General features: G+C 39.1%; 473 protein-coding genes, 1 other RNA gene, 11 pseudogenes and 5 riboswitches (2 of these 490 cut by a window edge). Of the genes and pseudogenes, 367 read left to right on the plus strand and 118 right to left on the minus strand.

Annotated elements, in window-relative coordinates; genetic code table 11:
* The 6 genes from dinG to OU989_RS06990 form a co-directional block, all read left to right on the plus strand.
* Positions 1-81, plus strand: partial view of an ATP-dependent DNA helicase DinG gene (gene dinG / locus OU989_RS06965; protein ID WP_274796392.1) — the final stretch only. Its footprint begins 2,691 nt before the window's first position; the window shows 81 of its 2,772 coding nt (coding positions 2,692-2,772); the start codon falls outside the window, past its left edge; it ends in the stop codon at positions 79-81.
* Positions 82-234: 153 nt separating this feature from the next.
* A complete protein-coding gene (locus tag OU989_RS06970; protein WP_274796393.1) occupies positions 235-1,002 on the plus strand; it encodes an isocitrate lyase/PEP mutase family protein in 768 nt (255 codons plus the stop codon).
* Between the two features lie 25 nt (positions 1,003-1,027).
* Positions 1,028-1,585 (plus strand): bifunctional transcriptional activator/DNA repair enzyme AdaA, encoded by a 558-nt coding sequence (locus OU989_RS06975; RefSeq protein ID WP_274796394.1) that lies wholly within the window; start codon positions 1,028-1,030, stop codon positions 1,583-1,585.
* Between the two features lie 13 nt (positions 1,586-1,598).
* Positions 1,599-2,513, plus strand: a complete 915-nt coding sequence (locus OU989_RS06980) for a DNA-3-methyladenine glycosylase family protein (RefSeq protein WP_274796395.1) — start codon at positions 1,599-1,601, stop codon at positions 2,511-2,513.
* The gene (locus OU989_RS06985; protein ID WP_274796396.1) at positions 2,500-2,985 is read left to right on the plus strand and encodes a methylated-DNA--[protein]-cysteine S-methyltransferase; all 486 of its coding nucleotides are present in this window, start codon (positions 2,500-2,502) and stop codon (positions 2,983-2,985) included. Before OU989_RS06980 ends, OU989_RS06985 begins: the two co-directional genes overlap by 14 nt.
* A gap of 200 nt (positions 2,986-3,185) precedes the next feature.
* The gene (locus tag OU989_RS06990; protein WP_274796397.1) at positions 3,186-3,515 is read left to right on the plus strand and encodes a DUF378 domain-containing protein; all 330 of its coding nucleotides are present in this window, start codon (positions 3,186-3,188) and stop codon (positions 3,513-3,515) included.
* 150 nt (positions 3,516-3,665) lie between these two features.
* Here OU989_RS06990 and OU989_RS06995 read toward each other — a convergent pair whose 3' ends face one another.
* On the minus strand, positions 3,666-5,027 hold the full coding sequence (locus tag OU989_RS06995; protein ID WP_274796398.1) for an aspartate aminotransferase family protein: 1,362 nt from the start codon (positions 5,025-5,027) through the stop codon (positions 3,666-3,668).
* 170 nt (positions 5,028-5,197) lie between these two features.
* Positions 5,198-6,367, minus strand: a complete 1,170-nt coding sequence (locus OU989_RS07000) for a PucR family transcriptional regulator (protein WP_274796399.1) — start codon at positions 6,365-6,367, stop codon at positions 5,198-5,200.
* A 141-nt stretch (positions 6,368-6,508) separates the two neighbouring features.
* Here OU989_RS07000 and OU989_RS07005 point away from each other — a divergent pair, with 141 nt between their 5' ends.
* The 10 genes from OU989_RS07005 to OU989_RS07050 all read left to right on the plus strand — a co-directional run bounded on the left by OU989_RS07005 (position 6,509) and on the right by OU989_RS07050 (position 19,334).
* Positions 6,509-7,753 carry a Zn-dependent hydrolase gene (locus tag OU989_RS07005; protein ID WP_274796400.1) on the plus strand — a complete coding sequence of 415 codons (1,245 nt, stop codon included), beginning with the start codon at positions 6,509-6,511 and terminating at the stop codon, positions 7,751-7,753.
* 44 nt (positions 7,754-7,797) lie between these two features.
* Positions 7,798-9,201: a dihydropyrimidinase gene (hydA, locus tag OU989_RS07010; protein WP_274796402.1), complete on the plus strand. Its 1,404-nt coding sequence runs from the start codon at positions 7,798-7,800 to the stop codon at positions 9,199-9,201.
* A 98-nt stretch (positions 9,202-9,299) separates the two neighbouring features.
* A complete protein-coding gene (locus OU989_RS07015; RefSeq protein ID WP_274796404.1) occupies positions 9,300-10,667 on the plus strand; it encodes an NAD(P)-dependent oxidoreductase in 1,368 nt (455 codons plus the stop codon).
* An 81-nt stretch (positions 10,668-10,748) separates the two neighbouring features.
* Positions 10,749-12,011, plus strand: a complete 1,263-nt coding sequence (preA, locus tag OU989_RS07020; protein WP_274796405.1) for an NAD-dependent dihydropyrimidine dehydrogenase subunit PreA — start codon at positions 10,749-10,751, stop codon at positions 12,009-12,011.
* Between the two features lie 134 nt (positions 12,012-12,145).
* Complete coding sequence (locus OU989_RS07025) at positions 12,146-13,651, plus strand: NCS1 family transporter (protein WP_274796406.1); 1,506 nt, start codon at positions 12,146-12,148, stop codon at positions 13,649-13,651.
* A gap of 45 nt (positions 13,652-13,696) precedes the next feature.
* Complete coding sequence (locus tag OU989_RS07030) at positions 13,697-13,906, plus strand: hypothetical protein (RefSeq protein ID WP_274796408.1); 210 nt, start codon at positions 13,697-13,699, stop codon at positions 13,904-13,906.
* A gap of 311 nt (positions 13,907-14,217) precedes the next feature.
* Positions 14,218-15,585, plus strand: a complete 1,368-nt coding sequence (locus OU989_RS07035; RefSeq protein ID WP_274796409.1) for an amino acid permease — start codon at positions 14,218-14,220, stop codon at positions 15,583-15,585.
* Positions 15,586-15,728: 143 nt separating this feature from the next.
* On the plus strand, positions 15,729-17,126 hold the full coding sequence (locus OU989_RS07040; protein ID WP_274796410.1) for a spore germination protein: 1,398 nt from the start codon (positions 15,729-15,731) through the stop codon (positions 17,124-17,126).
* 22 nt (positions 17,127-17,148) lie between these two features.
* Positions 17,149-18,228 (plus strand): GerAB/ArcD/ProY family transporter, encoded by a 1,080-nt coding sequence (locus tag OU989_RS07045; protein WP_312505778.1) that lies wholly within the window; start codon positions 17,149-17,151, stop codon positions 18,226-18,228.
* A complete protein-coding gene (locus OU989_RS07050; protein ID WP_274796412.1) occupies positions 18,225-19,334 on the plus strand; it encodes a Ger(x)C family spore germination protein in 1,110 nt (369 codons plus the stop codon). Before OU989_RS07045 ends, OU989_RS07050 begins: the two co-directional genes overlap by 4 nt.
* A gap of 57 nt (positions 19,335-19,391) precedes the next feature.
* On the opposite strand, the gene pgeF is transcribed toward OU989_RS07050, so the two are convergent.
* Positions 19,392-20,153 (minus strand): peptidoglycan editing factor PgeF, encoded by a 762-nt coding sequence (gene pgeF, locus OU989_RS07055; protein WP_274796413.1) that lies wholly within the window; start codon positions 20,151-20,153, stop codon positions 19,392-19,394.
* Between the two features lie 168 nt (positions 20,154-20,321).
* Here pgeF and OU989_RS07060 point away from each other — a divergent pair, with 168 nt between their 5' ends.
* From OU989_RS07060 to OU989_RS07080, 5 genes and pseudogenes are all read left to right on the plus strand, one after another.
* Positions 20,322-20,948: a transmembrane-type terpene cyclase gene (locus OU989_RS07060; protein ID WP_274796414.1), complete on the plus strand. Its 627-nt coding sequence runs from the start codon at positions 20,322-20,324 to the stop codon at positions 20,946-20,948.
* A 209-nt stretch (positions 20,949-21,157) separates the two neighbouring features.
* Positions 21,158-21,766: a CAP domain-containing protein gene (locus OU989_RS07065; protein WP_274796415.1), complete on the plus strand. Its 609-nt coding sequence runs from the start codon at positions 21,158-21,160 to the stop codon at positions 21,764-21,766.
* 284 nt (positions 21,767-22,050) lie between these two features.
* Positions 22,051-23,010, plus strand: a pseudogene (locus OU989_RS07070) (beta-propeller fold lactonase family protein); the annotation flags it as partial.
* A 365-nt stretch (positions 23,011-23,375) separates the two neighbouring features.
* Complete coding sequence (locus OU989_RS07075; protein ID WP_274796416.1) at positions 23,376-24,371, plus strand: VanW family protein; 996 nt, start codon at positions 23,376-23,378, stop codon at positions 24,369-24,371.
* A gap of 87 nt (positions 24,372-24,458) precedes the next feature.
* Positions 24,459-25,283 carry a methyl-accepting chemotaxis protein gene (locus OU989_RS07080; protein WP_274796417.1) on the plus strand — a complete coding sequence of 275 codons (825 nt, stop codon included), beginning with the start codon at positions 24,459-24,461 and terminating at the stop codon, positions 25,281-25,283.
* Positions 25,284-25,334: 51 nt separating this feature from the next.
* Here OU989_RS07080 and OU989_RS07085 read toward each other — a convergent pair whose 3' ends face one another.
* Positions 25,335-25,952 carry an HAD-IA family hydrolase gene (locus tag OU989_RS07085; RefSeq protein WP_274796418.1) on the minus strand — a complete coding sequence of 206 codons (618 nt, stop codon included), beginning with the start codon at positions 25,950-25,952 and terminating at the stop codon, positions 25,335-25,337.
* Positions 25,953-26,300: 348 nt separating this feature from the next.
* Between OU989_RS07085 and OU989_RS07090 the strand changes: the two genes are divergently transcribed.
* The 9 genes and pseudogenes from OU989_RS07090 to OU989_RS07130 all read left to right on the plus strand — a co-directional run bounded on the left by OU989_RS07090 (position 26,301) and on the right by OU989_RS07130 (position 35,603).
* The gene (locus OU989_RS07090) at positions 26,301-26,468 is read left to right on the plus strand and encodes a hypothetical protein (protein WP_274797400.1); all 168 of its coding nucleotides are present in this window, start codon (positions 26,301-26,303) and stop codon (positions 26,466-26,468) included.
* 251 nt (positions 26,469-26,719) lie between these two features.
* A complete protein-coding gene (locus tag OU989_RS07095) occupies positions 26,720-28,348 on the plus strand; it encodes an ABC-F family ATP-binding cassette domain-containing protein (protein ID WP_274796419.1) in 1,629 nt (542 codons plus the stop codon).
* A gap of 112 nt (positions 28,349-28,460) precedes the next feature.
* Positions 28,461-28,586: riboswitch (FMN riboswitch) on the plus strand.
* Positions 28,587-28,775: 189 nt separating this feature from the next.
* Positions 28,776-28,901: riboswitch (FMN riboswitch) on the plus strand.
* Between the two features lie 221 nt (positions 28,902-29,122).
* Entirely contained in the window at positions 29,123-29,761 is a 639-nt protein-coding gene (gene ribE, locus OU989_RS07100; RefSeq protein WP_274796420.1) for a riboflavin synthase, read from the plus strand.
* A 16-nt stretch (positions 29,762-29,777) separates the two neighbouring features.
* Positions 29,778-30,377 (plus strand): annotated as a pseudogene (ribB, locus tag OU989_RS07105) (3,4-dihydroxy-2-butanone-4-phosphate synthase); the annotation flags it as partial.
* A 54-nt stretch (positions 30,378-30,431) separates the two neighbouring features.
* Positions 30,432-30,899 (plus strand): 6,7-dimethyl-8-ribityllumazine synthase, encoded by a 468-nt coding sequence (ribH, locus tag OU989_RS07110; RefSeq protein WP_274796421.1) that lies wholly within the window; start codon positions 30,432-30,434, stop codon positions 30,897-30,899.
* Positions 30,900-31,051: 152 nt separating this feature from the next.
* Entirely contained in the window at positions 31,052-32,497 is a 1,446-nt protein-coding gene (locus tag OU989_RS07115) for a spore germination protein (protein ID WP_274796422.1), read from the plus strand.
* A 289-nt stretch (positions 32,498-32,786) separates the two neighbouring features.
* Positions 32,787-34,094, plus strand: coding sequence for an ATP-binding protein (locus tag OU989_RS07120; protein WP_274796423.1), 1,308 nt, complete (start codon positions 32,787-32,789; stop codon positions 34,092-34,094).
* A gap of 101 nt (positions 34,095-34,195) precedes the next feature.
* Positions 34,196-34,744, plus strand: coding sequence for a histidine phosphatase family protein (locus OU989_RS07125; RefSeq protein WP_274796424.1), 549 nt, complete (start codon positions 34,196-34,198; stop codon positions 34,742-34,744).
* Positions 34,745-34,757: 13 nt separating this feature from the next.
* On the plus strand, positions 34,758-35,603 hold the full coding sequence (locus OU989_RS07130; protein WP_274796425.1) for a GNAT family N-acetyltransferase: 846 nt from the start codon (positions 34,758-34,760) through the stop codon (positions 35,601-35,603).
* A gap of 97 nt (positions 35,604-35,700) precedes the next feature.
* On the opposite strand, the gene OU989_RS07135 is transcribed toward OU989_RS07130, so the two are convergent.
* Both OU989_RS07135 and OU989_RS07140 read right to left on the minus strand, forming a co-directional pair.
* On the minus strand, positions 35,701-37,044 hold the full coding sequence (locus OU989_RS07135) for a TldD/PmbA family protein (protein ID WP_274796426.1): 1,344 nt from the start codon (positions 37,042-37,044) through the stop codon (positions 35,701-35,703).
* Positions 37,045-37,047: 3 nt separating this feature from the next.
* Positions 37,048-38,436, minus strand: a complete 1,389-nt coding sequence (locus tag OU989_RS07140; protein ID WP_274796427.1) for a TldD/PmbA family protein — start codon at positions 38,434-38,436, stop codon at positions 37,048-37,050.
* Between the two features lie 169 nt (positions 38,437-38,605).
* Here OU989_RS07140 and OU989_RS07145 point away from each other — a divergent pair, with 169 nt between their 5' ends.
* A complete protein-coding gene (locus OU989_RS07145; RefSeq protein ID WP_274796428.1) occupies positions 38,606-38,830 on the plus strand; it encodes a transcriptional regulator SplA domain-containing protein in 225 nt (74 codons plus the stop codon).
* A gap of 9 nt (positions 38,831-38,839) precedes the next feature.
* Positions 38,840-39,868 (plus strand): spore photoproduct lyase, encoded by a 1,029-nt coding sequence (gene splB / locus OU989_RS07150; protein ID WP_274796429.1) that lies wholly within the window; start codon positions 38,840-38,842, stop codon positions 39,866-39,868.
* Between the two features lie 28 nt (positions 39,869-39,896).
* On the opposite strand, the gene OU989_RS07155 is transcribed toward splB, so the two are convergent.
* Positions 39,897-40,343: an NUDIX hydrolase gene (locus OU989_RS07155; RefSeq protein ID WP_274796430.1), complete on the minus strand. Its 447-nt coding sequence runs from the start codon at positions 40,341-40,343 to the stop codon at positions 39,897-39,899.
* Positions 40,344-40,475: 132 nt separating this feature from the next.
* Here OU989_RS07155 and OU989_RS07160 point away from each other — a divergent pair, with 132 nt between their 5' ends.
* Positions 40,476-41,411 (plus strand): arginine deiminase family protein, encoded by a 936-nt coding sequence (locus tag OU989_RS07160; RefSeq protein ID WP_274796431.1) that lies wholly within the window; start codon positions 40,476-40,478, stop codon positions 41,409-41,411.
* A 16-nt stretch (positions 41,412-41,427) separates the two neighbouring features.
* The gene (locus OU989_RS07165) at positions 41,428-42,744 is read left to right on the plus strand and encodes an amino acid permease (protein ID WP_274796432.1); all 1,317 of its coding nucleotides are present in this window, start codon (positions 41,428-41,430) and stop codon (positions 42,742-42,744) included.
* Here OU989_RS07165 and OU989_RS07170 read toward each other — a convergent pair.
* A complete protein-coding gene (locus OU989_RS07170) occupies positions 42,688-43,494 on the minus strand; it encodes a YqcI/YcgG family protein (protein WP_274796433.1) in 807 nt (268 codons plus the stop codon). The genes OU989_RS07165 and OU989_RS07170 overlap by 57 nt on opposite strands.
* Before the next feature lie 489 nt (positions 43,495-43,983).
* On the opposite strand from OU989_RS07170, the gene OU989_RS07175 reads away from it, so the two are divergent.
* Positions 43,984-44,508: a hypothetical protein gene (locus tag OU989_RS07175; protein ID WP_274796434.1), complete on the plus strand. Its 525-nt coding sequence runs from the start codon at positions 43,984-43,986 to the stop codon at positions 44,506-44,508.
* Positions 44,509-44,552: 44 nt separating this feature from the next.
* Here OU989_RS07175 and OU989_RS07180 read toward each other — a convergent pair whose 3' ends face one another.
* Positions 44,553-44,990 carry a MarR family winged helix-turn-helix transcriptional regulator gene (locus tag OU989_RS07180; RefSeq protein ID WP_274796435.1) on the minus strand — a complete coding sequence of 146 codons (438 nt, stop codon included), beginning with the start codon at positions 44,988-44,990 and terminating at the stop codon, positions 44,553-44,555.
* A 119-nt stretch (positions 44,991-45,109) separates the two neighbouring features.
* Here OU989_RS07180 and OU989_RS07185 point away from each other — a divergent pair, with 119 nt between their 5' ends.
* Positions 45,110-45,697, plus strand: coding sequence for an NAD(P)H-dependent oxidoreductase (locus OU989_RS07185; RefSeq protein ID WP_274796436.1), 588 nt, complete (start codon positions 45,110-45,112; stop codon positions 45,695-45,697).
* A 23-nt stretch (positions 45,698-45,720) separates the two neighbouring features.
* On the opposite strand, the gene OU989_RS07190 is transcribed toward OU989_RS07185, so the two are convergent.
* The 4 genes from OU989_RS07190 to OU989_RS07205 all read right to left on the minus strand — a co-directional run bounded on the left by OU989_RS07190 (position 45,721) and on the right by OU989_RS07205 (position 51,150).
* Positions 45,721-46,794 (minus strand): sensor histidine kinase, encoded by a 1,074-nt coding sequence (locus tag OU989_RS07190; RefSeq protein ID WP_274796437.1) that lies wholly within the window; start codon positions 46,792-46,794, stop codon positions 45,721-45,723.
* Positions 46,791-47,468 carry a response regulator transcription factor gene (locus OU989_RS07195; protein WP_274796438.1) on the minus strand — a complete coding sequence of 226 codons (678 nt, stop codon included), beginning with the start codon at positions 47,466-47,468 and terminating at the stop codon, positions 46,791-46,793. The genes OU989_RS07190 and OU989_RS07195 overlap by 4 nt, the downstream gene beginning before the upstream one ends.
* 14 nt (positions 47,469-47,482) lie before the next feature.
* Positions 47,483-49,240, minus strand: coding sequence for an ABC transporter ATP-binding protein (locus OU989_RS07200; protein WP_274796439.1), 1,758 nt, complete (start codon positions 49,238-49,240; stop codon positions 47,483-47,485).
* A gap of 191 nt (positions 49,241-49,431) precedes the next feature.
* Positions 49,432-51,150, minus strand: coding sequence for a PucR family transcriptional regulator (locus OU989_RS07205; RefSeq protein ID WP_274796440.1), 1,719 nt, complete (start codon positions 51,148-51,150; stop codon positions 49,432-49,434).
* A gap of 214 nt (positions 51,151-51,364) precedes the next feature.
* Between OU989_RS07205 and OU989_RS07210 the strand changes: the two genes are divergently transcribed.
* From OU989_RS07210 to OU989_RS07245, 8 genes are all read left to right on the plus strand, one after another.
* Positions 51,365-51,973: an ankyrin repeat domain-containing protein gene (locus OU989_RS07210; protein ID WP_274796441.1), complete on the plus strand. Its 609-nt coding sequence runs from the start codon at positions 51,365-51,367 to the stop codon at positions 51,971-51,973.
* Positions 51,974-52,004: 31 nt separating this feature from the next.
* Entirely contained in the window at positions 52,005-52,883 is an 879-nt protein-coding gene (locus tag OU989_RS07215) for an oxamate carbamoyltransferase subunit AllH family protein (protein WP_274796442.1), read from the plus strand.
* Positions 52,884-52,885: 2 nt separating this feature from the next.
* Entirely contained in the window at positions 52,886-54,439 is a 1,554-nt protein-coding gene (gene fdrA, locus OU989_RS07220; RefSeq protein WP_274796443.1) for an acyl-CoA synthetase FdrA, read from the plus strand.
* Positions 54,432-55,859, plus strand: coding sequence for a YlbE family protein (locus tag OU989_RS07225; RefSeq protein ID WP_274796444.1), 1,428 nt, complete (start codon positions 54,432-54,434; stop codon positions 55,857-55,859). The genes fdrA and OU989_RS07225 overlap by 8 nt, the downstream gene beginning before the upstream one ends.
* A 32-nt stretch (positions 55,860-55,891) precedes the next feature.
* Positions 55,892-57,370: a cytosine permease gene (locus tag OU989_RS07230; protein ID WP_274796445.1), complete on the plus strand. Its 1,479-nt coding sequence runs from the start codon at positions 55,892-55,894 to the stop codon at positions 57,368-57,370.
* A gap of 2 nt (positions 57,371-57,372) precedes the next feature.
* Positions 57,373-58,323, plus strand: a complete 951-nt coding sequence (gene arcC, locus OU989_RS07235; protein WP_274796446.1) for a carbamate kinase — start codon at positions 57,373-57,375, stop codon at positions 58,321-58,323.
* 13 nt (positions 58,324-58,336) lie between these two features.
* Complete coding sequence (locus tag OU989_RS07240; RefSeq protein ID WP_274796447.1) at positions 58,337-58,798, plus strand: nucleoside deaminase; 462 nt, start codon at positions 58,337-58,339, stop codon at positions 58,796-58,798.
* A 302-nt stretch (positions 58,799-59,100) separates the two neighbouring features.
* Positions 59,101-60,336, plus strand: a complete 1,236-nt coding sequence (locus tag OU989_RS07245; RefSeq protein WP_274796448.1) for a Zn-dependent hydrolase — start codon at positions 59,101-59,103, stop codon at positions 60,334-60,336.
* Positions 60,337-60,413: 77 nt separating this feature from the next.
* Here OU989_RS07245 and OU989_RS07250 read toward each other — a convergent pair whose 3' ends face one another.
* On the minus strand, positions 60,414-61,616 hold the full coding sequence (locus OU989_RS07250; RefSeq protein ID WP_274796449.1) for an MFS transporter: 1,203 nt from the start codon (positions 61,614-61,616) through the stop codon (positions 60,414-60,416).
* A 132-nt stretch (positions 61,617-61,748) separates the two neighbouring features.
* Here OU989_RS07250 and OU989_RS07255 point away from each other — a divergent pair, with 132 nt between their 5' ends.
* From OU989_RS07255 to OU989_RS07270, 4 genes are all read left to right on the plus strand, one after another.
* The gene (locus tag OU989_RS07255; RefSeq protein WP_274796450.1) at positions 61,749-62,627 is read left to right on the plus strand and encodes a LysR family transcriptional regulator; all 879 of its coding nucleotides are present in this window, start codon (positions 61,749-61,751) and stop codon (positions 62,625-62,627) included.
* Between the two features lie 243 nt (positions 62,628-62,870).
* A complete protein-coding gene (locus OU989_RS07260) occupies positions 62,871-64,079 on the plus strand; it encodes an MFS transporter (RefSeq protein WP_274797291.1) in 1,209 nt (402 codons plus the stop codon).
* A gap of 372 nt (positions 64,080-64,451) precedes the next feature.
* Positions 64,452-65,414, plus strand: a complete 963-nt coding sequence (locus tag OU989_RS07265) for a S8 family peptidase (RefSeq protein ID WP_274796451.1) — start codon at positions 64,452-64,454, stop codon at positions 65,412-65,414.
* Entirely contained in the window at positions 65,414-66,223 is an 810-nt protein-coding gene (locus OU989_RS07270; RefSeq protein ID WP_274796452.1) for an endonuclease I family protein, read from the plus strand. Before OU989_RS07265 ends, OU989_RS07270 begins: the two co-directional genes overlap by 1 nt.
* A 620-nt stretch (positions 66,224-66,843) precedes the next feature.
* Here OU989_RS07270 and OU989_RS07275 read toward each other — a convergent pair.
* The 3 genes and pseudogenes from OU989_RS07275 to OU989_RS07285 form a co-directional block, all read right to left on the minus strand.
* Positions 66,844-67,179 (minus strand): histidine kinase, encoded by a 336-nt coding sequence (locus tag OU989_RS07275; protein WP_274796453.1) that lies wholly within the window; start codon positions 67,177-67,179, stop codon positions 66,844-66,846.
* A gap of 78 nt (positions 67,180-67,257) precedes the next feature.
* Positions 67,258-67,380, minus strand: a pseudogene (locus tag OU989_RS07280) (tyrosine-type recombinase/integrase); the annotation flags it as partial.
* Between the two features lie 241 nt (positions 67,381-67,621).
* A complete protein-coding gene (locus tag OU989_RS07285; protein ID WP_274797292.1) occupies positions 67,622-69,487 on the minus strand; it encodes a multicopper oxidase family protein in 1,866 nt (621 codons plus the stop codon).
* 319 nt (positions 69,488-69,806) lie between these two features.
* On the opposite strand from OU989_RS07285, the gene OU989_RS07290 reads away from it, so the two are divergent.
* The 7 genes from OU989_RS07290 to OU989_RS07320 all read left to right on the plus strand — a co-directional run bounded on the left by OU989_RS07290 (position 69,807) and on the right by OU989_RS07320 (position 76,451).
* The gene (locus tag OU989_RS07290; protein WP_274796454.1) at positions 69,807-71,231 is read left to right on the plus strand and encodes a tetratricopeptide repeat-containing diguanylate cyclase; all 1,425 of its coding nucleotides are present in this window, start codon (positions 69,807-69,809) and stop codon (positions 71,229-71,231) included.
* Positions 71,232-71,639: 408 nt separating this feature from the next.
* The gene (locus OU989_RS07295; RefSeq protein ID WP_016994292.1) at positions 71,640-72,122 is read left to right on the plus strand and encodes a cell wall elongation regulator TseB-like domain-containing protein; all 483 of its coding nucleotides are present in this window, start codon (positions 71,640-71,642) and stop codon (positions 72,120-72,122) included.
* A 16-nt stretch (positions 72,123-72,138) separates the two neighbouring features.
* Positions 72,139-73,332: a pyridoxal phosphate-dependent aminotransferase gene (locus OU989_RS07300; protein WP_274796455.1), complete on the plus strand. Its 1,194-nt coding sequence runs from the start codon at positions 72,139-72,141 to the stop codon at positions 73,330-73,332.
* A 28-nt stretch (positions 73,333-73,360) separates the two neighbouring features.
* Positions 73,361-74,656, plus strand: coding sequence for an asparagine--tRNA ligase (gene asnS, locus OU989_RS07305; RefSeq protein ID WP_274796456.1), 1,296 nt, complete (start codon positions 73,361-73,363; stop codon positions 74,654-74,656).
* 77 nt (positions 74,657-74,733) lie between these two features.
* The gene (locus OU989_RS07310) at positions 74,734-75,465 is read left to right on the plus strand and encodes a DnaD domain-containing protein (RefSeq protein ID WP_274796457.1); all 732 of its coding nucleotides are present in this window, start codon (positions 74,734-74,736) and stop codon (positions 75,463-75,465) included.
* A 12-nt stretch (positions 75,466-75,477) separates the two neighbouring features.
* A complete protein-coding gene (gene nth, locus OU989_RS07315; protein WP_274796458.1) occupies positions 75,478-76,140 on the plus strand; it encodes an endonuclease III in 663 nt (220 codons plus the stop codon).
* Positions 76,137-76,451 carry a YpoC family protein gene (locus OU989_RS07320; RefSeq protein WP_274796459.1) on the plus strand — a complete coding sequence of 105 codons (315 nt, stop codon included), beginning with the start codon at positions 76,137-76,139 and terminating at the stop codon, positions 76,449-76,451. Before nth ends, OU989_RS07320 begins: the two co-directional genes overlap by 4 nt.
* Positions 76,452-76,605: 154 nt before the next feature.
* On the opposite strand, the gene OU989_RS07325 is transcribed toward OU989_RS07320, so the two are convergent.
* Complete coding sequence (locus tag OU989_RS07325) at positions 76,606-79,272, minus strand: penicillin-binding protein 1A (RefSeq protein ID WP_274796461.1); 2,667 nt, start codon at positions 79,270-79,272, stop codon at positions 76,606-76,608.
* 2 nt (positions 79,273-79,274) lie between these two features.
* Positions 79,275-79,919 carry a Holliday junction resolvase RecU gene (gene recU / locus OU989_RS07330; RefSeq protein WP_274796462.1) on the minus strand — a complete coding sequence of 215 codons (645 nt, stop codon included), beginning with the start codon at positions 79,917-79,919 and terminating at the stop codon, positions 79,275-79,277.
* Between the two features lie 380 nt (positions 79,920-80,299).
* On the opposite strand from recU, the gene OU989_RS07335 reads away from it, so the two are divergent.
* From OU989_RS07335 to OU989_RS07490, 32 genes are all read left to right on the plus strand, one after another.
* On the plus strand, positions 80,300-80,494 hold the full coding sequence (locus OU989_RS07335; protein WP_274796463.1) for an endonuclease: 195 nt from the start codon (positions 80,300-80,302) through the stop codon (positions 80,492-80,494).
* Positions 80,495-80,707: 213 nt separating this feature from the next.
* On the plus strand, positions 80,708-81,085 hold the full coding sequence (locus tag OU989_RS07340; RefSeq protein ID WP_396631736.1) for a YppE family protein: 378 nt from the start codon (positions 80,708-80,710) through the stop codon (positions 81,083-81,085).
* Positions 81,060-83,330: a DEAD/DEAH box helicase gene (locus OU989_RS07345; protein ID WP_274796465.1), complete on the plus strand. Its 2,271-nt coding sequence runs from the start codon at positions 81,060-81,062 to the stop codon at positions 83,328-83,330. The genes OU989_RS07340 and OU989_RS07345 overlap by 26 nt, the downstream gene beginning before the upstream one ends.
* A gap of 440 nt (positions 83,331-83,770) precedes the next feature.
* Positions 83,771-85,018, plus strand: a complete 1,248-nt coding sequence (locus OU989_RS07350) for a ribonuclease H-like domain-containing protein (protein WP_274796466.1) — start codon at positions 83,771-83,773, stop codon at positions 85,016-85,018.
* A gap of 121 nt (positions 85,019-85,139) precedes the next feature.
* Complete coding sequence (gpsB, locus tag OU989_RS07355) at positions 85,140-85,436, plus strand: cell division regulator GpsB (RefSeq protein WP_274796467.1); 297 nt, start codon at positions 85,140-85,142, stop codon at positions 85,434-85,436.
* A gap of 60 nt (positions 85,437-85,496) precedes the next feature.
* Positions 85,497-85,876, plus strand: an RNA gene (rnpB, locus tag OU989_RS07360) — RNase P RNA component class B.
* A gap of 464 nt (positions 85,877-86,340) precedes the next feature.
* The gene (locus tag OU989_RS07365; protein WP_274796468.1) at positions 86,341-88,086 is read left to right on the plus strand and encodes a putative bifunctional diguanylate cyclase/phosphodiesterase; all 1,746 of its coding nucleotides are present in this window, start codon (positions 86,341-86,343) and stop codon (positions 88,084-88,086) included.
* Between the two features lie 3 nt (positions 88,087-88,089).
* Positions 88,090-89,226 carry a THUMP domain-containing class I SAM-dependent RNA methyltransferase gene (locus OU989_RS07370; protein ID WP_274796469.1) on the plus strand — a complete coding sequence of 379 codons (1,137 nt, stop codon included), beginning with the start codon at positions 88,090-88,092 and terminating at the stop codon, positions 89,224-89,226.
* Between the two features lie 85 nt (positions 89,227-89,311).
* The gene (locus tag OU989_RS07375; protein WP_274796470.1) at positions 89,312-91,219 is read left to right on the plus strand and encodes an ATP-dependent DNA helicase; all 1,908 of its coding nucleotides are present in this window, start codon (positions 89,312-89,314) and stop codon (positions 91,217-91,219) included.
* 255 nt (positions 91,220-91,474) lie between these two features.
* Positions 91,475-92,905: a sensor histidine kinase gene (locus OU989_RS07380; RefSeq protein WP_274796471.1), complete on the plus strand. Its 1,431-nt coding sequence runs from the start codon at positions 91,475-91,477 to the stop codon at positions 92,903-92,905.
* Entirely contained in the window at positions 92,898-93,476 is a 579-nt protein-coding gene (locus OU989_RS07385; RefSeq protein ID WP_274796473.1) for an ANTAR domain-containing response regulator, read from the plus strand. Before OU989_RS07380 ends, OU989_RS07385 begins: the two co-directional genes overlap by 8 nt.
* A gap of 81 nt (positions 93,477-93,557) precedes the next feature.
* The gene (eutH, locus tag OU989_RS07390; protein ID WP_274796474.1) at positions 93,558-94,802 is read left to right on the plus strand and encodes an ethanolamine utilization protein EutH; all 1,245 of its coding nucleotides are present in this window, start codon (positions 93,558-93,560) and stop codon (positions 94,800-94,802) included.
* A 27-nt stretch (positions 94,803-94,829) separates the two neighbouring features.
* Entirely contained in the window at positions 94,830-95,171 is a 342-nt protein-coding gene (locus OU989_RS07395; protein WP_274796475.1) for a BMC domain-containing protein, read from the plus strand.
* A 10-nt stretch (positions 95,172-95,181) separates the two neighbouring features.
* Positions 95,182-95,682 carry a EutP/PduV family microcompartment system protein gene (locus OU989_RS07400; protein ID WP_274796476.1) on the plus strand — a complete coding sequence of 167 codons (501 nt, stop codon included), beginning with the start codon at positions 95,182-95,184 and terminating at the stop codon, positions 95,680-95,682.
* 17 nt (positions 95,683-95,699) lie between these two features.
* Entirely contained in the window at positions 95,700-97,124 is a 1,425-nt protein-coding gene (locus OU989_RS07405; RefSeq protein WP_274796478.1) for an ethanolamine ammonia-lyase reactivating factor EutA, read from the plus strand.
* 5 nt (positions 97,125-97,129) lie between these two features.
* Positions 97,130-98,500: an ethanolamine ammonia-lyase subunit EutB gene (locus OU989_RS07410; RefSeq protein ID WP_274796479.1), complete on the plus strand. Its 1,371-nt coding sequence runs from the start codon at positions 97,130-97,132 to the stop codon at positions 98,498-98,500.
* A gap of 9 nt (positions 98,501-98,509) precedes the next feature.
* The gene (gene eutC, locus OU989_RS07415) at positions 98,510-99,517 is read left to right on the plus strand and encodes an ethanolamine ammonia-lyase subunit EutC (protein ID WP_274796480.1); all 1,008 of its coding nucleotides are present in this window, start codon (positions 98,510-98,512) and stop codon (positions 99,515-99,517) included.
* A gap of 11 nt (positions 99,518-99,528) precedes the next feature.
* Complete coding sequence (gene eutL / locus OU989_RS07420) at positions 99,529-100,179, plus strand: ethanolamine utilization microcompartment protein EutL (RefSeq protein WP_274796481.1); 651 nt, start codon at positions 99,529-99,531, stop codon at positions 100,177-100,179.
* A gap of 15 nt (positions 100,180-100,194) precedes the next feature.
* Positions 100,195-101,685 carry an aldehyde dehydrogenase family protein gene (locus tag OU989_RS07425; protein ID WP_274796482.1) on the plus strand — a complete coding sequence of 497 codons (1,491 nt, stop codon included), beginning with the start codon at positions 100,195-100,197 and terminating at the stop codon, positions 101,683-101,685.
* Positions 101,686-101,705: 20 nt separating this feature from the next.
* Positions 101,706-101,984 (plus strand): BMC domain-containing protein, encoded by a 279-nt coding sequence (locus OU989_RS07430; protein WP_004269321.1) that lies wholly within the window; start codon positions 101,706-101,708, stop codon positions 101,982-101,984.
* A gap of 178 nt (positions 101,985-102,162) precedes the next feature.
* Complete coding sequence (locus OU989_RS07435; RefSeq protein ID WP_274796484.1) at positions 102,163-102,753, plus strand: phosphate propanoyltransferase; 591 nt, start codon at positions 102,163-102,165, stop codon at positions 102,751-102,753.
* A 12-nt stretch (positions 102,754-102,765) separates the two neighbouring features.
* Positions 102,766-103,638, plus strand: a complete 873-nt coding sequence (locus OU989_RS07440; protein ID WP_274796485.1) for a phosphate propanoyltransferase — start codon at positions 102,766-102,768, stop codon at positions 103,636-103,638.
* Positions 103,639-103,674: 36 nt separating this feature from the next.
* Positions 103,675-103,959 (plus strand): EutN/CcmL family microcompartment protein, encoded by a 285-nt coding sequence (locus tag OU989_RS07445; protein ID WP_008176433.1) that lies wholly within the window; start codon positions 103,675-103,677, stop codon positions 103,957-103,959.
* Positions 103,952-104,320, plus strand: a complete 369-nt coding sequence (locus tag OU989_RS07450; RefSeq protein WP_274796486.1) for a BMC domain-containing protein — start codon at positions 103,952-103,954, stop codon at positions 104,318-104,320. Before OU989_RS07445 ends, OU989_RS07450 begins: the two co-directional genes overlap by 8 nt.
* Positions 104,320-105,267: a malate dehydrogenase gene (gene mdh / locus OU989_RS07455; protein WP_274796487.1), complete on the plus strand. Its 948-nt coding sequence runs from the start codon at positions 104,320-104,322 to the stop codon at positions 105,265-105,267. The genes OU989_RS07450 and mdh overlap by 1 nt, the downstream gene beginning before the upstream one ends.
* A gap of 270 nt (positions 105,268-105,537) precedes the next feature.
* Positions 105,538-106,620 carry a helix-turn-helix domain-containing protein gene (locus tag OU989_RS07460; protein WP_274796488.1) on the plus strand — a complete coding sequence of 361 codons (1,083 nt, stop codon included), beginning with the start codon at positions 105,538-105,540 and terminating at the stop codon, positions 106,618-106,620.
* A gap of 89 nt (positions 106,621-106,709) precedes the next feature.
* Complete coding sequence (locus OU989_RS07465) at positions 106,710-108,206, plus strand: carboxypeptidase M32 (RefSeq protein WP_274796489.1); 1,497 nt, start codon at positions 106,710-106,712, stop codon at positions 108,204-108,206.
* A gap of 380 nt (positions 108,207-108,586) precedes the next feature.
* Positions 108,587-109,618, plus strand: coding sequence for a S66 family peptidase (locus tag OU989_RS07470; protein ID WP_274796490.1), 1,032 nt, complete (start codon positions 108,587-108,589; stop codon positions 109,616-109,618).
* A 192-nt stretch (positions 109,619-109,810) separates the two neighbouring features.
* Positions 109,811-110,152, plus strand: a complete 342-nt coding sequence (locus tag OU989_RS07475; RefSeq protein WP_274796491.1) for a PadR family transcriptional regulator — start codon at positions 109,811-109,813, stop codon at positions 110,150-110,152.
* The gene (locus OU989_RS07480) at positions 110,145-110,627 is read left to right on the plus strand and encodes a hypothetical protein (protein WP_274796492.1); all 483 of its coding nucleotides are present in this window, start codon (positions 110,145-110,147) and stop codon (positions 110,625-110,627) included. Before OU989_RS07475 ends, OU989_RS07480 begins: the two co-directional genes overlap by 8 nt.
* Entirely contained in the window at positions 110,624-111,151 is a 528-nt protein-coding gene (locus OU989_RS07485) for a permease (RefSeq protein WP_274796493.1), read from the plus strand. The genes OU989_RS07480 and OU989_RS07485 overlap by 4 nt, the downstream gene beginning before the upstream one ends.
* 541 nt (positions 111,152-111,692) lie before the next feature.
* Positions 111,693-112,139 carry a GNAT family N-acetyltransferase gene (locus OU989_RS07490; RefSeq protein WP_274796494.1) on the plus strand — a complete coding sequence of 149 codons (447 nt, stop codon included), beginning with the start codon at positions 111,693-111,695 and terminating at the stop codon, positions 112,137-112,139.
* Positions 112,140-112,552: 413 nt separating this feature from the next.
* Here the strand turns inward: OU989_RS07490 and OU989_RS07495 are convergent, their stop codons facing one another.
* Complete coding sequence (locus OU989_RS07495) at positions 112,553-113,962, minus strand: VanZ family protein (protein WP_274796495.1); 1,410 nt, start codon at positions 113,960-113,962, stop codon at positions 112,553-112,555.
* 450 nt (positions 113,963-114,412) lie between these two features.
* Between OU989_RS07495 and OU989_RS07500 the strand changes: the two genes are divergently transcribed.
* From OU989_RS07500 to OU989_RS07510, 3 genes are all read left to right on the plus strand, one after another.
* Positions 114,413-114,559 (plus strand): tyrosine-type recombinase/integrase, encoded by a 147-nt coding sequence (locus OU989_RS07500; RefSeq protein WP_274796497.1) that lies wholly within the window; start codon positions 114,413-114,415, stop codon positions 114,557-114,559.
* Entirely contained in the window at positions 114,549-114,872 is a 324-nt protein-coding gene (locus OU989_RS07505; protein WP_274796499.1) for a tyrosine-type recombinase/integrase, read from the plus strand. The genes OU989_RS07500 and OU989_RS07505 overlap by 11 nt, the downstream gene beginning before the upstream one ends.
* Positions 114,873-115,036: 164 nt before the next feature.
* Positions 115,037-115,318: a hypothetical protein gene (locus OU989_RS07510; RefSeq protein ID WP_274796501.1), complete on the plus strand. Its 282-nt coding sequence runs from the start codon at positions 115,037-115,039 to the stop codon at positions 115,316-115,318.
* Between the two features lie 342 nt (positions 115,319-115,660).
* On the opposite strand, the gene OU989_RS07515 is transcribed toward OU989_RS07510, so the two are convergent.
* From OU989_RS07515 to OU989_RS07530, 4 genes are all read right to left on the minus strand, one after another.
* Positions 115,661-117,322, minus strand: coding sequence for a b(o/a)3-type cytochrome-c oxidase subunit 1 (locus OU989_RS07515; RefSeq protein ID WP_274796502.1), 1,662 nt, complete (start codon positions 117,320-117,322; stop codon positions 115,661-115,663).
* Positions 117,309-117,800, minus strand: a complete 492-nt coding sequence (locus OU989_RS07520; RefSeq protein WP_036118325.1) for a cupredoxin domain-containing protein — start codon at positions 117,798-117,800, stop codon at positions 117,309-117,311. Before OU989_RS07520 ends, OU989_RS07515 begins: the two co-directional genes overlap by 14 nt.
* 24 nt (positions 117,801-117,824) lie before the next feature.
* On the minus strand, positions 117,825-117,947 hold the full coding sequence (locus tag OU989_RS07525) for a hypothetical protein (RefSeq protein ID WP_009370491.1): 123 nt from the start codon (positions 117,945-117,947) through the stop codon (positions 117,825-117,827).
* A 326-nt stretch (positions 117,948-118,273) separates the two neighbouring features.
* Positions 118,274-118,732: a chemotaxis protein CheX gene (locus OU989_RS07530; RefSeq protein ID WP_274797293.1), complete on the minus strand. Its 459-nt coding sequence runs from the start codon at positions 118,730-118,732 to the stop codon at positions 118,274-118,276.
* A 425-nt stretch (positions 118,733-119,157) separates the two neighbouring features.
* Between OU989_RS07530 and OU989_RS07535 the strand changes: the two genes are divergently transcribed.
* From OU989_RS07535 to OU989_RS07550, 4 genes are read left to right on the plus strand one after another with little or no spacing between them, the layout of a single operon-like run.
* The gene (locus OU989_RS07535; RefSeq protein WP_274796504.1) at positions 119,158-119,772 is read left to right on the plus strand and encodes a pyroglutamyl-peptidase I; all 615 of its coding nucleotides are present in this window, start codon (positions 119,158-119,160) and stop codon (positions 119,770-119,772) included.
* The gene (gene pxpB, locus OU989_RS07540; protein ID WP_274796505.1) at positions 119,756-120,451 is read left to right on the plus strand and encodes a 5-oxoprolinase subunit PxpB; all 696 of its coding nucleotides are present in this window, start codon (positions 119,756-119,758) and stop codon (positions 120,449-120,451) included. Before OU989_RS07535 ends, pxpB begins: the two co-directional genes overlap by 17 nt.
* Before the next feature lie 3 nt (positions 120,452-120,454).
* Positions 120,455-121,315 carry a 5-oxoprolinase subunit C family protein gene (locus OU989_RS07545; protein ID WP_274796506.1) on the plus strand — a complete coding sequence of 287 codons (861 nt, stop codon included), beginning with the start codon at positions 120,455-120,457 and terminating at the stop codon, positions 121,313-121,315.
* Positions 121,312-122,055 (plus strand): 5-oxoprolinase subunit PxpA, encoded by a 744-nt coding sequence (locus tag OU989_RS07550; RefSeq protein WP_274796507.1) that lies wholly within the window; start codon positions 121,312-121,314, stop codon positions 122,053-122,055. Before OU989_RS07545 ends, OU989_RS07550 begins: the two co-directional genes overlap by 4 nt.
* Before the next feature lie 40 nt (positions 122,056-122,095).
* Here the strand turns inward: OU989_RS07550 and OU989_RS07555 are convergent, their stop codons facing one another.
* Positions 122,096-122,416, minus strand: a complete 321-nt coding sequence (locus OU989_RS07555) for a DUF4183 domain-containing protein (RefSeq protein ID WP_274796508.1) — start codon at positions 122,414-122,416, stop codon at positions 122,096-122,098.
* A gap of 24 nt (positions 122,417-122,440) precedes the next feature.
* A complete protein-coding gene (locus tag OU989_RS07560) occupies positions 122,441-122,866 on the minus strand; it encodes a DUF4183 domain-containing protein (protein WP_274796509.1) in 426 nt (141 codons plus the stop codon).
* Between the two features lie 251 nt (positions 122,867-123,117).
* Between OU989_RS07560 and OU989_RS07565 the strand changes: the two genes are divergently transcribed.
* The 11 genes from OU989_RS07565 (at position 123,118) to OU989_RS07615 (ending at position 134,851) form a co-directional block, all read left to right on the plus strand.
* A complete protein-coding gene (locus OU989_RS07565) occupies positions 123,118-126,729 on the plus strand; it encodes a dynamin family protein (protein WP_274796510.1) in 3,612 nt (1,203 codons plus the stop codon).
* Positions 126,730-126,739: 10 nt separating this feature from the next.
* On the plus strand, positions 126,740-127,549 hold the full coding sequence (locus OU989_RS07570) for a sulfurtransferase (RefSeq protein WP_274796511.1): 810 nt from the start codon (positions 126,740-126,742) through the stop codon (positions 127,547-127,549).
* Between the two features lie 136 nt (positions 127,550-127,685).
* Entirely contained in the window at positions 127,686-127,817 is a 132-nt protein-coding gene (locus OU989_RS07575) for a hypothetical protein (RefSeq protein WP_274796512.1), read from the plus strand.
* The gene (locus tag OU989_RS07580) at positions 127,810-128,049 is read left to right on the plus strand and encodes a hypothetical protein (protein ID WP_274796513.1); all 240 of its coding nucleotides are present in this window, start codon (positions 127,810-127,812) and stop codon (positions 128,047-128,049) included. The genes OU989_RS07575 and OU989_RS07580 overlap by 8 nt, the downstream gene beginning before the upstream one ends.
* Positions 128,050-128,117: 68 nt before the next feature.
* Positions 128,118-128,309, plus strand: a complete 192-nt coding sequence (locus OU989_RS07585) for a hypothetical protein (protein WP_274796515.1) — start codon at positions 128,118-128,120, stop codon at positions 128,307-128,309.
* Positions 128,310-128,425: 116 nt separating this feature from the next.
* Complete coding sequence (locus tag OU989_RS07590; RefSeq protein WP_274796516.1) at positions 128,426-128,680, plus strand: hypothetical protein; 255 nt, start codon at positions 128,426-128,428, stop codon at positions 128,678-128,680.
* Between the two features lie 276 nt (positions 128,681-128,956).
* Positions 128,957-129,844, plus strand: a complete 888-nt coding sequence (locus OU989_RS07595; protein ID WP_274796517.1) for a hypothetical protein — start codon at positions 128,957-128,959, stop codon at positions 129,842-129,844.
* A complete protein-coding gene (locus OU989_RS07600; RefSeq protein ID WP_274796518.1) occupies positions 129,828-130,388 on the plus strand; it encodes a hypothetical protein in 561 nt (186 codons plus the stop codon). The genes OU989_RS07595 and OU989_RS07600 overlap by 17 nt, the downstream gene beginning before the upstream one ends.
* Positions 130,389-130,433: 45 nt before the next feature.
* Positions 130,434-131,264, plus strand: coding sequence for an MBL fold metallo-hydrolase (locus OU989_RS07605; RefSeq protein WP_274796519.1), 831 nt, complete (start codon positions 130,434-130,436; stop codon positions 131,262-131,264).
* Positions 131,265-131,662: 398 nt separating this feature from the next.
* Positions 131,663-132,865 carry an NAD(P)-dependent malic enzyme gene (locus tag OU989_RS07610; RefSeq protein WP_274796520.1) on the plus strand — a complete coding sequence of 401 codons (1,203 nt, stop codon included), beginning with the start codon at positions 131,663-131,665 and terminating at the stop codon, positions 132,863-132,865.
* 237 nt (positions 132,866-133,102) lie between these two features.
* Positions 133,103-134,851: a methyl-accepting chemotaxis protein gene (locus OU989_RS07615; protein ID WP_274796521.1), complete on the plus strand. Its 1,749-nt coding sequence runs from the start codon at positions 133,103-133,105 to the stop codon at positions 134,849-134,851.
* 40 nt (positions 134,852-134,891) lie between these two features.
* Here the strand turns inward: OU989_RS07615 and OU989_RS07620 are convergent, their stop codons facing one another.
* The 3 genes from OU989_RS07620 to gdhA all read right to left on the minus strand — a co-directional run bounded on the left by OU989_RS07620 (position 134,892) and on the right by gdhA (position 137,965).
* On the minus strand, positions 134,892-135,545 hold the full coding sequence (locus OU989_RS07620) for a Yip1 family protein (RefSeq protein ID WP_274796522.1): 654 nt from the start codon (positions 135,543-135,545) through the stop codon (positions 134,892-134,894).
* Positions 135,546-135,688: 143 nt separating this feature from the next.
* Positions 135,689-136,375, minus strand: a complete 687-nt coding sequence (locus OU989_RS07625) for a phosphoribosylaminoimidazolesuccinocarboxamide synthase (RefSeq protein WP_274796523.1) — start codon at positions 136,373-136,375, stop codon at positions 135,689-135,691.
* 216 nt (positions 136,376-136,591) lie between these two features.
* On the minus strand, positions 136,592-137,965 hold the full coding sequence (gene gdhA / locus OU989_RS07630) for an NADP-specific glutamate dehydrogenase (protein ID WP_274796524.1): 1,374 nt from the start codon (positions 137,963-137,965) through the stop codon (positions 136,592-136,594).
* Between the two features lie 175 nt (positions 137,966-138,140).
* Here gdhA and OU989_RS07635 point away from each other — a divergent pair, with 175 nt between their 5' ends.
* Positions 138,141-138,614, plus strand: a complete 474-nt coding sequence (locus OU989_RS07635; protein ID WP_274796525.1) for a YaiI/YqxD family protein — start codon at positions 138,141-138,143, stop codon at positions 138,612-138,614.
* Positions 138,604-139,926 carry a D-serine ammonia-lyase gene (locus tag OU989_RS07640; protein ID WP_274796526.1) on the plus strand — a complete coding sequence of 441 codons (1,323 nt, stop codon included), beginning with the start codon at positions 138,604-138,606 and terminating at the stop codon, positions 139,924-139,926. Before OU989_RS07635 ends, OU989_RS07640 begins: the two co-directional genes overlap by 11 nt.
* A 292-nt stretch (positions 139,927-140,218) precedes the next feature.
* On the opposite strand, the gene OU989_RS07645 is transcribed toward OU989_RS07640, so the two are convergent.
* Positions 140,219-141,388 carry a pyridoxal-phosphate-dependent aminotransferase family protein gene (locus OU989_RS07645; protein WP_274796527.1) on the minus strand — a complete coding sequence of 390 codons (1,170 nt, stop codon included), beginning with the start codon at positions 141,386-141,388 and terminating at the stop codon, positions 140,219-140,221.
* A 140-nt stretch (positions 141,389-141,528) separates the two neighbouring features.
* Here OU989_RS07645 and OU989_RS07650 point away from each other — a divergent pair, with 140 nt between their 5' ends.
* On the plus strand, positions 141,529-142,590 hold the full coding sequence (locus tag OU989_RS07650) for a DUF1835 domain-containing protein (protein WP_274796529.1): 1,062 nt from the start codon (positions 141,529-141,531) through the stop codon (positions 142,588-142,590).
* 27 nt (positions 142,591-142,617) lie between these two features.
* Here OU989_RS07650 and OU989_RS07655 read toward each other — a convergent pair whose 3' ends face one another.
* Complete coding sequence (locus tag OU989_RS07655) at positions 142,618-143,109, minus strand: hypothetical protein (RefSeq protein ID WP_274796531.1); 492 nt, start codon at positions 143,107-143,109, stop codon at positions 142,618-142,620.
* Positions 143,110-143,450: 341 nt separating this feature from the next.
* Complete coding sequence (locus OU989_RS07660) at positions 143,451-144,077, minus strand: nitroreductase family protein (RefSeq protein WP_274796533.1); 627 nt, start codon at positions 144,075-144,077, stop codon at positions 143,451-143,453.
* A 245-nt stretch (positions 144,078-144,322) separates the two neighbouring features.
* On the opposite strand from OU989_RS07660, the gene OU989_RS07665 reads away from it, so the two are divergent.
* Positions 144,323-144,811 carry a metal-dependent hydrolase gene (locus OU989_RS07665; protein WP_274796535.1) on the plus strand — a complete coding sequence of 163 codons (489 nt, stop codon included), beginning with the start codon at positions 144,323-144,325 and terminating at the stop codon, positions 144,809-144,811.
* 42 nt (positions 144,812-144,853) lie between these two features.
* Here OU989_RS07665 and OU989_RS07670 read toward each other — a convergent pair whose 3' ends face one another.
* Positions 144,854-145,675, minus strand: a complete 822-nt coding sequence (locus OU989_RS07670) for a squalene/phytoene synthase family protein (RefSeq protein WP_274796536.1) — start codon at positions 145,673-145,675, stop codon at positions 144,854-144,856.
* Positions 145,676-145,900: 225 nt separating this feature from the next.
* Here OU989_RS07670 and OU989_RS07675 point away from each other — a divergent pair, with 225 nt between their 5' ends.
* The 5 genes from OU989_RS07675 (at position 145,901) to OU989_RS07695 (ending at position 148,777) form a co-directional block, all read left to right on the plus strand.
* Complete coding sequence (locus tag OU989_RS07675) at positions 145,901-146,635, plus strand: SDR family NAD(P)-dependent oxidoreductase (protein ID WP_274796537.1); 735 nt, start codon at positions 145,901-145,903, stop codon at positions 146,633-146,635.
* A 405-nt stretch (positions 146,636-147,040) separates the two neighbouring features.
* On the plus strand, positions 147,041-147,877 hold the full coding sequence (gene coaW, locus OU989_RS07680) for a type II pantothenate kinase (RefSeq protein WP_274796538.1): 837 nt from the start codon (positions 147,041-147,043) through the stop codon (positions 147,875-147,877).
* 126 nt (positions 147,878-148,003) lie between these two features.
* The gene (locus OU989_RS07685; protein WP_274796539.1) at positions 148,004-148,228 is read left to right on the plus strand and encodes a hypothetical protein; all 225 of its coding nucleotides are present in this window, start codon (positions 148,004-148,006) and stop codon (positions 148,226-148,228) included.
* Between the two features lie 14 nt (positions 148,229-148,242).
* Positions 148,243-148,374 (plus strand): hypothetical protein, encoded by a 132-nt coding sequence (locus tag OU989_RS07690; RefSeq protein WP_274796540.1) that lies wholly within the window; start codon positions 148,243-148,245, stop codon positions 148,372-148,374.
* A gap of 76 nt (positions 148,375-148,450) precedes the next feature.
* Entirely contained in the window at positions 148,451-148,777 is a 327-nt protein-coding gene (locus OU989_RS07695; protein ID WP_312507114.1) for a DUF3889 domain-containing protein, read from the plus strand.
* Positions 148,778-148,811: 34 nt separating this feature from the next.
* On the opposite strand, the gene OU989_RS07700 is transcribed toward OU989_RS07695, so the two are convergent.
* Positions 148,812-149,366, minus strand: coding sequence for a DJ-1/PfpI family protein (locus tag OU989_RS07700; RefSeq protein ID WP_274796542.1), 555 nt, complete (start codon positions 149,364-149,366; stop codon positions 148,812-148,814).
* 155 nt (positions 149,367-149,521) lie between these two features.
* Here OU989_RS07700 and OU989_RS07705 point away from each other — a divergent pair, with 155 nt between their 5' ends.
* Both OU989_RS07705 and OU989_RS07710 read left to right on the plus strand, forming a co-directional pair.
* A complete protein-coding gene (locus OU989_RS07705) occupies positions 149,522-149,920 on the plus strand; it encodes a MarR family winged helix-turn-helix transcriptional regulator (protein WP_274796544.1) in 399 nt (132 codons plus the stop codon).
* A 5-nt stretch (positions 149,921-149,925) separates the two neighbouring features.
* The gene (locus OU989_RS07710) at positions 149,926-151,116 is read left to right on the plus strand and encodes an MFS transporter (RefSeq protein ID WP_274796545.1); all 1,191 of its coding nucleotides are present in this window, start codon (positions 149,926-149,928) and stop codon (positions 151,114-151,116) included.
* A gap of 304 nt (positions 151,117-151,420) precedes the next feature.
* Here OU989_RS07710 and OU989_RS07715 read toward each other — a convergent pair whose 3' ends face one another.
* The 6 genes from OU989_RS07715 to OU989_RS07740 all read right to left on the minus strand — a co-directional run bounded on the left by OU989_RS07715 (position 151,421) and on the right by OU989_RS07740 (position 155,700).
* Complete coding sequence (locus OU989_RS07715; protein WP_274796546.1) at positions 151,421-152,038, minus strand: C40 family peptidase; 618 nt, start codon at positions 152,036-152,038, stop codon at positions 151,421-151,423.
* A gap of 306 nt (positions 152,039-152,344) precedes the next feature.
* Entirely contained in the window at positions 152,345-152,533 is a 189-nt protein-coding gene (locus OU989_RS23790) for a hypothetical protein (protein WP_274796548.1), read from the minus strand.
* 251 nt (positions 152,534-152,784) lie between these two features.
* Positions 152,785-153,531, minus strand: coding sequence for an amino acid ABC transporter ATP-binding protein (locus tag OU989_RS07725; RefSeq protein ID WP_274796550.1), 747 nt, complete (start codon positions 153,529-153,531; stop codon positions 152,785-152,787).
* Positions 153,532-153,542: 11 nt separating this feature from the next.
* The gene (locus tag OU989_RS07730; protein WP_274796551.1) at positions 153,543-154,199 is read right to left on the minus strand and encodes an amino acid ABC transporter permease; all 657 of its coding nucleotides are present in this window, start codon (positions 154,197-154,199) and stop codon (positions 153,543-153,545) included.
* Between the two features lie 67 nt (positions 154,200-154,266).
* On the minus strand, positions 154,267-155,064 hold the full coding sequence (locus tag OU989_RS07735; protein WP_274796552.1) for an amino acid ABC transporter substrate-binding protein: 798 nt from the start codon (positions 155,062-155,064) through the stop codon (positions 154,267-154,269).
* A gap of 243 nt (positions 155,065-155,307) precedes the next feature.
* The gene (locus tag OU989_RS07740; RefSeq protein ID WP_274796553.1) at positions 155,308-155,700 is read right to left on the minus strand and encodes a ribonuclease HI family protein; all 393 of its coding nucleotides are present in this window, start codon (positions 155,698-155,700) and stop codon (positions 155,308-155,310) included.
* 160 nt (positions 155,701-155,860) lie between these two features.
* On the opposite strand from OU989_RS07740, the gene OU989_RS07745 reads away from it, so the two are divergent.
* On the plus strand, positions 155,861-156,052 hold the full coding sequence (locus OU989_RS07745; protein ID WP_274796554.1) for a zinc-finger domain-containing protein: 192 nt from the start codon (positions 155,861-155,863) through the stop codon (positions 156,050-156,052).
* Positions 156,053-156,124: 72 nt separating this feature from the next.
* Here the strand turns inward: OU989_RS07745 and OU989_RS07750 are convergent, their stop codons facing one another.
* Both OU989_RS07750 and pepF read right to left on the minus strand, forming a co-directional pair.
* On the minus strand, positions 156,125-157,108 hold the full coding sequence (locus OU989_RS07750) for an SEC-C domain-containing protein (protein WP_274796555.1): 984 nt from the start codon (positions 157,106-157,108) through the stop codon (positions 156,125-156,127).
* Between the two features lie 226 nt (positions 157,109-157,334).
* Positions 157,335-159,152 carry an oligoendopeptidase F gene (gene pepF / locus OU989_RS07755; protein WP_274796556.1) on the minus strand — a complete coding sequence of 606 codons (1,818 nt, stop codon included), beginning with the start codon at positions 159,150-159,152 and terminating at the stop codon, positions 157,335-157,337.
* A 219-nt stretch (positions 159,153-159,371) separates the two neighbouring features.
* On the opposite strand from pepF, the gene OU989_RS07760 reads away from it, so the two are divergent.
* Positions 159,372-159,812 carry a Dps family protein gene (locus tag OU989_RS07760; RefSeq protein ID WP_274796558.1) on the plus strand — a complete coding sequence of 147 codons (441 nt, stop codon included), beginning with the start codon at positions 159,372-159,374 and terminating at the stop codon, positions 159,810-159,812.
* A gap of 191 nt (positions 159,813-160,003) precedes the next feature.
* Positions 160,004-160,441, plus strand: a complete 438-nt coding sequence (locus OU989_RS07765) for a general stress protein (RefSeq protein ID WP_274796559.1) — start codon at positions 160,004-160,006, stop codon at positions 160,439-160,441.
* 205 nt (positions 160,442-160,646) lie between these two features.
* Here OU989_RS07765 and OU989_RS07770 read toward each other — a convergent pair whose 3' ends face one another.
* Entirely contained in the window at positions 160,647-161,546 is a 900-nt protein-coding gene (locus tag OU989_RS07770; protein ID WP_274796560.1) for a DMT family transporter, read from the minus strand.
* 134 nt (positions 161,547-161,680) lie between these two features.
* On the opposite strand from OU989_RS07770, the gene OU989_RS07775 reads away from it, so the two are divergent.
* From OU989_RS07775 to OU989_RS07795, 5 genes are all read left to right on the plus strand, one after another.
* Positions 161,681-162,565 (plus strand): LysR family transcriptional regulator, encoded by an 885-nt coding sequence (locus OU989_RS07775; protein WP_274796561.1) that lies wholly within the window; start codon positions 161,681-161,683, stop codon positions 162,563-162,565.
* A 68-nt stretch (positions 162,566-162,633) separates the two neighbouring features.
* On the plus strand, positions 162,634-163,308 hold the full coding sequence (locus OU989_RS07780) for a phosphopantothenoylcysteine decarboxylase domain-containing protein (RefSeq protein ID WP_274796562.1): 675 nt from the start codon (positions 162,634-162,636) through the stop codon (positions 163,306-163,308).
* Between the two features lie 104 nt (positions 163,309-163,412).
* Complete coding sequence (locus tag OU989_RS07785; protein WP_274796563.1) at positions 163,413-164,006, plus strand: TetR/AcrR family transcriptional regulator; 594 nt, start codon at positions 163,413-163,415, stop codon at positions 164,004-164,006.
* On the plus strand, positions 163,999-165,093 hold the full coding sequence (locus OU989_RS07790; protein WP_274796564.1) for a DUF418 domain-containing protein: 1,095 nt from the start codon (positions 163,999-164,001) through the stop codon (positions 165,091-165,093). Before OU989_RS07785 ends, OU989_RS07790 begins: the two co-directional genes overlap by 8 nt.
* 170 nt (positions 165,094-165,263) lie before the next feature.
* Positions 165,264-165,360, plus strand: a riboswitch (SAM riboswitch).
* Positions 165,361-165,429: 69 nt separating this feature from the next.
* A complete protein-coding gene (locus OU989_RS07795; protein WP_004269393.1) occupies positions 165,430-165,585 on the plus strand; it encodes a YezD family protein in 156 nt (51 codons plus the stop codon).
* 92 nt (positions 165,586-165,677) lie between these two features.
* Here OU989_RS07795 and OU989_RS07800 read toward each other — a convergent pair whose 3' ends face one another.
* Positions 165,678-166,163: a flavin reductase family protein gene (locus OU989_RS07800; protein ID WP_274796565.1), complete on the minus strand. Its 486-nt coding sequence runs from the start codon at positions 166,161-166,163 to the stop codon at positions 165,678-165,680.
* A gap of 157 nt (positions 166,164-166,320) precedes the next feature.
* On the opposite strand from OU989_RS07800, the gene OU989_RS07805 reads away from it, so the two are divergent.
* Positions 166,321-167,106: a VOC family protein gene (locus OU989_RS07805; protein WP_274796566.1), complete on the plus strand. Its 786-nt coding sequence runs from the start codon at positions 166,321-166,323 to the stop codon at positions 167,104-167,106.
* A gap of 411 nt (positions 167,107-167,517) precedes the next feature.
* Here OU989_RS07805 and OU989_RS07810 read toward each other — a convergent pair whose 3' ends face one another.
* Entirely contained in the window at positions 167,518-167,718 is a 201-nt protein-coding gene (locus OU989_RS07810; protein WP_004269397.1) for a cold-shock protein, read from the minus strand.
* Positions 167,719-167,931: 213 nt separating this feature from the next.
* On the opposite strand from OU989_RS07810, the gene OU989_RS07815 reads away from it, so the two are divergent.
* The 20 genes from OU989_RS07815 (at position 167,932) to OU989_RS07910 (ending at position 194,237) form a co-directional block, all read left to right on the plus strand.
* Complete coding sequence (locus OU989_RS07815) at positions 167,932-169,611, plus strand: formate--tetrahydrofolate ligase (RefSeq protein ID WP_274796567.1); 1,680 nt, start codon at positions 167,932-167,934, stop codon at positions 169,609-169,611.
* Positions 169,612-170,102: 491 nt separating this feature from the next.
* Positions 170,103-172,139, plus strand: coding sequence for a hydantoinase/oxoprolinase family protein (locus OU989_RS07820; RefSeq protein WP_274796568.1), 2,037 nt, complete (start codon positions 170,103-170,105; stop codon positions 172,137-172,139).
* 3 nt (positions 172,140-172,142) lie between these two features.
* A complete protein-coding gene (locus OU989_RS07825; protein WP_274796569.1) occupies positions 172,143-173,822 on the plus strand; it encodes a hydantoinase B/oxoprolinase family protein in 1,680 nt (559 codons plus the stop codon).
* 12 nt (positions 173,823-173,834) lie between these two features.
* The gene (locus OU989_RS07830; protein WP_274796570.1) at positions 173,835-174,587 is read left to right on the plus strand and encodes an IclR family transcriptional regulator; all 753 of its coding nucleotides are present in this window, start codon (positions 173,835-173,837) and stop codon (positions 174,585-174,587) included.
* A 22-nt stretch (positions 174,588-174,609) separates the two neighbouring features.
* Positions 174,610-176,184 carry an OPT/YSL family transporter gene (locus tag OU989_RS07835; RefSeq protein ID WP_274796571.1) on the plus strand — a complete coding sequence of 525 codons (1,575 nt, stop codon included), beginning with the start codon at positions 174,610-174,612 and terminating at the stop codon, positions 176,182-176,184.
* Between the two features lie 16 nt (positions 176,185-176,200).
* Complete coding sequence (locus OU989_RS07840) at positions 176,201-177,244, plus strand: S-methyl thiohydantoin desulfurase domain-containing protein (RefSeq protein ID WP_274796572.1); 1,044 nt, start codon at positions 176,201-176,203, stop codon at positions 177,242-177,244.
* Positions 177,245-177,925: 681 nt separating this feature from the next.
* A complete protein-coding gene (locus OU989_RS07845) occupies positions 177,926-178,540 on the plus strand; it encodes an HD domain-containing protein (RefSeq protein WP_274797294.1) in 615 nt (204 codons plus the stop codon).
* A gap of 925 nt (positions 178,541-179,465) precedes the next feature.
* On the plus strand, positions 179,466-181,352 hold the full coding sequence (locus tag OU989_RS07850; RefSeq protein ID WP_274796573.1) for an ABC-F family ATP-binding cassette domain-containing protein: 1,887 nt from the start codon (positions 179,466-179,468) through the stop codon (positions 181,350-181,352).
* A 12-nt stretch (positions 181,353-181,364) separates the two neighbouring features.
* On the plus strand, positions 181,365-182,492 hold the full coding sequence (locus tag OU989_RS07855; RefSeq protein ID WP_274796574.1) for a conserved virulence factor C family protein: 1,128 nt from the start codon (positions 181,365-181,367) through the stop codon (positions 182,490-182,492).
* A 166-nt stretch (positions 182,493-182,658) separates the two neighbouring features.
* A complete protein-coding gene (locus tag OU989_RS07860) occupies positions 182,659-183,093 on the plus strand; it encodes a hypothetical protein (RefSeq protein WP_274796575.1) in 435 nt (144 codons plus the stop codon).
* A gap of 241 nt (positions 183,094-183,334) precedes the next feature.
* Positions 183,335-184,567 (plus strand): M20 family metallopeptidase, encoded by a 1,233-nt coding sequence (locus tag OU989_RS07865; protein WP_274796576.1) that lies wholly within the window; start codon positions 183,335-183,337, stop codon positions 184,565-184,567.
* Complete coding sequence (locus tag OU989_RS07870; protein ID WP_274796577.1) at positions 184,564-185,652, plus strand: tartrate dehydrogenase; 1,089 nt, start codon at positions 184,564-184,566, stop codon at positions 185,650-185,652. Before OU989_RS07865 ends, OU989_RS07870 begins: the two co-directional genes overlap by 4 nt.
* Position 185,653: 1 nt before the next feature.
* Complete coding sequence (locus OU989_RS07875; protein ID WP_274796578.1) at positions 185,654-186,400, plus strand: SDR family NAD(P)-dependent oxidoreductase; 747 nt, start codon at positions 185,654-185,656, stop codon at positions 186,398-186,400.
* Between the two features lie 10 nt (positions 186,401-186,410).
* A complete protein-coding gene (locus OU989_RS07880; RefSeq protein WP_274796579.1) occupies positions 186,411-187,859 on the plus strand; it encodes an aldehyde dehydrogenase family protein in 1,449 nt (482 codons plus the stop codon).
* Positions 187,860-187,874: 15 nt separating this feature from the next.
* Entirely contained in the window at positions 187,875-188,909 is a 1,035-nt protein-coding gene (locus tag OU989_RS07885; protein ID WP_274796580.1) for an ABC transporter ATP-binding protein, read from the plus strand.
* Positions 188,878-189,855 (plus strand): ABC transporter ATP-binding protein, encoded by a 978-nt coding sequence (locus OU989_RS07890; RefSeq protein ID WP_274796581.1) that lies wholly within the window; start codon positions 188,878-188,880, stop codon positions 189,853-189,855. The genes OU989_RS07885 and OU989_RS07890 overlap by 32 nt, the downstream gene beginning before the upstream one ends.
* Before the next feature lie 38 nt (positions 189,856-189,893).
* Positions 189,894-190,865 carry a P1 family peptidase gene (locus tag OU989_RS07895; protein WP_274796582.1) on the plus strand — a complete coding sequence of 324 codons (972 nt, stop codon included), beginning with the start codon at positions 189,894-189,896 and terminating at the stop codon, positions 190,863-190,865.
* 17 nt (positions 190,866-190,882) lie between these two features.
* Positions 190,883-192,439, plus strand: a complete 1,557-nt coding sequence (locus tag OU989_RS07900; RefSeq protein ID WP_274796583.1) for an ABC transporter substrate-binding protein — start codon at positions 190,883-190,885, stop codon at positions 192,437-192,439.
* A gap of 16 nt (positions 192,440-192,455) precedes the next feature.
* Positions 192,456-193,397 carry an ABC transporter permease gene (locus tag OU989_RS07905; protein ID WP_274796584.1) on the plus strand — a complete coding sequence of 314 codons (942 nt, stop codon included), beginning with the start codon at positions 192,456-192,458 and terminating at the stop codon, positions 193,395-193,397.
* 12 nt (positions 193,398-193,409) lie between these two features.
* Positions 193,410-194,237 carry an ABC transporter permease gene (locus tag OU989_RS07910; protein ID WP_274796585.1) on the plus strand — a complete coding sequence of 276 codons (828 nt, stop codon included), beginning with the start codon at positions 193,410-193,412 and terminating at the stop codon, positions 194,235-194,237.
* On the opposite strand, the gene OU989_RS07915 is transcribed toward OU989_RS07910, so the two are convergent.
* The gene (locus OU989_RS07915; RefSeq protein ID WP_274796586.1) at positions 194,226-195,863 is read right to left on the minus strand and encodes a PucR family transcriptional regulator; all 1,638 of its coding nucleotides are present in this window, start codon (positions 195,861-195,863) and stop codon (positions 194,226-194,228) included. The genes OU989_RS07910 and OU989_RS07915 overlap by 12 nt on opposite strands.
* Positions 195,864-196,003: 140 nt before the next feature.
* Between OU989_RS07915 and OU989_RS07920 the strand changes: the two genes are divergently transcribed.
* Positions 196,004-197,359: an aspartate aminotransferase family protein gene (locus OU989_RS07920; RefSeq protein ID WP_274796587.1), complete on the plus strand. Its 1,356-nt coding sequence runs from the start codon at positions 196,004-196,006 to the stop codon at positions 197,357-197,359.
* A 42-nt stretch (positions 197,360-197,401) separates the two neighbouring features.
* Here the strand turns inward: OU989_RS07920 and OU989_RS07925 are convergent, their stop codons facing one another.
* The gene (locus OU989_RS07925) at positions 197,402-197,854 is read right to left on the minus strand and encodes a MarR family winged helix-turn-helix transcriptional regulator (RefSeq protein WP_274796588.1); all 453 of its coding nucleotides are present in this window, start codon (positions 197,852-197,854) and stop codon (positions 197,402-197,404) included.
* A gap of 126 nt (positions 197,855-197,980) precedes the next feature.
* On the opposite strand from OU989_RS07925, the gene OU989_RS07930 reads away from it, so the two are divergent.
* The 3 genes and pseudogenes from OU989_RS07930 to OU989_RS23690 all read left to right on the plus strand — a co-directional run.
* Positions 197,981-198,412 (plus strand): GNAT family N-acetyltransferase, encoded by a 432-nt coding sequence (locus OU989_RS07930; RefSeq protein WP_274796589.1) that lies wholly within the window; start codon positions 197,981-197,983, stop codon positions 198,410-198,412.
* Positions 198,413-198,786: 374 nt separating this feature from the next.
* Positions 198,787-199,017 (plus strand): annotated as a pseudogene (locus tag OU989_RS07935) (IS5/IS1182 family transposase); the annotation flags it as partial.
* A pseudogene (locus tag OU989_RS23690) lies at positions 199,011-199,130 on the plus strand (hypothetical protein); the annotation flags it as partial. The pseudogenes OU989_RS07935 and OU989_RS23690, both read left to right, overlap by 7 nt.
* A 143-nt stretch (positions 199,131-199,273) precedes the next feature.
* Here OU989_RS23690 and OU989_RS07940 read toward each other — a convergent pair.
* The 6 genes from OU989_RS07940 to OU989_RS07965 form a co-directional block, all read right to left on the minus strand.
* The gene (locus OU989_RS07940) at positions 199,274-199,663 is read right to left on the minus strand and encodes an RDD family protein (RefSeq protein ID WP_274796590.1); all 390 of its coding nucleotides are present in this window, start codon (positions 199,661-199,663) and stop codon (positions 199,274-199,276) included.
* A gap of 63 nt (positions 199,664-199,726) precedes the next feature.
* Positions 199,727-200,689, minus strand: a complete 963-nt coding sequence (locus OU989_RS07945; RefSeq protein WP_274796591.1) for a carbohydrate kinase family protein — start codon at positions 200,687-200,689, stop codon at positions 199,727-199,729.
* The gene (locus OU989_RS07950; protein ID WP_274796592.1) at positions 200,689-201,573 is read right to left on the minus strand and encodes a DMT family transporter; all 885 of its coding nucleotides are present in this window, start codon (positions 201,571-201,573) and stop codon (positions 200,689-200,691) included. Before OU989_RS07950 ends, OU989_RS07945 begins: the two co-directional genes overlap by 1 nt.
* 54 nt (positions 201,574-201,627) lie before the next feature.
* Positions 201,628-202,878 (minus strand): glutamate-5-semialdehyde dehydrogenase, encoded by a 1,251-nt coding sequence (locus OU989_RS07955; protein WP_274796593.1) that lies wholly within the window; start codon positions 202,876-202,878, stop codon positions 201,628-201,630.
* A 13-nt stretch (positions 202,879-202,891) separates the two neighbouring features.
* Positions 202,892-203,986, minus strand: a complete 1,095-nt coding sequence (proB, locus tag OU989_RS07960) for a glutamate 5-kinase (RefSeq protein WP_274796594.1) — start codon at positions 203,984-203,986, stop codon at positions 202,892-202,894.
* A 420-nt stretch (positions 203,987-204,406) separates the two neighbouring features.
* Entirely contained in the window at positions 204,407-204,790 is a 384-nt protein-coding gene (locus OU989_RS07965) for a sodium:proton antiporter (protein ID WP_274796595.1), read from the minus strand.
* 212 nt (positions 204,791-205,002) lie between these two features.
* Between OU989_RS07965 and OU989_RS07970 the strand changes: the two genes are divergently transcribed.
* Together OU989_RS07970 and OU989_RS07975 are read left to right on the plus strand one after the other, a co-directional pair.
* A complete protein-coding gene (locus OU989_RS07970) occupies positions 205,003-205,626 on the plus strand; it encodes a LysE family translocator (RefSeq protein ID WP_274796596.1) in 624 nt (207 codons plus the stop codon).
* A gap of 12 nt (positions 205,627-205,638) precedes the next feature.
* A complete protein-coding gene (locus OU989_RS07975; protein WP_274796597.1) occupies positions 205,639-206,427 on the plus strand; it encodes a DUF1835 domain-containing protein in 789 nt (262 codons plus the stop codon).
* Positions 206,428-206,461: 34 nt separating this feature from the next.
* Here OU989_RS07975 and OU989_RS07980 read toward each other — a convergent pair whose 3' ends face one another.
* Positions 206,462-207,343 (minus strand): LysR family transcriptional regulator, encoded by an 882-nt coding sequence (locus tag OU989_RS07980; RefSeq protein WP_274796598.1) that lies wholly within the window; start codon positions 207,341-207,343, stop codon positions 206,462-206,464.
* A 285-nt stretch (positions 207,344-207,628) separates the two neighbouring features.
* Between OU989_RS07980 and OU989_RS07985 the strand changes: the two genes are divergently transcribed.
* Both OU989_RS07985 and brnQ read left to right on the plus strand, forming a co-directional pair.
* On the plus strand, positions 207,629-208,381 hold the full coding sequence (locus OU989_RS07985; RefSeq protein WP_274796599.1) for an alpha/beta hydrolase: 753 nt from the start codon (positions 207,629-207,631) through the stop codon (positions 208,379-208,381).
* Positions 208,382-208,567: 186 nt separating this feature from the next.
* Positions 208,568-209,908: a branched-chain amino acid transport system II carrier protein gene (brnQ, locus tag OU989_RS07990; RefSeq protein ID WP_274796600.1), complete on the plus strand. Its 1,341-nt coding sequence runs from the start codon at positions 208,568-208,570 to the stop codon at positions 209,906-209,908.
* Positions 209,909-209,961: 53 nt separating this feature from the next.
* Here brnQ and OU989_RS07995 read toward each other — a convergent pair whose 3' ends face one another.
* On the minus strand, positions 209,962-210,720 hold the full coding sequence (locus OU989_RS07995; RefSeq protein WP_274796601.1) for an SDR family oxidoreductase: 759 nt from the start codon (positions 210,718-210,720) through the stop codon (positions 209,962-209,964).
* 152 nt (positions 210,721-210,872) lie between these two features.
* On the opposite strand from OU989_RS07995, the gene OU989_RS08000 reads away from it, so the two are divergent.
* The 3 genes from OU989_RS08000 to OU989_RS08010 all read left to right on the plus strand — a co-directional run bounded on the left by OU989_RS08000 (position 210,873) and on the right by OU989_RS08010 (position 212,356).
* The gene (locus OU989_RS08000; protein ID WP_274796602.1) at positions 210,873-211,454 is read left to right on the plus strand and encodes a TetR/AcrR family transcriptional regulator; all 582 of its coding nucleotides are present in this window, start codon (positions 210,873-210,875) and stop codon (positions 211,452-211,454) included.
* 73 nt (positions 211,455-211,527) lie between these two features.
* Positions 211,528-211,659, plus strand: a complete 132-nt coding sequence (locus tag OU989_RS08005; RefSeq protein WP_274796603.1) for a hypothetical protein — start codon at positions 211,528-211,530, stop codon at positions 211,657-211,659.
* Positions 211,660-212,164: 505 nt separating this feature from the next.
* Complete coding sequence (locus tag OU989_RS08010) at positions 212,165-212,356, plus strand: hypothetical protein (protein WP_274796604.1); 192 nt, start codon at positions 212,165-212,167, stop codon at positions 212,354-212,356.
* A gap of 259 nt (positions 212,357-212,615) precedes the next feature.
* Here the strand turns inward: OU989_RS08010 and OU989_RS08015 are convergent, their stop codons facing one another.
* Both OU989_RS08015 and OU989_RS08020 read right to left on the minus strand, forming a co-directional pair.
* On the minus strand, positions 212,616-213,791 hold the full coding sequence (locus tag OU989_RS08015) for a YhgE/Pip domain-containing protein (RefSeq protein ID WP_274796605.1): 1,176 nt from the start codon (positions 213,789-213,791) through the stop codon (positions 212,616-212,618).
* 56 nt (positions 213,792-213,847) lie between these two features.
* Positions 213,848-214,435 (minus strand): TetR/AcrR family transcriptional regulator, encoded by a 588-nt coding sequence (locus OU989_RS08020; RefSeq protein ID WP_274797295.1) that lies wholly within the window; start codon positions 214,433-214,435, stop codon positions 213,848-213,850.
* A 177-nt stretch (positions 214,436-214,612) separates the two neighbouring features.
* Here OU989_RS08020 and OU989_RS08025 point away from each other — a divergent pair, with 177 nt between their 5' ends.
* From OU989_RS08025 to rarD, 8 genes are all read left to right on the plus strand, one after another.
* A complete protein-coding gene (locus tag OU989_RS08025; protein ID WP_274796606.1) occupies positions 214,613-214,927 on the plus strand; it encodes a PadR family transcriptional regulator in 315 nt (104 codons plus the stop codon).
* Between the two features lies 1 nt (position 214,928).
* Complete coding sequence (locus OU989_RS08030; RefSeq protein ID WP_274796607.1) at positions 214,929-215,465, plus strand: DUF2812 domain-containing protein; 537 nt, start codon at positions 214,929-214,931, stop codon at positions 215,463-215,465.
* A gap of 72 nt (positions 215,466-215,537) precedes the next feature.
* Complete coding sequence (locus OU989_RS08035) at positions 215,538-216,050, plus strand: DUF2812 domain-containing protein (RefSeq protein ID WP_274796608.1); 513 nt, start codon at positions 215,538-215,540, stop codon at positions 216,048-216,050.
* A gap of 14 nt (positions 216,051-216,064) precedes the next feature.
* Positions 216,065-216,970: an ABC transporter ATP-binding protein gene (locus OU989_RS08040; protein WP_274796609.1), complete on the plus strand. Its 906-nt coding sequence runs from the start codon at positions 216,065-216,067 to the stop codon at positions 216,968-216,970.
* The gene (locus OU989_RS08045) at positions 216,948-218,198 is read left to right on the plus strand and encodes an ABC transporter permease (protein WP_274796610.1); all 1,251 of its coding nucleotides are present in this window, start codon (positions 216,948-216,950) and stop codon (positions 218,196-218,198) included. The genes OU989_RS08040 and OU989_RS08045 overlap by 23 nt, the downstream gene beginning before the upstream one ends.
* Positions 218,199-218,421: 223 nt before the next feature.
* Positions 218,422-219,591: a toxic anion resistance protein gene (locus OU989_RS08050; protein ID WP_274796611.1), complete on the plus strand. Its 1,170-nt coding sequence runs from the start codon at positions 218,422-218,424 to the stop codon at positions 219,589-219,591.
* Positions 219,592-219,794: 203 nt separating this feature from the next.
* Positions 219,795-220,337: a hypothetical protein gene (locus tag OU989_RS08055; RefSeq protein ID WP_274796612.1), complete on the plus strand. Its 543-nt coding sequence runs from the start codon at positions 219,795-219,797 to the stop codon at positions 220,335-220,337.
* Between the two features lie 129 nt (positions 220,338-220,466).
* On the plus strand, positions 220,467-221,378 hold the full coding sequence (rarD, locus tag OU989_RS08060) for an EamA family transporter RarD (protein ID WP_274796613.1): 912 nt from the start codon (positions 220,467-220,469) through the stop codon (positions 221,376-221,378).
* 65 nt (positions 221,379-221,443) lie between these two features.
* On the opposite strand, the gene OU989_RS08065 is transcribed toward rarD, so the two are convergent.
* Positions 221,444-221,914, minus strand: a complete 471-nt coding sequence (locus OU989_RS08065; protein WP_274796614.1) for a hypothetical protein — start codon at positions 221,912-221,914, stop codon at positions 221,444-221,446.
* A gap of 469 nt (positions 221,915-222,383) precedes the next feature.
* On the opposite strand from OU989_RS08065, the gene OU989_RS08070 reads away from it, so the two are divergent.
* Both OU989_RS08070 and OU989_RS08075 read left to right on the plus strand, forming a co-directional pair.
* Positions 222,384-224,288, plus strand: coding sequence for an endonuclease MutS2 (locus tag OU989_RS08070; RefSeq protein WP_274796616.1), 1,905 nt, complete (start codon positions 222,384-222,386; stop codon positions 224,286-224,288).
* Between the two features lie 100 nt (positions 224,289-224,388).
* The gene (locus OU989_RS08075; RefSeq protein ID WP_274796618.1) at positions 224,389-225,129 is read left to right on the plus strand and encodes a hypothetical protein; all 741 of its coding nucleotides are present in this window, start codon (positions 224,389-224,391) and stop codon (positions 225,127-225,129) included.
* Between the two features lie 63 nt (positions 225,130-225,192).
* Here OU989_RS08075 and OU989_RS08080 read toward each other — a convergent pair whose 3' ends face one another.
* Entirely contained in the window at positions 225,193-226,446 is a 1,254-nt protein-coding gene (locus OU989_RS08080; RefSeq protein ID WP_274796619.1) for a helix-turn-helix domain-containing protein, read from the minus strand.
* A 123-nt stretch (positions 226,447-226,569) separates the two neighbouring features.
* Between OU989_RS08080 and OU989_RS08085 the strand changes: the two genes are divergently transcribed.
* The gene (locus OU989_RS08085; RefSeq protein WP_274796620.1) at positions 226,570-227,865 is read left to right on the plus strand and encodes an MFS transporter; all 1,296 of its coding nucleotides are present in this window, start codon (positions 226,570-226,572) and stop codon (positions 227,863-227,865) included.
* Between the two features lie 37 nt (positions 227,866-227,902).
* Here the strand turns inward: OU989_RS08085 and OU989_RS08090 are convergent, their stop codons facing one another.
* The 4 genes from OU989_RS08090 to OU989_RS08105 form a co-directional block, all read right to left on the minus strand.
* Positions 227,903-228,619, minus strand: coding sequence for a LutC/YkgG family protein (locus tag OU989_RS08090; protein WP_274796621.1), 717 nt, complete (start codon positions 228,617-228,619; stop codon positions 227,903-227,905).
* Positions 228,616-230,046 (minus strand): LutB/LldF family L-lactate oxidation iron-sulfur protein, encoded by a 1,431-nt coding sequence (locus OU989_RS08095; RefSeq protein ID WP_274796623.1) that lies wholly within the window; start codon positions 230,044-230,046, stop codon positions 228,616-228,618. Before OU989_RS08095 ends, OU989_RS08090 begins: the two co-directional genes overlap by 4 nt.
* A 16-nt stretch (positions 230,047-230,062) precedes the next feature.
* Entirely contained in the window at positions 230,063-230,779 is a 717-nt protein-coding gene (locus tag OU989_RS08100; RefSeq protein ID WP_274796626.1) for a (Fe-S)-binding protein, read from the minus strand.
* 140 nt (positions 230,780-230,919) lie between these two features.
* The gene (locus OU989_RS08105) at positions 230,920-231,651 is read right to left on the minus strand and encodes a FadR/GntR family transcriptional regulator (protein ID WP_274796628.1); all 732 of its coding nucleotides are present in this window, start codon (positions 231,649-231,651) and stop codon (positions 230,920-230,922) included.
* 509 nt (positions 231,652-232,160) lie between these two features.
* Between OU989_RS08105 and OU989_RS08110 the strand changes: the two genes are divergently transcribed.
* The 5 genes from OU989_RS08110 to OU989_RS08130 all read left to right on the plus strand — a co-directional run bounded on the left by OU989_RS08110 (position 232,161) and on the right by OU989_RS08130 (position 234,271).
* The gene (locus OU989_RS08110) at positions 232,161-232,871 is read left to right on the plus strand and encodes a cytochrome c biogenesis CcdA family protein (protein ID WP_274796629.1); all 711 of its coding nucleotides are present in this window, start codon (positions 232,161-232,163) and stop codon (positions 232,869-232,871) included.
* Between the two features lie 52 nt (positions 232,872-232,923).
* On the plus strand, positions 232,924-233,292 hold the full coding sequence (locus tag OU989_RS08115; protein ID WP_274796630.1) for a response regulator: 369 nt from the start codon (positions 232,924-232,926) through the stop codon (positions 233,290-233,292).
* A 24-nt stretch (positions 233,293-233,316) separates the two neighbouring features.
* On the plus strand, positions 233,317-233,811 hold the full coding sequence (locus tag OU989_RS08120; protein ID WP_274796631.1) for a CcdC family protein: 495 nt from the start codon (positions 233,317-233,319) through the stop codon (positions 233,809-233,811).
* A gap of 47 nt (positions 233,812-233,858) precedes the next feature.
* Positions 233,859-234,023, plus strand: a complete 165-nt coding sequence (locus OU989_RS08125; protein ID WP_274796632.1) for a hypothetical protein — start codon at positions 233,859-233,861, stop codon at positions 234,021-234,023.
* Positions 234,024-234,136: 113 nt separating this feature from the next.
* Positions 234,137-234,271 (plus strand): hypothetical protein, encoded by a 135-nt coding sequence (locus OU989_RS08130; RefSeq protein ID WP_274796633.1) that lies wholly within the window; start codon positions 234,137-234,139, stop codon positions 234,269-234,271.
* Positions 234,272-234,765: 494 nt separating this feature from the next.
* Here OU989_RS08130 and OU989_RS08135 read toward each other — a convergent pair whose 3' ends face one another.
* Positions 234,766-235,194, minus strand: coding sequence for a DUF2621 domain-containing protein (locus OU989_RS08135; RefSeq protein ID WP_274797296.1), 429 nt, complete (start codon positions 235,192-235,194; stop codon positions 234,766-234,768).
* Between the two features lie 123 nt (positions 235,195-235,317).
* Between OU989_RS08135 and OU989_RS08140 the strand changes: the two genes are divergently transcribed.
* From OU989_RS08140 to OU989_RS08170, 7 genes are all read left to right on the plus strand, one after another.
* Positions 235,318-235,533: a DUF1659 domain-containing protein gene (locus OU989_RS08140; RefSeq protein WP_274796634.1), complete on the plus strand. Its 216-nt coding sequence runs from the start codon at positions 235,318-235,320 to the stop codon at positions 235,531-235,533.
* A 14-nt stretch (positions 235,534-235,547) separates the two neighbouring features.
* Complete coding sequence (locus OU989_RS08145) at positions 235,548-235,772, plus strand: DUF2922 domain-containing protein (protein ID WP_274796635.1); 225 nt, start codon at positions 235,548-235,550, stop codon at positions 235,770-235,772.
* A gap of 71 nt (positions 235,773-235,843) precedes the next feature.
* Positions 235,844-235,966 (plus strand): YvrJ family protein, encoded by a 123-nt coding sequence (locus OU989_RS08150; RefSeq protein WP_004229459.1) that lies wholly within the window; start codon positions 235,844-235,846, stop codon positions 235,964-235,966.
* Positions 235,967-236,072: 106 nt separating this feature from the next.
* Complete coding sequence (locus OU989_RS08155; protein WP_274796636.1) at positions 236,073-236,681, plus strand: SCO family protein; 609 nt, start codon at positions 236,073-236,075, stop codon at positions 236,679-236,681.
* Positions 236,682-236,783: 102 nt separating this feature from the next.
* On the plus strand, positions 236,784-237,299 hold the full coding sequence (locus OU989_RS08160; RefSeq protein ID WP_274796638.1) for a sigma-70 family RNA polymerase sigma factor: 516 nt from the start codon (positions 236,784-236,786) through the stop codon (positions 237,297-237,299).
* 124 nt (positions 237,300-237,423) lie between these two features.
* Positions 237,424-238,182 carry a hypothetical protein gene (locus OU989_RS08165; protein WP_274796639.1) on the plus strand — a complete coding sequence of 253 codons (759 nt, stop codon included), beginning with the start codon at positions 237,424-237,426 and terminating at the stop codon, positions 238,180-238,182.
* 43 nt (positions 238,183-238,225) lie between these two features.
* The gene (locus tag OU989_RS08170; RefSeq protein ID WP_274796640.1) at positions 238,226-238,765 is read left to right on the plus strand and encodes a DUF1572 family protein; all 540 of its coding nucleotides are present in this window, start codon (positions 238,226-238,228) and stop codon (positions 238,763-238,765) included.
* A gap of 39 nt (positions 238,766-238,804) precedes the next feature.
* Here the strand turns inward: OU989_RS08170 and OU989_RS08175 are convergent, their stop codons facing one another.
* Entirely contained in the window at positions 238,805-239,362 is a 558-nt protein-coding gene (locus OU989_RS08175; RefSeq protein WP_274796641.1) for a delta-aminolevulinic acid dehydratase, read from the minus strand.
* Positions 239,363-239,677: 315 nt separating this feature from the next.
* Between OU989_RS08175 and OU989_RS23795 the strand changes: the two are divergent.
* A pseudogene (locus tag OU989_RS23795) lies at positions 239,678-241,638 on the plus strand (methyl-accepting chemotaxis protein).
* A 44-nt stretch (positions 241,639-241,682) separates the two neighbouring features.
* Here OU989_RS23795 and OU989_RS08195 read toward each other — a convergent pair.
* Positions 241,683-243,077, minus strand: coding sequence for an alanine/glycine:cation symporter family protein (locus OU989_RS08195; RefSeq protein ID WP_274796644.1), 1,395 nt, complete (start codon positions 243,075-243,077; stop codon positions 241,683-241,685).
* A gap of 249 nt (positions 243,078-243,326) precedes the next feature.
* On the opposite strand from OU989_RS08195, the gene OU989_RS08200 reads away from it, so the two are divergent.
* The 13 genes from OU989_RS08200 to OU989_RS08260 all read left to right on the plus strand — a co-directional run bounded on the left by OU989_RS08200 (position 243,327) and on the right by OU989_RS08260 (position 256,321).
* Positions 243,327-244,058 carry an aspartate/glutamate racemase family protein gene (locus tag OU989_RS08200; RefSeq protein ID WP_274796646.1) on the plus strand — a complete coding sequence of 244 codons (732 nt, stop codon included), beginning with the start codon at positions 243,327-243,329 and terminating at the stop codon, positions 244,056-244,058.
* Entirely contained in the window at positions 244,027-245,094 is a 1,068-nt protein-coding gene (locus OU989_RS08205; RefSeq protein ID WP_274796648.1) for a DmpA family aminopeptidase, read from the plus strand. The genes OU989_RS08200 and OU989_RS08205 overlap by 32 nt, the downstream gene beginning before the upstream one ends.
* Positions 245,095-245,379: 285 nt before the next feature.
* On the plus strand, positions 245,380-246,081 hold the full coding sequence (locus OU989_RS08210; protein WP_274796649.1) for a M15 family metallopeptidase: 702 nt from the start codon (positions 245,380-245,382) through the stop codon (positions 246,079-246,081).
* On the plus strand, positions 246,078-246,872 hold the full coding sequence (locus OU989_RS08215) for a M55 family metallopeptidase (RefSeq protein ID WP_274796650.1): 795 nt from the start codon (positions 246,078-246,080) through the stop codon (positions 246,870-246,872). The genes OU989_RS08210 and OU989_RS08215 overlap by 4 nt, the downstream gene beginning before the upstream one ends.
* A gap of 146 nt (positions 246,873-247,018) precedes the next feature.
* On the plus strand, positions 247,019-247,381 hold the full coding sequence (locus OU989_RS08220; RefSeq protein WP_274796651.1) for a hypothetical protein: 363 nt from the start codon (positions 247,019-247,021) through the stop codon (positions 247,379-247,381).
* 553 nt (positions 247,382-247,934) lie between these two features.
* Positions 247,935-249,764: a peptide ABC transporter substrate-binding protein gene (locus OU989_RS08225; RefSeq protein WP_274796652.1), complete on the plus strand. Its 1,830-nt coding sequence runs from the start codon at positions 247,935-247,937 to the stop codon at positions 249,762-249,764.
* 83 nt (positions 249,765-249,847) lie between these two features.
* Positions 249,848-250,792 (plus strand): ABC transporter permease, encoded by a 945-nt coding sequence (locus OU989_RS08230; RefSeq protein WP_274796653.1) that lies wholly within the window; start codon positions 249,848-249,850, stop codon positions 250,790-250,792.
* On the plus strand, positions 250,792-251,766 hold the full coding sequence (locus OU989_RS08235; RefSeq protein ID WP_274796654.1) for an ABC transporter permease: 975 nt from the start codon (positions 250,792-250,794) through the stop codon (positions 251,764-251,766). Before OU989_RS08230 ends, OU989_RS08235 begins: the two co-directional genes overlap by 1 nt.
* On the plus strand, positions 251,759-252,832 hold the full coding sequence (locus OU989_RS08240; protein WP_284702028.1) for an ABC transporter ATP-binding protein: 1,074 nt from the start codon (positions 251,759-251,761) through the stop codon (positions 252,830-252,832). The genes OU989_RS08235 and OU989_RS08240 overlap by 8 nt, the downstream gene beginning before the upstream one ends.
* Positions 252,825-253,772: an ATP-binding cassette domain-containing protein gene (locus OU989_RS08245; protein WP_274796656.1), complete on the plus strand. Its 948-nt coding sequence runs from the start codon at positions 252,825-252,827 to the stop codon at positions 253,770-253,772. The genes OU989_RS08240 and OU989_RS08245 overlap by 8 nt, the downstream gene beginning before the upstream one ends.
* Positions 253,769-254,701 carry a S66 peptidase family protein gene (locus OU989_RS08250; RefSeq protein ID WP_274796657.1) on the plus strand — a complete coding sequence of 311 codons (933 nt, stop codon included), beginning with the start codon at positions 253,769-253,771 and terminating at the stop codon, positions 254,699-254,701. The genes OU989_RS08245 and OU989_RS08250 overlap by 4 nt, the downstream gene beginning before the upstream one ends.
* Positions 254,702-254,708: 7 nt before the next feature.
* Positions 254,709-255,491 carry a serine hydrolase gene (locus OU989_RS08255; protein WP_274796658.1) on the plus strand — a complete coding sequence of 261 codons (783 nt, stop codon included), beginning with the start codon at positions 254,709-254,711 and terminating at the stop codon, positions 255,489-255,491.
* Complete coding sequence (locus OU989_RS08260) at positions 255,491-256,321, plus strand: C40 family peptidase (RefSeq protein ID WP_274796659.1); 831 nt, start codon at positions 255,491-255,493, stop codon at positions 256,319-256,321. Before OU989_RS08255 ends, OU989_RS08260 begins: the two co-directional genes overlap by 1 nt.
* 124 nt (positions 256,322-256,445) lie before the next feature.
* Here OU989_RS08260 and OU989_RS08265 read toward each other — a convergent pair whose 3' ends face one another.
* Both OU989_RS08265 and OU989_RS08270 read right to left on the minus strand, forming a co-directional pair.
* On the minus strand, positions 256,446-256,871 hold the full coding sequence (locus OU989_RS08265; protein WP_274796660.1) for a hypothetical protein: 426 nt from the start codon (positions 256,869-256,871) through the stop codon (positions 256,446-256,448).
* 104 nt (positions 256,872-256,975) lie between these two features.
* Positions 256,976-257,758, minus strand: coding sequence for a glucosaminidase domain-containing protein (locus OU989_RS08270; RefSeq protein WP_274796661.1), 783 nt, complete (start codon positions 257,756-257,758; stop codon positions 256,976-256,978).
* A gap of 236 nt (positions 257,759-257,994) precedes the next feature.
* Between OU989_RS08270 and OU989_RS08275 the strand changes: the two genes are divergently transcribed.
* From OU989_RS08275 to OU989_RS08310, 8 genes and pseudogenes are all read left to right on the plus strand, one after another.
* On the plus strand, positions 257,995-259,053 hold the full coding sequence (locus OU989_RS08275; RefSeq protein WP_274796663.1) for an AAA family ATPase: 1,059 nt from the start codon (positions 257,995-257,997) through the stop codon (positions 259,051-259,053).
* Positions 259,054-259,056: 3 nt separating this feature from the next.
* Positions 259,057-260,856: a DUF2201 family putative metallopeptidase gene (locus tag OU989_RS08280; protein ID WP_274796664.1), complete on the plus strand. Its 1,800-nt coding sequence runs from the start codon at positions 259,057-259,059 to the stop codon at positions 260,854-260,856.
* Between the two features lie 340 nt (positions 260,857-261,196).
* Positions 261,197-261,310: pseudogene (locus OU989_RS08285) on the plus strand (helix-turn-helix domain-containing protein); the annotation flags it as partial.
* 22 nt (positions 261,311-261,332) lie between these two features.
* Positions 261,333-261,656, plus strand: coding sequence for a DMT family transporter (locus tag OU989_RS08290; RefSeq protein WP_274796665.1), 324 nt, complete (start codon positions 261,333-261,335; stop codon positions 261,654-261,656).
* Positions 261,657-261,669: 13 nt separating this feature from the next.
* Positions 261,670-262,059 (plus strand): DMT family transporter, encoded by a 390-nt coding sequence (locus OU989_RS08295; RefSeq protein ID WP_274796666.1) that lies wholly within the window; start codon positions 261,670-261,672, stop codon positions 262,057-262,059.
* 1,242 nt (positions 262,060-263,301) lie between these two features.
* Positions 263,302-263,961: an HAD family hydrolase gene (locus tag OU989_RS08300; RefSeq protein WP_274796667.1), complete on the plus strand. Its 660-nt coding sequence runs from the start codon at positions 263,302-263,304 to the stop codon at positions 263,959-263,961.
* A gap of 150 nt (positions 263,962-264,111) precedes the next feature.
* On the plus strand, positions 264,112-264,543 hold the full coding sequence (locus OU989_RS08305) for a hypothetical protein (RefSeq protein WP_274796668.1): 432 nt from the start codon (positions 264,112-264,114) through the stop codon (positions 264,541-264,543).
* Positions 264,544-264,621: 78 nt separating this feature from the next.
* A complete protein-coding gene (locus tag OU989_RS08310; protein ID WP_274796669.1) occupies positions 264,622-266,814 on the plus strand; it encodes a YheC/YheD family protein in 2,193 nt (730 codons plus the stop codon).
* 69 nt (positions 266,815-266,883) lie between these two features.
* Here OU989_RS08310 and OU989_RS08315 read toward each other — a convergent pair whose 3' ends face one another.
* Positions 266,884-268,095, minus strand: coding sequence for an ATP-grasp domain-containing protein (locus OU989_RS08315; protein WP_274796670.1), 1,212 nt, complete (start codon positions 268,093-268,095; stop codon positions 266,884-266,886).
* 140 nt (positions 268,096-268,235) lie between these two features.
* Here OU989_RS08315 and OU989_RS08320 point away from each other — a divergent pair, with 140 nt between their 5' ends.
* On the plus strand, positions 268,236-269,630 hold the full coding sequence (locus OU989_RS08320; protein ID WP_274796671.1) for a Mur ligase family protein: 1,395 nt from the start codon (positions 268,236-268,238) through the stop codon (positions 269,628-269,630).
* A 146-nt stretch (positions 269,631-269,776) separates the two neighbouring features.
* Positions 269,777-271,165 (plus strand): UDP-N-acetylmuramoyl-tripeptide--D-alanyl-D-alanine ligase, encoded by a 1,389-nt coding sequence (locus OU989_RS08325; RefSeq protein WP_274796672.1) that lies wholly within the window; start codon positions 269,777-269,779, stop codon positions 271,163-271,165.
* Between the two features lie 244 nt (positions 271,166-271,409).
* On the opposite strand, the gene OU989_RS08330 is transcribed toward OU989_RS08325, so the two are convergent.
* Both OU989_RS08330 and OU989_RS08335 read right to left on the minus strand, forming a co-directional pair.
* Positions 271,410-272,351 carry a C40 family peptidase gene (locus OU989_RS08330; RefSeq protein WP_274796673.1) on the minus strand — a complete coding sequence of 314 codons (942 nt, stop codon included), beginning with the start codon at positions 272,349-272,351 and terminating at the stop codon, positions 271,410-271,412.
* 242 nt (positions 272,352-272,593) lie between these two features.
* On the minus strand, positions 272,594-272,959 hold the full coding sequence (locus OU989_RS08335) for a VOC family protein (RefSeq protein WP_274796674.1): 366 nt from the start codon (positions 272,957-272,959) through the stop codon (positions 272,594-272,596).
* A 743-nt stretch (positions 272,960-273,702) separates the two neighbouring features.
* Positions 273,703-273,894, plus strand: a riboswitch (cobalamin riboswitch).
* Between the two features lie 29 nt (positions 273,895-273,923).
* Here OU989_RS08335 and OU989_RS08340 point away from each other — a divergent pair.
* From OU989_RS08340 to OU989_RS08375, 8 genes are all read left to right on the plus strand, one after another.
* Entirely contained in the window at positions 273,924-274,049 is a 126-nt protein-coding gene (locus OU989_RS08340; protein WP_274796675.1) for a hypothetical protein, read from the plus strand.
* A gap of 59 nt (positions 274,050-274,108) precedes the next feature.
* Positions 274,109-274,285 (plus strand): hypothetical protein, encoded by a 177-nt coding sequence (locus tag OU989_RS08345; RefSeq protein ID WP_274796676.1) that lies wholly within the window; start codon positions 274,109-274,111, stop codon positions 274,283-274,285.
* Positions 274,286-274,386: 101 nt separating this feature from the next.
* Positions 274,387-275,019 carry a TetR/AcrR family transcriptional regulator gene (locus OU989_RS08350; RefSeq protein ID WP_274796677.1) on the plus strand — a complete coding sequence of 211 codons (633 nt, stop codon included), beginning with the start codon at positions 274,387-274,389 and terminating at the stop codon, positions 275,017-275,019.
* A gap of 18 nt (positions 275,020-275,037) precedes the next feature.
* Entirely contained in the window at positions 275,038-276,057 is a 1,020-nt protein-coding gene (locus OU989_RS08355; RefSeq protein ID WP_274796678.1) for a 2,3-butanediol dehydrogenase, read from the plus strand.
* Positions 276,058-276,244: 187 nt separating this feature from the next.
* On the plus strand, positions 276,245-277,606 hold the full coding sequence (locus OU989_RS08360) for a PepSY-associated TM helix domain-containing protein (RefSeq protein ID WP_274796679.1): 1,362 nt from the start codon (positions 276,245-276,247) through the stop codon (positions 277,604-277,606).
* Positions 277,607-277,777: 171 nt separating this feature from the next.
* Entirely contained in the window at positions 277,778-279,256 is a 1,479-nt protein-coding gene (locus OU989_RS08365) for a sensor histidine kinase (protein ID WP_274796680.1), read from the plus strand.
* The gene (locus OU989_RS08370) at positions 279,234-279,920 is read left to right on the plus strand and encodes a response regulator transcription factor (RefSeq protein WP_274796681.1); all 687 of its coding nucleotides are present in this window, start codon (positions 279,234-279,236) and stop codon (positions 279,918-279,920) included. Before OU989_RS08365 ends, OU989_RS08370 begins: the two co-directional genes overlap by 23 nt.
* A gap of 162 nt (positions 279,921-280,082) precedes the next feature.
* Positions 280,083-280,772 carry an ankyrin repeat domain-containing protein gene (locus OU989_RS08375; protein WP_396631769.1) on the plus strand — a complete coding sequence of 230 codons (690 nt, stop codon included), beginning with the start codon at positions 280,083-280,085 and terminating at the stop codon, positions 280,770-280,772.
* A 125-nt stretch (positions 280,773-280,897) separates the two neighbouring features.
* Here OU989_RS08375 and OU989_RS08380 read toward each other — a convergent pair whose 3' ends face one another.
* Positions 280,898-281,674 carry a CPBP family intramembrane glutamic endopeptidase gene (locus tag OU989_RS08380; protein WP_274796683.1) on the minus strand — a complete coding sequence of 259 codons (777 nt, stop codon included), beginning with the start codon at positions 281,672-281,674 and terminating at the stop codon, positions 280,898-280,900.
* 392 nt (positions 281,675-282,066) lie between these two features.
* Between OU989_RS08380 and OU989_RS08385 the strand changes: the two genes are divergently transcribed.
* On the plus strand, positions 282,067-283,152 hold the full coding sequence (locus OU989_RS08385) for an Ig-like domain-containing protein (protein ID WP_274796684.1): 1,086 nt from the start codon (positions 282,067-282,069) through the stop codon (positions 283,150-283,152).
* Positions 283,153-283,260: 108 nt separating this feature from the next.
* Here OU989_RS08385 and OU989_RS08390 read toward each other — a convergent pair whose 3' ends face one another.
* The 4 genes from OU989_RS08390 to OU989_RS08405 form a co-directional block, all read right to left on the minus strand.
* Positions 283,261-283,866 carry a response regulator transcription factor gene (locus OU989_RS08390; protein ID WP_274796685.1) on the minus strand — a complete coding sequence of 202 codons (606 nt, stop codon included), beginning with the start codon at positions 283,864-283,866 and terminating at the stop codon, positions 283,261-283,263.
* Positions 283,863-284,978 carry a sensor histidine kinase gene (locus OU989_RS08395; RefSeq protein ID WP_274796686.1) on the minus strand — a complete coding sequence of 372 codons (1,116 nt, stop codon included), beginning with the start codon at positions 284,976-284,978 and terminating at the stop codon, positions 283,863-283,865. Before OU989_RS08395 ends, OU989_RS08390 begins: the two co-directional genes overlap by 4 nt.
* A gap of 13 nt (positions 284,979-284,991) precedes the next feature.
* On the minus strand, positions 284,992-286,119 hold the full coding sequence (locus OU989_RS08400; RefSeq protein WP_274796687.1) for a DUF418 domain-containing protein: 1,128 nt from the start codon (positions 286,117-286,119) through the stop codon (positions 284,992-284,994).
* 153 nt (positions 286,120-286,272) lie between these two features.
* Complete coding sequence (locus OU989_RS08405; RefSeq protein ID WP_274796688.1) at positions 286,273-286,980, minus strand: class I SAM-dependent methyltransferase; 708 nt, start codon at positions 286,978-286,980, stop codon at positions 286,273-286,275.
* Positions 286,981-287,139: 159 nt separating this feature from the next.
* On the opposite strand from OU989_RS08405, the gene OU989_RS08410 reads away from it, so the two are divergent.
* The gene (locus OU989_RS08410; RefSeq protein WP_274796689.1) at positions 287,140-287,385 is read left to right on the plus strand and encodes a hypothetical protein; all 246 of its coding nucleotides are present in this window, start codon (positions 287,140-287,142) and stop codon (positions 287,383-287,385) included.
* Between the two features lie 51 nt (positions 287,386-287,436).
* On the opposite strand, the gene OU989_RS08415 is transcribed toward OU989_RS08410, so the two are convergent.
* Positions 287,437-288,486 (minus strand): NAD(P)/FAD-dependent oxidoreductase, encoded by a 1,050-nt coding sequence (locus OU989_RS08415; RefSeq protein WP_274796690.1) that lies wholly within the window; start codon positions 288,484-288,486, stop codon positions 287,437-287,439.
* A gap of 147 nt (positions 288,487-288,633) precedes the next feature.
* On the opposite strand from OU989_RS08415, the gene OU989_RS08420 reads away from it, so the two are divergent.
* From OU989_RS08420 to OU989_RS08475, 12 genes are all read left to right on the plus strand, one after another.
* Positions 288,634-289,422, plus strand: a complete 789-nt coding sequence (locus OU989_RS08420) for an ABC transporter ATP-binding protein (protein WP_274796691.1) — start codon at positions 288,634-288,636, stop codon at positions 289,420-289,422.
* A gap of 13 nt (positions 289,423-289,435) precedes the next feature.
* Positions 289,436-290,362, plus strand: a complete 927-nt coding sequence (locus OU989_RS08425) for an iron-hydroxamate ABC transporter substrate-binding protein (RefSeq protein ID WP_274796694.1) — start codon at positions 289,436-289,438, stop codon at positions 290,360-290,362.
* 24 nt (positions 290,363-290,386) lie between these two features.
* Positions 290,387-291,388, plus strand: coding sequence for a FecCD family ABC transporter permease (locus tag OU989_RS08430; protein WP_274796695.1), 1,002 nt, complete (start codon positions 290,387-290,389; stop codon positions 291,386-291,388).
* On the plus strand, positions 291,381-292,388 hold the full coding sequence (locus tag OU989_RS08435; protein ID WP_274796696.1) for a FecCD family ABC transporter permease: 1,008 nt from the start codon (positions 291,381-291,383) through the stop codon (positions 292,386-292,388). The genes OU989_RS08430 and OU989_RS08435 overlap by 8 nt, the downstream gene beginning before the upstream one ends.
* A 157-nt stretch (positions 292,389-292,545) precedes the next feature.
* Entirely contained in the window at positions 292,546-293,487 is a 942-nt protein-coding gene (locus OU989_RS08440) for an NERD domain-containing protein (protein ID WP_274796698.1), read from the plus strand.
* Positions 293,488-294,024: 537 nt separating this feature from the next.
* Positions 294,025-294,168: a hypothetical protein gene (locus OU989_RS08445; protein ID WP_274796699.1), complete on the plus strand. Its 144-nt coding sequence runs from the start codon at positions 294,025-294,027 to the stop codon at positions 294,166-294,168.
* Positions 294,169-295,031: 863 nt separating this feature from the next.
* Positions 295,032-295,253, plus strand: a complete 222-nt coding sequence (locus OU989_RS08450; protein WP_274796700.1) for a hypothetical protein — start codon at positions 295,032-295,034, stop codon at positions 295,251-295,253.
* Positions 295,254-295,289: 36 nt separating this feature from the next.
* On the plus strand, positions 295,290-295,709 hold the full coding sequence (locus OU989_RS08455) for a MarR family winged helix-turn-helix transcriptional regulator (protein ID WP_274796701.1): 420 nt from the start codon (positions 295,290-295,292) through the stop codon (positions 295,707-295,709).
* A gap of 11 nt (positions 295,710-295,720) precedes the next feature.
* Entirely contained in the window at positions 295,721-296,920 is a 1,200-nt protein-coding gene (locus OU989_RS08460; protein WP_274796702.1) for an MFS transporter, read from the plus strand.
* Positions 296,921-297,082: 162 nt separating this feature from the next.
* A complete protein-coding gene (gene efeO / locus OU989_RS08465) occupies positions 297,083-297,952 on the plus strand; it encodes an iron uptake system protein EfeO (RefSeq protein WP_274796703.1) in 870 nt (289 codons plus the stop codon).
* A 6-nt stretch (positions 297,953-297,958) separates the two neighbouring features.
* Positions 297,959-299,218 (plus strand): iron uptake transporter deferrochelatase/peroxidase subunit, encoded by a 1,260-nt coding sequence (efeB, locus tag OU989_RS08470; RefSeq protein ID WP_274796705.1) that lies wholly within the window; start codon positions 297,959-297,961, stop codon positions 299,216-299,218.
* Positions 299,193-300,908, plus strand: coding sequence for an FTR1 family protein (locus OU989_RS08475; protein WP_274796706.1), 1,716 nt, complete (start codon positions 299,193-299,195; stop codon positions 300,906-300,908). The genes efeB and OU989_RS08475 overlap by 26 nt, the downstream gene beginning before the upstream one ends.
* A 38-nt stretch (positions 300,909-300,946) precedes the next feature.
* Here the strand turns inward: OU989_RS08475 and OU989_RS08480 are convergent.
* Positions 300,947-301,800 (minus strand): annotated as a pseudogene (locus OU989_RS08480) (pentapeptide repeat-containing protein).
* Between the two features lie 151 nt (positions 301,801-301,951).
* Between OU989_RS08480 and OU989_RS08485 the strand changes: the two are divergent.
* The 4 genes from OU989_RS08485 (at position 301,952) to OU989_RS08500 (ending at position 307,588) form a co-directional block, all read left to right on the plus strand.
* Positions 301,952-303,544, plus strand: a complete 1,593-nt coding sequence (locus tag OU989_RS08485) for a PucR family transcriptional regulator (protein WP_274796707.1) — start codon at positions 301,952-301,954, stop codon at positions 303,542-303,544.
* A gap of 132 nt (positions 303,545-303,676) precedes the next feature.
* Positions 303,677-304,945, plus strand: a complete 1,269-nt coding sequence (locus OU989_RS08490; RefSeq protein ID WP_274796708.1) for a cytosine permease — start codon at positions 303,677-303,679, stop codon at positions 304,943-304,945.
* Positions 304,942-306,045, plus strand: coding sequence for an S-methyl thiohydantoin desulfurase family protein (locus OU989_RS08495; protein ID WP_274796710.1), 1,104 nt, complete (start codon positions 304,942-304,944; stop codon positions 306,043-306,045). The genes OU989_RS08490 and OU989_RS08495 overlap by 4 nt, the downstream gene beginning before the upstream one ends.
* On the plus strand, positions 306,038-307,588 hold the full coding sequence (locus OU989_RS08500) for a hydantoinase/oxoprolinase family protein (protein WP_274796711.1): 1,551 nt from the start codon (positions 306,038-306,040) through the stop codon (positions 307,586-307,588). The genes OU989_RS08495 and OU989_RS08500 overlap by 8 nt, the downstream gene beginning before the upstream one ends.
* A 105-nt stretch (positions 307,589-307,693) precedes the next feature.
* On the opposite strand, the gene OU989_RS08505 is transcribed toward OU989_RS08500, so the two are convergent.
* Both OU989_RS08505 and OU989_RS08510 read right to left on the minus strand, forming a co-directional pair.
* Positions 307,694-308,344: an HAD family hydrolase gene (locus OU989_RS08505; RefSeq protein ID WP_274797298.1), complete on the minus strand. Its 651-nt coding sequence runs from the start codon at positions 308,342-308,344 to the stop codon at positions 307,694-307,696.
* 42 nt (positions 308,345-308,386) lie between these two features.
* Positions 308,387-308,947, minus strand: a complete 561-nt coding sequence (locus OU989_RS08510; protein WP_274797299.1) for an AAA family ATPase — start codon at positions 308,945-308,947, stop codon at positions 308,387-308,389.
* 224 nt (positions 308,948-309,171) lie between these two features.
* Between OU989_RS08510 and OU989_RS08515 the strand changes: the two genes are divergently transcribed.
* From OU989_RS08515 to ptsP, 12 genes are all read left to right on the plus strand, one after another.
* Entirely contained in the window at positions 309,172-309,396 is a 225-nt protein-coding gene (locus OU989_RS08515) for a hypothetical protein (RefSeq protein WP_274796712.1), read from the plus strand.
* A gap of 383 nt (positions 309,397-309,779) precedes the next feature.
* On the plus strand, positions 309,780-310,565 hold the full coding sequence (locus OU989_RS08520; protein ID WP_274796713.1) for a hypothetical protein: 786 nt from the start codon (positions 309,780-309,782) through the stop codon (positions 310,563-310,565).
* Complete coding sequence (locus OU989_RS08525; RefSeq protein WP_274796714.1) at positions 310,562-310,918, plus strand: GntR family transcriptional regulator; 357 nt, start codon at positions 310,562-310,564, stop codon at positions 310,916-310,918. Before OU989_RS08520 ends, OU989_RS08525 begins: the two co-directional genes overlap by 4 nt.
* Before the next feature lie 10 nt (positions 310,919-310,928).
* On the plus strand, positions 310,929-311,630 hold the full coding sequence (locus OU989_RS08530) for an ATP-binding cassette domain-containing protein (RefSeq protein WP_274796715.1): 702 nt from the start codon (positions 310,929-310,931) through the stop codon (positions 311,628-311,630).
* Positions 311,631-311,700: 70 nt separating this feature from the next.
* Positions 311,701-312,621: an ABC transporter ATP-binding protein gene (locus OU989_RS08535; RefSeq protein WP_274796716.1), complete on the plus strand. Its 921-nt coding sequence runs from the start codon at positions 311,701-311,703 to the stop codon at positions 312,619-312,621.
* On the plus strand, positions 312,599-313,540 hold the full coding sequence (locus tag OU989_RS08540; protein WP_274796717.1) for an ABC transporter permease: 942 nt from the start codon (positions 312,599-312,601) through the stop codon (positions 313,538-313,540). The genes OU989_RS08535 and OU989_RS08540 overlap by 23 nt, the downstream gene beginning before the upstream one ends.
* A gap of 177 nt (positions 313,541-313,717) precedes the next feature.
* On the plus strand, positions 313,718-315,664 hold the full coding sequence (gene nagE / locus OU989_RS08545) for an N-acetylglucosamine-specific PTS transporter subunit IIBC (protein ID WP_274796718.1): 1,947 nt from the start codon (positions 313,718-313,720) through the stop codon (positions 315,662-315,664).
* A gap of 97 nt (positions 315,665-315,761) precedes the next feature.
* Entirely contained in the window at positions 315,762-316,928 is a 1,167-nt protein-coding gene (nagA, locus tag OU989_RS08550) for an N-acetylglucosamine-6-phosphate deacetylase (protein ID WP_404809722.1), read from the plus strand.
* A 59-nt stretch (positions 316,929-316,987) separates the two neighbouring features.
* Positions 316,988-317,698: an SIS domain-containing protein gene (locus tag OU989_RS08555; protein ID WP_274796720.1), complete on the plus strand. Its 711-nt coding sequence runs from the start codon at positions 316,988-316,990 to the stop codon at positions 317,696-317,698.
* Between the two features lie 20 nt (positions 317,699-317,718).
* Positions 317,719-318,423, plus strand: coding sequence for a glucosamine-6-phosphate deaminase (locus tag OU989_RS08560; protein WP_274796722.1), 705 nt, complete (start codon positions 317,719-317,721; stop codon positions 318,421-318,423).
* Positions 318,420-318,686: an HPr family phosphocarrier protein gene (locus OU989_RS08565; protein WP_274796723.1), complete on the plus strand. Its 267-nt coding sequence runs from the start codon at positions 318,420-318,422 to the stop codon at positions 318,684-318,686. The genes OU989_RS08560 and OU989_RS08565 overlap by 4 nt, the downstream gene beginning before the upstream one ends.
* Positions 318,683-320,395, plus strand: coding sequence for a phosphoenolpyruvate--protein phosphotransferase (ptsP, locus tag OU989_RS08570; protein ID WP_274796724.1), 1,713 nt, complete (start codon positions 318,683-318,685; stop codon positions 320,393-320,395). Before OU989_RS08565 ends, ptsP begins: the two co-directional genes overlap by 4 nt.
* 51 nt (positions 320,396-320,446) lie before the next feature.
* Here the strand turns inward: ptsP and OU989_RS08575 are convergent, their stop codons facing one another.
* Positions 320,447-321,124 (minus strand): HAD family hydrolase, encoded by a 678-nt coding sequence (locus OU989_RS08575; RefSeq protein WP_274796725.1) that lies wholly within the window; start codon positions 321,122-321,124, stop codon positions 320,447-320,449.
* Between the two features lie 63 nt (positions 321,125-321,187).
* Entirely contained in the window at positions 321,188-321,955 is a 768-nt protein-coding gene (locus tag OU989_RS08580; RefSeq protein ID WP_274796726.1) for a sporulation protein, read from the minus strand.
* Between the two features lie 229 nt (positions 321,956-322,184).
* Between OU989_RS08580 and OU989_RS08585 the strand changes: the two genes are divergently transcribed.
* Positions 322,185-322,919 carry an urease accessory protein UreH domain-containing protein gene (locus tag OU989_RS08585; protein ID WP_274796728.1) on the plus strand — a complete coding sequence of 245 codons (735 nt, stop codon included), beginning with the start codon at positions 322,185-322,187 and terminating at the stop codon, positions 322,917-322,919.
* A 70-nt stretch (positions 322,920-322,989) separates the two neighbouring features.
* Here the strand turns inward: OU989_RS08585 and OU989_RS08590 are convergent, their stop codons facing one another.
* Both OU989_RS08590 and OU989_RS08595 read right to left on the minus strand, forming a co-directional pair.
* On the minus strand, positions 322,990-323,517 hold the full coding sequence (locus OU989_RS08590) for a GNAT family N-acetyltransferase (protein ID WP_274796729.1): 528 nt from the start codon (positions 323,515-323,517) through the stop codon (positions 322,990-322,992).
* A 34-nt stretch (positions 323,518-323,551) separates the two neighbouring features.
* Positions 323,552-323,974, minus strand: a complete 423-nt coding sequence (locus OU989_RS08595; protein WP_274796730.1) for a hypothetical protein — start codon at positions 323,972-323,974, stop codon at positions 323,552-323,554.
* A 492-nt stretch (positions 323,975-324,466) separates the two neighbouring features.
* On the opposite strand from OU989_RS08595, the gene OU989_RS08600 reads away from it, so the two are divergent.
* Positions 324,467-325,384, plus strand: coding sequence for an alpha/beta hydrolase (locus tag OU989_RS08600; protein ID WP_274796731.1), 918 nt, complete (start codon positions 324,467-324,469; stop codon positions 325,382-325,384).
* A gap of 247 nt (positions 325,385-325,631) precedes the next feature.
* Here OU989_RS08600 and nhaC read toward each other — a convergent pair whose 3' ends face one another.
* The gene (gene nhaC, locus OU989_RS08605) at positions 325,632-327,011 is read right to left on the minus strand and encodes a Na+/H+ antiporter NhaC (protein WP_274796732.1); all 1,380 of its coding nucleotides are present in this window, start codon (positions 327,009-327,011) and stop codon (positions 325,632-325,634) included.
* Positions 327,012-327,542: 531 nt separating this feature from the next.
* On the opposite strand from nhaC, the gene OU989_RS08610 reads away from it, so the two are divergent.
* The 9 genes from OU989_RS08610 to OU989_RS08650 all read left to right on the plus strand — a co-directional run bounded on the left by OU989_RS08610 (position 327,543) and on the right by OU989_RS08650 (position 336,525).
* Positions 327,543-328,166: a DUF47 domain-containing protein gene (locus tag OU989_RS08610; RefSeq protein WP_274796733.1), complete on the plus strand. Its 624-nt coding sequence runs from the start codon at positions 327,543-327,545 to the stop codon at positions 328,164-328,166.
* Positions 328,167-328,181: 15 nt separating this feature from the next.
* Positions 328,182-329,198 carry an inorganic phosphate transporter gene (locus OU989_RS08615; protein WP_274796734.1) on the plus strand — a complete coding sequence of 339 codons (1,017 nt, stop codon included), beginning with the start codon at positions 328,182-328,184 and terminating at the stop codon, positions 329,196-329,198.
* Positions 329,199-329,383: 185 nt separating this feature from the next.
* A complete protein-coding gene (locus OU989_RS08620) occupies positions 329,384-329,533 on the plus strand; it encodes a hypothetical protein (RefSeq protein WP_274796735.1) in 150 nt (49 codons plus the stop codon).
* Between the two features lie 383 nt (positions 329,534-329,916).
* Entirely contained in the window at positions 329,917-330,615 is a 699-nt protein-coding gene (locus OU989_RS08625; protein ID WP_274797300.1) for a response regulator transcription factor, read from the plus strand.
* Complete coding sequence (locus OU989_RS08630; RefSeq protein ID WP_274796736.1) at positions 330,612-332,060, plus strand: HAMP domain-containing sensor histidine kinase; 1,449 nt, start codon at positions 330,612-330,614, stop codon at positions 332,058-332,060. The genes OU989_RS08625 and OU989_RS08630 overlap by 4 nt, the downstream gene beginning before the upstream one ends.
* Positions 332,057-333,130 (plus strand): LolA family protein, encoded by a 1,074-nt coding sequence (locus OU989_RS08635; RefSeq protein WP_274796737.1) that lies wholly within the window; start codon positions 332,057-332,059, stop codon positions 333,128-333,130. The genes OU989_RS08630 and OU989_RS08635 overlap by 4 nt, the downstream gene beginning before the upstream one ends.
* A 9-nt stretch (positions 333,131-333,139) precedes the next feature.
* Positions 333,140-333,361, plus strand: a complete 222-nt coding sequence (locus tag OU989_RS08640; RefSeq protein WP_274796738.1) for a hypothetical protein — start codon at positions 333,140-333,142, stop codon at positions 333,359-333,361.
* A gap of 413 nt (positions 333,362-333,774) precedes the next feature.
* The gene (locus OU989_RS08645) at positions 333,775-335,550 is read left to right on the plus strand and encodes a cation:proton antiporter (protein WP_274796739.1); all 1,776 of its coding nucleotides are present in this window, start codon (positions 333,775-333,777) and stop codon (positions 335,548-335,550) included.
* A 78-nt stretch (positions 335,551-335,628) separates the two neighbouring features.
* Positions 335,629-336,525, plus strand: coding sequence for an RCC1 domain-containing protein (locus OU989_RS08650; RefSeq protein WP_274796740.1), 897 nt, complete (start codon positions 335,629-335,631; stop codon positions 336,523-336,525).
* A 71-nt stretch (positions 336,526-336,596) separates the two neighbouring features.
* Here the strand turns inward: OU989_RS08650 and OU989_RS08655 are convergent, their stop codons facing one another.
* On the minus strand, positions 336,597-336,953 hold the full coding sequence (locus OU989_RS08655; RefSeq protein WP_274796741.1) for a DUF4260 domain-containing protein: 357 nt from the start codon (positions 336,951-336,953) through the stop codon (positions 336,597-336,599).
* The gene (locus tag OU989_RS08660; RefSeq protein ID WP_274796742.1) at positions 336,950-337,375 is read right to left on the minus strand and encodes a MerR family transcriptional regulator; all 426 of its coding nucleotides are present in this window, start codon (positions 337,373-337,375) and stop codon (positions 336,950-336,952) included. Before OU989_RS08660 ends, OU989_RS08655 begins: the two co-directional genes overlap by 4 nt.
* 124 nt (positions 337,376-337,499) lie before the next feature.
* On the opposite strand from OU989_RS08660, the gene OU989_RS08665 reads away from it, so the two are divergent.
* The 3 genes from OU989_RS08665 (at position 337,500) to OU989_RS08675 (ending at position 340,862) form a co-directional block, all read left to right on the plus strand.
* On the plus strand, positions 337,500-338,006 hold the full coding sequence (locus tag OU989_RS08665) for a sigma-70 family RNA polymerase sigma factor (RefSeq protein ID WP_274796743.1): 507 nt from the start codon (positions 337,500-337,502) through the stop codon (positions 338,004-338,006).
* Complete coding sequence (locus tag OU989_RS08670) at positions 337,999-339,192, plus strand: hypothetical protein (RefSeq protein ID WP_274796744.1); 1,194 nt, start codon at positions 337,999-338,001, stop codon at positions 339,190-339,192. Before OU989_RS08665 ends, OU989_RS08670 begins: the two co-directional genes overlap by 8 nt.
* A gap of 221 nt (positions 339,193-339,413) precedes the next feature.
* Entirely contained in the window at positions 339,414-340,862 is a 1,449-nt protein-coding gene (locus OU989_RS08675; protein WP_274796745.1) for a tetratricopeptide repeat-containing diguanylate cyclase, read from the plus strand.
* A gap of 51 nt (positions 340,863-340,913) precedes the next feature.
* On the opposite strand, the gene OU989_RS08680 is transcribed toward OU989_RS08675, so the two are convergent.
* Positions 340,914-341,462, minus strand: a complete 549-nt coding sequence (locus OU989_RS08680; RefSeq protein WP_274796746.1) for a GNAT family N-acetyltransferase — start codon at positions 341,460-341,462, stop codon at positions 340,914-340,916.
* A gap of 171 nt (positions 341,463-341,633) precedes the next feature.
* Here OU989_RS08680 and OU989_RS08685 point away from each other — a divergent pair, with 171 nt between their 5' ends.
* The 9 genes from OU989_RS08685 (at position 341,634) to OU989_RS08725 (ending at position 349,818) form a co-directional block, all read left to right on the plus strand.
* Positions 341,634-342,104, plus strand: a complete 471-nt coding sequence (locus OU989_RS08685; protein WP_274796747.1) for a DUF2975 domain-containing protein — start codon at positions 341,634-341,636, stop codon at positions 342,102-342,104.
* A 10-nt stretch (positions 342,105-342,114) separates the two neighbouring features.
* Entirely contained in the window at positions 342,115-342,336 is a 222-nt protein-coding gene (locus tag OU989_RS08690) for a helix-turn-helix domain-containing protein (protein WP_274796748.1), read from the plus strand.
* 117 nt (positions 342,337-342,453) lie between these two features.
* Positions 342,454-343,104 carry a TetR/AcrR family transcriptional regulator gene (locus tag OU989_RS08695; RefSeq protein ID WP_274796749.1) on the plus strand — a complete coding sequence of 217 codons (651 nt, stop codon included), beginning with the start codon at positions 342,454-342,456 and terminating at the stop codon, positions 343,102-343,104.
* Between the two features lie 59 nt (positions 343,105-343,163).
* Positions 343,164-345,476, plus strand: coding sequence for an ABC transporter permease (locus OU989_RS08700; RefSeq protein ID WP_274796750.1), 2,313 nt, complete (start codon positions 343,164-343,166; stop codon positions 345,474-345,476).
* Between the two features lie 6 nt (positions 345,477-345,482).
* The gene (locus OU989_RS08705) at positions 345,483-346,241 is read left to right on the plus strand and encodes an ABC transporter ATP-binding protein (protein ID WP_274796751.1); all 759 of its coding nucleotides are present in this window, start codon (positions 345,483-345,485) and stop codon (positions 346,239-346,241) included.
* A gap of 123 nt (positions 346,242-346,364) precedes the next feature.
* The gene (locus OU989_RS08710; RefSeq protein WP_274796752.1) at positions 346,365-346,883 is read left to right on the plus strand and encodes a sigma-70 family RNA polymerase sigma factor; all 519 of its coding nucleotides are present in this window, start codon (positions 346,365-346,367) and stop codon (positions 346,881-346,883) included.
* On the plus strand, positions 346,870-347,532 hold the full coding sequence (locus OU989_RS08715) for a TIGR04104 family putative zinc finger protein (protein WP_274796753.1): 663 nt from the start codon (positions 346,870-346,872) through the stop codon (positions 347,530-347,532). The genes OU989_RS08710 and OU989_RS08715 overlap by 14 nt, the downstream gene beginning before the upstream one ends.
* Before the next feature lie 141 nt (positions 347,533-347,673).
* Complete coding sequence (locus tag OU989_RS08720) at positions 347,674-348,225, plus strand: biotin transporter BioY (protein WP_274796754.1); 552 nt, start codon at positions 347,674-347,676, stop codon at positions 348,223-348,225.
* Between the two features lie 18 nt (positions 348,226-348,243).
* Positions 348,244-349,818 (plus strand): amidohydrolase, encoded by a 1,575-nt coding sequence (locus tag OU989_RS08725; protein ID WP_274796755.1) that lies wholly within the window; start codon positions 348,244-348,246, stop codon positions 349,816-349,818.
* Between the two features lie 25 nt (positions 349,819-349,843).
* Here OU989_RS08725 and OU989_RS08730 read toward each other — a convergent pair whose 3' ends face one another.
* Positions 349,844-350,053 carry a hypothetical protein gene (locus tag OU989_RS08730; RefSeq protein ID WP_274796756.1) on the minus strand — a complete coding sequence of 70 codons (210 nt, stop codon included), beginning with the start codon at positions 350,051-350,053 and terminating at the stop codon, positions 349,844-349,846.
* A gap of 267 nt (positions 350,054-350,320) precedes the next feature.
* On the opposite strand from OU989_RS08730, the gene OU989_RS08735 reads away from it, so the two are divergent.
* The 9 genes and pseudogenes from OU989_RS08735 to OU989_RS08775 all read left to right on the plus strand — a co-directional run bounded on the left by OU989_RS08735 (position 350,321) and on the right by OU989_RS08775 (position 359,080).
* Positions 350,321-352,090 (plus strand): glycerophosphodiester phosphodiesterase, encoded by a 1,770-nt coding sequence (locus OU989_RS08735; RefSeq protein ID WP_274796757.1) that lies wholly within the window; start codon positions 350,321-350,323, stop codon positions 352,088-352,090.
* A gap of 791 nt (positions 352,091-352,881) precedes the next feature.
* Positions 352,882-353,832: a stalk domain-containing protein gene (locus tag OU989_RS08740; RefSeq protein WP_274796758.1), complete on the plus strand. Its 951-nt coding sequence runs from the start codon at positions 352,882-352,884 to the stop codon at positions 353,830-353,832.
* Between the two features lie 177 nt (positions 353,833-354,009).
* The gene (locus OU989_RS08745) at positions 354,010-354,546 is read left to right on the plus strand and encodes a cysteine hydrolase family protein (protein ID WP_274796759.1); all 537 of its coding nucleotides are present in this window, start codon (positions 354,010-354,012) and stop codon (positions 354,544-354,546) included.
* A pseudogene (locus OU989_RS08750) lies at positions 354,536-355,080 on the plus strand (N-acetyltransferase family protein). The gene OU989_RS08745 and the pseudogene OU989_RS08750 overlap by 11 nt, the downstream one beginning before the upstream one ends.
* 17 nt (positions 355,081-355,097) lie before the next feature.
* Positions 355,098-355,979 (plus strand): DMT family transporter, encoded by an 882-nt coding sequence (locus tag OU989_RS08755; RefSeq protein WP_274796760.1) that lies wholly within the window; start codon positions 355,098-355,100, stop codon positions 355,977-355,979.
* A 1,140-nt stretch (positions 355,980-357,119) separates the two neighbouring features.
* A complete protein-coding gene (locus OU989_RS08760) occupies positions 357,120-357,737 on the plus strand; it encodes a hypothetical protein (RefSeq protein WP_274796761.1) in 618 nt (205 codons plus the stop codon).
* A gap of 529 nt (positions 357,738-358,266) precedes the next feature.
* A complete protein-coding gene (locus tag OU989_RS08765) occupies positions 358,267-358,659 on the plus strand; it encodes a DUF1259 domain-containing protein (RefSeq protein WP_274797301.1) in 393 nt (130 codons plus the stop codon).
* Between the two features lie 38 nt (positions 358,660-358,697).
* Positions 358,698-358,826 carry a hypothetical protein gene (locus tag OU989_RS08770; RefSeq protein ID WP_274796762.1) on the plus strand — a complete coding sequence of 43 codons (129 nt, stop codon included), beginning with the start codon at positions 358,698-358,700 and terminating at the stop codon, positions 358,824-358,826.
* Between the two features lie 26 nt (positions 358,827-358,852).
* Positions 358,853-359,080 (plus strand): hypothetical protein, encoded by a 228-nt coding sequence (locus tag OU989_RS08775; protein WP_274796763.1) that lies wholly within the window; start codon positions 358,853-358,855, stop codon positions 359,078-359,080.
* A gap of 271 nt (positions 359,081-359,351) precedes the next feature.
* Here the strand turns inward: OU989_RS08775 and fumC are convergent, their stop codons facing one another.
* On the minus strand, positions 359,352-360,743 hold the full coding sequence (gene fumC / locus OU989_RS08780; protein WP_274796764.1) for a class II fumarate hydratase: 1,392 nt from the start codon (positions 360,741-360,743) through the stop codon (positions 359,352-359,354).
* Between the two features lie 279 nt (positions 360,744-361,022).
* Positions 361,023-361,238: a hypothetical protein gene (locus OU989_RS08785; RefSeq protein WP_274796765.1), complete on the minus strand. Its 216-nt coding sequence runs from the start codon at positions 361,236-361,238 to the stop codon at positions 361,023-361,025.
* Positions 361,239-361,691: 453 nt separating this feature from the next.
* Here OU989_RS08785 and OU989_RS08790 point away from each other — a divergent pair, with 453 nt between their 5' ends.
* The 4 genes from OU989_RS08790 to OU989_RS08805 all read left to right on the plus strand — a co-directional run bounded on the left by OU989_RS08790 (position 361,692) and on the right by OU989_RS08805 (position 364,968).
* On the plus strand, positions 361,692-362,123 hold the full coding sequence (locus OU989_RS08790) for a hypothetical protein (protein ID WP_274796766.1): 432 nt from the start codon (positions 361,692-361,694) through the stop codon (positions 362,121-362,123).
* 21 nt (positions 362,124-362,144) lie between these two features.
* Positions 362,145-362,696 (plus strand): hypothetical protein, encoded by a 552-nt coding sequence (locus OU989_RS08795; RefSeq protein ID WP_274796767.1) that lies wholly within the window; start codon positions 362,145-362,147, stop codon positions 362,694-362,696.
* Between the two features lie 320 nt (positions 362,697-363,016).
* A complete protein-coding gene (locus OU989_RS08800) occupies positions 363,017-363,748 on the plus strand; it encodes an AAA family ATPase (protein WP_274796768.1) in 732 nt (243 codons plus the stop codon).
* On the plus strand, positions 363,745-364,968 hold the full coding sequence (locus tag OU989_RS08805) for a GNAT family N-acetyltransferase (protein WP_274796769.1): 1,224 nt from the start codon (positions 363,745-363,747) through the stop codon (positions 364,966-364,968). Before OU989_RS08800 ends, OU989_RS08805 begins: the two co-directional genes overlap by 4 nt.
* 39 nt (positions 364,969-365,007) lie before the next feature.
* Here OU989_RS08805 and pdxR read toward each other — a convergent pair whose 3' ends face one another.
* Positions 365,008-366,390: a MocR-like pyridoxine biosynthesis transcription factor PdxR gene (gene pdxR, locus OU989_RS08810; protein ID WP_274796770.1), complete on the minus strand. Its 1,383-nt coding sequence runs from the start codon at positions 366,388-366,390 to the stop codon at positions 365,008-365,010.
* A gap of 112 nt (positions 366,391-366,502) precedes the next feature.
* Here pdxR and OU989_RS08815 point away from each other — a divergent pair, with 112 nt between their 5' ends.
* From OU989_RS08815 to OU989_RS08825, 3 genes are all read left to right on the plus strand, one after another.
* Positions 366,503-366,943 carry a GNAT family N-acetyltransferase gene (locus tag OU989_RS08815; RefSeq protein WP_274796771.1) on the plus strand — a complete coding sequence of 147 codons (441 nt, stop codon included), beginning with the start codon at positions 366,503-366,505 and terminating at the stop codon, positions 366,941-366,943.
* A gap of 93 nt (positions 366,944-367,036) precedes the next feature.
* The gene (locus tag OU989_RS08820) at positions 367,037-367,333 is read left to right on the plus strand and encodes a hypothetical protein (RefSeq protein ID WP_274796772.1); all 297 of its coding nucleotides are present in this window, start codon (positions 367,037-367,039) and stop codon (positions 367,331-367,333) included.
* 205 nt (positions 367,334-367,538) lie between these two features.
* A complete protein-coding gene (locus OU989_RS08825; protein ID WP_274796773.1) occupies positions 367,539-367,748 on the plus strand; it encodes a hypothetical protein in 210 nt (69 codons plus the stop codon).
* Between the two features lie 132 nt (positions 367,749-367,880).
* On the opposite strand, the gene OU989_RS08830 is transcribed toward OU989_RS08825, so the two are convergent.
* Entirely contained in the window at positions 367,881-368,573 is a 693-nt protein-coding gene (locus OU989_RS08830) for a class I SAM-dependent methyltransferase (RefSeq protein WP_274796774.1), read from the minus strand.
* A gap of 183 nt (positions 368,574-368,756) precedes the next feature.
* Between OU989_RS08830 and OU989_RS08835 the strand changes: the two genes are divergently transcribed.
* The 6 genes from OU989_RS08835 (at position 368,757) to OU989_RS08860 (ending at position 372,181) form a co-directional block, all read left to right on the plus strand.
* Complete coding sequence (locus OU989_RS08835) at positions 368,757-369,362, plus strand: CPBP family intramembrane glutamic endopeptidase (protein ID WP_274796775.1); 606 nt, start codon at positions 368,757-368,759, stop codon at positions 369,360-369,362.
* A 71-nt stretch (positions 369,363-369,433) separates the two neighbouring features.
* Positions 369,434-369,619, plus strand: coding sequence for a helix-hairpin-helix domain-containing protein (locus OU989_RS08840; RefSeq protein WP_274796776.1), 186 nt, complete (start codon positions 369,434-369,436; stop codon positions 369,617-369,619).
* Entirely contained in the window at positions 369,612-369,779 is a 168-nt protein-coding gene (locus tag OU989_RS08845; RefSeq protein ID WP_274796777.1) for a hypothetical protein, read from the plus strand. Before OU989_RS08840 ends, OU989_RS08845 begins: the two co-directional genes overlap by 8 nt.
* A gap of 8 nt (positions 369,780-369,787) precedes the next feature.
* Positions 369,788-370,441: a hypothetical protein gene (locus OU989_RS08850; protein ID WP_274796778.1), complete on the plus strand. Its 654-nt coding sequence runs from the start codon at positions 369,788-369,790 to the stop codon at positions 370,439-370,441.
* 74 nt (positions 370,442-370,515) lie between these two features.
* The gene (locus tag OU989_RS08855) at positions 370,516-371,502 is read left to right on the plus strand and encodes a helix-turn-helix transcriptional regulator (RefSeq protein ID WP_274796779.1); all 987 of its coding nucleotides are present in this window, start codon (positions 370,516-370,518) and stop codon (positions 371,500-371,502) included.
* Positions 371,503-371,551: 49 nt separating this feature from the next.
* Complete coding sequence (locus OU989_RS08860) at positions 371,552-372,181, plus strand: type 1 glutamine amidotransferase family protein (RefSeq protein ID WP_274796780.1); 630 nt, start codon at positions 371,552-371,554, stop codon at positions 372,179-372,181.
* 44 nt (positions 372,182-372,225) lie between these two features.
* Here OU989_RS08860 and OU989_RS08865 read toward each other — a convergent pair whose 3' ends face one another.
* Entirely contained in the window at positions 372,226-372,717 is a 492-nt protein-coding gene (locus OU989_RS08865; RefSeq protein ID WP_274796781.1) for a DUF1648 domain-containing protein, read from the minus strand.
* A gap of 92 nt (positions 372,718-372,809) precedes the next feature.
* On the opposite strand from OU989_RS08865, the gene OU989_RS08870 reads away from it, so the two are divergent.
* The 4 genes from OU989_RS08870 (at position 372,810) to OU989_RS08885 (ending at position 375,034) form a co-directional block, all read left to right on the plus strand.
* Positions 372,810-373,550 (plus strand): sulfite exporter TauE/SafE family protein, encoded by a 741-nt coding sequence (locus tag OU989_RS08870; RefSeq protein ID WP_274796782.1) that lies wholly within the window; start codon positions 372,810-372,812, stop codon positions 373,548-373,550.
* Positions 373,551-373,562: 12 nt separating this feature from the next.
* Positions 373,563-374,498, plus strand: coding sequence for a PD-(D/E)XK nuclease family protein (locus OU989_RS08875; protein ID WP_274796783.1), 936 nt, complete (start codon positions 373,563-373,565; stop codon positions 374,496-374,498).
* A gap of 116 nt (positions 374,499-374,614) precedes the next feature.
* On the plus strand, positions 374,615-374,737 hold the full coding sequence (locus OU989_RS08880; RefSeq protein WP_274796784.1) for a hypothetical protein: 123 nt from the start codon (positions 374,615-374,617) through the stop codon (positions 374,735-374,737).
* A gap of 129 nt (positions 374,738-374,866) precedes the next feature.
* On the plus strand, positions 374,867-375,034 hold the full coding sequence (locus OU989_RS08885) for a hypothetical protein (protein ID WP_274796785.1): 168 nt from the start codon (positions 374,867-374,869) through the stop codon (positions 375,032-375,034).
* Positions 375,035-375,185: 151 nt separating this feature from the next.
* On the opposite strand, the gene OU989_RS08890 is transcribed toward OU989_RS08885, so the two are convergent.
* Both OU989_RS08890 and OU989_RS08895 read right to left on the minus strand, forming a co-directional pair.
* The gene (locus tag OU989_RS08890; RefSeq protein ID WP_274796786.1) at positions 375,186-375,368 is read right to left on the minus strand and encodes a hypothetical protein; all 183 of its coding nucleotides are present in this window, start codon (positions 375,366-375,368) and stop codon (positions 375,186-375,188) included.
* 321 nt (positions 375,369-375,689) lie between these two features.
* Complete coding sequence (locus OU989_RS08895) at positions 375,690-376,172, minus strand: Ltp family lipoprotein (RefSeq protein ID WP_396631742.1); 483 nt, start codon at positions 376,170-376,172, stop codon at positions 375,690-375,692.
* 529 nt (positions 376,173-376,701) lie between these two features.
* Between OU989_RS08895 and OU989_RS08900 the strand changes: the two genes are divergently transcribed.
* From OU989_RS08900 to OU989_RS08920, 5 genes are all read left to right on the plus strand, one after another.
* Positions 376,702-377,232 carry a hypothetical protein gene (locus tag OU989_RS08900; protein ID WP_274796787.1) on the plus strand — a complete coding sequence of 177 codons (531 nt, stop codon included), beginning with the start codon at positions 376,702-376,704 and terminating at the stop codon, positions 377,230-377,232.
* Positions 377,233-377,514: 282 nt separating this feature from the next.
* Entirely contained in the window at positions 377,515-377,667 is a 153-nt protein-coding gene (locus OU989_RS08905; RefSeq protein WP_274796788.1) for a hypothetical protein, read from the plus strand.
* Between the two features lie 72 nt (positions 377,668-377,739).
* Entirely contained in the window at positions 377,740-377,892 is a 153-nt protein-coding gene (locus OU989_RS08910) for a hypothetical protein (RefSeq protein ID WP_274797401.1), read from the plus strand.
* Between the two features lie 190 nt (positions 377,893-378,082).
* Positions 378,083-379,237: an MFS transporter gene (locus tag OU989_RS08915; RefSeq protein WP_274796789.1), complete on the plus strand. Its 1,155-nt coding sequence runs from the start codon at positions 378,083-378,085 to the stop codon at positions 379,235-379,237.
* Positions 379,238-379,380: 143 nt separating this feature from the next.
* Positions 379,381-380,040, plus strand: a complete 660-nt coding sequence (locus tag OU989_RS08920; RefSeq protein WP_274796790.1) for an MBL fold metallo-hydrolase — start codon at positions 379,381-379,383, stop codon at positions 380,038-380,040.
* 44 nt (positions 380,041-380,084) lie between these two features.
* On the opposite strand, the gene OU989_RS08925 is transcribed toward OU989_RS08920, so the two are convergent.
* The 3 genes from OU989_RS08925 to OU989_RS08935 form a co-directional block, all read right to left on the minus strand.
* Positions 380,085-381,251 (minus strand): Ger(x)C family spore germination protein, encoded by a 1,167-nt coding sequence (locus tag OU989_RS08925; protein ID WP_274796791.1) that lies wholly within the window; start codon positions 381,249-381,251, stop codon positions 380,085-380,087.
* Positions 381,252-381,394: 143 nt separating this feature from the next.
* Positions 381,395-381,640, minus strand: a complete 246-nt coding sequence (locus OU989_RS08930; RefSeq protein WP_274796792.1) for a YkuS family protein — start codon at positions 381,638-381,640, stop codon at positions 381,395-381,397.
* A 105-nt stretch (positions 381,641-381,745) separates the two neighbouring features.
* On the minus strand, positions 381,746-382,723 hold the full coding sequence (locus OU989_RS08935; RefSeq protein WP_274796793.1) for a dimethylarginine dimethylaminohydrolase family protein: 978 nt from the start codon (positions 382,721-382,723) through the stop codon (positions 381,746-381,748).
* Positions 382,724-382,840: 117 nt separating this feature from the next.
* On the opposite strand from OU989_RS08935, the gene OU989_RS08940 reads away from it, so the two are divergent.
* Complete coding sequence (locus OU989_RS08940; RefSeq protein ID WP_274796795.1) at positions 382,841-383,038, plus strand: transmembrane Fragile-X-F protein; 198 nt, start codon at positions 382,841-382,843, stop codon at positions 383,036-383,038.
* Between the two features lie 75 nt (positions 383,039-383,113).
* Here the strand turns inward: OU989_RS08940 and OU989_RS08945 are convergent, their stop codons facing one another.
* The gene (locus OU989_RS08945; protein WP_274796796.1) at positions 383,114-383,689 is read right to left on the minus strand and encodes an LOG family protein; all 576 of its coding nucleotides are present in this window, start codon (positions 383,687-383,689) and stop codon (positions 383,114-383,116) included.
* 241 nt (positions 383,690-383,930) lie between these two features.
* Here OU989_RS08945 and OU989_RS08950 point away from each other — a divergent pair, with 241 nt between their 5' ends.
* Positions 383,931-384,248: a MazG-like family protein gene (locus OU989_RS08950; protein WP_274796797.1), complete on the plus strand. Its 318-nt coding sequence runs from the start codon at positions 383,931-383,933 to the stop codon at positions 384,246-384,248.
* 10 nt (positions 384,249-384,258) lie between these two features.
* Positions 384,259-384,702, plus strand: coding sequence for a GNAT family N-acetyltransferase (locus OU989_RS08955; protein ID WP_274796798.1), 444 nt, complete (start codon positions 384,259-384,261; stop codon positions 384,700-384,702).
* 32 nt (positions 384,703-384,734) lie between these two features.
* On the opposite strand, the gene OU989_RS08960 is transcribed toward OU989_RS08955, so the two are convergent.
* Entirely contained in the window at positions 384,735-385,187 is a 453-nt protein-coding gene (locus OU989_RS08960; protein WP_274796799.1) for an NUDIX domain-containing protein, read from the minus strand.
* A gap of 96 nt (positions 385,188-385,283) precedes the next feature.
* Between OU989_RS08960 and OU989_RS08965 the strand changes: the two genes are divergently transcribed.
* Complete coding sequence (locus OU989_RS08965) at positions 385,284-385,781, plus strand: hypothetical protein (RefSeq protein ID WP_274797303.1); 498 nt, start codon at positions 385,284-385,286, stop codon at positions 385,779-385,781.
* Positions 385,782-385,878: 97 nt separating this feature from the next.
* On the opposite strand, the gene OU989_RS08970 is transcribed toward OU989_RS08965, so the two are convergent.
* A complete protein-coding gene (locus tag OU989_RS08970) occupies positions 385,879-387,051 on the minus strand; it encodes a multidrug effflux MFS transporter (RefSeq protein WP_274797304.1) in 1,173 nt (390 codons plus the stop codon).
* A 280-nt stretch (positions 387,052-387,331) separates the two neighbouring features.
* Here OU989_RS08970 and OU989_RS08975 point away from each other — a divergent pair, with 280 nt between their 5' ends.
* The 3 genes from OU989_RS08975 (at position 387,332) to OU989_RS08985 (ending at position 389,216) form a co-directional block, all read left to right on the plus strand.
* Positions 387,332-388,201, plus strand: coding sequence for a GNAT family N-acetyltransferase (locus OU989_RS08975; protein ID WP_274796800.1), 870 nt, complete (start codon positions 387,332-387,334; stop codon positions 388,199-388,201).
* A gap of 107 nt (positions 388,202-388,308) precedes the next feature.
* Positions 388,309-388,842: a GNAT family N-acetyltransferase gene (locus OU989_RS08980; RefSeq protein ID WP_274797305.1), complete on the plus strand. Its 534-nt coding sequence runs from the start codon at positions 388,309-388,311 to the stop codon at positions 388,840-388,842.
* A gap of 65 nt (positions 388,843-388,907) precedes the next feature.
* Positions 388,908-389,216 carry a hypothetical protein gene (locus tag OU989_RS08985; protein ID WP_274796801.1) on the plus strand — a complete coding sequence of 103 codons (309 nt, stop codon included), beginning with the start codon at positions 388,908-388,910 and terminating at the stop codon, positions 389,214-389,216.
* 614 nt (positions 389,217-389,830) lie between these two features.
* Here the strand turns inward: OU989_RS08985 and OU989_RS08990 are convergent.
* Positions 389,831-390,226 (minus strand): glucosamine 6-phosphate synthetase, encoded by a 396-nt coding sequence (locus tag OU989_RS08990; protein WP_274796802.1) that lies wholly within the window; start codon positions 390,224-390,226, stop codon positions 389,831-389,833.
* A 191-nt stretch (positions 390,227-390,417) separates the two neighbouring features.
* Between OU989_RS08990 and nagZ the strand changes: the two genes are divergently transcribed.
* The 7 genes and pseudogenes from nagZ (at position 390,418) to OU989_RS09025 (ending at position 401,213) form a co-directional block, all read left to right on the plus strand.
* The gene (gene nagZ / locus OU989_RS08995; RefSeq protein ID WP_274796803.1) at positions 390,418-392,091 is read left to right on the plus strand and encodes a beta-N-acetylhexosaminidase; all 1,674 of its coding nucleotides are present in this window, start codon (positions 390,418-390,420) and stop codon (positions 392,089-392,091) included.
* Between the two features lie 164 nt (positions 392,092-392,255).
* A complete protein-coding gene (locus tag OU989_RS09000; RefSeq protein ID WP_274796804.1) occupies positions 392,256-392,936 on the plus strand; it encodes a response regulator transcription factor in 681 nt (226 codons plus the stop codon).
* The gene (locus tag OU989_RS09005; protein WP_274796805.1) at positions 392,933-394,750 is read left to right on the plus strand and encodes a sensor histidine kinase; all 1,818 of its coding nucleotides are present in this window, start codon (positions 392,933-392,935) and stop codon (positions 394,748-394,750) included. The genes OU989_RS09000 and OU989_RS09005 overlap by 4 nt, the downstream gene beginning before the upstream one ends.
* 244 nt (positions 394,751-394,994) lie before the next feature.
* Positions 394,995-395,486, plus strand: a complete 492-nt coding sequence (locus tag OU989_RS09010) for a hypothetical protein (RefSeq protein ID WP_274796806.1) — start codon at positions 394,995-394,997, stop codon at positions 395,484-395,486.
* Between the two features lie 269 nt (positions 395,487-395,755).
* Positions 395,756-397,840 (plus strand): annotated as a pseudogene (locus tag OU989_RS09015) (serine hydrolase domain-containing protein).
* A gap of 281 nt (positions 397,841-398,121) precedes the next feature.
* Positions 398,122-400,251 carry a type IA DNA topoisomerase gene (topB, locus tag OU989_RS09020; RefSeq protein ID WP_274796807.1) on the plus strand — a complete coding sequence of 710 codons (2,130 nt, stop codon included), beginning with the start codon at positions 398,122-398,124 and terminating at the stop codon, positions 400,249-400,251.
* Positions 400,252-400,390: 139 nt separating this feature from the next.
* A pseudogene (locus tag OU989_RS09025) lies at positions 400,391-401,213 on the plus strand (nucleotidyltransferase).
* Between the two features lie 134 nt (positions 401,214-401,347).
* Here the strand turns inward: OU989_RS09025 and OU989_RS09030 are convergent.
* Positions 401,348-401,959 (minus strand): TetR/AcrR family transcriptional regulator, encoded by a 612-nt coding sequence (locus tag OU989_RS09030; RefSeq protein WP_274796808.1) that lies wholly within the window; start codon positions 401,957-401,959, stop codon positions 401,348-401,350.
* Between the two features lie 204 nt (positions 401,960-402,163).
* Here OU989_RS09030 and OU989_RS09035 point away from each other — a divergent pair, with 204 nt between their 5' ends.
* The 24 genes from OU989_RS09035 (at position 402,164) to OU989_RS09150 (ending at position 424,885) form a co-directional block, all read left to right on the plus strand.
* On the plus strand, positions 402,164-402,916 hold the full coding sequence (locus OU989_RS09035; RefSeq protein WP_274796809.1) for a glucose 1-dehydrogenase: 753 nt from the start codon (positions 402,164-402,166) through the stop codon (positions 402,914-402,916).
* Between the two features lie 1,114 nt (positions 402,917-404,030).
* Positions 404,031-405,389 (plus strand): aspartate kinase, encoded by a 1,359-nt coding sequence (locus OU989_RS09040; RefSeq protein ID WP_274796810.1) that lies wholly within the window; start codon positions 404,031-404,033, stop codon positions 405,387-405,389.
* Between the two features lie 105 nt (positions 405,390-405,494).
* Positions 405,495-405,680, plus strand: coding sequence for a hypothetical protein (locus OU989_RS09045; protein WP_016994978.1), 186 nt, complete (start codon positions 405,495-405,497; stop codon positions 405,678-405,680).
* Positions 405,681-405,884: 204 nt separating this feature from the next.
* Positions 405,885-406,568, plus strand: a complete 684-nt coding sequence (locus OU989_RS09050; protein ID WP_274796811.1) for an adenosylcobinamide amidohydrolase — start codon at positions 405,885-405,887, stop codon at positions 406,566-406,568.
* Entirely contained in the window at positions 406,565-407,521 is a 957-nt protein-coding gene (gene cbiB, locus OU989_RS09055) for an adenosylcobinamide-phosphate synthase CbiB (RefSeq protein ID WP_274796812.1), read from the plus strand. The genes OU989_RS09050 and cbiB overlap by 4 nt, the downstream gene beginning before the upstream one ends.
* Positions 407,508-408,602 (plus strand): pyridoxal phosphate-dependent aminotransferase, encoded by a 1,095-nt coding sequence (locus OU989_RS09060; protein WP_274796813.1) that lies wholly within the window; start codon positions 407,508-407,510, stop codon positions 408,600-408,602. The genes cbiB and OU989_RS09060 overlap by 14 nt, the downstream gene beginning before the upstream one ends.
* Entirely contained in the window at positions 408,599-409,207 is a 609-nt protein-coding gene (locus OU989_RS09065; protein ID WP_274796814.1) for a histidine phosphatase family protein, read from the plus strand. Before OU989_RS09060 ends, OU989_RS09065 begins: the two co-directional genes overlap by 4 nt.
* A gap of 11 nt (positions 409,208-409,218) precedes the next feature.
* Complete coding sequence (locus tag OU989_RS09070) at positions 409,219-409,794, plus strand: bifunctional adenosylcobinamide kinase/adenosylcobinamide-phosphate guanylyltransferase (protein ID WP_274796815.1); 576 nt, start codon at positions 409,219-409,221, stop codon at positions 409,792-409,794.
* 20 nt (positions 409,795-409,814) lie between these two features.
* The gene (gene cobS, locus OU989_RS09075; protein WP_274796816.1) at positions 409,815-410,591 is read left to right on the plus strand and encodes an adenosylcobinamide-GDP ribazoletransferase; all 777 of its coding nucleotides are present in this window, start codon (positions 409,815-409,817) and stop codon (positions 410,589-410,591) included.
* The gene (locus OU989_RS09080; RefSeq protein WP_274796817.1) at positions 410,564-411,160 is read left to right on the plus strand and encodes a histidine phosphatase family protein; all 597 of its coding nucleotides are present in this window, start codon (positions 410,564-410,566) and stop codon (positions 411,158-411,160) included. The genes cobS and OU989_RS09080 overlap by 28 nt, the downstream gene beginning before the upstream one ends.
* The gene (locus tag OU989_RS09085; protein ID WP_274796818.1) at positions 411,112-411,504 is read left to right on the plus strand and encodes a bifunctional adenosylcobinamide kinase/adenosylcobinamide-phosphate guanylyltransferase; all 393 of its coding nucleotides are present in this window, start codon (positions 411,112-411,114) and stop codon (positions 411,502-411,504) included. The genes OU989_RS09080 and OU989_RS09085 overlap by 49 nt, the downstream gene beginning before the upstream one ends.
* Before the next feature lie 31 nt (positions 411,505-411,535).
* Positions 411,536-412,030, plus strand: a complete 495-nt coding sequence (locus OU989_RS09090) for an ECF transporter S component (protein WP_274796819.1) — start codon at positions 411,536-411,538, stop codon at positions 412,028-412,030.
* Positions 412,027-412,713: a hypothetical protein gene (locus tag OU989_RS09095; protein WP_274796820.1), complete on the plus strand. Its 687-nt coding sequence runs from the start codon at positions 412,027-412,029 to the stop codon at positions 412,711-412,713. Before OU989_RS09090 ends, OU989_RS09095 begins: the two co-directional genes overlap by 4 nt.
* Positions 412,714-412,819: 106 nt before the next feature.
* Positions 412,820-413,009: riboswitch (cobalamin riboswitch) on the plus strand.
* A 163-nt stretch (positions 413,010-413,172) separates the two neighbouring features.
* Positions 413,173-415,386 (plus strand): ribonucleoside-diphosphate reductase subunit alpha, encoded by a 2,214-nt coding sequence (locus tag OU989_RS09100; protein ID WP_274796821.1) that lies wholly within the window; start codon positions 413,173-413,175, stop codon positions 415,384-415,386.
* Between the two features lie 12 nt (positions 415,387-415,398).
* Complete coding sequence (locus OU989_RS09105; protein ID WP_274796822.1) at positions 415,399-416,439, plus strand: ribonucleotide-diphosphate reductase subunit beta; 1,041 nt, start codon at positions 415,399-415,401, stop codon at positions 416,437-416,439.
* A 172-nt stretch (positions 416,440-416,611) separates the two neighbouring features.
* Positions 416,612-416,803 (plus strand): hypothetical protein, encoded by a 192-nt coding sequence (locus tag OU989_RS09110; protein ID WP_274796823.1) that lies wholly within the window; start codon positions 416,612-416,614, stop codon positions 416,801-416,803.
* A gap of 121 nt (positions 416,804-416,924) precedes the next feature.
* Complete coding sequence (locus OU989_RS09115) at positions 416,925-417,563, plus strand: ribosomal eL19 family protein (protein ID WP_274796824.1); 639 nt, start codon at positions 416,925-416,927, stop codon at positions 417,561-417,563.
* A 53-nt stretch (positions 417,564-417,616) separates the two neighbouring features.
* On the plus strand, positions 417,617-419,350 hold the full coding sequence (locus OU989_RS09120; protein WP_274797306.1) for an ABC transporter ATP-binding protein: 1,734 nt from the start codon (positions 417,617-417,619) through the stop codon (positions 419,348-419,350).
* Complete coding sequence (locus OU989_RS09125) at positions 419,347-421,158, plus strand: ABC transporter ATP-binding protein (RefSeq protein WP_274796825.1); 1,812 nt, start codon at positions 419,347-419,349, stop codon at positions 421,156-421,158. The genes OU989_RS09120 and OU989_RS09125 overlap by 4 nt, the downstream gene beginning before the upstream one ends.
* Positions 421,159-421,198: 40 nt before the next feature.
* On the plus strand, positions 421,199-421,621 hold the full coding sequence (locus OU989_RS09130; protein WP_274796826.1) for a DUF1801 domain-containing protein: 423 nt from the start codon (positions 421,199-421,201) through the stop codon (positions 421,619-421,621).
* A 113-nt stretch (positions 421,622-421,734) separates the two neighbouring features.
* Positions 421,735-422,112: a DUF3221 domain-containing protein gene (locus OU989_RS09135; RefSeq protein ID WP_274796827.1), complete on the plus strand. Its 378-nt coding sequence runs from the start codon at positions 421,735-421,737 to the stop codon at positions 422,110-422,112.
* Between the two features lie 130 nt (positions 422,113-422,242).
* Positions 422,243-423,226, plus strand: coding sequence for an alpha/beta hydrolase (locus tag OU989_RS09140; RefSeq protein WP_274796828.1), 984 nt, complete (start codon positions 422,243-422,245; stop codon positions 423,224-423,226).
* Position 423,227: 1 nt separating this feature from the next.
* The gene (locus tag OU989_RS09145; RefSeq protein WP_274796829.1) at positions 423,228-423,899 is read left to right on the plus strand and encodes a response regulator transcription factor; all 672 of its coding nucleotides are present in this window, start codon (positions 423,228-423,230) and stop codon (positions 423,897-423,899) included.
* Positions 423,896-424,885 (plus strand): sensor histidine kinase, encoded by a 990-nt coding sequence (locus tag OU989_RS09150; protein WP_274796830.1) that lies wholly within the window; start codon positions 423,896-423,898, stop codon positions 424,883-424,885. The genes OU989_RS09145 and OU989_RS09150 overlap by 4 nt, the downstream gene beginning before the upstream one ends.
* Before the next feature lie 34 nt (positions 424,886-424,919).
* Here the strand turns inward: OU989_RS09150 and OU989_RS09155 are convergent, their stop codons facing one another.
* Both OU989_RS09155 and OU989_RS09160 read right to left on the minus strand, forming a co-directional pair.
* Positions 424,920-425,789, minus strand: coding sequence for a DMT family transporter (locus OU989_RS09155; RefSeq protein WP_274796831.1), 870 nt, complete (start codon positions 425,787-425,789; stop codon positions 424,920-424,922).
* A 109-nt stretch (positions 425,790-425,898) separates the two neighbouring features.
* Complete coding sequence (locus OU989_RS09160; protein WP_274796833.1) at positions 425,899-426,756, minus strand: LysR family transcriptional regulator; 858 nt, start codon at positions 426,754-426,756, stop codon at positions 425,899-425,901.
* 143 nt (positions 426,757-426,899) lie between these two features.
* On the opposite strand from OU989_RS09160, the gene OU989_RS09165 reads away from it, so the two are divergent.
* The 8 genes from OU989_RS09165 (at position 426,900) to OU989_RS09200 (ending at position 433,534) form a co-directional block, all read left to right on the plus strand.
* Entirely contained in the window at positions 426,900-428,108 is a 1,209-nt protein-coding gene (locus tag OU989_RS09165) for an MFS transporter (RefSeq protein WP_274796834.1), read from the plus strand.
* 28 nt (positions 428,109-428,136) lie between these two features.
* Positions 428,137-428,517, plus strand: a complete 381-nt coding sequence (locus tag OU989_RS09170; protein ID WP_274796835.1) for an SRPBCC domain-containing protein — start codon at positions 428,137-428,139, stop codon at positions 428,515-428,517.
* Between the two features lie 109 nt (positions 428,518-428,626).
* Positions 428,627-429,346: a toast rack family protein gene (locus tag OU989_RS09175; protein WP_274796836.1), complete on the plus strand. Its 720-nt coding sequence runs from the start codon at positions 428,627-428,629 to the stop codon at positions 429,344-429,346.
* 114 nt (positions 429,347-429,460) lie between these two features.
* Positions 429,461-429,985 carry a tubby C-terminal domain-like protein gene (locus OU989_RS09180; RefSeq protein ID WP_274796837.1) on the plus strand — a complete coding sequence of 175 codons (525 nt, stop codon included), beginning with the start codon at positions 429,461-429,463 and terminating at the stop codon, positions 429,983-429,985.
* A 225-nt stretch (positions 429,986-430,210) separates the two neighbouring features.
* Entirely contained in the window at positions 430,211-430,963 is a 753-nt protein-coding gene (locus tag OU989_RS09185) for an alpha/beta hydrolase (protein ID WP_274796838.1), read from the plus strand.
* A gap of 170 nt (positions 430,964-431,133) precedes the next feature.
* Positions 431,134-432,075 (plus strand): VOC family protein, encoded by a 942-nt coding sequence (locus OU989_RS09190; RefSeq protein WP_274796839.1) that lies wholly within the window; start codon positions 431,134-431,136, stop codon positions 432,073-432,075.
* Between the two features lie 306 nt (positions 432,076-432,381).
* Positions 432,382-432,873 carry a GNAT family N-acetyltransferase gene (locus OU989_RS23700; protein ID WP_274796840.1) on the plus strand — a complete coding sequence of 164 codons (492 nt, stop codon included), beginning with the start codon at positions 432,382-432,384 and terminating at the stop codon, positions 432,871-432,873.
* Between the two features lie 136 nt (positions 432,874-433,009).
* Positions 433,010-433,534, plus strand: a complete 525-nt coding sequence (locus OU989_RS09200; RefSeq protein WP_274796841.1) for a hypothetical protein — start codon at positions 433,010-433,012, stop codon at positions 433,532-433,534.
* 76 nt (positions 433,535-433,610) lie between these two features.
* On the opposite strand, the gene OU989_RS09205 is transcribed toward OU989_RS09200, so the two are convergent.
* Genes OU989_RS09205 through OU989_RS09215 form a run of 3 tightly spaced genes read right to left on the minus strand, consistent with a single transcriptional unit; the run spans position 433,611 to position 437,477 of the window.
* Positions 433,611-436,082, minus strand: coding sequence for an ABC transporter permease (locus tag OU989_RS09205; protein WP_274796842.1), 2,472 nt, complete (start codon positions 436,080-436,082; stop codon positions 433,611-433,613).
* The gene (locus OU989_RS09210) at positions 436,082-436,810 is read right to left on the minus strand and encodes an ABC transporter ATP-binding protein (RefSeq protein WP_404809738.1); all 729 of its coding nucleotides are present in this window, start codon (positions 436,808-436,810) and stop codon (positions 436,082-436,084) included. Before OU989_RS09210 ends, OU989_RS09205 begins: the two co-directional genes overlap by 1 nt.
* Positions 436,811-436,862: 52 nt before the next feature.
* Positions 436,863-437,477 carry a sigma-70 family RNA polymerase sigma factor gene (locus OU989_RS09215; RefSeq protein WP_319023460.1) on the minus strand — a complete coding sequence of 205 codons (615 nt, stop codon included), beginning with the start codon at positions 437,475-437,477 and terminating at the stop codon, positions 436,863-436,865.
* Between the two features lie 116 nt (positions 437,478-437,593).
* On the opposite strand from OU989_RS09215, the gene OU989_RS09220 reads away from it, so the two are divergent.
* From OU989_RS09220 to OU989_RS09255, 8 genes are all read left to right on the plus strand, one after another.
* Entirely contained in the window at positions 437,594-438,487 is an 894-nt protein-coding gene (locus OU989_RS09220; protein WP_274796844.1) for a DoxX-like family protein, read from the plus strand.
* A gap of 5 nt (positions 438,488-438,492) precedes the next feature.
* Complete coding sequence (locus tag OU989_RS09225; RefSeq protein WP_274796845.1) at positions 438,493-439,104, plus strand: DUF4166 domain-containing protein; 612 nt, start codon at positions 438,493-438,495, stop codon at positions 439,102-439,104.
* Positions 439,073-440,692, plus strand: coding sequence for a YndJ family protein (locus OU989_RS09230; RefSeq protein ID WP_274796846.1), 1,620 nt, complete (start codon positions 439,073-439,075; stop codon positions 440,690-440,692). The genes OU989_RS09225 and OU989_RS09230 overlap by 32 nt, the downstream gene beginning before the upstream one ends.
* A 4-nt stretch (positions 440,693-440,696) precedes the next feature.
* Positions 440,697-441,134: a hypothetical protein gene (locus OU989_RS09235; protein ID WP_274796847.1), complete on the plus strand. Its 438-nt coding sequence runs from the start codon at positions 440,697-440,699 to the stop codon at positions 441,132-441,134.
* Positions 441,135-441,295: 161 nt separating this feature from the next.
* Complete coding sequence (locus tag OU989_RS09240) at positions 441,296-442,978, plus strand: methyl-accepting chemotaxis protein (protein ID WP_274796848.1); 1,683 nt, start codon at positions 441,296-441,298, stop codon at positions 442,976-442,978.
* 71 nt (positions 442,979-443,049) lie between these two features.
* The gene (locus tag OU989_RS09245; protein WP_274796849.1) at positions 443,050-444,003 is read left to right on the plus strand and encodes a hypothetical protein; all 954 of its coding nucleotides are present in this window, start codon (positions 443,050-443,052) and stop codon (positions 444,001-444,003) included.
* A gap of 210 nt (positions 444,004-444,213) precedes the next feature.
* The gene (locus OU989_RS09250) at positions 444,214-445,770 is read left to right on the plus strand and encodes a right-handed parallel beta-helix repeat-containing protein (protein WP_274796850.1); all 1,557 of its coding nucleotides are present in this window, start codon (positions 444,214-444,216) and stop codon (positions 445,768-445,770) included.
* A 456-nt stretch (positions 445,771-446,226) separates the two neighbouring features.
* A complete protein-coding gene (locus tag OU989_RS09255) occupies positions 446,227-446,418 on the plus strand; it encodes a hypothetical protein (RefSeq protein WP_274796851.1) in 192 nt (63 codons plus the stop codon).
* Between the two features lie 50 nt (positions 446,419-446,468).
* Here OU989_RS09255 and aac(6') read toward each other — a convergent pair whose 3' ends face one another.
* Complete coding sequence (gene aac(6') / locus OU989_RS09260) at positions 446,469-446,903, minus strand: aminoglycoside 6'-N-acetyltransferase (protein ID WP_274796852.1); 435 nt, start codon at positions 446,901-446,903, stop codon at positions 446,469-446,471.
* Between the two features lie 128 nt (positions 446,904-447,031).
* Here aac(6') and OU989_RS09265 point away from each other — a divergent pair, with 128 nt between their 5' ends.
* From OU989_RS09265 to OU989_RS09275, 3 genes are read left to right on the plus strand one after another with little or no spacing between them, the layout of a single operon-like run.
* Positions 447,032-447,628 (plus strand): class I SAM-dependent methyltransferase, encoded by a 597-nt coding sequence (locus OU989_RS09265; RefSeq protein WP_274796853.1) that lies wholly within the window; start codon positions 447,032-447,034, stop codon positions 447,626-447,628.
* A 28-nt stretch (positions 447,629-447,656) separates the two neighbouring features.
* Complete coding sequence (locus OU989_RS09270; protein WP_274796854.1) at positions 447,657-448,232, plus strand: DNA-3-methyladenine glycosylase I; 576 nt, start codon at positions 447,657-447,659, stop codon at positions 448,230-448,232.
* Positions 448,222-448,905 carry a YwqG family protein gene (locus OU989_RS09275; protein WP_274796855.1) on the plus strand — a complete coding sequence of 228 codons (684 nt, stop codon included), beginning with the start codon at positions 448,222-448,224 and terminating at the stop codon, positions 448,903-448,905. The genes OU989_RS09270 and OU989_RS09275 overlap by 11 nt, the downstream gene beginning before the upstream one ends.
* Before the next feature lie 3 nt (positions 448,906-448,908).
* Here OU989_RS09275 and OU989_RS09280 read toward each other — a convergent pair whose 3' ends face one another.
* Complete coding sequence (locus OU989_RS09280) at positions 448,909-449,181, minus strand: transposase (protein ID WP_274796856.1); 273 nt, start codon at positions 449,179-449,181, stop codon at positions 448,909-448,911.
* A 77-nt stretch (positions 449,182-449,258) separates the two neighbouring features.
* On the opposite strand from OU989_RS09280, the gene OU989_RS09285 reads away from it, so the two are divergent.
* Together OU989_RS09285 and OU989_RS09290 are read left to right on the plus strand one after the other, a co-directional pair.
* Positions 449,259-449,459, plus strand: a complete 201-nt coding sequence (locus tag OU989_RS09285) for a hypothetical protein (protein WP_274796857.1) — start codon at positions 449,259-449,261, stop codon at positions 449,457-449,459.
* Between the two features lie 154 nt (positions 449,460-449,613).
* The gene (locus OU989_RS09290) at positions 449,614-449,913 is read left to right on the plus strand and encodes a GPW/gp25 family protein (protein WP_274796858.1); all 300 of its coding nucleotides are present in this window, start codon (positions 449,614-449,616) and stop codon (positions 449,911-449,913) included.
* A gap of 108 nt (positions 449,914-450,021) precedes the next feature.
* On the opposite strand, the gene OU989_RS09295 is transcribed toward OU989_RS09290, so the two are convergent.
* Positions 450,022-450,486: a hypothetical protein gene (locus OU989_RS09295; protein ID WP_274796859.1), complete on the minus strand. Its 465-nt coding sequence runs from the start codon at positions 450,484-450,486 to the stop codon at positions 450,022-450,024.
* Between the two features lie 235 nt (positions 450,487-450,721).
* Between OU989_RS09295 and OU989_RS09300 the strand changes: the two genes are divergently transcribed.
* The 4 genes from OU989_RS09300 to OU989_RS09315 all read left to right on the plus strand — a co-directional run bounded on the left by OU989_RS09300 (position 450,722) and on the right by OU989_RS09315 (position 452,329).
* Positions 450,722-451,105: a hypothetical protein gene (locus tag OU989_RS09300; protein WP_274796860.1), complete on the plus strand. Its 384-nt coding sequence runs from the start codon at positions 450,722-450,724 to the stop codon at positions 451,103-451,105.
* 93 nt (positions 451,106-451,198) lie between these two features.
* The gene (locus OU989_RS09305; protein WP_274796861.1) at positions 451,199-451,819 is read left to right on the plus strand and encodes an NAD(P)-dependent oxidoreductase; all 621 of its coding nucleotides are present in this window, start codon (positions 451,199-451,201) and stop codon (positions 451,817-451,819) included.
* A 14-nt stretch (positions 451,820-451,833) separates the two neighbouring features.
* Entirely contained in the window at positions 451,834-452,010 is a 177-nt protein-coding gene (locus OU989_RS09310) for a hypothetical protein (RefSeq protein WP_274796862.1), read from the plus strand.
* A gap of 163 nt (positions 452,011-452,173) precedes the next feature.
* Positions 452,174-452,329 carry a hypothetical protein gene (locus OU989_RS09315; protein ID WP_274796863.1) on the plus strand — a complete coding sequence of 52 codons (156 nt, stop codon included), beginning with the start codon at positions 452,174-452,176 and terminating at the stop codon, positions 452,327-452,329.
* Between the two features lie 210 nt (positions 452,330-452,539).
* Here the strand turns inward: OU989_RS09315 and OU989_RS09320 are convergent, their stop codons facing one another.
* Positions 452,540-452,740, minus strand: a complete 201-nt coding sequence (locus OU989_RS09320; protein ID WP_274796864.1) for a hypothetical protein — start codon at positions 452,738-452,740, stop codon at positions 452,540-452,542.
* A gap of 152 nt (positions 452,741-452,892) precedes the next feature.
* Between OU989_RS09320 and OU989_RS09325 the strand changes: the two genes are divergently transcribed.
* The 4 genes from OU989_RS09325 to OU989_RS09340 all read left to right on the plus strand — a co-directional run bounded on the left by OU989_RS09325 (position 452,893) and on the right by OU989_RS09340 (position 456,092).
* On the plus strand, positions 452,893-453,237 hold the full coding sequence (locus OU989_RS09325; protein ID WP_274796865.1) for a hypothetical protein: 345 nt from the start codon (positions 452,893-452,895) through the stop codon (positions 453,235-453,237).
* The gene (locus tag OU989_RS09330; protein WP_274796866.1) at positions 453,221-453,859 is read left to right on the plus strand and encodes an O-methyltransferase; all 639 of its coding nucleotides are present in this window, start codon (positions 453,221-453,223) and stop codon (positions 453,857-453,859) included. The genes OU989_RS09325 and OU989_RS09330 overlap by 17 nt, the downstream gene beginning before the upstream one ends.
* Positions 453,860-453,922: 63 nt before the next feature.
* A complete protein-coding gene (locus tag OU989_RS09335) occupies positions 453,923-454,480 on the plus strand; it encodes a cysteine hydrolase family protein (RefSeq protein ID WP_274796867.1) in 558 nt (185 codons plus the stop codon).
* 727 nt (positions 454,481-455,207) lie between these two features.
* A complete protein-coding gene (locus OU989_RS09340; protein ID WP_274796868.1) occupies positions 455,208-456,092 on the plus strand; it encodes an AraC family transcriptional regulator in 885 nt (294 codons plus the stop codon).
* Positions 456,093-456,103: 11 nt separating this feature from the next.
* Here the strand turns inward: OU989_RS09340 and csaA are convergent, their stop codons facing one another.
* From csaA to OU989_RS09360, 4 genes are all read right to left on the minus strand, one after another.
* Positions 456,104-456,436: a chaperone CsaA gene (gene csaA, locus OU989_RS09345; protein ID WP_274796869.1), complete on the minus strand. Its 333-nt coding sequence runs from the start codon at positions 456,434-456,436 to the stop codon at positions 456,104-456,106.
* Between the two features lie 83 nt (positions 456,437-456,519).
* Complete coding sequence (locus OU989_RS09350; RefSeq protein WP_036128914.1) at positions 456,520-456,696, minus strand: hypothetical protein; 177 nt, start codon at positions 456,694-456,696, stop codon at positions 456,520-456,522.
* A gap of 77 nt (positions 456,697-456,773) precedes the next feature.
* Positions 456,774-457,130 (minus strand): DUF7668 domain-containing protein, encoded by a 357-nt coding sequence (locus OU989_RS09355; RefSeq protein WP_274796870.1) that lies wholly within the window; start codon positions 457,128-457,130, stop codon positions 456,774-456,776.
* Positions 457,130-457,615: an NUDIX hydrolase gene (locus tag OU989_RS09360; protein WP_274796871.1), complete on the minus strand. Its 486-nt coding sequence runs from the start codon at positions 457,613-457,615 to the stop codon at positions 457,130-457,132. The genes OU989_RS09355 and OU989_RS09360 overlap by 1 nt, the downstream gene beginning before the upstream one ends.
* Before the next feature lie 121 nt (positions 457,616-457,736).
* Between OU989_RS09360 and OU989_RS09365 the strand changes: the two genes are divergently transcribed.
* The 4 genes from OU989_RS09365 (at position 457,737) to OU989_RS09380 (ending at position 460,115) form a co-directional block, all read left to right on the plus strand.
* Positions 457,737-458,021, plus strand: a complete 285-nt coding sequence (locus OU989_RS09365; RefSeq protein WP_274796872.1) for a DUF5316 domain-containing protein — start codon at positions 457,737-457,739, stop codon at positions 458,019-458,021.
* A 945-nt stretch (positions 458,022-458,966) separates the two neighbouring features.
* Complete coding sequence (locus tag OU989_RS09370; protein WP_274796873.1) at positions 458,967-459,176, plus strand: hypothetical protein; 210 nt, start codon at positions 458,967-458,969, stop codon at positions 459,174-459,176.
* A gap of 103 nt (positions 459,177-459,279) precedes the next feature.
* On the plus strand, positions 459,280-459,588 hold the full coding sequence (locus OU989_RS09375; RefSeq protein WP_274796874.1) for a hypothetical protein: 309 nt from the start codon (positions 459,280-459,282) through the stop codon (positions 459,586-459,588).
* Between the two features lie 107 nt (positions 459,589-459,695).
* Positions 459,696-460,115: a hypothetical protein gene (locus OU989_RS09380; RefSeq protein ID WP_274796875.1), complete on the plus strand. Its 420-nt coding sequence runs from the start codon at positions 459,696-459,698 to the stop codon at positions 460,113-460,115.
* 37 nt (positions 460,116-460,152) lie between these two features.
* Here the strand turns inward: OU989_RS09380 and OU989_RS09385 are convergent, their stop codons facing one another.
* Positions 460,153-460,536, minus strand: a complete 384-nt coding sequence (locus OU989_RS09385; RefSeq protein ID WP_274796876.1) for a VOC family protein — start codon at positions 460,534-460,536, stop codon at positions 460,153-460,155.
* A 171-nt stretch (positions 460,537-460,707) separates the two neighbouring features.
* Between OU989_RS09385 and OU989_RS09390 the strand changes: the two genes are divergently transcribed.
* On the plus strand, positions 460,708-461,373 hold the 5' portion of the coding sequence (locus OU989_RS09390) for a DnaD domain protein (RefSeq protein ID WP_274796877.1). 159 nt of this gene lie beyond the right edge of the window; only the first 666 of its 825 coding nucleotides appear in the window; it begins with the start codon at positions 460,708-460,710; the stop codon falls past the right edge of the window.

Raw genomic sequence — 461,373 nt, forward strand, 5'->3', positions numbered from 1 at the left:
ATTAAGGCATTACCGCCTATCGATGTGAGGAAAGTTCAGCTACCTGAATTATTAAAAGAGTTGAACCGTTGGCAAAAATAACATGAAAAGGCGTCAGGACAAGGCTATTGTCTTAGGCGTCTTTTTTTTGTAAAACAATCCGCTTCGCTAGACCATAACAGCAAGATTGAGGACGAAGTGAAGAAATCATTCCTGATAAAATGAGGTCTATCAAATAGTATGGAGGCTTTCGATATGTCTAAAATTCAGGAATTCAATGATTTACATTCTTCACAAGAGCTCTTATTTTTAGGGAATGCTTGGGATTTATTATCGGCATTAATGTTAGAAAAGGCAGGTTTTCAAGCGATTGGCACAACAAGCTGGGGTATTGCTAATTCACTTGGCTATGCAGATGGTGAATTAATAGATTTTCAACGACATCTTAATATTATCCAAACCATTGCAGAGAATGTGAGCATACCTGTATCTGCTGATATTGAAGCAGGGTATGGATCTGATGAGCAGAGTATTATCGACAATGTATTAAGAACGGCCGATGTCGGTGTAGCTGGGATTAATATTGAGGATTCTCTCAAAAACCAAACAGGGTTAAAAAGTGTAACAGAACATTGTCGTCTACTAACAAACCTAAGGGCAGCGTTAGATTACCACGGTTTTAAAGATTTTTTTATCAACGCTAGAACGGATACGTATTTTCAGCTGGAGCAACCATTTGAAGAAACCATGGTGAGAGCGAAGGCTTATGTAGAGAGTGGGGCTAGTGGTATATTTATTCCTGGATTAACGGAAATCAACGACATAAAAGCCATGACAAGTAACATAGAAGCACCCATCAATCTGCTTTCATTACCCGGCTTAACCAATTGTCAGCAGCTAAAAGAATTAGGGGTAAGGCGTTTTAGTTTTGGTAATGCACTATCAGATAAAATCATTGCATATATAACGCTACATGCTGCACAATTATTAGAAGACCAAAATACTTCTTCTTTATATGTTTAATCAATGAAAATGAGGTGAGGTATACGTGGACCATCCAATCAATTTATCCTTTGAGGAGAAGTGGGAAAAGATTATAGCTTGTGATCAAACCTATGATGGGCTTTTTTATACAGCGGTTAAAACGACTAGGATTTATTGCCGTCCTTCCTGTAAATCCAGAAAACCGAAAAAGATGAATGTTGAATTTTATGAGGATTTACAAGAAGTAGAGGCTGCTGGCTATCGTGCATGTAAACGATGTCAGCCAGAGATTGAACATTCACCACATACACAATTGATTAAAAATGTAACAGCCTTTATTATCAACGAATATAAACAAAAGATGACATTACAAGATATGGCGGAGCATGTCGGCATCAGTCCATTTCATCTAGAACGGCTTTTTAAACAAGAAACAGCAGTGACACCCCGAACATATTTAGAAAAAATAAGAATTGATAAGGCTGCCCACTTATTAAAACATACAGATTTTACAAATTTAGAAATTTGCTATGAAGCAGGATTTCAAAGTCCCTCTAATTTTTATAAGGTGTTTCGACGATTGAAAAATTGCTCACCTACAGAATATCGAGGCCTTTCCTAAAAGGAGTCAGGATATGCACTGGATTAATGACGAAACTTATTTAGAAATCGTGCAGCCAAAAGAATTTAATTTTAAAGAGTGTTTGCTGTTTTTAAATAGATCCAATCAAGAAATTCTTCATTCAATAAAAGGGGATGTGCTTTACAAATTACTGAATATTGATGAACAGCTTATTTTATGTAAAATCAGTGAGCAAGACAATAACATAAAAGTGGAATTTCCAATGGATCAACCAATAGCCAATGTAAGAGAAAAAATCGTCCAGTATCTAATGGAATGGTTTGAAGTAAAGCAAGATTTGGCTTGTTTTTATAAGATGGCTAACCGAGATAAAATCCTACAGCCACTTGTTGAAAAATATAGTGGTCTACGATTAATCGGTATACCTGATTTATTTGAAGCGCTAGTTTGGGCTATTATTGGTCAACAAATCAATTTAACATTTGCCTATACACTAAAAAAACGATTTGTCGAGCAATTTGGAGAGTATGTAAGCTTCGAGGGGCAAAGCTACTGGCTATTTCCACCGCCAGAAAAGATCGCTGCCATTCAGGTGGAAGATTTAAGAAGTCTCCAATTTACCTTAAGAAAGTCGGAGTACATTATTGATATTGCAAAAAGTATGGCAAGTGGTCAATTGACAAAAGAGTTGTTGAAGCAAAAAGATAACTACGAGGACAAGAAAAAAAGTTTAATGGCTATTAGGGGCATTGGTGCATGGACCGCAGACTATGTGCTGATGAAATGTTTACAAGAGCCGTCTGCCTTTCCAATCGCAGATGTTGGTTTGCACAATGCGTTAAAAACTCAATTAGCGTTAGAACGAAAACCAACGATAGAGGAAATCAACCACTATGCGATACATTGGCAAGGTTGGCATGCTTATGCCACCTTTTATTTATGGAGGTCTCTATATGAAAAAGTATAAAGTAGATTACAAATCACCAATTGGAGTAATTGAAATAGAGGGTAGTGATAGCGCTATTTATGGAATTAATTTTGCGGAGCGGGATGAAATTATCCATATTCCTCAACAAGATACACCGAAAGTTCTGATGGAGTGTGCCAAACAGTTGCAAGAGTATTTTATAGGTGAACGTCATGACTTTTCATTTCCCTACGTAGTTGAAGGAACAGACTTTCAACAAGCGGTTTGGCAAGCTTTACCGACTGTAAGCTATGGTGAAACGGCTTCCTATAAGGATATTGCGGTAGCTATTAACAATGAAAAAGCTGTAAGAGCTGTTGGTAGTGCAAATGGCAAAAATAATATTAGTATCGTTGTTCCCTGTCATCGCATTATTGGCTCTAATGGAACGTTGACAGGGTATGGCGGCGGGATGTGGCGCAAAGAATGGCTTCTTCAGCATGAACAAACCTATAAAAATCCATCAGAGTAATATTTGTTTGAGTACCCTTCTTTGGTGGCAATATCACTGTGCAGCCATTTCTTAGGACTGTATAAAAAAGTGGTTATTGCAAAAAATAAGACCGTCAAAATGGCGGTTTTAATGACTAGTCTTTGTCATTTTATCGCTTCTTATGACACCTCTCTGCTAAGAAATTAGCTTGGAGTATAGACGATAAAGGAGGTGTACTCATGAGCGTACTTTATAGAATTGCCTTAATATTAGTCATTATAGGTGCAATCAACTGGGGACTCATTGGATTCTTTAGATTTGATTTAGTGGCTTATTTATTTGGTGGACAAACTGCGGTCTTATCTCGATGGATATATGCCCTTGTTGGGCTTGCGGGACTGATCACGATTCCAATTCTGATGAAGCGATTTGAAGATGAGGAGGATGTAGATACATTCTCTCGTATGGACAGAAATCCTAGCTATGGTATGGAGGCTGGGGAAGAAGCAGATTTTACTGAAGTAACAAAAAAAGAAGTAAAAACTGTAGAGAAAAAAGACAAAAAATAATGTATGTAAAAACGGGGTCCACCCGTTTTTGAGAAACATTCGTCTAGTTCCTTCAAGGGAGCTAGGCGAATGTTTACTTTTAGAATTATTTATTTAGAAAAGGTTCAGCCATGGCCATGTTCCGAACAGCAAGTCAGCGATTTATTCATGCTATTGTTTAATGGAATGTAATGCTTGTACAAAATTTTTAACGATGAAATCTTTCTCATCAGAGGAAATAATCAATGGGGGAGATAATGTCAGAACATTATTAAACCCAGCAACGGTTACGCCATTTTTCCCAATGATTAACCCCAGTTCCTTACACTGTGCAATCACTTTGTTTACAAGTGTGACATCGAGTGGTGTTTTGCTGTCTTTATCTTGTACAAGCTCTACGCCAATTAATAAGCCCTTACCGCGAATATCCCCAACATGTGGGTGCTCCTTTAATTGCTCCTGTAAGGCCGTAAGAAGCGTAGCACCAAGTGTAGCAGAGTGAGTAAATAAATTTTCCTGCTCCATTATTTCAATATTTTTCAATGCTACAGCACAAGCTGCTGGTGATCCACCGAACGTATTGACATGGCGGAAAAAGTCATATTCCTCACTACCTGCAAAAGCCTCGTAAATTTCACGTCGAACGGCAGTTGCTGATAGTGGCATATAAGCGCTTGTCAAACCCTTTGCCATTGTAACAATGTCAGGCTGAATGCCGTAATTTTGGAACCCGAAAGCTTTGCCTGTACGTCCAAAACCACAAATTACTTCATCGACAATGAGCAGTGCGCCATGCTTCTCACAAATAGCTTTGACTCCTTGTAGGTAGTTGTCGTGAGGCATAATCACACCACCACCTGTAATGATAGGCTCCATAATGACTGCAGCAATTGAATCTGACATTTCCCATGTCATTACATGATCGATCGCTTGCACAGATGGCAGTGCACAAGGATCTTTACTTTTAATATGGTCTTCATTTGCACGATACGAGTCAGGTGGTGTGACATGTAAAAAACCAGGTGCTAATGGCTCGTATTTATATTTACGTTGAGCTTGTCCTGTAGCGGCTAATGCACCCATCGAACTACCATGATATGCACGGTAACGAGAAATGATTTTTGTTCGATTGACGTGTCCTTTTTGTTGATGATATTGTCGAGCAATTTTAAAAGCAGCCTCATTTGCTTCAGAGCCGCTATTAGAGAAAAAGACGACATAGTCATCCCCTAATAGCTCACTTATCTTTTCACTTAGCTGGATGGCGGGAATATGGCCAACAGATAAAGGTGTATACGTATTTTCAAGTAACTGCTCATAGGCAACTTTCGCAATGTCTTCTCGGCCATAGCCAACATTTACGCACCATAAACCAGCCATAGCATCTAAATAACGTTTTCCTTCAATGTCGGTAATCCATGCTCCTTTAGAAGATTGGACAATCATCGTAGCATTCGGATTATATGGTTTCATTGAATGCCATACATATTGTTCATCCTTCACTTGCCAATTTGGACTTGTTACATTTGTCACAAAGCTTCACTCCTTCTTAACAGGTAGATGATTAGCATGCATACGTTTTAGTCGGATGTGGACAATAAAATGCACAGTAGTCCCCATTTATACTTTATATGTATGCAGCCAAAATTTTAGAAGGAGGATTTATAAATAGAAAATCCAGATAATTAAACAACCTGCTAATTCTATTGATGTGTTAAAACATCCTCTATTAAAAAGGCAATATATAAGTTTGTCTTTGTAAAGGAGTTGCTTAAGTCAATATCCAATAGCATTTCGATTTTTTTTATTTTATAAAGGACCGTATTGCGATGAATAAATTGTCGTTCACTAATCCGACTTGTACTGCCATTCTCTTCAACAAATACACGTAAAAAAGGGACATAATCAGTATTGTGCATTTCATCATAGCGATAGAGCTGGCCTAAAATATCCTGACTAAAGGACTTCATCAATCGTTGGTTTTGCACCGCCATCAGAATTTTATAGGCACCAATTTCTTTATAGCTATATAAGTAACGGTTGTTATGGAGCTGTGCTAAATGAAGGACCATTAAAGATTCATCATAGCTTTTGCGAACATTTTCGAGCTCTTTATGGTAGTTGCCTTTTCCAATAATAATATCCAAGTAACCATTTTTTAATGTGATTTTATCGTAGATTTCTTCAACGATTTTTGAGAAGGGTGTATTTGGTGTAATGATTTGTGCTTTATCAATTAAAAAAATGAGGTAATTTTTATGCTTTAATTTTAAGAAGCGTTGATAGCGATTTTGAAAAGCAAATTGTATCATCACTTCATAACGATCGATGGTGGCTTGCGTGCCAGTCGTTGTGCAAGTAATGATCGCTAATTCTCTTCCTTGAGGAAATCCTAGCTGTGCTAATTGATCTTTTATAGAGTTAGCGTTTGCTTTGTAATGAAAAAGTAGATTGAACAGAACCTTTTCTTCGATGGAAAGCTCTTGATGGTGGTTGGCAATAAACTGAAAGGTAGTTTTTAATAGATCAGCAATACGGTAACTCCATGGCATTTGAAAAATAGGGAAATCATGTTGGTTTGCAAAAGAGATGACGGCTTCAGGAATAGTAGGAATGAATGGCCCTATGTTGATAATAAAGCCCGCTACTTTTTTCGCGTACGCTTGTTTGACAAGCTGTTCTAGAGAATCTTCCTGTGCATCTAAATTAATGCCTGTTGTGACGACTAATTCATTGGGTCTACAAAACATAATTAGATCATTGCTTTCCACAACATTAATACCAGTAACTCTGCGATACGTACCACTATGTCCAGCGACTAATGTAAGCATTGGGAATTGAATTCCCTCAACAATTTTACGAATCGTCCCCATATTTTCCCCCCCTTAATTATGAACATAACTTACCATATATAATGTGCAGTTGCACATATTTTTTTAGTTTACTTTCCATATCTCACAAATTTTATCTATTTTAGAATGTTTAATAACTACTGTGAAAGAGAGGACTTGCATATGTATAAATGTAATAGTAGACGATTGCAAGAGTTAATTGAACAGTTCAGTCAATTTGGAGCCACTGACAATGGTGGCGTTACACGTTTATCTCTTTCGGATGAGGATGTTTTAGCTAGAAACTATTTTTGTGAATGTTGTAAAGCGTTAGGTATGGATATACAGGTGGATGATATGGGAAATATTTATGCCACTCTTCCTGGCAAAAAGGATATGCCACCTATCGTCATGGGTTCCCATATAGATTCAGTTGAAAAAGGTGGGAGATTTGATGGCGTGTTAGGTGTACTTACAGCTATCGAGGCCATTCGAACAATTAAGGAAAATGAAATTGAGATGGATATCCCACTTATGATTGTGAATTTTACCAATGAAGAGGGCGCACGTTTTGACCCGGCCATGATGAGTTCAGGGGTAATTACCTCAAAATTCGACAAAGAAAAAATGCTGCAATCTACAGATAAAAATGGTATTCGCTTTCACGAAGCATTACAGGCAAGTGGCTATGAGGGAGAGCAAGAAAATCGACTAAAAGAAGCACTTGCTTATATTGAATTGCACATTGAACAAGGACCCGTTTTAGAGGCAAAACAACGTGAAATCGGTGTTGTCGAAGGTGTGCTCGGCATGGTCTGCTATGAAATTACGATTACTGGACAATCAAATCATGCGGGTACAACACCGATGTCGATGCGTAAAGACCCGATGATTGTAGCATCGACGATTATTACAGAGCTCCATGAGCAATTAGGGAAAATTGACGAACAACTTGTTTTTACCTTTGGTCGCATGAATGTTTCGCCAAATATTCATACAGTCATCCCGAATAAGGTGACATTTACCATCGATTCACGCCATCAAGATCCAGAGGTGATGCAACAGGTTGAGGATATTCTTAATGCGCTTCCAGAGACAGCAGGAGGTTGCAGCATTCATCCTACTAAACTATGGGGGAGAGAGACAGTGTATTTTGATGCAGCCATTTGCGATGAAGTAGAAAGAGCATGTCAGAGCTTCGGCTATTCTGCACATCGTATGTTTAGTGGGGCTGGACATGATGCCCAGTATATGGCGAGTATGGTTCCGTCCGCCATGATTTTTGTCCCAAGTATTGAAGGCAAGAGTCATTGTGAGGAGGAGGAAACAACATATGAAGATTGTGCAAAAGGTGCAGATATTTTGCTCGAAACAGTTTTAACGCTGCAAACAAAGTTTAGTATAGGTGAAACATATACATTGCATTAAACATCAAGCATTCTCTAATTTTGTAATGAAGGGTGAGGGGCACAATGAAAAAAATCATTAAAGGTGGACGAGTAGCAACAGCTGCTGATGTATTTGAGGCAGATATTCTAATTGACAACGGTAAAATTGTTCAAATTGGCCAGAACTTAACGGATGCTGGCGCTGAAATCATTGATGCGACAGGTAAGTACGTATTGCCTGGTGGCATTGATCCTCATACGCATTTAGATATGCCATTCAATAATACAGTGACAGATGACGATTGGAAATCAGGTACGATAGCCGCAGCTTTTGGTGGGACAACTACTATTTTAGATTTTTGTTTAACAGCGGGAGAAGAAAAATTATCGACAGCAGTGGAGAAATGGCATGAAAAGGCGAAAGGAAAGTCTGCTATTGACTATGGTTTCCATCTGATGATTGGTGATTTAACACCTGAAACAGAAGCTGAATTACCCCAACTATTAGAGCAGGAGGGCATTACTTCTGTAAAAGTCTTTATGGCTTATGCAAAAGAATTCCAAGCGACAGATCGTACACTATTTAAAGCCTTTAAAATCGCCAAAGATCTTGGCGCAGTGGTCATGGTGCATTGTGAAAATGGCTCTGTCATTGATGAGCTTGTCGAGGAAGCAAGACGTGCGGGACATAAAGAACCGATTTATCATGCACTGACTCGACCAGCCGAATTAGAGGGTGAGGCGACAAAGCGTGCCATCGAATTAGCTCATATAGCAGGAGCGAAGCTATATGTGGTTCATGTAACATGTAAAGAAGCAGTAGATGAAATTATTGCAGCTCGTGAAAAAGGGTATGACGTCTATGGTGAAACATGTCCACCATATTTAACACTCGATCAATCAGCTTTAGCGCAGCCAGGCTTTGAGGGAGCAAAATATGTCTGGTCACCACCACTTCGTCCGAAATATCATCAAGAACATTTATGGAATGCATTAAAGGCCAAGCAGCTACAGACAATTGGCTCTGACCAATGCTCTTTTAGCTTTAAGGGTAAAAAACAGCTTGGCCTAAATGATTTCTCAAAAATTCCAAACGGTGGGCCATTCATTGAGGATCGCTTTAGTATTTTATATTCGGAAGGTGTTGCAAAAGGTAGAATTACAATCCATGAATTTGTTGATATGATTTCTACAAGTGCAGCCAAAATATTTGGGCTATTCCCGCAAAAAGGAACGATTGCTATCGGTTCAGATGCGGATATCGTAATTTTTGATCCAGAGGCAAAACGCCAAATTTCTGCTAAAACACATCACATGAATGTGGACTATAACCCTTATGAAGGCTGGGACGTTACAGGTGAGCCGGTTAGCGTACTGGTTCGTGGGGAATATGTCATTAAAAATAAAGAATTTGTAGGGGTACTTGGTAGTGGACAATATATTAAACGTCCATTAAAAACAGTGGCTGCGGAAGCACTAAATATTTAGCTTCCTTCAGTATAGGACCGATTGTTTTGATGGAGAGCAAAGCAATCGGTCTAGTAATTGATGTACGGAAAAAATGCTCACATGAGGGGGATGTGGAAATGGTTCCGATTCAAGAAAATGAAATGACCATACAGCTTAGACGTAATTTTATGGAATTAAAAAGCAAAATGACAAAGAATGAGGCTATTGAGGAAGCCAACCGTTGTCTGTATTGCTATGATGCACCATGTATTAAAGCTTGTCCAACAAGCATTCAAATCCCAAATTTCATAAAAAAAATTGCATCTGGTAATATGAAGGGTTCTGCTACGACTATATTAGAAGCAAATCCTATTGGTGCAAGCTGTGCAAGGGTTTGTCCTACGGAAGAATTATGTGAAGGGGCGTGTGTCTTAAATTCTTCTACAAAGCCAATTAAAATTGGTGAGTTACAGCGTTATGCAACAGATTGGGCAATGGAAACCAATACACAGCTATTTAAGCCAGGACAAAATAACGGACAAAAAGTAGCAATCATCGGGGCGGGTCCTGCTGGCTTATCAGCAGCACGAGAGCTTGGCCGTTTAGGCTACCAGGTAACAATCTATGAGGCAGAAGAGAAGGCTGGCGGACTAGGAAGCTATGGAATTGTGGCATTCCGTTTACCCAATGAAGTAGTGGATTGGGAAGTGGAGCAAATTGAACAGCTTGGCGTGAACATTCAAACGAATACAGCGGTCGGTGTGGATATTTCTGCTGATGAAATTTTGGCGCAATATGACAGTGTAATTTTAGCTGTCGGTATGGGGGCTGTACCGAATCTGGGCATTGAAGGGGAAGATTTAGAAGGTGTGCATGATGCCATTGAGTTTGTTCGAAAAACAAAAATGGGACCGCTTACAAATGACATCGTTGGAAAAAAAGTAGCTGTTATTGGTGCTGGAAATACAGCAATTGATGGAGCTACAAGTGCGGTGCGATTAGGGGCAGAAAATGTACAAATTCTTTATCGCAGAACACAAAAAGAAATGACTGCTTACAAATTTGAATATGAATTTGCGAAGCAGGATGGTGTGGAATTTAAATGGCTGACTGCGCCGAAGAAAATTATTGGCGATGAAGCTGGCAAGGTGACAGGTATTGAGTGTGTAAAAATGAAGCTTGGTGAGACAGGTCCTGATGGTCGACAAAGACCAGAAGAGGTCCAAGACTCTAATTTTATTATTGAAGTGGATGCTGTCATTAAAGCGATTGGGCAAACTCGTTTTGTTTCATTAATCGAAGCCTTTGGATTGGCTCATACAAACGGTGTTGTCGATATTGATGAGGCGACAATGCAAACGTCTAATGACAAAGTATTTGCCTGTGGAGATGTTGTCTTTGGCAATGGACAGGGTGAAGCGATGGTGGTGACCGCTGTGCAGCAAGGGAAAGATGCAGCATATAAGATTCATGAACGTTTAAGAAAACCAAGTGAGATTGCATAAAGTGAACCTTCAAACAGTGGGGGTTTTCTACATCCTTCACTGATTGTTAGTTTCACCAATCAGGATAAAGGGGGAACTTACATGGCAGACTTACGCATTAATTTAGCGGGCATCAAATCGCCGAATCCATTTTGGCTAGCATCCGCACCACCGACAAATTCGGGTTATCAAGTACAGCGTGCATTTGAAGCAGGCTGGGGTGGCGCTGTTTGGAAAACGTTAGGAGAACCGATTTTAAATGTGTCCTCCCGTTTTGCCGCTGTGAGTTTTAATGGTCAACGTGTGGCAGGCTTTAATAATATCGAATTAATTACGGATCGACCATTAGAAGTAAATTTACAAGAAATTTATGACACGAAAAAGAAATTTCCTAATCACGCAATTATTGCCTCCCTAATGGTGGAGCCGAAGCAGGAAAAGTGGCATGAAATTGTGAAGCGAGTAGAAGATGTGGGGGTTGATGGTCTTGAGCTTAACTTTGGTTGTCCACATGGGATGGCAGAACGAGGCATGGGTTCTGCCTCTGGTCAAGTCCCTGAATTGGTGGAAAAACAAACGTACTGGGTAAAGGAAGCGGCACGTACACCTGTGATTGTTAAGCTAACGCCAAACATTACGGATATTACAGTAACGGCGGAAGCAGCGACAAGAGGTGGAGCAGATGCAGTTAGTATGATTAATACAATTAATAGTTTAGCCGGTGTCGATTTAGATTCTTGGAACACTATACCGCATGTTGCAGGAAAAGGGGCGCACGGTGGCTATTGTGGTCCAGCTGTTAAACCGATTGCCCTCAATATGGTGGCCGAATGTGCGCGTAATCCATTAGTGAATGTACCGATTTCAGGTATTGGCGGCATCTCGAATTGGCAGGATGCAGCAGAATTTATTTTAATGGGTGCGACAGGCGTTCAGGTTTGTACAGCTGCAATGCACCATGGCTTTAGTATTGTAGAAGATATGATTGATGGTCTAAATAATTATTTGGACGATAAAGGCCTAGCTTCAGTTATGGATTTAGTTGGTCGCTCTGTACAAAGGTATTCAAACTGGGGTGATTTAGATTTAAATTATAAAATTGTCGCAGAAATTAATAACGATGTGTGTATTAATTGTAATAAGTGCCATATTGCCTGTGAGGATACATCTCATCAATGTATCGATCTGTATACAGAGGATGGCCGTCCAATGTTAAAAGTGCGAGAGGAAGATTGTGTCGGCTGTAATTTATGTTCCATTGTTTGTCCAGTCGAGGGTGCCATTTCAATGGTTGAACGTAAATCAACAATTCCACCAATGACTTGGAATGAACGCCAATCACTGCTTAGCAGTCTTTCCAAATAAAGAACCTTTTATCGTGAATGAAGATTAAAGATAAATAAAATCGAAATTCCACCTTCCTTCAGCCATTTTTAGTGAGGGAAGGCTTAACTTCAAGTAGGTTGTCACGGAAATTTAAGAAAAAGGAGAGAAATAGGATGGAACGTGAAGGGAATTATTTAAAATCCCCAGATTTACTTCCAGTGACACATCAACAAAGAAATATTGGAACATTTGGTTTTGCGGTAATTTGGGTAGGAATGGCGATTGTATTAGCGGCTTTTGCTATCGGTGGTTCAGCAATAATGAACTTATCATTGCCAATGGTCATATTTGCAACATTGGTAGGTTCCTGTTTAATCGGTGTCTTTATGACGTTAATTGGTGATATTGGGATAGAGCATGGGCTTTCTTTCCCTGTCTATATGCGCGCACCATTCGGTACATTTGGTACCCATATACCATCCCTTGTACGTGGTGTTACTGCTGCATGTTGGTTCGGTCTTAATACCTATTTCGGTGCGTTAGCAATAAACGGTATTTTAAACTTATTATTTGGTTTTGATAATTGGTTTATCTGTTTCCTTGTTTTTGCAGCACTTCAACTCTTTAATACATCACTAGGCATTAAATCCATTGAACGCTTTGCTGATTTAGCAGCACCTGTCATTATTTTAATTTCTTGCTGGATGTATTACACATTGGCAGATAATGCTACATCTCAAGGGAAAAATGTTTGGACATGGGTGGAAACTCCAACAACTGGCTTTGCCGCCTTTACCGCGTTTATGGTAGTGGTAATGGCAAATATGGGCTTCTGGGCAACACTGGCAGCTGACATGCCGTCCTTGTCTCGGTTTTTTAAAGCACCTAAAAATGAGCGTAACTGGTTCAAACGTAATAAAACACAGCTCGTTGGGTCATTGATCGTTATGCCGATTACCAACACATTCATTGTAACAATTGGCGCTGTTTGTTATATGGCTGTAGCTTCTGCTGATCCAATCAATGCTTTACAGCAAAGTGCAAGCGGCTTTATTTTAGGGATTTTATTGTTGATGATTGTGTTAGCGCAATGGTCAACTAATACATCAGCCAATGTTGTACCTGCGGCTACTATTTTCTCTAATATTGGTGGACCAAAAGTACCGTTTTGGGTAGGGGTTGTTATTGCAGGTATAATTGGAATTCTGGCACAGCCATGGAGTCTATTTGATGTCATGGTCAATGTCCTATTAATAATTGGTGGTATTTTAACGGCCATCGTCGGTATTTTATTTGCTGATTATTACCTACTCCGTAAGCGTCGTGTACACGTTAAAGACCTTTATGAATTAAACGGACAATTTAAATATTATAAGGGCTTTAATATGGCTGGATTAATTGCCTGGGTAATTGGGGGCGCTATTGCGAATATATTTGCAACCTATTCCTCGCTAGTAGGGTTTGTTGTTGGAGCGGCTGTATATTATGTATTGGCGAAGTATTGGTGGTTTAAAAAGTATCCTCAGGCAGAGCTAGATGATCCAAGCGATGATAAATATTTAGGCATTACGGTTGGGCATAATTTGGATGAAATATTTGGCCAACCAGCAGCTGCTCCAGAGGAAGATGAACTGGTGGAGCAAGCAGATCCTCTGTTAGAAATGAAGGGTGCCGAGTAAGAAAGACAACATCTTGACATTTTCAAAAGAAGGTGAGGTGATGGCATGTCTGAATTCCAACAAAGCACAGAGGAAATCCAAAAAGTGGATCATTATTTAGATAGTGGCTTCAAAATCAAATATGTCTACGAAAACTTAAGTGGGATGTTTGTCGAATTTGCTCGCCAAGATGAAGTAACATTACTGCAAATTTTAACAGCAGATGCACGGAAATACTTCTCTGCTAAATTACAAGAACAAACTTTATTACAATAACGAAGTAAACTCTATTCCTTTCATCGTGATCGGAATAGAGTTTTTTGAATTTTCGGATTATAGTAGGGCTATATATGACAGGAATCAGCGGATGGATTCCGGGTTCTTAGAAAATGGATAAATAATTAAACAAAGAGGTGTCTCTACTGATGAGTAAAGGCATCTTTTTATTTCTATGAGCATAGCTATTCTATAAAAATAGCCATATTTTTTGTTTTTCCTAAAAATACATTTGTCTTTTTTAGAAAAATTGATTATTATTTTAAAGTAAAAACATCGTAGAAAGAACAACAGAAAAGAGGCGTAACAGAGTGGCCAATAAAGAATTAAAACGAGGATTAGAAGCACGTCATATCCAAATGATTGCGCTTGGCGGGACAATTGGAGTTGGCCTATTTATGGGCTCAGCAAGTGCTATTCAATGGACGGGTCCTTCCGTACTCCTTGCCTATGGGATTGCAGGTATTTTTATATTTTTCATTATGAGGGCAATGGGTGAGATGCTTTATATGGAGCCGAGTACTGGCTCTTTTGCGACATTTGGTTACAAATATATTCATCCGTTGGCGGGTTATTTAACTGCGTGGAGTAACTGGTTTCAATGGGTAATTGTTGGGATGTCGGAAATTATAGCAGTGGGAACGTATATGCAATATTGGTACCCTGAGTTACCAGCTTGGATACCGGGTCTTATTGCTATGGTGATATTAGGGGTTGCGAACTTTATCTCTGTCAAATCATTTGGTGAGTTTGAGTTTTGGTTTGCTATGATTAAAATCGTCACGATTATTTTGATGATTATCGCAGGGGTTGGACTAATTTTCTTTGGCTTTGGCAATGATGGTATTGCGATTGGCTTATCCAACTTATGGAGTCATGGTGGCTTCTTTACTGGTGGCTGGACAGGTTTCTTCTTTGCATTATCCTTAGTAGTCGCTGCCTATCAAGGGGTAGAGCTAATTGGGATTACGGCGGGAGAAGCAAAAAATCCGCAGAAAACAATTACCAATGCGATTCAAAGTATTATTTGGCGTATTTTAATATTCTATATCGGAGCTATTTTTGTGATTGTTACAGTCTATCCATGGGATGAACTTGGCACAATCGGTAGCCCGTTTGTTGCAACATTTGCTAAGGTTGGTATTACAGCTGCTGCAGGTATTATTAATTTTGTTGTCATCACAGCGGCTATGTCAGGCTGTAACAGTGGGATTTATAGTGCTGGACGTATGTTATATACGCTTGCTATGAATGGACAAGCACCCAAATTTTTCGCCAAGCTTTCGAGTAATGGTGTACCTTTATTTGGTACAGCTGGTGTGTTAGTTGGACTAGTTATTGGCGTTATTCTTAGCTATATTGCACCTGAAAATTTATTTGTCTATGTGTATAGTGCGAGTGTTTTACCAGGGATGATTCCATGGTTTATTATTTTAATTAGTCAAATTCGATTTAGAAAGGTGAAGGGAGCCCAACTTGCAGAGCATCCTTTCAAAATGCCTTTCGCGCCATTAACAAACTATGTAACGATTATCTTTTTAATTATGGTACTAATTGGCATGTGGTTTAATGATGATACGCGTATATCATTAATTGTTGGCATCGTTTTTTTAGTACTTGTCACAGTCAGCTACTATGTATTTGGTATTGGCAAAAACCGATACGGTAAGATTCAATAGAATAGTTTAAGAGGATGCATCTCAAAAATGGGATGCATCCTTTTTTTGCTAGCACAATTTTTACATAATTCAACTGTAAAAAGCCAAACTACTAAAAAGTTTATACGATGGACATGTCTTGGGAAATCAAGGAGTTGATATGGATGCGTGGGATACCTGAACAAATCGTTGCACATTTAAAGCAGGAATTAAATGAAATAGATGATGTAAAACTGAAAATGATGGCAACGGAAGAAGGGGACGTCACGGTCATTTATTTCTCCTCTCTTATTGAAAAAATGACCTTACAAACCATGGTAATAATACCGTTGGCCAATAATTTAAAACAGATACATCAAATGTCTCAATATATAGATGCAAAGGACGTAAAGGATGTCATTAAACGATTGAATGCTGGTCAAACCTTGCTATTCTTTCATGAAACAAATGCACTTGTAAGTATGGATACATTTAGTGCACCAATCAGAGCTATAACCAATACTGAAACAGAATCAACCGTGATTGGGCCACAGGATGCATTCACAGAATCATTGGAAACCAATATTTCTTTAGTAAGAAGACGTATTCAAAGTTCTATGCTAAAAAATGAAAACCGGATTGTAGGTTCTGAGGCTAATATTAAAATATCGATCGTGTATATGGACAATATTGTGAATGACGAAAACTTGAAAAATTTAAGAAATCGAATTGATCAAGTGAATTATCCATTATTTACGGATATTTCAGTTTTAAAGCAATTAATAGAAGATAATCCGTTATCACCCTTTCCACAATATTATATGACCGTACGTCCAGATAGTGTTTGTCGGTACCTTCTAGATGGTAGAATTGTTGTGTTTATGGATAACAGTCAATTAGCGATTGTCTGCCCTACATCCTTTTTTGAGATGTTCGTTTCGATTGAGGATTATTACAACCGCTGGACAACGGCATCTTTATTAAGGATGCTGCGCTTTTTTGGTTTTTTCATAACGATCATGATTACACCAATGTATATTTCAGCTTTAACCTTCCATCCAGAAATTTTGCCTTATGAATTATTGTTAAGCCTTCAAGAGTCGAGGAGTAAGGTACCATTTCCACCTTTGATTGAAGTGTTATTTATCGAGCTAATTATTGAAGTCTTACGAGAAGCGGGCTCTCGAATGCCTGCAAAAGTCGGCCAAACAATTGGTATCGTAGGAGGTATTGTAATAGGTACGGCGGCTGTAGAAGCAGGATTACTCAGCAATATTCTAATCGTCCTGGTCGCAACATCTGCCTTATTATCGTTCCTACCACCAATCTTTTTAATGAGTAATACGAGCCGCTTTATACGATATATTTTTATTTTATCCGCAGGGCTCTTTGGTTTATTTGGCCAGATGCTCGCCTTTGCATGGTTAATCCATCATTTACTAAGTCTAAAATCTTTAGGAACAAATTATATGACACCAGGGATACCAAGAAAGCCGACAGATTTATTAGATAATGTCATCAGATTTCCATTGAAATATTTAACGAAAAAGACGGGAATTTCAAGAACTCAGACAAAAAAGTAGGAAGAGAAATTAGGTGAAGACGTTGAGCACAGCTAAATTAAAGGTTTTGAACCGCTATCATGTCATCTTTTTGGCTCAAAGCATTATGATTGGTACAGGTATACTTTCGTTGCCGCAAAAAATGAGTTCGATGGGGTATACTCAGTGGCTTGTGCCGATTATATTTGGAATAACTGCTACGTTAACTCTTTGGCCAATGGTTTGGCTTTGCTCTAAATATCCTACTGAGCATTTATTTCGTATCAACGAAATATTATTAGGAAAAATCATAGGAAAGGCCATTAACCTATTTTTTGTCTTGCAATTTATTGTCTTTAGTGCAGGTATCATTAGTAATTATATGCATCTCATTCAAAGTACAGCGCTGCCTGAACAAACGATCACATTGCCTGTTATTTGTTTATTACTTTTACTTATTTACATTGTAAGTGGGGGCATAAAATCAATAGCTAGATTTTGCATGATGACTTTTTTTATAACAATCCCCATGGTCTACTTTACACGGTGGGCAATTGAAAAAGGGGAGTTTAGCCATTTACTTCCGTTATTTAATTTTAATGCGAAACAATTTTTTGATGCGTTCAAAGATGGCTATTTATCAATCCTTGGTTATGAATTAATCATGATTTATTTTCCTTATATTATGGATCAGAAAAAGGCATTTCGCCATTCGCTAATCGGGATTTGGATTAGTATTTTTCTTTGTTTTTTCACAACAGTCGTAAGTGTCATCTATTATTCTGAATGGCAATTGAAAAATGTGGAGTTTTCTGTATTGAATTTATTTAAAGCTGGTGAATTTACGTTTGTTGAACGAATAGATATTATTGGGATCACGCTATGGGTATTTTTAATATTATCATCCGTAACTGCCTATGTATGGTGTGCCAAAATAGGAATTGACTCAGTATTTAAAAAGAAAAAAATTTATATACTCTATTTAATTGCAGCTATCATATTTGTGATTGTCAAGATGCCTTTTTCCCGCGAGGTTCAAGAAAAGCTATTTGCAGCAAGTAATTATATAGGCTATATGCTAATTATTTGGCCAGTCATATTAATGCTCGTATATGCAGTTAGAAAAAAGAAGGTGGAGCAATGAATAAAAAGCTTCTATGCATCATCCTTTCCTTGTTATTGTTACTAGTTGGTTGTGCAAGAAAGGAACAAAAGGTTCCACTAGAGGATATAGGTATGGTTGGTACAATGGCTTTTGATTATATAGATGATAAGCAAATGAAATTAACCGTAGCCATTCCGCAGTATTCGCCCGAAGCACAAAAAAACACACAAATTTTCTCTGTTGCTACTGACCTTGTTTCAAATGGAATAGTAGAAATTGAAAAGCTATCAGATAAAAAGATTGTCTTTAACCAATTACGTGTTGTCTTAGTCAATGAAGAGTTTGCACGAAAAGGGCAGGTGCGAAAGGTTATTCAGCATTTATACAGAAATGCAGAGGTAGGCAATAAGGTACTTATTGCTATTGCAAAGGACAATGCAGAAACTATTTTAAAGGGAGATTATCCTGATAAACCAAACATTAATTTTTATATTAATGATCTTTTAGAGCCAAGTATTAATACGGCGTTTAATCCCAATACAAATGTCCATGATTTCATTTACACCATTTCAAATCCAGTGATAGACACAATTCTTCCTTATATTGAAAAGCTTGATGATAAGTTAGAAATAAAGGGTGTTGCTATTTTTAAAGGGAGCCATATGCATGAACTGATAAAGCCAGAGGAAGCGCTCATTATTCAAGCTTTACAGGGACGAAAAAATCTGGCGCCGCTCCATTTAGATTTGCATGAGGGACATGGTGAAGAGAAGCTGATGATTGATTTAATTGAGAGTACGGTCAATATACAAAGCAATAAGGATATTGAGTCACCTAAGATAACCATTAACCTTAACATTAAAGGGACATTAAGCGAATATAAAGGCGCAAGAGAGTATGAGCTAAAAACCGCTGAGAGCATTAGTCATTTGGAGAAAGATGTTAATAAGCAGCTGAAAGAGGATATCACTAAATTTCTAGATAAATTAAAAACGATGGATGTGGATCCTAGTGGATTAAGTGAGAAATTTAGAATGTATTATCACGGAAAATGGACGACTAAAAAAACAAGGGAACTAATTAGAAAGCTAAATACAGAAGTACATGTTAAGACATCCATTATTAGTACAGGAACCTTAAAATAAAAGGACAATCAAATCTGCAATCCATTAGAGCGCAGATCTGTTCGTCCTTTTTTATGTTTATGATTTGCGCATAATAAAGCTTAAATGTCTGCCTGCTTTTTTGTCCTGACGGTAAGAGAAGCCATCAGGGCTAAGGAATGTGCAGGTTGCATCAATTTGTATGTGCTCTGCTGGAATACCTGCAAGCTCACATTGTTTTTTGACGGTTTGTTGATTATCAATATGATATTTATTGGTTTCAGCATTAAAATACATGAATTGTTCAGCATAGCCCAGGCTATGGAATTTTTCGTAGACATCTGCGTCAACCTCAAACTTTTGCTGACTTAGAGCCATGCCGATTTGAACATGAAAATCCTCAGGTCGGCATTGTTCTTCATGTACTAGATGTTGGAATAACTTTAGGGTTATTTCTTTGACTGTTCCTTGCCAGCCTGAATGGATAACACCAACTAGTCCATTCACTGCATTATAAAAAATAACGGGAACGCAATCTGCGGTAAAGCTACATACTAATAAATTGGGCTCTGTGGTATAAAGAGCATCCGTATTTTTAACTGCTGTATCCATTTGCTCAGCTCCACGTCCTTTATCGGCCAATGTAACCTTGTGGAAATTAGCACTATGGGTTTGCTCTGTACAAATAAATTGTTGTAAATCACAGTTCAACGTAGCAGCTAATTGTTGACGATTTTCAATCACATCTTGAACATTGTCGCATATGTGCAACGCCATATTATTTTGCTCCAATTCCAATGGGTCTTTTAAGGTAGTACCCGCAATAAATTGTTCATTATCTACATAAATTTTTGTTTTCATTCTAATCACCTCGTTTTACTATATAGGATTACTTATGGAAAGTATAGGTTGCAGTTATTTGTTATTTAGCTCTCTTTTACCCGACTATCAATCTTTTAGACATAATGAACCAATTTCCCTACATATAGTGGAAGGAATGATATTGATAGCTAGAGGAGAGGGCAAATTTTGAGTGAACTAAACATATTATTGATTTGCCAATTAGGTATGGGCCTTTTTTGGATTATTACATATATACTCGTTATTTATAAAGGATGGCGAGATAAACAATATGGCATGCCCATGGCGGCAATTTGTGCCAATATTTCATGGGAGTTTATCTTTGCTTTTATCTACCCGCAAAATGATCTCCAACGATTCATTACGCTCATTTGGTTCCTATTAGACATCTTTATTTTAATGCAATTTTTACGCTATGCTCCAAATGAATACCGTAGAATGCTTTCAAAAAAATTATTGTATTTCTCCTTTTTGCTGACTTTAGTTTTCAGCATGTTGACGATTTTAGGCTTAGTCCATGAGTTTCATGATTACGAAGGGAAGTACGCGGCCTTTTTTCAAAATCTCATGATGTCCGGTTTATTTATCGCTCTATTGTTGCAAAGGGGGAATTTGGCGGGCCAGTCGATGGCAATTGCTATCTGTAAAATGTTAGGTACATTGTTTGCCTCAGTTGGCTTTTATCTCTACTTCCGCACGCCACTGATTACCATTATTTCTGTGGCAACGCTCTTTTATGATTGGCTTTATATTCTCTTAATCTATCGTTGGCAGAAGCAAAAACCAAAATTATAACAGATGTACCTATTGGTAATGTATGCTAATTACAAATAGATTGCAACTTGATGACAAGTGAAAGGATAAAGAGGGCGTCAAAATGGGCTTTGTCTGTTAATGTTGGGGGCATGTCATACAATTGTAAAAATCCTTCCAAATATTTTGTGATGATTATCGCACTAAAACTATTTACGATAGTAGTAGAGCAAAGAGGAAGGATGATTAACATGTTGAACAAAATCAAAAAAGCAGCATTTTCTTCAGTAATAGCAGCTTCTTTATTAGTACCAGTAGGAGCAATGGCAGCTGAATCCTATACTGTAGCATCTGGAGATACTCTATGGAAAATAGCGTTGAAAACAGGAACTGGAGTACAAGAATTAATTGATGCCAATCCACAGCTTACGAATCCAAATCAAATTTCCCCTGGACAAAAAATCACTGTTTCTGTAAAGGAACAAGCAAGTGTTGAACAAGAGGTAGTTAAACTTGTCAATGCAGAGCGCGCAAAAGCAGGTCTACCAGCATTACATGAAGATTTAGAGCTATCAAAAGTAGCAAAAAACAAATCTCAAGATATGCATGATAAAAATTACTTTGACCACACTAGTCCAACATATGGCTCACCTTTTACTATGATGAAAAACTTCGGCATCACCTATAAATCGGCTGGCGAAAATATCGCGAAGGGCCAACGTTCAGCTCAAGAGGTTGTCACAGCTTGGATGAATAGTGAAGGACACCGAGCTAATATTCTCAACAAAAGCTACACACATATTGGGATAGGCTATGTACAGGATGGGAACTACTGGACACAAATGTTTATTCAAAAATAATTATACAGAACTGCCCGAATTCAGTTGTCACTGATGAGGACAGTTCTTTTTATGTAGATAAATAAAATCAAATCAATCCATTTAAAGTATATTAAACATCCCTTAATACTTTTCAGAAACAATATGTTTGGGTAAAACGCACAAGAAATTACAATTTTTTCGGCATATTGTATCCATATATGATAGAAAGGGCGTTTATTGTGGGAAAAGAACAAAAATTTTTTAGGTTTAAGTTTAAATCCAATCCTGCTTGTCATTGTCATTGTTGTGGTTTTTGTTGCCCTTGCCGTTGTAAGCCACCATTTTTACCAGAACCACCAATACCAGTCTGTGATTATTTAGTATATGTGACGGATGCTGGGCAGTTAGAAACCCCTGATAATAGGGTATCAGTGATTGATACAGCGACAAATACTATTGTTGCTTCCATTCCAGTAGGAACGGCTCCTTTAGAGGTAGCGATCACACCAAACGGAGCATTTGGTTATGTTCCAGCACTCTTCTCCGATAATGTCACAGTTTTTAATACTGCAACAAATACGGTAGTCACTACGATTCCTGTAGGAGATGAGCCGCTTGGTATAGCGATTTCACCAAATGGTGCCCTTGCTTATGTCTCAAATCATGGACCAGCAGCTAACTCTGTATCCGTCATTGATACAGCGACAAATACCGTAACAGCTACCATTCCAGTTGGGCTCCAACCTCAAGGTATCGCTTTTACGCCGAATAGTGCGTTTGCCTACGTGGCAAACGAAAATTCAGGTACTGTATCGGTTATTAACACAGCTACTAATACGGTGGTTGCTACAATCCCTGTTGGAATTCGCCCAAGATCCATTGTTTTTACTCCAAGTGGACAATTTGCTTACGTTACAAATGAAAATAGCAACAATGTATCTGTCATTAATGTTGCAACAAATACAGTAATCAATACAATTCCTGTGGGAACAGGGCCTGTAGGAACAGCCATTACGCCTGATGGCACACTTTTGTATATTGTCAATAAAGGTAGTAATACTGTTTCTGTCATCAGTACAGCAACAAATATGGTGATAGCTACAATTCCTGTAGGATCATCTCCTGATCAAGTAACCATTTTGCCAAATGGAATGTTGGCATATGTCACAAATCAAACGGACAACACAGTATCTGTTATAGATATTGCAACCAATATGGTAGTGGATACAATTCCAGGATTTAATGGTCCGACTGGTATAGATACTGGAACAATCTGCCTATAGTAAATGAGCTAATTTTTTGAAGTACTCAAAGATTGCAAACAAAATTAAAGTAGTAGCCTCCTAAAAATCAACACCACTAAAATTCAAGACGTCATATTGGGGTGTTAAAGAAAGTAATGGCCAAAAGATGTTCTGATAGAAAGTTACGAATGAATTGTATAGCCTGATTTTGGATAGCTCTCTCATTTTAAATTTTAGTATGGCTATCCTAGCACTACATAATTTTATTAAATGTTGATTTCAAAGGTCGTTATGATTTATGTTTCCCATTAACAGATAAATAAATTTCCATAAAAACCACACACTATTAGCAATATACGAATAAGATGTCTCTGTAGTATGAAGATAGAGGTAGGTGTACATTGTTGAGAAAGAAGTGGATGGCTGCATTTTGCGTATTAAGTATGATAGGACTAGTGGGATGTCAAAAAAATGCCGCAAATGAGCATAGGCTAGAGCAAGAAAATCAGCAATTAAAGCAACAAATCGAAGAATTACAAAAGCCTGTTAACTCCGAGCAAATAACGCAAAATGAGCCGGCTATTGTAGAGATAGTGGATCCTACGACAAACACGATTATTGAAACGATTTCACCAAAGGAAAGTGGCTATGAGACAAATCCGCAAGCCTATCAGCAGTTTATCGAGCAAGTCGCTAAGGAATTAGCGAGAGGAACGAAAACAACCAATGGCTATGATCAGCGGATGGTGCTTGATCGATTGGATGAAACAGGGAATATAATTAAGGGAAGACCACAAACGATTTTAAAAGAAAGTGAATTAGTGGAGAGAGTTTTAGAAGCCTCAGCGACTGGTGGTCAAGTGGAAGTGCCACTTTATACCACTCAAAGTGGCTATTCGCTTGAGGATATTCCTTATTTAGAGGAGGTTGTTGTCGCATCCTTTACAACCTATTTTAATAGCGCTGATGTGGGGAGAAATAAAAACATTGAGCTTTCTGCCAAGGCCATTGATAATGTGATCGTTGGCAGTGGAGACCAATTTTCGTTTAATACGGTTGTGGGACCACGAGATGAAGCTCATGGCTATCAGCCTGCACCAGAAATTATTAATAAAAAAGTTGTCATGGGCATCGGCGGGGGGATCTGTCAAACATCTTCAACCCTATTTAATGCAGTGGATCAAATTCCAGTTAAATATGTGGAGCGCCATCACCATTCCTTAGACGTAGGGTATGTACCAAAGGGGAGGGACGCAACGGTGTCCTATGGTAGTTTAGATTTTAGATTTCAAAACACTAATGATGTACCATTTTTAATAAAGACTAGCTATGGCAAAGATTTTCTAACAATCGAAATACGAACAGCAGAGAAATATGTAGAATTATTGACAAAGCAATAATATAGTGAAAAGACACTAATAGACATTGGTGTCTTTTTTTAGGTGCCATGATATAGTTAATTTGAAAAGCTCTGGGAGGGGAAAACCATGCATCCAAAAATACAGGCAGTAATTGATTCTATTGATTTATACCAAGCGACATATCCAGAAGATGCTTGTGTCATAGTGGCAGATACAGAAAGGGTTCTTGCCTACAAACCAGGTAAACATGTTGACCTGAAAGTAGGGATAGGTGAATCCGTCCATACATATAGAGGAACCGCAACGGAAATAGCATTAAGTTCAGGTCGATTTGTGAAGGAAGAACGAAGTGCAGAAGGATTTGGTATGGCCTATATCGCCTCTGCACAGCCTATTTTTGATGGTGGACAAGTTATAGGCGTATTAAGTGCCATTATTTCGAATGAAAAAATGGATAATATGCGTTTATTAGCTACAGAACTTTCAAGTACTGTGGAAGAAATGACTACTACAAATGAAGGGTTAGCCACTGCTAGTATGGATGTTTCAAAACGTTTGGAAGAGCTATCTAATTTCTCTGAATCGATGGCTGGCGACATTGAACAAATCAATGTCATTGTTAATTTAGTAAAAGATTTGGCAATGAAATCAAAAATTCTTGGCTTAAATGCTTCGATTGAAGCTGCACGTTCAGGTGAGCATGGGCGTGGCTTCGCGGTTGTCGCTTCAGAAATTCAAAAAATGTCCCAAAGCAGTACTGATAGTGCCGATAGTATTACAAGACAATTAGAAAGCATTAAGCAATCTATTGATCAAGTGAATGCTTCTGCTAATCAAATTGCTGCCTTTACCCAGCAATTTGCAGAAAGTATGCACGAATTAACGGATGCCTATAAAGGGGTTAATAATACAGCAGAAAAGCTCATGCATATTAGCGAGATTAAAGGATAGCATAGAAAAAAGGATAATAGCCAAGTAGATTGCTATTATCCTACTCTATAATTAAATAATTTCTAAAATTTCTTGAGGAGTTGCTACCCTGTATTCAGGCTCTTCATTTTTAACCACTTCCTTGGCATCATAGCCCCATTCCACCCAAGCAATGGGCACACCTGCTTTTTTACAAGCCACAATATCCCGTTGTTCATCCCCGATATATAGCACATCGGATGAGTGAACATTCGATTCCTTTAAAAACTTTTTCATCACTTTATCCTTGCCGAAAATTCGGTTTGAGCAAAGAACATCGGCTACACAATGAATACCGTTCATTTTTAGAAATTCTAAAATATTGTCCTTAGAATTTGAGGAAATAATGAGGATTTTATAGCCTCTTTTATCAATTTCCAGCAGTACTTCTTTCATTCCATCAAAAAGATGAACATCATTTAACGATTGGCGATACAATTTATAAAATTGCGGTAAAATCATCGGCAATTTATACATTGGAAAATCAAATAATTTACTCCGTTCAGAAATCGATAATTTTTTCAAGGCATCAATTTCCTTTAATTCGATGCCTTTAAATTTATATTTTTGAGCTAATGTATTCCATGCTGATGCAAACACGGCAGTTGAATCTGCCAATGTTCCATCAAAATCAAAGATAATATGCTTCATTGCAAACTTTCTCCTTTACCATCTAGTTGTATTGACGTTTTATGCTTAAAAATGTTACATGGAATGGGCTAACAACTGCCTCATGAAACAACAACCATTTTGAGCGTACGTAAACATCTTATGGTAAATATTATCAAAAAATACTGCGATTGCAACGGAAATGGTCGTACAAAAAAGCGCTCTCTCAAAAGAAATTGGGCTTTCAAACGATAGACGCCAACTCAAAAAAATAAGTGTTTGCCTATTGTTTATGCATTAAAATGAAAAAAGCCAGTATTTAAAAACAATTGTAATCTCTAAAAATTTGTGTTAGATTAATTGATACTATTATTCGAAAGGAGGTAAAAAGTGATGGAAGCTAAATTCGCAAAAGGTTTGATTGAGATAGAGGTGAAATCTTACAATTTCTGTGGGGACTTGCTGGCAAAGGGAGAGGTCTGCCCTTTTTTAAGCAAATTTCATATGGAAACAGGTTCCGGAAGCTTTTTACCTTCAAATTATCATAATTATTTTTAGTAGTATTACTGTAAAATAGAAAGCAGGGTAAGCGCCGGTTCTTGATCGGCGCTTTTTGTGTTTTATTGTGAAATATAGAATAAAGCCTCTTCATTACAGAGGTTTATTTTTTCAAAGGTGCCGTTTATTACGGTGCCTTTTTTTTATTGGGGGAGGAGAGAGAAGTGATGTGTAACCTTATACGTCCATTTATTTCTTAAGTGCTAACGCTTGGTGAAATGATGGCCAAAATAAATAAGGAGATTGAAAAAATGATACTTCAATTAAATGGAATTAGTAAAAGCTATTTAGGAGATCCTATTCTCTCAAACATTACCTTAAAACTGGAACGTGGGGATCGCATGGGCCTTATTGGGGTAAATGGAGCTGGAAAATCAACGTTACTGAAAATAATTGCAGGAGATCTTCCATACGATCAGGGGGAGATTTTCATGGGGAAAGGGGTTAAAGTAGGCTATTTAAAACAGGACAGTGGATTGCAGATGGAACAAACGATTTGGTCTGAAATGCTCGGGGTATTTACGGAGCTACTAAAGGTTGAACAGGAACTTCGAGAACTGGAGGCGCAAATGAGTGAGCCATCTTTAGTCCATAATCCGGATAAATTTGAGCAAATAATGACACGCTATGCTGGCAAGGCGGATTGGTTTACGCAACAAGGTGGCTATGATATTGAGCCAAAAATTAAAAGTATGTTAAATGGTATGGGTTTTGGCGACATCCCCAACGATACACTGATTAAGAAGCTCAGTGGTGGCCAAAAAACAAGGCTTGCTCTTGCCAAAATCCTGTTAGCACAACCAGATTTATTACTTTTGGATGAGCCGACAAATCACCTGGATTTCGAGACATTAAATTGGCTTGAAAATTATTTACGTGTCTATCAAGGGGCCATTTTAATTATTTCTCATGATCGTTATTTTTTAGATGCCCTTGTCCATGAAATTTATGAGATTGAGCGTACAAAAGGCACAAAATATAGCGGTAATTATTCTCAATATGTAGAAAGTAAAGCTAAGAATCGTCAGTTGCTAGAGAAAAAATATTCGATGCAACAACAACAAATAGCTAAAATGGAGGATTATATTCAAAGGAATATTGCCATGGCAACTTCTTCGAGAAGCGCTAAAAATAAACGGAAGCAACTTGAACGAGTTGAACGGATTGATCAACCACAAAAAGATTTAAAGCATGCACAAATGGCATTTGCTATGGATAAGAAATCGCATAAAGAAGTATTGAAGGTAAGAGACTTAGAGATATCGTTTAAGGTAGAAAATATCCAAAAAACGCTGTTGCGAAATATTTCCTTTGACTTATACAGAGGCGATAGGGTTGCTTTAATTGGGCCGAATGGTGTTGGAAAATCAACATTAATTAAAGCACTGCTTAAAGAGATTGAGCCAGATAGTGGGGTAGTGGCTTGGGGGCATGGTGTTACGATTGGCTATTACGATCAAGAACAGGCAACATTAGACCCCGATAATTCGGTACTACATGAGGTTTGGAGTGCATTTCCAACGATTGAAGAAGCAAGAGTACGAACGGTGCTAGGTAATTTTTTATTCACAGGAGAGGATGTTTTTAAAAAGGTTTCCTCTCTAAGCGGTGGGGAAAAGGCTCGTGTTGCCTTAGCGAAGCTGATTTTACAGAAAGCGAATGTCCTTATCTTGGATGAACCGACCAATCATCTCGACTTATTTAGTAAAGAAGTATTAGAGGAAGCACTTTTAAAATTTGAGGGGACATTATTGAGCATTTCACACGATCGCTATTTCTTAAATAAATTAGCAGGTAAAATGCTTGAACTTACTCCTTCGAATGTGACTGTTTTTCAAGGGAATTATGATGATTATGTTCTTCGAAATATAAGAAATTAACAGTACTACTCGCCACCTCTTAAGCAAGGGGTGGCCCTTTTTTTGAAAAATTTAAGATAGAAGGATGGATAATATAATAAAATAGTGTTATTGTTAGAACTAGCTAAATAAAAATATCCTTCAGGGTAGGGTGAAATTCCCGATCGGCGGTGATGAAGTCATTCAAAGTCCGTGAGCGCAAGCTGATTTGGTGCAAATCCAAAACCGACAGTTATAGTCTGGATGGGAGAAGGGTATAAATGCAAACTTTTTAAATTTAAAATAATTTAGAGGGTTTATTTGACTATGCATTTATTACAAACTTCCCATTCATTATGCGGGAAGTTTTTTTGTTTTCGTTTAATAACAAGTACGCAATACAACCACCTCAAGGATAGAGATGCATAGTAGATCTCACTGATTTAGCGAACAAACTAATTGAATAGAAGATGTTCTTCGGGGTAGGGTGAAATTCCCAATCGGCGGTGATGAAGTCATTCAAAGTCCGTGAGCGCAAGCTGATTTGGTGCAAATCCAAAACCGACAGTTATAGTCTGGATGGGAGAAGAACAAATGAGATAGTAGTCTATGGAAAAAAAGTTAATCCAAATAGGCTTATTTGTTGATGTCTTATACTCCCAAAACCCCTTTGTCAAAGGGGTTTTTTCTTTTTTTGTTAGCTAGGAAGGGAGACGGATACAACGTTTAAAATGACGGATAGAAAACTAAAATTAACGGAAACACTCCGAAAAGTGACGGATAAAAACTGTCAAAAAAAAGAAAGAAGGTGGAGAAATGTTTACGGGGCTTGTAGAGGATATTGGCACAATTAAAGCCGTGCAAAGCGATAAGTACAGTATGAAAATTACTGTTCAATCACCCAAAATAGTGGAGGATGTAAAGCTTGGCGATAGTATAGCAGTCAATGGTGTTTGTTTAACGGTGACACATTTTACGCAGCAGGAACTTACCATGGATGTTATGCCTGAGACAGTCAAAGCAACTAATTTACAGCAGCTAGCGATAGGAGATCCCGTTAATTTGGAGCGCGCTATGCCTGCAAATGGGCGATTTGGTGGTCATTTTGTAGCTGGACATGTGGATGGAATCGGGAAAATTTTACGAAAGCGTCCGGTTGCTAATGCAGTCTATATCGATATCGAGTTATCAGAGGAACTCACAAGCTTTTGTATTCCAAAGGGTTCCATCACAATTGATGGCACGAGTTTAACCATTTTTCATGTTGAATCGAACAGTGTCACTATTTCATTGATTCCGCATACGTATAAGGAAACTGTTTTAGGTATGAAGAAGGTTGGAGCAATCGTAAATATCGAAACAGATTTGGTTGGTAAGTATATTTTGCAGCAACTGAAAAAAGGACAAGTTACGTCAACCATTACAAGAGATTACTTAGCCCAACATGGTTTTTAATATAAAAAATGAGGAGATGACACTAGTGCTGCATGCAATTGAAGAAGCCCTAGAAGATTTAAAGCAAGGCAAAATAATTGTGGTAGTTGATGATGAAGATCGAGAAAATGAGGGGGACCTTCTAGCGCTTGCTGAATTCATCACACCGGAAACAATTAACTTTATGGCAACCTATGGTAGAGGTCTTATTTGTACGCCTATTTCACAGCAGCTAGCACAAAAGCTAGATCTACATCCAATGGTTCAGAACAATACAGATAACCATCAAACAGCATTTACGGTCAGTATCGACCATGAAGAAACAACGACAGGAATTAGTGCCTTTGAACGCGCGTTGACAATTCAAAAGATGATTGAAGATCAAGCAAGGCCAACTGATTTTCGTCGACCTGGCCATGTTTTTCCTCTAATTGCAAAGGATAACGGTGTCTTAGAGCGTAGAGGACATACTGAGGCAACTGTTGATTTAGCAAAGCTTTGCCAGAGTGTGCCTGCGGGTGTTATTTGCGAAATCATGGGTGATGATGGACAGATGCTACGTTTTGAAGAGCTGACAAAGTACGCAGCTCAACATGGCTTAAAAATGATATCGATAGAAGCATTGGTTGCCTATCGCAATCGGTTATTCACAACAGAAAATACAATATCTATTTAAAAAGGAGAAAGAACAATGGGTAAAAAATTTGAAGCACAATTAATTGGAACAGATTTAAAAATAGCGGTAGTAGTAGGACGTTTTAATGAGTTTATTACAAGCAAATTATTGGATGGAGCAATGGATGGTTTAACACGACATGGAGTAGATGAAGCATCTATTGACGTAGCGTGGGTTCCTGGAGCTTTTGAAGTTCCATTTATTGCTAAGCAATTAGCAGAAACAAAGAAATATGATGCCATTATTGGATTAGGAACTGTTATTCGTGGATCAACAACACATTATGACTATGTGTGCAATGAGTCGGCAAAAGGTATTGCCAATGTGTCCTTAACAACAAATGTCCCTGTTATTTTCGGTATTGTCACAACAGAAAATATTGAACAGGCAATTGAACGTGCTGGCACGAAGTCTGGTAATAAAGGCTATGATGCTGCAATGTCAGCAATTGAAATGGCAAATCTGAAAAAAATGATTGGATAAGAACATGTTCTAATAGCCATCACATCATTTGTTTTCTTGAATATTTTTAATATCCATGGGAAAAATATGCTTAAGTGTATTTATTGAAAGTTGTTTATCATAAATGTACTAATCTTGAGCTGGCTCAGTAGGAGATGAGAAGTATTTCATCAATGGAACAAATGATTAATTTGAAAATGCTGAAATCACTATTTCAACGCTCTGCTGATGTGATATTCCAACAGTATAAATTTCAGCAATATACGGTACATTTTATAACTTGTGATGCGATGGTAGACGAGCAAATACTTCAAACAGTGATTGTTCAACGGGTTCAAGACTTATTAAATAATAGCTCTGACGAAATGCTAGCAGAACAAATAGAACAGCATTTACAAATTCCTTATCTTCAAAAGGTACTAACGAAAGAGGATATACTGACAAGAGTTTATAAGGGCCACGTATTATTGTATTTTGAGGAAAATCAATTATTATATTCGAGCAATATTTCAAAACGACCTAACCGAGAGCCTGGAGAAACAACACTTGAATTAGTAGTTAAAGGACCTAGAGATGACTTTATTGAAGATATATTCATTAATATTGCTTTGTTAAGAAAACGATTACCAACCAATTCATTTAGTGTCGAGACATTAGAAATTGGTAAACGTTCTAAAACTACAGTAGCGATCCTTTTTATGGAAGATATTGTGAACCTCAATATGCTGGAGCAAATTCGATTACAATTACAAAAGATTGATACGGATATCGTTGTCAATGGTGATTTATTAATGGAAGCAATCGAGAAAACTGCCACGATTCTTCCAAGACATGACTATACCGGAAGACCAGATTTTGCAGTCCAGGCATTGATTAGGGGAAGAATACTTCTCATGATTGATGGTGTTTCGTATGCCATGATTACACCAACAAATATTATGTTGCTTTTTAAATCGGCAGAAGATAATGAATATCCTATTATTGTCAGTTCAATGGAACGAGTGCTACGAATTGTAGGCATAATGATTAGTATGTTATTACCCGGCTTTTGGCTTGCATTAACAACTTTCCATCAAGAACAGCTACCTTTTCTACTTCTTGCAACGGTTGTAGAGTCAAGAACGGGTTTACCATTTCCAACGATTTTAGAAATACTACTAATGCTATTTATGTTTGAACTGTTTCGTGAAGCGAACTTACGTCTACCCAGTGCTGTCAGTGGCTCCGTTAGTGTGGTAGGTGGCTTAATTATCGGCGATGCTGCGATAAAAGCTGGTGTTACAAGCCCTTCGATGATTGTGGTGATTGCCATTTCAAGTATTGCTGCTTTTACACTTGTTAATCAATCATTCGTGACAGCTATGAGTATTTTCCGATTAATCATCATTATTGCATCTGCATTTTTGGGTTTATTTGGGTTTTTTATTTCAGTCTTCTTCATTCTACTGTATACAGCAAATATGCAAGTACTAGGTGTACCATATATTAACTTTAGTGCAGATTTTGAAAAAGGCAATATTAGAAAATCTTTATTACGTGTTTCTCCAAAGGGCTATAGCAAGCGACCTTCCTTTTTAAAGCCACAAGATCGAACACGTACTTCAAGTAAAAATAAATAACTTTTCAAAGAAGATCAGGTATTGTTAGTACCTGGTCTTTTTCTTTGTTTTATTTTAGTGAAAAGAGACATAAAACGTTACTATTTACCTTTTTAGTTTACTTTCTTGTTAAGGATTATTAAACTATTTGTTAAGTGTATAATTTTAGTAATGGAAAAATAAAATTTGATTTTATGTTTTAATTTATGTAGGATATACAAGCAATGTTCGCAATACAAACGATACAATAGAGTTAATTATAATATAATAATATTCTAGAATATTTATAGATGAGGAAGTCCCGTTTTATATGAAAAATCGAAAAGTAAAACTAATATTAATTCTATCAACGTTTTTATTATGTTTGTTTACAAGTTTAAACATCTTTACATCCTATGTAAAAATTAAAAAGACCGTTGAGGAGTCGATTGCCAATCAAAGTTTAGAGGCTGCCCGTTCCATTGCTTCATCTATTGATACGGATGCTTATCAGCAATTTTTGAATAATCCACAGGAAAATGCGTATTATTGGAAAGTAAGAAGCTACTTAAACGATGCAAGAATAAAACTGGGTGCACTATTTGTTTACACCCTAAAGGTGGATAATCCAGAAGTATCGACAGCCATGATTACAGGGATGCCAAAAGAAATGAGAGAGGGCTTCGAAATTGGGGTAGTTTGTACCGTTCCCGCGAAGGAAGTTGAAAAAGCTTATAACGGTGAAACCTATGTTACAGAGGTCATACATGACTCTATACATGGTTCCTACTTATCAGTTGGCGCACCCATCAAAGATGACAATGGGAAAATTATTGGGTTTTTAGGTATTGATATTAGCGCAGATACTTTAAATGGTATTAAAGGTAAAGTCATTGAAGACAATCTATTTATTTTTATCTTTAATGGAGTCTTTATTTTAATTGTCATTGGTTCTTTTTTATTTTTACAGAGATGGTATCAAAAGGAAGTAGCGAAAGAAGTTGGTGCTACTGAAGACACATATCAAGCAGAAATCAAAGCATTGATTACGTCGGTGTCATCATTACGTCATGATTTTACGAATCATATTCAAGTATTACACGGTCTTCTTCAATTAGAAAAGACTGAGCAAGCCAAACAATATTTGTCTTCACTATCCAAAGAGGTTCAAGCAATTAAATCATTAAAGTTAAATATTGATCATCCAGGTTTATCCATATTATTGCAAACGAAAAAGTTAACGGCACAGAATCATAACATCGATATGGATTTTACTATCTCTCAAGATGACTTTAATAAGATTAAAACGACAGATTTAATCAAGATTCTATCGAACTTAATTGATAATGCCATAGATGCTGCAGTAGAGTTACCGGAGGGACAACGTAAAATAATGATTTGCTGTCGAGCAGATGAAGCACAATATGAATTTAAAATTACCAATACAGGTCCAAATATTGCTCATCCTGACCAAATATTTAAACAAGGTTTCTCAACGAAAAAACTTGAGAATGGTAGACTAAGAGGACAAGGATTATTTATAGTTAAAGAAATTGTTTCAAAATATAATGGTCATATTTCGATCGATTCATCAACACATTTAGAAACGACTGCCATTGTTAATATACCAATAAAATAACAGGAAAAAAGCTTTCTACAAAACAATTGTGGGGAGCTTTTTTTAATATGTAGGACATACATTACAAAGTATAAAGTGATATGATGGAGGAGATGAAGAAAATGGAAAAGAGCCTCCTGGCATTAATGAAAAAGGGCGGGCTTATTTTGTATGGAAGGCATGGGGCAGCAACGGTTGGTGTAGATCAACCCTATGGTACATTTCATAGTTGTCAAAATCAGAGAAACTTATCAGAACAAGGGCGTAGGGAAGCTGTTTATTTTGGTCAAATGCTACGTTATTGGCAAATCCCTATCCTTTCTCCTATTGCAACAAGTCCATTTTGTCGAACAATTGAAACCGCTCGGCTGGCATTTCCAAATTACGATGTACAAATTGTGCCCTTTTTGTATGACATCTATAAGTTAGGTGGCGATCTTCCTAGCAGTGAGCAAACTAGAATATTAATAGCCCTTTCATCTATGCTGGAAATAATTCCGCCACAGGGCATGAACAGTGTAATCATTGGCCATAGCTTTCCTAGAGATGTGGGACTTGGCATCCTCCCCGATATGGGAACGGTAGTAATACGGCCAAAAGGTCCAGGTCAAGGATATGATATTGTGAAGAAATTAACTTTAGAAGATTTAGCAAAAATAGATTCCATTTGAGAAGAGGGACAATATGAAGATCAAAACTGTTTCACAGTGCACGTTAGAGGAAGTATTGAAAGCATGGAATAAAGGCTTTGAAGGATATTTTGTTGAAATCAACATGACGGCAGAAATGTTTTTGCATCGATTAGTTGGGGAGGGGCTGTCTCCAACGCATTCTATTGTTATTTTTGACCAGGATGAACCAATTGCAATCGTTCTAAACGGTTTCCGTATCGTCAATGGCAAGAAAACTGCTTGGAATGGTGGCACAGGTATTTCACCAGACTATCGTGGTAAAGGAGTTTCCCATTTATTAATGGAAGAAGCCCTAGCTATCTACGAGCGAGAACAGGTGGAGATCGCTACGTTGGAAGCGATCAAAGAAAATAAGGTAGCCATTGCGGTATATGAGAAATATGGCTATGCTATTTCCAATCAGTTGCTATTTTTAAGTGGGGAATATGAAGGGGAATTTGAACATACAGCTCGCATTCATATAGAAACTATTCGCCCTGAGCAACTACCCCATTTCCCGTTCTATCAGGAAGATGTGCCGTGGCAATGTAGCTGGCAGAGTGTGAAACAGGGAGAAGCCAAGATTTTTTATAACGACGATAATAAAGCACTGGGCTATATGCTATACAAAACCGTTTGGAATGATAGTGGTGAAGTGGAGCGAATACTACTCTACCAATTAGAGATACTTGAAGATCGACATCAAAATTTACTACCCAACTTTCTCGAAAGCGTCACAACATGTCCAGTCCAAATGACGGCTGTTAACTTTTTAGCTAATAATCCCGCAACTAGCTTTTTATTAAAGAATGGCCTAAAGGTGACGACAGAGCAGGTACAGATGAAAAAGCAATTCTAAGCAAACTATTGTAATAAAGAACCCGGAATAAAAAATGGAGAACATGTCTTTTATTGAAATAGCGAGCCTCCGGAAGTATGGATGGCTCGCTCTTCTATTATTCTACTGTTACTGCTAGTTCTTTAACAATGAAAGAGGGCGAACCATGGCCACTTGGTAAGAAGTACAGATCTGAGCTAATGGCTTGTATATCTTTTAATAATGTGAAGAAATTACCTGCAATGGTCATTTGTTTGACTGGTGAGGCAATTTGACCATCTTGAATATGGAATCCTCTAGCTGCCACTGAAAAATCACCAGAAATACTATTTGTTCCTGAATGAAGTCCTGATAGATCCGTAATAAGCACACCTTCAGTTAAAGAGTGGATTAATGAGTCCTGTGTCTCTTGGCCGGGTGCAATATAAAAGTTTTGTGGGGCGACAGACAAAGTGTCCTTATAAGATTCTCTTTGTGCATGACCTGTTGACTCACAGCCGTCTTTTTTGGCTGTTTTTCGATTGTGCAAGAGTGTTTGTAATGTGCCATCGGTAATTATGGCTTGTTGTTTAGTGGCAACACCTTCACCATCAAAATTGCCTCCTGATAACGCTTCAGGATGATACGGTACAGTGATGAGTGACAATATGTCAGAAGCCACTTGCTGTCCTTCTTTGCCTTTTAGCAATGACTGATTTTTTTGTGCCTTCTCAGCGGAGAAAATCGGCATAAAGGTACTTAGTAATTCCGCTGCGGCATCATGACGGAGAATGATGGGATATTTGCTTGAAGGGATGGATTGCTCACCTAAATGGGCGAGAGCCTCCTCAGCAGCAGCCTTGGCAATAGCATCTACATCAAGGGAATGAAAATCTCTTGTCATTTTCAAATAACTACCAGCTTTTAATTCGTCACCTTGCTTGACAACTGTGGACAGGAAGAGGACTAAGCCGTTTTCCTTATGTGATAAAGATAAATTATTACTATTCGCTAAAGCACGTTCAGTTGAATAGTATTGAAGTATACAATAATCGAGCGTTATAATGCGGGGATCATACGCTCTGATTTTTTGCTCTATAGCCTTTAAACATTCAATCTTTTCTGGAATACTCACTGCTTCTAGTTCTTCATTATAAAAAGAATGTTGAGCATATTCCTCGCTACCCTCAAAAATAGAGAGATCTTCAGGCTCATCGAGTACATCCGCATTGGCTTTCACCTGATCAATTAAAAAAGCGATAGAATCATCATCTACTTTTTCTGTATATGCATAGCCCATCTTTCCATTATAGAGTCCTCGAAGACTGAGACCGCCATCGTCTGATGTTTCATAGCTATCCAATTCACCTTCATAAAGTGTGCACTGAAATGAAGTTTTCTGTTCATAATAGACTTCTGCTTCTGTTAATCCAGCTTCTACTGCTTGTTGTAAAAGATTTTTTTGGTATTGTGTAATGCTCATAGTTTATTCCCCCTTTGTTCCACCAACAGTTATTTCACTCACGCGAATCATCGGCTGACCAACATTGACAGGAAGGCTACCACTAAGTGATCCACACATGCCGGCTCCGTGTGCAAGATTATTGCCAACTCGATCAACTAGCTGCAATGTTTTAGCTCCATTGCCAATAAGGGTTGCCCCTCGCACAGGTCGTTCAATTTTGCCATCTTTGACGATATAAGCTTCCATTACCGCAAAATTATAATCACCAGTGGAAGGGGAAACTTGTCCACCACCCATATATTTTGCATAAATTCCGTATTCTGTAGAAGCGATAATATCGGCTGGCGTAGATGTGCCAGGTGCGATAAAGGTATTCGTCATGCGTGATGTTGGGTTAAATCGGTAGGATTGTCGGCGTGAAGAGCCTGTTGGCTGCGCATTCATGCGTCGAGCATTAAATTTATCAATTAGGTAGCCCTTTAAAATACCATTTTCAATTAAAACATTTCTCCTTGTTTTTTCTCCCTCATCATCAATATTAAGCGAACCCCATTCATTCGGAAGTGTGCCGTCATCAATATATGTAACAATTTCAGGAGCCACTCTTTCCCCAATACGATTCGCAAAGACAGAATTATTTTTAGCAACAGCTGTTGCTTCTAAGCCATGGCCACAAGCCTCATGGAAAATAACGCCACCGAATTCATTATCAATGATGACAGGGAATTTTCCGCTTGGACATTCATCTGCATGAAGCATCGTTACAGCAATACGTGCAGCTTCTCCTGCGTAATGATTAAGATCCAGTCTTTCAATAAATTCAAAGCCTGCATGGGCACCAGGACCATAGAAACCTGTTTGCACTTCAGTACCTTCTTCAGCAGTTGCTCGCATGCTCAGCCTACTATAAATACGTGTGTCCTCTACAAATTTACCTTCAGAATTAGCGATTAGTACGTTCTGCTGTTCGTCTAAATAACGGACAAATACTTGACTAATACGGGGGTCATAATTTCTAGCGATTGAATCTGCTTGTCGCATGATAGCGGTTTTCCTGCTGTGCTCCACAGTATTAGGCATACGCAGGATTTGATGAATAGGTGTCACCATCTCCTTATGAAGAGGGTGAATAGTACCTGACGCACCACCTTTGATAGCTAGTGCTGCTCGTTTGGCTGCTGCCAATAAGCCTTCCTCTGAAAAATCATTAGTGTAGGTATAGATACTTTGAAGGCCTGAAAAAATTCGAATGCCAATACCAAAATCACGTCCAGCAATACTTTGATCGATTTGTCCGCTTTGTAAAACGAATTCATTAGCATACTTATCTTCAATGAAGATTTCAGAAAAATCACCACCTGTAGCGAGAGCTGCTTCAAGCACATTTTCTATAATGGATTGTTTAATCATATAAATTCCTCCTTTTCTTGATTATACCAAATTTTTAAAAAGTTCTGTATTATTCTATATTTCTAGATTGGTGATATACAAATTTATGTATATTGCCAATAAAATTTTTTATGACATAATTTTTATGCAATTTCACCAAACTAATGGAAAGACAGAGGAAGGTGAAGAGATGCAACAACCATATAATGCTGGTGATATAGTTTATATTTTTTATCGCAATCCACATATTCAGGATGTAGCGAATATACAGGAAGCGGCGGTAGTCAATCATCCAGAGCAACCAGAGGAGCTAGCTCTATTTTTATTCGAAACCTATTATCCGATCACGAATGATATGTTAATTTTTTCAAGTGAGATGGCAGCTGAACAAGCCTATCATCAGTATTTTCACTAGGAGGTGGACATGATAAAGCCTTTTACACCTCAGCTTGTCTATTTTGAACCCGATGCACTTCAGTATCCATTAGGGCAGGAGCTCAAAGAGAAGTTTGAGAAAATGGGGATTGAAATTCGCTATACGACGTCGCACAATCAAGTAAGAAATCTGCCAGGAGACAATGATTTTCAAAAGTATCGCGTAGCTAAATCCACCTTAGTGGTTGGGATTAGAAAGACGTTAAAGTTTGATACATCGAAGCCTTCAGCAGAATATGCCATTCCATTTGCAACAGGCTGTATGGGCCATTGTCATTATTGTTATTTACAAACGACAATGGGCAACAAACCTTATATTCGTACGTATGTAAATGTCGATGAAATTCTAGAGCAAGCTGATCATTACATGGCCGAAAGAGCTCCTGAAATCACACGCTTCGAGGCATCTTGTACCTCTGATATTGTAGGGATTGATCATTTAACACATACATTGAAACGTGCTATTGAGCATTTTGGGCAAAGCGAGCTTGGCCAATTGCGGTTTGTTACGAAATTCCATCATGTAGACCACCTATTGGATGCCAATCATAATGGCAAGACAAGGTTTCGTTTTAGCGTTAATGCAGATTATGTCATCAAACATTTTGAGCCAGGTACATCCCCACTTGCGAAGCGCATAGAGGCGGCAGGTAAAGTGGCAAGAGCTGGATATCCACTTGGATTTATTGTGGCCCCTATTTATCTCCATGAAGGGTGGCAGGAAGGATATTACCATATGTTTGAACGATTAGATGCAGAGCTACCTAAGGATGTACGCGATGATATCACATTTGAGTTTATTCAGCATCGCTTTACAAAGCCAGCTAAACGAGTAATTGAAAAAAATTACCCGATGACGAAGCTAGAACTCGACGAAACTGTGAGAAGGTATAAATGGGGCAAATATGGAATTGGCAAATATATTTATCAAAAAGAAGAAGAGGAAGATATTAAAGAACATTTATATGGCTATATGCAAAAGTTCTTTCCACAAGCGAAACTAGAATATTTTACGTAACTATGAGAGAGAACAATATGTTTTCTCTCTATAGTAATAATTGTGCTTTATACGGTTCAATAAAACGACGATCTGTTAAATTTTGTGGTAAATGGCTCAGTGAGAAATAGTGCATCGTCTCTGATTCATTGTAATCAATCACTAAATCACCGTGAACATTTCTTGTATAATAGACAGCTGTAACAGAATATAATTCATCTCCATTTGACACTTTAAGATAGCAATCAGGTCCAGAAAAAACACCCAGTAACTGTAAGTCTGAGATGATCAGACCTGTTTCTTCTAACACTTCTCTTTTGGCGGTATCTTCTAAGCTCTCACCCAATTCCATTAAGCCACCTGGGAGCCCCCAGCCGCCATCATATCTTTTTTGTAGTAACACTTCGTTTGCACTATTTAACATGATGACAACAGATCCAGGTAAAATAATCGGTTGATGTCCTACGTATTGTCTTAAAAATTTATAGTATTCCATGATAACATCCTTTTCTTTAATTGATTTTCCCTCTGTATGAATTAACCATAAAATGAAAAAATCCTGCTTATGTTCATATTTGTATAATCCAAAAAGCAATGGTAACGCTAATGAAAAAGGGGAGAAAATAGAGTGGATTCATTCCAAGTAAATTGTTGGTCAGAGCATGAAGAGCTAAAGGTTGTCATGCTTTGTGCACCTTCAATTGCAGATGTCTCAGATTTAACGATAGCGGAGCAGGTAGGTTGGAGTGATACGGTTAATCATAGTAAGGCACTGGAAAGCTTCATGGCACTAAAGATGATATTAGAAAACGAGGGGGTTAAAGTTATAGATTACGCAAAAGAACTTCCTATTGATCAGCAGTTATTAAGTGAACAGTTTATTAACCGTTATTTTGTACGTGATCTTGCGTGTGTCATCGGCAATCGAATAGTACCTGGTAATGCAGGAAGCTCACTAAGGCAACCAGAATATCCTCTTGCTCATGCACTTTTAGAAAAATGGTTTCCCCAACAATTGATGCCAATGTTGCAACCACTACATTCATTCGAGTGTGGAGATGTGTTGATTTTAAATAAGGATGCTGTACTTATTAATCTCGGTATGCGAACGACAATAGAGGCTATCGAAGGTATAATGGAAACTATTTTACATGAGGGATTTTCTGAAATCGCAGTCATTGATTTACCAAAAAGCAATGATACGCTTCATTTAGATATGAATTGTAATGTTGTGAACAAGAATTTGGTCATCGCTAAAAGTTTTGTTCGTTATTTTCCAGTACAGGTGTTGAAAGCGCAAAGCAGACGTTTTGATATGGTGGAATCATTTTTAAAGCATCATGGTTTTGAAGTTTTCTGGCTAGACTCCTATAAGACAATCCCTGATATTAATTTTATTAACCTAAATCCTGAAACATTAGTGATTAGCAAACAGGCATCGAAACAGCAATTATTGGCACATCCACTACTAAAGAAAAAGAACTTGCTTGAGGTTGATGTCACAGAGCTTGAAAAAGGCGGTGGTGGAATTCGATGCATGACAATGCCATTGGTAAGAACGTAATGAAAGGCTGATAATAATGACATCAAAAACAAGTAAAGGTAGAATGTCTTGGTGGCAGCTTTCACTTCTCGGTATCGGCTGTACATTAGGAACAGGCTTTTTTCTTGGAACAAGTATGGCCATTCATAAAAGCGGACCAGCCGTGCTCATTCCTTTTTTATTAGCAGCCATTTGCACGTATATAGTTTATGATGCTCTTGTCAAAATGTCTGTGGAAAACCCTGATAAAGGCTCCTTTCGTACTTATGCCAAGCAAGCCTTTGGACGATGGGCAGGGTTCAGTAATGGCTGGGTATACTTGATGTCAGAGTTATTAATCATGGGAAGTCAGCTGATGGCGCTCGGGATTTTTACGAGGTTCTGGTTTCCAGCACTGCCACTCTGGATTTCTGCAGCGATTTATGCCGTACTAGGATTAGTCGTGATTCTAACAGGTATGAAGGGCTTTGAAAATTTCCAAAATATCTTCGGAGCTTTAAAAGCTGCTGCCATTATCATGTTTATTATCGTTGCCGTTATTATCATCTTGAAAGGCACGCAAGCAGCAACTCTGGATTCATTACAAGCTAATTATGAATCCTTTTTTTCACAAGGAATGAAAGGAATATGGCTTGGACTGCTCTATGCCTTTTATGCCTATGGAGGAATAGAGGTAATGGGGTTAATGGTTATCGATTTAAAAAATCCGCAAGAGGCGCCGAAAGCAGGAAGAATTATGCTTGTTGTCATAACAATCATCTTTATCCTAGCTATTGCACTTGCATTGGCACTTGTATCATGGAAAGACTTTGCGATAGATGAAAGCCCTTTTATCACAGCACTTCATGGTTATCATATACCTTTTGTAGCAGATATTTTTAATGGTGTATTAATCATAGCTGGTTTTTCAACAATGGTCGCTTCGCTTTACGCGGTTATCACCATTCTTATAACACTGGCAGAGGATCAAGATGCTCCAGATATTTTGGCGAAAAAAGGGAAAATGAAAGTGCCATTTCCCGCCTTTATTTTTTTAACGAGTGGTTTAGTCATCACGATTGTTATTGGCTTTCTGATGCCAGAAAAAATTTTTGAATATTTAATTACCGCAGCGGGTTTAATGCTAATCTACAACTGGCTCTTTATTTTAGTGACCTATAGGAAGCTCATGGCATTATCAAAGTGGGCCTATGTGAAAAATAATATAGGGATATTACTCATTATAGTGACGGTGTCTGGGACTTTAGGCGAAAAAACAAGCAGACTCGGTTTTTACGTGAGCCTGCTCTTTATTGTTCTAATTGGATTGGCGACCTGGTTCGTCGTGAAAAGGCAAAGGAATATTACGCAATGAACCATTTTCCTTTGACATCCGTAAAAAAGGGCATTTTGATGGACTTTGATTATCGTCACTTAAAAAATACTGCTTCCATTCATAGCTATCCTCTTGTCCATACCATTTTAAATCAGGATGTCCTGGAATTTGGTCATAGTCTGCAATGCGCTGGCGGATGAGCTTTTTCATTTTTTGTCCAAATGCAGTAGAGTCGTTTATATCATTAAATATCCAGCGAGGTTGAATGGCCATTAACAAAGTAGAAAAATGACGGCTCTTCCGCAATTTATGTGCTGGTGTAGCACAAGAAATAAAATAGGGTTCCCCGTTAAAGCAAAACTCCCATTCATTATGGACTGGATCTGTCGGTATTTCTTCAGGCCAAGCTACCTCATCTATGTTGGTTAAATGGTTTAAGACTGACCAAAATAACTGTTGATAATCCTCCACCTTAAAGCTTTCTAGCATATCAAGAGGGGCATGAAAAAACACTGTAAGGGTTGTATATTTTCCACAAGATCGCGAGACTTTCGCGTATTCCTTTAAGCACTGAGCTAGCAAGTTAATCGATTGCTCCTCCCGTGGATCGCCAACAAAACTATAACGTAAATGATTAGATAAAAAGCCCATTCTGGCTGGTACACACGGAAACGTATTTGCTTCATCAGCAATCGTGGCAGCAAAGTCATTATAGGCAGACTGTTGCCATAATGGAAGTGCTTCAAAATGATCCTCAATCCACTTCCTATCAAACACTACACCTTCCACTTGAGACTCCTCCTTCTACTCACTTTTATACTATTAAAGAAAAAGCAAATGGGTTACGAATCTGTCGCGAGTATACGAGGTATTCTTTCGAGAGACTGCTAGGGTATGAGCGGCTTTGACCAATAAGGATCACCTGGAGCAAGGGTATGAGCGGAATGGAGCCAAGAATGATCACCAGAGCAAGGGTATGAGCGGAGTGGAGCCAATAAGGATCACCTCGATCAAGAGTATGAGCGGGATGGAGCCAATTATGATCGCCTCGTGCCAGGATATGAGCGGAATGGAGCCAATTATGATCACCACGAGCCAGGGTATGAGCGGAATGGAGCCAATTATGATCACCTTGAGCCAGGATATGAGCGGAATGGAGCCAATAAGGATCACTTCGATCAAGGATATGAGCGGAATTGAGTCAAAGGTGATCACCTCGAGCTAGGGTATGAGCGGCTTTGACCAATAAGGATCACCTCGAACAAGGATATGAGCGGAATGGAGCCAATTATGATCACCTCGAACAAGGATATGAGCGGTATTGAGCCAAGAATGATCACCTCGAGCAAGAGTATGAGCGGAATGGAGCCAATTATGATCACCTTGAGCAAGGATATGAGCGGTTTTGAACCAATAAGGATCACCTCGAGCAAGAGTATGAGCGGAATGGAGCCAAGAATGATCACCACGAGCAAGGAGAAGAGCGGAATGGAGCCAATTATGATCGCCTCGTGCCAGGATATGAGCGGAATGGAGCCAATTATGATCACCTTGAGCCAGGATATGAGCGGAATGGAGCCAAGAATGATCACCACGAGCCAGGGTATGAGCGGAATTGAGTCAAAGGTGATCACCACGAGCAAGGATATGAGCGGTATTGAGCCAAGAATGATCACCTCGAGCAAGAGTATGAGCGGAATGGAGCTAAGAATGATCACCTCGAGCAAGAGTATGAGCGGTATGGAATCAAGAATAATCACCACAAGCAAAGGTATGAGCAATAATGCAACATCAACTACCTAAAAAGAACCAGCCTGCTATTGTAGGAAGCAGCTAGCGGCATGGTCTTAAACTTTCTGTTGAAAAACCTTTTGCTCTAGGATGGTTAGGGCATGTTGGATTTCCTTTAGATCCTGTGGAGAAGCATGTTGAATAAGCTGGGAAAAGCGTTCCTCTATACAGGCGAAGGCCTCTTCCATCATTTTTTCACCTTCATTGGACAAGCGAACATATTGCTTTCTTCGGTCTCCGGTGTCGTTAAATTTTTCAATTAGCTGTCGTTCTTTTAATTTTCGTAGTTCACGACTCGTATTTGGTAAGGACATGTGTTGGCAGTCACTAATTTCGGTTGGTGTGACAGGCTGGCTTACTTTAATATATTCAAGAATTTTATATTGTAGCGGTGTGATATTTGCATCCGTAACATTTTGTGTAAGATCGTGTGTCACTTGATGGATAGTGGCAGTAAACGATACAAATTGATGAAATAAAGAGCTTTTATTCATTGGGATCACCTCTACTGTCAAGATACCAAATAACTTATCTCAAAACAATTATCATTTGACAACTAAAAAGAGCTCGATTATTATTTTGTTATCAAATGATAAGTAATGAGGTGCACGAAATGAAAACATTAATTGTCTATACATACCCAAATCATAAAAGTTTAAATTATGCTTTTCTACAGGAAGTAATTAAGGGGTGTCGTGAGAATCCTGCCATCGAGGAGTTACAGATACTAGATTTATATGAAGAAGACTTCGATCCACGTTTAATGTTCCATGAGCACAAACGACGACGTGATATGTATCAGGATCCGAAGATGGAAAAATATCGCCAACAGCTTTCTTGGGCAGATCAACTAGTTTTTGTTTACCCGATTTGGTGGGGGAGGCCACCAGCTATGCTGTTAGGCTATATTGATCAATTATTTGCAGCGAACTTTGCTTATCGCGATACAAAGGGGTTATTTCCAGAAGGGCTCTTAAAAGGGAAGTCTGTTGTCTGTGTGTCTACAATGAAGGGGCCAACCAATTATCCATTTTTATGGTTGAATAACGCACATAAAATTTTGATGAAGCGTGCATTGTTTAAGTTTGTTGGGATGAAAAAAGTGAAGTTTTTTGAGTTTGGTAACATGGAAAGTAAAAAGGGGAAGCAACAGCAAAAATTGAATAAAGTATATCAATATTTTAGAAAAGTAGCTTACTAAAAAATAACTCGTGCAGAACGGTGTTAATCGTTTGCACGAGCTGAAATACTGACGATCGGTATTGTAATTAAAAATCTTGTACATTCGGCTAGCTTGCTTTCCACAGTAATCGTTCCATTGTGCATATCAATAATTTTTTTAACAATCGCTAACCCTAATCCACTGCCACCATTTGTGGCTGTTCGGGATTGGTCAGCCTTATAAAATCTTTCAAAGATATGCATTTGTTGTTCCTCCGTTAGGCCAATGCCAGTGTCTTGAACAATTACGGTGATTCTATCTGAGTCCAACCTCATGGACAATGAGATGGTACCTTTATTGGGGGTAAATTTGATGCTATTAGTCAGCAAATTCATCCATACTTGGTTCATTAAATCCTCATCAGCTGTGATGCAAATGTTGTCAAGATGGAGATCAAAGTCGAGCTCTTTTTCTAGCCAATTCGGTTCTAATGCGAGAACAACATTGCGCAATTGTTTATCTAATCGATATTGTTTAGGCTCAAAAGGATGATGCTGGGATTCTAATGATGTTAGTTTAAGTAAATTCTCACTAATTTTCGATAAACGATGACTTTCTAATTCGATAATGTCTAAATAATGTTGGCGTTTTTCCTCAGGCAGATTGATATTTTTTAGTGCCTTTGCAAAGCCATTAATAGACGTTAAAGGTGACTGTATCTCATGTGAAACGTTGGAAATGAACTCTTGACGCATTCTTTCGAGTTCGCCTAATTCAACGGCCATATGATTGATGCCATGAATTAATTGCCCAAATTGGTCTTCCTCATCTGCTTTCAAATCTAATTTGACATCAAAGTCACCTTTTGCCATGCGACTTAATGCATCTACAATCGTATCCCAATAGTTACGTTGTCGATTTAGCCCGATTAAAAAGATAATAGCGGCTGAACAGGCAAAGAGCACAAATACACCAATTACTGTTCCTAACTGTAGCCAAAATCCTTGGGGCTCTGCACCCAATCGACTATAAAGCCATGTGGTTGCATGATAGGCAAGCAAAGCAAATACAGTATTTGCAATGAGAAACAGGCAAAGGACCATGATCAACTTTAAAAAGAATCTTCGTTTTCTCATGTGGCTAGTTCCAAGCGGTAACCAAGGCCACGAATAGTGCGAATGACAAAGCCGCTAACTTCCTGTGGAAAACGCTCGAGTATTCTTTTAATATGGACATCGACTGTTCGTTCATCACCCTCATAATCAAAGCCCCAAATTTCTTCGATTAATTGTTCACGTGAAAAGGTTTTACCAACATAGCTTGCTAGTGTGAATAATAGCTCGAACTCCTTTAAACGAAGTAGAATAGTCTCCCCGTCCAATTCCACTTCATGCGTACTGCGATTCAATTTAACGTTACCAGCTTCAACAACCTGTGAGAGGGAAATGCGGTATCTTTTTAAAATGGACTTGACCCGCACGATGAGCTCGACTGGTTCAAATGGCTTCACTAGATAATCATCTGTTCCTAAATGAAAGCCCTTGACCTTTTGGGAGGTTTCTCCTTTAGCTGTTAGCATAAGGATAGGGAGATCCGTATCGAATGAACGTATTTCCTCACATAATGCCCAGCCATCCATGTTTGGCATCATAATATCCATCACAACCATATCCACTTTTTCAGCGGCTAATTTGGACAGTGCATCTACACCGTCCGTAGCCTCTATAACCTCAAGACCTTCATTTTGAAGAAATACTTTTACTAATTCTCGAATATGTGCATCATCATCCACCACTAATAGTTTTGTCATTTCAACAAACCCCTTTATTCATTCTCTTTAATACGTAATTGCTGCATGGCAAATTCACGATACATAGCATGTGTTTCAAAGAGCGTTTCGTGTGTACCACAGCCTGTAATATGTCCTTTTTCAATAAATAATATTTGATCGGCGTCTACCACGGTAGATAAACGGTGCGCAATTACTAATGTTGTGCGACCTTGCATTAAGTTGTCTAAAGCTTTTTGTACATAAATTTCTGACTTACTATCTAGACTTGATGTTGCTTCATCCAACATTAATATTTGGGGATTGCGTAGTAACGCCCTTGCAATCGAGATACGCTGACGTTGCCCTCCCGATAGCTTAATGCCTCGTTCTCCTACTTCTGTGTCAAACTTATCTGGCAGCTCATTAATAAATTGATCCGCATAGGCCATTTTAGCGACTCTTTCTAGCTCATCATCTGCGACGTCTCGCTCTATACCATAGCAAATATTTTCTCGAATCGTACCTGAGAGCAGAGCACTTTCCTGTGCCACATAGCCAATTTGACTGCGCCATGAATGGAGAGAGAAAGTTTCAATGGGGGTATCTCCTAGTGTGATGCTACCATTAGTTGGCTGATAATATCGCTCTAACAACGAGAAGGTTGTAGTTTTTCCGCCACCACTAGGCCCCACTATGGCTGTAACCTTGCCTGGTTCAATCGTGAAGTTAATATTGGATAAAATCGGTTCTTCAGCATAAGAGAAATCAACGTTTTTAACATAGATCGGTTGATTGATTTTTTCGACAGTTAAACCCTCATCAATATGTTCCTCTTCATGTTCCAGTAATGCACTAATTCGTTCTGTAGCCCCCATTGCTTTTTGTAGCTGAGTAAAGAACATTGTTAGTTGTGTCATTGGCATAATGATTTGGATTAAATATAAAATAAATGCCACCATATCTCCAGCAGTCAGTTCCCCAGAGGAAACGCGAACACCACCATAGCCAATGATCGCTACTAGCACTGACATGAGAACGAATGAAATGAGCGGTGAAATCAGTGCATGAATTTTCGCTTCTTTTAAGCCGAATGTAAAAAGATTTGTAATGCCTTTTTTGCCACGCTCATATTCCACGTGCTCAGCATTCGAAGCCTTTACTAAACGAGTTTCAGGCAAAACTTGACTTAACACCGCTGTAAACTTCGCTGTTTCATCTTGCATACCTTTAGAAATCACAAACATCCGTTTACCTAGTAGCATTAAAATCAGCATTGCGAGTGGGACTGCAATTAGCATCACTAACGTCATTTTCCAATCTAAGATTAAGAGAATGATGATGGAACCAATAATCGAAATAACCCCAGATAAACAGTTTGCTAAATGTTCTGTAATGAGCTCTTTTACAACGGCTGTGTCATTCGTAACACGGCTTAATGTTTCACCTGTATCATGTTGATCATAGTAGGGTATGGGTAAATGTAAAAGCTTTCGCCATAACTGGTCTCGCAATCTAGCGACAACATGCTGACCAACACGATTTAAATAGTAGATGGATAATCCGCTAGCAATAGCTTGTGCGATAAAGGCAATACCGAGTACAATAATTTGCCAATAATCAAGTGATTCTAATGAAAAACCATCCACCAATTGTTTTGTAAAGAGTGGGACGATAAAGCCTACACCCGTCGTAGCTAAACTCATTACTAAAGCGATGACCAGTAACCAAATTGGGGGTTCGGCTCGTTTGATTAATTGGATAAAGCGTCGCCAATCTTTTTGATTTGTCTTGTCTTTTGATGTCTCTTGCAAAGAAATAAGCCTCCTTCAATGTATAAAACAACGTATTTCGTTTCTATGGCTTTACTATAGCATGCGTTTATGAACTGAATATGAAATGAAGCGTATCATATATCATATAAAAGAGAGGGTCTGCTATACGTGATGTTTAGGTTGATTCAAGTTAAAAAGGCGATGCACATATCGGGCATCACCTTGTACAATTAATCTGCGAATTCATCATGGTATAAAGACTTTCCAAGCAAACGATAAATTCTAAGGGCTAATTGGATTTGCAGCAGTTCCTCATAGCTTTTTAAATCTGTTTTTAGAATCTCTTTAATCTTTTCGATACGATAAATTAATGTGTTACGATGAACAAACATTTCCTTAGCTGTTTCACTAATATTCATATGATTAATAAAATAGTTTTCTAATGTAACGAGGTAGCTTGTCCCATGTAAAAGATCATGCTCAAAGACAGCTCCTAAGCTTTCTAAGAAAAAGTCCTTTAATTGCACCTCATTCATATTTGAATCTAAAAAATGATAAATTGAGTGATCGGCAAAATGGGCTACAGCTCCACGTTCCTCAAACCGTTGCATTAGTCGAAGTGCTTCATGAGCTTCTGCAAAGCTTTTATGAACAAAGCGAATATGTTTATATTCTTTGCCAATACCTACCAAAAAGGAAGTTTGGCTATTATGCTGTATTAATAATTGCAGAATAGTATCTGCGTATTGTTTTGTTTCATTAATCGTCCTGTCTTGCTTCGTATCCTGTTGTCCTATTAGTACGATGATTTGATTGTTTCGATAAAGACATGTAATTTCTCCATTGATGGTACTAGAGTGTTCATAAATTAAAGTCACACATTTTTTTGCTATATTATCAGATTCGTATTTTCTTGAAATTAAATCAAGGTGTTCACTCAGGTTGTCATGACTGATCGAAATGACGATACAATAATATTTATAATTGATATTTAAGCCGTGTAGGTCACAGAGTGTTTGCAGCGTTTCACTGGATTTGATTTTACCCGTCAATAAATCATCAAAAAATTCCTGTTTAATTTTTAAACGCACACCCTCAATTTCCTTCTGTTTAATCCTTTCTAACGCAACAATCGTGGATGCTTGCTCCAAAACGATGAAATCAAACTCCGTCAAATCACGTACGGTTTGCCAAATTACAATATAGCCGTAAATGTAATTTGCAACTGCCACGGGTAGTATTCGACATTTCACAGCCACATCTTCTAAATGATACATCCTTGTAATTGATTTTTGCATTTCGTTTAAATCTTTTGGAATTGTATCAATGAAATCCTTCGAAAACGTAGGCCGATTCTTCTTGAGGTTGATGCCATAGGCAAGTGGCACAGGATTCGAATCGAGATCTGTATAATGCAGTAAATTCCAGTCACTATCCAAAAAGATAATCGGGTTATTAATCGTTTCGGCTAACATGCAAGAGATGGATTCAATGCCTCCACCTTCAAGTGCCACCTTAAACAACGTATTATGCATATCCAATGACTTCCTATTTAATAAATCATAGCCTCCTGAAGCCTTTTCATTGATGATCGAGATGACCTTGGACAAGGTGTAGTTATAAGGTAATTCTATTAAGGGCAAACCATATTGGTTGGCAATATCAATCATGTTTTGAGGCGTTTTTTGTAAATAGCGCCTCATTTTAATGACAAGGCCAGCACAATTTATTTTAGAAATTTCTTGGATAATTTTATTTTGTAATGCTTCATCGTCTTGAAATATATAACCAGTTGTTAATAATAATTCATTCGGTGTCAGCCAATCAAATGCATCGGGATTTTCAATAATGTTCACAAGTGCAATTTTATTATGAATCCCTTGTTCTCCGGCAACAATTTTAATTCCTTCGAGTGCCTTTGTTTCTAGAATATCTTTGATTGTTAGCAAATGATTTCACTCCTTTGCCATAATCTTATCACAAAACATTGTACACATTGCCTAAATCATCTACATTCTTTTTGGTTTTGCTAAACAATGATATATACGTTTTAAGAGAATAAAATAAAGCGTGTAAGACGGTAATGTGAAAAAAATAACATTGCTGCGGTTCATTTCCCTTTAGTTGAAATGAACAATAGGTCGGATTAATGGAGGTAAGAATGTGGAAGATACAAATGTGGTGTCGGAATTTTTAGCTGCGGCTGAAACAGGGGATATTAACGCTTTGAAAGGTTATTTACAACAAGGTGTAGATATTAACTCTCGCAATAAGCGTAAACGTACGGCAATTTTACTTGCTGCTATGAATGATCAATTAGAAACAGTAAAATTTCTAATTCAGGAAGGGGCAGATATCGACCTTCAAGATCAAATTTGCTTAAATCCATTCTTATATGGATGTATTAACGGAAAGTTAGAGCTTGTGAAAATAATGCTTGAAGCAAACACAGATTTAGAACGTTTAACCCGCTTTGGTGGTGTAGGTGTTCACCCTGCAAGTGAGAAGGGATTTGTAGATGTGGTACGTGAACTTGTTACGACTACAGATATTAATGTCAACCATACGAATATTTGTGGTTGGACACCATTAATTGAAGCAATTCTTTTAAATGATGGTGGAGAGAAGCAACAGGAAATTGTTCGTTTATTAGTTGAACATGGTGCAGATACACAATTAGTGGATCAATATGGGGTGACACCGTTAGCGATGGCGAGAGAAAAAGGATTCACTGAAATTGAAAAGATTTTACTAGGAGCAGGGGCAAAATAGTAGTATTTCTAGGGCATAAAGAGGTGTACATATGATACACGCAATATCTGGTGATGGCTATTTTCTTCAGCAAATAGGTGCATCGGGGTTTACGGGAATGGTTCATAGTGTTTTTACGCATGCATTGAATATTCAAAGCGAGGCTAATGGAGAAATTTTCACACTTGCTACGAAAGCAATGGATAATGCACCCAATACACTGATTATCGATCTCGATACTTTAGGCAACCTGCACATTCATCAACATGACAGAGTATCGGTTCAACATGACCAACTATTAATAGAAGATAAAGTACAAATAGCAATGCAGACCGCCACTCGTTGGCAATGTCAACTACCTATTTTCCCAACTGATCAAACCTGTTTAAAAACGAATGTAGTCACTGTAAAACAATTTATTAATTTACATGGCAAAAGTGGAGGAATGAAACGTAGTAATTCATCAATTAGTGAGTTTGAGGCTGAAACATCGAGATTGCTTCAGCAACGTACAAGTTTACTCCGAGAGGAATTAATGAATCAGCGTTTTGATCATTTTCAGAGTTATGCAATTGATTTAGTAGGCTTGGGACCTGGGCTAACACCATCAGGTGATGATTTTTTAGTAGGCTTATTTGCCATCATTCACTTAGAAAATAGTCCTTGTTATATTTACAAGCAACTGTGTGAAAGCGCCATCAACATGATGAAGCCTTTGACCAATGCTATTAGCTATACAACATTGAAAAAGGCAGCAAATGGACAAGTAAGGGAATCCATCTGTTCACTCATTTATTCCATTTTATATGGAACGGAAGCGGATTCAATTCAGGCTCTTAGAAAGGTGCTTGCAATTGGCTCCTCATCGGGGACAGATATCGCCTTAGGGCTTATAAGTGGCTTAGAAGCCAATATAAAATTAGGAGGATAAAGATGAGTATTAAAGTCGTAATTAAGCGAAACACATATTTTGATTCAGTATCATTGATGTCACTATCAACAAAAGCGAATCAAATTGAAGGCGTTGAGCAAGCAATTATTGGTATGGGGACTGAAATGAACAAAGGAGTCATTCGCAACGTTGGTTTGATGACGTCAGAAGTAGAGGAAGCAACAGCTGGTGACTTAATGATTATTGTAAAAACTGCTAATGCGGAGCAAACAGAAAGCGCTTACTTAGCAGTAGAAGAATTGTTAACAAATAAAAACTCAGCACAAGCAAAAAGCGATATTAAATATGCAACGATTGATTCTGCCGTACAAGGTATCCCAGATGCAAACTTTGCCGTTATTTCGGTAAATGGTGCATTTGCTGTTCGTGAAGCTCGCAAAGCTCTTGAAAATAATCTGCATGTTATGTTATTCAGCGATAATGTGAGCGTAGAGGACGAAGTAGAATTAAAAACTTTAGCACATGAAAAAGGTTTATTAATGATGGGGCCAGACTGTGGAACAGCAATCATTGGGAATACAGGTCTTTGCTTTGCAAATGCTGTAAGAAAAGGCAGCATCGGTATTGTTGCAGCTTCAGGTACTGGTAGCCAAGAGGTAAGTGTGCGTATTCATGATTTCGGTGGTGGGATTACCCAACTTATCGGGACAGGTGGACGCGATTTAAGTAAAGAAGTAGGCGGTATTATGATGCTTGACGGTATCAAAGCTCTTGATGCTGATGAAGCAACAAAAGTAATTGTTCTTGTATCGAAGCCACCTGAAGCAAGTGTTGAGAAAAAGGTACTTGCGCAAATTAAAGAGTGCAGTAAACCTGTTGTTGTTTACTTTATTGGTGGTAATGAAGAGGCAGTTGTGGCTGCTGGTGGACAATTTGCAAAAACGTCTAAAGAAGCAGCATTAAAAGCTGTATTACTAGCAGGTATTGATGAAGCAAGCATTAACAAGCGTGCACTTAATCTTCCGTTAATTGAAGAGGTTCGCGCTAAATTATCACCAGAACAAAAATACATTCGTGGTTTATTCTGTGGCGGTACGTTATGTGATGAATCTATGTATCTAGCTATGGAGAAATTCTACAATGTTTATAGTAATATCCAAAAAAATCCGGACTTCTTATTAAAGGATATCAGTGTAAGTCAAGAGCATACATTCATTGACTTCGGTGATGATGACTTTACAAATGGTAAGCCACATCCAATGATCGATCCATCTTCTCGTATTGAGCGTTTCCTACAAGAAGCGAAAGATCCATCTGTTGGCGTTATCGTGATGGACTTCGTATTAGGCTTCGGCTCTCATGAAGATCCAGTGGGCGTTATGCTTCCTGCCATCATGGAAGCTAAGCAATTAGCTGAAAAAGAAGGTAGGCATCTAGAGATCATTGGGTATGTCCTTGGAACTGACTTAGATACACCAAACATAGATGAGCAAGTGAAAAAATTAGTCGATGCAGGTGTGACACATGCAAGCAGTAGTACAAATGCAGGATTACTTGCAAGAGAAATGGTTTTGAAAGGAGAAAATCATGAGTAAGATTAATGAACTTTTCACAAGTAAAATTAACGTTATTAACGTAGGTATTGAACTTTTTAAAGATGATATTTTAGCACAAAATGCAAGCGCAACACACCTAGAGTGGTCACCACCGGGTGGAGGTAAGCCAGAAATCATTGCAGCTCTTAACAAAATTGATAAAGCAGAACTAGCAGAGAAAATCGAAGCTGCAAACCGTCTTGCTGTTGAAAAAATTGTGAACTCCCAACCAGTGCTAATTGGTTTTGACCAAGCCATTAATGTAGTACCAGGGATGACGAAGAAAACAATTTTACACGCAGGCCCTCCTATTACTTGGGAAAAAATGAACGGACCAATGAAAGGTGCCGTAATGGGTGCTCTAATATTTGAAGGATTAGCAAAAGATCTAGAGGAAGCTGCAGCGGTTGCTGCATCGGGTGAAATCACGTTCTCACCATGTCACGAACATAACGCAGTTGGATCAATGGCTGGTGTAACTTCAGCTTCTATGTTTATGCACATCGTAGAAAATAAAGCTTATGGCAATATAGCCTATACAAACTTAAGTGAGCAAATGGCAAAAATCTTACGTATGGGTGCGAACGATGACAGCGTTGTCGAGCGATTAATTTGGATGCGCGATGTGTTAGGTCCAATTTTACGTGATGCGATGAAGCTGAATAAAGAAGGTATTGATCTTCGTTTAATGCTTGCACAAGCGCTTCATATGGGTGACGAGTGTCATAACCGTAACAATGCAGGCACGGCTTTATTAATTCAAGCATTAACACCTTTTATTTTAGAAACAGATTACCCTGTAGAACAAAAACGTGAAGTATTTGACTTTGTAGCAAGTAGTGATTACTTCTCAGGTCCTACATGGATGGCTTGCTGTAAATGTGCATTAGATGCTGCACACGGTATTGAATACAGTACTGTTGTCACTACGATGGCACGTAACGGTGTAGAATTTGGTGTTCGTATTAGTGGTATGGCAGGTAATACATGGTTTACAGGTCCTGCACAACAAGTAATCGGACCGATGTTTGCTGGGTATAAACCAGAAGATTCAGGTCTTGATATTGGAGATAGTGCTATTACGGAAACATACGGCATCGGTGGCTTTGCAATGGCTACTGCACCAGCAATTGTTGCTTTAGTAGGTGGAACAGTAGATGAAGCAATTGGATATTCACGTCAAATGAAAGAAATTACAACAACAGAGAACCAAAATATTACCATTCCATTATTAAACTTCATGGGAATTCCTACGGGTATTGATATTCGTAAAGTAATTCAAACTGGTATTCTTCCAATCATCAATACAGCAATCGCACATAAAGAGGCTGGTATTGGCATGATTGGTGCTGGTATTACTCATCCTCCAATGGAAGCTTTCGAAAAATCATTAATCACAATTAGTGAGAAGTGGGCTTAAGCCCACTTCCTTATAAGTAGGAGGAGCTTAATATGGAACATACAAAAATTGAACAGTCCAATCAAGACTATAGAGCACTTGGCTATTCGGAAGATCTATTACCAAAAGGGCCTCAGGAAAGGGATTGGGGGATTTTTAACTACATCACAGTTTGGATGGGCGCAGTTCACAATATTATGTCTTATATGACGGTGGCTGGATTTTTCATCTTAGGATTATCTGTCAATCAAGTTTTCTTAGCCATCATGCTTTCGGCATTGATTGTTTCTGCAGGTTACGCATTAAATGGATATTCTGCTTCTAAATATGGTATACCATTCGCTATATTACTAAGAGATTCATTTGGAGTGAAAGGTTCTATTATACCAGCATTATGTCGAGGATTGGTTGCTGGGGTTGTATTCTTTGGGACGACAATAGTTGTAGGTGCTCAATCCCTTAATGTGTTATTTTCAAGATTCATTCCGAATTATATGTCTATCGGTGGAGACTTCAATATTTTTGGCTTAGATGTTCCAACAATGATCTCCTATGGCATTTTGTGGTTAGTTACAGTGTTGCTATTTTTAGGTGGCATGGATATGTTAACTGTCTTTGGTAAATATTCATCACCGATTGTTTATATCTTCATCATTGGAGCAGCTATTTGGGCAATTAATATTGCTGGTGGAATTGGACCAATTTTAGAATATAAACCTTCTGCAACAATGGAAAGTCCATTAGTCTTTATTGCATGTGTCAGTGCGTTGGTTTCGAACTGGGCTGGTCCCGTGGTTAATATTGCAGACTATACGCATAGAGCAAAATCACCAAAAGCGATGATTTACGGTTTATCTATTGGTATGATCGGTTCTTATCTATTATTTGCTATCACTTGTATTAGCTTAATTGCAGGAACAGAGATTGCTTTCGGACAACCAATTTTTAATATCGTCGATGCAATTGATAAAATTCAAAATCCATTCTCTGTAGTGGTGTTAATTTTAGCATTAAATGTAGGGGCAACAGCTTTTGTAGTTTTTGGTAACTTACTACCATCTGGATTACAAATGACAACATTATTCCCTAAAGTATTTACAGTGAAATCTGCAGGTGTTTTAACAGCTGTTATTGGAACAATCATTTTACCTTGGAAACTAGTATCGAGTACAGAAACTTTATTCTTCTTTTATAGTTTCATAGGTTCTATGTTTGGTCCAATAGTGGGTATTATGTTGTCTAGCTTCTTTATCGAGCGTAAAAGACATTTAAATTTATCAATGCTTTACGTAGAAGAGGGAAAAAACGGAGCCTATAAATCTGGCTATAATATCATCGCGTGTATCGTCCTTTTGATTAGCTTCCTGTTACCAATGTCTGGTGCCTTTCTTAAGGGTGTACCGTTCTTAGTGAAGCTAAATGACTTTGCATTCTTCAGCGGTCTAATCATGTCATTTATTTTATATACGGTGCTATATAAATTCAATCAGCAAAGTGTTCATAATAGTGTAGAAAATAAAGTAGGGGTGTAGTTGTGAGTAAATTAGTAATTGTAGCAATCGGCGGTAATTCGCTAGTTAAAGATAGCGGAAGTGAATCTATTCAAAGTCAGCAAGAGGCAGTTGCACAAACGGTCGAACATATCGCGGATATGATTCAAGAGGGCTATAAAGTAGTTGTCACACACGGTAATGGACCACAAGTTGGTTTCACATTACAAAGAAGTGAAATTGCTAACGAGGTAGCTGGTATGCCAGCAGTACCACTAGTAAACTGTGTGGCTGATACACAAGGTGGAATTGGCTATTTAATTCAACAAGCATTAATTAACGAACTATCTAAGCGTCAAATTGATAAAAAAGTAGTAAGTGTCATTACACAAGTTGAAATTAATGAAGATGATCCAAACTTTATCAACCCTACAAAGCCGGTGGGCTCGTTCTTTACAAAAGAGCAAGCGGATGCAATGTTAATTGAACATCCAGATTGGAAAATGGTAGAGGATTCTGGTCGGGGCTATCGTCGTGTTGTGCCTTCACCAAAACCAATTGATATTGTAGAAAAGGATGCTATTAAATCATTAATTGATAATGATTATGTCGTGATTGCTGTAGGTGGCGGTGGCATTCCAGTCATTAAAAAAGAAAATAATGTCTATGAAGGCGTTGATGCAGTCATTGATAAAGACTTTGCGACAAGCTTATTAGCAGCACAAGTAAATGCAGATTCCTTAATTATTACAACTGGTGTTCCTCGTGTGTTTATTAATTTTGGTAAGCCAGAACAACAAGCACTTGAAGAAATTACAGTAGAAGAAACAAAGCAACATGTTCTAGATAATCAGTTCCCACCAGGAAGTATGCTTCCAAAAATTGAAGCGAGCCTAAGCTTCATAGAAAATGGTGGTCACCGAGTGATTATTACAAACCCTGAAAGTCTAAAAGAGGCAATTAATAATCAAGCTGGTACTCATATTATTAACTAGGAGGATTCACGGTATGGATTATATTCAATTAGCAGTTGAAAAAACAAAAGAAGGTATCGATCAAAATATTGGCGGACCTTTTGGTGCAACAATTGTACGAGGTGACGAAATCATTGCCGTTGTAGGGAATACAATGAATCGTGATACAGACCTTTCTGCACATGCAGAAATTGTGGCTATTCGTGAAGCTTCTAAAAAGTTAGGAACAATGGACTTATCTGATTGTGTTATTTATGCTACTTGTGAGCCATGTCCAATGTGTGTTTCAGCAATTATTTGGGCAGGTATTAAGGAAGTACATTATTGCAATACAGCAGAAGATGCTCACAAAAATGGCTTCTCTGATATGCATATACGCGACTATTTTTCAGGTAAAGATACAAGCGTGCTAAACATGCACAAAATCGAGACTAGAGAAGACTGTGACAACCTGTTCGTGCATTTTAATGAAAAAATGGCAGAAGAAGTAAAATAATAACCGTTAGCTAGCTTTGAGCATTCAAGCCTAACAAAATTAGGACTGCTCAAAGCTTTCCGTAGACATACATTAGAGGAGGGGTCTCGTCAAGGAGAATCCCTTTTCTAATTTTAAACAAAAAGTTGTAAGATTCTTGGTACAATGAAATAAATAATCATGCTGTTAACTTGATTCAGCAATATTTTTTGTACGAAAAGCAAAGCATTGAGCAGCCATTGCGTTAAGGCGTAATTAGTAGGGCAACGAGCATTATTGGGTCAAATTTTCATCTTCGTAATTCATAAGAAGGAGCTATTTACATGGTCTATAAAGAACGATATCAACAATTACTAGATAATATGAATCAATATAATTCAGGAGAGAAAGGGATTACGAGAGTTGCTTATACGAATGAAGAACAGGCTTGTTTACACGCTTTTATTCGTTTATGTAAAGATGAAAATCTTCAAATTCATATTGACCATTGTGGAAATCTTATTGCTCGAAGAGAAGGTAGTGTACCAGGACTACAGCCTGTTGTTATAGGGTCCCATTTAGACACTGTTTATCAAGGTGGTAAATATGATGGTGTTGTTGGCGTAACGGCTGGACTTGAGATTATCAAGCGATTAAATGAGCGTTCTATTGTGACAAAGCATCCGATTGAAATTATCGCCTTTGCTTGTGAGGAATCCTCCCGATTCGGTGTTTCAACAGTTGGAAGTAAAGCGATGGCGGGTCTGATAGAGAAAGAAAAGTACCGTCATTTAGTAGATCGAGATGGTATTTCCATGGAACAGGCATTTGCACATTGTGGACTTGATTTTAGTAGTATTGATCAAGCAACAAGAGTAGAAGAAGGATTCCATGCATTTTTTGAATTACATATTGAACAAGGACCATTGCTAATTAACTATGAAAAGAAAATTGGTATTGTAACAGGGGTTGCCGCACCAGTTCGTTTATTGATGAAATTAAATGGGAAAGCGTCCCATTCAGGCACGACACCGATGAATATGAGAAAAGATGCCCTTTTAGGTGCATCAGAATTGGCATTAGAATTGGAAAAAGCAGCGATAGCAGAGCAAGAGTTTGGAACAGTGGCAACGGTAGGAGTATTAGACGTTGTAGCAGGTTCCATGAACGTTGTCCCAGGGGAAGTAGAGCTGACAGTAGATATTCGATCATCTTCTGTAGAATCAAGAGAGCGAGTGCTTCAACATTTGTATACAACTATTACAAACGTGCAAGAAAGGAGACAGCTTTCCATTGAATACAATGTCATTAGTTCAGAGGAGCCTGTCCTACTTTCTCCAACTCTAATGAAAGAGCTCGAAACTATTTGTGTCGAAAAGGAACTCTCCTATCATTATATGCAAAGTGGAGCAGGACACGATTCCATGAATATGACCAGACTCGGACCAGTTGGCCTTATTTTTATTCCATCTCTAGATGGATTAAGTCACCATCCAGATGAGCATACAGATTTGGAGGATATATTATTAGGGATAGATGTCCTAGAAGAAGCTGTTTTAAGATCGGCTTCTGTCATCTAAAGTTTGGCTTTGTTTAGCAATTTTTGGAGGATTAAAGTAGTTTTTAATCTAGTCAATAAAAAGACGACCTTTCCGTACTAGAAAGTCGTCTTTTTTATGTGAACAGAATGGTTAATCGGTTTCTTCTGATTGCCAATTTTGATTTGAATGAGCATCATCGCAATGACCATAATAATCATACCAATAATGGCAGTTGTAAAATTGCCTGTGAAATCACGTATGAGACCGACAAAGAAAGGTCCAAGTGCAGCAAATACAAAGCCAACCGATTGTGTCATAGCGGCTAAGAAGCTAGCCTCCTGAATATCTTTGGCTTCATCAATTGGTAATGTTAGACCTAATGAAAATAGCCCACCTGCACCAAGACCAATTAAAATACTGCTTAGCCAAGGATTATAACTAAACAATAGCATCAATAGACCAATTAATTCTAAAGCTGAACAGCCGAGGAGCCATACAGCTCTATGCTGAAAGCGGTTATTTAAAATAGGTACTAAAAACGTTGCCGGCATTTGCGCGACTGTTAATAGTGTCAGCATCATACCAGCATCTCGTTTATTGTAGCCCATATTTTCGGCAATTGGTGGTAACCAAGCCATTATGGTATAAAACATGAAGGCCATTATGCCAAAGAAGCCTGTTAAAAGCCAAGCCTTTTGATTGGTTAACATGTGCTTCCTATAAATGTCTCGATCCAAAGTATTTTGGTTGGGAGTAGCAATCTCCTTATGCTCGATTGGCTTCCACCAAAAACATATAGCGATGAGAGCGAGAATAGCCCAAGAGGCAGTAGCAACTTGCCAGGAATGAAACATATTATTTAATGGAAGCGAAAGCCCAGAGCCTAATGCAGCTCCTACCACTAATGCTAACGAGTAGATACCAACTATACGAGAAGGATTTGAAAATTGCTCTTTAATATAGCCAGATAATAAAGGGCTAACGATTGCAATACCGATGCCGGATAAAAAGGCAGTTAGAAGCATCACCCAGCTAGAATAAGCAAAAAATCTGGCAGCTGTTGCTAGTCCAATAAGAATTAGGGAGTAGGCAATGGTCCGCTCTATGCTCCAACGATTGGCAAGTTTAATAGCAAAAGGGGCAAATAAACCCATACACAGCACTGCCAAGGATGTTAGCAAACTAGCGGTAGCCGCACTCATGTCTAATGATTCGCGGATCGTTCCTAACAAAGGGGAGACAGAGGTGATGACCGGTCTTAAATTAAAAGAAGCTAAAATTATAGCGATAATCGGCACAATCGTACGTTTTATATTCATTCTCTTTCAACTCCGTTATATCAAATAAATAAATAGATTTCCCAATTGAAGTCTAAACTAATTTGAATGATTGAACAATACTATTATTACTATTACAATAATAGTTATAAACTATGATAGGATGTGGTCGTTGTGGAAATACGTCATCTTCATTATTTTATGGCGGTCTGTGAGGAGCTACATTTTACAAAAGCTGCTGAGAAACTTGGTATATCACAGCCAACATTAAGCCAGCAAATACGCATATTAGAAAATGAACTGGGTATGCCTTTGTTTGATCGGATAGGTAAAAAAATTGTTGTGACAGAGGCTGGTTCTCTTTTGTTTAGCTATGCTACAGAAATGCTTAATACATTACAAAATGTCAAAGATGCAATTAAAGATTTACAGGAGCTGCAAGGTGGGCAAATAAGTGTTGGAATTATGCCTTCAGATTTAGACTATCGGATTACACAGCTTGTTATTGATTTTCATGAAAAATTTCCAAAGGTAAAACTGAAGATACTAGCATCCATTGATATTATGCGGCAAGTTCTTGAAAATGAAGTGGACATTGGAATTGGAACGAATGTAGAGGCGGATGATCGTTTGGTCATGATTCCTTTATGTCGGGAGGAATATGTGTTAGTCGTTTCAAAAGAGCACGCATTGGCGAAGCAAACTGCAATCACAATTGCCGAATTAAAGGAGCTTCCGATGGTTATGTATCCAGAAGGTTTTCTTGGGAGAGAAGTGGTAGAAGATGCTGTAAAAACACATGGTTTTCAGCTGCATACTATTCTTGAAACAAGTTCTGTTACTTCCATTATGAATCTTGTTCGAGAAAATATTGGCGTGACAGTGCAACCTTATCCCTTGATACAACAAATGAATGATCCTAATCTATGTAGTATACGTATCTTGAATGGTGCCCCAAGTCGTAGCCTATCAATTATTTATCGAATAGATCGCTATGTCAGTCAAGCAACGACAGCTTTTATTGAACAACTCAAAGAATATTTTACGGGCTAAAGCACAAACGACTGTTAAAAAAATTATAGAAAAAAGTTCCTTTTTTTGAAGAGTTCACATATACTATTATAAACCGACAGTCAGTCTATATATGTAGGACAGGTGAAAGAAGTTTTTCATTTCTTCATCTTGTACCTACATTTTTTTACAGTCGTAAATGACCGACTGTCGGTCTAAAATGGTGAGAGGTGATTTTAATTGAACAGATCCGTTAAAGTAATAGGCTTTTCCCAAGATTTTTTAATGATGGTTGTTGGTCAGATTATTTCTATTTTAGGCTCAGCCCTCCTAAGATTTGCCCTATCACTTTTTGTCTTGGATTTAACGGGAAGGGCAGATCTTTTCGCTGTGCTCTTTGCTATTTCAAGCCTTCCTATTTTATTTACACCATTTGGTGGTGCTATAGCAGACCGTTTTAACCGACGCAATTTAATGGTTGTATATGATTTTATTAGTAGTTTTATTGTTCTAATTTTCTATTGTATGTTACTGACAGATAATTATTCTGTGTTAGGGATCGGCCTTGTCCTTGTGTTACTTTCCTTTATTAGTGCGATGTACGCACCTGCTGTCATGGCTAGTATTCCATTATTGGTTGAAGAACAGAAGCTTGAGCAAGCCAATGGAATCATTAACGGGGTTCAAGCATTAGCTGGTGTGACTGCACCAGTACTAGGGGGCATCTTATATGGGGTGCTTGGTCTGAAAATTCTTGTCATCATGAGTGGATTATTATTTTTCTTAACAGCTATTTTAGAAATGTTTATAACGATACCATTTGAGCAGCGTGATTATCATGGACAATTAGTACGTACATTGATCAGTGATATGAAAGGAGGGTTTAGCTATGTCATAAGGCAAAGATTTATTTTAAAATGCATATTACTAGCCGCTTTATTGAATTTATTTTTTACACCTCTATTCATTGTGGGTGTGCCAATAATCCTTCGTGTCACAATGGAAACTGGTCATACATTGTATGGAATTGGAATGGGCAGCATAGATTTGGCAACCATTTTAGGCGCATTAGCAATGGGCTATTTTGCCACAAAGCTTCGCATACACAGCCTATACATTTGGATGTTTGTGACAGCTTTATTCGTAATCCCTATGGCTATTGCTGTCTTGCCTCCGTCGCTACAAATGGGTCTTTATCCTTCATACATTCTATTTATAGGGTGTGCTGTTGTGATCGCGATGATCATGACGGTGATTTCCATCTACGTCATGACACTTGTCCAAAAGGGAACGCCAAATGAAAAAATGGGGAAGGTTATGGCCATTATGATGGCAGTATCACAATGTATGGCTCCTCTTGGGCAAATAGGATATGGCTTCCTATTTGAGGACTTTCGTAGCCATATTTATATACCAATCCTCATGATATGTGTGGTTGTCCTATTGTTAGCGTTCCTGACCAATAGATTATGGCGATTAGAGGCTAAACGATGAAAAAAACCACCATTAGTTTTATCAAGACCTAAATTGTAAAAGTCGTAAAATATAAATGGTGATACATATTAGTCATATATAATATGTATCACCATTTTCTTCTTGCTCAACAATCGCGCATGATTATGGAACATCATAAGCACCTGTTTTGTAATACTAACGCAGTTTAATTTAAGTACAAACATTCACAATCTTTAAGATGTTATCATGTGTGATTGACTAATAGATACCAATACTATTTTCACTGTAAAAATTTCCGATAGTTAGATAAAAATCCATCTATTGTAACTGTTTATATAAATTCAGAATTGTTAAACTATTATTAAATACCAAGGATACACTTGAAACTTAATTCTTTCAGGAGGGATACAAATGGAGCAAAAGTTACATTTAATTCCATATCAAGTGAATGAAGTGGTCGAAGTGGTCGAAATGGTGCCAAAAGGTATTGAACTTATTGCAGCACCAAAAATTTGGGAGCATTCTAAAGGGAAGGGAATTACTGTTGCGATATTGGACACAGGCTGCGACGTCACCCATCCTGATTTGGGTGGGCGTATTATCGGCGGACGGAATTTCACTCGTGATGATGATGGACAACCTGATGTATACACCGATTATAATGGCCATGGAACCCATGTGGCTGGCACAATTGCTGCAATCAGTAACGGCACAGGAGTAGTTGGTGTTGCACCTGAAGCTAGTTTATTGATTTTAAAAGTGCTTGATAAAAGTGGATCAGGGCAATACGACTGGATCATAAATGGTATTAACTATGCAGTTGAACAAAGGGTGGATATCATCTCCATGAGCCTCGGAGGTTCTGTCGATGTACCTGAGTTACACCAAGCTATTCAAAATGCAATCACTAATCAAATTCTAGTAGTTTGTGCTGCTGGTAATGAGGGAGATGGACAGAGTTCTTCAAATGAATTGGCCTATCCTGCCTGCTACAATGAAGTCATCAGCGTCGGATCCATTAACCTGCAACGCAGTTCTTCTGAATTTTCAAATTCGAATAATGAAATCGACATAGTAGCCCCTGGTGAAGAAATCCTTTCAACGTATTTAAACGGAACTTATGCAAAACTAAGCGGAACTTCGATGGCAACACCGCATATATCCGGTGCACTTGCACTCATAAAAGAGAGTGCCAACAGAAACTTTGAGCGAAATCTGACCGAGGCTGAGCTGTATGCACAATTAATAAAGAGAACGATTCCTTTAGGAAACTCGCCAAAACTCGAAGGCAACGGATTGCTGTACTTAACAACAGAGGAATACTTATCGGATGTGTTCAACCAAAAATTATCTGCACAGGCGTTGAAAATATAATGGAAAAACTAGATTTGTTATACAGTGAATGGGAAACGGCCAAGTCAGACTTTTTAAACTATAAGGAAAATCGACCCTATTATGATGAAAAGAAAGATAAGGAAGTCAGAAATCAATACTATCAGAGCATTTCATTCACGGATGCTAATCTTTTAGACAGCCTTCATACATTGCTTGAAAAAACACATACAGATCAGTTAAACTACAGCCCGCACCGTTATGTGTACCCTTGGGTTGATTTGCAGGAAAACGGTTCATTAAAAAGCCTTTATTCTGGAAATAGAATGGATCCACTTTCTGTCATAGATGAGGACGTTCGGCTCCATGAAATGCAGGCAAAAGGGTTAATCAGCATCTTTTCGGATGATTTATTAAACTGTGAACATGTAGTGCCTCAATCATGGTTCGATAAAAAAGAACCGATGAGAGGAGACTTGCATCATCTATTCGCCTGCGAAACGACCTGCAATAGCAGTCGCAGCAACTACCCTTACTACGATTTCCACGATTACGTCCCTGAAGGATTAATTTTAGGAATCAAAGATGGCTGCGGCAAAGCTGAAGGAAGTAAATTCGAACCAGAATACGGGAAAGGAATCGTTGCTAGAGCAACACTCTATTTCCTAATTCGGTATCCAAACACTATAAAAAAAGAACTAGAGAATGTCTCTTTATTGTTAAAATGGCATCAATCTTTCCCAGTATCTATCTATGAAAAGCATCGCAACTTAGCTATCCATGAACTTCAAGGCAATCGGAACCCATTTATTGATTTTCCAGAGATTGCAGAAAATTTCGTAACAAATTAAAAAACACTAATTCCCTTATAAAAGTACAAGGGAATTAGTGTTCGCTTTTTTTATATTAAACGCAACTAATGGTATAATTGCTACATGTTAAATCCACTCTTCGTTCACAAGCATATTTTTATAGGTAACTATAGCATTTGCCCTGACTTATAAATTGATAACAAGCCCCTAAACTATCGTTTGGGGACTTTTCTTTGTTTACCGTCTTTTTTATAAACATCTCAACTTTATTTCAAAGCCACAAATTCGTTGCTTTTAAATAAAGTTTGAGCAAAAATACCTCGAAAACCCTTATAAGAAGAATCCCTTTTGAAAAAAATTGATGAAAACGGATTCTTCCTCTGTGAAGTATTGTTTAATTTTTATAAAAAAGTTTGAGCATTTTCTGTGATCTAATCTTCAACAATACCAATTCCTTTTCCTCTCTTAAAATGCAGGTATCGATTTAGTAGCCTTCTAAAATTTTGACAAAGATGATTTATGAAATTGATTCAGTTAATTTTAAACATAATAAAAAAGCACTCTCTCAAGAATGCTTTATAAGTCGGGGTATATTGTTGTATTGTTAAACTTTATATCTATCTCAAAATATTGCTGATACCTGTTGAAATAAACTTTCTTTAATCAGCTTGATTTTTAGGATGATTTTTACGATGAAGCTCAGTAAGATCTTTTATATAATATAATGAATAGTCATCTCTAATATCCACTTCAAAAAAGTAATAATTTTTAGTTTCTATATCTTTAACTTCTATTTCAAACAACCCCATTCCTCTTAGGTAATTGATTTCTTCAGATTTTAAATTTTCTCTACCAATGCCATAGTTAATTTCAATATAGTTTTCCACATAGTTGTATACGATAGCGTTTCGAGATTTAGAATTAAAATAAATATAATTAACAAAAATAACTACTATACAAAATAATAGATTAAAGATAATTATTTTTTTTTTCATTTTCCTCTCCTTCCGCCATGATTAAGTATCAAGATTATATTTATTAATAATTACAATTTGTCAAACTATAAGTATTAGGGTTTTTCCTGTTTTGTCTAAATACTTTAAATATTTCATAGCTGCCATTACTGGAAATCCCTTTTGATTAAGCAATATGTACCTCTTATTGTTGTTCTCAAAGATAACCTCTTGGACCTTAATAGCACTTCACCTCCAAAGTTATTAAATATTACTTGGTCTAAAGCCTTCACTAACTGTAGGCTACATACATTGCCGCCAAAAAAGGTTCATTATATACATATTAAACTATATTTTCAATATCTAAATAACAAATCTAATATGGATAAAAAGAGAATATACGCTCTTATATTGAACATAATATCCTCTTATTAGTTTAGTCTATTTAATTACTTGGTGGTTTTCCTTGGAAGGAACCTGTTAATTAAAATCTTCTTGTTCTACGACGCTGTAGCCTATTGCTATTAGACTGAGTTGAAAATGATGGCATGAGCAATGGAAGTCGCTGCTGTGCATTATTTCCTACATGAACAGTAATAGATTCCTCTTCAATTATAGGATCTTCACTCTTTTCCTCATGTAAGCGAGCTTCTGTAGTATTTAATAATGGTGCGGGAGACTCGTTATGATGGGTAGTACTTGTCGTGGTGTTAGTAGCATTTGTCGTACTAGTTGTATTTGCTGTAGCAGTCTTTTCTTGATGTTGGGTAGCGTGTTCAACTGCTGCATGTGGTTGTTGGACTGCGTGGACATCCTTCATGACAAGAATAGGACGCATCATATCGTGGTCCTCATGCTCAAGGAAGTGACAATGCCACATATAATGACCGATATGATCTTTCCAGTGCATAATAATTTTAGTGACCTTACCAGCATCTGCTTTCACGGTATCCTTCCAACCTTGCTCATAGTCTCGTGGTTCTTCAGGAGGCCCTGTGAATTCTACGATGCCTTCATTTTGATAGCGTTCAAGGTCAAAAGGTCTTCGTTCCAAAATTTTAAATTGGATAAGGTGTAAGTGAATAGGATGTATGAAAGGTGTAGCATTAATAAAGTTCCATATTTCCACACTATCCAAAGATGGTTTTTCTGTTGCTGGATCATGGTACATACGATCATTTAATAATAACATTGGTCGGCCATATTCATCGGTTGTAGCTGTCAGTGGCAATTGTCTTTCAATATGTGCATGGTGTGGATGAAGATCCATGGAAACAGCAAGTCTTTCTGGAATTTCACTTGTATCCTCACATTTTAAAGGAAGTGTAACTCTAAATAGCATAATGACATTTGTGTGTTCATCACTGAAATCAGTATCAGCATTCATTAAGGTGATTTCCTGTCCCTCGCAGCTTGAAAAATCGATAATGATATCTGTACGCTCAGCGGGTAGAAGCTCAACATATTGAATGGTCTTGGGTGCGTTTAAAAATCCGCCGTCTGTACCAATTTGAACCATTGGCTGTTCATTTGAAAGTCCGATGACATAGCCCCTACGATTGGAGCCATTGAGAAAGCGAAATCTATATTTACGGGGCTCCACTTCTAAATAGGGCCATAGTTTTCCGTTGACAACGATTGTATTGCCAACAAAGCCAGGGGTGATGGAGGGATGGACAGGAACAGGGAATGGTGGTTCATCTGGATAAAACAAGGAGCCATCCTCATTAAATGATTTATCTTGAATTAAAATCGGATATTCATAGTCTCCGCAAGGTAAATTAGAACGTTCCTCAAGTGCATCTCTTAATAAATAAAAGCCTGCTAAGCCTGCATATACATTTAGACGTGTTAAAGCCATTGCATGGTCATGGTACCACATAGTAGTACCTGGCTGGTGATTAGTATATTCATGTATTTCTTTAGTAAATTTTGGTCCAGTATGGCGGTAGTCTCTTGTGTACCACGCCTCTGGATGACCATCACTTTCCCAATCCACATTGGCTCCATGTAGGTGAGTGACGGTTCTTACCTCTTGTGAATCGTTGGCAGCGTGGAGCGTAAAGTCTACTGGCAGAAAGTGTTGTAAGGGTAGCTGGTTTTTATATTTCACATAGATGGTTTTATCTTTTGTAGCTTCAATGGTCGGCCCCGGATAAAGCCCATTGTAACCCCAAATTAAAGATTTTGGAAAATGCTTATGGAAACGGTGCTCGCCTTCCATCATGACCAATTCATAATAATCATTTTTTTGTTGCCCTCGACAATATTTAGGTTTAGCTACGACAGGTTTTGGAAGTTCATCTACAAATTTTGGAATAGTTGCTGGATCAGAGGGGTTTATTTGCATACTCACAACATCACGTCCCTTTTCAATACTTTAAATTTGCTCATTATCTCATCATATGGGTGAAAACAATAGGTAACGAGGACAATAATGGAGAAAAATGTGTAAAAACATAAAAATTTTAGCTGCGGTGCATTTTCTTATTATTTAGGTGGAAGGTGAACCGATATAAGATTATATATTGTTATGCCTAGAGATTTTTGAAACGCAGGTAATAGTTGGTATGTTGCTGAAAAACATACCAAGCAAATAAATATGCCTTATAATTGAGAAAGTAGAAGTGAAATTGGATGATATAGGGGTTTGGAGAAGTGGTGAGACGGTGGAATTAACATTAGAAGAATTAAATAAAACGATCATGGAAATGCGCGCAAAGGGGTACTTAACAGAGGCATTAAAACTAGCAGATCAAGGTCTTTTAATAGCTTTAGAGAACAATAATTATACGTATGTATTGGATTTATACTTTCAAAAAATATTAGTTCATCATTCATTAGGCGATACCTTAAGCATGGTTAGCCTTATACATGATTACGAGGCCATTTGTCAAAAATATGGTTCTAGTAAAGATTTAATGCATTACCATTTAGTGATGTCATTAATCTATGACTTGGTTGACATTCGTGAAAAAACAGTGGAGATGACGAAAAAAGCCATTGTCTACGCACAGGAGTTACAGGACCCCATTATGCTTGTTCGTTGTCATAATAATTTATGCTATTTAGAGGTAGAGAAGGGCTGTACGACAGAGGCACTTCAAGCAGGGCTATTGGCGAGGGAGTATAATAGGTCGTTAACGGAATCAATGCCTGATTTAGCAAAATTGCACGATATACGGATTAATAATAATTTAGCAGATGTTTATATTTTAGAAGGGGATTTTAAAACGGGGAAGGCATTGCTTGACGATTCATTAACGTCTGACATTATTGATCACCATAAGCGTGAAAAAGTAGCGGCTTTGTTTGGCTATGGTTTTTTATATGAAAAGCAACAAAAGCTTGATGAAGCAGTATCCTATTACAAACAGGCTATAGAACTTGCCAAATCCTATGGAGATAAGCCGAATACAAAAAAAGTAATGCGATTATTATTAAACGTATTGTATCAATTGGATTGGCGAGATGAAATCTTTGAATTACAGCGTGAATACATTGATCTCACAGAGAAAATGAGTGTTGCTAATTTACTACAACAAGTAATGAATTTGGAATTTAAGCGGCAGAAGGAAAAGCTGGAGAAAAAAGCCCACTATGATCCTTTAACAGGCGTATTAAATCGTCATTTTTTAGATTTTGAGCTACAGGAGTGGTTAAATACAGCCAAACTTACGCAATGCTATGTGTGCATTACTGTGCTAGATATTGATTATTTTAAACTATTCAATGACATGCATGGTCATTTGTTTGGCGATATGATTTTACAGCTATTAGCAAATGGTTTAGAGGAGTTTTTACAGGACGAAGATGTGAAAATAATTCGTTACGGTGGAGATGAATTTATCATTTGTATGAGACATCAACAAAAGGATTATATTAAATCACTTGTCAAAAATACACATGCTTTTTTACTTACATTGAAGCTGGAGCAAGAACAAGAAAGCTACCCTGTAAAGGTAAGTATGGGTGCTTGTATCAACGATCAGAAAAATTATCATTACAAGGAGCTTTTTGAACAGGCAGATAGCTGTTTATACCAGGCGAAAGCTAATGGCCGTGCCAGCTGTGTTTTTTACGAGCTATCATAGGCATACTCATTCCTATTCATTGTTGAATAGGAATTTTTATGTTGTTGTAGTAGTTGCTTTTGCACCAAAAGTGAAACAGAAGAGAAAAAAGATGCTCTCTAATAAAGGAGATGTTCGGAACTTTGCAAATGGCACAAATTTTTAAAGAGGAGCTCTTTAAACAAGCCTGAAAAAATGTAGAATGAAATTTACTGCGCCAATCATTTGAAAACGTTGTTCTAGCAACGTACAATATATGAAATTAAGAAACACGACAGCACAAATTTGTTGTATAATGTTGTGGTATGCGGAAAGAAAGCAGGTTGACAAAATGGAAAGCAAAATGATTAGTTACGCAATTATAGACACACGCAAACATCGGCTATGTGTTATGCGAAATATGCTTGATGTGAAACATAGGGTGAATAGATGAAAAACTGGTTGATTTTCATTTCTGTTTTTATTGTTTCGTTGTCACTTGTCATTAGCATTTTAGTACTCTGGAAAGCCGAGGCTCCATTCCGTTCAATTGAAGAGCAGGCTGAACAGTTGGCACTTGATGCCAAAGCCCTCGCAATTGTATCGGAGTCCTACACATATAATGGCAAACATTCGTATGTTACTGTGTTCGGGGTAGACGAATACGGTGATAAAAAAGCTGTCTTTGTTCCGACGAATCTGGACGAGGATTCCATTCAGGAAGTGTTATTAGAAGATGGTATTACGGAAAAGCAAGCATTATCGGTTTTTAAAAATGAAGGAAATGTCCAAAAAGTCCTCCACATGAAATTAGGCTATGAGGAGCCTGGCGCTGTTTGGGAAATTACATATCTAAACGACCATGATCAGCTCAACTATGTCTATATTTTGTTTAAGGATGGCGACTGGTGGAAGCGCATTACGAATTTATAAGAGGAGTAGATCCCGGATGAAAAATTTATTAGCAACACGTGTAAAAACTTTAACACCATCTTCAACATTAGCTATTACTGCAAAAGCAAAAGCATTGAAAGAGCAAGGTATTGATGTTATTGGTCTTGGGGCTGGTGAACCAGACTTTAATACACCTCAAAACATTTTAAATGCAGCCATTGATTCAATGGAAAAAGGGTATACAAAATATACACCTGCTGGCGGACTACCAGTTCTGAAAAAAGCGATTATTGATAAGCTTCAACGCGACAATAACCTTGCCTATCAACCAAACGAAGTAATTGTTGGTGTAGGGGCAAAGCATATTTTATATACGCTATTCCAAGTGATTTTAAACGAGGGCGATGAGGTTATTATTCCAATACCTTATTGGGTGTCTTATCCAGAACAAGTGAAATTAGCTGGCGGTGTACCTGTATATGTTGAAGGTACACGTGAACAAAGCTATAAAATTACAGCGGATCAACTAAGAGCGGCTGTGACTGATAAAACGAAAGCAGTTATTATCAATTCACCTAGCAATCCATCAGGCATGATTTATTCTCGTGAAGAGCTAGCAGAACTTGCTGCTGTTGCAGAAGAAAAAGATATTTTAATCGTGTCAGATGAAATTTATGAGAAGCTTGTATACAATGGTATTGAGCATTTTTCAATTGCACAACTTTCTGATGCAGTGAAAGCACGTACAATCGTTGTAAACGGTGTGGCAAAATCTCACTCTATGACAGGCTGGCGTATTGGGTATGCTGCAGGTGATGCAGACATTATTAAAGCAATGACTGACCTTGCATCACACTCAACATCTAATGCGACAACAACTGCACAATATGCAACTGTGGAGGCGTATAATGGACCACAGGACGCAGTAGAAGAAATGCGACAAGCATTTGAATCTCGTCTTGAGAAAATTTATCCACAGTTAAGTGCAATTCCTGGCTTCCATGTATTAAAACCACAGGGTGCATTCTACTTATTACCAGACGTAGCAGAAGCTATGGCTCATACTGGCTATGATTCAGTAGATGCATTTGCTGCGGATATTTTAACAGAAGCAAACGTAGCAGTGATTCCAGGCTCTGGCTTCGGCGCGCCAACTACAATGCGATTATCTTATGCTACATCTTTAGACTTATTAGAAGAGGCAGTCCGCCGTATTGATTCATTTGTTAAATCAAAATGGCAAGACTAATCCTTCTAGTCGACTTTGGAGGATTTCTATGAAAAAAATTATGATTAAAGATATGCCTCAGCATATCGGTGAAACAGTCAAAATTGGCGCTTGGTTAGCTAACAAACGTTCAAGCGGAAAAATCGCTTTCTTACAACTACGTGATGGCTCTGGCTTCGTGCAGGGCGTTGTAGTGAAAGAAGAAGTAGGCGAAGAAATTTTTGCAACGGCAAAAGGGATAACGCAAGAAACTTCTATGTATGTTATTGGTGAGGTTAAAGCAGACGAACGTTCAAGCTTTGGCTGTGAACTTGCTGTAACAGGAATTGAAGTACTACATGCAGCAACAGATTTCCCAATTACACCAAAAGAACATGGCCCTGAATTTTTAATGGATAACCGTCATTTATGGCTACGTTCTCGTAAACAGCATGCCATAATGAAAATTCGTAACGAAATTATTCGTGCAACATACGAATTTTTCAACAACAATGGTTTTACAAAAATGGATCCACCAATTTTAACAGGATCTTCGCCTGAAGGTACTTCAGAGCTATTCCATACTAAATATTTTGATGAAGATGCGTATCTATCTCAATCTGGTCAACTTTACATGGAAGCGGCTGCAATGGCATTAGGGAAAGTATTCTCATTCGGTCCAACATTCCGTGCTGAAAAATCTAAAACACGTCGTCATTTAATCGAGTTCTGGATGATCGAGCCGGAGATGGCATTCGTGGAATTTGAAGAGAATTTAGAAGTACAAGAGCAATATGTAGCGCATATCGTACAGTCTGTTCTGGCAAACTGCAAATTAGATTTAGAGCGATTAGGCCGTGATACATCGAAGCTTGAAAACATCCAAGCGCCATTCCCTCGTATTTCTTATGATGATGCTATTAAGCTTCTACACGAACAAGGCTTTGACGATATTGAGTGGGGCGATGATTTTGGTGCGCCACACGAAACAGCAATTGCCAATTCGTTTGACAAACCAGTATTTATTACGTGTTACCCTGTAGGTATTAAACCATTCTATATGCAACCACACCCAGACCGTGATGATGTTGTATTATGTGCTGATTTAATTGCACCAGAGGGTTACGGTGAAATTATTGGTGGTTCTGAGCGTATCCATGACTATGATTTATTAAAATCTCGCCTAGAGGAACATAACCTATCATTAGATGCCTATGCATGGTATTTAGAACTTCGTAAACAAGGTTCTGTTCCGCATTCAGGCTTCGGACTTGGATTAGAGCGAACTGTAGCATGGATTTCTGGCACAGAGCATATTCGTGAAACAATTCCATTCCCACGTTTACTGAACCGCTTATATCCATAAGCTAATCAATTTAAAAGTCGCGTAGTGAACTATCTACGCGGCTTTTCTACTTACTTAAAGAAGGAGTCTGGAGAAACATGAACGTAAATAATCATCGACTCCGTACATGGACTGAGCAGAGAATGATTCCAATTCCTCAGCTTTTTTTTCAGTTTTATAAGGAGTTAAATATGGAGGATGAGGAGGCGCTCCTTGTCATGCACTTACTAGCCTTTCATATGGAAGGGAATGATTTCCCAACACCTAATGATCTAAAGAATCGTCTCACGATACCTGATAATGATATTACGAAGCATTTACAACGATTAATGCAAAAAGGCTTCCTCGAAATTACGAGAGATGTGGATACGAGTGGTCGATTATATGAAAAATATTCTGTATATCCACTTTGGGAGCGAATTGTGCAGATAATCGATATGAAAGAGCAGCAAACGTCTGCAGCGACACTTCGTCAGGAAGAAGGAGAGATTTTTCGTCTATTTGAAGAGGAAATGGGACGCCTTTTATCTCCTTTAGAGCTTGAAAAAATAGGATGTTGGCTTGATGAGGACAAGCATAGTCCAGCACTCATTAAAGAGGCCCTAAAGGAGGCTGTTTTTGCTGGGAAGCTGAGTATTCGTTATATTGATCGCATTTTATTAGAGTGGAAAAAGAAAAATATAACGACACCTCAAGCTGCTCAAAAGCAAAGTGAGCAGTTCCGTGAGAAGCAGACATTTAACAGAGCACCAGCTCGAACAGTACAACAAGAATCAACACAATCGACCAATAAAGTACCATTTTACAATTGGTTAGAAGAAAGAGAATAGGGGGCATCCGGTTTGTTAACGAAAAAACAGTGGGAGCATTGTCTAGATGAAATGGATCGAATGTTTCCCGATGCACATTGTGAGCTTGTACATGACAATGCCTTTGAGCTGACTATTGCGACATTATTATCTGCCCAATGTACAGATGTACTAGTCAATAAGGTGACAAAAACATTATTTCAAAAATATAAAACGCCAGAAGATTACTTAGCTGTATCGTTAGAGGAATTGCAGCAGGATATTCGCTCTATTGGTCTCTATCGCAATAAGGCGAAGAATATTCAGGCTTTATGCCAACGTTTGTTGGATGAGTATGGTGGTGAAATACCTGCAACACGAGAAGCACTGGTAACATTGCCTGGTGTAGGACGAAAAACCGCCAATGTGGTGCTTTCAGTGGCCTTTGATATTCCAGCACTTGCAGTGGATACCCATGTCGAGCGTGTGTCCAAACGTCTTGGCCTATGTCGATGGAAAGATTCAGTACTAGAAGTAGAAGAAACGATTATGAAAAAAACGCCAATGGATAAATGGTCCAAAACACATCACCAGTTAATTTTCTTTGGGCGTTACCATTGTAAGGCTCAAAATCCAGGATGCCATACCTGTCCTTTACTCAGTGATTGTCGGGAAGGGCAAAAACGTTTGAAGAAGGGCTTGGTGAAGGAAGCATGAATAGTGAGGCCATCGCAAAAGATAAAGTAGATGCATGGTTTACCAAGTGGACAACTCTGCAATCGACGATCCATACAGCTCATGATACAAGAAGCGGCATGGCTAAGCAGTTAATGGAGGAAGCAATTGAGTTGTTTGAACAACTTGTACATGCTGCAGGGGATGAAGTGTTACCGATTAATGGCGTTGAACGACTAGCCTTTATCAAAGCGAAGCCTGGTCAATATGCATGTTATCGTCAGCTAGATGAGTTATTTAAGGAGACAAAAAAGCGGACAGCACGCTTGCGAATTCAAGCTAGTAAAAGCTAGGGTTATTGATAAGTGCAGGAAGTGGATAAAAGACATGAAGTGAAGGATAGAGCGAAAAAAGTGAAGGATAGCGCGTTAAATCTGACAGATAGCCTCTATATCCGCTCATATAAAAAACCGAGAAGCAGCATCATGTGCTTCTCGGTTTTTTCGTTTATTCTGTGCTTTGATCTTCTTCAGTTGGGTTGGTAGGTTCGGTTGGAGTCGTCGGCTGTAGATTGCCATCATTATTATTGCCAGGGTCTCCTCCGTTGCCATTATTACCTTGCCCATTACCATTATTATTATGGTTATTGCCATTACCATTATTGCCATTTTCACCATTGCCATTGTTATTACCATTGTCTTCTTGCCCAGGATCTATTGGTAAATCAATTTCTGGCTCATCTGGTTCTTCCGTTTCTAAATCTTCTTCAGACGTGCTTGTGATTTGGAAAGTAGTTGTACCAGGTTCACTACGTGTGCCGTCCATAATGGCTACGACAGAGATTGTGTAATTTCCATCCTCTAGCGTATTGCCAACGGTTAGCCCTTTGCTCTCGGTTGTGCCTAGAGCAAACGTTTGACCGTCATCACGTGTAGCAGTGACTTCAAATGAAGTTGGTAATGGTTCGTCCGTTTCTGGATCTACGATAGCATCATGTTCCCAAGAAATATTAATGGACTGTGCTTCTAAATCTAAGCTTGCCGAAACATTATAAGGTGTTGATAATTCTGGTGCTTCATAGACAGTCGACACCTCTTTTGGTTCAGTTCCACGTACAAATAGCTCTGTTTGACGCAATTCACTAGGCGTGTAATCACTTGCTAATTTTAGTGGTTTAGAGCCTACTTCAATCGTTGCTTCTACAACCGAATTTGGTTTTTTAAAGCTTGCTGTTTCAACATTAGCTGAAATTTCTTGCATTATCGACTTAAATAAATTTTGTGGTAATCGACGTTCTTCCCATGTTGTAATTGGATCAAAATGTTTTTCATACCCACTCCATATCGCAATGGAATAGTTTGTTGTATAACCAGCAAACCATGAATCAGGCACACTTGTATTCGGTAAGTTATATTTATTGAAATCTTCTGCAGAGTAGTTTGTTGTACCTGTTTTACCTGCAATATCTAAGCCAGGTACATTGGCAGCAGTACCAGATGCATCTGGTTTATTGCCTACTACATCACGCAGCATATCCGTTACCATATAAGCAGTATAATCGCTCATAGCAACTTTAGATTCAGGTGTGTAGTTTTTAGATGTTTTGCCATCACGATAGACAATTTTTGAAATCGCATGTGGATCCGTGTAGACCCCGTTATTACCGAAAGCTGCATAAGAAGCTGCCATTTGGATAGGGGAGATTGTAATAGCGCCTCCACCAATCGCATCCGATTCATAAAGATCATCTGTTTTAATGCCTAAATTTCCTACAAATTCCTTGGCTTTTTCAGTGCCAACCTCTTGTAATGTTTTGACAGCAGGAACGTTTCGTGAAGCATATAAGGCTTTACGAGCAGTCATGGCACCCATATATCGGCCATCCCAGTTTGTGATCGTTTGTTTTGTACCTGTGTAATTCATTGGCTCATCGACAAGTGTTTGACCTGTAGACCAATTTAAATATTCGATAGCTGGACCATAGTCAATTAATGGTTTCATTGTAGAACCTGGTTGATTATTTGTTAAGTCCTCGGCATAGTTCCAGCCACGTATAGCACCGTAATGGCGACCACCACCAACGGCTTGAATCGCACCCGTTTTTGTATCGATAACCGCAACACCAGACTGAATTTCTTCAGTTGGGAAATTACTGTCATCGTTCATGACATTTTCTACAACCTTTTGGGCATCTGGATCAAGTGTTGTGTAAACTTTAATCCCTTCTGCCATCGCCGTTCCATCGCCGTTTTCTTCCAATTCATTAATCACGACATCTAGGAAGGCATCATATTTGGAACCAGCAAATGATTGACGTGTTGCATCATCAGCAAGACCTGCTTGAACTTCCACTTTCTTTGCTTCTTCCATTTCAGCTTTAGTTATTTTTCCATGTTGATACATTAATCCTAAAACTGTGTTACGACGTTTTTTTGCAAGCTCAGGATTTTTTAATGGATTATAAGCATTAGGTCGTTGTACTAACCCTGCTAATAAGGCTTCTTCATCTAATGTTAAATCTTTTAATTCTTTCCCATAGAAATATTGTGCTGCTGTTCCGAAGCCATAAATACGACCTGACATGAGCATTTTATTGAAGTACATTTCAAAAATTTCTTCTTTTGAATATTTACGCTCTAACTGAAAGGCTAGCCATGCTTCCTGTGCTTTACGCTTTAATTTTTTCTCATTTTGTAAAAAAGAGTTTTTCACAACTTGCTGTGTTAGGGTAGATGCACCTTGAGCACCGAAGCCATCACGGAAGTTGGCAAGAATAGCACCACCTAAACGATAAAAATCCATCCCGTGATGCTCGAAAAAGCGTACATCTTCCGTTGCTAGAATAGCGTTAACCATATCTTCTGGTATATCTTCATATTTTATATATTTACGGTTTTCTGCACCGATTGTTGCGAATAGTTCACCGTTTTTATCGTAGAACTCTGAAGAAACAGGGTCCTTTAATAATTCCTCATCAAGCTCTGGTGCTGTGCTAGCATAGTAGGCAAATAACCCAGCTCCTCCTATGAAGCCTGCCACACCGATAGCTAAGATCGCTAAGAAAATACGTTTAAACCATGTCTTAGCGGATGAAGTTGGTTTATTCTTTTTCTTTTTATTTTTTTCAGCGAGAGCTTTTTGATGCTCTCCACGTGTTCGACGACGTTCAGTCATTCTTATTTCTCCTCACTTTCAAACCCGCAGCATTTCGCATCGATCAATCGTTGGATGATGGGCAAATAATCGATACGTGGATAATAAGTCGTGGGAATTTCATATGCCTCTTCTTCAATCATTGAAAAGGGTATCGATTTCCGACTGCCATTCTCCATTGCTTGCCAGGCCTTTTGTAAAACTTCATATGGCACAATAAAATAACGTTCAAAAGCAGAAAAGCGAACGATTATAAAAGCCACACCATTTTGTTCCGTCACTTGCTGCATATGGGTCATTTGATGCTCATGAATATTTTTTAAGGGGAAACTCGTTTTGGAAGCAGTTTCCTTTGCATCAAAATCAATATAATGCCCATTCCAAACACCATTGTAGTCGGTTGTGGAAGGTGTTCGAAAGTATGCTTCTCGAATAACAGCAGCACTTCTCGAAGGATACTCTACTTTGACGATTTGCACAGGAACAGGTTTCTTATGAATGATAGCAAGTCGCCTTTTTATATAATAGTCGTTTGCTTCATTAATTTCATCTTCTAGCGTCTTTCCACGATTACTAAAAGACAAATCTTTGTTTCTACTTTTTTTTTCTGTTTTCTGTACAGAAGCATTGGGGGTATACAATTTCCCGTTTGGATAACGAATTGTCATTAAGCTCACCCTTTACCATACTGCATTTCTAATCATTAGTTTACCATGTTTTTATAGCTATTCTCTACTTCCATTTATTATGTTACCGCTACTAGAATAGTAGATAACGAAAGATAATGAAGAACAAATTGCGTCGAAAATTCGCCAGCTCCTTTATTACTCGAATCGTCAAAATAACTGATAAAATGAAACACGAAATCGGGTTGAAATCTTTTCACATTCAGACCCTTCATTCATGACGCTTTTTTAGGTTGAAGGTTCACTATTAAAAATTTATCGAAAATCTTCTTCTTTCAGCTAACTTACGCTTATTTTGTCACCCTTGAAGGTAATTCTATACATTCGAGGAATACTAAAGTTAAAGCAAAGGAGGCGTTATTTTGAACAAGTTAAAACAATTAGTTGCGCAGTTAGATCTGGTCAATCAATTACTTTTCACAAGAGTGTCCCTGGAAAACAATGCACAGAGTTTGCACTTTTTTATGCAGCTTAAAGCGGTTAGCCAGAAAGTAAGCTTAGCAGAAAAGAACTGGCAAGTAAAGAATGCTTGTTCGCCTACTAGTAGTGAAAAATGATAGACTTTGGTACACTTATCTCATAAGCAATTGAACTATCGCTATAGCATTAAAATTGATACAATTTTTACCACAAAAGTACGGTGAATGGTGTCAATGCAGTGATATTTCCGTAGTTGATTTGATGGACAAGACATACTCACCATATATATGCAATGACTACGAAATATATTTGCTTACGTGATTGATGAGAGATGAGGTGCAAAATTGTTAGTGATTCAGCAAACAGCCCAATTAATAGATGAATGTGAACATTGTGTATCAAGGTTCTGGCAAATGCGTGAAGAAGACCGGACGCCAGATTTTTTTCAAGAGGTGAAACCACACGCTGATAAAATTCACCAGCTGTTGAAGGAATGGCAGCAAGAAGCAAATAAATGGATTGAACAAAATCGACCGAAATATATGCATACTCAACAAATTGCTTCAGCGGTAGAATCGATGGAGCAATTTGTTGTGCAGTCTTTTTATAAAGAAACAAGTAAAAAACGTTTTTTAGATGCGATTCATTCTACCTCCTATACATTAAAAATCTTTGAACGATTGGTAAGGGAGGGAGAAACGGATGCTAACGAAGAAACGAACGATTAGTGAGCTTTTACAAGAGTGGAGATATGATGAAGAATTAAAAGAGCGTATTCTTCATTGGCAAACATTGGAGGGCCGACCTGCCAAATATGCACCTTTCCCGGAAAATTTACACCCTTCATTAGTGAAGGCATTGCAGGCAAGAGGCATTGAGCAACTTTACACCCATCAAAGAGAGGCTTTTGATTTGGCGCAGTGTGGTACATCGTTTACTGCGGTTACACCAACTGCATCTGGTAAATCGTATTGCTATCATCTACCAGTGTTGCAAAAAATATTGGAAGATCCAAACGCGCGTGCCATTTATTTATTTCCGACAAAGGCATTAGCGCAAGATCAAAAAAATGACCTAAATGACCTTATCGAGCTAAGTGGTGAGGAGATATTGAGTTATACGTATGATGGAGATACGGCTCCAGGCATTCGTCAAAAGGTTCGCAAGGCAGGGCACATTGTTATGACAAACCCTGATATGCTTCATTCAGGTATATTGCCACACCATACGAAATGGGTATCCCTCTTTGAAAATTTACAATATATCGTAATTGATGAGCTGCATACCTACAAAGGGGTATTTGGTTCACATGTGGCACATGTTATTCGTAGATTAAAGCGTATTTGTGAATTTTATGGCAGTAACCCTGTGTTCATTTGTACGTCTGCTACTATAAAAAATCCTAAGGAGCTTTCAGAGCTGCTGACGAATGAACCACATACGCTCATTGCTGATTCGGGTGCACCAGTTGGCAAAAAAACCTTCCTTTTTTACAACCCACCTATTATTCATAAAACGTTTGGGGTGCGTAGGAGTGCCGTTTTAGAGGTCAGTGATTTAGCTAAAAGACTTTATGTTGCTGGCATTCAATCGATCATTTTTGCTAAAAGTCGGGTGCGTGTTGAGATGATTGTGACCTATTTAAAGGAACTTACACGAAACAAGCTGCTTGATGAATCTGTGCGTGGTTATCGAGGGGGATACTTGCCATCTGAGCGCCGCGTCATTGAAAAAGGCCTGCGTGATGGCACAATCCAAACGGTAGTTAGCACTAATGCATTAGAATTAGGCGTGGATATCGGCCAATTACAAGCGTGTATTATGACCGGTTACCCGGGAAATATTGCGAGTGCTTGGCAACAAGCAGGACGTGCAGGAAGACGTCAGGATGAGGCATTGATTATTTATGTTGCCCAATCTTCCGCATTAGACCAGTATGTGGTGAATCATCCGTTGTTTTTACTAGGGAGTACGCCAGAGGAAGCGCGTATCTATCCAGAAAATATGTTGATTTTAATGGATCATTTAAAATGTGCGGCCTTCGAGCTACCTTTTTCAACAGGCGATATGTATGGAGAATATGACATCCAGGATTTATTGGATTATTTAGCGGAAGAAGGGGTTGTCTTTAAGACGAGTGATAAGTGGCATTGGATGAGTGACCGTTTCCCCGCGCACGATATAAGCTTGCGCTCAGCGTCCCAGGAAAATGTGGTCATAATTGATCTGTCCATTCCTGCCCAAACAAAGGTGATTGGTGAAATGGATCGTCATAGTGCGATGACCCTGTTACACGAAGAAGCTATATACCTGCATCAAGGTATTCAATTTCAAGTAGAGAAACTTGATTGGGAAGAAAAGAAAGCCTATGTCCGTGAAGTAGATGTAGATTATTATACAGATGCTAATTTAGCAGTTGAGATGAAGGTGCTAGAGGAGGATCGTAGTCGTCATTATGGAGGTGGTACGATTGGTTTTGGCGATGTTGGCTTAGTGGCACAGGCAACGATTTTCAAGAAAATCCGCTTCGGCACACATGACAATATCGGGTCTGGACCTATTCATCTACCGCCAGATGAAATGCATACAAGCTCGTCTTGGTTATCGTTCAACAAAGTAGATCAATGGTCCGAAGCAGAATTAACGGACGCGATGACTGGAGCAGCTTATGCGATGAATGCCTTTATTCCAATATTTATTCAGTGCGACAGTAGCGATGTAGCTGTCGTACCACAAGTAAAAGCTTCACATAATGAATTGCCAACATTTTTCATTTATGATAAGTATCCTGGTGGTATTGGTTTAAGTGAAAAGGTTTATGACTTATGGGAAGATCTTATAATCAAAACATTAGTGCATGTTTCAAGTTGTCCTTGTGAGTCTGGCTGTCCATCATGCATTGGTGCACAAGACAGTTTGCAAGAAGGGAAGAAGAGAGTAGTAGTACTACTTCGGCTATTAACTCAAAAGTAAAATATAGAAGGCTTAAGGGATGACAGTATAAGTTCCCTAAGCCTTCTTCCATTTTTGTGCCGCCATGCTACGGGTTTTACTGAAGGAAAGGGTAAGAGAGGATGAGCAGAGCGTACGAAAAAGAATCAGTTACATTATTTCTTTTACCCCATCATTTATTTTCTACTTAGAACAGGTTTTCAATATATTTCAAATGACGAATTGAAATGGAAGGAAAGCTTATCCATTATGATTATTAGTATGATCGTGCTGCTCTTTGCCCTATTACTTTTTAATTGGTCTAAAACTCCCTATGATTGGAAAAAGGATAAGGATGTTTAGAATCACGAGCTAACTCCTACATATGTGTTTAGAGCAAAGAATATTTTGAATGAGCTAATAAATCGTGTTACTCTTGCTAGAGAGATGTCTTAACTATAAGCAGAAAATGAGTGAAATACATGTCTTACGAAAATAAAATACTCCAAATGAAAAAAATGCTTGGTAAAAAACCAGCGACTCAACAAAAGGTGGAAGAACCCGCTTTTCAAAAGCCTGCAAAGCCAAGCTATACAGAGCAATGGCAAAAAGCAGGACTAACGGTTGTTGAAAATGACTTTGGCATTGTGTTTAAGCGTCAAGTACACTATCCATTTTCTTATCAGCATGGCCATTATCAGCTACGGTCATTTTTTGATGCCTTGAAAAAATGGCAAGGTGCCGATTTTCATCACCCTTATGCGCTTGATATAAATGAACCTGTATTATTTTTTGATACAGAAACAACCGGCTTAAAGGGTGTGGGAACGCATATTTTTCTGCTCGGTTTTTTAGAAATGGCAGAGGAAGGTTTTGAGTTGACCCAATATATTCTTGCTGACCCTGCACACGAGGCAGCTTTTTTGTTTGAATCTAAGCTATGGCAAAAAACAGCGACCGTTATTACCTATAATGGAAAAAGCTTTGATTGGCCACAGCTTGAAACACGTTGGACGCTTCACCAGAAAACGTTACCGAAATTACGATCACAACGACAAATAGATTTGTTGCATAGTTCGAAGCGTTTATGGAAAAATGATATGGAGCGCTTAAAATTAAAATCTGTGGAGGAAGAGAAACTTGGTTTTTCTCGAAAAGGAGATATTCCAGGTCATCTCGCACCTATTATTTATTTAGATGCTGTGAAAAGCGGCATACCAGATGCCCTTATGAAGGTTTTGCTTCATAACGAGTGGGATTTACTGTCCCTTATCACACTTTATAGTCATTCTACACATTTATTGTTTGAGGAAGACCATGAAGAATCCGCAAAAACCTTCACTAATATTGGGAAATGGTATGGTGATTTAAAAGAAAGCACCCAAAGTGTTAGGGTATTAGAAAAGGTGACAACTCAATTTGATGCACTAGAAGCAGGCCATGCTCAATATTATTTAGCCTTACAGCATAAAAAGAGTAAACGCTATAGTGAAGCCATTGACTCATTTGTGGCCTCTCTCCATTTTGTAGAAGCAAGAACAAAGTTACATGTCCTTGAGCAGCTAGCCATACTTTATGAGCATCAAATAAAAGATTATGAGCAGGCCCTTTACTATACGCATGAGGGCATACGTCTAATTCGAAATAATGAGCAATGGAGAGCAGAACAAAAACAAAAATGGGAAATTTCATGGGAAAAGCGATTGCACAGACTAGGAAATAAGAAATAATTTCCTGGGTAAGCGCAAGAATCGACAACTTTATCCTTACAATTGGTGTTTTCAGACGATATAATGTGATGAAGTGTGCTATAATGTATTCGTGTATGTAGTGTGAGGAAGGGCGATGTGAATGGACATTAAATTAACGTCAAAAATGATCCTTGAAAAGGAATTTAAAAAGAATTTTAAAGGCTATAATGTAGAAGATGTAGATTCTTTTCTTGATGAAATTATTCAAGACTATGAAACGTTTGAAAAAGTGGTGGCCCAACTACGTGAAGAAAATAGACAATTAAAAGAGGAAATTGATAGTACACCAAAGAGACAACCAGTTGCTTCAGCAACAGCTGGTACAACTAACTTTGATATTTTAAAACGTCTATCTAATTTAGAAAAACATGTATTTGGTAGCAAGCTATACGAATAAATTTAGTCATTTATATTGTATTTAACATAAAACTCTAGTATAATCTTTCGTATCATCATGAAATTCTGGTAATCGCTGCGGCGCTAGACGTCGTAGAGGAAAGTCCATGCTCACACGGTTCTGAGATGGCCGTAGTGTTCGTGCTTACTGAAAAAATAAGGTAAGGCAGCTGTTCAGGCTGACGGCGGAAGGAAAACCTACGTCTTTGGATATGGTTGACACTTCCTGAAAGTGCCACAGTGACGAAGCTTGCTTGGAAACTTGCAAGGTGGAACGAGGTAAACCCCACGAGTGAGAAACCCAAATTATGGTAGGGGCACTCTCTAGAAGGAATTGAACGGATAGAGGGACAGAGTTTGCTCTGTAGATAGATGATTACCACCTGATCGTACGAGGCGCAAGCTGTTTGAGTACTCGGGAACAAAACATGGCTTATGGAATTTTTTGATGCTTATCTATGAATAACAAGCGCTCTCCAACTCGGTGGAGAGCTTTTATTTTGAGTTCATGAGGAAAAAGTAACCTTGTTAATCAAGTCTTGGTATGCGCGATACGTTTGAGAATAGCTAAATCAGTGCGCTCTCTATCGCTACCGCTTCTAAGTCACAATATCTAAACGGTTATCGTAACAATATAATGTATGTAGATCTTGAGTAGATAAATAAGTCGAGCCTCAGGTATCAATCCTAAAGGTGATAAGAATACGTACATCTTCTTTCCATTTCAGCCGGTGTCCTAAAATTTTGGAGTGGCGCTTTTCAAGGAAGCTTGAAAATCTAGATGCATTTTTATCTACGCGAAAGCGAAGCGTCAGCGAAAATTTACGCTGAGGCGTAATGGATTACATACCGATTGACGAAATGCCCTTCTTAGGGAGTATAGAGAGATAGGATGGAGCGGAAACATGAACGGAGTGAATAATTGGGAAAGTATGGATAAGTTGAATTTGATTTCAAAATATCCTACGACCTTAGTACTTAAAATCTTCGAAAATGTATCTGAAGGTATCATGATTACGGATGAATACAAAAAAATAGTAATGGTGAATCCCGCCTTTGAATTTGTGACAGGCTATACACGAGATGAAGTGGTTGGAAAAACGCCCGCCGTTTTGCAATCGGGTGTACATGAATTGCCTTTCTATTTAGAGATGTGGGAACAGATACGACAAGAAGGCATTTGGCAAGGTGAGATATGGAATCGACGTAAAACAGGAGATGTATATCCTGAATGGTTAACGATTGTAAGTGTAACCAACGATGAGGGGAAGGTTACAAATTACTGTGGTATTTTCACAGATTTGTCTGAAAGAAAAATAGTAGAACATGAATTGGAAAAGCGTTTACTTACGGATTCATTAACAGATGTATCCAATCGTTTTGCCTATATTGAAAGAATGGATAATCTCTTAGAATCGACTTCTGCTATTTCTCATTCAGTGCAGCACGCGGTTTATTTTTTAGATTTGGATCGCTTCAAACAAATTAATGATACATTAGGCCATGCTGTAGGAGATTCAATTTTAATAGAAGTAGCAAATCGTTTAAAAAAATTACTGAAAAACAAAGATATTATTGCAAGATATGGTGGGGATGAATTTGTCATCACCTTAACCAATGTGAAAAATGTCAAAGAAGCAGCAAAATTTGCTGAGCAAATCATTAGTAGTATAGAACAACCGATGATGTTAAATGGGCAGGAAGTATTTATTTCTACAAGTGTTGGGATTAGTGTTTATCCAGTAGACGGAAAAAACACAGAAGAACTGATTAATTGTGCAGATCGAGCCATGACTTATTCAAAAAAACATGAATTGAATGGCTATTCCTTTTATTTTGATGAACTACAAACTGATGCAAAACGAGTTTTATTGCTTGATTCAGAGTTAAGAAGAGCCATAGAAAATCGCGAATTTGAGCTGTATTTTCAACCAAAAATTTCGGTGGAAAATGAGGGGATTCAAGGTTTAGAGGCACTGGTACGTTGGAATAGCGAAAGGCTTGGCTTTGTATCACCAGCGGAGTTTATACCTTATGCTGAGGATACGGGATTAATCATTCCGTTAAGTGAGGTTATTTTAGAAAAAGCATGTGAAGCAGTTATTCAAATGCAACAACAAGGTTGGAAAACACCTGTAGCCATTAATATATCGAGCATTCACTTTAAACAGCAGAATTTTTTAGATTCAATACAAACAATATTAGAACGCTATAATATGCCAGCAAACAATTTTGAAATAGAAGTAACGGAACGAACAGTTATGAATAATGCAAACGAAACTGTCAGTAAGTTAGTGCGCTTGAAACAATTAGGCTTTAAAATCTCGATCGACGATTTTGGGACGGGCTATTCGTCTTTAAGCTATTTAGTTCGTTTTCCATTAGATTGTTTAAAAATTGATCGTAGCTTTATTCAACATATTGGATCACTTGATGAGAAACAGGCAGTTGTAGATGCGATTATTCAAATGTCACATCGATTAAAAATGAAAGTTGTTGCTGAAGGTGTTGAACAGGCACAACAAGTGGATATACTACGTAAAATGAACTGTGATATTATTCAAGGCTATTATTACAGCAAACCATTACCATTAAATGAGCTCATTGAGTTTATGGAGTATTGGGAAATTGAGCATCAAGGAAGGAAATAATCTATGGCAAACTATCAATTAGTAGCTACTTCAGCAATGGGCTTAGAGGCAATAGTTGCCCAAGAAGTGAAAGCACTCGGCTATGAAACAACTGTTGACAATGGCAAAGTATATTTTGAGGGCGACGAAACAGCTATTGCACGTACCAATTTATGGCTGCGTGTAGCGGATCGAGTAAAAATTGTTGTTGGACAATTCCCAGCAAAATCGTTTGAACAATTATTTGAAAGTGTAAAAGCATTACCATGGGAGAAGTATTTACCGGTGGATGCTGCTTTTCCGGTTTCAGGGAAGTCGGTTAAATCGAAATTATTTAGTGTGCCAGATTGCCAAGCGATTACAAAAAAAGCGATTGTCGAACGCATGAAACAGCATTATAAACGACTTGGCTTTTTAGATGAATCAGGGGCGACCTACAAAATTGAGGTTTCAATTTTAAAAGATGTGGCGACACTAACGATTGATACATCTGGCGCAGGCTTGCATAAGCGTGGCTATCGTCAGGCTCAAGGTGAGGCACCGTTAAAAGAAACATTAGCTGCAGCACTTGTACAAATTTCGAAGTGGAATCCAAATCGTCCGTTTGTTGACCCATTCTGTGGCTCGGGTACCATTGCATTAGAAGCGGCAATGTTTGGACAAAATATAGCACCGGGATATAACCGTGAATTTATTTCAGAGGATTGGCCGTGGATGAAAGCTGCTATCTGGGATACGGTTCGTGATGAAGCAGAAAGCTTAGCGAATTATGATCAGCCACTAGAAATTATTGGTTCAGATATTGATCATCGCATGGTCAGCATTGCGCAAGAAAACGCGATGGAAGCAGGTTTTGGTGAGTTAATCGCGTTTAAGCAAATGCAAGCACGTGATTTTACAACACAATTAACGGATGGTGTCATGATTGGTAACCCACCATACGGAGAACGTATCGGTGATGTGGAAGTCGTAGAGCAAGTAATCCGTGATTTAGGAAAAGTGATGAAGAATTATCCAACTTGGTCTGTATATATGCTTTCCTCCATGAAAAATTTTGAAGAATTATATGGACGCCAAGCGACGAAGAAGCGTAAGTTATTTAATGGCTTTATAGAAACAAATTATTATCAATTCTGGGGTCAAAAGTCTAAAAGAGATTAACGAATAGTAACGGAAGATAAGTTGTTTTCTTATCTTCCGTTTCGTCGCGTATAATAGCACCAGAGAGTTAGAGGGGGAACATTAATTGCGTAAATCTTTACCATTTGCATTATCAAAGGACCGTTCATTTTTTGATTCATTAGGTGATTGGATGGGCGATGTCCTTTATGATGAATTACCTGAAAAAGGCTTTGAATGCCGTGATGAGCAAATTTTTATGGCTTATCAAATAGAACAAGCACTAAAAGAAAAAAATGTTCTCTTTGCAGAGGCAGGAGTGGGAACTGGCAAAACCATTGCTTATTTACTACCAGCCATTTCCTATGCGCGTTACACTGGGAAACCAGCGCTCATTGCTTGCGCAGATGAAACATTAATCGACCAGCTCGTAAAAGAGGGGGGCGATATTTATAAGCTTCAAAAAACATTAGGACTTGAAATTGATGTTCGCTTAGCAAAATCGCGAGATCAGTATTTATGCTTAAAACGTTTTGAAGAAACGGAAAAGGTAGTAACGGATGAATGGATTGATGATATTGCCTTTTCTATTCCAGATGGTGTGTATGCACAAGGCTCAATGATCGCTGTCCATCCGTATGGTGAGCGTAGTGATTATCCGACTGTTAGTGACGAGGATTGGCAAAAGGTCAATTATAATGCCATTATGCAATGTTCGGTTTGTGAGCTTCGTAATCGCTGTGGGCAAACATTACATCGCTCACATTATCGTAAATCAACAGATCTTGTTATCTGTTCACAGGATTTTTTAATGGAGCATTTGGCCACTAAGGAATCGCGTGAGCGTGAAGGCCAGCTAGCATTATTGCCAGAGGTATCAATGATTGTGTTGGATGAAGGACATCTATTGGAATATGCTGCTCAAAAAGCAATGACATACAAAGTACAGGCAACAACGATTGTTAAACTACTTGAGCGATTGATGGTAGATGGCGTACGTGAGCGTACACTGTACGCAATGGAAAAATTACAGGATGATCATGAGCTATTCTTTGATCAGCTTCGTGATGATATCGTTGCTTCAAATGAGGATCGTAAACGTATAAACAAATCAAAAACACTGCTTGCTTACGGGAAGCAGTTAATAAAAGATGTAGAAACGTTGATGGAAGAATTCGTCTTTGAATCAGAAATGTATATGATTCCCGAATATGAATTAAATATGGCAGAAGAATACTTAGAACAATATGAGGCTTCTTTGCGTATTTTCATAGCACAGGGCGATGCAGTAGATTGGTTAGAGGAGACAGATGGCGAAGAAACGCTTGTTATTATGCCTCGTTTAATTACAGAGGTTTTAGCTGAAAAATTATTCTCTAAAAAGCTTCCAATCGTCTTTTCTTCTGCAACCTTATCTGTTAATAAAGACTTTTCATATATTGCCTATAGTTTAGGAATTCGAGATTATCAATCATTTTCAGTACCTTCTCCATTCGACTATGAAGAAGTGATGAAAATCTATTTACATGAGCTTAGTCAAGGTGATAAAACAGCGCGAGTTCAGCAATTGCTACGTGATGGCGAGCAAACATTAATATTATTTAAATCCAAGCAAGCGATGCTAAACTTTAAAGCAGAATTACCACTAATGGAACGAATGTATGTGGCTTTCGAAGGAGATCGAGAGCTTTCAGCAATCGTCCGAGACTTCCAGCAGGGATCGGTTAAAACATTATGCTCATATCATTTATGGGAAGGCTTAGATTTACCAGAGGAAGCATTAACACGTGTTATTATTTATGATTTACCGTTTCCTCCACAAGATCCACTATTTGATGCGAAGCGCACATTTGCTGAAAACCCATTTGAAGAGGTGGAGCTACCTTTCATGCAATTACGCTTGCAGCAAGGGATGGGACGCTTAATTCGGACATCAAATGATCATGGAGACATCCACATTTTGCTGAATGAGGAAGAACAAAAACAGCGTGCAGCCTTTGAAAACATATTAGCTGTTGTCCCAGAAATAAAATAATGAAAAACGAGTTTGCCATAGAGGTAAGCTCGTTTTTTAATATATTGAAATAATATTTTTCTCGATGTTAAATAATTCAATTTTAAAAAACTGTTGAATATTTCTCTTTTAAGCTATATAGTTCTTTGTAATGCAACAATATCTGGTGAAAGAAAATATTTTTTTTATTGAAAATAATTTCACAAAAGGTTTATAATAATGACAAGAATTTTTAAGAATAATCAAATTGATTGTTGATTATTTTAGATAGGGGGCTTGAACCTGTCGAACATTCAATCATTATGTAGAAAATATACAAACCTTTCGGCAACGGATATTGACAAGTTAACAGAAATAGAGGCTACACTAAAGTATTATGCTGAGTTGACTGATTGTTATATGTTCATAGATTGCATGTTGGAAAATTTACCACATGCGATTGTTGTGGCAGAGGCTTTCCCGAACAAGGAAATTGGGTTATATGAGAAATCAGTTATCGGAAAATTCGTATTTGAAAGTTTTGAACCAGCCGTATTCGCTGCGTTTAAACATAAAGAAAAATCATCCATCTCAAGAGCAATTACGCAGGAAGGTGTTACGGTAGAGCAACATGTCATTCCTATTTTTAATGAGCAACAGCAAGTAATAGCAGTGTTGATTCAGGAAAAAATGGTGAAGATGCAAACGACACCGAAAGATGATTTTCAAAATATGCCTTTCGCATTAATTGAGCATATTGTAGAACCAAACTCTCAGCCAATACCAGTTGTGTCAGATTTACTTGTAGAATCGATCATTCTGACAAATCACGAGAACAAAGTGATTTACAGTAATCCTGCTGGCTACCATTTTATTTCTGAGCTATCAGGGTTAGAAAATTTTGACAATGTTGCATTAGATAAAATATTACCGTTTTTACAGGAAGTCTATGATAAAGGCGATGATGTCTTTTTCTTAGAAATTACGATTGATCGTAAATCCTTTATTGTGAAGAAAATTCCGATTCGTAGTCATAACGAGAAAGTGACGCTACTCATTATTCATGATCTAACAGAGCTTAAACTGAAAGAAAATGAGCTAATGATGAAAACATTTGCGATACGGGAAATTCACCATCGTGTGAAAAATAATCTTCAGACAGTAACGAGCCTTCTACGTTTGCAAATGCGGAATGATTTGTCGGCTGCGAATGCAAGTGCTTTTCAGGAGGCATTAAATCGAATATATAGTATTTCATCGGTTTATGAGCTTATTTTAGAAAACGAGGATAACGCTGAGGAAAGAGTAGACGTTATCGCATTAGCTAAAAAAATAGGTCATAAAATGATTGGCACGTCCAATACAGCGACTATTCAATTAGCCTTTCATCATGATAATTTGCAACTATTTTGCCATTCAAAAAAAGCAGTATCCCTTGCACTCATTATTTGCGAGCTACTGCAAAATGCATTAAAGTATGCTTTTATCGGACGTGATGAGGGAACCATCGATATTCTATTCATGCAGGAAGATTCAACGATTTCACTTCATATTTCTGACAACGGCGTTGGAATGCAAGAGGTGAAGGCATCTTTTGGTATGGAGATTATCACAAGGCTCGTCGAATATGATTTAGCTGGCTCATTTTCAATTATCCCTAGTGAAGAAGGTACACATACTCAAGTTCAGTTCCCTGTAAGTGAGGAGGTATTTATCGTAAATGACTAGGAAAGTTATGATTGTCGAAGATGAATCACTGATTGCGATTGATTTGAAGTTTATGTTAGAAGATAATGGCTATGAAGTAGTGGCGCAGGCGAACAATGGGGAAACAGCCATTGAATTAGCCTTTTTACATAAACCACAGTTAATCTTAATGGACATCAAAATGCCTAAACTAGATGGTTTAAAGGCAAGTAAAATTATTGAACAACAGCTTGGTATACCAGTTCTTTTCATCTCGGCTTACAGTGAAAAAGAATTGTTGCTATACATGAAGCAGGATAATATATTAGGGTATGTAATGAAACCGTTTTCTGAAAAAAATGTGTTGCCTGTGTTAGAGGTTGCCTTTCATCAAATTGATAAGTTCAACCGTCTCAATGGGGAGATTTTACATAAGCAAACACAATTAGATAAGCGGAAAGTAATTGAACGAGCAAAGGGCTTGCTAATGCAGGCCGAAAATATAAGCGAGGACGAGGCTTACCGTAGGATTCGCAATGAAAGTATGCAAACCCAACAGGAAATGGTGCATATCGCCCAGCAAATTATTAATACTTTACAAGTCAATAGTTGAAGCAAAGGCGCTTTAAAGAGATTTCTTCTTTAAAGCGCCTTTTTTTCTATAAATTTATTAAAAAAAGGGGTGATGAGTAAGATGGCAATGATAGGAACGATTATCGTTTATATTATTATGATTTGTGCTGTTTTAGGGGCAATCGGGGCAATCCGAGATGCTGAGTATGGAATTGGAAAAGAATTTATGAATGGTATCCATACCGTTGGACATATTTTTGTCCCAGCAGCAGGGATCATGGCAGCTATTCCTTACTTAACATGGTTTATTAGTCATTTTATTAGTCCGATTTTTGAGTTAATTGGTGCAGATCCTGCGATAGCAGCGACGACAATATTAGCTTCGGACATGGGTGGTTACCAATTAGCCAATGCATTAAAAGAGTCTTATGAAGGATGGGTCATGGCTCTAGTTGTTGGATTTATGTCTGGTGCTACTATCGTATTCTCTATTCCAATGGGGCTTGCAATGTTAGATAAGCGTGATCATAAGTATATGGCGCTAGGTATTATGGCCGGCGTATTAACGATTCCGATTGGTGCATTTATTTCTTCAATCATGATTGTGCTATTCAATACAGAAGTCCGTGAAGTCATTAGTACAACAGAGGCACCTACATATGTGTTTGCCATTTCTGTTTTACAAATATTAATTAACTTACTACCTTTATTTATTTTCGTTATTTTAATCGCACTTGGCTTAAAGCTTATTCCGAACGGTATGATTAAAGGATTTATGCTATTCGGACGTGTGATGGATGCCGGGATTAAATTAGTATTAGTGTTCTCGATTGTTGAGATTTTTACAGGTATTTTTACAAAGATTTTTGGTGCGTGGGGCTTCGATCCAATCATGGCAGATGAGATCGATCAATTCCGAGCATTAGAGACAGCAGGTTATATCGGTATTATGCTAGCGGGTGCCTTCCCAATGGTGTATTTAATTCGAAAATATGCTTCCAAGCCACTTGAAGCGGCTGGTAAAAAATTAGGCTTATCCTCTGTAGGAAGTGCGGGGATTTTAGCAACGATTGCTAATATTTTGGCGATGTTTACACTGATTCGCCATATGCCACCAAAAGATAAAGTTATTAACATTGCATTTGGTGTGTGTTCTGCATTCCTATTAGGCGATCACTTATCATTTACAGCTAATTTCCAGCCTACTATTATCTTGCCTGTTATCGCTGGTAAGTTTTTAGCGGGTGTCATTGCCATTATTTTAGCTTATAAGCTTTCCGTACCAACTGCATTAAGGTTGGAAATTGAGGATCGCAAGGCTGGCATTATCAAAGAAGGCGAATATGTAACAGAGCAAAAATCTTAATTGATTAAAAAAGTGAGGTGATGACGTGTGAGTGAAGAAAAGAAACGATTTATTCAGGAGTTTGTGCCGGGTAAACAGCTAACATTGAGTCACCTTATTGCCAATCCTGATCCAGATATGTTTCAAAAGCTAGGAATCCAAGAAGCAGGTGCGCTGGGCATCATGACTTGTACTCCGAGTGAAACAGTGATTATTGCAGGGGATTTAGCGACAAAGGCTGCCAATGTCAAACTCGGATTTTTAGATCGTTTTACAGGTAGTCTCGTTATTGTGGGAAGTGTTTCTGAAGTGGAAATGGCGATGTTAGAAATTAATCGTTTTTTATCCGAGGTATTAGGGTACACCCCATCAAAAATAACGAAATCATAGGATGTGTCATATGAAAAATCGAGTAATGATAATAGGCGGTGTGCAAGCAGGAAAGTCAACATTGATGAATACTTTGTTAGGCAAGGAAAGTACGGCTAACAAAACACAGGCACTCGTTTATGATGACTGGATTGTTGATACACCAGGTGAATATGTTGAAAATCCCATGTATTACAGAAATATTATGGCAACGTCGCTGGAAGTAACTCATGTGATTTATTTGCAGGATGCTACATCAGCAAGAAGTGTGTTCCCTCCGCAATTTAGCTTAGGGATTCCAAAAATACAAATTGGTGTTATTACAAAGATTGATGCTCCTAATGCAGATGTAGAAAGGGCTACAGCTTTATTAAAAAATGTTATGACGCATGGGCCCATCGTGAAAACCTCTTCATGGCAAAAGCTCGGAATCGAGTTTATTGAACCATTGATTCAGCTGAAGACACATGAAGACATTCAACAATTTGTTAAGGATCGCGATAGTCCGTATCTCATGTATTGCTCACAGTAGCGAGAGGGAGGTGTAGGGTGAAAACTGAAAAAATATTTAGTGCAGGCATTGATATTGGGACAAGTACCACAAAAATGGTCGTCAGTAGTTTTTTGTTAAAAAATGTGGCTGGTGTGACACATGTGCCAAGGATTGAAATTATTGAGAAAACGGTATTGCATCAAAGTCCAATTATTAAAACACCTTTTATCAATAAAGACATCATTGATATGAAAAAGATTGAGGAATTTATTTTTCAGCAGTATCAATTGGCACAAATTGCGCCAACAGACATTTCAACGGGCGCCATTATTATAACAGGCGAATCCGCCACGAAAGAAAATGCAAGAGAGGTTGTCCATACCATTGCAGATGGCGCTGGTCATTTTTTAGTTGCTACCGCTGGTCCTGATTTAGAGGGCATCATCGCCGCCAAGGGGGCAGGTACTTTACAGCAATCAAAGAATTCATCCAAAGTAATAGCCAATATTGATATTGGTGGTGGGACAGCGAATATTGCTGTGATGCAGTTTGGGGAAGTCATTGGTACATGTACCTTACATGTTGGTGGTAGATTGATTGAATTTAAGGAAGGCAAGATTCAATCAATTTCTCCGCCACTCATGCGACTGATGGAAAACTGGTCTAATCCGTTAGCTGTCGGTGATGCGGCAGAGGATGTTCGCGTCTCACAATGTATTGAAGAGATGGTTGGAACACTTGCCATGATTCTTCATGGACAATGTACCAATAAAGAGCATCCATTATTACTAGGACATTTACCCAACTGGCATAAACCAGTTGATGCCATTGTCTTTTCAGGTGGTGTAGCCTCCTGTATTTATGAAAATGACTGTACGCAGCGTCAGTATGATGATATTGGCGAAAAACTAGCAAAAACGCTACTTAAGCATGAGCAGCTTCAATCATTTTTATGGCTGCGACCAGAGGAAACAGCACGAGCAACAGTCACGGGGGCAGGTACACAGACCACTGAAATAAGTGGCGCAACTATTCAAGTAGATGCCGACGTGTTACCACTAAAAAATGTGCCTGTCTTCAACTGCCATATGAACGATGCAACAACAGACTTTAACACTGTAGTAAAGACAGCTGTTGAGCGAGCGGATGATCTATTTTCCATACAGGATAATCGTTCACCATTTGCCCTCTATTTTAGTGAATTGCCGTATTTAAGCTTTCAGGATGTACATGCATTGTGTGAGGCTGTTTTGCAGCATTTGGCGACAAGATGCTCCAAGGACATACCAATTATCATAGTCATTCAATCAGATTATGCAAAGATTATTGGACAAACCATACAAGCAATTAATTCTACAGTACCAATTATTTGCATCGATCAAATTAAAGTGGAGACGGGTGATTATATCGACATAGGAGAGGTTCTGCCATCTGGCGTTGTTCCTGTTGTTGTAAAAACTCTTGCCTTTCACTCAAAGTAAGGAGGATGAATGTGAATTTATCGGTGATATTTGGTGGAGAAAAATATAATTTTAAATCATTAAAAGATGTCATGGCGAAGGCCAATGAAGAAAAATCAGGCGATCAGCTAGCGGGGATTGCAGCTGAAACGGTTCAACAACGAATCGCAGCAAAGGCTGTATTAAGTGAGCTGTTAGTGAAAGATATTCGAGAAAATCCATTAGTGCCACAAGAAAATGATGAGGTTTCACGCATTATTGAGGGTGACATTAATGAGCAAATATATGGAGAAATCAAAAACTGGAGCATCGAACAGCTACGCGAATACATTTTATCAAATGATACGGGTGACCGTGAGCTAAAGCGTTTAAGCAAAGGGATGAATTCCGAGATTATTGCCGCTGTTACAAAACTAATGTCCAATTTAGATCTTGTACATGCAGCCAATAAAGTTGAAATACTTTCAACGTGTAATATTACGATTGGTCAAAAAGGGACGCTGTCATCTCGTCTACAGCCAAATCATCCGACAGATAATATTGATGGCATCATCGCCTCTCTAAAAGAAGGACTGTCCTATGGTATTGGGGATGCTGTTATCGGCATTAATCCTGTAGATGATTCAGTTGAAAGTGTCAAAAAAGTGCTTACGGCTACAAAGGAATTCATCAATGATTGGTCCATTCCTACACAAAACTGTGTATTAGCTCATATTACAACACAGATGAAGGCAATTAAACAAGGTGCCCCAGCAGATATGATTTTCCAAAGTATCGCAGGGACAGAAATTGCTAACCGTTCGTTCGGTATTTCTGCTGATTTAATACGAGAAGCAGAGGAGCTCATTAAAAAACAAGGAACAGGTACTGGTCCAAATTTATTCTACTTTGAAACAGGTCAAGGCTCAGAGCTATCGGCAGAGGCACATATGGGTATTGACCAAGTAACACTGGAATCGCGAAATTATGGCTTTGCTAGACATTTTAATCCTTATATTGTCAACACAGTAGTTGGCTTTATCGGTCCAGAGTATTTATACAACAATAAACAGGTTATTCGTGCTGGTCTAGAAGATCATTTCATGGGCAAAATGCATGGAATCCCTATGGGTGTAGATATTTGTTATACGAACCATATTAAAGCGGATCAAAATGATATTGAAGATTTAAGTGTACTACTGACAGCGGCAGGCGTTAACTTTATTATCGCTGCGCCAATGGGTGATGATGTAATGCTTAACTATCAATCGATGAGCTTCCATGATGTAGCTACATTACTCCAAACATTTGGTAAAAAACCAGCACCAGCATTTTTAGCATGGTTAGAAAAAATGGGCATTTATGAAAATGGTCGACTTTCAGCAAGAGCTGGCGATTTATCCATTTTTGAAAGGTAGGTGAATCGAGTGAATGATCAATTAGTCTCTATGATTACACAGCTTGTCATGGAAAAGATGGAGAAAAATACAGGAAACCAAGCACCTGAAGTTGTAGCTCCTCCAGCAGAACAATCACTTATTAAAATATTTGATACAGTCGACAATCGTCCGACAGAAATAACAGAGTCTCAAACGACATCACAGGGACCGTTAATAAAGCTGTATCAGCACGGAGCGCCTCAGTCGGAAACGATAGCTCCTGCTACTTTTGAACAACCTTTTAATACGGCTGTGCCGATTAAGCCATTTCAGTTTGAAGCAGAATCATTAACAGAAAGTGTGCAGGCTGCAAAAAAACATACACCTGCTCGAATTGGCGTTGGTAGAGCAGGGACGAGACCAAAAACGAAAACATGGTTAAAGTTCCGACTTGATCATGCTGCTGCGGTAGATGCCGTATATGGTGAAGTTTCCGAAGAGCTTTTACAAAAACTAGATGTTTTTCAAGTAACAACGAAAGTAACTGATAAGGAAGAATACATTACAAGACCTGATTTAGGTCGTCGTTTATCAGAGGAATCAAAGGCACTGATTCAACAAAAATGTAAGCAACAGCCTAAAGTGCAGATTATTATTTCGAATGGCCTAAGTGCCAGTGCCATTGAAGAAAATGTGCAGGATGTGTACTTGGCACTTCAACAAAGTCTTAGCAATTTAAATATTGACATCGGTACTACATTTTATATTGATAAAGGCCGTGTCGCTTTGATGGATGAAATTGGAGAGCTGTTACAGGCAGAGGTAATTGTTTACTTAATTGGTGAGCGTCCTGGTCTTGTCTCCGCAGAATCGATGAGTGCGTATTTATGCTACAAGCCAAGAATCGGTACAGTCGAAGCGGAGCGTATGGTGATATCCAATATCCACAAAGGTGGTATTCCACCATTAGAAGCGGGTGCTTATTTAGGAACAGTCGTACAAAAAATCTTGCATTACCAGGCAAGTGGCGTTGAGCTTGTCGCAAAAGAAGGTTAGGGGGCTGAAACATGAATCCTCAAAAAATTATGGCGCAAATTTTGGCGATGCAAACCATTCCAAGAGTCAACAGTGAATTAGCAGAGCAGCTAGATTTAAAGCCATATCACAATAGCATTGGGCTTGTCACATTGACCATTGATGATGTTGGATATGTTGCTATTGATGAAGCAACGAAAAAGGCAGATGTTGACGTTATCTATGCGAAAAGCTTCTATGCGGGAGCAGCTCATGCATCGGGCCCATTATCAGGTGAAATGATTGGCATCATTGCAGGAAGCTCGCCTGATGAAATTCGTAGCGGACTTGATGCCATTCAACAAAAAATTGAGTTTGATACGTACTTCGAGGCGATTAATAACAATGAAAATCATGCTTTGTTTGCCCATACAGTGGCAAGCTGTGGAACGTATCTCGCCGAGCTGGCAAATGTAAACGTCGGCACACCACTTGCCTATTTAATCGCACCGCCACTAGAGGCAGTAGTTGGATTAGATGCAGCATTAAAGACGGCAGATGTAGAGTTAAAGGTTTTCTTTGGCCCTCCGTCTGAAACCAATTTTGGTGGCGGCCTATTAAGTGGTAGTCAATCATCTTGCGAGGCTGCGGCAAATGCTTTCAGAGAAGCTATTGAAAATATAGCTAGAAATCCAGTGATCTAGAAAGGAGGCGGCTTTATGGCCACATTAGACAAAGATTTATTAGCAATTCAAGAAATGAGAGATGCCGTTAAACAGGCTAATACAGCACAGGCTGCCTACATGCAATTTTCACAGCAGCAAGTAGACAACATAGTGAAGGCTGTTGCGGATGCTGCCTTTAAGGAAGCAGACCGTTTAGCAAAAATGGCTGTGCAAGAAACAGGGATGGGTATCCCTAATCATAAAAAAATGAAAAATGAAGTGGCTTCACGAGATGTCTATGAAGATATTAAAGACTTAAAAACGGTTGGTATTGTAGGCTATGATCGGATGAAGAAAGTGGCAGAGATTGCGAGTCCTTTTGGGGTCATCGCAGGTATAGTGCCAACGACGAATCCAACATCTACAGCCATTTTTAAAACACTTATTTCTTTAAAAACAAGAAATGCATTAGTGCTAAGTCCACACCCATATGCGGTGAAATGTACAAAAGAGGCGTTAGATGTTTGTCGAGTAGCGGCGGAACAAGCTGGTGCACCTGAAGGGCTACTGCAATGCTTAACGATGTCTTCTATGGAAGCTACGCAACAGCTCATGAAGCATCCTGATATTCATTTAATTTTAGCAACAGGCGGCGGTGCTTTAGTGAAGGCAGCCTATAGCTCTGGAAAGCCAGCTTATGGTGTAGGGCCGGGGAATGTCCCAGCTTATATCGAAAAATCAGCTAATATCCAAAAGTCTGTCCGTCAACTGGTTCACAGTAAGTCGTTCGATAATGGCACCATCTGTGCAACAGAACAAGCCATCATTGTAGATAAGGCGATTGCTGAACAGGTACAGACGGAATTAAAGAAAAACGGTGCCTATCTATTAAATGCTGAAGAAAAAGCAAAAATGGAGAAATTAATTTCACCTGTTCCTGGAAAGGTAAATCCACAAATTGTCGGGAAATCAGCTACTTGCTTAGCAGATTCTGTTGGCATCACAGTCCCAGAAGATACAAAAGTTCTTGTTGGGTTAGAAACGATGATTGGTAAAAATATACCGTTTTCGCTTGAAAAACTTTCACCAATCTTTGCCCTCTATATAGTAGAAAACAGTACAGAAGCAAAGCAAGTCATGATTGACCTATTAAATATTGGTGGTCGTGGACATACATGCTCGATTCACACTGAAAATGCAGCATTAGCTGAGCAATTCTCTGTTGAATTACCTGTCTCACGTATTGTAGTCAATACATTATCATCTATCGGTGCAGTAGGTGGAACAACAGGATTAGCACCATCCTTTACATTAGGCTGTGGTACATTTGGCGGTAATATTACGTCGGATAACATTACAGCAAGACACCTATTAAATATTAAACGTATGGCTTATGGCATTAAAGATGTCGAAGTACCAAAACCAGAATTTGAAATACAATCCGTTGTTGAGTCGGTTGTCTCACAGGAGCCTGCTCTTGACACGACGATGGTTCAACAAATTGTCGATCAAGTATTAAAACAAATCACATTACAAAATAAATAAATTATTTGGAGGAATGACAAATGAGTACAGCATTAGGAATGGTAGAAACAAAAGGTTTAGTAGGAGCAATTGAAGCAGCAGACGCAATGGTAAAGGCAGCAAGCGTTAATTTAGTAGGAAAAGTACATGTAGGTGGCGGTATCGTAACAGTGCTTGTACGTGGCGATGTAGGTGCAGTAAAAGCAGCAACAGATGCAGGTGCAGCAGCAGCTCAACGTGTAGGAGAACTTCTATCAGTACATGTAATCCCACGTCCACATCACGAATTAGAAATGATTTTACCAAAAGCAGAAGCATAATTTTAGCTTTATTTAGGACAAGACGCCCATCTCAATTGTTGGTGAATTAAACTGTGGATACAACACCACCACAATTACGCTAGGGCATAAAGGATTTGGATGAGAGTTAATCCTACCAGAGGACAGCTCTCATCTTGTCTAATAGGTAAACAATTAATGAGATAAAGAGGTGGCTAACGTGACAACAGCTACAAAAACATTTCCAGTGGCCATTTCGGCTCGTCATATTCATCTTAGTGAAGAGGATTTGCAAGCACTTTTTGGTCCAAATGCAACGCTGACAAAGGATTTTGACTTATCACAGCCTGGGCAATTTGCTGCCAAGGAGCGTGTCTCTATCGAGGGTCCAAAAGGCATTATCCATAATGTTCGTGTACTTGGACCAGTGAGACCAGCAACACAGGTGGAAGTCAGCCGAACAGATGCCATGAAGCTTGGTGTGAAACCTCCGTTAAGACAGTCGGGTGATATTGACCATTCTGCAGGCATTAAAATCCTTCACCAAAATAAAGAATTGCATATCGAGCAGGGTGTTATCATTGCACAGGCACATATTCATATGACAGAAGAAGATGCCAAAGCATTGGAAGTGCATAATAACGAATTGGTTTCTGTGGAAGTTGAAAGTGATCGACCTGTTACTTTCCGTGGCGTAGTCGTCCGTGTTTCCAATGACTTTAGTCTGGAAATGCATATCGATACGGATGAAGCCAATGCAGGTTTTATTGAACAGCAAGCACAGGGTAAATTAGTAAAAATCTCATCGTAAGGAGGAGGCAAGATGCAAGAAAATCTGGTTCAAAAAATTGTGGAAGAAGTTCTGCAGCAAGTCTTAAAAAATCAATCTTCCCCTCCACATGACGGTAAAATTCCTATTGGTGTATCTGCCCGCCATGTCCATCTTGCACAAGCAGAGGTGGAGCAGCTTTTCGGTGAGAATTATCAGCTTACACCGAAGTTTGAGCTTTCACAGCCAGGGCAATTTGCTGCAGAGGAAACCGTAGTAATTGCTGGTCCAAAAGGATCAATTGAGAGAGTACGTATTCTTGGCCCAGCTCGATCGTTGTCTCAAGTGGAAGTAAGCTGGACAGATGCTATGAAATTAGGGTTGAAACCTCCATTAAGAATTTCCGGTGATATTCAAGGTTCTAGTCCTGTTACATTAATCGGTCCAAAGGGGAGTGTCGTGTTAAATGAAGGACTTATTATTGCACAGGCACATATTCATATGTCCCCTGCGGATAGTGCGAGATTTAATGTAGTAGATGGACAGTCTGTTCAAATCAAGGTAGAAGGAATTCGCCCGATTATTTTATCGAATGTGGTCATCCGTGTATCAGAGCGTTATCGATTAGAAATGCATATCGATACAGATGAAGCCAATGCAGGATTAATTCAGCAGGGAACACTTGCTGAAATTGTACATCACCAAGGAAGTGAACCATCTTCTATACCAGTGAAAGTGCAGTCGCCAGTCGTAGAGAAAGTAGAGAAACCATCCGTCTATCATTATGATAAAAAGCTACTTTCACAAATAGAAGTGCTAGAAATAGAAGCACAAGAAATTGTAGTACCAAAGAAAACGATTGTGACAGCATTGGCTTATGATAAGCTACGAGAGCTAAATAAAACATTAACGGTCCGAGCTGAGTAGTAAGACAATTTGTGTCGCATAAAGAGGGTGAAGTTCATGCAAATGGGTAGAGTAATAGGCAGTGTATGGGCAACACGTAAGGAGGAAGGGCTGAATGGATTAAAGCTATTAATCATTCAACCCATTGACTCCAATCAACAGCCGATTCGCACAGAAATTGTTGCAGCTGATCGTATAGGTGCGGGGATTGGTGATGATGTACTCATTACAAGCGGTGGGTCATCACGCTATATTATGAAAGAAAATCCATTACCAATCGATGCAGTTGTTATAGGTATTATTGATTCTACTGAAGTGATGAGAGGTGAAGACAATGAGTAGCGCAATTGGAATGATTGAAACAAAAGGCTTAGTTGGTTCGTATGAAGCAGCGGATGCCATGATTAAGGCGTCAGACGTCACAATCGTTAAACAGGAATTCGTTGATGGTGGAATTGTGACGGTCGTCGTGAAGGGTGACGTAGGTTCAGTACAAGCAGCGGTAGAAGCTGGAAAGGCTGCTGCCATGCGTGTTGGTGAACTATTAGGCGCTCATGTCATTCCGAGACCTGATGAAGATGTATTCCAAATGATTAAAGGCCCAGAGGCACCAAAGAAAAAGCCTGCCTCTACACCAGCATCAGCACGTGCTAAAAAAACAACCGAAGCAACACCGACGACAGATAATCGAGGTGAAGAATAATGGCCTTTCGTAAAAATAAAATCGCTGTTATTGGAGCTGGTCACACTGGTTCTACATTGAGTTTATTTTTAGCACAAAAAGAATTAGGTGATGTGGTGCTTGTCGATATTCCAGAGGCTGAGAACCCGACAAAAGGGAAGGCATTGGATTTACTACAGACAGGCCCAATTGAAAAGTTTAATGTTTCCATTAAAGGGACGAGTGATTACGAAGATATAGCTGGTGCCGATATTGTCGTTATTACAGCTGGTATCCCTCGTAAGCCAGGCATGAGTCGTGATGATTTAGTTACTACAAATGCCAAAATTATTCAACAGGTTTCAAGACAAATTAAACACTATGCTCCAAATAGTATCGTCCTTGTGTTGAGTAATCCAGTTGATGCTATGACCTATGTGTGTCATAAGGAAACAGGCTTTGCTAAAAATCGGATTATCGGTCAGTCTGGTGTGTTAGATACAGCTCGCTTCAATACTTTTGTAGCCCAGGAGCTACAAATTGCACCAGAAGATGTCTCTGGCTTCGTGCTAGGGGGACATGGTGATGAAATGGTGCCATTAATCCGTTATTCCTATGCTGGAGGTATTCCATTAGAAAAGCTAATTCCCCAGGAACGACTTCAGCAAATCGTCGAGCGTACACGTAAAGGTGGCGGTGAAATTGTCGGTTTACTAGGAAACGGAAGTGCCTATTATGCCCCAGCTGCGGCATGTGCACAGATGGTTGAAATCATTATCAAAGATCAACGAAAAATCATCCCTTCTATAGCCCTATTAGAAGGTGAATATGGATACCACAATCTGTTTTTAGGGGTACCAACTATTTTAGGTGGCAATGGGATTGAATCTGTGATTGAATTGCACCTAACCAATGAAGAACAAGCAGCCCTCCAGCATTCAGCAGAGGCTGTTAAACAAGTGATTGCCATTTGCCAAAACATTGAATAGTGAAAACACAATCTATTTTTTAAATTGAAAGATAGGATCCCCAACTTTCTTTCGATCGAAACTTCATAATAGCTCTTAAAAATGTTTGATTGGAAACCGAACATAACTGAAAGCTAGTTAATATTCCCCTTATTAAATATAACACTCTCATTTTATGGGAGATCTGACTGTAGCAAACTTAAATGTTTGCTACAGTTTTTTGTTATGTTCACAACCTATATCATAAAAACGATTAACACTTCTACTATAATCAAATAAGGAGGGATGTGGATGAACAACATCGTACAGGAGATGGTTGAAAGGATTGAAAGTCATCTATTAGAGGGATTCTCATTAGAGCATTTAGGGAAGGATATGGGGTATTCCCCTGATTACTGTTCCTTTAAATTCCACCAGATAACTGGAATAACAATCAAAAAATATAGATCACTTCGAAAAATGTATCTTGCTTCTATGGCCTTAAAAGATCCACAAAAGAAAATCATCGACATTGCTTTTTATCATGGTTTTTCATCTCAGGAATCCTTTTCTAGAGCTTTTAAAAATACATTTGGTATAAGTCCAAACGATTACAGAAGGTCCCCACAACCTTTACAAACATTCGTGAAGCTGAATTTACTGGGGGAGAGAGGATGGTTTACGATGGATATTTCACAAAAATTAAAAATTGAGGCGTTACAAGAGAAAATCAATGCCCAATATGATCAAAAGTTATTGAATGTATTGAATGGACAAATGATGTATGAAGAGTTTGCTAAACAGCAATTAATGGGGAACTCTGATTACGTACCTTTTAATGAAGCGATGTGTACAAATCCAACGACTAGTGTGATTTTCAGTGAAGAATTTAATAAAATTCGTGCTACGGGGCATCAGGTGTCATTAGAGGATTATGAGCTGATAACAGTGAATCCGTTGAAACCATTGTTGACAAATGACTATCAATGTATTGTTTTATGGTTTGGAGACGATATGTTTTGTCAGCTGAATCTACTGACAGTTCTTGCTTTCTTAGAACAACAAGGGTATCAAGGCAAGGTCTATTATCATATGGTCAAGGAAATGACCTATGATGTGGAAGAAACGGAGATAGTACTAGGCGATTATATGGAGATCTATGAACAGGTGTTGATACAGCATCGTCTTCCAAAGGCTACAGTTTTACCAGTCATGTACCAGGGCGTTCAATTATATTTCAACTATTTAAAGGAGGAGAACGAGATTACCACGTACATAAAAAAACATCTCGATATGCCTCAAAATGATCTGATAAAGCAACTATTCTACTTATTTCCTCACTATGGATTAGGGGATCGTCAATATAGTAAACTTATCGAGAAAAGTAAAGAATGAATAGTCAGATTCATTTTACCAAAAGGTCCACAATATACAAAATTTTCGAAAATATGATAAACTTATAACGGGAAAAGGAGGATAAAAGCATGACAGTTCAACAATTTATAGACTATGTGAAGAAGATGCAACATTATGAGGAAGCACTCAATGTGATTTATTGGGATATGCGGACAGGTGCACCCAAAAAAGGGCTAGCGCAACGTTCAGAGGTTATTGGCACATTGTCAGCCTCTTTATTTGATATGCAGACAAGTGAAGAATTAGGCGAGCTTTTATCTGCTTTAGAAACACAAAAAGCGGATCTTGACTATGTAACACTTCGTTTAGTGGAAGAAGTAAGAAAGAATTACGATCAAAACAAAAAAATCCCAGCAGATGAATATAAAGAATACGTGATTCTTCAATCAAAATCGGAAACGGCTTGGGAAGAAGCAAAGGCAACTAATAATTTCGCCCTTTTCTTACCATATTTAGAAGAAATCATTCAATGGCAGAAAAGATTCATTCACTATTGGGGCATAAAAAACGGATCTCCGTACAATACATTACTCGATTTATATGAACCAGATATGACGACAGATGTCTTAGATCAAGTGTTTGGCGACTTACGTCAATCAATTGTGACACTTGTCCAGAAAATTGCCGATTCATCGAATAAGCCAAATACAGATATGTTATTTAAGCATTTCCCAAGGGAAGCACAGCGTGAGCTATCATTAGAAATGCTAACGCAGCTTGGGTATGATTTTGAGGCAGGACGCTTGGATGAAAGTGTGCACCCTTTCATGATTGGCCTTAATCATGGTGATGCTCGTATTACAACGAAATATGATGAAAATGACTTCCGTTCAGCTATTTTTGGCACTATTCATGAGTGCGGTCACGCGATGTACGAGCAAAACATTGATGAAAAACTTGCAGGTCTGCCATTAGCTACTGGGACATCGATGGGTATTCATGAATCACAATCATTATTTTATGAAAACTTTGTCGGCAGAAATGAAAAATTCTGGGAGCATAACTACGAGCGCCTTCAACACTTCTCACCAGCCCAATTTGGCGATGTTGCATTAGACGAATTTTTACGTGCCATCAATATGGTAGAACCATCATTTATTCGCATTGAAGCAGATGAGTTAACATATCCACTACATATTATGATTCGCTATGAAATTGAACGTGACCTATTCAACGGCGATCTTCAAGCAAAAGATCTTCCACAAGTATGGAATGATAAATACGAGGAATACTTGGGCATTCGTCCTGAGACAGATGCAAAAGGGGTACTACAAGATATGCACTGGTCAGGGGGCATGTTTGGATACTTCCCATCTTATGCTTTAGGGATGATTTATGCAGCACAATGGAAGCACGCAATGGATAAAGATCTTCCAAACTTTGATGAACTGTTAGAAAAGGGAGAGCTTCTACCAATTCGAGAGTGGCTAACAGAGAAAGTACATCAATATGGTGCACTGAAAAAGCCGTTCGAGCTACTTCATGAGGCGACAGGGGAAGGCTTAAATGCCAAGTATCTTGCAAACTACTTACAAGAAAAATATACAAAGCTATATCAGCTATAAAAAACAAGCGATTTCTCATTATAGAGAAATCGCTTGTTGCTTTACCAAAGCTTAAAGCCTTTTGAGTCAGCTGGGGAATTGGAAATAATTCATAAGATTGGCATTTTGCAAGCGGATGGGACAAAATTACAATTTAAGATTTAAAGTAATTCACATGTTTCATTATTATTCTTTATAAAATATGCAACATTATAACGAATTATTTTTAAGCTGAACTATTTTGTTCAACATTCGGGCCAGATTGTGGAATAAAATCATTTTGTGCAATGTTACCAAACAAGGATTTAGTAGCTTATTTCACATAAATGATAGACTGTTTAAAAAATTTCCATTAATATGTTATTTTTAATGAAATTAAATCTAATTTGTGGTGAATTTATATGTTATTAAAGCCAAATAAACTCCAGCAAGGAGATTATATCGCCACAATAAGTCCTTCTTGGGGAGGTGCTGGAGAACCAGAATTAAAATGGCGTTATGAACAAGGCGTAAAAAGACTTGAAGAGGTTTTTGGACTGAAAGTTATAGCAATGCCAAATAGCTTGAAAGGTGCAGATTATCTAGACAAAAATCCAAAAGCACGTGCAGAGGACTTAATGATGGCTTTTAAGGACCCCAAGATTAAAGCTATTATTGCAAATATTGGTGGTGATGATAGTGTTCGTTTACTCCATTACATTGATTTTGAGGTTATAACTAAAAATCCTAAAATTTTAATGGGTTACTCAGATGTAACGATTGTTCATTTATTTTGTTTGAAGGCGGGTATATCTTCATTTTATGGACCAGCAATTTTAACCGATTTTGCTGAAAACGTTGAAATGCACTCATATACCGTTCAATCTATTCAGAAAACGCTATTTTCTAATGAAGTAATAGGTGAAATTGTTCCTTCTGTAGAATGGACAAGTGAGCATTTAGAATGGATAGAATCAAATAAAAATCAAAAACGCACAATGCAGCCTAATAAAGGATACGAATTGCTGCAAGGTAAAGGTATAGTGCAGGGACGTTTAATAGGAGGGTGCATTGAAGTACTAGAGTTTGCTAAAGGTACCGTGCTATGGCCTGAAGAAAAATACTGGGAAAATTGCATCCTTTTCTTTGAAACATCTGAAGATCAACCAGAGCCTAACCTACTTAGATATTGGTTGAGAAACTACGGTGTACAAGGTATTTTACAAAAAGCAAACGGAATTATATTTGGTAAACCACAAGATGAAAAGTATTGCGAAGAATATAAAGAAGAGATTTTAAAAGTGATGAAAGAATTTAACTTGGAGGATACACCAATTCTATACAATATGAACTTTGGACATACCGAACCAAAATTCATTTTACCTCTTGGTGCATTAGCAGAAATTAATTGTAATACAAGCTCTTTTACTATTTTAGAAAACGCTGTACTGTAAGATGTTAGCGGCTTTTTGGGACAAATAAGGATATTCAATAATCGGGCGCTTTTCTTGTATAAGGAAAGTGCTTTTTCAATTTAAGGGCAAGGTTAGAACAAAGAAAAAATATTGACTTGTTACTGTTAATGACAGTATACTGTCATTAACAGTGATATTGTATCATTAAAAAATTTGAGGGGTGTATCTTTTATGAAGCATACAGGGAGACATACAGGAGCATTTCTTTTGCTGTTTTTAACAGAGGGAGATAACTATGGAGGAAAACTTCTACAAAAATGTGAGGAGGAGCTTCCCATCAACCCAATTGATAGTGCGATATTATATCGCACGCTAAAAAAATTAGAGGAAGAAGGCGCTGTTGAATCTTATTTGAATATATCTGAGCAAGACAAACCGATAAGGATGTACAAAATTACTACTATTGGTAAAAGAAAATTAGAAGAATTTCATCTAGATATTGAAGAAAAATTGAAAAATTTAGCTTTTTTCCTAGATAAATTTGAGAAATGGAAGGTTCAAGATAATGGTTAGTGGCTTAGTTCTCTATTCGATAGCCTCTATATATTTGGGAATTTCCTTCATAAAAGACAAATACAAAACAAAAACAGCATTATTTAAATCATGGACAATGTTTCGAAATGTTTTGCCAGATTTATTAGCGATTATGCTATTTATTGGTCTAGCATTATCTTTATTGACACCATCCCTTATTTCTTCCATTATTGGGGGGAATTCAGGTTTCCTAGGTATCATCTATTCCACGATTATTGGCTCAATTGCTTTAGTTCCAAGCTTTATTGTCTTTCCTCTCGGACATACATTAGTTCAGAATGGAGCTGCCCTTCCGCAAGTTGCCGTATTAATGTCGACATTGATGTCTGTAGGACTTGTTACTTTAACTATGGAGCAAAAGATTTTTGGAAGAAGTTTTGCTTATGCTCGAAATATTTCTTCCATAATAATGTCTCTTCTATTTGCATTAATTATTTGGGTAGTGATGACATGATGAAGCTAAAAAGATATCGTTTCTTTTTCATTTTATTATTAGGATTATTTCTTCTTACATTTATGAATCAAGCAATTGCTATAAAAACCGTTCAGTTAACTGGTAAAAGTATTTTGGATATGTTATTTCTGCTACCTCCTATATTTATATTAGTTGGATTATTAGATCAATGGGTAACGAAAGAAACACTTATTAGTTATATGGGTGAAAAATCAGGTATATATGGAGTCCTCTTCACTCTATTATTAGCAACGGTAGCAGCAGGCCCTCTTTATATAGCCTTTCCAATAGCAATATTATTATTGAAAAAAGGAGCTAGTGTGCGCTATATAGTATTTTTCTTAGGGGCTTGGTCGACAGTGAAATTGCCGGTTCTGTTGTATGAATTCACATCATTTGGTCTTAAATTCACACTTATTCATATTTGTTTTGGTCTCGTGTTTTACTATTTAACAGGAATTCTTTTTGAAAAATTATACAGCCAAGAAAAATTACTAAAGGATAATGCAACCATGGAGATATAGATTTAAGTCATTAAAACTTTTAACCCCTCAATTTCTAATTTATAATGTTATGAATACGTTATTCAACAATCGGGCGCTTTTATGAATCATGTTGCGAGGTGATATTTGGATTGGGGATTAATATTTTGATGTATACAATGGTCTTTTTAGGACAATTAATTAGCGTCAGTTTAATATTAGCTATTTTTACTTCTGTTTTTGTTAAGAGCAGGAAGCAAGGTCTTGTATTTTTAACAATCTATATATTACTAAATACATACTCTCTAATTATTGGATTTAAATTTTCGTTAGTAATGGGGAGTGGTATGTTGATTATATATATTTGCTTAGGTATATTAACTTACTTTGTTATTAAAAAGAAACTTTCAAACCTCTTTTTGGATTAATCAAATATAGAGGTCTATTTTGACAGCAGGAGACAAGATAACTGTCTTGATATTCAACAATCGGGCGCGTTTCTCTAAGAAATGCGCCTTATGGGAATTTAACCCAAATTTCCTAAGTTAAATGATGAGAAAATAATTAGTTCAGGGGGAATATAATGTTCATTAGGAGAGCAAAAATAGAAGATTGCAATTTTTTAACCAACTTGGCTTATAAATCAAAAGCTTACTGGGGATATACAGAAGATTTTCTACAACAATGTAAAGATGATTTGACTGTAACTAAAGAATACATAGAAGAAAATCCCGTTTATTTAATGGAGAGTGATAACAAGATAGTAGCTTTCTATAGCTTTACAATTAGTGAACGGAAATTAGATGCATTGTTCATAGATCCTAATTATATCGGTAAAGGATTAGGGAGAATGATTTGGGACCATTTACTAAATAAAGCAGAAGAGTTAGGAATAAACGAATTTACTCTTGATAGCGAACCTAATGCTGAAGGTTTTTATTTAAAAATGGGAGCAGAGTGCATTGGCTCTACTCCTTCTTCGGTGTTCCCAAATCGTCATCTTCCTCTAATGAAAGTTAAAGTGTTTTAAAATGCATTAATTAGATTAATTACGGAATTTAAACAAGAAGTGTGTTAGATGACTATATTTATTTTTAATCATTATCACTAAATGTGTAAACGGCTTGAGTTCTTTAGAATTATGGGTACAAGCCGTTTTTTATTTCGACTGTCAACTTGATGGGGTGCAATTGTGAAATGATGATTTTAGTCCTTCAAAATCACAGGTTGAAAGTTTTCTTGAACTAAATGGGTGCTTTAGTTTAACAAGTAAAAAACAATGAACACTAACTTGATCTTCAACAATCGGGCGCGATTCTGTAATAAGGATTAGCGCTCCATCTCATTATAGGGCCAGTTTAATTGAATAAGAGATGTTGAACAAAAAACCCGAATAGCTACACTTTTTTAGTGTCCACTATTTGGGCAAGTTCGGTTTTTTATTTACTGAATAGCTGAGATTAAAACTTCAATTATGTAGTCTGAATCATTTACATTGCATGTAAATACATATACGGGCTGATAATAACCTTTTGTATCATAAGTATATGTTAGACGAACATTCGTTATCGTTAATGTATCACCTTTTTGTAAAGGATTGTATGTGCTAAACTCTCCGTTTACCATTACATTATATGCTTGCTGTTGTGAAATTAATTGCTTTTTCGCAACCATTTCATTGTCACTGATGTCAAATAATATGTCGGGTACTTGCTGATTAAAAAGACTAATCATAACCAGACCTTTAGAGAAATCTTCACATGTGGATTGTAAATTCTCTGGTTCAGCTAAATCCCAACGAATTGTACGTTCATCTTGCTGCTGATAGATAGCGTTATTAGGTAATAATCCTTCACTTTTTAACCAATTTTCTAAAAGTTTCTTTTTCTGTTTAATATCAACTTTTAGGGGGTCATCATTTATATTATCGAATGATAAGGACCAAGAACCATTTGACATGAAATAAGTTAAATAATAGTTACTGCCTTCATCGTCTTGAAATGTAAATATACGATTATCCACTTCAATCCGTATGCCACCTTGTTGTTTCAAATTAAATTGTTTAGCAATGGATTGGGCGATTAATTTTCCTTTTTTTATATCATTCACATCTTTATTGTAATAAACACATGCGTTAGGTGATTTATTGGAAAGTTCAGTTTCCAGTTGCATCTGTATGTGTTCCATATTTTGTTTTTGTGCAGGTTTAAATGGCAGATTCCCAAATTCTTGAGCGTTATATACCACATTTGCTACGCCAAATAACGTAATAAAAACTACTGGAATAGAAATAGCTTTCACAATCGGTATAAATGTTAATTTTCGTTGTTCGGTCCAAAAAATGAATACCATCACGATAAAGTACCCTGCTAAACTCCCAATGGTATTATGCAAAAGGTCGTCTAATTCAAAAATCCCTTTACCTGTAATCAATTGGGAAATTTCAATACAAGACGTGAAAGCAATTGATATGACGAGTACACGCCAAAATGATTTGTTTTTATGATGAATCAACGGTAATAGTACGCCTAACGGTACAAACATTAACATATTAAAGATGATTAATTGATATTCAGTCAGTGACCACTTGTTCCATGCATTTACATAACTAGTGAATAGACTGAAATTAATCTGATCTGTATATTTTGCCCCTCTACTGAGAGTAGTGATTCCAAATACTACAATGAACCAACAAATAAGTAAAGTGATGAGAACAAATTTAGAAAGACGTATTGGATATTTCCCCTGATAAAATTTTCTATATATAAAGTATCCAATTATCAAGATTGTGATGATAAAAATAGAATATTTTACATACGGTAAAAGACCCGATACTATACTAATCAAATCCATTGTAACGTAACCTCCTTAATAATTTGCCTTGTTCATTGTAGCAAGAAAATCTTAAGGTTCTTTAAGTATAAAACTTAAGATTTTATGAAGTATGTAAGTATGTTTAGTTATTAAGTATTTAATAATGACTGTTTTCAATAAGATGGTTGTTATTCGGCTAACGGGTGCTTATCTTCAATAAGGTACTCAACAATCGGGCGCTTTCCTGGAAACAAGGAAAGTACCTTTTTGATTAATTAGAGTTCGGAACTATCAATATTTTTTTAGTTTGTTGAATATCCTTGTATGTCAATACAATCTATTATTGCGATTTTTGGGGGATATTGATATGAACGAATTTAATACAGATAGATTAAAAGAATATTTAATACGATCAGGAGACCACTTAAAGCCTTCTAGTTTAGGGCAGAATTAGAGATAGAACATCTAAGGGAAGCTTGTCAAACAACGATGGAGAAAGCACTATTTGAGTTTATGTATTCAACCGGCTGCCGTATTGGTGAAGTTGTAATATTAAATCGAGAAGATATCGATTTTCAATCGAATTCAGTAATTGTACAAGGGAAAGGTGATAAAGAAAGGGGAAGTGTACTTTAATACCCGCTGTTCTATTTGGTTAAAAAGGTATTTAGATGAAAGAGAGGATAAGGAACCTCGTTTGTTTATTACGGACAGACGGCCGAAAAGGCGAATGAGCATTGATAATTTAAGATATATTATCAAGCGCATATCAAATCGTGCTAGTATAAAAGAGTATACATCCGCATCAATTACGACACAGCATGCAACGCATATGATTAATAACGGTGCGCCAATTGATGTCATTCAAAGTTTACTAGGTCATGAAAAGAGTGAGACTACAAAGATACGCTCAGCTAAGCGGAAAGCTAAGACAGGATTTATACAGTAAATACTTTTAAAAAACTTTCATTCAATTAAGACACTCATGTAGAAATGGGTGTTTTTTATATTATAGGGCCAGGAATAACAACTTTTTATGAAAGATTACCAAAAGAAGGTTTGGGAACAATTTAATTACAATTTATGTCTATATTGAAAAAGGGAGGTGTCATTATGTGGTTAATATTAGGTCTTATTGCTATAGTAGCTACTTGTATAAATCTTTTTATGTATGGGACAGGTAAAGATTATAAATTGGCAATGGCATTGGGGTTATCATTTACAGCATTGACACTTTGTGCAGAACATAGCCTTGTATCTAATTGGATAATAGGTGAAGATTGGTCGGCTTTAAGGGAAGTACCTAATATGAATAAAGCGTTTTGGTTTCTGACAATTGTTTCTATCTTACTAAATATAGCACCTATACTTTTAGAACTTAAAAATAAAAAATAATTTAAATATACTAACATATACAAAATAACGTACCCAAACGCAATTTTGGAAACACACTTAAAAAACATAAAATGAAAACTAGTTATTCTATTAAAGGGCAATTTTCTTAAGCAATGCATTGTTATGGAGCAAAGAAATTGTGAAGATTTTCACTTAAACTAAAGGAACAAGGTAATTTCAATAAGGGTTTGCGGATCAAAACAATAGGAAGCGACAGTGGAAGGCTTAAATGCTAAGTACCTAGCAGGCTATTTACAAGAAAAGTATACAAATTTATCTGCTTTAAGATATAAAAAGGCGATTTCTCGTTGCAGAGAAATCGCCTTTTTCATGAAGAGATGTTTACCACAATTGATAGCCTTTAGAGCCAGCTGGTGAGTTTGAAATAATATCGATAATTGGTACTGTGTAAGCAAATAAAATTAAGGCTACTAAAATAACAAGCCATACTTTGAAATTTTCTAAAATGGCTGGTGTTGGACCGCTAAGTGCATGTACATCCCCTACAGGGAATTCTTCTTCACCTTTAGGCGCAAACCAAGCCAATTTCACCACAATGTATAGGATGACTAGAATGGCGATAAAGAGAATTGTTCCACCAACAGCTTGTGCGATTTGATATGGAATCCAATCATATGCCTGTGAAGCACCACCATATTCTGAGTAATCTGAGCGACGAGGCGCACCGATTAGTCCGGCAATATGCATAGCAGAAGACATAATGGTCATACCTGTAGCCCATAGGATACCAGCGAAATTACTAAGATTATTTAAAGATTTCGTTAACGTACGGCCAGTTAAATGTGGAATTAACCAGAAGGCCGCACCGAAGTAAGTTAAAACGACTGCTGTAGCAATGGTTAAGTGGAAATGGCCCGTTACCCAAATGGTATTATGGATTAATTGGTTCATTTGATAGGAGGCATTGACGATCCCGCCAGCACCACCAGGAATAAACGCCACCATACCGATAAATGGCACGAAGAAACGAGCATCTTTCCACGGTAATTTTTTAAACCAGCCGAACAGTCCTTTACCACCTAATTCACGACCACGTAATTCGAACATCGCAAACATCGAGAAGGCGGTCATAAGAGAAGGAACAATGACAGCGAATGTTAAAACAACTTGAATGAATTTCCAAGTCCCATCAATACCAGGCTCTGTTAACTGATGGTGAATCCCAACAGGTACAGAGAAAATTAAGAACAGCATAAAGGAAAGTCTTGCTAGAGAATCTGAGAAAATTTTCCCGCCAATTACTTTTGGAATAACGACGTACCAAACCATATACGCTGGTAGTAGCCAGAAGTATACAAGTGCATGACCGAAATACCAGAAAAGGGTACGGGATAATGCAACATCGACACGTTCAACTAAACCTAATGACCATGGCAACAGCTGAATTAAGACAGAAGCTGCTACACCAAGCGTTGCGACAAACCACATTAAATTATTGACAACCACCATAAACGATAATAAAGGACTGCGTTGTCCACTACCTTTATTTTCTTTGCGCCACTGTGCATAACGTAAAATTTGACCCGCGCCGCCAACCCAAGAACCAACCACGACTAATGTCAGGCCTAAATAGAAAATCCAATGCGCTTTTAGTGGTGCATAGAATGTATAAAGAACCGTTGCTTTATTCAATAAAACCATTGTTGCAGCAGCAGCTGTACCGATTGTCATTAACCAGAAACCGATCCATCCAAGTCTGCGCTGTCCATTTGTGAAAGTACCAGAAGTACGACTAACACTAGCGATTTGGAAGCCATAAATAAAGAATGTAGTTAAAATAAGACCAAGTAATACGCCGTGTACTGTTAATACTTGATAATAGCCAATGCCAGCTGGTAATGTAAATTGTCCAGAACGTACAAATACTTGTAATAAACCTGCTAGACCACCTAATAATAAAGCGATGAATGCCACGTAAATATGTGCCATGGCTAGCTTTGCATCGCGTCGATCTACTTTTGTCATTGAATTAGTGTGACTCATTTGAATCCACCACCTTTAGCATAGAGTGCATCATCGTATGTCCTGTACCACAATACTCATTACATACGATTAAAAACTCGCCTACCTTATTTACTTCTGTTACATATTCCGAAATATAGCCAGGCTCAAGCATCATGTTGATATTTGTACCTGCCACCTCAAAACCGTGCATAACATCCTCACTTGTTGCAATGAATTTCACCTTAGCACCAAGTGGTACCTCAATTTGTGGAGGATTATAATTAAATGCTGAGGCTACGACTACTACCTCATAATCCCAATCCTTTCCCTCTACTTTATGGACACCTGGATTATCAAAAGGTGCTGTCTCTTTTACTTTCTCGTAATCTAGTGTTTTTTTCCCATTGTTCGGATGGGAGCCTTGGTGAAATGCCCCGATACCGAGAATGATGAGGAATGCTACTAAAGTAGCAACTCCGAACACAAGCCAATACTTCTCATACTTATGTATGTGCATATGTTTCTGTCCCTTCTTCGTAAATTAAAACCGTCCAATGAATAAATCGAAGCAGTACACCCAAAGTAAAATGATGATAATGCCTACTCCAAAAACTGCATAGAGTGAACCTTTTAAATTCTCATCTGACTTCTTTTTGTTTGCCATTTTTGCTCCTCCTACGCTTTTTATTGTGGTGTTTCTTACTGACATCATATAAAAATCCATTTGATTTTGATGTGAAAAAAATCACACATCTAGAGGGTTTATGTGAAGAAAGTGTGAAGAATTGGGAAGAGAAAAAGACAAGCCATCTCAAAAGTCATTGAGATGGCTTGTCCGTTTATTGTATTTTGCTTAATTTTAGTAAAAACTATAGATTGGAAGGAGAGTGGGGGATTCCACAGACAAAAAACTAACTTGCAAATAACGAATATACATAAATGCAATAGGCTTCTGCATACAATGTCTTATTTGAAATAGATTCTAAGTTTCTATTCTTCTTCCTCAATCGTTAGTAGAACTGTTAGTGCACCAACACTTGGAACCGAGACTGGGAGAGCAAATGCTTTTTCAAAGCCGTATAATTTTGTGTTGCCCACCATCACCGTTGGCGGAGTGATATCAATTTCTAAGCTTTCTTGCCCAACAGCTGTACATAAATTTCCTGCAATCATGTTACCAAATTCCCCAGTAAAGGATTCTAGCATTTCTCCCTCCAAAGGCATACCGAACATAGTACTACCAATACCGCTAAAGACTTCAGGAGAGGAATCAATAATCACACGCCCCTTTACATCCCCAATTAAGCCAATTAAAACGCCCATTTGTTGCTGTTGAAAGGGTTCAGAAATAATACTAGGCGACTTTACTTCTATGTCCATAGGAAGAATGGATTTTAAAGCGTGAATTGTCCCATTTAAAATAGTTTGAAAGTACTTCGAATTACTCATCATTACCGCATCCTTTTTCCGACTTTTCTACATCTTACCATGTAGAAAGGGTAAGATGAAAGTATGTCTTGACGAATTAACAGGAAATTTATAATATATTATTGAGAATGATTTTCAAATTCAGTGTAATGGTCTGAAAGCCTAATGAAAAAGATATTATTTAATATGAAAAGGAGCGGTCAGCAATGACATTCGTATTGATAGGAGCAGCTGTAGTGATTTATATTGGAGTTGGAAAATACGTCATGAAACAGGCGACTGCGCATTTAAAATAAGATTACTTTTAAAAGAGTATGGAGCAAAAGCGCTTCATACTCTTTTTGCTTTTTTTATGGAAGAGAAGAATTTGTTTTTTCTGAATTTTATTGTAAAATGAAGCCAATCCTTTTAGGTTATACATACATAAAGAAATCAGGTGACGAAACATGACAAAACTATTAGTAACAGGGTTTGAGCCATTTCTTGATTATAAGATCAACCCAACAATGCAAATTGTAGAAAATTTAGATGGAGAGAAGATAGGTGACTATACAATTGTTGGACGTATTTTGTCAGTAGATTTTCAGCAATCGGCACAACAATTCAAGCAATATATAGACGAGGTAAAGCCTCAAATTATTATTTCATTAGGTTTAGCGGGGGGCAGGTTTAAAATCACGCCAGAGCGCATTGCTATTAATGTGAAAGATGGGGAGCCTGATAATAACGGCTACACACCCGTTGACGAGAGTATTCAGGAAGAGGGCGCTGATGCTTTTTTAACAAATTTACCGATTCGTAATATGGTAAATCGATTACAAGCAGAGGGATATCCAGCCGAAATCTCCAATACAGCAGGTACATATTTATGCAATAACATAATGTATGAAGGGCTTGTTTATGCACAGCATCATCAAGGTGTTCGCGCTGGCTTTATTCATATTCCTGCATCCTTCGATTTGGCTATACAACATGGTAAAATTCCGGGGTGGAATAGCCAGGATTTACTTGATGCTGTGAAGCTTTGTATAGAGGAGACTGTACGTGCAGACGATCATTGATTTTCCACATTCGATGTGGATTAGTCAGCAGACCATACGTTTTGCATTCCATGAGGAAATATCACACGCCAACTTTCATGCTGTACAAGCATTCAATCGTTTTCTAACTAAACAATTACGGCACAATCTAATAGAAAGCGTAGCAAGTTATCATACAGTTACAGCCTATGTCAAACAGCAAGTAGATGTGGACCTTTTAAGAAGGCAATGGCTTGAGATGCAAGTGTCCACAGCTATTGCTGATGGGACGAATAGGCTTTTAAAAATACCCGTTTGCTATGATGAGGAATTTGCCTTAGATAGACAGCGCGTCATGGATTATACAGGCTTATCATTTGAGGACATTAAACGGCTACACATGTCCAAAAGCTATTATGTTTATTTAATTGGTTTTTTGCCTGGTTTTCCTTACCTAGGAGAGCTTGATGCAAAACTGTTTGTGCCACGCTTAAAGAATCCAAGGGCATCTGTTTCTGCGAGTTCCGTTGGCGTGGGAGGTGGACAAACAGGAATCTATCCCGTTGATTCACCGGGTGGCTGGAATATTATCGGTAAAACGCCGTTCGATCTATTTGATGCGAATGGGAAGGAACCGTTTCTATTCGAACTAGGTGATGAAGTTCAATTTTATGAAATTACCAAACAACAATTTTGGGAAATGAAAAGCAAAGGAGTGTAGCGATTGAAGCCACTTCTGCTCGTAACAAAACAAGGTGTTTATGGTAGCTTACAAGACAAGGGACGGTATGGCTATCGGGCATTTGGTATTCCGTTATCTGGACCGATGGATAACGTATCATTTCATGCAGCCCAGTTAATCTTACATCATTTTCATGACCAAACATCTTTTGAAATGTTTGTAGGTGGATTTGAATTTGAGGCACTGGCAGATAGCATCTATGTTTTAACTGGTGGATGTTGCACATGTTTGGTCAATAGTTCGCCAATCGAAATGTGGAAGACTTTCCATTTAACAAAGGGTGATCGACTTGCGATTAAGAATGTGAGTCAAGGTTCCATTGTTTACCTGACACCACTCGGAGGATTTCATTCAGAATATGAGCTTGGTAGTAGCTCATACCTACCACTTGGCAACCTAGGTACAGCGATTTCGAAAGGGAGTATTTTGTATGGGCAAGTCGCATCTCCATTAAAAATGAATAGAGGCCTTTATGCCCCATATCGTCCGACTTTTGCCAGCTCCATTACAGTGAGAATGTTTAAAGGACCCCATTTCGAGTTATTTACCGAGGAGAGTCAACGCCTTTTTCTTCAAAATCCTTTTCAATTTATCGGTGGTAATCGTATGGGCTATTACATAAAGGGGCCTACCCTGCAACTTCAAAATATGCAAGATATCCTTTCAGAAGCCACCCAGTTTGGCACCATCCAAGTGCCCCAAAGTGGTAATCCCATTATTTTAATGGCAGATGCTCAAACGGTAGGAGGCTATCCTATTATTGCGACGATCCATGAAGATGATTTACATAAAGTGGCTCAAATGCGTATGTTTAACACAATCAAGTTTGTACTGGAGGAATGATGCCAATGGATTTTAATTGCGATATAGGCGAAAGTTTCGAAGCTTTTATATCAGGAAAAGATGAAGAAATAATTGACTATGTAACCTCTATCAATATTGCATGTGGCTATCATGCAGGAGATCATACAATTATGCATCAAATGATTCGCAGTGCTCTTCGTAAAAATGTCCATATTGGTGCACATCCGGGCTACCCTGATCGTGAGGGATTTGGACGCCGAAATATGGATTTAAGTCCAGCTGAAATATACGATTTGACGGTCTATCAAATTGGCGCATTGCAAGCATTTGTGCAAATTGAAAAAGGGATACTTCATCATGTGAAGCCGCATGGAGCACTTTATAATCAATGTGCAAATGATCGGGAAAAAGCAATAGCCGTTATCGATGCCGTGTACGATTTCAATCCACAACTTATTTTATATTGTTTATCTGGTAGCCAAATGGCGAAAATCGCAAGGGAAAAGGGACTATCAGTATATGAGGAAGTCTTTTCTGATCGTCGTTATAATGATGATGGTACATTAGTAAACAGACAAGAACCAAATGCCTTAATTCAAACAGAAGAAGAAATGCTGGTACATGTAAAAGGTATTTTGACGGCAAATGAAGTTTTATCAGTACAATCAAAAAAAATACAAGTGGCTGCGAATACCTTATGTATTCATGGAGATGGCCCACATGCCCTGAGCTATGCTAAAAAAATTGCTGCGCTCAGGAGGCAATTAGAACAAATGTGAAAAAAGGATGCCTTAATGTTGTTTAAGGCATCCTTTTTATTTAAATCGTTGTTACTAATTCGACTGCTTCAAGCACAATTGGTGTTCCAGCAGAAAGCGAAGCCGTAACAGTATTGAATGTTATTTCAGTTGCAGAAACTGTATACGCATCACCTTCCTGTAGAACGCCATTGATATATAAATTATAGTAACCATTCGCGACTACAGGAAATGCAGTTGCAGCTGTGCCGCTATCATCTAAAAATGTTGTAGCAGCGACTGTTGTGCCGTCTGTAATAGCTTGAGGTGCAACTAAGACGTTAAAAAATCTTGTAGAAGTACCAGTTACATTGACATGAATATTAATGATGGAAAGTGCCACCTGATTCACCTCCTTTCGTGTTGCTTATTTTGTTGTGAAGCCTAGTGATTCAATGATGATGGGCGTTCCTCTATACAATGTAGCATTGTAGGGATCAATCGTGAGTGATGCAGGAGTTACCGTATAAATGCCGCCTTCTTGCATAACGGCATTAATATAAAGATTGATATAACCGTTGGGCGAAAAAATTGTAAATTCAGTAATGGGGTCGGCATTGTCATTCCAAAAGAGGGTCGCTGGAAGTGTAGCCCCATTTGTTAAATCAAGATCCGCTGTGACAATATAAAAATATCGATGGATGGTCGGAATAATGGCTCCTTCTGGGACTACTTCAGAAGGAGGAACAACGGGCACTCCGTTTGTTGCTTTTATACGGGGCCAGATAAATCGATTCTCGCAGTTACAAGGACAATCTTTTTCAACGTGCTGATGATTCTTAGGATTCACCATGTGCTATCACACTCTTTTCTAAAAAATAGTCTTGCCCCGAATAGGTTCACTATAAAATATGAAGAAAATATCATTCTATCTAGTTGAGCATCTTTCATTTAACGAGTATTATTTCAGACAATCGAAGCGTACTAGCTAGGAGGAAGCGTTGGCATACATGCCTTTTACCGTAAATTAGTGTTATACTTTGCTAGTTGAATAAGGTAGAATACTAATTATGAATAATTAACGAAAAAGGGGTTACTGGTTTCATGAAAGATTTTGAACAACAATTGGAGGGGCTTTTAAAGCAAGCTTCTTTGCAATACATAATCTATCAGCATAATGGTGATACGGAGCGTATGGATAAAACATCACTTTTTGCTCGGAAGATTCAACAAAAAGAGTATGTGATTGGCTTTGCAGGCCATTTCTCTGCAGGGAAGTCAAGTATGATTAATGCGCTGTCTGGCGAAAATTTACTAGCTTCTAGTCCGATTCCTACAAGTGCTAACATCGTAAAAGTGCATAAATCTGAGGAAGACTATGCAATCGTCTATATGCGCAATGAAAAGCCTGTTAAATTTGAGGCTGGCTATGATTTTAAAACGGTAAAAGAGCTAAGTAAAAATGGAGACTTAGTGTCACAAATTGAAATTGGCCACAGTACTTCTACACTCCCTGAAGGTGTAACCGTGATGGATACGCCAGGGGTAGACTCAACAGATGATGCACACCGTATGTCAACTGAATCAGCACTCCATATTGCCGATATCGTATTTTATACAATGGACTATAACCATGTGCAGTCAGAGCTGAATTTCCAATTTACAAAGCAGTTAATGAAATATAATCCAAACGTTTATTTAATTGTCAATATGATTGATAAGCATAAAGACAATGAATTAAGCTTTGAGGACTTTAAAGCTACTGTTCATAATTCCTTTACTGCATGGGGAGTTGTACCGAAAGGTGTATTCTTCACTTCTTTAAGAGAGCCAGAACATCCACATAATGATTTTGAGGCGGTCAAGAAAATTGTTATGGATAGTATGAATGATTGGCAGGAGCAGCTTGTACAAACAGCAACGAATACATTGCGTTTATTGCAAAGTGAGCATGACAATTATTTAATGGAAGAAAAAGAGGATCGTTTAGCTATTGATGAAGACATCTTAAGTGCAGATGACTGGGCACACCATCAAGATATTTTAGAGCAATACAATAAATTAAATCGTCAGGTTGAATTATTCTCAGTAGAAGCTTGGAATGAAACGTTTGAAGAGCAGCGTAAGGAATTACTTGCGAATGCTGCTATTATGCCAGCTGATTTACGTGACCGTTTACGTCTGTATTTAGAAAGTATGCAGGAGGGCTTTAAAGTAGGGGGACTCTTTACTGCCAAGAAAAAAACAGAGGAAGAGCGTAATCGTCGTAAAGAGGATGCATATAGTGCCTATCAAAATGTTGTTCATGCCCAAATCACAGGGCATCTAAAAGGGCTTATGAAAAAGGCCTTGAAGGATGTTGGCGCTTTAAATGAAGAACGGGCTTCAGCGATCGATGGCTATGAATTTGACTTACCTTTCTCATTGATCGAGCAGCAAGTTCAAACAGGCGCACTATTAACAGGTGATGCTGTATTAAACTTTGCTAACCGTGTCGCAGAGGCAACGAAGCGCTATTTCATCCAAGAAACAGATAGCTGGAAAAATGCCCAAGCGACAACGCTTGAAGCAGTGGCAACAGAAACGGCAGCACCTTCAAAACTAAAAATGGCTGCTATGCAGGATAAAGTGGATGCGATTAATGCTGTACTTGAAATCGAAGGCTATCAGCAATATAGTGCAAGCATTATGCATCAAGCAAGCAATGAAATCCGTAAAATTGCGAATCAACAGCTAACAAATTGGGAACATTCTTTTAAGCAAGATTTAGCCGATATTCGCTTGTTTGATGAGTCTATGCTGAAGCCGAAAGAAGTAGTGATCCAACAAGAAGAAGTTCAGCAGGCTGTTAGTGCAACGACTTTACCAATTGATGGTGTTATTCATCGTGCCCTTCATACGGCCAATGCTGTCAAAGAGGTTCAAGGCTTTGCAGAAGTTGCGCACTATCTTGAAAATAAAGTGGAACGATTACAGAAAAAAGATTTTACCATTGCTTTGTTTGGTGCATTTAGTGCCGGGAAATCATCCTTCTCGAATGCATTAATGGGCGCGAAGGTCTTACCAGTATCGCCAAACCCTACAACAGCAGCTATTAATAAAATTCGCCCTGTAACGCCTGAGCATCCACATGAAACGGCAGACGTACAGCTTAAAACAGCCGAGCAAATGTTAGAGGATATTCAAGGCTCTTATAAAGCAATCGGCTTGGCAGTATCTTCATTGGAAGAAGCATTTAACCGTGCGGATGAAGGACTTGCCGTACAGTTATCGGATGAGCGTTTAAATGTTCATAAATCATTTATTCGTGCTTACAAGGAAGGCTATCCAACTTTTAAATCTGAACTGGGAACAATTATCCGTGTGGACCGTGAAGAATTTGAAAAGTTTGTTGCGCAAGAAAATAAATCTTGCTTTGTTGACAATATTGATTTCTATTATGATAGCCCACTAACACGTATGGGTGTGACGCTAGTAGACACACCAGGAGCAGACTCTATTAACGCGCGTCATACAGGGGTAGCCTTTGAATATATACGTAATGCAGATGCCATCCTATTTATTACGTATTATAACCATGCCTTTGCCAAAGCTGATCGTGAGTTTTTAATTCAGCTTGGTCGTGTAAAGGATGCATTTGAGCTTGATAAAATGTTCTTTATTGTCAATGCGATTGATTTAGCAACAACTGAAGAAGAGCAAGAAGATGTAAAAGGCTATGTTCGTTCAGAGTTACAACGCTTTGGTATTCGTTTCCCTCGCTTGTACGGGGTTTCCAGCCTATTAGCGTTAAAAGAAAAAGTAGAAGATGCTGATTTAGCATCAGGGATGCCACCGTTTGAAAACGACTTCCATACATTCTTAAATGATGAGTTGAGTGCACTAGCCGTACAGGCACTTGCAGAAGAAGTTGATAAAACAGAGCAGCGCCTGGCAGATTTAATTGCCCAAACGGAGGAAAACTTAAAACGTAAAGATGAGCGTTTAGAGGAACTAACAACACTTGAACAACATATTCAAACGAAGTTCAGTGCGCTTAATACAAGTATGTTAGAAAGTGAAACGAAGCAAGAGCTTGATGAGCTTTTGTATTATGTTCTACAACGTGTCTATTATCGTTATCCAGAATTCTTTAAGGAAGGATACAATCCGTCGACATTTGCAGCGATGCCAGCACAGCAAGCATTGGAGCATGCATTGAAGGAAGTCATGCAAAGTTTACGTTTTGATTTCACACAGGAAATGCGTGTTACTAATTTCCGTTTATCACAGTTTATTAGTAAAAAAATGCAACAACGCTTTAAAGATGAAGTACGCGAGCTCAAAGAATTAAATCGAAGCTTCTCGTTCTTATCATTCGAATCTTCAGAGCCGAATTTATTGGATTTTGAAGGACCATTCGCGGATATCTCAAAATATGCGAGCGTAAAATCTCACTTCCGCAATCAAAAAGCATTCTTTGAAAAGAATGAAAAAATGAAGTTAAGTGAAGCGCTTGAAACATTAACAAAGCCAGATGCACAAGATTATTTAGATGCACAGAAAGTTTCCCTCATGACATGGGCGATTACGTTTATTGCAGAGGAAGCAGAAAAATTACGTTTATATATTTATCATCAAGCGCTTGAACAAATTGAAACAGAAAGATTGGCACTACAGGAAGAGAGCCGTTTAGCTTCCTGGAAAGCAATTTACGCACAATTACAATACGCATGAGGTGATTGATATGGGAAAAGTATTCAAATCAGTGGATGAAATTCAGTTTGATGGGGTTCGCTTTATAGATGCTCGTTTCGATCTTCAGAATAAAGAGGCAGGGAAAAAAGCATTTGAAGAAGGCCATGCAACAGGGGCGGTTCATATTGATTTAGAACAACAGCTATCAGATATGGACAGTAAAGAAGGCCGACACCCAATGCCGAGCAAGGAAAAATTAGCGTCCGTCTTTCAAGAATTAGGCTTAAGCTATGATGATCAAATTGTTGTCTATGATCAAGGAGCAGCTCCATTTGCTCCACGTGCATGGTGGATGCTAACTTATGCAGGTTTCCCAAATGTTGTGATTGTAAACGGCGGTGCACCTGCACTCGAGTCGAAAATTCCGTTCACCAAGGATATTATTAAATACCCACCAACGATCATCGATTTTGTTTGGAAGGATGAGCTTTATGCACCACGGCAAGCCGTAAAGGCTATAGTTGATGGTGAAGTGCAGGCTACTTTGCTCGATGCACGTGCAGCGGAGCGCTACCGAGGAGAAATAGAGCCATTAGATCAAGTAGCAGGACATATTCCCACAGCCAAAAACTTCGATTGGGAGCAGCTGAAGGTAGATGGACAATTAAAAGCGAACGACGCATTACGTCAAAAAGTTGCGCGTGACGAACAAGTGGTTGTCTACTGTGGCAGCGGTGTAACAGCATCCCCACTCTATGCTGTTTTGGCAGATGAAGGTTATGAAAACATCCAATTATACGTAGGCAGCTTTAGTGACTGGATTACACAATACGATGTGGAAAAAGGTACGAATGAATAAAAGGAAACGCTCACCTCGGTGGGCGTTTTTTTTTATGGGATAGAGAAGCTTTTGGTGAATAGCACACTCCAATTGAAGGATAGAACAGAAAAAGTGGAGGAAAGGGCGTCTGGATTAATGGGGAAGAATAACGGAAGTGGATAGAAAGCTCAAATTGAAGGATAGAACAGAAAAAGTAGTGGATAGGATTCCGGAAGTGGTGAATAGAGCAGAAAAAGTGGAGGATAAGGCGTCTGGATTAATGGGGAAGAATAACGGAAGTGGATAGAACACTCCAATTGAAGGATAGAATTGAAAAAGTAGTGGATAGGATGCCTAAAGTGATGGATAGAACAGAAAAAGTGGAGGATTGGGCACCAGGAGTAATAGGAAAGAATAGAGAAATGGATAGAACATTCAAATTGAAGGATAGAACAGAAAAAGTAGTGGATAGGATGCCCAAAGTGATGGATAGAGAAGAAAAAGTGGAAGAAAGGGCCTGGAGTAATAGGAAAGAATAGAGGAAGTGGATAGAACACTCAATTTGAAGGATAGAAAAGAAAAAGTAGTGGATAGGATGCCTAAAGTGATGGATAGAACAGAAAAAGTGGAGGATAGGGCACCAGGAGTAATAGGAAAGAATAGAGAAATGGATAGAACATTCAAATTGAAGGATAGAAAAGAAAAAGTAGTGGATAGGATTCCGGAAGTGGTGGATAGAGCAGAAAAAGTGGAGGATAAGGCGTCTGGATTAATGGGGAAGAATAACGGAAGTGGATAAAACATTCAAATTGAAGGATAGAAAAGAAAAAGTAGTGGATAGGATGCCTAAAGTGATGGATAGAACAGAAAAAGTGGAGGATAGGGCACCTGGAGTAATAGGAAAGAATAGAGGAAATGGATAGCCAGCTCAAATTGAAGGATAGAAAAGAAAAAGTAGTGGATAGGATGCCCGAAGTGGTGGATAGAACAGAAAAAGTGGAGGATAGGGCACCTGGAGTAATAGGAAAGAATAGAGAAATGGATAGAACATTCAAATTGAAGGATAGAAAAGAAAAAGTAGTGGATAGGATGCCCGAAGTGGTGGATAGAGAAGAAAAAGTGGAGGATAGGGCACCAGGAGTAATAGGAAAGAATAGAGGAAATGGATAGAACACTCAATTTGAAGGATAGAAAAGAAAAAGTAGTGGATAGGATGCCGGAAGTGGTGGATAGAACAGAAAAAGTGGAGGATAAGGCACCTGGAGTAATAGGAAAGAATAGAGGGAGTGGATAGAACACTCAAATTGAAGGATAGAACAGAAAAAGTAGTGAATCACACCGCACTGAAATGAGGAATAGCAAAGAATATTTTATTACTAAATAAAGTAATTTTTACTATTTTGGGGTTTAATGGTATTATATAGAGTATTTCAGAGGGGGCAATGAATGGGCTTAAATAGTATGTATTATTGCATTGCTATGCTACTTATAGCCATCACGATTTCAATGATGATAATAGCAATTCGTAAAGGTGTCAGTAAGCTAAGTGTAATAATGTTTGGCTTGATTATGGTTCTGCTGCTTAGTAATAGTGCGGTATATGTGCATAAGCAGTTGGCTAACCCTATGATTGTTCCGCTTGTTTACGATTTTTATAGTGATAATGACACGCATGATTTTGCAATACATTATATAACAAATAAAAGTGATTATCGTAAAGTTGAATATTTACAGGCTGGCGATGTTACATTATGGACAACGAGTACTGGAGACCAGAGAAAGGGTGGCTACTTTTATTATTCTAGTGATGTGGTGAATGAAACTGCCCATCAATTTATGCGTGCCGCTTATTTTAGTGCCAATACAACGGAAATCCAAAAGCTACTTCAAACGAAGAAGGTATACTTAGTCCTAAACGATGGTGAAAAATTAGCTACTTCCTTATCTTTAAAATGGGATGATTCTAATCAAAGAACGGTTCGTTCAATTCGTGTATCTGGTAGTAGCAATGGGGAACATTCGGCATCATTTGAATCTCCGCAGGATACGCAAATTGATGCAGTCAATATACCTGCATGCCTAAAGAGGCATACTAAATTGCTAGAATTGAGAGTGAATGAAGTGGCCTATACAGAGAAGGATTTCCCTATTTCCGTGAAGAAAGGGCAAATTGTCTATGTTTCCTTTCAAACCGAAGATTCTGGAATAGATATTCATGCCAAAGTAAGTGTAAGTGGATCGGATGCGATATGGCCAGTATGGATCGATAAAAAAGCTGTATTAGATATTCAAAAAATAAAAGAGGAGCGCCAGCGTTATGATTGTGATGGATGAAAAGTACCGACATTTAGAGTTCTTAAAATGGCTTTCGATTGCCCTTTGCTTGAAACTGGTGCTATTGAATATCGTTCCCTTTGCTTTTTACATTCAACAATTTTTGTTTTATAGTGCGTTATTTAAAAGTTTATCTTATTTTAAAGGGAAAACATTGGCGAAAAATTTGATCTTCATCGATATCGGATTACTCTTTGTTAATCTCTTGCCAATAAATATCGTTATAAGTACCTGGCAGTTAGTGATAACAGTGATCGTTGAAATATTTATTATTTTAGAGTTTGGTAAAATAGTAGCGGAAATTGAACGACAATATAAAGCACTTCAAACTACATCTCGTATTTTGACGATATATCAGTGGCTTGTTTTAGGGGTAGCTGCAGGATGGACTTTTATCATGAATGTGGATTACTTCTCCATGATTATATTTGTAAGTATTGGTGCGATCTTGTTGTTTATTGCCAATGTACGTTTACTGTTTCATCTTCAACGAATCAGAAAATCCATTAAATTTACCATGAAATCTAGAATTCCCTTAAAATGACTCACCATTCATTTTATGCTACACTCTTGAAAAGGGGGAAAATGGATGTTTACACGTGAGACGAGCATTGAGATTCATCACAATGGTCATGTGCAAAGTGCGCAGGGGAAAGTAGCTATACAAGGGTTCGGGATGAGTGTTTACAGTTTTTTTGTGGATGGATTACTCATTGATACAGGCTCTAATTCATTGGCACAGGAGTTTCAATCTTTTTTTAGTCCTCTATCAATCGAGCAAATCGCATTGACACATTCTCATGAAGATCATGCGGGAAATGTTGCTTGGCTTCAGCAGCAAAAAGATGTACCAATCTATCTTCACCGTGATTCTCTTACTCGTTGTGAAACAGTGGGAGATTATCCTATGTATCGTCAAGCATTATGGGGGGAGCGTCCAGCATTTGTTGCTCAGCCGCTTGGTGCTACATTGCAAACAAAGACAACAGTTTGGGATGTCATTGAAACACCTGGTCACACAACGGATCATGTAGCCTTTTATAATCGTGAAACGGGTGCAATGTTTACGGGTGATTTATATGTTCAAAGCAAAACAAAGGTTGTACTTGACGAGGAAAATATTGTACATACCTTAGCGTCCTTAAAAAAATTATTAAACTATGATTTTAAAGAGGTATTTTGCTGTCATGCAGGGTATCTGCCGAATGGTCGAGTAAAAATAATGGAGAAAATTGCGTATATTGAACAACTAGAAGATAAAGTACGACAACTTTATAAGCAAGGATATTCCGTAGAAGACATGACGAGAAGTATCTTCCCACGAGATTATCCAATTACCAAAGTATCTGGTGAGCAATGGTCGTCCAAGCATATAATCACAGCTTTTATCAATCAATTCATGCATGAGTCCTTACTATAGGGGCTCTTTTTTTGTTGCTTTATATAAAAGAATTGAAGTTATAATAAATAAGATTGTGAAAAAATGTGAATAAATTGTGACAAAACCAATTGTAATGATGGATACGCTTACATAAGTTTGTGAAAAACTTCTCTTTTACACAAGAAAAATACTATGTGAAAAGTTGAACAGGCAAAAAGGCTACAGTTGTACATTCTTCAGCGATTACTCTCTAGTTATTATTATTTAAAAATAATTGATTGTGAAATGTGTAATTTGACATAAAAATGTATTCTAAGTAGATAAAACAGCATTTATTAAAGATGAAATTAAATTGACAGAAAATTCGTTGACTATATTTTCACAAAGTATTATGATACTGAAATACAATAAAAACAAAGGGAAAAGGATGGGATGGAATGGACGTAATGAAAAAGGCATTAGAAATGCATGCGCATTATAGTGGGAAATTAGAGGTGACTTCAAAGGTTCCAGTACAAGATTCGTATGATCTGAGTTTGGCCTATTCACCTGGGGTGGCAGCGCCTTGTGTGGAAATTGAGAAAAATCCATCACTCGTGTATGACTATACAATGAAAGGGAATATGGTGGCAGTCGTGTCGGACGGTACGGCAGTTTTAGGGTTGGGGGATATCGGACCAAAAGCGGCATTACCAGTTATGGAAGGGAAGGCGATTTTACTAAAGCGTTTTGCCAATGTTGATGCTTTTCCAATATGTTTAGATACGAAGAATACGGATGAAATCGTCAGCATTGTGAAGGCGCTTGCTCCGACATTTGGTGCCGTGAACTTAGAGGATATCTCGGCTCCAAGATGCTTTGAAATTGAAGATCGCCTACGTCAGGAATGCGATATTCCCGTATTTCATGATGATCAGCATGGAACAGCAATCGTGGTAGGCGCAGCGATGATAAATGCGAATCGCATTGTGCAAAAGGATGTAGAAACGATGAAGGTTGTTATTAATGGAGCGGGTGCAGCAGGAATTGCTATTTTACGTATCCTTGTGCAAATGGGCTATAAAAATATTTATATGTGTGACACAAAAGGTATTATTTATGAGGGACGTACGGAAGGCATGAATCCGATAAAAGAAGCGGTTGCACATTTAACGAATCCAGATAAGCTTCATGGTACATTGGATGATGCGCTAATTGGTGCGGATGTCTTTATTGGTGTCTCTGTTGCGAATCTATTAACAGAGGCACATATTGCGTCCATGAATGCAAATCCAGTTGTTTTTGCCTTAGCTAATCCAAATCCTGAAATTACCTATGAAAATGCCAAAGCATGGGGTGTACGTGTTATGGGGACGGGACGTTCGGATTATCCGAATCAAATTAACAATGTGCTTGCATTCCCAGGTATATTCCGTGGTGCCTTAGATGTGCGAGCAACGGATATTAATGAAGCCATGAAGCTTGCGGCTGTGGAAGCAATCGCATCTCTTGTCAGTGACGAGGAGTTAACAGAGGAATACATTGTACCAAAGTCACTAGATGAACGTGTTGTGGCAATCGTCTCGAGGGCTGTGAGCGGTGCAGCTGTAGAATCTGGCGTTTCGGAGCTATTCCAACAAAGTGCAGCATTATCTGTTTAATAAAATAGAATAGGGAAATAGAGCAGATAGGGAAAAGTGAAGTGCTTTTCTCTATCTGTTTTTTATCAAATATGCTCGAAATTTGTTGTTATTTGGTGTTTTATGTAATAAAATGATTAAGTAAAATGGAATGTTTTACATAGTTGATTGAAGAAGAAGAAATACTTATTGATGACAGATTTAGATTGAAAAATAAGTCTTAAGTCCATTTAAAATTGAAAGAAGTGATGAAGGAAAATGAAATCAATCGTACAATTTCGATCTATTAAAACGAAGCTAATCGCTTTTTCATTGCTACTTTTAATGATTCCGTTACTTATCTTAGGTTTTATAAGCTATCAGCAAAGTAAATCAAACCTAGAGACGGTAGGGAAAGAAAATCTAAAAAATAGTGTGGAAATGACGATAGCCATGATTGAGCAATTCAATCAAGAGGTAGAAGAAGGCAATTTATCATTAGAGGAAGCTCAGGAAAAAGTAAAGATTGCTATTTTAGGAGAAAAGGATAGTGAAGGAAAGCGACCGATTAATAAGGACATTAAACTTGGCGACAATGGTTATATTTTTGTCGTTGACCAAAAAGGGATGTCAGTTGCCCATCCAAATATAGAGGGTACGAATGTCTGGGATGAAGAGGATGATAATGGCGTTAAGTACATACAAGGAATCATTGCCAAAGGGAATGAAGGTGGTGGATTTGTTTCTTATTCGTGGCCATTACCTAATTCAGGTCAGTTAGAGGACAAAGGGGTTTATGCGGAAACGGATCCATATTGGGGTTGGGTCATTGGTGCGAGCACTTATTTAATGGACTTCAATAAACCAGCACAAAGTATTCTTAAAATAACACTTATAGTAATTGGCTTGGCCATTATTGTTGGGATATTGATCATTTGGCAATATGCGAGTAGTATGACGAAGCCTATTAACCAAGCGGCTCAAGCGATGGAGCGTTTTGCAGAGGGAGATTTATCTCAAGAAAGTATGGCTATACGTTCAAAAGATGAAATTGGTAAACTGGCAAGCGCCATGAATCAAATGCAAATAAGGTTGAAAGATATGATTCATAATATTGCTCAAGCATCTGACTTAATTAATACTTCTAGTAAAGAGCTAACGCATTCAGCAAATGAAGTTAATATGGGAGCGGAGCAAGTCGCAATTACGATGCATGAATTAGCATCAGGTGCTGAGGGACAAGCCCACCATTCTAGTGAATTAACTTCATTAATGGAGCGCTTTACTACAGATTTACAGGAAACGAATCAGCATGGTGCACATATTCATCAATCTTCAGTAGAAGTTTTAGCATTAACGAATGAAGGAAGTCAGCTTATGACATCCTCTAATTCTCAAATGGAAAAGATTGATAGCATCGTGCAAAATGCCGTTGAGAAAGTGAAAAAATTAGATGCTCAAGCACAGGAAATTTCTAAATTGGTCGTGGTCATTAAGGATATCGCAGATCAAACGAACCTGTTAGCTTTAAATGCTGCGATTGAAGCGGCAAGAGCAGGAGAGCATGGCAAAGGATTTGCTGTTGTTGCAGATGAAGTACGTAAGCTTGCAGAACAAGTAGCCTTTTCAGTAAACGATATTACATCCATCGTCACGAATATTCAGCAAGATTTTGATGTGGTCACGAACTCTTTAGAGGATGGTTACCAAGAAGTAAAAGAAGGCACGAATCAAATAAAAGCTACTACTGAAACATTTAACACGATTAGCCACTCCATTAATGATGTAGTGGAGAGTGTCCAATTAATTTCAACGAATTTATCGAAAGTTACAGAAGATGGTCATAAAATGAACAACTCTATTCAAGAAATTGCTGCGGTAGCAGAGGAATCTGCTGCAGGTGTCGAGCAAACAACAGCTACGACAGAAGAGACAAGTAGCTCAATGGAGGATATGGCTGGAAAGTCTGCTCAACTATCGGAATTAGCATTACAATTGAAAGCACTCATTGCTCAATTCAAACTATAAAAAAAATCTCCCACTCTCTGAAATGAGAGGGGAGATTTTTTTACATCATGCCAACACCAATAATACCGATGAGGATGATAAAGAAAAGAACAAAGAACACGATGAATAAAATAACAGCTGGAATAAAGATAGTGAAGAAGGCCATCCAGTTAGAAATTTCATGTGCTTCTGCAACGGCGCCAACAGAAATAACAAAAGACCATACACTAACAACTATAGTTGCTAAAACAGTTGGCCAAAAGATCCATGGCACATCTCCGATAAAGTTCGGATCTAATAATGAATCTGGTGATGTAACTAACCAAATAATATAAAGCGGAATGAGGACAATATAAGGTACTGCTGTTAAACTTAATCCTTTAAATAAGTCAGAGTAAGTACCAGTACCTTTAAATAATTTACCAAATAACCAAGTGACCAATGCAGAAATAGCTGTCCCGATAATACCAGCGATTGGAGCGAAAATGATACATAATAATGCTAAAATCCATGGTGATAAATCGGGAAATAACTCCGAATCAATTAGTCCAGACATAAGAGAGCCGATATAGCCAATAGACAAAATCAAAATTGCAAAGCCAATAGATTTTTCATTAATCATATAACGAGTCGTTTGCTTTGGATGTAGCCAAGCTGATAAAAATGGATTTAGTCTTGGCCTTTCTTCTTGCGATGTCTCATTATAGTTTTCCATCAAACTACCTCCAAAATAATAGTATAATTGCTTATTCCATATGTTAATATACGAGTGAAGTGAAGAAAAGTTTCGTAGAAAATTAAAATAACGCCCTAAATAAAAAAGAGTCGTAATGATCGACTCTTTTTTGCAATGGATTTTTATTCAGCTAACATCAATTTTTCTAGCTCAAGCGGTTCGATGTATTGCTCACCTTTGTAAGCACGCATATTACCACCAGAGATTTCATCGATTAATAAAATCTCATTTGTATTTGCATCGCGGCCAAACTCTAGTTTAATGTCATAAAGTGTTAAACCTTTTTTAGCAAGCTCGGCTGCAACAAATTTAGAAATTTCAATTGTACGTTGTTTTAAAATAGCATATTCTTCGTGAGTTAACAGGTTTAACATAGCTAAAGCATCTTCTGAAATAGGAGGATCTAGTCGATCATCATCTTTAATGGTTACTTCTACGAAGGAGTCTAAATCTTGTCCTTCTTTAACATAGGCACCGTAGCGACGTAGGAATGAACCAACAGCTTTGAAGCGGCAAATTACTTCCAAACCGTTCCCGAAAACTGTTGCAGGTTTTACTGTCATCGTTGCATCTTCAAAGTTTGCGTCTACATAATGCGTAGGAACACCTTGTTCATTTAATTTGGAATAGAAATAGGAAGTTAGGCGTAAACCTGCTAAACCAGCGCCATCAATCGTTAATCCAACAGTATTAGCACCTGGGTCAAAAACACCGTTTTCTCCTGTCACATCGTCTTTAAATTTTAATAAATAATGACCATCTTCTAGTTTGAACACATTTTTTGTTTTCCCTGTATACAATAATTCCACAAAAATACCCTCCAATATTTCATAGTACTCTAAAATTATAACACGAATGTTTTAAATATTTAATAATAAAAATGTTCGTTTTAAATGTTTATTTACATGTTTTATAACGGAATATCTAATGAAAAATAAGGTGATAACGAATATTCGCTATCACCTTATATGAAATTAAGAATATTTTGAATTTGGATTATAGGAAACTATGACAAAGAAATACTATTAATAAACACCTTCCATAAGCATTCCATCAGCTACTTTGATAAAGCCCGCGATGTTTGCTCCCATTACTAAATTACCTGGGAAGCCATATTTTTCAGCTGCTGCTTTGCTGTCCATATAAATATTTTTCATAATTTGATGAAGTTTCGCATCTACTTCTTCAAATGACCAAAATACGCGGCTTGAATCTTGTGCCATTTCAAGAGCAGATACAGCAACACCGCCAGCATTTGCTGCTTTAGCAGGACCGAATAATACACCTGCATTTAGGAATTCATTGATTGCTTCCAGGTCTGATGGCATATTGGCACCTTCACCGATAGCTTTCACACCATTTGAAATTAATGTACGAGCCGATTCACCATTAATTTCGTTTTGAGTAGCACATGGTAGGGCAATATCACAAGGAATTGTCCAGATACCTGTACAACCTTCTGTAAAAGTAGCATTTGGTCGGTAATTAACGTAAGTTGAAATACGGTCACCTTTTACTTCTTTAATTTCTTTAATAGCTGCTAAATCTAAGCCTTCAGGGTCATAAATATAGCCTGAAGAGTCAGAGCAAGCAACCACTTTTGCACCATATTGTTGAGCTTTTTCAATGGCATAAGTAGAAACGTTACCAGAACCAGAAACAACTACTGTTTTTCCTTCGAATGAATCATTTGCATCTTTTAACATTTCGTTGACAAAATAAACTGTACCGTAGCCAGTTGCCTCTTTACGTGCTAAAGAGCCACCATAACCAGGAGTCTTACCAGTTAGTACACCTGATTCATTTGCCTTTGTTAAACGTTTGTATTGGCCCCATAAATAGCCAACTTCACGAGCACCTACACCAATATCACCAGCAGGAACATCGACATCTGGACCAATATGACGGTATAATTCAGTCATGAATGCTTGGCAGAATCGCATGATTTCTGAGTCTGACTTACCTTTCGGATCGAAGTTCGAACCACCTTTACCACCACCGATTGGTTGCCCAGTCAACGCATTTTTAAAGATTTGCTCAAAGCCTAGGAACTTAATGATGGATTCGTTCACGGAAGGGTGGAAGCGAAGGCCGCCTTTATAAGGCCCCATCACATTGCTGTATTGAACACGATAACCGCGATTTACTTGCACTTGATTGTTATCATCTTGCCAAGCTACACGGAAGGAAATAATACGATCAGGCTCAACGATTCGAGATAAAATATTGGCCTGAATATATTCAGGATGTTGTGCGAATACAGGCACTAATGAGATGAAAATTTCTTCAGCCGCTTGTAAAAATTCCGCTTGATGACAGTTCTGTTGTTTTAGCTGCTCAAATACGCCATCAACGTATTCTTTTGCTAATTGTTCATTGCTAACAGTTGTAATTGTCATAATTAAAACCCCCATTTAGTTGATAGGTGTATCGTATATCTATTTTTCAAACTATTCAATAAAATACTTTGTAAGTTTGTGAAGAAATGAGCAAGAGAGGTCTCAAAAATATTATATTAAAATAATTATGTACTAAGTAATTAATCTAATTTCGAGAAAGGAATGATGCTTTATTGTGAAGGTTCTAATAGACGCTGATGCCTGTCCAGTAGTGGATTTGGCGCTATCTATATCATCTGAATATGAGATAGAAACTATCTTATTTTGCGATACATCTCACCGTGTTGAACGTGATAATGTAATAACAATTACTGTTCCGAAAGGTCCGGATTCGGTTGATTTTACGCTTGTGAACGCGCTTTCAAAACATGATATTGTCATTACACAGGATTACGGGTTAGCAGCAATGGTTTTAGCAAGAGGTGGATATCCGATCGATCAAAATGGACGAGAAATGTCTGATGAAAATATCGAACGTTTGCTCGATATGCGTCATGTTGGTCAAAAAATTAGAAGGGCAGGAGGGCGAACAAAGGGACCTAAAAAAAGAACACAAGAAAACAATATTTCGTTTGAAAGGAAATTTCGACAAATTTGTGAACGAGCAATTTTAGCTCATAAAATGGAGGAATCTACAGGTGAAAAATGAACGTAATCACGAACTATTGGAGCAATATCCACAGCTGAAGGAACTAGCAAAGAAGGATACTGTTTTCTGGGAAAATACAAATCGGATGAAAAAACCAAAGACAATGCACTTTACTATGTCTGAAGTAGAGGATGCGGAAGAAACATTGCAGCGTTTTTCATCATATTTAAAAGTAGTCTTTCCTGAGCTTGTAAAAAGTGATGGTCTGATTGAATCCACTATTGAGGAAATAGTAAAGATGAAAAATGCCCTTGAACAACGGTATGATGTCTCAATACCTGGCCAATTACTGTTAAAATGTGATCATAATTTACCGATTTCTGGATCAATCAAAGCACGTGGAGGAATTTATGAAGTATTAAAACACGCAGAAAGGCTTGCTTTGGCAAGTGGAAAGCTTAAAGTAGAGGATGATTATGCAGTCTTAGCTACAGAGGCATTTCAATCATTTTTCCGACACTATACAATTGCAGTAGGCTCTACAGGAAATTTAGGTTTAAGTATCGGCATTATGGGCAAGAAGCTCGGCTTTAATGTCGTAGTACATATGTCGAGCGACGCCAAGAAATGGAAAAAAGACTTGCTACGAGAAAAGGGAGCGACAGTGATTGAATATGAGGCTGATTACAGTGTGGCGGTAGAACAGGGCCGACAAGAAGCTATACAAGATCCAATGTGCCATTTCATTGATGATGAAAACTCAAAGGATTTATTCGCAGGCTATGCAGTAGCCGCAAAGCGTTTAAAAGGTCAATTAGAAAAGGCTAATATAACAGTCAATTCAGTGCATCCTTTGTTAGTTTATTTACCATGTGGTGTAGGTGGAGGGCCAGGTGGGGTTGCCTATGGACTGCGAGAACTATTCGGCGAGCATGTGCATATTTTCTTTGCAGAACCCGTCGCATCTCCTTGTATGACGCTAGGCTTAATGACAGGTTTACATGATGAAATTAGTGTAGAGGATATTGGCTTAGACAATAAGACGGAAGCAGACGGTCTAGCAGTCGGCCGTGCCTCTAAATTCGTTGGAAAAGTAATGGACACGTATATTAGCGGATGTTATACGGTAAAAGATGAGGAATTATTTACTTCACTTGCATTAGCAATGGAGTCTGAGGAGCTATTTTTAGAGCCATCCGCACATGCAGGAATGTTTGGACCGATCCAGTTAATGAAAAACGGGCAAAAATATTTAGAAAAGCATCATTTAACCGACAAAATGGAGCAAGCTACTCATATTGTATGGGCGACAGGTGGAAGTATGGTGCCGAAGGAAATGCGTGAGGACTATTTAAAACAGACAACATTATAACCATTAACTATTTATAGGCATTAAAAAAGCCTAGAAATTTCTTTCTAGGCTTGATTCTCACTTACTTTAAATGCTCCATGACACACTGCCTCGCTTTCGCATTGTATCTTAAAAATAAGACAACCGTGCTTTAGCTACATTCAGTTTTGTTGGACCTTCAGAGTTTGCAATCCATCCCACTCATCGGGTTAACCCTCCTAGTCATTGGATTTGAAGTGAAATCGTTAATAGTATGGGTCAATACTTATTTTTTATACACATTTTTTTAACTTATGTGTAGAAACCTTAATAATTATCGCTGTAGCTGTTTTCGCTGAGCACTTAAAAATACTTCATGAGCTGCTCGCACACCAGCACCTGGCTCAAAATCATAGGAAAAGTCTTGAAGTGCTGCTTCCATTAATGAAACTGCCTGTAATACATCGCTAGGGAAACAATAGCCCATATGACCAAATCTGAAAATTTTCCCTTGTAAATGACCAAGCCCTCCAGCGAAATCTAAATGATAATGCTGTTTTAAATGTGTTAAGAAATCGTTGAGATCAATCCCTTTTGGAGCCATGATCGCTGTAATTGTCGGGGATGCATACTCATCGTCAGTTAAAAGGTCAATGTTCAGTGCTTTCATCGCATTACGGACCATGTTTTTCATTAATTCATGTCGGGCAACAGTTGTATCAAAGCCACCTTCCTGCTCAATTAGCTTACAAACCTCATGAAGTCCATAGATAAGTGTGATAGTAGGCGTATTTGGCGTCATCCCTTTTTCTGCCCAGCTCCGATAGCTCAATAAATTTAAATAATAGGATGGGGTTTTATTTTCTTCTATGATTTGCCAAGCTCTTTCACTTATGCTAACAAGAGAAAGCCCTGGTGGCAACATCATCGCCTTTTGAGAGCCTGTAACAAGAATATCGACTCCCCAAGCATCCATCTCAGCAGTAGCACCACCAATGCAACTTACACCATCGACGATACATAATGCAGCTGTTTCTTCACGAACGACCTGTGCTAATTCAGCGATCGGGTTTAAAATACCAGTGGAAGTTTCATTGTATGTGATAAAAACAGCCTTAATATCCTTTAATGGCTGTAAGAAATCCCGTAACTCATTAGCCGTGCAAGCTTGACCCCATTCTTTTTCAAGCTTATGTACGTTAAAGCCGTATTTTTCACAAATCGAAATAAAATAGTCACCAAAAGCTCCAACTGTAACAACGACCACATGTTCACCAGCTGAAACCGTATTCACCGCAGCTGCCTCTAGAGCAGCTGTGCCACCTGATGGGAGTAGTAAAATATCTTGCTTTGTCCCAAAAATAGGTTTTACTAATTCGACTGTTTCTCGATATAATTCCACAAATTCAGCGCTTCGATGACTAAAAATATCACGATTCATCGCAAGCTGAACCTTTTTTGGAATAGGTGTTGGCCCAGGATGTCTTAAAATATTTTCATACACAAATATCAGTCCCCTTTGAAAGAAATTCTAAATTTTCTAACTATAATCATAACATAATTATTATATCTGCTAGCTATATTTTTGAAAAATGATGGAAGAGATTGTCATTATGATACAATTTCCTAAAAGGAGGCTATGCAATGGAAACAATGATGCATTATCCATTTATCTATTTTTTGTACGAAGCAAATCAGGTGTTGGTTTATAAAATTCAAACATTAAATTATATCACGATAGATGATGTGGTGGAGAGAGGGAAATGGGAGGCATATGAACTTCAACCATTTGAATCATTTGCTGCTTTTCGACATGAACGAAGCAGTCCAAAGGAGGGATGGACTTTGATGGTAGAGCAAGATCATCTAAATCTTTTTGTAGACATTATTAATGATACCATTCAACAACAGAAAGTTTTGACAACAACGACAGCCCCAATGGTACATATTGTCTGTTCCGAATCCGTAGCAGGCTCACTACGAGTAGCACTTGCACCGCCGAAATATGTAATAGGGTTTCCAGATGATTTGTCTATAGGTCCGTTATGGAAGCTTGATGAAAAAAGAGGACAGGCATTTCGCCATGAATGGTTAATGGAAAATATAAATGATGGTATGGATGATTTTGTGAATTATCATCATTTCATGAATACGATAAGAGAAATACAGGATATTCCGAGTCATTTACCTATTTACATATGGTATGGAGACAATATAGAAGAACAATGTGGACTTAGATTTTTCCTTTATTTATTACGTGAAAAAACGAATGAAATCTATCTTATCAATACTGGGAAAGAGCGTGTTAGCATTCGGCAATGGAACGTAGAGCAGTATGACAAAATACGCTTGACTGCTAATGCGCATCTAATATTTCAGCAGCAATGGGAACGTTTAGCGAGGACAAAAGAGGTGTTACGCCTCTGGTTGCATCAACAAATTCAGGCGGTTCCAGTGAACGCCTATGATTCATTGATAATAACAAGGCTAGAACAACTTCATCAGCAGCAAGGAACCATCGATTATATTCAAACAGGGGCACTCATTTCAGAGCTTTTAACTAAAATGGAGGCTCCTCCAAATATCTTCTTTCTTGAATATAGAATTCGTTATTTAGTGTACAGTGGTGTATTTGAATTAAAAGGCATCCCTAAATCTATGCACCATTATCAAGTAAAAATGCGCCAAAAACCTCTTCAGCATTAAGGCATGAAGAGGTTTTTGAACGGTTTATTAGGCAACAAATGGTCTGTTCATACGCATTAAACCATAAATAGCAAAGAATAAGCCGCCTGTTATAATCATTAGAATTGTATAAAGCACGGCTTTCCCTGATTCTCCACACCAACGATAAAATAATCGGTAGGAGAAGTATAATGTAAAGCCTGCTGCACCTAAAGAAGCAAGTATGCCAATAAGAGGAATAAACGAAACGATGATCAAGCCCGCATAAATGAGCGTATTTTTTAAAGCTGTGGCACGTACTGTTTCTCGGCTATCGCCACTAGCTGTCAGCAGGAAAAGACTGTATACATTAATAATAGGAATCCAAGCGATATAGGCTACATCTGCAAAACCATTTGTTTTAGACGTCATAAAATAAATTAGTGCACTAATAATATAGGCGATTAAACCTAAAGCAAGAGCTGCTAAAATAAATATATTAAATAAACCACCCATGGCTGCATCAAAATCATTGTAATAATACGAATCATTATAGTTCATCAGTAAAACCTCCTTTCATAAAAAAAATACCTCCTAATAATAACAATCCTAAAGTGGTAAATCTACAACAATTTTTATAAGATACTTAGTGAAAATCGCACAAATGTACTAGGACATTCGCTTTTTCTAAAATGTTGATGATGATTTTTTGAGTAGTAAATGCAAAAATGCAAAAAATATCCTTTATGGAAAGAGTATGCTAGTTTTGGAGAATTATTTTTAGCGAATTGTGTTTTTCAATGTTTCCCCTATAGAAAACATTACTATCCTATGATGGAGGGGGTTCATAAAATGCAAAAAAAATCACCTTACGTTAAAGTGAGGTGATTTTTTCGACTGAATTAAATAAATTTAGCAATATGCTCTAGCTCGATACGAGAAGAATTGTAAGCAGGAGCGGCAGCCTTGCCAATGGCGATTAAAATAATAGGTACAATATGATCGGCTAATTCAAAGCGTTTTGCGAAGGCTTCTTTATTAAATCCACCCATCGGAACGGTATCATAACCCATATCTTTTGCTAATAGCATGATTTGCATGGAAATCAGACCTGCATCGAATGTCACGATATTTTTTAAAACTTCTTGTGGAAGCTGAGAATACAAGTTTATAGAGTTATTGATCATTAAATCCCTTGTTGCTTCATTGATATAGCCTAGATCAAAATTTTTTGTATAGATAGCCTCTGCATTCTCGTACATTTTTGTATCACCTAAAACGGCAATAATAGCGGAGGAAGTTTCAACCTGTTCTTGATTGTTGGCAATAGCACGTAGCTCTTTTTTTGTTGCCTCGTCTTGAATGACTAAAAAGCGCCAAGGCTGCATGTTACTAGAGGATGGAGCAGACGTTGCTTCTGTAAGCAATTGTTCTAATTGTTCTTGAGGAATTTTATAATTTTCATCGTATTTGCGAACAGATTTACGGTCATGCATAATTTTATTTAGATAACTTTTAGTCACTGTCATAATTCCAATCTCCTTCGTTTGTGTAATGCATTTTTTACTATACGATAAAGGGATTGATTTTCCAAGTGAATTGCTTGAATTTGAGAATCTTGAATTCAATAACTCTGTGATTTCTTCCCATTGCTATAATTAGCGCTAAAGTTTAAAGTTCTCGATCGTATGTTCGGAATATATGTTCCCTTTTACGAGATAATGTGTTACATTAATAAGGAAAAATAGAGAGAGAGAAGGAGTGGAAGTAATTTATGCAAGGGAATACCCATATTGTTGGGGGCATCACTGCAAGTCTTGCCTTTGCACAGTTTTCAAATGATAACCCACTTGTCTTAGTAGGTGCAAGTGTTATCGGAGCATTACTTCCAGATATATGTCATAGAGGTAGTAAAATTGGTCGAACTTTTCCTATCATAGCGAAACTTGTCAATACTGTGTTTGGGCATCGTTCCTTTACACATAGCTTACTTTTTCTATTGTTAGTGATGTTGATATTACATACGTTGATTCCTTATAGAGCCATTTCTATTGGAGTTATTGTTGGGATGGCAAGTCATATTGTGCTTGATATGTGCACTAAGAAGGGAGTTAAACTATTTTTCCCCGCGTCTGTATCCATTCGTTTTCCACTGACGACGAAAACTGGTAGTAAGGTGGAGGGGATCGTGCTTATGTTATTGTCAATGCTGTCCATCTATTTGAGCTATGAATTGATTGCAAGATTTATTTATTCTATATAAATAAGGAGAGCCCCAGTATAAATTTACTGGGGCTTCATCATATTAGTCAGCTTGAACCTCTTCCACTGTTTGCTCTACCTCGGCACGTGTCATTTTTTCACGACCTTCTTGCATAGCCTTTAAAGTTTTATGAGCTAGGGCAAGTGGTAAACGACAGAACAATAGAATTGTTCGTTTATTAATATCTTTCATATATAGATCTGCTTTAGCTAAATTTTCTTCAGCATAGGCAAATAAATCCTCACGTGTCCAACCTTCGGGAACAAAGCTAACCCCACGTTCATCTAAATCCTCATGTTGATTTCGTAAGATGTTGACGGCCTGAAGCCCTCGACCATAGCCAATCGCTAACTCACGATCCGTTTTAACGTCTGCACCCCACGCCCAAAGCTCAGACAACATCGTCCCTACAAGCCCTGCCACGTAGTATGTATAGTCATCTAAATCCTCACGTGTACGTACTTGCCAATTGGCCTTAGCCCATTTCGCCATACCAAAAGCCATTTCACTTGTAGAAGCTTGGACAATTTTGCGTGATTCTTCCGGGCAAAACGTTAGCCAATCTGCTAAACGCAGTGTTACTTCAGGCAGCTGATCAGCATATGGAGCTAATAATGCTTGATAAGCCTCTTCATTAAATGATTCTTTTAATAATTCACTCGTTGTTGTTAGTAAATCAAATTTCACATCATTTGAAAGCTCTTCATGATCTTCAATTTCATCAATGGCACGCATAGCTAAATAGGCAGCAGCTACTGATACTTTTAAATCATTTTTTAAAAAAGTAATCGGTATATAAAACGTGCGGCTTGTATCTTTTAAAACCTGCATCGCTTCTTTGTAAAGTCTTTTTTGATCTTTCACTCGTATTCCTCCGTTCAAATGGTTCCACATCTATAGTATATCGTATCGTAAAAATAGGGAAAGATAAAACAGATTGTTCATTTTTAAAGCGATATTCTTTGAAAACGTTTACTAAAAATGATATAGTTTAATAGTAAACTATTTAAATCTATACCTTTTATGTGGTCAGAAAGTATAGATTTATGTTAGTACAACATACATGTCAAAGAGAGGAAGTTGAAAGAAATGGGACGTTTAAATAATAAAATTGCTATGATTACTGGTGGAGCTTCTGGTATGGGCGCAGCGATGGCTAAATTGTTTGCACAAGAGGGCGCTACAGTAATTGCAGCTGATATTAATGAAGAAAACCTAGCAAAAATTTCTGAGGTAGACAATGTAGAGGGAATGAAATTAGATGTTTCTTCTGACGAAAACTGGGCAGAAGTAACAAAAGCGATTGTCGACAAATATGGTCGTATTGATATTTTAATTAACAATGCTGGTATTTCATCTGAAAAGGGTCCCGATCAAATTACACAATCCGATTGGTCACTTATGCATAATATCAACGCTTTTGGTCCATTCCTCGGTATTAAACATGCGTCTAATTATATGAAGGAAGCGGGAAAAGGCTCTATTGTAAATACATCGTCTTACACAGCGATTATAGGCGCAGGATTCAATGCTTACACAGCTTCTAAAGGATCTTTACGTGCTATAGCTCGTGCAGCTGCGTCAGAACTAGGTGCGTTCAATGTTCGTGTCAATACTGTTTTCCCAGGCGTTATTGAGACACCAATGACGGCTAAATTATCAGAAGCAAAAGAAGCGATGGACATGCTAGTAAGAGCGACACCAATGGGTCGTTTAGGTCAACCTGAAGAAGTGGCGAATGCTATCTTATTTTTAGCATCAGATGAGGCTTCTTATATCACAGGTGCGGAGCTTGTTATTGATGGTGGTTATTCAGCTCGTTAATAAAACATGTATGATGAAAGTGGAAATGCCTGCTCAAGCAGTGCATTTTCACTTTTTTTGTTTTTCTAGTAGAATGATGATAAAGCTATAGAAATTCGTCAAAAAACAGCTGTCCATTAGAAATATTTTGATATTTTTCGTGATTTTTTCATGAAAGTTTACGAAGTTATTGCACAATCATTTCAACAGCGTTAAAGTTTAGAAAGGGCGAAAATGTCATAACACGATTTTGGGGGATTGTACTAAGCATTTAGCTTTTGAATGAACGAATGTATTGGTCAGGATTTTGGCACAAAAAACTCCTTGCAAAATCCATGACACCAAAGAGGCATTATGGTCGTAATTGCCTGAATCATCGCGTAAACCGTCATAGGAAGTTACGTAATAAACACAAAGGAGAATTGTATGCCAAAGGCTATAGGTATTGATGCAGGTGGCACATTAACGAAGGTTGCCTATTTAGATCAAAACAATGAACTTGTTTTAACAACCTTTCCGTCTAATGATTTGCAATCTGTGAAATCTTGGATTATTGATCATCCAGATATTGAGGATATTGGTGTTACGGGGGGACGTACAGAACAATTACTTGATGTCATTAAAACAATGAAATCGATTCATTATATAGTGGAATTTGAAGCAACATTAAAGGGTGTCCGATTTTTATTAAATAAAGAAGGGTACTTTTTTGAGCGTAGTATGATTACGAATATTGGAACAGGTACCTCCATTCATTACATGGAAGACAATACCCATATTCGCGTTGGAGGGACAGGCGTTGGTGGTGGGACATTAATAGGTTTGTCAGCGCTTACAACAGGCATTACAGATTATAATGAAATACGAGAAATGGCTGCCAATGGCAATCGTGAAAGTATTGATTTATTGGTGAAGGATATATATCAAGGGATGGATACACCAATTGATGGTCATTTAACTGCTAGTAATTTTGGAAAAGTGGGTATAACTCAGTCAATGAAGCATCCCGCTGAAGATATTATTGCGACCGTACAGGGACTTGTTGGTGAAGTCATCACAACACTCAGTATTCAATATGCAGAAGAGAAAAATGTTCAGCATATTGTTTATATTGGTTCAACACTTAGTAATAATGATCATCTTGCCCGAGTAATTGCCAATTATACACGCACAAAGAAACATACACCTGTCTTTATTAACGATCATGGCTTTTCAGGAGCTGTCGGAGCATTGCTTAATATAACGGAATATACAATTGTCTAGAGACAGATGAGAATGAACATGACTAACGTAGATTAGTCATGTTCATTTTTTTTACAATTAGCGAAGAAACTTACCTACATTAAAACGTCTCTAGCTGAACAAATTACATGTAGGAGGTGAAGTTACGTGGGCAAGCGTAATAATCGAAACAACAGTAAAACAATGAATATGAGAACGCATAATCCATTTGGTACCTACAAAAGCAAAGACCTCGATCGCAGTAATAGCAATAATAACAATCCGAATGACAACTTGAACGAAGAGTTTGCAGCAGAATTTGATGCGAAGGCCAAAAATAAAGATAATAAAACGAATCATGATAAAAACCAACAGTCTAATAAAACAAAATAGCGGGGGTATGGATCATGGCAAAAAAGAGTAAAACAAGCTTTAAAAAGAAAAAGAAGGAAGATACACATAAAAAGAATGATCGTGAGGAATATTCAGCAGAATTTAACCAAGTCATTCATAATAATCCTCAACAGCCAAAACAATAAATCAAGTTGCTCCAAATCATTTGGAGCACTTATTTTTTGCATTATTAGCCTCTTCATACAGTAAGGAGAGATGGAAGTGAAAAAATTTATTGTCATGCTTGGACTTCTTTTTGTAAGTCATTCTCTACCGCTTCCTATGTCGACTGCACATGCACAACAAGAAGTGCCTGCCTATGCAAAATGGGGACAACTAGCCATCAAAGAGGTAAAGTCGAAATATCCTACTGCCCAAATTGTAGATTATTTGCATGAAGGCAAAGAAGTACATGGATTGTCAACAATTGAGAAATTTAAGCTTTGGCTCAAGCAACCTGACAAGGAATTTGGTGTCCATGTAAAAATTAGCTATTTAACCGCAACGCAAGAAGTGGAGAAAATTGAATTTCAAGAAAGTTCTTCATAAAAAGAGGATGCCTAATTTTAGGCATCCTTGTACTTTATCCTTCTAGCTTATGAATAAACTCACGCATTAATCCTGGTAAATCTGGCCATGCATGCCCACTTACTAAATTGCCATCTGTATGGAGGTTGGCATCAATATAAGTTGCTCCTGCTACTTGCACCTCTGGCTTGCAGGCAATATAGGCAGTAAGCTCTCGTCCTTTTAACACTTCAGGAATGGTCGCGAAAATTTGTGCTGCGTGACAAACTGCTGCAATCGGTTTGTTCGTTTCAAAGAAGTGGCTCACTAATGCTGGCACATGCTCATTTAAGCGAATATATTCTGGCGCACGCCCACCTGGAAGTATGAGTCCATCAAATTGTGTTGGATCAACATCTGCAAAAGAAGTATGTGCCTCTAAACCATAGGCAGGACGCTCGATGTATGTATCGACGCCTTCGACGAAATCGTGTAATACAGTTTGTAATTTTTTTGCTGAAGGTGCTGCAATTGTGACATCATAGCCTGCTTCTAGACAACGATAATAAGGATAAAAAACCTCTAAAGCCTCTACTGCATCTCCTGCTAATATTAAAACTTTTTTCCCCATCATTCCATCTCCTTTACATAGTGAATCTACTAGCTTTATTCGACACATGCAAAAAATTTCCTGCTAACCTTTCGAAATGACAGACTTTACAAAGAAAAAAAGGAAGCGTATAGTATTTATTTAGCTAGGTAAATAATTTTTTAGGAGGTAGAATCATGAATCCCATATTCCATGCTTTATTCCAAAAAAGCCGGTATTTAACCAACTGCTTAAATGAAGTGTTGAAGCAGCATCAATTATATAGCTCACAATGGACTATTTTATATTGCCTACATAAAAACGGCCCTATGACGTTAACGCAAATTTGGAAATATTTAAATGTAGAAGCGCCAAGTATCACAAGAGCTATTACACGACTTGAGGCGTTAGGCTGGGTCCAACGATTAGATGGAGTGGATAAGCGAGAAAAAATTGTGACCTTAACTGCACAAGCTGTGGAACGTTTACCAGCAATCACAGCAACCATTTTAGCATTTGAGGAAGAAATGGTGGGCTCACTAACAGCCGAGGAACAGCAACAATTTATTAAGTTACTGGAAAAAATGAAAGGTTGATTAACATGCAGCAAGAAGAAAATACACAAATATGGACGAAGCGTTTCATCAGTCTCTTTTTAACAAATATCTCGGTATTTTTTGTTTTTTATGGACTGGTAACGACTTTGCCACTTTATGCCATAGGTGAGCTCCACCAGACAGATAAGGAAGCGGGACTATTATTGTCAGGCTTTTTATTATCAGCCATTATTGTACGTCCGTTTTCAGGGAAACTACTAGATGTATTTGGTAAGAAGAAATTGCTAGTCCTATCGATCGTGGGCTATTTTATTTGTACTGTCTTATATTTATTCGTACATCCATTTGGACTTTTACTAGGTCTTCGCTTTATTCAAGGGATTTTCTTTAGTATTATTACTACAGCTGCAGGGTCATTAGCAGCAGATATTGTTCCCGCTAAACGAAAAGGTGCAGGCTTAGGCTATTTTACAATGTCTACAAATCTAGCTGTCGTAATAGGGCCATTTATTGGCTTACTATTAATACAATACAGCACGTTTAATGTATTATTCATTGTCATGAGTATTTGTATTTTAGCAGGAGGTATTTTAGCATTAACGGTCAATACCGATGATTTACCGAAACCTGCCCATGAAGGGAAATTAACCTTTAAATTTAATGATCTATTTGAACGGAAGGCACTCCCAGTAGCAGCAATTGCTAGCTTAGTGGCATTTTCTTATGCAAGTGTCTTATCTTTTTTATCGGTCTATGCACAGCAAAAGGATTTAATGGCTGTAGCTAGTCTCTTTTATGCTGTGTTTGCGGCAGCCATGCTTATTACACGACCATTTACAGGAAAACTCTATGATACAAAGGGACCGCAATTTGTGATTATTCCAGGTATCATTTCTTTTGCTATCGGACTGGTCATGCTCGCATTTGTAGAAGGTCCCGTGTTATTTTTATGTGCAGCCATTTTTGTAGGCTTTGGCTACGGCTCTGTGACGACAAGCTTGCAGGCATTAGCCGTGCAATCAACAGCTATTCAGCGTAGTGGATACGCAACCGCTACTTACTTTACAATGTTTGACCTTGGTATTGCCCTAGGCTCGTATATTTTAGGAATGGTAGCCGTACAAGCAGGCTATGCATCTGTCTATTTATCAGGCGCATGCTTACTTGGCGTTGTCTTTATTATTTATTTAATCCGTTTAGCTAAAATAAAACCAAAAAAAGTGATCAATCTATAAAAAAACAGTTGGGGGAGTCCCAACTGTTTTTTCATGTTGTTGCAATAAGAAATGTTACTAGCAGTAAAAGAACGTTTAGCGAGGCGAGGGGTTGATTTCCTTTCCGCCAGCGTCCTTTCCAGGGGGCGTCCGATGAGCCGCTTCACTCACTTGCGTTCGCTCCAGGGTCTCATCTGTGACGCTAATCCCCTAGGAGTGGCGCTGGCTCCACTCCAATCAACATGCAGCACAAATGTCAATTATTCTAGAAGAGTGGGCACATTTATTTTAACTGTACAACCTTTGCTAAAATTTTGACTTTTTATTATTTCAAACGTCCATATCCTACGAAATGCTTCTTCCAATACGTGCTATTAATGTTGGCTACACTCACACCACTATTACTCGCATTAATCATTTGATTATTACCAATATAAATGCCTGCGTGTGAGATGCCTGCCTTATATGTATTTGCAAAAAACACGATATCTCCGATTTGAGGGGTACTTACTTTTTTAGCTGTCTGATAAAAACCGGCAGCCGTTTTGCGTGGAGTTGAAATACCAGCCTGATTAAAGACATAGGTAATATATCCAGAACAGTCAAAGCCTGTACTTGGCTTTGCTCCACCGAAAGTATATTTAACACCGAGTTGCTGTTTAGCTACCTGTAGTACCTTGGATGTCGTGTTCGATACTGAGGATAGTTGTTTATTGATTGTTAACTTTTGTCCAACATAAATCGTGGAAGACGATAAATGGTTGGCGTTCATTAATGTTTGATAGGAAATACCGTGTTGCGTGGCAATCTTCCATAAAGAATCGCCGGATTGAACGGTATAGGTTGCAGCTGATGCTGATTCTACTGTTGAAAAAAGTACGGATGAGCTTAATGCCAATGCCGCTAACTTCATGCCCCATCTATACTTTTTATTGCTCTTCATGCTTTAATTCCTCCTACAAAGTTACAATTTGATACGAATTTGATTATAACATTGTAGTATTACAGGTGGATGTCAATTAAATAACAATGTGGAGTCGTTTTTAGAGTGAGGTACTGTTTTTTTCTAATTCTCTAGGGCATTCGTAGGGTAGAATTACCAATTGCATGTATGTTCTATCTGGGCAATTTGAAAAATATGCTATCATCAGATGGAACATTTTTGTTGGTATGAAAAGGGAATCGGTGGTCGAATATGGTATAATAGAGAGGTAACTAGATAGAGGTTTCATGGGCGGTTGGCACAATTTTAACCTATCTCATTCAACTTATTGAAGAGAAAGGAGTTGATGCCAATGACTATTTTTGAAGCAATAATGGTTTCTATAAGTTTCTCAACACTTATAGTTTCGGTCATTGCATTGTCATTTACTTTTACACAAAAAAAGTAAACCGCCCCGGCCTCGCAAGCTGTGAGTAGGTTTACTTCTTTTCTCATTGCAAATCGCCTTTGAAGCGATTCATCTTGTTACAAAGGCCATTTGGTGCTGACACACCGAATGGTCTTATTAAATTTATATACTTCTTCACTAAGAATTATAACATGGGTATATGGTGTTTTTCAAATAGTGTAAAATTTAATTCGTTTGGACTTACATAACAAAATGTATTCTTAGACCAATAACCTAGATAGCGGAATGTTAATAGTGAGAGAAAAGGAGAGCTGCATATACAAGCTCTCCATTCAATTTAATGAAGATTCTTCTGTAAAAACGCTTTTGTGCGGTCGTTTTGTGGGTTGGTAAAGAAGTTGTCTGGGTGACCGGTTTCGATAATGTCTCCACCATCCATAAAGACAACCTTGTTGGCTACTTCTTTGGCAAAGCCCATTTCATGAGTGACGACAATCATTGTCATTTGGTCTTCTGCCAAGCTTTTCATGACTTTTAAGACTTCGCCCGTTAGTTCAGGATCTAAGGCTGAAGTTGGTTCATCAAATAATAGTAATTGAGGATTCAACATCAAGGCACGGGCAATTGCAACACGTTGTTTTTGACCACCGGAAAGATTGGCAGGGTAGGCGTTTGCTTTGTCGGAAAGCCCAATTTTTTTCAGCAAATCTAGACAACGGCTCGTAATGGCTTCAGACGACTCAGTTTTTAATAAGCGCGGAGCCATTTCGAGATTTTGCTGAACTGTTAGATGGGGGAATAGGTTAAAGTGTTGAAAGACCATGCCCATTTTAGCTGTTATCGTTTTAATGTCCTGTGGTTTAGCATATTTTCCATTTCGCACAAGATAATCACCATCAACTAAAATACTCCCTCCCTCAATTTCTTCCAAATAAATTAAGCTCCGAAGCATTGTGCTTTTCCCGGATCCCGATGGACCAATGACAGCAATGACATCGTTTTTCTCAACTGTAAATGTAATTTGTTTTAAAACCTCCACCTGATCGAAGGATTTTTTCAAGTTTGTTACTTCCATCAATGCCATTTGTGTCACCTCTATTCAAATTTAAAGCGTTTTTCTAGCCCTTTAAAGAACATTGTTAAGACAAGAGTCATAACTAAGTAAATAGCGCCAGCGATAAAGAAAGGCATAATTGTGAAATCACGATTCACGGCGGTTTGTGCAAAATGCAGTAATTCTGGAACTGCTACTGCATAGAGCAGGGCTGTATCCTTTATGAGTGTAACTGATTCGTTGGATAAAGCTGGTAAAGCAACGCGGAACATTTGTGGCAAAATGACACGTGTTGTTGTGTGCCATTTAGATAAGCCGAGTACCTGTGCTGCCTCATATTGTCCTTTATCAATAGCTAGAAGACCACCACGGAATATTTCTGCGAAGTAGGCAGCATAATTTAAAATAAAGCCGAGACAAGCGGCTACAAATCGATCGAGCACTAAATATTCACCGATTACTGGTAGCATAGGTAAACCGAAACAAATTAATAATAATTGTAGTAAAAGTGGTGTACCACGCATGATATATATATACGTATGTGCAAGCCATGCGAGTGGTTTAATGCGACTTTTTACCGCAAGAGTTAGTAAAAAGCCTAATGGAATCGATACCACAATAGCGATAATAAACAGTAAAACCGTCATTTTCGCACCTTCTAGCATCGGCCATATCATAGTTTGCCAGTAATCCGCCATAACGATGTCCCTCCAAAAAGAGTAAGAGTTTCACTAAGGAAACTCTTACAGATGTTGTATCATGTCCTTACTTTAATACTTTATCTTCACCAAACCATTTTGTTGAAATGTCAGCTGACGTACCGTCCTCATTCATTTTGTCTAATGCGGCCTGTAGTTTTTCCAACAATGCTTCATTGCCTGGCTTCACACCAATTCCGTATTGTTCAGGTGCCAGTGATTCCTCTAATAATTTGAATGTATCAGGCTCCTGTGTCATGTAATATTCTGCAACAACAGCATCAATGACAACGGCATCAATACGGCCTGTTTTTAAATCGGATAAAGCTAAAACGTTATCTGCAAACTCTGTAATTTGTTTTACTTCTTTGTGAATTGGGTGACCGTTTAATGCATCGGATGCAGAAGAAAGGGATTGAATTCCGACTTCTTGTCCAGCTAAATCACTTAGTTTAGAAATCTTTGAATCTGCTTTTGTCATAACAACTTGAGCGTTTTCGAGATAAGGCTTTGTAAATAATACTTTTTCTTTGCGCTCATCTGTAATGGTATAACCGTTCCAAATTAAATCAATACGTCCACTGAGTAATTCAGCCTCTTTTGTTTTCCAATCGATTGGTTGGAATTCTGCTTCGACACCCATATGATCAGCCGCTGCTCGTGCTAAATCAATATCGAACCCAACGATGTCATTTTTATCATCTCGGAAGCCCATAGGTGCAAATTTATCGTCAATACCAATAATAATCTTTTCTTGATCAGCAGTTGTTTCGTCTTTTCCTGCTTTGTTATCTTTCGATGAACCACATGCTGCTAAAACAATGACTGCTGTTAGCATCATGAATAAAGTTATTATACGTTTCATTCGTGTTTCCCCCTATAATCTATCACTTTCACTTGCTAAACTACTAATGTGTTAAAGGATATCACCGTGTTTAATCAATGTCAATATCGTTTTGGATTAATCAGAAAATTAGCTGCATGTTCTAGCATTTTTTATAAAAAAGTTGACATTCATAAAAAACGTGAATTGGGGGATAGTAATTATTTGAGTAAACGGGAAAAAGAAAAGGGGACTGTTCATGAAGGACAGTCCCCTGAAATGGTGTTAGCTATTTTTGCTTTGGATCGCTTTTCGTGCTAATGCATCAGCTGCTTTGTTTTGTGAATCAGGCACCCATTTGATAAAGAATAAATCAAAGTTTGTGGAGAGTGCTAAAGCTTTTTCTAAATAAGGTTTAAATTCCTCATTTTTGACATATTCTTTTTCCATAGAAGCAACTACAATTTTGGAATCGGAGCGTACGGATACAAGGGAAGAGCCTAGTTTTTGCGCTTCTTCAAGTCCGCGTACTAATGCTGTAAATTCGGCGATATGGTTGTTCGTTTCACCGATATATTCACTAATTTGGATATGATGGCCTTCCCCTTTAATAAAAAGTCCAATACCACTTGGACCAGGATTTCCTGCACTGGCAGCATCGATATAAACTTCTAACATAACATCCCTACTTTGCAATGTGTCTTCCCTCTAATTGTACAACAAGGAGGGGAATCATTGCCCGTAAAAAATGGAACAAACAAAATAGTTGCTTGTTCAAATCGAACGCTTCATAATAGTAGGAAGTGAATTTTGGACGTGGAAGGAGCGAGAGTTCAACATGGATAAAGTGACGGTTATGAAGGATATTGACGAACTGCATGATACGTATTGTGCGGATTGCTTAGTCATCAAGCAATTGCGTAAAGAACGTGGTAAACCAGGGGCTCATCGTTTCTGTATTGAGGCCTGTTCAGTTGGAGAAAAGCTACAGTTTTTAGGAGAAGAGCTTCTGAAAGTTTATAGTAAATAAGATTACATGCACATTAGAAAAAGCTACATGTTTTAGCAATACGCTAAACATGTAGCTTCTTTAATTGTACGTTTATTTCGTTTCAGCATAGCTGCTTAAATCTTGGTAATACTTTGTCAGAGAAGAAGCAGAAATATCAAATGTCGCGGCGATTTCTTTAACTGTCATCGAAAGGGACTCGAACAGCTCCTTTTCCTGACCATAGCGAATGGCACCAGCTGCAATAGCTGCTTCTTTGCGTGCAGTTGGTTGACCTTCAATTAGATAGTCCTCTAATAACTCAAGTATCGGTGCTGTTTCACGATCATTTTGCTCTAAGAAGTCCTTCACTTGTGTTAGGACATTGCTCTCAAAGTTTGTGAATTCCTCACCTTTATAGCCATTGGATACAAGTAACTCCCAGAAGGCAAGTTGCTCTTCTTTTAAGAATGTGCCAACCTTCTTGTCTGATGCTTCAAATTTTTTCTTGAATTCTTCAAATACTTTCGCATGATCTTCAGGGAAGAAAATCAATGTAGACACAGCTAAATAATGTGTCGATTTATTTGTTCCGTCTGGTAAGATAAAGGCAAATACATGCATACCTTCAGGAATTGGTTTGTCATTTTCACGACGAATATATAGCTCTTCATTTGTAAGGGAATGATTAGCTTTGAAATATTTTTCTTCAACAACAGATACTGTACCGATAAATAAAGTCGGCTGAGACCAGTTTTCAAGTACTTTAACTGTAGAAGGTCTTACAGCCTTTTTCTTTGTTTTCTTTAAGTAGCTTTTCCAAATAGATGGCTCTTGATGGAAGAAAAAGTCGTCTAACGCGATAGCTTCAATCAGCTCACGCTGTAAAACGCTCTCTAATTTAGGCTGCCATGTGCCCACATGCTCGATATAAGCACGAACATCTTTACGATCAGGATATTCTAAGTAAAATGTTTGTAGCACACGCTCTAGTTCTTCGATTTGTACTGTTTCCACTGTTACTTGCTGTTTGCCTTCACAACATTTTTTATATTTTTTGCCGCTACCGCATGGGCATGGATCATTACGTTTTACCATAATTAGAACACTTCCTTTAATCATTGTTAATCGTATATTGCTAAATAATTTGCGTACTATTAATAATAACGGTACTTTTGTATGAAGAAAAATGATTGTCTATTTTGAAATATCTAAAAAATGTAGAGGGACGCCCTGATTCTAGTATATGTATGGATTTTTCTACTTAGAACTAAAAAAGAAAACGATCTGCACTTTTAAAGCGCAGTATCGTTTTCTATTGAATCTATTGCTGTTGTACCGCTTCTATTTCTAGTGTGAGGCGTTCAAGCTCATCAATTAAATGACCAATATAGGCAATGGTATCACGAAGCGGTTGGTCCGTTGTGATATCAACACCTGCCATTTGTGCCAACTCTACGGGAGATTTTGTTCCACCGGCCTGTAACACAGCTAGCCATTCTTGGACTGCTGTATCTCCCTCTTTTAAAATACGTTGAGATACTTGTGTAGATATCGTTAAACCAGCACTATATGTGTATGGGTAAAGGCCCATATAATAGTGAGGCTGACGCATCCATGTAAGTTCAGCACCTTCAGTAATATCGACTGTGTCACCCCAGAAGTCTTCTAAAACTGAGCGTTTTAAGTTATTTAAAATGGTTGCATTGACAGCTTCACCAGCATCCACTAATTCATACACTTTACGTTGATATGCGGCTTCTAGTAAATGTGTAACAAAGTTATGATAATACGTTTTTGAAACAATGTTTGAAATCACCCAGCGCTTAAAGCGTAGATCATCATTATGTGTGAGTAAATAATTGGCTAACAGCATTTCATTCATAGTCGACGGTGCTTCAATAAAATAAAGGGAAGGTCGGCTGTTAAGATAAGATTGGTGTTCATACGTATTTGCGAAATGGCCAGCATGCCCTAGCTCATGAACAAGCGTAAAGACTTCGTTCATGCGTTCATTCCATGACATTAAAATATAGGGGTGGCTACCATACGGACTTGAACAGAATGCTCCTGTTGATTTTCCTTTGTTGGGCGCATAGTCAATCCAGCGCTCATTAAAGGCTCTATCCATTAATTGATTATAATCATCACCCATCACTGCTAATGCTTTATCAACATATTCTTTGGCCTCAGCCATTGATAATTTTGGGTCATAATCTGGATCAAGCGCAATTTTTAAATCCGCAAAGGTCATATGGTCGATGCCACTGGCTTTTTGAATTAATGTGGCATAACGACGCATATGCGGAGCAAGCTCTTTCGTAATCAAATCGATTTGACGATTATAAAGTGAACGGTCCACATCTTGGTCAAATAGTAAATAATCAATGACAGAGTCAAAGCCTCGCAGGTCAGCCATTGTTTTTTCTTGTTGAATATGCGTGTTATACACTTGTGCTGTTGTATGCTGGTAATCACGGAGCTTACTTGAAAAGGCCTTAAAGGCAGCACGGCGTAAATCTGTATTGGCTTCAAATTCCCAGTCATTTTCGTATAAGACAAAACTTAGTGGATGTTTTTCGCCATTTGCTTCAAATTCGCCAAAGTTCATATCCACTAATTTTGTCGTATTGTATGTTTCGTATGGAGCATCAAATGTGGCACTAAATGCTGCAAGTGCTTTTTCGACCTCTGGATGAAGCTGGTGAGGTTTATGCTTTAACAGTTCCTCTAGATAACGTTTGTAAAGAGGGCTTGATGCAGCTGCTTCCTGTAAAATTGCTTCATCCAACGCCAGTAATTCTGAGCGTACGAACGATAGGGCACTGCTGACTTTCCCGATAGCAGTACTAAATTTCGCAGCACGCATTTGTGCTACATCATTTGTACGATCTGTTTCGAGGCTTAAGCTTGCATATGTGCCAATCGGAACAAACCTCTTTTGTAGCTCTTCAAAAGCAGATAACACGTCAATTACTTTTTGTGCATCTGTAATGGTACCTTTATACTGCTGCTCAAAGTGAAGTGCATCGTCAACCAGTTGCGCTAAAGTAGGTTCAAAATCAGCATCATTTTTTAGTAAATCTGTTAAATCCCATGTTTCTTCTACTGCAACATCTTTTCTTAATGGTAAAACTTCCATTTATGAACACCCCTTTACATGTAAGTGATTTCATTATAACGAAACTATTTCGGAAAGTGAAATAATTTAATAGAATAGTTGAAATATTCTTGCGGAAGGTCAATTCTTATGAAGAATGTTTGAAATATTGTCGGGCGGGAACAATGTGTGTATAGCCAACATAAGTTGTAACGCATACTAAGGGCTAGAACAATTGACACATTGGAGGAGAAATACATTATGACACAAAACTTAAACAAACAATTAAATAAGCTAGTGGCTACATGGTCTGTCCTTTATACGAAGCTGCACAATTATCATTGGTATGTTAAAGGGCACGCGTTCTTTACACTGCATGCAAAATTTGAAGAATTGTATAATGAAACAACGCTGAATTTAGATGAAATAGCAGAACGTATTCTTTCAAAGGATGGCAAGCCTGTGGCAACATTAAAAGAACATCTAGAGCTATCCTATGTGGAGGAAGCGACAGGAAATGAGACAACAGAGGAAATGGTAGCAACGACAATTTCGGATTTCCAAAAGCTAATGAAAGCATTAAATTCCGCTATGGAGCTAGCCGCTGAAGAAGGGGACGATCGTACAGAGGATTTACTTAATGCGATGTATCAATCCCTTGAAAAGCATACTTGGATGTTAAAAGCCTTCCTAGACAAATAAATAACGTAGTAAGAAAGAGCATGTTGGAGAATTACTCTCCAGCATGCTTTTTTTGTTTTGAGCCACCACATGACAAATAAATAACAGGGTTTAAAGCATCATAACAATTATTACAGTTTGGTAAAACGTGTTTGTTTGTGTTCTGTACGGGTATTTACCTAGTAAGCCATATAAATTAGGAGGAATTGAACATGATGAATGAACAAAACCCAAAAATTGAGGTGGCCCATACGAGAAATGAAATGCTTCACATTTTAGAAAGTATGCGGTTAGAAGGTTACCAACAAGAGGATATCCATATTATTGCGAAAGATCCGCAACAGTTTGAGGACGTAAAATGGGACGCTGATGTCCAAACGCATGAAGCGGGTAATTGGGTAGACCAATTCAAATCTTGGTTTACAGGTGACTCAGCTGTTACAGAGGGCTTAAAACGATTTAATCTATCCGAGGGACAAATCGCTTATTATTCGCATCTTGTTGAGCAAGGGAGTATTGTCTTGTATGCGGAACATGATGATGATCTGGATACACTACAAACACATCCAGAGACAGCTGCTGAACAAGAGGAGCGCTTAAGAAATCAAGAGCGTATGATCGAGGCCGAGCAATATAGAAGATTTTTATAAAGTGAAAAACAGAGTGATTTCAATTGATCACTCTGTTTTTTTGTTGTAGAAAAAAGAACGAAAAGAGGCGTTGATTTCCATTCGCCTGCTTTCTTTCAAGGGAGCTGATGAGCTACTATCCACTTTCCTTACATACTAGCGGTTGTGAGCAAAAATAGCTGAATGTTCTCCAAAGAAAAAAGAGTAATCACGGGGACCACTCTTTCTATTGTATAACTTTTTCTTGTGCATCCTTTTTGATATAACGCAATACGTGAAAATGCTCTAATTGGGCAACTAAATTACCGATTAGAATAAAGCTACCACCAATGACTAATTTCATCGTTAGGCCCTCACCAATAAACATCATGGCGAACATGGCTGCAAAAATAGGCTCTAAAGAAAAAATGAGACCTGTATGTGTAGCAGATGTGTACTGTTGTGCAACAGTTTGGCCGACAAAACAGAACGCACTACAAATGATTCCAAGACCTAAAATCGCAATCCAAGATGTCGTTGAATCTGGCAACGTTGGTGTTTCTAATATGAATGTTAAAATTAGTGCATAAAGTCCAGCGAAACCTAGTTGATAAATACCATATGAAATCGATTCGACATTTCGTGTAAAGGAGCTATTTAAAAGTAAATAAATTGAATAACATAATGCTGCAATTGCTACTAATAGGTCACCCTTTTGAAAGGTGAACGAGCCATGTGCTGTTAATACTGTAATACCAATCATCGTGCAAATAACGGCAAAGCTAACCGCTCTCGATGGTAATTTTTTTTCAATGAAACTACTGAAAATCGGCACTAATACAACAGTTAGGCTTAAAATAAAGCCAGCATTTGAAGCGGAGGTAGACTGTAGACCAAATAAACTTAACGCGAACACAATGAATAATAAAAATCCTTGAATAGCCGCATATTTTAATGTTTTACCATTTACTTTGATCATCCGTTTATAAAAAATAAGTCCTGCTACGAAGAATGCGATGATACAACGTAATGCCACCACATTATAAACTGCCAATGTTTCAAGCCCCATGACCATAAAGGTATAAGATAGTCCCCAAAACATTGTGACAATAACCATCAATACATTTGCTTTTCCTTGGATACTCATTATGTTCACCTACCATCTGTGTACTAAAACAGTTTTTATACTAAAAATTACTATATATCTTGTATTGTGATTAGTAAAACGAATGTTTATAATGAATAGGATTAAAAAATTTCATGTACATAGAGGGATGGCGAATGAGCTTAGTAAAATATGAGATTTTAACAAAGGTAGCAGAAGTAGCAAGTTTTACAAAAGCAGCGGATGCGCTAGGGTTAACACAGTCTGCAGTGAGTCATGCCGTATCGAGTTTAGAAAAAGAATTTGGCTTTGCCCTTATTCACCGTAGTCGTGTAGGTGTCACACTAACAAGTGAAGGACAGACAATGCTTAGGGCGATGCGACAGGTCTTGGACGCACAGGAGTTATTGCAGCAGGAAGCAGCGCATATTCTCGGCGTTACACGAGGTAAGGTACGTATTGGTGTTATTTCAAGTATTTCTTCGAATTGGATGCCTGAAATTATTCAGATTATGGATCATCAATTTCCTGGGATACAAGTGGAGTTACGTGAAGGGGATTATTACGAAATTGAACAATGGCTTCTAAGTGGTGAAGTCGAGGCAGGATTCCTGAATGGGCAAAAGTCAGAACAGTATCAATTTATGGAATTACAGCAAGACCCTTTATTATGTATTGTTTCTCATAAAAGTCCATTATTTCATAAGACAGAAATTGATATTGTGGACCTAGAGGATATGCCTTTTATCATGACTTCTTACAAAGGGACAAATGATGTAAAAGTGCTGTTAGAACAATATCATGTAAAGCCCAATATACGCTTTGAACTTTCTGAGGAAGTAGGAATTCTATCTATGATTTCACACCATTTAGGGATTAGTATTTTACCCCAATTGGTCATTCAAAATTTACCGCCAACATTGAAAGCGATTCCATTAAAGCAAGGTGGCTACCGAACGATTGGTATTGCCATGAAACACCATGCTTCACCCGTGACAAAGAAATTTGCTGAAATATTAAGTGCATGGTTAAAAGAGCAAAACAGCTCCCTTCCATCGTAGCTATTGAAGCAAATCGTACCATTACGTTAAAATAGTATTTGTATATATTTTAGAAACTAGGTGAGTGTATGGGGACATTACTAGGCAAAACCGTACTCATTACAAGTGGGGGAACACTTGAAAAATGGGATCGTGTACGAGGGCACACGAATTTATCGAAGGGGACAATGGGCTGTTATTTAGCAGAGGCAGCACTGGCTGCTGGTGCGACTGTCATATACATGCATGGTTACTTTGCCCAGCTCCCAGAAAACGAAGATAAAATGACATTGGTTAAATTTGAAGGCATTGAGGATTTAGGAGAAAAAGTTCGTCATGCTGTCCAACAACAACAAGTCGATATCGTCATTATGGCTGCTGCTGGCTCCGATTGGGTCATAGACAAAGTGTATGATCAATCAGGGAATTTAATGGAGGAAGCGGGCAAAATGCCTTCTGACGAACCACCGATTATTCATTTTAAAAAGGCACCAAAAGTTTTAGGTCAAATCAAAGGCTGGCAACCAAATGTAACGTTAGTAGGCTTTAAGCTGGAAGCGACGAATGATGAGGAATTTTTGCTTGCTCGTGCAAAACTACGCATGGAAACAGCCAATGCACAATTTATGGTAGCTAACAGCTCACAATCTTTATATGGTGGGGACGAGCCTCATTGGATTGTCCCTGCTGAAGGGCAGCCAATCAAGGTGATGGGTAAGCAACAGACAGCTCAAGCTCTAATGGACTGTTTACAGGGGGATTAAAAGGAGAACTGTGGAGAGGGTTTACTTCTGCACAGTTTTTTTGTTGTGAAAAATTGGATCTTCGTATATTATTTACTTAACGGTCGGTAAAAAAGGAGGCCCTTATGGGAAATAGAGAACAAACCTTTCAAAAAATTTTAGAAGTTGCCTATGTGATGTTTGCAGAAAAAGGATTTGAGAAAACGAGCTTAGCTATGATTGCAGCAGAGGTCGGCATATCAAAACCAGCTATTTATTACTATTTTCAATCAAAGGATCAATTAATTTCTTTTTTGTTTGAGGAACTTTATAAAGAAATTCAATATGATATCGTTGTTGATTACAAGGAGCTATCTCCAAGCAATTTCATTGAGAAATTACTGAAGATTGGCTATAAGTCAATTGATGAACAGGACAAAGATCCTTATTTTAATAAAATATTTAGTCAGTATTTGTTATTAGCCGCTCGCGACGACCACTACATGCAACAGTTATTAGAGCTTCAATCAGATTATTTAGCAAGATTTTATGATATTTTTCAATACGCAGTGCAACTAGAGGTGCTAGATGAAAATGCCAACATAGAAGCGAAAGCCCACATGTTAGCCATGCTCTATGATAATATTGGCAATTTTATGTTAACTGGTAGTCAATTGAACTATAAGGCTATTTGGAGGGAGGCAGTACATAGCGTCATTCAAGGGGGAAAAGATGAATAAGCAACTTGGTCATCGTCGTATTGAGGGCTTAGATTTTGCAAGAGCATTAGCAATGTTAGGTATGTTTATTGTAAACTTTGGCGTTATTTCAGGTTCAACTGCCAATGGTTCACAATGGCTCATTCAATTGCAAAGTCTTTTTGAGGGGCGCGCCTCTGCACTATTTGTCATTCTAGCAGGAATAGGGACTGCGCTGATGACGCGGAAAGCAAGGGAAGCAAAGGACCCAATTCTTATTCGCCAAAGTAAGTTAACTTTATGGAAGCGTGCTCTTTTTTTGTTTGTTGTTGGGATGGTTTTATATGTGGTCGGATGGACGGGAGATATTTTACATTATTACGGTGTTTATATGTTTCTTGCAGCTTTGTTGATAGCAACTTCAAAGAAAACCATGCTTTTTACAATTAGTGCGGTGATAATCGTTTCCCAATGGCTACAAATCCAATTCAATTATCTAGTTGGGTGGCATCCAAAATATATTTTATTAGAGTATATAGATTTTTGGACGGTAGAAGGTTTTATGAGAAATTTACTGTTTAATGGCTACCATCCCGTTTTTCCATGGATATCTTTTTTTCTCATTGGGATGATTGTAGGTACCTTAGATTTAACCAATAGGGCATTAAGAAAGAAATTAGTTACGGTAGGTATCTTGTTAGGAGTGATTATAGAAATTTTTTCAAAGGTGATTATTCACTTCTCGACAAAATATTTCTTAGATCATGATAGTGCGTTGTATTTATTTGATACAGGACCGATTCCACCAAATATAATGTATGTTCTATCAAATTCGGCTTCGGCTATTGTGATAATAGTAGGTTGTATGTATTTTGTAGAAACTTTCAAAAATAAAGTAATAGAAGCAATCATTAAAACGGGTCAAATGTCCTTAACACACTATGTTGGCCATGTCTTTATTGGCATCACTGTGTTAGAAGTTTTCGATTTAGCAAACAATCCTACAGTCGCTTTTTCGATGCTCTATGCATGCTGTTATTTTTTAGGCTGTGTGTTTTTTTCGGTATGGTGGAGCACTATCCATCAACGAGGTCCACTTGAAAAGCTTATAAGAAAATGGTCCAATTAAAAAGTTAGAGAGTAGCCATCTATTTACTACTGATTAGGCATAAAATACATTCATATCGACTCATTCAAATGTAGAAGATTTATATTACAAAGTATTCAGCTAGGTTTTCTAATATTTTATATTGACATTCGTATAGTAGAATTATAGAATTATTGTCAAGAAACGCAGTACTCTTATCAAGAGAGGTGGAGGGACTTGGCCCAATGAAGCCTCGGCAACCGAAAAGTTAGGTGCCAAATCCAACAGGTGGTATCTGAGAGATAGGAGGGGCTATCAATCAGTTTGATGCGTTGGCCTCTTTTGTACAACAAGAATGATAAAGAAGGGGTGTATCGTATGGCTCAATCGGTAAAGGTAGATGATAAAAAATTAGAGGCAATTGCCAAGGCAATTCAAAATCTTGAATTTGGTGAAGTGCATATTACGATCCAAGATGGTGTCATTGTGCAAATTAATAGGCTTGAAAAACAGAGATTTCCGCAGAAAAAATAACATTGATTTCAGTTGAACGATGTCAAAAGGCCACCAATAAGCATGAAGGATTTCCTTTGCTTACAAGTGGCCCTTTTTTTTTGTCTAAAAAATTAACTATAAAAGCTTTTTGGTATTTGCCCAATATGACGGCGATGGTATAGTAACGGTTCTTTTTGCCCGTTTGTAATGTCTTGCACATGCCCAATAAAAATGGTATGGTCGCCAGCATCTATTTGCTGAAACGTTTTACATTGTAAAATAGCTGCTGTATCATGTAAAATCGGTAGACCTAAAGATGAAGTGGACCACTGTGCCTGTGCAAAACGATCAGGGATTTTACTGGCAAATAGTGTACATAAATGTTCTTGGTCGCTTGCTAAAATATTGACCGCGAAATGAGAAGCATTCGTAAAATAAGAATGAAGCTGAGAATTTTTATCGAGTGACCACAAAATAAGGAGCGGGTCGATTGAAACAGATGCAAAGGAATTGACGGTTAAGCCTATAGGTTTTGTTTCATGACTTGTTGTGACAACTGTAACGCCTGTAGGGTAATTACCTAATGCCAATTTAAAAGCAGCTACTTGATCTGTCATTCAAATATCACCTCTTTATTAATATAAATTAGTTCACGGAGTAAGTAGGTAAAATGAACTTTTTTTTCATATCCTACTAGTAACTCCTTTTCTTGAGTAAATTTTAAACCAATTAAACATACAGGTAAAGGTAATGGGGAAAGAAAGGGGAATTGCCATGACTTTATATTTTGATCACCTGGTTCACCAAGTGGAATCACCAGAAAATATAAAGGTTTTCTTCAATAAACGAAATGTCCACACAGTGAATGGTGGGCAGCACACGATGTGGGGGACTTATAATACGTTAAGCTACTTTGGCTTAAGCTATATTGAACAAATTGCTATCTATGATCGTGATTTATTTGAGCAGGCGGCACAATACCCATATTCCTTACATTATACGTTTAAACGTGATCAAGAGCGCCAAGGATTTTCACGAATAGCCTTGCGTACCAAAAAAATTGAGGAAGAGGGTCAACGCTTACGAGCATTAGGTTATGATGTATATGGGCCGGATGCTTGCAGTCGAACAAGACCGGATGGCACTGTTGTGAAGTGGAAGCTTCTCCATTTTGGCAAACCAGATCTTCTCATTGATTTTCCATTTTTAATTGAATGGGCAGAGGAAGATGAGGAACGTCTGTCACAATTAGTGACAAGCGGTGCTATTGATACAAAACAAGCGATTACAATGGAATCAATCCAATTGTATGTCAAGGATATACGAAGAACAGTTCGTTTATGGCAGGAGGTATTGCAGCTACCAGAGCCTGTGCAACATGAGCAGTTCATCTCGTTACAGCTCCCGAATATGCGATTGGATTTTTATGAGGAAGAGGTTGCAGTAGCTATGACACTTGGTCATATAAAAGAAGGGCCATTTGGTGTGACATTAAAAGATCCTCATCGAACAAAGGAAACATTAGTATGTCCTGGCGCTTTTTATTGGATTAATCGATAATTACAAGATCCACTTCATATGCTGAAGTGGATTCAGACTGTAGACAAACTCGATGAATTTTGAGTTTGCCTACAGTCTTTTTTCTTTTACAATGAAATAAAGCTAAGCTATTGATTTCCACAATGGACGGACGCTTTCCGCGGGTGAGGTCGAGCTGCTTCCCTCGCTTCGCTCAGTCCAGGATCTCGACTTTTCCGCTTTTCCCGCAGGAGTGCCGCCCTTCGTTCCGCAGTTTTCTTAGAGCTTTTTTGAAATTATTTCAAGTGTAATTCCCTTTTGTCATGCTATATGCTTCACATACTTAGTATCAAATTTGCAAAGGGCCACCATTGGTAATAAAAAAAGCGGATGAAGGAATATTTCATTCCTGCTCCGCTGTCCATTTGGAACTAAGCTAATAGTCCATTACCGTTATAATTTCACAACATTTGATGCTTGAGGTCCACGATTACCCTCTACCACATCAAATGATACCTTTTGACCTTCTTCAAGTGTACGGAAGCCTTCCTCCTGGATGCCCGTAAAATGTACAAATACATCTTCTCCATCATCACATTCAATAAAGCCATAACCCTTTTCATTATTGAACCACTTTACGATCCCCTGTTGCATAAGCATTCGCCTCCAATGCGCTTGAATGTAAAATAAAGTTAAATAAGTTGTGCTCTCATTGAGAAAATGTGAAAAAATTGCATTTTCTCTTAGAACATACATGAATTGAACAAAGATGTCAATTGATTGTCGAAATGCTTGCATATCTGGCTTTCTTTTTTTTCACAATTAAGACTATAATGGAAATGAACAACATAGAAAGTAGGATGCCAAATGACAACGAAAAATCAACCATTATCAGATTTAGAAATCGCTAGTCAAGCAGTGATCAAACCTATTACGGAAATTGCCAAAGCTGCGGGTATTCCAGAGGATGCTCTTGAGCAGTATGGACGCTACAAAGCAAAGATTGACCCATTAAAAATTACAGCTCAGGGCGAGGATGCAAAAGTAGTATTAGTGTCTGCTATTAGTCCGACCCCAGCAGGTGAAGGAAAGTCGACAGTGACTGTAGGACTAGCAGATGCCCTTCATCAATTAGATAAGAAGGTGATGGTCGCTTTACGAGAACCATCATTAGGTCCAGTAATGGGAGTAAAAGGTGGCGCAACTGGCGGAGGTTACGCACAAGTAATACCAATGGAGGATATTAATTTACATTTCACTGGTGACCTTCATGCGATTACAACAGCCAACAATGCTTTATCCGCATTTATTGATAATCATATCCATCAAGGAAATGCATTAAACATTGATCCACGACGCATTATTTGGAAACGTGTAATGGACTTAAATGATCGTGCTCTACGTAAAGTAGTCGTTGGTTTAGGGGGACCAGTTCAAGGCATGCCTCGTGAGGACGGCTTTGATATTACGGTAGCCTCCGAAATCATGGCAGTGTTCTGTTTAGCAACAAGTATTGAGGATCTACGTGAACGCATCGCTAGTATCGTGATTGGCTACACATTCGAGCGTGAGCCAGTCTTTGTACGAGATTTACAGGTAGAAGGTGCTCTTACTTTATTATTAAAGGATGCCTTCAAGCCAAACTTAGTACAAACATTAGAAGGAACACCTGCCATTATTCATGGTGGTCCATTTGCCAATATCGCTCACGGCTGTAATTCCATTATGGCGACACAAACAGCTCGTAAGCTAGCGGATATCGTGGTGACAGAGGCAGGCTTCGGCTCTGATTTAGGTGCTGAAAAATTCATGAATATTAAAGCACGGAAAGCTGGCTTTAAGCCAAGTGCCGTTGTTATCGTAGCTACGATTCGTGCCTTAAAAATGCATGGTGGGGTTCCGAAAACAGCGCTTGTTGGCGAAAATGTCGAAGCCCTTTTACAAGGTATTGAAAACTTAGCTAAACATGTGGAGACAGTTCGCACATTTGGCGTTGAACCAATTATTGCATTAAATCGTTTTATTACGGACACAGAGGCTGAATTAGAAGCCGTTCTTAACTGGTGTCAAGAAAATGATGTTCGTATCGCACGTACAAATGTCTGGGAAGAAGGCGGTAAAGGTGGTTTAGCTCTAGCTGAACAAGTACTAGCTGTGCTAGAAGAAGATAACAACTTCTCTCCTTTATATGATGTCACAGAGTCTATTGAAGAAAAAGTGCGTACAATCGTGCAAAAAGTTTATGGTGGGAAAGATGTGCAATTTACTGATCAAGCCAAAAAACAAATCGCCCAAATCGAAAAATTTGGCTGGGACTCTCTTCCGATTTGTATGGCAAAAACACAGTATTCCCTATCAGACCAACCAAGTTTACTCGGTCGTCCAGAAGGCTTTACCATTACCATTCGTGAAGTTATTCCAAAGCTTGGTGCTGGCTTCTTAGTTTGTCTAACAGGCGATATTATGACAATGCCAGGTTTACCAAAAACACCGGCTGCGCTACGTATGAATGTTGATAGCGAAGGACATGCGGTGGGATTGTTCTAACATTACTCTCCTTTCAAAAATTTAACTGCCCCGTAGAAGTTAGACCCTAATCTAACTTCTACGGGGTTTTTTACGACCCACAAACCTTTAGGCTTTAAATCATGAATTGGATAGCTTACTAATGGAATCACTTCAATGTCTAAGGTAATCGTCTAGAGATTATTTTTTACTCTGTCATTTATTAGTGTATTCCATCTGCAAATCCATGAATAAAAATTATTTTTTCGAAACATTAAGATTCTAGTAAAAAACTAGGATCTTTTTTTTGCATAAAAAAACAAGAGAAGTTTCCTTATATAAATGTGTTTGGTAGTTTTTATCAATAGTTCTCTGTTATTGGAAAGAAAGAGCGGATTTTTACAATAGAAGATAATTGTCAAATGAATTTTTATTTAAAAAATACATTGAATTTTCTTTTTCTTTTAAATATAATTTACTTAATTCTAATTCGGAACACTGTTCCGATTATAGGAACACGGAGGGATGAAGTCTTGAAAATCGCAACAGATATTGGCGGTACTTTTACCGACCTAGTTTTCACAGATGAAAAAGGTAATCTTCATTTTGATAAGGGACATACAACACCTGGTCACTTTGAGGATGGCATATTAAATGTATTAGGACGTCATGTTACGGAGGATTCTCTAATTGAATCTTTTATTCATGGTTCAACTGTTATTATTAATACACTGACGGAAAGAAAAGGGGGCGTAGTCGGGTTAATTACAACAAAAGGCTTCCGTGACGTAATAGAAATTGCCCGTGGTAATCGACCAGACTTATATAACTTTAAATATAAAAAGCCAGAACCATTTGTAGAGCGTTACTTACGACAAGAAATAGATGAGCGAATTGATTTTAAAGGAAATGTTATGAAAGCGCTTAATACCGAGGAAGTCGGTGAAATCGTTCGTAAATTTAAGGAATTGGGTGTAGAGGCGATAGCCATTTCATTGATTCATGGCTATAAAAATCCGATTCATGAGCAACAGCTAAAAGAAGAAATCTTAAAAATTTGGCCAGATGTGTATATCACTCTTTCAAGTGAAACGATTAAAGAATACCGTGAGTATGAAAGAACAAATACAACTGTATTAAATTCTTATGTTAAGCCAATTGCACATGCGTATTTAAAAAGCTTAAAGGAGAAATTAAGCACGATTGGTATTACAGATCATTTAAAAATTATGCAATCGAATGGTGGTACAACAAGCTTTGATAAAGCGATGGAGCTACCAATTAACCTAGTTGAATCAGGTCCTGTAGCAGGTATGTTTGGGGCAGCGAAATTAGGCCAACTTTTAAATGAATCGAATATCATCGCTTTTGATGTTGGTGGGACGACAGCTAAATGCTCCCTTATTACAAATGGCAAAGTGAATGTCACAACAGATTACTATATTGAAAGAAATGAAAAATTTGCTGGCTATCCAATTAAAACGCCAGTTGTGGATATTGTAGAAATCGGCAACGGGGGCGGCTCAATTGCCCGTGTAGACCAATTCGGTTCATTAAAAGTTGGTCCAGATTCTGCAGGTGCCAATCCAGGACCAGTGGCATACGGCTTAGGAAATACACAGCCGACCATTACAGATGCGAATGTGTACTTAGGAAGATTGTCATTAGAAAACTTTGATAATCCTGTTTCCATTGACAAAGTGGAGGAAGCTCTTGTTGAAGCAATTGCGAAACCATTTAATGTATCAGCGGAGGAAGCAGCGCAAGGCATTTTAGATATTGCAAATTCTAATATGCTTAATGCACTAAAGTTGATTTCGATTCGTAAAGGCTATGACCCTGAAGATTTTACAATGGTAGCCTTTGGTGGTGGTGGACCACTTCATGCGATTAACTTAGCTGAAGAGCTGGGCATGAAAAAAGTCATTATCCCATATGGTTCTTCTGTCTTTTCTGCCTTAGGAATGATGATGACCGAGTACCGACAAGATTATATTCAAACAAGTTTAATGAACTTTGACAAAAACCATCTTGCGGCTATTCAAGAAAACATTGATCAAGCGATTGCCAATGCGTATGCAGATGCACCTTTAGCTAAGGATCATTATTATTTCGAGATTAATTATGATTTACGCTACAAAGGTCAAGAGCATACGGTTAAATTAAACGCATCGACTATTACAATTAATGAAGAAGGGCTTGAAAAATTAGCAGAGGCTTTCCACATTAAACATAAGCAAGAATTTTCATTTGATTTACCAGCTACACCAATTGAGCTAGTGAACTTACATCTTACAATTTACGGAAAAGATGAGGCGGTTCAGTTTAAAGAATTAGACTTCTCTCATATTGACGCTTCGACTTGTATTAAAACAAAGCGCAATTTATACGTGAAAGGAACAGGTTGGGTAGAGGTCAATGTTTATGATCAACAAAAATTAGTACCTGGCTATGTTATTGCTGGTCCTGCCATTGTGGAAAATCCAACATCTACAGTCGTGATTAATGACAAGCAATCCATTGAAATTGATCAATACGGCAATCTGATTGTAGAGATGGAGGGAAAATAAAACATGAAAAAAGACGTTTTTGCAGTAGAAATTATTCAAGATTCATTGCTAGCAATAGGAGATGAGATGTTTATTGCGCTAGCACGCTCTTCTATGAGTCCCGTGATTTATGAAGTATTAGACTATGCTTGTGGTTTAACAGATGCCAAGGGTAATTTAATTAGCCAAGGAAATGGTGTAACGAGCTTTATTGGGATGCTAAGTCCAATGGTGCAGCGTGTTATTGAAAAATTTGATAATGGGAAACAGTTACACGAAGGGGATGTCATTATTATTAATGACCCATATGTTGGTGGTGGATCTCATTTATCGGATGTAGGCTTAGTCCTACCAATTTTCTATAATGGTGAAATTATCGCGTATTCAGCCAATAAAGCGCACTGGACAGAAGTAGGGGGCATGGACCCTGGTTCATTCACAAGTAATTCTAATGAAATCTATCAAGAAGGTTTACAGCTTCCAGGTGTTAAACTTTATCATCAAGGTGAGCTGAACGAAGCAGTCTATGAAATCATTTCGACGAATGTCCGTTTACCAGAGCTTTCGATCGGAGATATGTTTGCACAAGTAGCAGCTCTAAAAACAGGAGAAAAACGAATTGCAGAGCTTTGCCAGAAGTTTGGTGCTGAGTCTGTGAAATTGTCCATTCAAAAACTATTGGACAAGGGAGAGAAAATTGTTGAGCTGGAGCTTCAACATTTACCAAAAGGTGAGTTTTATGCGGAAGACTTTATTGAAGGTGACCCATTAAAAGGTGGCCCATACCCAATTAAAGTGAAAGTAACAATTAGTGATGAAGCGTTTATTTGTGACTTTAGAGGCTCCCATCCTGCAGTCAATGTGCCAATGAACTGCTCACAATTTGGTTTAATGGCTAGTGTGCGGGTTATGTTCTTAGCATTACTTGGTGATATTGATGTAATCAACGAAGGTGTCTTTAAACGCTTAACGATTATTACAGATGAAAACTCCATTGTCTCAGCTAAACGTCCTCATCCTGTGTCCATGAACTTCGAGGCACGTATAGGGGCAGCGGATTTAATTTGGAAGGCTCTTGCACCTCATTTACCAGAACGATTATCTGCAGGGCATTTGCAGTCCGTTTGTACGTTTATCTTAACAGGTAAAAACCCTGAAAACGATGAGTCATTCTTAATCGTTGAACCATCCGTTGGTGGTTGGGGAGCGTCCAATGATGAGGATGGTCAAAGCGGACAATACTGTATGGGAGATGGTGAAACATATAATCTCCCGGTTGAAATTGCCGAAACAAAATATGGTATTCACATTGATGAATATAGCTTAAATTGTGACGGGGCAGGTGCTGGTCAATTTAGAGGCGGCTTAGGTGTACGTCGCGTTTATACAGTGAATCATGATGGTCAAAAGGTTTCTGTTAACTTAGGAAGACATCAATTTGCGCCTTTCGGTTTAAATGGCGGAGGAGAGGGCTCTCACAACTATCTGATCATTCATAAAAACGATGGAACGAAGGTTGGACCCGTTGGAGTGCTGGCCAATTATGAATTGCAAAAGGGTGACCGCATTGAGCTTGTGACAGCAACAGGTGGTGGTTATGGTAATCCACTTGAAAGAAGTGCCGAGGCCATTGAACGTGATTTATTAAATGAATATATTTCTATAGAAGTAGCGCAGAAGAAATACGGTTATCAAAACGCTTAAAGGGAGAAATAAATGACTGTCAAGACATTAAAAAACTCATTGGATATACTAGAGTGTTTTGCCACGACAGAAAACGCATTAGGTGTTCGTGAAATTTCACGCATGATGAACTTGCCGACAAGTGTCGTGCAAAGAACCATTAATACATTTACAGAAGCGGGTTATTTAATACAGGATGACAACACAAGAAAATATAAATTAGGTTACAAGATGTTCCTTTTTTATGATGTGCTCTCCAATTCTAAAGACCCACACTCGACCATTTATGAATTGATGCAAAATCTTGCGAATGAAATTAATGAATCAGTATTTCTTACTTATATGGATAATGAATACGGTGTTACCACGAAAATTGCCGAGAGTAATAAAAATGTAAAGTATGCGGTGTCTTTAGGAACGAAGACACCCCTTTACATCGGTGCTTCCTGCAAAGTGATGTTTGCCTATTTAGAAGAGGACAGGCAGCTTGAATTAATCGCTTTTTTTCATAATAAACAATCGAAAGAAGAGCATCTTAAACTGCTTAAGTCATTGAAGGAAGAGCTACAGCAAATTAGACAAAACAACTGGTGTGTTACAGTTGGGGAGTATAATGAACATGCTTTTGGCATTAGCGTACCGTTATTTAACTATAAGAGGGAAATTATCGCATCTCTTACCATTTCTGGACTAGTATATGATTTAGATGATCAAAGGGAGAAATATATGCTTGAACAGTTAGTGAAAGTAGCTCATCAAATACAATCACATATTTCAAAACTATAACAGCAATAGGGGAGCTGACACTATGAATAATAAAGTATTACATCCAAGGGCTTTAGAGCCTGTAACTCTACTAATGATCGTCTTAACATCTGTCGTAGGGGCAATTATCGGGATACAGTTGATTACGACTTTAGGGATTTCTGCTAATACATCAATCGTCGGGGCAATATTTGCGATGATTCTAGGAAGAATTCCAATCGGCAAGCTCATTGAATTTAAATCTGTGCATAGACAAAATATTATTCAAACGGCCATTTCAGCAGCAACGTTCAGTGCTGCAAGTAGTTTAATGTTGCCAATTGGTATTCCATATGTATTAGGCTATGAAAACTTAGTATTACCATTGTTTATCGGTGTTATTTTAGCGATGTTTGTTGATGCTTTATTATTGTATAAATTTTTTGATACAAAGATTTTCCCAGCAGCAGGTACTTGGCCACCAGGGATTGCGACTGCTGAAGCCATTAAAGCGGGCGATAAAGGCGGTAAAAATGCCAAGGTATTAATCGGTGGTGTGTTAATAGGTATTGTGGGGTCTGTTCTTAAAATTCCAATGTCAGCTTTTGGGGTAGCGTTCATAGGAAATATTTGGGCACTAACGATGTTTGGGATTGGGCTTCTTCTAAGAGGATATTCTGTTCAATTGTTTAATGTCGATTTAAATGCATACTATATTCCGCATGGCGTGATGATTGGTGCCGGTATTGTGGCACTTTTCCAAGTCGCTTTTGCCTTATTAAATAAAAAGTCGGCTAAAAAGTCAGAAGAGTTGAGCTATTCAAAAGATGCCAAAGAAATTCGCCAAGCCTTTGGTGTAGGGTTTATTGCTTATTTAGCCATTGCCTTATTAATTGCCATTTTAGGTGGTATTATCACGCATATGTCTTTCGGTATGTTAATAGGATTCATCGTCTTTGCAACAATTGCTGCATTTGTTCATGAGCTAATTGTTGGTATTGCGGCGATGCACGCAGGTTGGTTCCCAGCATTTGCTGTCGCATTTATTACGCTGATTGTTGGTATTTTAATCGGTTTCCCAGCACCAGCACTTGCCTTATTAGCAGGTTATAGTGCAGCTACAGGGGTAGCGTTTGCAGATATGGGCTATGACTTAAAAACTGGATTTATTTTACGTGGTAATGGTAGTGATGCTGCGTTAGAAAAAGAAGGCCGTAAGCAACAATTAATAGCAGGAATGTTAGCCTTTGCGATTTCGGCTGTTGTCGTTTTACTATCTTATAAATCTTATTTTGCACAAGATTTAGTAGCACCTGTAAACCATGTGTATGCAGCTACAATCCAATCAGGTGTAACAGGAGATGTAGCAAAACAATTAATGATTTGGGCTATTCCAGGTGCATTGATTCAGCTAATTGGTGGTTCAAAACGTCAAATGGGTATTTTATTTGCAACAGGTTTATTACTTGTTAATCCGATCGCTGGTTGGGCTGTTTTAGTCGGTATCTTACTTCGTGTTATTTTCACATATGTAACGAAAGGTAAGAGAGAATCTGAAATGACGGTCTTTGCAGCAGGTGTTATTGCTGGAGATGCGTTATATAGCTTCTTCTCTTCTATTCTAAAAATAGGAAAATAGAAAGGGGTATGAATGAATGGTAAAAGTATTATCGTATGAGGATGGGATTGCAGCCGTTTATGGAGGGGCAATTCTTGGCGGCGGCGGAGGTGGTCTTCTAGAGGAAGGACTCAAGCTAGTGGAGGAAATCTTTGCTGCGGGAGAACCTCAATTAGTCGATATCACAGAATTGGATCAAGAAGACTTAGTGGCATGCGTTGCCTTGGTAGGTGCACCATCAGCAGTTGATCAATATATTTCTGGTGAGCAGCTTTGTTGGAGCTATCGTCAGATGAATAAGCATTACGAGCAGCGTCTAAAAGGCATCATTACGAATGAAAATGGTGCCAGTACGACGATCAATGGCTGGCTACAGTCAGTACTATTAAATGTACCAGTCGTTGACGCTCCTTGTAATGGACGAGCACATCCAACGGGGATCATGGGCTCTTTAAATCTCCATGAGCAACAAGATTATCAATCCGTGCAATTTTATGCAGGGGGAAAAGATGATTTTGCCGTGCAAGGGTTTGTCGAAGGGAATTTACAAAACACAGCCAAAACAGCTCGACAAGCATCCATTTTAGCAGGTGGGCTAGTGGGGGTTACTCGAAATCCTGTGACGATTGACTATTTACAGAAGCATGGTGCCCCTAATGCAATCACGATGGCTATTGAGCTTGGCTATCGATTCTTAAAGGGACAAACATTTGAAGAGAAATTAGCCAATGTTGTAAAGCATTTGAATGGTACACACATTGTATCGGGGAAAGTTACGAATTATTCTTTAACGAAGGAAAATGGCTTTGATGTTGGAAAATTATCCGTTGGCGATTATCATCTTACTTTCTGGAATGAATATATGACATTATCGAAAGAAGGACAATTACAATCGAAATTCCCGGATTTAATTATGACATTTGATATAGAGAAAATGACTCCTGTACCAAGTGCAAGCATTCAGGAAGGGATGCATGTAGCCGTGATCCATGTAGACCAATCACTTTTGACATTAAGTTCGACGATGCAAAATGAAGCACTTTTGCAGGAAATTGATGAAGTTATTAAAAACGTGTTATAAGTAAATAAAACAGTAAAAGCTGCCATCATCTACTTGAATGTAAGATGGGCAGCTTTTATTTGTCCTTCAGCGGGAGGGTAATACATTTTATCACAATCGTACCTACTTCCTTTATCACACTTAATACATTGGCTTACATGATTTTTCTTCTGATTGCACGACTCATCGAACGTGGTATTCACAAGCTGGAGACAATAATAGTGTATGATTTTCATTAAAGGGAGGAGCTACGTTCATACATAGTAGAAGAAGGTAACAACCAGTAATGAAAAACAATGACACAAATGCAACATCAAGTGAAAGCCTTTAGGTCATGCAACAAACTAACTTGTTGTTCACATTTTCGGCATGTACATAGGGCTATGCGGGTTAAACAAAGAATTTCTAAGGGAAAGTGTTCACTTTTATTTGTTTAGATGATTGGTTTTCAATACGTACGTCATCTTCTAAACAGGTTATTCAATTGTAAGCCCGCTGAAGTTAATGCTAAATCTGTCCTACACATAGCTGTTGTACATTACTGAAAAATATGAGGTACAGAACAAATGGATTGTTCTGTATGTTTATCATACAATATTCAGAAAAGTTAGTCAATTGAAACGTTATCAATTTTTAATTTCTAGATTACCTTTTGCAGGAATAAATACAGTATAATTTTGTAGGAAAGGAATGAGATTAACGATGAATAATTTATTGGATAAGGTTCGAGACGTATATGCACAATTTGATGCTAGTCATGATTTTCAGCATATTGAACGCGTCTATCAAAATGCGCTAGCTATCCTACAAAGTGAGCCAACAGCAGATGCTGAGGTGGTTAAAATAGCGGTGCTTTTACATGATGTCAGCGACAAAAAATATACTGATAGCAAGGAACAGGAAGAACAACTGATTGCAGAACTACCACTGAGTGAAGATAAAAAGCAACATATCCGAGACTGTATTGCTCAAGTATCGTTTAATGGAGGAAATGAGCTAGAAGCAACATCATTGGAAGCGAAAATCGTACGTGATGCAGATCGTTTAGATGCGATTGGTGCCATTGGCATTGCCCGAACATTTGCTTATGGTGGAGCTAAAGGTCGAAAGCTTTATGATAAAGAAGAGGAAGCACGGGCAAACATGTCAGAATCAGAATACCGTCAAAAAAATACCTCATCTGTTACTCATTTTTATGAGAAATTATTACTGCTAAAAGATTTAATGGTGACAGAGAAGGGCAAAAAAATGGCACTGGAACGTCATCAATTTATGGAGAGCTTTTTACAGCAATTACAGCACGAAATCGGTCAATAGGACAACACAAAAAGAACCGCCTTTCATTGGAATGGCGGTTTTTGTGCTTCATTGGGTATTTCTTTCGTAGCACCAAGATTGTGAGAAGTACGTTCAGTATAATAAAATAAAGGACGCCTATCGCAAGTAGAATATTCCTTTTCATATGGATTGCCTCAACAATGTCTTTAGCAAATTGCATTAAGAATTTCCACAAGCCAATGATAGAAGATTGAGCAAAGTAAATATAATATTACATGTTAGTATTCGATAATGAACGATATTTTTAAAATGAACATAAGGTTGGCTATATATAATATGAAATTAATGACGTCTGCTAACTCCATAAAAAAATCACCCTTTATATCGTTACTATTTTATTCGAAATTTTTTGATGAAATCGGCTGTGCATATTGGGCGATTTCTTGCTCTGTAAATCGTATCGAATCATCTGAACTCTCTTCTATAAAACTATATTCAATAGTAGCTTTTAGTAGTAGCATTTTTCTGAATAATGTAAAAATGTTGTTGAACTCTTCTTCTACATGGCTATTTGTTTGTGTTAAGCTATGGTCCTTAAAATAAATTAAGAGAAATATATTCGTGCATTCGCCCTTATGGTTCGTTTCTCTACAATTGAACCATTTATCACTATGAGGAAGAATCAAAAATAAAACGGTTATTTTCCACTTTTCTTTTTCAGATTCCCATTTTTTATTTTAATCCACGGGGCCCCATAAAATCGGAAGCGCGGCATATAGAATAACAGATTATCTAGCTCTGATAGCATTTGCGAATGTATTATTGAACAACAAGCTGTGATAGTTTGTTGTTCTTTGTTTACATGTCAATTGGTGTTATGATGAATAATGGATATCAATAATCGTCTACATACAAATCGTGTGGGCATGAACAATACCTAACATGAAAGAGATGGAATAGTGGAATGAGTCATTTAATCGTACAAAATTTAACAAAAACAGTGGGCGATAAAACGCTTTTTCAAGATATTGAATTTACCATTTATGAAGGAGAGCGAGCAGGTTTAATCGGTATTAATGGAACAGGGAAGTCGACGCTGCTATCTATTTTAGCTGGAGACGTTGAAGCAGACTCGATGACTGTGGACCGTCCGAATAAGTACCGTATCGCCTATTTACCACAGGAGCCGACATTTGAAGCTGGTGAAACAGTTTTACAGGCTGTCTTTGCTGGCGATTCACCTATTTTACAGCTGAATCGTCAGTATGAGGAAACCGTTGCTGCTTTAGCAGTTAATCCAACATCTGATAGTTTACAAAAAACGTTGTTTAGCTTACAACAGCGTATGGATGAAGAGCAGGCATGGGATGTCAATGCGTTAGCAAAGACATCATTAACAAAGCTAGGTATTGAAACATTTGAGAAAGAGGTTCTAACACTTTCAGGAGGTCAGCAGAAACGTGTCGCTTTAGCCAAAGTGTTAATTGAACCAGCAGATCTTTACCTACTAGACGAGCCTACCAACCATTTAGATGTGCAATCAACAGAGTGGCTTCAGGAAATGGTGCTACGACTAAAGGGTGCCGTAATTTTCATCACCCATGATCGTTACTTCTTAGATGAATTATCGACACATATTTACGAGCTAGCAGATCAAACGCTATATCGACATACAGGGAATTATGGCGATTATTTAGAGGCGCGTGCCATTCGTGAGGAAATGAAAGCAGCCTCTGCTCAAAAGGACCGCAACCGTTATCGTTCAGAGTTAAAATGGATTCGTCGCGGTGCGAAGGCGCGCTCAACTAAGCAGAAGGCTCGTATTCAACGCTTTGAAAAGCTAGAGGAAAACTTAGAGCGAAAATCAGAGGACGTTTCTTTAGAAATGGGACTGGCTACAACACGTCTTGGTCGTAAAGTTCTGGAGGCCGAAAATATTTCGAAAGCCTTTGGACAGCAAAAAATTCTAGAAAACTTCTCATTTTTACTACAGCAGGGTGATCGCATAGGTATTATCGGTGCAAATGGTGTAGGAAAATCAACTTTATTGAACATGCTAGCAGGGGAGCTGACACCCGATCAAGGTGAAATTCTTGTTGGCTCAACAGTAAAGCTAGCGCATTTCAAGCAAACATTGCCGAAAATGAATGAAAATGAGCGTATGATTGAATATATACGTGAGGCTTCTAATGATATTACAGATGCAGAAGGCGTACGCTACTCGGCGGCTCAAATGCTTGAACGCTTTTTATTCCCATTGCATGCGCATGGTACACCGATTGGGAAATTATCAGGCGGTGAGCGCAAGCGTCTCCATTTATTACGTTTATTAATGGAGCAGCCAAACGTCTTATTATTGGACGAACCAACGAATGATTTAGATATTGAAACATTAGGTGTGCTAGAGGATTTCATTGAGCATTTCCCTGGTGTTGTAATTACGATTTCCCATGATCGTTTCTTCTTAGACCGAATTGCTAAAAAGCTTTGGATTTTGGATGGACAGGGGCAAGTAGAGGAATCACTTGATCTTTACAGTGAGTACTTGGAGAAGCGAGAGCAAGCAGCGACTGCTAAAGTAGAGACACCAAAAGTTGAAAAGGCAAAGACTGAAAAGCCCAAATCAGATAAGAAGAAGCTATCGTTTAAAGAGCAAAAAGAATGGGAAACGATTGCAGATGATATTGAAAAAACAGAAACAGCCATCATGGAGACGGAAGAAGGAATTGCTCAAGCTGGTTCAGACTTCACGAAACTACAGGAATTAACGGCTAAGCTTGATGAGCTAAATGCACACTACGAGCACCTGATTGAAAGATGGTCTTATTTAGATGAAATTGTTAACGGATAAGGAGCGATAGACATGAAGATTATTACAATTGAACCGACACCAAGTCCCAATTCTATGAAGATTGTTGTTGATACAGAGCTACCGTTCGGGAAAAGCTATAATTTTACAAAAGATAATAAGGATGAGGCAACTGGCGAAGCTGCAGCCATTTTAGCTATTGAAGGAGTAAAGGGCGTTTACCATGTAGCGGATTTCTTTGCGGTGGAGCGCAATGCTAAGTATGCATGGGAAGGCATTCTAGCAAGCATTCGTCAAGTGCTAGGAGAAGATGTACAAACACAGAATGAAACGGTTGTGGCCAATGAGTTTTACGGTGAGGTTTACGTGCATGTACAGTTTTACAAGCAGGTACCACTGCAAGTAAAAGTGTTTGATAATCAACGTGAACATCGTGTAAGCTGTGGTGACCGTTTTGTAGAGGCCTTTAATCAAATCATTGAATCAGCAGTAGACGAGAACTATATCTTCCAACGCAAGTGGATTGATTATGGGGTGCGGTACGGCGAGCTTGAGGAAATTGCTGAAGCAGTCAAACAGGAGATTGATGTCACGTATTCTCCAGAACGCTTAGCAGAAATTGTAGCTGCCATCAATAATGATGACGAAAAAGCTATTGTAAAAACAGACAAGCTAAAAATAACAGTGGAGCAGTTCAATCAACCAGAATGGGAGAAACGCTTCCAATTGCTTGACCAAATGGCCGATCCAGAGCTAGATGATCTACCATTACTTGATTTAGCCTTACGAGATGAACAAATGTCCATTCGTCGACTTGCTACTGTGTACTTAGGCATGATTGAGGATGTGGCTGTTGTTCCTTATTTAGAAAGAGCCCTTCAAGATAAAAGTGCAGCCGTGCGCCGAACTGCAGGTGACTGCATGAGTGACCTTGGCTTTGTTGAATTTGAAGGAGCCATGCAACAAGCCTTACAAGATAAAAACAAACTGGTTCGCTGGCGTGCAGCAATGTACTTATATGAGGTCGGCACGGAGCAATCTTTACCAGCATTACAAGCTGCCGAAAACGATAAAGAATTCGAAGTAAAATTACAAGTCAAAATGGCCATCGCCCGTATCGAACAAGGCGAGGAAGCAAAAGGCTCGGTCTGGAAGCAAATGACCGAATCCCGTCAACAATAAAAAGGAAAAACCAGCTGATGCTGGTTTTTTTCATTGTATGGGGTGGGCTTCGCTCTGGGGATGATAGTTGTTGCTCATAAGTGTTGATAAACGGCTTAATATGTGAGACTTCGCTCGTAAATGGTATGATTCCGCTCATCTGTGTGAGGAAACGCTCAAGGGAGGAGTGAAAACGCTCGAAAATGTGAGAGATCCGCTCAAAGGAGGTGTGAATCCGCTCCTAAAGTTGAAGAAATCGCTCAAAGAAAGGATGACTCCGCTCATAAGTGTGAGGAAACCGCTCAAAGGAGGGGAGAACCCGCTCATAAGTGTGAGAAAACCGCTCAAAGGAGGGGAGAACCCGCTCGAAAATGAGAGAGATCCGCTCAAAGAAGGTGCCACCCCGCTCATAAGTGTGAGAAAACCGCTCAAAGGAAGGATGAACCCGCTCAAAGGAGGGGAGAACCCGCTCATAAGTGTGAGGAAACCGCTCAAAGGAGGGGAGAACCCGCTCGAAAATGTGAGAAAACCGCTCAAAGAAGGTGCCACCCCACTCATAAAGTTGAGGAAACCGCTCAAAGGAAGAAACCCGCTCAAAGTCAACCTCCAATCGGTGGGATAATCCACTTATTGGTAATATCAATCCCCTAATATCAATTCATGTTCAGGGTAGCTGATAATATGCGAGAAAACTGTAAAATGCGTTTAAAACAGCGGAAAATGTAGTTTTTTAGCGTTTTTTTGCTAAACAAAAAGTTAAGGTCATTCTATGATTCGTTAACATATTGTCTAGTTTCATAGAGAAGGGACAATGTTAAAATAACATAAATTCAGAATATTCCCTAAAATAGGAGGTCCTTTGCATGACAGTAACTAGTTTAAAGACAACGACATCGTATGTGCGCGATCGTGAGGCAGTTATAGCTTTAACACAGAAGCTCGTACGAATTGAAAGCGTTTACCGTGAGAATGATCCGAACGGTAATGAACAAGAGGTTGCGAATTTTGTTGCGGCATATTTACGAGATATTGGTATTGAAACGCATATCGAGGAGGTTGTGCCTGGGCGACCAAATGTTATTGGGATTATTGATTCGGGGAAGCCGGGGAAAACATTGCTTTTTGAGGGGCATACAGATGTAGTTACGGAAGGTAATCGAGAAGCATGGGCCTATGATCCATTCGGGGCAGAGATTGTGGATGGGCGCATGTATGGTAGAGGGACGAATGATACAAAGGGAAATCTTGCTTGTATGATTACAGCTTGTCAGTCATTGTTACTGGATCAGGAGGAGTTTACGGGCAAGATTATTTTATGTATTCCTTGTGATGAAGAAGGGTTGATGCTGGGCATTAAACATTTTATTAAAAATGGCTGGGCTGATGGTGTGGATGGAGCGATTATCTGTGAGCCCCAGGAAAATAATGTCTGTATTGCACAGCGTGGGGCTATTCGTTTACAGGTAGATATTTTCGGTAAAATGGCGCATGGAGCAATTTCGTGGAGCGGCATAAATCCGAACTGGCGGATGGCACGTTTGATCGTAGAGCTTGAAAAACTGGAAAAAGAAGAGCAAGCGAGGTTAGGGCGTGATCCAATGTTGAATTGGCCGTCGATTACGCCAACGATTTTACGTGCGCCTGTAAAGGGGGATGCACAGATCAATGTTATTCCGGATCATTGTATGACGACACTTGATATTCGTACGGTTCCAGCGCAAGACCATAATGAACTGCTTGGCAAAATTGAAGCGATCATTAAACGTTTACAAGCGGATGATCCTGATTTTAAAGTCGAGCTAACGGTCCTTGATAATCGACCAGCAACGGCAACAGCAAAGGAAGATCCTGTTGTACAGGCTATTTATGAGGCAGTGGCAGAGGTGACAGAGAAGGAGCCAAAATACAATGGTGTTCCTGGAGCAACAGATGGTACGTTTCTTCATGTGCATGGAATTCCGATTGTGACAGTTGGCGCAGGAGATCGTGAAATTCCACATCAAATCAATGAATATGTAGATATTGAAGAATTGGCAGAAACAACTGCTATTTATCGTTTAGCAGCATTAAAATTTTTGGCTGGTGATGCACAATGACAGTGATCAAAATAGCGGTAATACCTGGAGATGGCATAGGGAAAGAAGTAATGCAGGAAGCGTTAAAAGTGTTAAATTGCTTGCAAGAACAAGATAGCTCTTTACAAATTGAAACAACGATCTTTCCTTGGAGCTCTGATTACTACGTGCAGCATGGCTGTATGATGCCTGATCATGCACTTGAAACACTTCAAGCGTATGATGCGATTTTATTTGGTGCAATTGGCGATGCCCGAGTGCCTGATGATGTAACGGTGTGGGAATTGATTATGCCGATTCGGAAACAGTTCCAGCAATATGTGAATTTCCGTCCTATTAAATCACTGCCTGGGATTACGTCCCCTTTGGCTCGTGGCAATGACATAGATTTTGTCATCTTCCGTGAAAATGCAGAGGGCGAGTATTCAGATAGTGGTGGGCGATTGTATCAACAGCAGCCACAGGAAATGACCATTCAAAATACGATTATGACGCGCATTGGCATCGAAAAAATTGTCCAAGCTGCCTGTGATTATGCGAAGCAACACGGGAAAACCAAACTAACAAGTGCCACGAAATCGAATGCGATTATTCATTCCATGAAATTTTGGGATGAGCATACAAGAAAAACGGTGGCAGAAAGCGCTCCAGCACTACAGCTCGAATCCATTTATATCGATGCATTAGTTGCTTGTTTTGTCGAACGACCACAGGACTTTGAGGTGGTTGTAGCATCCAATTTATTCGGTGATATTTTATCTGATTTAGGCTCTGCGATTGTTGGAGGTCTTGGTTTATCTCCGTCGGCCAATCTGAATCCCGAGAAGGATTTTCCTTCCATGTTTGAGCCTGTACATGGTTCGGCACCTGATATTGCTGGAAAGGGCATTGCTAATCCAATCGCTCAAATTTGGTCGCTTGCCTTACTTCTTGGGCATCAAGGGAGAACGGATTTAGAGCAGCTTATAGTCAATGCTATTACAACGGTACTACAACAGGGTCTTGTGAAAACAGCAGATATTGGTGGACAAGCGACAACTGAACAAATGGGCGACGCTATTTGTCAGGAAATCATAAATAGGACGATAACAGCTGGAGGTGTTTAGGATGACAGTTGAGCAACAGGTCATTGTTGTAACAGGCGCAGGTGGCGGTATGGGAAAAGCCATTATTGAAGAACAGCTAAAGCAAGGCAATATTGTGGTAGCGCTCGATTTATCAGTAGAGCCTCTAAAAGAAATTGCACATGATTCTTTGCAATGCTTTGAAGTCAATGTTTTGCATGAGGAGCGTGTTCATGCAATCTGCCAGCAGGTTTTTGATAACTATGGTAGGATTGATGGCCTTGTCAATGCGCTCGGGGTTGCACAATCAGCCACACCAATTGAACAGGTAACGATGGATGAGTGGAATCGTTTAATGGATGTCAACGTGAAAAGCTTATTTATCACGACAAAAGCTATTGTCCCTTTTATGAAACAGCAGCAAAAGGGTTCCATTATTACGATTGCCTCTATTTCTGCAGTACGTCCGAGACCGGGCCTCCAGGCTTATATTGCGTCAAAGGGCGCAGCGGAAAGCTTTACGAGAGGGCTTGCTATTGAACTAGCATCAAGTCAAATTCGTGTTAATACGATTCATCCAGGACCAGCTGACACACAAATGCTTGGTCAATTTGCTGCACAGGGAGCAGATATAGAGCAAACAAAGCAAAGTGTATTTGTACAATCTGTCCCACTAGGTCGATTAGTGAAGCCTTCTGATATTGCAGGAGCTGTTAGTTATTTACTATCAGATGCAGCAAACATGGTTACAGGGACGACATTACATGTAGATGGTGGTCGTGGATTATAGGAGGGGTACAATGAAAAAAATTCCTATGTTAATCAATGGGGAGTGGGTTCATGGTGCGGCATTAGTGGATGTTCGAAATCCATCAACTGGAGAAGTGATTGCGCAAATTAGCAATGCTAGTAAAGCGCAGGTTGATGAAGCAGTACGTGCAGCCCGTGTAGCATTTGAAAGTGACGATTGGCGTCAATGGAAGGCGTATGAACGAGGGCAGTTATTGATTGAACTTGCCCATTATATTCGCATGCATGCAGAGGAATGGAGTTTACTAGAATGTCGCGATGTAGGAAAACCTTTATCACAGGCAAGAGCAGATATTGAAGCCGCCGCTCGCTATTTTGAATTTTACGGCGGGGCTGCAGATAAAGTGATGGGGGATACCATTCCGATTGAGGATGGACTATTAAATGCGGTAGTGCTAGAGCCAGTCGGCATTACGGTACATATTGTGCCATGGAATTATCCGATTCAAATTACAGCGAGAAGTGTTGCAGCGGCTATTGCTACAGGCAATGCCGTTATAGTGAAGAGTGCCGAGGATACACCGCTTACAACGCATGCGATCGCTGAATGGTTGGCCGATAAATTGCCTAAGGGGATTTTTCAGCATATTACCGGTCTGGGACGAGATGTTGGTCCGTATTTAACATCACATCCTGATATTAACCATATTACGTTTACGGGCTCAGTTCCTACTGGTATCGCAGTGATGAAGGCTGCTGCGGAAAATATTATTCCTGTGACATTAGAGCTTGGAGGGAAATCGCCTAATATTGTTTTTGCCGATGCGAATATAGAGCAAGCACTGGAAGGTGTTATGCGTGCCATTATTCAAAATGCAGGTCAAACTTGTTCTGCAGGGGCCCGTTTAATCATTGAAGAAACGGTCAAAGATTCATTCGTTTCGCAATTAGTGGAAAAATTCCAAGCGCTGCAAGTAGGACCTGGTGAGGCAGATTTGGATATGGGCCCACTATTAAATGAACGGCAATTTACGAAAATTACTGGATTACTACAGCAAGCAAAGGCAGATGGCTATGTCATCACGGGTGGGGAGCCATTACTAATAGAAGGCTATGACAAAGGGTACTATATACAGCCAACTATACTGGATGGTGTCGATTCAAAAGATCCATTAGCCCAGGAAGAAATTTTTGGTCCCGTGTTGACGGTTTTGACATTTTCAAGTGTGGAGGAAGCCATTGCCTTAGCCAATAGCACCGACTATGGCCTAGTGGCTGGCGTTTGGTCACAAAATATTGATACTGCTCATTTTGTGGCAAGCCGCGTGCAGGCTGGACAAGTATTTATCAATAATTACGGGGCAGCCGGTGGGATTCAAATGCCATTTGGAGGCTATAAAAAAAGTGGGATTGGTCGAGAAAAGGGCTTTGTTGCACTGCGAAACTATACGCAAATGAAAAATATCGCTATACGCTATGCACCACCTAATCAACGCTGAGATGGAGGGACGCATATGGAACAGCCAAAAGAAAAAGAAGTCCTTTTAGAGGTCAAGCAATTATCGATTAAATTCCATTTGAAAAATGGTAAAGAGGCGAAAGTTGTTGAAGATGTAAACTTTACTATTCATAAAGGCGAAACGGTTGCACTTGTAGGCGAATCAGGAAGTGGCAAAAGTATTACATCGTTAGCGATTATGCGTTTACTTCCTATACCGCCAGGTGAAATTACAGCAGGTTCCATCGCCTTAAACGGGAGGAATCTACTAGATTATAAAAATAAAGAAATGAGCCGTATTCGTGGCAATGAAATTAGTATGATTTTCCAAGAGCCAATGACCTCTTTAGATCCTGTCTTTACCATTGGAAATCAAATGATAGAAGGCATTCGCAGGCATCAAAAGGTATCCAAAAAAGAAGCGTGGAATCAAGCGTTACATTTATTAAAGGAAGTTGGGATTGCGAATGCAGAAAAGGTGATTGCAGAATACCCCCACCAATTATCAGGGGGGATGCGGCAACGTGTGATGATTGCCATCGCCATGTCCAATCATCCGCAGCTCTTGATTGCGGATGAGCCAACCACTGCACTGGATGTTACAGTGCAAGCACAAATTTTAAAGCTGATGATGAAAATGAAGGAAGAGCATCAATCAGCAATTTTATTTATTACCCATGATATGAGTGTTGTGGCTGAAACGGCTGACCGTGTCATGGTGATGTATGCAGGGCAAATTGTCGAGGAAGCCCCTGTGAGAGAGCTATTTTTAAATCCGCAGCATCCTTATACAACAGCTCTCTTAAAAACGATGCCTAGTCTTGAAACAGATGTGAAAAGGCTACCTTCGATTCCAGGTAGCGTGCCACCTGCATATGCATTACCGAATGGTTGTCGTTTTGCGCCTCGTTGTCCGCATGTAATGGCACATTGTCATCAGGAGCAACCAGCCATCCATCATATTCAGGAGGCACATAAAGTACGCTGTCATTTATTCACAGAGAAAGGAGAGCTGGCTCATGACGGAGAAAGAAGTTTTGCTGGAAATTAACCATTTAAAAGCCTACTTTCCTGTGAAGCGCAAGTCCATGAAGGAGGAAAAAAAGGTCATTAAAGCAGTGGATGATATTTCGATTGAGATTTATAGAGGAGAAACACTTGGGATTGTGGGCGAATCAGGCTCTGGAAAATCAACATTTGGGCGAACGATTTTAAAGCTTGTTGAACCAACTGGTGGAGAAGTGTTATATAAGGGACAACCGATACAGCATTTAAAGGGCAACAAGCTGCAAAGCTATCGCAATCAAATGCAAATGATTTTTCAGGATCCCTTCGCTTCCCTTAATCCTCGCAAGCGGATTGGCTCTATTATTGAAGAACCGATGAAGCTGCAATTAACGTTGACAAAGGAACAACGAAAAGAGCGTGTTAAGGAGCTATTGCAAAAGGTAGGTCTACCAGAGGATGCCATGCATAAGTTTCCGCATGAATTTTCTGGTGGTCAGCGCCAACGTATTGGTATTGCAAGGGCACTAGCCATCCATCCAGAGTTTATTATTGCGGATGAGCCTGTGTCGGCACTCGATGTATCGGTTCAGTCACAAGTACTAAACTTAATGATGGATTTACAGGATGAATTTCATTTAACCTATTTATTTATCTCCCATGATTTAAGCGTTGTGAAGCATATTAGTGACCGAGTGGCAGTGTTGTATTTAGGTAGAGTGGTGGAAATAGGCACAAAAAAAGAGCTTTATGCCAATCCATTGCATCCATACACTCAAGCATTGCTCTCTGCCATTCCTGTTGTTAATTTTGATGAGCCAAAACAGGAAATACTTTTACAAGGTGAATTACCAAGTCCAATGAATCCGCCTGTTGGCTGTGTCTTTCATACACGTTGTCCGTTTGTTATGGAAAAGTGTCATCAGGAAAGACCGATGCTTCAGCAAGAAAATGCCAATCAGCGAGTTGCCTGCTTTTTATATGATAAATAATCTGAATATTAAAACTATTTAAGGTTGAGGTGTTGGTGATGTTTGGCAATATAACTGATGTTCCTGGAATTAAGGTGGGACATAGGGAAAACAAGGAAGGAATTACTGGCTGCACGGCACTTTTAGTGGAGCACGGAGCAGTATGTGGGGTGGATGTCCGAGGCTCTGCACCAGGTACTCGTGAAACGGATGCATTAGACCCAATCAATGAGATTGACCGTGTACATGGTATTTGTTTATCTGGGGGGAGTGCTTTTGGTTTAGATGCGGCGACAGGAGTTATGCAGTTTCTAGAGGAGCAAGGGATTGGAGTAGATGCAGGTGTGGCAAAAATTCCTATTGTTCCAAGTGCTGTATTGTTCGATTTATTTATTGGAGATCCTCAAGCTCGACCAACTGCACTTATGGGCTATGAAGCAGCAAAAGCAGCACAAGTTGGATCATTTCCAAACGGCAATGTCGGCGCTGGCTATGGCGCAACGGTTGGAAAACTAGCAGGACCTGACTTTGCGATGAAGGGTGGACTTGGTAGTGCTTCCTATGCTGGTAAAGATGGTCTAGTAGCGGGTGCTATCGTAGCTGTCAATGCAGTGGGTGATATCAAGGATCCTGCTACAAGGGAAATTTTAGCAGGAGCAAGAGATGCTCAATCAGGACAGTGGCTAGACTGCTGTACCTATTTAGAGCAGCATGCTCAATCGGAGGCATTAGCTGGCACGAATACAACCATTGGCGTTGTGGCAGTGAATGCGAAGCTTACGAAAGCGGAGGCTAAAAAGATTGCCCAGCTTACACAAAATGCTTTAGCACGAACGATTTATCCTGTCCACACGATGCTCGATGGCGATACAATTTTTGTGCTCGGTACAGGAGATCAATGCTATGCGCTTGATTATTTAGGGCATTTAGCAACAAAGGTCATGGAGGAAGCCATTCTCGCTGGTATTAAAGCTGCAGAAAAATTGGCAGATGTTGAAAGCTATACGAGCATTCAAAATAGAAGCACTTAGGAAAAGGGGGAACGACCATGAAATTGAAAAACAGAGGGTTTATGCTAATAACTTTCATCATGGCATTGGTGATGAGTGCGTGTTCAAGTGATGGAGAGAAAAATGCTGCAAGCACAGGGACTTCAGATGGTCAAACGACTACAGATGTTCCACAGGAAATCGTTGTACGTGTCAATGATGATCCTGATTTTTTAGATCCACATAAAGCAACAGCGTCCATTTCCTATCAAATGATTTTGAATATTTTTGAGGGACTGATGGCACCCGAAACGGATGGCTCGCTAAAAGAAGGGCTGGCAGAGAGCTACGAAATTTCTGAGGATGGTTTAACGTATACGTTTAAAATTCGTCAAGGCGTGAAGTTTCATAATGGCGATGATGTAACGATGGAGGATATTCAATATTCCTTTGACCGTTTAATGGGGAAAAACGGAGGGGAAAAAATGTCCAATAACTTTGATAATGTAGCATCTACAGAGGCACCAGATGCCAATACATTTGTTATAAAGCTAAAAGAGCCAAATTCAAATTTCCTGTATTCATTAACAGCAAGACAGTCAGCCATTATTCCTAAAAGTAATGATGGGAAGCATAATGAAAATCCAATCGGCACAGGCCCCTTTGCCTTTGTGAAATACGCACCTGGTACCAACTTAGAGCTCAAGAAAAATGAGCACTACTGGCAGGAAGGATTGCCTTACCTAAATAAAGTTACCTTTGCCTTTCAATCGGATGATCAGGCTGCGATTATGAGCTTGATGGCCAATGAAGTAGATTTAACGAGCGTACCTTGGCACCGGGTTAGCGAGGTGGAGGCTAGCTATAATTTATCACATCAAAATAATAACTCCTCCTTAATCGTTACGTTTAATGAAACAAAGGCACCATTTGATAATGTCAAGGTACGTCAAGCAATCAACTACGCGATTAGTAAAGCCGATATCATTGATTCTGTATTTGCAGGCTATGCTGTACCACTTGGCTCTAATATGAGTCCAGCAATGGGCGATTTCCAAAAAAAGGGCTTAGAAAGTATGTATGAACGAGACGTGGAAAAAGCGAAAGCATTACTAGCAGAAGCTGGTTATCCGGATGGCTTTAAAACAAAGATTACGGTATCTTCGCATAATGATATTTACTCAAATATTGCACAAATTGTCGTGGCGAATTTACAAGAAATCGGCATTGATGTCGAAATTGAAGTAGTGGAATGGGGCATTTGGCTAGATCGCGTTTACTTTGGTCGCGATTATGAAATGACAACGATTGATTTAACAGGTCGTGCATCTGCCTACGAAATTTTGAATGATTACATTTCTACCAATGATAGCGAAAACTTCTTCTTATTTAAAAATGAGGAATACGACAAAATTATGGCTGATGTGTTAAAGGAAACAGATCAGGCAAAACAAATTGACTATTATCATCGAGCACAGGAAATTTTAGCAGAGCAAGCCACAGCAGTTTATATTGCTGATTACCAAATCGTTTGGGGTTCTGACAAACAAGTCACGGGGCTTAAGAGCTATCCATTCTGGTTCCATGATATGTCAGAGGTTAAGTTTTCAAACTAGAAAGGGATGAATGCTGATGATGTATATCCTACGTCGAATCATCCTGTTAATAACAACCATCCTTCTAGTATCCATTATTACATTTGGTGTTTTTCAAATATTACCTGGTGATCCGGTTCGAACAATGTTGGGAACTGAGGCGGATTCCACACAAATTGAAAATTTACGATTTGAGCTTGGCTTGGATCGTCCTCTTTATGAACAATATGTGGATTGGATGAAGGGCTTATTGACAGGGCAATTAGGGGATTCCATTCGATTTTCCATGCCTGTAAAAGAGTTATTATTTGATCGGCTTCCTGTCACCATGTCTTTAGCAGGGCTCACGCTCATCATTGTCTTAATCATTTCCTTACCCTTAGGCATGTTTGCTGCAAGAAGACAAAATAAATTAAGTGATGTGTCATTATCGACGGTTACACAAATTGGTATGGCCGTACCATCCTTTTGGCTAGGGATGATGCTTATTCTTTACATTGGCCTACAGTTCAGCTTCTTTAAAATTAGTGGCTATATTCCTTGGACGCAAAGTGTAACAGGGGCGCTAAGTACACTAATCCTGCCAGCTTTAACGATAGCGATCCCACAAATTGCTGTTAATTTCCGTTATGTCCGAACAGCTATTTTGGAGCAGGTCCAGCTCGATTATGTACGCACCATTCGCAGTAAAGGTATGTCTGAACAAAATGTGATGTATAAGCATGTATTGAAAAATTCAATGATACCGATTTTAACGGTTTTTGGTTTGATAATGGCAGAGGTTGTAGCGGGCACAATTATCGTGGAGCAAGTGTTTTCATTACCAGGAATCGGTCAGCTTCTTATTACGGCTATTAGTAATCGTGATTTCCCTCTTGTACAGGGAATTGTCATGTATATTACAGTAGCTGTCGTTATGATTAATTTTATCGTTGATGTTTTATATTCTGTGTTGGACCCTAGAATTCGATTACGTTAAGAGGTGGCTACAATGAAACAACTACAGCGCTATACTAAAAAAATCAATTTAGTCATTGGTCTCCTCGTGATTGTTGGCTTTCTACTCATCATGATTGTTAGCTTTTTTTATACACCCCATGATGTCAACGCGATGAATATACCAGAAAAATTGCGTGGGCCTGGTGGCGCATATATGTTTGGCACAGATGAGTTCGGGCGTGATATTTTTAGCCGCATTATGAAGGGGACACAAACAGCCTTTGCAGTGGGTCTATTAACCGTAGCAATTGGCACGGTGTTTGGCATCCTGATCGGAGGGATTGCAGGCTATGTTGGGGGCTGGATCGATGAAATTTTTATGCGGACGATGGATGCGTTAATGGCCTTTCCAGGCATTATATTAGCATTAATGCTTGTGGCAGTATTTGGTCCAGGTATTACGAATACCGCCATAGCACTTGGCATTATCGCAATACCTGCTATTGCGAGGATTGCACGAAGTGGCTTTGTGCAGCAACGGGATTCGGAATATGTGCTAGCAGCAAAATTAATTGGTGTTAAGCCTCATAGCATTATGTTCCGTCATATTTTGCCGAACATTTCGTCGCAAATTATTGTTGCAGCAACTGTGACATTTGCAACTGCGATGCTAGCTGAGGCAGCCCTAAGCTATTTAGGGCTTGGGGTACAGCCACCAAACCCTAGCTGGGGCAGAATGTTAAAAGATTCACAAGCTTATCTAATAGGTGCCCCTTGGTATACGTATGCCCCTGGAGGAGCCATTACAATTCTTGTTCTCGGTTTATATATGCTTAGTAACGCTTTACGAGATTTTATGGACCCACGTTCAAAATCGTAATAAATCAGGTGCTGTTTTTTGCAAGAGCGCATATGCCTTAACGGCCATTTCAATATTTAGGCGGTGCGGAGCTTGTAAAAAATCAGCACCTAATATACCTTCTAGCCGTTCAATTCGTTTATAAAGAGTTTGACGAACGATATACAGTTGTTCCGCCGTATCATTTTTAGCCCCATTACATGTTAAATATACTGCCAATGTTTGAAATAAATCATGGCTACTTTTCTGATCTAGCAGCAAAATCTCTTGTAAATAATCTTTCACATATTGCAGGAGGGTAGTTTGATCCTGCTGTAATAATAATCGATAAACACCTAAATCCTTATAATAGATAGAGCTTGTCAATTGATGATGCTGCATTTGTATGACCGATTTAGCCTCCTTATAGCCAAGATGAACACTCTCGATTGCTTGATAGACATGACTTATGCCACAGCTGAGGGTGAGCTGCTCAAAAAACTGTGCAGCTCGTCTAGCAGTAATCTGTGAAATTGCTTGATCGAAGGCATCCCGATTGTCTTTCATATAATCTGCGGCAATGTAAAAGGCTAAAATAATAATTTCATGCTGTCTTACCGATACGGTAGGGAAAAATCCTAGTTTTTTTAAAATAGAACGAACATACATGGCATTTTGCAATTGGATTTCCTGCCACTCTTCTTCAGGTACAACGTTAGCTACATCATGTAGATTGAACACGATGACTCGGTAAAATAAATTACGACTTTCGATAGGTAAATAGCTTTGATAGTACTGAATATCTACTGGCTGACCTTGAATTAAGGCAAGAATAAACTCATCCTCTCGGCTTTGCTGGCGCTCCTGAAGCATGCGGTTGCGCATTAAAATATGGGCAATCGACATCGTTGCGCGTTCAAGGTTTAATAGAGTGTAATCACTCGGCTTTGGCAGTCCAGAATGCATACATAAATAGCCCCATACTTGTCCAAGTCCATTGACAGGAATAATGACAAAATGATCCCCGTCAATCGATAAAAGGTGCAAGGGCTTTTGTAGTTCTAACTGCTGACAATGCTCCTCCATAACACGTAAGAATTTTTTAGCCTCGACAGGGTAGTAAAAGCTTTTAGTATCTTCCGAGACAAATAAAAAGGATGCCTCTGTATCTTGATAGAGGACTTGTAAAATTTTTAAAATACCATTCGGCATTAATGATAATTCCATAAAAGTTTTGGATAAGGTATCTAGCTGTGTAAGTGCCTGCTGGTGTTGATTAATTATGTACGTGTGTAAATCTTGCGTAATATCGATAAATCGTACAATTTCTTCAAAGATGATAATAGGGAAATGATGGGCATTCGCCATGGCAATCAATTCTGCGGGGACATGGTCAAAATAGTCTCCAATTTCAATACAAAGACCTGCAGCTTCATTGCGTATCAGATTTTGTAAGTAGGCAATTTGTGTTTCACGTTCTAATTGTAAACCGACACCAGTGGTTAAAATCAGTTCACCACCATTGATTAAAGTGTCAACATTTTTTATTTCTAAAATATGTGTCCATAGAACTTGACGATCAAGACCCTGCTGTCCTGCAATGAGCTTCGCTGATTCAAAATGCTTACGCTTGAGGACATCACGTACGAGTAGAGGATGTTTGGACATAATTTAGCACCTGCCCTTCGAATGTACAATGTCTATTTTATTATGTTAGATAAATCAGAAAATTTCAATATTAACTCGATTAATAGGGAAAATGGTGATAGATCAAAAGACATCAATGATACATGATTGGAGGTCATTATATGGAGCGAAACGATCAGTTCACACATACCTTACAACAAAAGGATCATGAAAACGTTTGGCATCACATGTCTATGCATAATGACAGGGCGCCCATAATCATTGAACAGGGAGAAGGCGCATGGATTACCGATAGTTTAGGCAATCGCTTTTTAGATGGCATGTCAGGCTTATGGGCCGTTAATGTGGGCTATGGACGTGAGCGTCTTGCCAAGGTTGCCTATGAGCAGTTGAAAAAGCTTTGCTATGCTCCTTTAACACAAAGTCATGAACCTGCCATCCGACTTGCTGAAAAAATTAATAGCTTATTAGAAGATGACTATATGATGTTTTATTCCAATAGCGGCTCTGATGCCAATGAGGTGGCATTTAAAATAATACGCCAATACCATCAACAAAATGGGGAGGGGACCCGCTATAAAATCATCGCTCGCTATCGGGGCTATCATGGTAGCTCACTTGGGGCATTAGCTGCCACAGGGCAGGCATTACGAAAATATAAGTATGAGCCGTTTACACCTGGTTTCTTGCATGTTGCCCCACCAGATCATTATCGGCGTCCAAAAGGGCAATCGGTTGAGGCCTACAATATAGCGTGTGCCCGTGAAATGGAGGAAAAGATTATTTGGGAGCAAAAAGAAACGATTGCCGCTGTCATCATGGAGCCACTGATAACAGGTGGTGGTGTTCTTATCCCACACCCTACATATGTCAAGGAAGTCGAGCGCATTTGTAGAAAACATGGCGTATTACTTATTATCGATGAAGTAATATGTGGCTTCGGGCGAACAGGGAAGCTCTTTGGTCATCAACATTTCGATATTCGACCTGATGTCATTACTATGGCAAAAGGATTAACGAGTGCCTATCTACCGTTATCCATTACAGCAGTACGCAAAGATATTTACGAAAAATTTAAAGAGATGGATGGCTATAGCCATTTTCGACATATTAATACGTTCGGAGGTAATCCAGCAGCCTGTGCAGTAGCTTTAGAAAACATTAAAATTTTGGAGGAAGAGGGCCTTGTACAACGAGCAAGAGATTTGGGTATTCAATTCCTACATGATTTGCAAGACTTATTGGAGCTACCTTTTGTTGGAGATGTTCGTGGCCTAGGCTTACTTATTGGCATCGAACTAGTGGAAGATAAACAATCCCAAACACCGGCAAAGCCAGAACTAATCGCAAAAATTATAGCTGATTGTCAAGCAAATGGGTTAATTGTTGGGAAAAATGGCGATACAGTGGAGGGCTTCAATAATATCATTACGTTAAGTCCACCACTTTGCTGTACCGATGAAGATGTTGACTTTATGGTGGCGGTATTAAAAAGAGTATTTGCAGCTAATGCATAGCAGGAGGCGATTCCCGACGTGTGGAAGCACGGGGAATCGCCTTTAGTATTGTCGTTTATGACCTTTTTTCACTTCTTCCCAATCTATTTCTACATTATGCAAAACACGCGTCAAAAGACTGTGGATGCTGTCGATTTCCTCTGACGAGAACCCTTCGAGTGCACGCGCATTAGAGTATTCACCTTCCCGTTTTAAAAAGGGATAAATGTCCAAGCTTTTTGCAGTTGGAAAGAGTAATTTATTTTTCTTATTCCCCTGCTCAATACGTTTTTCAATAAAGCCCTTTGTCTCTAATTTTTTAATAGCCCGTGAAGCAGTAGTGCGATCCACCTTCAAAAGCTCCGCGACCTTTTCCTGAATGATGCCAGGGTTTTCACAAATTCGAATCACATATAAATATTGTCCCTTCGTTAAATCTAACTCCTTAAATTCAATATTACTAATTGAATCTAATGCTCGTGCAATCGCGCCTATTTCACGTAAGATTTCCTTCATTTTTTAATCCTCCTGAGATTTTTGTTGTATTTGCAATAAAAATCGTTCTATACTAATAGTATCATCTTCAACGTGAAATTGCATCTAAGGAAGATGGTGATGCAGAAGAAGCTAGGAGGAATAGTCATGAGTATAAAAAAGGTAACAACTGAAGCAGAATTACAAACAGCGTTTGATTTTCGACGTAACGTTTTTATCGAAGAGCAACAAGTCCCAGAGGAAGAAGAATATGATGAATTTGATGCGCTTGATGCACCATGTGATCATATTCTTGTCTATTACAACGAGCAACCTGTTGGAACAGGTAGACTTCGAGTAGTGGAGGGCTATGGCAAATTAGAGCGTATTTGCGTTTTGGAGGAATACCGCAAATATGGTCTTGGCAAAGAAATTATCGTTGGTTTAGAACAAATCGCACGAGATAAAGGCCTAACAAAAGCAAAGCTAAATGCCCAATCCTATGCAGAGGGCTTTTATGAAAAATTAGGCTATCAGCGTGAAGGTGAAGAATTCATGGATTGTGGCATCCCTCATATTCTAATGAAAAAATACTGGTAGTCATTTTTCAGTAATTTTCCAGACTTAGCGGGGACTAGGTAACCTTTTTTTGCTGTTTAGTTAAAAGGGGAGAAGGCATGGAATAAATGGATATTGCAGTAGTTGGATAGCCCAGACTGTAGACAAATTCAATGGATTTTGAGTTTGTCTACAGTCTTTTTTCTTTTCCAATGAAATAAAGTAAGCCGTTGATTTCTACTACGGGCGGACGCTTTCTGCGGGCGGGGTCGAGCTACTTCCCTCTTCGCTCAGTCCAGGATCTCGACTTTCCAGCTATTCCCGCAGGAGTCGCCGCCCTTCGTTCCAATCAACTTATACATAAAGCACTCCTTATTTACCTATTGATAAAAAGTAAACTATTGAAATGATCAACCATGATGACGAAAAATCAAACCAATGAACGTGAACAATTAGAAATGTTAACAATTGATCAATTAGTTCTCACCAATCATTTAGTGCGAAAACTAGAGGCTGCTATTGATTTTTTCATTTATCTATCCTTTAGTAGAAAACTTCTACTCTGTTTATGGGCGTCCTAGTATTGATTCTGTTGTTCTCTTTAAGTTTTTGGTATTCGGTCCATGCGTCAAACCATCAAAAGCGTGGTATGCGATGGACAACCTTAAGAGGTCTTAAAATATTGTCCATGCAGGCGATGCTTACTTTCGCTGCTATGAATTTGAAAAAGCTGGCTACTTGGACATGGCAACAAGCTTAAGAGAGCAAATATGCTCGAAGAGTATGTGTGGTTTGGAAGTAAAAATGAAATAGGAAGAAAAATGACAAAAGCCATCGAGAGTGAGCTTCTCGATGGCTTTTGTCTACAGTCTAAGTTATCCAAAGTAGTTGGGTAGCCTTCCTCTAAATTTCTTTCACAACCGTATGTGCAAAGCTATCATGTGGCAAACACTGTCCATGCTGTTGCTCAAATGCTTGACGATCTTTTAAATAAGCAAACGTACTAATCGTGTCTCGATAAGCCATTCGTTTAATAATTTGAGCGCAAGATAATGGACGACCATCTTCATTTTCAAGTGCTAGTCCCATTGCTTTGTAGCCAATAGTTTGTCCGTTTTTTCGGAGCTGTGCATATTCGAGTGCCCACAACACGACTGTTGGTGTAACTAGTGCATGAACAGCCTCATTTTTAACCTTTTTTCGTAGGAAATATTCAATACCGAACGTAGCAGCCGTTGAAATAGCTGTATCAATTAAAAAAGCTGCTGCTCGTTTTTTTGTCACCGATTCCATGAAAGACCTCCTTAGATTGACTTGTCTCTAATACATACGAAAAAGGGGATGTAAAGTTTCGAGTTAATCTACTTTTAATTCCAGTGGTAGTGCCGGATAAGACGGTATTGCCCCGTGCTTCGTAGTTGATAAGCCTGCATAGCGGTTTGCGAAAGATAGCAGGGACGTCGCCTCCAGTTCACAGTAAGCCACTAACCCCTCTACCTCTAGTTGATGTTGAAGGAATTGACTTAGAATAGCGCCAATAAAAGCATCACCTGCTCCCGTTGTATCAATGGCTTGCACCTTTTCAGCGGGAACTTTAACATGAAGATTTTTCGTATATAATGTGGCCCCGGCAGCACCATGTGTAATAATGATGACAGCTATATATCCATTGAATAATTGAAGGACCGCCCTCTGTTCATCCTCTATGGCGGTTAGAAATAAAAGCTCCTCCGCTGAAAGCTTCACCAGATGCGCTTGAGGTAAGAAGGCTAAAATGGTTTCACGACAAGCTGATTCATCCTGCCATAAAGGTAGGCGCACATTCGGGTCAAAGGAAACGAGGCTACCCACTTGATGTGCCTGTTCAAGAAAAGCAAGGTGGGCTTTCTTCATAGGACTTTCCACAAGATTCACAGAACAAAAATGCACAATATCCTTCGCAGTTAAAAGCTGTGAGGGGAGGTATTCTTGTTTGTATAATAAGTCCGCAGCATGTCGGCGATAAAATTGAAAGTCACGATCCCCTTGTTCATTTAATGATACAAAAGCAAGGCTTGTTTCTCCCACCGTTGTTTGACGAATAAATTGAGTATCTACACCTGCTTGCTGTAATGTTTTTATCAGGAAATCACCAAAGGCATCTTGGCCCACCTGTGTTAGCAGAGCAGCCTGCAGGCCCAGTTTGGCACAAACCGCCGCTACATTTGCAGGAGCTCCACCGGCATGTTTCGTAAAGTGCTCGATATCGGTAAGAGAGCCTCGCTGCTGTGTTGGTGTAAAATCAATTAATAATTCTCCTATCGTGAAGAGTTTGCCCATTATGAGACCTCCTGTGGCAGTCGCTTTTTCTTTGGAACATAAATTGTATAAAAAATACCACCGAAAATTAATAAAATGCCCATCGTTTGCACAATGCTTGGCATAAAATCAAGCAGCAGCATATCAAGTAAAATCGCGACAACAGGGTCGACGAATACTAATACAGATACAAGAATGGTAGAAAGACTACGAATACTATCAAAAAATAAATAATAAACAAATCCAGTATGAATAAAGCCTGTGCCTAAAATATAAAACCAATTCGTTGAGGTTAAGCCATCAAAGAGTGCAAAATCAATGAAAGGCAGCAGCATGACGATTCCAACCGTTGTTTGAATATAAGTTAATGCATAGGAGCTTAGCTTGGTAATCGTTTTGCTTGTTAACATGGTGAGGGCATAAAAGACAGCTGAAAGTAAGGCCCACACAAAGCCCGATTGCATAAACTCCGAGAACGACACAAAATTCTGTAAGCCAATAATAAAAATACTACCAATAAAGCAAGTGATGGTTGCCACTAGCGCTTGAATAGTCATCTTTTCCTTTAAAAAAATCGCGCCTAATATTAAAACAAAAATAGGAGCTAAATTATAAATCGAAATTGCAATCGAAATTGACATTTCTTCAAAGGCTTTAAATAAAAATACCCAATTTAAAACAATAAAGACACCGCAAATAATCGTTTGAAGAATTTCTTTTTTATCCCACACCTCTGATTTATGTCCACCTGTGATCAGCCACATACCTCCTAGAAAGAGGGTTGCGCAAATGCATCTAACAAAGACAAGCTCTGTAGCCGGAACACCAGTATGAACGGTAAAAAAGCCAATGGAGCCAAAAAGAGCCATCGATACAGTTAATTTAATGATTGCTGAAATGTTCATACGAAACCTTCTTTCTATTTTTTATCAATCTATAACTAGGGAAGAGAGTTATAGCTATTCTCGAATTTGACCGTTGCCATGAATAAAATATTTTGTTGATGTTAAGGCAGGTAAGCCCATTGGTCCACGAGCATGTAGCTTTTGCGTACTGATACCAATTTCTGCGCCATAGCCAAATTCAAAGCCGTCTGTGAAGCGGGTAGAGGCATTGTGATAAACCGCTGCTGCATCGACATTGTTTAAAAATGTTTCTGCGACCAATGAATCTTCCGTAATAATAGCTTCAGAATGATTCGTTCCAAATTGATGGATATGCTCAATCGCTTCATAGACGTTTTCGACTAATTTAACACTTATTTTTAAATCAAGGTACTCTGTCGCATAGTCATCTGTCGTAGCTGGAAGAGCGTCCTTAAATGACTGACACACTTGTTCATCACCGATGATTGTCACACCTGCTTCGTACAGAGACGATAAAAGCTGAACACCGTGTGCCTTAAACCAAGTAGGGTGGATCAGTAAGCTTTCGGCTGCATTACAGACAGAGGGCCGCTGTGTTTTAGCATTCAGACAAATGGTTTCTGCTTTTATGTAATCTGCCATTTGATCCACATAAATGTGACAGTTACCTGCACCTGTTTCAAGGACAGGGACAGACGCTTCATTAACAACTAAATCAATAAGCGCTTTGCCGCCACGAGGAATGAGTACATCTAAGTACTCTTTTAAATGAAATAGTTCTTTAGCTGTTTCCCGACGCGTATCCTCAATTAATTGCACCGCATCCGTTGGCATGGCTGTTTTGGCAAGTGCACGATGGATACTTGCGACAAGAGCCATATTTGAACTTTTAGCGGAGGAGCTCCCGCGCAATATGACAGCATTACCCGTTTTCAAAGAAAGTGTTGCTGCATCGACTGTGACATTTGGGCGAGCCTCATAAATCATGCCAATAACACCGAGTGGCACAATTCGCTTTTCAATGCGTAGCCCATTATCTTTCTCAATACGTTCCACAATGGTACCTACTGGATCGTTTAAGGAGACGAGCAAATGAATGGCATCTGCCATTGCCGCTATGCGCTCCTCATTAAGCATAATACGGTCCAAAGTAGAAGCGGGCATGCCTTGTTGCTCACCGAGTGCCAAATCCTTAGCATTTTCAGCTAGGATAATAGGCTGATCGATAAGAAGCTGTTCGGCAATTTTTGTCAAAGCCTCATTTTTTTCGCAGGTAGTTTTACTATTTAACGTGTAACTAGCGGCCTTTGCAAGACGACCTTTTTCTTGAATTTCACTTGTCATTTTTCATTCCTCCTTAATTCGTTTGAATTTTCAGCCATTTATCTCTGTGAATGACCTCGTTAGGACAATTCACCAATGTATCTGTCCGTTTTCCCATAGCAACAGCTAGCTCTTGAGATGAGTACAACACCTCACCACGTCCTAATAAACCATTTTCACTATAGACTTCGACCACGTCACCATTGATAAAATCTCCTTCTACACGGTACACCCCGGCAGGTAAAAGGCTTTTGCCATTGTCCATTAACGCTCGCTCAGCACCATTATCTATAAAAATTTTACCAGAAACTTCCGTAAGTGCAATCCACTGTTTATGATTCGTTAGCACTGCAAGCTCATCATGACCGACATAGGTTCCATCGCCATGACCAGCTAAAATATCCACAAGTTTTTGAACACCATGACCGGTTCCAATAAACACCCTAACACCTGCACGTAAAGCAGTTCGAGCTGCTAATAGCTTGGAAGCCATGCCACCCGTGCCAACCTTTGATCCTGTACCATCTGCAAAGCGAAGCAAATCATCTGTAATTGTTGTTAACTTATCAATGCGCTCAGCCTGTGGATTTTTAGCGGGATTAGCGTTATATAAGCCATTAATATCGGTTAAAATAATGAGTTGATCTGCATGGACCAGACCACTTACTAAAGCGGATAGCATATCATTATCACCAAAAGTTAATTCGCTAATAGATACGGTATCGTTTTCATTAATGATAGGTAACATTGAGCGTTCTAATAATTCCTCGAACGTCGCGTAAGCATTTTTATAGCATTCTTTTTTAGAAAAGTCTGTGCGAGTCAGTAAAATCTGTGCAGGCATAATATCATAGATACTAAATAAAGCACTGTACGTTTGAATAAGTAGACTTTGCCCTACCGCTGCCGCTGCCTGCTTACCTTTCACCGTCACAGGACGAGCTGGGTAGCCAAGTTGTTTAAAACCCGCAGCGACGGCACCCGATGAGACAAGTAAAACTTCATGTCCCTGTTTCTTTAATTCGGCGATTGCCTGTACGTGATCCATTAAGCGAACTTTATCGATTTCACCTTTTGCGTTCGTTAAAGAGCTACTGCCAATTTTAACAACAATTCTTTTTCTCTCCATCACACAACCTCCAGTTGAATACGTTCGTTCCTGCATATTACATCAAGATAAAAAAAGCCTTTTCATCCTAAAAATTAGGACGAAAAGACTTGCCTTCCGTGGTACCACCTACATTGAATATCATGCGACATTCCACTTTTCTCATAACGCTAGAGACTGCGCCTAGTTTGGCTAGGACGTTTCACGAAGTAGGTTCATCAGTCTTTCTTGTACAATGCCTTGCAGCCAATGGGCATTGCTCTCTTCATAAGAGTTACTAACTACTAGTCTTCATTCGTTTTGTCATCATACTGTTTTCAACTATTGACTAAAGGATGCACTACTTGCAAAGGTCTGTCAAGTTGAATTGACAAATTACTTGAAAGTTTTGAAAAGTTAAGAGGGTGAAGAGCAAAAGTGATAAAAAAGGAACCTAATCGATTATTTAAACCACCAAATAGCGATGAAAAGTGGCAGCATGGCCAAAACAATCACAAAGAAACTCCATACGATTTGTTTCCCGGAGGACATATTTTTTGGCTTGATGCTCATTTGTTCATAGAGCTGGTTAATGGCATACTGCTCCTTCGAATAAAGCATTGCTTGAAATTCTTCGTAATCTTGTATATAGCTAGATGGGGGACGTGGACTGAAACGCAAATTTCGTATGGAATCCGTTATGTCTTTTTCTCCCATCCAATAGGTAATAATGGGAGCTAGTCCTGAGTTTTGTGTAGCCTTAACCTCAATGTCATGTGATGTCATTTTATAATAAACCTGCCCGTGCTCATCCTCGTATTGCGTAACAATATCACTTACTGCCATACAATCACCTCTTATGAAAATTATCTGTAAAATCATGAGTTTCTACTATTATAATGTATTAGGAGAGAAAAGTATTGTCTGAACGAGCATAATTTGTGAAGCTAAAGTTCGTGAAAAAATTTAAATAAAGACATAAACTTATATCTAGTGAAAATAATGTCGTGTAGTATAATGTAAATAGTTTTTCAAAGAAGTTGAAGGAAGTGAAAGTAGTGGAAATTTCAACGTTATTCGCATTTTTAGGTGCAGCGATTATTTTAACGATAATGCCAGGGCCAGATAATTTGTTTGTGCTTGCGCAAAGTATTACACAAGATAAAAAAGCTGGTATTGCCACATCACTTGGATTATGTACGGGACTTCTTGTTCATATTAGTGCAGCGGTACTCGGTATCTCTGCGATTATTTATCAATCGACTATTATTTTCTCTATTGTAAAATTTGCAGGAGCAGCATATTTATTATATCTAGCTTGGCAATCATTTCGTGCAAAAGGAGATCCATTTTCTTTGCAGCAGCAAAATGTACAAGCCTATGTTAAGTTGTATAAAAAAGGGATTTTAATGAATATTTTAAATCCAAAAGTATCGCTATTTTTCCTAGCGCTCCTACCTCAGTTTGTTCATCCTTCACAAGGACATGTTGCGTTGCAAATGCTTATTTTGGGTATAGTATTTTTAGTTCAAGCATTGGTATTATTTATCTTATTTAGTTTGTTTGCAGGGAAGGTTAGAAATGTGATTATTGGTCAGCCTGTGATTGCAAAACGATTAAATATGATTCAAGGTATTCTCTTCACTTTTATTGGGATACAAATAGCTATTAGTAAACAATAGGGAGGAATGATCATGGCTATTTTACATATTACCTTTAGCTTAGCAACTCAGGGTTCCTTGAAGCTTGCCATACGCCAACATCGTTTGCAGCGTGATGAATCAGTTCTAAGTGTCCATGATGATTTCTCGATTGGACCTCTTCAGAGCTTTGAAGAACGCAAACATTGGTTAGAGACGCATATGTTGGACGATGATGACCAACAATTATACAATGATATCTATGAAAATTGGAAGGGGAAAATCGAAACGTTACCAAGTGATGTGGATGTTTGGGTTTGGTATAGCCATAATGCCCATGAACAAATTGGACTGCGCTATGTGATGAGTGAGTTTAATCATAAAAGTAGTATGGTCTATGGAATTGATGCCACAGAGGGCATGCAACGTATTCAACCAAATATTACTATTCGTCAGACAGGTGAGCTTTCCTCAGACATGCTTATGAAGCTTCGCACTGTTGCAAAACGATTTTCTACTCAAGAATGTCAACAACTTGCCAAAGAATGGGAAGACATAAAAGGACAGCCAAGTACACTACGACTATGGAAAAATAAACTGGAGCATGTAGAGGAAGAGGCACTGGACGCATACATTATCGCCAGTGCAAAGAATCTGCAGTTACAGCACAAGGAAGAATGGCTGATGCCGACGCAAATTTTAGCTCAGACAGCTGGAACAGTTAATCATTATATAGGGAATGATTTTCTAATGTATCGCTTACGAACACTCGTCGAACAAGGATTATTTGAGATGCAAGGTGATACAACGGATATTTTTTCATATCAGGTAAAATTACGCTAATAAAAAGATCAGGGCAGCCAAAGCCCTGATCTTTTTATTTTTTTTCATAAAAATCGAAGACAAACTGTTTAAATTGGCGTGCTGATGGAGGCAAATAGCGATTGTCAATCCAAGCCATGCCAATAATACGTTCACATACCATATCCTCAACATGGATTTTAACGATCTTCTTCGGATTTAAATCCTCATCATCTGGTAGTAAGGAAACGCCGAGACCAGCCCCAACAAAACCTGCAATGGTAGATACTTCATCGCCTTCATAAGAAATTTTAGGCTTTATGCCAGCCGCGTTTAATAAGCGGTCAGCAGAACGGCGAAGAGCATAGCCCTTTTTCATGAGCACAAAATTTTCATGCTCCAGTTCCTTCATTTTAATGCTTTTGCGATGAGCTAGTGGATGGTCAATAGGCACCATAATAAAGAGCTCATCACGCCACAGCTCTTTCCAGCAAACGGGAGGCTCTGTATCTATGGCAGCCAATAAGCAAAGATCTAACTCACCAGCCAGCAATTGCTTTAATTGTGAATGGGAATAGTTTTGCGTGAAATGAAAACGGATATGGGGGTGTTTCTGACGAAAAGCGCGAATCAAATCTGGTACGATACTCGTTCCTAGCGTATGTAAAAAACCAAGTGATACGTCCCCAAGCTCTGGATTATTCAGCTCTTGTAATTCTAAAACAGCCTTTTCATATTCTTTACGCATGCGTTGTACGCGATATAAAAATAGTTCACCATATCGGTTTAGCATGATTGAGCGCCCTTGTCTGTCGAAAAGCGGTACACCTAATTCTTCTTCCAGCTTTGATATAGAACGACTAAGTGCTGGCTGTGAAATCGCTAATGCCTCGGCAGCTCGTGTCATATGCTCTAACTTTGCAACCGTTACAAAATATTCTAATTGTTGCCACTCCATTTTTTTCACCTCTTTTCTCGTTATTTTTAAGTTATCTGCATTATAACGGGAAACAGTCTGGAAGTATAGGGTTCAAAAAATTTTTAAAAGGACATTGCCTTTAAATAGAAGAATCGGAAAGTTAAATAGTAGAAAGTGTGATAGTACAGCCATTAACCTGACATCATTCATGCACAATACACATTGATTTGATAAAAACTATAAATTGTACATTATGAATAAAGGGTGATAAGATAGACACATAAAATACACAATTATAAATTTCCGTGAAGGGGATATCATAAAATGAAGTTAACAAAGCCACAACCTCTAACAATTGAGGGAGGCAAAAAAGCCGTACTATTACTGCATGGATTCACAGGTAGCACAAAAGATGTGAAAAAACTAGGAGAATTCTTATCTCAACGTGGTTATACCGTTCATGCACCAATCTATAGTGGGCATGGCGTAGAACCAGAAGCTTTATTAGAAACTAAACCAGAAGACTGGTGGAACGATGTCGTGGAAGGTTATAACTTCCTACAAAAGAAAGGCTATGAAGAAATCGCAGTTGTTGGGATTTCACTTGGTGGCGTCTTCTCACTAAAAGTTGCAGAGACATTCCCAGTGAAGGCATGTGTTGCGATGTGTGCACCAATAACACGTGATAACTCAAAAGGCTTATTTACACGTTTGTACCACTATGCTCGATTATATAAACACTTTGAAAATAAATCAAAAGATCAAATTATTTCAGAATTACATGAGTTACGTATTACCCCAAAAGATTCTTTAGATGGCGTAACACGTTTAACGACTGAAACACGTGAGGAATTATCCACTATTAAAGCACCAACACTAGTACTACAAGGTTCATTAGACGATGAGCTTTACCAAGAAAGTGCACCATTCATTTTAAATACAGTAGAAACAGATGATAAAGAAATCATTTGGTATGAAAATTCAGGTCATATTATTACGTTAGATAAAGAACGTGAAAAAGTTTATGAAGATGTCTATAAATTTTTAGATCATATTGAATGGTCAGTTGCAAATTAAGGAGAAGGGCTGTCAGCAGGCAGCTCTTTTTTTGTGGAATTAACTAATTAATGAAGCTTTCATCTAGATCATGAAAAAACTATTGTAATTATAATAAATGCTTGATAACATGATGGAATTGTAGTGAAAAATCATTCGATTAAAATAATTTGCTATAGTCTAAAACATCTAAGGAGTACATCAATTATGCAACAAAAAATACCTTTCTCAACCTATGCAGTCATTGGAACTATGTTATTTGGACTGTATTTCGGTGCAGGGAACCTTATTTTCCCAATTCAAATGGGGCAATTAGCAGGGACCAATTTTTGGTTTGGATTAATCGGGTTTTTAGTCACTGCCATCGGGCTGCCATTCCTCGGAATTTTAGCCATTGGTTTATCAGGAAGTAATGGCTTACGGGATTTAGCGAGCCGTGTCCATCCTGTTTTTGGTATCGTATTTTCTTTGGCGCTCTATTTAACCATTGGGCCATTTTTTGCGATACCACGTACAGCAACCGTACCATTTGTGGTAGGCTTTGAGCCATATATTGAAGCTCAGCATGCAACATTGCTATTAGCCGTATTTAGCTTTCTATTTTTTGCTGTTGTTTACTATTTTTCTTTAAATCCAGCGAAAATTATGGATTATATTGGGAAATATTTAACACCTGCTTTTTTAGTTGTCTTATTTATTTTGATTATTACAAGCATTGTGAAACCGATGGGGCACTTCCAGCAGCCAATCGGTGATTATATAGATAATGCCTTTATGACAGGCTTTAAAGAGGGCTATAATACAATGGATGCCTTAGCATCATTAGCCTTTGGGATTGTTGTCATCAATGCGATTAAAAGTGCAGGAATTACGGATCGAAAGCAGATAGCGAAGGCTACCTGGACTTCAGGAATATTTGCGATGGCTTTAATGATGCTAATTTACGGATTAATCACATTTATGGGCGCTTCCAGCATTGGAGCAGTAGGCACTTTTGAGAATGGTGGTTTAATTTTTGCCGCAGTAGCGGATCACTATTTCGGCTCATTTGGGGCCATTTTATTAGCTGTTATCATTGTTCTTGCATGTTTAAAAACGAGTATTGGTTTAATTACTTCATGTAGTGAATTTTTCCATCAAGTGTTTCCAAAAATCAGCTATAAATGGTTTGTATTTTTATTATGTGTTGTGTCCTTTACGATTGCAAACTTTGGCTTAAACAATATTATTCAATTTGCTATCCCCGTTTTAATGTTCCTGTACCCATTAGCGATTGTCTTAATTTTGCTGGCACTTAGCTCATCATTCTTTAAAAATAAGCAAACGGTATATGCTATTGCGATGATTTTTACATTTTTCATTAGTTTGATTGATGGTTATAAAGCATTAATTGAAAGTGTACCAGGCGCAAAGTTAGGTGTCTTGGATGCTGTAGAAAAGGCCTATTCAACGATTCTACCTTTTTATGATATTGGCTTAGGGTGGATACTACCAGCGATTATTGGTGCTATAATTGGAAGTCTGTTTCCATCAAGAAAAGTACTATAATGAATAAAAGCACGCACAGAAAATAATTTTTACTGTGCGTGCTTTTTGCTTGTTTAGTAAGCTGTCCAGCCACCATCTACTGCAATGACTTGTCCATTCACAAAGCTTGCCTCGTCTGATCCAAGGAAAATAGCTAATTGAGCAATTTCTTCTGGTTGACCAGCACGCGGATTAATCGATAGACCAAGTGCTTGGCGTGCTGCACCAGTTTGGCTCATATTGGTCATTGAAGAGGCGATATTCGTCATGACTGCTCCAGGCGCAATACCATTGCAGCGAATATTTTTATCAGCATACATAAACGCTGTGTTTTTTGTTAATCCAACAACGGCATGTTTTGAAGCTGTATAGGCAGCACCTGCACGTGCCCCATATAAGCCACCCGCAGAAATATTATTGACAAAGACACCGTGTCCTTGCGCAAGGAAAATGTCTGTCGCCATACGCATCGAGCGCATCACAGCTGTTGTATTTACCGCAAATACTTTATCCCATCGTTCATCGGAAATTTCACCAACAGGCTCCATCCCATCCATGATCCCTGCATTGTTTACTAAAATATCTAATTGACCATAGTTTTGTTTCGTTTCATCAAATAAACGCTGTAAGTCTTCTGTTGATGCGACATTTGTTTGAATGGCAAATGCTGTACCTCCAGCCGCTTGAATACCATCCACAACCGCTTGGGCACCGTCTAAATTTAAGTCTGAAACAACAACCTTAGCTCCTTCTTTTGCATACCCTTCAGCGATGGCTTTCCCCATACCTGAAGCTGCACCTGTTACTATAGCTACTTTACCTTCTAATCTCATCTCAAAAACCTCCTCATTGTCTTCATTAGATATTGAACATCTGTTCATTAAAATCATATAATAAACTTGAAAGCGATTTCAATATGCAAAAAATCATGATGTGTTGAGTAATCAACACTTTTGTAAAAACTGTTTAGTAAGGAGCTGAAAAAATGAGCACAACGGATTTACGAATTATAAAAACAAAGCAAGCCTTGCATGAAGCCTTATTAACATTGCTCAGTCAAAAACCGTTGGAACAAATTTCTATCGCTGAAATATGTAGAGAGGCTAAGGTGAATAGAGGCACCTTCTATTTACATTACGAGCAAAAAGAAGGACTCTTTGAAGAATACTTTCAGGAGATCATGGAGGACTTATATCAATCCTATGAAGAACCATATCGGGCAGTAACCACCTTGGATACCGATCAACTCGATCCAAATACCATTCGAATCTTTCATCATATTGAACGCTTTAAAATGTTTTATCGCATTGTGTTTTCTAAAAATGTCCCGTTAACATACTATTACATGCTTTTTGACGGCATATATTCTCTGCTCAAGCGGGATATTACACATCATCATGAACATCAAATGGCCGATCATATTTCCATTGATTATTATAGCGCCTATCAAGCAAATGCAATCATCGGCCTAATCATCCAGTGGTACCGAGGCGATTTTACAGATAGTGTGACCATGTTAAATCAGCAGCTTGCGGCAATCTTAAGGAATGTAAGAAGTGGTGGGTAGACTGCGCCAATTGATGGATAGAGAGGAAAAGCGGAGGATAGACCACGTAAAGTGATGGATAGAGAGAGAATAAGTGGATAGAAAAGAGAAAGTGGCGGATAAACCGCACAAAGTGATGGATAGAGAAGGAAAAGTGGAGGATAGAGAAGGAAAAGCGGAGGATAGACCACGCAAAGTGAAGGATAGAGAGGAAAGAAGCGGATAGGACAGAGAAAGTGGCGGATAAATCTTGCAAAGTGACGGATAGATCAGGGAAAGTGATGTATAGAACGGTAAAGTGATGGATAGAGAGAAAAGAAATTGATAGAAAAGAGAAAGCGGCGGATAAATCCTACAAAGTGACGGATAGACCATGCAAAGTGATGGATAGAGTGGGGAAAGTGATAGATAGAACGAGTAAAGTGACGGATAGAGAGAGAAGAAGTGGATAGAAAAAGGAAAGTGGCGGATAAATCTTACAAAGTGACGGATAGAGAAGGAAAGCGGTGGATAGACCATGCAAAGTGACGGATAGAGAAGGGAAAGTGGAGGATAGACTGGGCAAAGTGACGGATAGAACGAGTAAAGTGATGGATAGAGAGAGAAGAAGTGGATAGAAAAGAGAAAGTGGCGGATAAACCGCATAAAGTGATGGATAGAGTAGGAAAAGCGGTGGATAGACTGCGCAAAGTGAAGGATAAGAGGGAAGAAGCGGATAGGACAGAGAAGTGGTGGATAAACCGCATAAAGTGATGGATAGAGTAGGAAAAGCGGTGGATAGACTGCGCAAAGTGAAGGATAAGAGGGAAGAAGCGGATAGGACAGAGAAAGTGGTGGATAAACCGCACAAAGTGATGGATAGAGAAGGAAAAGCGGTGGATAGACCGCGCCAAGTGAAGGATAGAGAGGAAAGAAGCGGATAGGACAGACAAAGCGGCGGATAAATCTTGCAAAGTGACGGATAGAGCAGGAAAAGTGACGGATAGACCGCGCCAAGTGATGGAGACCGCACAAAGTGACGGTTAGAGCCAGAAAAGTAGTGGATAAACCGCAACAAGCGGCGGATAAACCTTGCTATAGTGCTGGATAGGCACCTCAAAGAGCAGCGTAGAACCCCGAAATCAATAGGCCCGCCATAATAAAACGCTGAACCACAGAGTATCTGGTCCAGCGTGTATTAATTTATTGAGCTGGTGGCGTGGGCTTTAAGGCGACTACTACTGTTGCAAGGGTCATTGTCACAAGGATGATGATGCCTAAGGAGCTGCTGTTTTGTAGTAAATTGTCGGCACTTCCGCCAAATATAATGGTATAGTAGCCATCAGCTCCGTAAGTAGCGGGTAGCATGGCGGCGACATTGTTGTACCAGTCAGAGAGCATATTTTTGGGGACGAGTACGCCTGATGTTACGAGTTGGAGGGAGAGGGCGCAAATATTAAAGACCATCCCAACGTTACCAAAGAGAATAACAAAAACTTGTGCTAGACAAAGGAAAGCTAAATACATGATAGATTGAAAGAAGTAGATAGAGAGAAAGCTTTCGTTGCTAGTAATATCAAAGACCTGCATTAAGGCAATTGTTAGCAATGGTAGGGTAAAGGCTACGGTCACATTGAGTAGCTGTCTTGCTAAAAATAATTGCCATTTGGATAGACTTTCTCGAACAATTTGGGCAGCTTGCTGGTGTTGCATAATCATCACCATAGCACCGACAAAGGATGAAATGATCACCATAAGTGGTACAAAGTTTGCCGCAAAGCCTTTCGCGTTATTGGTTTTAACAATAGTACTCTCGATTGCATGGTCTTTGACAGTCATAACGGTTGTCTTGACGGACGCGGTAATTTGCTGTGCAGTATTTTGCTCAAAAGGAAGCTTTGCAAATTGTTGAGAAAAGACCTCGATTGCCTGATTTTGTTGCATTGGATAAAGGGCTTGATTCATTTCTTCAGTCATTTGCTTTGCTACATCCTCCATCATGTTTTTCGCCACGCTTGCATTGGCTTGATTAATAGCGTAAATAATTTCCGCTTCTTTTCCTGCTTCAAGTTGCTTCGTAAAATCTACTGGAATGTGCAGTATCATATTAATTTGTCGTTCGTTTAATGCTTGCTCAGCATGCTCCATTGACGAATAGTCCTCTATGGCAAAAGGACTAGACTCTTTGATATTCTGTGCTAGCTGTTGCCCCAAGGCGGTATCCTCTGAGACAATGCCGATGGTTAATTGCTCGGCTCTTTCATTGACACCATCATACGCTGTCATCCAAATAGTAAAGAAAATTAATTGAAAGGCAATGGTAGCGACAATGCCTATATAGGTTTCACGAACGCGCAATAATGTTTGTAAACCTTTCATTTTATTACCCCCTGAATTAAGTAAGTACTTACTTGCATTGATAGGAAAAATTTTTTCTAGGAAACGAGTCCCCTAGAAAAAATCGAAACACTTGTCTGTAAAAGTTCTTCGGTTGGTATGTCAGACACAATAGTGCCAAGTCGAGCACGTGACATAAAATGACCAAAATTTAGGGCAATGAGCGATAATGCAGCTGCTTCAAAATCCAATTCTCTTATTTTCCCTCGCTGATGCATTTCTTGAAAGTAGTGAATAAGCTCCTTCTTAATCAGAAGGGGAATATTCGCAATTTCCTCACTAATTTCAGGGAACTGAATGGACTCCTTAAAGCCAATCATTACAAAGTCTTTAATCGACATTAAAAACTGGAAATGTTTCAGTGAGAAGTTGAATAAATCTTTTTCTAATTCCCATGTGACATTTTGATTAATCTCCTGTTGTAAAAGTGGATAATAAGAAAATTGTTCAATAATGGCTTTTAATAAACCACGCTTGTTGCCGAAATGGCGGAAAAGAGTGACTTCGTTGACACCTGCTAATTCTGCAATGGTTTTGGTAGTTGCAGCTGTATAGCCCTTTTCACTAATCAATTGTAGTGCAGCTTCGATTATTCGTTCTGCCGTTCCCTTCGTTGTCAAAAACATACTTCCTTTCATGCAAGTAATCACTTACATACTAACATAGCGTATGATGTTCTGCAACAAAATGGTTGGACTATAGGAAATAACAGGTAATATAAGCATTGACAATTATATCGACTGCTGATATATTTTTTATATCGACTGGCGATATATTGATGGGCGATATAGAGGGGGATTTGTATGACACAGGAGCATCCGCCATTAACAGAAGGCGTTTATTATATTTTATTAGCTTTATATGAGGTTAGACATGGTTATGGCATTATGCAATTAGTGGAAGAATTGAGCAATGGGCGTGTGCGTTTAGGGGCTGGAACTATTTATGGAGCGATTAAAACATTGCTGGAACGAGGCTGGATAGAGGCTCTTGATGAGGATGGTAGAAAGAAGGAGTATATCATTACTGAAACTGGGAAATCGGTTGTTGACTATGAAATTTTGAGATTAAGGGAACTTTTTGACAATGGTATCCGTATAACGAGAGGAGTTGAATAATATGCATAAATATCGATTGATGATTAATCCCTATGCAATTGAGAAATGGGTCAATGATATGGCTTGTAAGGGCTGGCATTTGAAAAAATTCACATGGATTCGTTTTACGTTTGAACGTGGAGAGTCAGGTAGCTATATTTATCGCCATGATGAATTAGAAAGATTTGGCACTCACTATGAAGAGGATTATCTCGAATTTCTGAAATCCTCTGGCATTGAGCAAGTAGATCGCTCTGGCAATTTTGTATTTTTTAGAAAAGCGGCACAGGAGGGTCCATTTGAGCTGTATACAGATAAAAAAACGAAACTAGGCACTCTGTCAAAAAAGATGACCGTCTTGCTTTCTCTTATTCTACTTAATTTACTCATCGGCATAACTGGTTTGACTGGGGATTTTTCCGAACGCACAATGGATTGGGTTGGTTTCACGATGAATATGCTAAATCTAATTGTCGTTGTGTTATTCTCTTTTCCATTAATTAAGCTAATACGTGTACGCAATCGATTAAAGAGAGAACTAAATGTGTTTTCAGATTAATGGATTGATCATTATTTTCTGGGAAATCAGAAAATATTGAAAAGGGAAACTTTATTGTAAGGGTGAGGCTAGATGAAAAAAAGAGTGTATCGTTTTTTTATTGATTACGAAAAGGAAGAACGATGGGTTAATGATATGGCAGATCGGGGGTGGAATTTAAAGAAAACAATGGTAGGCTACTTTGTGTTTGAAAAAGGAACGCCAGGTCAATATTTTTATCGAAATGAATTCGTTAATAGGAAATCAAAGGATTATTTTGAGTTTCTAAACATGATGAATATTGAATGTGTAAGCAAATTCGGTGGTTGGGCCTATTATCGAAAGCTACAATCAGAGGGACCCTTTGAAATATTTACTGATGCAACTTCGAAAATTAACTATATCAAATCGATGAATCGTATTTTTATACTATTGTTGCTGTTTAATGTACTGGCGGGGATGTATAATCTTTCGATCGGAAGCGTAATCAACTCTAGTGTAGGTTGCCTGAATGTGATCGTCTCTATAATGGTACTTATATCCGTATCGAAAAATGAAAAACGTAAAAAGGGTTTGAAAAAAAACTTACATATATTTGAAGGATAAGGAGGATTTACAACATGACTTTACAGTTACAGCATGTCACGAAGAAATACAAAGAGTTTACTGCTGTGGATGATTTAAATTTTACCATTGAAAAGGGTGAAATTTTTGGTCTTATTGGTCAAAACGGCGCAGGGAAGACGACAACATTCCGAATGATTTTAGATTTACAGGAAACAACGGCAGGGACAATTACTTGGAACGGCAAGCCAGTTAATGCCATTAACCGCGATGTCCTTGGTTATTTACCTGAGGAGCGGGGTATTTTCCCAACGATGAAGGTAGAGGAACAGCTTTACTTTTTTGGTGAGTTACGAGGCATGAAAAGAGCAGAGCTAAAAAAGGAAATTGATTTTTGGATTCAACGCTTTGAGCTCGGTGAAAAACGCAAAGATAAGGCAGAAACCTTGTCAAAGGGGAATCAACAAAAGGTTCAGCTTATTGCAAGTTTTATCCATAAACCTGAGTTTTTAATTTTAGATGAACCGTTCAGTGGTCTAGATCCAGTCAATAAGGATTTACTAAAGGATGCTATTTTATTATTAAAAGAGCAGGGTACGACCATTCTGTTCTCCAGTCACCAAATGGATAATGTGGAGGAGCTTTGCGATCATTTGTGCTTATTAAAACGAGGTGTGTCTTTATTTTCTGGTAGCTTACTAGATTTAAAGAAACAATATGGAAAAACAAAGCTTGCTGTTCGCACGGATTGGTCAACGACACAGTTATTGGCACTCGATGGGGTCAAGGATGTACGTGTTGAGAAGGAACAAACAGTCCTAACACTAGTAGACGAAAGCTTTGCCCAAAGTATTTTTGAGCAGTTGTCAGATGGGAAGTATATTGAAAAGTTCAGCTTAGATTATTTATCGTTAGATGAAATATTTAAAGATAAAGTAGGTGGCCATATTGTCGAAGTTTAATTTGTTAATGAAGCAATTATACAAATCAAAAATTAAATCAAAATCATTTATTTTAATGACTTGCTTATATGTTGTTGTCATGTCTGTAGCTGTATTTTGGTCTGATATTAAGGAGCTATTTACAGGTGATGATGAAGCCCAGCAAATTGCCATTGTTAATGAGACATCCGCTGATTTAAGTGGAATCTTTGTTTCCAATGGAGATATGGCCTTTATTCAGGATGAAAAAGATGTATCAGCACTAGAAAAAAGGGTTAAAGATGGTAAGCTAGATGCCATTGTGACAATTAACGATCAAGGTGGCCAACTACATGCAGAAATCGCTACGTTTACACCACTAAAATTAAACGATCAGTCAGCATTATCTTCTTTATTGCAGTATGCTGGTCAGCATTTTGCCGTTCAGCAATTATCTTTATCACCAGAACAAGCGGCACAAATTATGGGTGCACAAACGTCTATTACTACCAAAAATTTAAATGAAGAATCAGCTGGTGGTAAAAGTGAAGAAGAGAAGCAATCTGGGTTAGTAGTTTCCTATGCAGTGGGTATATTAATCTATTTCTTTATTTCTACATTCCTTTCGATGATTACGACGGAAATTGCTTCTGAAAAAGGCTCACGAGCAATGGAAATGCTTTTAGTTAGTGTGAAGCCAGCCACACATTTTAAAGCAAAAATTGCAGGGGTATTATTACTTGCGTTAACGCAGATGGGGATTATTGCAGTAGTGTTTCTGATCTATTCGAAGTTTGTCAAAGACGGAATGGTTTGGGATGCGGCTGCTAGCATCATCAAAGAATTATCTGTTGGCTATGTTATCTATGCCATCGTATTTTTACTGTTAACGGTTATTCTGTATCTAATCATTGGCGCATTATTTGGTTCACTAGTATCGAAGGTAGAGGAAGCGGGTCAAGTGTTAATGCCTGCTATGATTATTACGATGATCGGCTTCTACGTTATGCTTACAGGAATGGGTAATCCAGATACGTTAATTATTAAAATTTTCTCCTATATTCCATTAACTTCTGGAATGATCATGCCGATGCGAATTGGTGCTACAGATATCGGCAGTATTGTACCGCTACTATCATTAGGGATTTTAATTGTAACGATAATTGTCGTGTATCTATTTAGTTTATCCTTCTATAAACGAAGTGTGCTGACATATAGCTCAGGTGGAGTAATTCAAAAAATTAAAACGGTTTTAAAGGTAACAACATAAGTTCAAAGCAGCTACGTGATAGATGTAGCTGCTTTTTTGGTTGTTTGATGCCATTGTTAGTAAACAATGTAAAGGAATTTACGGAATCAGTCGAATTTTGGATCGAAAGAAGCTATAATTTAAAAAAGAGCACGAAAATGAGTTTGTCATGAACCGGAAATGAAACTTTTTTAGATGGTAATCGTAAATAATTAGTAGAGATAAATTGCAGGGGGTAAAACGTATGTCTGAATTTAACAACGATCTTTTAAAATCCAAGGACCCATTCGCTTCAGAAAATCCTTTATTACAACCAAATCCACTTTTGCAACAAGAGCCTGAACAAAAGCCAGTGCTTGTGTCGGAGCAGGAGTTATCGCAAATTGCACAAAATCAGCTGATGCTAAAGAAAGATCCAGAGATTCATGCACTTGCACAAAAAATTGATGTTAAAGATCAAATTGCTATGCTTGAGCTTGGTAAAGAAACAGCCAATGGCATTTCTACTTTTTCAGATAAAATGCTAGCGACGATGAAATCCAGTAAGCTTGAGGAATCAAGTGTACTATTAAATAATCTTAATAAAATTATGGATAAATTTGATCCACAAGATTTTGCTGATGAGAAAAAGGGTGGCTTTATCTCAAAGCTCTTTAATAAAGGGAAAGAGCAATTGGAAAAGTTTTTATCTAAATATGACAGCATGAACAAAGAAGTGGATGTCATTTACCGCGAAATTCAAAAATACGAGGGAGAAATGAAGCGCAATACGATCGACCTTGAAAATTTGTATGAACAAAACTTAAATTACTTCCAATCATTAAGTAAATTTGTTGCAGCGATTGAGGTAAAAATTGAAGAGGTTCGTGCAGCATTACCAGCACTTGAACAAAAAGCTCAAACGGGCGATCAATTAGCAGCGATGGAATACGAAACAATGCTACGTGCTGTGGAATTATTAGAGCAACGTCGCTATGATTTAGAAATGGCACAACAAGTATCGTTCCAATCTGCACCTCAAATTCGTTTAATGCAGCAAGGTAATAACCATTTAATTGCCAAAATTAACTCTGCCTTCGTGACGACAATTCCAATTTTTAAACAGGGCTTGATTCACGCAGTCACATTAAAACGACAAAAGCTAATTTCTGACTCCATGAGTGAGCTAGACCGTCGTACGAACGAAATGCTTGTTCGTAATGCTGAAAATATTAGTAAAAACAGTGTAAATATCGCGCGTCAAGCAGGTAGCCCAAGCATTAAAATCGAAACTATCGAAACAACATGGCAAACGATTATGTCTGGTATTCAAGAAACGAAGCAAATCCAAGCAGAAACGGCAAGAAATCGTGAAGAGGGTCGTAAACGTATTGAGCGTTTGCAATTAGAATATGAAAAACTGAAAAAAATGTAAAATCAAAAGCTTCTTGCTCAAGTTGTTGCAAGAAGCTTTTGATTTGGAAAAAAGAGCTCTTGGTAATTGTTCTTTGACAAAAACAGAAATACTGATTATCATAAAAATAAATGAGAATGATTATCAAGTGAAAAAGGAAGCGGATAGATGATACACAAAGCAATACGAATAGATAAATTTGTTCGTGGGGGAGTGAAGAAGTAATGGGGAATAAAATAAAGTCCTCTGCATTTTCGTATGAGCCTAATCAAGATGGAACACTAGCTCTCTACACGACTGAGAATTTAATGATTGTGCCGCAAAGCCGTTATCTGGAGCTGTTGCATATGGAAGAGCTGTACAATGCTATGCATACAGATTTGGATCATAAACAGCATAGTTTAGAACGAGAACGAAAAATGTTAAAAAAACAAAATGCACAGCTTACAGAAGAAATGCAAAAGGTCAAGCAGCAAAACATGGTCCTCCAAAAAAAGGTGACGGAATACAATTGCGTGGTAGAAGAGATGAAGGTGCTCCGTCAACAAAATACAGAGCTGCTAATAGAATTAAGTAAGTATACAGCGCTGTCAAGAGAATCACTGACAGGTCCTCTTAAGTCGATGATTCGAGATATGCGTGAGCAAGGGGTAGGGATTAAAGAAATCCATATTCGCATCAAGCGTCAAATCAATCCAGATATTAGCTATAGTACAGTGCGTAAATATATTTCTGAGCTCGAAGCGGAACAGCAAGGTGAACGGTGATAGCAAGTCACTAGAAATTTGGCATTTACAGTTGCTACTCAAAGTCCTATAATGAGTCTATTCTTTAACTAGTTTAATATTATGTGAGGTCGTCTATCGATTTCAAAAAGAGTAGGAGCGTTAGTGGTCATGTCAAATGAGAAAAAAGGGGTACTGGCAGCCTTTTTAGCCTATGCCTTTTGGGGAGCTTTCCCTCTATATTGGAAACTACTTGAACACGTACCGAGTATGGAGATTTTATTATCACGTGTTATTTGGTCTTTTGTCTTTACGGTACTAGCTGTTATCGTATTTCGAATGCGTAAGGATCTCCTTGCAGATTTAAAATATTTATGGTCCCATCAAAAGCTTTTCTGGCAGCTTGCAGGTGCATCCTTTGTCATTTCAATGAACTGGTATTTGTATATTTGGGCAGTAACCCATAATCATTTAATTGAAACAAGCTTAGGTTATTATATTAATCCACTGTTATCGGTTATTTTTGGGGTAATATTCTTTAAAGAATCGCTAAGTCGTGCACAATGGATAGCGACGGGGATCGCTTTTATTGCTGTCATTATTTTAACAATCAATTACGGATCTGTGCCATGGGTAGCATTGCTGATCGCACTGTCCTTTGCTATTTACGGTGTACTAAAAAAGAAAATCAAATTGGATGCCACAAGGGGCTTAGCCATTGAAACATTGTTGATTTTACCCTTTGCATTAGGCTATTATGTTTATCTGTTTACAACACATCAAGCTTCATTTTTACATGTCGATGTAAAAACAGATATTTTAATGATTTTCAGTGGGTTAGTTACAGCAATACCGCTTATTTTATTTGCCAAGGGTGCACAAAATATACCTTTATATTTACTAGGCTTTATTCAATATGTATCGCCAACCATTGTCTTGGTTTTAGGCATTGTGCTATACAAAGAGCCATTCAGTCAGGTAGAGCTTTTAGCATTTAGTATTATTTGGGCGGCTTTACTGCTATTCTCTGGTTCTAAAATTATTGAAACAAGAAAAGCCCATCATAAATCACTAGACTTGTAGAATTTTCTACAGGTCTTTTTATTTTAGAATAAGGATATCAAGTAATTAATTTTAAAATATTAGTTTTAACTAGGAATGCTGTCAAAAATATATGTGGCTTCTTGAATGGCTAGGTGAAGACCATGTGTTTGGTTGAAAACGATCACTATCGCTATGACGAATAGAATCGCAAATATGAAAGATGCAGGATTTCTCAGCTCATGCTTTTGCCTTCTAAAGAATTGCAAACAAATAACGGCAGCGATAATGATAATAATGAGCGAAATAATCAGGGTGATCAATGTTGAATGTATGTCGTTTACCGCTTCCCTAAACTGTCCTAATATCCCCATATTGTTAGGGCTCTCCACAATGGTTTTTTGACTGTCTTTGTTGGTAATCTCCCACCTAAAGTGATCGTTTTCTTGCAATACCGTATAATGAAAGCCTATTGTGTTTCTTTCTCCAATTAATGATGAAGAGGCAAAGGCTGTAGGAATCCATAAACTGAAGATGAGCATAAAGCTAAAAATGGTATGAATGGTTTTTTTGCGCATTTGGTCACTCCTTCATAGTGATATTCGACAAAAATTAGAAGAATCCCTTTCCTATATGAACACCTTTACTTTTTTGACAACATGTAGTAAGATAATGTCAATAATTAGATAACAATGAAAACTAATGCGAGGTGCTTTTTGTGAGTGCGGTAGGTTCTAACTAGGTAAAATTGAATGAAATAAGGCTATGGCGACAGGGGATTTATGTCATGCACACACCCCTTTTTTAGTCATGGATTTATTTCAAAACCTATGTAGATACCTACAATACTTTATCAAGCGTGGCGTACTATCGATGAACCTTCAAGTAACAAGAGGTTTTATTTGTGGTGCCGTAAAAGCTCGCCTTTTAAAGATTAAGCTGTGGGGATTCCTCACAGCTTTTTATTTTATTAACACATCATTGCTATCTAATATTGGGTAGGTATCTTCATGTATGATCAAACATTACAATGAGGAGCATGAAAAAATGAATTTTACTACTCTAGAAAAGTTACAATACCATGAATTAAAGAATATCGTTAAATCCTACTGTGTTAGCGGTTTAGGAAAACAGCTATTAGATAAATTAATGCCAAGCTCAAGCCTAGCAGTTGTGAAAACTCGTTTGAATGAAACGACAGAGGCGCGCGCAATTTTAGATGCAGAAGGCCATGTACCTTTTTTAGGTGTCTCCAATATTGAGCATATCATGACCAAACTTGCGAAAGGGATGATATTAGATCCAAGTGAGCTAGTTAGTATGTCAGACTTTTTAAGAGGCTGTCGCAATATCAAAAAATTCATGTTGGATAAGGAATTTTTTGCACCAGTTCTTTCATCTTACGCCCATTCAATGGCAGAGTTTAAAAGTGTGGAGGAGGAAATTAATTTTGCGATAAAAGCCAATCGTGTGGATTCAGCTGCTAGTCGAGAATTAAAGCGTATTCGTCATCATATGGACACGACCGAAGAAAAAATTAAAGAACGCTTAACAAAATTTTTGAATAACAGTGCTAACAAACCCTATATTCAGGAATTCTTTATTAGCCAAAAGGATGATCGATATACGATTCCAATAAAGGCTTCCTACAAAAATCATGTACAGGGTACAGTAGTAGAGATTTCCTCAAAAGGTGCAACTGTTTTTATGGAGCCGAGTGTAGTTGCTAAATTGAATGTAGAATTGGCTACCTTAAAGGCAGAGGAAGCGGTGGAGGAGTATCAGATTTTAGCCACTTTATCAGGACTTTTAATGGAACATCTTCATGCCATTCAGATTAACATGGAGTTGATTAGTCAATATGATATGGTCTTTGCCAAAGCAAAATTCAGCAGACAAATTGGTGGTATGGAGCCACGTTTAAATGATTATGGTTATATTAACATAGTAAATGGCAAGCATCCGTTATTACCAGCTAATGCCGTGCCCCTACAGTTTACCATCGGTCAAGATTATCGTAGCTTAATTATTACGGGGCCAAATGCTGGTGGGAAAACCGTTGTCTTGAAAACAATTGGCTTATTAACGTTAGCGACCATGTCAGGCTTTCATATCGTAGCAGAGAAGGGAACCGAGATGGCGCTATTCGATCATATCTTTGTGGATATTGGTGATAATCAAAGCTTAGAAAATGCTCTTAGTACGTTTTCTTCCCATATGAAAAACCTTTCCGATATTATGAGGGCGGCGAATAATCATACACTTTTACTGTTCGATGAAATTGGCAGTGGTACAGAGCCAAATGAAGGAGCAGCGTTAGCAATAGCTATTTTAGAAGAGTTTTATCAGATGGGCTGTATGACCGTTGCAACAACACATTATGGCGAAATTAAACGATTTTCAGAAATGCACCCTGATTTTATGAATGCAGCGATGCGCTTTAATAGTGAAACACTAGAGCCTTTGTATCAATTAATGATTGGCACATCAGGAGAAAGTAATGCCCTTTGGATTTCTAAAAAAATGAATGTCCGTGAAACAGTTTTACAAAGAGCAAAGGATTATATGAATAACAAGGATTATCAGCTAACACTTGTTCAAGACAGTAAAATCCGTAAGCCAAAGATAGAGAAAGCGAAAGCGACAACAGTATATGCCTATGCAAAAGGGGACCGCGTGAAATTACTGGATTATGATGATATAGGGCTCGTATACGAAGAAATGGATCCTTACAATAATGTCAGCGTCTTCTATAAGGGGCAAATACTAGAGGTAAATGTTAAGCGACTTGCCTTAGAACTACCTGCAACAGAATTATACCCCGAGGGATATGATTTAGAGACATTATTTGTTGATTATCAAGCACGTAAGCTTCAGCACGATATCGAGCGAGGGTCCAAAAAAGCATTACGTAAAATACAAAAGGATATTAGAAAAGATAAATTGAACTAAGAACTTAGTTGAGAGACTGGGGCATAAGTGAACTTTCCAATTAGAAAAATGAGAGTCAACGTTATGTCCCAGTTTTTTTAGAATGGGGAGGACAAATAGGTTGAAAAAGGAATTTGGTATGTTGGTATTGTCTAGTATTTTATTGCTTGTGGGTTGTAGTGTTCATCAAGAAAGTTCTCAGAAGGATGAGAACTCTTCAACCGAACAATTATCAATGCAGCCGAAACAAGAGGCGAAGGAAAGTATTATTTGGTTTTCAGAGAACAATGAAGTACAGCTCACACCAAAAACAAAAGTTTCAGATGGTTTCAGTGGTGTAACTGTTGCAGTAAATAATATGGAGAAAGAGTTTAATTGGCGTTTTACGACCATTACAGAGCCTCAAGTTTATTATACGGATATTACAGGGGACGGGAAAAAAGAAGCAGTAGTAATTATAAATACAGGAAGAGGGACTGGTTTAACGATTGATGAAGTACATGTGCTGAATAGTGAGAACCTCTCCGAAATAAACGTACAGCCTTTTGAAGAAATTATTTCGGATCACTTCGAATCGAAAATTACTAAAAAAGGAGAGAATCTAAATATTCAAGTAGTAGTGCAAGGTACTGAACAGCATGTGAATGTTGTCGCTCTAGATCCACACGTAGAGCAAGAGCATCTTAATTTTGGAGGGGTCGTTTATTATAAATTAGACAATCAAAAATTAACTGTAGTGCTAGGTGCTAGTGTTGGAGTATCTCCGCAATATGTAGGTGATGTCTATATTACATATCAATTTGATGAGGCTAAAAATGAATTCCTGGCACATCAAATGAAATTTGTTCCTCTAAACAGCTAAATAAAATAATTAAAAATGAGTTCGATATGGGGCAGTAGCACCTTGCATCGAACCCATAATGTTTTATTCTACAGAATTAATTTGTGCTTTAATCGAATGATAGACTTCCTCAATTTTTCGTTTGTAAGGTAAATCCACTAAATTTAATGAATCTGTGTAGGCCATTTTTGCAATGTCGTAGGCTGTTGTTAGCTCCCCAAAATGTGCATAGCACAGGGCTTTATAGGAAAAACACTCATGTAAGCTTAAAATATCATATGGGTGACTAATATAAATCGGTATGTTTTTATATTGTTCAAATGCAGCCTTCGCTTCGTCATAACGACCAAGTAAATAGAGGGATTTTCCTTTTTCAGCATAATAAAAATTAGGATCCAGCTTGTCTATATACTCATGCTTCCTAAGCTCATTAAAACGTTCTATTTCAATCAGAGCTTGCTCATAATTATGGATGTAACTATTATAATAATGTGCCTTCAATACAAAAATAAAGGCGTCCACCTCAACACGTTCCGCAAATGCCTGATATTGCGCTAGCTTCATAAACATATGATCTGTTTGTTCAAAATCATGATCGATCATAGCACAATAGGCACCAATCCTGTACATATTATCAATTTGATAGAACAGTTGGTTTTTATGGGCATTAGTAATTGACTCTTGAATTAATTTTTTCCCTTCCTCATGCTCACCAATTGCGAGCTGGAATATACTCGTATAATAAGTCATTAATAAGGCATCGCGGGAATCGAGCTGATAGTCTTCTTGTTCAATAATTTCCTTTGCCTGTAAGATACGAGCGTAAGCCGATGTATATTGACGCTTTGCTGCTAAAATTGAAATCTCTAGGACAAATGTTTTGAACCAATGGCTGCGTAAATTAATTTCCTTAAAAATAGTACGAGCTTGCTGAAGCGGGGATTCCCAAGTTGTTAATCCAGCTTCATACTGAGCGTATGCGTAAATATACAATAACCGTCCAGCTTCGTAGCTAAGTGGAAGATTCTCTACAGATGGCTTAATGAGATTAACAATTTCTTGATGATGGTCGGCATCACCCCGTTTTACTTCTGCAAATAAAATTTCAACCTGCTCTAAAAGCGGGCGAAGTGAGGATGACGTTACTTCTTCCAGTAATTCACTAGCTTTCACCCCTAAACGTTCAGCAATATAATCAAGGCTTTCCATGGAAGGCTTGGCCTTATCATTTTCTATTTGGCTTAACATGCCCTTTGTTAGACGCTCACCGGCTAGTGCCTCTAATGTTAATTTTTGTTCTTTCCTTAATTTACGAATGCGTGTGCCTAAAGAATCCACTGCCTCGCCTCCTTTTGTTTAATTATATTAAACTTTTTCTTGCATGAAAAGGGGGAGCTATGATATATTTTGTTTAACATGATTAAACTTTTTAATTTAGTTAAAAAACGGAGGGGTTTTGAGATGAATGAAGCGGAGAAATTAAAGAAGGCTACCTATCATTTATGGACATTTACAGCGAGTAAAATGATTGCCATGCTAGGGGCACATGTGATGGCATTTGGTTTTAGCTTATATATATTAGCCATGACAGGGTCGGCCATGAGCTTTGCAACGAATATGATTTGTTCTGTGTTACCTCGTGCTCTTGTGGCACCTATAGCAGGGTATGTTGCGGATAATTATTCGAAAAAACGAACAATTTTACTGGCGCAGGCAGGGACTATTGTAACCGTTGGGGGGTTACTGTTATATACAGAAACGGTAGGGATGTCAGTTTACGCTATTTACATTGCTACTGTGTTTAACACGATCTGCTCTGCCTTTTCCGGTGTTACATTTTCATCAGCTATTGCTACGCTTGTTAATCCAGAGCGCTTACAGCGTGCGATGTCATTTAATCAAATGTCCATGTCCGTGGCTGCCATTGGGGGGCCAGTCATTGGCGGGATGATGTACGGATTTTTTAATATCGACGTTTTTTTAATGGTCAATATGGTGGCGTACGCTATTGCCTTTTGTTTAGAGGCAACAATGGATTTTAACCTCTATAGTACAAGAGGAAAAGATGTGAAGAAGGAAAAGGTTTGGGAAAGTCTTAAAGGTGGGTTCCATTACATCAAGCAGCGTAAAGTCATTAAAACAATTATGTGGGTAGCATTATGGATTAATTTATTCTTTTCTGCCATATCTGTCGGAGGAACATTCATTATCATTGAATTACTGAAAGTAGAATCTACGCATTTCGGCTTTATTCAGGCTTCAGGAGCAGCGGGTATGCTGGGAGCTTCCGTATACTTTGCATCAAGATCAGAGGTTAAAGTGCCATTACGTTTCTCAAAAATAAGCTTATTGCTATTGTCAGGGAGTGTAGCTTTAGCCGTCATTCCATTAGTTACAGATTTCTCCTACTTAGCAGTCGTTATCTTTTATCTAATCATTTACTTTATTTTTGCTATATTCGAGATGGGCATTAATATGCCAATAGGGGTGTATATGCAAAAAATCATCTCTGAGGAATACCGTGGACGCGTCTTAGGCTTATTAGAGACCATGGCAATGTCCATGATGCCAATAGGTATGGTTATTTACGGTATATTATATGATACTGTACCAGCAACAATTATTTTACCTGTTACAAGCGTCATTATAATTTCAATTTCACTTGTAATGTTGCGACCATCCATCTTAAGAGAAGCACATCCAGAGTATTATGATCAAAAAGCTATAGCAGAAAGTATTCCTAATTCAACAACATAACCAAAAGGCATGCATAAACTTTGCATGCCTTTGTTAATTATTGATCCTCAATAACAATATACGTTGCTTGAATGGGGCCATGTACCCCAACGATTAAAATCATTTCGATATCTGCTGAGTTACTTGGACCCGTTATAAAGTTGATGCAGGAGGCAATTTTTTCACCACGACGGATTTTTTCACTAATCCAACGTGCTGCCTGTGTCATACGAGGAACAATCGTACTTTTCGGAATTAAAATAATCGATTTTTCTGGTAAAAAACTAACACTACGTCCCTTATCCTTGCTACTAAAAAGTACAGCAGTCCCCGATTCTGCCAAGGTCATTTCACTGATTGTAATACCAATATTCGCTTTTTCAGCTTGTCGGATGTTTTCCTCCTGGTGCTGTGCATTCCATTCATAATGCTGAATATTAGCTTGTGGCCATTGTTCGGTCATTAATTGTGATAGTCCATACTTTTGGAATCGTTTATCATGCCATGTAATGATGGACTGACCCCCATAATGGTCAACAACGGATTGTAAATCTTCAGATAGCTTTGCGGTAGTGGAAATGACAATATCAGTATGAATATTAGCACACTGCTTTATTAATACCTCTACTAATTCGTCCTTTGTGGCATCTTTGAGAATGCGGTCTTGTGGCTGATATTGCCACGTTGGGCGTGAAAGTTCTATTTTTGGTGAACGTCCAAGCTGCTTTGCGATGTTGGCTAAGAAGGATTCTCGATTGTGAATGGTACCTGTCACTGGTGTTCGCCTCCTTTTGAACGGTTTTTCAACCAATCTCTAAAGCTATCTTTTGTTGGTGCAGGAAAATCCCTCGCTTCAGTCCATGCTTTTAATGGACCTGGTCCTTTCGAAATGGTGTTGTCTTTCGTAAACGGGGACATTGCTGGTGCCGCCATTTTGGTTGCCATCTTATATAAAGTAGGGGAGGAAGCACCTAAGCCAAATGCCTTCATTAATAGCTTTTCAGAAACAGGTGCTTTGCCTTCATTTTCAACGATGACTTGGCGATGGCGATGAATCAGCTGATGTAAAGGGATTTTGACAGGACATGCGTCTGTGCAAGCCCCACACAATGTAGAAGCATATGGCAATTCTTTATAATCATCATAGCCTCCTAAAAGTGGTGAAAGGACAACGCCAACAGGCCCGGAGTAGATGGAACCATACGTATGGCCACCAACATGACGGTACACAGGGCAAGCATTTACACAAGCAGCACAGCGGATACATTGTAAAATGGGCTGGAATTCACTACCTAAAATAGCCGAGCGTCCATTATCTACAATAACTAGGTGAAATTCCTCTGGTCCATCCGTATCACCCTCTTCTTTGATTCCGGTTAATGTCGTAATATAGCTAGTTAGCTTTTGACCCACCGCACTCCTTGTTAATAGGCTCACAAGAACCTCCATTTCTTCAAAGGTAGGGACAATTCTTTCCATTCCCATAACCGTAATTTGCGTTTTCGGTAAAGCCGTGACTAAATCAGCATTACCTTCATTTGTGACAAGCGTAATGGAGCCACTTTCTGCAATGGCAAAGTTACAGCCTGTTATCCCAATATCTGCGGTTAAATAGTCATTTCGTAATTTTTGTCGCACATAGAGAGCAAGCTCCTCTGGCTTTTCTGTTTGCGTGTAGCCTTGTTTTTCCTTAAAAATATCTCGAATCTGCTCTTTGTTTTTATGTAGGGCAGGCGCCACAATATGGGAGGGAGGCTCATGATCCGCGACCTGCAAAATGTATTCGCCAAGGTCTGTCTCAATCACTTCACAGCCAAGTTTCTCTAAAGCTGCATTTAGGTTAATTTCTTCTGTCACCATCGATTTCGACTTGACAATTTTCGAAGCATCCTTCTTTTTGGCAATGCCTTGAATGTAATCGGTTGCTTCTTTTGCCGTATGAGCAAAAAACACATGTCCGCCTCTTTTGGCAACATTGTCACTTAATTGATATAAGTAATAATCAAGGTTAGCTAAAACATGCTTGCGAATTTCCTCTCCATGCGAGCGCCATTCTTCCCAATGACCGAGCTCGTCAGCTTGTTGTAAGCGGCGAGTTTGAAAGCGTTCTTGCGCACTTGAGACAGCCCCACGCATAAAGTGATTGTTAAGTTCTTTTGTTACACGCTGATGGAATGGCTCATTACTTGTCTTCATTGCCATGATTTATTTCCCCCTTTTATCGGCAGTTTAAAACTTCAGCAATATGCATCACTTGAATTGGTTTCCCTTGGCGCTGAATGCGACCACCGATATTCATTAAACAGCCGGCATCGGCCCCAATTAAAATGTCAGCGCCTGTTTCTTCCACATTTTGTACTTTTTCATTGACCATTTCTCCAGAGATATTGCCCATTTTGACTGAGAAAGTGCCGCCAAATCCACAGCACCGATCTTTACCTGGGAGATCCGTGTAGTGTAGTCCTTTGACATGGCTTAATAATTTTAACGGAGCATCCGTTACACCGAGCAGACGAGTCATATGGCAGGATGTATGGTATGTAGCTTTGCCTTCGAAATGAGCACCAACATCTTCTATTTTTAAGACATGGACAATAAATTCAGTAAATTCATATGTTTTATCCGCTAAAGCCTGTGCTTTTAATGCCCATTGTGGATCGTCCTTCAATATTTCAGGATATTCTTTCAGCATATAAGCACAGGAACCAGAAGGGGAGACCACATATTCAGCTTCCTCAAAAGCAGTGATCATTTTTTTTATGGCACTTTTGGATTCTTTCACATAACCGCTATTGTACGCAGGCTGCCCACAACAAATTTGATTTTCAGGAAAGTCTATTTCACAGCCGAGTCTTTCCAGCACTTCAACAACTGCCTTTCCGACATTTCCTTGAAACATATCTACTAGGCAAGTGGCAAATAGTGATACTCTCATTTTCATCGCTCCTTTTCTAAACAACTGGTCATCTGATGACTTTTGATGGTTATATCATACAACAATTTGTTAAAAGAATAAAAGTGTTTTCAGAGAATTTTCTGAAAAAATAAAACTACCTAGTGAAGAGGTAGGTAGTTTTACTCGGAGTTGGATTCCGTTAATTCGAAATACTGTAGGAGCACCTTTTCAACATTGCTTAAATGAGAAGCCATCGCATGTTTGGCCAACTCCTCATTTTGCTGTTTAATCGCGAGGAAAATTTGCATATGTTCATCATATAATTGTTCGCTCGTTGTTTTTTTGGAATACAACCAAATTCGGCGAGTTTCTTTCATTGTTTCAATCATAAGGCCAGAAATTTGATCTAGGATGGTAACGAGTAGGGGGTTTTGAGAGGCAGTAGAAATGGCCGCATGAAATTGATAATCTACTTTTTCACCAAGCTCGCCATCACCGTTGGCTTGCTTCATATCCTCTAAAATTTGTAGCATGGCTTGTATATCCTGTTCCGTACGATGGATAGCTGCACTTGCTGCTGCTCCTACCTCAATAATCTTGCGCACCTCTAATAAATGAGCAATATCCTGTCTATTCGTTAACATCGCAGTGGACAATGGAAAATCAAGTTGATTGGATGACACACTTTTAACAAATGTCCCAGAGCCTTGTTTAATCTCAATCAATCCCATCGCTTTTAAAGCGGAGAGCGCCTCACGTACAGCAGATCGGCTAACTTGTAATTGTTCTGCGAGCTGTTCAACAGAGTCAAGACGATCACCTGGTTTTAGGACACCAGCTCTTATTTTTTCATGTAGAATTTCGGACACTTCTTCATAAATTTTTTTAGGTTTAATTTTTCTTAGTTCCAAGGAGCTACACCTCATTTTCTCGATCAAATGCTCATTTGTTATCATCATTATACATGAAAATAAGTCATTTACTCACGGATTCAAATAAACATCTTATGTAAAGAGAGATTTTGTCGAAATGTAAAGGGGGATAATAATAGTATCAACTTATAATAAGGTCATCAGATGATTCGGTTTCCTGATATCCTTGTCTTTGTAAATGATTTCTTACAATAGCATTTGGTCAGTAGTGTCTATCGAATACAGAAGCCTATTTCAACAGTAACGCCAACTAATCGACAATGTCAAGACTGTGGGAATAAGTGGAGTGATTGCTGCTACGAAAGGGTAGAATATTGGCGCAATTTGTTGACAGAACAATAACGGGAGAGCATAATGCAAAAGTAGCGAAGTGGCACTTCTCAAAAATCTCATACTTTTGCCATGAAACGTTCACAAACTGGAAGGGCGCATTTTATTCTGTTTTTTGGTACGATGGATGCAGTAACTGTAAGGAGCGATTATAAAATATGGGATCTGATATTAACGTATTTTTAGCTTTTGGTGCAGGGTTTTTAAGTTTTATTTCACCATGTACTCTCCCACTGTATCCAGCATTTTTATCGTACATAACGGGTATGACATTAGATGAGCTAAAATCGGAAAAAGGTATGCTACAAAAACGTGCCATTTTCCACACATTATTCTTTTTACTAGGTTTTTCAATTATCTTTATTATTATTGGGCTAAGTGCTTCATTAGCGGCAGAATTTTTCCTAAATTATCAAACATTATTACGACAGGTTGGGGCTATTTTAATCGTAGTATTTGGTTTAATGATTGTAGGATTATTGCAAATAGACTTCTTAATGAAGGATCGTAAGTTTCAATTTAAAAATAGACCATCTGGCTATTTGGGGTCCGTCTTAATAGGGATTGCCTTTGCGGCAGGTTGGACACCCTGTACTGGACCCATCCTAGCGTCCATTATCATGTTAGCTGGTACAAACCCAGGTGCGGGCTTCAGCTATATGTTCGCGTATTATTTAGGATTTGCGATTCCATTCTTCGTGCTTTCGTTCTTCATTTCACGTATGACATGGATTCGTACTCATAGCCAAAAAATTGTGAAAATCGGCGGTTATGTAATGATTGCCGTTGGGATCTTATTATTCTTTGATGGATTAACGTATATTACACGCCTTTTACAGCCAATTTTCGGTGGATTTACAGGCTTTTAATTTGTTAAACTAAAGAAGCATACCGAACTTTAACGTAGAGGGAGATGAACATGTGCCGACAGTTTTAGTAGTGGATGATACGCTTTTTATGCGTGTTGCAATCAGTAATATGTTTACAGAATGGGGTTATGAGGTAGTCGGTAAGGCAGCAAATGGTAAAGAAGCTGTGGCGATGTATCGTGAGTTACAACCAGACTTAGTTACAATGGATGTAACGATGCCCGTTATGACAGGTATTGCAGCAGTAAAAAAAATTATTCCAGAATTTCCACATGCAAAAATTATTATGGTGACAGCTTTAGGCCAGCAAAAGTTAATCGTAGAAGCGATCGAAAGTGGGGCAAAGGATTTTATTACCAAGCCCTTTGAGCCAGAACGATTAAAGGCTGTAGCTGATCAATTACTTGGACAAAATTGCTAATTAGACATTAGAGGAGGATTTTTTATGTTGAGCAGTATCCCTTCTCACTATTATGTTATAGGGTCGACCATCATGGCCATTCTTATGGGAAGCTTTGTCATGGTCATTCGAATGAGAGCTTCCAAAAAGCCGACAAATGAGAAGAAAATTATTATTCCACCAATAGCGATGTCTTCGGGTGCACTGATGTTTCTATTCGAACAATTCCGCGTACCACCGATGCAAATTTTAGAGGCAGCAGCTGTCGGAATGGTGTTCTCGACGATTTTAATCGCTACTTCAAAATTTGAAGTTAAAGGTCGAGATATTTATTTAAAACGGTCAAAAGCATTCGTTTTCATCTTAATCGGCTTGTTAGTTTTCCGAGTTGTTGCGAAAATGATATTAAGTAGCTCCATCGATGTCGGTGAATTAGCAGGAATGTTCTGGATATTAGCCTTTGCCATGCTATTACCTTGGCGAATTGCTATGCTCATCCAGTTTAAAAGAGTCAAAAAAACAATTCCACAACTACACTAGTGCAGAAGCTAGTGTAGTTTTTTTATGCTCATAAGCGTGAAGAGGTGTTGGATCGCATTCTTATGGGGTGGATTGAAGCGTGGGATAGTAAGGCGAAGGTGGTGGTTAGCAAAGGGAAAGTGACGGATAGAAGTGAGAAAGTAGTGGATAGAACAGCAAAAGTAGCGGATAAAACCTGCAAAGAGAAGGATAGCGCCAAGAGAAGGGGATAGAATCGCAAAAGTGGAGGATAAAACAGCAAAAGTGATGGATAAAACAGCAAAAGTAGCGGATAAAACCTGCAAAGAGAAGGATAGCGCCAAGAGAAGGGGATAGAATCGTAAAAGTGATGGATAGAACAGCAAAAGTCATGGATAAAACAGCAAAAGTGATGGATAAAACAGCAAAAGTGATGGATAAAACAGCAAAAGTAGCGTATAAAACCTGCAAAGAGAAGGATAGCGCCAAGAGAAGGGGATAGAATCGCAAAAGTGGAGGATATAACAGCAAAAGTGATGGATAAAACAGCAAAAGTAGCGTATAAAACCCGCAAAGTGAAGGATAGAGCCAAGAAGCGTGGATAGAACAGCGAAAGTGATGGATAGAATCGCTAAAGTGATGGATAAAACAGCAAAAGTAGCGGATAAAACCTGCAAAGAGAAGGATAGCGCCAAGAAGCGTGGATAGAATCATGAAAGTGACGGATAGGACAGTGAAAGTGGCGGATAGAATCGCGAAAGTGGTGGATAGAACAGCAAAAGTAGCGGATAAAACCTGCAAAGGGAAGGATAGAGCCAAGAAGCGTGGATAGAATCATGAAAGTGACGGATAGGACAGTGAAACTGACGGATAGAATCGCGAAAATAGTGGATAGAACAGCGGGAGGATAGAATCGCTAAAGCAATGGATAGCCAACAGCAGCATTCGAGAACAAAAGGAAACGCTGCACCAAATGGATGTGCAGCGTTTTCATAATCATTCAAATAAGTGTTCGTATGGGGCGATGTCAATTTGCATTTGTTCTAATTTTTTGCGTAAAAATTTGTGATCGCGCTTGGGTGTTGCTTGGATATAGCCACGAATAATGAGGTCATTGTTAATGGCAGCTGCTTTTTCCTCTAAAGCGAGCTCACCGATTTTGCCTGCGATTTTTTCCTTTGCTACTTGTCTAAAGAGCTCAGGTACTGGACTTACTAGCTCATAGAGTAAGTCCTTTTCAGCTTGTCCCCATAAGTGAATTGTTTTATCTAAATAATATTCCTGCCAATCTAAGTCAGATTTTCCATCCTGCTTAGGTAATGCTTTTAAAAATTTACGGAACATAAAGAATCCGCCAATAGCCATCAATGAAATGAGGACGACAACCCAAAATAAAATAAACCATAAAAACCAACCTTGTAACAAATCGTTCACCTCTTTGCCTTCTCTTACTCTATTATAAGAGCTTCCGAAAAAAAATTCATCCTATAATGTCCCTTTTTTAGCAATTCATCTTTATATAGTGTGCAAGAAGGGAGGTGACGTTAGATGGCAAACGTTAACTTTATTAGTGCAACTCTGCGTCTCAAGTATGAAGATGGCTATGATGAGCAAAATGAACCGAAATTCACAACAAAATCGTATCGTAATCTTAACAACACACATAGTGCGGATGATTTACTAGCTGTGGCGCATGCTTTTGCAAGTCTTTCATCACAGACTTTGTCTAGCATTGCAAAGCAAGAAACAAGCGATATATCTTAAGGGGGGATTACAGCATGGCACAAGTATTAGAGTTACAATTTGCAACAGTGGATGGTAAAACGACAACATTAACGATTGATGCTCCAAAGCCCAATGTCTCAGTGGCTGAAATTCAGCAGGCAATGGAAACGATTGTGGCGAAAAATGTATTTGCCGGACAGGTAGGGGCTTTGTCTGCCATTAAGGGGGCACGCCTTGTAGATCGTCAAGTAACGGAATTTGATGTAGCAACAGAATAATTCATCGATGGCCTTTGCAATTGGAACTGCAAAGGCCATTTTTTACCGTAGGAGAGAGGAGAGGAGACCTAATGGAACAGTGGTTAAACATGATATCCGATATCGGTTTTCCGATTTTAGTGTCATTTTATTTGTTGCACCGCGTCGAAGTAAAGCTGGATGCGATTCATGCTGCACTCGTTTCGTTAAAATGAAATACATTTCACAAAGATGTACGAAAGCTGTCACTTAGTAGTTCTTGTCAACGCTTACAACCTACGTTAGGATGAGGATAGTGTAAGGTTAGGGAGAGTGTTGACCATGAAACGTAAATTACTAGGGCTAGTTCTACTGCTGACTTGTGCATCCGTACTAGGAGCATGTGGAAATTCAAAATTTAAAGCAGATTATAGCCTGGAAATACCCGAATTTGAACATGTAAATCAACGTGGTGAAACGATTTCACTAGAAAGTTTGAAAGGCAAGCCTTGGATCGGCATGTATATATTTACGAACTGTGTGTCGATTTGTCCGCCCATGTCATTGAATATGGCACAAGTGCAAGAAAAGCTCCAGAAAAAAGGAGTAGAGGATTATCATATTGTTGCCTTTTCAGTAGATCCAGATGTGGATAAACCAGAGGTGTTAGCCGATTATCTTAGTAAATACAATGTACCAGATGAATCAAAATGGAACCTTCTAACAGGATATTCACAAAAATATATTGAACAATTTGCTGTGAAAAATACCAAAATTTTAGTGAAAAACGACCCTAACAGTGATCAAGTCATACATGGTAATCAATTTTTCTTAGTCGATAAAGATGGTGTTATCGTCAAAATGTATAATGGCTATGCTGAAAATATTGAAGATGTCCCAATTGATACGATAGCTTCTGATATCGAAACATATATTGATGAAAATTTATAAAAAGCAATAAACCGTCTCGGACTTAAGAGACGGTTTTTTTGTTCTGGAAAAATAATCTTTCTCTAGTTGAGCATCGTTTATAGTGTAGTAGGAGGGGCAAGCATGTCTGATAACGAAAAATTAGAGCAACTAATGGCTATACATACGGAGCAATTATTTCGAATTGCTTATTACTATACAAAGGATTTACAACTAGCCGAGGATATTGTGCAGGATGTTTTTATTAAATTCTACCATCAAAAACATTATGAAGAACGAGGAGAAATGAAGGCTTACTTGGCACGCATGACGATTAATAAATGTAAGGATTACTTAAAAAGCTGGGCATATCGAAAAATTACATTTCAGCATAAATTTTTTACCAAACAAAAGTCGGTCTTGCAGGATACACTTATTCTTCAGGATGAACAAGATTTATTAGATGAAGCAATTTTACGGTTACCCATTAAGCCACGAGAAGCGATTGTCTATTATTACTTAGAGGAAATGACAATTAAAGAAAATGCTGAATTACTTGAGATTCCTGAAGGTACGGTGAAATCACGTTTAAAAAAAGGGAAAGAGCTTTTAAAAGTAGATTTACAAAATATCGAATGGGAGGTACTTTTCCATGGATAAGCATACAATGCATATTTTGAAGGATGTCACAGCTCATAAAGAGGCGATCATTCAAAACGTTCGACAACAAATCCAACAGCAAACACATCCATCCAAGACAAAGTGAACATATCGTGCAGTCACAATGTTGATCACTTGTTCGCTCTTACTATTTATTGCGTGGCAAGCAACACAACCAATGAATCAATTGGCGACTGAGGTAACGGATGAAGGGGAAGTACCTACATTCACTGAATTATTTCAGACAGAGGTAGATGGAACTGCTACAACATACAGTCAGTATTTTCAAATTGCCGATTCACTCAATCACCGTGAAAATATCAAGTATTATGCTCCGCTTCAAGGTTTCGGGGCTATGCAAGAAGTAGCATCTACAATGGGGGATGCAGTCCATCTAATTGAGCCTAAAGATCTGCCGTTTCAAGCAAATATTCAGGAGGTCTATGCGGTAACTTCAGATATGAAAGATGGTAGCCTACAAACGCAATTTCAATTTAGCTTTAAAGAAAAATCTCTTGCAGGTGTAGATTTGCAGTATATTCATTTTACAATTACGAACGTAGAGCGTAACCCATTAGCTAACCGTAAACTTACAGAAAATATTGAGAACATTGAGGGGAGTAACCTCAAGAATGTAGGCTTTAATTTTTTGAACCCTTTGTATTATCGAGAGATGACTCCTGACCGAGGTTTTGCATATATATACTATGATTATGATGAGGCAGATAAGCGAGTCTTTCGAATGACTACAACCAGTGCTAATGAATTTTATACGTATGATAACGGATATGTTTATCATATTGGTTATCGAATAAATGGTGATCAAGAAGAAGTCCAAGAAAAAATGGTAGCCATCGTAAGAAAATTTATTTCTGGCAATTAGCTCATCCTATTGTAAAATGATAGAAAAGAAGGGATGGGGGTCAATGACAACGATTGCGCAAACCTATTTACAGGTTGTTCAAAAGAGATTCCAAAATGTGAAAGAGTTAGGGGATAAGGCTCTTGCCCAATTAGAAGAGGAACAGCTGCACTGGGCGTATAATGAAGAATCTAATAATATAGCTGTCATTGTGAAGCATGTTAGTGGCAATATGATTTCACGTTGGACGAATTTTTTAACGACAGATGGTGAGAAGGCTACAAGAAATCGGGATGATGAGTTTATGGATAGTCTTCATACAAAAGAATCTATTATCGCAGTTTGGGAAAAGGGCTGGCAAGTCTTTTTAGATACTTTGGCGAGTTTAAGCGAATCTGATTTGGAGAGGCATGTTACCATTAGAGGAGAGCAGCTAGCTGTGATCGATGCCATTGAGAGACAAATGGCTCATTATGCACAGCATGTTGGTCAAATTATTTATATTGCGAAACAAGTAAAGGGCTCTGAATGGCAAACATTAAGTATAGCAAAAGGGGAGTCTCAAGCTTTTACAGAGGCCATGCTAGAAAGAAACCAATCATAAATACACAAGATCGTAGCAATCATCTGTTGCTACGATCTTTTAATTTGCTACATAAAGCTTGTACATGGCTGTTTCAGAGTCAATGGCTTGCGCAAGGTCAAACGCCTCCTGCTGACTTTTTTGATTGGTGATGATTTCATAAAAATAACGAATAACAAACATAAGATTCGCATTGCCGTCAATATAATCATCAGGTGCTAAATAGGATTGACAGCCACTCGCTAAAAAGGCTGTTGCTAGCTGCTGCCAACCTAATGTACAGCCTGTTGCTAGAACTTTGACATTTTGTAGCCGGCAATAGGACTCAATATGCCTTGGTCCAAAGTATAGATCTTGAGGTTCATCGTTCTCATACACTTCTTCGCCTAACTCGGGTAAACAAAAGCGCCCTTCATTGCCGTGGAAATTTAAAATAAGATAGTCCATTCTGCCATAAAGGTCCTCTCCAGATAAGACATCAATCAAATCATTGGGTCTTCCAATCAAATGCAGTGTGACCCTGGCGCCAAATGATTCAAGTGCCGCTCTAATGGCCATGGATTCGAAATCACAATCTGGTCCAACTACTAAATTTACATATAACTCTGGTTTACTCAAAGTCTCTTCACCTCCATTATTAGTATAAATGAAAAGTTAATATTACAGGATACATTGTCAATTGCTGATGTTCAGCAGGCTATTTATTTACTAGAATAAGCGAAATTACTCCTATATTGTCATCATAATAATGGCGAATATAGGGGATTTTTATTTTTCGGGAAAGACTGAATAGTAGGAAAATCATAAAATTGTTTGAAAAAATTTTTTTCGTCCGATAAAAGTAAGGGGAGAAATGTTATGCAGATAAAGAAAGGGAAAGATGGTGGAAAAATAGAGTATTTTTTCACGTGTAAATTAAAAGGAGACTGATATATGAAGAAACTATTTAGCAGTTTTAAAGGCAAGCTTTATACGCTATTTGCGCTTGTATTACTTATCCCTGTGATATCTGTGGGGAGTTTATCCTACTTATCTGCAAAAGATTCCATTAAAGAAGAAATTTTATTTAGTGCCAATGAAAGTGTAGGCATTTTAAATAAGCTTATTGATAAAACCATTAGCGAAAAAATGGATGAAATTAACGTCTTTAGTAGTGAAGTAGATGCTCAACAGTATGAGCAAGCACAAGCATCGATTGTGTCAAAATTACAGCAATATACTAAGCTGAATCCAGATGTTTTGAGTGTTTATATTGGCATGAATAACGGTGACTTTACACAGAGCCTCGATTAAATGATGCGGACTACAATCCATTAGATCGAGATTGGTATAAAGAGGCAACAGCTCTTAAAGGAGAAACCCTAATCACTAACCCTTATAAGGACGCAGGAACCGGCGATATGGTGGTGACAGTTGCCAAACAGATTAAGGATCACTCTGGTGTTGTGGCAATTGATATCAAGCTAACAGACCTGCAAAAAGTTGCCGATTCGATTCGGATTGGGAGAAATGGCTATTCCTCTATTTTTGGGGAAAATAACTTAGTCATTTCACATCCGACCCTAGAAGCAGGCGGAGAGCTGAAAGAAAGCTTCCTTGATAAAATGTACGAAAATTCATCGGGCACTTATGACTATGTCTTTGACGGTGATGATCGAATCCTGTTCTATACAACAAATGAATTAACAAATTGGAAAATTACCGGAACAATTTTTGCTGAAGAAATTGATGAGTCCGCTTCCTCCATTTTGTATCATACAATTCTTGTATTAGTGGCAGCTATTATTATTAGTTCCATCGTCTTTTATTTTGTAATGAAGGCCATTATTAAACCAATTAAAGCATTAAAGGACAGCGCCGTTACAATTAGTAAAGGTGATCTCACAGAGACGGTGACGGTTTCTTCAAATGATGAGATTGGTCAATTAGGGCAGGCCTTTAATGACATGCAAGAAAGCTTACGGACACTAATTCAAAAGATTGAACAAAACGCAGAGGAAGTCGCTTCGTCAGCAGAAGAGCTAACAGCCAATGCGAATCAGACAAGCATTGCGACTGAAAAAGTAGCGATTTCGATTCAGGATGTCGCAACAAGTGCTGATTCTCAAACGATTAGCGCCAATAAAAATGCAGAGTCACTGCATGAGCTTTCAACAGCTATTCTTCACATAGCGGAAATCTCCTCTGCTGTAACCGATCTTTCACAGCATGCAACATTGCAAGCAGATGAGGGTGGACAAGCCGTTCAAAATACAAAGGATCAAATGCAGTCCATCCATTTATCCGTAGCGGATTCCAATGCGAAAATCCAAACTTTACATGAACGATCACAGCAAATTACATCTATTTTAGATGTCATTACAAGCATCGCAGATCAAACTAATTTACTGGCACTAAACGCAGCAATAGAGGCAGCACGAGCGGGTGAACATGGAAAAGGCTTTGCGGTTGTGGCAGATGAAGTGCGCAAGCTAGCCGAGCAGTCACAGGAATCGGCAAAGCAAATTTTTGAGCTGATTCGAGGAATTCAACAAGAAACAGAGCAATCTGTTACGATTATGGCGAAGGTGACGGAGGATGTGCAAAGTGGATTGCATATTTCAGATGAAGCTATTACAAAATTCCAAGTTATTATGGCAAGTATGAATGAAATTACGCCTAAAATGGAGGAAGTATCCTCAGCCTCAGAGCAAATGTCTGCAGGTGTTCAAGAGGTTGCAGCAGTGACGGAAGATCTGGCATTCTCAGCAAAAGGTAATGCAGCTGCGTCAGAGGATGTAGCGGCATCGACAGAGGAACAATTAGCTTCAATGGAAGAAATCAATGCCTCTGCTCAAGCACTAGCACATATGGCAGATGAATTAAAGCAACTCATTAGTCAGTTTAAATATTAAAGCAAAACGCCACTCCTGTTAAATTAGGAGTGGCGTTCGTTGTTTTATCGATCTTCTTCCCAACAATCTGTATTTTTTAACGTTGGAATCGATTTTGCATAAAAGACAGGGTTTTTACCAGCTTTACGTTGTAGGGTAAAGTCGTCTAATACAAGGAAGGCAATTTTTCCAAGAAGCATAATAATAGCAATATTGATGAGAGCCATGAGACCCATAAATAGGTCAGCTAAGTTCCACACAAGCTGTACCTGTGCTAACGAGCCAAACATTACCATAACTAACACTAAAATACGATAGCTAAACATCCAACCTTTATGGGCATTCATAAATTCAATATTGGATTCACCATAATAATAGTTACCGATAATCGAGCTAAAAGCAAAGAAGATGATGGAAATGGCAATGAAATATGGAGCCCAGCCCCCAACATGCACAGCTAAAGAATCTTGCGTCAAAATAATGCCGTTGCTTTCACCTGTATCATATAAACCAGCTAAAATAATGATAAAGGCTGTCGCCGTACAAATCATAATCGTATCAAAAAAGACACCTAAGCTTTGTACAAGCCCTTGCTTCGCGGGATGTGAGGTATTGGCAGTAGCTGCTGCATTAGGCACACTACCCATACCAGCTTCATTGGAAAATAAACCACGACGTACCCCTTGCATGATAGCCGCACCGATTGCTCCACCAGCCGCTTCTTGAAGACCAAATGCGTGCGTGAAAATTAGTTTGAATACATTCGGTATTTCAGATAAATTTGTCACCACAACAAAAAGGGCTACAAGTAAATAAAAGATCGCCATGACAGGTACAAGAATTTGTGTTACTTTTACAATTCTATGTACACCACCAAAAATAATTAATGCTGTTAACACTACTAGCATAACCCCGATGGCCTTTGGACTTATGTCAAATGCATCTCCAACTGAAGTTGCGATAGTATTCGATTGTACAGCGTTAAAAATAAATCCAAAGCTTAATGTTAATAGAATACTAAAGATAATACCTAGCTTTCTTTGACCTAATGCCTTCTCCATATAGTAGGCAGGTCCACCTCGGAACGTATCGCCATCCTTGACTTTGTACACCTGCGCTAAAGTACTTTCGATGAAGGCGGTTGCCATCCCTAAAATAGCGATAATCCACATCCAAAATACAGCACCAGGGCCCCCGACACCAATGGCTAAGGCAACACCTGTGATATTCCCAGTGCCAACACGTGAAGCGGCACTAATCGTAAAGGCTTGAAACGGTGACACACCCGATTCGCCATCTCTTTTTTCAACAATCAGACGAAACATTTCAGGAAAAAGACGAATTTGTACAAACTTTGTACCAATTGAAAAATATAATCCTGCTGCTAAAAGTAAAATAATCAGGATATATGTCCATAAAATATTATTTCCGCTATCTACAATAGATGAAATCCATTCCATAAGTTGTCCTCCTTTCATACAATACGTTTAAGTCTACACTGTTTTTTTATAAAAAATCAACTTTTCTAAAATAAAGAATTATATTAAAATTTTGCGATTTCAAAATAGTAAGTTAGAAATTGTATTTTTAATTATTGTTTCATAGTAAAATACAATAATTATTTTATAGAAAATTATAGGGATTTGGAAAATTCTCTTATTTCTGCGCATGTTCCGCGTATAATAATAGAAAAAAGGAGAGTGATTTTGATGAAAACAATCGGTTTAATTGGTGGCATGAGCTGGGAATCGTCTGCACAATATTACAGACTTATCAATGAACAAATCAAACAACAGCTCGGAGGCTTACACTCTGCGAAATGTATCCTATATAGTGTTGATTTCCAGCAAATTGAGCATTTTCAGGCTAGAGGAGAGTGGGACAAGGCGGGCGAGGTCCTTGCTCAAGCAGCACAATCACTTGAGCGAGCAGGTGCAGATTTTATCGTTATTTGTACGAATACGATGCATAAGGTCATTGATATTATTGATGCATCTATCACCATTCCTATTTTACATATTGCGGATGCAACAGCTCGGCAAATTAAAGAAGCAGGCCTACAGAAAATTGCCCTTCTTGGCACGAAATATACAATGGAGCAAGCTTTTTATAAAGCAAGAATAGAGGAAATTGGTATTGAAGTCATTGTGCCAAACGAACATGAGCGAATAGAAGTAAATCGTATTATTTATGAAGAACTATGCTTAGGCAATATTGTGCCAGCCTCTAAGTCATACTATGTCCACGTTATCGCCGAGCTTGTGAAAGATGGTGTAGAAGGGGTCATTTTAGGCTGTACAGAGATTGGTCTGCTGATTCAACAGGAGAATGTTACGATTCCAGTATTTGATACAACAGCCATCCATGCACAGACTGCTGTAGAGATGGCTATTCAGGAGGGAGCAAATTATGCAGGGGAAAGTAAGACAATTAGGCATTAAAATTGGCACCTTACCAGTCGGCAAAAAAAACTGTATTACCGACGTAGCTGGAGTCCGAGTGGGTCATGTCACACTGGATGAGCAATTAGATCAGCATGGAGGCTATGCGTGCACGGGCGTCACAGCCATTTTACCGCATAGCGGCAATGTATTTCAGGACAAGGTGACGGCTGCAAGTTATGTGCTGAATGGCTTTGGAAAAACGACGGGGCTTGTACAGGTCAATGAATTAGGGGTTATTGAGTCACCCATTATGCTAACCAATACTTTCGGTGTGCCAGCAGTTACGCAAGGCACGATGCGTTATATGCTAGACATGAATGAAGACATTGGCCTCACAACAGGAACCATTAATCTCGTTGTAGGCGAATGTAATGATAGTTATTTAAACTCCATCAGAGCCTGTGCTGTGACACCAGAGCATGCCATCAAAGCGATTCATCAAGCCTCCAACGATACCGCACAGGAGGGAGCCATTGGTGCAGGAAAAGGCATGATGTGTTTCGGCTATAAAGGAGGGATTGGTTCATCTTCTCGTCTTGTTAAAATCGAACAACCTGATGTTAGCTATACAGTTGGCTGCTTAGTTCTTAGTAATTTTGGACAAAGTACAGACTTTTTAGCCGAGCATTATGTAGCTTCACCTACTCAAAGCAAATCGACCTTATCACCAACAGATGGCTCCATTATTATTGTCCTTGCGACAGATGCTCCACTAAGTAGCCGACAATTGACCCGCGTCATTAAACGTTGTGGTATCGGTCTAGGACGGACAGGCAGTCATTTTTCGCATGGTAGTGGTGATATTGTCATTGGCTTTACAACTGCCCATCGTATCCCTCATAGCACTGACCAGCTAGTGGAAACAAGAGCACAGCTACGTGAGGACCATCCTATCATGAATCAATTATTTGCTGCTGCTGCTGAAGCAACAGAGGAAGCCATTTTGAACTCACTTTCACAGGCACAGACAACGGTTGGTCGTAATGGACATACGGTAGAAGCATACTCATTTCAAAAAGCTATTGAAACATAGACCATGTTTCAATAGCTTTTTTTGTGTACTAACAGAGGATTCGTCATTTTTTTAGCATGAGTGAGCCATACATTGAATAAAATCCTTAAATAGAGGTTTTTCGACGGTATGCTGCTGGAATATGTGTCATTATCAGAGAATAACCATTATTTTGTAATTATTCTTTTTTTATCTAGTCAATGCTAGAGAGTTGTGATAATATTCATTTTAAAAAACTGAATTATCCAAAAATTCTAAGGGTGGTGTTCCAGGATCGTCAAACTATTTCAACCAATAGCAGCTGTAATGGAAAGGAACCATCCTAATACGCCGTCTGTATGTGAAAGCAATGAGCCGCTTATTCAGATCCCTGCTGCCCATCCGAGATTATTCATTGAGCCTATCTATTATCAGCAACAAATCCCTGATAGTTTACGAACAATTTATGTACGTAAAGGGGTTTTTGAGCGTTTGCAGCAGGCGTTAACATTATTACCACAGGAATATAGTCTAGTACTCTATGATGGCTATCGTCCTTTTCAGGTGCAACACTATTTGTTTAGTCATTTTTCGAGGCAATTAGCTCAACAAATGCCGCAGGCGACTTCTCAAGAGATCATGCAAGCAACAAAAAGGTATGTAGCCTTTCCAAGTGAACAGTCTGCTCATCTAGCACCTCATTTAACAGGAGGTGCCATTGATGTAACGCTTGTTGATGTAACTGGGAAAGCTTTGGATCTTGGAACAGCTTTTGATGAAATGAATGAAAAATCAGCTACACGGTATTTTGAACAGCATACAGCAGAAAATCCTCTGGCCTGTCGGCATCGGCGCTTACTGTATAACTGTATGACGCTTGCAGGGTTTACCAATTATGCAGAGGAATGGTGGCATTATGATTATCACAATGTGGCATGGGCCAGACGTGTTCAAGCGCAAGTAGCCTATTACGGAGCAGTACACGCAACAATTCAAAATCATACTGTAAAGGAGTTTCGATTTCTATGAAAGTATATATTAGCGCAGATATTGAAGGCATTACTGGCACAACCTCATGGAGTGAAACTGAGTTAAATGCGCCAGATTATCAATTTTTCCAAAGACAAATGACGCGAGAGGTAGAAGCAGCGATTGAAGGTGCGATCGCAGGAGGGGCCACAGAAATTTTATTAAAAGATGCACATGATTCAGCTCGAAATCTGGATATTTCCAATTTGCCAATCAATTGTAAAGTCATCCGTGGCTGGACATACGATCCTATGTGCATGGTAGCAGGTCTTGATCAAAGCTTCGATCGTGCTATTTTTATTGGCTACCATAGTAAAGGAGGAAGTGAACGTAATCCCTTAGCCCATACGCTTTGCACATATGCCGATGTCAAAATTAATGGTGAATATGCAAGTGAATTTTTAATCAATACGTACGCAGCAGCCTTGCACGGTGTTCCGGTATCCTTCGTTAGCGGTGACGTGGGGCTCACAGAAGAAATACAGGCGTTAAATGACCACATTGTAACGTTTGCGACAAAAGAAGGCGTAGGAAATGCAACGATTAGTGTCAGCCCACAGCTAACCATTAGGGAAACGAAAAGACTGGTAGAATCTTCAATGAAGGTGCCCCGTACTGCTTTGCAGGTGAAGTTGCCAGATCGCTTCGTGGTAGACATTATTTACCGTGATCATACAAGAGCCTACCGCAATTCTTTCTATCCAAATGCCACATTCAAGCCACATAATACGGTGGAGTTTATAACCGACGATTACTATGAGGTTCTACGACTATTGCAATTTTTAACGTGAAGAGAGTTTTGCTTTGAGTAGATGAAGGAGTGAGTGGGTTTGCTCGATAGTGGGGCTATCTATCGAAGAATTCGCTCATAAAAGTGAGAGAAGCGCTCCTTTTGGCGAGGACTCCGCTCATAGCAAGGTGAGAAGCGCTCATCCAGGTGATGACCCCGCTCATAAAAGTGAGAGAAGCGCTCCATCTGGTGATGACTCCGCTCATAGAAGTGAGGGAAGCGCTCCATCTGGTGAGGACTCCGCTCATAGTAGTGAGGGAAGCGCTCCATCTGGTGAGGACCCCGCTCATAAGAGTGAGAGAAGCGCTCCATCTGGTGATGACTCCGCTCATAAAAGTGAGAGAAGCGCTCCTTTTGGTGAGGACTTCGCTCATAAGAGTGAGGGAAGCGCTCCATCTGGTGAGGACCCCGCTCATAAAAGTGGGAGAAGCGCTCCATCTGGTGATGACTCCGCTCATAGAAGTGAGAGAAGCGCTCATCCAGGTGATGACTCCGCTCATAGTAAAGTGAGAAGCGCTCATCCAGGTGATGACTCCGCTCATAGCAAGGTGAGAAGCGCTCATCCAGGTGATGACTCCGCTCATAAAAGTGAGAGAAGCGCTCATCCAGGTGATGAACCCGCTCATAAAAGTGGGAGAAGCGCTCATCCAGGTGATGACTCCGCTCATAAAAGTGAGAGAAGCGCTCATCTTGGTGATGACCCCGCTCATAAGAGTGAGAGAAGCGCTCACTCAAGCGAAGACCCCGCTCCAATCAGTGTGAGAAGCGCTCCACCGAGCGAAGACCTCGCTCACAAAAGCAAGAAACCGGCTCTAACGTATGTCAAACCTGATCCATTCCATTCAATGGTAGGAGCTGCTCGAAAATTTATCCATGTAGGACACGCTGTTGCCATTGTGTCATATATCTCAAATCAAGCCGAGGCAAACGACATGGTGTCGTTGGCTGTTTCATCGATAGAGGGTCAATTAAGAGGGACCTAGCTTTATGTTTGAATGATCCTATTGAAAGGTACAATCCGTCCTGGCAATAGGATTTTCATTATAAAAAGATGACTAGGGGGATGCTTGTGAGGAAGTATTGGTTGTTGTTGATATGTCTGGTTGTATTGTTTTGTGTAGCTTGTAATGACGAATCATCGAGTGAGAAAGCATCGGAATATCGTGTTGTGTATTCAGGGGAAATTAAAACGTTAAATTATTTAAAGACGTCTGAAACAAATGAGTTTGCGGTGGCAGCGAATATGGTGGATGGGCTCATTGAATATGATCAATACGGGGTTGTCCAGCCAGGGCTAGCCAAAGAGTGGTCTGCAAATGAGGATGCTACCGTGTGGACGTTCAAATTGCGAGATGATGCTAAATGGGTTACACATGAGGGCAAGGAATATGCAGATGTCGTAGCGCAGGATTTTGTGGATGGCTTACACTATGTCCTGGATGCGAAAAATGAATCATCAACTGCGTGGATTGCGACAGTAGTAAAAAATGGGGAAGCATTCTATAACGGTGAGATGACTGACTTTAAGGAAGTTGGCATAAAGGCGCTAGATGAACATACAGTAGAATATACTTTAGAGGCACCAACACCTTATTTCCTTTCTATGTTGAACTATGTTTGTTTCTTCCCGGTAAATGGCCAATTCATTGCGGAAAAAGGGGAGGATTTTGGTACAACGCGTGAAAACTTCCTTTATAACGGCGCCTATATTTTAGATAAATTTGAGCCGCAAAATGAGCGGGTCCTTGTTAAAAATGAGACGTATTGGGATAAAGACAACGTATTTATTGACCGCATCCGCTATAAATACAATAAAGAAGCGGCAACGGTAGCGCCAGAGCTATTTTTACGTGGAGAAATCGATTCAGCAAGTATACCAACTTCAATTATTGACGAATGGTTTAAAGACGATAAGAAAAAATCACAGGTTCGTCAAACACAAAATAACTTCTATACCTACTTCTATGCTCTCAACTTTAATCCACAATTTGACGCACAATATGAACCAGATAACTGGAAGGTCGCAGTCAACAATAAAGAATTCCGAAAATCATTATTCCATGCCCTTGATCGTGTGTCTGCCATGTTAACAGTTGAGCCTTATAATCCGGCAGATTTGCTAAGCAATACCATTACGCCGAAGAATTTTGTTGATGTTGAAGGGGTGGATTATACACAGTTAGCGCCATTAACGGCGATTTCCAATGAGGATTCCTTCAACAAGGAGCTTGCACTTGAGTACAAAGAAAAAGCGAAAACAGCCTTGGCGGGTAAAGCGACTTTCCCTGTCAAAGTATTAATGCCTTATAATGCTGGAATTCCAGATTGGGCGAATCGTTCTCAAGTAGTCGAGCAGCAAATGGAAAAATTACTAGGGACAGATTATATCGACATTATCGTAGAGGCTGGTCCATCGACAGGCTTCTTATCAGAGGTGCGTCGTCCAGGTAAGTTTGCGCTGTTAGAAGCAAACTGGGGCCCTGATTATGCAGATCCATCTACGTATACAGATCCATTCACAGTTGATGGTACTTACAATAAACCTGAATTAGCAGAAGGTTATAAAGAGGCTAATGGCAAAACGACTTATCAAAATCTCGTGGATCAGGCGAAAGAAACGATTGATACAGCCAAACGTTATGAGCTATTTGCCAAGGCAGAGGCCTTTTTAATTGAAGAAGCTTTTGTCATTCCATACTCAGTAGGTGGTAGTGGCTATGTGGCTTCCAAATTAAATCCGTTTGAGGCTCAGTACTCACCATTTGGTGTAACAGCGGAGAAATTTAAAGGACAAAAAGTGCTGGAAAAACCAATGAGCAATGAAGAATTTAAGAAAGCCCTTGCACAGTGGGAGCAAGAACGTGCTGAAGCTTTAGCCAATGCTGAAAAGTAGATGTATTTTGTAGATGAACAAGGAGATACCGAAGCGTATAGTCGGCATCTCCTTTAGTCTTTTGGACAAAGGAGGATGGCGCGATGTTGCAGTATATAGGAAAACGACTCTTACAATCCGTATTAACCCTTTTTATTATCATCACCATTGTCTTTTCTTTATTACGGTTAATGCCAGAGGAAGGGTATTTAGGAGCGGCAGCGGATAAAATGTCACCCGCACAGCAAGAAGTTTACTTAACAAATCTAGGCTTGCGTGATCCATTGCTAGTTCAGCTAGGGAACTTTTATAAGAATTTGTTGCAAGGGGATTTAGGAAAATCGGTCACTTATCGCACGGATGTCCCAGTCGTTACGATTATTGGTGATAAAATTTCGTATTCTCTGCTCTTTGGCTTAGGCGCAGTGGCTTTATCGCTACTGATTGGGGTGCCATTAGGGATATTAATGGCCTATCGCAAGGGGCGTTGGCTGGATCGGCTTGGGACAGGCTATATCGTTTTTGTCGTTGCTGTCCCAGCAGCCGTGTATTACTTGGTTATTCAAATGTATATTACAGAACTTTTCCAGTTACCGATGTTGTTTGATGAGTACAGGCCGATTACATGGATACTTCCACTAACATCAATGGCACTAGCACCAACAGCCTCCTATGCGATGTGGATGCGACGCTACATGGTGGATGAACTGAACAAGGACTATATTAAGCTAGCGAGGGCGAAGGGTGTAAAGGAGCGTACATTAATGTTTAAGCATGTGTTACGTAATGCCTTTATTCCGATGGCACAATATTTACCTGCCACGATATTGTTTACAATTACCGGCTCTATTTATATCGAATCGCTCTATTCCATTCCAGGAATGGGAGGCTTACTCGTGGATGCTATTCAGCGACAGGACAATACGATTGTGCAAGGTTTAGTGCTAGTATTCTCTTCTCTTGGCATCATTGGCCTTATATTAGGGGATATTGCCATGGCCCTTGTTGATCCACGCATTAAATTAGGCAAGGGAGGGGGAGTGCGTTAATGGGCATGTATTCAAATGAAATCAATAATATTTCGAATAAATCCCGTGAAACCTTGTTTGACTTTGCGGAAGTCGATGCACGTCAAGCAGAGGAAACTGGTTATTCAAATTACTCTTATTGGCGCTCTACATGGCAATCCTTTTTGAAAAATCGACTGGCTGTCTTTTTATTAGTCGGTGTGCTCATTATTGTCGGCTTTACCATTCTCCAGCCCTATTTACCAGCGCAAAAATCACCGACTGAAATATACCTAGATGAGCAAACAGGGATGCAGGCACGTAATATAGCCCCGAATGCAGAATTTTGGTTCGGCACAAATTCCATAGGACAGGATTTATGGTCACGTATTTGGGCGGGCACACGGACATCCCTCTTTATCGGCTGTGTTGTGGCTTTAGTGGAGGCAGTAGTGGGGATTACAATCGGTACGCTGTGGGGCTTTTCAAGGAAATTAGAAGCACCAATTACACAGCTTTATAATGTTGTGGATAATATTCCTACAACGATTGTCCTTATTTTAATGTCTTATATATTACGGCCAAGTATTTCGACTATCATTATCGCCATGTGTATAACGGGGTGGGTGGAAATGGCTAGATTTATTCGCAATCAAATTGTGATTTTACGAGATCGCGAATACAACCTTGCCTCTAAATGTTTAGGCACACCGGATTATCGGATTATCCTTAAAAATCTATTACCCTATTTAATTTCTGTCATTATGTTACGCATGAGTCTAGCAATTCCCTTTGCGATAGGGGCCGAAGTATTTTTAACGTATATTGGGCTGGGGCTACCAATTAGTGAGCCTTCCTTAGGAAATTTAATCAATGAAGGGCGCGTACTTATGATGTCACCAGATTTACGCTATCAGCTTATTTTCCCGAGTATTGTGTTAAGTGTCATTACTATCGCATTTTATATTATTGGTAATTCCTTTGCAGATGCAGCAGATCCAAAAAACCATGTGTAAGGAGATGAAGCAAGTGACCTCGAAAAAATCGCGCATTTTAGTTATCCAAAATTTAGTGATTCAGTTTACATTACGTGGTCGTGTATTAACAGCTATTCGGGATATTTCCCTCGATCTTTACAAGGGAGAAAGCTTAGCTATCGTGGGGGAGTCAGGGTCAGGAAAGTCCGTGCTAATGAAATCTATTATGGGCTTGCTTGACAAAAACGGCAGCATTAAGCAGGGAAGAATCATTTACAATGCACAGGATTTAGGCCAGTTTACGACAGAGCAAGAATGGCTACGTATTCGAGGAAAGGAAATTGCGATGGTCACACAGGACCCGATGACATCGTTGAATCCGCTCAAAACTATTGGCAAACAAATTGAGGAATGTGTCGTCCTCCATCAAGGCTTAAGGGGCAAGGAAGCGTATGAGGAAACATTAAAACTTCTTACGGATGTAGGAATCAATGATGTAAAAAAACGCTACAAGCAATATCCGCACGAATTTTCTGGAGGGATGCGCCAACGTATTGTTATTGCCATCGCGATTGCCTGTAAGCCCAATATTTTAATATGTGATGAGCCTACGACAGCTTTAGATGTAACGATTCAGGCACAAATTTTACAGCTCTTAAAGAATCTTCAGCAAAAGTATGGCTTAACAATCGTCTATATTACACATGATTTAGGGGTTGTGGCGAAGGTTGCTGACCGTATTGCGGTGATGTATGCGGGCGATGTCATTGAGGTTGGGGAGACCCATGAAATTTTCTTTCATAGCAGGCATCCATATACATGGGCGCTCATTTCCTCCTTACCTCAGCTTGGCTCCAAGGGGGAACAATTGTATTCCATTAAGGGCACGCCCCCCAACCTTTTTCAAGAAATAAAAGGTGATGCCTTTGCGCCACGCAATCCATATGCCTTAAAAATTGACTTTCTGGAGCGGCCTCCTTTTTTCCAGATCAGTGACACTCATTATGCGCGAACATGGTTGTTGGACCCATTGGCCCCAAAGGTAGAGCCCCCTGCAGCCTTACAAGCATTTTTTGCAGAGGGGAGGCAGTATGCTAATGATTGAGAAAGAAGTGCTAGTAGAGGTAAAAAATTTGAAAGTTGTTTTTGGTAAAGGGAAAAATAAATTTACAGCCATTGATGATGTCAGCTTTCAAATTTTTAAAGGTGAAACGTTTGGCATTGTAGGTGAATCAGGCTCAGGGAAAACAACTATTGGTCGGGCAATTATGCGCATCAATGAGGTGACAGAGGGACAGATTTTGTATCATGGCAAAAGTATTCAAGGAAAAATCCCTAAAGAATGGGATAGAGAAATTACGCAAAAAATCCAAATGATTTTCCAGGACCCCATGGCATCTCTGAATGAACGAGCAAAGGTAGATTATATTGTTTCAGAGGGGTTATATCCTTCAAAAAAATATAAAGATGAGGCAGAACGGCAGCAAAAAGTGCGCGATGCATTATTGAATGTAGGGTTACTGCCAGAGTTCTCAAGCCGCTTTCCACATGAGTTTTCAGGAGGACAACGCCAACGTATCGGTATTGCTCGTGCATTAGTGATGGAGCCTGAGTTTATCATTGCAGATGAGCCAATATCCGCCTTAGATGTCTCCATTCGAGCGCAAGTATTAAATTTATTAGCAAGTCTGCAACAGCAAAATCATTTAACCTATTTATTTATTGCCCATGATTTATCGATTGTCCGTTTTATTACGGATCGTACAGCGGTGATTTACAAAGGGAAAATTGTCGAGCTAGCGGAAACGGAAAAGCTTTTTGCTCATCCGCTTCATCCTTATACGAGGGCCTTGCTATCAGCCGTCCCGGAGCCCAATCCATATAAGGAGCGAGAGAAAGTAGTGGAGGTCTATGACCCGTCACAGCATCGTTATGATCAGCATCCCCCCTCCTTCATTGAAATTGAGGATGGCCATTTTATCTTGGCTAATGAAGAGGAGCTAGCTGATTATCGCATTTTACTGAAAATGGAGGGAACGAAATGATTCGTCCGAAAGCATTGAAAAAGGGTGACACAATTGGTCTTATAAGTGCTTCAGGGGCCACACCACCAGAAAAGCTGCAGCCAGCTATTGCCAGTATTGAAAAGCTTGGACTAAAGGTTGTCGTTGGAGAGACCTGTCATGCGAGGCACGGTTATTTAGCAGGTACTGATGATTTGCGTGCGGCAGATGTCCATCGAATGTTTAGTGATCCAACGATTGACGGTATTTTTTGTATACGTGGGGGATATGGGGCCACGAAAATTTTATCCCAATTGGATTTTGACATGATTAGGGCAAATCCTAAAGTATTTGCAGGCTATAGTGATGTGACAGCCTTACATATAGCGTTTAATCAGCTATGTGGCTTTGTCACCTATCATACGCCGATGCCCTCGACTGAATTTATTCGACAAGAAATGGATGACTTTACATGGCAATCCTTTATGCAACAAGTAATGGACAAAGAACCAAATGAGTTTTACTTAGCAAACCCTGCAGCGCAACCAATGACCACGCTCGTTGCTGGAAAAGCTTCAGGTCAGCTTATCGGTGGAAACCTAACATTAGTCACTGCCTCCCTCGGTACACCTTATGAAATAGATACAAGAGGTAAAATTCTGTTCTTAGAAGATATTGATGAAACGGAGCAACGAGTTGATCGCATGCTAACCCAATTACAGCTAGCAGGGAAACTAGATGACGTGGCAGGCATTTTATTGGGAGCCTGGACAGAGTGCAGACCAGAAAATCCCGAAAAGCCTGACCATAGTTTATCATTACAAACGATTTTCGAGGAAATACTTGTGCCAGTAGGTAAACCTATTCTGGCCGATATAGCTTGTGGCCATTGTTTACCAACGATGTCGTTACCTTTAGGAAGAACGATTACGATGGATGCGGACAATCAACGAGTCCAGGTTATGAGGTAGGTGTCCTATGGAACGAAAGATTCACGAGATGATTCAAGCATCACCTTATGAGGTACATCTATTTGTAAAAAATCTAGCAACCAATCAATTTCTAATTGGTCATCAGCTTGAGCATTCATTTTCAAGTGCTAGTTTAATAAAAGTTCCTATTCTTCTAGCTTTCTTATCGTCTATGGAGGACAACCATCTTGAGCTTGATTCTACGCTTTCCATTGCGCCGAACGATTGGGTGGATTTCAGTGTAGTGAGCGAACAACGTCTGACGCAAAGCACTGTATATGAGCTGCTTGTATGGATGATTATTACTAGTGACAATACAGCCACGAACGTCCTAATTGATGTAGTAGGAATGGATTTTTTAAATGAATATTTCCACAGGTTGGGTCTACAGGACACCTTGCTACAGCGTAAAATGATGGATGTTGAGCGCCTCGCAAAGGGCATAGACAATTGCACGTCAGCTCGGGATATGGCTCATCTCTTTACACGTATTTACCAGCAAGATGTGTTGTCCCCCGCATACAGTAAATTGGTCATTGATATTTTAAGTCGGCAGCGTATACACGAGTCCTTAAGGCGCTATCTCGTGGATGATATCAAACTTGCACATAAAACAGGAGGACTTGATACCGTCGATCATGATGTGGGGATTGTTTATAGTAGTGCTATCGATTATAGTATCGGTGTTTTTATCACCAATGTGACGAATAATGAGCAGGCACGCCAATTAATTGGTCGTCTATCAAAGGTTGTTTATCAAGAGCTAGTGGAGCGGAAGGAGGGAATGTAATGAAGGCTATCGTAACAGCAATGATTGCTAGTTTACACGCTATGCCAACTTCAACGTCTGAAGTTGTCGATGAAGTGCTTTATGGGATGACAGTAAAGAGGATCAGGGATGTCAATGAAGGTTGGGTATATATCCAAACGGCCTATCGCTATGAAGGCTATTGTCAGAAGGCAGACTTACTAGTAGACGAAGTACTAGTCTCTAAGTGGGAAAGGGAAGCACAGCATATCATTTTTCAAAGTTTTGCGGATGTATTACAGCAACCACGTATTCAAAGTTCGAAACTAGTAACACTTGTAAGAGGCTCTTCCATCTGTGTTGTGTCAGAAGAAAATTTACCGGAAGAATGGTCAGCTGTACAGTTAGTGACAGGGCAAAGGGGCTATGTTCGCACAAAATGGCTACAGGCAAAAATGACAGAACGTTCGGTTTCCGAGCAGCAATTTCGAGAGAATGTGGTGGCAACTGCGTTAAGTTATTTAGGAGCACCTTATCGTTGGGGTGGCAAATCACCATTGGGGATTGATTGCTCTGGTTTGTGCTCGATGGCTTATTTGCTAAATGGTGTGACGATCTATCGAGATGCCAAAATTGTAGAGGGCTTTTCGATTGTGAAAATAGCTAGAGACCAAATGCAAAAGGGCGACTTAATTTATTTTCCAGGTCATATTGCTTTATATATGGGGGATCAACTTTATGTTCATTCTTCAATTGGAGGGAATGAAGTGTCAATTAATAGTTTAGAAGAAAATCACCCTCTCTATCGGCATGATCTAGCTACGACCATTTTAGAGGTAGGTACATTATTTCAGGAGAAGCTGTGTAACTAGGCTTCTCTTTTATTGGGTGAAATGATAGTGTCGGAAGAAGCATGGTCAACAGTCAATCACCGATTAGAGTTCTAGGAGGGGGGAAAGACAGAAAAGACACGAGTCTTCACCGTATAATACATCATTAAATTTTTGGTACATTTTTTAAGGTCATCCATATTTTGCTCATAATGAATGTCAGGACATTGACAAGAAATAAAGCGACTAGCTGCCATAGTCCGAGTAAAAACGTTCTCATGTATAATTCAAAGGTCGCCTCACCTGGGGGCATGTGTGGATAGGGGATTAGTTGACTGTAGTGCCAAACAAAATAACAGGCTAAGGAAGTACCTGCTCCTACATAGATAAAGGTCCAATGAATATAGGATGTTATACGAAGACGACAGCTCCATAGTAGAACATTTATCAATAATATTAGTAGTGGAAACAGCCAAAGTTGAAACATGCCTTCGGGTATATCTACGGCATAAAATTGATTGTAGCTCAGCTGAATGATTGGCAATAGTACAAGATTGACGATGATTAGACTGACTAGCTGCATGCGCTTCATTGGATTCAAACCCTTTCGTCATTTTACATTTAGACGTGGTGAATAAGATTTGGTTGCCAACAAGAAAACCTCCATACACCCGCAGGCGAGATGGAGGTCTTGAGTTAATAATGATAAATATTTAATTGTTGACCTGCTTCAAGGCGGTCTGTTCGAAGCTGATTCCATTGTTTAATAGAGGTTACTTTCACATTATAAACCTCTGCAATCTTCATCAACGAGTCCCCGTCAGCTACGGTAATGGTTTTCTTATCTTTGACAGGGCTATCATATTGTTGTAGATCATATTTTGCGATAAGTGTATTTAATTTTTCATTGTATGACGAATCGGTAGCATAAGAGCCTGTTAAAAACTTCGTTGCATCTGTATAGGCAGTTGTGTTGCTTTTAAAAACGCCCGCATAGAAATCTTTGTTCCACGAAACCCCATTACGCATTAATTTGACATAATCCTGCATCGATGCCTCATAGGAAGGGTATTTGCGGAAGGCAGCCATGATTGTGGATAGATTACCTGAACCATCATCCTCTGTTGTTTCAAGAGTTACGGAATTATTTTGGTAGCTGCCTTTCATCCCGAATAGATTATAGTTTGGAGCAGAGCCAAGTCCACTTTGTCCATGCTCACTTTCTAGGATTGCTTGTGCAATCATGACGGAAGCATATAGGTCATTTTCAGCACCAAGATCTCGTGCTGTTTCAGCGATCTCTCCAATAAACTCCTCCACACTTGGACGATCATCGACAACAGGCTCTTCTCTTTCAGTCGTATTAAATAACTGTGTCACCATATAAAACGAAATACAAATAACGACAACGGTAATCATGAGTCCTTTTAAAAAATTAAGCATATATTTCATCGTATGCTTGATGTTGGTCGTGACCACATCTCCCTCCCTTCTATCAAAGTTTAGCTATCTCTCATTATTACAGAGAGTGAAAGAGAAATAAAGAGATGTCTTGATTAATAGATTCCATCATTAATAGAACGTCCCTCAACATAATTAGTTCCTCATTTTTTATCTTCCCGCATGACATAATAGATTGGTAGAGACAAGCATAATGTAATAGAAAATGGTAGTATTATTTGTAAAACAATGACCAGCTTGAAAGGAAGTTTTGATTGAATACTATTTTTTCTGTGACACAAAAACAACTATATGATTTTCTTTTAAATGTAGCGCCTATACGACCAGTATTTATTTGGGGAGCACCTGGCATTGGGAAGTCGGCAATCGTAGAAAGCTTTGCGAGTGAATTAGGAATGCCATGTGTGTCTTTATTAGGCAGTCAGCTAGCACCCGAGGATATCATCGGGGTTCCACAAATAAAGGATGGCTACAGTGTGTTCTGTCCACCAAAAATGATTGCTCGAGATGAACCCTATTGCTTATTTTTAGATGAATTAAATGCTTGCTCACAGGAGGTACAAAAAGCTTTTTATAGTCTTATACATGAAAGAAGAATTGGGGAATTTCTATTACCAGAGGGCACGATTGTGATTGGAGCAGGGAATAGAGCGCAGGATAGTGCGATCGTGAAGCCGATGTCCTCGGCATTAATTAATCGTATGGTCCATGTTCAACTTAGAGCCTCTCATAAAGATTGGCTCGAATGGGCCTATGAACATGAAATACACCCATATGTGATTGAGTATGTTCAAATGCGTCCCGATCATTTATGGAGTGAACCACCAAAAACTGAAGAACCCTTTTCCACTCCAAGGTCTTGGCATATGCTAAGTGATTGCCTGTATGCCTATGGTAACAGTCTAGATGAACAAGCTATCGATATTTTAGCGAGTAGCTGCCTATCTTCGCAAATTGCAAGTCAATTTAAAGCCTTTATTAAACAAGTGCAAAGCAAATATGATTTAGCCAAAATCATCAATGGTGAATTACGATGGCCAGATCGACCTGATGAAAGAGACTTACTCTATTTCATGGCGCAGTCCTTCCGCGCGCAACTAATCAAAGAGCTACCGAGCGAGCATACGACTTTGAAGGGAAATCAACAACAATTAGCATTCCGTGCCAAGGATTTGATCAAGGATTTAGCTTCGATTAGCTTAGAAATTGCACAAATGGTCGTGTCTGAGCAAAAGGGTGAAGCCTTACCAGCCTGGTTTATGCTTGAAGTGATTAGAGATTTACCACGTTTAGTAGCTAAGAAGGATGGATAAATTATGGCTAAAAAAAAGAAAACATCGAAGCAGGAACATAAAAATGAGACATCAATTGCTCGAGGACATGAAATGGTCGCCACCCATCCATTATTTGAAGTGTTATGTAATGCCGTTTACATGCAATATGAAAATATGGCACAAAAAGATTGGGCTTATGTGTCGAGTACAGGGGTAATCTACGTCAATCAAGATAAAAAAGGGCAGCCAAATGAATGGGCCTATGTCATTGCCCATTGCTTATTACACCTTGGCTTACAGCATCACCAACCAAAAAAAGAGCAGCAGGATCTATGGAATATTGCTTGTGACTGTTATATCACGAAATTTTTAGCAGAACTCAAATTTGGTCAAGCACCAAAAGAAATGAATGAACAACTTGTTGAAGCCTTTACCTCTGAGGAAAAATTGTATGATCGATTTCTACGAGAGGGTGTACCTGCTCATTTTAAAGGCTATAGCACAATGCCAGGACAAATGGATTTTCTAATTTCAAAAAATAAAACACAGTACATGTTTAGCGGCTATCGCAACTATGGCGAATTATTTGCAGAGGGATTAGCTAAAGCTGTGCAAAGCGCCATTCGTGTAGCGGGAGGTATAGACAACACACTCGCAGGCTCGACGAATTTGACACAAGCACAACGGGCAAAAGCTTGGTTTATGAGCTCCTATCCATTATTTGGCGCATTAGCTGCCGATTTTACGATTATCGAAGATCCACTTGTTTGTACAAGGATGGACATCTCGATAGCAGCCATCTCGGTTGAAACAAAGGAGATTTACCTAAATACGGCCATGGGGATGACAGATGAAGAAATGCGATTTTTAATAGCACACGAATTGCTTCATGCTGGATTAAGTCATACTACACGGAGACAAGGGCGTGATCCCTATCTCTGGAATGTTGCTTGCGATTATGTCATAAATGGCTGGTTAATCGACATGAAAATAGGGGAGATGCCAGCGTTTGGTGGACTATATGACCCTGCATTAAAAGGGTTATCTGCAGAAGCTATTTATGATCGCATTGTTACGGATATGAGGTTGTATCGTAAATTAAGAACCTTTCGGGGGCAAGGAATGGTGGATATTATAGAAACGAAACCGCCAGACTTTTGGGAAGGAAAAGTAGGCGTTGATTTGGACGCATTTTATAGAAGAGCATTGAGTCAAGGGCTAAGCTATCATATGGCGCAAGATAGGGGGTACTTGCCACAAGGACTAATCGAGGAAATTCGAAGTCTGTCACAGCCGCCTATTGCCTGGGACGTGGAATTAGCAAAATGGTTTGATCGCATGTTTCAACCATTAGAGAAGGTCAGAACCTATGCACGCCCCAGTAGAAGGCAAGCATCGACACCTGATATTGCAAGACCAAGATGGTTTCACCAAAGTGGGGAGGAAGATGGGCGTACATTCGGAGTTATTATCGATACTTCTGGCTCTATGGATCGTGCCTTACTTGGCAAAGCACTCGGGACAATAGCAAGCTATAGTATTGCAAGAGAAGTTCCACTCGTACGTGTCATCTTTTGTGATGCCATTGCCTATGATGCAGGCTATATGGCACCAGAAGAGCTATTAACAAAAGTAAAAATACGGGGCAGAGGAGGCACAGTGTTACAACCTGGGGTCCGCTTACTGGAAGAAGCATCCGACTTCCCCAAAAATGGCCCTATCCTTATTATTACGGATGGACATTGCGACCGTTTAACGATTAAAAGAGAACATGCCTACGTGCTACCCCAAGGAGCTAAGTTACCATTTGTACCAAAAGGTGAGGTATTTAGAATGAAATAATGTTCATAAAAAGTAGAACTCTCTAGCATTAGAGGGTTTTATTATTTAATAATAAAGGAAGGGACTGCTGGCATGGAACAAATTATATAGTAAAGAATTTTAATTATTGATTAAGGGGCTTCTTACTATTTTTACGAACATGCTAATGACGATTCAATTTGTACGGGGTAGGGTCGTTACAGAACAGGAAGTGAATCAGTACTTGACTAAGGGCAGTGCACGGCTTCCATTCATTCTGAAGGTGAAGGTGTGACATTATTGTTGTCCGATCAGCTAGCCAAGAAAATCTAAAAAGATTCGTGAAATGTTTATTTACTGCTACACTATACATAGCGATTATGTGCGTACGGGCAAGGTAAGTGCCTTACGTTTTTCTACTTTCAATGCAATTCTGTATGAGTTGAACTGTCAGCCAGGAGATAGACTGGAGTATGTAGAGGAAGAGGAACCATAGCAACGAAGAAGGGATTTTAACAATGTTGGCTTTTATTTTTTTATTACTAGCTATTATAGCAGAGGTTTTTGCAAGCTCCATGCTAAAGCGCACGGAGGGTTTCACTCGGATTTGGCCATCGATCGGTGTGGTGGTGGGCTATGGAACGGCGTTTTATTGTTTAGCCTTAACATTAAAAGTCATTCCAATTGGTGCGGCCTATGCGATATGGGCCGGTTTAGGGACAGCCTTAACAGCTATTGTGGGGGTTGTCTTTTATAAGGAAATATTCAATCGCAAGAAGGTACTAGGGATTCTCTGTATTATTATGGGTGTCGTAGTACTCAATCTTGCAGGCAGTCATTAGGAGGCACCTTAGAATGAAAGGCTATTTATTTTTAACACTCTCAATCATAAGTGAGGTCTTTGCCACAACGATGCTCAAGCTTTCTGATGGTTTCACTGTGCTGGTCCCATCATTAGCGGTGGCACTTGGCTATGGGATATCATTTTATAGCCTATCCTTATGCTTAAAAACAATGCCATTAAGCTTAGCCTACGCCATCTGGTCTGGAGTTGGCACAGCTTTAACTGTCATGGTCGGCATTATAATTTGGAACGATATTTTTAATCTCTACTCTGCGATTGGCATTGCTCTAATTATTGGAGGGGTTATCTTGTTAAATCAAGGGGATAAAAGGGAAGACGTGGCGGATAGCCGGCTGAAATCGAAGGATAGCCCCGCAAAAAAGCAGGAATCTAGCGTGTAGACGGATAGAGATGGAAAAGTGATGGAAAGCCGTCTGAAATCGAAGGATAACCCCGCAAAAAAGCAGGAATCTAGCGTGTAGACGGATAGAAATGGAAAAGTGGTGGATAGCCGTCCAAAAGCGGTGGATAGGAATAGAAAGGTGGCGGATAGCCGACTGAAATCGAAGGATAGCCCCGCAAAAAAGCAGGAATCTAGCGTGTAGACGGATAGGAATGGAAAAGTGGTGGATAGCCGTCCAAAAGCGGTGGATAGGAATAGAAAAGTAGCGGATAACCGGCTGAAATCGAAGGATAGCCCCGCAAAAAAAGCAGGAATCTAGCGTGTAGACGGATAGAGATGGAAAAGTGGTGGATAGCCGTCCAAAAGCGGTGGATAGGAATAGAAAAGTGGCGGATAGCCGGCTGAAATCGAAGGATAGCCCCGCAAACTAGCAGGAATCTAGCGTGTAGACGGATAGGAATAGAAAAGTGGCGGATAGCCGGTTGAAATCGAAGGATAGCGCCGCAAACTAGCAGGAATCTAGCGTGTAGACGGATAGAAATGGAAAAGCGGTGGATAGCCGGTTGAAATCGAAGGATAGCGCCGCAATCTAGCAGGAATCTAGCATGTAGACGGATAGCGAAAGAAAAGTGGCGGATAGCCGTCCAAAAGCGGTGGATAGGAATGGAAAAGTGGCGGATAGCCGGCTGAAATCGAAGGATAGCCCCGCAAACTAGCAGGAATCTAGCGTGTAGACGGATAGAGATGGAAAAGTGGTGGAAAGCCGTCCAAAAGCGGTGGATAGGAATAGAAAAGTGGCGGATAGCCGGTTGAAATCGAAGGATAGCGCCGCAAAAAAGCAGGAATCTAGCGTGTAGACGGATAGGAATGGAAAAGTGGCGGATAGCCGGTTGAAATCGAAGGATAGCGCCGCAATCTAGCAGGAATCTAGCATGTAGACGGATAGCGAAAGAAAAGTGGTGGATAGCCGTCCAAAAGCGGTGGATAGGAATAGAAAAGTGGCGGATAGCCGGCTGAAATCGAAGGATAGCCCCGCAAAAAAAGCAGGAATCTAGCGTGTAGAAGGATAGTGGTAGAAAAGTGGCGGATAGCCGGCCGAAATCGAAGGATAGCCCCGCAAAAAAGCAGGAATCTAGCGTGATAGATGAATAGCCATCGAAAATCGAATTATAGCTGGCCAGAATCAATGGATAGCACCACAAGAAGCAGGATACACAGATACGGAATAGGGGGATATGTGATGATTAAAGCCATTATTTTTGATTTTGACGGTACAATTATTGATACGGAAACGGCGTGGTATACTGTTTTTAGAGATGCCTATGCCCAATATGGGGTTGACTTATCGTTGGCAACATATGCAAAATGCCTTGGGACCAATCTTCAAGAGTTTAATCCTTATACATATCTTGTCACACATCATCACATTGAATTGGATGTGGAGGCATTTCAAACATCGATTCAACAAAGCCATGCGCAGCTAATGGCCAAGGAAACAGTAAGACCTGGTATTTTAACGTGGCTACAGCAAGCAAGGGAAGCGGGTTTACAAATTGGGTTAGCTAGTAGCTCTAGCCGCCAGTGGATCGATCAATATGTTGATACGCTTGGCATTCGAGATTTTTTTGATTGTTATTGTACTGCTGACACTGTGACCAATGTTAAGCCGGATCCAGAGCTTTACTTGCAGGCCCTTGAACAGTTAGGGATAAAGGCTAATGAGGCTATAGCAATTGAGGATTCACCGAATGGCGCACAAGTAGCAGTAGCAGCGGGGCTGTATACATTAGTCATTCCTAACGCAATCACTAAGCAATTACCTTTTGGTACAGGACATCAGACCCTGGAGACAATAGTACAGTATGATCTACAAGATCTTCTAGCAGTGTTCATCTCCTAATCTCATAACAACAACCTCTCCATTTCAATGGGAGAGGTTTTTTTGTTTCTTTGTGAATTAGTCGTCATATTTTTTATTGCTACATATTATAACGAGAGGGCAATTTACATGGATATATACACTTATTCAGACTAGGGAGGGGGCTATTATTTGAATAGTGAGAAGAAAAGAAATCATTTTTTATGCGAAGCTTTAAGTGATTTGAAGGATCTTCAGGATATTATGATGAACTTTCATTCTAAATATTTCGGTCAGTTACTTGTCAAAATCGTTGGGAGTGATACGATTCCCTTTTTTTTAATTACAAACAGTGGCGCTCATTTAAGGTTAATGGATACAGTGAAACAGTTTGAAACGGAGTTTTTTCGTATTGAGGCAGTCGATAAGGAGCGTTGTCGTGGCACCGTGTCGTTGTTACGTGCCTTCGATTATGAAGGCAATGATACCAATTCCGTGGCGGATGTAGTGAGGTTAGAAAAAACAAGTACGGAAAAATCCATTGAACTTAGTGGCATTTCTGCGATTCAGCTATTAAAGCCAGACATGCTGAAAGGGAAATTTATCATTGAGCCTAAATGGTAGCGCCAGATTATACTACTAAGCTAGAACATCTGTCTCGATGTAAGGGATAGAAAGTGAATGTAATAGAGAGAGACTCTAATGAAAGGAAGTTTAGCTATGACGATTATTGGTATGCTGCATCATCGACTTGATCCAACCACAGTCCTCAAGTCGTATGCCTATGCAGCAGTTGCAAAGGCAGAAGGGGCACAGTTTTTTTACTTCACACCTAAAAGTGTTGATTTTGCCAAACGTTCCATTCGCGCTAAAGTTTATGAGGATGGACAATGGCATGAAAAAACGATGCCCTTTCCAGATGTGATCTATAATGCAGGGAGTCCAGAGAAATTATCCGTGTCCAAAGAGATTATTGATCGTTTAAAAGAAGAAATTCCATTTACGACTCATTCAATAGGGAATAAATGGAATGTAATGAAGCGATTGAAGGAAGCAAAGGAATTTGAACAGTATTTGATTCCATCAGAAATTGTGAAGGATGTCGATGTATTTCACAAGTTTATCAATTATTATAAAAAGGTTGTGTTTAAGCCAATTGATGGACGCAAGGGTAAAGGTATCTATTTTATTACGAAGGCAGGAACAAAGCATTTTGATGTGAGAAAGGATAGTACGAATACAACCTATTCAAAGCCTCAATTAGATGCATTACTAAAGGAGCAGCTTGCGGCTGGCACCTTTATAATGCAGCCCTATATTCAATCAATCACTAAATCGGGTCAAGTCTATGATTTCCGGCTACATGTACAAAAAAATGGTGAAGGTAAATGGGTAGTGACGACAGTATACCCAAGGATCGCGCCTAATGGCTCTATTATACCGAATATTAATAATGGTGGCTTTACCAATTACTTAGATCCTTTTTTGGAGCAGGAGTTCAAGGAAGAAGCTTATAATATTCGTCGAATGCTAGAGCATTTTTCATTAGCGTTGGCCCATCATCTGGATGAGATTCAAATGGAGAAGTTTGGGGAAGTCATTGATGAAATTGGCATTGACGTAGGTTTAGATCAGCAGCAAAAAATTTGGATGTATGAGGTCAATTGGCGACCAGGCTGTCCTCCTGCTTTTTACTTGGAATTAGATGTTGTCATCCATTCTATTCGTTATGCTATGTATTTAGCGAAAAATCATAAAAAATTGCAGAAGGAGATCGTTCAACAACAAAATCAGCAGCCTGCAGAAAAGAAAAGCATACCGATTATTGCGATTACCGGAAGTGCTGGGAAAACAACGACAAAGGCATTTGTTGGGTCGATTTTATCGAAAAAATGGAATGTTTTTGAGTCGAAGGATTATTGGAATACGACAGAGCATACGAAAAAGCATAAGGAAGAAATCAATGATTCACACCAGGCGGTCGTATTAGAATATGGTATGGCCTACCCTGGTATTATTACGAACCACTGTAGCATAATCCAGCCGAATATTAGTATTGTTACAAATATCGGTTTAGCGCATGTCGGTAATTTTGATGGCGATGTAAGAGGCGTAGCGAAGGCGAAGTCGGAATTGATTCATGGCATGGATCAACAAGGTTTACTCATTGTCAATCAGGATGATGATAATTCAAGGTATTTAGAGACACAGCAATTTAAAGGGAAAATCATCACGGTGGGCATTAAAAAGGAAGCGGACTATCGTGCCTATGATTTACAGTATAAGGATATCGGCATGTCCTTTAAAATGAAGCTACATGGTCAAGAGATAGAAATGTATATTCCTATTTTAGGAGAACATCATGTTTACAATGCTCTGAATGCAGTTGCAGTGGCTGATCTTTTAGGGTTCAGTGCACTCGATATTCAGGCTGGACTCAACTTTAAAAAACCACCAAGACGCTTAACTATCTATAACTGCCGCGATGATATTACAGTTATTGATGATACAGTACACTCCCATCCACAAGGAGTTCGTGCAGCGATTGATGTGCTAACCAATATTGCTAAAAATCGGAAGGTAGCCATTATTGGGCAAATGCGTGAGCTTGGTGTTTTAAGGGAAGAAGAATATAAAAAGGTTGGGGAATATGTATATGATGTTGGAATTGATGAATTCATTACCTATGGATTTAGGACAGATGAAATGAGCAATGCCGCCATCGCCAAGGGCATGGACCCATCCAGGGTACATCATTTTATTAATAAGGACCAATTACATGCCCTCCTAGAAAAGCTCATTAAGCCTCATGATACCATTCTCGTGAAAGGTGCTAGTAAAACGAATATGTTTGAAACCGTGAAATTTTTAGATCAAACATTTAGAGAAGAATAAACCATTAATAAAAATAAAAAAACCCGAGTAACTGTCCACTGCAAGCGGCAATTATTCGGGATATTTTTTTTAAACTCTCAATATAAATTTGATTTCCTTTGCTGCGTTGATAGCATGATTTCTAGCTTCCTTCAATGTGGCTCCTTGTGCAATAACATAGGCATAGCGGTGACCCATTGATAAAGGTGGCGTTAGGAGCGTTCCTTTTCTAGGTTTCACATATACTTCTACGACGCCTGTGGATCTGGATGCTCTCGCCTTACCAATCACCTTCTCTAAAACCCCTTTACTTTCTACAATGACATATTTTGTATAGACAAATTTTTTATGCCTTGGCTGAAAATTAGGCTGTTGACCAAGCAATAGTTTCAGTGTTTCTTCTACTAAACTAAAGCCAAGAGCAGCCTGGAGCATATTGTTCATGGCGCCCCCAGATATTCGCGGATTAATTTCGATGAGTTTCCAACCGTTTTGGGTTAATCGAAGCTCTAAATGGAGCGCCCCATTTTCTAAATCAAAGGCCTTTACAATGGAGTGGAGTACTTCCTCGATTCCCGCGCGAATGTCTTGAGGAGCTTTCACCAATACACCATAGCCTGTAATGATAAAGCGTTTCCCTTGGGTAATTTCCTGCTCAATTATGCCAATCACATGTGGCTGCCGTTGATACACAACAGCCTCCACTAAGTATTGAGGGCCCTCCAAATACTCTTCAATCATGATCGATTCATAGGGGTTTTTACTACGTAATGATTTGAGGTGGTTATTAAGTTGATCAGCATCCGTTGCTAATAGTACATCTTTTGAGCCTGTTGATTTTGGTGATTTCACGATTAATGGAAAAGTCCAATTGTTAGCAATAGGTTCATTGGGCTTCATGAGCGAAAACTTTGGTGAGTATGGCTGGTCTTTTAAATAATTTCTCGTTTTTTCTTTATCCTCCATGATTTCAATTGCGGAGGAGGAGGTGTAGTTATGACAAAATTCATCACATAGCATAGAGGCAACATGGACAAATGGATCCACAAAACTAACGATACTTTTAATGTCTAATCCGGTTTTCCCTAGTTTATCAATTTCCTCTTTCATTCTTTCAATATTCAAAGTATCAATGAGTATCATTTTATGAATGTCAGGGTAGGCTCGTCGCTGCTGAAGTTGTTTTTCATTATTAGTAAAAAGTACTGTGAAGTAGCCTAATTTTTCTGCTGCTCTCGTCGCTTCACGGCTAGACCCGGATTTGTTTGTACCGATAAATACAATTGCTTTCAGGTATATCACTCCTTCTATTGGTACTTAGATACTTAATCACCTTTATATATATGCAACGAAATAGATTTCTCCTAGTTATGTATCTTGACTTCATCCAAGCAACTTTTAGGAGGTTACATATACTAGAAAAGAAAGGAGGGAGAAAAGATATGAAGCCTCTTTCGGTGAAAAATTTAGCAATGATTACGACAGGCTATATAGTGCAAGGGTCAGAGGATTTACTGATTCAGCATGGTGCTTATCGATTAAAACAAGTAAAAAAACCTAATACGGCCCTTTTTACTAGTAAACGCATTGTCAATTGGAAAAATCTTGAGCCATTTTCTCCTCTAGTGCTAGTGACCGATAGAGCTTATCGGCCAAATGACATTCCAAACCAAGTTAATATGATACAGGTAGCGAATGCAAATGAGGCCTATTGGAAGTTTGTTCATTTTTATCGCAATCAGTTCCAGATCCCCATTGTAGCGATTACAGGAACTTCGGGGAAAACAACAACAAAAGAGATGATTAAACATATTCTTTCAGCAGAGCATAAAGTGACCGCTACTACATTGAGCAGTAATTCAAGAACGGCATCATTGCAATATTTACTAAGTATTGAGGAAGATACAGAGGCAGCCGTATTTGAAACGGCTGTTGGCTCACCAGGTGATGTTACAAATGCTGGGAAATACTTCAAACCGACGATCGGGATTATTACTAATATCGGAGCCCATCATTTAAATTATTGCAAAACATTAGAGGGCTATATTCAAGCAAAGGGAGAAATGCTAGACATTATTCATCCTAAAGGTACGTTAATTATTAATGCGGAGGATATCAATACTAAAAAACTAGATGTTTCTAGATTTAGTGGGCGCTTGATAAAGGTGGGAAAGCATGAATCCTGTGATTTTCGAGCGAGTCATATTCAGTATTATCAAAAGGGCATGAAATTTGTTCTTCAGTATGACAGACAAAGCTATGACATTCTTGTACCAGGATTTGGTGAACATCAGGTCTATAATGCCCTTGCTGCCATCGCAGCAGTCTATGACATGGGGGTACCTATTCCAGTTGCAGCAAAACAACTTCAGTCATTCCGCCAATTGAAAAAACAACTCCAGCTCTTTGAGGGCATCAATCATTCGATGTTATTGGATGATACTTGGAGTATTACAACCACCTCCTTAGAGGCTGCTTTAAAAGTATTAAATGAGCTAGGGGATGGCAAGAAGAAAATTGCTGTGATAGGGACGATTACGGATTTAGGTTCATGGGGCTATGTTATTCACGAGCAAGCGGGTGAATTAATCCATCGTATTGGTGCGGATGTTTTGATAACTATTGGGGAGCATGCCAAGATTATGGCGGATTATGCAGTAATGCTAGGGTTTAGCAAGCCTGTTTATTCATTTAAAAATAGCACGCTCGTTTATCCGTTATTGCAGGGGATTATGGATGAGAATACGATTGTTCTCATAAAAGGTGATATGTATAGTAAACAGGTGTCAAAACTAGCAACGGAGCTAAAGCTTAAACCTACACCACCCGCAGATTAACTTGCTTCTGACAATATAGGATATTGACTGTGCCACATAGAAAGAAGCGCTAATAAGGTATAGTAATTGATCAGAAAACAACACTCTGAATCAAGAGAAGGAACAAATCATCTATAAGATTGATAAAGAGAGGAGGCGTAGTACACTTGCAACCGATTAGTGTGCAAAAACTTAGGAATGTACTACAGGGAAAGCTCATTCATGGATCAGATCAATGGTCTGTTCAGCATGCAATCTACTATAATCGGCATGATTTAACGAAAAGTCATACGCTTCTGTTTGTAAGTCGAAGTGATCAAATTAACTGGCAAGAGATTGATCGAAAAGGTCCGTCCCTCATCATATCTGATAAGCCGTCTACTGAGTTAAAAAACGCCTTAGACAATACAACCGTTTTACAAGTCAAAAGCGTTACGCAGGCCTATTGGACTTTTATCGAATATTATCGGAGTCTGTTTGACATTCCGGTTGTTGCTTTGACAGGAACCTGTGGTAAAACAACAACAAAAGAGATGTTAAAGCATATCGCGAGTAAGCATTGGCAAGTGCAAGCATCCGTCAGCAGTAAAAATGAGCCGAGACAATCATTACCCTATTTGACGGGTATTGAAGAGAAAACACAAGCGGCTATATTTGAATTAGGCTTAGGCAACACAGGGAATATTAAACATCAGTGTATGATCTATCAGCCAACAATCGGTATTATTACGAATATTGGTGTACATCATTTAGACGGCTGTCTCAACCTTGAAGGTTATATTAAGGCCAAGGCTGAAATTGTAGAGGGAATTAAAGAAGATGGCACGTTAATCATCAATGCGGATGATGATAACATTAAAACAATATCTTTGAAACGATTTAAAGGGAAGATTATTAAATTTGGTTTACAGGATTCGGCGGATTACAAGGCTTCGAAAATACAATTTGCCAATACAGGTATGAAATTTGTACTTGAATTTGCAGAGACAACGTATAACGTATTTGTCCCTGGCTATGGGGAACACCAAGTTTACAATGCGTTAGCCGCAATTGCCGCCTGTCATGAAATGGGGCTGACCATTCGTCAGGCTATTTCAGGATTAAGGAATTTTAAACCAATGGCAAGACATTTAGAATTTACGACAGGACTAGGAGATAGTACGATTATCGATGATACATGGACCAATAATCCAACATCGGTAGAGGCAGCCTTAAAAGTATTAGATACAGTAGGAAAAGAGAAAAAGGTTATTCTTATTTTAGGTGATATTAAGAGATTGGGTAATTTTGAGGAAAAATATCATCGAGAAATTGGCTCGATGGTTGCTGAGAGAAAGATTGATACATTAATTACCATCGGCAAAAGGGCAGAGAAAATTGCCGACCAGGCTCAAAAAGATGGAACCAACGCAGAAGTTCATACGTTTAAAGAGGTAGCAGGCGTTTTAGAACTATTGAAACCAAAGCTTGATGCGGACACGATTGTCTTAATAAAAGGGCCGATGTCGAGTAGATCCATGATTGAATTTGCCAATACACTTAAAAACTCTTTATAGAGCAAAAGGGTGTCTCAAAATTAAATGAGACACCCAATTATCTTACTTATTTTAAAACGCGTCGAGCTGTTACAAAATTCTTTTGTGCCCATGTCGTTGTCATACTAATATATTGATTACTCCCTAAATAGATCCCCGTTTGTGTGATTTCTATTGGTAGAGAAGAATACTAAATCAACTTTTTCAAGCTGAGATTTTTGAATAAGTGTACTAACTAAAGCTTGCTATACTTCTGGGCGTAGAGTTATTTAGTAGAGATAACGCGCTTCGCAGTAATATAATGTTTAGCATAATAATCAACAAATAATACTCTTGTCATGACACCATCGGAATTAGGGATGATGATGCGGTGATCGCCTGCATAAATCCCTACAAGAGAAGGGTTTTTTGAACCTTTCACACTATTAAAGAAGACTAAATCACCCTTTTTCAAATTAGCACGCGCTACAGTTGATCCTTTGCTCATTAAACCACTTAAAGAAGTTGATCCGAGTGTAACGCCACTTTTACGATAGATGAAATCGACAAAAGCTGGAGCGGTAAATCGTAGACTTGACTCATTTGTTGTCGAGCTAATCGATACTTTATTTTTATAAGTCAGCGCATACTCAACAATTTTATCGCCTTTTGTTGCAGGGTTGGCTGATAGTAGGGTAGGTAATACTCTACGTGCAGATACATAATTTTCTTTATAATAAGGCTTACTATTTAAATCAGAGATGATGATATTTTGTTTTGGATCAGCCATGTGAATGATTTTATTGTCGCCAATATACATGCCGACATGGTCGGGATCTGTCCCTGTTTTTTTACTTTTAAAGAAGACTAAATCCCCTTTTTGTAATTGGTTTCTCGCTACATATGTCCCTTGCTGAATCATATAATTTTCATTGTACGTACCAAGATCTACACCATTTTTCTCGAAAATGTACATTAAAAATGAAGCACAAGAAAATTTATATGGGTATGTAGGCTTGTATACCGTATTGCTGTATGTTGCTTGCCCCATTAAGCTTTTACCAGTTTTAATTAATTGATCTGCTTTCGCAGCAACAGCCTGTGCGTTGTTCTGTGTATTTGTTGTAGCAGCCTCTACTTGGATAGGTTGGAATGCTGTTTGCACCATTCCGAATGAACTCAATCCAATCGTTAAGGCAAGTGTTGTAGATAAAAATCGTTTATTCATGTTATTAAATAACCTCCTTAGCATCTAGTAGGATTTCTCCTGTATAGCTTTGCCATGGAAATAATCGTAGCATGAAAATCTAGGGCTTCTACGCGGTAAATGTTACCAGAGCAACAAAGGAGAGCCCCTTAACACTTGCTATAAAAGGCTTTATCGAGGGAATTTACAGTTTTATTACAAATGTTTCAGTACGTTGTCATATGGAACATTCTCATGAAAAAAACTGCCCAAAAGTGGACAGTTTACGAGATTTTCTGAATCATTTCAACACGATTGCCAAAAGGATCTCTGAACTCAAAACGTTCATAATGAGGGATTGGCACGGACTCTATTATGTCGATCTGATGTTGTGCTAGTTTCTCCCGCCACTCGTTAATATCCTCTACCTGATAAGCAATATGCGCCTTTGTCGTCAAACGATCGAAGCCTTCCTCTGTACCTACATGCACCTCTTGATGCCCTAGCTGCAACCAAAATCCCCCACGCCCTTTGAGAGAATCAGGTTTTTCAATTTCCTCAAGACCTAAGACATGACAATAAAATTCTCTTCCCTGCCCCTCTGTCCCCTTTGGAATCGTAATTTGCACATGATGTAAACCGATAATCATAGAAATGAAGCCTCCTTTTCTACCTTAATTATAGTATATTTCCAAAATATTTGAAATGGTGACAGGAGGCAGAGCGCAATGGCGGCTTTAGTAGTGGGAGGAAAGCTCTTATTGCGGGGGTTAGTAACTTCGAATTGAGAGATAGCACTCTGGAATTGAAGGATAGGGCGGCGGATAGAATGCTCAAAGTGAAGGATAGAATGCGCGAATTGAAGGATAGGCTTAAAGCGGTGGATAGAATCTTAGAATTGAAGGATAACCATCGAAAAGTGGTGGATAAAATACTCAAATTGAAGGATAGCGCTTAAAGCGGTGGATAGAACCCCGAAATTGAAGGATAGCCGACAAAAAGTGGTGGATAGAATGCTCAAAGTGAGGGATAGAACTCTGAAAGTGAAGGATAGTGCTTAAGCCGGTGGATAGAACCCCGAAATTGAAGGATAGCCGACAAAAAGTGGTGGATAGAATGCTCAAAGTGAGGGATAGAACTCTGAAAGTGAAGGATAGCGCTTAAAGCGGTGGATAGAACCCCAAAATTGAAGGATAGCCGACAAAAAGTGGTGGATAGAATGCTTAAAGTGAAGGATAGAACTCTGAAAGTGAAGGATAGCGCTTAAAGCGGCGGATAGAATGCGCGAATTGAAGGATAGACCCTAGGATTGAGTGATAGACTCCAAAAAAGTAAAGGATAGCCCACGATATCTAATCTATTATGATATTAGTACTATGGTATAATAATAAAAACGGAATAATAGGATAGAGGTACAAATTAGATTTTTTAATTTGTTTAAAAGGGAAGATCGGTGAAAATCCGACGCTGTCCCGCAACTGTAAATGGGAGCACATTTCAAAGGGCCACTGTTACGAGTCGTAATGGGAAGGTGGAAGGTGCGATGAACATAAGCCAGGAGACCTGCCTTTATCTAGTACAGCCAAAAACCTACGCGGATAGGGGGTGTTGAGTGTGACTAGAGAAATTCTCCTGCATGCTCATAGTACGATGATTGCTAAAAAGGTAGCTTCTATGTTTAATAGCAAGCTTTTTTTCAACTGGCCATCATCGTATTATGTCGTGTATTTGTCATTGTAGACATCTTTCTAATGAGGGAAAGATGTTTTTTTATGTAAAACAATAAAGGAGCGGTTCACATGAATCCACAAGTGATTGAATACTATGAAAGTCTATTTAAATTAGAAATTATGCAAGAGCCTTACGCGGCTAGACCATTGAAGGAGCTTGTTGAACAGTATGTTGGGCATGATGCCGCACATGAGCAGTCGATTTTAGCGGCATATGCGAATGTTATGAAAGAATTAATTGGATAAAATTCATGTTGGCTACTTCGTAAATGGAAGTAGCCATTATTAATGAGCGCATCCATTGACAATAGTAAATTGTAGGCGTAAGATTTTTTTGAACAATCGTTTTGAACACTTGTTCAAAAAAAGAGGTGAGAGAAGTCGATAAGAAAGAAGTAGCACAAAAAGAGAAAAATAAAGAGGTAAAAGAACAAATTTTGCAGGCAGCGAAATCCTTGTTTTCATCAAGAGGCTATGATGGAACGACAGTGAGACAAATTTGTGATGAGGCAAATGTGTCGCTCGCGCTTGTTTCCTATCATTTTGGTGGGAAAGAAAATGTCTTCAATGCATTATTTGAACCGCTACGCGACACCTTTATGAATGCCCATTATGATGTTAGCGATTCACTAGGTGCGCTCAGAAGCTTTTGTCGTAATTTTGTCCTTTATCGTATTCATGAGCATGAATTAATTGATATTTTACAGCAAGAGATTGTCATGAATAGTCCAAGACTAGAGATGCTAAAGGATGTTTTTTTACCTTCCTGGGAGCAGCTTCGAACAATTTTACAAGCGTGTCAAGAGCAACAGACCATACACTATGAGTCCATTGATGTCGCGTTGAACTTTATTATGGGGACGTTAATGTATTCCTTGAATAACCCATTTTTAAATCGTTCTTCTTTACAATCAACACCCGAGCAAATTGCAGAGCTTGCAGTTCATTTCGTGTTCAATGGTCTTCACACAAAACAATAAATAAAGAAGGTAATCACAATGAAAGCAGCAAAATTTTACGGTATTAAAGATATTCGAGTAGAGGAGGCACAACTGCCAGCACTAGAGCCTGGGATGGTGAAAGTGAAAGTTGCGTTTGCCGGAATTTGTGGTAGTGATTTACATGAATATGTAGGCGGGGCCTATGCATTCCGTACACAACCAGTATTAGGGCATGAATTTGCCGGAGTTGTTGTAGAAGTAGCAGAAGGAGTTACACAAACAAAAGTAGGGGATCGCGTAGCAGTGGAGCCGCCAATACCATGTGGCAAATGTGATAACTGTAGACGTGGCTATTCAAACTTATGTAAACGTGGACAATCTTATGGTTATACCATTTCAGGTGGATTCGCTGAATATGCGGTTGTGCAAGAGGGAAATATTTACCAGCTTCCTGATGGTATGAGTTTAGAGCTAGGTGCTCTGGTAGAACCGACAGCGGTAGCTGTGCATGCTGTTCGACAAAGTCAATTAAAGCTTGGCGATACTGCCGCTATTTTTGGCGCAGGTCCCATTGGCTTATTAGTCTTGCAGGCTGTGAAAGCGGCTGGAGCAAGTGAAATCTTTGTAGTGGAGGTTTCCGATGAACGTCGCCAAAAAGCGCTTGATTTGGGTGCAACCTATGTTATCAATCCAATCGACACAGATGCCGTAGCCTATATTCGCGAAAAAACAAATGGTGGAGTAGATGTTGCCTATGATGCAGCAGGTGTTCAAGCAACGTTTACAAGTGGCGTAAGTGCTGTTCGCCCTGGCGGCGAATTTAAAATTGTCAGTGTCTGGGAAAGACCAGTTGAATTTAATCCAAATGCGGTAGTTTCACCAGAGGTAACAATTAGCGGTTCATTTGCCTATGTTAACATTTTCCCTGAAGTCATTCGATTACTAGCACGAGGTGTCATTGATGGACAAGCCGTGATTACAAGTGAAATTGCTTTAGAGGATATTGTGGAAAAAGGCTTTGAGGCTTTAACAAAAGATCGTAGTCAGTGTAAAATTTTGGTGAATATGAGTTTGTAAATCTTGCCCTAATCATAGTCAAACTTGAGTCAAAACAGGTTTGGCTATGATTATTTTTGTTCATAAATATCATAATACCAATTGGAATACATTTGTTTGTCATAAAACTGCCTTTAGGACTTCATTCATATTTCACTTTTACTTTATATAATAAATTTGCTATATATAAAAAGAACGGAGATTAAATATGAAAAATTTGCTTTATTCAAGGTTTTGGCGGCTACATTTTTTCGCAGCACTTTTTATAACGCCATTATTGTTATCTCTTACTTTAAGTGGGATTGGCTATTTATTTTTTACAGATGTAGAGAACAAATTATATGATGATTACTTTTTTGGAGAAAGCCATAAAGAAGAGGTCTTAACGATTGATGAAGCCGTAGAAAAAGCGGAAGCGGCATTTGCGGGGTACTCCACAACTAAAGTCATTATGCTGGAAGAACCATATAATACCCGTTTAACATTATCAAATGGGAAAGAAGAAAAATATGTATTTTTAGATGATCACAATCAAATGGTAGGTAGTCAGGATGCCAACTATACATTCTCTAATATTATGAGAAATACGCATAGCTCCCTATTTATTGGCGGTACATTTGTCAATTATTTAGTAGAACTAGCAGCATGCTGGACTATCTTTTTATTACTGTCAGGTCTTTATATGACATTTAAAGGGAATGCTCTGAAAAAGCACAAGTCGGAAAATAAACGCCAAAAAAGTAAGAGATACCATGCGCTTGTTGGGACCATTATTACGATTCCAATGGTAATGTTCATTTCTACAGGGCTATTATGGTCTGCTTTTCAAGGGTCAATCCTTTCCAATATTGCTTCAGAGAGTCCAACGTTTGGTTACCCAATATTACAGCAAAAGCCACCAACATCGGATGTCTCGGAAATACCATGGGCGACTCGCCAATTAGAAGCACCATCGTCTGAAGGCGAACATGCACAGCATCATGGAGGCGGCGCTGTCCGTTATACAAACGACAACCAAATCTCGATTGCTAACCTTGAAAAAGAAATCGATGCAATGAATATCACTAAGCCTTATTCAATTATTTACCCTTCAAATAGTGAAGGCGTATATACAGTGGCAAAGGCTAGTAACTCTGGAGTAACGGGTCTAGATGTCAAACCTACAGAAGAAGCGACAATGTATTTTGATCAATATAGTGGCAAGTTTATCGATCAAGTCAACTATAAGGATTACGGTATGTTAGCCAAGTTCTTTTCATGGGGTATTCCTTTACATGAAGGCCACTTATTTGGCTGGCCTAATAAGCTGCTAAACTTAGTGATTTGTCTCGCCTTTTTAGCTGTCATTGTCTGGGGAATTCGCATGTGGATTTTACGTAGGAAAAAAGGCGAGCTGTCAGCACCACCTCAAATTTCTCATAAAATTTCATTGCCTTTTGTGATCTTCCTTATTATTTTAGGTGTATTAATGCCATTGTTTGGCGCTTCCTTGATCGCTGTAGTGTTGATTGAACTTATCATTATTGGCTGGCAAACAAAAAAGAAATTAAGAGCAGAAGAAACAAAATAAATGACTGGATACGGCACAGCATTAAGGTGCCGTATCTTTTTTTGTGTTGTTTACTTCAATAGCATACGCGCAATACTGTAATTGTTTATAGATTTTTCAGCCGAATTTTATAAAGTTTTAAGATTTGTATGGTACATTGCTAGTAGCTTCAGCTTTATTGGGGGAATGTAGATGTCAATTAAAACGAGGTTTTTACTATCTTATATTGGTGTTATTTTTATTGCCATCGCTCTATTACTAGCAGCAGTTTTTCTTTTTTCCTTTGCTATTACAGGTGATGTTAAAGCGATTGAGCATTTTTATAAAAAATCCTATGTCCAAAAACCTTTGACAACGGTAGAGGAAAATGCTTTTTTGGATTTAAAATTACTAGCTAAAACTGATCCCAAGCAGCTTTTAGATGTCAAGCAGCTAGAAAAAATAAATGCCCCTGCGATTGAGATTGTTGTACGAAAAGATCACCAAATTGTCTATTCTACGCAGAAAAACCATAAGCAATTGTTGCTGAAAAGTTTACCTGGTTTTGAGGCAACGAATATAAATTCTCGTGACACCATCATGATTAATCAAGCATTTTATACGTATGTAAAATTCGATTTTTATTTTCCGGATGAAACAGAGGGAAGTATTTTCGTTTTACGAGAGGTTAGTTCCCGTGCAGAAGTAACACGAGAGCTATTACCTATTCTTTTAGGTATTTTATTTGTCTTATTTATGATGATTATTGGCATATTAAATTATTTAGTTTCGAGAAGTATTATTAATCCAATTTCTGCTTTAAAGGAAGGGGCAGAACGCATAAAATCGGGTGATTTGGATTTTGAAATTACGTCCCGTTCGAATGATGAAATAGGACAGCTTAATCGATCGTTTGAAGAAATGAGGATTAAGCTGAAAGAATCGATCCAGCTGCAGCTTCAATATGAGGAAAATCGAAAAGAATTACTATCAAATATCTCACATGATTTAAAAACGCCAATGACCTCGATTATTGGCTATGTAGAGGGCATCAAAGATGGTGTGGCGAATACAGAGGAGAAGATGGATAAATATTTAACAACTATCTATACGAAAGCAAAGGATATGGATGTATTAATTGATGAGCTGTTCTTATTTTCAAAGTTGGACTTAAAAAAGATTCCATTCCAAATGGAAAACGTCAATTTACAGCAATATATGCATGATTATGTAGAGGATGCGAGCTTTGATTTTATTGATCGAGACATTCACTTACAATATATATCAGCGGACTCACCACTTTTTGTTATGGCTGATCGTGATAAATTAAGAAGGGTCCTGTCAAACTTATTAAGCAATAGTGAAAAATATATGGATAAACCATATAAGCAAATTATTATTTCCTTACATGAGCGAGTAGATGACGCGATTATTCAAGTAACAGATAATGGTACGGGTATTGATCCTGTCGCATTACCTCACATTTTTGATCGCTTTTACCGTGCAGAGCTCTCACGTAATTCGCAAACAGGTGGGAGTGGCTTAGGCTTAGCCATTGCGAAACAAATTGTGCTTGAAATGGGCGGCGACATTTGGGCGAACAGTGAGCTAACAAAGGGGACGAGCATTTTCATTTCATTGAAAAAGGCGGAGGAGAAGGTGAAAGAACATGAAAAAAATACTGCTAATTGAAGATGAAGTGAGCATAGCAGAGCTCCAACGAGATTATTTGGAAATTAATGGGTTTGTAGTGAATATTCAGCATCAAGGAGATGATGGACTGAAACAGGCACTTGAAGGTGATTATGATTTAATCATTTTGGATATTATGCTGCCTGGGATGAATGGCTTCGAAATTTGTAAACAGATTCGTGCAGTGAACAATATTCCAATACTGTTTGTGTCGGCTAAAAAAGAAGATATTGATAAAATTCGAGGTCTTGGACTAGGAGCAGATGATTATATTACAAAGCCCTTTAGTCCAAGTGAGCTAGTGGCAAGGGTCAAGGCTCATTTATCGAGATATGAGCGTCTTGCAACAAATCAGCAAACCAACCATTTGATGTCCATCCATGGCATTACTATTGATACATCAGCCAGAAAGGTTTTTGTGAATGGAGATGAAATTGCCTTTACGACAAAGGAATTTGATTTGTTGGTATTTTTTGCGAAACACCCCAATCAGGTATTAAGTAAAGAACAATTATATGAGCGTAACTGGGGTTATGAATCAGCTGCGGATGTTTCGACTGTTACTGTCCATATTCGAAAGCTACGTGAAAAAATTGAACGTGATCCCGCACAGCCCAAATTTTTAGAAACCGTTTGGGGAGCAGGCTATCGCTTCAATGTATAAGAAAAGATATCTCGTCTTGTTGGCGAGGTATTTTTTTGTACAAGATTTTAGACTTTTTTAAGAAATGGTTAATAGGCAATTTAGCATTACCACGTACACTAAAGAAAGTACATCATCAAATTAGAAAGGGGTGTATGACAGGTGAAGGAGATACAGGCAGTTATGATAGCATTATCATTTTTACTGCAAGGGTGTTCCTCCAATGATACAGAGGCTATCCAGCTTGATAGAGGGGGAAGTGAAGAGGTGAAAACAGATTTGACAGGCGAGCTTTTGAAAGCAGCAGAAAAAGGAGATATAGAGGTGCTTCGAAAGGTTCTGGAGCAAAAAGTAGATATCAATGCTCAGGATGCAAACAAGCGAACGGCCTTAATGATTGCTACATATAATCAGGATGTGGAGGCAGCCAAGCTATTAATTGAGGCGGGGGCAGATGTTAATATTCAAGATAGCATGCAAAACACACCGTTCCTCTATGCAGGAGCAGAAGGCTATCTCGATATTTTAAAGCTTACTATTCAGGCGGGAGCAGATCCTACGATTTTGAATGGATATGGCGGAACAGCATTAATTCCAGCAGCAGAGCATGGTCATGTGGAGGTCATCGAGGAGTTATTAACGAATACAGACATTAACGTCAATCATGTCAATCATTTAGGATGGACAGCCCTAATGGAGGCGATTGTCTTAAATAACGGCAATCCTACACAGCAGACCGTGATTCAATTATTAATTGAGCATGGTGCAGATGTGACTATACCCGATCAAAATAATGTTACACCATTGCAACACGCGAAACAGCGAGGCTTTCAAGAGATTGAACAAATCCTAATTGCCGCGGGAGCAAAATAATCCACATTATAGACAAAAGGAATCTAGAGGTCACGCTCTCGATTCCTTTTGTTGTACGATATATTTAAAACCTCCATATGCGAACCTTTAGAGTTTTTATTGAAGAAAATAAGAGATATAGAAAATTATTGTAAAATGTTGTTTTTATAATTATTTTTTCTTTTATCAATTAGCAACAAAACTGACAGCACGACTACACTCAATATCACTATAAACAAAAAAGACAAGTAGAGCGTCATAAATCCTCCAAATGTCTCATCAAACTCTAAAAGAGCGACATCTGGGTTATACATGCCTCCCATGGAAATATATCTAGCCACTTCAAGATAAACAATATGAAAGAGAATACTCATCCATAGTGTACCTGTATATCTTCTATATAGCTGTAGAGCAATGCCAAAAATGAAGAGTAAAATAAAGTAGTCTATAGTTACTGTAAATGGTTCACTAAAGAATATGGATGCCATGGCCATCACCATAATCGGCACACATATGAAAATTAACGGTTGCAAAATTAATGAGATGATAAACCGATATTTCTTATGCAACTCTTCAAAAATTAGTCCCCGGATAAAAACTTCTTCTGGAAATGCCTCATACATAAATGCTGTTAATGAATTGATTAAAATAGCGATAATGACATTTGTTGTCAAGTTCAACCTGACATTTTCTATGCCACCAAATAAATAAGCTGTTAAAATGCCTGATACGAGTAAAATAAAAGGCAACGCAATACCGAACATCAACTTAGATAATGAATTAACACCCTTCAATCCAATATTTTTTAAAAAATCTGGATTTTCTCTTTTAAGTACAAAAAGGACAACAAGCGTTAACCCAGTAAAAATCATTCCTTGTAAAAGCATGGCTATTTTTTTATCCATACCTTGTGTATCTATCAAATATTGTCCGACATTTCCCGAAACAAAGAGAAATAGTGATACGAGTACAAAGTACAAAAGCAACCGGCTAATCCTGAATGTCGAAGAACTTATTTGAAATCCCCCTCTTTTTAATGTGGTGTCGTTATAGATTACGTATCAACAAGTGTATAGTTTCAATTTTCTTAAAGTGAATTATGGAAAATTATAGAATATTACCAATGTGTATTCCAGTTAATGGTCTGTTTGTTATTGTTACATACCAGATGTTTTGAAAATTTCTTTCTAGTTGTTCTTAAATTATTTTTCTTATTTTTTTATTTTTTTTTAATAGTTTATTTATTGGCAGTTTAGATATGGGCTTTATGATAAATCTTGTAAACCAAATGACACCAAAAAGGAGAGTTTTATAGATGAAATTAAGAAAACGTATGGTTCCAGCAGCATTAGCATTATCCGTTTTATCAGCAGGTCTTGTTACATTTAACGAGCCTTTGAATGCAGAGGCAGCAAGTAAGAAAGTGGTAACAGCTGCCGAAAATGAGCAAGTAGCAAAGATTACAAATATTAAGCCATTAAATACAATGACACTTCAAATTACATTTAACCAGCCGTTAGCAGCAGCTGATGTAGATCTGAATAATCTAGATGCAATTAAACAGCATTTTACGTTTAATGGAGATTTAGAGATTGTCAATGTGCCACGCTTAATGACAGGATCTAAGAGTACATATATTGTACCGACGACATTCCAAGAAGATGACTTCATCTATACATTGAGCTATAAAGAACAGCGGAATAAAGTTTTTGAAGGAACAGATGAAAAAGTATTTGTGCGCAATGTGGAGCAAGTAACAAACGATACATTTACATTGGAATCATTCCAAGAGGATGGCGTTGTGGACTATGCCAATATTATTGAAGCATATCGCGCTGGTCGTGGAGATTTAGCATTTAGCTTAGATCGTCATAATCGAGATGCGAGTGGCAAACGTTTTGATGTTATATCTTCATTACGTGACCGCTATGTGACAGTGAAAACAAGTGAAGGAGAAGAGTTTGTAGCAAACTATGTACCATTCACGCAAGCAGCAGATGGCAGACAAGCTCCTCAATTTAGATTACCGGCTGGACAAATATTAAAACCAGGTGTCACATATCGCGTGTACTCACAATGGGCGGAAATGGATGTAAAGAGCTTTGTAGCACAAGAAATCGCACCATTTACACTACAATCAGCAAAAGCTATTGATGAAAAATCATTCGAATTACAATTAACAAATGATCCTCAATCTGATTTACTAGCAGGAAGAAGTGTTGAGCTACGTGGAAATGATGGTAGCACATTACAAGCACAGTATCGCTATTCATCACGTAAAGGTGCTGTAGGTATCTTTGATGTTGCGAACGGTGGCACGTTAAAAGCGAATGTAAGTTATACAGTTATGCCATTAAACAACTGGGCCACAGCAACAAATGTAGTTCTACAAGGAAAATAATTTTTAATAGAATAATGAATCTGTCATTTGAAACCTAAAACCTGAAACCTAATAGATGTAAAGTATCCAAATAAAAATCTCGTCACATGCTGTGGCGAGATTTTTTAGCTATAGCCAGCCTTTTTCACGTGCTACCTGAGCGGCTTGCTGTCTAGATTCGACCTGTAGCTTTTGAATAGAGGTTGATAAATAATTGCGAATGGTGCCTTTTGTTAAAAATAATCGTTTACTAATTTCATTTGTCGTTAAGCCTTCTTGAACAAGTTGTAGTACGGCAATTTCGCGTTCATTTAAAGGGTTATGCTCTTTCATAAATAAGGTAGCGGCTAAATCCTTGCTGACTACCTTTTCTCCTTGCATGATTTTCCGAATTGTAGCGATTAAATAATCAATGGGTTCATCTTTTAGTAGATAGCCGTGAACCTCACAGTCCATCGCTTTTTGTAAATAGCCCGGGCGTGCAAAAGTTGTGACAATCATGACTTTGCAGGGGAGGTTAGCCTGTTTAATTTTTTCTGCAAGCTCCAATCCTGACAAATGAGGCATTTCTATATCTACGACACAAACATCAGGTAGCTCCTGTTGAATGTAGTCCCATGCTTTTTGACCATCTGACACTTCTGCTATTACTTCAATATCTGGTTCAAAAGATAAGAGCGATGTTAAGGCACCCCGTAGCATTTGTTGGTCCTCAGCTAGTAATACACGTATCATGTTAGAGGCTCCTTTCCATCTTGAATGGGTATGGTTAGTACCACACTTGTACCTGTAGGTGTGTTATTTTCAACCGTGGCCGAGCCCTGAAGAACTTGCATTCTTTCTTTCATTGAATGGATGCCATTGCCAAGCCCTTTCTGCGATAATCCAATTCCATCGTCTTTCATCTCTAGCGTATACAGTCCATTGTGACAATGGATTGTCATGTGGCATTTTTTTGCCTCACTATGCTTGAGGAGGTTTGTCGTAGCTTCTCGTACACATAAAGCAAGCATCGTTTCCTCCACGCTAGAAAGGACGATTGTAGGGCATTGATTGTGTAGCGTTGTTGTAATATTCGCGCTTTGTAATAGTTGCTGACAGTGTATTAACTCGGTCTGTAATGATACAAAATTCATATCAGATACGAGCTCTCGTACTTGTTTTAGGGCGGTACGAGTAGTGGCTAGTATCTCATTTAATTCTTGTTTGACACTTGAAGGATCTCGGTCGATTAGTTTAGTCGTTAGCTCTGTTTTGATTTTAATCATCGTCAGCGTATGACCAATCGTGTCATGGAGATCTCTAGCAATTCGCTGTCGTTCCTCTTGTTGAACGAGCTGCGTATTGACATCAGCCAATTCAGATTGTAGGTTTTTCGACTTTTCTACAAAATAAATAAGGACAGGAAACACCATTTGAATAATCATCATTGGTGCTAGTACCTGTGATTCAACTGTTACTAGCGAATCTGTAGTAAGTTTCATGACGCCTAAAAACATGACAGCTATACCAAGCATCCCAATCGCGATATGCCATTTCGATTTGGCTCTTCCTAATAAATCGGCAAAGGTAAATCCGAAAATCAGCATAAAGATGTCCTCATATATACCGAGGATAGTAATAAGGAGGAAGGCTACAAGTGAAGCTACAAGCAACCTCCAATCTCGATGCCATAAAGCTATATAGAAGGCACCGAGATACAAGCCTAAAATCGATATTCGAGCTGCCAAAGGGAGAGCTGAATGAGACCATAACACCATCGTTATTAAAACAATCAAGGACATCACATCGATGATTAAATAATGCTTTATTTGTTCTCTAGGATAAATTTTTATTTCATACACCATCCTTTGTTGCGTATTACTGTGTCATCGCTTGAATGGTTTTTTTACGAATCCACTCCATCGGGCCCATATGAAAGCGCTGCTGCCAAAATGACGCTAACATGAGCTGTAGGCAAGATAGGGCTAGCCAAATACTGATAATAACAATGCTATTTAATTGACCTCCTAAGCCAAGCCCCCAGCCATAAAAAATGATAGAAGCCAGCACGTTTTGGAGGACATAACAGCTCAAAGACATCTTGCCAACTTGTGCAAAACATTGCCACAGCCAATCCAGTCTCTTATATTCTACCAGTTTACCTAAAATACCAATATAGCCAATTGATAGAATAGGAGCACATAAATAGCGAACAGGTAAATCAAACAGTCCACCAGGAACAAATAACAGTAAATTTAACGGTAGGCCAATATATATACCGATTTTAAAGAGCTTTTGACGAGCTTGACGTCCTTTGTCATGCTGCGAAAATACCTCATTGCGCATGAATTTCACACCAAGTAAAAATAAAAAGACATTCATTGGGATAATAAAAATGGCTTCTGTTCGATAAAATAAAAAATTCGTCAGACGATGTTGAACTTGTGCAAGCCATGTGCCCTGTTCATATAGAGCAGCCACAGTTTCCATACCATTGAAGGAAATAATTGTACCCTGTAGGCTACTAATGAAAATCAATAGAATCATAAGGACATGAAAGCTACCAAACAGATAGAAAGCCCATGTCATCACTTTGTCACCTAATCGGATTAGGAAGGCAACTATGAAAGCTGTCACTGCGTAGCTCATTAAAATATCGTATTCCATGACAAGTGTATAATGCAGCAATCCTTCCAAACCTAAAAAGACAATTGTCCAAAGATAGACGCCCGGCCAAGCATTTCCTCTTCGTAGAGCTTGTTGGTATTTTAATTGTAAGCCTACCCCAAACATAATGGTTAACAGCCCAAGGAGCTTCCCATTGACGAAAAATAGGACGACCATTCGTAAAAAGTCATTGAAGGACCACCAACCAGAATAATTACTCGTTGTGATATACGATAAATCTCCTAGATAAGCAAAAATCCAAATATTTGTGCCAAGTGTTCCTAAGACAGCAAAGCCTCTTAACATATCGATAAAGGGGAGTCGTTGTTGTGTTTGCATAAGTTTAATCACTCTTTCTTTTGTTTTCTTATGTTTTAAGAATAAGAAATTATAAAGAGAAAACCTATTCACAGCAGTCAAAGAATCTAGATGACAGGTGTCATAAAATTGCTGTAACGGCAAAAAAACCAGCAACATTAGAAGCTGGCTCATTTATTTTGTACATGAATAAATACGATAGTCCAAATATTTTCCGTATTTTTCGTTCATCGTCATATGCTCATCCATTACATCTAGTAATTCGGGTTCAATATGTTGGGAAAAATGAAATTCGTGCTGAGACGAGATGGATTTATTTTTTTGTATTCGAATATTGTGAAACCCAGCTTGCTGCAATAATGTGACCCAATCCTTTTTCGTAAGAAGAGATTCAAATCCATAAAACTGCTGGATTTCTTGTGCTAGTTGGGAGGGAAGTATTGCAGGAAGGGTGAATTCAATGGCAATAAAGCGGCCCCCTTTTTTTAATAAACGATAAATCTCTTGTAAAGCCCGTTGTTGATTGACAAAGGCCAGAACCGATTCGGCAAGAATGAAGTCAAAAGACTCTTTTTCAATTGAGGTTTGCTCAATCGAGCCTTCTATAAGGTTGACAGCTAAATGAGTTTTTTGCATTCGTTGTCTAGCTTTTTCGATCATAAGAGGATGAACATCGATGCCCGTGACATTTGCCTGATAGAAGGAAGCTAAATAAGCAGCAGTTTGCCCTGTGCCACACCCCACATCTAAAATGTCTACACCTCGCTGGATATTCTCATGTTCAAAAAGTGCTTTTGATAGATTAATGCCCCCAGGATGTGCACCTCCGATACCAAATTTAGCTAAAAATTGGAGATAATTAGAGCTTTGAATAATAAACACCTTCTTTTTTCTTATAGTATGACAAGAAAACTAGTAAGGTGACGTCCATATAGTAGTGTCTTACGAAATATATTATTTTTAACACTTCTTCAAATGTCTAATTCATCCTTAAAATTCGCACATATACTATCTTGAAGCTTTCAGATAGGGGGTGTATAAATGCCATATTTCCATCCAAATGCTAGAAGGGGATCATATCCGCCGAGCAATAGACAATATTTTGGCCCACCTTTTCGAGGTAGATCCATACAACAACCTTACTATTCTCCTAACCAACAATCACAAGGTTTAAGATTAGGGAATTTGCCTGATCATTTAAATACGATTATGGGGCACGCTGGGACGATTACGAATGGAGTCAATATGTTAAGGCAGATGGGGTCATTACTAAGTTTATTTAAATAAAAGCTAAAAACCCTCTTAAGAGAAGGATCTTAAGAGGGTACATAAAAGTGTTTAATTGACTTGGACAAGTTGCTTTTCAATAATAGAACGATTTTTTTCTTTAAATAGCTCATTATGAGAGGAGACCATACCATGACGATAGGCTGATGGCTCTAAATAAGTCTTAATCGAGTTAACGGCATTAGCCGCATCCTGGAATGTCCCAAGTAGTAAATTAATTTTTCCTTCAAACGATAAAATATCTCCTGCTGCAAAAATGCCAGGCTGTGCCGTCTCTCCAGTTGCTCTTCCTTCTACATAATAATCATCCTTTTTAGGAACAGCAATGGCCTCATCAAATGTGAGGGATGCTTCACAATTATAGCCGTGGCTTACGATCACCTCATCGATTTGACGAATATAGCTTTGTTTAGTTGTCGTGTTTTCACATGTCACTAATTGAATAGCCGTTTTATTAGCATTGGCAGTAAGCTTTGTAATAGTTGTATTACACTCAATGTGTACACCAGCATCCAGTGCTTCCTGTACAGTTGCTTCATGTGCAGATAACTTCTCTTTACGGTAAACAACGGTCACACTTTTGGCAATCGGGCTTAATTCAACAGCCCAATCAATGGCCGCATTGCCACCACCTGAAATCAAGATATCCTTATCAACAAAGCGTTTATAGGATTGTACAGTATAATGTAAATTCGCCATTTCGTATTTTTCAGCACCTTCAAGTGTTAGCTTTTGTGGATTGATAATGCCACCTCCTACAGCTAACAGCACTGTTCTCGAATAATGCTTTTCACCCGTCGCTGTATGTATGATAAATAGATCATCCTGGCGTTCAATAAAATCTACCTTTGTGTTAGTCAAAATCGTAGGATCAAACGTTTTTGCTTGCTCGATTAACTGTTTAGCAAACTGCTCGCCTAACACAGGAGGATGTCCGCCAATATCCCAAATCAACTTTTCAGGATACAGTAATACTTTTCCACCTAACTGTGGTTGGCTTTCCAATAATTTTGTTTTTAATCCACGTAAACCACTATAAAAGGCACTATATAAGCCAGCAGGGCCTCCGCCAATAATTGTCACATCGTATATAGGTTGCATTTTTATTGCCACATCCTTAATGAATAGTAAAAAAGTAATTGACAAAATCTTATCGGAAAACTAGACTAATTCTAGTGATAATGATTATCATTTTTAACTATGAATATCATAGCATGGAAATAAGTAAAAAGAAAGTGAGGGTCCGTTTTGCGTTTAGAAGTTGACTCGATACGTGTTGGTTATGAGAGCAAAACCATTGTGCATGACTTATCATTGCAAATTCCAGATGGCAAAATTACGACGATTATTGGTTCAAATGGTTGTGGAAAATCAACGTTATTAAAGGCCATTACGCGTATTTTAAAGCATGAGAGTGGGCAGGTCATATTAGATGGTCAAACGATTTCCAAGATGAAAACGAAAGAATTGGCTAAAGAGCTGGCAATTCTACCACAGAGTCCAGAAAGTGCACATGGTTTAACAGTGGAAGAGCTAGTATCCTACGGTCGATTTCCTTATCAAAAGGGCTTTGGGAATTTATCTCAAAAGGATAAAGAGGTAATCGATTGGGCTCTACAGGTGACCAAAACAACAGACTTCCGTTTACAATCTGTGGATGCTCTATCTGGTGGACAGCGTCAGCGTGTGTGGATTGCGATGGCATTAGCTCAGGAGACTGACATTATTTTTTTAGATGAACCCACAACCTATTTAGATATGGCGCATCAGCTTGAGGTTTTAGAGCTGCTATATAAGCTCAATGAAGAACAAGGACGTACCATTGTCATGGTCCTCCATGATTTAAATCAAGCGGCACGTTTTTCAGATTATATTGTAGCGCTTTCACAAGGTGAGCTGGTGAAATTCGGAACTGCAGAAGAAGTGATGGTTCCAGAAGTATTGAAAAAAGTATTTAATATTGATGCGGTCATTGGCAAGGATCCACGAACAAATAAACCAATGTGCATTACATATGACTTATTACAAACGGTATAAAAGGAGAAGGACAATGAAAAAGTGGCTATTACCTATGTTCATGATGCTTGTATTAGTACTTGCAGCGTGTGGCAATAAAGAAGAGAAAACAGAGAAGGCAGATGAAGGCTCAAAAGAAGCAACGTCAGCAGAAACAATTACCTATCAATCAGAGACAGGTCCTGTGGAAGTACCAGCAAATCCTAAACGAGTAGTGGTATTATCGTCATTTGTAGGGGATTTATTACAGCTTGATGTAAATGTTGTAGGTGTGGATGCTTGGGCAGCGAAAAATCCAAACTTCGAAGATGCTATTAAAGATGCAGTGGTTGTTGAAAATACAGATATAGAAAAAATTCTTGAGCTAGAGCCTGATTTAATTATTGGCTTAAGTGGAATTGAAAATGCTGATAAACTATCAGAAATTGCGCCGACAGTGTTATTTACGTATGGCAAAGTAGATTATCTTCAACAGTTTATTGAAATAGGGAAAGTTGTAAATAAAGAAAAAGAAGCAACGGCATGGGTAGAAGATTTTAAAGCACGTGCGTCTGAAACTGGTAAAAAAATTAAAGAAAAAATCGGTGAAGATGCAACTGTCACAGTGGCAGAAAACTTTAATAAACAGTTTTATATTTACGGTGATAATTGGGGTCGTGGAACAGAAATCCTTTATCAAGAAATGGGCTTAAAGATGCCTGAAAAAGTAAAAGAAACTGCTCTAGAGCCAGGCTACTATGCGATTTCTCAAGAAGTATTAGGGGACTATGCAGGGGACTATGTCATCTTTAGTATGTTCCAAGATCAAGATAATTCCTTCACTGATGCTGCGTGGTTTAAAGATTTAGAAGCAGTGAAAAATGGTCAATTATTTGAAGTGAATGCCAATGCCTTTTACTTCAATGATCCTATTACATTAGAGTATCAGTTAAAGTTCTTTGAAGAGAAATTTTTACAATAATTGAGTAGAGAGTAGCGAAGGCAAATGACAAAGTTTCGAAAGCTTCCATTTTGGCTTCAGGTATTGCTTGCTTTGACCGTATTATTTGGTACGGCCGGTATCTCGTTGTGCTTAGGGGCAGCGAATACGAGTATTCAAGATGTCTTTCAAGCAATTGTCGGACAAAGTGGTGGTAAACATTACACGATTTTACGAGAAATTCGCTTTCCTCGTATCATTGCAGCTATTTTTGTTGGTAGTGCACTCGCTGTCGCTGGAGCAATTATGCAAGGGGTTACACGAAATCCATTAGCTGATCCAGGGCTGCTTGGTTTAACGGCAGGGGCCAATGCTGCCCTTGCCTTAACGATGGCATTTATTCCGAAATTCTCATATTATACGTTAATTTTAGCCTGCTTTGTTGGAGCTGGAATTGGCATGATGATAGTTTATGGAGTGGGTGCTTCTACTAAAAAAGGCTTTTCACCATTGAAGCTTGTGCTAGCGGGTGCGGCTGTAACGGCATTATTACAAGCAATCGCTGAAGGGACAGGCATTTTATTTCAAATTTCCAAGGATGTATCCATGTGGACAAGTGGCGGATTCATTGGCACAACATGGCAGGCATTATTAATCGTACCTGTCATTGTGATTGGTTTACTGCTAGCGTTTGCTTTTAGTCGCCAATTAACGATTTTAAGTTTAAATGAAGAGGTAGCAGTGGGCGTTGGGCAAAATACAACGATGATTAAAGGTATAATGATGTTTGTAGTGGTCATACTTGCAGGCTCAGCGGTGGCACTCGTTGGGAATCTAGCATTTGTTGGCTTAATGGTGCCGCATATGGTTCGTGCATTTGTAGGAACCGACTATCGTTTTGTCTTACCGATGAGCGCTATTGTTGGCGGCTGGTTTATGGTGACAGCTGATTTTGCAGGGCGTATGATTAACGCACCATATGAAACACCTGTTGTGGCGATTATTTCAATTATTGGTCTACCATTCTTCCTACTTTTAGTGCGGAAGGGAGGACGCCAATTTGTTTAAAGACGGTCGTAAAAAACAGCGCAAATGGTTAATCCTTTGGCTAATTGTTACTCTGTTTATTTTTGTTATGGGCATATCATTAGGTGCTGCTTCTGTATCCATTGATCGTATTATTCCAACCTTGCTCGGCGATGGAAGTTTTAAAGAGTCCTTCGTGCTATTTTCGGTCCGCTTACCAAGAATGTTTGTGCTAGCTGCTGCAGGCATGGCGTTAGCTTTAGCAGGCGCTGTGTTGCAGGGCGTTACTCGCAATGATTTAGCGGATCCAGGAATGATTGGGATTAGTGCGGGTGCAGGAGTTGGGATTACTATATTTTATTTATTAGTGAAGGGGGATCTCCCTCACTTTGCTTATGTCTTACCTGCTGTAGGCTTTTGCAGTGCCTTATTAACAGCCCTATCGATTTACTTTTTCTCCTATCAGCGCAATAAGGGTGTGCATCCCGTGCAGTTTATTTTAGTGGGGGTAGGGGTCGCTTCAGCTCTATCAGGAGTCATGATGGTATTAATCTCCTCAGCCGAGCGTAGTGATGTACAATTTATTGCACAATGGCTAGCCGGTAATGTATGGGGCACGGATTGGCCATTTTTCTGGGCATTAGTACCTTGGCTTGTGCTAGGTATTCCTTATATTTTTTACAAGGCCAATGTCTTGAATGTCTTGGCTATGACAGAGCAAACAGCGGTAGGCCTCGGCATGAATATAGGGCGAGAACGTTTGCGATTATTAATTGTCGCGGTTGCGTTAGCGGCTGCTGCGGTATCGATAACAGGTGGTGTAGCCTTCATTGGTTTGATGGCCCCCCATATTGCCAAACAACTCGTTGGCCCACGCTATCAATTCTTTTTACCACTAACATTACTTATTGGAGCGAGCTTGCTTATGCTGGCTGATACGATTGGACGTGTTGCCATCGCCAGCGCAACTGTCCCTGCTGGTATTGTCGTGGCATTTATTGGTGCACCTTATTTCTTATATTTATTGCGGAAGAATGTCTAGAAAAGTATGAATCAAAATTAAGTGATGCTCGAAAGAAAAGACTTTTGTTCTAGCGAAAATAGGGAAATATTTATTTTAAACATTCTATATAACAAGTTTTTAGGAACCTCATTCGTTGAGGTTCTTTTTTTATATAATCATGGCAGGAGGTGATTAGATGATTTTATTAGCACGTCAAACATCAGAGACGCAAAAGATGCTAGAGGCACTTATACAAAGACTTCCTGTATCCCATAGTGAATTTACATTTTATTGTGAGCATTTAAGGCGTCTACAGGCAGGATTCGCTGGTGAACAGCTCGTTGATGCAAAATGGCTTGAACTAGACTTACCATCCCCCCACTATTTTCTCCATGACTTTCAAACAATGAATGACTTTGGTTCTACCCATCAAATGGACACCATCTTCCTCTGTCCTCACTTTGTCCTCATCCTAGAAATCAAAAATATTACAGGCAAACTTTCATACGATGCTTCATTCGCTCAATTAACACGTACGACCCCAGATGGTACAGTCGAAGGCATGACGGATCCATTTCTTCAGCTGGAACGGCATGTAGTATGGATGAAAAAACTAGTACAGAAGGAACGGATTGATTTACCAGTTTTGCATGCGGTGGTATTGGCAACGAGAAATGGTATCTTGACAAAAGGATTTGAGGGGCTGCCTATCTTTCATGTGGCAGGGTTACGATTTAATTTACAAAAATGGATGGAGCGGCATCAACCTAGAGTAAGAGTAGACCTTTTGCGATTCGCCAACCTTTTATTATCCCTGCAAATAAAGTTGAAAAAAGAGGTAGAGGTACCGCTCAAGGAAATGACGAAAGGTGTGTTATGTCCACAATGTGTTAATGGGCAGCGATTATCGTATCACTATAAAAAATGGACGTGCCCACGCTGTGGATTGGTGGACGATGATGCATTGGTTCGAACATTAGAGGACTACAGGTTACTAGTCGGGCAGCAGCTGACCAATCGAAGTTTTCGAGAATTCTTTGCCATTGCATCCCCAAACCTTGCATACAAGTTGTTGCAACAACTCCCATTGAAAGCGGAGGGTGTCAAAAAGCATCGAAAATATTGGATTATGGAATAGAGAGCTAAGAGCTACAATTCAAGCGGTCTGAATTGTAGCTTTTGGTGTTGTAGAGGGGAATGGCGCTTGAAATAGGTTGCTAGAGAGCGGAGAAAGTGGGGGATACGCTTGAAGCAGGTGGATAGAATGCTCAAAGTGACGGATAAGAAGGAGAAAGTGGCGGATAGAACGCGCGAAGTGATGGATAGAGCGGGGAAAGTGGCGGATACGCGTGAAGTGGGTGGATAGAATGCTGAAAGTGACGGATAAGGTTGAGAAAGTAGCGGATAGAACACGCGAAGTGAAGGATAGAGCGGGGGAAGTGGAGGATACGCATGAAGTGGGTGGATAGAAAGCTGAAAGTGACGGATAAGGTTGAGAAAGTAGCGGATAGACCGCGCGAAGTGGTGGATAGAGCAGAGAAAGTGGGGGATACGCATGAAGCAGGTGGATAGAAGGAAAAAAGTGACGGATAAGAAGGAGAAAGTAGGGGATAGACCGCACGAAGTGAAGGATAGAGCGGGGAAAGTGAAGGATACGATTGAGTAGGTGGATAGAATGCTGAAAGTGACGGATAAGAAGGAGAAAGTGGCGGATAGAACGGGCGAAGTGATGGATAGAGCGGAGAAAGTGAAGGATAGAACGCGCGAAGTAGTGGATAGAGCAGAGAAAGTGGAGGATACGCATGAAGTGGGTGGATAGAAAGCTGAAAGTGACGGATAAGGTTGAGAAAGTAGCGGATAGAACGCGCGAAGTGAAGGATAGAGCGGGGGAAGTGAAGGATACGATTGAGTAGGTGGATAGAATGTTGAAAGTGACGGATAAGGTTGAGAAAGTAGCGGATAGAACGCGCGAAGTGAAGGATAGAGCGGGGGAAGTGAAGGATACGATTGAGTAGGTGGATAGAATGCTGAAAGTGACGGATAAGAAGGAGAAAGTAGCGGATAGACCGCGTGAAGTGAAGGATAGAGCGGAGAAAGTGGCGGATACGCATGAAGCAGGTGGATAGGATGCTCAAAGTGACGGATAAGGTTGAGAAAGTAGCGGATAGACCGGGCGAAGTGATGGATAGAGCGGAGAAAGTGGGGGATACGATTGAAGTAGGTGGATAGAATGCTGAAAGTGACGGATAAGAAGGAGAAAGTAGCGGATAGACCGCGCGAAGTGGTGGATAGAGCGGGCAAAGTGGAGGATACGCGTGAAGTGGGTGGATAGAAAGCTGAAAGTGACGGATAAGAAGGAGAAAGTGGCGGATAGAACGGGCGAAGTGATGGATAGAGCGGAGAAAGTGGGGGATACGCATGAAGCAGGTGGATAGGATGCTGAAAGTGACGGATAAGAAGGAGAAAGTAGCGGATAGACCGCGCGAAGTGGTGGATAGAGCGGGGAAAGTGGAGGATACGCATGAAGCAGGTGGATAGACCGGGGAAAGTGGAGGATACACGTGAAGTGGGTGGATAGAATGCTCAAAGTGACGGATAAGGTTGAGAAAGTAGCGGATAGAACGCGCGAAGTGGTGGATAGAGCGGAGAAAGTGAAGGATACGCATGAAGCAGGTGGATAGAATGCAAAAAGTGACGGATAAGAAGGAGAAAGTAGCGGATAGAACGGACGAAGTGATGGATAGAGCGGAGAAAGTGGAGGATAGGATGCTGAAAGTGAAGGATAGAGCAATAAAAGTGAAGGAGACCTCTCTCAAAACCACACATCCCAGGCTAATAGCACATACCCCAAGAGCGACGTTTCGCTTATTTCCTACTAGACAAATAGAGTTTTTAGGTATATAGTTAGCTAGGCTAACTAATTTAAAAGGAAGTGATGTTGTGACGATTGAGCAGGAGTTTTTTAATCAGTATCGTTTAATGTATAGGCCTTTTATTAATCAGCTGAATGTGCAGCTTGAGCCTTATCAGTTATATAGTTCGCAGTGGGCTGTACTGCGTTTTTTGAAAGATAGAGGTCCACATTCATTTGTAGATATCGCTACTTTTATGTCGATCGAGAAGCCGAGTGTGACGAAGCTTGTGCATAAGCTTGTGGAGTTAGGCTATGTGGAGACAGTAGCGGGCAAGGATAAGCGTGAGAAGCTTGTCCATTTATCGGCGCATGGTGATGAGCTGGTGCAGGAGATTAAGTTGCATTTGAGTCCGTTTTTTGAGCATGCCCTAGCAGGTGTGCCAGAGCAAGAGATTGAAATTGCGACCAAGGTTTTAGCGAGAATTTGTATGAATATCAATCAATAGGAGAGAGTAACGTGGAAGCAACCAGAAAGAAACTATGGACAAAGGATTTTTTAATTGTCTCACTTATTAATTTTACCATTACGTTAATCTTTTATTTATTAATGGTTACGATTGCGGCTTATGCTGTGGAGCATTTTAATGCTTCGACAAGTACAGCAGGGCTTGTTTCGAGTATTTTTATTATCGGGACACTGATAGGACGTCTTGGTACAGGACGTATTATTGGTGATTGGGGTAGTAAAAAAACATTATTTTGTGGATTACTATTATTTATGTTGTCCACGATGTCTTACTTTATAGCAGGTAATTTGCCATTGCTGATGTTAAATCGTCTAGTGCAGGGGATTGCCCTTGGTATCGCTAGTACAGCAACAGGGACGATTATTGCGCAAATTTTACCACCTGAGCGACGTGGTGAAGGGATTGGTTATTATAGCTTAAGTGCGATTTTAGCTACAGCTATTGGACCATTTATTGGTATTTTATTAACACAGCTTTTTGAAGATTATCGTATGATTTTTGCCGTGGATTCCGTTTTAGCTATTATTTGCTTTTTTATGTATTTTATCGTGACAGTGCCAGATGCACCGAAGAAAGCGAAGGATTCAGCTGTGAAGGCTGGCTTTAAGGTGACAAACTTTATTGAGATGCGTGCTGTGCCTATCGCCTTTGTTGCACTTGTGATTGGCTTTGCCTATTCAGGTGTTATGTCCTTTATGACCTTTTATGCTAAAGAGTTAAATCTTGTATCAGCCGGTAGTTATTTCTTTATTATTTATGCCATTGTGATTTTGGCTACACGTCCATTTACAGGAAAACTACTTGATACAAGAGGAGCCAATATCATTATTTACCCATGCTTAGTTATTTTTGCTATCGGTATGTATGCTTTTAGCTCAGCGACGACTACGATGGCTCTTTTAATTGCTGCTGCATGTATTGGTATTGGTTATGGTAACTTCAACTCCGTTGCACAGGCCATTGCGATCAAAGTAACACCTAATGAGCGTTTAGGACTTGCTACTTCGACTTATTTTATATTTTACGATTTCGGTTTAGGTGTCGGGCCTTATTTCTTAGGATTATTTGTTCCCTCTATGGGCTATAGCGCCATTTTCTTTTCGATGGTGTTTGTCATTTTAGTATCAATTGTGCTTTATTATTTCTTACATGGGAAACATGAGAAAATCAAACAAGCGAATATTTCGTAGATTAGAATCATTATATTGTAGAAAAAACGTCTTTTTTCTAGTTGGTTGTGTAGATCAACTGAAAAATGACGTTTTTTTCTTTTTCAAAAAAAATATATTGCAATGGAGGATGATAATCATTATCATCACAATATAAAACTAATTCGGAAGTAGGAACGAAGGATGAAAAATAAATCATTATTGTCAGTATTAGTAGCAGGAGGCATTCTAATGGCTGGCTGTGGCGATACAGAAGAAGTAAAAAAAGAGGACAAGCCGGCAACAGAGCAGTCAGAGCAAGCGACACAAGCAGTCGATTTAACTAATGAACTAACTGCCTATCAACAATTTGCGTTAGAGCAAATGGATCAATTTTTACTAGAAACAGAGAAATTTGTAAACTTATTCAAGGCAGGCGATATTGAAGGCGCAAAAGCAGCGTATGCACCAGCACGTATGTACTTTGAGCGCTCTGAGCCAATCGCAGAAAGCTTTGGAGACCTAGATCCACGTATTGATGGACGTTTAGCAGATATCAAAGACCAAGGCAAGGGCGAGGAAGAATGGTCTGGCTACCATAAGCTTGAGTATGCATTATGGGAAGAAAATACAACAAAAGGCTATGAAGCTGTAGCAGATCAGCTACTTGCAGATGCGAAGGAATTGCACGCTCTTGTGCAAACAGTTGAAGTGACGCCGGATTTAATGATAACAGGTGCAGTAGACTTATTAAATGAAGTATCGACATCTAAAATTACAGGTGAGGAAGAAATTTATTCCCATACAGACCTTTATGATTTTAAAGCGAATATTGAAGGGGCAGAAAAAATCTTTGATATTCTACGCTCAAAATTAGAAGCAAAAGATGAAAAATTAGTGGCCACACTTGATGAAAAATTTAAGGCAGTGGACGATTTATTAGCACAGCATGCAACGGCTAATGGTGGCTATGTGTCATTCGAGGAATTAACAGAGGACAACACAAAAGCACTTGCGGCAGCTGTTAATCAGCTTGGAGAACCATTAAGTCAAATGGGGATCATTTTGGAGTGAACATAAATGACAACATCAAACGATGAAAAATGGATCAATAAGAAAATTTCTAGACGTGATATGCTGAAGCTGACAGGCATTGGGGTTGCAGGTGTTGCCATCGGTGCTTCTGGCTTAGGCGGTGTCATGAAAGCAATGGGCTATAATGTCTTTGAAACGGTAGAAGATAGTACGACAGCTAGCAATAAGGTCAATTTTTATGGCAAGCATCAGTCAGGTATTGTGACACCTGTGCAAAAGAATATTTATTTTGCTTCTTTGGATGTTTTAGTGACAACGAAGAAAGAGCTACAAGAATTGTTCCAGCAGTGGACACCTCTTGTTGTTCGTTTAATGAACGGTGAATTAATGGTGGATGTATCGACGAATACAAGAGTGCCAACTGGTGATACAGGAGAGGCAGAGGGCTTAGATGCGGCCAATTTATCTATTACGATTGGTGTTGGTCCATCGCTCTTCGATAAGCTTGGCATGCAGCATTTAAAACCGGCAGAACTTAAAGATTTACCACATTTCCCGAAAGATCAGCTACAGAAGGAATATACAGGCGGTGATTTGTGTATTCAAGCATGTGCAGATGATCCGCAGGTGGCTTTCCATGCTGTACGAAATTTAGTGCGAGCTGCATCTGGTAAAGTAGAAATTAAATGGTCTCAGGCTGGCTTTAACTCGTTTCCTGCTGGTGGAGGAACACCGCGAAATCTCTTTGCCTTCAAGGACGGCACCGTGAATCCAGCGATTACGGATGAGAAAGATTTAAATAAGGTTGTATGGGTGGATAAAGGCTGGCTGAAAGGCGGCTCTTATTTAATTGCGCGTAAAGTTCAAATGCATCTTGAAACATGGGATCGCACATCATTGAAAGATCAAGAAGCAACCTTTGGACGTTACCGTGACAGTGGGGCACCCTTTGGCAAAACAAAGGAATTTGATGATTTTGATGTAGAGGCTAAGGATGAGAAAGGGAACTATATTATGCCTGATACATCACATGTCCATTTGGCACGGAAATCAGGTGCGCGTATTTTACGTCGTTCCTATTCATATGCATCAGGTGTTATGTCAAATACAGGAACCCATGATGCAGGGCTTATCTTTATCTCCTTTCAAAAGGACCCAGCCCAATTTACAACAATCCAAAATAGCTTAGGGCGAATGGATAAAATGAATGAGTACATTACCCATCGAGGCAGTGCCGTGTTTGCTTGCTTCCCTGGTGTACAAAAGGGGAGTTATTTAGGTGAAGCACTTTTTAATGCGCTGTAGTATGGTCATCGCCTTCATCCTGACTTTAGCTTTGCCTGTGCAAGCTGCGCAATCTTATAGTCATTTATATATTGCGATCAGTGATGCACTGATGAATACAAAGCAGGATAAAGAGACGGAGGCCAAGCAAGCTCTTGAACAATTTGCTACGGACTGGGCTAACGTTTCTTCAGAACAAACAGAGGCAAAAGCCAAAGTCGATAAAATTCTTCAACAGGCCACGAATGCCACTTCCAAGGAACAACGTTTACAGGCGCTGTCGGCTCTATCGAATGCGTTACGTGACTTAGAAAAGCTTGAAAATCCTGTTGATGAAGCGGCACAGCGAACAGAGTTTGGACAAAAATTTAAGCCAATTATGGCAGACTTTGAACAGGCTTTGGCAAGCGGAGATCGTCAGGCCATTGAAGAAGCTTATAAAGATTTTAATAGTAAATGGAATAAAAATGAGCGACCTGTGCGGGAGCAAAGTATTGCGATGTATGGACAAATCGAAACACAAATGGCATTTCTTCGTATTTCTATTTCCGCTGAGGAACCAGATATAGCGCTAATGAAAACTCAATTTGCCGATTTACAAAAAACGATTGAGGATTTTGTGGCAGGAAAGGAAACAGCTGAAGTAGTAGAAGGTGACTATTCGTTAGCTACATTGATTGCCTATATTGACGAGGCTCAAGATTTCATTGATGCTGGTGATTATCAGTCGGCTTCAAATAAAGTGCGTGAGTTTATTACGATATGGCCAAGTGTAGAAATTGAAATCTCCACACGAAATGGCAGTCTTTATACGAAAATTGAAAGTGATATGCCTATTATTGCGAGTGATTTATTAAAATCTACTGTAAATCAAGAAGCACTGACAAAGCAATTAGATACATTCCGTACTGAAATCGAGCTCATCCAAGGTGATTCCGATTATACAATATGGGACGCCGCATTAATTTTGCTACGTGAAGGACTAGAGGCATTACTTATTATTTTAGCCTTAGTATCATTTCTTGAAAAATCAGGTCAGAAGAAGATGCGAAAATGGATTTATGTTGGTGCATTTGTCGGTGTGTTTTTATCAGCCGTCGCAGCTATTCTTATGTCGACCATTTTAAATTCAGCTACGATTGATACGAATCGAGAATTAATGGAAGGCTATGTCGGCTTATTAGCGGCTGCTATGATGATTGGTGTCGGCATTTGGCTGCATAGTAAATCCAATGTGGTCAGTTGGAATCGCTATATTTCGAAGCAAATGGGTCAGGCTATTTCCAGTGGCTCTATTGTGGCAATGGCTGCAATCAGCTTCTTGTCAGTCTTTCGTGAAGGGGCGGAAACACTTGTCTTTTATGCGGGTATTGCCCCGAAAATGGAGACCTCACAATTTATCCTCGGGATTGTCGTAGCACTGCTGATTCTTGCAGTACTTGCCATTGTCTTGTTTAAAGCAAGTGGCAAAATTCCAGTTCATAAATTCTTTGCGGTAGCGACCATTTTAATTTACGTATTAGCCTTTAAAATTATTGGTGTTAGCCTGCATACATTGCAGCTCACTGATCATTTGTCTTCAACAATTGTCGATCGCTTACCGGTTATGAGCTTGATTGGCTTCTATCCAACTGTGGAAACAATGATTGGTCAAGCTATTTTACTAGTGTTAGTGGCAGCTACTGTCATCTATAAAAAGAAACAAGCTTAAAGAGAAAGGTAGATGACTGAAAACGTCATCTACCTTTTTTATTGCCAATGGGCAGGTCGCTTTATATAGGAAGGTAATTTCGTGTAGCGATCACCCTGTGCTGCATTGATTTGCATTTGGGTTAAAAACATACTTGTCGACAGGTCTGCACCGCGCAAATTGGCATCCCGCAAATCAGCTCCGATGAAATCTACCTCTCGTAAATTAGCATCTTGTAAATTGGCCGCAATTAAATAGCCACCTCGAAGGTCCGTTCCACGTAAATCTTTGCCCTTTAAATTTTTGCCCATCCAATCAGCCCCACGCTGATTCAATTGTTTAGAAGCTTTCCCCTTTAGGCTATGTAGACGAATTTGTTCGCTTGTTTTGAGCAATAGTGCATTGACAGGCACACGTATAGCTACCATATCCAGTGCTAATAAGGCATCTGCATCTAATTCTGTTGTTTGTTGGAGCAATTCCAATTGAGCTAGAAGCTGCTCGTAAAGGTCGTTATTCACTGGATAGGATAATGCCTCTGCCACATACGCAATCATTTCGTAAAGCTGTTCCATCATTGGAAATACTCGAAACATCTTGTCAGCATGCTCACGGGATTGTCGCCAATCTTGCCCCTGAAACGTGACTTGTGAAACCTGCTGTCCTGCACCTAAGCAATCAAAAACCGTACAGCCTTTGAAGCCTGTTTCTCTTAGTTCACTATGAATGTACAGCTATAATTATCCTGCAAATTGGGGCATGGTGAGCCTGCTGGTTTATTGATCGCAAAGTCACTTGAAGCAACAATATTTAAAGCCGTACAGCATAAGCCAAAACAGCTTTGACAATCAGCCAGTAAGCTCTCGCGGATGTTTATGCCCACTGATGAATCTCTATTTGTCAGATTTGACATGGTTAAATTCCTCTCTTACCTTCTAAACTTAGTTTTTATTTTATCACTTACACACTTGAAGTTGAACAAGAGAGAAAATGGTTTTTGAAAGATTATAGGGGATATGGTATTCTTCTTCAAAAGATGTTGTAGAGAAAAGTGGTGGTTGAACATGGGGGTAACGGTCAATGAATTATTACATTTGCCATCCTTTCGAGGGGCAGAGGTTTTAACGGGTCGAGATAATCTTCATCGTACTGTATCTTCTTTATCCGTGTTAGAAGTATCGAATGTTGATTTTTATTCCAGAATTATTAACCGTGTACAAGAGGAATGGTATGCAGAGGAGCTTGTTATTAGCTCATTTTATTCCATTCGAAATAGTGTGGAACAGCAATGTGAAACGATTCAGCATTTACATGATTTAGGCGAGCTAGGTCTTATTTTATATTATGTAGGGATTGTGTTGCCTGATATTCCAGAGGAGGTTCTGACACTAGCAGAATCACAGGGCTTTATTATCATCTGTATGCCAAGAAATGATTATTCCCTGCGCTATAATGAGGTTATTTATGAGGTTATGGAAGCCATTATTAGTCATCAAGGAGTCAATGATCATTTTGTCAAAGAGACGTTAGAAAAGGTATCCTTACTGCCAGAGCATTTAAGAAGTGTAGAAATTACGTTAAAAATGCTTTCGGATCGTTTGAAAGCCAATATTCTGCTAACGAATAGTCATTTTGATATTGTGAACCAAGTGATGTGGCCACGAAATTCAACATTAGATGTGGCGAAGGTCATTGCGGAATGTAGCCAATCGAATTTCCATCGAGAAGCAGGAACATTCGAGTTCCAACGAAGTACTGTCTCCTGTGTTGTTGAATATAAAAAAGTACACCAAAAAAATGGCGAGCCTCTTTATCTATTTCTGATAAAAGAAAATACAAAACTGCCAACTAAAACGATTGATAAAGTAAGTGAAGTGGTGCAAGTTGCGATTAATTTATGGGGGGATAAGCATGATGAGGTAAGTGAATATGCCTTAGTCAAAGCTATTATCAATGATGAAAGTGAGAAAATGAGAAGATTAGCAAATCTCCTTCATATTGATGTTTCTGCCATTCAGATGATGTGGTTAGTGTACATGCATGATCTTGCCGATGAAAAAAGAATTCGAGATGAATTAGATGAGCAACTGTCAACATATTACCAAACAAGAGTAATACAGTGCATGGATCAATGTGTTATTGTGCTGTTAGGGAATTGTCTTTATAAGCACCATGAGTTTGACATTGCAGTCGAATATTGTGAAACCACCAATTTTGATGATCAAATTGCGGAAATCGTTTATGCACCTAAAATGAAAAATACAAAGTCTGTGCGCCAAATGTATCAATTGGTTAATCAGGTAGGGGCTAAGGCGCATACCATTTATCCCATGCGAACGTTGTTTACGGCAGCAGAGGTACGTTCGATGAAAAGGGCTATAGATGTTAGTAGGCAGGGAGAAGAAATCATTGAAGAACATCTGTCTGTCATAGAACCCATTTTGCGGGAGCGTGATTCCCTGCAAACATTGATTACCTTTTTATTGGATGCGAATGCTAGTGTGGAGCGCTGTGCGGAGCTCCTTTATATTCATAAAAATACAGTGAAATATCGTATTAAAAAAATTAGTGAGCAGATTGGCACAGATGTGACAGTGTACTCAGAATTTTACGATGTGTATATGGCTTGTATGCTGTATCGCTTGATTAATGATTAGAATAATCTGAAATTTTGTCAATTTGAACAAAATTTCAGATTATTTTTTTCATTTACGCAAAAGACGTGACGCCTACCTTTCTTTTATAATAAAAAACATTAATCCATCACCTAAGTAGAAGGAGGGAGTCACATGCAAAATAATAATAAAAGTCAGTCTTGGTATAGCTTGGGTATTATTTGGGCGGGCGCCATGATTTGTATTCCAAGTTTATTAGTAGGTAACGCACTCATTACCAATATGAGTTTATCAAAGGCACTTGCGGTTGCTTTTGTAGGCTACGCAATTGTCGTGTTCATTATGGTTTTACAAGGAATGCAAAGCAGTGATTTAGGAAAACCAACTGTCCATGTTGCTGGGCAAGTGTTTGGTAAAAAAGGCTCCCGAACAATCTTGTCCATCATTTTAGCCATTGCCTGCTTAGGATGGTTTGGTATTCAGGCCAATGTTTGTGGGGTCGCCTTAGCCAATTTGTTAGCCATTTATCATGTGAATATACCGATTCCGCTTGCTTCATTCATAAGTGGAATGGTGATGGTTGTTTCAGCGCTTTATGGAATGAAAGTGTTGCGTATTTTAAGCTATATTGCAGTACCTTTACTCGTAATCATTTGTCTTTACGGTTTAGGTCAAACATTATCAGGCGATCAGCTTCAGCTCATACGCGATTATCAGCCACAAGGCAATATGAGCTTTATGGATGGTTTAGCCGTTACCATTGGATCGTTTGCCTTAGGGGCCGTCATAGCGGGTGATTATTCACAATTTTCCGAAAAACGTTCAGATGTTGTCAAAGCAGCTACATTGGGGATTATTCCAACAGGTGTGCTGATGATTGCAGTTGGGGCTATTTTAACCATTGCCTACCAAACAAGTGATATTACAGCTGTCTTTCTGCATATCGCTACACCGTTTATTGGTGGGGTTGGTTTAATTTTAGCGACATGGAAAACCAACTTGGTAAATGCGATTTCAGGCGGTATTGCTTTAATAAATGTATTCGATATTGCTAAAAACAAAGAACGATTAGCGATTGGTGTCGCGGGAACAATTGGTACGGTACTGGCCGTGGTAGGAATTTTAAATTATTTTACACCCATCATGTCCATCTTATCAGCTATGATTCCACCTGTTGCAGGTGTGATGATTGCTTCTTATTGGGTCATTCATCGAGGGAAGATAGATAGCTGGCATGAGATTGAAGGTGTGAATCGATTAGGGGTGTTTTCTTGGCTTGTTGGCGCAGTGATTGCCTGTATGCCAGTAGTCTTCTCCTTATTCCCTGAATTGCCACCATTACCAAACCAACCGATGATCGGCATCCTTATTTCTTTCCTTATTTATTATATTGGCTATCGAGTATCCGTACAAAAAACTGTCATACTGGAGGAACATAGATGAGATATTTAGATCAAGCAGCAATTGAACATATTGCCATTGGGGCAGCATTTCTAGGAACAGGTGGAGGAGGAGATCCTTATATTGGGAAGCTAATGGCCCTTTCTGCCATCGAAAAAAATGGGCCTGTAAAATTGTATTCAGTGGATGAAATTGCAGACGATGACTTTTTCATTCCAGCAGCTATGATGGGTGCACCATCTGTGTTAGTAGAGAAATTTCCACGTGGTGATGAATTTGTAAAAGTTTTCCAAAAGCTTGCGCAGTATTTGGGTAAAGAAAAAATTGCTGGAACATACCCGATGGAAGCGGGTGGGGTCAACTCGATGATTCCGATTGTAGTTGCTGCACAGCTAGGGTTACCGTTAATTGATTGTGATGGAATGGGTCGTGCATTTCCTGAGTTACAAATGGTGACATTTAACCTTGATGGAATTTCGGCAACACCTATGGCCATTACAGATGAAAAAGGGAATATTGGTATTTTTGAAACGATTGATAATAAATGGACAGAGCGTATCGCACGGTCGGCAACTGTCGAAATGGGAGCTAGCTCATTAGTAAGCTTGTATCCAACAACGGGTGCGCAAATCAAGCAAAGCGGTGTGCATCATATCGTGACACTTTCAGAAAAAATCGGTGAAATTATTGCCTCGAAAAATCAAGAGGTAAACGATAAGCTACAACATCTTTTAGAGCTTGTGAAGGGCTTTGAGCTATTCCAAGGGAAAATTGTAGATGTTATTCGTGAAACAAAGGGTGGCTTTAACCTAGGTAAAATGAATCTTGAAGGCATTGCTCATTATAAAAATGATCAAATGAAAGTTCATTTCCAAAATGAAAATCTATTAGCAGAGAAGAATGATAAAGTGGTAGCGATGACGCCAGATCTTATCTGTCTGGTTGATTATGAAACATTGCTGCCTGTGACAACAGAAAGTCTAAAATACGGCAAACGAGTGCGCGTAATTGGCCTACCAGCTCATGAAAAGTGGCGTACCGCTAAAGGGATTGAAACGGCTGGACCAAAATACTTTGGCTATGATTACGATTACGTGCCAATTGAAGAAATGGTGAAAAAGGAGGTTGCAGAACATGTATAAAATTGGAATTGATGTAGGTGGAACAAACACAGATGCGATCCTTTTAGACCATAATAGTCAGCTAATTTATAGTGTGAAATCACCAACAAGTTTAGATATTAAAACGGGTATTGAAAAGTCCTTGCAACAATTACTACAAGGTGCCAACATTGATAAAACAAAAATTACCCATGCGATGTTAGGGACAACGCAATGTACAAATGCCATTGTGGAACGTAAAAAGCTCGCGAAGGTCGGCGTCATTCGATTAGGCTATCCAGCAACAGCCTCAGTGTTACCTTACACAGCTTGGCCAACAGATATGATTGATAAATTATCAGGTAATTATGCGATTGCTCATGGTGGCTATGAATACGATGGCCAATTACTAAGTGCACTTGATCAGGAAGAAATTCAGAAGCTATTAAAAGAATGGCAGGATGAAGTAGAATCGATTGCGATTGTAGGTGTCTTTTCTTCAATTAAAAATGACCAAGAATTACAGGTTCGTCAATGGATTCAAGAAGCCTATGGAGAGGATTTCCCCATTTCCTGCTCATCCCTAATTGGTTCGGTTGGATTAATTGAACGTGAAAATGCAACGATTCTCAATGCTGCTTTATGTAAGGTCATCGAAACGACAACCCAGGGCTTTATTCAGGCACTTCAAGCGGAAGGTATTTTTAACGTGGATGTTTACTTATGTCAGAATGATGGGACGTTAATGTCGATAGATTACGCGAAGCAATTCCCAATCCTGACGATTGCTTGTGGGCCAACAAACAGTATTCGAGGCGCTTCGTATCTATCCCAAATTCAAAATACAATGGTGTTGGACGTGGGTGGAACAACTTCCGATATAGGTGTGTTACAGGATGGATTCCCGCGTGAATCGTCCGTTGCCGTGGAAGTAGGGGACATCCGTACGAACTTTAGAATGCCAGATATTATTTCGGTCGGACTCGGTGGTGGTAGTATTGTTCGGGTGGAGGACGACAAAATTACTGTAGGACCAGATAGTGTAGGCTATAAAATTAGTGAAGAAGCACTCGTATTTGGAGGCTCCACTTTGACAACAACCGATATTGCTGTACGTCTTGGTTTAGCCAATGTAGGCGATCGTAATTTAGTGGCTCATATTGATGAGGCATTTGCTAAAGCTGTTCAAGAAGAAATTTCTTTGTTATTGGAGCAAGCCATTGATAAAATGAAAACCTCATCTGAGGATGTATCACTAGTCTTAGTCGGTGGTGGCAGTATCATTGTACCTGACAGCATTCGCGGTGTTTCCAAAATTGTAAAAAATGAAAATGGTGGTGTTGCGAATGCCATTGGTGCCTCCATCGCACAAATTAGTGGCCAATATGAGCAAATTTATATTTATTCCAAAGAGCCTCGTGAGGAATCACTGAGGGACGCCGAAAATAAAGCAGTAAAACAAGCCATGTTAGCAGGGGCCCTTGCAGATACGATTGAGCTAGTAGAAGTGGAAGAAACGCCACTAGCCTACCATCCAGAAAATGCAACAAGATTAAAAGTAAAAGTAGTAGGGAAAATGGTATAACGTTAAAAGGAAGAGTCTTAGGTAAATAAGGCTCTTCCTTTCATCGTGTTGAAATAAAATATCCTCTGAAATGGACTATCCTCTTGCCTTACCTATTGTTATTTTTTATCTCATCAGTAATTGGTCCAACGATTGAATCTCAGCATATGGTTTGATGTCCGTTTCATTTGTGAATTGATGGGGATTGAACCAAATACCCTTGATGTTAGCCCGTTGACAACCTCCAATATCCTTTTCTATATCATCTCCAACGAATAATGTAACTTCAGGCTGAACATGAAGCTGATGTAAGGCGTAGTCAAATATTCGTTTGTCTGGCTTGCTGTAACCCACTTCTTCAGAAATGATGATGTCATCAAAGCAACTATTTAACTGTGTATTTATGATTTTAGCTTTTTGTCTTTGAACTGTGCCATTTGTGATAATACCAACTTTTACATGCATTTTAATTGTTTGAATGATTTTCAACGTTTGTGGGTTGATCGAAAAACAATGAGGAAAATGATCATTCCAAAAATCTTGCATGTCATGGTGGGGCAGTCGAAAGCTTGGTGGAAATTCATCAAAAAACGATTGTAAAACAGTTGTTTTATCAGAAATGCCATAGTCTTTTTTATCGTATGCTTTAAATTTTTCTAACATGTCGTTTTTTACAGAATGCTGAAGATCCTGATAAAATCTATCTAAAATCAAGAAAAATAGATGATCGACGGCCTGATCTCGATTCAGTAAGGTATCATCTAAATCAAATAGCATCGCTTGAAAGCCTCTCAACTGTTTTCACACCCTTAAACTTTACTAGAAATGAAACGTTTGTTTGATGATTTTGGCTACTTCTTGTGCATCCAACTTTGTATTGTTTATTTTAATATAGTTCGAATACTGAATTTCACCATCTAATGAATTCAACCTGTATGAATCCATTGAATTTTTTAAGTCAGCTTCAGACCATTCAATATCTCTTTTAGATGGCTTATGCTTCAGTCGATTATCGCTTTTATTTCGTTCAAGTCGTTCTTCAAGATCAGCCTCAAGCTCCACATAGTAGACAGTACCACCTCGGGATTCAAACAACTGGGAAACTTGATTTACATAATCCCAGTCATCTTGTAGATTAAATGCCCAAACATACGTAAAAATCATGCCATACATATCGCTTTTTGAGGCTTCTTCAAATATCTCCTGACGAAACAAATGGACTAATCTTTTTCCTTCTTTCGTGCTGTAATCAAAAAAATGACCAACTAAATCAATCGTCATATGATTATGAAAAAGCTTCAAATCAGTAATTTTTGCCAATTCCTGCCCAACAGTCATCTTTCCCACTGCTTGGGGTCCAAAGATAAGAATAAGTTTCATCATTACCTCCAGTAAACGGTTTTCATAAGTTATTTTTTTACGTATGTTTATATTAACATAAATATCCAATCTTTGGATTGAGAATAAATAGATAAATGACGTTGAAAGAGTATATGTCTCTAGGGAATCAATAGAAGGTAGCATCCTGCTAAACTATATGTTGTATATTAAACTCATAGCTAGTGAACGAAAACAGGTCATTAAATAATGAAAGGAGGGGTGGAATGCTAGTACTGTGGAGTGCATCCTTGGTGATCGCGATTTTTGCCTTTGTTTTAGCAGTAGTTATGCTTTCATGGATGTATATGATGGTTAGTACCATTACGTCCATACCCGCTACAAGTTATTTTATCGGAGCAACTAATGCTTGGAAGTATACTGGTTTAACCCCTCTTATCTTATTCATGTTGACAGTCGTTTTTTGGTTTTTAGAAAAACGGCAAGAATAGGAGAAGTGCTTTTTTCGAGGAGCCCCAACAGTTAGACATGTTGGGGTTTATTAAGTCCAATGATTAAAATTCCTTTATTCTATCTCTACATCAAAAATAAAAGATTGTTTTCCTTGCTTCACGTTGCTTTGACCTCATACAGATAATAATCCTCTTTCGTTGGCATGGATCATCTTCCATTTCTACAATTTCATTTGAATCGTCCTCATTTCATTTAATAACAGCAATAGAGACAGTGGATTTTGGTTAAGGTCAAATTTTAAAATTTTCTCTTTTTCTACTTCTAACGTTGCAAATTAATCTAATTTTCCTTTTTCTTGTAGTTGGCACTTGCGAAGAAAAATGTCATAGTGTAATATCTAACTAGTACACTATGACACGAGGTGTTGAGGTTGAAGAGTTTTGCAGGACTTTTGAAAAAAGAATGGGTACTTTATCGATCATGGTTTCTAGTGGCAGTTTTTACTGGCATCATGCTCACTTGGATTGTTCCCTATGTATTACATCAATTCGTTGATATTTTTGCCCATGCGCATCAGCTCGCATTTGCTTTTACGCTTATCGTACTATTCGTTGGTGGATTTTATTCTATATGGCAATTTTTAGCGAGTGTACGGTTGGATATTAAAGCTAGGGAGAGCTGGCTTCATTCCACTAGTTCCATCACGAAGTTAATCGGGGCAAAGATGGTCTGTTCGCTTATAGGCTATTCATTGTTTAATACGATCTTTGTGAGTATCGCCATCTTTAATATAAAAGAAGAGCTTATTGCAAATATTGGACAAATTTTGTTTGTATTAGTATTAATTGTTATTATATTTACTTTATTCCAATTAATGCTATTTATTCTTCTCTTATTCTTCTTAGCTTTTTATTTGCAAATGAAGCATGTGATTGGCCGTTTTTCCATCGTGTTGACCATGCTTGCGTTTTATTTAACATCCACTGCCTGGGTTCATATAACGGAAAGCTCATTGTACCAAACGATTTTCCAGCATGGAGCTATTCCTTTACGTAAGATAGAACCTTTTTTACCACAATTAAAAGTTTCGACAATGGAATGGAAGCTCGGTTCATTGTATGCCGTAGAAGAAATAGCCTTTACCTTGTTGATGGTAGTGCTCTTTATAGTGGCATCCAGATGGCTTGAAAAGGTGGTTTTACGATGACGATAGATTTTTCGCGTGATAAACCTATTTATAGCCAGCTTGTCGATCGAATTTGTGGAGATATTTTAAAAGGGAAGCTAGAGCTTGGGGATCGGCTTCCTTCTGTTCGAGAATACGCGGTTGAAGCAGGGGTCAATGTCAATACGGTGCAACGTGTTTATAAGGAGTTAGAGGCAATGAATATTACGGAAACCAAACGAGGACAGGGTACATTTATTACCACGAATGAGAAACGTATTGAGTTGTTACGGGAAGATATGAAGAATCAGTTAGCTGAACATTTTTTACTGTCGATAGAAGCATTAGGATTTTCTAAGGAAGAAATGCTCATTGTTTTGAAAAATAAAGGGTGAGGTGAAGGGTATGCTACAGCTATCTAATGTGTCTTTTCAATATAAGAATAAGCCAATTTTACAGGATATAACCTTTTCTTTCCCTATTGGACAAATCATCGGACTTGTGGGGGAAAATGGTAGTGGGAAATCCACATTAATGAAAGTATTAGCTGGTTTACTACGACCTTCTGCAGGTGAAGTGACACTCAATGCAGAGCCCGTCACGCGTAGAAGTGCGGACCGAATTGCTTATTTACCAGATACGGATTTGTTTTTTGAGTACTTTACAGGTGAGCAGCTATTTCAGCATTATGCCTCACAGTTCGAGGATTTTTCCTATGACAAAGCCTGTATAGTAGCGGAATTTTTACAGGTTGATAAACAGGCTAAGCTACGCCAATTATCAAAGGGCAATCGTGGTCGGATGAAAATGGCTGCAACGCTTGGGCGAGAGGTTCCTTATTATGTAATGGATGAACCCTTTGCAGGGCTAGACCCTATCGTTCGAGAGCAACTGATTAAAGGCTTATTGCAATTTACTGATATCGAGAATCAAACCATCTTGTTGTCAACACATGAATTATATGAGGTAGAGCCGATTTTAGATCAAATTATATTGTTGCAAGCAGGGTCTATCACGGCTTATGAAGATGTCGAAACATTACGTGATGTGACCAATAAGGATGCGGTCGAGTGGATGAAAGGCTTTTATCGACCTTTCAACAAATGAAACTACTGCTAAAGATGAAAATTGACACTTTTTATGCTCAGGTGAAATGGATTAGAAAGGGTGAAAAAATATGACAGAACCAATTGTACAATTGCAAAATTTATCGAAGACCATTCGTGGGAAGCAATTAATACAGCAGTTAAATATTGATTTATATCCAGGACAAATTACAGGGTTTTTAGGACCAAATGGTGCGGGGAAAACAACAACCATTCGAATGATGACGGGCCTTATGAAGCCAACAGAGGGCAAGGTATTGATTGATGGGCTTTCCTTACAGGAGCATTATGAGGAAGCGATTAGTAAGGTTGGCGTTATTGTCGAAAACCCCGAAATGTATAAATTTATGTCAGGCTATAAAAATTTACTACATTTTGCACGTATGCATAAAAATGTAACGAAGGAACGAATTCAAGAGGTCGTTCAACAAGTCGGGCTCGAACATCGTATACATGAAAAGGTATCCACGTATTCTCTTGGTATGCGTCAACGACTAGGTTTAGCACAGGCACTATTGCATCGACCAAAGTTTTTAATCTTAGATGAACCAACGAATGGCTTAGATCCTGCTGGAATTCGAGAGTTTCGCATGTATCTTCGCAAGATTGCCTCAGAAGAGGGCGTTTCTGTATTTGTATCTAGTCACTTATTATCTGAAATTGAGCTAATGTGTGACCGCGTAGCAGTCATTCAAAATGGTAAGCTCATTGATCTACGTGATATCCATAATGAAAGCTCATCCTTTTATTATGTGGAGGCACAGCCAAAAGAGCAGGTATCTGCTTATCTTAAAGAGCATGATTACCAATTCGCTGCTGAAAATGGTGGCTATGTAGTGGAAATGACGAAGGAAAATGTTCCAGCCTTAATTACACAACTAGTGCAAGAAGGTATTCAACTATTTGCAATACAGCCACATCAAAAAACATTAGAGGATCAATTCTTAGAAATGACTGGAGGCGGACAAATTGCTGAAGCTAATTCAAAATGAGTGGATGAAATTATGGCATAAAAAAGGAACATGGGCAATGGTTGCGATGCTAATTCTTGTCATTCTCGTTCCAGCAGGGATCACTAAATATTATGAAGTAAAATCGACAGATGAAGGCTCATGGCAGGATATGGAGCAGCAGGCCATTCAATCAAATAAAGAGATGCTTGCCAATGAGGAATTAACGGCGGAAGATAAGGTTTATTTTGAGGAGCAGATTGCTCTTTCAGAATATCGCTTAGCCCATGATGCACCGAGCCAAACGGATAGTAGCCTTGCCAGCTTTATGTCCTTTACAAGCAATATGATTATACTTGTCACTTTATTTACAGTCATTACAGCCGCAAGTATTGTGTCGAGCGAATTTTCAACAGGTACCATTAAAATGCTGTTAACACGACCGATGTCTCGTGCAAAGGTGCTAACGTCTAAATTACTGACGACCTTCCTATTTGGTTTTTTATTATTTGTAGTCAACGTAGTGGTAAGTGGCATTGTTGGCTTCGTATTGTTCGGCATAGGAACAGGTGTTGAATTAGAAATCGTCAATGGGCAAGTAGCCGAGAAGGCCGTATGGAGTGATTTAGCGTATCATTATCTACTGTCTGGTGGAGATTTTGTGATGTCTACATTGTTTGCCTTTTTAGTAGGCTCTGTGTTCCGTTCAAGTTCATTAGCGATTGGTTTAACGATGTTCCTTTCCTTCACAGGTGGCATGATTGTGATGTTCTTAAGCCGCTACGACATTGTCAAATACATTTGGCTAACACATTCAGACTTAACACAGTATGAAAATGGTGGTGGCTCGATGATTGCTGATGTGACGATGCCATTCTCTTTAACCGTACTTGCTATTTATGCAGTCATTTTCCTTATTATTAGTTATACATCCTTTATGAAGCGTGATGTCACTGCATAAGTTAAATAAGAACTGTGCCCTAATTCTCATTGGGGTGCGGTTTTTTTTTTGCACAACACGAAATATTAAAAAAGTATTTATTTTTTTTCGAATTGCGCCTATAATAATAGCAACTTAGTGAAAACGCTTTTTTTTTACTAAAGTGGTCTAGACAACTATACCAAAGGGGGATAATGAATGTTTGCTTTCTTACAAAAAATCGGTAAGTCACTCATGTTTCCAATCGCTACTTTACCAGCAGCGGCCTTATTATTACGTTTAGGGTCAGGGGATATGCTTGGGGCAGTACCGAATGAAGCGATCCAGTACATTGCTAGTATTATGGCTGCTTCGGGGAATGCTATACTTGGCAATTTACCTATTATTTTTGCTATCGGTATTGCCATGGGATTAGCTCATGATAGCAGTGGGGGCGCAGCTCTTGCAGGGGCGATTGCTCATCTTGTGTTAATAGCCGTTTTAGGAACAGTTAATGAAGATTTAAATATGGGTGTGTTTGGTGGAATTATTGCCGGTATTACGGCAGGCTTATTATATAACAAATATTATAATGTGAAATTTCCAGAATGGTTATCATTCTTTGGCGGACGGCGCTTTGTACCGATTATCACATCGATAACGATGGCGATTTTAGGTAGTATTTTAGCAATCGTTTGGGGACCTATTCAAGGTGGTATTGATGCGGTCGGCAATTGGATGATTGGCGCTGGATCACTTGGTGTTGGGATGTACGGGTTCTTTAACCGACTTTTAATTCCAGTTGGTCTACACCACGTTATCAATACAATTATTTGGTTTGACTTCGGTGAATTTACCAATGCTGCAGGCGAAATAGTGAAAGGGGATATCAACCGCTTCTTAGCAGGGGATACATCAGCTGGACATTTCCAAGCTGGCTTCTTCCCAATCATGATGTTTGGTTTACCAGCAGCCTGTCTTGCGATGTACTTTACAGCGAAAAAGGAAAAACGTCCTATAGTAGGTGGGATGTTCGTTTCTATCGCTTTAACAGCCTTTTTAACAGGTGTGACAGAGCCGATTGAATTTTCATTTATGTTCTTATCACCAGTTCTTTATGGTATTCATGCTGTATTAACAGGTATTTCTCTTGCGGTTGCCTATATCGTTGGTTTCCGTGACGGTTTTGGATTCTCAGCAGGTTTAATTGATTACTTGCTGAACCTTGGTCTGGCAGATAAACCATTACTATTAATTCCTTTAGGCTTAGGCTTTGGTGCCATTTACTTTGTTGTATTCTATTTCTTAATCAAAAAATTAGACTTAAAAACACCTGGACGTGAAGACGATGATGAAGAGGAAGTGGAAGTCGATGCTTCTATTTCCGACGATGTCGATGTACGTGCATACTATACAATTGAAGCCTTAGGTGGAGAAGAAAATATTAAACAAATTGACTACTGTACGACACGCTTACGTATGTCTGTGCAGGATGCCAATATGGTGGATGAAAAAACATTAAAGCAGACTGGTGCAAGAGGTGTTATGCGTATCAGTAAAACGAATGTTCAAGTAATCATTGGTACATCTGTTGAGTTTTTAGCTGAGGCCATGAAAGAACGTCTGAAAAAAGGCAACCCAGCACCTAAAAATGCAAAACTGCCAACAGCACAGCCTGTAGTGGAAAAAACAGCACATAATGAAACAACGACATTCAATGATTTTGAGATGCCGATGACAGGTGATTTGCTACCATTATCAGAAGTACCAGATGAGGCATTTTCTGCAGGCTTGATGGGACCTGGCTTTGGGATTCGTCCAACTGACGGGACAGTTTATGCACCATTTGATGGTCAAGTGGTCATGATCTTCCCAACAAAACACGCCATTGGTTTGAAATCAGATACAGGCGTTGAAGTATTAATCCATGTTGGATTAGATACAGTCAAGCTGAATGGTGAAGGCTTTGAACTGTTTGTAACAGATGGTCAAACAATTAAACGAGGAGAGGCGCTGTTAAAAGCAGACATTGCTCACATTAAAGATCAAGTACCTTCCGTGATTACACCAGTTGTATTCACAAGTTTAATGGGGCAAGAGATTTCACTTGGAAAATCGGGCTACCAGCGAGCAGGCTCAACAAATATTATTGCAATGAAAAAGTAACAATAAATGGGGCTGTTTGCTAAGGTAACACAAGCAATGTGAAAATTGTGAATGGACGCCTTTTCAACAGCCCTTGTTCAAGAAGGAGATGCTATTCTTGAGTTTATTAATTCGTAACATCACAGTGGTTAACGCAAATGGTCGAGATGAGCAAATGGATGTGTGGATGAGGGATGGCAAAATCGCTCAAATCGCCCAGCACATTGAAGTCAGTGGTGGGGATCGGTTAGATGGTTCAGGGAAATTTTTATTGCCAGGATTTATTGATATGCATATCCATGGCTCTGCTCAAATGGATGCAATGGATGCATCTGATGAAGGACTCCACACTATGGCGCAATCGCTTTTAAAAGAAGGTACGACCAGCTTTTTAGCTACAACGATGACACAAAGCTATGACAATATTGAGCGTGCTATTGCCAATATCGCACAGTTCCAGCCACAGCCCGATGAAGCGGAAGTGTTGGGCATTCATATTGAAGGACCATTTGTTTCGAAACAGCGTGCTGGTGCTCAACCTCTTGATTTTATTGTGCAGCCAGATCTAAATGTATTCACCAAATGGCAGGAACTAAGTGGTAATAAAATTAAGCAAATTACGCTGGCACCCGAAGAGCCTAATGGTATGTCAGCTGTGCAGAGTATTGCTGCTAGTGGTGTGATTGTATCGATTGGTCACTCGGATGCAACCTTTGAGCAAATGCAAGAGGCGGCGCAATTGGGTGCAACACAGGGGACACATTTATACAATCAAATGCGTCCATTCCACCACCGAGACCCAGGTGTTGTTGGCGGTGTTTTATTGCTAGAAGGCATAAAGGCCGAGATGATTGTTGATTTTATTCATATGCACAAGGGTGCAGTGGAAATGGCCTACCGCGTGAAAGGCGCAGATGGCATTATTTTAATTACTGATGCCATGCGAGCGAAGGGTATGCCATTTGGTGAATATGACTTAGGTGGTCAAATCGTTCATGTGACTGAGGCAGGAGCCCATCTAGCAAACGGTTCCTTAGCAGGTAGTATTTTGAAAATGGATCAAGCTGTACGAAACATGCACCTCGTAACAAATTGTACGCTTGAGGAGCTTGTGAAAATGTCGAGCTTTAATGCTGCTCAACAATTGAAATTAAGCACGAAGGGACAGCTTGTGCAAGGCTATGATGCAGATGCAGTCATTATAGATGCGCATTTAAATCTTCAGCAAACAATTAAGGGTGGCCACATTTTATTTGATGTGATGAAAGATAGCGAAGGTCGTTAATGTCTCTTTGACATACAAACATCCAGCATGAAACGATGGAAATGAAAAGGTGATAGATCATGAATACCTATTTTCAACAAGTTAATCGATATTTAACAATGGTGGCTCAACAGGAAAGTGAGCAAGTCATGCATGTAGCCAAGCAAATTGTTAAACGTCTCACACAGGGGGGTATTATCCAGCTGTTTGGCTCTGGGCATTCCATGTTATTAGCGCAGGAATGTTACTACAGAGCAGGTGGCCTAGTGCCTGTCAAACCGATACACATTGAATCGTTAATGCTGCATCAGGGTGCACGGCAATCCTCGCAAAATGAAAAAAAACAGGCTTTTTTAGCCTCCTATAAGGATCAGCTCCAGTTTGATGACCAAGATGTTTGTATTATCATTTCAACATCCGCTAATAATCCAGCGCCCATTGATATGGCCATCTATGCCAAGGAAGCGGGCGCTTTGACCATATCATTGCAATCGCTGGAATATCAACAGCAGCCATCACGCCATCCTTCAGGCAAGCGTTTAGAGCACATTGTAGATGAAATTTTAAATACACATGTTCCATTAGGAGATGGTGTTTTAACAGTGGATCAGTTGCAGTATGCACCTGTATCAACGATCTTAGGTGCAACTTTATTAAATGCTTTATTTGCTGAAATTATTGAGCTTTTGCATGAACAGGGTGCAAATCTACCCGTGTTTGGTAGCAGCAATATTGGGAAAAACAATAACGATGCGCTCATTGATCAATATGGTCAACGTATTCATTTCTAAGGCAAAAAGGAGGATATTTGGTGATAATAAAAAGGTTTTCCTCAGTTGATGAGTTATACGCTCAGGCAGTAGCGACAATCGTGGAAGCGAAACAAAATGGAGCGACAACGTTCGGGTTAGCTACTGGTGGAACAATGGAACCGTTGTATGCTAAAATCTGTAAAACGGATATTGATTTTTCAGATTGCACGAGCTTTAATTTGGATGAATATGTTGGACTTGAGGCAACGCACGAGCAAAGCTATGCCTATTACATGAACAAGCATTTATTTCACCAAAAACCATTTCAAGCATCCTATTTACCGAATGGTTTAGCAGCCGATCCTTTAGAGGAAGCAGCACGCTATGAAGCATTGTTGCAACAGCATTCCTTAGATTTCCAATTGCTTGGTATTGGTCAAAATGGTCATATCGGCTTCAATGAGCCAGGTACACCCTTTGATTCCTTGACACATTTAGTGACACTGGAGGAATCTACTCGCCAAGCCAATGCACGCTTCTTTTCATCGATTGATGAGGTGCCCACACATGCATACACAATGGGGATTCAGTCCATTATGCGAGCAAAGTGCATTTTGTTAATTGCAGTGGGAGAAACTAAGCGAGACGTTTTACAGCGTGTGCTGGCATTAGATTATACAGAGGATGTACCAGCAAGTGCTTTGTCCAAACATCCAAATGTTATCATTTTAACAGACTTACAAGAAGAGGAGAATAAATTATGAAAACACAACAATTTACAGTAGTCGATCCTTTAGGAATTCATGCACGTCCGGCAAGTCAGCTTGTAGCAAAAGCTACACCGTTTGCTTCTTCAATTGAAGTACGTACAGAAGAAAAAGCAGCTAATTTAAAATCCATTTTAGGTGTTATGGGGTTAGCCCTAAAACAAGGTTCACAATTTACACTTGTTGTAGAGGGGGAAGATGAAGAGCAAGCATTTGCAGCATTAGCGACACTCATGACAGAAATGGGGCTTGCACAATGACACAACTCTCTGGTATTGCCGCTTCAGACGGCATTGCCATTGCGAAAGCATATCGTTTTGTCCAACCAGACTTAACCTTCACGAAAACAACTGTTCAGGATATCGAGGCAGAGCAGCAACGTTTAGCAGCCGCTCTTGCCAAATCAGAGCAAGAATTAGTGGCGATTCAACAGCAAACAATAGAAAAATTTAGTGCAGAAGAAGCGGCCATTTTTGAAGCCCATTTATTAGTGCTGAAAGATCCAGAATTAATTGGGCCAATCAAACAAAAAATGGCAGATGAAGCGGTAAACGCAGAATATGCGTTACATGACGTTTCAACGATGTTTGTAACATTATTTGAAAGTATGGATGACGAATACATGAGTGCGCGTGCATCAGATATTAAAGATGTGACAAACCGTATTTTAGCGCATTTACTCGGTGTACATATTCCAAATCCAAGTCATATTAATGAACAGGTTATTATTGTCGCCAATGATTTGACACCTTCAGAGACTGCCCAATTGGACCGAAACTTTGTCCTTGGCTTTATTACAGATATTGGTGGCCGTACTTCTCATTCTGCAATCATGGCACGTTCATTAGAAATTCCGGCAGTAGTAGGGGCAGGGACAGCAACATCAACGATTCAAGATGGTGATCTATTAATTGTGGATGGTTTATCAGGTCAAGTGATTGTCAACCCAACGGCAGATGTTATGGCTGAATACGAAGAAAAGGCACAAAACTATCGTACGCAGCAAGCGGAGTGGTCAACATTAGTGAACGAGCAAACGCTGTCCAAAGATGGTGTACATGTAGAACTGGCAGCCAACATCGGATCGCCGAGTGATTTAGATAGTGTGTTACGCCATGGGGCAGAAGGAATTGGCCTATATCGTACAGAGTTTTTATATATGGGCCGAGAAAACCTGCCATCAGAGGAAGAACAATTTAGCGCTTATAAAACGGTCATTGAAGGAATGAACGGTAGACCAGTTGTTATTCGAACACTGGATATCGGTGGAGATAAACATTTACCGTACTTACCTTTACAAGAAGAAATGAATCCATTCCTAGGTCATCGTGCCATTCGACTTTGTTTAGATCAACAAGAGCTATTCCGTACAAAATTGCGTGCATTACTTCGTGCATCTGTATATGGCAGCTTAAAAATCATGTTTCCGATGATTGCAACTATTCGAGAGTTCCGTGATGCTAAAGCGATTTTATTAGAAGAACAAGAAAAGCTTGTATCATCAGGAATTGCGGTCAGCTCGGACATTGAAATTGGGATGATGGTGGAAATTCCAGCGACAGCCGTGATGGCCGATATCTTTGCGAAAGAAGTGGACTTCTTCTCCATCGGCACCAATGATTTAATTCAATATACGATGGCGGCAGATCGCATGAATGAAAAAGTTGCGTATTTATATCAACCATATAATCCAGCCATTTTACGCTTGATTCAAATGGTCATTGAGGCAGCACATAAAGAGCAAAAATGGGTAGGGATGTGTGGTGAAATGGCAGGCGATGAGCTTGCTGTTCCATTGTTACTCGGCTTAGGCTTAGATGAATTCTCAATGAGTGCAACCTCCATTTTAAAAACACGCTCCTTGCTAAAGCAATTATCTGTTTCAGAGATGCAAGCTTTAGCGGCAGAGGCTTTACAGCTAGCGACAGCCGAAGAGGTTATCGAGAAAGTTAAGCAAGCTGTGAAATAAATGATCTTAAAAACCATCTACCGAAATAATTGTGGTAGATGGTTTTTGGCTTTACTTCAACGATTTATTTAAACTGTTGATGATTAAAGATACCTCTAACAAGTCATCGATGATGGCATCGGCCTTAACATGATCCCATTGAGAATCCCTTTTCCAAATGCCTTTCATTCCAACACGCTGTGCACCTTTCACATCATTTTCAGGATGATCTCCAATAAAAATACATTCATTTGGGAGCACATGTAGCTTTTCTAATGCTCTATTAAATATCTCGGGGTTTGGTTTTTTAATCCCTTCCCACTCGGATACAAATATGACATCAACATACTTGTCTATTCCTAACGCTTTCATATTTTCCATTTGGAATTGCCCATAGCCATTGGTAATGATGCCCAAGGCGATATGGTCGCTTTTCAATTTTTCTAACATATGAAGAAGATGAGGAAAAGGAACACAGTGATTGTTGAAATTATTAATGTAATCTTGAAGAAGTTCTTCCCATGATAGTGTGTCTATATTAAATTCAGCAACAAGTTGCTGATAGACTGTATCCTTCCATACATATCCCAGCTGATCTAATTGGATAAAACGAGACATATAGCGCTCTTTTGGAATATGTTTTACTAATTCGCCTAGGCGGTCATATTGCTTCGCTATGAATTTTTTTACGGAGGCATCTCTATTTAATAACGTTCCATCTAAATCAAATAATGCTGCTTTTATTCCCATGACCTACACTCCTTTTTATATAAAAAAATAGTTGAAGATTTCCTCAACTATTTTTTCTAGGATCTAGATATGTTTGGAGATGATTTGCTGAAGCTTCGCCTGGAGTGCAGGTACGTCATGCATAGTAATGGTTGTTCGAACATAGCTTTCATCCATATCTAATGCCTCCGCAAAGAAGCTACCAATGCCTCTTACTTTACGATCAATTTGCATGTAAATTTCTGCTGAGTGGTTGGATTGCGAAAGGAAGACGATTTCAAGCTCATCTAAATGTCCTCTAAATGGACCTGTTGGCACAAATTCAAACTCCTGCACAAATGGGTAATAGCCTCGGAAGCGGGAAGGGGCTTGTTGGCATTCCGCTTCACGTAAACGAAAACCTAACCCACGAATAGCATCTAGGATGTGGTCTGCCAGCATTGTTGGCTCCACTCGAATATAATCCTTATCACTTGGATCGACAGCGTTCTTTATATCAAGACCTGTTTGAATCCAGACCTGTGTTTTACCTGCAGTAATGGGTGTTTCAAATGGCAGTGTGAGCGAAATTGGAAAGATCTTTTCCTCACCAGCACCTAGTAAGAACGGCTCTGACACTTTCAATTTTTGCAGTGTGGCAACCTCTGTATGTTTATGGTCATTCGACTCTCGAATATAAGTTGTATTAACTGATAGATAGATCGTATCGACTTGCTGCTCAACTTGACCACCACGCACGATAATTTCGCCTTGCATGACCTCACCAGCGCGATAAGTATCCTTTTCTAATCGAGTATCCACTGTTGCTGAACCGATTCCAATACTTGCTAATGCTTTATGAAAAAAAGACATCTTTCATTCCTCCTACTGACATGTTTAGCTATACATACGCACAGATGGAAAAAAGGTTTCAAGGCTAGCCAATTTTTCGCTATACTATTTGAAAAGCGAAACAGGGAAAGGAATGGAAGGTAGCAGTCAAAGACGGAGAACTTTAGGTTTTTTTGTTCATGGCTGCACCATTTATTCACATTTTCGTTTTATAATGGTAAAAGTAGTACTAGATAGAAGGTGTGTTTGTATGTATCGTATGATGTCAGCTGTCAGTCAGTTTATAAGCGACCCTATTTCACAATTTTTAAATGGCTATGAGCATTCTGCATTTGCTATGACCGTTCTTCTGGGCCTTCTTGGTGCACTTGCTCCGTGTCAGTTAACGGGTAATATGAGTGCAATAACGTATTATGGCAATCGAACATTGCAACTGAAAAGTAACTGGCAGGAGATTGTGCTCTTTATGCTTGGGAAAGTGCTTGTATTTAGCGGTCTTGGACTCTTCGCTTGGCTTTTTGGTCAATCCTTTGAAACAAAGATGACTCAATACTTTCCCATCTTTCGTCAAGCTATTGGACCAATCATGCTGATAACAGGCCTCGTGCTAATAGGTCTATTCAAATTAAAGTTTTTATATCGCCTATCCTCTCTATTACCGCCAGTTGTAAAAGCAGGGAAATTGGGCTCCTTCCTCATGGGCGCTAGTTTTGCCATTGCCTTTTGTCCAACCATGTTTGTGCTATTTTTTGGGTGGTTAATGCCAATTGTTGCAAGCACCCCCTATGGCTTAATTTTGCCCAGTGTATTTGGGGTGGCAACTTCTATACCACTCATTTTGCTACTCGTCTTTATTTATCTATTTGATGCAAAGCGTCTTATAATGCGGACAAGCATAAAGCTAGGGAGGGGAATACAAATAGTGGCAGGAATATTGTTAGTATTCATTGGTATGACAGATACGATCACCTATTGGGGGATGTAAAATCCAAAACCACTTACCAAGCAGATTGATAAGTGGTTTTTATCAAAATAAATAGAAAAAGAATAGCTAATCATTCAACATTTGCCTCTGAATCGCTCCATTTATAGTAAACAAATTTTTGGCTTTGTCCATTCATGTCAAATTCATCATCACTCGTGCCAATGTATTTAAATCCATTTTTCTCTAATATTTTTTGAGAGGCAATATTATTCGTCGTTGTTTTCGCTGCAATATGTTTGATTCCTAGATTGCTTACCATTGCCAATAATAACTTTAACGCCTTATTCGCCAATCCTTTACCTATATGCTCTTCGCCAACTCTATAACCAACATGGCCAAGCTGTTGACTTTTATCAATGTCAACTAAATTTATTCTTCCAACAATTTGTCCATTGTCATTTTTTATTAAATAAAAATAAGATATGTCTTGGGCTTGTTCTTCTATTAATAGCTCATTTTTCTCTTTAAAAATTTTATACTCATAATAATCATGTCCACGACTAGGTACCATTTTTTCGAAATATGTCCTATTTTTAAGCTCAAATTCATATAAACGCTCAAGATCAGCGTGTTCTAATTTTTCTAGTATAATATTCATATAATCCCCTTTTTCTATTTAAGTAAAATATTGTTTAGTTTGAGATAAAGCTGTCAGCATGGAGATGCTCACAATACTCTCTGATTAAAGTCCAGTCATTTTGCTCTTTGCGGAATCGTTGAATAAATAATTTGACAACATCAAGTAGTTTTCCTTCGATTTCAAACGTGACCCAAAACGTTGCAATCACTTCATTTTCAGTTGCAGGGGTGATATGCAGTACTTTAAAATGCCATTTTGGTTGACGACCTTCATATTGTTGATACGCTTGTTCCCAGCCCATTTTTGCCTCCTCGTAGCCCCAATCCGAAATATTGGCTTCTGGTCCCGCCCAGCGTATGGCGATTTCCTTTGACAAAAAGGCATTCATTTCTTCGGCATTACAGCCATTCCAAACATCTTGATAGTGTTGGAAAAAGTGTTCAAACTCTTTGAGTAATGTATCTGTAGCTGGCATGAAAATACCTCCCGTAGAATTGTCTTTATTTTATGGTTCTAATAAAAGATTCCGTTCCTGAGAGTGGTTATATATAGAATAACATAAATTCCAATATTATGAATTATCTAATAACAAAAAGGTAGCTGATGTTTGCTTTTATTAAAAGTAAGTTATAATTATCCACATTTTAGTTTTACCAAGGAGATGTATCGATAGTAGAGCTACTATTTCATCGGTAATGAAAACACATTTTTTTCAATCTACACTAGGTATGGATATTGTTCAAAATATGCCTTGTTTCCACCTAATACCTTGGATACTATAATGGTAAGGAATTAATTAATTGGATTACTATTCCAAAAAGTAGCCTCATTATGATGAATGGAGCGCTTAGTCGATTGTGGAGATACTAAAGGTTGTCTGTGTCAAAAGGAAGTGTTTTACACAGTACGTAAAACTATTTGTTGGACTCTCAGTTCTAAGTTCAAAAGTTGGAGGAATAGAAAATCTATGAACATCTCTCTTAAAAAGACAATAAAGTTACTTGCATTGCTCATTTTGTTAGTAACAATTACAGGCTGCACCACAAAGCCTGTGTCTTCAAATGCCGATCAATCTTTATCTAATCAACACCAAGGTACTGCTCCTAAAACCGAGACCATAAATGAAACGTTACCTGCTGAAGTGACAAATATACCATCAAACCCAGCGGTTGAGTATGAACCTGCCTGGCCAGATCGAGCGGTAAAGTCTTCTAGAGGACATCTTGTGAATAGTTGTGTTCCAGATGAGCTACGCGATCAAGCAACGACACTGACTACCAGTGATGGGGTATATCTTTCGGCACTTGTGCTTGGTAGCGGAAATAAAGGAGTCCTACTAGCACATGAGCAAGGTTATTCCATTTGCTCTTTTCTTGACATGGGAACGGAACTGGCAGACAACGGTTATTTAGTTATTATTCCTGAATATCGTAATCACGGTGCCTCACAGAAAATCGAACTAAATGATCATATAGAGCTTGATGCAGATGTAGCCTTAAACGAACTAAAACGAATGGGTGCAAAAAGAGTATTTTTGGCAGGAGCATCATGTGGTGGTACAACAGCAATCGTTGCAGGCGTCCGTCAAGAGCTTCCTATTGAGGGACTAATTATTCTTTCTTCTCCTGCACAATGTTCAAACCTTGATGCAATTCCAAGTGTCAAAAAGATTAAAGCGCCATCCTTGTTTGTTTTTTCACCTGGTGATTATGGAGGCAGTATTGAAAAACATGTGCGCCAATTATATCAAGAATCTGGAGCAACTGATAAAGAGCTAATTGTGGACGAGAGCGGTTATCACGGAACAGATATGTACCATAGGGGGCAGGACGGTGACGTATTAAAGACGCGACTCATTGACTTTGTTAAAAAGGAATTTAAATGATGTGTACTCAAAAAGAGGATGGTAATAACCCAATCTAATTTAATGTAACAAGGGCTACTCATGGAATATGCAAAGCTTACCTGGTAAACAGAAGAAAGGACATGCTTTATTGGAGTTACATTAAAATGGGCATTACTGTTTTTGGCCAAATTGACTATGTAATGTGATCGTACTGTAAGTTTTTCAATAAGCGATGCAATAATGAGGAAAAAAGGTAGCTGATGTTTGAATCAGCTACCTTTTGTTATTAATCAAGCCTTGTTAACGTTTTGCCACTCCAACCAAAAATAACGGTTAGAATAGGCCCTAGTAGACAGAAGAAGGTAAAGGGAAGATAAGCTAACGTAGATATATCAAGAACACTTGCTATGAAAATACCACAAACACTCCAAGGGACAAGAGGATTGACTACCGTACCTGCATCCTCCATCACGCGAGAAAGATTTTTTGGGGCCAAGCCGACCTTCGCAAATTGTGCTTTAAATGCCTCACCCGTTAATAAAATGGATAGGTACTGCTCACCGATCAATGTATTGACACCGATGCCCGTAATCGCTGCACCTGTAATAACAGAGCCAGCACTTTTAAACAAGCTTTCAACTTTCGTTAAGATGCTTTGAATAATGCCTAGTGTAAATAGTAAGCCACCCATTGTTAAGGCAAGTAAAACAAGAGCAATGGTAAATAGCATACTATTCATTCCACCGCGAGTTAGCAGAGCATCTATTTCTTTATTACCAGTTTGAGAGACATAGCCATCAAAAAGCATCTTGAAGACATCTGCAGCAGGCAATGGTTCATGAATATAGGCAAGTCCTACTCCCAGAATAGACACGACTGCCAGTGTAATGATAGCTGGTGCTTTATAAAAAGTCATAATAACGAGTACGGCAATAGGTAATAATGTATACCAATGAATAAGTCCTGTAGAGAGTAATCCTTCTTTAAATTGCTCCACTGTATCAAACGAAGTAGCTGCTCCTGTTGGTGATAAAATAGCGTACAGCACAAAGGAAATCAGGAAAGCAGGAATCGTAGTCCAACCCATATTTTTAATATGCTCAAATAAATCTACTCCAACCGTACCAGAGGCAAGATTAGTTGTATCTGATAAAGGTGACATTTTATCACCAAAGAAGGCACCAGAAACAATTGCTCCAGCTGTGATAGTTAACGAGATGTCCATAGCACCTGCAATGCCCATAAAGGCTACACCGACAGTGGCTACTGTTGTTAAGGAGCTACCGACAGACACACCGACAATGCTACAAATTAAAAAGACAATAGCAAAGAAAAAGTTAGGTGAAACGGTTAAAAAACCATAATAGATAAGGGTAGGAATCGTTCCTCCCATAATCCAGCTCGAAATCAAGATGCCAATAAAGAAAAAGATAAATACAGCGCCAAGTCCAGCACTAGCACCTGCAATCATACCGCCTTCAAGATCACGAAAGGGTACTTTTTTTAGTAGTCCATAGGCTAGTAAAAGTGAAATGACTAGAAAAATGGGAATGTGGGGTGTTGCTTTTAAATAGCCGATACTAAAAGCCATTGTGGCTATAATGATAAGTATAATAAAGCCTGCCTCAATAAATCGAGGGTTACTCTTAGCTTCTATTCGAAACATGTGAATCCTCCTAATAAACTTTTACGCTTCAATGCGGTGAAGCCCAAAAGTATTATAGCACGCTAATAATTTTTGTCAATTGACAGAAATTTGGAGGTCTTATCATCTCGATATTTGCAGCGATTGTGTATAAGCAGTTAGAACGTCGAGCATAACAAGCATAAGAGCGAATAATACTCTGATAAAAGACAAAAAATAACAATGAAATTCCATCATTTTCATGTAAATTTCGTTTACAATTCCTTAACATTTCACATCATAAACAAAAAAGCAGAAAAAAGTTCATTTCAAGTGTTTTTGTAAAAACAAAAGAAAAAATGGTCATATTTAAAGAAAAAACACTGATTTTTATTAACAGATTTCCAGCGTTTTCAACTTGAAAAACAGCTTAAAAATAAATGTGGCAAATTTTATATTACATTTTTGTAAAATCAATATCTTTGTGTTTAAAATTTTGTAGAATTGTGTAAATGTTTTGTTATGATGATTCAGAAATCCACAAATTAATTTTTACTTAACAGGAGGAACAGGATGTTCAACTCAAATAAGCAAGATCCATTTTTTCAGTCTTTATTAAAAATCGCAAAAAATGTGAATGAAGGTATTTATTATGCACACAATGCCCGCATTCAAGATGATATAGATTCTTTAAAAGAAATTGCAGATACAATGAAGCAGTATGAAACAAGTGGAGATAAATTAATTCATGAACTCATTGTGATGCTAAATAAATCTTTTATGACGCCAATCGAGCGTGAGGATATTTTAGCATTAGCGAATAAACTTGATGATGTCATTGATGGAATGGAAGGCTGTATTGCTCATTTCAATATGTATAACTTAACAGAAGTAACAGAGCCTATGCGCCAATTCCTTTCATATATTGCCAAGAGTACAGATGAAATGGTACAAGCCATGGAACTTTTAAATAGTAAAAAGCTTGTAGAAATGCGTAAACATGCTATTCAAATTAAGGATAATGAGCGTGAATGTGATGAAATTTTCCGTTCTTCGATGAAGCAGTTATTTATCCAGGAAAAAGATCCAATGCGCTTAATTGTCTTCAAAGATATTTACGAGCAATTTGAGGATATTGCGGATAGCTGCCAAACAGTAGCAAACACAATTGAAACAATAATTATGCGTAATGCGTAAGATGGAGTGTACGAAATGGATACGATCTTATTAATCACCATACTAGTCGTTATATTCGCGCTTGTATTCGACTTTATTAACGGCTTCCATGATACAGCAAATGCCATTGCCACTTCTGTATCAACACGTGCATTAAAGCCACGTACAGCCGTATACATGGCTGCGGTAATGAACTTCGTCGGAGCGATTACATTCGTTGGGGTAGCAAAAGCGTTAACAAAAGATATTGTAGACCCATTTACCTTAAATGCTTATGATGGCGATATTACGGGTTCGGTCGTTATTTTAGCGGCCTTATTATCAGCCATAACATGGAATTTACTTACATGGTATTTTGGGATTCCATCAAGTTCTTCTCATACGTTAATTGGTTCTGTTGCAGGTGCAGCCATTGCGGCAGCCGGATTTGATATTTTGAACTATGCTGGGTTTATTAAAATTATCCAAGCATTAATTTTTTCACCACTACTAGCTTTTGCAGCTGGTTTCCTGATGATGACAATATTGAAGGTCATCTTTAAGGATATGAATTTATACCGTACGAATAAAGGCTTCCGAACAATGCAAATCGGGACGGCAGCCTTACAATCATTCACACACGGAACAAACGATGCGCAAAAAGCCATGGGGATTATTACACTCGCTTTAATTGCGGGTGGTCTACACCAAGGAGATGATATTCCATTCTGGGTACGTTTTGCAGCGGCCACAGCAATGGGTCTTGGTACATCTGTAGGTGGTTATAAAATCATCAAAACCGTTGGTGGTAAGATTATGAAAATTCGCCCAGTGAATGGGGTAGCGGCTGACTTAGCTTCTGCTTCGATCATCTTCGGTGCGACATTAATTCACTTACCAGTTTCTACAACACATGTTATTTCTTCTTCTATCATGGGTGTAGGTACCGCACACCGTGTCAAAGGCGTTAAATGGGGAATGGCACGTAAAATCGTCACAACATGGGTCATCACCATGCCAATATCAGCTGTCATGGCCGCATTAATTTACTATATTTTAAGTCTATTTTTCTAGTTCGCTAAGGAATGCACAATCACTGTGCATTCCTTTTTTGTTTGGTGCTAGGAGCGGCAAAATGAGGATAGCGAGGGCAAAGTAGCGGATAGCACGGCAAAAGTGGCGGATAGCGAGGGCAAAGTAGCGGATAGAACCGTCAAAGTGAAGGATAGAGAGGGAAAAGTAGCGGATAGACCCGGCAAATGGAGGATAGCCCGGACAAAGTAGTGGATAGAACGGCAAAAGTGGCGGATAGCGAGGGCGAAGTAGTGGATAGAACTGAAAAAGTTGCGGATAACGATGGCAAAGTAGCGGATAGTACGGCAAAAGTGAAGGATAGCCCGATCAAGTAGCGGATAGAACCGTCAAAGTGAAGGATAGCCCGGACAAAGTAGTGGATAGAACTGCAAAAGTGAAGCGATGGCAAAGTAGCGGATAGAACCGGCAAAATGAAGGATAGCCCGGACAAAGTAGCGGATACAACTGCAAAAGTGAAGGATAGCGAGGGAAAAGTAGCGGATAGAACCAGCAAAGTGAAGGATAGCCCCACAAAACTAGTGGATAGCCCCACAAAACTAGCGGAAAGCCCGCGTAGAAAGAAAAACAGCTTCGACGAAATCGGTAGTCTCTGCCCCCTTGTGTAAAGTGCGCATAGGCTCTAAGGTAATTATAAAGAAAGTGTAAAGTTCGGAGAAAAATGTTTTTTCCGTAGTAAGGTTAATGCAGGAGGAGAATGATGAAGGAAAAGTTATTACTGATAGAGGATGATGCAGCTATTGGTCGCATTGTGAAGGATACGTTGGAGCAGGAGGGCTATTGTGTGACATGGGCTACTACAGGCCTTGAGGGATTAGCAGATTTTCAAGCGCAACCTTTTGATTTAGTGTTGGTGGATTGGATGTTGCCAGAAATGGATGGTCTGACGGTTTGTCAAAATATTCGCTGGGAGAGTGATGTGCCCATCCTTATGATGAGTGCGCGTAAGGAAGAGGAGGATAAGGTGGAGGGCTTGCAGGGGGCAGATGATTATATTGCAAAGCCATTTAGTTTAGAGGAGTTAAAGGCACGGGTTGCCTCCCATCTTAGGCGCTGGCGACGCTATCATAAGCAAGAGCCGTTAGAGGAGCAAACTGCCTATGCGAATGGCTTAACAATAGATTGGCAACGGGAAATTGTCAGGGTTAATCAGCAAGAAATTGCGTTAACTCAAAAAGAATTTGCTCTTGTCAGGCTGCTAGCAAAAAATCCGAGTCAAACTTTCACGAAAGAGGAACTGTATCAGCATATTTGGCAGCAAGCGACTTTAGAGGACACTCATACTGTCACCGTACATATAAAGGCACTGCGAGAAAAGCTCAAGGATTCAGTGAAAAATCCAAATTTCATTCAAACCGTGTGGGGGAAGGGCTACCGCTTTATTGGTGAACCATTATGAAAATAAAAGCGTGGTTACTGATCATGTTTTTTATTGTAATGGTATTACCCATAGCAGGTGCTTATAGCCTTTATGTGTGGATTAATGCTTATTATCAAGATAAAAATGTGGCGGAGTTCTTTGACAAGTGGACTGAGCTGAATCAGGTAAAAGATGTCGTTGACAATCCAGTACTTTATCGAAAAAATGCCAATTTTGAGGAGGTAGAGGATCTTACCAATGAGCAGCTGGCGATTACCCTCTATACAAAATCTGGCTATGTTTTATATTCCTCCAACCCTTTGCTAACGGGCTATGTAGGGAAAGAGCGTATGTTGAAAGGCTTATATGATTTACAGCAATCCTACAACGCTTTTACCTATAAGGAGCCTGTTTATCAAAAAGGTGATTTGTTGGGCATCTATGAAATTCAATTAATACGAACAGATTGGGTTAAGGGTGTAGAGAAGCGTTCTTGGCTTGTTATGACAAGCACGATTCTGCTGTTTCTTATCATTTATTTAACTGTCATCTTGTTGCTACATCGGAAACTAAATCGGCCATTACGTGAACTGATGCAGCAAATGCGTAATTTTGCGAAAGGTCAGCATGGTAAATCAACTCTCGGTGTCAGAAAAGATGAGATTGGGGCACTCGCCCAAACGTTTGAGGCAATGCAGGATGAAATAGAACAAACTCGGGCTTCGTTAAAAGTGGAGCAACAGCAAAAAGAAATGATGATTGCAAGCATTTCCCATGATTTGAAAACGCCCCTTACAGCCATTCAAGCCTATGCTGAATCTTTACAAAACAAAGGCTTATCAGAACAGCAACAGGTGGAATATCAGCAGGTCATCGTCACGAAGGCAGATCGAATGAAGCATATGCTAGAGGATTTATTGATGTTTACATTACTTCAATCTACGGACTACGAATTAGAGCTGATAGCTGTAGATGGGGAAGAATTTTTTGACATGGCCTTATCTGATTATGAACCGTTATGTGTGGAAGAAGGATTTACATTAGAAGTCTTCTGTGCTGTGGATGGGCTCTATGCTGTGCATCCTAAACAACTTCAGCGTGTCATTGATAATTTATTGAGCAACGCATGGCGTTATGGGGAAAAGGGGACAACAATCGGCTTAGCAGCAGTCAATGCTGGGAACAATCCGCAATGGGGTTTTGATTTCTTGAAGTCTGCTTTAACCGAGCAAGAAGGTATGTATATCATCGTGCAAAATGTTGGATTAGGCATACCACAACAGGACATTGCAAAATTATTTGAGCCCATGTATCAAGCTGATCGTGCAAGATCAAAGGCTGGAGAACGAGGAACAGGGCTTGGCTTAAATATTACGAAACAAATTATTGAAAAACATGGTGGAACTGTCGAGCTACTTTCAAGGGAGAGCGTTGGAACAGCAGTTATTTGCTGGCTACCACCTTATAAAGGAGTAAATACATGATGAAGTGGAAACAATCATGCCGAGCAGCAGGCTTAATTGCTGTAATGACATTTAGTTTAGTAGGCTGTAATACGGAAGCATCGTATACACCACAGGAAATAATAGAGCAGGCCCTTCACGAATCGAAGGAGCCACTTACGTATTATGGCGAATATACGTTAGATATGGGAGAGCTAGGTGGCAAAGCTTATGTGAAGGAATGGGTAAAGGATCGAAATAGACGGATAGAGATGACAGGTGACAATGGTGAGCATGTGATTACGGTCACAAAGGATGCTAAAGTGATTAGCTATGATGTTACTGAACATACAGCCTATACAATGGCTTATTCGCAGGATGAACTTGACGGCCTACAATCACCGAAAGATCAGGTACAGCTTATTTTTAATATGGTTAAAGATACGCATGATATTAAGATAGCTGGAGAAGAGAAGGTTGCTGGTAGAGATACGTATAAAATTGTAGCGAAAACGAAGAAAACGGAATCATTATTTGGGGATATGGAAGCATGGATTGACAAAAAAACTTGGTTGACGTTAAAAATGAAGTCAGATAATGCAGGAAATAAAATGATTACCGAATATTCAAAGATCAATTTTGCTGAAAAAATCGAAGATCAACAATTTACACTAGATCTACCAAAGGATGTAACGATTCAAGAAATTAGCGGAGAAGATCCTTCTGAATCCATTTCATTGGAAGACGCCAAGCAGCAGCTAGAAACGTTTTTAATGGTTCCAGAAGGAAATGGTCTTACGTTAGATAAAATTTCAGTTGTTAAAGGGATAGAAGATCGATCAGAATATTCTTTTGATTATGGATTAGACGGAGAGCTCGCATTTTTTGTCACGGTATTTAAAGCTGATGCTAGTATGGCAGATATTGGTCCCATCCTAAACGAAAAAGAGATGGATATTCGAGGACAAAAAGGAACCGTTATGGATGATCAACATTTCCGTTCGATTGCTTGGCAAGAAAACGGCTACCAATATAGTATTGTTGGGCAAAATCCAGAGTTAACGGCTGAGGATCTTGTAAGCTATGCACAAAAAATGATAGTTGTACAATGAGGTGATGCTATGAAAAAAGCACACGGATTAAAATGTCTAGCATTGTTTTTATTTACCACTATTTTCTTCTATGGGGTAGGAGAAACATATGATGTGTCTTGGCTCCAATTTCACTTGACAGGCCAATATAATGATGTCGGTTTTTATTTTAGCTTTACTTCCCTAATTCCAATCTTGATTGGACTAGTAATGGTGGGGCTATATGAATCACTATTAAAACGATTTATCTAAATAATTTAGAGGCAGGATCACTTAAGGATGGTCCTGCTTTTTTTATGGTAGGTATCTATTACTATAAAAAGGATTTTTAAAGGAGATTTTAAAATGGCTATTTTTTTCTATAGCTTCGCCCTACAATTGTTTGTCCCCATTGTTATTGGTCCTTTGCTTTTACTTTACATTAACTTATTTACATCATTTAAAAATGGATGATGATAGGGCGATTAAGAAAACAAAGTGGGCAGCGGTGCTGTCTTTAGGACTCGCTTTGGTTGTCCCAGCTCTTTATAATGTAATGATGTTGATGATGATGTGGCGATAAGGTGATAATTTACAAGCAATTTGTACATAATGAAGGGTAACGGGTTTAGTCATACTAAAAATGGGGAATATACATTTATCCTAAGCAAACGTAGGTGATACATATGTTTGATCAATTATTATTCCAGTTACCTTTTATCATTTTTATTGGTTTATTTTCGCAATGGTTAGCTTGGCGTTTTCGCATGCCAGCCATTGTAATTATGAGTATAGCTGGACTGATGATTGGTCCTTTTACAGGCCTAGTATCTCCAAAAGAGACATTTGGCCCTATTTTTCATACAATTATTTCTTTGGCAGTTGCCGTTATTTTATTTGAGGGAAGTTTAAGTCTTGATTTTCGAGAAATACGTGGCTTTCGTAAATCAATTTTACGCATTTCCACCGTAGGGGCAGCCATCGCTTGGCTAGCAGGCTCGACTGCTGCTCATTATGTAGCAGGTCTATCATGGCCAGTCGCCTTTGTGATTGGTGGCTTGTTTATTGTAACAGGCCCAACCGTCATTTTACCTTTATTAAGACAGGCAAAATTGAAGGAGCGACCAGCGGCGATCTTAAAATGGGAAGGAATTGTTGTCGATCCCTTTGGAGCCTTATTAGCGCTTTTTGCGTATCAAGTGGTTTTAGGTTTGTATCAGTTAGAAGGTGGGACATCTCTTCCTGTCTTCTTTATTTCAGCATTTTTAGCTGCCCTTTTAGGAGGAATTGTAGGCTATTTAATGGGTCAATGCTTGGAGCGAGGATTGATTCCTGAATTTTTAAAATCCCCTTTGCTGCTCGCAACGATTTTACTCGTTTTTGCCTTAAGTGATGCCATTATGCATGAAACGGGCTTGCTAGCGGTGACGGTTATGGGGCTAGTCATGGCAAATATGCATTTAACAAGTCATCATGAACTGCTTCATTTTAAAGAAAATATGTCGGTAATTTTAATTTCCAGTGTTTTTATAATGCTAACCGCCTCCCTTACAGTTGAAACTTTATGGCAGATTGTTGATTGGCGTATGCTATTATTCGTGCTGGCAATGATGTTTATCGTTCGACCGTTATCGATTTGGATTGCGACGATAAATACAGGCTTAACGTTGGAAGAACGGGCATTAATCGGGTGGATTGCACCGAGAGGCATTGTTGCGTTAACTGTATCGGGTTACTTTACAACGGCACTGCAGGATGTAGGGTTTCAAAGTGCACAGTTATTAACAGCGCTGACATTAGCACTTGTTTTTGCGACAGTAGTTGCCCATGGTTTTAGTATTGGCTGGCTTGCCAAAAAGCTTCATTTACAGGCTTCCACTGGTAAAGGTATCGTCATTGTAGGCGCATCACCATTCACAACTCAATTAGCGACATCACTTCAAAGTAATGGAATTGATGTATTAGTGATGGATCGCTCATGGGAAGATTTATCTGCTGCTCGCCACAATGGCTTGAAGACGGAAACGGGTGATATTTTAAGCGAGCATACCGAGTTCTATGTCGACCTAACCCCTTATGATCAGCTAATTGTCGCTACAAAGCAGGATGCCTATAATGTTCTTGTTTGTGCTGACTTTGTGCCAGAGCTCGGGCGTCTCAATATTTATCAGACAGCCCTACATTCTACTGACCCTAAAAATTATTCTCGAAAATACGGGGGACAGTTATTAGTCGATGCAGAGCACGATATTCATCAATTAAATGCGCTTATCGAACAAGGTGCGCAACTACGGCAAACGAAAATTACTGAAGTATTTACAGTGAAAGATTATCTAGAACAAAACCCAAATGCCGTCATGATCTATGCCATGACCTCAGATGGAGATATCGTGTTAGATATGGTCAATAAATATGACGATATAAAAAATGAACCACATACCATTATTAGTTTAATTGGCTAACTATATGTTGGAGAGCGTTAATCAAAAAAGGATTAACGCTTTTTAAGTTGAAGTTATTGCTACTCAAGGAGGTAAAACATGAATTATATTACACCGAACAAAGCCATGTTAAAGATGAACAGATGGCCTCGGCAGACGATAGCAGCGGGTCGGCGACATTCCGTTGGGCTTCAAGCTGATGGAACTGTGGTGGCTACAGGAGATAATAAATATGGGCAATGTCATGTAAGCGGTTGGCGTGATATAGTAGCGGTGGCGGCTGGTAATGTTCATATGGCGAGGAATACAGGAAATACGCATACAATTGGTCTTCACTCAAACGGTACGGTGGAAGCTGTTGGTTGGAATAAGCATAATCAATGTCATGTAAACGAGTGGTGTGATATAGTCTCGGTTGCAGCCGGCTGGTGTCATACCATTGGCCTTCAATCGAATGGTATGGTGCTCGCAGTGGGCCGAAATCATGAAGGAGAGTGCCAAGTAAACGACTGGCGTAACATTGTAGCAATCGCTGCAGGTGACTGGCACACTATTGGTCTTCAATCGGACGGCTCGGTAACCGCTGCAGGGAATAATCGCTACCACCAATGTAACGTCCATGATTGGCGCAATATGGTGTCGGTTGCTGCAGGTTATCTTCATACAATTGGTCTTCATTCAGACGGCACTGTATCAGCCGTGGGGTCGAATAAACATAAGCAATGCGATGTAATGGGCTGGCAAGGGATGGTGTCGGTAGCAGCGGGTAGTTACCATACCATTGGACTTCAAGCTGATGGCACGGTAATAGCTGTTGGTTTGAATAAACATGGTCAATGTAATGTAAATGACTGGCATGATATTGTGGCAGTTGCGGCGGGTTGCGCACATACTGTTGGACTTCGAGCAGATGGCACAGTGGTTGCAGTAGGGGATAATGAGTATGGCCAATGCGATGTAAGTGGCTGGCAGGGCATACGAGTACATGGCGATTAGATATTGGACACTAGATTTTCAAAAAGGAGCTTGGATTCCCAAACTCCCTTTTTTATTTGACTCCTTGCTAGTTACGCAATTTGCTGTAAATGTGTTTTCGTAAAAGCTTCCTCATATTTGAGCCCATAACCGAGAGCTCGATCTAAAAAAATATGTGAGAGCCATATCAGAGCAGCTGCAAGAAGTGATGGGGATGCCACCATAAAGCCAATAATAAGAAGCACTGCAGGTAACGCAAAGCTATGCCCAATATTATAAAAGAGAGCACCTATTTTTGTATTCAAGACATAGCCGACCATAGTAATGTCAGGCAGTAGTAAAAAAACGATAAAATAAAGCCATGAAAAATTTAAGTGCCCATAGAAAAAGACCGTGATCATAAAAGCAATAACATATTCTAAAGAAATAATTTTACGTAATTTCATCATCCATCACCTTCCAATAAATTTTGATACATATCCTCTATGAGAGAGGCAATTTTTTCTTGATTTTTTTCATATTGTCCATCAGCCATTAATGTTTTCGTCAACTGTAAGGATTGAAGTGCATGTTGATAGAAATGAAGTTGTTGTTCAATACGGGTGATTTTTGTAGAAAACAGCTGTACCGTTTCTTCATTGCACGTTGGTGATACAGGCTTTTGTTCTAATGTTAGTAAGTGCTTAATTTCTTGGAGTGTAAAGCCTAGCTGGCGTAAGACGATAATAAATTTCATGGTCTGTTCACACGAGGCATCATACACACGGTAGCCATTTTCCTGTTTTTGGGGATGTAGTAATCCCTCTTTTTCGTAGTAGCGAATTGTATCAGTTGTTAAATGAAATGTCTCAGCGAATTGTTTTATTTTCATGTAAGTACCTCCTAAAATCATCCTAACATTGGAGTATGCTCCAAGGTCAAGGTTATTAATGAAAATAATTAAAATAAATGAAACGGTCATCCAGTGGCAGTCGTTTATAGTGTAGGAAGGGGAGGTGGACGGCATACTTGAACAAATAATTGATGAGCATGCAGAACATTTATTACGTCTCGCCTATTTTTACGTCAAAAACCGGCAAACAGCAGAGGATATTGTGCAAGAGGTCTTCATTAAATTTTCACAGCGTGGCTATGAGGAAAGAGGGCAGCTCCGTGCGTATTTATCCACGTTAACAATTAATCAAAGCAAGGATTATTTGAAAAGCTGGCATTATAAAAAAATACTGATACAAGAAAAATTATTTCCTATGCAGGGCGGTAAACAGCGGGATGAACTCGTGGCAGCAGAAGAACGATCCCAAATTGGGGCGGCTATCTTAAAACTATCATTAACCTATCGAGAGCCCATCATTTTATATTATTTTGAAGAAATGAAGATTCGTGATATTGCCCAGCTGCTTGGTGTGGCAGAAAATACGGTCAAGACAAGGCTGAAACGGGCAAGAGAGGCATTAAAGCCCCATCTGAAGCAGGGGGAATGGGAGGTGTTAAGGCATGAGTGAAATACACAATGAATTAGTCAAAGTAGCGGGTGATTTGACAGCGAGCAAAGAGCGAGTCAAAAAACAAGTACTAAAACAGGCGCATATTAATAGAAGGAAGCCTCTTCGATTCACCCTGTTAACAGTAGTACTGACACTTTGTGTGGCGGGATTTGTTATGGTGCAGCTTCTTACGAATGAAACAAATCAAACGTCCTCACTATTTCATGAAAGGCAGCTACAGCACTTCGAACGTATTAGTCAAAATATGTGGCCAGGGAAAGAACAGGAATTTTATAAGGAGGAGGCCTATCTTTCTTATGAGAAACTTATTGCCTCCTACTATTTTGCAGAGTCTCTAGGTATTGACTATTCAAAGAATGACCTAGAAGTCGAGAGAAAGAAGCAAGTGGACCAATTGGAAATGCTTCATCAATCACCTGGATATGAAGATTTTTTTCAAGGATTAACACCTAAACAGTATGTTGAAACTTATCTCGAACCCCTTCTGCCAATGTATACTGTTCGGGCGAAGCTGTATGACAAGTATAAGGAAAAATATCCAACCTTTTATGCCTATCAGGAAGTAGCCACTATTGACGCCAAACGGTATTTCCAAGCGAATTTTGCTGAGCAAGCAACAACCTTTCAAAAGGAGCATAACATTAAAATTCGTTCCAGCTCATATGGTTCTTCCAAGGTTGGGACCGTTGCAAAAGTTGAATCAAATGTTTTCTTGTTTGTAGAAGGGGTGATTCCTGATGATCTGAATCACATGACGAAGGAACAGCTTGCTGAAAAATATGAACAAGCCGATTGGTATCCGGTGTTGGATGATTTTCCTGTCAAGCAGGGGGATTATATTACATTAACATCAATAGGTACAGGGAGCATGGAGGAAAACGGAGTCGTAAGAAAATATGGGTTATTAAATAAATTGGAGGTACTAGAACCAGCCATTACAAAGAAGCTTGAGCTAGACAATGAGCAAGAGGTCGCTCAGTTTTTACGGGATATCCCGTGGCAACCTGCAGATGTGATGAAAAGACCACCTGAATATTCTTTTCAAGTAGAAGGTGTACGGATTGAAATATGGAATGGCTATGGTGGGTCCCTCTACATTCAAAAAGTAGGGAGCGGAGAAATTCAGCTGAGTGCCAATAGAGCAAAGCAGTTAAAAGTCCTTTTAGGTATAGATGAATCTTAACAAGTCTCTTTAAAAGAGGCTTGTTTTTTATTTGGAGGAAAATTATAGTAAAAATACCATGTTAAAATAACCTTTCTTTAAAATTTAGGATAAAATACACAGTATTTTTTATCGCTAGGATGAATTGCTTAATAACGGAAAAATAAATGAGACCAAAGAATTGTAATATTTTGTGTGTAAATGTAGTATTAAAGAAGTAAGGGAAGATAAGGGGGGGCCGTATGAATACACAAGAATTTGAAGAATTATGGATTACGCTCAATGAATTATATAATGCTGATCGCTTTTTAGAATATATAGAAATAAGTAGTACAGCAATTGAAAGTGCTATTGAGCTTGGTATGTATGATAAGGCTATCCTGCTACTGCGCTATAGTTGTGCCAGCTATTTTCAAACGGGTGATCTACAGCTTTCCATAAGTATCCTTGAACAATATCGTGAGTTAACTTTTCAATATGGCACTGATATTGATTTAATTCAATATTACAATATAGCCGCCATTTATTGGGGAACATTTGGGCATTTAAAAAAATCCGAGGAGTTAATGCTGAAGGGGCTAAAGATTGCTGAATCGATTCAGCATGTGGAGAGCATGGGTAAAATTTACAATAACCTAAGCGATTTAGAAATATCTATGGGGAGTTATAGGAAAGCAAAGGAATTTGCTTTAAAAAGTCTGTATTATTCGAATGCTTTTGAAGTGCAGCATAAAGAGCCGTATACAACTATGATTTATCCGAAAACAAATCTAGCTGTAGCGCTTATTTGGCTTGAGGAATTTGAGGAAGCGAATACGATATTACAAGAATTGTTGGCAACAATTCACCATCCACCATACTCAAAAGTGCAGCTGGAGGTTTTTAATGCATATGCATTTTTATGCGAAAAGCAGGGACGGATAAGTGAAGCCATTGATTTATACCAAAAGACAAAACACTATGCTTTGCAAAACAATGATCTATCCTTGCTTCAGCTTATTTATAATTCTTTAGTGAAGCTCATTGAGGACCAAGGCAATAAAGTGGTGCTATGTGCCGTTCAAAAAGAATATATTAATATATTGTTAGAAATACAACGTGAAAACTACTCACATGTATTATTTGAAATGGAATACAACGATCATAAGAAGCAATTTGAAAAAAATGCCTATATCGATCCGCTAACGAATATCTACAACCGTCGTTATTTTGATGAACAGGCAGCAAAAATGGTTGAAAAAGCAGCCGAAAGAAATCAGCAATTAGCATTAATGATGGTGGATTTAGACCATTTTAAGGAAATCAATGATATGAATGGTCATTTATTTGGAGATGATGCATTAACAAGTACTGCTAAAACATTACAGGATTATTTTAAGCCCTTTGAATCCATTGTCGCACGCTTTGGCGGAGATGAATTTATTGTACTAAGTCAAGTAAAGGAAGGCGAATCTGTTCAAGCATTGGCAGATAACCTTTATCAAACACTAGCCTCGCTATCTCTTACGGTGGAGCATAAAACGGTTCAATTAGAGTTTAGTATTGGCGTGAGTACGAACCAGCATGGTGAAATTCAGAAGGTGGACGAACTAATTAAACATGCGGATGAAGCGCTTTATAAGTCAAAGCGTAATGGTCGCAACCAAATTACACACTATAACCAATATTATGATGTTGGAAATGGTATTTAAATGAGAGAGAGGCATATCTACAGTGGAAGTGCCTCTTTCGTGAAAGGTTTGTTAATGTTGTGGATTGATTAGGCCGTAAAAAATAATATCTTCAAATGTACCATTTTTATTAACATGATTCTTCAACGTTCCCTCATAGCTCATGCCACATTTCTCCATGATTTTTCCTGAAGCGGGATTGGATAAAAAATATTGGGCATAGACACGATGATAGTTTTTCTCTTGAAAGGCAAACTCGATGATAGCTTGCGCTGCCTCTGTTCCATAGCCATTTCCCCAATACGGCTCCCCAATCCAATAAGCCATTTCTCCATTTTGATGTTGTGAACGATTTGACAAGCCTATTGCCCCATATAATTGTCCACTAATTTTGTCTGTTATAGCAAATTCGTATAGTCGATTATCCTCAAAGTTTTGTGGATGTGTGGAAATCCATGACAATGCACATTCTAATGTATAGGGATAAGGTAAATTCAGGGTGCTTTTATAAAGAGCATAATTGTTACATAATAGACTGACTTCAGGTGCATCTGCCTCTGTAAAAAGTCGGAGCATAAGACGTTCTGTTTCTATTGTTTTTTCTGCTGCTCTGTAAATCATTGAAATACCCCCTTCATAAATGGATAAAACCGATTATAGCACAAAGGCAAGAAAAACAAACCAAATAATGGATATTTGATAAAAACATCTTGATATGAGATAAAAATTTATTGAAAAACGATAAATTTTATGATAAATTGAACAGGACAATAAATAAAAGAGGTGCGTAAGATGAAACGAGAAACGCTCTTTTTAAAGATCGCTGTTTTTCTTATGGGATTGCCCGTTCTCGCCTTATGTATATGGGTGGTACCACGTGTTGCTTTGAATACAGGGGAGCATTCTCCAGTTTTAACCATTTTTGCTTTACTTGGGGTCTATGCAACGGCAATCGCATATTTTGTTGCTCTTTATACGACGATTAAACTGCTAAGCTATATTGACCAAAACATTGCATTTTCAGAGCTATCAGTGAAGGCTTTAATTAAGATTAAATATTGTGCAATTATCATTAGTAGTGTTTACGTGGTTGGCATGCCACTGATATACTATGCTGCGGAAGTAGATGATGCCCCTGGTCTTATACTTATCGGAATGGTCATTGTTTTTGCTTCCTTTGTCGTTGCAGTTTTTGCTGCTGTGCTTCAAAAGCTTCTAAAAAATGCCATCGATATCAAATCAGAAAATGATTTAACGGTTTGAGGTGAATATTATGGCGATGATCATCAATATTGATGTAATGCTGGCGAAACGGAAAATGAGTGTAACAGAGCTATCAGAAAAAGTTGGCATCACAATGGCAAACCTATCTATTTTAAAAAATGGCAAGGCCAAAGCCATTCGCTTTTCAACATTAGAGGCAATTTGTGAGGCGTTAGATTGTCAGCCCGGTGATATTTTGGAATATCGAAAAAATGAAGAAATACAAAAATAAGAGTCTGCATGATGCAGATTCTTTTTTGTTGAAATTATTGCCAATAGGAGTTGTCCTATGCTACGATGTAAAAAAGATATATCGACAGGCAGTCGGTCAAATGAGGGGGTTATCTTGATGAGGGAAATGAAGAAAGCAGAAGAACGCAGAAATGAAATTTTAGATGCAGCAGATGAATTATTTGCCCAGAAGGGTTTTGACGGCACAAGCACGAGTGCAATTCTTGAAAAAGTGGGCATTGCACGAGGCACATTATATTATCACTTTAAGTCGAAGGAAGATATTATGGACGCCCTTATTGAGCGCTATACAAGTACGATGCTAGCAAAGGCAAAAACCATTGCAGCAGACAAGAATATAGCTGTAAATGAGCGCATACTGCGTGTGGTGATGGCACTGAATGTGCAAAATGAACACAGTGGTCAGCAGATCATGGAGCATGTTCATAAACCACAAAATGCATTGATGCATCGAAAAATACAGCAAGTGATTCTTAATCAAGTACCACCTATTCTTACGTCCATAATCCGTGAAGGTATTGAGCAGGGTATTTATCACACACCGTATCCGTATGAATGTATGGAAATGATTATCGCTTATACCAATACGGTATTTGATGATGATCTGGTGGTAATGTCGGAAGAAGAACGGGCTGCCCGTATCCCAGCATTTATTTTTAATGTGGAACGAATGCTTGGTGTTGAAAGTGGTAGCTTGCTGTACATGATGCAAATGTTTGGCAATGAAGGCGAAAGCGGTACGAAATAATACTATTCTTGGGTCTTGTTAGGTTGAATGAAAGTAAAAAACTTACTAAGAGGTGACCTATGTATTATAAAATTGTGCGAAATGATATGGCAAATAGCAAGCTAATTACAGGTATGACCACGCTATTTGTGGTAGCTGCAGCAATGCTTGTCACGCTATCGGCTGTGCTCATCGTCCACTTATCTAGTGCTATTGATTCTCTAATGAAACAGGCAGAAACAGCTCATTTTTTACAGATGCATGCAGGAGAAATCGATACGGAAAGGCTTGCTCTTTTTGCGGAACAGGATAAACGTGTAGAAGAATTTCAGATCAATAAATTTCTGAATGTAGATGGTTCCAACATTAACATAGCTGGTAAAACACTAGCACAAAGCGTACAGGACCATGGGTTTAGTATACAAAGTGAGCATTTCGATTATTTACTGGACATTGATGGCCGTGTAATTGAAGTAGCAAATGGTGATATTTATCTTCCGGTTAGCTACTGGAAGGATGGCACAGCCAAAGTGGGGGATACCGTAACAGTACATGATCAGTCGTTGACGGTTGCAGGGTTTTTACGGGATTCACAAATGAATTCTATGTTAGCATCTTCTAAACGTTTTCTTGTCAGTGAGCAGGATTTCGCGGCGATTCAAAGGGCAGGTACGATGGAATATTTAATTGAATTTCGGCTTAACCATTTAGCTGATTTAAAAGACTTTGAAGAAGCCTATGCGTTTGCAGGACTAGAAGCGAACGGTCCGACCATTACGTTTCCACTTTTCAAAATGCTAAATGCCCTAACGGACGGGTTGATGATTGCGGTCATTCTACTAATTAGTATCCTCGTTGTAGCGATTGCATTTATGTGTATTCGTTTTACATTACTAGCTAAAATTGAAGAGGATTATCGTGAAATTGGTGTGATGAAAGCGATTGGCATACAAGTTACGGATATTCAAAGAATGTATCTAGCTAAATATGCCGCCATTGCGGGACTTGGCTGTATGCTTGGCTTTGCCTGCTCTTTCCTGCTACGGGATACACTGCTTGAAAATATCCGTTTGTATATGGGAGAAACAAACAATACCCCTTTCGTATGGTTGTTTACTATCATCGGATTACTGCTCGTGTTTCTTGCCATCATAGGTTATGTACAATCCGTTCTTAGACAATTTCGCAAGCTATCTGCCACGCAAGCTATTCGCTTCGGTACAATGCAAGGAAAAGCTGGTCATGCATCTTATTTGAACCTCAGCTCTAACAAAAGGCTTCCTATTAATCTCTTTTTAGGCATAAATGACGTGCTCTCACGCAAAAGGTTGTATGCCACTATGCTTGCCGTCCTACTGTTGGCGACATTTATGATCATTGTTCCTCAAAATGTATCGAACACAATTTCTAGCAAAAGCTTTATAACACATATGGGGATTGGCGATAGTGACATTCGAATAGATATCCCACAAGGTCACCAAAAGGCTGTAGCTACCATCATAAAAACGCTAGAAAAGGATACAGCCATCAAGGAATATACCGTTTTGACGACAAAAAAATTCAAAGCCATTACAGATGATGGGACGGAAGAAAATCTAAAAATTGAGCTTGGCGACCATACAATCTTTCCTCTAACGTATGCCCAAGGTAGGGCGCCTGTTGCACAAAATGAAATGGCGCTTTCAGTTTTGAATGCAGAGGAGCTTCATAAAAAGGTTGGTGATGTTATGTCACTAGTCATCAATGGTGAAAAGAAAAACCTAGTAGTGAGTGGTATTTATTCAGATATAACTAATGGTGGCAAAACAGCTAAGGCTGCCTTCTCTGACCATTCAACAGAAAGCGTATGGCGTGTCATTTATGGAACGATGTCAAATCCGTCACAGGTCGAAGAAAAGGTGAAGGAATATACGGATGCATTTTATTTTGCCAAGGTATCAGGCATTGATGATTATATTAACCAAACATTTGGGGCAACGATCCACTCTATAGAAAAAGCTTCTAATGCATCACTCATCATTGCCCTACTGCTGTCTGTGCTCGTGACATGCTTATTTATGAAGATGTTGATGACGAAGGATCGATCATCTATCGCTATTATGAAATCATTGGGCTTTACAAATGGAGATGTCGCCACACAATATGTCGCACGTTCGATCCTTGTTGTATTAGTAGCTGTTTTAATAGGGAACTTACTCGCAAATACGCTAGGAGAATTTCTCACAAGCAAGGTCATTGCCTCATTTGGTGCAGCTTCATTTAATTTTACGATTAATTCACTAGCTATTTATGTTTTTTGCCCATTAGTACTCATAAGCGTCGTTTTACTTGCAACGATTATTGGTACATCAAGGGCGGGGCAAATAAAAATAATGGATCATATAAGGGGGTAGAATGAGATGAAGACCTTAGTGAGTGGTGAGCACATCGTAAAATCATTTCTAATAGGCAATGAACAGCACCCCGTTTTATTAGACGTATCCGTTGCAATAGCTGAAGGGGAGTTCGTTTCCATTATGGGACCGTCAGGCTGTGGAAAGTCCACGCTCTTGTATGCACTAAGTGGGATGGATAGCATTGATCATGGCCGTGTTATTTTTGATGGTCTAGATGTAACCTCCTTAGATGACAAGGAACTTGCCAATCTGCGTAGAACAAGGATGGGCTTTGTGTTCCAGCAGCCAACCTTTCTAAAAAGCTTGAATATCCTGGATAATATCCTGCTACCAGCCATGCGTGATCAGCGGAAAAATGTGAAGGCCTTGACAGAAAGGGCGCTACAGCTCATGAACAAAATGGAGATTGAAGACTTGGCAAAGCGAGATATCACCCAGGTTTCCGGTGGTCAGCTTCAGCGGGCGGGCATTTGTCGGGCTTTAATCAACAATCCACAAATGATTTTTGGGGATGAGCCAACAGGTGCTTTAAATTCAACATCTGCCCAGGCAATTATGGATATACTAGTCTCTATAAATAGGGAAGGTACAACGATTATGCTTGTCACACATGATCCTAAAATTGCTGCGAGAACGGAGCGTATCCTCTTTATGTGTGATGGCGCAATCGTCAGTGAAATGCGCTTGCCAAAATTCGTTGGCTCGAATGTAGCCGATAGATTGGCCAAAGTGGTAGCAACAATGCGAGAAATAGGTATTTAATAGATGGGTTGAATCCGTAATTGCTTAAAAAGCGGCCATTACGGATTTTTTATTTTTTTTTGTAAAAAAATGAATCGTAATGATAGTGGCGTCCGTCAGTAGTGTAGAAAGAAGGTGAGAGCAATGATGGATATTGAGCAGATCATCGAGGAGCATGGTGATTACTTACTAAAGGTCGCCTATCTATATGTGAAAAATATAACAACGGCGGAGGACATCGTCCAAGATGTGTTCATTGCTTTTTATCAAAAGCAGGAACAATTTCGACAGGAAGCATCATTGCGTACATATTTAGTGAAAATGACGGTCAATCGCAGTCATGATTATTTACGGAGCTGGAAAAGCAAACGGCTGACATTATTTGAAAAGATCACGGGTCGCACAACAACTGTTACACCTGAAAAGGAGATACTTGAAAAATCCGTTAAAAAAGAGCTAACAGAAGCGTTGTTTACCTTATCCGTTTCCTATCGAGAGGTTTTGATATTGTATTATTTTGAGGAGATGTCGACAGTGGAGATCGCACAGCTTGTTAATTGTCCAGAAGCAACGATTCGCACAAGATTACAGCGAGCTCGCAAACAATTGGCAATAGCAATGGGTGACTTTGATTGGGAGGTGCTACACAATGAATCGATTTAAAGAAAATCTATTAAAAGAGCTACAAGATGTCAAGCTTTCAAAGAACCGGAAACAAATAATCGCGGGTCAAGCACAACGAAAAGTTCAACGCAAAGCAGGTGGTCAATGGACATATCGTATTGTGTTAGCGACCTTTACTATTTTCGTCATTGGTTTTAGCTATTTACTAACGCAGCAGAAGGAACAGCATACAACAGGTCATCAGGCAGCGAGATTACAAGAGGATACGTCGAGCTGGTGGTCATTATTTGAATCAGATTATGTAAGAGGCATTCTTTTACTAGGCATATTTATAGGTGCAACCTATATTGTCAAACGTTTTTTAGTGAAAAAAGGCTATGGTTTACCGGTTTGTATTGAATGTGGGGAGAGCTGGTCTGAGAAGGAAGCCCGTAAATTGTACCGCAAAAATAGTGAAATTGTGTGCCCTCATTGTGGACAAAAACAGTATCGTACGAAAAAATCGATACAAATAGGGGGCGTTCTCACGATGCCAATCCCATTATTTATTATGCTGCAGCATGTTTTCCATCATTATTTTATCGGTATTATTTTCTTTTTATTAGGGATGCTCATTTTTTATCATCAATTAGTGCCCTATGTGTATAAGCTACAAGAAAAAGATCCAATGAATGAACCTCTATGGTAATAATTTTGCAAGGAAATTGCTATGCTTATCTAGCAATTTCTTTTTTTATTCTAAAATAGATTGACAACCGTTTTCATTTGCATTATCTTTGTGTTAACTTATTTTTATAATTAGTTAACGCACAAGGGGAGGCTTTTTACATTGAAAAAAGGAAGTACATATCAATACGTGTTAGCGGCATTTGGTGCAGCCATTATTGCAGTTCTTGCACAGGTGACGATCCCGCTACCACTCATTCCGATTACAGGACAAACATTAGCGGTTGGCATCGTGGTGACGATATTAGGGACAAGACTTGGGACATTATCTGTGCTGCTTTATATGCTATTAGGAGCAGTAGGGTTACCTGTATTTAGCGGTATGTCAGGTGGGCTGGCAATTTTAGTTGGTCCAACTGGTGGATATATCGTTGGTTTCCTTGCTACAGCGATTATTATGGGCTTATACTTAGATAAATTTGGTATTTCATTCGTACAAGCAATTATTGCAAATATTATTGGGATGTGTGTAACATTGGCGTTCGGTACTGTATGGTTAAAAATTGTAGCGGACTATACATGGACAGCTGCCTTTATGGGCGGTGTTGCTCCATTTATCGTAGTAGGAATCGTTAAAGCGGTGCTTGCAGCGTGGATTGGTGTTATTGTTCGCCGCCGCTTAGCAAGTGCACATTTAATTGAAGCAACAGCATAGGACATAGGAGGAATTGTTTTGGCAACATTATGGACAGGTGGAAAGATTTACACGATGGCTCAAGTTGGTGAAACAGTGGAAGCAGTCCTTGAAGAAGATGGAAAAATTGTGGCGACAGGCTCAGTAGAGAGCTTGTCGCCACTAGCTGCTTCTATCCAACATTTACAAGGCAGTGTGATGTACCCAGGCTTTGTTGATAGCCATTTACATATTATCGGTTACGGTGAAAAACTAAAGCATATTGATGTCTCCATGGTGACAAGTAAGGATATGCTACTCGAGAAGCTACAAGAGCGAATGTCCCATGCTTCCGCACAGGAATGGGTCATTGCAATTGGATTAAATGAAAACCAATTTGATGAACCCATTTTTCCGACATTAGCGGAGCTAGATGCACTAGGAGAAGCCCATTTAATTGTAAAACGTAGCTGCCATCATTTAATTTTAGCCAATTCCAAGGCACTTGCATTTGCAGGGATTACTAGCACTACTCCATCACCAGAGGGCGGTGTCATTGACAAAGTTGATGGTCAGCTTACTGGTGTGCTAAAGGATGCGGCCTTGTATTTAATTGTTAATCATATGCCCCACATTACACCAGCTTATATTGAGGATGCTCTGGCAAAAGCGATTGTCTCACTCCAATCCTATGGTTTAGTAGGTGGTCATTCTGAGGATTTAAGCTATTACGGGCCACCAAGTCAGCCGATTCAGGCCTATCGCAAAATAGTGGAGGCACAGCAATCCTTTAAAGTGCATTTACTACAGCATCATACGGTCTTTGAAGAAGTCGTGAAAATGGATCTACTTTCTTCACCATACTTGGAGTTTGGCGCCATGAAAATTTTTATCGATGGAGCCTTTGGAGGTCGCACAGCTGCGCTACGTCAACCATATTGCGATGATCCAAGCAATGCAGGGATGCTGATTCATTCTACGGAGCAATTAACGAAGTATGTTCAATTGGCTCGTCACTACGGACAAACTGTTGCAGTGCATGCCATCGGTGATTTAGCTATAGAGACGATTTTAGCAATCTTTGCAGCAAACCCACCACAAGAAGGTCAGCTTGATCGAGTCATTCATTGTAGTTTAGTGGATGATGACATTTTATCCAAGCTAGCTGACTTACCAGTTGCCGTTGATATGCAGCCGCAGTTTGTGCAAGGGGAATATCAAGCAGAACTGTCTAGACTCGGGACGAAACGAGCGCAGGGCTTACATCCTTTAAAGTCACTGCTTGACCGAGGGCTTATTGTAGCAGGGGGCAGTGACGCGCCGATTGAAGTACCGAATCCGTTAGTCGGAATCTATGCTGCTGTCACAAGGAGAAATGTTGGGGAAACTCATTATGGCTATAATTCACAGGAAAAAGTCTCTCGTTTTGAGGCAGTTCGACTCTATACAGTAGGGGCTGCAGAAATTATTGGTCAGCAAAATACTAGGGGCAAAATTGCAGCGGGCTATGCAGCTGACTTTACAATTTTACAAGAGGACCTTTTTCATGTGGAGATCGAGCACCTCCCTCAAATTCAAGTAGCCTGTACGGTTGTGGATGGCAAAATTGTCTATGAAAATCGCTGTAAAGGATAACCTTTGCAGCGATTTTTTGATGTGGCTATTTTCTGTCGGCTAATTGTTTAACTTGTTGTTCTAGGTTTGCGACACGAATTGTTAAGTCCTCTACTTGCTGTTGTGTGGTTGGGGGAGGAGGCACAGGGGTAGTTGATTTCATTTTTTTAATCATATGAATCATCACGAAAAAGATTGCGAGAAACATACATAACAGAACGATCGTACTAATGACATCGCCAAGGTTGAATTTCATGTTTGCGCTCCTTTCTCTAGTGGGTATCTAGTTATATACTGGATAGCCTTCGAAAAAGTTTCAAGAAAATAGAAAAGAACGAGCCAACAAATGGGGTTTCAGATTATTTGTTGCATGATAATCAAGAGAACAACACAATTCTTCTCCTACTTTGGCGCATAGAATACTTGAACAAATAGCTATTTTCCATGCTTTGAGTAATGGGCCATAGCAGTATGAACATACGTTAGTAGAGAGCTATTTTAACAGCATGACAGGGGTGAGTATGTGCACAAGGCAGGACAAGTAATGCGACAGGCTGTCTACAATATTTATGCTTATCGTTTAGATTATGTACAGGTTTTCGCATTGATTAGAATCTTTCAATTTTTATTGATAATCCCTGTTACCTCTATCGTCTTTAAGCTCACGCTACGAGTAACGGGATTTACACATATTACAGAGCAAAATTGGCAAAGTTTTGTGGCGCATCCCTTTGTCATCATGATGATTTGTCTATTAATGTTACTGTTTTTATTATTTGTCTATTATGAAATGGGCTTATTGTTCTTAATGGCTTTTCATCAGCAAAGAGGAATGCGCTATCGATTTTTTCCTTTATGGCAGCAGTTGAATCGTAAGGTTGTTTATTTTTTTAGTGTCCAAATCTTATTTTTAATCGTCTATCTTGCCCTATTATTGCCACTCGCTTCTTTTATGCTACCACTCACCTTAACCCAATCCATCTCACTTCCACATTTTTTAACCGAAGAAATAATGAGTACTCGAGCAGGTAGACTAGCATATGCTGCAGTGGCAAGCATTTTAGTAATGATCGGTATCCGAAGTATTTTGACCTTACCTATTTTTACAATCCAACCGAACATCTCCATTTTACGCTCATTCAAGCAAAGCTGGCGATTTTCGAAGCGAGGTTTATTTGAATTGTTAGTGTTACTGGCAATGCTTTTAACAGGTCATTTGCTAATGATGCTAGGGATAACGGTCATTAGTACGTTTCCACTTTATATTATAGAACGGTTAATGCCAAGTGCTGCACTCGTTACTGCCGGGTTGACACTCGCTTTTCTAGAAATGGTCTTTGTGGTGCTTTTTAGTTTATTACAGGCCATGTTTTCACAAGTCATGGTTGCCATCACCTATAATACGTCTGTGCTAGGCAAATTTAACGTTGCTTCATATAGGAAGCGACGCTATAAACCATTGCTATTCATTAGTTTCATCGTGTTTATCGTATTAAGTATGATGAACATGAATTCTTTAGAGAAAAGTGTTTATGCGCCTGATACCAAAATTATTGCCCATCGAGGCTATGTAGCAGGCAATGTAGAAAATACGATTAGTGGGTTGGTGAGCGCAGCCAATGCAGGGGCTGATTTGATAGAAATCGATATTCAGCAAACCGTCGATGGTGAATTTGTCGTTTTTCATGATCGAACTTTACGACGATTAGCTGGTAAAAACGGCGTGATAGCGAATATGACCTTGAATGAACTAAAATCGTTAACCATTCATCAAAATGGCTTTAGCGATAAAATTTCCTCGCTAGATGATTGTATCGAAATTGCCAAAGCTTTAGATGTGTCGCTATTAATTGAATTAAAGGTCCATGGCAAAGAAACAGAAGATGTTCTTCCTAAATTGGTAGAAAAGCTTCGAAACTATAAGGTGCTTGATTCCTACTATGTGCAATCTGCGGATGGGCAGAAAATGACGCAATTAAAAAAAATAGTACCCAATCTACGTGTCGGCATTGTCTATGCCCTCAATATCGGACCGATGGAAGAAAATGTTGATTTCATCGCATTAGAGGAATCCTGGGTAACCGAGCAGCTCATCGAGGAGTTAAAGCAGCATCCAACCGATTTATTTGTCTGGACCCTCAATGACGATCGTTCACTACAAACCTTTATCGAGAAAAATGTCAGTGGCGTCATCACCGACCACCCCGACGTCGCCCGCGAGCTAAGAACACAGCAAAGCGAACATCAATACTTCCTCCAACGAGTCCTCAATCGCCTCCGCTTTATCTTTTAAGCGGGGCGAATACCCGCGAAGTGTAGGTGAATCCCTGTGAGCGAAGGTGAATACCCGCGGAAGAGGAGCGAATACTCGCGAAGCAGAGGTGAATACCCGCGGAAGGGAAGCGAATACCCGCGGAAGGGAAGTGGATACCCGCGAAGCAGAGGCGAATACCCGCGGAAGGGAAGTGAATACCCGCGGAACGAAGTGAATCCCTGTGAGCGAAGGCGAATACCCGCGGAGCAGAAGCTAATACCTGTTAGCGAAGGTGAATCCCAGCGGAGCAGAGGCGAATACCTGCGAAGCAGAGGTGAATACCCGCGAAGCAGAAGCGAATACCCACGGAAGGGAAGTGGATACCCGCGAAGCAGAGGCGAATACCTGCGAAGCAGAGGTGAATACCCGCGGAAGGGAAGCGAATACCCGCGGAACGAAGTGAATCCCTGTGAGCGAAGGCGAATAGCCACGGAAGGAATGTGAATCCCTGTAGCGAAGGTGAATACCCGCGGAAGGGAAGCGAATACCCGCGAAGCAGAGGCGAATACCCGCGAAGCAGAGGTGAATACCCCGAAGCAGAGGTGAATACCCGCGGAGCAGAAGTGAATACCCGCGGAAGAGAAGCGAATACCCGCGAAGCAGAGGCGAATACCCGCGAAGCAGAGGTGAATACCCGCGAAAAAGAACCCAAAAACAAGAAGGCATCTCTGAAAATATTAGACTTCATAAAAATTTTGGCCAAATTGTAACCTTTTTCATGGAAACACGACTACTTTTATGAATCGTGATATGAAGGAGATGCTTTTTGTATGAAAATGACGAAAGTCGTACCATTTGCTATGTCAGCATTATTATTAGGGGGCGCGTTTGGAGCTCCAACTGCATCAGCGAGCGAAGTGGAGGCAGTTGTAACGAACACGGACAATTCGGAGCAACAAGTACAGCCGGTCTTTATTAAAGTGACAGGGACAATTGACAAAGTAGAAGTACGTGAAAATGGCACTTACTATACAGTGATTGATGGTGACAATACGAATATTATGATCGCCAATAAGGATTCACTTGTTTTCGATAATACGGGGAAAGAAGTGAAGCTACAAAAGGGGGATAAAGTGTCAGCGTATTCTTATGCGAAAAAGCCTATGCTAGCTATTTATCCGCCGCAATACAACCCGGAAGTAATTATTGTCGAAACAGAAGAAATGGGTAGCGTGGAAGTTGATTTCTTTAACAAAGATTTAGTTGATACTGAAAACAACTTAAAATTAAATGTTGGGGAAGACATGAAACTAGTGAGTGCTTCCGGTAGAGATGTGAAAATGGATGATTTAAAAGAGCAGCATTTAGTAGTATTCTACACGATTGCCACTATGAGCATTCCTGCTCAAACACCACCTTCAAAAGTGATCGTGTTAGACACAATCGAGAAAGAAGAGCCAGTGGAAGTGGACCCAAAGCCAACACCGGAACCAGCACCAAATAAATCAGCTGTTGAAGACATAATCAATAAGGACTTTTATGAAGTAGAAGGAACAAAAATGGTACCTCTACGATTAATTGCAGAAGAACTTGGCTTTAAAGTAGAAGTAACATCAAAAGGTGCCATCATTTCTAAAGGCGCACTATCTTATACAATTACTCGAGGGCAAAAAGAATATGGCTACAATAAAGCGCTTCGCCAATTTAAAGTAGCCCCAGCTCTATTAGAATCAGGCAAAACATATGTACCTGTTGAGTTCGTAGAAGAATTAATGAAATAAGCACATCATCCCCCCTTTGTGGTTTTTACCATGAAGGGGGTTTTTGTGAGTGTATTAGATGTAGTTACACCTCAACATTTTATCTTGTTGAGGTGCTTTTTTATCAAAACTTTCTTTTAATGGAAGTTATTTTTCTGTACAATAAATAAGTTAATATGGAAGCAAAAGGAGAATTCTATGAAACAAGCATTGATCATTATCGATATACAAGAAGCTTTCTTTTTAGAAGGACAACCACATCTTTGGAATAATGAAGTCCTTATCAAACATATCAATACACTGATTACATGGGCACGTCATAACGCTGTACCTATAATTTTTATACAGCACACGGATGCCAATAAAGACGATGATTTCGCCTTCGGTCAGCCAGGATGGGAGCTGTATCATGGACTTTCTAGACAAGCAGAGGATAAAGTGATTCAAAAAACAACGTGGGATGCTTTTTATCAAACTGAGCTCGGCACCTATTTACAGCAACAGTCCATTGAGCAATTGATTTTTGCTGGTGCTCAAACAGAGTTCTGTCTTGATACAACGATCCGCAGTGCATTTAGTCATGGCTATCATCGTAATCTTTTAATAGCGGATGCCCATAGCACTTTAGACGGTTCGGTATTAACAGCACCACAAATCATCCAGCATCATGAATCCATTTGGCATCATCGCTTTGTAGAAATTCAGCCGATTATCGAGTTCCAAAATGTTGATTGATGACAAGGAGTTTCATAGAAAAGAGTTGTCCTATACTATCCGCAGTGCTCGATTTAAAGGATGCACAAGCCTTATCTGAGCTACGCTGGCAATTAGACGGTGAAACAGAAAATTTTGACCGAGAACAAGATGAGGTGTTTATCGATCAGGCTGGCTTTGAGCGGCTCATTAAAGAGGATACAGAAAGTCCCAAAAATCTATGCTTAGTAGCGATCGTTGGTAACCGAATTGTAGGGTTCTCCAGATGTCAGGGCTCTAGTCTAAAGAGACTTGCTCATAAAGTAACATTTGGGGTAGGAGTCAGTAAGGTATTTTGGGGCTATGGCATTGGAAAAGCTGCTTCAAGTATCCTTTGATTGGGCAGATGCCAATGGAATAAAGAAGATGGCACCTGAGGTGTTAGAAACAAATAACAAAGCCATTCAGCTCTATCAACAAGTAGGCTTTTCAGTGGAAGGTATTTTGAAAAATGAGAAGTGTCTTGCAGATGATCAGTACTATCACACGATCATGATGGGAAGATGGCAACTGTAACGAAGAAGGAAACATGTATGACGAATTTTATGTATATTTTTTGTTTAATTGTTTGGGGACTGAATTTTATTGCAGTCAAAATTCAAGGAACGCCAGTCAGTTTAGAATTATCTTTAACGTATCGTTTAGTGATAACAGCACTGTTATTTTTAATGCTTGCTTGGTTCATGAAACCACAGGGTAAGCCACAACAGCAAGATATCCCTTATATCATCGTTTTTGGTGTTTGTAATTTTGCATTTAGTTATTTAGCACTTTACTATGCTACAATGTGGAGCTCAGCTGCAATTGTAACGTTAATATTTTCATTAAAAGTCATCTTAACGCCCATTGCCCTACGGATTTTTCTGAAAGAACCATTACATCGACGTGTTTTAATTGGTGGTATTTTAGGGGTCATGGGTGTTGGGGTTTTAATCTATCCAACTCTACATAGTTTTTCAGGCTTGGCAGATTTAAAAGGTGTCCTGATTGCTTTATTAGGTACGGTACTGACAGCTATTGGGGATGCTAGCTCTGCAAGAAATGCTAAGCAGCATATAAACCCTATTTACGCCAATGCCATTGGTTTCGCTGTTGGAAGTGCCGTGATGTGTGGCATTGTCTGGATGCAGGGACAAACCATCATGATACCAACATCCATCACCTATTTATCGGCTCTACTGTATTTAACCATCATCGCATCCTTTCTGGCCTGGTTATTTTATTTAAAACTGGTGGAAAGAATTGGCGGGGCAAAGAGTGGCTATATGGTTGCTTTATTTCCCGTGATTGGCGGTATTGCCTCTGTGGTCATTGGGGAATCAACGGTTAGTATGTATTTAGTGATTGGCTGTCTCTCTAGCTGTATCGGTGCTGCGATTGCCTTAGGTTTTAAATTAAAACCAATCTTACGATGAACGAAAACCCATCATCTTTCATAAACTAGATAAGAACGTGTGAAAAGGGTGAGGGACAATATGTCATTCGTTCAATCGAGTGCATTAGCAAGAAACAGAGAAAAAGATGAGGACCATTGGGACATTGATCGTTGGGAAAATGATGGTGGAAGAAGTCTAGAGGCATAAGGGAGGCAAAAATTTGTCTCCCTTCAAAAATAATGAAACCTTTTTTTATGTTGGTCGTATGATAAATAGACAAGTTTTATTTAAAAAAGGGAGAAATGATTTTTTGAACTATTGAACAAAACGATTACTATTCATTATTTACTTGATTGTTATTGCGGACGCGTATTACACAACACTCTATATTGAACCAAAAAATCCGCCGCAATACCAAACGATTAAAGCATCAGCCATTACAGTGGACCAACTGCGGTAGCAAGCCTTATAAAAGGAAGCGGACAACCCGTCGCTTGAAGCCCCGTTCCATTCCGCATTTTTTGCTGAAGGTGTTCAATGAACTGGTGAAGCCAGCAAGTGAAGTAGACATTTCATTACATATGCGTCTCTTTTTACGCTATCAACAGCTACGTTGCTGACGCCCTGTACATTTACAGGGTGTTTTTTTATTTAGGAGGATCAAGAAAATGAGCATGGTAACCTATATAGGACTCAATTGACGACTATACAGAAGAAGACGTTAACATTACTTATGTTTTCTCTGAAAGTGAAGATCGCCAAATAGTAAAGAATCAACATTTTACAACACTATTTGTCTATGAACTGCAAACAAAAGGAGATTTCATTTGGGACATGCATAACGATAATAAAATCCATTCCCCTCATAACTTTCCAAAAGGCGATTATTGCGAAATCTATATTTGCTGGAACGGGGAAGAGGCGGAGGATAGTAAGAAAAAATTAGATCTTAAGTTAGAGCAAATTCCTATAGAACAGATTGAAATATATGAGAAGTGTTTGATTACATTGAAAAACTAAGGCCTAATGAAAGTAAAAGATTGTTAGGTAGCTGATTTCTAATGGAGTTTTACATTCATTTCAGAGGTTATTTTTATTCTTGGAGATTCTAATATTTTTATCAAAAATGGTTTTTATGGTAAAATATATAAAATATTTTTGATTATAGGGGTCATATAAATGAAGCAAATAAAATTAGTTTTTACGGGTCTATTGCTTAGTGGCTTATTAATGGGGTGTACGGAAGAAGAAAAGAAAGTTGAGCAAGTAAAAGCAAAAGAAGCTGAAAATGAAGTTGTAACAATTGAGACTAAAACTGAAGTCAACTCCTCAAAGGTTTGGAAGGACGTTTCAAAACCCGATGGATTTAACGATTATGGAATCGAACCAACATTGAAGGCATGGATTGCCTATCATGCCGAAGATATTACTAAAACAACCGATGTGAACGAATATTATTCAAGGGCAAATCGTCTTACTAAGGAATTGTCATATTTTCGAGTACAAGGGGAAGATCTTGAAAAGGATTTTGAAAATTTAAATGTACTTCAAACTTTCATGGGCCATCTTGATTATGTGATATCGGTAGAAGAAGAGCAAGGAATTGACACGGCTGAAGCATATGAAGAATTAAAAGTCAGTTTCAAGTATTTCACTGAATTACTTCAAGACCTCAATAGTATTATAAATGACAATAGCCAAGGTGAAACATTCGGGCTCACACACCAATTAGACGGAAATAGGGTTGACGAACTCGAAAAGTTCCTTTATTCAGAGGCAGTAGAAATTGGAAAGTAAATATTACGAATAAGAATAAACAGTAATCATTGTTTAAAGGAAAGTTAGGCATATTAAAGCTTCTACTATCTGAGTTCACTGGACTCAGATATTTTAATTTTGGAGATTCTAGCCTTGTTATGAATGGCGGTGTCTAAGCAGTAATTCCTCACTATGCGCATTCAAACGTTAATATAAAACAATTAATTAAATTTACCGTAATCTTCCTGTCTATCCTTTATAGGATGGATATTTTTTTCGGTCGTATTTAGCAAATATTATAAAACCATCTAGTACCTATTTTTCTAGTTTAGCTACTTTCATAATAGGAGGGGTTATATAGACAATTGGCTTAAATGCTAGGTAGATGAATACAGATTGATAGAAAAATTTATGATTAAAAGGCGCTAGTCCTTCAATTTCCCAGTCAAGTCGCTTCCTTGAGAATATATTATTACTAGAAAATAAAAAGGAGGTGAATAGATTGGAACAGCATAATCATGCTCATCAACAAAAACAAACAGAAAAATTTTGTGGTTGTGTAGGTCCGATAAAATGTCAAGAACTTGCAAATATTATTGGTGGGGTAGTTATAACTGCAACACCAGTTTGTGTTGTTCAGCGCCTTCGTGACATTAAAGCTACTATTCTTGGACGAACTACTCGATCTCCACTTGCCCTTCCATTCGCTCTTTCGTTTGAAGGAATTGGCGCTAACACACTAAACCTTGGTGAATCGGTGGTGCTTCAAGAGGAAATTAATCCATTTTTAACAGAACTTCGTAAGAGAGGACTTACTGTTACGGCGGTGCACAACCATTGGCTATTCGATAATCCTAGATTAATGTATATGCATTGGGAGAATGTCGGGAATCCAACCCAATTTGCAAAAAATAGTTTCGATGCAGCAGTTGCAGCAGGCTTGTTCAAAAAAGGTAAGTAAAGATAATCATATAACGTGATTTAAATAGGAGCCATCTATTGTTGCAATCGTCTCAGATGGCTAATTCAAAGATGAATCATCATGAAAATGCACAGAACGAGGCACAACTAACAAACTGTGGCTTTTTATTATCCTTCATGATTACTTCCATCCCATTTGTCCCATGATAGGGATAGATGGGGGGTGTTGGTTAATGGATTATGAATATACGGTGAAATTTTACTTTGGCGAAAGTCGAGAAGAGGAATATAAAATCAAGACGAATATTGGACAAGAATCATTTGCCGAAGAAATTACTAATGGGTTCAATGAGAAGTCATGGTATTCATTTACTGAAACGGAACATTATCAGACGATATTACTCAATACGAAAGATGTTTATAAGGTATCGGTAGTGCAAAAAATTGTGGAATTTGATTAAAAAGATATGTTAAGTTTCATCTAATTTAGTGAACCCCAAAGGTTAGAATTTCGATCTAACATTTGGGGTTCTGTGTATTAAAGCAACTTTTATCCAAGGTAGACTGCAATAAGTGCACAAGAAATTTTTGAAGAAGGAAAATACTTGGAACACTATAAATAAGGAATGATAATTGAAGTTTGTATGTTAAATGGAAAAAGACCACTCCATGAGGTGCAGGACCTGATGGGTGGTCTATATTTTTAGAGGGATTTAATTCTACTAATTATTTCTATTTCACATTTGGATAAATCATTGTTGCTGGATCTACATATTCGTCGAATTGTTCTTCTGTTAGTAAACCACTGGCGATGGCTGCTTCTTTTAAGGTTGTGCCTTCTTTGTGAGCTTTTTTCGCTATTTTTGCTGCGTTTTCGTAGCCGATATATGGATTTAATGCCGTTACAAGCATTAAAGAATTTCTTAAATTATGATCGAGCACTTCTTTATTCGGTTCAATCCCTACAGCACAATGGTCGTTAAATGATTGCATTGTATCAGCTAATAGGCGAGTTGATTGTAAGAAGTTATAAATGATTACTGGTTTAAAGACGTTCAGCTCAAAGTTACCTTGGGAAGCGGCGAACGCAATGGTTGCATCATTTCCAACTACTTGAGTGACAACCATTGTCATAGCTTCACTTTGTGTAGGGTTTACTTTACCAGGCATAATCGATGAGCCTGGCTCGTTTTCTGGGATGGTGATTTCACCAATACCAGAACGAGGGCCACTAGCAAGCCAGCGAACGTCATTGGCAATTTTCATTAAATCGGCCGCTAATGCTTTTAGTGCACCGTGTGCGACAACGGCTTCATCATGGCTTGTTAAAGCGTGGAATTTATTCGCTGCTGAAGTGAATTGTTTACCTGTTAGTTCACTTATTTCCGCAGCAACACGATCACCAAATTCAGGGTGAGCGTTAATACCAGTACCTACCGCTGTTCCACCAATAGCAAGTTCCTTCATATAATCAATATTTTGGATAATCATCCGCTCCGATTTTGCCAGCATAGCTGCCCAGCCGCTAATTTCTTGACCTAATGTTAGAGGTGTTGCATCCTGTAAATGTGTACGTCCAATTTTTATAATATCTTTAAATTGAGCTGCTTTATCTTCTAGTGTTGACTTTAATAGTCGTAGACGTGGTAATAAATAATCTTCCACTTTTAACACAGCTGCAATATGCAATGCCGTTGGGAAGGTATCATTCGAGCTTTGTGATTTATTGACATCATCATTCGGATGAATGCGATCAGTCTCACCAGCATCCTGTAATAGTTGGTTCGCGCGGTGAGCAATTACTTCGTTAACGTTCATGTTTGATTGTGTACCACTACCTGTTTGCCATACAACGAGTGGGAATTGATCGTCCCATTGCCCATTTAAAATTTCATCAGCTGCCTGTACAATCACATTCGTCTTAAGATCCGAAAGCTTGCCTAGTTTGTTGTTGGCAATTGCTGCACTTTTCTTTAAGATAGCCATGGCCTGCACAAGCTCAATTGGCATTTGCTCCGTACCAATTTGGAAATTCTCTTTACTGCGCTGTGTTTGCGCACCCCAAATTTTATCAGCAGGTACTTTAATTTCACCCATAGTGTCTTTTTCAATACGGTAATCCATGTCAAAACAGCTCCTTTATTATGTAAATTTCTCCATTTATATAGATAAAAACGGATACTCTTAGTCTGATGTAAGAATATCCGTTTGATACATGCTTATTCAAAAAAGAGGGGGATTCTGAATAAAGCAATTTGGAGAAAGAAATAATCTAGTGATAATGATAATTGTTATCAATTAAAAAGTCAATATTTTTGCTTAAGGAATTTTAAAGGTGAGAATCATTCGCAATCGTATTATTGATATTCCCGATTGTAAAGGAAATAAACCTATTGTGAAGTATTATCTCTTTTTCTTTCCAAGTTCTTTAACAGGTTGCTTTTTAGGAATTTTTTCGAAAATAATCTTCACATGAAAATTGTTATCATCAACCTGAAGCACCTCAACTACCTTTGCCTTGCGCCCTTTAATCCGAATATCCTCTTCCGCAGCAGGGAGTTTGACGAGCAACTGACTTAAAACGGACGTCTTGTTTTCATAAAAATGAGTCACAAACATCACGATTCTCCTTCTAACATTTGATTGTTACTCACTTTATGAACGACGGAGTCGATATAGAACTTTTGTTAAGGTGGTCAAATGAATCACCGCTGGAATAGCGGCCAGGTTGATCATAAGCTGAGGGAATCCGTTTGCAATGGCGGCCACGGAGATCAAAAAGTGAGGGCCGCACCAACAGGAGGTCAAAGTGATCCTAAAGTGGTGGTAACCGCTCGAAAAGGAGGTCAAGGTGATCCTAAAGTGAAGGTAACCGCTCGAACAGGGAGTCGAAGTGATCATAAAGTGGGAGAACCCGCTCAGAAAGGAAGTTGAAGTGATCCTAAAGTGAAAGTAACCGCTCGAACAGGAGGCCAAGGTGATCCTAAAGTGAAGGTAACCGCTCGAACAGGAGGCCAAGGTGATCCTAAAGTGAGAGAACCCGCTCGAAAAGGAGGTTGAAGTGATCCTAAAGTGAAGGCAACCGCTCGAACAGGGAGTCAAAGTGATCCTAAAGTGAGGGAACCAGCTCGAACAGAGCGCCAAGGTGATCCTAAAGTGAAGGTACCCGCTCGAACAGGAGGCCAAGGTGATCCTAAAGTGAAGGTAACCGCTCGAACAGGAGGCCAAGGTGATCATAAAGTGAGAGAACCCGCTCGAACAGTAGGCCAAGGTGATCACAAAGTGAAGGTAACCGCTCGAACAGGAGGCCAAGGTGATCATAAAGTGAAGGAACCCGCTCGAACAGTGGGCCAAGGTGATCGTAAAGTTAGTGAATCGGCTCAAACAGGAGAGCCTGCTGGTCATAAATCGAGAGCCCACGCTCGAAGTCATGTTTCAACTTATCAATTAGCTGAGTTGATTTTTTATTTGGATATTTATGTTAATACTACAATGGTACAATAAAGAAATGAAGGAGGAAGGTGCATGGTGCCTAATATTATCGAACAAGCAAAACGAGGATTAAAAGGTTTTGCTATAGGTGGCTATCATACTAGCGGAAATTATAGCAAGTATCAGGAGGAGTATTATAAATATTTTGGACATCATGATTTCGAAACTAGGAAATATGCGATTGCCGCATTTACTTGTATGTTGGGGACTTGGGAAACGGGTTACTGTCAAGTTTTTCAGCCGGTAAAAGAGTGGGAGGAAAATAAAAAATGGAGTGCGAATCCCTTCGATCAAAAGCGTTATTATCGCTTTAAAGATTATCTTTATGCCCTATTAGAACATCACGAACAGATAGAAAAAGAATTTCCTTATATGTTTAAAGATATTGTTTTATTTTTAACAACCATTGAGCTCAATAAGGGGATCAGCTATGAGGAATGGTTTCCTGAACATAATCCGACTATTTTTCAGCGCTTACGAGAGGAAGTTTTGATTCCCAAACAGCTCCTTCTAGGTAAACGTAGCCATCGAAAATATTTATTAATAGAAATTGGTATTGAACCTTTTTTTGAATCAGATCATTAACGCCTTTATAAATTGCCGGGTAATCAAGTCAAAGAAGGTTAGCCGTAAATTAATTTATATGAAAATCAAAAATATGACATGTTTTTACGTTTTGTAATTGCAACTTTCGACATATTTTTTATTTATTTCTCGGGAAATATCTCTTACGGAATGGTGAAAACGAGCACCTTTGTTACCGCAACTTCTAAGGGGCATCTATAGGAAAAATAGTGACTTTATGACTTGTTTAACTATTCTTACTTCTTTTTTATCTAAGAGGCAGCGTGATGACGTTTCAGCTTTGATATTGTTCGTTATAATAAGAGAAAGGAGGAAATAAGATGTATTTAAAATCATGTAAGGTGTTACAGGATACCATTCCGAATAAACAGATGTATCCTTTTAACATTCCAAGCTTGCAGGATTTACAAGAGCTGGAGTTTCCGACAAATGTAACGTTCTTTGTTGGGGAAAATGGGTCGGGGAAATCAACATTATTGGAGGCGATTGCGGATCGCTGTGATTTTAATACGGCGGGTGGTGGTCGTCAAAATTTATATGAAGTACATAAGGCAGAATCCTCACTGGGGGACTATATTCGTTTGTCGTGGTTGCCGAAGATTTCGAATGGTTTTTTTCTTCGATCGGAAACATTTTATCAATTTGCCAGCCATATTGATTTGTTAGAATACCATCCGAATAAATATGCCGCTTTTGGGGGCAAATCCCTACACCACCAATCCCATGGTGAATCTTTTCTGGCATTATTTATGAATCGGTTTAAGGGGAAAGCGATCTATTTATTGGATGAGCCTGAGGCAGCCTTATCTCCAACAAGACAATTAAGCCTGCTGAAAATTATGAAGGACTTAGAGCATGAGGCACAATTTATCATCGCTACGCACTCACCAATTTTACTGGGCTATCCGAATGCGACGATTTATAGTTTTGATGATGAGGCAATTGAACCGATACGCTATGAAGATACCATTCATTACATTGTTACCAAACGTTTTTTAGATGCACCACAAACCATTTTAAGTGAGTTATTTGATGAGGAGAGGGAATCATGAATCAACGAAAAGGCTTAGTCATGCGAGAAATTCGATTAGACGAAATGGCACAGTCCATTGATTTACTGAATTATGTTTTTCAAATGTCTATGTCCATTCACAAGGATCGCCGTTTTGTAAATGCTAAGAGTAAGCAGTTTAATGAGGGGCATGCCATCGGATGGTTTGATGGGTCCCACTTGGTTTCGCAAATTTTAAGTTTGCCTTTTGAGGTTAATGTACATGGCAAGATTTACGAAATGGGTGGCATCACAGCAGTTGGGACATACCCAGAATACTCAGGTCATGGCTTAATGGAGAGCTTAATTATTGAAAGTTTACAAAGAATGCGTAATGAAGGTCAATGCATATCCTATTTATTTCCATATTCTATCCCGTATTACCGTAAAAAGGGGTGGGAAATTATGAGTGATATTGTGGAATTTCAGGTGAAGGATACGCAGCTTCCTCATTATGCTGGGCTTAACGGGAAAATTCGTCGTGTGGATCCGAAGCATGAGGATGTTGTGGATATCTATGCACGCTATGCCCAGAAAACGCATGGGGTGATGGTGCGCAATAGTATTGCCTGGAATGAGAAGTTTCAGGAGGATTTCTGGGAGGAGAAATTCATTGACAGTGATGTCAATCTTCAGGCAGCTGTCTATTATGATGAAGACGATGAAGCACAAGGCTACATGTTTTATCGTATTATGGAAGAAAACTATTACATTGATGAAATCGTTTATTTGCAGGAAGAGGCTCGTAAAGGCTTATGGAATTTCGTCTCGGCTCATAGTTCGATGGTTTATAATGTCTACGGGAAAACAACGGGAAATGAAGCGGTTGCCTTTTTATTAGAGGACAGTGAAATTATTCAAAAGGTCTCTCCTTATTTCATGGCGAGAATTGTCGATGTCAAAGAGTTTTTGTTGCGTTATCCATTTGTCGGTCATGATTTTGAGCTTCAGCTTGCGGTCACTGATCGCATTGTGGCTTGGAATAATGGAACATACATCATTAAAATGGCGGATGGTAAGGTTTCTGTCCAAAAAGTGAGTGAGACTTTGAATGATAGTGCTGTTCATTTAACAGTGCAAACGTTGGCTACTATGCTGTTAGGCTATAAACGTCCACGTTATTTAGAGAAAATCGAACGTTTACAAGGACGTCCCGAGGAAATTGACCTACTAGAGGCCGTATTACCCGTTGGTATTCCGACATTTATTGATTATTTTTAAGCCGTATCATGTGTAGAGGAGGAGCCATAACGTGGATTGTTATGGCTGCCAGGCCTCTTTCAACAGTTCAACACCAAGCTTGATTTCTTCCATCGTTAACTTACTAAAACCTAATTGCAGCATCGGTGTCTCCTTTGCTTGTTGATGAAAAAACGGACTGGTTGGGTATACTTTAACACCGCAGGATTCTGCTTGTTCGATGAGCTGTTGCTCCGAAAGTGCAGACTTTATTTTCACCAAAACATAGAGCCCTGATTGCTCGCCTATTATCGTGACTTGCTCACCCAATTGTTGTTGTAGCTCCTGAACAAGGCGCTGCATTTTTTGTTTGTAGGTCAGGCGCATCCTTTTAATATGGCGTGTCCATTCCCCTTGTGCCATAAAATGTGCCATTGTGCGTTGATGGAGGGACGAAGCATTTTGTTCAAAATGAGCAAAGCGTTCTTTAAATGGCTGAACAAGCATATTCGGTAGCACCATATAGCTTAATCGAACTCCTGGCAGAAACGATTTGGAGAAAGTGCCTAAATAAATTACCCGAGAAGGGTCGATCGATGCCAGTGCAGGAAATGGCTGTTGCGCATAACGAAATTCACCATCATAATCGTCCTCTAGAATAAAGCCATCGACTTGTTGGGCCCACTGTATTAGAGTCTGTCGCTGTTGAATATTCATAGAAACACCGTACGGGAAATGATGTGACGGGGTGACATAGAGTAGACGGGATGGACTGTCAGCTAATAGGTTGAGCTGTGCACCAGACTCTGTTACCGGCAATGCCTCTATATGAAAATTATGTAATTGGAAAGCCTCTCGTGCCCCGTTGTAGCCTGGGTCCTCCAGAAGGATACTTGGGAAATGGTCTTTTAATAAAAAGCCAAGATGCAGGAGCATTTGCTGCGTGCTACTGCCAATAATGATATTTTCAATCGTTGTCGAAACGCCCCTTGCTTGTAGGAGGTATTGAACAAGCTGCTCCTTTAACAATGAATCTCCAAACAATTCCCCATATTGATAGCATGATGAATCCAATAATACTTGATTGGCTATTTGGCGCCATGTTTTCAAAGGAAAATGTTGCTGATCAACAGCTCCTGCTCGAAAATCTACAACGATGGAGGGGAGATGGTATTTGGTCTGCGAAATAATCGGGTCTATCTGCTCCTGTAAGAAAACCTGCTCCAACGCATTCACAAAATAGCCCTTCCGCCCCTCGCCGCGAATATAGCCTTCTGCCACAAGCTGTTCATATGCAGTTAGCGTGGTATTACGACTAACGTGTAAAGTTTCTGCTAGTTTACGAATGGATGGTAGAGAGTCGTTTGTTTTCAGTGCCCCTTGTGTAATAAGTGCTTTAATTTGCTGATAAACCTGCTTATACTTTGCCTCATTCTCTGTTAATAAAAAGATAAAGTCGTCCAATTGTGCACCGCCTTGACATGTTGAAATTTTAGAAACTGTTTCTTTTGAAATGTCAGATTTTTTATTACTATCATACAAGAACGTCAATGAAAAAGAAATGGGGAATAGAAGCATGAAAATTAGTATCGTAACAAAATCAACAATAGGGGAAGTTGTACCATTATTTAATGCCTATCGAGAATTTTATGGCCAGCCATCTGATATAACGAAGGCCGAGCAATTTATTCAAGAACGTGTGGAAAATGGGGAGTCCATTATTTTTCTCGCGTACCAGGAGCAGGAGCCAGTAGGGTTTGCGCAATTATTCCCTATTTTTTCATCTGTAGCTATGAAAAGAGCATTTATACTAAATGATTTATTTGTGGCGCAACATGCCAGGAAGCAAGGCGTCGCTCAAGCTTTAATGGAACAATGCTCCGCCTATTGCCAACAGGAAGCTGCCCGATACATGATGCTCGAAACAGCGAAAGATAATGTCAATGCCCAGAAGCTCTATGAAAAACTAGGTATGACGATTGATGAAAGTGTTTATTATTACAGTATTTACTGGTGATATAGGGGTTGTTCAATTAGAGTGGGGTATTCCTTATAAATGTTGGGGAAGTATTCAAAAAATGCGAGGACTCCGCTCCAAAGTGAGAGAGAAGTGATCAAAGAAGCGAGGAGTCCGCTCATAAATGAGTCGGAAGTGATCAGAGAAGCGAAGGGTCCGCTCATAAATGAGTCGGAAGTGATCATAAAAGCGAGGAACCCGCTCATAAATGAGTCGGAAGTGATCAAAGAAGCGAAGGGTCCGCTCATAAATGAGTCGGAAGTGATCCAAAATGGGAGGCTACCGATCCAAAGTGAGTCGGAAGTGATCAAAGAAGCGAGGAGTCCGCTCATAAATGAATCGGAAGTGATCAAAATGGGAGGCTACCGCTCCAAAGTGAGTCGGAAGTGATCAAAGAGGCGGGGAGTCCGCTCATAAATTGATTCAGAAGTGATCATAAAAGCGAGGAACCCGCTCATAAGGAGTCGGAAGTGATCATAAAAGCGGGGAGTCCGCTCATAAATGAGTCGGAAGTGATCAAAGAAGCGAGGAGTCCGCTCATAAATGAGTCGGAAGTGATCATAAAAGCGAGGAACCCGCTCATAAGGAGTCGGAAGTGATCATAAAAGCGGGGAGTCCGCTCCAAAGTGAGTCGGAAGTGATCAAAGAAGCGAGGAACCCGCTCATAAGTGAGTCGGAAGTGATCATAAAAGCGGGGAGTCCGCTCATAAGTGAGTCGGAAGTGATCATAAAAGCGGGGAGTCCGCTCCGAAGAGAGAGAAGTGACCATAGAAGTGAGGTACCCGCTCCGAAGAGAGAGAAGTGATCATAAAAGTAAGGCCACCGCTCACAAACCTAGCAAAGCGACCCATCCAACACAATTCAAAGGAAATCCCTCCACAATAAAGTTACTTCGGCATCCCAAAAAAGGACCCGCTATAAAAGCGGGTTCTTTTGTTTAGGCTTGGCTCATCCATCCTGCGAAAAGGCCGGAGGAGAAAAAGCGGGTAATATGTGTGAATCCGGCTTCTTGTAGTAGTTGCTCGATTTCTTGAGCGGAAATGAAGGAAATATTCATGATGATTTTGCCCATACTTTCTACCTTTTCTTTTTTGTAACCTGCCTCTAAAAAGAAGCTTTGCCATATTTTGATGCGATCTTGTAGTTCTTCACTTTCACGTTCACCGTAGGCACAGGCGAGGACAAAGGGTTTTCCTGGTTTTAATCGGGTGTGTATGTTTTTTAGTAGGTTCAGTTTTTCCTGTCGATCTTCTATAAAATGAAGGACGAGGATACAACTGGCCGCATCGAATTTCGACGTATTGGATGGCAGGTTGTCAATGGTTCCTTGTAATAATTGGACACGGTCTTCGAGTCCGAGTTGTGCGGCTTTATGTTGCGCGATTTGAAGCATTTCCTCAGCTGGATCAATCCCTGTAAATGTCCAATGAGGGTTTGTAGGTCCCCAAGCTGAAAGCTCATTGCCACCGCCAGCTCCTATGACAAGCAGGGATGCTTCTTGTTCACCTAGCTGAGCACGGAAGTAGGCTTGTGTCACGGCAAATAATGTGTCATAGGCAGGTACCGAAATACGAGTGCTTTGCTCATAGGTTTGTGCCTTCTCCAATAAATGTGTCGATAATTTATTCATCGTTATGGCCTCCAATGTTTATTGTATATATTATAGATCTTTATTATCCGTAATTGAGTATAACTGAAAATGAGCAAAAGAACAAAAGGGAAGGCTTCTTTAATGAATAACTTTATGAGTAATATTAGATTGAAAATAATGGGATTTTATCCTATCCTTGTAGTAGACAGGGGGAGAAATCATATGATTTTCGAAAACTTGATTAGTGCAATTCTACAAGTGATGTTGTTTTCCATTATTCCATTTATTTGGTGGTTTTGCACAGCGAAAAAGAAACAGTCCTTTCTTACGTGGCTAGGATTGCGAAAGCCTATTATTGAGAATAAGAGAAGGTACGCCATGTTCTTTGTCCTATCCATTGTTGTGTTACTAGTGCCTAACTCTGCGCTCGTCTATTTTTATATTGATAGCTCTTTGCTAGCGCCCAATCAATTTGCTGGACTTGGATTTGCAGCGGTCATACCAGCACTTTTATACGCCGTAATTCAAACTGCTCTGTCAGAGGAGCTATTGTTCCGTGGCTTTTTATTAAAAAGGCTAGCTAATTCGTTTGGTTTTCATGCTGGGAATATAGTTCAAAGCATCGTTTTTGGTAGTGTTCATGGGGCTATGCTTTGGTCGGTGCTTCCTGTCCATATTATTCTGCTAGTAGTAGGATGTACAGGACTCGCGGGCTATGTGATGGGGTTGATGAATGAACGGCTAGCTGGAGGCTCCATCGTAGCTAGCTGGACGATTCATGCTATTGGGAATCTATTAGCGGCAGGCTTCTTTATGTTCCTATTTTGACTTATTTGCATTTCTTGGCTGTCACTTGCATAATAGGCAGAGAAGAAAATGTCGTGAAGGGACGTGCAAATATGACAGAGTGGCCGAAGGGTGTTGCAAAACCAGCAATTCGTGCCTTACAAGCAGCAGGCTATACAGAATGGCAGCAGCTAGATAAAGTCGACCTTTCAACGTTAGCTCATTTACATGGGATGGGGCCGAAAGCATTAGCTGCGATTGAGGCGGCACTAAAGGAAAGTAGGGGATCGCGTGAATAAGCTAACGTTATTTTTGTTGGCAATGGTGGTCTATTATGTAGTCGTTGTATTCCTTATTAGCAAGCTGTTTATTATTCCTATCATGAAAGTGATGGCTCTTATCTTTTTTGTGGGGGCTGGCTTTATTTTTTCTCGGAAAATGCGCAAGAAATTACAGTAGGAGGTCTTATGAAAATAGCTAAACTAACATTGTTTTATCTAGTGATTATTGTTTTAGCGATCACTTTGTCATTAGCTGGTGTGCGCTTATCTATCTCACTCGGGCTATTTGCTTTGATTGCAATGGCAATGATTTACCGTCATATACATATTTTATATCGAACAAATAATATGGAGCAGGTGGATAAATGGGTGAAAAATCATAGAAAGGAACCTATCTTTGCTGCGCTCTATGCATCTGCTTATGGGACGAAACAGGAACAGCTTGATGCCATCGATGTCATCATCCATCATTATAAGCAACCAGCTATTAAATATAATTATCTATTTATTAAGGCGATCATGGAGGACAATTTGGGTGCCGCAAAAGTAGCAGCAGCGAAAATAGAGAAGGAGCCTTTAACAAGCTATGCCCAATGCTATATTGCTGCTCTTGAAGGGCGAACAGCCGATATGAGAAGTGATCAATTAACACAGCCTTGGATGCAACCTGCTGTGGAAGCGGTCTATGCCTACACAATAAATGATCGTGCAAAGTTTCGCCAATTGGCCGATGCTAGTATTGATCAGGCACGTGGCATACAGAAATATGGCTTACTACATAATTTTAAACATATGGAAGAAGAATGGGTGAATGAAGGCATAATTCCAAGGGCTACTTGATGACGGTATCGGGTAGCCTGTTTTTGTGTCAGGAACCACCATGAATAATAAATAGTTCGATGAGGTGAAAATGTTTGTCTAAAATGGATCATATGATGCAGATTTTATGGATGTTGAATTCAGGCAGGAAAATAACCGCGAAAGAAATAGCTGAAAAATTAGAGATGAATATCAGATCCGTTTACCGCTATATTAATTCACTCTCTGCCAGTGGTGTGCCGATTATAGCTGAAACAGGTCATCATGGGGGATATACCCTGTTGAATAATTTTATTAAAAGCCCTCTTATTTTTGATGTTGATGAGAAAGCGGCATTACTTCATGCTGCTATCTTTGCAAAAGAAGCTGGCTACTTTTTAGAGGAAGCGTTAAATAGTGCAACAACAAAACTTACGATGCATTCAAATCAAGAGCAGGAAAAAATGATTCAGCAACATTTACAAGGTTTCGAGATAATTGGTCCCGTTGAATCTTCATTGGAGCCGCTATTAAAAAAATTAGAAGACAGTATAGTGAACGAAACATCGATTAAAATGGAATACCATACAAATAATGAAAAACAACCTAAACATAGGATGATTAATCCATATGGTTTGGTTTATTGGAATCAAAACTGGTATGTTGTTGCATTTTGTCATGTAAGAAATGAAATTCGTAATTTTAAAGTTGGCCGAATTACTAGTCTTCATCAAACAGTCATACCCTTTCAACGACCACAAGCGTTCTCGGCCAGTGATTTTTTTATGAAAAGTCTTCTTCCACAAGCAGAAGACAAACGGAACCATGTGTCTTTCATCATTTGTGGAAAGACAAGTGCGGTGGATGCTATCTGTCAGCATTGGTTTTTAAGGTATCACCTCGAAGAACGCACCTCGAAGAAAGCGATATTTTTATTAGATGAAGAAGCGTTACATACATATGTACCTAATTTACTATTCCCCTATGGAAAATCGATCCAAGTAATAGAACCGATAAGTCTAAAGCAAAAAATGATTGACGTTCTAAAGGAGCTGATAGATTTTTATGAAAACGAAAACTTTACTGACGGAGAATGTCAGTAAAGTTTTTTTATACTTAGCATAGTTTCATTCAATAGAAGGAGTGTTTAGTATGCAAACAAGAAAAGTATATCTTTATGTTTTTGATACGATGGCAGATTGGGAGATCGGGTATTTGATGGCGGAATTAAATTCAGGTAGGTATTTTAAAAAGGGGTTAGAGCCTTTAGAGGTGATGACGATAGGAATTGATAGAAGTCCTGTTACGACAATGGGAGGCATCACGATACTCCCGACTATTACTATTGCTGAATGTCACTTGAATCGCATGGATCTCTTGATACTTCCTGGAGGTAATACATGGCTAGAGTCTATTCATGATCCTATGTTGCACATGGTTTCAAAAGCGTTGAATGAGGAAGTTTTTGTAGCTGCAATTTGTGGTGCAACGATCGGTCTCGCAAAGGCTGGTTTGCTTGATACAAGACAACATACGAGTAACGATCTCGAATACTTGAAGATGCTTTGTCCACAATATATCGGGGATGAACATTTTAACCAGGAGCCAGCCGTAACGGAAAGGAACTTAGTAACGGCATCGGGAATTGCTCCGTTGGAATTTGCCTACCATGTTTTGAGGCAACTTGATGTTTTTACAACGGAAACCTTACACGCTTGGTATAAGCTTTATGAAACGAGGGAGAAAACATACTTTTATGAACTAATGACATCCATTGAATAACGACTAGTTGAAGAGGAGCATGTTATTTTTTGAAAACATGCTCTCTATTTATCTAGCAAAAAGCCTCGTAAGATCCCTGCAATAAAGATCCCGCTTAATAACAATAAAAATAGGTAAGCATGCCACTGCTGTAAAATTCGTTCGTGTCCCAATGCCACCATTAGGTCATTGAAAAGGGAATAGGTAAAATACAATAAAATACTATTTTTTATGAGACAAAAAGTGATGATACCATTTTGCCGTTGTTGATGTGACAGCGGCGCTTTCTTTTTCCGCATAACGGGATAAGCAGCTTTCATTTCTAAATAATGTAAAAGTAAAAACAGCATCAGTGCGATAAAGGGTAAATAAAAAATAGCAATTTTTGGTCCGAACTGGGCTTGCTCACTTGTAAAGCTTTGTAATACAGGGATTGTTGCAGGAAGCTTATGATATTGGATCAATGTAGCCGTAATCCCCGCTATAAAAATAGTAGTCACCATGATTGTCAGCTGGTGACAAAAGCGTGGTGTTGGTGTTTTTTGTTGTGTGTGCATCCGTGCCCCCCATTTCCAACGTCATTCAAAATAACAATCTGTTATACTGTATCATAGAATGATTGCTTATGGGTTAGAGAAAGAAGGATACTATGGAATACTTGTTGTTTTTACTAATTGGCATCATCGGGAATATCATTGGAACATTAGTTGGTGGCGGCGGTTTAATTACATTACCAACGATGATGCTCATGGGAGTTCCCGTTCATTCAGCAATTGGCGCTAATAAAGTGTCCAATATGGTGAGTGCCTTTTCAAGTTTTTATTCAATTTACAAACGAAAAGAATTGGCTTGGATAGAAATGCGTTCGGTCTTACTTGTATCCCTAGTAGGAGGTACACTTGGTGGACTTTTTGCTTCGTTAATGAGTAGTCAAACTTTAACGCTCATCGCCATTATTTTATTAGGCTTTGCTCTGATTATGTCCTTTATGGGTGGTGCTGATTTTGGTGAAAAAGAGCGCTTTACAATGAATCGAAAAAATGGTCCAATTCTTCTTGGAGTTGGTTTTTATGATGGGATGTTTGGCCCAGGGAGTAGCACATTGGCCCTTTATACATATGCACATGAGAAGATTTCCTATATCAAAGCGGTAGGTCTTTCACGGGTGGGCGTTTTTGCCATGTGTTCTGGAGCAGCGATTACGTATATTGCTACAGGAAAAATAGAGTGGCCGTTAACACTTATTTTAATGGTCGGCTCTACAATAGGTGCACAAATTGGGATTGTCCTTGCAAGAAAAGTTAAAGCCAATCAAGTGAAGCTTTTATTGCGTATCGTTACGATTGTGCTGATCGTCCAGCTTGTCTATGATTTTATCCACCAGCTATAGGAGGCGATAGTCATGTTTGAAATTACACCGTACCCAACCTTTTCATGGTCGTTATCGCGTCATAAAACGCTCACAAGCTGTGCACGCAAGTATGGCTATGAATATTATTTTTCCCATAATGGATGGCTTAGCTATCAAGTTGAGCCCTCTCATCAATATGTTTATCGTTTAAAAAAGCTACAGTCCATGCCTATTTTATTTGGGCAAATTGTCCACCGATTTATTGAGCAGGCCATTAATGATTATCTACAAACAGGCAAAGCTCCCACGGTAGAGGAGCTGATCCAATCCGCACGAGGGCAGCTCAATGCGGCCTTTATTGATTCTACACGCCATCTAGAGTGGTGGCGGCAAAAGCCCAATAAATATTATATGATGCAGGAAATTTACTATCATGGCACACTTCCTCCTGAACTAATACAGGACTATAAAGAACGTTTACAAATTGTCTTTGACCATTTTTTGAGGAGTGAAACATTCCAGCAGATTACGGCACAAAAAGGTTCTCTCCGAATCGGTGAACCAGAGCAATTCCGCTCCATGAAAATCAACGACATCCAAGTATTCGTCGTAATGGACTTTCATTATTATGACGAGTTGAGGGATAAATGGGTTATTGTTGACTGGAAGACGGGTGGGGAGTCTGATGATGATCGTCAGCAATTAGCGCTCTATGCCTACTATGTTCAGCAAAAATACCGTGTATCACTTGAACAAATCGAGGTCTATAACGAATATTTATTATCAGGAAAACGAAAGAAATATAGTTTTACAGACGTCGATATGGAGAATATTTTGTATACCTTCCAGCGCAGTGTTTTAGAAATGAAAAAGTATCAGGCCGATATTTTCTCCAATGAGCCCGTAGACATCGAGGATTTTGAACAAACACAAGATAAATGGCATTGTCGAGGCTGTAATTTTAGAGAGTTATGTGCGGAGAAATGAAGCAAGTGACTAAAATAGTATTGGAATACTTCAAACTGCAAGAAAACGTGTAGAAGCTCCAAAATAAAAGGAAACGCTCAGATAAAGTGTGAAACCCGCTCCTAATAAGGTGCGAGGTGATCCAAACAGCAGGTGTGGCGCTCCAAATTCGATTGAAGGCGCTCCATAAAGTGAGGAACCCGCTCCATCTAGGGAGCAAGGTGATCCAAACAGCAGTTGTGGCGCTCCAAAATGAATGAAAAGCGCTCCATGAAGTGTGAAACCCGCTCCAACTAGAGCGTGAGATGATCCAAACAGCAGGTGTGGCGCTCCAAAATGAATGAAAGGCGCTCCATGAAGTGTGAAACCCGCTCCAACTAGAGCGCGAGATGATCCAAACAGCAGGAGACCCGCTCCAAAAAGGGTGGAAAGCGCTCCATAAAGTGAGGAACCTGCTCCAACTAGAGCGCGAGATGATCCAAACAGCAGGAGACCCGCTCCAAAAAGGGTGGAAAGCGCTCCATAAAGTGAGGAACCCGCTCCAAATAAAAATATAGATATCATTTCGAGATTTTCATTTCCGTACAATAATCTTTTAGTCAAAAAAGTTGATGCCAGGTCTTAATAAGCCAAGTAATACTCAGATAAAAAGAAAAAGACCACTCATGATGGGTGGTCAAAATAGATAAAACGCGAATTAATCTTGGATTATAATGAAGTTGATTTGCCCTTTTTCTCGTTAATAATAAGGTCTTCATGTGGGTGAGCAGTGTCAGATTGTCCTTCACGCTCATTACGTTTTTTACTAGTACCTGGGTCTGCATCTCTTGAAAATGTTTGTTTTGTTGGCTCGTCTGTTGCAAATTCTGTATTTTTTTTATCTCTTTTCATTTCGACACCTCCTACAGATAGTATTTAACTTATCCAATAAAATATCCCTGTTAATTTCAACTAAACACGTTAATTTCATTTTCGACCACTCGATGATCGATGGTTTTTTTACATAAAGTATGGACCGCCAATAGCTTACTAAAGCCAGTATGATAAAAAATACTAGTAAAGCAAGGTCTTAAAAATGGTGAAAGTCAGATTAATACTACAATAAAAAGTAATCTTGGATGTGTATTGAATAAAAGAAAAAACCAGAATGGAAAATTCCATTCTGGTTAAAGTCTCACTTTTTAGGTTCACTACATATTATAAGGTTTGTATTTATTTTAAATTATCTATTGCATACTGCGCTTCTTCAGGAGTGAATTTTTCTCCATATTCAGAAATCAACTGCTCGTAAATTGCCGAATTTGACATACTCATCATTTTTGCGTATGTTTGGGCTTTTTTCAATGCGTTTTCTTTCCAATCAAAAACAATGTTATCAATAGCATATTGAGCGGCTTCTGCTGGGAATTTCTCCCCGTATTCCGATGTTAATTGGTCATAAATACCTGCCTTTGACATTTGCATATTTTTCGCATATTGTTCTGCTTTCTTTAAGGCAGATTTATATTCTCGTGGGACACTTTCCTCTTTAGCCTTAGCTTCTGCTTTAGCTTTGGCTTCTGCATCTGCTTTAGCCTTTGCCTCCGCATTCTCTTTAGCTTTCTGTTCAGCTACTACTTTTTCTTCAGCTTCTTTGGCTTCTCGTGTAGCTTTTTCTTCAGGTGTTTCTTCCTTAGGTTTTGCTGTAGTTTCAATTGTTTCATTACCCTTATCTTTGGAAGTTTCAGTTGAATCAGTTGTTGAGACAAACCCAATAAATGAAGCAATCATGACGGCTACTGAAATACCAGCAAATTTGATTTGTTTTTTACCTTTTATACTATCTTTTTTGGCAAATTTAACAATTGATAAAATCACGAAAATAAAAATTGCCACAAAACTCATTATCGAGATTATCAAAAATAAATCATCCATCTTTATCATCCTCCCCCTATTTTACATTTTAGGTAATTTGATGGTAAAAGTACATACAAATTTAGTAAAAATTCCACTTATCGAAAAAAATTTCTGGACAGTGTTATCTTTCAACCTTAAGACTATAGCTACGCTCAACATATTAGGCATGATTTATTATTAAGGATATATATGGTAAAATAGGTATGTATGTGTATAAAAGGGAGCGAGAAAATGGTCTATATGAAATCACCTAGCCATCTGGTGATAGGTGGAAATTGTGCAGAATCAACAAACAAATTCTCTGTCTTCTTGGTCGAGGAGATAGAGAATGATTAAAAATAAAATAGCGTTCATTAGCGGGATTGTTATTTTAGGTATATGTATGTGTCTGTTTTTCCCATATCCTAACAGCGAAATGATCTATGCTCAATCTTCATTCATGTCATTTCCAATCCAAACGAAAGATGGATTTAGGATGCTAGGTATCATCGGTTCGGTTTTGTTTATAGTTGCTATCATTTTACTTGGTAGGAGCATAACCAAATATTTTTTTCGAACAATTGGTTTGGTCGTGATCCTCTATGCATGTTTACCTTATTTACTCATTACGGCCTATCAAGAAACCTTTGCTAGTGGCATAATGGCCATATCCTACAATGGAGATGGTACCTGTGATTTTGAAATGTTGGGTAAAGACTTAATGATGGGTGAATGTGAGCTTGCATTACATAATCGAAGCAATGAAGCTGTATCATTTGATTTAGAGTTTTTAGAATCTAGTTACTTGGAAGATGACATGCGTATGACGACACTTATGAATTTAGAGGATAAAGTCAATTCACCTGAAAGAAATACTTGATGTAACAGATGTTTCAAATCATATGGAGGGTGGAGCTTCGTATGAAGTTCACTTTAAATTATGGAACGGGGAAACTGAACGAAATTTATAGATGATCGTAAATAATGTACTAATAAGTAAGTAACCAAAAGCGGGTGATGAACAATGTCACTCGCTTTATGTTTGACTAAACTTATACAACAACAAATTTCATAGTATAAATTCAGCTTGTTCCACATATATATGATAAGCAGCAAATTGCGAACGTTCAGTACCTTTTAAGTTCATAGAGGGGGGATGTCTATGAGTAAACAAATGTCGATGTTTGAGCTTTTGGAAACACCCGTGAAAAAGTCTGTAGAGGGTGAAATAAAAAATGTTGAAAAGAAAAATGTAGTAGCACCTCGTAAGGTGGGATATATTGTACCGCAATCATATGCAACCGTTGTGCATTAAAGTTAAATTTGCTTTTATGCTAAACTTGTATTAAATTATAAGGAATGTGAATTTTAAGAGAGGAGGCAAAAAGTGATGGAAATGGTGTACAGAACAATGGCAATTGAAGTAAAGACATTTTTACAATTAGATGATTTTTTGTCAAAGGGACCAGTCTGTGGTTTTTTAAGTAAATGCCATATTAAACATAGTAACCGGAAGCTTTTTGCCTGTCTATTATCATAGATGAAAAAAGTGAAAAAATGGATGATCGATAGAAATTCCTAGACGCCGGTTTTTATGGCGTCTTTTTTTGTTGGGATTAACGTTTAGAAAGGGTGAGTTGATTGCTGAAAAAACTAAGGCAATTTAGGAATGTTTCAGTGTTCCAAACGCTTCTAATTTAGCAAAATAATTAGAAGCGAGGAATTTAAAAATGAATAAACAACAAATTTTTACACCGTCATTTCTTTTTCTATTTATAAGTAATTTTTTGATTTTTATAGGATTTGAAATGTTACTGCCAATTTTACCGGCCTATTTAGTAAGTTTAAACGCCAACCCGATGCAAGTAGGGTTGGTAACGACTGTGTTTACAATAGGCGCAATTATTATCAGACCTTTTATCGGTTACTATTTAATCGATCATCAGCGAAAAAATCTAGCGATAGGTGCATGTATATCGTTATTAATCATTACGACGTTGTATCCTTTTCTTAATAATATTTGGCTTTTCCTTCTGTTACGGCTAGTCCATGGAACGGCTTGGGGGGTTTCCACTACAACTAATAGTACAATGGCTGTCGATAGTATTCCTAAAGCTAAATTAGGAGAAGGTATGGGGTATTTCTCCATTTCAACAACAGTCGGAGCAATTGTTGCACCGAGTCTTGGGATTCTTATCTACCATTCTTTTTCCTTCCATACACTCATTTGGTCTTCCGCCTTACTTTGTGTATTAGCTGTCATCGTACTTCCATTTGTTCAATCAGTGATACCTATTCAACATGAAAAGCAGCCATTTCGTTTTATGGAAGCGATTTTTGAAAAAGATGTATGGTTTCAAGCATTACTAACTATAGTGACGACACTTGGATTTGGCGCGATCATTACCTTTTTAGTGCTGTACGGAGAACAAAAAGGATTAAATCATATCTTTTTATTCTTTCTCATCAATGCAATTGTTTCCACTTTACTACGCCCATTTACAGGAAAATGGTTTGATCGGAACGGACCATGGTCGATCATCATTGTGTCAGCAACGCTAGGATTTTTATCATTGATTGTGCTGTCTTATACAACAAATAATGGAAGTCTTCTGATCGCGGCAATTTTATTTGGTGCAGGTTATGGAACCATTATGCCGTGTTTACAAACATGGACTGTTCAAAAAGTAAGTGAAGCAAAAAGCGGAGCAGCCAATGCTACTTTTCTTTCAAGCTTCGATGTTGGAGTTGGCATGAGTGCCTTTGTACTAGGGATTCTAGCAGAATGGATGAGTTTAGAAACGATTTTCCGTCTTGTTAGCTTAAGCTTCCTTTTAGTCGTCTTATTAGTATATAGAGATTATAAAAGAAACAAGAACATGTAATCATAAGGACCAGCCACATCGAAAAGAGTGTCTGGTCCTTTTATTACATAAACGACATATGAGGCAGGAAATTGAGTGTAGAACACAGAACACTAGCTATGTAACATTTTAAATTAAATGACAAGGCGAGGTAGGTGGTAGCTATGCTAATTGCAAAGGGTGTCAAAATGCTAGAGCTGAACTATCAAGGGTTCATCATTCATCCGATGTTGGTGTGGGATCAGAATATGGCTGTGTTAATGGATGCAGGCTTTCCAGGGCAAATGGATGCGTTACGTGAGGCAATGGCACAGGTGGGCGTGTCTTTGGATCAACTGAAAGCGGTTATTTTAACACATCAGGATGTGGATCATATCGGTTGTCTTCCTGATATTTTGCAGGAGTGTGGACAGCATATACATGTTTATGCTCATGCCCTTGATAAGCCTTATATTCAAGGGGAGTTGCCACTATTGAAAGATGGTCAACTAGTGAATCCCCCAAAGGGTAGGGTCGATGTAGAGTTGAATGATGGGGAAGAATTACCGTTTTGCGGTGGAATTCGCGTTATTCATACACCAGGACATACGCCTGGTCATATTAGCCTCTATTTAACACAAAGTAAAACATTAGTTGCAGGGGATTCAATGTATAGTGTAGATGGCCACCTTGAGGGTATACACGAGCCAACTGTGTTACATTTAGAGGAAGCGCGTCTTTCTTTACAGAAATATGTAGATCTAGATATTGAAACGGTTGTTTGCTATCACGGTGGAGCTAGTAGGGGAGATATTGACCATCAGCTGACAAAGATCCTGATATAGTATAAAGACCAGCCTTAACTTTTCAAAAGGCTGGTCATTTTTGATTATTCTGTAATGGTCTCTTGGAATGTTTTACGGCCAGGGCTTACTTTATTGATATGAATATCGATTTTACTAATGGAATCTTTATTTAATGGAATTTTGCCATTCTTCTCTAGTTTTTTCCATGCTTTCACGTTATCACGGTATAAATATTCCGATAAACGAAAGACATCTGCATCCATTTTTAGGCCTTCCTCAAAGGTACCCATAATTTCTTTTTTGACTTCCTCTGAAACCTTTTTTCTTACCTGATCTGGATCTAGCTTGCCTTTAAAGCCATTTAAGACTGTATCAAATTTTAAAACGACTTCAAACCGTACTTGGCTATTAGTGACGATTGGTTTAACTCTGACATCTAATTTTTTTATATCAACAGTTAGGTAATCATCTTTTTCGTTATTTGCTAATTCAAAGGTAATTTCGCCTTGTTTTGTTGCATCATTCATCCATTCGATCCCTCGAGCAGATGTCCCTTTTAAATAGCCTTTGAAGCTGTCCTTTGAGAGAATACCCACACCTGCAAAATAAGTTTCTTTTTCTTGCCCATCTATTGTTTCCCAGCTTTCATTAATGGTAATGTAAGGAACCTTCATTTCATGGTTTGGCTCATTTAAACCGATCACTAGCTGCCTTAAATTGACAGGCTCTACAAATGACTCTTGCTTCGCTGTATTTTTAGGGTTACTTAGTTTAGCAGAGGTTGGTGATTTCTCTAATAATGGAGAAACTAATAACACATCCTCAATCGAGTCATCTGTACAGTAGACCCAAATATGATATCGGGTTTCTCGAAAACGCAAAAATGTGTCGATAACAGAAATGGCATGCTCATCACGCATAGCATTATCTGAGAAAAGAAGAAAGGTCATATGCCCCCAAAACACTTCTTGGTCCATCGAACGATATAATTTATAAATAGCCTCTTCAATAGTTTTGCCCGTAGCTTTCCCTATCTCGGTAGGCGCTGCTTGAGGATTTGCTGTTTCTGTTTTAGCTACAGTGGCAAAGTTAATAATTTGTAAGTATACAGTATATTCATTGTCCTTATAATCTACTCCAACACCTTGCACATAGTACATTCGTTGTGGCTCTGTGACATCCCAACAGCCTGATAACAGGAGTGTAATAGTAAATATGAACATAGCCACTACTATATTTTTTTGACTCATATGTCTCCCTACTTTTTAAAGGTCGTGTACATTAGTTTGGACAAAAAATGAGTATATTATAAGTAAGATAGTATGTAGGAGAATGGAATAGAAGAGTGCTGCCTACAGTCAACAAGATGCTGTGGCAGCACTGACTTACTCAGTTAATGAAAGTATTTCTCAACGCGTTGAACAACTTCGTTTGCTGAAAGCCCATCCGCGTCGATGACTGGACCTGCCATGACTGGATCACTAATTCCCATCACGTCTCGATCCTGACCTGTAATGATACAGGCATCACATTTTTTGGCATCCTCTTCATTGCGAAGCTGGATCACTTCATAGCCTTTTGCTTTTAAAGCATCCTCAATATTAGATAATGATTGTTCCACACCAATAATTCTAGACATTTTTCGTCCACCTCCTATAAATAATGTGCCATTTCAGGTTGCTCATTATTCATATTATTTTTTAAAGGAAGATGGATAATTTCCTGCTTTCTTCACAACATGAGTTTAGCGCTCTGTTCTTAATAGTGGCTGTGTACTACATCTAAAAGAACCTCCGAAGCTTCGTGAAATTTTAAAATCAACATATTCGACTGTGATCCCTTTTTGTTCTAATTGTTCACCAATCCATGTAAATTCTTTATCTGTAATATAAACCTGTTCATTAACAGGTAAACCATTGGTAGCAAGGCGTGCCGCATCTTCTAAGGAAACGTAAATTTTATCCCAATCCTTTAGCTGTTCAGGAATACCATCTAAAAAGGCTTCCTCACAAACAATCATAAGTCCGTTTCTTACCAAGCTAAGAGCACAGTCTAAATGAAGAATAGTTGGATGAAGCGGAACTTCAACTACCGTATAATCGAAGTTACTCGCTAAATTACGTAGCCATTGAACGCCATTTTGATTGGAAGCTAGTCCTGAATTTCCAACGAAAATTATTTTATCTAAAACTAAGACATCGCCTCCCTCTAAAAAGGGACCCGCTTCTGACGCTTGTCCTTCTGCCATATCTGGCTTTGGAATAGAGACATAGTAACATTGATTTTCATTTGCCTCCTGTGCTAAAAGATGACGCACAGGCAAAATTTCATTGCGTCTATGGGGAAATCGAAGTGAGCCTTCGATTAACAATGGACCAATGGTGAAAAACGGATCTCGGACAAAGAAATTGCTATAGCCATCCTCTTTTCCTAATTCCTTTTCATAGTCTGTTAAAAGTCTTGGAGAATGGACTTCAACCCCATACTTTTCTAAAACTTTCTTTAAATTAAGACGTTCCAATTCCCATTGCTGCTGTCTTTCTGGAAAAACATCTTTATAATTTTTACCTTTCGTATCGACACCAGCATAGAGTGCTAACGTTTCTTCAGTTAAAAATTCATCATCTGTTAACTCGTCTTTTGAGGGAAAAGCAAATTCTGATTGAGCCATTACCACTCTCTTTAAAGGAGCAAACTCACTTTTTACAAAAATATTCGTCATCGTACTTCCTCCTGTTGTATGATGGAGAAAAAGAGTGAACTATATTCTCCGTTGTGTCCTTATCCTAAGCTATATAGTAACTACATAGTCAAGAAAGGTTGTTAAGGTGGTGAAAAGATGGGCATTGCAGAAGTGTTGACCATCGTTTTGGTTGTTTTAAAATGGACAGATGTCATAGCATGGTCATGGTGGCTAGTCTTATTACCTGCCATTATCTCAATTAGTTTGTATGTACTACTATTGGTGGTGAAGCTCGTCGCTGTGTTGATTGGTGTAGTAGCAGTGAAAAAACGACAAAAGAGGGCAGGTCTTTAACCTATTGGGATGCTTAATCGGGAACTAAAAAGTGGTAAGCTCCGTCCAAAAGGAACGAATCTTACCACTTCGTAATTATTTGCTAAGTTCATAGGTTTTTATAGCGGTTGGAACAAAGCTTTCACATTTATCTAATAGTGCTGCCGTGTCCTCGTCAACAATAAGTGCCTCTCGATATTGCGCTTTTAAAAATTGTTCCTGTTGCATATGGTCAAAAAATGAAATTAATAAATCGAAATAGCCCTCGATATTGAAAATAGCACAAGGCTTTTGATGCAAGCCGATTTGATTCCAAGTAAACACTTCAAAAAATTCCTCTAATGTTCCAGGGCCTCCAGGTAGGGCGATAAAACCATCCGCTAGTTCCATCATTTTACTCTTTCGTTCATGCATCGTATTGACAACGATTAACTCGGATAGCTGCTGATGAGCAATCTCACGTTCCTCTAATAATGTCGGAATCACCCCAATGACCTTTCCACCTTCTTGTAGAACCGTATTTGCTACTGTAGCCATAATTCCGACACTAGCACCTCCATATACGAGAGTAATGTGGCGCTTTGCTAATTCTTTACCTAGGCGGATAGCCCCTTCACGATAGGCATCAGAAGCGCCGATACTGGACCCACAAAATACTGCGATACTTTTCATAGTTGATTCCTCCATATCTAATCATTCGATTATCTTGGTTCAGCACGGTTTTTCGAGCGAAAGCGAAGCATCCTTGATCTGCTCAATGAAAAAACTACTGAAATAAGATAGGTCTCAAGCGGATGTCACAGATTTAGTAGAGGAGCTTTGAGCAAGCTTGAAAAATCTGGACAATCATTACGCCGAGCCGCAATTAATAGTATAATTTATTTTGAAGTGGAAAGGAATGGAGGAAAAGAACATGCAATTAAATGAGTTTCAACGTTGGGTGAAGGATTATTATGAAGAACGGGGTTGGTCTGAGCTCAATATTTTTACACGTATTGGGTTTTTGGCAGAAGAAACAGGCGAAGTTGCAAGAGCTATTCGAGCATTAGAAATTGGTAGAGACCGACCAGATGAAAAAATAGCATCCTATGAGGAAAATAAACAAGAGCTAAAGGAAGAGCTTGGCGATGTGATAGGGAATATTATTGTCATTGCAAATCAATATGATATTCCCCTAGAGGACATATTTGCTGCTCATCAAGACAAGCTGTTAAAACGCTATCAGGATTAGGAGGAGAGCAATGGAGTATCAAGTGGAAATTCTACGTGAAGAGCATGATGAGTTTACAAACTTTTTAGCAGAAAAGATTCGAACATTTAACAATGAGCATTCCTCTTATCACCGAGAAAGTAGGCAGAAGGGTGCAGTTCAGCCTTTACACCTGATCGTCACTGATGACCAGCAACAATGGATTGGTGGGATAACAGCTGAGGTCTACTGGGGTTGGCTGGAAATACATAAATTTTGGTTTTGTGAAGAATATCGAGGGAAAGGTTTGGGCAAAAAGCTACTGGCACAGGCTGAGGGAATTGCTAAGGATATGGGAGCAACGAAAGCACTGTTGACAACCTTTGAATTCCAAGCGCGAACATTTTATGAAACACAAGGCTATCGTGTTGTAGGAGAAATTAAAGATTATCCGCCAGGTAGCAGCTATTATACGATGGTAAAGCTACTGACATAAGAAAGGGCTGTCTATTTCAATAGGCAGCCTATTTAATTGATGTCACCCAAGTAAATTGTTGTTTTTTGTCCACGGATAAATTGTTGTAATGGTTCGATGAATGCTTTTGGATAAAGTCTCTTCGTATGTAGCATTTCGATGGGTAGCCATTCTGTTCCGATTTGATGGCTATCGGGATTCGTTGGCTGACAGGAGACCCCATTTAACTGGCATAAAAAATAGTATTCTACTTGGTGTGCATCAGCATCAAAGGCAGCATGTTCATGGTTTTTTCCGATATATTCTCGGATAAATAGAAGCTCTCCAATCTGAACAGAGGAGCCAATTTCTTCAAGACATTCTCTTTGCAGTGCTTCATGAAAGGTCTCTCCATGCTCTTGTCCGCCTCCCGGGAAAAGATAAAAAAAGCCCTCCGGATCTTGATTTTTTGTTAGTAAGATTTCCCCGTTCACAATAATGATGGCTTTAACCGAATTTCTTATCATAGGATTCTCCTTTTAATGTTATTTTTACATGGATCATGACTAAAACGCTTCATGAATGTCTACCTTAGTAAAAAGGGGAGATAAAGCGTGTATTCAATGTCCAATTTTAAAATTCTTGTAGACAAACAGGCTGAAATCGATACAATTTATCAGAAATGCGATGACTTAATTCAATCAACTGTTAGACCGAAGCTTGATGCAGAGGTAGAACAGTTTTTAAGTCTCGTTGAACAGCATTTAACGCAGCAAGGCTTTACGATTAAAAAAACGTCAACAGGCTTAATTGCTAATTTTCAAGAAGCTGTTATTAATGTGGATAAACATTCAAAGAATTTGGAAGAGTGCTTTTTTATCAATTTAAATAGCTATGCAGAGGATCAAGTATCCATTGTTTTGGACATTTCACCAATAATGCTACCTAAAATATCCAATCAGCTCGATGGCTATACCGATATTATTGAGCAAATGACCGATAAACTAAAGCAAGCAAAAAGCCTCGAGAAAGCCTGTAATCAACCAACATTTCTCTATAAAACGCAAAGCAATAAAGTTTTCCATTCCGCACAACAAGTAGTGGATTATTATTTTCAGTAATGCGATCGAAGGAGAAGCCACCTTAAAATAATTTAAGGTGGCTCATTTGTGTTATCGTCATTGGATGCCCGCTATCATCCATTATGGATTGAAGTTGCTATTGAATATATTTTCTCCCACAAAGCCACATCGTCAGGGATAGACCCAAGAAGTAAAGTGGCATTGTCAGTAAAGAACCGTTGTGTAGTAAACTCATGCCCGATGTAATGGCACTGACTAATAGGTAATAGCCAAGACTAAAAATAGCACCGGCTGTACCGATAACATCCTGAAAGTCTACTAATGCAAGACTTAGACAATTAGGAAGTGCAATGCCAGCACCGAGTAGCATTAGAAAAACGGTTAGCATTATGCCTATCGCCAGTATTGTTACGTGCATTGGTACACTACAGATAATTGTTAAAAGAAGTGCACCTATTAGCATCACCAAACAACCAACGTGAATGATCCATTGTGGTGGATGATTTTTGACAAGTCGCTTTGAGATCATGGCTCCAATGATCGAAGCCAGTGCAACGATGATGCCCAGAAACCCATATAGGCCAGGCGTTATCTTGAAATGCTCGATGAAGATAAAAGGTGCTTCAGCATAGTAGCTAAATAGCACACCATTGATGCCTCCGATGAGTAATCCATAAACAAGAACGGTTGGTGAAGCGCAAAGGCGTTTGACGACAGGCCAAATCGCTATTCTTTGTCTTGCTGCAGGATTTGTTGTTTCAGGTAGCCTGCAATAAGCATAGATGAACAACAACATACTCATCACAACAAGAACAAAAAACACAGCCCGAAAGCCTAATGCTTGATCCACCCATCCACCAATCAGTGGCCCTACCGCAGGGGTAAAGGCTATGACGGCTGAAATTTGTGCAAACATGGCGTGTCGTTGACTACCCGTTACACTTTCACGCAAAATGGTCTGCGTAATAATAGAGCCAGTAGCAGCCCCGAACGCTTGAATAAATCGACTTCCTATTAGAAAGGGAAGTGTCTCTGCATAAAAACAAAGTAAGCTCCCAATTCCATAAAAAAGGAGACCGCCTAACATGGCAGGGCGGCGACCAATGATATCAGAAATCCATCCCCAGCCAAAAACTCCTAATGCAAAGCCAATAAAATAGATGCTTAAGGTGAATTGGACAGCGCTATTGGAGACACCAAGTGCAGCTGCAATATCCGGTAGAGATGGTGTATAAATAGTTTCACTAATTTGTGGAAAAGCCACAAGAACAATCATTAACAATAAAGATGGTACTGCCTGTTTTTTCAACATATTGCCCTCCTACAAGCAAATTCTACTTTGTGCTATTACAAGTAGATTGCGTAGCTAGGGAAACGGCGGGACCATTATCAGTATACGTTCATAGGATGTCATGTTGAAATCACCTTTATATGCTTGAAGTAGGAGTGCATAGTCTGGTCCCTATTATAAGCCATTTTACAATATTTAAATAGGAATAATTGCTAAACCTAAAAGAAATTGCTTGTACATGGAAGGGGAATTATGTAAAATAGAACAAACGTTCTTTAAATGTAGAGGAGGAACAAAATTGACATTACAAAGTGAAGATGTATTTCAGCTCACAGAATTGACGGCTAAGGATATTCAAGGATTAATCGAGCTATCGGCTTCTGTTGGGTGGGACTATGATGCTCACGAAATTAAGACAATCATGGCAGCTGGTCGAATAGTCGGTCATAAAAATAAGGAAGGAAAAATTGTTTCATGTGCAGCTATAACGAACTATGATACAAATGTAGCTTCCATTGGCATGGTAATTGTGCATGAGCAATGCAGAGGTTTTGGCTTAGGTAGAGTTGTTACACAAGCTTGTATCGATCATGTTTCAAAGGAAACAACCATTATCCTTGTAGCAACAAAAGAGGGAGAGCCTTTATATGAAAAAATGGGCTTTAGGACGGTTGAGCATGTACATAAATATTTAGCAGACAACTTTGTAGAGACGACAAGGGACGTTGATTCTTTTGTCATGATTAAAGAATTTCAAGAAGCGGAATTTGAACAGCTGGTCAAGCTTGATGCAGGAGCATTTGGGGATCGTAGAGAACTCTTTTTGCGGGAAAGAATTCGGCAGTCCCAGCACTGTGTTGTTGTGAAAAATGAGCACAACCAATTGATTGGGTACGGTCTAACGATTCAAGGACCCATTTATCTTCTATTAGGACCCATCGTAGCGCCAAATAAGGAAATAGCGCAGAATATTATTAAAGAATTGGCTAAGGGTCATAACGGGAAATTACGTATCGACTGTCCGTCTATCCAAAAGGAGCTTTGGCCATTTTTACAACAAAGTGGTTTTACATTGGCTGCAACACCACCTGTCATGATCTGCAATGCCAAAAAAATGCCTACTCGCAATCAAACATTATTTGCTCTTGCAGCACAAGCATTCGGTTAATAAAAAGTGCGAGCCTAATTGCAGGCTGCGCTTTTTTTTGTTGTCAATAAAGGATTTTAAAGGAATGGTAGAGAATGGTATGGAGGGTAGAGGAGGGGGAGGACATGATGTTTCCAATTTTAGAAACAGACAGACTTAGATTAAGAGAACTCAAAGAGGACGATGTAGGTGCGATTTTTCGTTGCTTTTCAAATCAGGAGGTCACACGCTATTATGGGCAGGAGCCATTTGTCGATAAGCAACAGGCTGATGAATTAATCAAGCATTTTGCCAAAAACTTTGAAGAAAAACGTGGGATTCGTTGGGGCATTGAACATAAGGATTCAAATGAAATTATTGGGACAATTGGGTTTCATTTATGGTCGGCGGCGCATCAACGAGCAGAAATAGGCTATGAAACTCATCCTGATTACTGGCGACAAGGCTATACAAAAGAAGCTGTGCAAAAAGTAATTACCTATGGCTTTGAGACGATGAATTTGAATCGCATCGGAGCTGTTGTCTTTTTAGCAAATGAAGCATCCAATCAGCTACTCAGGAAACTAGGGTTTCAGGAAGAAGGTATATTGAGGGATTATATATATCAAAACGGACAAGCTTATGATACGTTTATCTATTCTTTGTTAAAAAAAGATGAATAGTTTAGCTTTGGTAAAGTGAAAGAATACTTTTTTACTGAATTGTGGATAATAAATAATGATTTAGGGTGAGTTTTGAGGTTGAGATTTTCGGTTATAGTGCTTATATGAACAATAATTCATTCGTTCTTGAAAATGTAACAGAAGAGGAGCTAGGTGTTATGGAGCAATACAGCACAGCTTATTTTCAGAAGCTAGATTTACTAGCAAGCTTATACGCAGGGCAGGCCGCTTTAAAAGAGACAATACCAACCGAGAAGATCAACCAAATGGAGCGCTATCAACAAATTGAAGCGGCGATTGCGAAGCTAAATAACGAAATAAGACTAATTGAACGGACTATTTTAAAGTCCTCCTATTCCACAGAAAATTGTTAATAGCAGCTCAACCCATGTATGTTCAATACATGGGTTTTTATTTTGAGAAGAATACTTCTTTTTATGCGCTATCCAGTAATCTGAGCATGCTATCCGTCACATTCGCTGAGCTATCGATTAAATTGAGCGCTCTATCCGCCAGATTCCCCAAGCTATCCGCCACATTAAGTGTTCTATCCGCTAGTTTCGCCGAGCTATCCGTCACTTTCAGGATTCTATCCACTAATTCGCTTACCTTCTCCGGTTCCTTAGCGCAATCTATCGTTCTGCCCGAGCTATCGTTAAATTGGACGCTCTATCCGCCAGATTCCCCAAGCTAACCGTCACATTAAGCATTCTATCCGCCAGATTCCCCAAGCTAACCGTCACATTAAGTGTTCTATCCGCTACTTTCGCCGATCTATCCGCCACATTGAGTGTTCTATCCGTCACTTTGCATGTTTGATTGCGATTGCGCAGGGTTATCCATCACATTGAGTGTTCTATCCGTCACTTTCAGGATTCTATCCACCACTTTGCCCGTTCTATCCGCCACATTACCTGAGCTATCCATCACTTGCCATCCTCGGTACACAAAAAGACCCTTATAGTCTCACTATAAGGGCGTCTATCTTTTATTGAACAAGGGCTAGCAGAAATTGATCGCGATCTGTTTCCTCTTGCATTTTACTATCGACCAGCATTGCACCTGATTGGACGTTGGTGATGGCGTTGTCTACAAGAAATTGCATATTCACTTTGGCTACTTCATTGTTAACGGGGCAATTTCCCTCGAACTCTACCACGTCTTGGCCCTTTTGGGTTTCGAAATAAACCCAATATGGATTGTCGCAGGCAGAGGCAAAGGCGCTCTCTAATGTTTTTGTACTATTTTCATAGGAATAGTTTTTTACGTATGTAATATATTCATTGTCAGTAATATCCTTTTGTGGACCATAAAAGTACCAGAATACCCCTAAAATACCAATAGGCACAATCCACAATATATTTCTTTTGCTTAATTTCCCCATGCGTTGCATCCCCCTTTATGAGAATATTTTAACATCTTCCTTTGTATTTTTGCTAGCTTACGATAATATTTTCTAATGGGGGCAACGATTTTGTTGATTTCACATGTTTTGAATTCATAGAGTGGTTATGTTAACGTTAGCTAGTAGATTTTTTTCGAGATGGTCATTTTGATGGGTGAAGGAGGTTTTTTATGCATAAAAGAAGACGCGGTTTGCTCCTAGTTCTCGTGATCATGTTAATGGGTCTGTTCCTTTTTTTCGGCATGAAATTAAGGCCAGCTACACAAACAACGACAAGAAATTCAGAGTCCAGCGCAGTCCAAGAAGAAATGTCTGAAAATGTGGGGGACATCGTACAGGATATAGCCCATTTAGCCCAAGAGGGAAGAGCGCCTGATATCCCCTTTGCAGCGGGAGAAGCTGATCAACAGGCGGTGCATGCGAAATGGGGAAAACCTCTGCAAGTAACGGAGTCAGCGAATGGACAATACGAAGAGTATCAGGATGTGACCATCGGCTATCAAGGTTCAAAGGCCTTTGATATTCGTTCATTCAAAGAAGATATGAAGAAAATTCATCTTACAGATATTAAAAACAAGTTAGGGGAACCGGATGAGGTTCGCTACTATCAGGACCCAACGACCAAACAAATTATTTTTGTCTATCAAGTGAATGACAAGTATCAGTTAAAATGGATCTTACCAAAACCGACTGACAGCGATGCTAATCCTGTCGTGCATCATATTTCGGTCTATACAGAACTAACTGAACAAGTAACAGATACAGTAGAACAAATGACATTGGATGAAAAAATCGGGCAAATGATGTTTGCAGGCGTTTCAGGTACGACGCTCCAGCAGGAGACGACAAGTCTCATTCACGACTACAAAGTGGGCGGTTTAATACTGTATGGCAATAATCTTGACACACCACAGCAAACTGTCACACTCATGAATGCCTTAATGGCTGCAAATGTAAATAATCAGCTACCACTTTTTCTAGGAACAGATCAAGAGGGTGGAAAGGTTGTCCGTTTACCTGGACCTTTAAAAAATTTCCCAACGAACCAAAGAATTGGTGACATCAATCAATCATCATTGTCATTTGCGGTGGGTCAATTACTAGGGGAACAACTAAAGGCGTTCGGCTTTAACCTTGATTTTGCGCCTGTACTGGACGTCAATAGCAATCCGAACAATCCCATTATCGGTGATCGCTCGTTTTCCAATGATCCTGATATCGTCAGCAAATTAGGCATAGAAACCATGAAAGGGCTAGAATCCAAGCAGGTCATTCCTGTTGTCAAGCATTTTCCCGGTCATGGGGATACGGCGGTAGATTCCCATTTAGAATTGCCTAAGGTCACAAAAAGTTTGGACGATTTGAATCAATTAGAACTTGTGCCATTTAAAGCAGCCATTGATAACGGTGCTGATGTCGTGATGGTTGCTCATATCTTATTACCTAAGATTGATCCACAGTATCCTTCATCGATGTCGAAGGACGTTATTACAGGTATGTTAAGAGAGCAGCTCGACTTTGACGGTGTAGTAATGACGGATGATATGACCATGAAAGCCATTACCAACCATTTTGATATCGGACGGGCAGCCGTAGATTCTGTGAAGGCGGGTAGTGATGTTATTTTAATTGCCCATGAGTATGCAAATGTGACAGCAGCGATCCAAGCTGTGAAGGCAGCCGTCAACAAGGGAGAGATAACAGAGGATCGCATTGATGACAGCGTCCGAAGAATCATAGCGCTGAAGCAAAAGTATCAGCTTGCCAATCAACCTGTGAAAGCTGTCGATATCAACAGTCTTAATACAGACATTGAAAAAGTATTGAATATGTATATGAAATAAAGATAGGGAGGGACATACCTGTAAATATGTATGTCTCTTTTATTTTTCGATAATCCCGATATGAAGATTAAATAAAGATCCTAGCAATGTCGTTGATTCTAATTACTCACTCGCTTAATATGAATATGTAAATAGAACATTTAATAATTAAGCAGGGGATAAAAATGGTTGGTCCAATATTAATTATAGAAGATGAGGATATTTTAAGAGAGATTCTTAAAGATTATTTCTTGAATGCAGGTTATTCAGTGTTAGAAGCTAAAGATGGTGAAGAGGCACTGCAGGTTTTTCAAGAAAATGAGCTGAGTTTAATTATTTTAGATATTATGCTACCAAAATTGGATGGATGGACGATATGCCGTCGCATACGGAAAACTTCAAATATCCCGATTATCATGTTGACTGCTCGTGCAGATGAAGATGACACATTACTAGGCTTTGAATTGGGAGCCGATGATTATGTGACGAAACCATACAATCCACTCGTTTTATTGGCACGTTCTAAAAGACTGTTACATCATCGGGAGCAAAAAAATGATGTAGCAGGTGACTGTATGGAAAGTGGTGGCATCAAAATTCATATACCTTCTAGGACTGTACAAGTGAATAATAAAGAGATTTCTTTGACGCATACAGAATATGAAATGCTTTTATATTTAATGGAAAATAAAGGGATTGTTATAACGAGAGATCAGATTATAACCAAAATATGGGGCTATGAATATTTTGGAGATGACCGAACACTTAATAGTCACATGCGAAATTTGCGAAACAAATTAGGAGACCATTCTACTTGTATAAAAACGATCGTTCGAACAGGATATAAATTCGAGGATATACAATGAAGCGAGGAATTGTATATAAGTTGTTTTTACTAACCACTATGCTGTGTGTACTTATCTTGGCTACCATTTTTGTAGGGCAAACCATATTCTTCAAACAATTTTATATCAATAAAAAAGTAGGAGATTTAGAATCCAATTTAACTGTATTTGAAAAAGAGTATCAAAAAAATAGTCATGACATGACGAAAATTCAACAGCTAGTGAGGGATTTTACTGATGAAAATAATGCTTGGATTACAATATTGGATCAGTCCGGTCATTTAAAGCATGAGGATGATTTCTATATTGAAGTGCAATTGCATGAGGATTATCAAACTATGGTTGGATTGAAAACAATAAAAGTTCCTTTATATGTCATTGATGGAGAAAATCCGGTCCAGTTATCGGAATCATTGTTGAAGAATAGTCAAGTAAATTTAATCGGAATACTAAAAGAGTCGCAATTAACTCCAATTGAAATGATAATAGAAAATGAAACATATACAAACCCTAATCTATTGGAAAAATCTTTAACCTACAGGAATAACTTACTTTATAAAAAAATAGGGAGACCGAGGGAAAAGCTAAAGGAGTTATATGCCTCTAATGAAAATTCTGATATGGTTCATCTGGAGGGTAAAATTATTAATTTTCAATTTCCACGAAGTAATAATTTATCCATAATTTATTCTAATTTACTATTTTTAGAGCAAATTAAAGATTTTCAAAATAAGATATTATTAAATGAACTGGATTTTCAGAATTTTACTACTCAACAAAGTAATTATGTACAAAACGACATTAAATACAAAATTTTAATAACAAAATCTGATGAAACAAACTCCTATATATTTTCAATGGCTTCACTTCAGCCAGTGGATGAAGCTGTTCAAATGATTGAGGAATATTATATTTACATTGTTGCTTTTGTTTTTATATTGATATTATTGGCATCTTTTTACTATTCAGTGAAAATAGCCAAGCCGTTATTGAGAATCAACCGTACTACAGAGAAAATAGCAAATTTAGATTTTTCTGAGACAATTGCTGTTCATTCACAGGATGAGATTGGAGATTTATCAAGGAATATCAATGTACTTTCGAACAGATTAAGTATGTATATTGACCAGCTACAGCAAGATATTGAAAAGGAAAAAAAGCTAGAGAATACGCGAAAAGAATTTATTTCTGGTGTATCACATGAGTTAAAAACACCCTTAAGTATTATGAAAAGCTGCATAACAATATTGAGAGGAAATGTTGCAAATCATAAGAAAGAATATTACTTCGATGCATTGGAACAAGAAGTGGATAAGATGGATTTATTGATTATCGATATGCTTGAATTAGCAAAGTATGAATCGGGTACGTATAAAATGCAAATGGATGCTTTTTATATCCATTCGCTGTTAGAAGAAATTTGCCAAAAACTTATGCCTGAAATTGAGCAAAAACAATTACGAGTTGAGACCCACCTATTACAGATTGAAGTAGTTGCTAACCAACGCCGTATCGAGCAGGTTCTTATGAATTTTTTGACGAATGCTATTCGGTACTCGCCTGCGCAAGAAAGTATAATTGTGGCGATTGAGGCAGAAGGGAAACAGGTAAGAATTAGTGTTGAGAATAAGGGGGCTCAAATTGAAAAAGATCATTTAGAGAAAATTTGGGAGCGCTTTTACAGAATTGATGCTTCTAGAAAAAGATCTGAAGGTGGAACTGGCTTGGGACTGGCAATTTCAAAAAATATATTAATGCTCCATGGAGTTGAATACGGTGTTTGCAATACATCCGATGGAGTAGAATTTTATTTTTATTTACCAATAAAAGAGTGAGACAAGCTCATACAAACGGTTTTATAAACCTTTTGTATGAGCTTTTTTAATTGTAGCAAAGGCATTACATTGAAAATTAATTGTGTGAAATTTTCTACTTATGGTCACTTTTCCATCAGCTGGCCAAAAGCAACTTCAATTTAAATGAATTTTCATTTCGAATCCACCTCATCTTGATTTTATCTTTACATAGTTCAGCAATAATAGTTTATGTAATACAAAATAACTGAAAAGAGGGAATAAGATGAGTAAAAAAAATTTAATCATGGCTTTTGGTATTTCAGCATTTTTATTAGGTAGTGGGCATACTTACGCTAAACAAATTCAGAAAGATGCAGATGCATCAGTAAAATCCGCTCAAATAGTTAGCACACAAACCGACGAAACAATAAAACAAAAAAGTAACGAGCAACCAACGCAATTTAGTTTTACTGATGAGGCCTTCTTTACAACAAATAGTCAGCCTGATTACTTTGCTAATGATTTTTTAAATAATTCAGACCTATTTTCTTTATTAGATATGACTCCAGGAGAATTGAAACAAAATTTGGATACTGGTAAATCGGTTGTAGAAATCGCAGCATCTAAGAATATATCTACACAAGATGTAATAGAAGTTATAGCAAAAGAACAATTAAAACGACAGTTTGAAGGAGAAGAAAAAGAAGCAACAGAAGAAATGATAGAAGATTTAAAAGTAAAAGTGTTACATGTAATTGAATACAAAAGTAATTGATCCATACAAGGAGGTAATAATTATTTGTAGCATTTTAGAAAAAAGTTAAACTTTGATTAGTAAGAATACAGATTATACAAACGTTTGTTTGTATAATCTGTTGTTTTTTATAGATTGTGAATTTATCTTTGATATAAAATTTTACCTTCTGTTTACTTTATTTTTTCCTGTAATTGGTTTTCGTTACATATAATGATTAATAAGGGCGACAAAGAGTTTTCGTTGTTCCTAATAATCTTAAGCAAACCTAACAAGGAGGCAATTCTGTCATGAAAAGAAAACTATCTGGGGTGTTAGCGGCTTCATTAGCGCTAACGATATTCCTCCCAACTAACGCGGTGGCGTTTTCTAGTAGCAGTCAGACTACCATTGTAGCTAGTCAAGAAGTAGTGGCTAGCCAAGAATTGAAAAAGATTGCAGCAGAGAAGGCTGCATTACTCATGAAATCCTATGAGACAATTAGTGTACAGTATGCGCTAATTGATAATGGCAAAATCGTTTTGTCGGGTCAAACCGGCAAGAACGATATAAAAGGGAAGCAGCCGTTAACCAAAGATACGCTATATGGGATTGGCTCAGTTAGTAAAGTATATACAGCGGCAGCTGTAATGAGATTGGTTGACGAAGGAAAAGTCGATTTGGATACGCCTGTTTTCCACTATGTTTCTGATTTCAAGATGAAGGATGAGCGGTATAAAAAAATTACGCCGCGTATGTTATTGAACCACTCTTCCGGCATACAAGGTACTATGTTTACTAATGCATTTTTATTTGAGGATAATGATACCTATGCCCATGATAACTTGTTGCGACAATTATCCGACAAGACCTTAAAAGCAGATCCTGGTGCATTTTCAGTATACTGTAATGATGGCTTTACTTTGGCCGAAATTTTAGTTGAAAGAGTTAGCGGTTTAAGCTTTACAGAATTTCTACACGAGCAGTTTACAGAACCATTAAAGCTCCATCATACAAAAACGCCACAGGATAATTGGGAAGATGCAAAATGGGCTGGCCTTTATTTTCCAACATACAAGGGGCAGCTTCCTGCTGAATCCGTAAATGTAATTGGCACAGGAGGGATTTCTTCAACTGCGGAGGATGTGGTGCGATTCTCACAATTATTTATGGGACAGGGAAAAGGAATCCTCTCTGATAAAGCAGTCAAAGCGATGGAGCAAGAGGAATATAAAAAAGGTATGTGGCCAGGCGATGGAGATAATAGTATCAACTATGGACTTGGATGGGATAGTGTGAAGCTTTATCCATTCAGTGAATATGGGATAAAGGGCTTGGCTAAAGGCGGCGACACGGGTTACAACATGCTTCACTAGTGGTGCTTCCAGAACAGAAAATGGCGGTGGCTGTATTATCATCAGGTGGCAGCAGCGTGACAAATCAAATGATGGCTAATGATTTATTGCTCACAGCCCTAAAAGAGAAGGGTACAATTAACGAGATTAAGCCAAACAAATCCTTTGGCAAGCCGAACAAGGCAAAGATGCCTCAAGATGTAGCAAAGAAAGCGGGCTTATATGGTAATAGTTACGGTCATTTCAAAATAGAAATTACAGAATGGGGAACTATTATTACCAAATTATACAGAAGAAAAATTTGTATATACCGCAGATGGTAGCTTTATGAATGAGGAGGGTACCTCCAAGCTTAACTTTGTCAGTGAGAAGAATGGAAGAACTTATTTGAAAGAGAGTACCTATCAAACAACACCAGGTTTTGGGGAAGTTGCGGTGACTCACTATTTAGCTGAGAAACTAGAAGACAATGTACTGTCGAAGGAAACAGCTGCTGCATGGGCGAAGCGAGAGGGCGTTAAGTTTTATCTCGTGAATGAGAAATTCAGTTCGGCTCAATATCTTCTACCAATGATGCTTATCAAACAAATTAATCGCGATGACAATTTTGAAGGTTATTGGGAGAGCAGAAAAATTACTGGCCCAAACTCTGCGGGACATCAACTCCAGATTCCTGTGATGAATGGTCGTGATATGACAGAAGCTCGTTTCTATAGTGAAGACGGTGTTGAATATATGGAGATGGCCGGATTGTTATACGTTAGTGGGTCAAATTTAAAACCACTTGATTCAGGTCAATCATCCAAAGTTACACTGCATGCAAATGGTCAAGCTAAATGGTTTACAATACCACAAGCGGCAGCAGGAAAAACGATGACTGTGTCGTTGCCTTCCAAAAGTTCATTCGCGGTATATGATGAGGCAGGAGTATGTGTCAATTTTACCGTTGTGAGTGGCAAAAACAAAGTAAAACTGCCGAAGAACGGAACGGTTGTATTTGCCGGCGCAGCTAACTCGGAATTTACCATCACGCTGAACTAACTAGCATACTTAACAAAACCAGTTATTACAGAAAAAAAGTGTTTAGCTGGTTTTGTTTAATCCTTTCAGATTGATTTCTTGGCGAAGCATATTTCTCCCCCGATTGGAAATTAAAAATTTTGAAGGGTCTTCTTTCAAAGATTTTAGTAAGTGATATTTTATATTGTTTACAGTAAAATAATAGTAGAGTATTTCACTTTAAACTCAACTAATCTGATTAGTTGGGTTTTGTGTTTTTCTAGAAAAATCTACTAAACTTTTAAAAGAAGATGTGATGATCAATGGGGAAAATCGCCATTTTGGCAGAGAAACCTTCTCAAGCAAGAGCCTATGCCGATGCATTTAAAATTAAACAAAAAGAGAAAGTATTTATTGAATTGGAACCGTGTTCTACTTTTCCTGAAGGAGCCATCATTACCTGGGCAGTTGGTCATCTTGTTGAGTTAAAGGAACCGAAAGAATATCAAAAGGAATGGGAGAAATGGTCGCTGTCCTCATTACCGATCATTCCGCAGAAATTTGAAGATAAAGTCGTTTCTAAAATGTATACACAGTTCAATGCTGTAAAAAAAATCTTTCATGATCCGCAAGTGACGATGATCTATAACTGCTGTGATAGTGAGCGTGAGGGTTCAAATATCTTTTACTCCCTTTTAAAAATGACGAAAGTAAATAAGCCTGTGAAACGATTATGGATCAATTCATTAGAGGTGGAGGAAATTCGGAAAGGCTTTAATAATATGCAGAGTAATGAGCGTGATTTGCTGATGTATCAAGAAGCAAAAACGCGTCAAATTAGCGATTGGCTCGTAGGGATGAACTGTAGTCGCCTCTATACACTACTTTTACAGAAGAAAGGCTTTAAGGGGAGTATCTCCATTGGACGTGTGCAATCGCCAACTGTCTATCTAATTTATAAAAGACAGCAGGAAATTGAACAGTTCAAGCCTGAACATTTTTATGAAATTGAAGGGGTTTTTAAAGCGCAGAATGGTGTGTACAAGGGGAAAGCCAAGTTAAAAACAAAAGAGCGTGCAGAGGCCGTGCAATTCCTGCAACAACATGGGATTGAACCAATGGATATAGGTCAAATTACGAGTGTCACGAACAAAACGAAACGGATTGCACCGCCCAAACTACATGCACTATCCACATTACAAGCAGCTGCCAATAAACGTTGGAAATATAGTCCGTCCTATGTGTTGAAACTTACGCAATCACTTTATGAGAAAAAGCTTGTTTCTTACCCACGTACCGATTCACAGCTCATTACGCAAAATGAGTTTGCCTATTTAAATGAATCTCTGGGTAACTATCAAAAGCTTGTAGGGAAGTCCTTTCATACGATCAATCGAGGGTCAAACAAACGTTACGTCGACAATGCCAACGTTGGGGAGCATTATGCCATAATTCCAACGAGAAAGGTACCGACAGAAAAAGCGCTACAATCGATGAATACGGATGAACGCAATGTTTATTTCGAAATCATCAATACGACACTGGCCATGTTTCACCATGATTATGAATACGATGAAAAAACGATTATCACAAATGTCAAAAATGTAGAATTTAAAACGGTAGGGAAAACGGAGCTTGTAAAAGGCTGGAAAGAGTTGTTTTCAAGTGATAAAGACGTGCAGGCTCGTGACGAGTCATTACCTGTCGTAAGCAAAGATGAAATGGTACAATGTCAGGTCGCTATTTTAGAAGGCACAACAACCCCTCCTAAGCCCTATACAGAAGGGCAACTCATTACGATGATGAAAACATGTGGTAAATCCGTGGAGAATGAAGAAGAAATCGAGGTACTCAAATCGATTGAAGGTATTGGGACAGAAGCAACTCGGAGCGGCATAATTGAGACGATTAAAAAGCATGGATTTATTGAAGTACGAAAAAACATCGTGAGCATAATGCCAAAAGGAGAGCTTTTATGTCGGGCCATTGAAGGAACATTGCTGTCCAGTCCATCGATGACAGCAAAATGGGAAATTTACTTACATAAAATTGGACGTGGCGAAGGCTCTGCAAAGCATTTTATTGATAGTATTGGCAAGTTTATTAATCAATTAATACAGGATGTGCCTCAACAGCTAGAGTCACTTACAATTGAAGCTGAGCACTTTAAACCAGCTGCTGCGAAAGAGATTGTGACGTGTCCAACATGTAAAGTAGGAAAAATAGGTTTGCGCAAAAGCTTTTATGGCTGTTCGAATTATAAAAATGGCTGTAAGCAAACGTTCCCAGAAAGGCTACTAGGCAAAAAACTAACGGAAAAGAACATACATGATTTATGCAAGATGGGTAAAACTGCCGTGATGAAAGGCTTTAAATCAAAAAATGGTAAACCATTTAATGCGGCACTCCGCTTGGTAGAAGGAAAGATTGAATTTGAGTTTAATGAAAAATAAACGCTGATGTTTGCTTTGAAGAATGAGTTTGCTGAAGGGTAGTTTTTGAAGGTTATTTCAATTTTGAAAGTAGGATAGCTCGTTCACTATAGAACATGCTATCCTATTTTTATGTGATATGGAAAAAAGGAGTAATGTGATGACTACAATTAAAGAGATTGGAAGCTTCTGTGTTACGGATAGTGATGGACACATTATTAATCATTCAGATTGGAATAAAATCAACTCAATTTTTCATCCTGTAATAAACGATGTGGTTCATACGTATTGCACCCTTCTTCAAGATGACTTACATAGCGTATATAAGGGGATCGATTCCAAAAGGGATAGGTATTGAAGGAGTAGCTGACTTAGACACGATAGCGGTTACGAAGCAAAAACCTAATAAACTGCAGTTAAAGCGGATAAAAGAAGTGGAAGATGCATTAACTCAGAACCATACTTGTGTCGATGGGATTGAACTAAGTGTTTACTGCAAAGAAGATATTTTAAATACGACATCTTTTTCAATCATTAGTTTCATACTCCAAACCCATAGTATATGTGTGTTTGGAGAGGATTTAATACCTCTATTACCAAGATATAAAGCGAACGAAGCTTTAGCGAATGACCACCTTATTCATTTACAGGGACAAATTAAAATTGCCTATGATGACCTTCAAGACAATTCTGATGTAGAGGATATTAAAGATTGTTGTAAATGGATTATGAAAATTATTGTAAGAGCAGGACTTGCACTTACCATAGCTAAGGAAAACACATATACAAGGGATTTATACCCCGCTTACAGATTGTTTTCGGAATGTTTCCCTGAAAAGGAAAGTGACATGAGAAAGGCACTTGAATATGCGATAACACCCATCAAAGATACAAACGAATTGTTATTGTTTTTAAATGAATTTGGGTCGTGGATGGTCAGTGAAGCTGATGGTTACAATGCCATAACCCTAATAGAGAATTAAAGCTGAAATGGTAATAGTTTGGTTGAATAACAAAAAGGTAATCACATGCACGCTTGTGATTACCTTTTATTTTAACATTCTTAGTAATGCTCATGGCATTATCGAAGACCCAATCGGAATTAAAATACAATATTTTACTTTTCAAAGGGATTGTTGATGTAAGGGCCTTTAATAGTAATACGCATTAACTGCGTTGCCATAAATTTGGGCGTATACGGCATGTCATTTTCTAACCACCAAACAATCACCTCGAGAAAGGCAGCAGCATAAAAACGTTCAGCCATCTCACGGGGCACTGTCAGCTTTTGATCGTCAGGCTCCATAAATTGAATACCACTTGAGACAAAATTAATAATAATGTCTTTTAGGCCATCAGAAAAATAAGGGATATTTTTTTCCGTAAGATACACTTTATAAAGCTTACTATTTGATGCAATTTGCTCAAACAAACGCATAAATGTGTCATGTGGCTGATCGTAATTAGGTAATAAATCAAACTCCTTTTTCTCTTCAAAATTTGGGTGAATACAACGAACTAATTGCTGTAAAGTTTCCATAGAGCTTTGATAGAGAAGGTCTAATTTATCGCGAAAATGTAAATAAAAAGTAGCTCGGTTTAAAGTGGCTCGTTTTGTAATATCTTGTACTGTAATTTTCTCATAGCCTTGTTCATCGATTAATTCCACCAGTGCATCTCTCAATAATTGGCGTGTTCTTATTACGCGTGGATCCATTTTTTTCGACATTTTTAAGCTCCTTGTATTAAATGATCGATTTAATCAACGTTTTAAATTCTGTTGTTGCGAAAGCGTCACATTCGCGATCACTGTTGTTTGCCCTTTTCAAATAGCACGTTATAATTATATTAACGACACGGTGTCGATAATACAACTAGTTGTTAACATGTTCACGAATTGTTCATTTATAGATAAAGGAAAGGAAGTTTTAATATGGGTCGTTTAAATGGGAAAGTAGCAATTATTACAGGAGCGGCAATGGGAATGGGCGCATCAGAGGCAAAATTATTTGCTCAAGAAGGGGCAAAGGTGATTGCAACAGATGTACAAATCGAGCCATTGAACAACTTAGTTAAAGAAATTAAAGAAAACGGCGGAGAGATTATTGGTCTTCAACATAATGTGACTTCTGAAGATGAGTGGAAGGCAGTAATCGCAGAGGCTGTAAAGGCTTATGGTAAGGTGGATGTTCTTGTAAACAATGCAGGCGTTTCATCACCAAAAACAATTGCTAATATGGAAATGGATGAATGGAATAAAGTCATGGACATTAACCTTAATGGCTGTATCATCGGTATGAAATATGTCATTCCTGAAATGCAAAAAGCTGGTGGCGGCTCCATCATCAATATTTCTTCGATCGGTGGTATCGTAGGAATGGCTGGGACAAGCCCCTATACCGCAGCAAAAGGCGCACTACGCGTTCTTTCTAAATCGGCTGCGATCGAATACGGCAAAGATAAAATTCGCGTAAATTCTGTGCACCCAGGTATTATCGTTACACCAATGGTAGCACCTACCATGGAAGAGGGCGGTGCACTGCCATTCTATCAAACTTACACACAACTACCATACTTCGGTGAACCTGAAGATGTAGCGTATGGCGTAGTCTTCCTAGCATCAGACGAATCCCGCTTCATGACAGGCGCAGAGCTAGTCATCGACGGCGGCTGGACAGCAATTTAATAGAGTACAAGAAAAACTAGGCGACACGCAACGTGAGCCTAGTTTTTTTGTTGAATTAAGTGAATACCCGCGGAAGCGAAGCGAATACCCGCGGAAGCGAAGCGAATACCCGCGGAAGGGAAGCGAATACCCGCGGAAGAGAAGTGAATATCCGCGGAAGAGAAGTGAATCCCCGCGGAAGGGAAGCGAATACCCGCGGAAGCGAAGTGAATATCCGCGGAAGCGAGGCTAATACCCGCGGAAGCGAGGCGAATACCCGCGGAAGCGAGGCTAATACTCGCGGAAGAGAAGTGAATCCCCGCGGAAGAGAGGCTAATCCCCGCGAAGGGAAGCGAATACCCGCGGGAGAGAAGTGAATCCCCGCGGAAGAGAGGCTAATCCCCGCGGAAGAGAGGCTATTACTCGCGAAGGGAAGCGAATACCGCGGGAGAGAAGTAAACACCCGCGGAAGAGAAGCGAATACCCGCGAAGCGAAGCGAATACCCGCGGAAGGGAAGTGAATACCCGCGGAAGCGAAGCGAATACCCGCGGAAGAGAAGCGAATACCCGCGGAAGGGAAGTGAATACCCGCGGAAGCGAAGTGAATATCCGCGGAAGAGAGGCTAATCCCCGCGAAGGGAAGCGAATACCCGCGGAAGAGAAGTGAATACCCGCGGAAGAGAAGTGAATATCCGCGGAAGAGAAGTGAATACCCGCGGAAGGGAAGCGAATACCCGCGGAAGCGAAGCAAATACCCACGAAATCAGATCCACACGCTAGAAGTAAAATCCCATTCAAATCAACGTTGTGAACAGGCAAAAGAGCACAAACATAGTGGATAATTGTGCATATCATAGGGGGAGAAAGCGTTTTCTTCATTTATATAGAAGAAAGTCAGAACGGAAAATTTCACGATTATGTGAACGTCACGAAAAAAAATTCACAAAAACCTTAACTATTTCATATGAAATCCGTATAATAAATCAAACAGTACGAAAAATGTCCATATTTCTCGATAAATTGCGTGAATTTTTTAAATTGTATTGACGTAGGAAACGATAATTTGTACACTGTGTACATTCAATTGTTTTTTGGAGGCATACAATTAATTTGAAAAAGTTAGGATTTGATAGATATGATCGTGTGTAAATTTGGTGGAACATCTGTAGCAAGCGCAGAACAAATTCAAAAAGTGGCAAACATTGTGAAATCTAATCCGGCACGTAAGATCGTTGCCGTTTCAGCACCAGGGAAACGTTCTGGTGACGATATAAAAGTAACAGACCTATTAATACAATTAGCAAATGCAGCGTTACAACAAGAGAATACGGAAGAAAAATTGCAGACTGTTGTGGATCGATTTAGAGCGATTGCGGATGGTTTGGGGATAGATTATGCCATTTGTGACGTGATTGCGGAAGATTTACGTGAACGTGTACAAGGTGACAAAACAAACGTGGAATTATTCATTGATAGCATTAAAGCGGCAGGTGAAGATAATAACGCCAAGCTCATTGCTGCCTATTTTAACGCGATTGGTATGCCCGCACGCTATGTCAGTCCTAAAGATGGGCTAGTGGTAAATGATTTACCTGAACGAACATTTGCTTTACCAGAAGCGTATGCTAATTTAGCCCCTTTAAAAGATACAAAAGAAATTATTGTTTTCCCAGGTTTCTTCGGTTACACTAGAGCGGGCGTATTGCGAACATTTGACCGCGGTGGCTCTGATATTACAGGCTCCATCTTAGCAGCAGCTGTTGAAGCGGAGCTCTATGAAAACTTTACGGATGTGGATTGTGTGTTCTCTGCGAATCCGAAAGTCGTCAATGATCCAGTGGAAATTAAAGAAATTACGTATCGCGAAATGCGCGAATTATCATATGCAGGCTTTTCAGTGTTCCATGATGAAGCGTTAATGCCTGTCTACAAGATTGGGGTGCCAGTTAACATAAAAAATACAAATAATCCATCAGCCCCAGGTACACGTATTGTACCAAGCCGTCCTGCAACAGGTCGTCCAGTTACAGGTATCTCGGCAGACAGTGGCTTTTCAACTTTATATGTCTCTAAATATTTGATGAATCGTGAAGTAGGCTTTGGACGAAAGCTACTCCAAATTTTAGAAGATGAAAATATTTCTTATGAACACACACCATCTGGTTTAGACGATATTTCTGTCATCATGCGTTCAAATCAACTAACACCAGAAAATGAAGCACGTATTATTAGTCGTGTAAAAGAAGAGCTACATGCAGAGTATGTAGAAATGCGTCACGGTTTTTCAATGATCGTGATTGTTGGCGAAGGGATGCGTCATAATACAGGATTAGCTGCCCGTGCTGCCACAGCGATTTCAAGAACTGGCGCAAATATTGAAATGATCAATCAAGGTTCTTCTGAAGTGAGCCTCGTGTTCGGTGTCCTTCAGGAATATGAAAACCGCATTTTACAAGCGCTTTATGAAGAATTTTTTGCGCATGCGAATGCATAATGACACAATCATCACTAATCCAAGACTTTCTAGCTTGGATTAGTGTTTTCTTTTTGCTGAGAATACGGTAAAATCGAGGGCGTACATAGTTGGGAGGGGTTTTTCGTGAAGAATTTAACAATTGGTATGCTTTTTTCGATTATTGGGATACTTTTTGTCTGTTTAACGATTATGGATATTTTACCGTCGTCGACAAAAACAATGAAAATTGTTTACATAGGCATTGGTTGGGTCTTTATTATTATTGGCTCTGTGATCCGCTTTAAAAATCTGAAACAGAAGCAACAATAACGCTTTGAAAATGGAATTGTGGCAATAGGCAAAGTTATGATACAATTTCAAAGAAAATAAATAATTTGAGTATTATGAAGTTGTTATTCTGTACAAACGTTCAGAAGGTTCAAATTTTAATAAAGAATCGACAGTACAAATTCTTCTTTGTAAGAATTTGTTTTTTTTTGTTCTATTCCATATTTATCGCGAGGAGGCGATCGATTGCCTATACTGACAAAGGATTGCATTCAAATTTTTGACCAATATGTGGCCCTACAAACCGATTCACCTATGAAGGTTGTATCCTCAGCCATGCATAATCCTGGCTTTGGTCATTATACCCATCTACTGAATCGAACGGTGCCTATTACCTATGATGAGCGACAGCCACATCTTGAATTACAGCAGTATTTGCAGGCACAACACTTTCCATTAGACAACACGGTGGCGATGATGACGGCAGTCCAGGCCAAGTTTGCGACCATTCGTGACTTTACATATGAAGGTATTCAGCTTGTCGTTATGATTACTGCGGGATTAGGAAATGCGGTGGATATTACGCGGGCTTTTCATCGGGAAGAGCAGTACCATGCAGGCACCATTAATACATGGCTAGTCATTAATGGAAAACTATCTGATGAAGCGTTATTTCAAGCCATGATTTCAACAACGGAAGCCAAGGTCAAAGCGTTAATGGATGAAGGGATTACAGACCCAACAACAGGCACACAAGCTACAGGTACTTCTACTGATAGCTTGTTGATTGCTTCAACAGAAGAGGGAGACTTTCATCAATATGCTGGTCCTATTACCATGCTTGGTAAGGTCATCGGTTACGGTGTCTATGAGACAATGCGTGAGGCGATCAGCAAATACAAAAAAGATAAAGAGGAGAGGGCTTTATGATGGCTATCGTAATTGCCTGTATCATTGGGCTTTTGTTTGATTTACTCGTAGGAGACCCTCCTAAACTCCCTCATCCTGTACGCTGGATTGGACACTTGATTCAATCGCAAACGGCGCTCTGGAATAAGGGCAAATGGCGAAAGCTGCGTGGCATGGTGATGGCTCTTGCAGTCGTAGGCACGACCATGTTTGTGGTGACATTGATTTTGCTTCTTAGCTATCAGGTAAGTATTATTTTTGGCATCCTTGTAGAGGGACTTCTCATTGGGATTGGCCTCGCTCAGCGGAGCTTGAAGGAGGCTGCGATGGCTGTATATGAGCCACTTGTTAAAGGTGACTTTGCAGAGGCACGTGTCAAGCTGTCGTGGATTGTCGGTCGTGACACCGATAAGCTGGGAGAAGATGAGATTGTGCGTGGTGTAGTAGAAACGGTGTCTGAAAATACAAGCGATGGTGTGACAGCTCCACTTTTTTATGCCTTCTTATTTGGTGCAATTGGTTTATGGGGCTATAAGGCTGTCAATACATTAGATTCAATGGTTGGCTATAAAAATGACAAATACAAAGACTTTGGAATGTTCTCGGCAAAGCTCGATGATGTATTGAATTTTATTCCAAGTCGAATGACAGGCTTCCTTATTGTCCTTGGCACGAAAAATGAAACGGATCGAACGCTTGGCAAGCGGCTAAAGATTTGGGCACAGGACGCTAAAAAGCATCCAAGTCCAAACAGTGGCTATTTAGAGGCAGCGACGGCCGTTCAGCTAGGTGTGCAGCTTGGTGGGAAAAATACGTATCAGGGGGTTGTCTCTCATAGGGCTATTATGGGAGAAAAATTAGTCCCTTTGACGAAGGAACATATTGCAACATCTATTATTCATATGCGTATTGCCACAATACTCTTTACGCTTGTGATGTTAGCTGTGGAGGTGCTTATTTATGCCATTACCTAATCACGGAGCAAATCCGCACAATGTCTATCAGCAATTAGGCTTAACGATGCCAGAAGTAGTTTATGATTTTAGCGAAAATGTCAATGCTGAGGGACCACCAGCCTTTGTAGAGGCTCGTTGGCGAACACTTTATTCGCTTATTCAGCGCTACCCAGATCCTGATGGCGAGCCTTTTTTAACGAAGGTTGCTGCTTTTCATCAGGTCGCAAAGGAGACGATTTTACTAGGCAATGGGGCATCAGAGCTCTTTAGTGTAGTAGCAAGACGCTATGTGGGCAAGCGTGTCATTATCGTACATCCAACTTTTTCTGAATATGAGCGAACATTGCGGGCTGCAGGTGCGGATATTGTGCCTATTTTGGTGACTGATTTTATTCATTACACATTGCCAATGGATGTGCTCAAGGAGGAAATGGAGAAGGCGGACGCTCTTTATATTTGTACGCCAAATAATCCAACAGGGGTATTACCGAAAAAAGAAGATTTACTCGCTTTAGTGGAGCACGGAAGAAGTGTTAGCTGTGAGCTTGTGATCGACGAGGCCTTTATGGATTGGGTGGGTGAAGCGTATTCTATGATTCATCATTGCGCGCAAAATCCACATGTGATAGTGGTGCGTTCGATGACCAAAATGTATGCGATTCCAGGTTTACGACTTGGTTATTTAGTCGCGCATTCTTCCATTGTAAGCACTTTAAAGGACATGCTGCCTCATTGGAATTTAAATGCCTTTGCACTTGTGATTGGTGCAGGCTGTTTAGATGAACAGCAGTATTGTCAGCAGGCGATTGCCTATGCGACAACACAAAGAGGGCGATTACATCAGTATTTACAAGAAAACGGCTGTCAAGTAACGAACAGTGTGACGAATTATGTGTGCTTCACGTTACCACAAGGACAGCAGGCCGATCCCTTTTTCACGTATTGCCTTGGACAAGGGGTTGTCTTACGTCATACAAAAAACTTTCAAGGGTTACAGGGTGAATGGTTCCGTATAGGGATAAAAGATATTGCGGCCATGACTTCTTTACATAATTGTCTGCAAGCTTGGTTTAACGCAAATAAGGGGAGAGAAAAGTGACAACTTTTTATCTAGTAAGACATGGGGAAACACAATGGAATCAAGAGCAACGACTACAGGGCTGGCTGGACTCTCCATTAACGGAAAATGGTAGAGCAGCAGCACAAAGACTTCACAAGCAACTCCAGCCTATTCAGTTTGCAGCTGCTTATTGTAGCTCAAGTGGACGTGCAAGGGAGACGATGGACATTTTGACCACTAAGCGCAAGCTTCCGATTATTTATGAGGATGATTTACGTGAAATCTATTTAGGGGATTGGCAAGGCCAAACAATTGAAGACATTCTCGCCAATCATAAGCTTGATTATGAGCTCTATACTAATTACCCAGCACAGTTTGTTGCAACACATACGGAAAGCTTTGGTGCTGTGACAGAAAGAGCCATGTTTACATTAAAGAAAATAGCGGATCAACATCCCGATGAAACGGTTCTCATTGTCTCTCATGCAGTAACCATTAAATGTATCGTTAACGCTATTTTACAGCGAAGTATAAGTGAGCTATGGACAGCCCCATACATTCATGGAACAAGTGTGACAGTGATTGAACGACAAGAGCAACAATGGGCTGTGAAAGAAATTGGCAATCTTCATCATTTACAATAGGAGGTGTCCTGATGCCACTCATTTTTATTACAGGTGGTGTTCGTAGTGGGAAATCCCATTTTGCTGAGCGAACAGCGATTCAGCATTACCAAGTACAGCTAGGTCCCACAAAACGTTTAATTTATCTGGCTTCTGGCATCGCCTTAGATCGAGAAATGGCTAAGCGGATTGACCGACATCAGGCAGATCGGCAGGCACAACCTGTGCAGTGGCTAACGGTGGAGGTACCCTATGACATGGCAGAGGTTTTAGCAACACTCCAAGATGGGGATGTGGTGCTGTGGGACTGCGTGACAACGTGGCTAACAAATGCTTTTTATGAGGGCTTTGACAGTGGTACGCCATGTATAGATCAGCCAGGCTGTTTAGAAAACAAGCTACTGAACATCAAACAGGCCATCCTTTCATTACTAAATAAGGATGTGACTTTTTTAGTTGTCTCCAATGAACTGTTTGATGAGCCACCATATGATAGTGATGAAGTAGAGTTATACCGACAAACACTCGGGCAATGGCATCAATGGTTCGTTGCCATTGCACAGGAGGCCTATGAAATGAATTATGGTATTGTAAAGAGATGGAAATAATCGAGAAAGAAGGCAAGACGATGAAAACTGTTTGGCATAGCCTACAATTGGCATTTCAATTTTTTACGGTTTTGCCAGTACATAAAGAGCTACCGTTAACTAGGCCAACGATTACAGGGATGTTTGCCTGTTTACCTTGGATAGGAGCGTTAATGGGAACAACTGTGGCAGCAGTACTCTACGGTCTCACACAGTGGACAGCGAGCAGTGAGGTCATGCTAGCTTTTATAATCATAGCGCTTTTTGCCTTATGGACTGGTGGTTTGCATTTAGATGGCTTTATTGATATGGGTGATGCTTATTTTTCCTACCGAGATCGGGACAAGCGATTAGAAATTTTAGACGACCCACGTGTTGGCGCTTTCGGTGTATTGTCTGTGCTGTTTTTACTAATGGGGAAATTTGTTGTCCTCCATGAGCTTTTCGTCCAACACAAATTCGCCTTATGGATGGTGCTGTTTGTACCTTTTCTCACTAGAGTTGGGATGAGCTTTTATTTTCTGTCCCTGGACTGTTCGAAAGAAAAAGGTCTCGCGTATTTTTTTAAATCCCATATTCACGCAAGTCTCTTAAAAGTGTTCATGCTGTTATCACTGGGCATAGCTCTGGCGGTTGTTGTCATTTTTACTCAATTCTCTCTGCTGCCCATTGTATTAGTTATTATTTTAGCATTCGCACTGTTGATTTTTAGACAATTTACGCTACGTAATTTTGGTGGTGTATCAGGGGATTTACTTGGTGCATCTATTGAAGGGATGGAGGTTGTGCTATGGGTGACATTGTTACTGTGCGCTTGATGCGGCATGCGCCAACAAAGGAGAATCTAGAAAAACGCTATCTTGGTTGGACAGATGCCCCATTAGCTAATCCAACCACGCTTTCTATGGTGGATGATGCTGTAACAAACGTATATGGGAGTGATTTACGGCGCTGTCGAGAAACCGCTGCTCATTATTTTCCGAACGCAAGCTATCATGCAGATGCTCGCTTTCGTGAGACGAACTTTGGTGCATTTGAAGGGAAAACATATGATGAATTAAAATCGAATGCTCACTATCGTGCATGGCTAGATGATCCGATTAAGACGCCACCACCACAAGGAGAGGCTTTTCATGACTTTGTGGCACGTGCTGTGGAAGGCTTTAGCCATTTACCGGAGGATGAGGATCAGTATGCTTTAGTGGTGCATGGCGGGGTCATTCGTGCCTTACTCGTGGCCTATGCCCCAACAGAACAGCCTTTTTGGTCGTATGATGTACCACATGACAAACAATTTATTTTAACGTTTACAAGAAAGGCTTGGGAGGAGGGAGCAAGATGCACGTCTTTATTGGAGGAGCCTATAACGGTAAAACCGACTATGTGATGGGCTTGTATAAAGAGCGACAGGTCGCCCTTGTCGATGGCAATCTACCAGAGATCGCACCAGCCTGTGAAGTGCTAGTGATTAGAAATTTAGAAAACTGGTTGATGACTCAAAATCTAGAGGACGATGACCAAGTGGTTCAAGCGGTACTTGCAACCTTCAGGAGGCTTGAACAGCACTGTATGCTAGCGCTCATTGTTAACGATATGGGGCGCGGTGTTGTGCCAATAGACAAACAAGCGCGACTCTTACGCGATACATGTGGTCGTTTATATCAGGCTTTATTCATTGAAGCCGAGCAAGTTGTACGTATTTGGTACGGACTTGCCGAACAGCTGAAGTAAGGTAGACATACTACAGAAAAGAGGAAATGGAATGGATCGACAAAGATTAAGGAATTGGATATTGACGGCAATGGTTGCTGCCATTTGTGCAGTAGGGGCAGTCATTAAGGTGCCGGCATTTATTTCGACTGCTGCACTCGACTCGGCTCCTGCCTTTTTGGGCGTAGTCTTTTTATCCCCATTTTTAGCAGGGCTTGCTGGATTTATCGGTCATTTTATTACAGCGTTGACTGCTGGATTTCCATTAGGACCACTACATCTTATCATCGCGGTCGAAATGTTCATCGTCGTATGGATCTTTGGTGTGATGCATAGAAAAGGTCTACATGTTTGGAAATGGCCAGTTGCACTCGTATTGAATGGCATTGTGGCACCATTACCGTTTTATTTTTTAATTAGCCCTGCCTTTTTCTGGGGTGCATTAGGTAGCATTCTTATGGCAACTGTTATTAACCTAGTCATTGTTGCAGTAGTGATGCCTGTTTTATCAAAGGTCTTTTTGCGTAAGGAAGGTCGCGTTCAATGAGAAATGCTATGAAAGTGGGCACGTTCATTGTGACAATGGATAATGCGGCAGCCATTGGGGAAAAGCCACAAGATGTAGTGTCAGCATCTGACCAACTAACAGCTTACATGACAGCACGTGTGACATTTTTAGAGCAGCTTGCGGCACAGGCATTACCTTGCCAAGTTTTACTCGCTAATTTCTCTGGTGATACGGCATGGACACGTTATGAAAGAGGTATTCAACAGGTGTTTGAGGAAACTGGTATAGCCTGTCCTGCAATCGCAGGAAGTACGGAATCGAATATGCCCACGCTACAGTCAGGTGTAGCCATTACGATGCTTGGGGAAATACAACAACGTCAACCATTTGACCATGAACAGCTCAGCTGGTACACTTATGGCTTGCCGCTTGTAGGGGAAGAAGTGTTAGCGCATCCAGAAGACGTTGCACAGCTTCAGCCCATTTTTCAGGCATGGCAGGCGGATATCGTGCAGCAAGTTTGGCCAGTCGGGTCAAAGGGGCTACAAGGCGAATTAGCGCGTCTTTTTGGACAGCAACAAGTTGAAAGTTCGCTTGATCTGACCAAATCAGCAGGTCCTTGTTCGGTCATTTTGCTTGGCATCGATCCTAAAAAAGAGCAGCAGGCACAAAATTTTTTCCAAAGAAATTTTGAAAAACTACGCAAAACTGCACCGTATTAGGGCTTGTTTCGAGCAAAAGGGCTGCCTTAAAAATCGCAAGGTACGAAACACCTATTGCAACACGAAACACAATATGTTAGATTTGTTTAGGAGTTAAAACACAATATATAGTATTTGGACAAGCGGTACCAATATGGTTTAAAAGGGAATTCGGAACAAGAGTCATCTTAAGCCGAAGCTGTCCCCGCAACTGTAAGTGCTGACAAATAATCAAGAGACCACTGTTGAAAAAACGGGAAGGTGATTATTTGGAGGAAGCATGAGCCAGGAGACCTGCCGAGATGTTCAAGACAGCAACACATTCTTCGGGGATTGAGAAGTGGAGGCGAGAGATTTGTTCACTTCTTTGTGTGCACGTCCTTCATTTCCATTTCCGATTTTACAGCGATCACGTAACCGATAGATGTTGCGTGATCGCTTTTTGTGTTGCTTGGAGAAAGAAAGGGAGAGAATGTGTACATGACAATTCAAATCGAACAGCAACTAGCTAAGTTAAAAAATAGTTACACGGAGGATGAGCTTGAAAGCTTTGTAAGGTTATCGGATCGTTGGCTACGAAAAAACGACAATGCCACATTTGAAGCATGGGCGGATGCGATGATTTTACAAACACTTAGCCTAATTGATGAGGAAGAGCCCTATTGGACATTTGTGGCTGCACACATTTATTTAGAAAAATTATACGATCAATTTGCAACGCGACGTGGCGTTTCACCAAAGGATGTTTATCAAAAATTTCCAGCTCATCTTGCACAATACACTGAAGCGGGCTTATATCATGAAAGCTTAACAACAAAATATAGTGAGCAGGAGCTTCAACAATTAGCCAGCTATTTAGAACCTAGTCGTGACGAGCTATTCACGTATATTGGCTTGAAGACATTAATGGATCGTTATGTTGTACGTGATTATACAAAAACACCTGTAGAGCTCCCACAAGAGCGTTGGATGGTCATTGCCATGACATTAATGCAGGATGAAACAGAAGATCGTCTAGAAAAAGTGCGAGAAGCTTACTGGGCGATGAGTAATTTATATATGACTGTTGCAACACCGACACTATCAAATGCTGGTAAGACACATGGTCAGCTTTCAAGTTGCTTCATCGATACAGTGGATGACAGCCTACAAAGCATTTACGATACGAATACGGATGTCGCAACATTGTCTAAATATGGTGGTGGTATAGGCGTTTACATGGGCAAAATTCGTAGCCGTGGCTCGTCCATTAAAGGCTTCAAAGGTGCATCAAGTGGTGTGCTACCGTGGATTAAGCAGCTCAATAATACGGCTGTCTCTGTCGATCAGCTAGGGCAACGTCAAGGAGCCATCGCGGTTTATCTTGATGTTTGGCATAAGGACGTCTTTACGTTTTTAGATTTACGCTTAAACAATGGTGATGAACGACTACGTGCCCATGATATTTTCACAGGGCTATGTTTACCAGATCTATTTATGGAAACAGTAGAAGCCCGTGGAGAATGGCACCTATTTGATCCACATGAAGTACGTGAAGTGATGGGCTTCTCTTTAGAGGATTTCTACGATGAAACAAAGGGCAATGGCTCCTTCCGCACGAAATATGCAGCATGTATTGCTAATCCGTTATTAAGCCGTGAAGTAGTACCAGCCATCGATATTATGAAGCGTATTATGCGCTCACAACTCGAAACTGGCGTTCCATTCATGTTTTACCGAGATGAAGTGAACCGCATGAATCCGAATAAGCATGAAGGAATGATTTATAGTTCGAATTTGTGTACAGAAATATTCCAGAATATGTCAGCAACGGAGTTTGAATCCATTACATTAGAAGACGATGTTATCGTGACTCGTCGCAAGCCTGGAGATTTTGTGGTTTGTAACTTGTCCTCTATTAATCTAGGAAGAGCCGTGCCTGCTAATGTCTTAGAGCGGTTAATTCCGATTCAGGTACGTATGCTTGATAATGTTATTGCGTTAAATACTATCCCTGTGAAACAAGCAGAGCGTACGAACCTACGCTACCGTGGTATTGGACTTGGCACATTTGGCTGGCATCATTTATTAGCCTTAAAGGAAATTCAGTGGGAATCAGATGAAGCTGTAGAATTTGCGGACAAGCTTTATGAGGACATCGCCTACCTAACAATTCGTGCCTCTAACGCTTTAGCAAGCGAAAAAGGAGCGTATCCATTATTCGAGGGCTCTGATTGGCAAACAGGTGCCTATTTTGAAAAGCGCGGCTATGATAGCGACAAATGGAATGCTTTACGTGAGGCAGTGGCGAAAGAGGGAATGCGAAATGGCTATGTTATGGCAGTAGCCCCTAACTCATCGACATCGATTCTAGCAGGAAGTACGGCGTCAATTGATCCGATTTTCCAAAAGAGCTACTCAGAAGAGAAGAAGGATTACAAAATTCCTGTAACGGTACCAGATTTATCACCCGTAACGACTTGGTACTATAAATCAGCTTATTTCATCGATCAAAATTGGACAATCAAACAAAATGCAGCCCGTGCTCGCCACATTGACCAAGGCATTTCACTAAATTTATATGTTCAAAATACGATTAAAGCAAAGGATTTACTGGCACTGCATATGAATGCTTGGGCAAGTGGTGTGAAAACGACCTATTATGTACGCTCCACATCAGTAGAATTATTAGAATGTGAGTCTTGTGCAAGCTAGGAGGAAAAAACAATGACAACGATTACGAAACGACAAATTATGGATAAGGAAGCACCTAACCGTTCTACAGGTATCGTTAATGGGCGCTCCTCCAATATTTTAAACTGGGATGATGTCCGCTTTAGCTGGGCGTACCCTAAATATAAAAAAATGCTAGGAAACTTCTGGACACCATTTGAAATTAATATGAGCAATGATGTTAAGCATTTCCCTGAGCTGACGAAAGATGAACAAGAATCATTTTTAAAAATTATCGGTTTATTAGCGCTATTAGATAGTGTGCAAACTGATTTTGCAGGCAAGGTAGCCGATTATTTAACAGATTCTAGTTTAAATGCGTTAATGATTATCTTAGCGCAGCAAGAGGTTATTCATAATCATTCCTATTCGTATGTGCTTTCCAGTATCGTCAACAAGGATGAGCAGGATCGTACCTTTGATTTTTGGCGTACAGAGCCCGTTCTAGAACGACGCAATGATTTTGTTATAAAAGGCTACCAGGCTTTCTCAGAGGAGCCGACTGTCGAAAATATGCTTGAGGCCATTATTTATGATGTCATTTTAGAGGGTTTATTCTTCTATTCGGGCTTTGCCTTCTTCTATCATTTAGCACGCAATCAAAAAATGGTCGCTACGTCTACAATGATCAATTATATTAATCGTGACGAGCAGCTCCATGTCGATTTATTTGTGAAAATTTATCAAGAATTATTAGAGGAATATCCAGAATACGATACACCTGAACGTCAGGCTCGTGTTCAGGAAATCTTCCGCGAAGCCGTTCAACTAGAAATCGATTGGGCCAATGAAGTCATCGGCGATAAAATTGAAGGCCTTGATGTTGAGGACGTCCATGATTATGTCCACTTCTATGCCAATGTTCGCTGTAATCAGCTTGGCGTAGACCGTCCATTCGAGGGCTACCGCAAAAATCCATTAAAATGGATTAAAGCCTATGAAGATGTAGACCTTGGCAAAACCGACTTCTTCGAGCAACGCTCCCGCCAATATGTCAAAGTCAACGTCGAAGATAACGGCTTTGATGATTTGTAATCATCGTGTCACACCACCCCCATGCCCACTTGCATGGGGGTGTTTTACTTGGGTGGAATCGCTACGAGGTTGAGAAGTGTTCGCTCGATATTGGTTGATTGGCTCGGTGGAAGGGGAGCCTTCTCTTTGAAGGAAGCAGCTTACATGATAGGTGGGGACTCCGCTCGAAAGTGTGAAGCAACCGCTCAAAGGAACGGTGAATCCGCTCGAAAATAGTGTGAACCCGCTCGAAAGAGAGAGCAACCCGCTCAAAGGAAGGGTAAACCCGCTCGAAAGAGAGAGGAAGCCGCTCAAAGAAAGGGTGAATCCGCTCATAAGTGAGAAGCAACCGCTCAAAGGAAGGGTAACCCCGCTCAAAATGTGAAGCAACCGCTCATAAAAAGGTTGTCCCCGCTCGAAAATGAGAGGAAACCGCTCAAAGGAAGGATGAACCCGCTCATAAGAGAGAAGAAACCGCTCAAAGGAAGGGTAACCCCGCTCAAAATGTGAAGCAACCGCTCATAAAAGGGTTGTCCCCGCTCGAAAATGAGAGGAAACCGCTCAAAGAAAGGATGAACCCGCTCGAAAGAGAGAGGAAACCGCTCAAAGGAAGGGTAACCCCGCTCAAAAAAGGGTTGTCCCCGCTCGAAAATGGGAGGAAGCCGCTCAAAGGAAGGATGAACCCGCTCATAAGTGAGAGGAAACCGCTCAAAGGAAGGGTAAACCCGCTCGAAAGTGAGAGGCCCCCGCTCAAAGAAAGGGTAACCCCGCTCATAAGTGAGAAGCAACCGCTCAAAGGAAGGGTAAACCCGCTCGAAAGTGAAAGGCCCCCGCTCAAAGAAAGGGTGACTCCGCTCATAAGTGAGAAGCAACCGCTCAAAGGAAGGGTGAACCCGCTCGAAAGTGTGAAGCAACCGCTCATAAAAGGGTTGTCCCCGCTCCAAAGTAGTGTAAACCCGCTCAAAAATGTGAAACAGCCGCTCAAAGAAAGGATGAATCCGCTCAAAGCGAGAGAACCCCGCTCATCAAAGGCTTGGCTCCGCCCGAAAGTGAATGGCCCCAGCTCAAAAGTCAGAACCCACTCATCCATTTCGACGAGGCCAGAATATTACGTGACTCGAAAAATTATTGCCAAATGGGAATGATTTTCAGTTATAATGAGGAACGAATGGGATTTAAAAAGAACGGAGACGAAGGTATGCAGGCAGTTAAACAGTTAGGGCAGTATTTGGGGCCCTATAAATTTTTCACGTTGGTTGCACCTCTTTTGATGGTGTTGGAGGTGACGATGGATTTAATTCAGCCGACCATTATGCAGCATATGATTGATACGGGGATTGTCCAAGGTGATCATCAGTATGTATTGAATATGTTTGTGTTAATGCTCGGCAGTGCAGTATTTGGGCTTGTTGGTGGGGTTGGTTGCTCCTACTATAGCTCGAAGGCGGCTATTCATTTTGCGTCGGATGTTCGGCAGGCTCTGTATGAGAAGATGATGACGTATTCGGCTAAGGAGCGAGATGCGTTTACGACAGGGAAGCTTATCACTATTTTAACGAGTGATGTGGAAAGTATGCAGCGGGCGTTTATGATGACGCTGCGTATTTTTGTGCGAGGGCCGCTGTTGTTTATTGGGGCAGTCATTATTGTGTTTGTAACAGCGCGGGAGCTTTTTTCCATCCTCCTTATTATTGTGCCATTGCTGATTATCGCCATGTATTTTTTCACAAAGTATTCGGGCGGGCTATATCGTCGTGTGCAGGAGGCTATTGATGCGGTCAATACAAAGCTGCAGGAAAATTTGGCTGGTATCCGGGTGGTCAAAGCCTTTCGCCGTGAGACGCAACAGGTGGCGCAGTTTGGTGATTTAAATCATACGCTAACGAAACGATTTATTACCGCTGAGCAAATTGTTGGGGTACTGGTGCCCTTTACGATGTTCGTTGTCAATCTGGGAATCGTTGCAGCGCTTTGGCTTGGCGCAATCAAGGTAGAAGCAGGTACTGTACAAGTTGGGGTTATTCTCGCTTTTATTAACTATTTAACGATTATTTTAAATGGGCTGATGTCCTCAAGTATGGTACTCATGCAAATTGCGCGAGCATTGCCATCTGGAGAACGGATTGTCGATGTGTTAAACAAAGACATTGCTGTTAAGGAAGCACAACAGCCTCTGACAGACCCCATTAAAGGAGCGATTGACTTTGATCATGTAAGCTATCGTTACTATGAGACAGCAGAGGATGTCCTTAAAAACATTTCGTTTTCTGTTAAGCCGGGGCAAACGGTAGGAATTATTGGGAAAACAGGTAGTGGTAAATCAACACTGGTAAAGCTGTTGCCTCGCTTGTTTGATCCAACAGCTGGGGAAATTCGCTTAGATGGTAAACCACTAAAAGCCTACTCCTTATCAACGCTACGAGAGCATATTGGCTTTACCTCACAAAAAGCCCTGCTGTTTTCAGGTGCGATTGAGAAAAATATACGACTCGGCAAGGACGATGCGACTACGGAGGAGATTCAACAGGCCTTAGAGGCGGCGTGTGCCAGTGAGTTTGTGGAGCGTCTTGATCAAGGCTTAGCCCATGAATTGTCACAGGGGGCTACGAATTTATCAGGGGGGCAAAAGCAGCGCCTTGCTTTAAGTCGTGCGTTCATTCGCAAGCCTGCCATTTTAGTGCTTGATGATACAACCTCTGCGCTCGATAGTGCTTCAGAGCAACATGTTCAGCAGGCAATTGCCACACAGTATCAAGATACAACGACGATCATTGTGGCTTCGAAAATTGCCTCTATTCAGCAAGCAGATGTCATTTTGGTTCTAGAGGATGGCGGCATTGTTGGGCAAGGAACCCATCAGCAACTACTACAATCAAATACACATTATCAAGCAATTTACGCGTCACAGCAAAAGGCTGGTGAACAAGGATGAGTCAAAGTCAACCAAAGCAAATGACTTTTGGACGTGGTCCACGCATGGGAGCGCCAGCTGAGAAAGCAAAAAATCAAAAAGCAACACTAGCACGAGTATGGCACTATGTAAAACAGCAAAAATTAGGGCTGTTTTTATCAATCTTCTTTGTCATGGCTTCTACATTTTTAAGTCTTGCAGGACCTTACATGATTGGCCATATTATTGATGACTATATTATAAAAAAGGATATTGATGGAACGATTCGTCTTGGCATCGTGTTGGCTGTCATATTTACGATTGCGTCTATTCTGACATGGCTACAAACGTATGTCATGATTCAAGTGGCCATGAAAACCATTCGGACATTACGTCTGGACCTATTTCAAAAGCTTCAAACGCTGACATTACGATTTTTTGATCAACGTGCGCTTGGCGACTTAATGAGCCGTGTCACAAATGATATTGATAATTTAAACACGGCACTGGCTCAAAGTGTCACACAAATCGTATCATCCATCTTAACGGTGATTGGTGTGAGTATCGCTATGTTCACATTAAGCTGGCAATTAGCGATCGTGACATTAATTATTATTCCGCTAATTGTTTTCACGACCAAGCAGATTATTAAACGCAGTAGTAAAAACTATGCAGCACGTCAGCGAGATCTTGGTAAGCTCAACGGCTATATCGAGGAAATGATTACAGGAGCAGAGGTGCTCACGCTTTTTGGTAAGGAGCAGCAAACAATTGACACCTTCCATCAGCAAAATGAAAACCTACGAAACTCAGCCCAGCGAGCAGAAATTACCTCGGGCTTACTTGGACCTATTAATAACTTTATGAATAATTTAGGCTTAGCTGTCGTCATTGGAACAGGAGCCTTCTTAGCTGTAAAAGGTGTTGTGACGGTTGGCATCATTGCAGCGTTTGTTACTTATACAAGGCAATTTTTCCGTCCGCTGAATCAGTTATCCAATCTATTAAATACTTTTCAATCTGCCATTGCTGGAGCAGAGCGTGTCTTTGAGATTATGGATGAACCATCAGAAGTAAGTGATGTACCAAATGCTATCGAGGCGTCGTCGTTAAAAGGAGATGTTGTTTTCAAGCAAGTGTCATTTAGCTACGTGCCAGATAAGCCTGTTCTAAAAAACATTCACTTCCATGCGAAGGCAGGGGAGACGATCGCGCTTGTTGGTCCAACAGGCTCTGGAAAAACAACGATTATCAACTTACTGACACGTTTTTATGACGTGGATCAAGGTGAAATTCTGATTGATGGGCACAATATCGAGCACTATCAAATGGCGGGCATTCGTCAAAGAGTCGGTGTCGTCTTACAGGACACATATTTGTTCTCCGGCACCATCCGAGAAAACATTCGCTTTGGGAAGCTCGATGCGACAGATGAAGAAGTCGTCGAAGCGGCGAAAATCGCCAATGCCCATCATTTTATTAAATATTTACCAGCACAGTACGATACTCCAGTCCAGGCAGGCGGTGCTAATTTAAGTCAGGGACAACGACAGTTAATTGCGATCGCTCGGGCTATTTTAGAAAATGCTGATATTTTAATTTTGGATGAAGCGACATCGAGTGTGGATACACAAACGGAGGTCGATATTCAAAAGGGCTTACAGCATTTAATGCGGGGTCGCACAAGCTTTGTTATAGCGCACCGTTTAAAAACAATCGAGAATGCGGATCAAATACTTGTAATTCAGCAGGGTGAAATTGTCGAGCAAGGCAGTCACCATGAGCTCATGCAACAACAGGGGATTTATCGTCATCTACAGCAAAAGCTATTGTTAGAGCAGGTAGAATAGGGAATAATAGAGATATTCTTTCTGAAAGCGAGGGATTAGGATGTACGAATTAAAGACGAAAGAAACGGATGCAAGTGTCATTGAATTTATCGAGAGTGTAGACCACCCGAAAAAGCGGGAGGATGCCTTTCGACTATTAGATATTTTTACAGAGGTCACAGGCTACGATGCTAAAATGTGGGGACCGAGTATTATCGGGTTTGGTCATTATCACTACAAATATCAAACAGGCCATGAAGGCGATGCACCACTTGTTGGATACTCTCCTCGCAAAGCAAAAATTAGTCTATATTTTGCTCCAGGTGATTCTGAGCGAGAGCAGCTATTGCAGCAATTTGGTAAGCATACAACGGGAAAAGCCTGTGTTTATATTAATAAACTTGCTGACGTGGATGAAGCTATCTTAAAAGCACTCATACAACAATCCATTGCTTTTTTACGAAAAACCTATCCAGAAGCCTAGCACAAAGAAAGCTGCCTATCACTATGTAGGCAGCTTTTTTGTATCAACATGTGTAACGATACTAAATTGAGTACGTCTAAAAGGATAGAGAGTAGAAAGCGGGTGAAATTCATTTGCGTAAACTAAGTTCTATGATCCTTTTGTTATTCTTATCCTTAAGTTTATGGGGTTGTGCAGGGAAAAATAATGAACCTAATATAGTAGATGAAGCATCATCAAATGATAGGGAAAGGGTTGCAGATATAGAAGGAATTATAATCGACAAAACAGAGAAGTCTATTACAGTTGTTTGGAATGTTGCGGAAAAAGACCTTGCATTAAGTAAACGCGAAATTTTAGAATTGGCCATGCCAAATGCTTTTATTGTGTCTTATTCAGATACGAGTGATTTTACCATTGGTGATCGAGTAGCCATTTGGACTACTGGTACTTATCTTGAGTCATACCCAGCGCAGGGTACTGCAACTACGATCCAATTAATCGAAAAGTAAGAATAACAGCTCAATCATTTGGTGAATAAGTGCCAAAGGGTTGAGTTTTTTTACGGATTTCCCGCAAAAATTAATTAGAAATTTATTTTTAACGTGTATCCTTGCAAGTATCAACGGAAAGGAGAAGCGTATGAAAAAGAAAGTAAAGAAATGGTTTGTTTACTTTGGGGCATTGCTCGTGCTTGGCATCGCGATCGTATGCATTTACCACTATACTTTAGTACAGAAGGAATCTGCCATATTACAACCTAACGGCACACTAGTGAACGTCGATGGGCAAAACATCCATGTTTATCAGGAGGGTTCAGGCGAGGATACGTATGTCTTTATGGCTGGATCAGGCATTGCAGCACCTGTTTATGAATTCAAAGGGCTTTATCGCAAGTTTTCACAGCACAATCAAATTGCTGTTGTGGATCGTGCAGGGTATGGCTATAGCGATATAGCCCATGATGAAAGAGACATTGATACGATTCTAGCGCAAACAAGAGAAGCCCTCCTGCAAAGTGGTCTTCAGCCTCCTTATACACTCGTCCCTCATTCGATCTCTGGGCTTGAAGCTATTTACTGGGCACAAAAATATCCAGAGGAAGTAAAGGGCATCATCGCACTTGATATTAGCTTACCTAGTCAATATATCAAGCATCAAATGGGGACTGTCGATAGATGGATGATAAAGGGCATGCACCTAGCCACTAAAATTGGCTTCCATCGACTTATGCCCTCACAGGTGTATAATCCACAAGTGCTGAACATGTCTTTTTTAACTGCCGAGGAAAAGAAAATATATCAGGCATTGTCCTTTAAGCAATTTTTTAATGAAGCTATGAAAAATGAGCTGTTACAGGTCTATGAAAATAGTTTACAATCAGAACAGCTTCCAAAGCCGAAAAATACGCCGGTATTACTAATTGATGCCATTGCGGAAGAAAAGAAAGATTCAATATATACGAAGCAAAATAGGCAGGATTATACTGATTTTGCGAAGCAATTCACTCATGCAGAGGTAAAAGAGGTAAGTGGTACACATAGCATTTATCTTTATCAGCCTGATGAAATCTATCAACTAACGATGGAATTTATGACAACGAATGCTAACAGGAAAGGTCGATAAGATGCAAGGATTTAGGATTTTAATTGTGGAAGACGATGCGATGATTGGTGATTTACTACAAAAAATAGTGCAGCGTGAGGGCTATGAAGCTGTCTGGAAAACAGATGGCAAAGATGTAATGGCGCTGATTCAGCAAGTAGATTTAGTCATTATGGATATTATGCTGCCAGGAGAGGATGGCTATCAAATAAGCAAAACTATTAAACGATTAGGCTTAAACATTCCTATCATTTTTCTCTCGGCACGGAATGATATTGAAAGTAAGCTAGAGGGCTTAACGGTTGGAGAGGATTATATGACAAAGCCGTTTGACCCAAGAGAGCTTTTGCTAAGGATGAAAAAAATGCTGACTCAGCATTATGGTACATTTACACATATTCAGCATTTATTTATTGATGGGGAACGGCGGAAAGTGTTTTATCAGAGTCTCCATGAGGAGATCGCCTTGACAGCAATTGAGCGCAAAATTTTCTTTTATTTATTTGATCACCGCGATAGAGTATTAACAAAGGACCATTTTTTCGACTATTTGTGGCCACTAGATGAACGCAATCATAATCTTCTCAATGTCCATATTAAAAAAATACGAACAAAGCTACACGATCCAGCAGGTACTATCTTACAAAATATTTATGGGGAAGGGTATCGGCTGAATACCTACATCAAAAAATGACCTTAAAAAACAAATACCGTACTTTATTATTTTTAGCAATTGTAAGTGTACCGTTGGTGATACTAGGTATTAGTGTGACAATGTCTATTCTTTACGATAAAGCTTTTAAAATGAAAAATGATGGGACTCCCTTTCATGAGTCATTTGCCTATCCGCTTATGCTATTTGCGTTTGTCATTTCTTTTGCCTTATTAGCTTTGTTGTTTTCAACATCGATACATTCCTTACTGAAAAAAATCACCATGCTCAACAACACAATCCGGGAGCTGGCAAGTAATGAGCGCATTCCAGAAACGTTAGCTGTCACAAGTGAAGATGAGATCGGCCAGCTGATTCAATCAGTTAATCTCCTAATTGAGCGTACAACATACCGAGAATTAGAGCTAGCACAACAGCAGGAGCTGCAAAAAGAGCTACTACAAAAATTACGACATGACATCCATACACCACTAACAGCTATTCGTTTGCAATTGTTTTATCTAGAAGATCAATTGCAGGAGCAGCCTAAATTGGTGGAATCGTTAACTGAACAAATTCACTATATAACAAATTTAACGAATGAATTTCAGCTTCAGTCCTTTGACACAAGCGAAAATGCCTATGTTATGCAGGAAGAAGTACAGCTTGCACAGCTATTAACAACGATGATAAAGAAATGGCGTTATTTATATCGCATGCAAAATATTGCCCTTCATTTTCATCCTGAAGATGCGCATGTAATCTGGATAAGCAATGAATTATGGCTCCAGCGTTTATTTGATAATGTTTTTCAAAATACGTTAAAGCATGCTCAAGCATCCAAGCTAGAGGTAATTATAAAAGATGGGCAAGTCATCATGTCTGATGATGGCATCGGCTTTACGCCTAACGATGCGCATGACGGACTTGGACTGAAAATCATTCAAGATATTGCCAAGACGTTACATATTGAAGCATTCTTACAATCAAACAAGGATGGTACTACCTTCCGCTTCACACACGAATAAAAAACAACGGCAGCCTTTGCCGTTGTTTTTCCATTTAAGCTGATTTACGTTGTTGCAATAAAAAGAGGGCGAGGCCTAGTAAAATGATCAGAATACCAACACCTTGTTGCACCGAAATCATCTCATCTAATATGAAATAGGCTAGTATACATGTGCCAATCGTTTCTCCTAAAATACTCATGGAGATGACCGTGGTACTTAACCATTTTAATAGCCAATTAAAAATAGTTTGGCCGAAAATCGTGGCAATGACGGCTAATCCTACAAGGGCCCACCATGTCGAAGCTGAATAATCGAAAAACGATTCCTTCATAAAGAGTGCATAAATGGCTAAGAAAATGGAGCTACTGCCATAGCCGATAACTGAATAGGGAATGAGTGATAAATCTTTGCGCACAGATTGCCCAATAAAAAAGTAGGCGGTAATAATGCCCGCTGCAATAAAGGCCAGAATATCGCCATAGAGGGCTTGTCCACTAATTTGGAAATCCTGCCAGCCGATAATGAAACAGCCGATGATGGCAACGAAACAGCCAACAATGGCCCCTTTTGAAAAACGCTCCTTAAATAAAAAATAGCTTCCTACTAAAGAGAATAATGGCTGTAATGTCACAATAACCGTTGAACTTGCCACGGATGTGTAGTTCAATGATTCAAACCATAAGACATAATGGCACGATAAAAATAAACCTGATAGAATGCCAAGCCCCCACTGCTTTTTGGAGAGGCTCGTAAGTTCCTGACGCAAGCCCTTTTGCGCTAATAAAAAGGGAAGTAACACGAGCATCGCAAAGAATAGTCGATAAAAGGCCGTAATGGCAGGGGGTGCATCAGCTAATTTAACAAAAATAGCTGAGGTCGATAACGCAAATACTGCAAAAAACAACGAGATGTAATAAAACATGATGTACTCCTATGCTTTTACTAGAATAATAAAGACAAACCTATTATAGAGCAGTCACAGCATGAATAATATATTTTTTTAGAATAGTAGCACAAAATAAGGCTCAACGTTAGTTCCTCTCAAGCAATGACTCAATCACCTGTTTTAATTGCATAATAGGGGCTAGCTTACTGTCGTTTTTTTTATAAATAAAGACGGTTTCAATGACATTGTGAAGATTGTCCAAGTGATAATGATGCAAATCAGGGCAAGGATAGAGTGAGAGTAATTTTGTGTTTAACACTGCCAACGTATGCTCGATTTCAAGAAAATCAAGAATGCTACTCACGGATTTTATTTCTTTCATCGTAAAGGGTATTTGTTTGTTTGTAAGCCACTGTGCTAATGCCTTCGAATACATACACCCTTTACTTAGCACGAGTAAGGTAACAGGCGTTCGCTGTTCAAAATCAATAACATGAGCAGGGCTTGAGATCACTTCAAATGTTTCAGTAGCGATCAAATCATAGTGCAAATCGGCATAGTGCTTCAGTGGATTGCTGGTCAAGGCACAATCCAGCTCGGCATGGTGTACTCTATGATTTAACGATGTACTAGACTCTACTGTGAAATCCACATCAATCGGACTATGACTCGTTTGGAGCGCATTCATAATCGCTGCCCCATATATTTTAATGGTTGTATGAGAAGTACCAAAATGGATACTCGTTTGAGTCGATCCAATCCTATGTAAAAATTCCTCATAGTCGTGAGCGACCTTTTTTAGAAATTGTAAGTAGTGATCGCCTACCTCCGTTAGCTTTAAGCCTTGGGGCGTTCGTTTAAAAACCTCTTGTCCAATCTCACTCTCCATTTTTTTAACCTTGGATGTGAGGGCTGATTGTGTATAATTGGTGATTTCAGCGGATTTACTCAAGTTTTGCCTTTCTAAAAGCTCCATTTTTAAGGCGATTTCTTCAATGTTCATGTTGTTTGTCACACACCTATTAAATTTTTTGATAGTCGCTATCATTTTCCTCCATTTTACGTAGTGGATCGGTCAACGTAAACTCTAGATAACGAACATTATACTGCACAAATAAAGCAGTATAGCACTTATGGAGGGAACATATGCATACATATTATAAATGGATTATTTTGCTTGTGGCTACACTTTCGCAGACAGCAGCAACCTTTGTCACATACGGCATGGGGCCCGTTGCTTCGTTTTATCAAATAGAATGGGGTCTATCTTCATTTCAAACTGGTCTGATTGTCTCAGCTGTTAATATAGGGCCGATTTTCTCCATGCTTGTATTCGGCTATTTCATGGATAAAAAAGGAGAAAAACAACTAATCGGATGGGGCTCCATTTTACTTGGACTTTCTAGCTTATTATTAATTCCTGTGCACCATTATACGACATTGCTACTCGTATTAATAGTTGTTGGGATTTGGTATGGCAGTGCACAAACTGGTGGTAGTTCAGCTATCGTCAAGTGGTTTCCAGATAAGCATCGAGGGCTTGCTATCGGTATTCGTCAGACAGGAATTCCAATCGGCGGTGCGTTGGCCTCAAGCATTCTAACCTATCTGTACCAACACATCCACCTAACCTCTGTGCATATAACACAGGGCTTGGTAGCAATTGCGGGAGGACTGTTATTTTTACTGCTGTATCAGGAACCTAAACAGCGTGTAACCGTTGCAGCAAATCCTGTCACCTTTAAAGAGAAGGTGCATGCCATTAAGAACAATCGCGCGCTCTATCCTATTTATTTTGTAGGCATTGTCATGATGTCCTTACAAATGGTGATCATTGCCCATTTGATGAGCTATTTGCATCAAGAAGGTGGTTATTCATTAACGGAGGCTGGAAAGTATTTAAGTATCATTTTGCTTGGTGGAATGGTAGGAAGAATTGTGCTTGCGTGGATAAGTGACTGTTATTTCTCTCAAAAACGTGAATCATTATTAGTGCTCGTCATGGTAGCCACCTTTATTATGATAGGCTGTCTGCCTTTTGTCATGTCTGCGAAGAGCTTGATGATCATTTTTTGTTCGATCCTTGGATTTTTTGCTCTTGGCTGGTATTCCTTATATATCGCTTGTGTAACAGAGCAATCAGATTCTCAATCAGTGGGACTGACTGTTAGCGCGGCGCTAACGATCAATCAATTCTTTATTGTCTTAGCACCAACATGCTATGGGTTATTGGTTGCCCTTTTCTCCAGTCATCAACTGGCCATGGATTTAATAGCGATGATGGTCATCATTGGAGCGTTTAATTTATATAGATCAACCAACAGTAGTCTAACACCTGAAAATTCGGTAAAATAATGGAAAATAGAAATTGGAGGGTGTTGGAATGACAAGTTCAATTTGGATTAATGCGGGGATTGATGACGTCTGGCAGGCCATTACAGAGGAGCAATCCCTCTCCAAATGGTATGCGCCAGGCTCGACATGGGACATACCAAAATTGGCAGCGGGGGAGAAGATGACGTTTACGTTAATGCCGAATGCCCATAACCAATTATCTGAACAACTACCTATGGAGCTAACCATTCAACAGGTAAAAAAGAATGAGACATTTTCATTTTACTTAGAGGTTCCTGAAACGTTAATAGCCATTACGTTAGCAAAACAACACAGTGGCACTAATGTTAGCTTCAATTCGTCAGGCTATGATGCCTCACTCGCTAATTTGAAAGCTTTGCTGGAGGGGCGCGCCATCCCTTATCCATAGCAGTTTCTAAGTCTCAGGTCTTAGGAAAATTTCAAGCGTAAGGTCGTATTTTAAATTATTTACTCCTATATAATGAAATTATTGGCAGATTATATAGCGGGAGGAAATAATGTTGAAAAAATTAGTTGGGTTAGGTGTCGTGATGGGCACATCTGCATTGCTATTATCAGGGTGCTTTTCCGTTTTTCCAAGCAAAATGCGTGAGGAAACAATTTTGGTGGAAAAGGATAAAGCGAAAGCATTAGAGGTAGACATCGAATTAGGTGTTGGTGAAATGAATGTATCAAGTGGCGCCAAGGAATGGGTTGAAGGCAAGGCTGACTATAATATTAAAAAGCTTGCCCCTCACGTAAGCTATGATAAACATGGTGATACAGGGGAAATCGAAATCAAGCATAAAGGCTCTACAAAGCTAGGTCTTTCTAAAATTAAGAACACATGGGCGATTCAGCTAAATGACGATATTCCAATGGATTTATCTGTGGAAACAGGTGCAGCCATTGCTAATCTCGACTTACAGGGGCTCCAGCTTGAACAATTAGATATTGAAGCAGGTGTCGGGGATCTGACAGTGAATTTAGGTGGCGATTGGAAAAAAAGCTTTACCACAAACATTGAAACGGGAGTAGGTCAAACAACTGTTATTTTACCTTCAAAGGTTGGAGTCAAATTAACAACAGAAAAGGGCATTGGTTCTTCAAATGTTGAAGGTCTTGTGTCCAAGGGTAATGGTGTTTATGTCAATGACGCCTATGATAAATCGGATGTCGTGCTAGAAATCAATTCAGAATTAGGCGTTGGAGACATTACGTTTAAACTAGATAAATAAACAGTTCGTAGGCTACTTTATGAAGTAGTCTACTTTTTTGTGTCAAAGGTCAATTGTATTTGATGCTGATTGTATGGTAGCTTTAAGAAAGCAATTGTTGAAGGAGCGAACGTAGTGAAAACTTATACATACAAGCAACCAGCAGCCATCGAATCAACAGAGGTCATTAACATTTTCAATGAAGCGGGAGAGGTGTCGTCCACTGTGCAACGTGTGTATACCAATGCGCTAAAGAAGGCCTTTGATCGAACAATGGACTATCGTTATTTTGTCCGTTTTGATGTCCATGATACAAAGGAGCAGCCTCTTTTTACATGTAAAAAAGTATCTCGACGTGGTCGTGTGCATTTTCGAGGCAAGGATTTAGTAACAGGAAAAGACTATATGATTGCATACGATGGCTGGCAAATCATGATACCTGATCTTCTAATTACGGATGGAGAACAACAAATCAAGCTCAGCAAAGAAATGGAGGACTGGTCTGTTTTTACTGTGAATGAGCAGCCCATTGCACGCTGGCAAGCTACTTTCTGTGACACTCATTTTGACATCACGTTGCAGGTGGAAGACAGTAGTCCGATTCAGCATGAAGCCTTCTTCATTGCCATTGGACAGGCTGTGTTGTTTGTTGGGGCATAAATGCAAATGAGATCAGCTTTCAGGCTGGTTTCATTTGCCTGTTCAGTGGGGAAAGAAAGTACCAATAAATGAGTGGTCGTCACCTCCGTTATTAATTGACGTATGTGCAACGCGATGCTATAATTATCTCGAATTCGAGATAATATAATTTGCTGCAATGACAAATCAAAAAGGTGAGACATGTCATTCAATATTTTTAATCGATCAAGGAAAGGTGCTTAGACTATGGTAAACATACTTCCAGCTAAAGAAATTTACTTACAAGGAAATGAGCATGCCCTATTGCTATTACATTCCTTTACAAGTCATACAAGAGATATGAAGAAGGTTGCTGCTAAGCTACATGAAGAGGGTTATACATGCTATGCCCCGCTATACCGTGGACATGGCAATGCACCAGAACAATTATTACAATATAATGTAAACGACTGGTGGCAAGATGTCATGAATGCCTATCAGTTTTTACTCGATGAAGGCTATCAAAAGATTTCTGTTATCGGTATCTCCATTGGAGGTATTTTCACGTTGAAGCTTGCACAATTAGAACAGCTCGAACAAATCATCGTTTTATCTGTACCGGTTGAGAAGGAACCCGAACAACTAAAGCAAAGAATCATGGACTATGCTTATAATTATAAAAATATAGAGGGCAAATCAGCACTTCAAATTTCTAACGAAATCGAGCCATTTACGAACATGCCGTTAGATTCTTTTATTGCATTCCAACATTTTATCAAAGATACAATGCTACATCTCAATAAAATTACAATCCCAATCGCTATCTTCTATGGTGAACGAGATGAAGATGTATACGCCCAAAGCGCTGAAACAATTTATCAGCAAGTCCAATCCTCTAAAAAGAAACTAAAGGGCTTTGCAAACTCCAAACATTTAATGACTTTAGGTCGAGATCAAGAGGACATTATGAAGGAAATGATGGAATTTTTACGGATGAATAATGGGAATCTTACCCAATAGAGAGTATTGACTACCACTCAAAATCATGATATTATTATCTCGAATTAAAGATATTTTAATTCGAGATAATTTTAAAGTATATCTCGAATTCGAGGCAAATAACAAGAATGGTTTTGACGTTTTGACAAACCCTATAGGGAATCAACATGAAGTACAGGGAGAGATTTTACATGCTAACAATCACAGGACACCATCATATTTCAATGATTACAAAAAATGCACAGGAAAATCATCAATTTTATCATCAAATTTTAGGGCTTCGTCGAGTGAAGAAGACCGTCAATCAAGACGACCCAAGTATGTATCATCTATTTTACGGTGATTTAACAGGTAGCCCAGGGACAGGCCTCACATTTTTTGAATTATCGCACGCAGGTCGTACACATCGTGGGACAGATGCCATCACGAGAATTGGTTTACTTGTTCCTTCTTACGATAGCTTACTCTATTGGGAAAATCGCTTAAATGAATTTGCGATTGAGCACAGTGGCTTAACAAAATACGGTGAAACGGACGCGATTCACTTTGCAGATCCGGATGGTCTACGCCTTGTATTTTTAAATAATCAAGATAAGCAAATTCCACAAGAATGGACAAAGTGGGGAGATTCACCTGTTGAGATGGCGCATCAAATTTTAGGAATGGGGCCAGTGGAATTAACAGTTAGCTCATTAGCAGAGGCTGAACAAACTTTGGTCCAACTGTTTGGCTATACAGAGCTAACACGATCAACATCCCAAGCTGTTTTTCAGGCTGAAGAAGGTCAGTTACAAGGTCAAATTGTCGTCGTAGAACAGGATGGTCCTAAAGAAAAGCCTGGAAGAGGAAGTGTTCACCATTTAGCCATTCGTGTGAAAAATAAGGAAGAGCTAGAACAATGGGAACAAAAAATTAAAGATTTTGGCTTTAGCATCATAAAAAAAGCGGATCGCTATTATTTCTCTAGTATTTATATGAAGGAATCACACGGAATTATATTTGAACTTGCAACAGATGGACCAGGCTTTACAGTGGATACGACTGTTGAAGATTTGGGCAAAGACTTAGATTTACCACCATTTTTGGAAGGCCGCCGACGTGAAATTGAAGAGAAATTAACACCGATTGACTAACAAGTATATGGTAGAGATGGATGGGCAGCTGCTGGAACTAGTTTTGAACAATACGAATAATACCATTTTTACAATTGGCTATGATTATTGCGACTCCATGTTAAATTGAAAGAGTCTTATCCAATTAGCCACTATGAATGGTGAGTTATTACAAATATTAGGATTTCTACTTTTCCGAAAGACGAAGATAATGTGAAAACTTTGATTCAAGCATTATATACCGCTAAAAAAAAGAGATAGTTATGCACTTTATAAATAGATTATAATAGAGTTGCAACTAAGAAGATAAAACGAGGGGGCAAACATATGGGGTATCGTGCATATGAAGGAGAAAAAATAACTGTTTATTTTGATAAAGATATGTGTCAGCATGCAGCTGAATGTGTAAAAGGCTTACCAGAGGTATTCAATGTCAAAGCGAAACCTTGGATCAAAGCAGATCAAGCAGAAGTCGCAAAAGTAGAAGAAGTTATCAATCGCTGTCCAAGCGGTGCACTAAAATATAAACGAAAAGAGGGAGAACACGTTTTGGAAATTAAACAAGGTAGCCAATCATTCTATATTGGGAACGAAGAAGAAAGCGAAGCAGAGGTTCATTTTGTGCGTGTCGGAGAGAGTCGAATCATCCTTGATCATACACATGTTTCCGAACATCTAAGAGGACAAAATGTCGGCCAGCAATTAGTCAAAGCCGCAGTCGACTATGCGAAAAAAGAAAACTTACAAGTCATCCCTCTATGTCCTTTCGCCAAAGCCGAATTCGAAAAACATCCTGAATATCAAGAATTATTAGGATAATAGATTGTTTTGCACTCCAAAGATACTCTGGAGTGCATTTTTTTATGGGAGAATGCGTTCGATTTGGAGATGAAAATGCCACAGTGAGGGACGATGCTCAATATATGAAGAAAATGTCACTCGAGAGTGAGTGAAAGTGATCAAAGAAGGTGCAACGCCGCTCAAAAGTGTAGTGGAAGTGATCAAAGAAGGTGCAACGCCGCTCAAAAGTGTAGTAGAAGTGATCAAAGAAAGTGCAGCCCCGCTCAAAAGTGTAGTGAAAGTGATCAAAGAAGGTGCAACGCCGCTCCAAAGTGTGGTTGAAGTGATCAAAGAACGTGCAGCCCCGTTCCAAAGTGTGGTGAAAGTGATCAAAGAAAGTGCAGCCCCGCTCCATAGTGGACGGAAAGCGCTCAATCCGGGGTCATTTCCGCTCGCTCAACCCGAGAGTAAAAGCGCTCCAAAGTGGATTGAAAGCGCTCAATCCCGGGTCACTCCGCTCCAAAGTGGACGGAAAGCGCTCAATCTATGGTCAACACCGCTCGAAAGGAGAGTAAAACCGCTCGAAAGTGGACGGAAAGCGCTCAATCCGGGGTCATTTCCGCTCGAAAGGAGAGTAAAGCCGCTCCAAAGTGGACTGAAACCGCTCAATCCATGGTCACTCCGCTCGCAAGTAGAGTAAAACCGCTCAACCCGAGGCCACCTCCGCTCCAAAGCGAACAACAGCCCCCTCCTTAATTTGAGGGGGCTGTTGTTTCTTATATGTCTACTATTTCATTGGCTAGTTTTTGGCGGCTAATCCAATAGCCTTGTAGAGCAAACACTATGAGTGTGGCACTTAATAGAGTGATGCTGGTGATGCCTATTGTTAAGAGGTCATAGGACATGGGGGAGCCGTCGTCGATAAAGGCTAGCATTCTTGTTAGAATTAAGCCTATAAACGTGCCAATAGTTAGACCATATAGCACGAATGATAGGACTTGTGTCAAGATGAGCTTCATTAATCCGTTGGGTGATAGGCCAATGAGTCGTTGAATCGCATAATCTCCACGTTTTGAATAAATGGTATGAAGCAGTGTTTGAATCACGCCGAGGCAGGTAGCGACAATTAAAATAATAAAGACGCCCACAAATAGGCTCCAGCGTTGCAGGAACATTTCGTTGGATTGCTCAATCATCGTTGCTTTGTCCGTAAATTTCAAGGCAGGCCAGCGTTCTTCTAAAAAGGCGAGGTCCGCTATGGTTTGTTGCGTATGAGCAGTTTCAACCATGATGTCTTCGATGATTGTTTGATCTTGAGATGTAAGGAACGATGACCAATCAACGATTAAATCAGCATGGTGAATAGGTGCATCGACTATTCCGATGATCTGTAATTCACCTGTAGGCATATCCTGCTGTGCCTCAAAATTATAGGTTCCAACCGTGATATGATCGCCAAGCATTAGCTTGTGACGTTGGGCAAAGCTCTTTGTTACGAGGAGACCATCCTGCAAATTGCCCTCGATTTTGGGTAGCTTTTCTATTTGTACATATTTCTTTATATCAATCGTTGTATAGTTTTCTGGTAGCCACTCTTGACCGAGCTTCAGGGCAATGTATGCATTATTACTTTGTGCATAGGCATATTGCACGCTAGGCAATGCTTCCATTTCCTCTATAACTGCTGGTGTAAGAGAGGGATCGTTTAATTCGTTTTGAATTTTGACTGCTGTTTCGTATTGTGATTCTGTGAAGGCAAGGTCATTGTGCTGCAAGGTTTTCATTAACGAACTGCCGAAAGTTAAAATGACCATTAAGCCTATAATACTGAGCACAATCGGCATATTTTTGCGCACTTGTGGCATGAGCTGCTGACAGGCTAAAAAGGCTTCCTTGCCAAGTACCTTCCGAATGGGCTTTAGGGCCATTTGGAGAACAGCGGTAAACAGGTAAGGGATTACTAAAAGGATTATCCCACAAACAAGTAGCGTACCCATTAAAATAAATAAAGCACCTTGATTGCTTCCTGTTCCAGTTAAATTGGCTTGTAGTAACAATAAACTAGCAATCACAGCTAAAACACTGACCATAATCGTTTTCCACTTTGTCCATTGAAGTCCCAAATCTTCGTTGTCTGTGGCGATTTGTAATGGCAGTAATCTGGAACTTTTAGCTACCTGCCATTGTGTCATGATCTGCAGGATGAAGAAGCTTACAACTGCAATTAATAGGACAAATACAATCGGAAGCTCTGTTCTTGCATCTGGTAAATGTAAGACGTGAATTAATTGTGGTAGCCAGATTTTAATCACGAGTAAGCTCATCGTTGTCCCCAGCAAAACGCCAAAGCTAATAATCAGTGATAATTGGAGCTTAACAATACGCCTAACTTGTTTCACAGATGCCCCGAGCGCGCGCAAAATCATCAGCTGTTCCTTGATTTTATAGAATAATAGCTGGAATGTGGACAGCAACAAGACGCTTGAAATAAGTAAAATAAAGACGGATAGCACAACCATAAAAACCATTAGGCTCTGAAAATTTTGTTTAAACAGATCATCATCACTCATGATATCAACCCGCAATGTTGTATCAAGTTGCTTCAACTCTGTACCAATTGCCTTAGCAAGGTCATCTTTTGTTTTAATAAGGGCAAACATTCCAACAGTTTGCGGCTGACTATTGTTCATCCAAGTTTTTACAATAGTATTTGGCAGCAAAATAATATTTGGGCTATCAGTGCCCTTCATCGTTGGTAAAATTTCTTGGACCACAAAATTTTTCGATTGAATTTCAATGGAGTCCCCAACGCTCTTCTTGAAAATACGCGCAACATTTTCAGAAAGTACGGCATCGTTCAGACCAAGATTTACGGCAAAATGGTATCGACTTTTGACTAAGTCGTCATTTTCAACGCCAACCGTATAAAAAGTGGTGTTCTTTTCTTGCTCCACCGTTGTCTGAGCTATCGATACACTGGATATTTGCGTGACGCCTGGGAGTGCTGAAAAATCCTCGATTTGCTGTGTCGTTAACAGTTGTTGTTGATCGGGGTTATAGCCGACCATTAAATCCATATCTCCGTAGAGTGCTTGTATGTCTGCCTTCATTTGGCTGTTGGCATTCCAAATGTAAACGCTCATTGTCATCACAAGGCAAATCGAGATCGTAATAATACTAATACTCGTTAGAACATTCGCCCATGCAGCACGAAAAAGCTTCAGGGCAATGGTACGCATCGTAAACATTATCGATCACCCCTAGTAATTTGCTTGAATTTCGTTAAAATACAATCTAAATCCTCTTCACTTTGCTGATTTTGGTAGGAATCTACAATAGCTCCATCATGGAAGAACAGCACACGATTGGCATACGTAGCGACATATGGGTCATGCGTAACAAGTAAAATCGTTTGTTGGCTATTTTTTTGTAAATCAACGAGCAGCTCTAAGATTTCATCTGTTGTGTTCACATCCAACGCCCCTGTAGGTTCATCTGCCAATAAAATAGGAGGATTCGCGATAATTGCCCGAGCAATGGCAACACGTTGCTTTTGTCCACCCGAGAGCTCATGTGGTCGATGCTTTGCCCATGCGGCAATATGTAATTTTTCCATCATTTGCTGGACACGCACCTTGATCTCTTTACTCGGAACATCATTTAAAATGAGCGGGAGTGCGATATTATCCTCCACTGATAAATCTTTTAATAGGTGAAACGATTGGAAGATAAAGCCGATGTTTTCTTTACGGAATTGAGAAGCTTTTGGCTCCTTGTAAATATCACGTGCTTCCTTACCAAATAAAAATAATGCCCCGTCTGTCGGTTCATCAAGGGCACTGATCATATTCAGTAGGGTACTTTTACCAGAGCCGCTAGTGCCCATAATCGCCACCATTTCTCCTTGATAAATCGTACAATGGATATTTTTTAAAGCATCGACAGTATGATGCTTTTGCTGATAAATTTTAGACATCCCTTCCACACGTAAGACCTCTGTTAAACGGCCTTCTGGGATGGGGATCGCATTAATGACTTCCTTCAACGGATTGAACCCATTCATCAAGATATGCCCCCTTTAATTGTTGTCGTATTGCCTGTAAACCACGGCGAATATGTGTTTTCACAGTGCCTTCAGGACATTGCAATATCGCCGCAATATCCTTGACCGAGTAGTCTTGATAAAATCGTAGTAATAACACTGTTTTATACTTTTCTTCAAGCTGGCAAAGGGCCTGCCATAAATCCAGCTCTTCCTCGATATATGTAGGGGAGGTACTGTTCAAATCCTCTAATGTATGTGGTTCGACAAGCTCCATTGTTTTTTTCTTAGCAATATAGGTTTTACAGCAATTAATCATAATGCGAGTTAGCCAAGTGGCAAAATAGTAAGGCTCCTTTAATTGCGGTAAACCTTCATAGGCTCGGATAATCGTCTGCTGAAAAACTTCTACGGCGTCGTTTTCATTTTGTACGTAGACATAGGCCATACGATAAAGCTTGTGCTGCTCTCGCTCAATCAGCTGATAAAATGCTTGTTCATCGCCATTTTGCGCTAGGACTACAAGTGAATGTTGCGTTGTTGTAATGAAAATCGCCTCCTTTTCGACTATTAGACTCAGCAAGTCGACATTTCGATTCAAGTTTTTTCTTTCTTTCGAAAAAATATTTATGATTGTACGAATCATACCCAATTTATAGTAGACTATCAATTTACTGCTATAATAACATTAGCTTGATAAAGAGAAGGAGTGAACGTATGAAGCGGAAGCCTATTTATGTTGAAGTCGAAATCCAAGCTTCTATAGAGGATGCGTGGACCTATACGCAAAACCCGACATTGCATGAACAGTGGGATTTACGTTTTACCTCGATTACATATATACCTAAAAAAGCCCCAGAGGAACCACAGCGTTTTACCTATGTAACGAAGCTCATGCCAGGCTTACAAGTAAGTGGCTGGGGAGAAAGTAAAGGGGAGCATCAGAAGGAAAATGGCACGAAAACATCCTCCCTCCATTTTGGTACACCACAAAAAATTTCACCTATCGCAGAGGGGAAAGGCTTTTGGCAGTATATTCCGAATGATTGTGGTCTAACGTTTTTAACGCAGTATGATTATGTGACGCGCTATGGCAAGCTTGGCGTCTTCATGGATCTATTTTTTCGACCATTAATAGGATGGGCTACTGCTCTTAGCTTTGATGTTTTAAAAAGATGGCTAGAAACACGAGAAAATGCTACTGCTCAGTATAGACGATTTTTTTTAACAATGCTGATGAGCGTTCTTTTTAGTTTTATATGGATCTATCACGGACTTGTACCAAAAATTTTAGCTGTACATCCTCAGGAAATTATGATGACGGCTCCCTTTATGAAAAGTGCAGAGCAAATGGTCGTGTGGATAGGCGTAGCTGAAATCCTCTTGGGTCTGTGTTGGCTTTATCCACGAGGAAAGCGTCGATTATTTGGCTTACAAATCATCTTTTTTCCGATATTGACGCTAGCTGCCATCGTTGCCGATCCAACAAGTATCATAGCACCATTTAATCCCGTGACCTTTAATCTCTCCTTATGGATATTGTCCATTATTGGATTTGTCTTAAGTAAGAATTTACCGAGTGCAAAAAACTGTAAGAGAAAGCGAGGGTGATAGGTATGACCATTTATCAGACTTTATTAGGAGATGATTTTGCTAGACTTCATCCGATGCTACAGCAACGCTATGCATTACAAGTAAATGAGCCATTTTTTGCACAGGGCGTAATGTACCAAATAAAATCAGGTGCCAAATGGCTGCGTCCATTTTATACCGTAGCAGCGAACACTCGATTTTTGTTTCCAGAGTCAGGGGAGCAAATACCATTCACCATCGCCAATACCTGTCATGCTTTGCCAAATGGCGAATTAGAAGTGTTGTGGGAGCGAACCTTTTATTTTCCACATAAAACAAGACATTTTGATGCAAGGATGACCATTGATCCTACTAGAACAATCGTTAGAGATTATTTAGGTAAGCCTGCCCTTTTTTATTCAGACTTGCACTTTGCCGTGACGAAAGAGGGAACGTTAGTTATTCGCTCAGGCAAACAGCGCTTTGTTCTATCCAAACTCGAATGTCCGATACCGCAACTACTAGAAGGTCGCGTCATTGTAGAGGAGGGCTATGATGAATCGAAAAATGTCTTTACCATTTATGTTTCGATCCATAATCCATTAATAGGGAGGCTCATGATGTATGCTGGTGAATTTACGCAACAATCAATGTAGCCTTATTTTATTACTTGGGATTACCCTAACGGCGATTTGCTTGTCGTTTGGTGAGCAACCACAATATTCATGGTTATTGACAGTGGCCCAGCTTATTTTTGTACCTGCAATGGTCATGATGGTCGTTGACTTTCAATCTGTAGGGAAGATTATCATCGTCGGGATGATGCTAGTCGTCACGCTGTTACATTTTTGGACAGATGGTCTATATGCTATCGCGCTGGCCTTTTTATATTTACTGTATACCTTTTATATTGCGATAAAGGGCGTGAAACGGTTCTTGCAACGAGGGTTCACCAATTGTGCTGAGTTTTCAATTGATATGGGGCTAATATATCTTGCTCTGGGTGGCTTCTGGTTTTTTGCCTTTACGGCAAATATAAATACCGGCTTTTCATCCTTAATAACATGGTTAACAGCCATCCATTTTCATTATTCAGCCTGTTTATTACCCCTTTCTGTCGGGCTTTTTGGACGCTTACATGATAGTAGCTGGTATCGTGTCATTGTGTTTATTTTGCTGGCTGGTCCGCTCCTTGTGGCGATTGGCATTACCTTTTCAATCATCATTGAAATTATAGCCGTAGTCCTTTATATCCTTGCCATCTATGGTTTGTTTGTCCTGACGTTCAAAACAAAGCTGCTGCTAGGACAAGGTATATTGCTACGGATTTCTTACGGGGCACTGTGTCTAACGATTATAGGTTCCTGTTTGTATGTTTACAGCCGTTTAAGCGGGACTTATTATGTCGGAATACCAGAGATGCTACGCTTTCACGGTGTCATGAATGGTCTTTTCTTTGGGGGAATAGGGGTAGTCGCATGGGCAATCGCTGTGCCAGCAACAAATCAGCGCACCTTCAATTTTCCAGTGAGCCAAATCCGCGGCAAACTACGTCATGAACATCAACCACACCCAGGCTTGGTTGATGCTCTACAAGATTTTGTGGATACAACGAAGCTACACCCGGTCATTTCTGATTTCTATGAGCAAACGACTAGCTATCGTTTGTTGGCAACTGTCCAGTGGAAAACATGGTTTAAGCCTTTCGCCTTTCTTTATCAAGGTATGAGTCGTTTGCTACAACAACTCAATTTGCCTTTTTCCAATCAACAAATAGAGATGACGGGAAGAATTGTTAAGGTCGATGAAGAACAAGATAGCCGTCAATCTCCGCGTGCATGGATTCGGACAATCAAGCAGCAAACTGTTTTTGTCGCGATTTATTCGAGGCACACAAGTAATCAAATAACCTATATGAATATAGCGTTACCACTACCATTTTCAACAATGGTCGGCATCCTGTATGCCTACGAAGAACAAGGTCAGCTACACCTAACAAGTCAACAGGGAGAAGATGCGGGGATTTATTTGGCGATAGGGAACTATGTGATGAAGCTACCATTACAGGAGCATTTTCGAATTGCTGCAGTAAATGATCAGACACTTACAGCAGTACATAAGATGACACTATTTGGTATACCTTTTTTACATATTGACTACCATATCCAAAAAAATCAGCAGACTAGGCAGGGGATTTCCGGTCACAAAGAGAAGGTCCTTATAGGAACATATCAAAAGGAGTGATTGGGTGCGTTTAACGAAAGGTATTTCAGGCTTTGATGCAGAGCATTTAATCGAGCAGGATATGCGCATGTTTCAGTCAATGGTGTATCATTTAGCTACGAGTGAAAAACAGGTGAAGGTATCGGAATTTATTGATCAACCGCACTTAGTTTATATGCAGGCAGTTGTAGAAATAGATAGGGAGATGCTGACGATTCTTCATCATCGCTTCATGCCGTATATTGCCTTTGCAATGCATGATGAGGAGCTTAGCTTTACTTTTCTTTCAAAGGCCGGACTACACAAATATTTTCCCATGCGCAAATGCTTGGAAGCGGCTACCCTCAATACATTACTTTCAAAGGATCAAGCATTGCATCACTTATCTGCTACCGAATGGAAATACATTTCTTACTTCAATAGCCAAACGATTGGAGACGTTATGTTTAATGCTTGGGATTAATGCAGTACACCCTAGATAAGAAAAAAGTAGCTATAAAAAACATGATATTGACGAAGTTATATCTGGATATCTAGTAAAAATTCCCAAAGACACCAATCTTTTTTATTAAGTGGTAAATTACTACTTATGGAATAGATTTGGAAAATAAGGAGTTTTTGCAGATGAAGTTCAAAACAATCAGTAGACGCATTGTTTTTTCCTTTAGTGTGGTAATCGCCATCATGATCGGCTACATTGTGTACAATTACTATGCCATCACACAAAGCAACAATGCAACAGAACAAATCGTTCAAAATGAATTACAATTATTAATGATCGACTACGAGCAAGCACAAACCATCGATTTAAGAATAGCTGCGGCAAGAGGCTATGTATTGTCTGGTAATGAAAAATATAAAACGATTTTCCATGACAATGTAGCACGAGAAGCTAAAAATGAGGAAAAACGATTAGCCTTAACAACCACCGGCGATTTCGGTAAGTTTATGGAGATGGCCAAAGAGTGGAATCGTTATATTGAACAAGAAGTATTTGCCATATATGACCAAGGGAATACCGAACTCGCCATTGAAAACTTAACGAAAATGGATGAGACAGCAACGACTATTCGTGAGGGCTATGAAGGCTTAGCAGAGCAACGGAAGCAAGCCATTAATGAGGTAAGCACCGATATCGTTTCCGCTGGTGAAAATGAACAACTAATCGCTATTATCGTAGGTATTGTTATTGTCCTTCTAGCAGTGATGATTGAACTCTTAAGTGCTCGTGGTATTTCGAGACCCATTATTACATTAACCGAGCGTATGCGACGAATAACAAATGGAGATTTGAGTCACCCTCCTTTAACAATTCAATCAAAGGATGAGGTTGGACAGCTAATGGAAGCAACGAATACGATGTCTGATATTTTGAATCGTCTATTGAAGCATATTCAAACGGTCTCCCATGATGTGGCTGCACATAGTGAGGAGCTATTGCAATCAACGTCAGAGGTAAAGACAGGCACAGAACAAATTGTTGATACTGTTACAGAAATTGCGAGTGGTACAGAGCTACAGGCAAGTAATGCTTCAGATGTCGCTTCCTCCATGAACGATTTTATTGGCAAAGTATCAACTGTTCATGCCAGCAGTAAAGACGTTCAACAGTATTCACAGAACGTTAAAACTTTATCAACAGAAGGTAGAGACTTAATGTCGACTTCCACAAAGCAAATGGAAGAAATCCAGCATATGGTGAAGGGTGCGGTAAAACAAGTAGAAGGTTTAAGTAATCAAGCACAAGAAATCTCTCAACTTGTAGCAATCATTCAAAATATTGCAGCCCAAACGAATTTACTAGCACTGAATGCGGCGATTGAGGCGGCCAGAGCTGGGGAGCATGGCAAAGGCTTTGCTGTGGTGGCCGATGAGGTTCGAAAATTGGCCGAGCAGGTAGCTTTTTCAGTAGATGATATTACAGCTATTGTAAGAAAAATTCAGGAAGAATCACATACAGTAACTTTCTCGCTAGAGCAAGGCTATGAGGAAGTTGAAAAAGGGGCAACGCAAATTGCTAAAACGAATACCACATTTTCTCGAATTGCAGACGCAATCGATGCTATTGCGTTAAACATTGATGACATGTCATCTAGCTTAGAAGAGGTTGTTCACAATACTGCCACGATTAATAAATCGGTGGATGAAATTGCTGCCGTCTCCGAACAATCAGCAGCAGGTATTCAGGAAACATCGGCTACAATTGAACAAACCGCAAGCTCCATGGACGAAATTAAACATAGTGCAGAGCATTTAGCGGAAATGGCCGAACAATTAAATGCCCTGATTCGTCAATTTAAGCTATAAAAATTAACGTTGAATTTCAAACTTCCATCACATTTCATCTGTATACTATGGAATTGGAAGGTGGAATCATATTGAGAAAATATTTACTTTTATTACTCATGAGTACTTTATTCATGGCACCTGTTGCCTACGCCCATACGATGGATAAAAGTACACTATTTACAGACGTGCCTGAAACAGCAGAAAATATTCAGGACATTATGGTATTACATAGTATTGGGCTACTTGGGTACAATGGCAAAGATATGGCCTTAAACCCAACAGACAACTTATCACGCAAGGATTTTGCAGGCTGGGTAGGTGGCTTCTTTGGATTAGAGGGAGCAACAGTGGATGAGCTGGCACAAGCAGCACAACAAGAGGATTACGTGTCTTCGTTAGAAGGAGACATTACGTACAAGGAAATCAATACAGCACTTTTTCATCATAAATTAGAGCTAGCAAATCCTGATGCAACGATGACGAAAGATGAGTACATTGCGTTTTTAACAGAGCATCTTACATTTGACATGGGTGGGCATACGCTCATTCAAATGGGCGGCTTTGCAGAAGGTCCAACTGGTACCATTGAAGATGTCGTAACAGGGGACGAAACTGGGATCACGATTGACGGTAAAACATATATGCTGTCAGGACATCCTCGTATCTATGCTGATTCAACAGATGCCAAAAGCTGGGTAGGTCAGCAACTTGAACGCTCTATCTTTACAACAGCTGGCGATCACCATCATGGTCACGACGGTGGACAGGAGGAAGGGCATGGTGAGCATGCGGATGGTCACGGAGACAGCCAAGAGCACGAAGCAGCCCCAACCAATACAGCCACACTTCAATATGTGCAAATCAGCTCCTCACAAGTAGCAAATGAAGACGCAAAAGAAGTAAAGTCAGCAGACGCAACACCAAGGGAACAACAAACTGCTACAGATGACACAACATCCAACGCAAGCACGATGTGGATGGTTGCGATCCTAGTAGTCATAGCAGCCATTTTTGCCTTTGTTTTTGTAAAGCGAAAAAAATAAAATAATTTCATGCAACCAGCAATGATCTGAAAAAGGATCATTGTTGGTTTTTTTATAGAGACCTTCTAAACACACACCCATTCATAAAATCTTCAAACATTTCACTGTAAACTCATGCATATTCCAGCAATTTTACTCAAAATTGAATAACCTTAAGCCTGTTCGGTATATAAATAGGGTACGATCATTTTTTTGTTGAGGAGTGTGTAAATGGCAGTACTTGTGGTGAAGCGGAGTATTATGCATCGTTATCAAAGTATCGGGCAGGCCATTGAAGAGGCTGCGCCGGGGGATATGATTGAAATACGGGATGGTATTTATGAGGAGAGCTTGGATATTGGCAAGCGCCTGACGCTATATGGGGTTGGCAATGTGACGATCAAGGGTGGCGTGTTTATTCGCTATCAAACCCATGTGGATATGCGAAATTTAAGGTTTCGACAAGGCCAGGGGCTGTATGTGAAGGGTGATGTACAGCTAGAAAACTGTATTATTGAGGAGCAGTTAATTCGGACACAGATTATGGTGAGCTATGGTAGTTTATTGATGAAAAATTGTGCTGTTCTTGCTACACCGCTTAATCATTTCGGTTTGCGTGTGGCGAATGGTTCAAGTGTTATTCTTGTTGACACGACCTTTGAGCATCATGTGAAGGCACAGGTGATTGCGCAAAACTGTGAGCTTACCTTGGCTAATTGTATGTTGCTAGAAGGGAAGAAGCATGGAATTTTTGCGATTCGACATGTCAAGATGACGTTGGAGGATTGTGAAATTCATGGGCATGAAAAGGCACAACTGATTGCAGCGTCTAGTGAGATTTCGATGACCAATTGCCTCGTTCATCAGGGGCAGGGGGTAGGTGTTCAACTATTTGATAGCACGACTTTTAGGATGGATGGCTGTGAAATTAAGGAACACCTCGACTCGAACATGGTCGTACACCGCAGTGAGTTAATGGTATCTGATTCAATATTTTCAGACGGTCAAGGTCATGGGGTTTTTCTTGGCGAGAAGACGGAAGCTAAGTTTTATGATTGCCAATTTTCTAGACATGTGAAGGCACAGGTTTTCATCGAAAATAGTAAGGTGGAGCTTCGCAAATGTCAGGTGAGAAATGGTATGGCTGTTGGTGTCACAATTGTGGACGAAGCGGATGTTTCGATGGTTGAATGTCAAATTCAAAACCATCAGCAATTTCATATTATTGTCGATGCCAGTGGACTTCAGCTCCAGCAATCCACTATTCAATTTGGTCAATCGGGTGGCATCTATGGTAATGACCATGCCAAAATTATGATGCAGCATACCATCATTCGAGAGCTGACAAGTCACCATGTCTACATTAATAATGCTCGTTTGTTTACACAGCATTGCACGTTTGAACAAATGATAGGAAATGGGATTACTTGCATTGATGCTATTTTCGAAGTAGCAAACAGCTATTTTAAAGATGGTCAAGAAAGTCCCTATGCTATGATTTGGTCGGATCAATCGATGGGGCGTATTGAACATTGTACGGTGGATGGGGCAGCTCGTCCGTTTTTAGCCTTGTCCAATAAATCATTAATGGAGATGCGCCATACAGATATTAGTACCGTTAAAGCACCAGCTGTAGTACAGGAGAATAGTCAAATATTTATTCAAGGGCATGTGCATTGCGCGTCATGGCAGAAGGATACAGCATCCAAGGTCACTCGTATTGAGAGCATGTCGTTAAATGGGGAGATGAAAGAAATACTGAAACATGATATTAAGAAAATAATTTAAAAGCCGATTATACACATAAGATAAGTAGTTTCAATTTTGAAATTACTTTTTTTATGCATAAATGAGTATAAGTTTCATTCTCACAAAAAGTGGGTATAGGAATATGTTTGCGCAATTATATCTCCTTTTAAATTTACTAAATAGTGCTAAGATTCGACAAAATGACAGTTTGTTTTTATAATGGTATAGATGTCTTTACAGCAGTTAAGGCAATCTTTTGAAATATCATTCGAAAAATGCTACAGTCCCGTATGTAAGTTATGAATAAAATAATAAAATTTTTATTAAATGTAAAAAAATTATTAAGTAATGATGGAGAATAGATTGATTATTTTCCCTGGATTAGCCTATAATTAGTAAAAATGGTTCATAGGTTAAGATAATAATACGTTAATTGCGAAATGTGTGTCATAATTTTACAATAATAAATTGAGAGAGATATTGGGGTGAGATGAGATGTTTGGGCTGACAAAAGAAGAAATTATGTTACTGTTAGAGGAGATTGAATTAGCAGAAAAGCAAAAAAATGTGATTGCTGATATCTTACATCTAAACAATATGCGAATCGAACAACAACTGGTATTAATGATTCAATTAATTATAGAAGAGCGCGAACGAACTATTTCCAACAATACATATCTAAATTAAATAATGTGTAAAAACACAAGTGCCACGTAAGACACTTGTGTTTTTTTATTTTATAATTTTTTCGTGAAGCAAATGATACGATTAGCTTCCGTAAAGCCTAGCTGCAGATGGACCTGTAAACTTTCTTCGTTGTGCATTTCACAGTCGCTGGCAAATTCTAAACAGCCTTTCTCCTTGGCCCACTGTTCACAACGTTCGACCAGTTGTCTTGCATAGCCTTGCTGTCGATACCCCTCCTTAACGAAAAGTCCTTCAAGATAGCCAACTGGACTAGAATCGGTACCCTCTACATAATCCGTTCGTAATTGACATTGGGCAAATCCAATTGCGTTGTCATGGTCGTATGCGAGAAAAATAGCTGCGCTATCTTCCGTTAGTAGCTTTTCCATTTCTTCTGTAAATTCCTCGATCGTATGATTCGGCCAAAGCAATAAGGCCAATGTAGCTGCTGCTAGCGCGTCCTGTTGTTTCGCTTGTTGTATCATCTGGAACCTCTCCTTGTTGTTTTATGGTAAAAAATGAAACGAAATGAATTTTAGCACGTACAAAGTAATAAGAGCTCTTGATGTTATGCTTATTGTAACATCAGGATCTACAGAGGGGGTACCTATGAATGTCACTCTTACAAAGGTTGATTGAACAGGCGAAAACACCAAATGGATGGATCGGCTCCTGGATGCTACGGATTATGAATATCACGCATCGAGGTATGAATGCATGGTTTATTAGACAAGGGGCTATTAATGATGGAGATCGTGTGTTGGATATAGGGTGTGGTGGAGGAAAAACACTCCAAATTTTATCAAAATTGAATCCAAATGGTATAATCTATGGTATCGATATCTCCTCACAAGCCGTAAAGGAATCGATTAAAATGAATGAAGCACAAGTCAAAAATGGCACGGTTATTGTCAAGGAGGCAAGTGTATCGAGTATTCCATACGAGGACCAATTTTTTGATGCCATCACTGCCTTTCAAACACATTATTTTTGGCCATCGTTAGAGCAGGACGTTACGGAAGTATGGCGTGTGCTAAAAAGCGGAGGGAAATTGATTATCATCGCAGAGCTTTACAAAATGAACTACCATATGGAAGCTTATCAAACACCAGCTACCATGAAGGAATTATTAGAACGTACCGGTTTTCAAACAGTCTATGTTACGGAAAAATCGAGTAAAGGATGGCTCTGTATTACAGCCATTAAGTAATCTATACATAAAAATGGAGGATCAAAAAATGAAAAGATGTGATTGGGTCAAGCTTGATGAGCCGTTGTATGTGGAATACCATGACAAGGAATGGGGTGTACCAGTCTATGATGATCGGCATTTATTTGAGATGCTTTGTTTAGAGGGGGCACAGGCAGGGCTAAGCTGGTGGACAATTTTACAAAAGCGTGAAGGCTACCGCGAGGCGTTTGATGGATTTGATGTGGAAAAAATTATCCTTTATACAGAGGACAAGCTGCAGGACTTACAGCAAGATACGCGAATTGTGCGCAATAAATTAAAAATAGCGAGCGTTGTAACGAATGCCAAGGCATATTTGCAAATTCAAGAAAAACATGGTTCATTCTCTAATTATATTTGGGGATTTGTTGATCATAAGCCCCTCATCAATGAATGGGCTTCTATTTCAGAAGTCCCCGTGACGACAGATAGTAGTGATCGTATGAGCAAGCAATTGAAGAAGGATGGCTTCAAATTTGTTGGTAGTACCATTTGTTATTCCTTTATGCAGGCAGTGGGTATGGTGAATGATCATATAATGGATTGCTGCTGCCGACAACAGGAGTTAGCACATGACAATTGAAGAAATTAGGGCTCAACTGGCAAGGCCCGCTACGGTTTTTCAAACGGGTGGCGTTCGACCTACACATCATTTGATGGAAAGCTGGATAGGGTATGTAGGTTGGTCTTTCCCAGAGGAGCAGCAACCATCCGGCTATCAGCCACTTGCTACATTCTTTCTTCAAGACCTACCATATGTACCTACAGCACTCAAATCCTTTCAATTACTAACTATATTTGTCCATGACCACGTATACGACCATTTAAATGAGGATGATCTTCGTCCTTATTTTGATATTAGAGCGTACACAACATTGGAAGGCTTGGTAAAACGTGAATGGCAGCATGATCAACTACGAGCCTTCCCGCTAATGCCAAAGCTTATCACGAATGACTATCCACTATGGGATGGTGGGGGTATGCCTGCTCAATTGGAGGAGAAGATTTTGACCTTGGAGCAGGAAGGAACGCTGGATTATTTTGATGATATCGTTGAAGAACTGTATCCGCTTCATAAAATCGGTGGCTACCCAACCTTTTGCCAAAGTGGCATTGATTTTGGAGAGGGTTCTCCATTTGTCCTTCAAATTGCCTCAGATGCCAAGGCACAGCTGAACATTGTGGATAACGGCAATTTTTATTTTTTCTATCATGAAACAACAAGGTCTTGGCACGTTTATTGCGATTTCTACTAAAAGTTAGGGTCTCACTCTTTCTTGAATTGTAAAATTGATTAGTTGATAAATAACATCTAACCCGAGATAAGCACCTGTGATGAGGAAAATGGGGTGTAAGAAAACAGCGTGAATTGTTGTCATAAAGACCGCATCCTCAAGAATAATTTGCGTAATAGAGGTAGCGGCAATAACCGCTAAAATGTTGAGAGAATGGTGAAAGCTAGTCCATTTTTGCTGAAGATAAACCATGAAGCATGGTATTACAATAAGGACAGCCAGCATGGAGATGGTCATCCTATCACATCCTTTTCTTGTAGGTTGCCCTTGTTTGCTTGTGCATAAACAAAAGATCACGTTAGGAGGGAAAAGCGTTGAGGTGGCAAGATGGAGGGGTGAAAAGAGTAAAGAGGGTGAAAAAAGTGGAGCATAAAACGGTCGTTAAAAATGGTATTGGCTTTGGTTCGGTTTTGGCGATTACGATTTCATGGAGTGTCAATCATTCTATTATTTGGGCAATCATCCATGGCTGCTTTAGCTGGTTGTATGTCATTTATTATGCCATTATTCGCTAAGCTTGCATGTCAAACTATCAACTTGTTTGAATAAAAATAACTTTGGGTACATAAAAACTAACCAATCATAAATGATGATTAGTTCGCATAAATAACAAAGTGCTCTTTTTCCAAAGAACAAACAGATCGGTATGAACGAAGAAAGGTTGATAGAATGACACATCAAGTAACGGCTTTAAGTAATGTTAATGGGAAAGCTACAGGAGTAGAAAGTATTTTACAAAATGTAGCCTTTATTTTATCGACGTTTACGATCCCTTGTCCGCTTCGAGAATATGTGACAAGGTCTGATATTCGTAAACCCTTCCAACGTATGAAGAAAATAAACACAAAACGCCTCATAGAATGTATCCAACGATTTGAGCCACGAGCTGTCGTAGTGGACGTTGATTATCTTGGCGATGTGAATATAGGGAAACTAGAGCCTATTGTTAAAGTGATTGTGAATGAATAAAAATCAAAATCTAATTCTGCCAGGTGCGATGACTAGAACCTGGCAGAAGATAAAATGTGCGAGTAGTTATACGATTTATAGTATATGAACTGGTATCAAAAGCTTCTATTACGCAGGATTTGCGCTTCTAATCGCAACAATTTGTTGGCAATCAATAATGAGTGGGGACGCTGCAGCATTCTCTACCTCAAAGAACGTAGCACAGCAAGTTTTAGGATCTAAGCTAACGAAATAAACACCAGTGAAGCTACCCCCACCTGCTAAAATAACGTCAACAAAAGCGCCAGTAGATAAGCATCTTAATTGATGACAGATACAGCCTTTACAGCGGTGATCTTGCTCTTCTTCGCAACAACATTTCTCCTCTTTTTTACAAGGGCATTTATCTTCCTTATGTTCCCACTCACATTTACATTTCTCATGTTTTCGTTCCCACTTATGCTCACACTTACATTTGTCCTGCTTTTCTTCACATTTCTTTTCTACATGACAATTGCATTTTACATTGTGTTCGCAGGATTTTTCTTTCTTTTTATTCCAATTCATATAATGATTAAATCTACTATCTTGCATCTTTTAATCTCCCTTTTTGTTAGTTTTAGTAAGGGTAGCGCTAACCTTTACATTCATAATCTATGAAGTAATAAACATTACACCTTAGTAATTTGCCCCCTGAAACAGATTAAAATTATTTTTTGAAAAACAATGAGAGAACTAACTATTTAAATGAGTAATAAAAATAACAGCTTCAGGGCTACAATTTACTAGAATTCCGCCTTTTAATTTCGTGGAGAAATGGAGTGAATGAATGAAGAGCTTACTTCAAATCTTCTGTTTATTTATATGTCTGATGGTGGTAATCCCGTTTCTAATAGAAGAAAAGAAGCCTGTAACTTCAACCACGAGCCCCGTTAACTCATCTCCTTATGCAGTAGAATTTGGCGAAAAATTACAGGCTACTAATTTTACAAAAAAGGTGTTACAAGCAATACGAGAGGCTGGTTATTCTCCTGATAGTACAGTTGGTTATTTAATAGATTCTCCTGATCATCAAGTCATTACGATTCAATTACATGATGGGGAAGAGATTGATATCAGTACAGAGAGTGAAATTCAATCTATTATCGACGAGCTGGCTAAAAAGAATAATTTGCATCTATTTATTGTCAATGTTGAGTTGCTAGAGAAATAAGAATTAGGACGGTGTAGTTTGTCCAACCTCCTGTGAAGGTCAAAACCCTTTTAACATATAATGGCGTGCTATAATGACAGGGAGGTGAGACAAATGAATATGTTAGTGTTAGGTGCTAGTGGGCGTGTAGGTCGTCATATTGTTGCACGAGCCATACAGGATCAACATACTGTGACAGCATTGGTTCGTGATCCTAATAAATTACAGCTGGACAATCAACATCTGCATATCATCCAAGGAAATGTTTTACACAAGCAGGATGTGGAGCGAGCGATGGCCAATGTGGATGTCGTTGTGAGCGCGTTAAACACGGATGGAAGCGATACATTATCTACTAGTTTACCGTTGATTTTAAAGGTTATGACACAGCAACAAGTCAAACGAATCATTACGATAGGAACTGCAGGAATCTTACAAAGTCGAGTAACCCCGTCTATTTATCGTTATCAATCGACGGAATCAAAACGAAAATCTACCTTTGCGGCTCAGGAGCATCAACGTGTTTTTGAACAATTACAGCAATCGGAATTGGATTGGACCATCGTTTGTCCTACCTATTTGCCTGATGGCGCTTTGACCGGGAGCTATCGGGTAGAGCGAGATTTTTTGCCTGAAGAGGGCACACAAATTTCGGTTGCAGATACAGCGGACTTTGCCTACAAGCAAATTTTTAGTCAGGAATTTCTAAAAACGCGCGTTGGGATTGCATACTAAGAGGGGCGAAGGAAATGAAAGTGATTCATTCTATTATTGGGATGATGATTACTCTTGTTGGACTTGCCTTTCTCTGTACAACCATTGATGATGCACCTATTAGAAATATCATGCTAAAAGTCTATGGAATAGTGATTGTGTTCGTTGGTACATTTTATCTCAAAAAAATCGCGAAATTTGGTAAACAATAGCCTTTTTACTTGGATATAGGTCGAATGATTTAATGTGATGACAGTGTTCTGAAATTTAGATTGCCAAAGTGGACGAAAAGTATGAAAAAATATATGTATATTTTCCTTTTTATAGAAGGTTTGCTATACTTTATATTGAATATATCTTATAAGAGGTGATTGTTTGGACAATGAGATATCAAATAACTGTCAATATCCTAAACACCTAACAAACCAAGATGGAATCGAAACGACAGAATTATATGTCATCAAGATAACAAAGGAACAAGTGGATAGGTTGATAGAGGATATCGATCAAACATTAAAGGCGTCTATATGACGTCTTTTTTTGTTCACTAAAATGAAAAAAGTCACCTTCCTGGGGAAAGTGACCTCAAAAACAGGAGAGGAAAGGTTAGAAATGCTTTACACTACTATACATATGTGAAAGTAGAGTCGTTTGCTAGCCATTTGCCCCAGTGGTAGATTAAAATTTCTTATATTTCTAGCATAAGCATTTGCCCCATCCCCATATACATTATGTACAACCTCAGTCCTTTTGACATGAAAAAGAATAATTCAATGCCAAATAATCTCGTACGATTTTTGGCTGTCCTCCATTTTCAAGACATAGCTTACTAGCGATTTTAATTTCCTTTTGATTATAGTGGGATTGCACACCAATTAAAAATATGCCCGACAATATGACTAAAGTACCGACCGCCAAAACATATTTTATAATTCTTTTCAATCATCTTACCCCCATCTTCTTACGTCATTGCTCTTCTTTAGCATATGTTCAATCAACAAAGGATTATGTTTGATTGACACTATGTATACATTTGTATACAATAAGTTCTAATTAAGTGTATACAAATGTATACAAAGGAGGGCTTTTACGAGATGAGAGGTACAGGATTTAGAGAACATATGAGAGAAGGACATCACCGTGGGGGGCGTCACAGAGGCATGGATGGTACAGCACAGCGAGGAGCTAAAACATTCCGACGTGGAAAAGCAGTATCCTTTTTAGAAATGCTACAGGTCAAACGGGCAACAATTAAACAGCAATTGGAGCAGCCAGAGTTTCAATCGATTCAACAAATATTAATTGGCGAATTAAAGGCTATTGATATGGTCATTCAGGAATTTAGTCAGCTCTTTGACATTCATGAAAGCGAAACGACAGATACATCTGATGGCTCACAGGAGCAAGAGGGAGAAAACGTACATGAAACAACTGAATAACTATATGGATGAGGTATATTATCAGCAAGATAGTATATTGGAGGATGTTCTTGCCTCCATTGCGGCTAATGTCATGCCCGCCATTTCAGTATCACCTTCCTCTGGAAAGTTACTGACGATGCTCGTATCGATTACAGGGGCTAAGACTATTTTAGAAATTGGTGCACTAGGTGGGTATAGTGGCATCTGTTTAGCAAGAGGAATCGAGGGGGAGGGCTCATTGACTTCTCTAGAGTTAGAGGAAAAATATGCACAGCTAGCCGCTAAAAATCTTGCTAAGGCAGGCTTTGCTGAGCACGTTACGTATATAACGGGTCCCGCACTTGTTAGTTTGGATAGGCTAGTGGCAGAGGAGCGACGTTTTGATTTCTTCTTTATTGATGCAGATAAGGATAACTACGAAAATTATTTAGCTTATTGCATTAAGCTGGCAAAACCTGGAGCATTAATCGTGACAGATAATGTCCTCGCTGCAGGCAGTGTAGCAGATCTTACAATCGCACCAAAGCGTTATACGGCCATCATGAAACAATTCAATGTGACAGTGGCTAATCATCCACAGCTTGATTCCATTCTTCTCCCAATTGGAGATGGCATGACCGTTTCCAAGGTCAAAAAATAGTTAATGTTTGTGGCAACTAGTAATGGTAAAATATTGATAGAAAACCATAAGGGAGAGATGCTTTTGAAGCAAGCACTAGTCGTGATCGATGCGCAGCAGGAATTGATAGAAGGAAATGACAAGGAACAAGCCGTCTATCGCAAAGATGAATTACTGGAAACAATCAATGCCGTTATTGAAAAGGCTAAAGAGGCAAATGCACCTATTATTTTTGTCCGAGATAAAGATGTAGCTGATGGGGAAGGGGATGGCTTTCAAGTACATCAAGCAATCCAAATACCCGAGACAGCAAGCTATTTTGATAAATATGCAACAAATGCTTTTTACAACACAGGCCTACTCGAGTACTTACAGGCAAATGATATCCAACATGTAGTTATAATGGGCTGTAAAACGGAGCATTGTATCGATACAGCAGTAAGAACCGCTACAATTCATGGGCTTGATGTCACCTTAGTTGCTGATGGGCATTCAACGAACAGTTCAGATTACTTATCACCAGAGGATACAGTAGCACATCATAATAATATTCTGCATGGCCATTATAATGTCGATCATTTCTCACTTGTGCGAAGTGCTGACGAAGCATTATTTGAACCGACTCATAATAGATACCGCTAATTCAAAATGACCAAGAATGCTCTGTTCTTGGTCATTTATCATACATTTACATATAGAGAAAATTGAGTATCCAGCCTCCTATAGTGCATACAATGCCAAATATGATTAAAAGTAGCCCATGTCTAGCTGCATCATAATCCTTTCGAAGCACGACCCCCATACATATAGCCATAAGCCCGCAAAAAGCTTGGAATAATAGAAGGGCGAACGCCACATTGACCCAACCGATCAAGAGGAGTAATCCCTACTATTATGTTCTTGTACCATTTATTGTTCTCCTTTATCTTGTATATGTAAATAAAGTGCATAGCTAATTGCGACTAGTAGTAATAGTTTTCCTATTAATAGTGTACAATTCCTGTACAATAGCACAAGCGGTAATTTCAAAAATGAAGACATGTAGAGGTATGTATGTTATCCCATTAAAAGAAAGGGAAGATCTTGTCCAATTATTTTATTTACAAATATTGTAATATAAGCTATTTTTATACACAAAGGTTGTTCACCTTCATAGGGCCACTGAGTGAGCAGTGACCCTACGTATCAAGTCAGGAGGTGTAAGGCTAAAATTAGCTTTACACTATTATATGTATGAAAAAGTAGCTTTTAATGCTAGTTATTGGCCTGTGTAATAGATTATTTTTTGTCGGACGACTAAATAGTGCACCAATTGTCGGATGAGGTGCTACGTTTCCTGCTATTGTTGTGACTAAGGGAGGTAATGGATGTGGATTCATTAACAAGATTGAATGAGGCTATTGCTTATATCGAGAACAATTTAACAGAGGACATTAACCTAAAGGAGGCTGCTAGAATTGCCTATTGTTCAGAATATCATTTTAAACGCATGTTTTCTTTTTTAGCAGGAGTCTCGTTGTCCGAGTATATTCGTCGTAGGCGTTTAACTCTCGCTGCGCTGGAACTATCGAACTCCTCTATGAGAATTCTCGATATTGCGGTGCGTTATGGCTATCGCTCTGCAGACGCTTTTACAAGAGCCTTTCAGCAAATGCATGGAGTCACACCATCCGAGGCAAGACGAAGTGGTCAAAACTTTAAAGCTTTTCCAAGGATGACCTTCCAACTAACAATAAAAGGAGGTAGTGAAATGAATTATCGACTCGAGCACAAAGAAGCATTTCACATCATTGGTATTATGAAAAGAGTACCAATTGTCTTTCATGGAGAAAATCAAGCCATTACAGAAATGGCACGCACTTTAACTATGGAGGACATTGAACAACTTAAAAAGCTGTCCAATGTAGAGCCAAAGGGAATCATCCAAGCATCTGCTAATTTTTCAGAGGGGAGAATGGAGGAAAAGGGTGAGCTTGATCATTACATTGGTGTAGCCACAACAAAAACCGTTTCTACCCATTTTACACAGTTGGATGTACCTGCTTGTACGTGGGCTGTCTTTGAAGCGATCGGGCCTTTCCCGCAAACCCTTCAAGAAACATGGGGACGCATTTATGCCGAATGGTTCCCGTCATCTGGCTATGAGCAAATAGCAGGGCCTGAAATTGTCCGTCATGCAAGCACTGAATTCTCTTCGCCAACCTTTACAAGTGAAATTTGGATACCTATTCAAAAAATGAAGCCTCTTGTATAAAGCGAGGCTCTCTACCGTATTTTCGTTCCATTAGGTACGGCTTGGTCAGGAGTTAACAGAATGACATCGCCTTCAACTGGCACCCCACCAATCACTAACACCTCTGACTTAAAACCAGCGACTCGACGCGGAGGGAAATTGACAATCGCCACGACTTGCTTACCAATCATTTTTTCGGGTGAATAGCGCTTAGTAATTTGGGCAGAAGACTGTTTAACACCAAGCTCCTCACCAAAATCGATCGTCATTTTAATAGCGGGTACTCGTGCTTTTGGCAGTTCTTCAGCTTCCAACACCGTGCCAATTCGTATATCAAGTGCTGCAAAATCTTCTATTGTCGCCATAAATAGACTCCTTTTTATAGCAATGTTATCATTATCTAGAAAAATATTCAAAAAAGAAGAGCACGCATAGTGCTCTTCCTTTTTTAACGACGGTGCTCTACCAGGTCAATGGCTCCTAACACAATGTGTGCTAAGCCAAAGCCAAAAAGGGTATTAGCTACCATTTTGTTGGAACCATGTTTTTGCTTCATGGCATACCCTGCTGCAGTAACTGCTGACCCTAAAATAGTGGGGATTAAACCTTCACGAATACCATTCATAAATAGATCCCTCCGTCGTCTAATTTGGCATGATTTTCACACCATTCTTACTATGAACGATTTGCAACCATACTATACTAAGCATCTACCGTATCGATAATAAAAGCAGTAATTGCTGTTTTTTCTGCATTCGTAAAGGCTTTGCAAAATAGCACAATAGCACTTTCTTCATGGTCAAACCATAAATAGCGTATCTCTGTTACAAAGTAACTTTGATCGTTCATTTCATACACATCAATGTCCAGCAATGCTTCATCAAGTGGCCATGTCAATTTGCCCTGTAACTCGAAAACTTCCTGCAAAAAGGTAGCCGTTTCCTCCGTTAGTGTTTGCTCTCGTATAAGTTTTTCATATCTTTTATGTACTAAATCTTCCAATGTCTTTTTTGTTAATGCGATTAATTGCTCCTCCATTTGCATCGTATTCCACCCCATTATATAGTCAATGCCTCCTGCAAAATAACATGTGCTAACTTATGATCGTTGATTAAATCAGGCACTCCCTCGGGCTCCACCCAAATCCGGTCAATTGTTTCATGCTCACCCCAAAACGGTAGACACTCTTCAATGGTTATTTTGTAAAAAAGCTGATAGCCAATCATTGGATATTTACCGCCTTCAATAAAAAATGGGTTTTCTTCGTGACTTACTTCAATCGCACCGATATATTGAATAGAACCTTTCACATAACCTTCTTCTAAAGCCTCGCGATGCAGCGCCTCCTCTGGGGTTTCCCCAAATTCAACATGGCCACCAGGATAATTAAATCCACGATTTTTAACGTACACGAGTAAAACACGACCATGGTGAAAACAAATACCATGTACACTGGTCACTTTACTACTTTCTTGTAAGATTTGTTGAGGAAGCCATGTCAGCTTAATAGACTGTCCGCTCCAATTGACATACTGTTGTATCATCCATGTTACCTCCTATCGTAACTATTGTAGTGAATTTTAAAAAGTTTGTATATGTACATTTTGGGATAATTTTGAAACGAAAGGCACAATTAATCGTATACTAGAATAAGGGGGACTGCATATGAAGTATGTAAGTATTGGAACAGTATTGTCAATTGCAGGTGTGCTCTGTTCAATCTTTTTCTGGGGCACGGAGAAAGCCCATTTACTTCCAGGGCTGTTAGGAGGAATCTTCATCGTCGTCTCGATATTAATGTCCGGAGCCTTGGCAAACGGGGATAGAATACGTGCTAATTTCGCCACAGAAACGCAAGAAGATCGAAACGACCGCAATCGTATCATGAAAAACACCTTACTACTAGCATTACCAAATATGATTGTAGCCATTTTCGCCTATTACATGTGAAGACTTGTGAAATAATGGGTGACTGATCCGTCGGGGTGGGGCTATCGATCAAAAAAGGCGTGCTATCCACCAGAAAGCCCGTTGTATCGATCACATATGGAATCCTATACATCAGAAAGCCCATTTTATCCATCACATATAGATTTTTATCCGCCAGTTTAGGGACCCAAACCATCTGGAGCGGGGCTATCGATCAAACTAGGAGCTCTATCCACCAGATAGCTCGTTGTATCCGTCACATATGGATTTTTATCCGCCAGTTTGAGCAGCCAATCCGTCTTGAGCAGAGCTATCAATCAAAAAAGGCGTGCTATCCACCGGTTTGTCCGTTGTATCCATCACATATAGATTTTTATCCGCCATTTTAGGGATCCAAACCATCTCGAGCGGGGCTATCGATCAAAATAGGAGCGCTATCCACCAAATAGCACGTTGTATCCGTCACATATAGATTTTTATCCGCCATTTTAGGGAACCAAACCATCTTGAGCGGGGCTATCGATCAAACTAGGAGCTCTATCCACCAGATAGCACGTTGTATCCATCACATATAGAATCCTATCCATCAGAAAGCCCATTTTATCCATCACATTTAGATTTCTATCCTCCAGTTTAGGTACCTAAACCATTTGGAGCAGAGCTATCAATCAAAAAAGGCGTGCTATCCACCGGATTGTCCGTTGTATCCATCACATTTAATGTTTTATCCGCCAGTTTGAGCAGCCAATCCGTCTGGAGCGGGGCAATCAATCAAAAAAGGCGTGCTATCCACCAGATTGTCCGTTGTATCCGTCACATATAGATTTCTATCCGCCATTTTAGGCACCTAAACCATTTGGAGAAATGCTATCGATCAAAAAAGAAGGATACATTATTCATCACCTCCAGTAACCCAACCGTTTTCAAAAAATCCAATCCATCTAACCAGAAAGGATGTTGTGCCCTATGGAAGAAGAAAAAGATTATTATCCAGAAGCCTCCAGATATACGTTGGCTGTTGTACTTTTTACGCTTATTGTTTGGGGTATTTATGATTGGCGAAATGCCCATGTCTATAGTTTTCAGTTCCTATTAATTAATGAAATTGTTATTACGCTTAGCATCGTGCGCTATATTTTGAAGAAGAGAGATCAGAAACGTATGCGCTCTTCATAGTCGTTACATATAAAATCATAAAAAGTGTCACATCTACCCTAGGTGTGGCTTTTTTTGTTGCATTTAATAGGGATGAGTACATTTGCAATAGAGAGGTGGTACTATGCAATTAACAGATGGCACACGGACATTTGAAACGGACATGATTGATGAGGCTGCCATTAAAAAGGATCGTGATGAGCAGGAGCGGGAAATGCTCAATGCCTTTGCACGTTATGCTTACTTACGATACAAGCAAATACGCGACAAAGTAAATCCTCGTAAATGCAGATATATGTATATCCATCAAGTTCGCCAGCAACTAACATCTCCCGCTAGGCTCCAACGTGTTTGCAAGTTGTTATCGATGACGGAAGAAGAAGTTCTATACATTGTGGAATTTGTGCGAAAGTATCTGAAATACGTGAAGTAAACCTCATCTCAATAGATGGGGTTTTTTTACATAATTTCTAGAGAGAATTGTTTCTCAACCACCCACTGGATATAGTATGATGAACGTGGATAAAGGAGTGAGAGTAGTTGAGATTTATTAAATTTCTAGTGGTCATCGTAATTTTCCTTGGCTTGGTTGGATACGGTGTATTACATTTCGGTACAAAATTTGCCTCAGAAAAGATTGTTGATACATTATCAACAGAATTAGAAAACAGTGGGCAAATGGACGAAATTAAAAACACGATTGAAAATGATCCGCAATTAAAGGCCTATATGGAGGAAGCCCAAACGGTAGATAGAAGTACATTGCCATTTACGACAAAAGAAGAGGCGACTAAAGTGTTGATTCAAAAAGTGGGGATCACAGAGCTGAATGATATTCGAGTAAAATTACAAGATGGCTCGATGACACAAGAAGAAGCCCTGCAAAAGGTTGAAGGGAAACTGTCAGATGAGGAAATCGCCGCTTTAAAAGTCATCGTTTATGAAGAGCTATATCAATAAAATGAAGCAGAAGCAAACGTTTGCTTCTGCTTGCTCATTAACCATCACAAATCATTAAAATATTCCCATCTAAATCTTGAATGTTGAAGTAAGCAAAGTCATCAAAACGTTCTATTTCACGAACAATTGGAATGCCTTTGTCTTTGATATATTGATAGGCATCGTCAATATTATTGGTGTAGAAGTTAAATAACACATGTTTTGATGGCTGAAGCTTAAAGCCCGGATCAAATGTGTGATCATCTAGGGTAATACCTGTTTCTGAGGTAACGGGTAGATTGTAAACAGGAGATACTACCTTTTCTTGAGAATAGGGCAGACCGAGAAGCTGACTATACCACTCTGCTGATTGATGTAAATCTCGGACATGAATAAAAACATTATTTACTTTTTTAGTAAGAGGGGACGCTGCAATTTTCATTTATTTACCACCTTTCTATTGTTTTAGTATAATTTCGCTAAAAATTTGATTTCACCTGCTTGTAAAGGCGTGCTCTTATGGCATGTCTTTTTTTTATGAATGTCCCTTTTTCTCGGAATTTCTTTATATAAGTATTGAAGATAGACACAACAGCGAGAAAGAGGGATGGGAATGATTTATCGCGTAGCGAAAAAGGGGAATTTTGTTGTATTGGACAAAGAATTTTTAAATGATGACCAATTAAGCTGGAAAGCAAAGGGGTTACTTGCCTATATGCTGTCTTTGCCAGATGATTGGTCTTTTAGCCTTTCAGATTTAGCGACACGAAGTAAATGTGGGCGAGAAGCGACAGCGAGTATTATGGATGAACTGATAGAGGCGGGCTATTTACAAAAAGCACAAAAAAGAACAAAGGATGGTAAGTTTGGCAAGGTGGAATTTTTCGTCTTTGAAGCGCCAACATGTGCTGCCATGCCGTCAACGGGATATCCGTCAACGGTAACACCGCAAACGGAAAAGCCGACACTACTAAAGAATAAGTTACTAAATAACCAATTACTAAAAAATAAAGATCATGATGATAAGAAACCTATGTCCACTGCCTCTCACTTTTATGTGCAACAAGGCTTTGGCTCTCAATGCGCCTATATCACGAGTAAAATTCATTATTGGCTCACTATTTTTTCGGAGGAAATGGTTGTTCATGCGATGAAGCTAGCTGTGGAACACAATGTTTTACGCTGGAGTTATGTAGAAAAAATCCTGCAAAATTGGTTTAATAACAAAATAAAAAGTCTGGCAGATATCGCAATCGATCAACAGCATTTTCAAGCACGT

Source organism: Lysinibacillus irui, from assembly GCF_028877475.1.
GTDB lineage: Bacteria > Bacillota > Bacilli > Bacillales_A > Planococcaceae > Lysinibacillus > Lysinibacillus irui.

Bases quoted from the DNA above. Each gene is read 5' to 3' on its own strand.
- OU989_RS07515 (WP_274796502.1), bottom strand. From the start codon at position 117,322: ATGAGTCACACTAATTCAATGACAAAAGTAGATCGACGCGATGCAAAG.
- OU989_RS07560 (WP_274796509.1), bottom strand. From the start codon at position 122,866: ATGGTGAATCCTAAGAATCATCAGCACGTTGAAAAAGATTGTCCTTGT.
- OU989_RS07320 (WP_274796459.1), top strand. From the start codon at position 76,137: ATGAATAGTGAGGCCATCGCAAAAGATAAAGTAGATGCATGGTTTACC.
- pgeF (WP_274796413.1), bottom strand. From the start codon at position 20,153: ATGAAAACAAAAATTTATGTAGATAATGAACAATTTATTGCGGGTACT.
- fdrA (WP_274796443.1), top strand. From the start codon at position 52,886: ATGAGTATTAAAGTCGTAATTAAGCGAAACACATATTTTGATTCAGTA.
- OU989_RS08370 (WP_274796681.1), top strand. From the start codon at position 279,234: ATGAAAAAAATACTGCTAATTGAAGATGAAGTGAGCATAGCAGAGCTC.
- ribE (WP_274796420.1), top strand. From the start codon at position 29,123: ATGTTTACGGGGCTTGTAGAGGATATTGGCACAATTAAAGCCGTGCAA.
- OU989_RS08040 (WP_274796609.1), top strand. From the start codon at position 216,065: ATGACTTTACAGTTACAGCATGTCACGAAGAAATACAAAGAGTTTACT.
- OU989_RS07480 (WP_274796492.1), top strand. From the start codon at position 110,145: ATGGTTAGTGGCTTAGTTCTCTATTCGATAGCCTCTATATATTTGGGA.
- OU989_RS07880 (WP_274796579.1), top strand. From the start codon at position 186,411: ATGAAAAAAATTCCTATGTTAATCAATGGGGAGTGGGTTCATGGTGCG.
- OU989_RS08385 (WP_274796684.1), top strand. From the start codon at position 282,067: ATGAAATTAAGAAAACGTATGGTTCCAGCAGCATTAGCATTATCCGTT.
- OU989_RS08485 (WP_274796707.1), top strand. From the start codon at position 301,952: ATGGGGGTAACGGTCAATGAATTATTACATTTGCCATCCTTTCGAGGG.
- OU989_RS07785 (WP_274796563.1), top strand. From the start codon at position 163,413: ATGGGAAATAGAGAACAAACCTTTCAAAAAATTTTAGAAGTTGCCTAT.
- OU989_RS07835 (WP_274796571.1), top strand. From the start codon at position 174,610: ATGAATAATAAAGTATTACATCCAAGGGCTTTAGAGCCTGTAACTCTA.
- OU989_RS08515 (WP_274796712.1), top strand. From the start codon at position 309,172: ATGCTAGTACTGTGGAGTGCATCCTTGGTGATCGCGATTTTTGCCTTT.
- OU989_RS08410 (WP_274796689.1), top strand. From the start codon at position 287,140: ATGCCATATTTCCATCCAAATGCTAGAAGGGGATCATATCCGCCGAGC.
- OU989_RS07485 (WP_274796493.1), top strand. From the start codon at position 110,624: ATGATGAAGCTAAAAAGATATCGTTTCTTTTTCATTTTATTATTAGGA.
- brnQ (WP_274796600.1), top strand. From the start codon at position 208,568: ATGCAACAAAAAATACCTTTCTCAACCTATGCAGTCATTGGAACTATG.
- ptsP (WP_274796724.1), top strand. From the start codon at position 318,683: ATGACACAACTCTCTGGTATTGCCGCTTCAGACGGCATTGCCATTGCG.
- OU989_RS07460 (WP_274796488.1), top strand. From the start codon at position 105,538: ATGAACAACATCGTACAGGAGATGGTTGAAAGGATTGAAAGTCATCTA.
- OU989_RS08980 (WP_274797305.1), top strand. From the start codon at position 388,309: ATGTTTCCAATTTTAGAAACAGACAGACTTAGATTAAGAGAACTCAAA.
- preA (WP_274796405.1), top strand. From the start codon at position 10,749: ATGGCAGACTTACGCATTAATTTAGCGGGCATCAAATCGCCGAATCCA.
- OU989_RS08170 (WP_274796640.1), top strand. From the start codon at position 238,226: ATGACAACGATTGCGCAAACCTATTTACAGGTTGTTCAAAAGAGATTC.
- OU989_RS08785 (WP_274796765.1), bottom strand. From the start codon at position 361,238: ATGTTTGTGACTCATTTTTATGAAAACAAGACGTCCGTTTTAAGTCAG.
- OU989_RS08395 (WP_274796686.1), bottom strand. From the start codon at position 284,978: ATGGTGTATGAAATAAAAATTTATCCTAGAGAACAAATAAAGCATTAT.
- OU989_RS08070 (WP_274796616.1), top strand. From the start codon at position 222,384: ATGAATTTTACTACTCTAGAAAAGTTACAATACCATGAATTAAAGAAT.
- OU989_RS08655 (WP_274796741.1), bottom strand. From the start codon at position 336,953: ATGATGAAATTACGTAAAATTATTTCTTTAGAATATGTTATTGCTTTT.
- OU989_RS09035 (WP_274796809.1), top strand. From the start codon at position 402,164: ATGGGTCGTTTAAATGGGAAAGTAGCAATTATTACAGGAGCGGCAATG.
- OU989_RS09070 (WP_274796815.1), top strand. From the start codon at position 409,219: ATGCCACTCATTTTTATTACAGGTGGTGTTCGTAGTGGGAAATCCCAT.
- OU989_RS07365 (WP_274796468.1), top strand. From the start codon at position 86,341: ATGAACGGAGTGAATAATTGGGAAAGTATGGATAAGTTGAATTTGATT.
- OU989_RS08630 (WP_274796736.1), top strand. From the start codon at position 330,612: ATGAAAATAAAAGCGTGGTTACTGATCATGTTTTTTATTGTAATGGTA.
- OU989_RS07130 (WP_274796425.1), top strand. From the start codon at position 34,758: ATGAAGATCAAAACTGTTTCACAGTGCACGTTAGAGGAAGTATTGAAA.
- OU989_RS07590 (WP_274796516.1), top strand. From the start codon at position 128,426: ATGGATAGCCAGCTCAAATTGAAGGATAGAAAAGAAAAAGTAGTGGAT.
- OU989_RS08235 (WP_274796654.1), top strand. From the start codon at position 250,792: ATGGGCATGTATTCAAATGAAATCAATAATATTTCGAATAAATCCCGT.
- OU989_RS07735 (WP_274796552.1), bottom strand. From the start codon at position 155,064: ATGAAACGTATAATAACTTTATTCATGATGCTAACAGCAGTCATTGTT.
- OU989_RS09160 (WP_274796833.1), bottom strand. From the start codon at position 426,756: ATGAACATTGAAGAAATCGCCTTAAAAATGGAGCTTTTAGAAAGGCAA.
- OU989_RS07000 (WP_274796399.1), bottom strand. From the start codon at position 6,367: ATGGGGACGATTCGTAAAATTGTTGAGGGAATTCAATTCCCAATGCTT.
- OU989_RS09030 (WP_274796808.1), bottom strand. From the start codon at position 401,959: ATGTCGAAAAAAATGGATCCACGCGTAATAAGAACACGCCAATTATTG.
- OU989_RS08165 (WP_274796639.1), top strand. From the start codon at position 237,424: ATGTTGATCACTTGTTCGCTCTTACTATTTATTGCGTGGCAAGCAACA.
- OU989_RS07875 (WP_274796578.1), top strand. From the start codon at position 185,654: ATGACAGTTGAGCAACAGGTCATTGTTGTAACAGGCGCAGGTGGCGGT.
- OU989_RS07690 (WP_274796540.1), top strand. From the start codon at position 148,243: ATGGCAAAAAAGAGTAAAACAAGCTTTAAAAAGAAAAAGAAGGAAGAT.
- OU989_RS08940 (WP_274796795.1), top strand. From the start codon at position 382,841: ATGGGCATTGCAGAAGTGTTGACCATCGTTTTGGTTGTTTTAAAATGG.
- OU989_RS07795 (WP_004269393.1), top strand. From the start codon at position 165,430: ATGGCTCAATCGGTAAAGGTAGATGATAAAAAATTAGAGGCAATTGCC.
- OU989_RS07950 (WP_274796592.1), bottom strand. From the start codon at position 201,573: ATGAACATTTCAGCAATCATTAAATTAACTGTATCGATGGCTCTTTTT.
- OU989_RS07520 (WP_036118325.1), bottom strand. From the start codon at position 117,800: ATGCACATACATAAGTATGAGAAGTATTGGCTTGTGTTCGGAGTTGCT.
- OU989_RS08120 (WP_274796631.1), top strand. From the start codon at position 233,317: ATGTTGAGCAGTATCCCTTCTCACTATTATGTTATAGGGTCGACCATC.
- OU989_RS07260 (WP_274797291.1), top strand. From the start codon at position 62,871: ATGATGGTTGTTGGTCAGATTATTTCTATTTTAGGCTCAGCCCTCCTA.
- OU989_RS07975 (WP_274796597.1), top strand. From the start codon at position 205,639: ATGGCTATTTTACATATTACCTTTAGCTTAGCAACTCAGGGTTCCTTG.
- OU989_RS07040 (WP_274796410.1), top strand. From the start codon at position 15,729: ATGCGTGGGATACCTGAACAAATCGTTGCACATTTAAAGCAGGAATTA.
- OU989_RS08640 (WP_274796738.1), top strand. From the start codon at position 333,140: ATGAAAAAAGCACACGGATTAAAATGTCTAGCATTGTTTTTATTTACC.
- OU989_RS07430 (WP_004269321.1), top strand. From the start codon at position 101,706: ATGAGTACAGCATTAGGAATGGTAGAAACAAAAGGTTTAGTAGGAGCA.
- OU989_RS08360 (WP_274796679.1), top strand. From the start codon at position 276,245: ATGAAAAATTTGCTTTATTCAAGGTTTTGGCGGCTACATTTTTTCGCA.
- OU989_RS08955 (WP_274796798.1), top strand. From the start codon at position 384,259: ATGGAGTATCAAGTGGAAATTCTACGTGAAGAGCATGATGAGTTTACA.
- OU989_RS08635 (WP_274796737.1), top strand. From the start codon at position 332,057: ATGATGAAGTGGAAACAATCATGCCGAGCAGCAGGCTTAATTGCTGTA.
- OU989_RS08675 (WP_274796745.1), top strand. From the start codon at position 339,414: ATGAATACACAAGAATTTGAAGAATTATGGATTACGCTCAATGAATTA.
- OU989_RS07265 (WP_274796451.1), top strand. From the start codon at position 64,452: ATGGAGCAAAAGTTACATTTAATTCCATATCAAGTGAATGAAGTGGTC.
- OU989_RS08740 (WP_274796758.1), top strand. From the start codon at position 352,882: ATGAAAATGACGAAAGTCGTACCATTTGCTATGTCAGCATTATTATTA.
- OU989_RS07125 (WP_274796424.1), top strand. From the start codon at position 34,196: ATGGAAAAGAGCCTCCTGGCATTAATGAAAAAGGGCGGGCTTATTTTG.
- OU989_RS08055 (WP_274796612.1), top strand. From the start codon at position 219,795: ATGGGGAATAAAATAAAGTCCTCTGCATTTTCGTATGAGCCTAATCAA.
- OU989_RS08155 (WP_274796636.1), top strand. From the start codon at position 236,073: ATGAAACGTAAATTACTAGGGCTAGTTCTACTGCTGACTTGTGCATCC.
- OU989_RS08850 (WP_274796778.1), top strand. From the start codon at position 369,788: ATGAAAATAGCTAAACTAACATTGTTTTATCTAGTGATTATTGTTTTA.
- OU989_RS09140 (WP_274796828.1), top strand. From the start codon at position 422,243: ATGAAAAAGAAAGTAAAGAAATGGTTTGTTTACTTTGGGGCATTGCTC.
- OU989_RS07400 (WP_274796476.1), top strand. From the start codon at position 95,182: ATGAAAAATCGAGTAATGATAATAGGCGGTGTGCAAGCAGGAAAGTCA.
- OU989_RS08085 (WP_274796620.1), top strand. From the start codon at position 226,570: ATGAATGAAGCGGAGAAATTAAAGAAGGCTACCTATCATTTATGGACA.
- OU989_RS09190 (WP_274796839.1), top strand. From the start codon at position 431,134: ATGCTAACAATCACAGGACACCATCATATTTCAATGATTACAAAAAAT.
- OU989_RS09060 (WP_274796813.1), top strand. From the start codon at position 407,508: ATGCCATTACCTAATCACGGAGCAAATCCGCACAATGTCTATCAGCAA.
- efeO (WP_274796703.1), top strand. From the start codon at position 297,083: ATGAAAAATAAATCATTATTGTCAGTATTAGTAGCAGGAGGCATTCTA.
- cobS (WP_274796816.1), top strand. From the start codon at position 409,815: ATGAAAACTGTTTGGCATAGCCTACAATTGGCATTTCAATTTTTTACG.
- OU989_RS09205 (WP_274796842.1), bottom strand. From the start codon at position 436,082: ATGTTTACGATGCGTACCATTGCCCTGAAGCTTTTTCGTGCTGCATGG.
- OU989_RS07245 (WP_274796448.1), top strand. From the start codon at position 59,101: ATGGTCTATAAAGAACGATATCAACAATTACTAGATAATATGAATCAA.
- OU989_RS09175 (WP_274796836.1), top strand. From the start codon at position 428,627: ATGTTGAAAAAATTAGTTGGGTTAGGTGTCGTGATGGGCACATCTGCA.
- OU989_RS07775 (WP_274796561.1), top strand. From the start codon at position 161,681: ATGAGCTTAGTAAAATATGAGATTTTAACAAAGGTAGCAGAAGTAGCA.
- OU989_RS07830 (WP_274796570.1), top strand. From the start codon at position 173,835: ATGACTGTCAAGACATTAAAAAACTCATTGGATATACTAGAGTGTTTT.
- OU989_RS07600 (WP_274796518.1), top strand. From the start codon at position 129,828: ATGATTGTGATGGATGAAAAGTACCGACATTTAGAGTTCTTAAAATGG.
- OU989_RS09095 (WP_274796820.1), top strand. From the start codon at position 412,027: ATGAGAAATGCTATGAAAGTGGGCACGTTCATTGTGACAATGGATAAT.
- OU989_RS08330 (WP_274796673.1), bottom strand. From the start codon at position 272,351: ATGAATAAACGATTTTTATCTACAACACTTGCCTTAACGATTGGATTG.
- OU989_RS08620 (WP_274796735.1), top strand. From the start codon at position 329,384: ATGGAGGATAGCCCGGACAAAGTAGTGGATAGAACGGCAAAAGTGGCG.
- OU989_RS07985 (WP_274796599.1), top strand. From the start codon at position 207,629: ATGAAGTTAACAAAGCCACAACCTCTAACAATTGAGGGAGGCAAAAAA.
- OU989_RS07885 (WP_274796580.1), top strand. From the start codon at position 187,875: ATGGAACAGCCAAAAGAAAAAGAAGTCCTTTTAGAGGTCAAGCAATTA.
- OU989_RS08335 (WP_274796674.1), bottom strand. From the start codon at position 272,959: ATGATTATCGGTTTACATCATGTGCAAATTACGATTCCAAAGGGGACA.
- OU989_RS07730 (WP_274796551.1), bottom strand. From the start codon at position 154,199: ATGGCGGATTACTGGCAAACTATGATATGGCCGATGCTAGAAGGTGCG.
- OU989_RS08225 (WP_274796652.1), top strand. From the start codon at position 247,935: ATGCTTGTGAGGAAGTATTGGTTGTTGTTGATATGTCTGGTTGTATTG.
- OU989_RS07115 (WP_274796422.1), top strand. From the start codon at position 31,052: ATGGAACAAATGATTAATTTGAAAATGCTGAAATCACTATTTCAACGC.
- OU989_RS07535 (WP_274796504.1), top strand. From the start codon at position 119,158: ATGACAAAACTATTAGTAACAGGGTTTGAGCCATTTCTTGATTATAAG.
- OU989_RS07920 (WP_274796587.1), top strand. From the start codon at position 196,004: ATGGAGCGAAACGATCAGTTCACACATACCTTACAACAAAAGGATCAT.
- topB (WP_274796807.1), top strand. From the start codon at position 398,122: ATGGGGAAAATCGCCATTTTGGCAGAGAAACCTTCTCAAGCAAGAGCC.
- OU989_RS08345 (WP_274796676.1), top strand. From the start codon at position 274,109: ATGAATCCACAAGTGATTGAATACTATGAAAGTCTATTTAAATTAGAA.
- efeB (WP_274796705.1), top strand. From the start codon at position 297,959: ATGACAACATCAAACGATGAAAAATGGATCAATAAGAAAATTTCTAGA.
- OU989_RS07850 (WP_274796573.1), top strand. From the start codon at position 179,466: ATGAGTCATTTAATCGTACAAAATTTAACAAAAACAGTGGGCGATAAA.
- OU989_RS07195 (WP_274796438.1), bottom strand. From the start codon at position 47,468: ATGACAAAACTATTAGTGGTGGATGATGATGCACATATTCGAGAATTA.
- OU989_RS08240 (WP_284702028.1), top strand. From the start codon at position 251,759: ATGTGTAAGGAGATGAAGCAAGTGACCTCGAAAAAATCGCGCATTTTA.
- OU989_RS08260 (WP_274796659.1), top strand. From the start codon at position 255,491: ATGAAGGCTATCGTAACAGCAATGATTGCTAGTTTACACGCTATGCCA.
- OU989_RS08760 (WP_274796761.1), top strand. From the start codon at position 357,120: ATGAAGCAAATAAAATTAGTTTTTACGGGTCTATTGCTTAGTGGCTTA.
- OU989_RS08915 (WP_274796789.1), top strand. From the start codon at position 378,083: ATGAATAAACAACAAATTTTTACACCGTCATTTCTTTTTCTATTTATA.
- OU989_RS08685 (WP_274796747.1), top strand. From the start codon at position 341,634: ATGAAACGAGAAACGCTCTTTTTAAAGATCGCTGTTTTTCTTATGGGA.
- OU989_RS08500 (WP_274796711.1), top strand. From the start codon at position 306,038: ATGTATAAAATTGGAATTGATGTAGGTGGAACAAACACAGATGCGATC.
- OU989_RS09230 (WP_274796846.1), top strand. From the start codon at position 439,073: ATGCTGGTGAATTTACGCAACAATCAATGTAGCCTTATTTTATTACTT.
- OU989_RS09145 (WP_274796829.1), top strand. From the start codon at position 423,228: ATGCAAGGATTTAGGATTTTAATTGTGGAAGACGATGCGATGATTGGT.
- OU989_RS07465 (WP_274796489.1), top strand. From the start codon at position 106,710: ATGACAGTTCAACAATTTATAGACTATGTGAAGAAGATGCAACATTAT.
- OU989_RS07815 (WP_274796567.1), top strand. From the start codon at position 167,932: ATGACAACGAAAAATCAACCATTATCAGATTTAGAAATCGCTAGTCAA.
- OU989_RS07015 (WP_274796404.1), top strand. From the start codon at position 9,300: ATGGTTCCGATTCAAGAAAATGAAATGACCATACAGCTTAGACGTAAT.
- OU989_RS08800 (WP_274796768.1), top strand. From the start codon at position 363,017: ATGTATTTAAAATCATGTAAGGTGTTACAGGATACCATTCCGAATAAA.
- OU989_RS08650 (WP_274796740.1), top strand. From the start codon at position 335,629: ATGAATTATATTACACCGAACAAAGCCATGTTAAAGATGAACAGATGG.
- ribH (WP_274796421.1), top strand. From the start codon at position 30,432: ATGGGTAAAAAATTTGAAGCACAATTAATTGGAACAGATTTAAAAATA.
- OU989_RS07500 (WP_274796497.1), top strand. From the start codon at position 114,413: ATGGAGAAAGCACTATTTGAGTTTATGTATTCAACCGGCTGCCGTATT.
- OU989_RS08690 (WP_274796748.1), top strand. From the start codon at position 342,115: ATGGCGATGATCATCAATATTGATGTAATGCTGGCGAAACGGAAAATG.
- OU989_RS07450 (WP_274796486.1), top strand. From the start codon at position 103,952: ATGAGTAGCGCAATTGGAATGATTGAAACAAAAGGCTTAGTTGGTTCG.
- OU989_RS08295 (WP_274796666.1), top strand. From the start codon at position 261,670: ATGAAAGGCTATTTATTTTTAACACTCTCAATCATAAGTGAGGTCTTT.
- OU989_RS07925 (WP_274796588.1), bottom strand. From the start codon at position 197,854: ATGAAGGAAATCTTACGTGAAATAGGCGCGATTGCACGAGCATTAGAT.
- OU989_RS08715 (WP_274796753.1), top strand. From the start codon at position 346,870: ATGAATCGATTTAAAGAAAATCTATTAAAAGAGCTACAAGATGTCAAG.
- OU989_RS07805 (WP_274796566.1), top strand. From the start codon at position 166,321: ATGACTTTATATTTTGATCACCTGGTTCACCAAGTGGAATCACCAGAA.
- OU989_RS07595 (WP_274796517.1), top strand. From the start codon at position 128,957: ATGGGCTTAAATAGTATGTATTATTGCATTGCTATGCTACTTATAGCC.
- OU989_RS08300 (WP_274796667.1), top strand. From the start codon at position 263,302: ATGATTAAAGCCATTATTTTTGATTTTGACGGTACAATTATTGATACG.
- OU989_RS07440 (WP_274796485.1), top strand. From the start codon at position 102,766: ATGCAAGAAAATCTGGTTCAAAAAATTGTGGAAGAAGTTCTGCAGCAA.
- OU989_RS07870 (WP_274796577.1), top strand. From the start codon at position 184,564: ATGACAGTGATCAAAATAGCGGTAATACCTGGAGATGGCATAGGGAAA.
- OU989_RS09250 (WP_274796850.1), top strand. From the start codon at position 444,214: ATGGCAGTACTTGTGGTGAAGCGGAGTATTATGCATCGTTATCAAAGT.
- OU989_RS07675 (WP_274796537.1), top strand. From the start codon at position 145,901: ATGGGACGTTTAAATAATAAAATTGCTATGATTACTGGTGGAGCTTCT.
- OU989_RS08025 (WP_274796606.1), top strand. From the start codon at position 214,613: ATGACACAGGAGCATCCGCCATTAACAGAAGGCGTTTATTATATTTTA.
- OU989_RS07910 (WP_274796585.1), top strand. From the start codon at position 193,410: ATGAAACAACTACAGCGCTATACTAAAAAAATCAATTTAGTCATTGGT.
- OU989_RS08795 (WP_274796767.1), top strand. From the start codon at position 362,145: ATGGTGCCTAATATTATCGAACAAGCAAAACGAGGATTAAAAGGTTTT.
- OU989_RS07610 (WP_274796520.1), top strand. From the start codon at position 131,663: ATGGACGTAATGAAAAAGGCATTAGAAATGCATGCGCATTATAGTGGG.
- OU989_RS23700 (WP_274796840.1), top strand. From the start codon at position 432,382: ATGGGGTATCGTGCATATGAAGGAGAAAAAATAACTGTTTATTTTGAT.
- OU989_RS07965 (WP_274796595.1), bottom strand. From the start codon at position 204,790: ATGGCAGTAAGTGATATTGTTACGCAATACGAGGATGAGCACGGGCAG.
- OU989_RS09090 (WP_274796819.1), top strand. From the start codon at position 411,536: ATGGATCGACAAAGATTAAGGAATTGGATATTGACGGCAATGGTTGCT.
- OU989_RS07855 (WP_274796574.1), top strand. From the start codon at position 181,365: ATGAAGATTATTACAATTGAACCGACACCAAGTCCCAATTCTATGAAG.
- OU989_RS07905 (WP_274796584.1), top strand. From the start codon at position 192,456: ATGATGTATATCCTACGTCGAATCATCCTGTTAATAACAACCATCCTT.
- OU989_RS08290 (WP_274796665.1), top strand. From the start codon at position 261,333: ATGTTGGCTTTTATTTTTTTATTACTAGCTATTATAGCAGAGGTTTTT.
- OU989_RS07325 (WP_274796461.1), bottom strand. From the start codon at position 79,272: ATGACTGAACGTCGTCGAACACGTGGAGAGCATCAAAAAGCTCTCGCT.
- OU989_RS07495 (WP_274796495.1), bottom strand. From the start codon at position 113,962: ATGGATTTGATTAGTATAGTATCGGGTCTTTTACCGTATGTAAAATAT.
- OU989_RS08145 (WP_274796635.1), top strand. From the start codon at position 235,548: ATGGCACAAGTATTAGAGTTACAATTTGCAACAGTGGATGGTAAAACG.
- OU989_RS09275 (WP_274796855.1), top strand. From the start codon at position 448,222: ATGACAATTGAAGAAATTAGGGCTCAACTGGCAAGGCCCGCTACGGTT.
- OU989_RS08775 (WP_274796763.1), top strand. From the start codon at position 358,853: ATGGATTATGAATATACGGTGAAATTTTACTTTGGCGAAAGTCGAGAA.
- OU989_RS07240 (WP_274796447.1), top strand. From the start codon at position 58,337: ATGGATTATATTCAATTAGCAGTTGAAAAAACAAAAGAAGGTATCGAT.
- OU989_RS07780 (WP_274796562.1), top strand. From the start codon at position 162,634: ATGGGGACATTACTAGGCAAAACCGTACTCATTACAAGTGGGGGAACA.
- nagE (WP_274796718.1), top strand. From the start codon at position 313,718: ATGTTTGCTTTCTTACAAAAAATCGGTAAGTCACTCATGTTTCCAATC.
- OU989_RS08875 (WP_274796783.1), top strand. From the start codon at position 373,563: ATGTTTGAAATTACACCGTACCCAACCTTTTCATGGTCGTTATCGCGT.
- OU989_RS08245 (WP_274796656.1), top strand. From the start codon at position 252,825: ATGATTGAGAAAGAAGTGCTAGTAGAGGTAAAAAATTTGAAAGTTGTT.
- OU989_RS07705 (WP_274796544.1), top strand. From the start codon at position 149,522: ATGAATCCCATATTCCATGCTTTATTCCAAAAAAGCCGGTATTTAACC.
- OU989_RS09360 (WP_274796871.1), bottom strand. From the start codon at position 457,615: ATGATACAACAGTATGTCAATTGGAGCGGACAGTCTATTAAGCTGACA.
- OU989_RS08210 (WP_274796649.1), top strand. From the start codon at position 245,380: ATGGAAAGGAACCATCCTAATACGCCGTCTGTATGTGAAAGCAATGAG.
- OU989_RS07030 (WP_274796408.1), top strand. From the start codon at position 13,697: ATGTCTGAATTCCAACAAAGCACAGAGGAAATCCAAAAAGTGGATCAT.
- OU989_RS08535 (WP_274796716.1), top strand. From the start codon at position 311,701: ATGACAGAACCAATTGTACAATTGCAAAATTTATCGAAGACCATTCGT.
- OU989_RS08000 (WP_274796602.1), top strand. From the start codon at position 210,873: ATGAGCACAACGGATTTACGAATTATAAAAACAAAGCAAGCCTTGCAT.
- OU989_RS07845 (WP_274797294.1), top strand. From the start codon at position 177,926: ATGAATAATTTATTGGATAAGGTTCGAGACGTATATGCACAATTTGAT.
- OU989_RS09355 (WP_274796870.1), bottom strand. From the start codon at position 457,130: ATGGGGTGGAATACGATGCAAATGGAGGAGCAATTAATCGCATTAACA.
- OU989_RS08575 (WP_274796725.1), bottom strand. From the start codon at position 321,124: ATGGGAATAAAAGCAGCATTATTTGATTTAGATGGAACGTTATTAAAT.
- OU989_RS08280 (WP_274796664.1), top strand. From the start codon at position 259,057: ATGGCTAAAAAAAAGAAAACATCGAAGCAGGAACATAAAAATGAGACA.
- OU989_RS08400 (WP_274796687.1), bottom strand. From the start codon at position 286,119: ATGCAAACACAACAACGACTCCCCTTTATCGATATGTTAAGAGGCTTT.
- OU989_RS07475 (WP_274796491.1), top strand. From the start codon at position 109,811: ATGAAGCATACAGGGAGACATACAGGAGCATTTCTTTTGCTGTTTTTA.
- OU989_RS08565 (WP_274796723.1), top strand. From the start codon at position 318,420: ATGAAAACACAACAATTTACAGTAGTCGATCCTTTAGGAATTCATGCA.
- OU989_RS08255 (WP_274796658.1), top strand. From the start codon at position 254,709: ATGGAACGAAAGATTCACGAGATGATTCAAGCATCACCTTATGAGGTA.
- OU989_RS08600 (WP_274796731.1), top strand. From the start codon at position 324,467: ATGAACATCTCTCTTAAAAAGACAATAAAGTTACTTGCATTGCTCATT.
- OU989_RS07345 (WP_274796465.1), top strand. From the start codon at position 81,060: ATGCTAACGAAGAAACGAACGATTAGTGAGCTTTTACAAGAGTGGAGA.
- OU989_RS07745 (WP_274796554.1), top strand. From the start codon at position 155,861: ATGGATAAAGTGACGGTTATGAAGGATATTGACGAACTGCATGATACG.
- OU989_RS08490 (WP_274796708.1), top strand. From the start codon at position 303,677: ATGCAAAATAATAATAAAAGTCAGTCTTGGTATAGCTTGGGTATTATT.
- OU989_RS08745 (WP_274796759.1), top strand. From the start codon at position 354,010: ATGAAACAAGCATTGATCATTATCGATATACAAGAAGCTTTCTTTTTA.
- OU989_RS08840 (WP_274796776.1), top strand. From the start codon at position 369,434: ATGACAGAGTGGCCGAAGGGTGTTGCAAAACCAGCAATTCGTGCCTTA.
- OU989_RS08035 (WP_274796608.1), top strand. From the start codon at position 215,538: ATGAAAAAAAGAGTGTATCGTTTTTTTATTGATTACGAAAAGGAAGAA.
- eutL (WP_274796481.1), top strand. From the start codon at position 99,529: ATGAATCCTCAAAAAATTATGGCGCAAATTTTGGCGATGCAAACCATT.
- OU989_RS07215 (WP_274796442.1), top strand. From the start codon at position 52,005: ATGATACACGCAATATCTGGTGATGGCTATTTTCTTCAGCAAATAGGT.
- OU989_RS07165 (WP_274796432.1), top strand. From the start codon at position 41,428: ATGACATCAAAAACAAGTAAAGGTAGAATGTCTTGGTGGCAGCTTTCA.
- OU989_RS08695 (WP_274796749.1), top strand. From the start codon at position 342,454: ATGAGGGAAATGAAGAAAGCAGAAGAACGCAGAAATGAAATTTTAGAT.
- OU989_RS09350 (WP_036128914.1), bottom strand. From the start codon at position 456,696: ATGAATGGTATTCGTGAAGGTTTAATCCCCACTATTTTAGGGTCAGCA.
- OU989_RS08095 (WP_274796623.1), bottom strand. From the start codon at position 230,046: ATGGCAATGAAGACAAGTAATGAGCCATTCCATCAGCGTGTAACAAAA.
- OU989_RS07700 (WP_274796542.1), bottom strand. From the start codon at position 149,366: ATGGGGAAAAAAGTTTTAATATTAGCAGGAGATGCAGTAGAGGCTTTA.
- mdh (WP_274796487.1), top strand. From the start codon at position 104,320: ATGGCCTTTCGTAAAAATAAAATCGCTGTTATTGGAGCTGGTCACACT.
- OU989_RS09375 (WP_274796874.1), top strand. From the start codon at position 459,280: ATGCAATTAACAGATGGCACACGGACATTTGAAACGGACATGATTGAT.
- OU989_RS07710 (WP_274796545.1), top strand. From the start codon at position 149,926: ATGCAGCAAGAAGAAAATACACAAATATGGACGAAGCGTTTCATCAGT.
- gpsB (WP_274796467.1), top strand. From the start codon at position 85,140: ATGGACATTAAATTAACGTCAAAAATGATCCTTGAAAAGGAATTTAAA.
- OU989_RS08440 (WP_274796698.1), top strand. From the start codon at position 292,546: ATGATTTTATTAGCACGTCAAACATCAGAGACGCAAAAGATGCTAGAG.
- OU989_RS07525 (WP_009370491.1), bottom strand. From the start codon at position 117,947: ATGGCAAACAAAAAGAAGTCAGATGAGAATTTAAAAGGTTCACTCTAT.
- OU989_RS08495 (WP_274796710.1), top strand. From the start codon at position 304,942: ATGAGATATTTAGATCAAGCAGCAATTGAACATATTGCCATTGGGGCA.
- OU989_RS08590 (WP_274796729.1), bottom strand. From the start codon at position 323,517: ATGAATATTATACTAGAAAAATTAGAACACGCTGATCTTGAGCGTTTA.
- OU989_RS08150 (WP_004229459.1), top strand. From the start codon at position 235,844: ATGGAACAGTGGTTAAACATGATATCCGATATCGGTTTTCCGATTTTA.
- OU989_RS07915 (WP_274796586.1), bottom strand. From the start codon at position 195,863: ATGTCCAAACATCCTCTACTCGTACGTGATGTCCTCAAGCGTAAGCAT.
- fumC (WP_274796764.1), bottom strand. From the start codon at position 360,743: ATGGATTACCGTATTGAAAAAGACACTATGGGTGAAATTAAAGTACCT.
- proB (WP_274796594.1), bottom strand. From the start codon at position 203,986: ATGGAGAGAAAAAGAATTGTTGTTAAAATTGGCAGTAGCTCTTTAACG.
- OU989_RS08580 (WP_274796726.1), bottom strand. From the start codon at position 321,955: ATGTCTTTTTTTCATAAAGCATTAGCAAGTATTGGAATCGGTTCAGCA.
- OU989_RS08020 (WP_274797295.1), bottom strand. From the start codon at position 214,435: ATGTTTTTGACAACGAAGGGAACGGCAGAACGAATAATCGAAGCTGCA.
- OU989_RS08860 (WP_274796780.1), top strand. From the start codon at position 371,552: ATGCAAACAAGAAAAGTATATCTTTATGTTTTTGATACGATGGCAGAT.
- OU989_RS08310 (WP_274796669.1), top strand. From the start codon at position 264,622: ATGAAAGGAAGTTTAGCTATGACGATTATTGGTATGCTGCATCATCGA.
- OU989_RS09130 (WP_274796826.1), top strand. From the start codon at position 421,199: ATGTACGAATTAAAGACGAAAGAAACGGATGCAAGTGTCATTGAATTT.
- OU989_RS08160 (WP_274796638.1), top strand. From the start codon at position 236,784: ATGTCTGATAACGAAAAATTAGAGCAACTAATGGCTATACATACGGAG.
- OU989_RS07050 (WP_274796412.1), top strand. From the start codon at position 18,225: ATGAATAAAAAGCTTCTATGCATCATCCTTTCCTTGTTATTGTTACTA.
- OU989_RS07940 (WP_274796590.1), bottom strand. From the start codon at position 199,663: ATGGAATCGGTGACAAAAAAACGAGCAGCAGCTTTTTTAATTGATACA.
- OU989_RS08215 (WP_274796650.1), top strand. From the start codon at position 246,078: ATGAAAGTATATATTAGCGCAGATATTGAAGGCATTACTGGCACAACC.
- OU989_RS07900 (WP_274796583.1), top strand. From the start codon at position 190,883: ATGAAATTGAAAAACAGAGGGTTTATGCTAATAACTTTCATCATGGCA.
- OU989_RS07190 (WP_274796437.1), bottom strand. From the start codon at position 46,794: ATGAGAAAACGAAGATTCTTTTTAAAGTTGATCATGGTCCTTTGCCTG.
- OU989_RS07890 (WP_274796581.1), top strand. From the start codon at position 188,878: ATGACGGAGAAAGAAGTTTTGCTGGAAATTAACCATTTAAAAGCCTAC.
- OU989_RS09120 (WP_274797306.1), top strand. From the start codon at position 417,617: ATGCAGGCAGTTAAACAGTTAGGGCAGTATTTGGGGCCCTATAAATTT.
- OU989_RS09280 (WP_274796856.1), bottom strand. From the start codon at position 449,181: ATGACCATCTCCATGCTGGCTGTCCTTATTGTAATACCATGCTTCATG.
- OU989_RS07425 (WP_274796482.1), top strand. From the start codon at position 100,195: ATGGCCACATTAGACAAAGATTTATTAGCAATTCAAGAAATGAGAGAT.
- OU989_RS09370 (WP_274796873.1), top strand. From the start codon at position 458,967: ATGGAAGAAGAAAAAGATTATTATCCAGAAGCCTCCAGATATACGTTG.
- OU989_RS09085 (WP_274796818.1), top strand. From the start codon at position 411,112: ATGCACGTCTTTATTGGAGGAGCCTATAACGGTAAAACCGACTATGTG.
- OU989_RS08920 (WP_274796790.1), top strand. From the start codon at position 379,381: ATGCTAATTGCAAAGGGTGTCAAAATGCTAGAGCTGAACTATCAAGGG.
- OU989_RS07790 (WP_274796564.1), top strand. From the start codon at position 163,999: ATGAATAAGCAACTTGGTCATCGTCGTATTGAGGGCTTAGATTTTGCA.
- OU989_RS08950 (WP_274796797.1), top strand. From the start codon at position 383,931: ATGCAATTAAATGAGTTTCAACGTTGGGTGAAGGATTATTATGAAGAA.
- asnS (WP_274796456.1), top strand. From the start codon at position 73,361: ATGAAAAAAATTATGATTAAAGATATGCCTCAGCATATCGGTGAAACA.
- OU989_RS07250 (WP_274796449.1), bottom strand. From the start codon at position 61,616: ATGAATATAAAACGTACGATTGTGCCGATTATCGCTATAATTTTAGCT.
- OU989_RS08595 (WP_274796730.1), bottom strand. From the start codon at position 323,974: ATGCCAGCTACAGATACATTACTCAAAGAGTTTGAACACTTTTTCCAA.
- OU989_RS09105 (WP_274796822.1), top strand. From the start codon at position 415,399: ATGACAACGATTACGAAACGACAAATTATGGATAAGGAAGCACCTAAC.
- OU989_RS08505 (WP_274797298.1), bottom strand. From the start codon at position 308,344: ATGCTATTTGATTTAGATGATACCTTACTGAATCGAGATCAGGCCGTC.
- OU989_RS07565 (WP_274796510.1), top strand. From the start codon at position 123,118: ATGAAAGATTTTGAACAACAATTGGAGGGGCTTTTAAAGCAAGCTTCT.
- OU989_RS08885 (WP_274796785.1), top strand. From the start codon at position 374,867: ATGATCCAAACAGCAGGAGACCCGCTCCAAAAAGGGTGGAAAGCGCTC.
- OU989_RS07650 (WP_274796529.1), top strand. From the start codon at position 141,529: ATGGAAACAATGATGCATTATCCATTTATCTATTTTTTGTACGAAGCA.
- OU989_RS07135 (WP_274796426.1), bottom strand. From the start codon at position 37,044: ATGAGCATTACACAATACCAAAAAAATCTTTTACAACAAGCAGTAGAA.
- OU989_RS06970 (WP_274796393.1), top strand. From the start codon at position 235: ATGTCTAAAATTCAGGAATTCAATGATTTACATTCTTCACAAGAGCTC.
- OU989_RS07145 (WP_274796428.1), top strand. From the start codon at position 38,606: ATGCAACAACCATATAATGCTGGTGATATAGTTTATATTTTTTATCGC.
- OU989_RS08680 (WP_274796746.1), bottom strand. From the start codon at position 341,462: ATGATTTACAGAGCAGCAGAAAAAACAATAGAAACAGAACGTCTTATG.
- OU989_RS08050 (WP_274796611.1), top strand. From the start codon at position 218,422: ATGTCTGAATTTAACAACGATCTTTTAAAATCCAAGGACCCATTCGCT.
- OU989_RS07295 (WP_016994292.1), top strand. From the start codon at position 71,640: ATGAAAAACTGGTTGATTTTCATTTCTGTTTTTATTGTTTCGTTGTCA.
- OU989_RS08730 (WP_274796756.1), bottom strand. From the start codon at position 350,053: ATGAAATTCAACCTTGGCGATGTCATTAGTACGATCGTTCTGTTATGT.
- OU989_RS07410 (WP_274796479.1), top strand. From the start codon at position 97,130: ATGAATGTGAATTTATCGGTGATATTTGGTGGAGAAAAATATAATTTT.
- OU989_RS07615 (WP_274796521.1), top strand. From the start codon at position 133,103: ATGAAATCAATCGTACAATTTCGATCTATTAAAACGAAGCTAATCGCT.
- coaW (WP_274796538.1), top strand. From the start codon at position 147,041: ATGCCAAAGGCTATAGGTATTGATGCAGGTGGCACATTAACGAAGGTT.
- OU989_RS07065 (WP_274796415.1), top strand. From the start codon at position 21,158: ATGTTGAACAAAATCAAAAAAGCAGCATTTTCTTCAGTAATAGCAGCT.
- OU989_RS09265 (WP_274796853.1), top strand. From the start codon at position 447,032: ATGTCACTCTTACAAAGGTTGATTGAACAGGCGAAAACACCAAATGGA.
- OU989_RS06990 (WP_274796397.1), top strand. From the start codon at position 3,186: ATGAGCGTACTTTATAGAATTGCCTTAATATTAGTCATTATAGGTGCA.
- OU989_RS07370 (WP_274796469.1), top strand. From the start codon at position 88,090: ATGGCAAACTATCAATTAGTAGCTACTTCAGCAATGGGCTTAGAGGCA.
- OU989_RS07350 (WP_274796466.1), top strand. From the start codon at position 83,771: ATGTCTTACGAAAATAAAATACTCCAAATGAAAAAAATGCTTGGTAAA.
- OU989_RS08390 (WP_274796685.1), bottom strand. From the start codon at position 283,866: ATGATACGTGTATTACTAGCTGAGGACCAACAAATGCTACGGGGTGCC.
- OU989_RS08530 (WP_274796715.1), top strand. From the start codon at position 310,929: ATGCTACAGCTATCTAATGTGTCTTTTCAATATAAGAATAAGCCAATT.
- OU989_RS08100 (WP_274796626.1), bottom strand. From the start codon at position 230,779: ATGAGAGTATCACTATTTGCCACTTGCCTAGTAGATATGTTTCAAGGA.
- OU989_RS07585 (WP_274796515.1), top strand. From the start codon at position 128,118: ATGGATAGAACAGAAAAAGTGGAGGATAGGGCACCAGGAGTAATAGGA.
- OU989_RS07825 (WP_274796569.1), top strand. From the start codon at position 172,143: ATGAAAAAAGACGTTTTTGCAGTAGAAATTATTCAAGATTCATTGCTA.
- OU989_RS07310 (WP_274796457.1), top strand. From the start codon at position 74,734: ATGAACGTAAATAATCATCGACTCCGTACATGGACTGAGCAGAGAATG.
- OU989_RS09255 (WP_274796851.1), top strand. From the start codon at position 446,227: ATGTTTGGGCTGACAAAAGAAGAAATTATGTTACTGTTAGAGGAGATT.
- OU989_RS07725 (WP_274796550.1), bottom strand. From the start codon at position 153,531: ATGGCATTGATGGAAGTAACAAACTTGAAAAAATCCTTCGATCAGGTG.
- eutH (WP_274796474.1), top strand. From the start codon at position 93,558: ATGGCAATGATAGGAACGATTATCGTTTATATTATTATGATTTGTGCT.
- OU989_RS09225 (WP_274796845.1), top strand. From the start codon at position 438,493: ATGACCATTTATCAGACTTTATTAGGAGATGATTTTGCTAGACTTCAT.
- OU989_RS09270 (WP_274796854.1), top strand. From the start codon at position 447,657: ATGAAAAGATGTGATTGGGTCAAGCTTGATGAGCCGTTGTATGTGGAA.
- pepF (WP_274796556.1), bottom strand. From the start codon at position 159,152: ATGGAAGTTTTACCATTAAGAAAAGATGTTGCAGTAGAAGAAACATGG.
- OU989_RS07930 (WP_274796589.1), top strand. From the start codon at position 197,981: ATGAGTATAAAAAAGGTAACAACTGAAGCAGAATTACAAACAGCGTTT.
- OU989_RS09100 (WP_274796821.1), top strand. From the start codon at position 413,173: ATGACAATTCAAATCGAACAGCAACTAGCTAAGTTAAAAAATAGTTAC.
- OU989_RS06980 (WP_274796395.1), top strand. From the start codon at position 1,599: ATGCACTGGATTAATGACGAAACTTATTTAGAAATCGTGCAGCCAAAA.
- recU (WP_274796462.1), bottom strand. From the start codon at position 79,919: ATGACAATTCGTTATCCAAACGGGAAATTGTATACCCCCAATGCTTCT.
- OU989_RS08015 (WP_274796605.1), bottom strand. From the start codon at position 213,791: ATGAAAGGTTTACAAACATTATTGCGCGTTCGTGAAACCTATATAGGC.
- OU989_RS09325 (WP_274796865.1), top strand. From the start codon at position 452,893: ATGAGAGGTACAGGATTTAGAGAACATATGAGAGAAGGACATCACCGT.
- OU989_RS08965 (WP_274797303.1), top strand. From the start codon at position 385,284: ATGTCCAATTTTAAAATTCTTGTAGACAAACAGGCTGAAATCGATACA.
- OU989_RS08140 (WP_274796634.1), top strand. From the start codon at position 235,318: ATGGCAAACGTTAACTTTATTAGTGCAACTCTGCGTCTCAAGTATGAA.
- OU989_RS08230 (WP_274796653.1), top strand. From the start codon at position 249,848: ATGTTGCAGTATATAGGAAAACGACTCTTACAATCCGTATTAACCCTT.
- OU989_RS07865 (WP_274796576.1), top strand. From the start codon at position 183,335: ATGACAGTAACTAGTTTAAAGACAACGACATCGTATGTGCGCGATCGT.
- OU989_RS07980 (WP_274796598.1), bottom strand. From the start codon at position 207,343: ATGGAGTGGCAACAATTAGAATATTTTGTAACGGTTGCAAAGTTAGAG.
- OU989_RS08450 (WP_274796700.1), top strand. From the start codon at position 295,032: ATGCAAAAAGTGACGGATAAGAAGGAGAAAGTAGCGGATAGAACGGAC.
- OU989_RS07945 (WP_274796591.1), bottom strand. From the start codon at position 200,689: ATGGGCAAACTCTTCACGATAGGAGAATTATTAATTGATTTTACACCA.
- OU989_RS08375 (WP_396631769.1), top strand. From the start codon at position 280,083: ATGATAGCATTATCATTTTTACTGCAAGGGTGTTCCTCCAATGATACA.
- nagZ (WP_274796803.1), top strand. From the start codon at position 390,418: ATGCATAAAAGAAGACGCGGTTTGCTCCTAGTTCTCGTGATCATGTTA.
- OU989_RS09330 (WP_274796866.1), top strand. From the start codon at position 453,221: ATGAAACAACTGAATAACTATATGGATGAGGTATATTATCAGCAAGAT.
- OU989_RS09150 (WP_274796830.1), top strand. From the start codon at position 423,896: ATGACCTTAAAAAACAAATACCGTACTTTATTATTTTTAGCAATTGTA.
- OU989_RS08960 (WP_274796799.1), bottom strand. From the start codon at position 385,187: ATGATAAGAAATTCGGTTAAAGCCATCATTATTGTGAACGGGGAAATC.
- OU989_RS08835 (WP_274796775.1), top strand. From the start codon at position 368,757: ATGATTTTCGAAAACTTGATTAGTGCAATTCTACAAGTGATGTTGTTT.
- gdhA (WP_274796524.1), bottom strand. From the start codon at position 137,965: ATGACAATTACAACTGTTAGCAATGAACAATTAGCAAAAGAATACGTT.
- OU989_RS07750 (WP_274796555.1), bottom strand. From the start codon at position 157,108: ATGGTAAAACGTAATGATCCATGCCCATGCGGTAGCGGCAAAAAATAT.
- OU989_RS07095 (WP_274796419.1), top strand. From the start codon at position 26,720: ATGATACTTCAATTAAATGGAATTAGTAAAAGCTATTTAGGAGATCCT.
- OU989_RS09295 (WP_274796859.1), bottom strand. From the start codon at position 450,486: ATGCAAGATAGTAGATTTAATCATTATATGAATTGGAATAAAAAGAAA.
- OU989_RS08320 (WP_274796671.1), top strand. From the start codon at position 268,236: ATGAAGCCTCTTTCGGTGAAAAATTTAGCAATGATTACGACAGGCTAT.
- OU989_RS08555 (WP_274796720.1), top strand. From the start codon at position 316,988: ATGAATACCTATTTTCAACAAGTTAATCGATATTTAACAATGGTGGCT.
- OU989_RS08365 (WP_274796680.1), top strand. From the start codon at position 277,778: ATGTCAATTAAAACGAGGTTTTTACTATCTTATATTGGTGTTATTTTT.
- OU989_RS07665 (WP_274796535.1), top strand. From the start codon at position 144,323: ATGCAAGGGAATACCCATATTGTTGGGGGCATCACTGCAAGTCTTGCC.
- OU989_RS07715 (WP_274796546.1), bottom strand. From the start codon at position 152,038: ATGAAGAGCAATAAAAAGTATAGATGGGGCATGAAGTTAGCGGCATTG.
- OU989_RS09010 (WP_274796806.1), top strand. From the start codon at position 394,995: ATGAGTAAAAAAAATTTAATCATGGCTTTTGGTATTTCAGCATTTTTA.
- OU989_RS09240 (WP_274796848.1), top strand. From the start codon at position 441,296: ATGAAGTTCAAAACAATCAGTAGACGCATTGTTTTTTCCTTTAGTGTG.
- OU989_RS08610 (WP_274796733.1), top strand. From the start codon at position 327,543: ATGTTCAACTCAAATAAGCAAGATCCATTTTTTCAGTCTTTATTAAAA.
- rarD (WP_274796613.1), top strand. From the start codon at position 220,467: ATGTCAAATGAGAAAAAAGGGGTACTGGCAGCCTTTTTAGCCTATGCC.
- OU989_RS09365 (WP_274796872.1), top strand. From the start codon at position 457,737: ATGAAGTATGTAAGTATTGGAACAGTATTGTCAATTGCAGGTGTGCTC.
- OU989_RS09000 (WP_274796804.1), top strand. From the start codon at position 392,256: ATGGTTGGTCCAATATTAATTATAGAAGATGAGGATATTTTAAGAGAG.
- OU989_RS08830 (WP_274796774.1), bottom strand. From the start codon at position 368,573: ATGAATAAATTATCGACACATTTATTGGAGAAGGCACAAACCTATGAG.
- OU989_RS08905 (WP_274796788.1), top strand. From the start codon at position 377,515: ATGAGTAAACAAATGTCGATGTTTGAGCTTTTGGAAACACCCGTGAAA.
- OU989_RS07760 (WP_274796558.1), top strand. From the start codon at position 159,372: ATGACACAAAACTTAAACAAACAATTAAATAAGCTAGTGGCTACATGG.
- OU989_RS07140 (WP_274796427.1), bottom strand. From the start codon at position 38,436: ATGATTAAACAATCCATTATAGAAAATGTGCTTGAAGCAGCTCTCGCT.
- OU989_RS08030 (WP_274796607.1), top strand. From the start codon at position 214,929: ATGCATAAATATCGATTGATGATTAATCCCTATGCAATTGAGAAATGG.
- OU989_RS08065 (WP_274796614.1), bottom strand. From the start codon at position 221,914: ATGCGCAAAAAAACCATTCATACCATTTTTAGCTTTATGCTCATCTTC.
- OU989_RS07810 (WP_004269397.1), bottom strand. From the start codon at position 167,718: ATGCAACAGGGGATCGTAAAGTGGTTCAATAATGAAAAGGGTTATGGC.
- OU989_RS07605 (WP_274796519.1), top strand. From the start codon at position 130,434: ATGTTTACACGTGAGACGAGCATTGAGATTCATCACAATGGTCATGTG.
- OU989_RS09310 (WP_274796862.1), top strand. From the start codon at position 451,834: ATGAAAGTGATTCATTCTATTATTGGGATGATGATTACTCTTGTTGGA.
- OU989_RS08930 (WP_274796792.1), bottom strand. From the start codon at position 381,640: ATGTCTAGAATTATTGGTGTGGAACAATCATTATCTAATATTGAGGAT.
- OU989_RS07470 (WP_274796490.1), top strand. From the start codon at position 108,587: ATGTTATTAAAGCCAAATAAACTCCAGCAAGGAGATTATATCGCCACA.
- hydA (WP_274796402.1), top strand. From the start codon at position 7,798: ATGAAAAAAATCATTAAAGGTGGACGAGTAGCAACAGCTGCTGATGTA.
- OU989_RS07550 (WP_274796507.1), top strand. From the start codon at position 121,312: ATGATGCCAATGGATTTTAATTGCGATATAGGCGAAAGTTTCGAAGCT.
- OU989_RS08430 (WP_274796695.1), top strand. From the start codon at position 290,387: ATGACAAAGTTTCGAAAGCTTCCATTTTGGCTTCAGGTATTGCTTGCT.
- OU989_RS08755 (WP_274796760.1), top strand. From the start codon at position 355,098: ATGACGAATTTTATGTATATTTTTTGTTTAATTGTTTGGGGACTGAAT.
- OU989_RS08265 (WP_274796660.1), bottom strand. From the start codon at position 256,871: ATGAAGCGCATGCAGCTAGTCAGTCTAATCATCGTCAATCTTGTACTA.
- OU989_RS08525 (WP_274796714.1), top strand. From the start codon at position 310,562: ATGACGATAGATTTTTCGCGTGATAAACCTATTTATAGCCAGCTTGTC.
- OU989_RS07800 (WP_274796565.1), bottom strand. From the start codon at position 166,163: ATGACAGATCAAGTAGCTGCTTTTAAATTGGCATTAGGTAATTACCCT.
- OU989_RS07530 (WP_274797293.1), bottom strand. From the start codon at position 118,732: ATGAGTAATTCGAAGTACTTTCAAACTATTTTAAATGGGACAATTCAC.
- OU989_RS09185 (WP_274796838.1), top strand. From the start codon at position 430,211: ATGGTAAACATACTTCCAGCTAAAGAAATTTACTTACAAGGAAATGAG.
- OU989_RS07275 (WP_274796453.1), bottom strand. From the start codon at position 67,179: ATGAAAAAAAAAATAATTATCTTTAATCTATTATTTTGTATAGTAGTT.
- csaA (WP_274796869.1), bottom strand. From the start codon at position 456,436: ATGGCGACAATAGAAGATTTTGCAGCACTTGATATACGAATTGGCACG.
- OU989_RS07080 (WP_274796417.1), top strand. From the start codon at position 24,459: ATGCATCCAAAAATACAGGCAGTAATTGATTCTATTGATTTATACCAA.
- OU989_RS08805 (WP_274796769.1), top strand. From the start codon at position 363,745: ATGAATCAACGAAAAGGCTTAGTCATGCGAGAAATTCGATTAGACGAA.
- OU989_RS09290 (WP_274796858.1), top strand. From the start codon at position 449,614: ATGACACATCAAGTAACGGCTTTAAGTAATGTTAATGGGAAAGCTACA.
- OU989_RS09080 (WP_274796817.1), top strand. From the start codon at position 410,564: ATGGGTGACATTGTTACTGTGCGCTTGATGCGGCATGCGCCAACAAAG.
- OU989_RS08865 (WP_274796781.1), bottom strand. From the start codon at position 372,717: ATGCACACACAACAAAAAACACCAACACCACGCTTTTGTCACCAGCTG.
- OU989_RS07225 (WP_274796444.1), top strand. From the start codon at position 54,432: ATGAGTAAGATTAATGAACTTTTCACAAGTAAAATTAACGTTATTAAC.
- OU989_RS07180 (WP_274796435.1), bottom strand. From the start codon at position 44,990: ATGAATAAAAGCTCTTTATTTCATCAATTTGTATCGTTTACTGCCACT.
- OU989_RS07185 (WP_274796436.1), top strand. From the start codon at position 45,110: ATGAAAACATTAATTGTCTATACATACCCAAATCATAAAAGTTTAAAT.
- OU989_RS07285 (WP_274797292.1), bottom strand. From the start codon at position 69,487: ATGCAAATAAACCCCTCTGATCCAGCAACTATTCCAAAATTTGTAGAT.
- OU989_RS08670 (WP_274796744.1), top strand. From the start codon at position 337,999: ATGAGTGAAATACACAATGAATTAGTCAAAGTAGCGGGTGATTTGACA.
- OU989_RS08250 (WP_274796657.1), top strand. From the start codon at position 253,769: ATGATTCGTCCGAAAGCATTGAAAAAGGGTGACACAATTGGTCTTATA.
- OU989_RS08110 (WP_274796629.1), top strand. From the start codon at position 232,161: ATGGGATCTGATATTAACGTATTTTTAGCTTTTGGTGCAGGGTTTTTA.
- OU989_RS07570 (WP_274796511.1), top strand. From the start codon at position 126,740: ATGGGAAAAGTATTCAAATCAGTGGATGAAATTCAGTTTGATGGGGTT.
- OU989_RS07510 (WP_274796501.1), top strand. From the start codon at position 115,037: ATGTGGTTAATATTAGGTCTTATTGCTATAGTAGCTACTTGTATAAAT.
- OU989_RS09155 (WP_274796831.1), bottom strand. From the start codon at position 425,789: ATGTTTTATTACATCTCGTTGTTTTTTGCAGTATTTGCGTTATCGACC.
- OU989_RS08945 (WP_274796796.1), bottom strand. From the start codon at position 383,689: ATGAAAAGTATCGCAGTATTTTGTGGGTCCAGTATCGGCGCTTCTGAT.
- OU989_RS08625 (WP_274797300.1), top strand. From the start codon at position 329,917: ATGAAGGAAAAGTTATTACTGATAGAGGATGATGCAGCTATTGGTCGC.
- OU989_RS09210 (WP_404809738.1), bottom strand. From the start codon at position 436,810: ATGTCTAAAATTTATCAGCAAAAGCATCATACTGTCGATGCTTTAAAA.
- OU989_RS08195 (WP_274796644.1), bottom strand. From the start codon at position 243,077: ATGGAATGGATTTCATCTATTGTAGATAGCGGAAATAATATTTTATGG.
- OU989_RS08200 (WP_274796646.1), top strand. From the start codon at position 243,327: ATGAAAACAATCGGTTTAATTGGTGGCATGAGCTGGGAATCGTCTGCA.
- OU989_RS08990 (WP_274796802.1), bottom strand. From the start codon at position 390,226: ATGGGGAAATTAAGCAAAAGAAATATATTGTGGATTGTGCCTATTGGT.
- OU989_RS09300 (WP_274796860.1), top strand. From the start codon at position 450,722: ATGAAGAGCTTACTTCAAATCTTCTGTTTATTTATATGTCTGATGGTG.
- OU989_RS07230 (WP_274796445.1), top strand. From the start codon at position 55,892: ATGGAACATACAAAAATTGAACAGTCCAATCAAGACTATAGAGCACTT.
- OU989_RS07955 (WP_274796593.1), bottom strand. From the start codon at position 202,878: ATGACAAGTGAAATTCAAGAAAAAGGTCGTCTTGCAAAGGCCGCTAGT.
- OU989_RS07840 (WP_274796572.1), top strand. From the start codon at position 176,201: ATGGTAAAAGTATTATCGTATGAGGATGGGATTGCAGCCGTTTATGGA.
- OU989_RS08935 (WP_274796793.1), bottom strand. From the start codon at position 382,723: ATGACGAATATTTTTGTAAAAAGTGAGTTTGCTCCTTTAAAGAGAGTG.
- OU989_RS07620 (WP_274796522.1), bottom strand. From the start codon at position 135,545: ATGGAAAACTATAATGAGACATCGCAAGAAGAAAGGCCAAGACTAAAT.
- OU989_RS08615 (WP_274796734.1), top strand. From the start codon at position 328,182: ATGGATACGATCTTATTAATCACCATACTAGTCGTTATATTCGCGCTT.
- OU989_RS08815 (WP_274796771.1), top strand. From the start codon at position 366,503: ATGAAAATTAGTATCGTAACAAAATCAACAATAGGGGAAGTTGTACCA.
- OU989_RS07655 (WP_274796531.1), bottom strand. From the start codon at position 143,109: ATGAACTATAATGATTCGTATTATTACAATGATTTTGATGCAGCCATG.
- OU989_RS09125 (WP_274796825.1), top strand. From the start codon at position 419,347: ATGAGTCAAAGTCAACCAAAGCAAATGACTTTTGGACGTGGTCCACGC.
- OU989_RS09220 (WP_274796844.1), top strand. From the start codon at position 437,594: ATGAAGCGGAAGCCTATTTATGTTGAAGTCGAAATCCAAGCTTCTATA.
- OU989_RS06985 (WP_274796396.1), top strand. From the start codon at position 2,500: ATGAAAAAGTATAAAGTAGATTACAAATCACCAATTGGAGTAATTGAA.
- OU989_RS07770 (WP_274796560.1), bottom strand. From the start codon at position 161,546: ATGAGTATCCAAGGAAAAGCAAATGTATTGATGGTTATTGTCACAATG.
- OU989_RS07765 (WP_274796559.1), top strand. From the start codon at position 160,004: ATGATGAATGAACAAAACCCAAAAATTGAGGTGGCCCATACGAGAAAT.
- OU989_RS07995 (WP_274796601.1), bottom strand. From the start codon at position 210,720: ATGAGATTAGAAGGTAAAGTAGCTATAGTAACAGGTGCAGCTTCAGGT.
- OU989_RS07660 (WP_274796533.1), bottom strand. From the start codon at position 144,077: ATGACAGTGACTAAAAGTTATCTAAATAAAATTATGCATGACCGTAAA.
- OU989_RS08205 (WP_274796648.1), top strand. From the start codon at position 244,027: ATGCAGGGGAAAGTAAGACAATTAGGCATTAAAATTGGCACCTTACCA.
- splB (WP_274796429.1), top strand. From the start codon at position 38,840: ATGATAAAGCCTTTTACACCTCAGCTTGTCTATTTTGAACCCGATGCA.
- OU989_RS08925 (WP_274796791.1), bottom strand. From the start codon at position 381,251: ATGAGTCAAAAAAATATAGTAGTGGCTATGTTCATATTTACTATTACA.
- OU989_RS07300 (WP_274796455.1), top strand. From the start codon at position 72,139: ATGAAAAATTTATTAGCAACACGTGTAAAAACTTTAACACCATCTTCA.
- OU989_RS09005 (WP_274796805.1), top strand. From the start codon at position 392,933: ATGAAGCGAGGAATTGTATATAAGTTGTTTTTACTAACCACTATGCTG.
- nhaC (WP_274796732.1), bottom strand. From the start codon at position 327,011: ATGTTTCGAATAGAAGCTAAGAGTAACCCTCGATTTATTGAGGCAGGC.
- OU989_RS08585 (WP_274796728.1), top strand. From the start codon at position 322,185: ATGTATCGTATGATGTCAGCTGTCAGTCAGTTTATAAGCGACCCTATT.
- OU989_RS07445 (WP_008176433.1), top strand. From the start codon at position 103,675: ATGCAAATGGGTAGAGTAATAGGCAGTGTATGGGCAACACGTAAGGAG.
- OU989_RS09305 (WP_274796861.1), top strand. From the start codon at position 451,199: ATGAATATGTTAGTGTTAGGTGCTAGTGGGCGTGTAGGTCGTCATATT.
- OU989_RS07895 (WP_274796582.1), top strand. From the start codon at position 189,894: ATGTTTGGCAATATAACTGATGTTCCTGGAATTAAGGTGGGACATAGG.
- OU989_RS08660 (WP_274796742.1), bottom strand. From the start codon at position 337,375: ATGAAAATAAAACAATTCGCTGAGACATTTCATTTAACAACTGATACA.
- OU989_RS08705 (WP_274796751.1), top strand. From the start codon at position 345,483: ATGAAGACCTTAGTGAGTGGTGAGCACATCGTAAAATCATTTCTAATA.
- OU989_RS08890 (WP_274796786.1), bottom strand. From the start codon at position 375,368: ATGAAAAGAGATAAAAAAAATACAGAATTTGCAACAGACGAGCCAACA.
- OU989_RS09170 (WP_274796835.1), top strand. From the start codon at position 428,137: ATGACAAGTTCAATTTGGATTAATGCGGGGATTGATGACGTCTGGCAG.
- OU989_RS07155 (WP_274796430.1), bottom strand. From the start codon at position 40,343: ATGGAATACTATAAATTTTTAAGACAATACGTAGGACATCAACCGATT.
- OU989_RS08445 (WP_274796699.1), top strand. From the start codon at position 294,025: ATGCTGAAAGTGACGGATAAGAAGGAGAAAGTGGCGGATAGAACGGGC.
- cbiB (WP_274796812.1), top strand. From the start codon at position 406,565: ATGATGGCTATCGTAATTGCCTGTATCATTGGGCTTTTGTTTGATTTA.
- OU989_RS08425 (WP_274796694.1), top strand. From the start codon at position 289,436: ATGAAAAAGTGGCTATTACCTATGTTCATGATGCTTGTATTAGTACTT.
- OU989_RS07740 (WP_274796553.1), bottom strand. From the start codon at position 155,700: ATGTTAGAAGTTTATATCGATGCTGCCAGTGCAGGAAATCCTGGTCCA.
- OU989_RS08645 (WP_274796739.1), top strand. From the start codon at position 333,775: ATGTTTGATCAATTATTATTCCAGTTACCTTTTATCATTTTTATTGGT.
- OU989_RS07490 (WP_274796494.1), top strand. From the start codon at position 111,693: ATGTTCATTAGGAGAGCAAAAATAGAAGATTGCAATTTTTTAACCAAC.
- OU989_RS08355 (WP_274796678.1), top strand. From the start codon at position 275,038: ATGAAAGCAGCAAAATTTTACGGTATTAAAGATATTCGAGTAGAGGAG.
- OU989_RS08900 (WP_274796787.1), top strand. From the start codon at position 376,702: ATGATTAAAAATAAAATAGCGTTCATTAGCGGGATTGTTATTTTAGGT.
- OU989_RS09040 (WP_274796810.1), top strand. From the start codon at position 404,031: ATGATCGTGTGTAAATTTGGTGGAACATCTGTAGCAAGCGCAGAACAA.
- OU989_RS07385 (WP_274796473.1), top strand. From the start codon at position 92,898: ATGACTAGGAAAGTTATGATTGTCGAAGATGAATCACTGATTGCGATT.
- OU989_RS08700 (WP_274796750.1), top strand. From the start codon at position 343,164: ATGTATTATAAAATTGTGCGAAATGATATGGCAAATAGCAAGCTAATT.
- OU989_RS07025 (WP_274796406.1), top strand. From the start codon at position 12,146: ATGGAACGTGAAGGGAATTATTTAAAATCCCCAGATTTACTTCCAGTG.
- OU989_RS09385 (WP_274796876.1), bottom strand. From the start codon at position 460,536: ATGAAAATTGCAGCGTCCCCTCTTACTAAAAAAGTAAATAATGTTTTT.
- OU989_RS08510 (WP_274797299.1), bottom strand. From the start codon at position 308,947: ATGAAACTTATTCTTATCTTTGGACCCCAAGCAGTGGGAAAGATGACT.
- OU989_RS07175 (WP_274796434.1), top strand. From the start codon at position 43,984: ATGGAGCCAATTATGATCACCTCGAACAAGGATATGAGCGGTATTGAG.
- OU989_RS07270 (WP_274796452.1), top strand. From the start codon at position 65,414: ATGGAAAAACTAGATTTGTTATACAGTGAATGGGAAACGGCCAAGTCA.
- OU989_RS23790 (WP_274796548.1), bottom strand. From the start codon at position 152,533: ATGAGAAAAGAAGTAAACCTACTCACAGCTTGCGAGGCCGGGGCGGTT.
- OU989_RS07085 (WP_274796418.1), bottom strand. From the start codon at position 25,952: ATGAAGCATATTATCTTTGATTTTGATGGAACATTGGCAGATTCAACT.
- OU989_RS07120 (WP_274796423.1), top strand. From the start codon at position 32,787: ATGAAAAATCGAAAAGTAAAACTAATATTAATTCTATCAACGTTTTTA.
- OU989_RS08870 (WP_274796782.1), top strand. From the start codon at position 372,810: ATGGAATACTTGTTGTTTTTACTAATTGGCATCATCGGGAATATCATT.
- OU989_RS07005 (WP_274796400.1), top strand. From the start codon at position 6,509: ATGTATAAATGTAATAGTAGACGATTGCAAGAGTTAATTGAACAGTTC.
- OU989_RS09165 (WP_274796834.1), top strand. From the start codon at position 426,900: ATGCATACATATTATAAATGGATTATTTTGCTTGTGGCTACACTTTCG.
- OU989_RS08710 (WP_274796752.1), top strand. From the start codon at position 346,365: ATGATGGATATTGAGCAGATCATCGAGGAGCATGGTGATTACTTACTA.
- OU989_RS08415 (WP_274796690.1), bottom strand. From the start codon at position 288,486: ATGCAACCTATATACGATGTGACAATTATTGGCGGAGGCCCTGCTGGC.